This window comes from Streptomyces sp. NPDC038135, assembly GCF_055601245.1.
On record NZ_JBVJXS010000005.1, the window covers coordinates 112750 to 574122 of the forward strand.

Sequence of the window (461373 nt, forward strand, 5' to 3'; positions counted from 1 at the left end):
GGGGTCGGCGGAGCCCTGCACACCCTGCTTCACGGGGCCTCCTCCAGCTTGTCGGCACTTGGGGTCATTAACGGCGGGTCGTCACTTGTCCGTCAAGCACCATAGGGGCACGACGCGGGTCTTCAAATTCCTCGAAGAATGGCTAAGGTTAGGCTTACCTTTGCACTCGATCCGCGATCAAGGTCCGGTGATCCCGCCATGCCCGCTACGGCCTCGCCGTTCGCCGCCGCGTACGCCCGCCTCACCGCGGCCTACCCGGGACTGACGGTCACCGAGCCGGACCCCGGACGGGCGCTGCCGGAAGGCGGCGGCTGGGTCGGCGCCGCCCGGCTCGCCGAGGGCGGAGCCGGGCTCGACGCCTTCCTCGCCTGGGACGAGGCCCAGGTGCTGCGGGACTACGGCCGGCGGGCCCGCCCCGACGTCGTCGCGAGCTTCGGCCTGCACCGCTACGCCTGGCCGGCCTGCCTGCTGATCACCGTCCCGTGGTTCCTGCACCGCCGGGTGCCCCGGCTGCCCGTGCCGGCGGTCTCGTACGACCGCGCCGCCGGCCGCATGGCCGTCCGCCCCGCCTCCTTCGCCTGCCTGCCGGGCGATCCGGCGGCCGCGCTGCCCGGCGCGGTCGTCGTGCCGGACGAGGAGGCACTGCGGGCCGAGGTGCGGGCGGCCGTCGCCGAGCACCTGGAGCCGGTGCTCGCCGCCTTCGGGCCGCGGATGCGGCGGCGCGGGCGCGCCCTGTGGGGCATGGCGACCGACGAGGTCGTGGAGGGCCTCTGGTACGTCGCCCACCTGTTCGGCCCGGAGGAGGAGCGGCGGGCCGTGCGGGAGCTGGAGCTGCTGCTGCCGGGGGCGACGCTGCCGTACGCCGGCTCGGCGGCGTTCCGCGTGCTGACCGGGCCGGCCGGCGAGCCGCTGGCCACCCGGGACCGGGCGAGCTGCTGCATGTTCTACACCGTGCGCCCGGAGGACACCTGCGCCACCTGCCCGCGCACCCGCGACAGCGACCGGATCGCCAAACTCACGGCCGCCGTGGCCGCCTGAGCCCTCCTCAGGTACCGCCCGCGCCTCCGCGTCCTCTAAGATCATCACGATCGGACCACCGGCCGCGGACAGCTGCTTCACAACTTCCCCACCCGCATCGGGAACTTTCCGGGGAACCATCCGTACGGGTAGTCTTATTCGAACTCAACTCCCGCCCCTCAAGCGGCAGTTCGAGCAGAACGTCGCCCTGGGCATCCCCTTGCACCTCCTTGGCGGCCTCTTGCCCCGAAACCCCCTGAGGGCCGTCCGGAGTGGGCCACTATGGCGGGCGTTACGCCCTATCCCAATGCAAGGGACCCCTGATGAGATTGACCGACATATCGCTGAACTGGCTGCTTCCGGGCGCCGTGCTGCTCCTGGGCCTGGTGGCGGCGGTGGCGGTGCTCGCGCGCGGCAAGCGCTCCTCCGGGGAGAACGCGAGTGCGGACGACTCGTGGGAACGTCAGGAGGAACGCCGCAGGCGCAAGGAGGCCATCTACGGCACGGCCTCCTACGTACTGCTCTTCTGCTGTGCGGCGGTCGCGGCCGCCCTCTCCTTCCACGGCCTGGTCGGCTTCGGTGAGCAGAACCTCGGGCTGACCGACGGCTGGCAGTACCTGGTGCCCTTCGGTCTGGACGGCGCGGCGATGTTCTGCTCCGTCCTCGCGGTGCGCGAGGCCAGCCACGGTGACGCGGCCCTGGGCTCCCGGATACTCGTCTGGATGTTCGCCGCCGCGGCGGCCTGGTTCAACTGGGTGCACGCCCCCCGCGGCATCGGTCACGCGGGCGCCCCGCAGTTCTTCTCGGGCATGTCCCTGTCGGCGGCCGTGCTGTTCGACCGCGCGCTGAAGCAGACCCGCCGGGCGGCGCTGCGCGAGCAGGGCCTGGTTCCCCGCCCGCTGCCGCAGATCCGCATCGTCCGCTGGCTCAGGGCGCCGCGCGAGACCTACAGGGCGTGGTCCCTCATGCTGCTGGAGGGCGTGCGCAGCCTGGACGAGGCGGTCGAGGAGGTGCGCGACGACAAGCGGCAGAAGGACGAGGCGCGCCGGCGCCGGCGTGACCAGCAGCGGGTCGAGCGCGCCCAGCTGCGTGCGATCAGCCGGGGTCACCGCGGCTTCGGCGGACGCGGCGGCGGCCGTCAGGTGGAGGTACAGGCGGTCGAGCGCGGCTCCGCGCCGGCCACCGCGGAGCCTGCCATATCGGCGCCGGAGGCCCTGCCCGTCCGCTCTCTGCCCTCCCTTCAGCCGGCCCGCAAGGGCGCTGACGCCATCACCGTCGACCTGACCGCGGAGGACGACACGATGGCCCTGCCGCGTCTGGACTCCCTGGAGCGCAAGCTGAAGGACCTGGAGCAGCAGTTCGGCTAGCACCGGATCAGGGACCGGGGACTGGGCTCGTCTCGGGACGGGGGCGTGACCGCGCGGGTCACGCCCCCGTCCCGTCTCCGTATCGACCGCCGCCCGGCCTCAGGCGGCCTCGGCGCCGAGTTCGAACCACACCGACTTGCCCACACCGTGCGGCCGTACGCCCCAGGAGTCCGCGAGGGACTCCACCAGGACCAGCCCCCGCCCGTTGGTGTCCTCCCCCGTGTCGGGGGTGCGCGGCAGCGGTCTGCGGGCCACGAAGTCCCGCACCTCCACGCGCAGTCCGCCCGCCGAGACGACGGCGGTCAGTACGGCGTCGCGGTCGGTGTGCACCAGCGCGTTGGTGACGAGCTCGCTGGTGAGCAGTTCGGCTATGTCCGAGCGGCCCGGCCTGCCCCAGTGCCGCAGCAGTTCGCGCAGTTCCCGGCGCGCCTCGGGCACCGCCCTGAGGTCCGCCCGCCCCAGCCTGCGCCGGAGCCGCTGATGGTGCCGCTCGCGTTCGGTGATGGTGCCGGTCTCTTCCCCCGCTTGAGCCGAGGAGGCCCCGATGGTCACGGGACCGCCCCCTCGTGCCTGCCTCTTCATGACCCCCGCCCGCACGTTTCCGGCCCTGCCCCTCCTGGTCGAACACGTTCACGGGGATGCGTTCCCCCCTGCGCCCGCGGGCAGTCCTGGGGTCCGGCCGACGGCCGTGTGTTCGGCCACGGCCGCCGGCGCCTCGCGCACGGCCGGGAACACCGCCGCGATCCCGATTCACCCGGCAGGAGCGCCGTACGGTGCCCCGGGCGCCCCAGGACGGACGGAACGGGACGTGCGGCACCGGCGGACGGTGCGCCGTCAGGGGCGGTGAAAGTGGCCGGAAAGGACCGTTGTGCGGGACCGTGTCTCAGGGTCTGGGCACGTTGCGGAGGTTGGAGCGGGCCATCTGGACCATGCGGCCGACGCCGCCGTCCAGCACCATCTTCGAGGCGGACAGCGCGAACCCGGTGACCATCTCGGCGCTGATCTTCGGCGGGATGGACAGGGCGTTGGGATCGGTGACGACGTCCACCAGCGCGGGGCCCTTGTGCCGGAAGGCGTCCTTGAGCGCCCCGGCGAGCTGCTTGGGCTTCTCCACCCGCACCCCGTAGGCGCCGCAGGCGCGGGCGACGGCGGCGAAGTCGGGGTTGGTGTTGGCGGTTCCGTACGAGGGCAGGCCCGCGACCAGCATCTCCAGTTCGACCATGCTGAGCGCCGAGTTGTTGAACAGCACGACCTTCACCGGCAGGTCGTACTGCACGAGCGTGAGGAAGTCGCCCATCAGCATGGCGAACCCGCCGTCGCCGGACATGGAGACGACCTGCCGGCGCCGGTCGGTGAACTGGGCGCCGATGGCCATCGGCAGCGCGTTCGCCATCGAGCCGTGCGAGAAGGAACCGATGATCCGGCGGCGGCCGTTGGGCGAGATGTAGCGCGCGGCCCACACGTTGCACATGCCCGTGTCGACCGTGAACACGGCGTCGTCGGAGGCGACTTCGTCGAGGACTGCGGCCACGTACTCCGGGTGGACGGGGACGTGCTTGTCGACCTTGCGGGTGTAGGCCTTGACCACGCCCTCCAGCGCGTCGGCGTGCTTCTTCAGCATGCGGTCGAGGAAGCGCCGGTTCGTCTTCTCCTTCACCCGCGGGACGAGGCAGCGCAGGGTCTCGCGCACGTCGCCCCACACGGCGAGGTCGAGCCGGGAGCGCCGGCCGAGGACCTCGGGCCGCACGTCGACCTGGGCGATCTTCACGTCGTTCGGCAGGAAGGCGTTGTACGGGAAGTCGGTGCCCAGCAGGATCAGCAGGTCGCACTCGTGGGTGGCCTCGTAGGCGGCGCCGTAGCCGAGCAGCCCGCTCATGCCGACGTCGAACGGGTTGTCGTACTGGATGAACTCCTTGCCCCTGAGGGCGTGTCCGACCGGGGACTTGATCTTCTCGGCGAACCGCATCACCTCGGCGTGCGCGCCGGCCGTGCCGGCGCCGCAGAAGAGGGTGACCTTGCCGGCCGCGTCGATCATGTCGACGAGCCGGTCGAGCTCCGCGTCGCCGGGCCGGATCGTGGGCCGGGAGGTGACGAGGGCGCTCTCGGCGGCCCGTTCCGGGGCGGGTTCGTCGGCGATGTCACCGGGCATCGAGACCACGCTCACACCGCGCTGCCCGACGGCGTGCTGGATGGCGGTCTGCAGCAGCCGGGGCATCTGCTTGGAGCTGGAGATCAGCTCGCTGTAGTGGCTGCACTCCTGGAAGAGCCGGTCCGGGTGGGTCTCCTGGAAGTAGCCGAGGCCGATCTCGCTGGAGGGGATGTGCGAGGCCAGCGCGAGCACCGGGGCCATGGAACGGTGCGCGTCGTACAGGCCGTTGATGAGGTGCAGGTTGCCCGGCCCGCAGGAGCCCGCGCAGGCCGCGAGCCGGCCGGTGATCTGGGCCTCGGCGCCGGCCGCGAAGGCCGCGGTCTCCTCGTGGCGCACATGGATCCAGTCCACGTCGGAGTGGCGGCGCACCGCGTCCACGACCGGGTTGAGGCTGTCCCCCACGACGCCGTAGAGGCGGCGCACACCGGCCCGGACGAGGATGTCGACGAACTGCTCGGCGACGTTCTGTTTGGCCATGGCTGTCGTCTGCCCCTTCGGTGTCCCGGGATACGCCCTCCCGGTCCATCAAGTCACAGGGGCGGCGGTTACGCCTCCCACACGGCGGCCGCCGTACGGTCGTCGGCGTAACCCTTCACCCGCACCTGGGCGTCCGCCAGGAACGCGGCGAGGCCGGGCGGGGTGGGCCCGGACCAGCGGCGGGCGAGGTAGGCGCAGAGCGCCGGCTCGCCGCGCAGGGGTTCGGCGAGGCCGCCGGTCGCCATCACCAGGACATCACCCGGGCGGGCTACCGAAGCGCGGAAGCGGAAGGGCTCGCGGGGCGGCTCGGGGGCGGGCTCGAACGGGCTCGGCGGGACCGGGATGCCGAAGTCCATGGTGAGCCGGTCGCCCTCCGGGGTCTCGGCGGGAGCCGAGCCGAAGCCGACGACGGGCGCCCCGGTGGCGCCGCCGGACGGCACGACGGGTTCGATGTCCTGCCACTCGCCGCCGCGCAGCCGGAACAGTCCCCCTTCCCCCGCACCGAAGAACACGCGCGTACGGCAGCCGGGGTCGGCTGGCAGCAGCAGGCAGCGCAGACCGGCGGTGTACTCCTCGGGGTCCAGGCCACGGTCGGCGGCCTCGGCCCGCAGCCGGCCGAGGCCGCGCTCGGTCAGCCGCTGCAGACCGGACTTGAGTTCGCCGCGCCGGGCGGCCCGGAGGTCCTCGACGAGCCGCCCGTGACTGCGGCCGACCGCCCGGCCGATCAGCCGGCACGCCTCCGCCGCCACCCGGTGCGCGCCGGGGGCCGCCCGGACGCCGGTCGCCATGGCGACGAGCACCAGCGCCTGTTCGCCCGTGCCGAACCGCGCGGTCAGCAGCGCGTCCCGGCGCGGCTCGCCCCGGTATCGCGCCGAGTCCCCGCGCAGCGACACCGCCCGCAGGGTGCAGGTCCCGTACTGGGCCCCGTCCAGCACGGTGTCCGCCACCTGCTCGGCCAGCTCGTCCGGATCGGCGAGCGGCAGCGCGGTGGGCTCGGGGTCGTAGGTGGGCGGCCCGGAGCCGACGTGGTCGAGGACGGCGGGCGGTGAGGGGATCGCCTGGGGCGCGGTGTGCGGCCGGAGCGAGGAGGCCGTCGGGGGCGCGGGAGCCGCCGGGGGCGCGGGAGCCGCCGGGGGCGCGGGAGCGGCGTGAGCCGGGGGCCGAGGTGCCATCGGCTCGGCGGGCATGGCCGGGTCCGAGGGAGCCGCGTGGGCGGGAGCCGGGGGTGCCATCGGCTCGGCGGGCACGGGCGGGGGTGCCGCGGGCTCGGCGGGCACGGGCGGAGGTGCCACGAGCCCGGGAGGCACTGCAGGAGGTGCCGCGGGCTCGGCGGGCACGGCCAGGGACGACGAAGCCGCGTGGGCGGGAGCCGGGGGTGCCATCGGCTCGGCGGGCACGGGCGGGGGTGCCGCGGGCTCGGCGGGCACTGCGGGAGGCGCCCCAGGCTCGGGGGACGCTTCAGGAGGGTTCGCAGACTCGGGCGGCACGGCATGGGGCGCGGCGTGGGCCGGAGGCGGGGGTGCCATCGGCTCGGCGGACCCTGCAGGAGGTGCCCCAGGGTCAGGCGGCACGGCATGGGGCGCGGCGTGGGCCGGAGGCGGCGGTGCCAACGGCTCGGCGGGCACGGGCGGGGGTGTCGCGGGCTCAGGAGGCACTGCGGGAGCTGCCGCAGGCTCGGCGGGCATGGCCGGAGGTGCCGCGGGCTGGACGGGCACGGCGGGAGGTGTCGTGGGCTCGGGCGGTGTGGCGGGGGGTGCCGCGAACTCGGGTGGCACGGCCGGGGGTGCCTTAGGGGGGCCCGGGGTGCGCTGGGCCGGCACCCCGCGGTCCAGGGACGCGTGGTCGGGGAACGGGCGCCTCGCGGGCGCTGACTCGGACGGCGGCCGGTCGACCGGCGGTCGCGCGGACGGCGGCCGGTCGGGTGGCGCCTGCGCGGGCGGCCGGGTGTCGCCGGGATCCGTGGGTGAGCCGGGGCTCCCCCCCGGCCGCTCCCCCACCGCGTTCCTGGCCGAGGTGAAGCGGTCGTCCAGGGAGTCGGGGGCCGGTGTGGGCCCCGTGTCCTCTTTGGAGTCGTCGTACAGCTGTCCCCACCAGTCGTCGTCATGACGGGCGGGCCTGCCCCCCTGCTGGCTCATGCCCCTAATTGTCCACCGCACGGGCCGTATGGAAACGGGGTGCGGGGAAATTCCGGCGTCGGCGCCCGCGCTGGCACGGATCGGCGGGGTGTGGCCCGAACTGCCTTACGGAGAAAGCGTGATGGCCGCCGAGCGGTCCCACCCCCCACGGGAGGACCGCCCGGCGACGTTCCGGGGGACCGGGCAACGCCGGCCGAGTGGCCGGATCCGGCCGGATCATGCAGGGAAATCCTGGGCGGGGCTGTGCGCCGCCGGCCCGGCCGGGTGTCCGCCCGTGCTGATCACCCTGGCAGAGTGACCGCTGGTACGGCGATGATGTGCGGCGGCGGGTTTGCGCCGTGGCCGGTTCCCGCCATCAGGACTGTTCTCAGGAAAGGGGAACGCGGCTCGATGCTGGCAGCGATAGGGCTGGACGAGATCCACGAGTCGGCGTACCGGGCGCTGGTGTCCGTGGGCGCCGCCGAGGTGGCCGATCTGGCGCGGCGGCTGTCGCTGGCCGAACCGGACACCGAACGCGCGCTGCGCCGGCTGGAGGGACACGGCCTGGCCGCCCAGTCCCCCGCGCGGCCGGGCCGCTGGGTGGCGGCGCCGCCCGGGGTGGCGCTGGCCGCGCTGCTGACGCAGCGGCGGCACGAGCTGGAGAAGGCGGAGCTGACGGCGGCGCTGCTCGCCGAGGAGTACCGGGCCACGGCGGCCGAGCCGGAGGTGCACGACCAGGTGGAGGTGGTGACCGGCGCCTCGGCGGTGGCCCAGCGCTTCCTGCAGATGCAGCTCGGCGCCACCGAGGAGGTGTGCGCGCTGGTCACCGGCAACCCGATGGTGGTCTCCGGGATGGAGAACGACGCGGAGGAGCAGGCGGCCGGCCGCGGGGTCCGGTACCGGGTGGTGGTGGAGCGCGCGGTGCTGGACCTGCCGCACGGACTGACCGAGCTGACGGCGGCGCTGGGCCGCGACGAGCGGGTGCGGGTGCTGGACCGGGTGCCGACCAAGCTGGTGATCGCCGACCGGTCGCTCGCCATGGTGCCGCTGACCACCAGGACGGTGGAGCCGGCCGCGCTGGTGGTGCACGCGAGCGGACTGCTGGAGCTGCTGGCGGGCCTGTTCGACTCGGTGTGGCGTGAGGCGCTGCCGCTCCGGCTGGCCGCCTCGGGGGTGGCCGTGCAGCAGCAGGACGGGCCGGACCCCACCGACCTCGAGGTGCTGTCGCTGCTGCTGGCCGGGCTCACCGACGCGAGCGTGGCCAAACAGCTCGACCTGGGCCTGCGGACCGTGCAGCGCCGGGTGAAGCGGCTGATGGAGCTGGCCGGGGTGACGACCCGGCTGCAACTGGGCTGGCACGCCTACGAGCGGGGCTGGGTGTCCCGCGACGATTCCCCCTGACCTGCGGTTTCTTCTCGTCTCGGGCAGGCTGGGCAAATGGGAGCGTGGGAACTCCTGCTGGTCGGCGTGGTGATCGCGCTCGGTCTGTGCGGAGTGCTGGTGCCCGGGGCGCCCGGGTCCTGGCTGGTGTGGGCCGCGGTCCTGTGGTGGGCGCTGAAGGACCCGCGGCCCGTGGCCTGGGCGGTGCTGGTGGGCGCGACCGGGGTGCTGCTGCTGTCGCTGGTGGTGCGCTGGGCGCTGCCGCCGCGCCGGCTGCGGGCGAGCGGCGCCACGCCGGGCCTCGCCGGGTACGCCGGGACGGGCGCCGCCCTCGGCTTCGTGCTGCTGCCGGTGCTCGGCGCGCTGCCGGGTTTCCTCGCCGGGATCTACCTGCACGAGCGGCTGCGGCTCGGCGGGCACGGCGAGGCGGTGTCGGCGCTGCGCGCGACCATGCGGGCGGGCGGCGCCGATGTGTTCGCCGAGCTGTACGCCTGCCTGCTGATCGCGGGCGCGTGGCTGGGCGCGGTGGTGTGGGGCTGAGCGGTCAGCGGGCGAGCGCAGCGGCGACGGTGTCGGCGATCGCGCGCATGCCGGCGTCGTTGAAGTGCAGGTGGTCGCCGGGGTCGTAGCCGGGCAGGATGCGCTCGGGCCGGGCCGGGTCGCGTACGGCGGCGTCGGCGTCGGCGACGGCGTCGAAGGCGCCGCCGGTGCGGATGAAGGCGTTGACCCGCTGCCGTACGGCCTCGCCGGCCGCCGTGTACGCGCCGTACCCCGCGTACGGCGTGAGGGTGACGCCGACGACCCGGACGCCGCGGGCGTGGGCTCGGGCGACGAGGGTGCGGTACGCGGCGGCGAAGGCGGCGAGGTCGTCCGCCACGGGGGTGCCCTTGATGTCGTTGACGCCCTCCAGCACGACCATGACCCGTACCCCGGCCCGGTCCAGGGCGTCGGCGTCCAGCCGGGCCAGGGCGCTCGGCCCGGTGCCGTCGCGCAGCAGGCGGTTGCCCCCGACCCCGGCGTTGAGTACGCCGAGGCGCCCGAGCCGTTCGGCGAGCCGGTCCGGCCAGCGGCGGTTGGCGTCGGGGGTGGAGCCCTGGCCGTCGGTGAGCGAGTCGCCGAACGCGACGACGCTGTCCGCGGCGGCGCCGAGGACGTCGACGCCGGTGACGTAGTACCAGGAGCCGGTCGCCAGGGTGTAGGCGGCGCCGGTCTCGTCGGCCGCGTGGCCGGTGCCGCCGGGGGCCAGGTAGCTGGTCTGCAGGGCGGTGCGGTGGAACGTCGCGGGGCCGGAGTCGCCCGGGGTGAGGACGGTGACCAGCAGATCGGCGGCGGCCGGCACGGTCAGCGCGACGGGGTCGGTCAGCACGTCCCGGCCGGGCTGGACGGTGGCCGTCGGCGCGCCCTGGAAGGTGGCGGTGCGCAGGGTACCGGGTACGGCGTCCGGGCTCGCGGCCCGCCGCAGCGCCACCGTGACCGCGCCGAGCCTGAGGGGCGCGGTGCCGAGCCGGTTGCTGAGCCGGATGCGTACGGCGCCGCCGCCGACGCTGAGATGGACGACGTTGCGGAAGGCGGCGCCGGGCAGCGCGGCGGCGGTGCCGGACGGCGCCGCCTCCCAACTGCCCGTCCAGTGCGGCGCGGTGGTCCCTGCGACGGCCCTGGCCGTCGTACCCGGCACCATCGCGAGCAGCAGCGCCGCGAGCACCCGCCCGGCCTTGACCATGTACCGCCCGCCCTTCCCACGACCCGTCGCAGGCGACCGTGCCACAGGGCGGACGCGCGGCACCGGAGCGGCACCGGAGTCCACCCGCTCGGCGTAGAGCGGTACGCGGGGCCGTGGGCAGGGGGCCGGTTCCCGGCCGGGGCCGGCCGGCGTGGCCGCTACCGGGTCACCGGGGCGGCGCCGGGGCCGGCTCCGGGCAGGCCCTTCTCCAGGTTCAGCAGCAGGAGCTTCCGGTCGAGGCCGCCCGCGTAGCCGGTGAGGGCGCCGCCCGCGCCGACGACGCGGTGGCAGGGCCGCAGGACGAGGAGGGGGTTGGCGCCGATCGCGCCGCCGACGGCGCGGACGGCGGCGCGGGGCGCGCCGATGCGGGCGGCGATCTCGCCGTAGGTGGCGGTGGCGCCGTACGGCACGGTGTCGAGGGCGTCCCACACCCGCCGCCGGAACTCGGTGCCGTGGGCGCGCAGGGGCAGCCGGAACTCGGTCAGCTCACCGGCGAAGTAGGCGGCCAGCTGCTCCTCGGCGGCCCGGAAGGGGCCCGGGTCCTGCCGCCAGCCGGGCTCGACGGTCCGGCCGCCCTTCTGCCCGGGCACGGACAGCGAGGTGAGGGCGCCGTCCGGGCCGGCGGTGAGCAGCAGCCGTCCGAGCGGGGTGTCCAGGGCCGTCCAGTGGGTCAGGTCCGTCACGGGGTCAACTCTCCTGTGGTGCGCAGGTGCTGGATGGCGTACGACCGCCAGGGCCGCCAGGCGTCGGGGGTGTCGAGGCCGGGCGGGGCCACGTCGGGATCGCCGAGGGCGCGGACGCGGAGCGCGGCGGCCACGGCGGGGTCCATGCCGGGCAGGGCGAGCAGCGCCCTGTGGGCGTCGTCCCGGTCGGCGCCCGGGTCCAGCCGTACGGTGCCGTCGGCGAGGGCCGCGGCGAGCGCGCCGAGCGGGCCGCCCGGCTCGGCCTCGGCGAGTGCGGCGGGCTCCGGGAAGAGGTGGGTGAGGGTGCCGCAGGGCGCGTCGAGCGCCTTGCCGTACCGCCGTACCAGCCGCTCGGCGCCGGCCGGCCCGGCGAGAGCGTGTACGGCGGGCTCCAGGGGGTCGACGGCGCCGGGTGAGCGCAGGCCGGGGCGGGCGGCGACCAGCGGGGCCAGCCGGGGGTCGGCGGAGAGCCGCTCGTCGACCGCGTACGGGTCGGCGTCGAGGTCGAAGAGCCGGCGTACCCGCTGCACGGCGGTGGTCAGGTCCCGGAGGTCGGTGAGGTGCAGTCGCGCCTCCAGCCAGCCGCCCTGATGCGTGCCGCCGCCCGGTTTCGGGCCTCGGGCGCGCTCCTCGACGGCGACGATCCCGGTGCCGTGGGGCAGCCGCAGGGTGCGCCGGTAGGTGCGGGCGCCGGGGGCGCCGGTCACCTCCTCGACGCCGGGCACGGCCTCCCGGGCGAGCTGGTCGAAGACGGCGGCGGACTGGTACGGGCCGCGGTGGGCGAGCCGCAGCGGGATGCCCGCGCCCGGCGTGGCCCGGCGGGCGCCCCGGCCCCGGGGCGCGGCGGCCCGCACCCCGGTGGGCGTGGCGTCGTAGACCGCGCGGATGGTGTCGTTGAACTGGCGCACGCTGGCGAACCCGGAGGCGAACGCGATCTCGGTGATCGGCAGGTCGGTGGTCCGCAGCAGGGTCCGTGCGGTGTGCGCCCGCTGGGCGCGGGCGAGCGCCACGGGTCCGGCGCCGAGTTCGGTGGTGAGCTGGCGCTGCACCTGCCGGGCGCTGTACCCGAGCCGGGCGGCCAGTCCGGCGACGCCCTCGCGGTCCACGACGCCGTCGCCGATCAGGCGCATGGCCCGGCCGACCACGTCCGCGCGGACGTTCCACTCCGCCGATCCCGGCACGGCGTCCGGCCGGCACCGCCGGCAGGCCCGGAACCCGGACCCCTGCGCGGCGGCGGCCGTGCGGAAGAACCGCACGTTGGAGCGCTTCGGGGTGACCGCCGGGCAGCTCGGTCGGCAGTAGATGCCGGTGGTCTCGACGGCGAAGAAGAACGCCCCGTCGAACCGTCCGTCCCGGCTGCGCACCGCCTCGTACCCGCTGTCCTCGTCCATCACGTGTCCCAGTGTGACCCGCCCGGCGGCGGCGGGCTGGCGGGAATCGGACACGCAGGTACGGACGGCGCCGGCCGGGGCGGCTCGCGGCCCCGGCCGGCGGGCGGCTAGGCCCAGCGGCCGCGCTTGGCCTCCATGGCGGCCCTGCCCTGCGCCCCCTTCCGCTTCCAGTCCTTCCTGATCTCGGCGCGCAGACGGGCGTCCGTCTTGGCGACGATCCACTGGTTCTCCCGCAGCAGCTTCCGGTAGCTCTCCAGCCGCCGGACCGGGAGGTCCCCGGCGTCCACCGCTGAGCGCACCGCGCAGCCGGGCTCGCTCTCGTGCGCGCAGTCCTGGAACCGGCACCGCTCGGCCAGCTCCTCGATCTCGGCGAACACCTGCCCGACCCCGCTCTCCGCGTCGAACAGCCCGACGCCGCGCAGCCCGGGGGTGTCGATCAGCACACCGCCGGAGGGCAGCGGCAGCAGGTTGCGGGTGGTCGTGGTGTGCCGGCCCTTGCCGTCGACGTCCCGGGCGGCCTTCACGTCCATGACGTCCTCGCCGACCAGGGTGTTGGCGAGGGTGGACTTGCCGGCCCCGGACTGCCCGAGCAGCACGGTGGTGCCGCCGCCGACGAGCGCGGTGAGCACGTCGAGGCCGTCACCGTGCAGGGCGCTCACGGTGAGCACGGGCACGCCGGGCGCGGTCGTCTCGACGTCCTGGACGAGATGGGCCAGCGTCACCGGGTCCGGCACCAGGTCGGCCTTGGTGAGCACGACCACCGGCTGCGCGCCGGACTCCCAGCCCAGCGCCAGGAACCGCTCGACGCGCCCGAGGTCGAGTTCGACGGCGAGGGACACGGCGACGACGACGTGGTCGACGTTGGCCGCGAGGACCTGCCCCTCGGACCGCTTGGAGGAGGTCGACCGGACGAAGGAGGTACGGCGGGGCAGCAGCGTCCGCACGTAGCGCGGATCGCCGCCCTCCGGGTCGACGGCGGCCCAGTCCCCCGTGCACACGACCTTCATCGGGTCGCGGGGGACGACGAACTCGGTGTCGGCGCGGACGACACCGGTCGGGGTGACGACGTCGCACTGACCGCGGTCGACCCGCACGACGCGGCCGGGCAGGAGGCCCTGCTCGGCATAGGGGGCGAACTCGGCTTCCCAGCCCTCGTCCCAGCCGTAGCCGGCGAGAGGGTGCGACGAAACCGAGGAAGAGGAGTGATTCAAGGGGAACCCTTCACAAGGGCGGCCCCGGCTCCGCGCATGTGCGCGCTGTGGAAGGAGAGGTCAGCCGGAGGCCACGGAGGTGGAGTGGATGATCTTCTGGTTGCGGGCAGCACCCGTCACAGAGACAGCCATCGGTCACACCTCCCGTTCCTCGTCCGGTCGACAGCGGCGGCCAACGGCCGCCGTGCGAAGCGGTCTTCACTCTAGGGGGGCGCACACCCGGACGCCACCGGTTTATCCGCCCGCGCCCGACGGCCCCGGCGCCGGGGCGGACTCGTGGGGACGGTCCGCGGGAGTGTGCTACGGTTGACGCAGTTGCAGTTGTGGTACCCATGAATTCATGTGCGCCTGACGGGAATGTTTCTCCTAGCAGGCGCATTATTTGTTTTTCCGGCATCTCCGGATGGGGCCTCTGCCTACCAGAAGGAGAAAGTCATGGCTCAGGGAACCGTGAAGTGGTTCAACTCTGAAAAGGGTTTCGGCTTCATCGCGCAGGACGGCGGCGGCCCCGACGTCTTCGCCCACTACTCGAACATCGCGACCCAGGGCTTCCGTGAGCTCCAGGAGGGCCAGCGAGTCAGCTTCGACGTCACGCAGGGCCAGAAGGGCCCGCAGGCGGAGAACATCGTTCCCGCCTGATCGCCGGACACGTACCCGCTCACCGGGGCCCGCACCGTCATGGTGCGGACCCCGGTTTGTGCTGTTTTCAGGAAGGCAGACAACCGCATGTCCCGCAGACCCCAGAAGTCGAACCGGCGCGCCTCGTCAACCCCACCGTCCGCGTCGTCGCCGAGGGATTTCCGGCTGCCGGAGAGCACGACACCCGCACTTCCCGCCGTCGAGGACTTCGCCGGTCTGGACATGCCGGCGGCCCTGCTGAAGACGCTCACCGCGCAGGGCGTGACCACCCCCTTCCCCATCCAGGCCGCCACGCTGCCCAACTCGCTCGCCGGCCGTGACCTGCTGGGGCGGGGCCGCACCGGCTCCGGCAAGACCCTCGCGTTCGGCCTGGCGCTGCTGGCCCGCACCACCGGGCTGCGCGCACAGCCCAAGGCGCCCCTCGCCCTCGTGCTGGTGCCCACCCGCGAGCTCGCCCAGCAGGTGACGGACGCGCTGACCCCGTACGCGACGGCCGTCAACCTCCGGCTGGCCACCGTGGTCGGCGGACTGTCCATCACCAAGCAGGCCGGCACGCTGCGGCGCGGCGCCGAGGTGGTCGTGGCTACTCCGGGCCGCCTCAACGACCTCGTGGAACGCGGGGACTGCGTGCTCGACGACGTGCGCATCACGGTGCTGGACGAGGCCGACCAGATGACCGACATGGGCTTCCTGCCGCAGATCACCAAGCTGATCCAGCGTGTACGGCCCGACGGGCAGCGCATGCTCTTCTCGGCCACCCTGGACCGCAACATCGACCGTCTGGTGCAGCGGTTCCTGACCGACCCCGTGGTGCACTCCGTGGACCCGTCGGCGGGAGCGGTGACCACCATGGAGCACCATGTGCTCCACGTCCTGGACGGCACCGACAAGGAGGCCGTCACCACGCGCATCGCGGCCCGTGACGGCCGGGTCATCCTCTTCCTCGACACCAAGAGGTCCGCGGACCGGCTCGCCAAGCGGCTGCTGGCCGTCGGCGTCCGCGCGGCGGCGCTGCACGGCGGCCGCTCCCAGCCGCAGCGCAACCGCACGCTGGAGCAGTTCAAGACCGGCCGGGTCACCGCGCTGGTGGCGACGAACGTCGCGGCCCGGGGCATACACGTCGACGACCTCGACCTCGTCGTGAACGTCGATCCGCCCACCGACCACAAGGACTACCTGCACCGGGGCGGCCGTACGGCCCGCGCCGGCGGCTCCGGCAGCGTGGTCACGCTGGTCCTGCCCGAGCAGAAGCGGGACATGACCCGGCTTATGTCGGACGCGGGCATCCGCCCCCGGACGGCCCGGGTGAAGTCGAGCGACCCCGAACTGGTCACCATCACGGGCGCCCGCGAGCCCTCCGGCGTGCCCGTCACCATCGAGGTGCCCCAGCCGGCGACGCCGGCCTCCTCCCGGCCGGACCGGAAGACCGGCACCGAGCGCGGCCGCTCCGGTCGCCGGCGCCGTGGCGGCGGGGCCGCAGCGGCGGCCGGCACGGCCGCCACGACGGGCAGCCGGGGCTCGGACCGCCGGTCCGCCGCGGGCGCGGCGGCGACCGGTGACGCTCCGGCGGCCGGCGGGCGCGGCTCCGCGCGCCGTACCGGGTCGCCGCGGGCAGCGGGTGGCGCGGGCGGCCGGGCCGGCGACCGCCGGGCCGCGGCCGGTTCCACGGCCGGCGCCTCGTCCGGCAAGGACTCCCGGGGATCCAGGCGGCGCACAGGGTCCGGCGGCTCCGCAGGCACCGCGGGCGGCGGCTCCGACCGCCGGGGCGGCCGTCGCACCTCGGCCACCTAGCCGGCCGCGCCTCCGTCCCGGGCCCCTCAGACCAGGATCAGCACGAGCGCGATCATCACGGCGATCAGTCCGAGGAAGCCTCCGATCACACACCCCGGATTGCTCGTCAGGTCGGCGAACCGGTCCCGGGCCGAGGAGGGCGGCCCGGTGCCCGCCGGCGACTCGACCGTGCCCGAGGGCGCCCGGTGGGCCGGCCGGGCCGTGGGCGGTGGCGGCGGGACGGCGGACACCGCGCCGCTCCGGAACGCGTCCCGCAGGAGCTGGCTCCACAGGACCGGCGGCAGGTCGGGGGCCTGTCCGTGCTCCGGTTCGACGAAGGTCTGCCAGAGCCAGTTCCCCGTGGTGGCGTGCCGGTCCCGGCTCATGCGGTAGAACAGCTCCCGCAGATCGGGCAGGTAGCGCTCGTCCCGGACCAGCGGCGCCACGGCCCAGTGGAAGACCCGGGCGGCCCGCTCGGCCATCGCGGTCCTCGACAGCGCGGGCTCGGCGACGGCCTCCTGCGGGGCGAAGTACAGGTTCCGCTTCAGTACTTCGGCGCACAGCGCGTGCCGTGTCTCCGGGCGGCGCGCCCGGACCCGGTCCGGTCTTCCCAGTTCGGTGAGCACCGCGTCGAGCGCGTCCGGGGAGAGTCGGTCCGAGCGGAGTTCGTCCAGCAGGACCTCGTCGGACCGCCTGCCGATCTCCGCCGTCGGGTACCGGTGCCCGCGCGGTTCGCGGTGGAGGGCGCCGGTGTCACCGACGTCCGTGGCGGCCGCCGGGGCGGTGTCGAAACCGTCGGGGAGCGACAGCGCCGGGGGCCTGTTCGTCCCGTACTCGGTCGACGCGGCGGGGGCGGCCTGCTCGGGTCCGGGCGTGGACGGGTACCCGGGTGCGGGTGCGGGTGCGGAGCCTGGGGCTTGTCCGGGCCTGGGTGGAGCGACCTGCTCGGGGGCGCGCGGGCCCCGCGGCGGAGACCCGGGCGGGCCGGCGGGACGGAACTCCGGCCCACGCGACGGGACGGGCTCGCGCGACGGTGCCGGTTCACGCGGCGGCATGGGTCCACGCGAGGCAGGTTCACGCGGCGGCTGCGGCTCGCGCCGTGCATCCGGTTCTTGCGCCGGAGCCGGCTCGCGCCATGAAGCCGGTTCACGCGGCGGATGCGGCTCGCCCCACGGAGCCGGTTCGTCCGAGGACGGTTCGCGCACCGGGTCGGGTGTGTGAAGCGGGCGGGGGTCGCGTACCGGGTCGGGTGCGTACGCCGGGCCGGGATCGCGCCCCGGACCGGGTGCGTGCGCCGAACCGGGATCACGTACCGGACCGGCACCGCGTCCCGGGCCGGGATCGCGCACCGGATCAGGTGCGTGCGCCGAACCGGGCTCGCGCACCGGACCGGCTGGGTGCACCGGCCCGGGATCGCGCACCGGACCGGGTGCGTGCGCCGAACCGGGATCACGTACCGGACCGGGTGCGTGCGCCGAACCGGGATCACGCACCGGACCGGGTGCATGCGCCGAACCGGGCTCGCGCACCGAGCCGGCTGGGTGCACCGGCCCGGGATCGCGCCCCGGACCGGGTGCATGCGCCGGACCGGGATCACGCACCGGACCGGCACCACGTCTCGGGCCGGGATCGCGCCCTGGGCCTGGTGCGTGCGCCGGACCGGGATCGCGTACCGGACCCGATTCGGGTGCCGGTTCGGGTTCGTGTGGCGGTGCGGGCTGGTGGCGGGGGCGGGCGGGCGGGCGGCCCGCGCCGAGGACGTCCCGTAGCCGGGCGCGGCGCCGCTCCCAGTCGAGGGCCGCGCCGTCGGCGAGGCCGTCGACCAGTTGCGGCACGCCGGCGGGCGCGTCCGGGTTGGCGAGGAGATGCTCCACCAGCCGGGAAGCGGCCCAGTGTTCGACGCCGGGCCGGGCCGGCCGGCGGCCCATGACCCGGGCCAGTGGGCCCGAGCCGCCCGTGTCCGGTTCCCAGCGCGGGACGGCCATCAGCCGCAGCGGGTGGGTGTCCACGGTGTCGTAGGTGGCGAACGTCCACTCCTGACGCAGCCAGGAGTGGAAGATCAGGAACAGCCCGAGGTAGACCAGCGGCACCCGGTCCGCGTCCGGCCAGTCGCGCGGCGGCCGGTCCTCCAGGAGCAGCGAGACCCGCTGGTCCGGATCGCGGAGCAGCTCGGCGGTGGCCAGGATCAGCGCGTTCTGGACGCCGGGCAGCGCGTCGAGCATGCCGGGCAGCCGTCTGAGCGCCAGCTCGTCGAGTTCCGCGCAGTCGATCACGGACTGCGGCCCCTTCGCCTGTTCCGCCTTCTGCTGGGAGCCCCAGCCCCGGTGCGCCAGACCCAGGCACTGGCGGGTCATCAGAACCCGGGGGTCGCCGAAGAGGACATGGCTGACCGTGGACGGCCGGCCGCCCCGGTCGGTGGTGGGCCAGCGCTGGACGAGCATGACGTCGCCGTCGCTGGACAGGGTGCGCACGACGCTCGGCCGCGCGGCCGCCGCGCCGGACACCCAGAGCAGCCGGCCGAGTTCCTGGCCCAGCCGTTCGGCGCGTTCGGGCGAGCAGGAGTGGGCGACGGCGCTCATCCCGGTGCCCTGGCGGCCGTGGTTGCCGTCCCAGCGGAAGACGACCTGGTGCACCGTGCCCCGGTCCTGGAAGCCGTTCACTGATGTTCCCCTCCCCGGGAAGAACCCCCGGCTCCCCCGGCTCTCGGTGCTTCCCCCCACGCCACCGTCTCGAGCACGGGCGCCTCCCCCACCGCCAGCGCCTCGGCGCCGCCCGGCACGTCGATCAGGCCGTGCATGGCCAGCAGCGCCAGCAGCGGCTCCAGCACCCGCCGGGGCCCGGCGCCCGCCGGATAGCGGCCCTGGGCCTCCTGTCCCCCGGTGGCGGACGCGATGTGCAGGGTGCACCGGCGGATCGCGTCGAAGGGGCGCAGCCAGGCCTGCCCGGCGTGCCGGCGCAGCAGTCCGTACACGTCCCGGCTCTCCTCCAGGATCGGCGCCGGGTCGAGCGACGTGGCGGGCGGCCGGGCGAGCCAGCGGTCGACGGGCGGCTGGAACCTGAGCAGGTCCGCCTTGCCGAGCACCATCGCCGCCGGCACCTCCAGGTACGGGCCGTTCTTCGGCAGCCGGTCGAGGACGGTGCCGAAGGCGAGGTCGCCGCCCCGGTTCACCTCGACGTCAAGGCGCTCCCTGACGTGGTCGAGCTGGGGCAGCGGCAGGGCCAGCGCCGGGTCGACCACGAAGATCAGGGCGTCGACGCCGAGCAGGAACCGCAGCGCCGCGTCGGTGCGTACGAGGTCCTCGCCGCCGAGGTCGAAGAAGGCCACCGGACGCACCTGGCCGCGCGCGTCGGTGATCAGCAGCGACTCCACGAAGCGGGCGAAGTCGTCCAGGCCGAGGGCGGCCGTGTGGTCCAGGACCCGGCCGCTGCGCAGCGGCTGCACCCGCTCCCGGACGAACCGCGCGTGCTGTTCGAGGTTGACGGGCTGCCAGTTGAGGCCGAACGGCTTCAGACCGCCGTCGGTGACGGCCGCGATCATCTGGGTCAGCAGATGGCTCTTGCCGGTGGAGGACTGGCCGACCATCGCGACGGTCAGCGGGCGGCCGTACGTCAGGTAGGGCACCGGGATGAAGTGCTCGGGGAAGTCCGGGTCGGCCGTGCACTTCTGGACGGCGCCGCGCATGATGTCGTGCCGCCGCAGCGGGTTGTTGATGCCGGCCGGGTCCAGCGGCTGGTACTGCATCCTGCTGTCGGTGACGAACAGCGCGCCGAGGTCGAGCTGGATGGTCTCCAGGCAGTAGGGGCACAGCACTTCGCCGTTGCCCGGGCCCGCCGTCCCGGCACCGTCCTCGGAACGGACCACCGGCGCCTGCCGCTTGAGCCGCAGCGCCTCCTCGAAGGACTCCCGGTGCGGGCGCTCCTCGTCGGCGGGCAGGGTGACCCGGACCCGGCGGGCGGCGCCGGGCGCGAGGAGTTCGAGCAGTTGGGCGGGGGTGGGCCGGTCGGCGGCGCGCGGGGCGAAGGCCGAGCGCAACGTCCGGTCGAGCGCCCGGTGTTCACCGAGGTCGGCGGGGGCACGGTCGGCGGGTCCGGGCCGTCCGGTCACCAGCCGGTAGAGCACCTGGGCCGCGCTCCACACCGCGTCCCGCGGGTCGGCGAGCCCTTCGCCCCGCCGCTGCTCGGGCGAGCAGAAGGGCGGCCGGCCCCACGGCACCCGGGGCCGGCCGGTCCGGGTCACCGCCTCCAGCCCCCAGAGCTGGACCCGGGAGCCGTCCCAGAGCACGGTGGCGGGCGAGAGGCCGCGCGGCACCAGGCCCTGGTCGGCCAGCAGGCACAGCGCGAGCATCAGGTCCCTGGTGAGGCGCTGCTGGTCGGTGGCGGCCATGACGTGAGTGCGCGCGGCGGGGACGCCCCGGGGCGCCGCGTACAGCAGGAACGGCTCGGCGGCGTCCGGTTCGTAGCCGATGATCCGCGGGAAGAGCGTCGCGTACTCGGTGTCGTCGAGCACGCGGTGCAGGTGCAGCGCGGTGCCCGCCTCGGTGTCCAGCAGGGCGCGGGCCGCCGGGTTGGCGGCCTCGGCGGCGCCCAGCCGCACCTGCAGGCACTGCTGCAGCTCGTCGTCGAGCACGCAGTTGCGGATGATCTGGGGCAGCAGCCGGTCGCGCCGGGACTCGGGCCCGAAGCGGGCGGGGGTGACGCGGCGCCGGCCCGAGGGCAGGGTGAACGCGAGCTTGTCCGGGGGCGAGCTGGTCACCGGCGGTCCTCTCTTTCGTGCGCGTGCACCGGGCCGTACCGGTGCGGGGTGGTGCGGCCGGGGTGCGGTGTGCGGTTCACCAGCGGTCGCCGTCCCCTCGGTCGTCCGGGTCGGGACGGTCGTAGGGGGGCGCCTGCTCGTACGGCGTCGGCTGCTCGTACGGACCCGCCTGCTCGTACGCCGAGGACGGTGGGTCGTAGCTGTGGCGATCCGCGCGGTGGGCATCCGTTCCGAACGACTCGGTGCCGGACGACCGGGTCCCGTACGGCTCCGTGCCGGACTCGGTTCCGTACGACTCCGTCCCGTACGGCTCCGTGCCGTACGACTCGGTTCCGTACGGCTCCGTGCCGGACGACCGGGTCCCGTACGGCTCGGTCCGGTACGGATCCGTCCGGCCGTAGGGGTCGTGCCGGGCGGAGGGGCGCGGGCGGTCGTACGGGTTCCTCCGGTCGTCCGGGGTTCCGCGGTCGTACCCGGTCCCCCCGTCGTACCCGGTCCCCCCGTCGTACCCGGTCCCCCGGTCGTACGGGTCCGTGCCGTCGTCGGGGCCGGCGCCATAGCGGGGCCGGACGGTCTCCACCACGCCGGCCCGCAGCGGGGTGAGCCGCACCAGGCCGGCGTACCGGCCCGAGGAGGTCCACAGGACGTCCTCCGGCTGGGCCGAACCGCTGGACTGCCACGCCTTCTCCACCTCGTCGCGCACGGCGAGGGGCGCGAACCGGAGCCAGACGGCGGCCTCAGGGTCCCGACTGAGCAGCGTGCCCTGTTCGGGCGAGGACAGTTGCACCACCGACTGCCGGCCGGTCTCCGCGCCGACCAGCTCGGCCGGCCGGTGCGGATCGGTGCCCAGCAGGTTCGCCGAGGTGGCGCGGACCCGGCGGGCGGCGGCGAAGGGCGGTGCGGCCACCACGCCGTTGTGCTGGAGGTGGCGGCGGGCCGTCGACAGCACTTCGCGGACCCGCTCCTCGGTGCGCCGCACGGCGAGGGCGCCGGCCTGGCCGCGTTCGACGGCGCCCCAGTACGTCTTCATCGCCTCCAGGGCGGCGTCCGTCAGATCGGCGGCCAGGGTGGCGACCAGCTCGGGCCCGCCCTCGCCGCTGTCCCGCTCCAGCCAGCGCGGAGCCCCCTTGGCGTCCCGCCGAGACCCGCCGGAAGTGCTCCCCCGGCCGTCCTTCGGCCCCGTGCCGTGCCCCTGGTCTCCGGCGGGCGACTCCCAGGCGGGCCCGTCCTGCCAGGCCGGGCCGTCCTGCCAGGCGTACGCGCCGGCCCAGTCGCCCTCCGCGTCGTCGGGACCGGCTTCGTCCGTCTCCAGGGCGGAGAGGCCGGTGAGCCAGTCGTCCTCGGCGACCGGGCCGGCGTCCGGCGCGGTGAAGGCGCCGGTCACCTCGAACCGCTCGGCCTCCGGCACCGCCTCGGCCTCGGCGGCGGCGGCCGTCGCGCGCAGCATGCCGGCGACGGACCGGGCCGCGTCGGCGCAGTACAGGCGCTCCTCGACGGCCCAGTGCTCGCCGACCGCCTCGGCCAGCAGGGCGTCGAGCCGGTCCAGGGTGTGCCGCAGCCGGGCCGTCGTGCCGCCGGGCGCCCACGCGGCGGCCGCCGCGTGCCACAGCCGGCGGACCGTCTCCACGGCGACGCCGAGCCCGGCCACCAGGGCGGCGCCGCTCAGCGGGAGCGGCGGCCCGGCCGCGTACGCCACGGCCACGCCGGCTCCGGCGCCCGTGAACGCCGCGGTACGGGGTGCGACGGCCCAGCGGCCGGGGCGTCCGGCTCCGCGCAGCCGGGCCTTCCCCAGTTCCGCCATGCCGACGAAGAGCAGGGGCACGAGGAGCGCCAGCGGGACGAACGGTCCCCGCCACAGGGCGCCGAGCAGCCCGGCGACGGCGGCGAGCGCGGTGGCCGCCAGGAGGCCGGGCGCCGCCGCGCCGTCGGCCGTTCCGGACCGCCGTGCCCCGGCGCCGGGTCCGGCGCCGGCGTCAGCGGGGACGTCGGGGAGGGCGGTCAGCTTCGGCAGGAGCGCCGAACCGGGCACCGGCTCCACCCGTCCGGCCAGTCCGGTGAACCGCTGGGCGACCGACCGCATGGGCAGTGCCTGGCCGAGCAGCTTCCCGGCGAACTCCCGCAGGCCCTCGCCGATCCGCTCCCCGATGCCCTCGGCGGACGGCACCCGCAGGCCGAGGGCCGCGAGCCGGGCCGCCGACTCGGCGGGGGACGCGGTGGTGCCGCCGCGCAGCGCGGTGCCGACGAGGTCCCGGTACTCGTCCAGCGCCTGGCGCGCCCGGTCGACGTCCGCCTCGAACGCGTCCCGGCGGCCGGGCCGCAGCAGTCCGGGCAGGCTCCCCAGCCCGGCCAGCGACTCGTCGGCGTCGTCCAGAGCCTCCAGACAGGCGCGGTGGGCGTCCTCGGCCATGCCGCGGGGCTCCCGGTGCCGCTGGTCCCGGCCGCCGCGGGCCGCCACCAGCCGGCGCAGCGGCTCCGGCAGATCGGCCCCGGAGGAGGCGGTCAGCATCACGTCCGGCGCGAGTTCGGCGTCCTCGCCCGCGAACCGGGTGAGCGCGTCGCGCCAGGCCCGGTCGCGCACCTCCGGCGGCAGGTCCTGCTCCAGCAGCCGCACACCGGGCGCGGCGACGGCGTCGGGCAGCGACCCGATCGCCCGCAGCACCCCCCGGTACACGTCGGGCACGGACAGCACGTCGACCAGGACGGCGAGCGCGTCCGGGTCGTCGTGGGCGGGCTGCTCCAGCGCGGTGTGCGCCGAACGCAGGTCACCGGCCCACAGCAGCCCGGTGCCCGAGGTGCGCAGCACGGCGGGCCGCACCAGCCTGCGGTCGGGCTGGAACGCCTCGCCCTCGCCGGCGTACGAGCCCGGCGCGCTGCCGACCAGCAGCACCAGGAGCCGGACCACGCCCACCGCCCGGTAGCCGGTGAGCAGTTCGTACTGGTGCTGGTGGTCGGTCAGCCCGGCCGGCGTGTCGACCACCAGGAACAGCGGGTCGTCGGGTTCCGGCAGTCCGGCCCGGCCCAGTTGCCGGGCCACCCTGTCGCGCAGGGCCGGGGCGCTGTCCAGCTCGGCCGCTCCGGCGCGCAGGTCCAGATGGACGACGGCGCCGACGTCCTGGGCGGTGCTCACTGGGCGTCACCGTCCCAGGGGGTGCGGCGGGACCGGTCGTGCTCGTCGCCACCGCCGGGCGTTCCCGGCCCGGCTGAGTCGTCCCACGGCGCGGCCGGGTCGTCCTCGCGGCGGGGGCTCTCCTCCGCACCCCGTCCGGCGGCGGCACGGTCGTCCCGGCGGCCCTCCCGCGCGCCCCAGGGCACCCGGTCCCCGTCGTCGTCGGTTGCGCGCCGGCCGCCGCGCTCCTCGCCGTACGCCTGCTCCCGGCCGCGGCGATCCGCCGGGGCGCCCCGGTCCTCGCCGTCGTCCTTGCGGAACCGGGCGCCCCGGTCCTCGGCACGCCGGCGCTCGTCGCCGTACGGCCCCTCGCCACCGTACGGACGCTCCTCGGCGTACGGCCGCTCGCCTCCGTACGGGCGCTCGTCCGCGTACGGCCGTTCCTGTCCGAACGACCGGTCGTAGCCGCCCGGGCGTGGCGCGTCGCCGCCGTCCCGGTCCTCCCGGCCGGCCGAGGCCCGGTGGGTGCCGTAGGAGGAGACGGGGGCGGTGCCCCAGTCGTCGTCATCGGCGGCCGCGCGCCGCGGACCGGGGGCGTCGTCGTGGCCGCGGGGCCGCCCCGGTGCGCCGCCGCGCACGTGTTCCAGCAGGGTGCGCAGGGTCGGCTGGACGGCGCGCTGGTCGCCGAACTCCTTGTCGAGCGCGGCCGGCAGGGTCTCCGCCCAGAACTCCCACAGCGGCCGCACCCAGCCCTCGACCCGCTCGCCGCCGCGCTGCCGCCGGTCGGCCAGCAGCTCCAGCTGGCGCGGGGCGATCTTCTCCACCAGGTCGACGAAGAGCGGATGCGGTTCGCTGCCGGCCCGGGCGAGGCCGAGCGGCCGGGCGCCCATCAGCTCACGGCAGTAGTCCTCGACGGTCCGCTCGTCGTCGAGGACCGTCCAGCGTTCGTACGACCGCAGCAGCTCCGCCCAGCTCGACACCCCGCCGGGGAAGTCGCCGAGGCGCAGCCGGACACCGGGCACGTTCGGGCCCGCCTCCGGGAACAGCCGCAGCCTGACCCGTTCCGGGGAGGCCGGGTCGCCGTCCACCACGTCCACCTGGCCGTTCCACATGCAGCACAGCAGCCGGTGCAGGATGGTGCGCCGGTCGTCCTCGCTGCTGACCATCCAGCTGTCGCGGTGGCCGAGGCGCTGGCGCCAGCGCAGTACGTCCTGGGCCTGCTCGGACTCCTTGGCCCGGGCCCACTGGCGCAGCACCTTGCGGGCCTCGGGGACCTGGGTGAGGCTCATCTCGCTGCGGAAGAGGACCACGGTGATCGAGTCGCTCTCCACCGCCCGGTACTCCACGTGGTTCTTCGCGTCCGAGGGCAGCCGCAGGGTCTTGCCGAGGTACTCCTGCACCTCCTCCACGGCCTGCACCCGGGGGTGGGTGACCAGGACCCGCAGCGGTCCGGTGCCCTCCGGGGTGAAGCCCACCGGCAGCAGCCCGGTGAGCTTGCGTCCGAACAGGTCGAGCGCCTCCTTGCTGACCTGGTCGGCGGACTCGTGGTCGCCGGCCGCCGCGGCGAGCAGCGTCCCCATGGACGGCAGCAGCGGCCGCTCCTCCAGATGGGTGCCGCTCTCGGCGAACAGCCGGGTGATGCGGGCCTCCAACTGGCCCTTGACCTGGGCGACGGCGCCGTCCGGGTCGCGGCGGCTGCGCGCGTGGACCCGCCGCCAGGTGTCGCCGTCGACCAGTTTCAGCAGCAGGGCCGCCTCGTAGTCGGTCTCCCGCAGCCCCTCCCGGCGGATCAGCCGGGCGACCACGTCCTCGTAGAAGTGGTTGAGGGTGCGCTGCGGCGGGAGCAGGTAGGAGATGCCGGTGCGGTCCTCGTACAGCTCGTGGCCCTTCTGCGCGGAGGCCTTGCGCTCCTGGTCGCCGTGGCTGCGGAAGGCCCGCACCAGGCGGTCGAGGTCGGCGCCGGCCGCGTCGGCCTGGGGCTGCCAGAGCTGCTGCTGGTCCCGCCATGCCTCGTGCCACACCAGCCGGCAGCGCCACTGGTACCAGTCGTCCTGCTCCTGGATGGCCGCCTGTACGTCGTCGTCGCCCCAGCGGGCCGGTGCGAGACCGGCCAACTGGCCCTTGATCCGGGGAATCTTCGGCGGCTGCTCGCCGACGCCGGGCGGGCGCTGCGGGGCGCGGGCGCGGCTGTCCAGCATGCCGAGGAAGCCGAGCCGGGCGATCAGGTCGTCGCTGTCCGGCATGCCCCGCACGAGGCGTTCGGCGAGGAAGGGGTCGACGGTCTGCAGCAGCTTGTCGATGGCGGGGCGCGGCGCGAACCGGTCGGCCATCACGGCGGCCTGCCGGTCGGCCTCGGAGCGCAGGTCGGCGACCAGGCGCTGCATGTCGGCGATGCGCTCGCCCAGCGCCTGCTCGATGTTCTTGCCGCCGCGCGGCAGCGGATCGGGCTCGGGCACCGGCAACTGCCGCCGCTCCCAGAGCTCTTCGAGGTGGGAGTCGGCGAAGAGCTGCCGGATCATGGGCACCGCGCCGTCCCGCAGGCCCGCCCGCGGCCGGTCCACGAGTTCCGCGACCGCCTCGCGCAGCACCCGGCCGGCCACCAGGTCGGCCAGCTGGTCCATGGGCGCGGTCATGGAGGCCACCAGGCTGGTGGAGACCCCCTGCCGGCCGATGCCGGTGGGCGACAGCGAACTGCGGTGCACCCCGCGGTTGATGAAGCTGGCGGCGAAGGTCTGGTAGTCGTCGTCGCCGGCCGTCTTGCGGCCCCGGGAGCGGCCGTCGCCCAGCTCGGTGCCGATCAGCGACATCACCAGGGAGACGATGGAACGGCGCAGGTCGTCGGCCCGGATGCCGGCGGTCGGGCTGAACAGGAAGGCGGTGGGCAGGATTCCGGTGCGCAGCCGGACGGTGGTGGGGCCCGGGTAGCGGATGCCGAAGCCCGCGTCGTGGTCGAGGTCGCCGATCTCGGCGCCCTCGGTCGGCGCGTTCTGCCGGTCCACCAGCCGGAACAGGTCCACCAGGGACCGGGCCGCGTTGAGTTCCGCCTCCCGCCCGCCGCCGGTGGCGGCGGAGAACGACGACGGCATCACCACCAGCGGGTAGATCTTCACCCCGTCGAACCGCCGCAGCCGGAAAGCGTGGTTGATGAGGTGCAGGTAGTCCAGGAAGATCCCGGCGCCGGTGCCGCCGGCCACCGAGAAGGCCACGAACACGTCGCAGCCCGTGACCTTCCCGCCGCCGAGTTCGCTGAGTTCGCCCGCGGACTTGGCGATCGCGTCGATCGCCTGGAGCAGCGGCTCGAGGACCGGTGCGAGGCCGTGGCGCAGCGTCGCGAACAGGGCGGCGCGGCCGACGGTGGGGAGCTGGCCCGCGCCGTTGTGCAGCGGGGTGACCTCGGGTTCGCCGATGATCGGCGGCAACCAGCCCGCCACCTCCTCGCGCAGGCTCGCCCGGAGCATCTTGGTGACCTCGGGCGAACTGTCGAAGTTCGGCAGCAGGTTGTGCGTGGCGCGAGAGGTGCGGGAGTACGCGGCCCGGAGCGACGGGTCCACGTTGAACTGCGGGAGCCGCTGCAGGTCGGTCTCGCTGTAGTCGGCGTACACGAACTGGAGGCAGTCCGGCAGCTGGTAGGGGGCGTGGCCGCCGAGCCGGCTGAGCGCCATGCCGTCGGGGCCGCACAGTTCGGTGCGCAGTCTGCGTTCGAGTTCGGCGCCGACCAGTCCCCCGGTGCCGCCCAGGCCGACGAAGAGCATCGGCTGGAAGATCTTCATGGTTTCCTCCCCGCTCGCGGCCGGGGCGGCCGCGGGTTCGTGCTGGGACCTTCTGCGTGGTGCGTGCGGCCCGGTGGCCGCGGTGCGGGTGCCGGGCGGGCGGCCGGCGCGCTGCCGTGCCGCCCGCCGACGGGTCAGAGGTACGAGTCGTAGGCGCCGCCGACGTTCTCGCCGCGCTCGCGGCCCGGGGTGTCGGCGGACCGCTGCCGGCCGCGGGTCTCCTCGCCGAGCGCCAGGTACAGCGAGTCGGTCAGCGGGACCTGGCCGCGGGCGGGCACGGGGGTCCGGCCGCCGCCGCGCTTGCGCAGCACCGCTCCGCCCTGGAGGCCGCGCCGGACGGCGTAGGGGCCGTGCGGGCGCCGCTCGATGCGCGGGCTGCGGTGGGGTTCGGCGACGGCGAACTCGTACCACTGCTTGTTCCCGTGGCCGGCCCGGTGCTCGTTCAGCACGCTGCCGTCCTCGTCCACCAGCCGCAGCACCAGGCCGTACGGGTCCTGGCCGCGGCGGCGCTGGCGCACCCAGGCCGCGGCCACCAGGGCCAGCACCACCAGCAGGGCGGCGGCGCTCAGGAAGTACCACTTGTACCGGTCCACGACGGTCGGCTCGGGAGTCACCCGCACGGAGATCGGGGACCGCACGAGGGTGCGGCCGTGGTCGGTGGTGTCGGCGGCGGTGACGGTGCCGGCGAGTTTCAGCCCGCCGTGGCCGAGCCGGTCGCCGAACACGGCGGCGGGGGCGACCTCGACGGTCACCTTCCGGGTGCCGGACTCCCCGGGCCGGAGCGTGATGCGCGCGGGGCTGACGGAGAGCAGCCCGGGCTGGAGGTCGGTGACGGCGAGCCGCAGGGTGTGCGCGGCGCCGCTGGTGTTGTGCACGGCCAGGGTGCCGCTGATCCGGGCGCCGGGGTGGACGTCGGCGGCGGGCAGGTCGAGCGCGGTGGTGACGGGCAGTTGGCCGGGGGCGATCTCGCCGGTCTCGCTGCGGGTGTCGGCGCTGAGCCCGGCGGCGGTCAGCGTGGCGCTCACCGTCAGCGCGCCGTCGGCGCCCTTCGGGACACGGACGGAGCCGGTGAACGAGCCGTCGCTCGCGGTGGGGTCGCCCGCCTTGCCGTCGTCCGTGAGGTCCAGCTTCAGCGGGTCGAAACCGTCGCCGGTGAGGGCGCTGCGCACCCGCAGCCCGGCGTAGTCGCGGGGGTCCTTGATCTGGTAGCCCTCGCGGGTCTGCAGCCGCATGGTCACCTCGACCTCGTCCCCGGCCTGCGGGGAGGGCGGGTCCATGGTGATGGCGCCGCGCAGCTCGCCCTGCCACAGCACGCTGACGGAGACCGGCAGCGAGCGGTGCCCCTCGGGCGCCTCGGCTTTCACCTTCCAGGGGCCGGGCAGCGGGTCGACGATCTTCAGCGCCTCCACCACGCCGTTGCCGCCGGCCAGTTCGAAGGACGACTTGTGGTACTTCCCGTGCGTGGGCACCTTGTTGCCGCTCGGGTCGTAGTACGTGATCTCGACCGCGGGGTCGCCCTTGTCGACCACGATGCTGCCCACGGTCGCCAGCGGGGAGATGGCGATCTCCTGGGTGGACGGCGGCCGTTTCGGGTCGGGTCCGCGCTCGTGCCGCAGGCAGTGGGCGGCGGCGAAGATGTCCTCGAGGGTGGTGCCGATGGCCGCCGGCTCGACCTTCCTGGGCGCGGGGGTCGCGGACGGCAGGTCGACGCAGCCCTTCTGGTATCCGCCGGCGGCCATCCGCTTCAGCTCGTCCATGCGCGGCTGGTCGCCGAAGCCGAGCGGCCACACCTGCACGTGCTCGTCCCTGGCCTCCTTCAGCGCCAGGCCGAGCTGCCGGTCGCCCTCGTCGTCGCGGTGCGCGGGGTCGCCGTACTTGGGGCTGTCGCTGACGTCCATGTAGCCGTCGGTGAGCAGGAACAGCACGCGGGGCTGGGACGGGTCGGTGCCGTCGGTGAGGTCGTGCACGCCCTGGCGTATCGCGCTCGGGAAGTCGGTGCCGGTGCCCTGGCTCTTCTCGCGGCCGCGCAGCTTGGTGACGCAGGCGCCGACGGTGTCGCGGCCGGCCGCGTCCAGCGCGGTCCGCGGGCACACCGGGTCCACCGCGCGCTGTCCTTCGGACTCGGCGGCGGCGAAGCCGAAGACGGTGACATGGGACTGGGAGGAGACGTCGCCGAGCGCGATCCGGGCGGCGGCGGCCTTCTCGGCGGCCATGTCCGCGGCGGCGAGGCTCGCGGACTCGTCGACGGCCACGGCGTAGTTGACCGCCGGGAACGCCGGCCGCGTGTCCGCCACCGGCACCGGGTCGTGGCCCGGTGGCGCCAGCAGGGCGCCGGTCAACGCGGCTCCCGCCAGCACCGCGGCCGCGGCGCGGCGGATCCCGCCCCTTCGCGTTTGCCGTCTTCCCGTGACTGTTTCCACGGCGGTCCCCTGATTCCTCGTTCGTCTCTGCTTGGAGTGCTCGGTGCGGGCGGACCCGCTCAGCGCGGGGTCAGGCCCCAGGCCAGGGCCAGCGCCGCCGAGAGGGCGAGCGAGCCCATGCCCCAGCGGATGGCGCGGTACTTGGCGGACAGGATCGAGCTGACGTCGACGGCCTGGACGAGCAGCCACCCGGCGGGGTCGCGCCCGGCCTCGGCCACCCGGGCGGACAGCCCCGCGAGGTCGCGGGCGGCCACCAGGTCGCCGAAGTACGTGACCCCGTCCCGGCCGCGGTGCGTGCCGGTGCGCGGCATCACCGCGCCGATCAGCGCGATCAGCGCGCCGGCCCACAGCACCCCGGCCAGGACCAGCGTCATGTCCGCGGGTCCGCGCCAGCCGGGCGCGCCGTGCCATCCGAGCAGGAAGGCGGGCAGCGCGAGCGTCCCGGACAGCAGCACGGCGGCCTTGGAGTCGGCTCGTCCGAGGTCCTCGCGGACCGTGTCGAGCAGTCGTTCGGCGATGCGCTCCCCCGCCCCGTCGTGGCTGTGCCGACCCCCGTCCGGCACGAGCACGTTCGGGGCGGGGGAGGTCCTGGCGGCCTCGTCCTCGGCGGTCATTCGTCCTCTTCCGCCCAGGACCAGCCGTCGTCCCGCGAGCGCCTGCGGCCCCGCGGAACGTCCCGGCCGTGGTCGTCGGCCCGATGGTCACCGGCGTCCTCCGGCCGGTAGGTCCGCCTCCGCGAGTCCGGGCCGGAGTCGTCGGCCGGGCCGGGCTCCGGCCGGTACGTGCGGCTTCGCCGCGGCTCGCGGTCGTAGTCGTCGGCCGGGTAGGGCTCGGAGCGCCGGACGCCGCCCAGCGCCGGCTCGCGGCCGAAGTCGTCGGCTGGGTAGGTCTCCGGACGGTGATCCCGGTCCCGCTGCGGCTCCCGGTCGAAGCCGTCGGCCGGTCCGGGCGCGGGGCGGTGCGGCCAGCCCCTGGACGGCTCCCGGTCGAAGTCGTCGGCAGGGTCCTGCTCGGACCGGTGGGTCCGGTCCCAGGACGGCTCACGGTCGAAGCCGTCGCCCGGACCCAGCTCGGGGCGGTGCGTCCCCGCCCGCCGCGCCGGCCGGTCGAAGCCGTCGGCCGGGTCCTGCCCGGACCGGTGGGTCCGGTCCCAGGACGGCTCACGGTCGAAGCCGTCGCCCGGACCCAGCTCGGGGCGGTGCGTCCCCGCCCGCCGCGACGGCCGGTCGAAGTCGTCCGCCGGGTCGTAGTCGTCCGCCGGGCCGGATCCCGGACGGTACGTGCTCCTCGGCGGCTCGCCGTCGTGGTCGTCGGACGGGTAGGGCTCGGGGCGCCGGGCCCGGTCCCGCGAGGCCCGGCCGAAGTCGTCGGCGGAGTAGGGCTCCGGACGGTGATCCCGGTCCCTGGACGGCTCCCGGTCGAAGCCGTCGCCCGATCCCGGCTCGGGCCGGTGTGTCCCCGCCGCCCGCCGCGCCGGCCGGTCGTAGCCGTCCGCCGGGTCGGGCTCCGGGCGGTACGTGCGGCTTCGCCGCGGCTCGCCGTCGTAGTCGTCGGACGGGTAGGGCGGCTCCGGGCGCCGGGCCCGGTCCCGTGGCGGCTCGCGGTCGTGGTCGTCGGACAGGTAGGGGTCCGGGCGCCGGACCCGGTCCCGCTGCGGCTCCCGGTCGTAGTCGTCGGACGGGTGGGGCTCGGGCCCGCGGCGGGGGCGGGAGGGTTCTTCCGTGACGGTGTCGTCGTCCAGGCGGGCCTCGGCGCGGTGCACCTCGCGGGTGGACTCGGTGCGGTAGGTCTCCGTCCGGTAGGTCTCCGCGCGATGCGACTCGGCCCGGTGCGACTGCCTCCGGGGCGGTTCGTCGGACACCCAGTCCGGAGTGAACGGCCCCTCGGGGGCCGGTTCCAGCTCGCGCCGCTCCCGGCGGGCCGGCACCGCGCCGATGGGTCCCTGGAGCGGGCGCCGCTGGCCCTGGTTGAGCAGGTCGAGGACCTGGTTCTCGACGTCCGCGGCGTGCAGTTCGCCCCTGAGCGCCATGGTGTAGAGCCGGTCGACCCGCTCCCGCTCGTCCTGCCGGCCCTCCTGGCGGATCTTCTCCAGGAAGTCCTTGGCGCCCTCGGGGTCGGCGGCCAGCATGAAGCTGAGCTGCTCCAGTTCGCCGCCCTGCAGCATGCGCCGGAACGATTCCTGGCGGACCCGGGTGACATCGGCGTCGGCCTGCGCCCCGCGCCGCTGCCTTGCGTACTCGATGGCCTCGTCGTTCACCCCGAGCCGGACGTACAGCCGTACCCGCAGGCCGAGTTCACCGCCCAGGTCGCTCCAGCGGCCGCCGACGCACTCCCGGGTGATGACGCGGTTGGCCTGTTCGGCGTCGGTCACCGGGTAGGTCAGGGTGATCTCGCGGAGCCGTTCCAGCACCGGGGAGGTGAGCCGGGCCGCCACGTCGGACACGACCTGGACGGCGGCCAGGTAGGGGTCGGTCACCTCCCACTCGATGTCCACCTCGGCCTTGAAGAAGCTGGTGCCGCCGGCGGCCGGCAGTTCGAGCTGGAGCGGCGAGACGTACGTGCCCTGCGCGATCTCGCAGACGTTGTACGGCCGGGCCAGCGCCCGCTTGTCCACGTGCCGCACCCCGGCAACGGTGATCACGCTGTACCCCCCGTTGCGGTAGAACAGCACCGAGGCCTTCTGCGCGCTCGCCGCCGGGAAGGCGCCGAGCGGGGCGTAATCCCGCAGGAACGGTCCCGCGGGCACCGGGCCCCCGGCCGCCGTCCCGTCCTCGTCCTCAGCCATGCCTGTCCTCCTCGCGGGTCCTCTCCCGGCGCGTCCGCTCCCGGTGGTCCGGCCGCCGCGGCGTGACGGCGAGCCACCACAGGTCGCGCGCCCGCGCGTCGGGGAGGGGGTTCTCGGGGTCGTTCATCATGTGGCGCAGCAGCCAGTCCAGCCGCCGCTGGTCGTGATCCTCGGTGGCCAGCGCGGGCAGCAGTGCCGCGAGCCCCGGCCGGGTCCACTCGGTGCCGTCCCTGCGCACGGCGGACCGCAGCAGACGTTCCAGCGCGTCCATCGCCACGTCCCTGGCCCGGGCCGTGTTGAGCGCCGTCCACATCAGGTCGGCCATGGGGCCGACGAGTCCGGGGCGGGTGGCGGCCAGGGCGAGCGGCAGCGGCCAGTCGCCCCGGTCGGCCAGAGGCCCGTCGGGGTCCTCCGTCAGCACCTCGTCCACCGTGGTCAGCGACAGCCGTACGGTGGTCACGAGGCCCAGGTCCTGGTAAGCCTCGCGCTTGTGGTGGGTCCACTCGGCGATCCGCGCGAGCACCCGGTCCGCGTCCGGCAGCGCCAGCAGCCGTACGACGTTGAAGGAGGCGGCCGCGAGCTGGTCGCCGTCGTCGCGAACGCCGATTCTGGCCAGCGTGTCCAGCGTCTCGTCCATGGTGGCCGCCGCGTTGCCGTAGCCGAGCGCCATCGCCGCGGTCCAGCGCAGCGCCTTGCTGCCGTTGCGGCTCCAGTCGGCGACCAGCCGGTGCACGGTTGCGCGGTGGGTGTCGTGGCCGGCGGCCTGGTCGAGGGTGGTGGCCGCGAAGATCCGGCGGCGGGGCGTGGCGGCCTCGGCGAGCGGCCGCACCAGTTCGGTGTAGCCGTGGTCGAAGTCCCGTACGCACAGCTCGCCGGCGGCCACCGCGGCGCGCATCCACACCTGGGAGCGCGGATCGTCGGCGAGCAGTCTGAGCCAGCGCACCACCGGCGCGCGGACCGGGAAGTGCCGGTCCCACAGCTCGGTCAGCACCGCCGAGGGCAGGGCGGTCCCCCGGTACCAGATCAGCCGGGCCGGTACCTCGCCGCCGGCCACCTCGACCCGCCCGTCCGTCACCTCGGCGCGGGAGAGCGCGAGGTCGGCCTCCGGGTCGTCGCAGAACAGCGGACGGGCCGGGGTGTTGTCGGGGTCGCACTGGACGGACAGTTCCCAGGTGAGCAGGTGGGCGGCGGCGGCCACCGCGCTGTGCGAGGCGCCGCCGAGCACGGCCAGGGCGATCCGGAACGCCACCGGGTGGAACAGGGTCGCCGTGTCCGGGCGGCCCGCGCCGGCCTCGGTGGCGGCGGGCCGCGCGGTCAGTGCCCGGTCCACTCCGGCGAACCACTCCTGAGCCTGGCTCGCGGCCAGGCTGCGGCAGCCGGCCAGCAACTCCTCGTGGGTGATGTCGCCGAGCACTCGGCCGGCCAGCAGGGACGCGAGGAGTTCGGCCTCCGCCGGGCGCAGGTCCGTCAGCCCGACGACGCCCTCGACCTCCTCGCGGGCCCACAGCTCCTCGGCGCGGCCCAGCAGTTCGGCCGGGCCGGGACCGTCGTCCGGTGCCGTCGCGGCGGGCCGCTCCAGCCGTTCCAGCAGCCGGGTGCGCAGCAGTTCACGGGTGGGCGCGGGCGGGCAGAGCATCCCGTACCGGCCGGCGAGCAGCGCGTTGGCGGCCGATCCGACGGTGACGACGACGACCGCGTAGGCCTCGCGGCGCTCCAGGGCGGCGGCGAGCTCGTCGAGGTCCATCTCGGCCGGCGGGAGCGCTCCGGGCCGGGTCAGGGACAGCTCCAGCAGGTAGCCGGTGCCGCTCGGGGTCTCCTCGCCGTCGTCGCGGGGGCGGCCCAGCGACTCGGCGAGCTGCCGCACCCCGCCGTCCGGGTCGACCCGCCGTACCCGGGAGCCGGTGCCGGGCTGCGGGGCGGCCTCGTTCGCGGAGGCGGTGGTGACCTCGTCGAGGAGGGAGAGCGCCGTGCTGGTCCGCCCGGTTCCCGGCGCGGCGCCGAGGACCAGCAGCCGGCGGGCGCGCAGCGCGTTGCGCAGCCGTATGTAGCCCTCCGGCTCGACGTGGACGCGGCGCAGCCGGCGCAGCTCCTCGTCGGGCACGGGTCCGCTGCGCATGCCGGCGCCGGACCTGCGGGCGTCCAGGCGGAGGTTGATGTCGCCGATGTGGGCGCTGCCGAAGTACGAGCGGTCGAAGCTGGTCAGGTCGCGGCCGACGTCGAACAGCAGCCGGGTGGCGCGGCGGGCCCGGGCGGCGGCCGCGAGGTCGGTGGGCCCGTCCTCGTTCTGCTCCGCTGCGAGGGGGTCGCGGGTGTACTCCTTGAACCGTCCGGCGGCGCGCTCCCGTTCGCGCTCGCGCTCCTTCTCCCGTTCGGCGGCCTCGTCCTCGGCGTCGTCGTCCTTGCCGGCCCCGCCCTCGTCCTTGCCGGATCCGCCGTCGGCCCTGCCGCCGTCGCGCGTCTGCTCGTCGCGGCCCCTGCGGTCCTCGGGTTCCGGCGAGCGGTCCTGGCCGGGCCTGTCGGGGGTGTCCTCGGCCGGGGCGTCCGGCTGCCTGTCGTCGCTCATCCGCCTCAGCCCTTGCGCCGCTCGTCGTCGCGGCCGGTGACACGGCCGATGTGCACGGGCTGCTGGTAGACGTTGTCGCGGTGCTCGGACCAGTCGCCGTGCACCGTGTACTGGTCGCCGGACGGGCGCTCCCGGCCGGGGCCGGCCGCCGGCGGGGCGGTGGCGTCGCCGTCCGGGGCTGCGCCTGCCGCCCGCGAGGCGGTGGCGTCGCCGTCCGAGGCGGGGGCTTCGGCGTCCCGGGCCGGCCCGGCGTCGGGAGCCGGCGTCTCGGCCGCGCTTCCGGGCCGGGGGTCGGCGGGGATCTCGGGGGCGGGCAGGCCGGGCAGATGGCACCAGGCGGTGACCTCGCCCTCCTTGAGCCGCAGCCGGGCCCGCGTGTACTGCCCCGGCTCGATGAACTTGCCGCCGCCGCTGACCACGTCCTCGTACAGGGACTGCGAGGTGACCAGCACCAGGTCGGCGTTGTCGGCGTCGAGGAGGCGGCGGGCGACGGCGGAGTCGGCCAGCCGGCAGGCCAGGTCGACCGCGCGTCCGCTGATGCCCCGGTCGTCGTGCCGGACCGGGCCGACGTGCATGCCGACGCGCAGTCCCAGGGGCACGCGCAGACCGCGGTTCTCGTCCCGCAGTTTCTCGCGCACCTCGACCAGCCACAGGCCGAGCAGCCGGCTCACCGCGACGCGGCCGGTGACCGCCACGAGCACGCCGTCCCCGCGGTCCTCCAGGTGGAGGGCGTCGCGGGGCACCGAGGCGTGGGCGAAGGCCGTCTCCAGCACCCGGTAGATCCGGGCGCGCATCCGCGGCTTGTCGACGTCGTCGTACTCCCCGGACCGTCTGGCGTCGACGCTGATCACCAACTCGTAGTGCTCCTCGGTGATTTCCGCCGCGTCGTGGTTCACCCGTGCCCCCTGCAGTGCTGTCCGCTCATGGATGAGGTGGTCGTCCCAACAGCGTCGGGCCCGGGACGCGGGGCCGTCTGTAGCCGTTTACACACGGCGGGCGGCGCGTTACTCGTGATGGCCGTCCGCGAGCAGGGCGAGCAGGGCCGGGTCGAGGATCTCGACCATCCGGTTGCCGGTGCGCACGATGCGCTGGGCGCGCAGCAGCCGCAGGGCCTTGGCGACGGCCTCCCGGGTGGCGCCGATGGTGGCGGCCAGCTCGTCCTGGGCCAGGTGGACGACGGAGCCGGCGGGCGGGGCGCCGGACGGCCGGCCCGCCGCGGAGGGGGCGTAGGGGCCGGCGGGTTCGGTCGCGGAGAGTTCGCTGAGCCGGCCGGCGAGGCGCTGCAGGACGGTGAGGGAGGCGAGCGCGGACCGTTCCTGGTCGGCGCTGCGCAGCCGGAAGGTGAGCTGGCGTATCACCAGTCCGCTGACGCGGGGGTTCAGTGCGAGGAAGCGGCGGAAGGCGTCGCCGGATATGACCTGGGCCGCTATCGGGCCGAGGGCGCGCACGGTGGCACTGCGCGGATGCGGGTCCAGCGCGGCCATCTCGCCGAGCAGTTCACCGGGTCCGCGCAGGCCGAGTATCAGCCGGGTGGCGCCCCGGTCGGTGGACACGGAGACGGTGACCCAGCCTTCGAGGAGGATCAGCACGTGGCTGGACCGGTCGCCCTCGGTCAGCAGGTGCGCGTCGGCCGGGAAGTGCCTGCGGTTGCCGAGGGCCATGACGCCCTCGCGCTCCTGTGCGGAAAGAGACTGCGCGAACGCAAGGTCATTGCCGAGCAGCCCCATGGCCACGCCCCCCGCCGCAGTGCCGATGGCCGGTTTTTCGATGGCGTTGATGGTGGCAGAACGCCGTTTTCAGGCGAGTGAATTGCGCCACATCGGGGGTACCGTCCGGTAATGACGGAACTGCCAGGTACGTCGTCCGGGCAGCGCGGTTCAAGAGCACGGACCGGGCCTCGGCGCGCGGCGGCCCGCGGCGCCTGCAGCCGTCGGCGTCGATCGACTACGGCGAGGTCAGCCCCTCCTGAGGGTGACACCTCGCATAAATGCGCCAACTCGGGAAGCGGGGCGATTTGGCGAGAACTCGGGTTTTCCGCAGGTGCGGCGGCGCGGGTTTCAGCCCGTCGCGCAGGTCTCCCCGTCGAGCGTGAAGCCGTACGGTGTCCGGTTCCGGTCCCGCCAGGAGGCGATGAAGCCGAAGGACAGCGGCGAGTGCGCGGCGACCGACCTGTTGTAGTCGGCGGCGGTGGCGGTGACCCGGGAGCCGTCCTGGTGGACGGTGGCGTCCCACATCCGGTCGACCTGCTGGCCGTCGCGGAAGCTCCAGGCGACCCGCCAGCCGTTGAGGGCCTCGGCGCTGGTGACGGTGACGGTGGCCTGGAAGCCGTCGGGCCACTGGTTGACCAGGTCGTAGACGACCCGGCAGGTGGGGGCGGGGCGGGCCCGGCGGCTGGGGCCCGGGTCGGTGGCGCCGGCGGAGGCGCCCTGAGGTTCGGGATCGGGGTTCCCGGTCTCGTGCCGGGTCCGGGGAGCGGTGGCGGTGGGAGTGGCGGGAGCCGGTTTCGCTGACACGGAGGCCCGGGACGCCGATTCCCCGGGTGCCGGGGAGCCGCTCGCGACCGGGAACGTGCCGGGGTCGGCGACCGGCTGGCGGTCGTCGCGGGCCGCCGCCTCGTCGCCGCCGGAACCGCCGAGCGGCATCATCGACACCCCGAGCGCCAGGGCGGACAGCAGGACGGCCGCGGCCAGCAGGCCGCCCCGCAGCGCCCGGCCGCGGCCCGCCCGCTCCTCCGGGTCGCCGCCGACGTCGGCCGCGCCCGGCCGGCCGGCGCCCAGCCGGACCTCGGCGGCGCGCCGCCTGCGCTCCAGATAGGCGAGGCCGCCCCAGCCGATGACCCCGCCGGCGATCGCGGCGGGCAGACCGCCGCCGTGCAGGCGCAGACAGGCCGCGGCCTCCGCGCACCCCGCACAGGTGGCGAGGTGCCGGGAGAGGTCGGCCGGCGTCTCGGCGCCCGCCGACCGGGTCACCGCGTCCAGCAGCCGGGCGTACGCGCGGCACTCCGCGTCCATCGGCGAGTCGAGGTGCGCCCGGTGGCAGCGGCCCCGGAACAGCCCCCGCACCTCTTCGAGCTCACCGGCGGCCGTGGCCGGGTCCAGACCGAGTCTGCGGGCCACGGCGGGCAGCGGCAGCGCCTCCACCTCGGCGAGCCACAGCAGCGCGGCGTCCGGCTCCTGCAGGTCCCTCAGGCCCCGCAGGGCGACCGGCCGCCCGGTCGGCGGTCCGGCGAACCTGGCGGCCTGGCCGGAGTTGAGCCACAGCCGCAGGTCCGGGTCCAGCTTGTGCCCCTGCCCGGCGGCCTCCCAGCCCGCGGCCGTGTTCCGTACGGCGGTGAGCAGTTCCGGGATCGCCGGCAGCCGGCCCGGGCGCCTCGCCGGACCGCGCCCGGGGACGGGCCCGGCGCCCCGCAGTTCGCGCATGCCCGCCGTGAACGCCTCGGTCGCGAGCTGATGGGCCGTCAGCGATCCCGAGGTGCACAAGTCGGCGTAGCTGAGCACCGCGTCCCAGCATTCCGAGAACAGCTCCGTCTCGGTGGCGTCCTGGGGGGCCGGCAGGTCGGGCATGGCACTCCTGCATCCACGAGCGAGGTCAACTCACCGCACAAATAGGGGAGTTGAGGAAACCCCGCGGCGGGCAGGAGCCTTTCACGCCTCCGACACGACTGACAAGCGCCAGGTCCGGATCGAGTGATCACGAGGTCGCGCCCCGTGACCGGCCGCGGCCGGGCCGGTCACTCCCGTCTCCCATACGGACGCGGGCCCTGATCCGCTCACCGTCCGGCCGGCCGTTTCCCGGGGCTTCAGGCCTCCACCGGTTCCTCGGCGGGCAGGCTGTCCATGAAGGAGCTGACGGAGAACACCGCGCGGCCCGGTCCGGGCGGCCCGTAGCCGGGGGGCGAGGAGAGACCGAAGTCGTCCATCGTGGCCCGGTAGGCCTCCAGCAGCCGGATGTGGTACTCCAGCGGCGCGCCCTGCGGGTTCGCCTTGCCGAGCGGGGTGGTCGGCTCCGGGCACCAGGTGGTGAAGCGGGGCGTGATGCCGTGCGACATGAAGAAGCGCAGGCCCTCGGTGGTGGACGCGATGGCCTCGTCGACGGTGGTGAAGCCGAACGGCTCGGCCATCTCCACGCCCGCGACGAAGTTCGGGATCACGTTGCGCGCGCCGAAGACCTCGGCGGAGTCCAGGATCCGCTTGTGCCACTCGTCACGGCCGACGTAGCGCTCCTTGCCGGGGCAGTACAGCTCGAACAGGCGCCGGTCCCACACCTCGAAGTTGGGGTGGTAGATCTGCACGCCGTAGTCCTTGAACCGCTGGACGTCGTCCTTGGGCAGGGCCTGGGCGACGACCTTGCCGATCCAGCGGCCCGGGAAGCGCTCCTCGATGGCCTTGGCGTAGTGGCCGTAGAAGTCGGCCTCGTCCCGCCCGGCGACCGTCTTGGTGATGGCGCCGCCGGTGAGGGTGTAGGCGGTGGACGCCTTCTGGGTGTCGTACCGGTCGATGATCTCGAGGGCCTCCAGCACCTCCTCGACGTCCTTCACCCCGGTGTAGGGCCGGCCGGCCGCCTTGTGCTGGCGCCAGTTGTGGTTGATGTCGCAGTACTGGCACTCCTCCTTGGCGCCGAAGTACTGGCAGACCCGGAAGACCGTCAGGTAGATCAGGTAGCCCCACTGGATGGTGGGGGCGACCTCCATGACGGACTTCCCGTTGGAGAGGGTGTGCCGGTAGTACTCGGGCATGGGCGGCACGCCGACGTCGGCGATCCGGCTGCCGTCGAGGTACAGCCCGAGGAGCCCCTCCTCGTCGGCGGCGACCCGGTACGGCGAGGCGGGGTTCACCCGTACGGAGACGACGGTGCGCCGCAGGTCGTACGGGCCGCCCGTGAGGATGATCTCCTCCGGGGGCCGGCGCAGCGCGGCCTCGCCCAGCTCGGGCAGGGTGCCGTGGTCGAAGGAGAAGATGAAGTACGACTTCGGCTTGACCTCGCCGCCCTCGTTGTCGCTCAGCGCGGAGGCGTCGAAGGCGACTCCGCCGCGGAGCAGGTCCTCCTTGAAGACGGCCTCCCGCGGCACATGCGGGAAGCGCTCCATCAGATCCTCGACCAGCGCGGTGCGGCTGCCCATCCGTCATCTCCTCCCGGCTCGGACGTTCGGATCTCACCGTATGCCCCCGTTCGCGCGCCGGCCCGGCCGGGTCCCCGTGCGGCGCGCGAGCCGCCCCGGTACGGCGTCCCGTCAGGCCGTCCGCTCCAGGACGGTGTGATCGACGGCATACGCGAGCGGGCGCCCCGCCGCCAGCCGGGCCGCCTCCTCCACCACCGTCCGCCCGAGCCGGGCGACCTCGTTGCCCTGCGAGCCGGCGAGGTGCGGGGTCACGAACGCGTTGGGCAGTGCGAACAGGGGCGAGTCGGCGGGCAGCGGCTCCGGGTCGGTGACGTCCAGCACGGCGCCGAGGCGGCCGGTGCGCAGCTCGGCCACCAGGGCCTCGTGGTCGACCAGGGTGCCGCGCGCGGTGTTGATCAGCACGGCCCCCGAGGGCATCAGGGCGAGTTCCCGGGCGCCGATGAGGCGCCGGGTCTCGGGGGTGTCCGGGGCGTGCAGGGTGACGACGTCGGAGCCGCGCAGCAGGTCGTCCAGCGGGAGCAGGGGCACCCCGAGCCGGGCGGCCCCGGCCTCGTCGACGTAGGGGTCGGCGAGGCCGACCCGGAGGTCGTGGGGGCGGAGCAGCTCGATGACCCGGCGGCCGATGCGGGAGGCGCCGACGACGCCGACCCGGCGGCCGTAGTTGCCGACGCCGGGCAGGATGCCGCCGTGGGGGAAGGACCGGCGGGTGCGCAGCAGGTCGCGGGAGGCGAAGACGTCCTTGCCCGAGAGAAGGATCACGGCCAGGGTGTACTCGGCGACGGGCAGGGCGTTCGCGGCGGCGGCCGAGGAGACGGCGATGCCGCGCCGGAAGACCTCGGGGGTGGTGAAGCCCTTGACCGAGCCGGCCGCGTGCAGCACCGCGCGCAGCCTCGGCGCCGCGTCCAGGGCGGCCGCGTCGAGGAGCGGGCAGCCCCAGCCGGTGATCAGGATCTCGGTACGGGCCAGCTTCTCCCGTGCTCCGGGGTCGCCGAGGTCCTCCGCCACGAGGGCGGGGTCGACGTCGACGTGCTCGCGGAGCCCGGCGAGCAGGTCGGGGGGAAAGACGTGCGGCAGGTTGGCCGCCGTCATGGCGAACAGTGCCTGGGGACGCTCGGGCAACGAAGGGGCCTTCCGGCTCGGCGGCGCGCGGATCGCGGACGCCCGGACGGCAACCGCTCTCTACGGTAGGTCGCGGCGGATGAGAGGGTCAACGAACACGCACGCTCGAGGAGGGACGGCAAGGATGAGTCGGACGGTCACCAACTGGGCCCGGAACATCACCTACGAGGCCGAGGGGTTCCACCGCCCGGAGACGGCCGGCGCGCTCCGGTCCCTGGTGGCCGGCAGTGCGCGGGTACGGGTGCTGGGCAGCGGCCACTCCTTCAACCGGATCGCCGAGCCCGGCGCCGACGGGATCCTCGTGTCGCTCGCGGCCCTGCCGCCGGTGATCGACGTGGACACCGCGGCCCGTACGGTGCGCGTCTCGGGCGGGGTCAGATACGCGGAACTCGCCCGCGCGGTCCACGCGCGGGGACTCGCGCTGCCCAACATGGCCTCGCTGCCGCACATCTCGGTGGCGGGCTCGGTGGCCACCGGCACCCATGGCTCGGGCGTCGGCAACGGGCCGCTCGCCGCGGCGGTGCGCGAGGTGGAGCTGCTCACGGCGGACGGCTCCACGGTCACCATCGCCCGGGGGGACGCCCGCTTCGACGGCGCGGTGACCTCGCTGGGCGCGCTCGGCGTGGTGACCGCGCTGACCCTGGAGCTGGAGCCGGCGTACGAGGTCGAGCAGTACGTGTTCACCGAACTGCCGCTCGCCGGACTGGACTACGCGGCGGTGGCGGGGGCGGCGTACAGCGTGAGCCTGTTCACCGACTGGCGGGAGCCGGGGTTCCGGCAGGTGTGGGTGAAGCGGCGCACCGACCAGGCGCCCGTGGACTTCCCGTGGGCGGCCGCCGCGACCGAGGCGATGCACCCGGTGCCGGGCATGCCCGCGGTGAACTGCACCGAGCAGTTCGGGGTGCCGGGACCGTGGCACGAGCGGCTGCCGCACTTCCGGGCGGAGTTCACGCCGAGCAGCGGGGCCGAGCTGCAGTCGGAGTACCTGCTGCCGAGGCAGACCGCCGTCGACGCGCTGCACGCGCTCGACGCCGTCCGTACCACGGTGGCCGGCGTTCTGCAGACCTGCGAGGTGCGCACGGTCGCCGCCGACCCGCAGTGGCTCAGCCCGGCGTACGGACGGGACTCGGTGGCCCTGCACTTCACCTGGATCGAGGACACGTCCGCCGTACTGCCGGTGGTCCGCCGGGTCGAGGAGGCGCTGAGCGCGTTCGACGCCCGTCCGCACTGGGGCAAGGTGTTCACCCTGCCGCCCGCGGAGCTGCGCCCGCGGTACCCGCGTCTGGCCGACTTCCGCGCGCTGGCCGGATCCCTCGACCCCGCGGGCAAGTTCGCCAACTCCTTCGTCCGGGACGTCCTGGCGGCGGGAGCCGGGGAGCACGGAAGCTGAGCGGCGTCGCTGCGGGAGCCCGGCGCCGCGCCGCGACGCGGGCAGGACTTCCGGCGCCGGGTGCGGAATTCGCCGTGCGGGCAGGTGCGTTGACCGTGTCATGACTCAAGGACCAGCGCCCCGCCCCCTGTCCGAGGACGCCGTCTCCCGCCTGCTGGGCGAGCAGCGGTTCGGCACGCTCGCCACCGTCAAGCGCAGTGGCCACCCCCATCTGACCACCATGCTGTACAGCTGGGACGCCGAGGCCCGCACGGCGCGGTTCTCCTCGACGGCCGACCGGGCCAAGGTCGGGCATCTGCGGCGCGACCCGCGTGCGGCGCTGCATGTGCGGGGCGACGACGTGTGGTCGTTCGCGGTCGCCGAGGGCGAGGCCGAGGTCTCGGAGGCCACTACGGTGCCCGGTGACGCGGTGGGGCGGGAACTGCTCGGCATGATCCCGGAGGCCGCAAGGCCCGAGGACGAGCAGGCGTTCCTGGAGCAGTCGGTCGCCGAGCGCCGGGTGGTCGTCCGGCTGAAGGCGCACCGGCTGTACGGCACGGCGCTCGACATCGACGGCTAGCCGGCCGCTTCCTGGTGGGCCGAACCGGCTTCCTCCACCCCCTTTCCCAACCCCTTGTAGAAAGGGTCGCCGGCCCATAGCCTGTCGGCGCGCCGGTGCCGGTCCCGCCCCCGGCCGACGGGATGGGAGGGGCCGGTCCGTGAAGCGCACGTCACGTGACATCCGCACCGCGAACCGCTACGAGGTGCTGCGCCGGATCATCGCCGGCTCCCCCACCTCGCGGCAGGAGCTGGCCGCCGCCACCGGCCTCAGCCTGGCCACGGTCGCCACCCTGGTCGGCGAGCTGCTGGATCTGCGCATGATCACCGAGGTCGGCTTCGAGGACTCGGCGGGCGGCCGGCCCCGGGGCCTGGTCGCCGTCGACGCGTCCGGCGGCGCACTGGTCGGGGTGGACATCGCGGAGACGTACGTCCACGTCGAGCTGTTCGACCTGGCCCTGAACGTACTGGCCCGCACCGAGGAGGAGTTGGACGCCGGCGAGCGGGGCCCCGAGCGGGTGGCCGGCCGGGTCGCCGCAGCCGTCGGCTCGGTGGTGGCCCGGGCCGGGGCGGGGTCGGACAGGGTGCTCGGCGTCGGCGTGAGCATGCCGGGCCAGATCGACCGGGACGGCGGTGTCGTCGAGTACGCGGCCAACTGGGACTGGCACGACGTGCCGCTGCTCCATCTGCTCGCCGAGCGCATCTCCCACCCGCTGTACCTGGACAACCCGCTGCGCGCCTGCACCGCGGCCGAGCTGTGGTTCGGGGCCGCGCGGGGGCGCGGGGACGTCGTGGTGGTGAACCTCGGCACGGGCGTCGGCGCGGGTCTCGCGCTCGGCGGCGGGCTGCACCGGGGAGCCAGCAACAGCGCGGGCGAGTGGGGGCACACCACCCTCGTGCTGGACGGCAGACCGTGCCACTGCGGCGGCCACGGCTGCGTGGAGACCTACGTCGGGGCGCCCGGCATCATGCGGAACCTGCGCGAACTGAGCCCGCACTCACCGCTGTTGCACCCCGGGGACCAGACGGCGACCGTCGACGCCCTGGGCGCGGCGGCCGTCGCGGGCGACCCGGTGGCGCTCGAGGCGGTCCGCGACACCGCCCGCTATCTGGGCGCCGGGATATCCGATCTGATCAACCTGCTCAACCCCGAAGTGGTCGTGCTCAGCAGCTGGGTGGCGGCCCGGCTGGGCGCGCCGCTGCTCGACGAGGTCCGCGCGGCCGTCGCCCGGCGGGCGCTGCGGCGGCCGCTGGCGGCCACCGAGATCGTCCTCTCCCCCATCCCGGCCGACCCGGTGTCCCTGGGCGCGGCCACGTTCGCGCTGGAGGGGACGCTGCGGTCCGCCGGACGGCGCACGGCCGCCGTGAGAGGACGCACCACACGCAACGGCTGAGCTAGGAGAAACCGATGTCCGGTCGCACCTCCACCACCGAGTACGTCGAGGACGTCTCGCCGGGCTCCGGGACGCTCGCGCCCCGGGCCTGGTACGCCGCCTCGGACGCCAAGTCGCTCTCCCTGAACGGAAGCTGGCGTTTCAGACTGTCGGACACGGCCGACGCCGAGGACGACTCCTTCGCGCGCGAGGGATACGACGCGTCCGGCTGGGCGGAGCTGCGGGTCCCCGGCCACTGGGTCCTCCAGGGGCACGGCTCTCCCGCCTACACCAACGTCCTCTACCCGTTCCCGGTCGACCCGCCCCGGGTCCCGACCGAGAATCCGACCGGTGACCACCTGCGCGTCTTCGATCTGCCCGAGGACTGGCCCGACGGCGAGGACGGCGGGGCGGTGCTCCGTTTCGACGGGGTGGAGTCCTGCGCCCGCGTCTGGCTGAACGGCGCCGAACTGGGCCACTTCAAGGGTTCGCGGCTGCCGCACGAGTTCGCGGTCGGCCCTCTGCTGAGGCCGGCGGGCAACGTGCTGGCGGTACGGGTCCACCAGTGGTCCGCGGGCTCGTACCTGGAGGACCAGGACCAGTGGTGGTTGCCGGGCGTCTTCCGGGACGTCACGCTGCTGCACCGCCCGGCGGGCAGCGCGCTGGACTTCTTCGTGCACGCCTCGTACGACCATGTCGCCGGCACCGGCACCCTGCGCGTCGACTCCGAGGTGGACGGCCGGGTGACCGTGCCGGACCTCGGCATCGACGTCGCCACCGGGGAGCCGGTGACGGTGCCGGTCGAGCCGTGGTCGGCGGAGGTCCCGAGGCTGTACGACGGGGTGCTGGACACCGGGGGCGAGCGGGTGCCGCTGCGCGTCGGCTTCCGTACGGTGGAGCTGTCGGACGGGCTGATCAAGGTCAACGGCAGGGCCGTGCTGTTCAAGGGGGTCAACCGGCACGAGTGGCATCCGCGGCGGGGCCGCGCGCTGGACCTCGCGACGATGCGGGAGGACGTGCTGCTGATGAAGCGGCACAACGTCAACGCCGTCCGCACCTCCCACTACCCGCCGCACCCGGCCTTCCTCGACCTGTGCGACGAGCTGGGCCTGTGGGTCGTCGACGAATGCGACCTGGAGACCCACGGCTTCACCGAGCAGGGCTGGCGGGACAACCCCGTCGACGACGACCGCTGGACCCCGGCCCTGCTGGACCGCGCGGCCCGCATGGTCGAGCGGGACAAGAACCACCCCGCCGTCGTCGTCTGGTCGCTGGGCAACGAGGCCGGCACCGGCCGGGGCCTGACCGCGATGGCCGGGTGGATCCGCGACCGCGATCCCTCGAGGCTGCTGCACTACGAGGGCGACCACGACTGCCGGGACACGGACGTGTACTCGCGGATGTACCTCTCCCACAGCGACGTGGAGCGGGTCGGCCGCGGCCTGGACGGCGGCACCCGACGGCGCCGCCGACTGCCGTTCATCCTCTGCGAGTACGGGCACGCCATGGGCAACGGCCCCGGCGGGCTCGCCGAGTACCAGCGGCTGTTCGAGGCGCACGGCCGGCTGCAGGGCGGCTTCGTCTGGGAGTGGATCGACCACGGCGTCGAGGACGAGCGCTTCGGCTACGCCTACGGCGGCGACTTCGGCGAGGAGCTGCACGACGGCAACTTCGTCTGCGACGGGCTGCTCTTCCCGGATCGGCGGCCCTCCCCCGGCCTCGTCGAGTACAAGAAGGTGATCGAGCCGGTCGCGATCGAGGGCGACGGCACCGGCGGCAGCGTCCGCGTCACCAACAAGTACGACTTCGCCGACCTCTCGGCGCTGGCCTTCACCTGGGCCTACCAGGTGGACGGCGAGACGGTGGCGTCCGGCGCCCTGCCGGTGCCTCCGCTGACGCCGGGCGAGTCGGCCGAGGTGAAGCTGCCCGAGCCGCCGGCCGCGGCGCCGGCGGGCGAGGCCCACTGGACCGTACGGGCGCTGCTCGCCGCCGACACGGTCTGGGCGCCGAGGGAACACGTGGTCGCCTGGGGCCAGTTCGCGGTCTCGCCGCACCCGGCGCCGACGGTCCCGGCGACCAGCGGCCCGGCGCCCGGCGACGGTGTGATCACCCTCGGCCCGGCCTCCTTCGACGCCCGCAGCGGCGCCCTGCGGTCGATCGGCCGGGTGGCGGTCACCGGGCTGCGCCTGGACGTGTGGCGGGCGACCACCGACAACGACGACGGCGCCGCCTGGCAGAGCGACGCCCGCTACGGCCTGCTCTGGCGCGAGCTCGGTCTGCACCGCATGCGGCACCGGCTGGACGCCGTGGAGGTGGACGAGGACGCGCTGACCGTGCGCACCCGGACGGCGCCGGCGGCCCGGGAGTTCGGGCTGTCGGCCGTGTACCGCTGGACGTCGGACGGCACGCGGCTCGCTCTGACCGTGTCCGTGACCCCGGACGGCGACTGGCCGGTGCCGCTGCCCCGGCTCGGCATCCGCTTCGGGCTGGCCGCTGCCGACCGCGTCCGGTGGTACGGCGGCGGGCCGGGCGAGGCGTATCCGGACAGCGCGACGGCGTCGGCGGTCGGCCGCTGGCAGTCGACCGTGGACGAGCTGCAGACGCCGTACGTCCGTCCCCAGGAGAACGGCGCCCGGGCCGGGGTCCGCTGGGCGGAACTCGGCGGCCTGCGCATCGAGGGCGACCCGGAGTTCTCCCTCACCGCCCGGCGCTGGACCACCGAGCACCTGGACGCGGCCGCCCACCTGAGCGACCTCACGCCCGGTGACACGGTGTGGGTCAACCTGGACCACGGCCTGCACGGCCTCGGCTCCCAGTCCTGCGGCCCGGGCCCGCTGCCGCGGTACCTCCTGCGGGCCGAGCCCTCCCGGTTCTCGTTCGTCCTCTCGGAGGCTCCCGCCTGACGAAATGCCTGGTCCCGCGCGGGTCACGGTGAGCGCACCGCGCGGGCCGGCGGCCACAGCCTGGATATCCTTGGACGCCGGCTCGGCATCCAAGGAGGTGGCCCATGGCCCGCGCGGGACTCACCGTCGACCGGATCGTCGCGGCCGCCGCCGAACTCGCCGACGAGGCGGGCTTCGAGAAGGTCTCCCTGTCCGCGCTGGCCCGGCGCTTCGGGGTGAAGGACGCCAGCCTCTACTCGCACGTCCGCAACCTGAACGACCTGCGCACCCGGCTCGCGCTGCACGCGGGTGGCGAGCTGATCGACCGGATCGCGGCGGCCGTCGCCGGCCGGGCGGGCCGGGACGCGCTGGCCGCCTTCGCGGGCGCCTACCGGTCGTACGCCCTGGAGCACCCGGGCCGTTACGCGGCCACCCAGATCCGCGTCGACCAGAGCCTGGTCGCCGACTCCCCCGCCCTGCGCCGCACCGCCGAGATCACCTACGGCATGCTCCGCGCCTACGGCCTGTCCGAGCCGGACCTGACCGACGCCGTGCGCCTGCTGCGGAGCACCTTCCACGGCTACTGCGCCCTGGAGTCCACCGGCGGCTTCGGCGCCCCGCGCGACGTCGAGGCCTCCTGGGACAAGACGGTGGAGGCCCTGCACATCGCCCTCAGCCACTGGCCCCGGGAGGCGAGGGACGCTCACTGAGTGCAGCCGCGCCCCCAACGACCCTTGCGGAAAGCCACGTTGACAGCAAAAGCGCAACTTCGACATGGCCCGCGCAGGCGGCTACCTTCACCTGGTCCTCGGCGATCACCCACGGCACACCCGACCAGGGAGAGACGCATGCCCCATCTCGCGCTGTACACGTTCGGCGTCCTGAAGTCACCTCTCGCCGATCCCGCACCCCTCACGAGCGAGTTCTACGAGATCGGCGCGGCCGTCTACCGGAAGATGAGTCGGCAGCCGGGATACCTGGCGCACGCCGAGACGGCGGACGGCGACCGGGGCGAACTCTTCGAGGCGGACTGGGGCGCATGGGGACAGTTCGCCGTACCCGCCTGGTACGACAAGGGCCGCACGGTGGAGACCACCGCCCTGGCCGCGACCCTCTCGCTGTGGACCGGCCTGCGCCCCGCCTTCGACGCCATCTACACCGGTCTGCACCGTGAGGCGCTGAACAGGCGTTACGACTGGTTCGAGAGGACCGGGCGTCCGAACTACGTGTTCTGGTGGGTCCCCGACGGCGTGACACCCACCTGGCAGGACGGGGTTGCCCGGCTGGAACACCTCCACGCCCACGGCGCCGCGCCGCACGCCTTCACCTTCCACCACTCGTTCACCCCGGACGGAACTCCGGCCGGGATCAAGGAGGTCGGGCCGAAGAGCGGTCGAGTCCGCTGACGCCGGCCGGATTCGCTAGCCGCGTTCGGCGGCGCTGCGCTCCACGCAGAACTCGTTGCCCTCGGGGTCGGCGAGGACCGCCCAGCCGGTGCCGTCGGGCCTGCGCCGGTCGTCGACCAGGGTGGCGCCGAGGGCGATGACCCGCTCGACCTCCTCGTCGCGGGTGCGGTCCTGCGGCTGGAGGTCGAGATGCAGCCGGTTCCGGACGGTCTTGCGCTCCGGCACGGTGACGAACAGCAGCCCCGCGCCCTCGATCAGCGCCTCCGGGTCGCCGGGGTGGTCGTCCTCGTGCAGCGGCCGGCCCAGCACCTTCGACCAGAAGCCGCCGAGGGCGTAGGCGTCGGCGCAGGCGATCGTCACATGGCGGATCCTGGAAGTCATGTGGTGGAGTCTTCTGCACGGTCACCCGGCGCGGCAACCGAGTTGGGCCGGGCGCGGACCGGAACCGCCGGTCCCGGTCCGTGAACGGGCGGACTCGTCGATGACGGTCCCCCACCTGGGATCGGCTCACGGTTCCTCGGGAAGGACATGATGAAGCTTCTGCTCACCGACTCCGGCATCAGGAACGCGAGCATCCGGGACGCGCTGGTCGGCCTTCTGGACAAGCCGATCGCCGAGTCCAGCGCCCTGTGCATCCCCACCGCGGGATACGGGGGCCCCTACGCCGATCCGGCCGGGCCGTGGCGGTTCGTCAGCGGACGCGCCCCCGGCCCCATGACCGGGCTGGGCTGGAAGTCGGTCGGGTTGCTGGAACTCACCGCGCTGCCCGGCATCGACAGGGCCCGCTGGGTCTCCTGGGTCCGGGAGGCCGACGTCCTGCTGGTCAACGGCGGTGACGCGCTGTACCTGTGCCACTGGATGCGGGAGTCAGGGCTGGCCGCGCTGCTGCCGTCGCTGCCCGACACGGTCTACGTGGGGCTCAGCGCCGGCAGCATGGTGATGACCCCCCGCGTCGGCGAGGAGTTCGTGGGCTGGACGCCGCCCGGCGGCGGCGACGCTGCGCTGGGCGTGGTCGACTTCTCGATCTTCCCGCACCTGGATCATCCGGACTGCCCGGAGAACAGCATGGCCGCGGCGGAGCGGTGGGCGGCCGGGATCGCGGGTCCGGCGTACGCGATCGACGAGCAGACCGCCGTCAAAGTGGTCGACGGCGCCGTCGAAGTGGTCTCGGAGGGCCGCTGGAAGCGGTTCTAGTGCTTCGGGGCGCGGGCGGCGGTCACCGTCGTACGTGGACTAGCGTCAGAACATGACCAGCAGCACGCAGCCCGGCCTCGCCGAAGCCCTCGCCGCCGGAACGGTCGTGCTCGACGGCGGGCTGTCCAACCAGCTCGAAGCGGCCGGTTACGACCTGGGCGACGAGCTGTGGTCGGCACGGCTGCTCGCCGAGCGGCCGGAGGCGATCACCGAGGCGCACCTCGCCTACTTCGAGGCCGGTGCGAGCGTGGCCATCACCGCCAGCTACCAGGCCGGCTTCGAGGGCTTCGCCAGGCGCGGGATCGGCCGGGCGAGAGCGGCGCGGCTGCTGGTGCTCAGCGTGGAACTGGCCCGGGAGGCGGCCCGGCGGGCCGCGGCGGGCGGGGCCGGCCGCCCGCTGTGGGTGGCGGCCTCGGCCGGACCGTACGGGGCGATGCTCGCGGACGGCTCCGAGTACCGGGGACGCTACGGGCTGAGCACCGGCGAGCTGGAGCGGTTCCACCGGCCGCGGCTGGAGGTCCTGGCCGCCGCGGCGCCGGACGCGCTGGCTCTGGAGACGGTTCCGGACGCCGAGGAGGGGGCGGCGCTGGTGCGCGCGGTCCGGGGGCTGGGGGTGCCCGCCTGGCTGTCGTACACCGTCGAGGGCCGGCGTACGCGCGCCGGGCAGCCGCTGGAGGAGGCGTTCGCGCACGCCGCCGGCGCCGACGAGATCATCGCGGTCGGCGTGAACTGCTGCGCGCCGGAGGACGTGCCGTACGCGATCGGGGTCGCGGCCCGGGTCACCGGCAAGCCGGTCGTCGTCTACCCCAACAGCGGGGAGGCCTGGGACCCGCGGGCCCGCGCCTGGACCGGCCGCTCCCGCTTCGACGCCGGGCAGGTCGAGGAGTGGCGGAACGCGGGCGCACGGCTGATCGGCGGCTGCTGCCGGGTGGGGCCGCCGGGGATCGCCGCGATCGTCCGAGCGCTGTGAGCGGACAGGTACCGGTGCTCGCCCGCGCGGGGCGACGACGGCACGGAGTGGACACCCGCGGAACGCCCCGGCACGGAGCCGGCGGCAAACGGAGCGACGACGGCACGGACCGGGCACCGGCGGCATACCGGCGAGGCAGCGGCAGCACGGCGCCGGCGGGGATCGCCGCGATCGCCCGAGCGCTGTGATCAGGCAGGTACCGGTGCTTGCCCGCGCGGGGCGACGACGGCACCGGGTCGGCACCCGCGGAACGCCCACCACGGAGCCGGCGGCAAACGGAGCGACGACGGCACGGACCGGGCACCGGCGGCATACCGGCCAGGCAACGGCAACACGGCGCCGCCGGGGATCGCCGCGATCGCGCCCGCGTGACCCGTCTCCCGGATCTCCGGCCTCCGTTGCCGGGCCCACCTGCGACCGAACCGGTACCCGCGCCGGGCGCGGTGTCAGCGGCGGCGGGCGGCGACCGAGCGGCGCAGGCGCCGGACCGCGGAGGCCCGTGCGGCTCCCGGCGCCCTGACGCCGGAGGCGGACGCCGGTTGCGGGACGGTGGCGGCGGCCGGCCACAGGCCCAGTTCGGCGTCGCGCGGGCCGTAGGCGACACGCGGCTCGCCGACGTCGAAGATCCGCACCGGGTGCGAGGCGTCCCAGGCCTGCCAGCCCGGGTCGCCGGTCGTGGCGAACCGCACCCAGGCCGAGTGCATCGCGTCGCCCAGCTCCTGCGGCGCGCCCGCCCCGGCCAGCTTGACCGACTCCGGCACGTCGCCGGTGTCGAACACGAACCCGAGTTCGAGCGCATGGCAGGCGCCGAGCCCGGGGACCAGGGACGGCCACGCGAACTCGTACAGGTACGAGCGGCCCGGGCGGGCGTCGGCGAGCCGGTGCAGCGGCAGCCGGAGCAGGTGGTCGGTGACCATCTGGCCGACGACCTCGGCGGTGCCGGCGCCGGGGCGGGCGGCACGGTAGCCGCGCGGCACGTCGTGGCCGGCGTGGCAGCGGGCCATGGCCCCGGCCAGGGCGACCGTGCCGAGCCGGTCGACGCGCTCGACCAGGCCGCCGGGCACCAGCCACAGCCGGTACTCGTCCCGGGTCCAGCCCATGAGCAGGTCGGCGCCCCGGGCTGCCTCGCCGTCGATCAGGGCCTGGAGGGGGTCCCGGGGCACGAGGTCCCCGTCCACGACGATGCCGAAGGCGGGCCCGCCCAGCACGGGACTGCTCAGCTTCCCCACCTCGGCCTGGGTGCGCAGCAGCAGTGCGCGGTCGACGGCGGCGAAGGCCTCAGCGGTGGCCGGCACCTTCAGCCGGCCGGCCATCCGGCGCACCACGCGCCGCACCCGGTCGCGCTCGGAGAACTCCGGTGCGCCGCTCTGCAGCACCGCCCGCCGGAACAGACCCTGGGCCGGGGGCGCCGCGATCAGGGCGCCGACGCTGATCGCACCGGCCGACTGCCCGCACAGGGTGACGTTGTCCGGGTCGCCGCCGAAGGCGGCGATGCTGTCGTGCACCCAGCGCAGAGCGGCGAGCTGGTCGCGCAGGCCCGGGTTGGGCGGCGCGTCCGGGAACAGTCCGTAGCCCTCGATCCCGAGCCGGTAGTTGACCGAGACGAGCACGACCCCGTCCCGCGCGAACGCGTGTCCGCCGTAGACCGGCACAGCGGAGGATCCCCTGGTCAGGGCGCCGCCGTGCAGCCACACCAGTACCGGAAGACGGGCGCCGCGGCCCGGCTCGGGGGTCCACACGTTCAGGTTGAGGCAGTCGTCGCCGGCGACGACGGGGTCGGAGAGGTAGCGGGCGAAGGCCTCGGAGTACGGCGGCTTGGGCGCCGTCGGCCCGAAGGCGCCGGCGTCCCGCACGCCGTCCCACGGCTCGGGCGGCTCGGGCGGCCGGAACCGGCGGGGCCCGAAGGGCGGAGCGGCGTACGGGATTCCCCGGAACACCGCTCCACCGCGCTCGTAACGGCCGCGTACGGCCCCGTGGGGTGTCACGACCACGGGGCCCGTCGGCTGCTCTGCCGTCATCACCCACCAGCCCTTCACCACGCCCGGCCCCCGCCGCACGGCACGCCCGGGCACCGATCAAGCACCGCTCACTTCAGAGCACCACATCCGGCGGATGTATTCCGGTGCACGGAGTCCGTGCTGGGCTGTACGGGGGACACGTGGTGGTGCCGGGCCGGCGCGTGGTATCAGGCCGCCCAGACTCCGGAGTTCGCCGCGGTCGAGCCGAAGTCGAAGTAGAAGTGCGTGCCGTCCTTGACGTCCGTCGCGACGACGGTCCACTGGCCCGCCGGGGCGTTCTTGAACGTGCTCTGGCAGTACGAGCCGCCGGAGCTGGGCAGCCAGCACACCGCGACGCTGGTGCTGGTGCCGGGCTTGATGTTGATGTCGGCGCAGTTGCTGGTGGACGTCAGGTACGGGCCGCCCTGGGGGTACCAGCGGTTCCCGGCGGGCTTGGAGTACGACTTGGCGCTGCCGTAGCAGGACTGCGCCCCCGTCTCACCGCTGGTCTGGGCCTGGGCGGCGGGCGCGGCGGCGAGGACGCCGCCGAGCAGCGCCGCCGCGAATAACGCCGCACTGACGGTCTTTCCGATGCTCATCGGTGTTTCCCCCTCGGTCGAGTGCCGGGGCACCCCATCGGTCCCCCTGGCGGCCGCGGTCCGGGCGACCCCATGGCTCGGACTCCCCGCACCGCCACCCCTGGATGCTGCTGGACGCCCCGCGCGGTGAACAGGGTCAATATCGGTCATGTCCGCGTCATTGGGTACGAGTCGGTGATCAGGGTCTCCGGACGCGGGCGCCGGGGCGGGCGGCCGCCGTGCTCACGGCGCCGGCCCCGAGCACCGATGCCGTGAGCACCGCGGCCGCCGCCCGGCCGGGCGCGGCCCTTCACCGAGCCGAAAGCCTCCCCCGGACGGGCGGCCGGTCCTCCGCACGCGCGGGCTCCGCTCACCTCGATGGCCGAACGGGTTCACCGCAGAAACGTCACGTTGCGCTCGCGTGCCGCCCGGATCCGGCCGAGCCCCTCGGTGCCGAGCCGGCGTCCGTCCGGGAACTGGTCGTCCCGGTCCCAGCGCCAGGCCGTGATCATCGCGAGCACCAGGGTCCGGCAGGCGCGCAGCAGGTCCTGGTCGACACCGGGGTAGTGCCCGCCGGCCTCCTCGGGAGCGTGGGCGAGGTCGAACTCGACGGGCCCGCGGCAACACGTCTCGAGGTCCACGAACAGCGGCCCGGTCCTCGTGGAGAGCACGTTGCCCGGGTGCGGCTCGCCGTGCAGCAACTGCTCGGCGCCGCCACGGCCGGCGATCGCTCGCCGCAGGCTCCGCAGCGTGTCGCCGAGCAGCTCCCGGTCCGCTTCGGCGAGCGCCGGGGTGCGGTCGCGGTCCGCCACGAGCCGTCGGGCCTGCTCGACCCGGTCCGTGCAGTGCGGCGCCGGTACGTCGAGCGTGCGCATGCCGGCGTGCAGCCGCTTCAGGGCGTAGGCGTAGTCGGCTGGTGAGACCGTCCGGAAGGGGTCGTGGTAGGTCCACAGCGTGACGACGAAGCCGTCACGCTCATGGACACGCGGCTCCACACGCGGCTCGAGAGCGGCCACCGGGCATCCGGCCTCGGCGAGCCGCAGAGCCAGCTCGACCTCGAACCGGGCGACCTGATGCGCCGCGGGCGCGACCCGGGCCAGGACGTCACAGGGCAGCAGGCGCAGAGTGAGCTTGTTCGAGTCGTGCAGAACGACCGCCTCGTCGGCCGGCAGGGCGAGCGAGGAGGCCGTGTCCTTGGCCGCGGCCACCGCACGCCGGAGCTCCGCTGCCCGCATCGTCTTCTGGTCCCCCTCGCCGCCGGACAGCCGCCGTGTCCGATTCCTTCAAGACCGGGCCCCGGATCCCTGCCTACCGTGGGCCCATGACTCCACGATTCGCCGTGATCGGCGTGGTGGCCTCCGACCTGGCCGCCTCGCTCGCCTTCTACCGCCGTCTCGGACTGGTCTTCCCGGAGGGGGCCGAGAAGCAACCGCATGTCGAGGCCGAACTGCCGGGCGGGCTGGTGCTCGCGCTGGACACCGAGGAGACCGTCCGGTCCTTCCACCCGGCCTGGCGGCCGCCCGCCGCGGGCGGGCGGGTCGCGCTCGCCTTCCGGTGCGGCTCGCCGGCCGAGGTCGACGCGGTGTACGGGGATCTGGTGGGCGCCGGCCACCACGGCGAGCTGAAGCCGTGGGACGCGTTCTGGGGCCAGCGGTACGCCACGGTGCACGACCCGGACGGCAACGCCGTCGACCTGTTCGCCCCGCTAGGGCCTGTCTGACAGTTCCCGCCTGCCGCGCGACGCCATGCACGCACTCTCGCCGCACCGGCCCCAGACCCGAGTACGTCCAGTACGCGGCCCTGGAGCCGGCCCTCCCCCAGCCTTCGGCCGGGGGGACCCCCAGAGCACGCACCTGACGCCGCGCGGCCGCCCTTCGGGCGACGACGCGAATTGTCAGACAGGCCCTAGCCGCCGAGTAGCTCGCCGAGCGTCCGGCCCGCCAGTCGCCGTACGTCGCGGGCGAGGTGCGGCTGGTCGGAGTACCCGGCGCGGGCCGCCGTCTCGGCATAGGGCACCCCGGACCGGGCCAGGGCCAGGGCGCGCTGGAGGCGCAGGACGCGGGCCAGGGTCTTGGGGCCGTAGCCGAACGCGGTCAGGCAGCGGCGGTGCAGCGCGCGTTCGCCGATGCCGAGTCCGGCGGCCGTGGCCGCCACCGGGCGGCCCGCGTCCAGGCACTCCACCAGCCGGCGCAGCAGCGGGTCGGGCCCCTCGGACTCGGCGGCCCAGCCAAGGGCGGCGTCCTCCAGGGCGGTCGCGGCGTCCGGCGCCGCGGCGACGCGGTCGCGCAGCCGCCGGACCCGGGCGGCGGGCCAGAGGTCGGCCAGTTCGGCCCGGGTGTCGCGCAGTTCGGCGGCCGGCACGCCGAGCAGGGCGGGCGCGGTGCCGGGGAAGAAGCGCAGGCCCGCCCAGGCGCGCGGCGGGCCCCCGGGGACGTGGGCGCGGGTGTCGGGGCCGGCGACGAGCAGCCGGCCCTCGCTGAACAGCAGGTCCATGCAGCCGTCGGGCAGCACCGGCCGGGCGGCGGAGTCCTCGGGGGTGCGGCGCCACACCACGGCGCCGGTGAGCCGGGACGGCCGTTCCTCGTACACGGGCGCCAGGTTACGCCGCCGGGGGCGCCACGGGCGGCGGAACGGGCGCCCGCGCTGCGGTCACACCCCGTGCGGAGGGGTGTCGCCGTGTTTGCCGTTCACGCCGTTGGGTCCGGCCGCCCCGGTCCCGCCGGCCGCCCCGTCGGGCTTGTGCGTGTGGTGGTGAGGGTTCCTGGCGTGGGTGCGCAGGCGGGCCGTCACGTCCTCCGGCGGGAGGAAGCGGGACCAGCGCTCGGGGAACTCGGAGGGCATGTCCGGGTCGTCCGGGTCGCTCTCGCGGGCTCCGGCGGCCCAGGCGACGTACTCGGCGACCTGCGCCTCGCGCACCCGCTCGTTCGCCTCACGGGCGGCGGCCGTGGCGGCGGCGGGCCAGACCCGGTCGATGGCGGCGTTCACCGCCGCGCCGACGAGCACGGCGAAGGCCGACACACCGATCCACAGCAGCACGGCGACGGACGCGGCCAGGGAGCCGTAGATGGTGGCGCCCTCGATGGTGTGGGTGAGGTAGATGCGCAGCAGCAGGCTGCCCAGGACCCACATGGCGAGGGCTACCAGGGCGCCGGGCACGTCCTCGATCCACGGGGAGCGCACGGGCACGGAGACGTGGTACAGCGTCGTCAGGAAGACGACCGAGAGGACCAGGACGACCGGCCAGTACAGGACCTGCACCAGCGTCTCCGACCAGGGCACGATCCGTACGACGGCGTCCGGCCCGGCCACCATCAGCGGCAGCGCGACCGAGCCGATCAGCAGGGCCACGATGAACAGCAGGAACGACATCAGCCGGGTCTTGACGATGCCCCGTACGCCGTCGAGGCCGTACATGACGGTGATGGTGTCGATGAAGACGTTCACCGCGCGCGAGCCGGACCACAGGGCGAAGAGGAAGCCGATGGAGATGACGTCGGGCCTGCCGCCCGCCATCACGTCGTGCAGGATCGGCTCGGCGATCTCCTTGACGCCCTTGTCGGACAGGACGGTTCGGGAGGCCTCGAGGATGTTGTTCTCCAGGCTCTGGATGGTGTCGGCGCCCGTCCAGGCGTCGACGTAGCCGAGCAGGCCGATGAGGCTCAGCAGCAGCGGTGGCACCGACAGCAGGGTGAAGAACGCCGCCTCGGCCGCCAGGCCCAGGATCCGGTACTCCATGCACGAGTTGACGGTGTCCTTGAGAAGCAGCCAGGCCGTCCTGCGCTTGGATACGTTCCGGTAGAGGGCTCTGGCCCGGTGGAGGCGGCCGGCGGGCCGCTCGGGGGTTTCACTTCCTGGCTGCACGACCTAACGGTATCCGCCGTACCGCACCGTCCTCACCTTCCGGGGTGGCCTGCCGGTCCCGGCACGCGCCCCGGCGCCCCGGGGGCAGCATCGGCGCGATCGCGGGTAGGTTCGCAGTCATGGCAGGCAACCCGACGCACACCGTGACGAACCAGCCGCCCGCGCTGGTGGGATACGACGTCTTCGGCGCCGACCGGGCCCTCGTGGAGGCCGTCGAGCGGCACACCGCCGCCGAGTCGCTGGACGAGGTGCGGGCGGAACTGTCCGCGCTGGGCCGGGCTGCGGGCTCGGAGCAGGTACAGGAGTGGGGGGCGCAGGCGAACGAGTCCCCGCCGCGGCTGCGCACGCACGACCGCTACGGCCACCGCATCGACGAGGTCGACTTCCACCCGGCCTGGCACCGCCTGCTCGGCAAGGGTGTCTCGGCGGGCCTCACCGGCGCCTGGACCCGGCCGGCGGGGCATGTGCGCCGGGCGGCCGGGTTCCTGGTGTGGACCCAGGTCGAGGCGGGCAACTGCTGCCCGCTGTCGATGACCCACGCGGCCGTGCCCGCGCTGCGCGCCGATCCGGAGCTGGCCGCGGAGTGGGAGCCGCGGCTGGCGTCCACCATCTACGACCGCGGGCTCAGGCCCGCCGCCGGGAAGGCCGGCGCCCTGTTCGGCATGGGCATGACCGAGAAGCAGGGCGGCAGCGACGTACGGGCCAACACCACGCGGGCCCGGCCGCTCGCCGAGGCCGGGACGTACGAGCTGACCGGGCACAAGTGGTTCTGCTCGGCGCCCATGTCGGACGGCTTCCTCGTGCTCGCGCAGGCTCCCGGCGGACTCACCTGCTTCCTCGTGCCGCGCGTCCTCGCCGACGGCGCCCGCAACGTGTTCCTGATCCAGCGGCTGAAGGACAAGCTGGGCAACCGCTCCAACGCCTCCGCCGAGGTCGAGTTCGACGGCACCTGGGCGCGCGTGGTGGGCGAGGAGGGGCGCGGCGTCCGCACGATCATCGACATGGTCGCCGCGACCCGGCTGGACTGCGCGCTCGGCTCGGCCGGGCTGATGCGGCAGGCGGTGGCGCAGGCGGTGCACCACTGCGAGCACCGGGAGGCCTTCGGCGGCAGGCTGGCCGACAAGCCGCTCATGCGCAACGTGCTGGCCGACCTCGCGCTGGAGTCCGAGGCCGCGACCGCGCTGGCGCTCCGGTGCGCCGCCGCCTACGACGACGGGAGCGAGCGGGAGCGCGCCTTCCTGCGGCTCGCGGTGCCGGCCGCCAAGTACTGGATCACCAAGCGCTGCGCCCCGCTGGCGGTGGAGGCCGCCGAGTGCCTGGGCGGCAACGGGTACGTCGAGGAGTCGGGCCTGCCCCGGCTGGTGCGGGAGTCACCGCTGAACTCCGTCTGGGAGGGCGCGGGGAACGTGCAGGCGCTGGACGTGCTGCGGGCGCTGCGGCGCGAGCCGGGCGCGCTGGACGCCTGCCTCACCGAGATCGGCCGGGCGCACGGCGCCGACCACCGGCTGGACCGTGCGGTCAAGGACCTGTTCACCGAACTGGCCGACCTGGAGGGCGTCGAGGGCCGGGCCCGGCGGCTGGTGGAGCGGCTCGCGCTGGTGCTCCAGGGGTCGCTGCTGGTGCGGTTCGCGCCGCCGGAGGTCGCCGACGCGTTCTGCGCCTCCCGGCTCGGCGGCGACCGGGGCGGTTCGTTCGGCACGCTGCCGGCGGGCCTGGACCTGGCACCGGTGGTCGAGCGGGCGCGGCCGGTGTCCTGATCCGGACCGGCCGTCCGGAGCCTGCGCGGGCACACACGACGGGGGTGGTGCTGCGCCGACACGGCACCACCCCCGCTGAATGGGCCCGTTGAAAGGCCAGAACGCCACCCGTGGGCGGCGCCGTGGACAAGTCTCGGGTCTCCTGGTGCGGTTCACCAGGGTTGCAGAGGGTTGCAACTTATTGATGACTGTGCGCGGAGTCTGTGCCTCCGGCATGCGCCCGGCGGCAGTATGGGCACCGAAGCCGACCGGAAACCGCCGCCCGGTACGGCTTGACAGGTGTGTTCGAGGCCCTTCCGGGAGGATCACCAGTGGTGAACCCGCCGATGAACCTGGCGCGTCTGGCCGCCGTGGACGCGGCGCAGGCGGCGCGGGTGCTGAGCGAGGTACGTGAGGCGACACTCGCCGGACAGCGTGCGCGGATCGCGCCCCGGCCGGTGATCGAGCAGTCCTGGGGACGGATGCTGCGCAGCGGGGTCGACCCCGACCACGACTTCAGGTCCGGTCTGCTGTCCGCCGACGAAGTGCGGCGCAGACGTGAGGAGTCACCGCTGCGGCACGTGCTGCCGGTGCTGCGCGAGGGACTGCTTTCGGTCGCGGACGTCTCCCAGCACATCATGGTCGTCGCCGACCCCGAGGGGCGCGTGCTGTGGCGCGAGGGGTCGCCGCAGGTGCTGCGCAAGGCCGACGGCCTCGGCTTCGAACTCGGCGCGGACTGGCGGGAGGACGTCGTCGGCACCAACGGCGTGGGCACCCCCGCGGTGGTGCGGCGGCCGGTGCAGGTGTTCGCCGCCGAGCACTTCGTCCGCTCGCACGCCTCCTGGACCTGCACGGGCGCCCCGATCGCCGATCCCAGGGACGGCAGGCTCATCGGGGTGGTGGACGTCAGCGGCCCGCTGCGCACCATGCATCCGGCGACCCTCTCCTGGGTGGACTCCGTGGCCAAGCTCGCCGAGGCCCGGCTGCGGGAACTGCACCAGGACTCGCTGGAGCGGCTGCGCGCGCTGGGCGCGCCGGTGCTGGCCCGGCTGGACGGCCCGGCGCTGGTGGTCGACCGGCACGGCTGGACGGCGGCCGTGACCGGGATGCCGTACGTGCGGCGGCTCGGTCTGCCCAAGTCGCTGTCGCCGGGGCGCCGGTGGCTGCCGCCGCTGGGCCACTGCGCGGTGGAGCCGCTGGCCGGGGGCTGGCTGCTGCGGGTGGCGGACGAGCCGCCGCCGGGCGCCGCGAGCCGGGTCCGGCTGGACCTGACCCGCGCGGGCCGCACCTCGGTCACCGTGTGCGGGGCGGTCGGCTCCTGGTCCCGGGAAGTCAGTCCGCGCCACGCCGAGTTGCTGTACCTGCTCGCCGAACACCGCGGCGGGCGGGGCGCGGCGGCCCTGGCGGAGGACCTGTTCGGCGATCCGTCCAGAACGGTCACGGTGCGGGCCGAGATGTCCAGGGTCCGGCGCTACCTCGGGGATCTGCTGCAGCACCGGCCGTACCGGTTCCGCGAGGACACCGAGGTCGAGGTGCTGCTGCCCGCCAACCCCCGTGACCTGCTGCCCCAGTCGGCGGCGCCGGCCGTGGCAGCGCGGCGGCGGGCGGCGGCGGACGCGGGCTGACGGCGGCGTCCGGACTCCCCTGGCGCAAGGGGTGACCGCCCGGTTCGTGCGGGTGTCTTTCGGGTATTTGGGGGTCTTGGCCCTGCGCCGCCCCTTACTGCCGTAGCATCCCTGTGGGCCTCCCCACCTGCTCCTCGATCAACGTACGGATCGTCAGGCGCAGTTGGCCCGTCGGGAGGAGACATGAAGCATCGCGGCAGACACCGCAGGCGCAGACGGGGCACCGCCCTGCGCGCGGTCCTCACCGGAACCGCGCTCGCGCTCACCGCGGCCGCCACGCTGATCAGCACCTCGCAGGCCGAGGTCGCCGAGAGCCCCGGCGCGCTCAAGCCGCTGACCTCCGCCCGGGACACCGCCCGGCTCGGGCTCAAGGAGCACCTGGTCCCCGCCCGGGACCTGCGCAGGCTCGCCGCGTCCATGGGCCGTCCGGTCGGGGTGAGCGCCGTCCTGGACAGCGCCGACCGCACCCTGCGCCGGGCCGCCGACTGCGCACCGGACGACCGGGCGACCCTGCCCGTCGCCCCGTCCGCCGGCCGCGCCTACTGCTGGGACCGGGCCGACGCCGCGGACACCGCCTGGCGGCCGCACTCCGTCACCACCTCCGGGGACGCCGACGACGACGGCGTCTGGGGCGCCCACCGGGTGATCCTCACCGGCTGGACCCGCACCGCCGCCGGCGGGCCCGCGGCCGGCCGGGGCCTGGCCCGGGTCGCCTTCGTCGACGCCGACGACCCCGCTCGGCCCGTCTACCGCTGGGTACTGCTGGTGGTGCCCGTGAACGGCGGCCGGGACTACCGCGGCCTGTCCTCCACCCTGTCCGGCATGGTCTGGTACCAGGACAAGCTGCTGGTCACCACCCGGACCGGCAGCTCCGACGCGCTCTACGTCTACGACCTCGACCGCATCCAGCGCACCACGGCCGACACCCCCGCGATCGGCCGGGTGCACGGCGGCTGGTCCGCCGACGGCTACCGGTACGTGATGCCCGCCGTCGGCTCCTACCGCTTCGCGGAGGGCCGCTGCACCGCCTCCGGGCCGCCCTGTCCGGCCACCCTCTCCCTGGACCGCGGCACGGCGCCCGACAGCCTCGTCGCCGCCGAACGGACCGCCCCCGGCGGCGACCGGCGCACCCGGCTGTGGCGGTACGCGTTCGACGACTCCCCCGCGCGCGGCGGGCTGCTCGCCACCGACGCCGCCGGGCGGGCGGACGCGATCGAGGCGTACCGGACGCGGGTGACCGGCATCAGCGGCGCGCTGTCCCTCCGCCGGCCCGGGGCGGGCTCCCCGTCCTGGTACGTGGGACGGGCGTCCGGCACAGGAGACGGACACGGCGGCCTGTGGCGCCAGGACAGCGAGGACGCCAAGGCGGCCCGCTGCGGCTTCGACTCCTCCCACCACTGCTGGGCCGAGTCGGCGGGCTCCCTGTCGTACTGGGAGGAGACGGGCGAGGTGTGGTCCCTCTCCGACCGCATGCTCTTCGCGGTGCCCCTGACCTCGCTCGACCGCTCACTGAGGTGACGGCCGGCCGGCGGGCCCGGGCGGCGTCGGTGGTGTGACCCGGCAGATCGACAGGCGGGCCGGTGGGATGGTTCCCTGACCGGCATGAGCAGCGTCACCGTCACCACCTGGTCCCTGGAGCAGAACTCGCCGGCCGACCTCCTGCCGGCCGCCGCCCCCGAGGGCGACGTCCGGATCGTCCGCGCCGAGGTTCCCTCCCCCGAGTTCAGCCGCTTCCTGTACGCCTCGGTCGGCGGCGACATCCGCTGGACGGACCGGCTCGGGTGGACCTACGCACGGTGGCAGGAGTACCTGGACCGTCCGGGTGTCGAGACCTGGGTGGCCTACGACCGCGGCACCCCCGCCGGATACGTCGAGCTGGAGGCGCAGGACGAGGGCGTGGTCGAGATCGTGTACTTCGGGCTGATCCCCGCCTTCCGCGGCCGCCGCGTCGGCGGTCACCTGCTCTCCTACGGCACGGCCCGCGCCTGGGACCTGGCCGAGCGGTGGCCGGGGCGGACGCCGACGAAGCGGGTGTGGGTGCACACGTGCAGCAAGGACGGCGAGTTCGCCATGGCCAACTACCAGCGCCGCGGGTTCGTGCTGTTCGACACCGAGGTGGAACTGGAGCCGGAGGCGGCGACGCCCGGCCCGTGGCCCGGAGCGTGACCCCCGCACCGTCGTTCGCGTGAGCGGAGCGTGACCCACAACACTCCGTCTCGCCATTCAGAATAGTTCCGTCCATATTACGGACGAAGGTGGACTGGCCAGAGATCCGCGTGACACGCTTCCGTCATGCCTGGAACTGGAATTGCCTTGGTGAGTCGGCGGCACGTCGACCTCGGCCGCATGTCCAGCGCCATCTGTCCGGCGAGCTGACAGCCCCAGCACCGCCGATCTCCCCGCACCTCCCTCCCTGCTGCGCAAGGGCGCGCACGCATGCCGTCATGCGCCCGCATGCGCAGGTCAGAGCCGCGTTTCCCGCCTGTCCCGAAGGACGTAACAACCATGGCCGCCACCCCGCAGAACTCTGCCGCCTCCGCGCCCCGCCGCAAGGTGAGCCGTCACCGCGGTGAGGGTCAGTGGGCCGCAGGCCACTTCACCCCGCTCAACGGCAACGAGCAGTTCAAGAAGGACGACGACGGTCTCAACGTGCGGACGCGCATTGAGACGATCTACTCCAAGCGCGGTTTCGACTCGATCGACCCGAACGACCTGCGCGGCCGGATGCGCTGGTGGGGCCTGTACACCCAGCGCAAGCCCGGGATCGACGGCGGCAAGACCGCGATCCTGGAGCCGGAGGAGCTGGACGACGAGTACTTCATGCTCCGAGTGCGCATCGACGGCGGCGCGCTCACCACGGAGCAGCTCCGGGTCATCGGCGAGGTCTCGCAGGAGTTCGCGCGGGGCACCGCGGACATCACCGACCGGCAGAACGTCCAGTACCACTGGATCCGCATCGAGGACGTGCCCGCGATCTGGGAGCGGCTCGAGGGCGTGGGCCTGTCGACCGTCACCGCGTGCGGCGACACCCCGCGCGTGATGATCGGCTCGCCGGTCGCGGGCATCGCCGAGGACGAGATCATCGACGCCACGCCGGCGCTGGAGGAGATGAAGCGCCGGGTCCTGAACAACCCGGCGTACTCGAACCTCCCGCGCAAGTTCAAGACGGCCATCTCGGGTTCGCCGCTGCTGGACGTCGTGCACGAGATCAACGACGTGGCGTTCGTCGGCGTACGGCACCCCGAGCACGGGCCGGGCTTCGACGTGTGGGTGGGCGGCGGCCTGTCGACCAACCCCAAGCTGGGCGTGCGGCTCGGCGCCTGGGTGCCGATCGACGAGGTCCCGGACGTCTACGAGGGCGTCATCTCGATCTTCCGTGACCACGGCTACCGCCGGCTGCGCAACCGGGCGCGGCTGAAGTTCCTGGTCGCCGACTGGGGCCCGGAGAAGTTCCGCCAGGTGCTGGAGGACGAGTACCTGGGCGGCCGCAAGCTGATCGACGGTCCCGCGCCCGAGCAGCCGGCGCAGCGGTGGCGCGACCACATCGGTGTGCACCGGCAGCAGGACGGCCGGTTCTACGTCGGGTTCGCCCCGCGGGTCGGCCGCGTCGACGGCGGCACCCTGACGAAGATCGCCGACCTCGCGGAGGCGCACGGCTCGGGCCGGGTCCGCACCACCGTCGAGCAGAAGATGATCGTTCTGGACGTCGAGCAGGACCAGGTCGACTCGCTGGTCGAGGGCCTGGAGGCGCTGGACCTCACCGCCCGGCCGTCCTCCTTCCGGCGCGGCACCATGGCCTGCACCGGCATCGAGTTCTGCAAGCTGGCCATCGTCGAGACCAAGCAGCGCGGCGCGCAGCTCATCGACGAGCTCGAGCGCCGACTGCCGGACTTCGACGAGCCGATCACCATCAACCTCAACGGCTGCCCGAACGCCTGCGCGCGCATCCAGGTCGCGGACATCGGCCTCAAGGGCCAGCTCGTCCTGGACGACGACGGCAATCAGGTCGAGGGCTACCAGGTGCACCTCGGCGGCGCGCTCGGCCTGGAGGCCGGCTTCGGCCGCAAGGTCCGCGGCCTGAAGGTCACCTCGGCCGAACTGCCCGACTACATCGAGCGGGTCCTGGCGCGCTACCAGGCCGAACGCGAGGCCGGCGAGCGCTTCGCCACCTGGGCCGCCCGGGCTTCCGAGGAGGCGCTGTCGTGAGCGAGCGGGCGGCGCCCTTCTACTGCCCCTACTGCGGGGACGAGGACCTGCGGCCGGGCGAGCAGGGGCACGGGGCCTGGGAGTGCGGGGCGTGCAACCGAGCATTCCAGCTGAAGTTCCTCGGGCTGCTCGCCCGGGGGCTCGAGCGAGCCGACGACCGAGGGGGCGACGGAGCATGACGACTGCTCAGCAGGAGCGCACGGCCGACGAGTTGAAGCGGCTCGCCGAGCAGGCGGGCCGCGACCTGGAGGACGCCAGCGCGCTGGAGATCCTCCAGTGGGCGGTCGACACCTTCGGGGCAGGGTTCTGCGTCACGTCCTCGATGGAGGACGCCGTGGTCGCCCATCTCGCCTCCCGCGCCCGCAAGGGCGTGGACGTCGTCTTCCTCGACACCGGCTACCACTTCCCGGAGACCATCGGCACCCGGGACGCCGTGGAGGCCGTGATGGACGTCAACGTCATCACGCTCACCCCGCGGCAGACGGTCGCCGAGCAGGACGCGGAGTACGGCCCGAAGCTGCACGACCGCGACCCCGATCTGTGCTGCGCGCTGCGCAAGGTGAAGCCGCTGGAGGAGGGTCTGAAGGGCTACCAGGCCTGGGCGACCGGCCTGCGCCGCGACGAGTCCCCGACCCGGGCGAACACCCCGGTCGTCGGCTGGGACGAGAAGCGGCAGAAGGTCAAGGTCTCCCCCATCGCCCGCTGGACCCAGGACGACGTGGACGCCTACGTCGCCGAGCACGGCGTGCTCACCAACCCGCTGCTGACGGACGGCTACCCCTCCGTCGGCTGCGCCCCCTGCACCCGCCGCGTCCTGGAGGGCGAGGACGCGCGCGCCGGCCGCTGGGCGGGGCGCGCCAAGACCGAGTGCGGGCTGCACGGATGACGGCGCCCACCGCCGCGCACACCGCGCCCACCGGTCCGGCCACCGCTTCGACCGAAGCCACCGACACCCAGGAGAACCACGTGACCACCGGAGCCACCGTCTGGCTCACGGGTCTGCCCAGCGCCGGCAAGACCACCATCGCGTACGAGCTGGCCGGCCGGCTGCGCGCCGACGGCCACCGTGTCGAGGTACTCGACGGCGACGAGATCCGCGAGTTCATCTCGGCGGGCCTCGGCTTCGGCCGCGAGGACCGGCACACCAATGTGCAGCGCATCGGCTTCGTCGCCGAACTGCTCGCCCGCAACGGTGTGAAGGCGCTGGTCCCGGTGATCGCGCCCTACGCGGACAGCCGTGAGGCGGTGCGCGAGCGGCACGCGGAGAACGGGACGCCGTACCTGGAGATCCATGTGGCGACCCCGGTCGAGGTGTGTTCGGTCCGGGACGTGAAGGGCCTGTACGCCAAGCAGGCGGCGGGTGAGCTGACGGGGCTGACGGGCGTGGACGACCCGTACGAGGAGCCCGAGGCGCCCGACCTGCGGATCGAATCGCAGCACCAGACCGTGCGGGAGTCCGCCGTCTCGGTGCATGCCCTGCTCAGTGAGAGGGGACTGGCATGACGACCGTCGCCGAGACCGCGGCCGGCGGCGAGGGCACGGACACTCCGTACGCCCTGTCGCACCTGGACGCGCTGGAGTCCGAGGCGGTGCACATCTTCCGCGAGGTCGCGGGCGAGTTCGAGAACCCGGTGATCCTGTTCTCCGGTGGCAAGGACTCGATCCTGATGCTGCACCTCGCGCTGAAGGCATTCGCCCCGGCCCAGATCCCCTTCTCGCTGCTCCATGTGGACACGGGACACAACTTCCCCGAGGTGCTGGACTACCGGGACCGTGTGGTCGCCGAACACGGTCTGCGGCTCCATGTGGCGTCCGTCCAGGACTACATCGACCGCGGTGTGCTCAAGGAGCGCCCCGACGGCACCCGCAACCCGCTGCAGACCCTTCCGCTGACGGAGAAGATCCAGAGCGAGAGGTTCGACGCGGTGTTCGGCGGCGGGCGGCGCGACGAGGAGAAGGCCCGCGCCAAGGAGCGGGTGTTCTCCCTGCGGGACGAGTTCTCCCAGTGGGACCCGCGCCGGCAGCGCCCCGAGCTGTGGAACCTGTACAACGGACGGCACGCCCCGGGCGAGCACGTCCGCGTCTTCCCGCTGTCCAACTGGACCGAGCTGGACGTCTGGCAGTACATCGCCCGCGAGGGCATCGAGCTGCCGGAGATCTACTTCGCCCACGAGCGCGAGGTGTTCCAGCGGGCCGGGATGTGGCTGACGGCCGGCGAGTGGGGCGGCGCCAAGGACGGCGAGACCGTCGAGAAGCGCCTGGTGCGCTACCGCACGGTCGGCGACATGTCCTGCACCGGCGCCGTCGACTCCGACGCGACCACGCTGGACGCCGTCATCGCCGAGATCGCCGCGTCCCGGCTCACCGAGCGGGGCGCCACCCGCGCCGACGACAAGCTCTCCGAGGCCGCGATGGAAGACCGCAAGCGCGAGGGGTACTTCTAAGCATGAGCACCACCACGACCGAGACGCTCCCGGAGACCACCCTGCTGCGGTTCGCCACCGCGGGCTCCGTCGACGACGGCAAGTCCACGCTCGTCGGGCGGCTGCTGCACGACTCCAAGTCGGTCCTCACCGACCAGTTGGAGGCCGTGGAGCGGGCGTCCGCGAGCCGCGGCCAGGACGGCCCGGACCTGGCGCTGCTCACCGACGGCCTGCGCGCCGAGCGGGAGCAGGGCATCACCATCGACGTGGCCTACCGCTACTTCGCCACGCCCCGGCGCCGGTTCATCCTCGCCGACACCCCGGGCCATGTGCAGTACACCCGGAACATGGTGACGGGCGCGTCCACGGCCGAGCTGACGGTGATCCTCGTCGACGCCCGCAACGGCGTGGTCGAGCAGACGCGCCGGCACGCGGCGATCGCCGCGCTGCTGCGCGTGCCGCACGTGGTCCTCGCGGTCAACAAGATGGACCTCGTCGCGTACGAGGAGTCCGTCTTCGCCGCGATCGCCGAGGAGTTCACCGCGTACGCCGTCGAGCTGGGCGTCCCGGAGGTCACCGCCGTCCCGATCTCGGCGCTGGCCGGCGACAACGTGGTGGAGCCGTCCGCGAACATGGACTGGTACGGCGGCCCGACCGTGCTGGAGCACTTGGAGACGGTCCCGGTCAGCCACGACCTGGCGCACTGCCACGCCCGGCTCCCCGTGCAGTTCGTGATCCGGCCGCAGACCGCCGAGCACCCGGACTACCGGGGCTACGCGGGCCAGATCGCCGCCGGCACCTTCCGGGTCGGCGACCCGGTCGCCGTGCTGCCGTCCGGGCGCACCACCCGGATCTCCGGCATCGACCTGCTGGGCGAGCCGGTCGACGTGGCGTGGACGACGCAGTCGGTGACGGTGCTGCTCGAGGACGACATCGACGTCTCGCGCGGCGACCTGATCGTGCCCGCGAAGGACGCCCCGCCGGTCACGCAGGACGTGGAGGCGACCGTCTGCCACGTCGCCGACCAGCCGCTGGCCGTCGGGCACCGGGTGCTCCTCAAGCACGGCACCCGCACGGTCAAGGCGATCGTCAAGGACATCCCGTCCCGGCTCACGCTCGACGACCTGTCCCTGCACCCGCACCCCGGGCGGCTCGTCGCCAACGACATCGGCCGGGTGAAGATCCGCACCGCCGAGCCGCTGCCGGTCGACTCCTACGCCGACTCGCGCCGCACCGGCTCCTTCATCCTGATCGACCCCAGCGACGGCACCACGCTCACCGCCGGCATGGTCGGCGAGTCGTTCGCCTCCCCCGAGCCGGTCAAGGACGCGGCCGAGGAAGACGGCTGGGACTTCTGACCATGAACACCTGCGATTTCTACTCGATGTTCGCGAAGGAGGGCGGTCGCGTCGGCAGCGGCGCCCTCGGCAGCGGGCAGGGCGGAGTGGGCCGATGTGTGCGGTGACGTACGCGCACCGCATGCGCGCCCAGCGACGAAGACCCTTTGCCGAACTCCCGGCCACGTCCTGAGAGCGTGACCGCCGGGCCAACGAGAGGAAAGCCTCCCGTGCCTGCCAGTGGTTCCACCTTGCTTCGCCGCGGTCTGGCCGCGACAGCGGCCCTCCCCCTGCTGATGCTCGCCGCCTGCGGCTACGGGTCCGAGGCCAAGGACCACGACGCGGGCGCCCGGATCGCCGCCGGGGCCGAGAAGACCGACGGCCTCGACTCCGTGCGGATCGGCTACTTCGGCAACCTGACCCACGCGACCGCGCTGGTGGGCAAGCAGAAGGGCTTCTTCCAGAAGGCGCTCGGCGCGACCAAGGCGGACTACCAGGTGTTCAACGCCGGTCCGTCCGAGATCGAGGCGCTGAACTCGGGCTCCGTCGACATCGGCTGGATCGGCCCCTCCCCCGCCATCAACGGCTACACCAAGTCGAACGGCAAGAACCTGCGGATCGTGGGCGGTTCGGCCTCCGGCGGGGTGAAGCTGGTGGTGAACCCCAAGAAGATCAAGTCCCTGAAGGACGTCGAGGGCAAGCGGATCGCCACGCCCCAGCTCGGCAACACCCAGGACGTCGCGTTCCTCAACTGGGCCGCGGAGCAGGGCTGGAAGGTCGACGCGCAGAGCGGCGAGGGCGACGTCTCGGTCGTCCGCACCGACAACAAGGTGACCCCGGACGCGTTCAAGTCCGGTTCCGTCGACGGCGCCTGGGTGCCCGAGCCGACCGCGTCCAAGCTGGTCGCCGAGGGCGGCAGGGTACTGCTCGACGAGGCCTCCCTGTGGCCCGGCAAGAAGTTCGTGATCACGAACATCGTCGTGTCGCAGAAGTTCCTGAAGGAGCACCCGAAGGCCGTCGAGGCCGTGCTGAGGGCGTCGGTCGACACCAACGCGTGGATCAACGCCCATCCGGACCAGGCCAAGGCCGCGGCGAACAGGCAGCTCGGCATCGACTCCGGCAAGGAGCTGCCGGCCGACGTCCTGGACCCGGCCTGGAAGTCGATCCGGATCACGAACGACCCGCTGGCCGCGACCCTCGGCACCGAGGCGCGGCACGCGGTCAAGGCGGGCCTCCTGGAGGACCCGGAGCTGAAGGGCATCTACGACCTCGGCCCCCTGAACAGGGTTCTCGAGGCCAAGGGTGAGAGCACCGTCGCCGACGCCGGTCTCGGCGTCGGCTGAGTTACGGATCCGAGCGTCCCCAGGAGGTGACGACCATGGCAACCGCCCTCGCCAAGGCCGAAGAAGCAGAGACGGTCGAGTACGCGGCACGCATCGAGCAGGTTTCGAAGTCCTTCGCCGGGCCGGCCGGCTCGCAACTCGTCCTCGACGACATCACACTCGACGTCGCGCCCGGCGAGTTCGTCACCCTCCTGGGTGCCTCGGGCTGCGGCAAGTCGACGCTGCTGAACCTGGTCGCGGGGCTCGACCGGCCCACCGCCGGCAGCATCGCGACCCACGGGCGCCCCGCCCTGATGTTCCAGGAGCACGCGCTGTTCCCGTGGCTGACCGCGGGCAAGAACATAGAACTCGCCCTGCGGCTCCGGGGTGTTCCGAAGGGCGAGCGGCGTGGCAGGGCCGAGGAGCTCCTCGAGCTGGTCCGGCTGCAGGGCTCGTACGGCAAGCGGGTGCACGAGCTGTCCGGCGGTATGCGACAGCGTGTGGCCATGGCCCGGGCGCTCGCGCAGGACAGCCAGTTGCTGCTCATGGACGAGCCGTTCGCCGCGCTGGACGCGATCACCCGCGACCTGCTGCACGACGAACTCACCCGGATCTGGGCGGAGACGGGACTGTCCGTCCTGTTCGTCACGCACAACGTGCGCGAGGCGGTGCGGCTCGCGCAGCGGGTGGTGCTGCTGTCGTCCCGTCCGGGCCGGGTGGCCCGCGAGTGGCGGGTGGACATCCCGCAGCCGCGGCGCATCGAGGACGCCCCGGTCGCCGAACTGTCCCTCGAGATCACCGAAGTACTGCGTGGGGAGATCCGCCGTCATGGCCAGCACTGAGACGAAGACCGCCACGGACGCGGGAAGCGTCGAGGCAGGCCTGGACGCCCTGGAGACGGCAGTCGCGGGCCGGGCTCCGTTCCGGCAGACCTTCGTCCGCAAGATCCTCCCGCCGATCGTCGCCACCGTCGTGGTGCTGGTCGTCTGGCAGGCCCTGATCTCTTTCCGGATCGTGGACGACCCGACGAAGCTGCCCTCCCCTTCCGACGTGGGCGGCGAGTTCAAGCGGGCCTGGCTGGGAGGCAAGCTGCTCGGCTACATCTGGACCAGCGTCTCGCGCGGTCTGCTGGGCTTCCTGTTCGCGCTGGCCATCGGCACCCCGCTGGGCCTGCTGGTGGCCCGGGTGAGGTTCGTGCGCGCGGCCATCGGCCCGGTGCTCTCCGGTCTGCAGTCCCTGCCGTCGGTGGCCTGGGTGCCGCCCGCGGTGATCTGGCTGGGCCTGGACAACCAGATGATGTACGCGGTGATCCTGCTCGGCGCGGTGCCGTCGATCGCCAACGGCCTGGTATCCGGCATCGACCAGGTGCCGCCGCTGTTCCTGCGGGCGGGCCGCACGATGGGCGCGACCGGCCTGCGGGGCGCCTGGCACATCGTGCTGCCGGCCGCGCTGCCGGGCTACCTGGCCGGCCTGAAGCAGGGCTGGGCCTTCTCCTGGCGCTCGCTGATGGCGGCGGAGATCATCGCCTCCTCCCCCGACCTCGGCATCGGCCTGGGCGCGCTGCTGGAGAACGGCCGCAACGCCAGCTCCATGTCCATGGTGTTCGAGGCGATCTTCCTGATCCTGTTCGTCGGCATCGCCATCGACCTGCTCATCTTCTCCCCGCTCGAGCGGTGGGTGCTGCGCAGCCGAGGCCTCCTGGTGAAGAGCTGATTCCCGTGTACGGAAAGCCGGTCCGTCCCGTCCTCCTGGTGATCGCCCACGGCAGCCGCGACCCGCGGCACGCCGCGACCGTGCACGCCCTGGTGCAGCGGGTGCGGTCGCTGCGGCCCGGGCTGCGCGTGGAGACCGGCTTCCTGGACTTCAACATCCCGTCCGTGCACGGGGTGCTCCGGTCCCTGGCCGCGGAGGGGGTGCGGGACGTGGTGGCGCAGCCGCTGCTGCTGACCCGCGCCTTCCACGCGAAGGCCGACATCCCGGCCGTCCTGCGCGACGCGCCGCGCGGTCTGCGCGTCCGCCAGGCCGAGGTGCTGGGCCCGTCGCCGCTGCTGCTGTCGGCGCTGGAACGGCGGCTGTACGAGGCGGGGCTGTCGCCCGCCGACAAGTCCTCGACCGGGGTCGTCCTGGCCTCGGCGGGGTCCTCCGACCCGGAGGCGATCGCGGTGATCGCCGACATCGCGCGGGAGTGGTGGCACACCGGTTGGTGCGCCGTGCGGCCCGCGTTCGCCTCCGCATCCCTTCCCCGGACCGAGGACGCCGTGGGCGAACTGCGCGCGCTCGGCTGCGAACGGGTCGCCGTGGCGCCCTACGTCCTCGCCCCCGGGTTCCTGCCGGACCGCATCGCGCGCGGTGCGGCGCGGGCCGACGTCCTGGCGGACGTCCTGGGTTCGGCCCCCGAGGTGGCGCGGCTCCTGCTGGCCCGCTACGACACGGCGGCCCTGCCGGCGCGGACGGCGCTCGGCGCCTGACCCGGTGCCGGGCCCCGTGGCGGCGGGGCCCGGCCGGTTCACAGGTCCAGCAGGTGCACCAGTTGCTGTGTGTAGGCGAGGCTGCCGGTCCCGGCCGGGGCGCCGATGCTGATGGCGTCGAGGCTCGAGCGGATGCGGCCCCGGTTGGGCGGCCCGCCGTCCGCCGCCGCCTCCTCCAGCGCGGCCATGATGACCTCCCCGTGGACGACGAGTCCGGGGAGTTCGGCGTGCAGTGCGTCGAGGAGGCCCTCGGTGAGCCGGAAGACGGTCTCCGGGTCGGGTCCGTGGTCGCTGCCGGTGCGGCCGTTGATGTTGCCGTGGTAGTACGTGCTCATCGTCCTGTCCTGACTCCTGGTCTGGGAGGGGCCGTACCGGGCCTGGGTCCGGGAGCGCCGACGTTACCGACGCCGTGGCTCCGGCCCCGTCCTGGAGTCTGGTGCCGCCGCGGCCACGCGTGCGGAAGGGCCGAAAACAGTCACCCGTACGAGTGATTCGCGTCCGTTGACCAGGCCGGACACTCCCGGCGGAACGGACAGGGGGCGGCTCCGGGGGAGGCGTGGCGCGCCCGTCCCGGGCCGCGGCCGCGCGGGCGGTGCGCGAGGGCCGGCCGCGGTCCGGCGTTCCCCTGTGACGTCGGACCGCGGCCGGCACCTCGTTCTGCGTCCGGCACGGCTGATGCGTCACCGGGTCCCGGGGCCCGTCGCGCCCGAAGGTCGTTTATCGGCCACCCGCTTCCCGCGGGCCGGGGGCCCGCGTGTCCGCGCGGATCAGTCGAAGCGGAGCGCTCCGGAGCGGGTGCGCTTGAGCTCGAAGAAGTCGGGGTGGCGGGCCAGTACCCGGAAGCTGTCGAAGAGTTCCGCGGCCTCGGCGCCGCGCGGCACGGCCCGCAGGACGGGACCGAACCACACCGTGCCGTCGACGTGGATCGTGGGCGTGCCCACGTAGCCGCCGGACTCCGGTTCGGCGCCCGCTTCGTGCGCGCGGCGCACCGCGGCGTCGTACGAGGGGTCGTGGGCGGCGTCCGACAGGTCGGCCGGCAGGCCGAGTTCGGCCAGCGACTCGGCGACGACCGCGTCGAAGTCCTCCGCCTTCCGCTCGTGGATGCGGGTGCCGAACGCGGTGTACAGGTCCCGCAGCACTTTCTCTCCGTGCCGTTCGGCGGCGGCCACCGCGACCCGCGCCGGTCCGATCGACCGGTCGACCAGGTCCCGGTACCAGTCCGGGAGTTCGTTGCCGGCGTTGTGCAGGTAGAGGCTCATGGGACGGAAGCGGAGGTCGAGCGGGCGCAGGCGCTCGACCTCCAGCAGCCAGCGGGAGGTGATCCAGGCGAAGGGGCAGGCGGAGTCGAACCAGAAGTCGACCCGGGTGGGGGCGGAACCGGCGTCACGGCTGTGGTCGGCGTGTGTCATGCCGACCACGCTAGGCGGCGAGTGGCGCGGAATCCCGGTCCAATCGCGGCCCGGTTCCCTGGGCCACTTCGCGGCGGACCGGCCGGTCCCGCGGGGGCGTCTCACTGCTCGGCAGCGGTCAGTTCGACGAGTTTCAGCACCGTGTTCCAGTTGCGGCTGGTGGCGATCAGGTCCTTGGCGGGGCGGCGGGACAGTGCCTCGGCCAGTTTGGAGCGCCCCAGGCCGTCCGGGGCGTACAGGTAGAGGCAGCGGTCGCCGAGGCGGAACTCCTCGGGGAGGTGCGCGGCGGCGTCGATCGCCGCGAAGCGCTCGGGGGTGACCGGCGCGGAGAAGTAGGTGACGTGGAGCTGCTTCCCGGTCAGTTCGGCGGCCGGGAACGGGCAGGCCTCGGCCACCGCCCGCAGATAGGCGTGGTCGCGCACGATGACGTCGACCCGGAAGCCGAACCGCGCCTCGATCGCCCCGGTCAGCTCGGCCGCCAGGGAGTCCTCGTCGCCCTGCCCGGCGCTGAACACGGCCTGGCCGCTCTGCAGATGGGTCCGTACGCCGCCGTGGCCGAGGCCCGTCAGGAGCGAGCGGAGATCGGCCATCGGGAGCTTCCTGTTGCCGCCGACGTTGATTCCGCGCAGCAGCGCCGCATAGGTCGTCACCCGGACAGGTTAGAACGGCCGCCGTGCCCCGTGGGGGCGGGCACGGCGGCCGGCCCGGGACGACCCGGGCCCGCGCGAAACTCTGGCCGATCAGCGGCCCGCGGTTCAACCTCTACACGCACCTGTGACTTGTTCAACAAGGTTTCGTAATCACAAAGTGGATCTTCGACGGCGGATCGGACACGGCCCTTCCCCGGACCCCTCACCCCGAGACGCCGCCCCGGGGACCCCCGAAAGATGTAGGGGCCCGCCGTCCTCCCCAGCGGTGAGCCGGGCCCGCGCCACTTCACCGGGCAGTACGACGAGACCCGCCCGGCGGGCCCATACCGTCGGAACGGAACGAGCGAGGACGTGGCGGCAGGGGGTCGTCACCGCATACGAGGGGGAAAGCCCGTCATGGGGAACACGGACGTGCGCGTGCGGGGACTGGCCGCCCGCGCCGGCGGCTGGAGCGCCCGGCACCGCTGGGCCGCCGTCGGCATATGGGTGCTGTTCGTCGTCCTGGCCATGGGGCTCGGCTCGGCGGCCGGCCGGGTCGACGTGGACGAGAGCGACCAGCTCAAGGGCGAGACACACACCGCGGCGAAGATCATCGAGGACGCGGGCATCGAGCAGCCGGCCGGCGAGACCGTGCTGATCCAGGCCCGGGACGGCGCGCTCAAGGCGACGAGCGGCGAGTTCCGGGCCGCCGTCGGCGATGTGATCGAGGCCGTCGAGGGCACCGGGAAGGTCACCCGTGTGACCTCGCCGTACGACACGCGCACCATCTCCCGGGACGGCCGTACCGCGCTGGTGCAGTTCGACATGCGCGGCGACGCGGAGACCGCCGCCGACCGGGTCGAGCCGGTGCTGGACGCCGTCGCCGGGGTGCAGAAGACGCATGGCGGCCTGCGGATCGAGGAGATCGGCGGCGCCAGCATGAACAAGCAGTACCAGGACGCCTTCGGGAACGACTTCCAGAAGGCCGAGTACTCGGCCGTGCCGGTGGCCCTCGGCATCCTGCTGATCGCCTTCGGCGCCCTGGTGGCCGCGCTGCTGCCGGTGGCCCTGGCGGTCACCGCGATCATGGCGACGATGGGCCTGATGGGTATCGTCAGCCACGTCCAGCCGATGAGCGACACCGCCAACTCCGTGATGCTGCTGGTCGGTATGGCCGTCGGCGTCGACTACTGCCTGTTCTACCTGCGCCGGGAGCGCGAGGAGCGGGACGCCGGCCGGGACGCGGGCGCCGCCCTGCGCATCGCCGCCGCCACCAGCGGCCGCGCGATCGTCGTCTCCGGGGTCACCGTGTGCGTGGCGATGGCCGGCATGCTGTTCACCGGACTCGCCGAGTTCGAGGCGATGGGCCTGGCCTCGCTGATGGTGGTCGCCGTCGCCATGGTCGGCTCGGTGACCGTGCTGCCCGCGCTGCTCTCCCTGCTGGGCGAGCGGGTCGAGAAGGGCCGCATCCCCTTCCTGGGCCGCCGGCGCCGGCGCGGCGGCGGTGGTGAGAGCCGCTTCTGGACCGCCGTGCTGCGCGGGGTGCTGGCCAAGCCCCTGGTCTCCGTGGTCGTCGCGGCCGGCGCGCTGCTCGCCGTCGCCGCGCCCGCGCTCGGCATGAAGACCCAGCAGCTCACGCTGGACCAGGAGTTCGGGAACTCGCTGCCGATCGTGCAGACCTACGACCGGCTCAACGACGCCTTCCCGGGCGGTTCCGAGCCCGCCCAGGTGGTCGTCAGCGCCAAGGACATCGGCGCGCCGGAGGTACGGCGGGCACTGGCCGACTTCAAGCAGCGGGCCGTCTCCTCGGGCGCCTCGCGCGGCCCCGTCGACGTCACGGTGCACCGGGCGCAGAACGTCGCGCTCGTCTCCGTACCGCTGGTCGGCGGCTCCGACATGGACCGCGCGGTCAAGAGCCTCGACAAGCTGCGCGACGAGGTGCGGCCCGCCACCCTCGGCAAGGTGGAGGGCGTCCAGGCGCCGATCACCGGGCAGGTCGCGGGCAGCCACGACTTCAACGACCAGCTCCTCGGCTCGGTCGTCCCGGTGTTCGCGTTCGTGGTCGTCTTCGCCTTCCTGCTGATGCTGCTGTCGTTCCGCTCGCTGACGGTGGCGATCACCTCGATCGTGCTCAACCTGCTCTCGGTGGGCGCCGCCTACGGCATCCTCGTCGCCGTCTTCCAGCACGGCTGGGGCGCCTCGCTGGTGGGCGCCGAGGGCGTCGGCGCGATCGTCACCTGGCTGCCGCTGTTCCTCTTCGTGATCCTGTTCGGCCTGTCCATGGACTACCACGTGTTCGTGGTCTCCCGGATCCGCGAGGCCCGGCTGCGCGGCCGCGGCACCAGGGACGCCATCCAGCACGGCGTGGTCACCACGGCCGGCGTCGTCACCAGCGCCGCCGTCATCATGGTCGCCGTGTTCGCGATCTTCGGCACGCTGTCCATGCAGTCCATGAAGCAGATGGGCGTGGGCCTGGCCGCCGCCGTCCTGATCGACGCGACGGTCATCCGCGGGGTGCTGCTGCCGGCCGTGATGGCACTGCTCGGCGAGCGCAACTGGTACCTGCCGAAGTGGCTGCACCGGCTGCCGGACCTCACCCACGACGAGGCGCCGGAGCCGGCCGCCCCGGCCCCCGTCCACGACGAGGGCGAGCGGCTCACCGTCTGATCCCGTCCGCGCACACGGGGGCCCGCCGGTCCTGGGGAACCGGCGGGCCCCCGTGCGTGGCTCAGCGCGCGGGCAGTTCCGCCTCGATCAGGTCGGCCGCGCGCCGGGTGCCGCCCTCCTCGGCCATCTGGGCCTGGATGTCCTTCAGCCGCCGGGCGACCTCCGGGTCGCCGGTGAGGGCGAGGGCGGCCCCGCGGAGGCGGTCGGCGGTGGCCTCCTCGGTGGGCAGGCGCCGGGCCACGCCGAGGGACTGGAGCATGTCGGCGTTGCCGAACTGGTCCACGGCCTGCGGCACGGCGATCATCGGCGTGCCGGTGGCCAGCCCCTCCTGGCTGCCGCCGGCTCCGGCGTGCGTCACGAACAGGTCGGCCTGCCGCAGGATCGCCAACTGCGGCACCCACGAGTGCACTTCCACGTTGGCGGGCACGTCGCCCAGCTCGGCCGGGGTCACCTGGCGGCCGATCTGCAGGACCAGGTGCCAGCCGGGCAGGCCGCCGAAGGCGCGGACGCACTCGCGGTAGAACGCGGGCCGCTTGGTGAACGCCGAGCCGAGGGAGACGAGGACCACCTTCTCCGCGCCGGCGGGGCGCTGCCAGTCACCCTGGTCGGCCCGGTCGCCCTGGCAGGCCCCGACGAAGCTGTGCACCCGCTCGTCGACGCGGTCGGCGTGCGGTTGGAGCACCTTGGGGATGAGGACGAGCGAGCGGTCGGGGCGGCCCACGAAGGGGTCCGGGTGCCGGCTGATCCCGTTCTCCGCCAGCCAGGCTCGGAACCGGGCGTAGTAGGCCCTGCCGCGCTCGGTCTTCCGGGGCTCCGCCCACATGGGCTCGGCCACCTCCTCCTCGTAGCCCTCCCAGGCGACGAGGTTCGGTGAGAGGGAGACCGCCGGGACGCCCCAGCGGTGGGCGAGCACGCGGGCCGGGTAGGAGGTGATGTCGTGCAGCACCAGGTCCGGTTCGTCGCCCTCGTAGGCCGCGGCGAGCTGCGGCAGCGCCTGGACGGCGTCGTTCAGGAACGGCTCCACGTGGTCCAGCAGGGTGCTCCCCCAGGCCTCGGGGTCGGCGTCGGGGCCGGGCAGTGTGGAGTCGTAGAGCACGGGCCGGGCGCCGGTCGCCGCCACCTTGCCGGCGAAGGCCGGCGGGATGGCGTAGGTGACCCGGTGGCCGCGGGCGACGAGTTCGCGGATCACCTCGAGGCTGGGGTTCACGTGGCCGTGCAGGGCGGCGGAGAACATGGCGATGTGGGCGGGAGCGGTCATGTCGACGAGGCTAGGCGAGACGAGACGTCTCGTCCAAGCGAATTACGGCCGCCGGCTCAGCGCTGGTAGCGGGCCAGGACCAGGTTGCCGTCCCGTTCCAGGCGTTCCCGCAGGCCGGCCAGGCCGATCGAGCCGCTGTAGTACTCCTGGAAGGCGGGCGTGGCGACCTTGTCCTTCCACTCCGGGTAGCCGCGCACGGACTGGGCGGGGGCCGGGCGCAGATGGGCCGCGAGCGCGGTGCCGGTGGCCCAGCCGTTCTCCGCGGTGTGCAGGGCGGGGTCCTTCAGGGCCTCGGCGCCGGTGGGCAGCATCCAGTCGCCGAGGGCGAGGCGGACCATGTTCCGCGGCCGCAGGAGGAAGCCGATGAACTCGGCGGCCTCTTTCTTGTGCGGGCAGTCGGCCGCGACGGACAGGGTCTGCGGGCTGACGCCCTGGGTGAGCCCGCCGGCGCCGGCGGGGGCGGGCAGCACCTGCCAGTCGAAGCCCTTCGGCGCCTGCTGCGCGATCTGCTGGCGGTAGGAGAAGCCCAGCGGGACCATCGCGTACCGGCCGCCGAAGAAGCCGGGCAGGGTGTCCGAGCCGCCGCTGCCCAGCGTAGAGGCGGGGGCGCTGCGGTCGACGGCGACCTGGTCGTGGACCGTGCGCGGCACGACCGCGTCCCCGGCGCCGAACCCGACGGTCACCTTGCCGCCGGCGTCGCGATGGAAGAGCCGGCCGCCCGCGGAGAGGGACAGGTTGAGCGTGGCGGAGACGGGTTCCTTCAGCGGCCAGGCCACGCCGTACCTGCCGGGTCCGCTAAGCCGCTTGGTGATCCGGCGGAACTCGGGCCAGCTCCAGGGGTGTTGGGGGGTCGGTATGCGCACCCGCGCCGAGCGCAGCCAGGCGGTGTTGGCGATCAGCACCCGGGGTTCCTGGAGGAACGGCACCCCGTACACGCCGTCCCCGAAGGTGGCCGCCTGCCAACTGTGGCGCGGGATGTCGGACTTGAGCCCGGCGGGCAGCAGCCCGGTGAGGTCGGCGAGGTAGCCGCCGTAGGCGAAGTCGGCGAGGTCGTCGGAGGCGTCGTGGATGACGTCCGGGGCCTCACCGCCCTCGAAGGAGGTCAGGAGCTGGTCGTGCACGCTGTCCCAGCTGCCCTGGACGTACTCGACCCTGACGTCCGGGTGGGTGGCGTTCCACTCCCTCACCAGCTCCTTGTTGGCGGCCACGGACTCCTGCTGCCAGGCGAGGGACTGGAAGCGCAGGGTGACCGGGCCGCCCCGCCCGTGATCCGCCGCGGAACAGCCCGCGAGGAGGAGCAGCAGGACGAGGAGTGCCGTGGCCGCCCTTACCCGGCCGGCTCCGTACGGGTGCCGCATCACTTCACCGCCCCTTCGAGCAGGCCGCCCGTGATCCGGCGCTGGACGAGGGCGAAGACGAACAGGGAGGGCAGCGTGGCCAGGAACGCGGCGGCGGCCAGCGGGCCGAGGTCGGCGACGCCCTCCGCGCCGATGAAGTGGGTGAGGACGACCGGGAGGGTCTGCCTGCCGGGGCTCTTCAGCAGGACCAGCGCGAAGAAGAACTCGTTCCACGCCGTGACGAACGCGAACAGCGCCGTCGCCGCGATGCCCGGCGCCAGCAGCGGCGCCGTCACCGACACCAGCGTGCGCAGCCGCCCGGCGCCGTCCACGGCCGCCGCCTCCTCCAGCTCGGGGGGCAGGGCGCGGACGTGTCCGACGAGCATCCACAGCGCGAACGGCAGCGCCCACACCACGTACACCAGCACCAGCCCCGCCAGGGAGTCGATCAGCCGCAGGTGCTTCAGCAGCAGGAACAGCGGGATGATCACCAGCACGAACGGGAAGGCCTGGCTGACCACCACCCATCCGGTGGCCGCCCGGGACAGCGCCGAGCGGTGCCGCGCGACGACGTACGCCATCGGGGTCGCGATCAGTACCGCGACGACGGCTGCGGCGAGCGCCACCAGCAGGGAGTTGAGGGCCGCGTGCAGCAGCGGCTGCTCGTCGAAGGCCTGCCGGAAGTTGGCCAGGGTGGGGTGGCGCGGGATCCAGGTGGGATGGAGGCTGCCCAGCTCGCGGGGCGGTTTGAAGGCGGTGGACAGCAGCCACAGCAGCGGGAAGGCCAGGAAGACGAGATAGGCGAGCAGGGCGGCGTACTGTCCGGCGCGGGCCGCGGGGCGGGTCCTCCTCATGCGTCCCCGCCTCCCCGCAGCCGGCTCACGAGGAACACCGAGAGCAGCACGGAGACCACCGCGACCAGGACGCAGCCCATCGCCGCCGCGTAGCCGAACTGGCCGTAGCGGAAGGCCTCCTCGTAGGCGAACAGCATGGGCAGCCGGGTCTTCCCGCCGGGTCCGCCGCTGGTGAGCACGTACACCAGGGCGAAGGAGTTGAGGTTCCAGATGAGGTTGAGGGCGGTGATGGCGAGGGCCACCGGTCTGAGGGCCGGCCAGGTGACCGCGCGGAACCGGCGCCAGGCGCCGGCGCCGTCCACCGCGGCGGCCTCGTGCAGTTCGCGCGGGGTGTTCTGGAGGCCGGCGAGCAGAGCGACCGTGGTCTGCGGCATGCCCGCCCAGACGCCGACGACGATGACGGCGGGCAGCGCGGTGGCCAGGCCGCTCAGCCAGTCCCGGCCGCCGCCGAGGCCGAGGTCGCGCAGTGTCTCGTTGAGGATGCCGGCGTCGGGGTTGTAGACCAGCCGCCACATGACGCCGACGACGACCTCGGGCATGGCCCACGGGACGATCGCGAGGGCACGGGCGAAGCGGCCGAGCCGCAGGTCCTGGTCGAGCAGGAGGGCGAGGCCGAGCGCCAGCAGGAACTGCGGAACGGTCACCCCGACCGCCCACACCAGCCCGATCCGGAACGACTCCCAGAACAGCGTGTCGTGCAGCAGGTCCCGGAAGTTGAGGGCGCCGATCCAGCCGGTGGCCGTCGTCCGGCCGGACTGGGCGTCGGTGAACGCCAGCACGATCCCGTAGAGCAGCGGCCCCACGCTCAGCAGCAGGATCGGGATGAGGGCGGGCAGGACCAGGAACCAGGCGCCGTGGCCGCGAGTGGCGGCACGACCGGCCGGCCGCCGCGTCCCGGCCACTGCTGTCATGCGATCAGCCCCTTCGCGTGACCTCGTTGGCGTGTTCATGTTCGTAAACGCGCGCTACCCCGTCAAGGGCCCGCGCACACGGTCCGACCTGTGCGAATGGGAGACTGACGGGAGGCCACGAGGGCCGGGACGGTACGCAGAGGGGCACGGAGGCGGACGATGGACGAGGCACGGGCGCGGGACGTACTGGCCGCGGCGAAGGTTCTGCCGGGCCCGGCCGCGGACGCACGGCTCATCGCCCTGGGTGAGAACGCGGTGTTCGCGGCCGGGGAACTGGTGGTCAAGGTGGGCCGTGACGCCGAGTTGCTGGACCGCGCCCGGCGCGAGCTGGCCGTAGCCGGCTGGCTGGCCGGGGCGGACGTGCCCGCGGTGCGGGCCGCCGAGCCCGAGCCGCTGCTGGTGGCGGGTCACCCGGTGACCGTGTGGCGCCGGCTGCCGGAGGCCGTGCGGCCGGCCGAGCCCCGGGACCTCGCCGGGCTGCTGCGGACCGTGCACGCGCTCCCCGCCCCCGACTTCGGGCTGCCGCCCCGGGAACTGCTGGGCGGCGTGGAGCGCTGGCTGCGGCTCGCGGGCGGGGCGATCGACCCGGAGGACGCCGCGTACCTGCGGGAACGCAGGGACGGGTTCGCGGCCGCCGCGGCGGCGCTGACGCCCCGTCTGGCACCGGGGCCGATCCACGGGGACGCGCTGCCCCGCAACGTGCACGTGGGGCCGGACGGGCCGGTGCTGGTCGACCTGGAGACCTTCTCCGCGGATCTGCGCGAGCACGACCTGGTGGTGATGGCCCTGTCCCGGGACCGCTACGGGCTGCCCGCCGAGGCGTACGACTCCTTCGTCTCGGCGTACGGCTGGGACGTGCGGGAGTGGGAGGGCTGCTCGGTGCTGCGGGGCGCGCGGGAGACGGCGAGCTGCGCCTGGGTGGCTCAGCACGCGCCCGGCAACCCGAAGGCGCTGGCCGAGTTCCGGCGCCGCGTGGCGTCGCTGCGGGACGGGGACGAGACCGTGCGGTGGTATCCGTTCTGAGCCGGCCGGTTGCGTCGCCCCCTGGGGGAGACGCCAGGGTTGGGGGCATGGACGGCGACACGCTCTACTCGATCGGCGAGCCGGCCCGGCGGACCGGCCTCACGGTCAAGGCGGTCTGGTTCTACTCCGATCGCGGGATCGTCCCGCGGGGTGCCACGGCCCGCGCGCCACGCGAGCCGTCGTCGGCGCCGCGCGTGCCCCGTCCGTCTGCTCCCGATGCGCCCGGTTCGCGCCCTGTTCCGCCCGGTGCGGCCGCCGCACGCTCGATGGCATGGGGGACACATACAGCGTCATTCCGCTGCCCGCACCCGGGCCCGACGGATCCCGGCAGCCACCGGCCGGCACACCCGGCCCGTGGGAGGGTGCCGACCGGGCCCAGGCGGCCCGCGAGGGCGCGACCGGCCCGGAGCCTCCCGAGCCGCCGGTCTGCCCCCAGTGCGGGCTCACCGGTGACCGGCGGCCCACCTACACCGGGCGGCACGTCCTGCTCGAACCCCGGCTCACCGTCCCCGCCCATCTCGTGCCCGGCGGGCACCGCTGGCACGTCGACGGCGACGGCACCGCGTGGAACGGCGGTCTGGAAGAGCCCGCGCCCGGCGCCACCTGCCGGATACCGCACCAACTCGCCTGCCCTGGACTCACCCTGGACGAGGTGCAGCCGTGGCGGTGGCTGACCGCGGTCCGGGCCCACAACGCGTCGGCGGCCTGGCGCGGGGCCGACGAGGACGGCTTCCTCGGGGAACTGCCGGACACCGGTTGACCCGGGCGGAGCGGGCCGGCCGGCCGGGCTACGCCGGCAGGCTGTCCGGGAGGTGGCGGATGGGCCATGTGCCGTCGACGACCGCCGACTCGTCGCCCTTGCGGCGGAGGAAGGACTGGAAGTCGGCCGCCCATTGGGCGTACCAGTCGATCTGGCGCGTGTGCAGTTCCGCAGGTCCGAGAGCGGCGATCTTCGGGTGCCGGACGGCTATCGCGGAGGCGAGGCGGGCCGCGGCCAGGGCGTCGGCGCAGGCGTCGTGCGCCGCGTCGAGGACTATGCCGTACTCGGCGCAGACCGCCTCCAGGTTCCGCTTGCCGCGGCGGTACCGGTCGGCCCAGCGGTCGATGGTGTAGGGGTCGACGACCGGGGCGGGCGGCGCGCCGTCCAGGCGGTCGGTGAGGGACGGCAGGCCGTGGCGGCGCAGCTCGGCGGAGAGCAGGGTGAGGTCGAAGGCCGCGTTGTACGCGACCACCGGGACGCCCGTCCGCCAGTACGAGACGAGCACGTCCGCGATGGCGTCGGCCACCCGGTCGGCCGGGCTGCCCTCGGCCGTCGCCCGTTCGTTGCTGATGCCGTGCACCGCGACCGCGTCGGCCGGGATCTCCACGCCCGGATCCGCCAGCCATTCCCGGCGCCCCAGGGGCTCACCGGCCCTGACCTCGATGACCGCGCCGGTGACGATGCGCGCCTCGTGCGGGTCCGTGCCCGTGGTTTCCAGGTCGAAGCCGATCAGCAGCTCCCGGTGCCAGCCCATCGGCGGCCCCCCTTCTCGGTGGTGCTTTCCCCCAGTGGCTCTCACCATCGCACGCGGCACTGACAATCCGGGGGCCGCGTTCCCCCTGCCCGCACGGACAGTTCAGGACACGGGGCGCGAATCGGCCCAGGACAGCTCGAATTCCTCGCGGTATGTCGGGAAGATGCCGGCATCGCCCATGTCATCCGACTTGAGCACCTTGCTGCCGCCGCGCAGCACCAGCACCGGCGACTCCATCCCCCGGGCCCCGCGCAGGTAGGACTGCACCACACCGATGCCGTCCGCGCCGTCGCCGTCCACCAGGTAGGCGGTGAAGCGGGGGGTCTCGTCGTAGACCTGGATCTCGAAGGCGCCCGGGTCGCGCAGCCGGGACCGCACCCGGCGCATGTGCAGGATGTTCATCTCGACCGACCGGCTGAGTTCGCCCCGTTTCATCCCCAGTTCGCGCTCCCGGCGCTTGACCGCGCTGGAGGCCGGGTTGAGGAAGAGCAGCCGCACCCGGCAGCCGGACTCGGCGAGCCGGACCAGCCGGCGGCCGGAGAAGTTCTGCACCAGCAGGTTGAGCCCTATGCCGATGGCGTCGAGGCGGCGGGCGCCCCCGAACAGGTCCTCGGCCGGGAACTGGCGCATGAGGCGCACCCGGTCCGCGTGGACGGCGACGACGTCCGCGTACCGGTCGCCGACCAGGTCCTCCACCGCGTCCACCGGAAGCCGGCGCGCGGAGGGCACGTCACCGCCCGCGCCGAGCATCTCCAGCAGCCGGGCCGAGGCCCGCTCGGCCTGGTTCAGCACCGCCTCGGACAGGGCCCGGTTGCGGGAGACGACGTTGCGGGTCACCTCCAGCTCGTCCAGGGCGAGTTCGACGTCCCGGCGGTCGTCGAAGTACGGCTCGAAGCACGGCCAGTGCTGCACCATCAGCTCGCGCAGCTGCGGCAGCGTGAGGAAGCTGAGCACGTTGTCGTCGGCCGGGTCGAGCAGATAGCCCTTGCGGCGGCTGACCTCGCGGACGGCGACCGCCCGCTGCACCCACTCCTGCCCGGCCGGCCCGGCCGCGGCCACCACCCAGTCGTCGCCGTGGACGGGTTCGTAGACGGGCCGCAGCACGGCGGCCACGACCGCGCGCAGCCGCTGCTCGACCAGGTTCAGCCAGATGTAGGCCCGGCCCGCCCGCTGGGCGCGGACCCGCACCTCGCGCCAGGCGTCGGCGTCCCAGTCCAGCTCCGGCCCGATGGAGCCCGTGGCGTCCATCGGGCGGGCCAGGGACACCGTGCCGGGCGGGACGTCTGTGGAGTTCCCCTTGTGACCCTCGTCACCAGGGGGCAGCTCCAGCCCTCCCGCGCCCACCCGCGCACCGCCTTCCGCCACCCCGGGCCTTCCCCACGTCAACGATCAAGGAAGGGTACTCCGGGAGCGGTCGGCGATGCAGCCGGATGGGCAGGTCGGTTTCTCAACTACGCGGACGCCAGTGGCCGTTCTGCCACGAGAGCTCGTCCGGAGTGAGGGGATTCATAGCCGTGACGTCGCGCGGTGCGATGGCGAAGCCCTGCCAGTGGACCGGCATGGGCTGCTGGTCCTCGTCCCGGGCGATGTGGTGGAAGCCCACGTTCATCCAGACGACCGGGTGAGTGAGCGTCTGGCCGTTGACCCACTTGTCCACGGACTTCGGGTAACCGCGGGCGCAGCTCGGGTTGTTGCTCGCGAACTTCTCGCACTTGTCGTACTCGGTGAAGTACACGTCGTGCTTGGTGAAGCTGCGTCCCGGGTACTTCGTGGTCGGTCCGGGGACGATCTCGTACGAGCGCGCGTGCCCGTCCTTGTTCTTGCCCGTCGCGCTGACCACCCGCCACCAGCGGTAGGCCTTGGAGTCGCCCGCGAGTTCCTTGGTGACCTTGGTGCGGGTGGTCTTCGCGGTGGGCGCCTGCCGGCCGGGGGCGGGCGCGGTGACGGCCGAGTCGTACTGCTCGACCTTGGTCTTCGAGGAGCCGTCGAGGCCGAAGTCCAGCCGCCAGAAGACGTTGTGGCTGTGGCTGGTGGCGTACGCCTTGGCGCCCTTGCCGATGGGCCAGCCGCGGCCGTCGCCGGCGTCGTAGTCCTCGTAGGAGAGGCTGCCGGTGGCGCCGACGTTCATGTTGACGGTGCCGTCGTCCTGGAAGCGCCACTCGGTCATGTACTCGTACCAGCCGACCTGGTTGACCGTGTAGACGAGCAGGTCCTTGCCCTGCGCCTGGAAGACCTTGTTGGCCGCGTCGCCCTGCATGCGGTAGGCGTGGCCGCGCGAACGCGTGGTCGTGCACAGGCCGTTGACGTCCGGGTGGTCCGGGTCCCAGGAGTCGGGCACCCGGACGGTCCTGATGGTGCCGCCCGGGCACTCGCCCGGCGCCAGGTTCACCAGGCCCTGCGCGAAGCCGAAGCCGGTGAGGTCGTCGTACTCGACGCTGCCGTCGTCGTAGGGGACGTCGATCTGGGCGAGGCGGGCGCTGTTGAGGACCTTGATCGGCTTGGGCTCGCCCTTGGGCTGGTAGGAGACGTTCTCCAGGACCAGCCCGGCCTTGCTGTCGTAGCGCCAGCACATCCGCCAGGTGGTGCCGCTGGAGAGCTTCTGCTCGATCTTGTAGGCGGCGCTGCAGTCCGCGGCGGCGGCCGGGGCGGCCTGCGGCCGGGCGGCGGCCGGTCCGGCGCCGGCCGTCACGCCGGCGGCCAGCGCGGCCACGGTGAGGCCGACGGCCGCGCGCGTGCGGGCATGGCTCGTTCTGTTGTGACGCATGAAGAGGTTGCTCCCTCGCAGGAGTTGCGGGTCGGAGAGGTGGACGGCTGCGCGGCTCAGTGGCGTGCGAGCCGGCCGACCTTGCGGGCGCTGAGGTCGACGACCAGCCACCTGGCGTCGATCCAGGGGCCGTTCTTGACCTTCGGGAACAGCCGCACGCAGCGGTGCTCACCGCACTTGTCGAGCACGGCCGGCTGCCCGCCCGGGGTGGCGCGGTAGACGGCGCCGGCGAGCCGGAGCTGGTCCGGCGAGGTCAGCTCGTGGCCGGTGGCGTCCCGGTAGTCCGCCTTGAGGCCCGCGCCCAGCGGGTCGGCGATCAGCAGCCCGGCCGCCTCCGCGTTCTCGTCCCGGCTCAGCGGCGGCTGGACGCCCCGGCTGGTGACGCTGCCGACGACCTTGCCGGTCCCCAGGTCGACGGTCCTGGTGATCAGGGCGTCGTCCTTGTAGTCGTAGAAGCTCACCTCGGCCCGGCGCGGCGCTCCCGGGTCGTCGAGCTCGTCCGCCTCCGGATCGGCCAGGTCGACGCTCAGGCGCTGCGGGCCCCGGCGCCCGTCGACGTTCTCGCCGGCGCTGAGCGACGGCCCGCTCAGGGCGATGGTCTCGACCCGCCGGATCTCGTCGTCGGTCAGCGGGTCTCGGCCCGTGCCCTTCTTCCCCTCGGCCGGCGCCTGCTCCACGACGCCCGGCGGGACCTCGCCCGGCCCCTGTCCCGCCTGCCGGGCGGCTGTGCCGCCGCCCTTGGTCCCTCCCGTTTCGTCGGCCCCCGCCGTGCCCGGCAGGGTGACCGCCACCATCACCGCGGTCCCGGCCACCGCCAGGGCCGCTCCGGCCACCACCTTGCCGAGATGTCGATGCACTGTCTCGCGCACATCTGCCCCCTACTCCCCGAAGATCCCCGGGAGTACGCGTATCCCCACTGATTCGGCACACGGCGGGTACACGAGTCGCCGTATGCACTGGTCGGCCCGTAAGAGGGCAGTAAGTCCGGGAGGGTTCCCTCACTTTCGGGGAGACTCGCAGCCAACGCGCCCCCAGCGGGGCCGCACACCTGGAAGAGTCGTGGTCATGCAGGTCTGGCCTGGAGAGGCGTATCCGCTCGGCGCCACGTACGACGGCGCCGGAACCAACTTCGCGGTCTTCACGGAGGCCGCGCACCGAGTAGAGCTGTGTCTGCTGCACGACGACGGCTCGGAGACGGCGGTGGAACTGCGCGAGAGCGACGCGTTCGTGCGGCACGCGTACCTGCCGGGGGTGATGCCGGGACAGCGGTACGGGTTCCGGATGCACGGCCCGTACGACCCCGCGCGGGGGCTGCGCTGCAACTCCGCGAAGCTGCTGCTCGACCCGTACGCGAAGGCGGTCAGCGGCGCCGTGTCGTGGGGCGAGGAGGTGTACGGCTACCACTTCGGCGCCCCGGAGCGGCGCAACGACCTGGACTCGGCGCCGCACACCATGACGTCGGTGGTGATCAACCCGTACTTCGACTGGGGCGACGACCGGCCGCCGCGCACCGACTACCACCGCACGGTGATCTACGAGGCCCATGTGAAGGGCCTGACGATGACCCACCCCGGGCTCCCCGAGGAGCTGCGCGGCACCTACGCGGCGCTCGCCCACCCGGCGATCATCGAACACCTGACCAAGCTGGGGGTGACGGCGCTCGAGCTGATGCCCGTGCACCAGTTCGTGAACGACCACCGGCTGGTCGACATGGGCCTGAACAACTACTGGGGCTACAACACCATCGGCTTCTTCGCCCCGCACAACGCGTACGCGTCCTGGGGCGACCGGGGCCAGCAGGTGCTGGAGTTCAAGTCCGCGGTGCGGGCGCTGCACGAGGCCGGGATCGAGGTGATCCTGGACGTCGTCTACAACCACACGGCCGAGGGCAACCATCTGGGCCCGACGCTGTCCTTCAAGGGCATCGACAACCCGTCGTACTACCGCCTCACGGACGATCCGCGCTACTACATGGACACCACGGGCACCGGGAACTCGCTGCTCATGCGGTCCCCGCACGTGCTCCAGCTCATCATGGACTCGCTGCGGTACTGGGTCACCGAGATGCACGTGGACGGCTTCCGCTTCGACCTGGCCGCCACCCTGGCCCGGCAGTTCCACGAGGTGGACCGGCTGTCGTCGTTCTTCGACCTGGTGCAGCAGGACCCGGTGGTCTCCCAGGTGAAGCTGATCGCCGAGCCGTGGGACGTGGGCGAGGGCGGCTACCAGGTGGGCAACTTCCCGCCGCTGTGGACCGAGTGGAACGGCAAGTACCGCGACACGGTCCGGGACCTGTGGCGGGGCGAGCCGCGGGCGCTCGCGGAGTTCGCCTCCCGGCTGACCGGCTCCTCCGACCTCTACCAGGACGACGGCCGCCGCCCGCTCGCCTCGATCAACTTCGTGACCTGTCACGACGGGTTCACCCTGCACGACCTCGTGGCCTACAACGACAAGCACAACGAGGCCAACGGGGAGGAGAACCGGGACGGCGAGAGCCACAACCGGTCCTGGAACTGCGGGGCGGAGGGCGAGACCGAGGACCCGGAGGTGCTGGCGCTGCGCGCCCGCCAGATGCGCAACTTCTTCGCCACGCTCATGCTGTCCCAGGGCGTGCCGATGATCAGCCACGGGGACGAGTTCGCCCGCACCCAGCGCGGCAACAACAACGCCTACTGCCAGGACAACGAGGTGTCCTGGCTGCGGTGGCCGCAGGCTCCGGAGGAGGGGTCCGCCGAGGGCGCGTCCCCGGAGGGCGACCTGCTGGAGTTCGTCCGCGCCATGGTCTGGCTGCGCCGGGACCACCCGGTGTTCCGGCGGCGGCGCTTCTTCCACGGGCGGCCGGTGGAGGGCACCGCCCAGGACGAGCTGTCCGACATCGCCTGGTTCACTCCGGAGGGGAGCGAGATGACCCAGCAGGACTGGGACTCGGCGCCCGCGTCGGCGCTGACGGTGTTCCTCAACGGCAACGCCATCTCCGAGCCCGGTCCGCGCGGGGAGCGGATCGCGGACGACTCCTTCCTGCTGATGTTCAACGCCTCCCCCGGGCCGCTGGACTTCCGGGTGCCGGCCGATCACGGCCGGCAGTGGCAGGTGGTCGTGGACACGGCCCGTCCGGACGGGGTGCCGCCGGGCACGGGCCCGAAGGTGGCGGCCGGTGAGTGCGTCACCCTGCCGGACCGCAGCCTGACCGTGCTGCAGCGGCCCGCCTAGGCCGCCCGCGGGGGGCGCGCGCACTCCGGCGTGCGCCCCCCGCGTGCGGAGGGGATGACACGAAATCCGGCGCGCTGGGTACGTAGGGTTCCATGACTGCTGCCCGACCCGGACCCGAGGTACCCACCGCCACCTACCGGCTGCAACTGCAACCCTCGTTCCCGTTCGCCGCCGCCGAGGCGGCGGTCCCGTACCTGGCGTCACTGGGCGTCTCGCACCTGCACCTGTCCCCCGTCCTGGAGTCCGTCCCGGGATCCACGCACGGCTACGACGTCGTGGACCACACGCGCGTGCGCGGGGAACTGGGCGGCGAGGACGGGCTGCGGGCGCTGGCGCGTACCGCGCGCGAGCACGGCATGGGCCTGGTGGCCGACATCGTGCCGAACCACATGGCCATGGCGCCCCGGCACAACGGGGCCCTGTGGGAGGTGCTGCGCGAGGGACCCGAGTCGCCGTACGCGCGCTGGTTCGACATCGACTGGACGGCGCAGGACGGCCGGGTGCTGCTGCCGGTGCTCGGCGGGCCGGCCGGCTCGGTGCTGGACGACCTGGTCGTCGACGGGGACGTGCTGCGCTACCACGACCACGCCTTCCCGATCCGCGAGGGCACCGCCGGCCTCCCGCTGCCCCGGCTGCTGGACGCGCAGTGGTACCGCCCGGTCTGGTGGCGGCTGGCCCGTACCGAGCTGAACTACCGGCGCTTCTTCAGCATCTCCGAGCTGATCGGGGTGCGCGTGGAGGACCCGGAGGTGTTCGACGCCACCCACGCCAAGATCCTCCAGCTGCTCCACGAGGGCGTGGTCGACGGGCTGCGGATCGACCACCCCGACGGCCTCGCGGACCCGGACGCCTACCTGCGGCGGCTGCACGAGGCCACCGGCGGCCGCTGGACGGTGGTGGAGAAGATCCTCGCCGACGGCGAGCCCCTGCCCGCCTCCTGGCCGGTGGCCGGGACCACCGGCTACGACGCCCTGCGCCACGTCGACGGCCTGTTCACGGACCGCACCGGGGCGTACGAGCTGCTCGGCCGCTACCGGTCGTTCGCGGCCCCGCAGACGGACCGGGGCGGCAACTGGGACGCCACGGTCCGGCGGGCCGCCTACAAGGTGCTCACCCATGAACTGGCCACCGAGACCGACCGGCTCACCCGGGTGGCGGCGCGGCTGTGCGCCGCCTCGCCTGACCTGTCGCTGCGCGACCGGGCGCCGTGGGCGCTGCGCACGGCCGTGGAGGAACTGCTGGTGCGGATGCGGGTGTACCGGCCCTACGCCTCCCAGGACGCCTCCGCCGTCATCACCGAGCAGGCCGCCGAGGAGGCCCGGCTGGCCTTCGTGGTGCCCGAGGAGGCGGACGCGGTCGGCGTCGTGCGGCGGCTGCTCGTCGGGGAGCCGGGCGACGCCTCGGCCCCGGACCACGCCGACCGGGTGGAGTTCCGCACCCGGTTCGCGCAGACCGCGTCGGCGCTGCGCGCCAAGGCCGTGGAGGACACCGCGTTCTACCGCTACGTGCCGCTGCTCTCGGCGGCCGAGGTGGGCGGCGATCCGGGCGCGCCCGGAGTCTCCCCGGAGGACTTCCACGCGTACTGCGCGCGCGTGCAGCGCGACTGGCCCGCCACCGGCACGGTCGTCACCACGCACGACACCAAGCGCAGCGCGGACGTGCGCGCCGCGCTCGCCGTGCTCACCGAGTGCCCGGACAGCTGGGCGAAGGTGCTCGCCGAGGTGTCCCGGGGCGAGGGGAGCGCCCCCGACGGGCAGCTCGCCTGGGCGGCCTGGCAGACGGTGTTCGGGCTCGGTCCGGCGGAGGAGGAGCGGGTCCGGGAGGCGCTGCTGAAGCACGTCCGCGAGGCGGGCATGTACACGAGCTGGACCGAGCAGGAGCCGCCGTACGAGGAGGCGGTGGCCGCCTTCCTCACGGCGGGGCCGTGCGGGCCGCCCGGCGAGCGGGTGGCCGCCCTGCGCAAGGCGCTGGAGCCGCACATCCGGGCGAACGTCCTGGGCGCCGCGCTGGTCCACCTCACGATGCCGGGGGTGCCGGACGTGTACCAGGGCACGGAGAGCGAGTACCGGGCGCTGGTCGACCCCGACAACCGGCGGCCGGCGCCGTTCCCGCCCCCGGTGCCCGGCGAGAAGGACGCGCTGACGGCCGCGGCCCTGCGGCTGCGCGCCCGCCGGCCCGGCGCCTTCGGCACGGCGGCGGCGTACGCCCCGCTGGCGGCGGACGGGCCGGCCGCCGATCACTGCCTGGCGTTCACTCGTTCGGGTGAGGTGGTCACGGCGGTGACCCGGCTGTCGCTGCGGCTGTCGGACGCGGGCGGCTGGCGGGACACCCGCCTGGAGCTGCCGCCCGGACGGTGGGCGGACGCGCTCGTCCCGGGGCGGGAGTTCACCGGGCACGTGCGTGTGGCGGACCTTCTCGACCCGCTCCCGGTGGCCCTGCTGGAGCGGACCGGCGAGGGCTGAGGAGCGGCGGTGGACGCGTCCGGGCGCCGCGGCGCGGCTCCCGGCGCCGTTCTTGACAGTTCACCCCCACCGTGCGGCACTGGGAGGGCGAAGCCGGTTGGACAAGTCGGGGGTGAGTCTCCTGCCGGAGCTGCGCTATCCCAGCGTTCCCCAATTGGTCGCCTCCGCCCGGGCGCTGGCCGCCGCGGAGCCCCGGCTGTGCGCGCTCAGGCAGGTGGGCGCCTCGCGGGCCGGCCGGCCGCTGCACCTGCTGTCGGTGGGGCACGCCTCCCGGGCGGTGCTGGTGGTGGCGGGCGCGCACGCCAACGAGCCGACGGGCGGCTGCACTCTGCGCGCCCTGGCCGAGCGGGTGCTGGCCGCACCGGAGTTGCGGGCGGGCGTCTCCTGGCACTTCCTGCTGTGCGCGGACCCGGACGGGGCGAGCCTGCACGTGACCCCGGCGCCGCGCAGCCTGTTCGACTACCACCGGGGTTTCTACCGGCCCACCGGCGCGGAGCAGCCCGAGTGGTCGCCCGCGGTGCTGCCGCCGGACCGGCTGCCGCCCGAGACGCGGGCCCTGACCGGCGTCATCGACGAGGTGCGCCCGTACCTCCAGGTGACCCTGCACGGCACCGATCTGGGCGGTAGCTGGGTGCAGTTGACGAAGGACGTGCCGGGCCTCGCCGAGCCGTTCGCCAAGTCGGCGGCCGAGCTGCACATACCGGTGGAGACGGGCGCCTCGGACGCGGCGGGCTGGCCCGCCTCGGGGCCCGGGGTGCACGTGATGCCCGGACCCGAGAGCGGCGTCGCCTACCCGAGCCTGCCGGACGACGCCCGGCACAGCACCTGGTACCACGCGCACCGCTACGGCGGCCTGACGGCGGTGGTGGAGGTCCCGATGTGGGCCAGCGACCTGGTGGGCGACCCGGCGCCGCACCCGGCGCCCGCGGCGGCCATGCGGCGGCTGGCGGCACGGCTGCTGCGGGACGCGCTGGAGGTCGAGCGGGTGTTCGACGACGCGCTGCCCCGGCTGGACGGCACGGACGGGCCGCTGCTGCGGGCCGCGCGCTGGGTGCTCGACCTGATACCGGGCCTGGCCCGGGACTGGGTCCAGACCCCGCCGGCCGCCACGACGATGGCCTACGTCGGCAGCGTGGACGCCTTCGGGCGGCGGCTGCCGCTGCGGGCGGCGGCGATGCTGCTGCGGGTGCTGCGGGAGACGGACGACCGGGCGGTCCCCGGTCTGGAACGGCTCGTCGCCTTCTGGTGCGAGGCCTACGCGGCGCGGTTCCGGGCCCGCTGGGTGCCGTTGGAGGACCAGGTGGAGCACCAGTCCCGGACGGTGCTGGCGGCGGCCCAGCAGGCCCGGGAGCGGGCGGGGTGACGGACCGCCGGGGCACGGGCGGGGCGGGGCCCGTGCCGCCCCCGCTCAGCGGCCCCGTCGGACGGGTTCCCCTCGCCCCGCCGGCCGTGCCGTCCGGGTCAGCCGTCCAGGGCGAAGACCGGGCCCGTGCGGGCGTTCATGACGCACTCGCCGGCGTACGTCTCCTGGAACTCGACCGGCCGCCCCTTCCACTGCCCGTGGGCGCGGGCGGTCACGGGGGCGTAGATCATCGGGCAGAACACGTCCTTCTGCGGGATGCGCGCGATGTCCCCGCCGGCCGCGGCGAGCACGGCGCAGGCGTCGGCCGCGTGCGGGTGCCCCTTGGGCGGGTCGCACAGCAGCAGGGTGCCGTGGGAGTCGGTGGACGGGCTCTCGCCGCGGGTGACGGTGAGGAAGAGCCAGTCGCCGGACGGGGTGGCGCCGGAGACCGCCTGGGCCGGTCCCGCGAGGAGGAGGCCTGCGGCGGCCAGGGCGGCGCCGGCGGCCGCGGTCGCTCGGGTGATGTACGTCATGCCAGGTGCATCGGCACGGCGGCCCTCGTTCCCCACCCCGCTCACCCGAACGGAACCGCGCGGGCGGTCGGCGGTCGGCGGGCCGGTCAGGTGTCCCGGTGCGCCGCCAGCCGGAAGACGGTCCGGCCGAAGGCGACCTGGTCGCCCTCGCGGACCACGACCGCCCCGGTCACCCGGCGGCCGTTGACGGTGGTGCCGTTGGTGGAACCGAGGTCACGGAGGATCCACATGCCGCTCTGGCTGCGCAGTTCGGCGTGCACCCGGGAGACGGTGTCGTGGTTCAGGCGCAGCCCGTTGGCGGGATCGCGGCCGATGCGCAGCGGGTGGCCGCCCGGCTGCGGCAGCAGCAGCTTGGGCAGCCGCTCGGCCTGCCAGGCCCGGCGCAGCCGCACGGTGAAGCCGGAGACGGCCTCGACGGTGCCGAGCACCGCGCGCGAGAAGCGGTTCTCACGGGGCAGGTCGGCGGTGAGGGCGGCGAGTTCGTCCGCGCCGTGGGCGGCGAGGGCCAGTTCCATGCGGTGCACGAAGGTGTCGTGCGACAGCCGTCCCATGGCGACGCCTTCCCGCAGCACCCGCAGCGCCTTGTCGCGCTCCGCGTCGGACGGCCGCGCGGGTCGCAGAGGGAACTCGAAGGACGACGTCACGCTGGTGATTGTCAGGGGTGTGAACCCCCGGTGTCCAGAATCGGGGAAAACGGTGCCCAGGTACGCGCGGTGGCACGACACCGGCCGGGGAAGCCGGGATTCGACGGCGGATTGATCGATTTCGCGGCACGATGGACGTGCTACATCACGGTGAGCAGACGAAGGGGAACCGTCCGTGCAGTTCGAGGTGTGGGCACCGCAGGCAGACCGTGTGACGCTCCATTGCGACGGCGTGACAGGCGCGTTGGAACGCGACCCGCGGCGGGCCGGCTGGTGGCGGGGGGAGGCGCCGGCGCGGGACGGCTCGCGGTACGGGTTCGCGCTGGACGACGGACCGGTGCTGCCCGATCCGCGCTCGCGCCGGCAACCGGACGGCCCGGACGGCCTGAGCGCCGTCGTCGACCACGGGCGGTACGCGTGGCGTTCGGCGTGGGCGGGGCGCGGGCTGCCGGGAGCGGTGCTCTACGAGCTGCACGTGGGCACGTTCACCCGCGAGGGCACCCTGGACGCGGCCGCGGCCCGGCTGGAGCACCTGGTGGAACTGGGCGTCACCCATGTGGAGTTGATGCCGTTGTGCCCGTTCCCCGGGCGGCACGGCTGGGGGTACGAGGGGGTGTCGCTGTGGGCGGTGCACGAGCCCTACGGCGGCCCCGAGGCGCTGCAGCGGTTCGTGGACCGGGCGCACGGACTCGGTCTGGCCGTGGTGCTGGACGTGGTGCACAACCACCTTGGCCCGTCCGGCAATTACCTGCCTCTGTTCGGGCCGTACTTCACCGACACGCACCACACGCCGTGGGGCTCGGCGGTGAACCTGGACGCGCCCGGCTCGGACGAGGTGCGCGCGTTCCTGGTGGGCAGCGCGCTGGCCTGGCTGCGGGACTACCGGCTCGACGGGCTCCGACTGGACGCCGTGCACGCGCTGTACGACACGCGGGCGTGCCACTTCCTGGAGGAGCTGTCCGCAGCCGTCGACGGCCTGGCGGGCGAACTGGGCCGCCCCCTGTCGCTGATCGCCGAGTCGGACCTGAACAACCCGCGGTTCATCACCCCGCGCGGGGAGAACGGCCTCGGGCTGCACGCGCAGTGGAACGACGACTTCCACCACGCCGTGCACACCGCGCTGACCGGCGAGTCCCAGGCGTACTACGCCGACTTCGCGCGGGACCCCTTCGACGCGCTCGCCAAGACGCTCACCGGCGGCTGGTTCCACGACGGGACGTACTCGAGCTTCCGCGGGCGCGCCCACGGCCGGCCGCTGGACCGGGCCCGGGTGGCCGGGCACCGGCTGCTGGGCTACAGCCAGACCCACGACCAGATCGGCAACCGGGCGCAGGGGGACCGGCTCTCCGCGCAGCTCTCCCCCGGCCTGCTGGCCTGCGCGGCCGCCCTCACGCTGACCGCGCCGTTCACGCCGATGCTGTTCATGGGCGAGGAGTGGGCGGCGGGCACCCCCTGGCAGTTCTTCACCGACCACACGGACCCGGAGCTGGCCGAGGCGGTACGGCGGGGCAGGCGCCGGGAGTTCGCGCAGCACGGCTGGGCCGAGGAGGACGTACCCGACCCGCAGGACCCGGCGACCCGGGACCGGTCCTGCCTCGACTGGTCGGAGCCGGAGCGCGAGCCGCACGCGCGCGTGCTGGCCTGGTACCGGCGGCTGATCGCACTGCGCCGCGAGCAGCCGGACCTCACCGACCCGGACCTCGCCGACACGAAGGTGGCGTACGACGCCGAGGCCCGCTGGCTGGCGTTCCGGCGCGGGGACGTCCGGGTGGCGGTGAACCTGGGCAAGGAGCAGGCCGCGATCCCGCTCGGCACCGGCCGGGTGCAGGTCCTCGCCGCGTGGGACCCGGTACGGGCCCCGGGCCCGGACGGGCTGCTGCAGGTGCCCGGGGAGTCGTGCGTGGTGCTGGTCCAGCCCTGAGGACGTGCCCCCGGCCACGGGGCCTGTGTGGGACTACGGCGGTGTGTCGTCGTCGTCCTTGAACTCGGTCACCCGCTCCAGCAGGATCGGCTCCCAGGCCCGCCGCAGCCGGCTGCGCAGCAGCGGCAGGGGGCCGGGGGCGCGGCCCTCGAGACGGCCGGCGAGCCGCAGCACCGTGTCGCAGCGGGCGAGCCACAGTCCCCGCAGACACGGGCGGGGGCCGTATCCGGCGAGAGTGGCGGCGCGCACGGCGGCCGGGGCGCCGACGGCCACGGCGAGCCCGGCGATGTCCTCGGCGGGATCGCCGAGGGCCGCCTCGGTCCAGTCCAGGACACCGCGCACCCGGCCGTCGGCGCTGACCACGACGTGCTCGCCGATGAGGCCGTGGTGGGTCAGCACCTCGGTCCCGTGCCGTGCGGCGAGCTGGGCGGCGCCGGGCGGGGTGAGATGGAGCCGGGTGGTGTCGAACTCGTCGGCGGCGGCGAGCCGTTCGGCCGCCTGCACGGCCATGCGGCGCAGCGCGTCCAGGGAGCGCGGCGCGGTGTGCGGCACGCCGAGCGCCTCGGCCGGCCGCACCGGCACCGCGCGCAGCCCGCCGAGCAGCCCGGCGAGGTCGTCCTCGCCGACGGCGGAGACGTCGTGTTCGTCGGCGGTGCCGCCGGGCACCACCGTGTCGAGGGTGTAGGCGAGTCCGGGCGCCCAGTCGCCGTGGGCGACGCTGACCGGCACGGTGACGGGCACGTGCGGGCGGACCAGGTCGCGCAGGCGCAGTTCCCGGCGGCGGCGCGCGGAGGCGTCCCGGTCGGGGGCGAGACGCAGCACCTGCCGGGTGCCGACCCACCAGGTGTGCTCGTGGCCCTCGCCGACCGGGCGGACGTCCGGCCCCCCGGTCCGGCCGGTGTTCCGTCCGGTGCTCTCGTCGAGCAGCGGACGGAGCAGCCGGCGGACGGTGTCCGCGGTGGGTGTCGGTGCCTGGGTCATGGGTCGCGCGCAGCCGTTCCGATCCGTCGTCGAGGGTGTGTCTCCCGGTTCCTCAGTCCACTATGACCATCTCACGGGTGGTGTTGTTGAGGCGGCGGCCGCCGTCCGCGGTCACCGTGACGATGTCCTCGATGCGCACGCCGAAGCGGCCGGGCAGATAGACGCCGGGCTCCACCGAGAAGCACATGCCGGGCACCAGGGGCTGCTCCTCGCCCTCGATCATGTACGGCGGCTCGTGCGTGGTGACGCCGATTCCGTGCCCGGTGCGGTGGATGAAGTACTCGCCGTACCCGGCGTCGGCGATGACCGCGCGGGCGGCGCGGTCGACCTCCTGGCAGGCGGCGCCCGGCCGCACGGCCCGGAAGCCGGCCTCCTGCGCGGCGCGGACGACGTCGTGGACCCGGCGCTCCTCCTCGGTCGGCTCGCCGACGTGCACCGTGCGCGTGGTGTCCGAGCCGTAGCCGTCCTTGAGGCCGCCGAAGTCGAGGACGACCATGTCGCCCGGCTGGATGACGCGGTCGCCGACCTCGTGGTGCGGGTTGGCGCCGTTGGGGCCCGAGCCGACGATGGTGAAGTCGACCTGGGAGTGCCCGAAGCGGCGCAGCAGGCCGGCGAGGTCGTGGCCGACGTCGGACTCGCGGCGGCCGGCGAAGGGCACCTTCCGGATCTCTTCGAACGTCTGGTCGGCGGCGGCTCCGGCGGCCGCGAGCAGCTCCAGTTCGGCGGCGTCCTTGACGGCGCGCAGCATGGGCAGGGCGTCGGTGAGGGCGGCGTACGAGGTGCCGGGCAGGGTGCGCTGGAGTCCCAGCAGGTGCATCGCCCAGGTGTTGTCGCTGATGCCGAGGCGGCCGTGGTCGTCCAATAGAGCCGCCGTGACGGCGTAGGGGTCCTTGGCGTCGGTCCAGTCACGGAGTGTGATCACGGACGCGGCGGGAGACCGCTCGGCGTCCGGCGCCTCCAGGGTGGGGACGACGAGCACGGGGTCGCGGCCGGGGATCAGCACCAGCACGGTGAGCCGCTCGGTGACCGCGGTGGGCGTGTAGCCGGTCAGCCAGACCATGTCGGGGCCCGGCGCCACGAGCAGCCCGGCGAGGCCGGCGTCGGCGGCGGAGCGCGCGGCGCGCTCCATGCGTGCCCTGTAGTCGTCGGCGGTGAAGGGCGCGGGCGTGCTGCCGGTCATCCGGGCCTCCGAGCGCGGTCGAGTGACGGGTGAAGCGGTTCCGGGCAGCATCCTGCCCGCCCGGACCGGGCGGCGCGAGCCGATTGCCACGTCCGCACCGGGCGGCCCGCGAACACGCATCCCGCCCGGGCGCCCACAGCGCCCTCCGCCCCGCGGTGGCCGGCGGCTCCCCAGGGTGCCGGAAGGACAACGCGGGAGCGCGCGCCCGGCGGGCACGGCAGCGTGCGCCGGGGCAGGCGACGCGGGCCCGGCAGCACACGGCTCGGCGCGGCCGGGCGGGCAGCGTGCACGACGGGGATGGCACGGCGCTGCGAACCCGGCCAGGCATGGCACGGCACGCCACGGCAGCGTGGGCGGCGTCAGGTGGTGACGCCCGGTACCGCCGTCAGTTGCTGGTACCCGCCGCTGGTGTGGCGGACCGTGAGGGTCACCGGGGCGCCGGGGCTGGTGCGGGACACGGCGCGGGCCAGGTCGGCGGCGGTGTCCACGCGTGCGGTGCCGAACTGCAGCAGCACGTCGCCGCGGACCAGACCCGCCGTGTAGCCCGGGCCGGGCACGTGGACGCCGGTCACGAGCGCGCCCGCCTTCGGCGCGTCCACGGCCTCCACGCCCAGCGTCGCACCGGTGGTCCGGACGTCGACGGGGTTCGGGACGGCCGTGGAGGCGGCGCCTGCGGCGGAGACGGGGGCCGTCTCCGCCGGGTGGCCCCGCGGCGGCGCCTGCTGTCGCAGCTCGGCCAGCCGGCTCATGCCGATCACGGTGGCGCCCACCGTGCCGATGCCCACCCCGCAGAGCAGCACGACGGCTCCGGCCAGCAATCCGAGCAGCACGGTCCTGAGCCGCCGGCCGCGCCGCCCCGCGGCGTGCGGCCGGCTGACGGCGGGTACTTCGGCGGTGTCCTCCCGCCGCTCCTGGCCGGGCATCGGCTTGGGCCGCAACGCTGTCTGTTCCATGGTTCGCTCGCCTCCGGATGGTGCCTACCCGGGTCGCCGGGCCGCGACGAGACACGAACGGGTGAGACTGCCCGGCGGGGGGCGCGGGGTAGGCATCGGGCCGCCGATTCCCGGACGCCGGGCGTGCGCGGCCGGCCGGACGTCCCGCCGCGCACGCCCGCTCACGTCAGCCCGGGGACAGCGCCGGCACGCCGGGGGCACGGCCCGGCAGGAAGCCGTGGGCGCGGCGGCCGAGCCACTCGGCCTTGTAGCGGTCGACCTCCCGGTGCCAGTTCAGGATGCCCGCCATCCAGTTCTGCAGGTCGAGGACATAGCCGTCCATCGCCGCGCGCGCCGCGCCGGACAGCTCGAAGTCCTCGTACAGCACCGGCAGTTCGTGCGCCACGACGTGCTCGAACTGGCGCATCCGCTGGGTGGTCAGGTCGTGCACGACGCCGAGCGCGGCCGGGTAGTCCACGCCGAAGAAGTTCTGCACGACCAGCACGGCGTTGTGGATCTCGCCCTCGTACTCGATCTCCTTCTGGTACGAGAAGATGTCGTTGAGCAGGCAGGCGTAGTCGATCGCGGCGTTCTCCATGGAGCGCACCGGTCCGCTGCGGTAGACCTCCGGCGGGATCGCGGGGCCGTGTCCCATGCGGCACATGCTCAGGGTGAGGTCGGAGCCGAAGGTCGAGCGGCGCATCTCCAGGTAGTCGACCGGGTCTGGGACGCGGTGCTGCGCCTGGTTGGACAGCTCCCACACCCAGCTCTCGGTCATGGTGTCCACGGCCGCCTTGAGGGTGCGCCGCTGGTCGGGTGTCATCTCCGCCGTCGTGCGCGCCCAGAGGTCGGTCAGGCCGCGTTCCATGGCGCTCACGGGGACGACGGCCGGTTCGCCGTCCACCGGCATGCAGGCGGAGAGCCGGGCCGTGGTCAGCCGGGCGGCGGCCAGGTCCCGGCGGTGGCCGTACACCAGCGGGTAGTAGTCGTCGCCGTACGTGCCCCAGGCGAGCCACTGCGCGCTCAGGTCCAGGGCCTGCGGGGTGGCGTCCGGGTCGAGGCCCGCGGAGCAGAGGGCGAGGTCGTACGCGGCGAGCTTGTCCTCGTCCCAGACGCCCTCGGCGAGGATGCCCATGCGGTGCGACCAGGCGACGAGGCCCCGGCGGGCGGTGTCCAGATGGGGGCTCAGCGCCAGCTCGTACGGCATGTGGAACTCGGGCAGCCGGGACGGGCCGACCTTCTGGAACGGCACGTGCGAGTGGGAGCGCAGCCGCTCCGCCGCCGCCGCGGCGAGCAGCGCCCCGACGTCGGCGGCGGAGGCGCCGGGGCCGCTCGGCGGCTGCCACGGGGAGGCGGTCCGTGCGCCCTGGTTCATGTAGCGGCTGGAGCGCAGGTGCCACTCGTGGCCGCCGGACTGCCAGTCCTGGAGCCCCTTGGCGTAGGCGGCCACCGCCGCGACCTCGCCGGGCGCGAGCCCCTTCTCCAGGGCGACGGCGGGCACTTCGGTGAGGGCGGTGTGCTCGAACTGGTGGAGCCGGGAGGTGAGGATGTCGTTGACGGTCTCGGCGGCCTCCTGGGTGGTGCAGCCGAAGAAGTGCTCCAGCACGAGGACGCCGTTGCTGTTCTCGCCCTCGTCCTCGACCTCACGCTGGTAGGAGAAGAGGTCGTTGCGCAGGTGGACCGCGTCGGAGAAGGTCTCCATGAGCACCCTGAGCGGCCGGGTGCCGGCGACGGCCGCGGGCACCTCGGCGGTGGCGTACTCCACCAGCCCCGCCGACCAGGGGGCGCCGCCCACCTTGCGGCGCATCTCGATGTACTCGACCGGGTTGGCGATCCGCCCCTCGTTGATGTTGGACAGTTCCCACAGGGACTCGTTGAGCAGGTGCTCGGTGGCGACGGAGAAGCGCCGCCGCCAGTCGACGGACATCGTCGGCACGGTGCGCCGCCACAGGTCGGCCAGGCCCGCCTCGACCGGGTTCTCCGGCTCCGGCACGGGCGTGGCGGGGTCGAGCGGCATGAACAGGGGCAGGCGGTCCAGGTGGGCCTTTCCGGCGGCGCGGTCCTGGGTGCGCTTGTACATGTCCAGGAAGTGGTCGTCGAAGAAGAACACCCACACGTACCAGTCGGTGATCAGGGAGAGGGCCGGTCCGTCGCAGTCGGGGTGGGTGTAGGCGCACAGGAGCCCGTAGTCGTGCGCCTCCAGGTCGGCCTGCTCCCAGATCCCGGAGCCCTCCAGCATGCCCATCTCACGCGCCCACGCCGTCGAGTGGGCGCGTGCCTCGTCGAGGTGCGGGTTGAGCCGCGCGGGATACGGCATGTAGAAGTGCGGGAGTTCGAACGGCTGCGTCATGGCGGGGCCCTACCCGGCGTCCGGTTGGGCCATCCGGGGCGCGGCGCATGATCACACCATCGCGTGAAATGCCATGGAAAAGGGCAAGTGGGGCGGGCGACGGTGCCGTTGACCGCCCGTCGGCGGCGTACGCGCCACCCCGCCCGTCCGCGCTCCCGGCCCCGGGACCGCGCGTCATCGCCCGGACAGGCCGCCCGACGCGTTCACCTGGATCAGCGCGTGGGTGCCCGCGGTGCGCCAGCGCTGTCCCTCGGCGGCGACCAGCGCGGCCTCGGTGTCCGCGGTGAGACCGGTGATCACGTCGGACTTCAGGGTGCGCAGGGCGGCGACCGGGCCGGGGAAGCCGGCGGTCACCTCATGGAAGGACGTGGTCGGCGGCCACTGCCGGTCGCCCACCAGACGCCGGTAGTTGAGGTCGCCCTTGACGATCGTGAGGACGGCCGGGGCGAACTCGGCCCGCAGGTCGTCCGGCAGTTCGGCGAACGGCAGCGGGGCGCCGGAGAAGGGGTGGGCGCGCACCGTGACCCGCCCGTCGGCCATGGCGGCCCAGAGCAGCCGTCCGTACTCCCCCGCAGCTCCGGGCGCCGCGACGATCCGCCGCAGGGCGTCGACCACGTCGGCGGTGGTGGCGTCGGAGACGTAGTAGGGGTACGGCTTGACGTGCAGCACCGCCCGTCCGATCCGGCCGGCGCCGAGCAGGTGGGCGATCAGCAGCAGGTCGGGGACGAGTTCGCGGCCCGCGTTGTCGGCGACCAGGCAGAGCGTGCCCGCGCCGGCTGACGGCAGCAGGGACCACAGGGTCTCGCTGTCGTCGGCGACCAGGGCGGGCACCGGTGCGGCGGCCTCGCCGTCCCCGGCGGAGAGCCGGAAGCCGAGGTCGGCGCGGTTGCCCCAGAGCGAGCCGTGCAGCAGGGCCCGGGCCCGCTCGGGCTCTGGACGGTCGCGGAGCGCGTCGAGCGCGGCCAGCTCCTCGCCGGTCTCCGGGGCGTCGAGTTCGGCGCGTTTGAACGGGCGGAAGGGATCCACGCCCTGCCAGGGGCCGGGGCCGAAGTAGCCGACGGCCTCGAGCAGCAGACGGTAGAAGTAGCTCTCGGACCACAGCCACGGCACGTCGAACCAGGACCGGCCCACCTGGTCGTCCAGGCCCCAGGCACGCCACCGCGGCAGGTCGCCCGCGTCCTCGGGCAGCGGTTGGAGCACGCCGGCGACGCAGCTCTCCAGCAGCCCGTCCAGCGCCCGGTGCTGCCCGGGGCCGTAGGGGAAGGCGTCCCGCACCTGCCGGATGATCGCGGGGTGCCGCTCGGCCAGCACACTGTGCGGGAACGAGCCGGGCTGGTTCGCGAGGAGCACGGGCGCGGCGGGGGTGTCTGGCATGCCCGTCACCGTACCGCGCTGGTCAGCCCGTTCTGATCTCCCGCTCCAGGTGCGTGGCGAGGGTGAGGTAGCGGGGGCGGCGGTGCACCGGCACCACGCCCCGGATCATCAGGTGCCACATCTCGGCCACGCGCCGCGGCAGCCGTCCGACCGGTTCGAGGGAACGGCCGGCGACCCGGGTGCCGATGAAGAAGCAGACGAGGGAGTGCGCCACGACGCCGGCGTCCGTCTCCGGGTGCACGTCGGCCTCCCGGACGGCGCCGGTGAACTTGCGGCCGGCGAACTCAAGCCACTCGTCGAACGGATGCCGCATGGGCGGCCGCACGGGGACGTCCGTGGTGGCGAGGCGCAGACCGGCCCGCGGCACCGGGTCCTCGACGGCGAGCCGGGCGACGGTGAACGTGGTGCGCATCAGCGACTCCAGGGAGGAGTAGCCGCGGCCCTCGACCTCGTCGACGACCTTCTGCGCGGCCCTGGACTGCAGGTCGAGGATGGCGTGGGCGAGGTCCTCCTTGGCGGCGAAGTGGAAGTACAGCGCCCCCTTGGTGACCTTCGCGTGCCCGACGATGTCGCTCAGGCTGGTGCATTCGTAGCCCTGCCGGTCGAACAGGTCGGCGGCGGCCGTGATGATCGTCGCCCGAGTCTGCTCCGCACGTAACTGCCTTGCCATCGGATGCCCCCTCCTCGCGTCTCGACCGAACGGGACACGCGGTTTGTTTTGACCTCACGCACACGATAACTCACCGAGCGGTGACGGGAGTCGGACAGGCGGAACTTTGTCGAGGACAGTTCTCGGCCCGTCGTACGGCTCCCGGACCGGCTTTGCTTTCCGCAAACGGTTTCCATCAGGAAGCCGCTGTTCCGCAGCTTCTGTGGTTTTCGGAAGCCAAGTACCGCCATACGGATCGGCGTTGAGGGGACGTTTCACGCCGCTCGGGCCGCCGGCCCGCCACCGCGCGCGAACGCCCTGGAAAACAGCCGACGCGGTCTGTGCTGAACGCGGCGGACGCGTCCGCCGTACTGGATGCGGCAGACCTCGTTCCCGCGCCCGCCGAGGAGACGTCCCGGATGACTCGGATGACCGCCCGCCTCAGCGTCACCGCCGCGGCCGCGGCGGCCCCGCTCCTGCTGCTGCCCTGGGTGGCGGGGACCGCCATGGCCCACGGCGCCCCCACGGACCCGGTCAGCAGGGTGTACGCCTGCTCGCCCGAGGGCGGGGCCGCGAACCGGACCGCGGCCTGCCGGGCGGCGATCTCCGCGAACGGCGCCCCGTTCACCGCGTGGGACAACCTGCGCGTGGCGGGCGTGGCGGGGCGGGACCGGCAGGTGATCCCGGACGGCAAACTGTGCAGCGGGAACCTGCCCGCCTACCGGGGGCTCGACCTGCCCAGGGCGGACTGGCCGGCGACCCGCCTGATCCCGGGCGGCCGGCTCACCATGACGTACGCCTCCACGATCGCGCACACCGGTACGTTCCGGCTGTACCTCACCCGGCCCGGGTACGACCCGGCGAAGCCGCTGACCTGGTCCGACCTGCCCACCCGCCCCTTCGCGGAGATCAAGGACCCGCCGCTGACGAACGGGGCGTACCACCTGCGGGCCACCCTGCCCGAGGACCGGACGGGGCGTCAGATGCTGTACACGATCTGGCAGAACACCAGCACCCCGGACACCTACTACTCGTGCTCGGACGTGGTGTTCCCGGAGAGGGCCGGCGCGGCGGCGAGCACCCCGGGGACCGCCGGGGCCGCGAAGGCGCCGACGAGCCCCCGGCCCGCTCGGACGCCGGCCGCCCACCCCTCGGCGGCGGCCGCCGCTTCGCCCTCGGCTCGCGCGGGAACGCAGGGCGCCCCGTCGGCCGACGCCGGTGACGGCACGCCGGTGGCCGAGGCGACTCGCGCGGACGCGGGCCCCTCGGCTCCGTTGGTGGCGGGCGGCGCCGCCGCGGTGCTGGCGCTCGTCGCGGGCGCGGTGCTGGTCCCGCGGCTACGGCGGCGCTGAACGCCGCTCAGGTGGCGCTCAGTTGACGTAGACCCGGGCGCCGGCGTCGGTGACGGGGGCGTACTTGGCGGTGAAGTAGCCGTTGGCGAAGCACAGGGACGAGCCGGAGAACTTGGTGAACTGCTGGTTGGTGAAGGTGATGCTGCTGTCGCTGTTGCTCGCCGTGCCGGTCAGGCCCGCCGCCCGGTAGACACAGGTGACGGTGCCGAGCAGGGTGCGCAGCTTGACCGTGGTCTGGATGGTGGAGCCGCTGGGCGGGGAGACGGTGAGGGTGCCGGCGGAGCCGACCGTCGCGGTGTAGGGCAGGTTGTCGATCACGATGCTGCTGACGCCGAGCACGCCGGTGACGTTGCTGGTGCAGCTGCTCGCGTCGAAGCTGTGGCCGGTGACCGACTCGGTGGCCGTGCCGGGGGCGGCCGGGTTGTCGGCGACCGTGGCGGTGAACTGGGAGGTCTTGCAGCTCACGCCGCTGGTGCCGGTCGCGCTGGAGTAGAGGGTGGCGGAGGTGCCGGAGGCCAGCGGCGCGGTCAGGGTGTCGCCGACTCCGGCCGCGGCGCCGCCGGCGCTGCCCGTGGTCAGGACCGCGGTGCCGGCCGCGGAGGACGGGACGGCGGTGGCGACGGTGAGCGCGGTGGCGGCTCCGGCCAGGGCGAGGAGGGTGCGCGTACGCATGCGGGTGCCTCTCTTCGAAGTGGGGGTGACGTGGGGTGAGGTGGGGGGTTGGGGGTGCCGTCGGAAGGGATGGGGCCTGGCGGCGTACCGGGGCGTGACGCCCCTGCCGGTCCGCCGCCGTCGCCGGTCCGTCACGCCTTCTCCGTACGTGACGGACCGGCGACGGCGGCCGATCGGTGAGACCGGCGCAGAGCCGGGAAGAGGCCTGCCGACCGGGCCGGACGGCCGGACCGCAGCGGGGCAGGGCTTGGCAGGGCGCGAAGAGCGTGGTGCGTACCGGGCAGGCGTGCTGCCGGGCGGAGCGGTGAATCGAAAGAGGCCGGGAACGCGGCCGACGCCGCTCGGCGGATCCGGCGCCACGGATCCAGGGGAAACCAGGCAGAGTTTTAGACCTGATGCACCGTCAACGTCAAGACATCACACAGCAGTTGCCGCGTGACCGCACCGTCGACACCCTAATTTCACAACTCCCTTGACCCTTCAAAGTAACCGGCGGTAACTTCCGAGAAGGCTACTGACGCGTAACGAGAAAGCCCTTGCATCCGCCGGGAGTGCGAGGAGGCGTACGCGCGACAGCCCCGTCCGCGCCAGGACAGCGCACCACTGGAGCCCGATCCGTACCGATCCACGCCCATGGGAGCAGACAGATGACCTCGTCACCGGACCCGTCGTCCGCCGGCAGCACCCCCGAGAACGCGGCAAGCGATTCCCCCGGAGCGCCGGACAGCCCCAGACGGGGGCGGGTCCGGGCGCGCAGGGCCGCCGTGATGGCGGTGCCGGCCACCCTGGTCGCCGCCGGCCTCGCGATCCTGACCGCGCAAGGAGCGCTGGGCGTCCAGTTCGCCATCTCCGGCATGCCGTTCGTGGTCACCGCGGACAAGCTGGAGGGCACCGGTTTCGAGCAGTTCGGCGCGCTGGACAACATGATCGAGGACAGCCCGAACCAGGGGGACACGGGCGGCCAGGAGCTGGTCGTCACCTCGGTGGTGAAGGACGGCACCCTGACCAACCTCTGCCAGAGCGTCGACCTCGGCGGCATCCAGCTCGTGCTCACCGCCGGCGGCGGCTCCAAGCCGGTCGCCGTGTCGAACCTGGCCATCGACTCCGACGACATCAAGGGCAACGCCACGTTCAACGGCATCGAGATCGGCCGGGACGCCAGCACCTTCGACAAGGCGGACGTCCAGGGCCCCAAGGGCGTCTACGGGCAGCAGGCCGACAAGGTCGTCATCACCGACCTGTACCAGCACAACTACGCGGCCACCGCCGCCGTGTTCAAGCTGCCGAACCTGCACATGCGGTTCGACTCCGACGGCTGCCCCCGGTGAACCGCTTCCGGCAGTGGAGGGGGCGCCGGCCGTTCGCGGGCGGTCTGCTGCTGGTGCTGGGCGGCGCCGAGATCCTGGTGACCATGAAGGCGCCGCTCCCGGTCATCCTGCACGTCGGCATGCAGGGCCTGGCGGGCTATCTGCTGCCGGCGCTGATGACGATCTGCGGTCTGCTGATCCTCTTCAGCCCGGGCCAGCGGATCTTCTACTCCCTCACCGGGATCCTGCTGTCCCTGGGGAGCTGGCTCACCTCGAACCTGGGCGGCTTCCTGGTCGGCCTGCTGCTCGGCGCCGTCGGGAGCTGCCTCACCTTCGGCTGGCTGCCCGACCAGCCGGCCCGGGTGGGCCGCCGCCTGCGCCGTGCGGAGGCACGGGCGGCGGCGGCCCAGGGCGCCGGCGAACCGGTACGGACGTCCGGGGAACCCGTCTAGGCCTGCCGGGAACCGGGCGTCCGGGGGTCAGCTCAGACCGGCGGACTCCAGCCAGGCCTTGGCCACGTCCAGCGGGTCCTTGTTCTGCGACTGCACCTGGGTGTCCAGGTTCAGCAGGGTCGCCGTGTCCAGCTTGGCGGAGACGGCGTCGAGGGCGTCGACGCCCTTCTGGGAGAGTTCACCCTTGCGGACCAGCGGCTGCACGTTCTCGAACCCGAAGAGGTTCTTCGGGTCCTGCAGGACGACGAACTTCTCCTTGGAGATGGTCGGGTCCGTGGTGAAGATGTCCGCGGCCTGCACGGCGTTCTTCTTCAGCGCGGCCTGGGTGAGCGGGCCGCCCGCGTCCAGCGCCTTGAAGGACTTGAACTGCAGCCCGTAGACGGACTTGAGGCCGACCAGGCCCTGCCGTCGGGTCTGGAACTCCGGCGAGGCGCCGATGGCCAGGTCCTTCGCCACGTCCTTCAGGTCGGCGATCGAGGACTTGTCGGTGAGGCCGTACTTCTTGGCGGTGGCCGCGTTGACCGTGATCGAGTCCTTGTCCTCGGCGGGCGAGGGCTTGAGCAGGGTCAGCTTCGAGTGCAGCTTGGCCTCGATCGCCGAGGTGGTCGCCTCCAGCGTCTTGGGAGCCGCCTTCGGGTCCAGGTAGGCCAGCAGCGCGCCGTTGTACTCCGGCAGGACGGTGACCGAACCGTTCTTGAGCAGACCGTAGGTGGTCTCCCGGCTGCCGATGTTCGGCTTGTAAGTGACCTTGATTCCCTTGGCCTTGAGGGCTTCGCCGTAGATGTCCGCGAGCAGGATGCTCTCGGCGAAGTTGTTGGATCCGACGACGACGCTGTCGCCACTCGCGTTGCTGTCCGTCAGGGGGTTGTCCGCCTTGCCGTCGGAGGAGTTGCATCCCGCCAGCAGCGCCGTCGCCGCCGCGAGGGCGGCGACGGCCGCTCCTCGGTTCCTCCGGATGGACCTGCTGATGCGGTAAGTGGAAGTCACTCACCGATCCAATCCAGCCGGTTCTGACTCAGTCAAGTGATCCCGGGTCACCGATTGGCTTCGATCCGCGACCGGTTGGGGGCGCATCGTGACGGACCCGGCTCAGCCGCTCCTGCGCACCCCCGGCGAGACCGCGATCCGGGACACGGCCCAGAACACCCCCAGGGTGGCCAGCGCCATCGCGACGACCAGGGTGGCGCCGCCGACGACCTTCTCGTAGTCCCGTTGCGCCAGGCCGTCGATGATGTACCGGCCGAGGCCGCCGAAGCTGACGTAGGCGGCGATGGTGGCCGTGGAGACGACCTGGATGGCCGCCGTGCGCAGACCGCTGAGGATCAGCGGGAGCGCGACCGGGAGCTCGACCTGCAGCAGGATCCGGGCCTCCGGCATTCCCATGCCCCGCGCGGCGTCCACCGGCGGCGGGTCGACGGAGCGGACCGCCTCGTAGGAGGTGACGAGGATCGGCGGTACGGCGAGCGCCACCAGCGGGATCATCACCGGCAGCAGGCCGAAGCCGAACCAGGTGAACATCAGCACCAGCAGGCCGAAGGTGGGCAGCGCCCGGCCCGCGGTGGCGATGGACGCCAGCGCGTTGCCGCCGCGCCCGTGGTGGCCGGTCACCAGTCCGATCGGCAGCCCGATCACGGCGGCGATCCCGACGGCCTCCAGGGAGTACAGGATGTGCTCGCCGACCCGGGTGGGGATGCCGTCCTGGCCGTGCCAGTGGGCGCCGTCGCCGAAGAAGGCGTGGGCGAAGTCGAATACGTTCACCGGGTGGCACCCTTCCGCGGCATCCAGGGGGTCAGCAGGGCACGGACCAGGACCAGCGCGGCGTCCACGAGGATGCCCAGCACGGCGGTGGTCAGCACGGAGTTCACCGCGAGCGGCGGCCGGTGGTAGATCTGGGCGTCGTTGAGCAGGTTGCCGAGCGCGCCCTGGTTGCCGATCAGCATGCCGATGCTGACGAGGGAGATGCTCGACACGGCGGCGACCCGCAGGCCCGCGATGATGGCCGGCACCGCGATGGGCAACTGCACCTGGAGGTAGCGCCGTACGGGCCCCAGACCCATGGCGGTGGCGGCGGCCAGCGTCTCCGGCGGCACCGAGCGGACGCCGTCCACGATCGCGGGGACCAGCACCACCAGGCTGTATACCGCCAGCGGGATCATCACCGTGGTCTCGGTCATGCCGGTGTAGTCGATGAGGAGCACGAAGAACGCCAGCGACGGGACGGCGTAGAGCACCGTGGTCACGCCGAACACGGGCGCGTAGAGCCAGCGGAACCGCACGCAGAGCTGGGCGACGGGCAGCGCGACCAGCAACCCGGCCAGCACCGGCAGCAGCGCCTCGCGCAGATGCAGGCCGATCAGGCCGAAGTAGCCGTACTGGAGGTCGCTCGGGATGTCGAAGAAGCCGTTCATCGCCCGGCCTTCTCGCCCAGGCGGTCCTCGGTGTGGGCGGCGCGGATCGCCTCGCCGATGACCTGCTGGGAGACCACGCCGACGGCACGCCCCTCGCCGTCCACCGCCACGGCCCAGCCGGACGGCGACAGCACGGCCCCGTCGAGCGCGGTGCGCAGCGAGTCGGTGCCGGGCCGGAACGGGCGCCCGTACGACAGCAGCCGGTCCCGGTCGATCCGCCCGGCGGTGAGCTCGTCCGGCGCGCCCCAGCCCAGCGGCCTGCCGTCGGCGTCCGTCACGAGGCGGTAGGGGGCCGGGCCGCCGGCGGCCAGCCGCTCGGCGTCGGCGTCGAGCGGGACGACCGGCCCGGTCTGCAGCTCCAGCCCGGCGGAGGTGAAGAAGGACAGCCGGCGGATGCCCCGGTCGGCGCCGAGGAAGTCCTCGACGAACGGGTCGACGGGGGCGCTGAGCAGTTCGGCGGGCGGGGCGAACTGGGCGAGCCTGCCGCCGGTCCGCAGTACGGCGACCGTCGTGCCCAGCTTGATCGCCTCGTCGATGTCGTGGGTGACGAAGACGATGGTCTTGCCCAGTTCGTTCTGGATGCGCAGGAGTTCGTCCTGGAGTCCCTTGCGCACGACCGGGTCGACGGCGGAGAAGGGCTCGTCCATCAGCAGCACCGGTGGGTCGGCGGCGAGGGCCCGGGCCACGCCGACCCGCTGCTGCTGGCCGCCGGAGAGCTGGTACGGGTACCGCTTGGCGAGCGAGGTGTCGAGTCCGACCCGCTCCATCAGCTCCGCCGCCCGGGCCCGCGCCTTCTGCTTGCCCCAGCCGAGCAGGCGGGGCACGGTGGCGATGTTGTCGACGATGGTGCGGTGCTGGAAGAGACCGGCGTTCTGGATGACGTACCCCATCGAGCGGCGCAGGGTGTTGACCGGCTGCTGCCGGATGTCCCGGCCGTCGAGGAGGATGGCGCCCTCGGTGGGCTCGACCATCCGGTTGATCATCCGCAGCGTCGTCGTCTTGCCGCAGCCGGAGGGCCCGACCAGGACGGTGATCGCGCGGTCCGGGATGTCCAGGGAGAGCCGGTCGACGGCCACCGTGCCGTCCGGGTATCGCTTGGTGACTGCGTCGATCCGTATCAAGAGGTTGCGCACCCTTCGGTTCTGGCGAAGTCTCGGCCGTTGCCGGGAGAGTCTAGACGTCGGCCGTCGCGGCACGGCGGTGGACGAGTGCGTGCCTTCCGGACGGTTCCCCTGGTCACGCGGATACCTCACCATGGGGGTCCGGGCACGGGGAGGGGGCGGTCGGTGCGGGCGGAGAGGGTCGACGCGTTCGTGCTGACGGCGATCGAATGCGAGTACCTGGCCGTCGTCGGTCATCTGGAACCCGGCCGCGACCGGCGCACGGCCGACGGCGCGGTCCACGAGACCGGCCACTTCGCCGGGCACCACGGCCGGCTCACCGTCGGCGTCCAACTCACCGGGCAGGGAAACGAGTTGGCGGCGGTGCTGGCCGAACGGGCGATCGCCCGGCTGCGTCCCCGGGTCCTGCTCCTGGTGGGGGTCGCGGGCGGCCGCAAGGACGCGCGGCTCGGGGACGTGGTCGTGGCGGACACCGTGTACGGCTACGAGAGCGGCCGGGACGAGCGGGGCGTCTTCCGGCCCCGGGTCAAGTCCTGGCCGTCCGCCTTCGCCCTGGTGCAGCGGGCCCGGCTGGTCGCGGCCGACCGGCGCTGGCAGGGCCGTATCGCGCCGCCGCCCGCGGAGACGCCGGCCGCGTACGTCGGCGCCCTGGCCGCCGGTTCGAAGGTCGTCGCGCACGCCGAGTCCGCGTCCGGCAGGCTGCTCGCCGAGGTCGCCGGCGACGCGCTGGCCGTGGAGACGGAGGGGCTGGGTCTGCTCACGGCGGCCCGGACCAACCCCCGGGTGCAGGCCCTCGTCGTCCGGGGCGTGTCCGATCTGCTGGGCGACAAGGACGCGGCCCACGACACCCACTGGCAGCCGGTCGCCGCCCGCCACGCGGCGGCGTTCGCCTTCGAGCTGCTGGCCTCGCTGGAGGCCGCGGGCGCCCCGGACAGCGTGGACGCCCCGGGCGTCCCGGGCTCTCCGGACACCCCGGGCGTCCCGCCGCGGTCGGCGCGAACGCCCCGGGGCGCGGCCCTGTCCACCCGGCAACTGGGTGAACTGACGACGCTGCTGCTGGACGTGCCCGGCATCGGCGCACCCGCCGCCTGGCAGCAGCTCCTGGACGCCCTGCCCGGCATCGGCGTCCTCACCAGCCGCCAGCACAGCGTCCGCCTGGAGGCGCTGTCGCTGCTGCGGACCTGCGAATCGATGCGGGGGTGGGAGCCGCTGATGGAGGCGCTGGACGCGCTGTGGCCCGGGACCCCGGCGGTCGAGGAGGTGCGGATCTATTTGATGGCTCGTCAACTTATCTGAGTGACAAGCGTGTTGACGAAAATGAACAGTTGCCGGGCGTTCACCGGAACCGCTTGGCCCGGGCCGAGGGCTGTGGAAGAGTGCACGGCCACGAAGGGATGAGAGATGACTGCCTACGGGGGCGGCGGTCTCGGACTCGTACGGGAGTTTGCGGAAGCCTTGGGCAGGTGTGCGAGCTTACAGGAGCGCGGTTCCAGGGCGCTGTGCCTGCGGCTCATGGCCAAGGAGCTGGGCGCGCCCGCTCCGGTCCGGGAGTACGACGTGGCGCACTACTTCCTCCTGGAGCTCGCCTCGGTGTGCCTGGAGAACCCGAGGACCATGCGGGCGCTGCTGGAGGCGCTCCGGGCGTTCGGCGAGGACGTCGACGAGATCCGGGCGCTCACCGACGACCTGCTCGCCGACCCCGCGCTGCCGGTCGACGAGGTCCTGTCGCTGCGGCCGCTGCTCGACGGGCTCGCGCCGCCCAATCTGCCCGCCCTGTGCCGCAGGGCGGTCGCCGATCTGCGGCCGGTTCCCCCCTACCCCGACGCCTGGAGCGCCTTCGAGGGACTGAGCCGGCTCAACGCCCGCCCGGACGGGCTGCCTCCCACCCTGGCCTTCGTCGAGTACGTGGCCGCCGAGGCGCCGCACGACCGCAGCTTCACGCTGCGGGCCTGGAACGACGCCCAGGCGCAGGCCCTGTCCCTGCTGACCGAGCTGCGCAGCCTGCGGCAGCAGGCCGCCTACGCGTCCAGCCCCGAGCCGGGCAACGCCTATCTGGTGGTGCGGCTGCTGCGCCGGGAGGAACCGGGGCGCTATCTGCTCACCTCCTGGCGCCACTACGACCCGGACGCCCCGGACTCCTGGCGTCCGCGTCAGGAGGGAAGCGTGGAGGTGACGGCGGCCGAGGCGGAACGCGAGGTCGAGCGGCTGGTGTTCGCGGCCGACGAGGACTGGGCCCGGGACGCCGACCGCATCCACGTGGAGTTCCTGCTGGGCACGGACGACCTCAACCTGCCGGTGCACCGCTTCCGCACCGAACTGGACAGCGATCCGGTGTCGTACCTGAGCGTCGGGTACTGCGTCGTCGTGCGCAGCCTGCAGCGCAGCCGGACACCTCGCTGGTACCGGCCCTGGCGGCAGCGCTGGGCGGCCGTCCGGGACACCCCCGAGCTGGTCCGCCCGCTGGTGGTGGGCGGACGGCGGGCCGAGGACCCGCGGCCCGGGGACGTCTCCGCTCTCGACGCCCGGCTGAAGGGGGACAGGTCGGTCGGCTGCCTCGTGCTGTCCCGGCCGCCGGAGGGCGGCGGCGAGGGGGCGCAGGAAGCACTCGTCGCCCTGAGGTGCGGGGTTCCCGCCCTCCTCTGGGATTCACGGGAGACACGTGACCTGAGCACACCGCCCGACGTTGTTCAGTCCGACAACGCGTTGCTCCGCGACCTTTCAGGCCTCCGCGAGGCCGTGACAGAATTGCGAACCGAAGCCCACGGGGGTTCCTTGAACGGCCGCGACGATCATCCGGGGCACCATCTGGTACTCCTGTGGGACGACCCGACGAGGCCGGTCGAGAGCCCTCAGCCGTTGACGGGACCGGACCAGGGGGTGGACGGTCGATGACCGGCGCTGCCCAATTCGAGGGGAACGGCACGGGGGCGGGTTCCGCGCGCCTTCCGCGGCCGTGGTGGATCTACCGGGGCACCGGCCTGCCGCTGCACGACATCGAGCTGGCCGACGTACTGCCCGCCGCCCCGCCCTGGCGGACGTTCACGGGTTCCTCCGCCTCCGCGGACGGGGAGGGGACCGGCGGGGCGCCGGCGTCGGTGGAGCCGCCCGCGCCGCCGCAGGACGAGGCCGAGCTGCGGCGCAGACTGGGGGCGACCCGCGAGGGCATGGTGGCCGACCCCACCGAGGTCGACCTGGTGAACGCGGCGCTGATCCTGCGCCGTCCGCTGCTGGTCACCGGCCGCCCCGGCACGGGCAAGTCGTCGCTGGCCTACCGGATCAGCCGCGAGCTGGGGCTGGGACGGGTGCTGCGCTGGCCCGTCACCTCCCGGACCACCCTCTCCTCCGGTCTGTACCGCTACGACGCCGTGGGCCGGATCCACGCGGCGGCCACGTCGGACTCCCGGCCCACGGCCGCCGACGGCGCACCGTCCGGCGACGGTGGGGCGCCGTCGTCCGACATCGGCGCGTTCCTCGAACTCGGTCCGCTCGGCACGGCGTTGCTGCCCCACGCGCTTCCCCGGGTGCTGCTCGTCGACGAGTTCGACAAGAGCGACATGGACCTGCCGAACGACCTGCTCGACGTCTTCGAGGCGGGCGAGTTCACCATTCCCGAGCTGGCCCGGCTGCGCGGCCACCGGCCGGTGGTGGAGGTGCGGTCCGACGACCCCGACCGCACGGTCCTGATCCGGGACGGCCGGGTCCGCTGCCGGGAGTTCCCGCTCGTCGTCGTCACCAGCAACGACGAACGGGAGTTCCCGCCCGCCTTCCTGCGCCGCTGTCTGCATCTGCACGTCAGGGAGCCCGAGCGGGACCGGCTGGCCGACATCGTGGCCGCGCACCTCGGGTCGCGGGACGACGATCCGCGGGTCGCCGAGCTCATCCGCCTGTTCGCCGAGCGCAGCGCGCAGGAGAACGGCCTGGCCACCGACCAGTTGCTCAACTCCATCTGGCTCGCGACGTCCGGCGCCTACTCCCGTGGCGCCGACTGGGAGGCACTGCTGCGGGCCGTCTGGCACCGGCTCGACGGCGTGAGAGAGCCGTGACGCGAGACGACGGCACCGAACCGGTCCCCGCGGACCCCGGATCGTTCGGCGCCTCGTGGTCCGAGATCGCCGACGCGCTGGTCCTGCTGGCCGTCGGGGCGGGCGAGGGCACCGGCGAGCGGGCGGCGGACCGCCCTCCGCCCCGGCCCGAGCCGGAGGCGGCCGAACCTCCGCCGGCCGACGCCCAGGGGGCGGAGGAGGACCACGGCGCCCCGCCGTCCCCCGCGCCGCCCGAGCAGGACGCCCGGGGCGAGACGGATCCGCGGGCGTACGCCCCGGACCCGGACGGCGCCGCGCGGGCCGACGCGCTGCTCGGCGCCCCGGCCGGGCCGGCGCCGGACGGCGCCCCGTCCGCCGGCGGTCCGCACGCGCCGGTGCACCGGGCGGCCTGGCCCGCGATCCGGTCCCGTGAGCTGGCCCGGGCGTTACGCCCCTTCAAGCGGGCCACCGCGTCGGCCACGCGGACCGAGCTGGACGAGGAGGCGACCGCGGACTCCACGGCGCTCAGCCTCCGCTGGATCCCGCAGTTCCGGCCGCTGCGCGAGCGGTGGATGGACGCCGTGCTGGTCGCCGACGTCAGTTCGTCGATGACCGTGTGGCGGCGCACGGTGGCCGACTTCGAGCAGGTCCTGCGGCACACCGGCGCGTTCCGCGACATCCGGGTGCACACCCTCGACGGGGACCGGCTGGCGGAGTCCGAACCGCCCTGGCGCGTCGGGCGTTCGCCGCTGACCGTGCGGCCGCCCGACCGGGGGCGCCAGGTGGTGTTCCTGGTGACCGACGGCGTCGGGCCCGGCTGGCGCGGCGGACGGGCGGCCCGGCTGCTCGCGGAGTGGGCCCGGCACGCCTCGGTGGCCGTGGTGAACGTGCTGGGCGAGGCCGTGTGGCACCGCACCGGGCTGCCCGCCCACCTGGCCCGGGTCCGCGTCCCGGGGCCCGGCGCGCCCAACAGCACCTGGCAGGTGCGCGGCGGCACGGACACGGCGGTCGTCCCGGTGCTGGAACTGGCCCCGGCGTGGCTCGGCCGCTGGGCCCGGCTGGCCACGGGGCTGGCGGCCGGCGCGCACGACGTGTGGGTGACCTCCCCCGGCGCCGGCCGCCACCCGGACCCGGAGGCGGCGGCGGAGCCGCCGCGGGACCCGATGGAGCGGGTGTCGCGGTTCCGGGCCGACGCGAGCCCGGCGGCCTGGGAACTGGCCGCGCGCCTGGCCGCGATCCCGCTCAACATCCCCACCATGGAGCACGTCCTCCGGGCCGGCGGAACGCGCTCCGGACCCGGCGAACTGGCCGAGGTCATGCTGGGCGGCCTGCTGCGCAGGGTCGGCGCCGACCCGCTCGACGAGCTGGACGTCGCCTACGAATTCCACGACGGCGTGCGCGAGTTGATGCTTTCGGCGGCCGGGTCCCGGGACGAGACGCGTTATCTGCTGCGCAGCACCCTGGAGCGGCTGGGCCGCAAGTGGCAGCCGCTGCGGGAGCTCGGGGCGCTGCTGGACGACCCGCGGGCCGCTCCGGGCGACCTGCCGTTACCCGAACGGCTCATCCCGTACGCCCACGTTCAGGTGAAGGTGACCAGGGCACTGAGCGGCCCCTATCTGGAATCCTCGCGCGTGCTCCGAAGCCGCTTGGAGCAGTCCACTTCCGCTCTTCCGGCCCAGACCGACCAGTCTGAGGTGATAAACGTGACCAATAGCCGTAATTCGGGCACGGATCGACCCCAAGCCGGAGCGGCGAGCGATCGCACGGCGGACGCGCCGCCGACCGACATACGCGACTTACCCGACGCACCCGATGATTCGATAAAAGGAGCACCAGTGTCAGTCCCCCTCGTCCGGAGCGCGCCGCCGACGGAGGAGCGCCGGGCCGGAGATCCCGCCGTGTGGAACGTCCAGCCCCGGAACCCGAGTTTCACCGGGCGGGCGAGGGAACTCGCGGCGCTCCACCAGAGACTGACCACGGAGGGCGCGACCGCCGTGCTGCCCGAGGCGCTGCACGGCCTGGGCGGGGTCGGGAAGACGCAGATCGCCATCGAGTACGTGCACCAGCACGCGTCGGAGTACGACGTCATCTGGTGGATCTCCGCCGAGCGCCCGGAGCAGATCCGCCAGTCGCTCACCCAGCTGGGCGCGGCCCTCGGCCTGGAGACGGGCGGCGAGCAGGAGATCACCATCGCGACGGTGCTCTCCGCGCTGGCCTCCGGCCGCCCCTACCGCCGTTGGATGCTGGTCTTCGACAACGCCGAGGACCCCGAGGCGGTGCGGCGCTTCTTCCCCGCCCAGAACACCGGCCGGATCCTGGTGACCTCGCGCAACGCCCAGTGGGGCCGCATCGCGCGGACGGTCGACATCGACGTGTTCACCACCGAGGAGAGCATCGAGCTGCTCGCCCGGCGCGGCCCGGAACTCCAGCCGGAGCAGGCGGCCCGGATCGCCCAGGCCCTGGGCAATCTGCCGCTCGCCCTGGAGCAGGCCGCCGCCTGGCTGTCGGAGACCGGGATGCCGGTCGACGAGTACCTGCACATCTTCGAGGACGAACGCGCCGACCTCGACTCCCAGCGCAGCGAACTGCTCGCCGCCGGGGTCCCGGTGGACTACCCGGAGCCGGTCGCCGCCGCCTGGAACATGTCCCTCGGCCGGCTGGCCGAACGGCACCCCGGAGCCCATCAGCTCCTGCAGGTCTGCTCGTTCTTCGCTCCCGAGCCCATCCCCCGCCGGATCTTCGTGGGCGTGCGCGGCGTGGAGCTGCCCGCCGAGCTGACCCAGGTGCTGCGCAGCCCGGTCAGGCTGGGCGAGGCGCTCCGGGAGATCAACCGGTACTCCCTCATCAAGATCAACCACCGGGACAGCACCATCCAGATGCACCGCCTGGTGCGGGCCGTGCTGGTGGGCCGCATGTCCCCGCAGGAGCAGGCCGACATGCGGCACGCGGCCCACATCCTGCTGGCCAACGCCGACCCGCTGGACGTGGCGGCCGGCAACTGGCCCCGGTACGCCGAACTGCTCGTCCACGCCCGGTTCTCCCGCGCCCTGGACTGCGACGACGGCTGGGTGCGCGACATGGTGGTCAACCTCATCCGCTACCTGTACCGCTCGGGCGACCACCTCACCTGCGCCGAGTACGGCCGCGAGGTGGTCGAGACCTGGAACGGCCGGCGCGGCGAGGCCGATCTGCAGACGCTCAACGTCGCCGGCACCCTCGGCCACACGCTGCGCGCCCTGGGCCACTTCCGGGAGGCCTCGGAACTCAACGACCGAAGCCTGCGGCTGCTGCGGGAGAGCGTCGGCGAGGACCACCCCGACACCCTCGCCGCGATCGGCGCGGTCTCCCAGAGCACCCAGGTCAGGGGCGACTTCGACGCCTCGGTGAAGCTGGAGGAGGACCGCTGGCGCCGGGCCGTGCGGGTCTTCGAGGACGGCGACCCGACGCTGCTGGCCGCCGCCAACGACTACGCCCTCGCCCTCCGGCTGGTCGGCCGGTACACCCGGGCGCTGGACATCGACACCCAGGCCCGGGACGCGGCCAACCGCTCCCTGGGCTACGACGCCCTGCTGACCCTGCTCATCACCAGCAACCTCTCGATCGACGTTCGGGAGTCCGGGGACTACCTGCGCAGCCGGGAGATGCAGGAGGAGACCCTGCAGCGAGTCCGGCACGTCATCAAGGACCGCTCCGCCCCGGTCAGCCTGATCGCCGCCCGTACCCTGGCCGTCGCCCGCCGCAAGGCCGGCGACCACGCCGGCGCGCTGGAACTGAACGAGGAGACCCTGCGCCTGTACCGCGGCAAGTTCGGCGAGCGGAACCTCAACGTCGCGGCCACCGTCCTCAACCTCTCCATGGACCTGCGCCAGAACGCCGACCTCGACCGCGCCCGCGCGGTGGGCGTCCAGTGCCTGAACACCCTGCGCGACCTGCTGGGCCCCCGCCACCCCTACGCCCTCGCCGCCGCCGCCGACCTGTCGGTGACCCGGCGGCTGATCGGCGAGGTGGACGAGGCGCTCGCCGAGGACAAGGACACCTACGCGGCGCACTGCGCGGCGCTCGGCGAGGAGCACCCCGCCTCCCTGGGCATCGCCATCAACCTCGCCAGCGACCACTACGCCCTCGCCGACTACACCGAGGCCCTCGCGATCGACGAACGCACCCTCCCCCAGTGCCAGGCCCGGCTGAGCGACGACCACCCGGCCACCCTCGCCTGCTCGATGAACCTCTCGCTCGACCTGCGCGCACTCGGCCGCGCCGAGGAGGCCCAGCGCCTGCACACCGCCACGCTGGAGCGCTACCGCTCCGTCCTCGGCAACAGCCACCCCGCCACCGTGGGCTGCGCCCGCGGCATGCGCGCGGACTGCGACGTCGAGGTCCACCGCTGACCCGCCCCGCCGGGCCGCCGCCCGGCGGGGCCCGGCCGGCCCGTCCGGTCAGACGGGCCGGCCGGTGAGGTCCGCCGCCCGCGCGATGCGGGCGGCGACGGTCTCCGGGGTCTCGGGGCGGCCCCGGCGCAGCAGTTCGCGGTGCACGCCGGCCACCAGTTCGGGGCGGTGCAGCAGGGCGTCGCGGGACGGGCCCGCGGGGAGGCTGAGGGCCAGACCGGCCCAGGCGACCGGGTCGCCGGGGTGCTCGGCCACCTGCCGGCGGTAGCCGGTGAGGGCCCGGCCGCGGTCGCCGGCGGCCCAGGCGTGGTCCGTGTCCGAGGCCCCGACGGCCGCCGGGTCCGCGCGCAGCCGTGCGAAGCGCTCCGGGTCGCGGACGCGGATGCGCACCAGCCGGGTCCGGATCTCCGCCGCGACCGGCGCTGTACGCGGGCGGGCGCCGGGGAGGAGGCGCGGTGGCGGCGCGCCGTCGGCGACCGTGTCGGCCCAGGCCTCGATCTGCCCGGACTCGCACTGCAGTTGGGAGAGCCGGAAGACGATCCGGTGGTCGTCGCGGGCCTCCTGGGCGGCCGAGGCAGCCGCCGCGGGCACGGGTTCCTTCAGCAGGGCGGTGAGGGACTCCTCGACGCCGCGCAGGAAGTGCTCACCGGCCGCGGTGAGGTCCGCCCCGGCCCAGAGGGTGCGCAGCCCCTCCTCGACCTGTCCCCGGCGCAGCGCGAACTCCAGGTCGGCCGACGCGCGTTCGGGGTCCGTGAGGCCGGGCCGCTCGCGGACGGTCTGCCAGAAGGTGGCCACGCCCAGGAAGGCGTAGACCCCGTGCAGCATCCCGCGCAGCGGCCTGGGGTCGGCGCGCCAGGGCGCGTAGTGGGTCTCCTCGAGACCGCCGCGCAGCAGTGCGGTCATGTCCATCAGCGCGCTGAGTTTGCTGTGCTGCGCCTCGTGGACCAGGGCCACGGCCAGCTCGGCCGGTGTGGCCGGTTTCGTCATCAGCACTCCCCCGTACGCCTCGGGGTCGCTGCCGCTGAAGACGTCGGCGGGGCTGCGGTCGGGCAGGGGGGTGATGGCGAGCAGACAGGCCGCGATCCCCTCGGGGTCGATGCGGCGCTGTCCGGCGACCAGGGGCCAGGCGGCCTCGAAGAGGCTCTGCCAGTGGGCCGCCTCCGCGTCGTCGAGCCGTTCGACGGGCAGGCGGCGCAGGAAGTGCCGCCACGGGTCCAGGTCGTCCAGCAGCGGCGCGGCGCGCGGCCCGGCGCCGGGCGACCCCAGACGCCGCAGCGCCCACCAGCCGGGGGCGTCCCGGGTGAGGTCGCCGGGTAACGGGACGGTGCCCGAGGAGCAGCGCACACCGGCGCCCCCCGCGTCCCGGTAGGCCACGGCGACGGGTTCGGCGGGGGTCCGGTCGAACCTCGCGCAGCCCAGGGACGGGAACATCACGGCGTCGTCCGTGAGCGGGACGGGAGTACGGAAGGGCACGCCGGCTCCGAGGGCCGCCGCCGCGGCGACGCAGTGCACGTGCCCGGCGTCCCGCAGGGCCGCGCGCGGGCGGTCCCGGTCGGCCTCGGCGCGCAGGCCCCGCAGGGTGCGCGCCAGCCAGCTGCCCACGCTCGGGTGGAGCAGGACGGCCTCCACGGCCGCCGGGTCGGCCGTCTCGGCCCTGGCCAGCAGGTCCCAGGCCGCCTGCGCCGGGGGCAGCGTCCCGGGTTCCGGGCCGTGCCCGTCCACGGCCTCCACCAGTACCCGCAGCAGCACCAGCCGGCGGCTGCGCTGGGCCGAACGGAGGGCGGCGACGGCGTCCCGGCCGCCGCCGCCCCGAGCGAGTCGCAGGAAGTGCCCGGACTTCAGCCGGTGCCGTGCCCCGGCGGGGTGCGGGCCCGGACCGGACCCGTTCTCTCCGTCGCGGGAGGTGGGTCCTCCGTCCAACATGGCTCTCCTCACCATGGACCGGTTCAGGACATGGCAGCTTCACTGCAGTTGGCGTTCGACGCGTCGCCCAGCGTCGGCGGATCGTCGACGCGTTCGAGCAGGCGCCGCGCCTCCGTGGTCAGACCCGCGGACTCCAGGGAGCCGACTGCCGCCAACGGCACTTCCGAGAGATCCACCAACTCGGTCTCGACATCGGGTGCCGACAGATCCACGGCTCGTCCCCCTTTTGACGACAGCACACCCGTCCCCTTTCATGGTTGCTCAATCGATCGGGTTGCGGAAGATGGCCGCCCGCCGGGAGCACCACAAATGGCCATCCTGGGCGGGCCTCCGGTCAGCTCGACGCCCTTGTCCCGTACGGCGGTTCACCGGGCGGGCGGCGCGGGTGCGGCCGGGCCGCGAGGACGGCGACGTCGTCCTCCGCGTGCCGGGCGTCCAGTCCGGTCAGGACGGTGTCCAGTACGGCCTCGATGTCCTGGCCGGCCGGGAAGCGCAGGCCGGCCAGACGGGCCAGGGAGCGGTCGATGTCCTCGCCGCGGCGTTCCACGAGGCCGTCGGTGAACAGCAGCAGCGTCTGCCCGGGGGCGGCCGGGTGGGTGACCGACTCGTATCCGCCGAGGCCGGTGCCGAGCGGCGGCCCGACCGGCACCGGCAGCAGTGCCGCCGCGCCGTCCGGGCCGATCAGCAGGGGCGGCAGATGACCGGCGCCGGCCAGCCACACGCCCAGAATCTCAAACCGGGATGTTCCGGCCAGCCGGCACCCGGCCCCCCGGCGATCCGGCGCGACAGGACTGGCACCGACGGCGACCCCGAGCCGCCGAAGCACCCCGCCGCGTCGTGCGCCGCAGGGCAGCGGAACCCGCCCGCACCCGGCCGGGTGCGGGCGCGGCCGGCCGGGGCCGGTCAGTCCTCGTCCGGCGCCAGCCGCAGCGACACGCTGTTGATGCAGTACCGCTGGTCGGTCGGGGTCGGATACCCCTCGCCCTCGAAGACATGGCCGAGGTGGGAGCCGCAGCGGGCGCAGCGCACCTCGGTGCGGACCATGCCGTGGGAGCGGTCCTCGATCAGCTCGACGGCGTCGCTGTCCTTGGGGTCGTAGAAGGACGGCCAGCCGCAGTGCGACGCGAACTTGGTGTCCGAGGTGAACAGTTCGGCGCCGCAGGCGCGGCAGGAGTAGACGCCCTTGGTCTTGGTGTCGGTGTACTCACCGGTGAAGGCCGGCTCGGTGCCGGCCTGGCGCAGCACGCGGTACTCGGCCGGTGTCAGCTCCGCCCGCCACTGCTCGTCCGGCTTCTCGACGCTGTACGACATGAGCCTCAGCCCCTTCACTGCTGCGACAGGCGGTCCAGGATCTTCGGGCCCAGGTCGGTCACGTCGCCCGCGCCCATGGTGAGAACGAGATCACCGGGCTTCGCCATTCCCGCGATCACCGCGGGGATCTCCGCCTTGTCGTGCACGGCGGTGACGTCGGCGCCGGCCGCGCGCGCGGCCTCGATGATCAGCTCGCTGGTCACGCCGGGGATCGGGTCCTCGCGGGCCGGGTAGATGTCCAGCACGACCGAGGCGTCGGCGAGCGTCAGCGACTGGCCCATCTCCTTGCCCAGCTCCTGGGTGCGGGAGAACAGGTGCGGCTGGAAGACGACGAGGATGCGCGCGTCGCCGGCGGCGGCGCGCATCGCCTCCAGGTCGGCGGTCATCTCGGTGGGGTGGTGCGCGTAGGAGTCGATGACCTGCACCCCGGACGCCTCGCCCTTGAGCTGCAGCCGGCGCTTGACGCCGGTGTACGCGGCGAGCGCGGAGGCGAGGTCGGCGGCAGGTACGCCGAGCGCGGCGCCCGCGGCGAGGGCGGCGACGGCGTTGAGGGCGTAGTGCCGGCCGGGGACGGAGACGGTGAAGGTCAGTTCCTGCCCGTCGAGCACCGCGGTCACCCGGCTCCGCAGTCCCTGCGGGACGATGGAGAGCACCCGCACGTCGGCGTCCTCGGCCTCGCCGTAGGTCACGCACCTCACCGTGCCGGCCAGCCGCCGGGTGAGTTCGCGGGCGCCCTCGTGGTCGGCGGAGATCACCAGCGTGCCGCCGGGCACGATGCGGCCGGCGAAGGTCTCGAAGGACTCGTAGATCTCGTCCATCGAGGCGTAGTTGGCGTGGTGGTCCAGCTCGACGTTGAGGACGATGGCGACCTCGGGCGCGTACTTGTGGAAGCTGCGGTCCGACTCGTCGGCCTCGGCGACGAAGATGTCGCCCTCGCCGTGCAGCGCGTTGGAGCCCGGGGCGTCCAGGTCGCCGCCGATGGCGTACGACGGCCGCAGGCCCAGCTCGCCCAGGGAGACGGCCAGCATGGACGTGGTGGTGGTCTTGCCGTGGGTGCCGGCCACGGCGATCGGCCGCAGCCCCTCCATCAGCGCGGCGAGCGCGTCGGAGCGGTGCACCACCGGGATGCCCAGCTCGGCGGCGCGCAGCAGCTCCGGGTTGTCCGCGCGGATCGCGGACGAGACCACGACACAGCTCGCGTCGTCGGCGAGGTGCCCGGCGGCGTGGCCGATGTGCACGGTCGCGCCGAGGGCGCGCAGCGCCTCGGCGGTCGCCGACTCCTTGGCGTCGCTGCCGGCCACCTCGGCGCCGCGCTGGGCGAGGATCTTGGCGATCCCCGACATCCCGGCGCCGCCGATGCCGATGAAGTGCGGTCGGTCCATGGCGGCAGGAAGTCCGGGTGCCATGCGCGTTTCTCCCAAGATCCGGTACGGGCTGAGCGTGCCTAGCCTATGCGCTCGCGCCCGGCCGCCCGCGCAGGCGGGCAGGACCCCAGCGCCGGACCCGGCCGCCGCCGGGCCGGTCCTCGCCCTGCGTGCGGGTCAGTCCTCGCCGTGCGCGAGGGTCGGTCCTCGCCGTGCGCGAGGGTCGGTCCTCGCCGTGCGCGAGGGTCGGTCCTCGCCGTGCGCGAGGGTCGGTCCTCGCCGTGCGCGAGGGTCAGTCCTCGCCGTGCGCGAAGAGCTTCAGCACCGGCACGCCCACCTTGTGCCGGGCCCGGGAGGCCCAGTCGCGGTGGAAGAACTCCTCCACGTAGTGCGGAGCGGTCAGCACGATCACCTCGTCCGCGCCCACCTCGCCGACGAGGCTCTTGAGCGCGTCCAGCGGATGGTCCTCGACGAGCCGTCCCTGCGCCGCGCTGCCCGCGGCGCGCAGCGCCCGCAGGGAGACCGCCAGCGCCTTCTCGGCGGGCTCCTTCGCCGCCTCGCCCTCCGGCGTCCTGCCCTCGCGGACGGCGTCGTCCAGTTCGCCGAGCGCGATGTCGTCGATGGCCCGCAGCAGGCGGTCCTGGTCTCCGCGCGGCTGGAGAAGCACGTGGAACGAGACCGGCTCGTCCCCGTGCAGGGTGGTGACGAACTCCACGTCGACCGACGACAAGGCCTTCTCGATCATCAGAACGCTAGTGAACACCCGGCGCCTCTCTCCTCCCGTGGGCCCTGCAGGGCCCTGCGGAAACCATCCTGCCCCGTGATCGCACCGCTAGACCGGACTTGGGGGCTGTCCGGCGGATCACACCGGTCGGCCCCGGTCCGCCCGCCCGGGAGCGGAACGGAACGGTGCGTTCCGTCGCGTTCAGGACCGGGCGTACCGGCTGAAGAGAAATCCCTCCTCCTCCAGCAGGGACACCAGGCCGAAGCGGCGCGGGACGGCGACGGACGGCCCCCCGGTGATGCGCTGCGCGTCACCGGCGGTGAGCATCGGCGAGACGGTCAGGCACAGCTCGTCCAGGACCCCGGCGGCCACCAGCTGGCCGAGCAGCCGGGGGCCGCCCTCGGTGAGCAGCCGGGTGTACCCGAGGCCGGCGAGGGCGTTCACCGCGCGGGCGGGCTCGACGCCCATGCCCTCACCGGCGACGACCACCCGGGCGCCGGCCTTCTCCGCGGCGGCGACCCGGTCGGGGGCCGCGGCGGCGCCGGTGAGGATGAGGGTCGGCACCAGGGGCGAGGTGAACAGCGGCAGGGAGAAGTCCAGCTCCAGGCCGGCGGTGACCACGGCGATCGCCGGGGCCGGACCCTGGCCCGCGGCCTGCCGGGCCGCCGCGAACTCGGCACGCGCGCGTGCCGGGCGGTAACCCTCCTGCCGTACCGTCTCCGCGCCGACCACGATCACGTCGGCGAGCGCGCGCAGGGTGCCGAAGACGCGCATGTCGGCCGCGCTGGAGATGGGCTGGGAGCGGCCCTCGTGCTGGGCGGCGCCGTCGAGGGTGGAGACCATGTTGGCGCGCAGCCACGGCGCCGGGGCGCCGGGGGCGGGCTCCGGATAGGCGTAGGCGGCGGCCAGCTCGGCGAGGCTCCACTCCCGGGCCTGGTCTGGTGTTTCGTCGGTCACAGGGAACAGGCGTCGCATGTCGTGCAGTGTGACACGGCGCTTAGCATGGGTAACCGTGTCGTCCTCCACCGCAGCCCATGGCTCCAGCCCCCTGACCGACGCGGGCCCGCTCTCCCTCGCCGCCCGCGAGCCGCACGTCCCCGCGGACCGGCTGGTCGCCGAGATGGTGCCGCCGCCGCGCTTCGACTCGGTGCGCTTCGCCACCTACATCCCGGACCCGAACCAGCCCAGCCAGACCGAGGCCGTGCGGGTGCTGGAGGGCTTCGCGGCCGGGCTCGGCGGCGCGCACGCCACGGGCGCCGGCAAGCGGGGCTTCCTCGGTCTCGGCCGGGCGAAGGCGCCGAAGACCCCGGCGGGCCCCCGCGGGGTCTACCTGGACGGCGGCTACGGCGTCGGCAAGACCCATCTGCTCGCCTCCCTGTGGCACGCCACCCCGGCCGAGCCCGCGCTGAAGGCGTTCGGCACCTTCGTGGAGCTGACCAACCTGGTCGGCGCCCTCGGCTTCCAGCAGACGGTGCAGACGCTCAGCAACCACCGGCTGCTGTGCATCGACGAGTTCGAGCTGGACGACCCGGGCGACACCGTGCTGGTCTCCACGCTGCTCGGCCGGCTGGTCGAGGCGGGCGTCGCGCTCGCCGCCACCTCCAACACGCTGCCCGGCAAGCTCGGCGAGGGCCGGTTCGCCGCCGCGGACTTCCTGCGCGAGATCCAGGGCCTGTCCGCCCATTTCCGCGCCCTGCGGATCGACGGCGAGGACTACCGGCACCGGGGTCTGCCCGAGGCGCCGGCGCCGTTCACCGACGAGCAGGTGACGAAGGCCGCGTACGCCACGCCCGGCGCCTCGCTGGACGACTTCCCGCACCTGCTGGAGCACCTGGCGAAGGTGCACCCGAGCCGGTACGGCGCGCTGACGGACGGGCTGAGCGCGGTGTGCCTCACCGACGTGGCGCCGGTGCCGGACCAGTCGACGGCGCTGCGCCTTGTGGTGCTGGCGGACCGGCTGTACGACCGTGAGGTCCCGGTACTGGCCTCGGGGCTGCCGTTCGACCGGCTGTTCAGCGAGGAGATGCTGAACGGCGGCTACCGCAAGAAGTACTTCCGCGCGATATCCCGGCTCACCGCGCTGGCCCGGGACGCCAGGGGCCTCGTCACCCCGTAGCCCGTCGCCCCACGGCCGCCCGATATGCGATCGGGCGGCGGCCGGTCAAGAGCCGGTTCACGCCATCGGACCCGCTTTTTTCACGCTCTCTTGCGCACTCAACACCCGGTTGACCCTGCAAAGGACTCCGCGGGGCTAACGTGTTTCTTGACCATCCGTTGACCAATGGTTGGCACGCGCAAGAGGTGTGAACTTCCGGAGGGGGGCCGCATGTTCCGAGGCAGGACAGCCCGGACCACCCTCACCTTCCTCACCGCCGCCCTGCTCGCGCTCCAGTTCTTCACATCCGCGGGAACCTTCGCAGCCGCGCACACCGTCGGTGAGGCACAGGCCAACGCCTGGACCGGAATGACGTCCTCCGCGCAGCGGCCGGCCGAGCAGGCGGACCCGTTCCGCGAGCCGGGCCGCCCGAAGGAACCCACCGGCACCCCGCACACCCGGGACCGGCACCGCGCGCCCGCCGCCGGGTGCGCGCGGGAGCACCCGCTCATACCCCGGCGGACGGCCGCCCCGCGGTCACCGGCCCCGGCCGGTGACCCGCACCGCACCACGAGATCCTCCGGAGCCCACTCCCCCGCGGCACTTCAGGTCTTCCGCCGCTGAGGAGAGCCGGCTCGTCCCCCCACGACCGTCGTGCAAGCCCGACGCGCCGGTGCGGCGCGCCAGGAGGAGTCCACACGCATGCAGCCCCTCATCGACAACGCCCGTACGTTCGGACAGCGCCCTGAGGAGTTCGCCGAGCTCGCCGAAGGCCAGTCCCCGCAGGTCCTGTTCATCACCTGCTCCGATTCCCGGGTCGTCCCGGCCCTGATCACGGGCGCCCGCCCCGGCGAGCTGTTCGAGCTCCGCACCGCGGGCAACATCGTCCCGCCCTACGCCTCGCAGCGCCCCACCGGCGAGGCCGCCACCATCGAGTACGCCGTCGAGGTGCTCGGCGTCCGCGACGTCGTCGTCTGCGGCCACTCGCACTGCGGCGCCGTCGGCGCGCTGGTGCGCGGCGACGACCTGACCTCCGTACCCGCCGTGCGCGACTGGCTCGCGCACGCCGCCGCGCGCCCGGCCGGCGCCCCGGAGGACCCGGAGGTGGCCGAGGGCGTCCAGAGCCACGTCCTCACCCAGCTGCTGCGGCTGCGCTCGTACCCGTGCGTCGAGCGGAGGCTGGCGCAGGGCCGGATCGACCTGCACGCCTGGTACTACGAGGTGCACACCGGCGCCGTACGGACGCACCGCCCGCAGACCGACACCTTCGAAGCCCTGTGAGCGCACCCATGACTAAGCCGACGCTCATATCCCGCTTCCCCCATCTGCGGCGGGACTTCACCGCCTCCCTCGTCGTCTTCCTGGTCGCGCTGCCGCTGTGCGTGGGCGTGGCCGTCGCCTCCGGGGCGCCGGCCGAGCTGGGACTCGTCACCGGCATCGTGGGCGGCCTCGTCACCGGGCTGATGCGCGGCAGCAGCCTGCAGGTGTCGGGGCCGGCCGCCGGACTGACCGTGCTGGTCTTCGAGGCGGTCAAGGAGTTCGGGCTGCCGGCGCTCGGCGTGATCGTGCTCGCCACCGGCCTGCTCCAGGTGCTCATGGGCGCGCTCGGGCTCGGCCGGTACTTCCGGGCGATCTCGGTCTCCGTGGTCGAGGGCATGCTGGCCGGAATCGGGCTGGTCCTGATAGCCGGCCAGCTGTATCCGGCCATGGCGGCCAAGGCCCCCGACTCGGGCCTGGGCAAGGTGGCCGGGCTCCCCCGGGCGTTCGTGGCCGCCCTAGGCGACGGACCGGCGCTCGCCTCGCTCGCCCTGTGCGCGGGCACCGTCGCGGTCCTGGTGCTGTGGCGGCTCGCGCCGGCCCGGGTCCGTACGGTGCCCGGTCCGCTCGCCGCGGTCGGCCTGGCCACGGCGGCCGCGGCCGTGCTGGACCTGCCGGTGGCGACCGTCGAGGTGAAGGGGCTGCTGGGCTCGGTGCAGCCGCCGCCGCTGAGCGCGTTCACCGGCCTGGCGGGTCCCGCGCTGCTCGGCACCGTCGTCGCGTTCGCGCTGATCGCGTCCGCCGAGTCGCTGTTCAGCGCGGCTGCCGTGGACCGGCTGCACGACGGGCCGCGCACCGCGTACGACAGGGAGCTGATCGCGCAGGGCGCCGGCAACACGGTGTGCGGGCTGCTCGGCGCGCTGCCGATGACCGCGGTGATCGTGCGCAGCGCGGCCAACGTGCAGGCGGGCGCCCGTACCAAGGCGTCCCGGGTGCTGCACGGCGTGTGGCTGCTGCTGTTCGCCGCGCTGCTGCCGGGCGTGCTCGCCCTCATCCCGATCCCCGCCCTCGCCGGCGTCCTGATCCACGCCGGGGCCAAGCTGGTGCCGGTGCGCGCGCTGGGCGCGCTGTGGCGCGAGCACCGGGGCGAGGCGCTGATCCTGGGCGTCACCGCGGTGTCGATCGTGGCGGTCAGCATGTTCGAGGGCGTACTCGTCGGACTCGCCCTGGCGGTCGTCAAGACGGCCTGGGAGGCCTCCCACCTCAGGCTGGAGGTCGTCGACAAGGGCGCGGGCCCGGTCGAGGCGCACCTGTCGGGCAACGCGACCTTCCTGCGGCTGCCGAAGATCCTCGACAGCCTGGAGTCGCTGCCCCAGGACCGTCCGGTGCGGCTGGACCTGTCCGGCCTGCACCACCTGGACCACGCCTGCCGCAAGGCCCTGGAGAACTGGGCCGAACGGCACAGCGCGGCCGGCATCGAGCCGGTCCGGGTCACAGCGCCGGCCCTGCCGGCCGCGCGGTCCGCGCCGGACGAGCAGGCCGCGGCGCCGGCGGCCTGAGCCCGCGGCCACCGCTCCCGGACCGGGGCGCCGCCCCTCGGCGCCCCGGTCCGGGACCCCGGCCGTCCGGCCCATGGCTTCCGCCCGAACGCGGGCATATGGTTGCAGCAGCGGACAAAAGGCAGGCCTCTCGGTGAGGAGGTCATCATGCTCCAGGAGCTGCTGGGGGCGGCCGTGGCCGCCGCATCCGTCGGCGTCGTCTACCTCGCGATGGCGGCGCGTGTGGTCAAGCAGTACGAGCGGGGTGTGCTCTTCCGGCTCGGGCGGGTCATGGGCGAGGTGCGCGAGCCGGGCCTGACGCTCGTGATCCCGTTCGTGGACCGGCTGCACAAGGTGAACATGCAGATCGTGACCATGCCGGTCCCCGGCCAGGAGGGCATCACCCGGGACAACGTCACCGTGCGGGTGGACGCCGTCGTGTACTTCCGGGTGGTCGACGCGGCGAGCGCCCTGGTGAAGGTCGAGGACTACAAGTTCGCGGTGTCCCAGATGGCGCAGACCTCGCTGCGCTCGATCATCGGCAAGAGCGACCTGGACGATCTGCTCTCCAACCGGGAGAAGCTGAACCAGGGTCTGGAGCTGATGATCGACAGTCCGGCCGTCGGCTGGGGCGTCCAGGTGGACCGGGTCGAGATCAAGGACGTGTCCCTGCCGGACACCATGAAGCGGTCGATGGCCCGCCAGGCCGAGGCCGACCGGGAGCGCCGGGCCCGGATCATCAACGCGGACGCCGAACTGCAGGCCTCCAAGAAGCTCGCCGAGGCCGCCGAGCAGATGTCCGAGACCCCGGCCGCGCTCCAGCTACGGCTGCTGCAGACGGTGATGGCGGTGGCGGCCGAGAAGAACTCCACCCTGGTGCTGCCCATCCCGGTGGAGCTGCTGCATTTCCTGGAGAGGGGCCACCAGCTCGGGCAACTGCCCACCCCCAACGGCGACGCGGGGCAGCGCCAGGCGCCGCGGCAGCCCGAGGAGAAGTGAGCGGGGCGAGCGGGACGTGAGCGGGACGTGAGCCGGGCCGGGCTGGGTACCCGGCGGCCATGCGCGAGATGCGACAGGTCACCGACTCGTACTGGCTGCGGACCGCCCCCGGGCCGTCCCACCCCGCTCTGACGGACGACGTCGACGTCGACGTAGCCGTCGTCGGCGCGGGCATGGCAGGGCTCAGCACCGCCCACGAGCTGACCCGGGCCGGGCTGCGGGTGGCGGTGCTCGAGGCCGGCCGGGTGGCGGCCGGGGTCACCGGCTACACCACCGCGAAACTGACCGCGCAGCACACCCTGGTCTACGACCGGCTGCGGCGCACCCGCGGCCCCGAGGGCGCGCGGCTGTACGCCCGCTCCCAGTCGGAGGCGATCGAGCACGCGGCCGCGCTGGTGACCGGGCTGGGCATCGACTGCGAGTGGGAGGCCCGGGACGCGTACACGTTCGTACGGGACGGCGAGCGGGTGGCCGAGGTGCGGGCGGAGGCGGAGGCCGCGCGGGAGGCGGGGCTGGACGCCTCGTTCACCACGGAGACCGGGCTGCCGTTCCCGGTGGCGGGCGCGGTACGGGTCGCCGGGCAGGCGCAGTTCCATCCGCTGAAGTACCTGCGGGCCGTGACGGCCGACCTGGTCGCGCGCGGCGGGCAGGTCTACGAGAACACCCGGGTCGTCGGCCTCGCGGAGGGCGGCGAGCCCTGCCGGCTGACCACCGAGTCGGGCCGTACGGTGACCGCGCGGGACGTGGTGATCGCCACCCACTACCCGGTCTTCGACCGGGCGATGCTCTTCTCCCGCCTCTCCCCCCGCCGCGAACTGGTCGTCGCCGGTCCGCTGGGCGACGGGCCCGACCCCGGGGGCATGTACATCACGCCGGAGGAGAACACCCGCTCGGTGCGCACCGCGCCGTACGGCGAGGACGGGCAGCGACTGCTCGTCGTCACCGGTGAGCACTTCACGCCGGGCACCGGCGATCCCGCGGCGGGCTTCGGCCGGCTCGCCGAGTGGGCGGAGAAGCACTTCCCCGGGGTGGACCTGGAGTACGCCTGGGCCACACAGGACAACGACTCCACCGACACCGTGCCGCTGGTCGGCCCGTTCCACCCCGGCGCCCGTCACACCTACGTCGCCACCGGCTTCGGCGGCTGGGGGCTGAGCGGCGGCATCATGGCCGGGCTGCTGCTGACGGCGCTGATCACGGGCGAGGACCGCCCGTGGAGCGACCTGTACGACCCGCGGCGGGTGAAGTCGGTGCTGCGCGAGGCGCCGTCACTGCTGAAGACCCAGGCCGAGGTGGCCTGGCACTTCGTGGGCGACCGGCTGCGCCCGCCGGCCTCCCCGGACGACCTGGCGCCCGGCGAGGGCGCGGTGGTCCGCGTCGGCGGCAGGCACCTGGCCGTACGCCGTGACGAGGAGGGCGCCCTGCACGCGCTGTCGGCCCGTTGCACCCACCTCGGCTGCCTGGTCGCCTTCAACGGGGCCGAGCAGGCCTGGGAGTGCCCCTGCCACGGCTCGCGCTTCGGCGTCGACGGCCGGGTCATCCAGGGCCCGGCGGTGCGGCCGCTGGAGGAGCGGGAGCTGTGAGGTGCTCCCGCCGCCCGGGTGACTCCATCGGAGCGTCATTAGTCATATGAACTGAAAACCGTCCGATAAATCCTATTTTCACACGGTGATCGCATCTCTACGCCGCCTCACCGCCTGCTGCGCCCTCGGCGCGGCCCTCGCCGCCTGCGGTACCGCGGGCAGCCCCGGGCCGGCCCGTCCGGCCCACGCCAACCCGGCCCCCTCCACATCCCCGTCCGCCTCCCGGCCCCCGACCCTCGCCCCGGGCCCGGGCGGCCTGACCCCGGTGTTCGAGCACGGCCCGCGCAATCTCGGCAAGACCGTGGCGCTGACCTTCGACGCCGACATGACCGCCGACGAGGGGCCCCGCGCCGCCTCCGGCGAGCACTTCGACAACCCGGACCTCATCGGCGCCCTGCGCCTGCTGAAGGTCCCGGCGACCGTCTTCATGACCGGCCGCTGGGCCGAGCAGTATCCGGCCCAGGCCCGCACCCTCGGCCACGATCCGCAGTTCGAGGTGGCCAACCACTCCTACAGCCACTACGCGTTCACCGGCGACTGCTACGGCCTGCCGACGGTCGGCGCGGACGGGATGCGCAAGGAGGTAGAGCGGGCGTACGCCTCCCTGCGCGCGGCGGGCGTGCCGCACCCGATGCCGTACTTCCGTTTCCCGGGCGGCTGCTACGACCGCCAGGCGCTGCGGGCGCTCGGCCCGACCGGGGTCACCGCGGTGCAGTGGGACGTGGTGAGCGGCGACGCGTTCGCCACGGACGCCGACGCGGTCGTCCAGCAGGTCCTGGACGGCGTCAAGCCGGGCTCGGTGGTCGTCATGCACTGCACCCGCAGCGCCGCCCCCACGACCGAGCGCGTGGTCCGCGCGGTCGTGCCGGAGCTGCGCCGGCAGGGCTACCGGTTCGTGAAGGTCTCCGAGCTGATCGGGGAGACCGACGGGCACCGGTGACCGCCCTACGCTGGAGACATGACCGACAACGACGACGAGACGTACTGCATGATCGTCGACACCGCCAGGCCTCCGAAGGCAGACGCTCCGCCCTACGCCGAGTGCGTCCTGTGCCGGGAGCCCACGGAGTACCCGGAGTCGTACAAGGGCGTCACCCTGTGCCCGCGCTGCGAGTGGCAGGAGGCCCAGCGCACCGCCTGCTCGGGCTGAGCGGCGGGCGGTGCGCCGGGCCCGTCCGAGGCCCCCGGCGGGCTTCTCGTAGGCTGGGCCCTTGTGAGTCATGCCCCAGCCGCCCCCGGTGACAGCCCCTTCCAGACCGAGCGCACCCCGCGCGACCAGGCGCCGCAGTTCGTGCTGCCGCTCGTCGTGCGGATCGAGAAGAGCGCTCCGCCCGCCCGTACCGACGCCCTGGAGACCGCCGCCCGCGCGGTGCTGCTGATGCTCGGCGACGACCGGGCCGTCGGGGACGGCGAGTGGGCGGAGGCCGTGCGGAACTGGGAGGACGCCCGGATCCGCAAGGTCGTGCGGCGGGCCAGGGGCGCGGAGTGGCGGCGGGCCGAGGCGCTGCCCGGCATCACGCTGACCGGGGAGTCCGCGGAGGTGCGGGTCTTCCCGCCGGTCCCGCTGGACGGCTGGCCCAAGGACCTGGCGAAGCTGCAGGTGTCCGGGACGGAGCTGGACGATCCGGAACCGCCGTCCGGCGCCGACCGCGCCCGGCCGGTGCTGTGGCTCAACCCGGAACTGGAGATGTCGGCGGGCAAGACGATGGCCCAGGCCGGCCACGGCGCCCAGCTCGCCTGGTGGGCCCTGTCCCCCGAGGCCCGTGCCGCCTGGCGCGACGAGGGCTTCCCGCTGTCCGTGCGCACCGCGGCCCCCGGCGACTGGCCCGGGCTCACCACCAGCGGCCTGCCCGTGGTCCGCGACGCCGGATTCACGGAGATCGCCCCCGGTTCCTGCACGGTCGTCGCCGACCATCCCGCGCTGCGCCGGTAGCCGCCGGGGCTCGGGCGGCGGCCGCGGCGAACCTCAAATGTTGCTCTGAACGCTCGCCGGCCAGGGTTCGGGGCCGCACCGCGGGGCCATACCCCCGTCATCCGGAGGAGGGGGTGCGGGCATGCCGCGACTGGGGACGGGCATCGGCTGGCGGCCGGAGATCGCGGACGCCGTGGAGGCCATGCCGGGCATCGACTGGGTGGAGGCGGTGGCGGAGAACGTCTGCACCGGCCACCTGCCGGAGTCGCTGCTGCGGCTGCGCGAGCGGGGCGTGACCGTGATCCCGCACGGCGTCTCCCTCGGCCTCGGCGGGGCCGAGCGCCCCGATCCGGGGCGGCTTGCGGCGCTCGCCGAGCGGGTGACGGCGCTCGGCGCGCCCCTCGTCACGGAGCACATCGCGTTCGTCCGGGCGGGCGGCGAGCTCACCGCGTCCCCGCCGCTGGAGGCGGGCCATCTGCTGCCCGTGCCGCGCACCCGGGACGCGCTCGACGTGCTCTGCGAGAACGTGCGGATCGCGCAGGACGCCCTGCCGGTGCCGCTGGCCGTGGAGAACATCGCCGCGCTGTTCTCCTGGCCGGGCGAGGAGCTGACCGAGGGGCAGTTCCTGTCCGAACTGGTCGAACGCACCGGCGTACGGCTGCTCGTCGACGTGGCCAACCTGCACACCAACCACGTCAACCGGGGCGAGGACCCGGCGGCGGCGCTCGCGGCGCTGCCGGTGGAGGCCATCGCGTACGTGCACGTCGCGGGCGGGGTGGAACGCGACGGCGTCTGGCACGACAGCCACGCGCACCCCGTGCCGCGCGCGGTGCTCGACATCCTGACCGACCTCGCGTCCCGCGTCACGCCGCCCGGCGTCCTGCTGGAACGGGACGACGACTTCCCCGAGCCCGCCGAGCTGGAAGGGGAACTGAACGCCATCCGCGCCGCCCTGACGGCGGGGACGGCCCGCTCGACGGGCCCCGGCAAGCCGGGCACGGCGGGGGCTCCGCCCGCCGGCAGCGAGCCGACGGCGGCGGACAGCGCCCCGGCGACCGGCGGCGCGCCGGTGGTCACCGGCAGCCCCGCCGACAGCGGTTACCGGCCCGCGAGCCGCGGCCAGGCGGAGGACGTCGATCCGGCCCGGGACGACGCATCGACGCCGGGCGACGCTCCGGCCCGGGACAAGGCATCCACGCCGGGCGAGGCTCCGACCCAGGGCAAAGCCCCAACGCCGGGCAACGCTCCGGCCCGGCACGGCGCACCGGCGGTGAGCGGCGAGCCTGCCGCGAGCGACAGCGGGGCCGAGGGCGGCGACCGGGCAGGAGACGGCGGCAGCCGGGCCGCGAGCGACAGCCAGGCCGAGGACGACAGCCCAGCCGAGGGCGACAGCCAGGCCGAGGGCGACAGCCAGGCCGAGGACGACAGCCAGGCCGAGCGCGACAGCCAGGCCGGGTACGGCGGCAGCCGGGCCGATGGCGACGGCAGGTCCTGGGACGACAACAGGACCGGGAACGGCCCCGGCCGGGCCGAGGGCGGCAGCCGGGAAGCGGGCCGCAGCCGAGTCGGGGACGACCGGGCCGAAGGCGACAGCACGACCGGGGACCACAGCCGGGCCGAGGGCGGCGCCAGCCGGGCAGTGGAAGGCAGCCGGACCCGGCCCGACGGCGCCAGCCGGTCCGACGGTGCCAGCCGGCCCGACGGCGCCAGCCGGGAAGAGGACGTGGGGCCGGTGGGGACCGTCGGGGGCGCGGGCGGGGAAGAGGCTCGGCAGCGGCTGGGTGTCGCTCAGGCCGCGGTGCTGTCGTCGCTGGTGGCCGGGACGCCGGTGCCGGAGGGGTTCGACCGGGCTCGGATGGGGGTGCAGGCGCGGGCCCTCGCGGCCAAGCGGGCGGGTGTGGTGGCGAAGGTGGCGCCCGAGCTGCCGGTGATCCTCGGGGACGGGTACCGGGCCGCGTTCCTCGAGTACGCCCGGAGCCTGCCGATGAGCGGCGGCTACCGCCGGGACGCGCTGGACTTCGCGGGGCACCTGCTCAAGCTGGGCCGCCCCGACGACCCGGCGGTCCGGCGGGAACTGCGCGAGTGGTGGCTGCACCGCGCGGGCCCGGCGCCCCGGCCGAGGGGCCTGGCGGCACGGGCGCGGGTACTGCTGCGCAGGGCCTGATCCGCCCGGTCCGCCCCGGGCCATCCGCCGTGACCCGTTCGCCCGGCCCCGCAGTAATATGCCAACCCCGCACCCAGCACCCCGGAGTGCGGTGCAGGAGGCACCATGCGACCGCGACCCCCCGTCAAGGGCCGAGGCATACTCAGCGGCACCGGGCTCATCATCACGGCCCTCGCGGCGACCGCCGCGGCGCTGCTCTTCCCGCTGTGGTCCTACGCCGGCCGGCAGGACGGCACGGCCGCCCAGGTCCTCGCCGCGCGGACCGTGACGACGCCGTACGGCCCGCTGTCCGAGCGGGACCGGGACTTCGTCACCAAGGTCCGGCTGGCGGGGCTGTGGGAGCTGCCGGCCGGCCAGATGGCCCTGGAGAAGGGCACCACCCAGGCCGTGCGGGACGCGGGTCAGCATCTGATCGACGGCCACACCTCGCTCGACGCGCACGACCGCACCGTCGCCGCCCGGCTCGGCGTGCCGCTGCCCGACGAGCCCAACGCACAGCAGAGGCAGTGGCTCGCCACGCTGCGCACCGCCCAGGGCCAGGAGTTCGACCGGCAGTTTGCGGGCCTGCTGCGCCTCGCCCACGGCCGGGTGTTCTCGCTGGTCGCCGAGGTTCGTGCCGGTACCCAGAACACGCTGGTGCGCGATCTGGCCGACGACGCCAACACGACCGTGCTGGACCACATCAAGGTCCTCGAGGCGACCGGGTACGTCGACTTCTCCGCGCTGGCCCGGGACCTCGCGACCACCCCCTCCCCCGTGCCGACGCCCCCGGTCACCGACGCCGGTTCGGCGGTGCCGGTCGCGCCCTCGCCGTCCGGGTCGTACGCGATGCCGCCCGCCACCTCGACCCCGCTCCCGGTCGACGCCCCCTGACCTGCGAGACAAACGGAACGTCACGTACCGGCAACGCTCGGTCCGGATGCTGGGACGGGCGTGGCGTTTCCCAGGGCCCTGGCATAGAAACACGTCATGTTCTGGGTCCTTCTGCTGCTTCTGGCCTGGGCGTTCGCGGGCGTCGCGTGCACCCGGCTGTGCCTGGCCGCGGTCCGCGCCGCGGACCTCGACGCCAACGGCGTCCCGACCGATCCGGAGCACGATCTGACGCTGTACGAGGCGGCGTTCCTGTCCGGCGGTCCGGCGCGGGTCGCCGACGTCACCATGGTCTCCATGGCCCGGCAGCGGCGGCTGCTGCTCGCGCACACCGGCTGGGCCACGGTGGTGGATCCGCGCGGCCGCGACGACATCGAGCGGTCCGTCATCGGGGCGATAGGGCCCGATGGCCAGTCCAGGATCGCCCCGGTACGGGCCGCCGCGGCCGGTGCCGAGGCCGTACGGCGCCTCGCCGACGGACTGGTGCGTTCGGGGCTCGCCGTGCCGGACGGCGCGCGGACGACGGTGGCGGACGGCGTCCGCCAGGTGCGGGCCGCCGCGCTGGCCGTGTGCGCGCTGGCGCTGGCCGCCCTGCTGCTGCCCGCGCAGACCGGGATGCCCCGGTTCCTCGTCACGCTGTGGTTCGCGCTGCCCCTGGCGCTGACCGTGAGCTGCCTCGCCATCGCGCGGATCGAGGCGCACCCCTACTCGCGCTGGGCCTCCCCGGCCGGCCAGCGGCTGCTGGGCACGCTGCCCCGGCGGCCCGGCGGTGACGGCGACGAGCGGTCCTTCCTGACGTCCGTCGCCGTGCGGGGCGTCCGCGCTGTCGGCGAACCGGAGCTGCGCGCGGCCTTCGCCCACCGCGACCGCCGGGGGGAGTGAGACCGCCCATCGGGGGCGCACCGGGGGCATTCCCGGCGACACCGCCGCGCGGTGCTTGCCTTCACCGGGAGCCGAACGAAACATCCCTTGTGTGATCGTCGGGCCGTGGCAGCCGTGCCATCGCCGCCGCGCACCGGAGGGATACGCGATGAGAGCTGCCGCCCTGTACTCGGCCGCCGGGTCCCTGCTCCTCGCGGCCCTGGCGGCGGCTCCGGCGGACGGCGCCGCGGGCGCGCCGGCCACGGCCGAGGCGCGCGGAACCACGGTGGCCGCGCAGCGGGCGCGCGAGGCCGGCGTCGAGTTCGCCCGGTGCGACGGCCGGGACGCGCCGCGGAGCCTGGAGTGCGGCACGGTGCGCGTCCCGCTGGACTACGCGCGGCCCGACGGCAAGCAGATCGAGCTGACCGTCAGCCGGGCCCGGGCCACCCACCGGGACCCGCACAACAGCAAGCGGAAGGTGCCCCGGCAGGGCGCGCTCGTCTACAACCCGGGCGGCCCCGGCGCCTCCGGCATGTACTTCCCGATGGCCCGCACGCTGCCCGCGTGGCAGCGCATCGCCGCCGCGTACGACCTCGTCGGCTACGCCCCGCGCGGGGTGGGCCGTTCCGCGCCGCTGTCCTGCGTCGAGCCGAAGCTCTTCCTCCACGCGCCCACCGAGTCGCCGTCCCACCCCTCAGAGCAGTACAAGCGGCAGCGCATCGCCCGGGCGAAGGCGTACGCGCGCGGCTGCGCCGAGCGGTCGGGCAGCGGGCTGCGGTTCTACAACTCGCTGAACAACGCCCGTGACCTGGACGTCCTGCGGGCGGCGCTGGGCGAGGACCGGCTGACGTACATGGGCGCGTCGTACGGCACCTACTTCGGCGCGGTGTACGCGACGCTGTTCCCCTCGCACGTCCGGCGGATGGTGCTGGACTCCGCGGTGGACCCGGCCCCGCAGAAGGTCTGGTACCGCGCCAACCTCGACCAGTCCGCCGCGTTCGAGGACCGCTGGGCGGACTTCCGCGAGTGGGCCGCCCGGCACGACGGCGTGTACGGGCTGGGCGACACCGCGGCGAAGGTGCAGGACAGCTACGACACCGCGCGGGGCCGGCTCGCGGGGAAGGCGGCGGGCGGCAAGGTGGGGCCGGGCCAGCTGCAGAACGCGTTCCTCCAGGCCGGGTACTACGACGACCTCTGGCCGGGCCGGGCCGCCGCGCTGTCGGCCTATCTGAAGGGCGACGCCAGGGCGCTGGTCGACCTGGCCGCGCCGGACGCGGGGACGGCCGCCCAGGCGGAGAACGCGAGCGCGGTCTACACGGCCGTGGAGTGCAACGACGCGCCCTGGCCGACGGACTGGAAGGTGTGGGACCGCGACAACACCCGGCTCGCGCGCAGCGCGCCGTTCGAGACCTGGGACAACGCGTGGATGAACCTGCCCTGCGCGTACTGGCCGGCCCCGCGGCAGCGGCCGCTGGACGTGCGGACGGGTCCCGGTGAGCTGCCGCCGGTGCTGGTCCTGGCCGCGGAGCGTGACGCGGCCACCCCGTACTCGGGTGCGCTGGAGATGAGCCGGCGGCTGGCCGGCTCGGCGCTGGTGACCGAACGGGACGCCGGTACGCACGGCCTCGGGGGCGGCCCCAACCGGTGCGTGAACGGCCACCTGGACGGCTACCTGCTGGAGGGCCGCGTCCCGGGGCGGCGCGCCGCCTGCGCACCGCGCCCGGAACCGAGGCCCGAGGACCCGGCCTCCCCCGCGGCGAAGCGCCCCGACCGGGACGCCCTCAAGGGCAAGGCGTCCTAGGCCGGCCCCGCCACCAGGTCCGCGATGTCGCGGCGGCGGCCCGTGCCCTGTCCCCCGGGGGACAACCCTCGGACCCCCGGCCGACAGCTCAGGCCAGCCCCGCCACCAGGTCCGCGATGTCGCGGCGGCGGCCCGTGAAGAAGGGGACCTCCTCGCGGACGTGCCTGCGGGCCTCGGAGCCGCGCAGGTGGCGCATGAGGTCGACGATGCGGTACAGCTCGTCGGCCTCGAAGGCCAGCATCCACTCGTAGTCGCCGAGCGAGAACGAGGCGACGGTGTTGGCGCGGACGTCCGGGTAGCCGCGGGCCATCTTGCCGTGGTCGGCCAGCATCCGGCGGCGGTCCTCGTCGGGCAGCAGGTACCAGTCGTAGGAGCGCACGAAGGGGTAGACGCTCACGTAGTCGCGGGGCGTCTCGTCGGCGAGGAACGCCGGGATGTGCGAGCGGTTGAACTCGGCGGGGCGGTGCAGCGCCATGTTCGACCACACCGGCTCCAGCGCGCGGCCCAGCCGGGTGCGCCGGAAGAGGTTGTACGCCTCCTGGAGCTGGTCGCTGGTCTCGGCGTGCCACCAGATCATCAGGTCGGCGTCGGCGCGCAGCCCGGAGACGTCGTAGGTGCCGCGGATCGTCACGTCCTTCGCGGCGAGCTGGTCGAACAGCTCCTGGACCTCTTCGGCGTAGCCCGCGCGGTCCTCCGGGAGCACGTCCTTCAGCTTGAAGACGGACCACAGCGTGTAGCGGATGACCTCGTTGAGGTCCTTGGCCAGCTTGCCCTTGTTCGGGATCCTGCCGGTCTCGGGGGTGGAGGCGTCGTCACTCATGTTCCTATTCTCCCGCTCCGCCGTGCAGGCTCTGCACCGGGTCGGCCGTCAGCTTGCGCACACCGTCGAGGTCGCCGCCGAGCTGGTCGACGGCCGCGTGGGCGCTCGCGACACAGGCCGGAATGCCGACGCCGTCGTACTGCGCGCCGCACACCGCGAGGCCCGGCAGCTTGGCGACGTGCTCGCGGATGCGGGCCACGCGCGCGTGGTGGCCCACCGGGTACTGGGGCAGTCCGCCGGTCCAGCGGGTCACCCGGGTCTCCAGGGGCGTGGCGTCCAGGCCGGTGGCCTCGCGCAGGTCGTGCCGGGAGACGGCGACCAGCTCGGCGTCCTCGCGCTGGAGCACCTCGGTCTCGCCGTGCCGGCCGACGGAGGTGCGCAGCACGACGACGTCCGGGTCCTCCTCGGCGATCCAGCCCCACTTCTGGGAGGCGAAGGTGGACGCCTTGATGGTGCGGCCGTCGACGGGCGGCACCAGGAACCCGCTGCCCTCGGGCAGGGCGAGGCCGGTGCGGCGGTAGGCGAGGGTGATCAGGGCCATGGAGGCGTACTCGACGGCGGAGAGTTCGGCCGCGGCCTCCGGGGCTTCGGCGCGCAGCAGCGCGGCGGCGGCCGGGGCGGGTACGGCGACGATCACCGCGTCGGCGTCCAGCACCCGCTCCCCCGCGGTGACCCGCCAGTGGCCGGACGCCTCCCGGCGCAGTCCGGTCACGGGCGTGCGGCAGAGGATGTCGCCGCCGAGGGCGCGCACCGACTCGGCGACCGCGAGCGGCAGCCGGCCCACGCCGCCCTCGATTCCCGTGAACACCGGTCCGGTCTGCCGGTTCGCCTCGGCCTTCGCCTGGATGTCGCGCACGGCCTCGGTGAGGGAGTCGTGGTCGCGGGCCGCCCGGAAGAGCTGCGGGACGGCCGAGCGCATCGAGATGCGGTACGCGTCGCCCGCGTACACCCCGCCGAGGAGCGGTTCCACCAGCCGGTCGACGACCTCCCGGCCGAGCCGCGCCGCCACGTACTCGCCGACCGCCACGTCGTCGCCGATCTCGGTGCGGGGCAGTCCGGCGTCGCGCTCGATGCGGGCGAGGCCCTCGTCGGACAGCACGCCGGCGAGCGCGGCGGCGGTGCCGGGGACGCCCATCACATGCCCCTTGGGCATGGGGCGCAGGGCACCGCGGGTCCAGATCGAGGCGGTCGCGGTGGCCGGCGGCTGGAGGCGCTCGGCGAGGCCCACCTCGCGGGCGAGGGTCACCGCCTCGGGACGGCGGGCCAGCATCGACTCGGCGCCCAGGTCCACCCGGACGCCGGCGATCTCGCCGGGGAGCAGCTTTCCGCCGACGCGGTCCGAGGCCTCCAGCACGGTCACCCGGGCGCCCCGTCGCAGCAGCCGGTGGGCGGCGGCCAGCCCCGAGATCCCGGCTCCGACGACGACGACATGCTCCGTAGGCGTACCCGTTGCGCTCATGTCCCCCACTCTCTCAGACCCCGCCGACAGGCCCGTCCCGGACCGGTGTCCGGGACGAGTCCGGACCGTGACCGCTTCGGAACCGGCGCGCCCCAACGTCCCGGGCCGCCCGGGCGTCGAAGGAGCGTCAGAGGTCATTGCCGTCGTGTCTCACCGCTTCCGGGGGTACCGCCCATGCGCACACCACGTCCCGTACGACCCGTCCGCGCCCTGGCCGGGGTCCTGCTCGCCGCCTGCCTGGCGCTGGCCGGGTGCAGTGCCGCCGGCGACTCGGGCGGCGATTCGGCCAAGTCGGCCGCGGACGGCGCCGAGCGGCAGGCGGGTGCCGCCGGCGGCAAGGCGGACGACGCGAAGTCGGCCCGCCGGGCGCCCTCGTCCGTCCCGAGCGCCGTCATCCGCACCGCCTCCCTCACCGTCGAGGTCAAGGACGTGCCCAAGGCGCTCGGGGAGGCCCGCACGACCGCCGAGAGCGCGGGCGGTTACGTCGGCGGCGAGAACACCTCCCGGGACTCCGACGGCCACGAGTACACGCGCGTGGTGCTGCGGGTGCCGGCCGCGCGGTACGACGAGGTCCTCGGCGACCTGCAGGGCGCCGGCCGGCTCGTCGAGCGCACCGCGAAGGCGCAGGACGTCACCGACCAGGTCGTGGACGTGGACAGCCGGGTCAAGTCGCAGCGGGCGAGCGTGGCCCGGATCCGGACGCTGATGGACCGGGCGGCCAAGCTGAGCGACGTCGTCACCCTGGAGGGCGAGCTGAGCAGCCGGGAGGCGGACCTGGAGGCGCTGCTCGCCCAGCAGGCGTCCCTGAAGGACCGCACCAGCCTGGCGACCATCACCCTGTCGCTGTCCGAGACGCCCGTGAAGAAGGCCGCCGACGACGACACGCCGGGCTTCGTGGACGCGCTGTCGGGCGGCTGGCACGCGTTCGTCACGATGCTGCGCTGGATCGCCCTGGTCCTGGGGGCGCTGCTGCCGTTCGCCGCGCTCGCCGCCCTGCTGGCCCTGGTGTGGACGCGGCTGGTCCGGCCGCGGCTGCCGCGCCGCCCGGCGCCGGTCCCCGCACCGGCGGCCGTACCGGGCGCGCTGCCGCACGCGCGTCCGGCGCCGGAGCCCGCGCGGGAGCCCGGCCGGGACTGACACGCGAGCCCGGCCGGGACCGAAACGGCCGCGCATCGTAGCGTGTTCGCATGAGAATGAACGGTGGGCGGGACGGCAGGCGGCGGCTGGTGGTGATCGGCGGCGACGCCGCGGGGATGTCCGCGGCGTCGCAGGCGCGCCGGATGTCGGGTCCGGACGAACTGGAGATCGTGGCCTTCGAGCGGGGCCACTTCAGCTCCTACTCGGCGTGCGGCATCCCGTACTGGGTGGGCGGTGACGTGCCCGAGCGCGACCAGCTCATCGCGCGCACCCCGGCGGAGCACCGCGCGCGCGAGATCGATCTGCGGATGCGCACCGAGGTCGTCGAGATCGACGTGGCCGGGCAGCGGGTACGCGCGCGTGACGTCGATTCCGGCGCGGAGTCCTGGACGTCGTACGACGGGCTGGTCATCGCCACCGGCGCCCGTCCGGTCCGCCCCGACATGCCGGGCGTGGACGCGCCGGGCGTGCACGGGGTGCAGACCCTGGACGACGGCGAGGCGCTGCTGGACTCGCTGGAGCGGGCGCCCGGCCGCCGCGCGGTGGTCGTGGGCGCCGGCTACATCGGCGTCGAGATGGCCGAGGCGCTGATCAACCGGGGCTTCGAGGTGACGGTCGTCAACCGCGGCAAGGAGCCCATGTCGACCCTGGACCCGGACATGGGCCGCATGGTCCACCGGGCGATGGAGGGGCTCGGCATCACCATGGTGAACGACGCCGAGGTGACCAAGGTGCTGACCGGCGAGGACGGCCGGGTCCGCGCGGTGGCCACCGAGGACGCCGAGTACCCGGCGGACATCGTGGTGCTGGGCATCGGGGTGCGTCCGGAGACCTCGCTCGCCCGTGCGGCGGGGCTGCCCCTCGGCGCGCACGGCGGCCTGCTCACCGACCTCGCGATGCGGGTGCGCGGCCACGAGAACGTCTGGGCGGGCGGCGACTGCGTCGAGGTGCTGAACCTGGTCTCGGGGCAGGAGCAGTACGTTCCGCTGGGCACCCACGCCAACAAGCACGGCCAGGTCATCGGCACCAACGCGGGCGGCGGTTACGCCACCTTCCCGGGTGTGGTGGGCACGGCGGTCAGCAAGGTCTGCGACCTGGAGATCGCGCGCACCGGACTGCGCGAGAAGGACGCCCGCCGGGTGGGCCTGCGGTTCGAGTCCGTCACCGTGGAGTCGACCAGCCGGGCCGGCTACTACCCCGGCGCCTCCCCGATGACGGTGAAGATGCTCGCCGAGCGCGGCACGGGCCGGCTGCTCGGCGTCCAGATCGTCGGCAGGGAGGGCGCGGGCAAGCGGGTCGACATCGCGGCGGTGGCGCTGACCGCGCAGATGACGGTGCAGCAGATGACGGCCCTTGACCTCGGGTACGCCCCGCCCTTCTCGCCGGTGTGGGACCCCGTCCTGGTGGCGGCGAGGAAGGCGACGGCGAAGGTGCGGGACGGTCAGCGGTGAGCAGCGGGCGGTTCAGGCCGTCGTGCTGATCCGCGGCAGGGAGGTGACGCCTCCGCCGGCCGTCACGGCGGCGGGCTGCTCCCCGGCGGGTTTGGCGTGCGAGGCGGACGGCCGGGTGGACCGCAGGCGGTAGCTCACCGCCTCGTCCAGCGTCACCGGCCGCTGCATCTGCGCCGCCAGCCGCCCGGCATCCTGACCGAGCCGGGCGACGTCCTCCCAGGGGAGCCGTATCACCAAGGACAGCTCGGCCTCGCCGTCGGGCAGCGCCTGCATCGCCGTCACCTGCGGAGCGTTCGCGTTCATCGCCTGATCCTCACGTCGGTTGAGAGGAGATACGCGGCCCCGCCCGCCTGCGTTCACCGATTCACCGGCCGTATCCCGGGCAGTACTTCTGTGTGGTCATCCCCGTCCATGACGTGAACCCGGCGCGCCGCACCCCGTATGTGACGTACGCCCTCGTCGCCGCCAACGTCCTCGTCTTCCTCGTCACTCCCGGCACCCTCGGTTCGGTGCCGGGTTCGAGCGAACTGGCGCAGCTCTGCCATCTGCAGGCGTTCATGGACCACTACGCGGCGGTCCCCAGAGAGCTGATCCACCATCAGATGCCCCGTGCGGTGCCGACCGGCGGCATCGGTGTGGGCCCGCACGGCCCGGGCTGCGTGGTGGGGCCGGCCGCCTACGACAAGTCCCCGGCGCTGTCCGTGTTCACGGCGATGTTCCTGCACGGCGGCTGGCTGCACCTGCTGGGCAACATGCTGTTCCTGCTGATCTTCGGCAACAACGTCGAGGACCGGATGGGCCACATCCGCTACTTCCTCTTCTACGTCTTCTGCGGCTACGCGGCCGGTTACGGCTTCGCGCTGCTCAACGCCACCTCCGCCGAGCCGCTGATCGGCGCGTCCGGCGCGATCGCCGGTGTGCTCGGCGCGTATCTGGTGCTGTACCCGAGGGCGCGGGTCTGGGTCCTCGTGCCCTTCCTCGTCTTCCTGCCGCTGCGGCTGCCCGCCTGGCTGGTGCTGGGCTTCTGGTTCGGGCTGCAGGCGGTGTACTCCTCCGGGCACGGGGTGTCCGGAGCCGGGACGGTGGCCTACTCGGCCCACGTGGTGGGCTTCGTGGTGGGCATGGTGCTGGCCTGGCCGCTCAAACCGGGCACCCCGCCACCGCCGGAGCCGCGCCGCCTGGTGTTCGGCAGGCAGGCGCGGCCCCGTCAGGTGTGGTGAGCGCGGGCGCGGTGAGCGTGCGGCGGGCGGCCGCGCTCAGCGGGCGGTACTGGTGTGGACGTACTCCACGAGCCGGGTCAGCGCGTCCGGGTCGGTGTTCGGCATGACCCCGTGGCCGAGGTTGAAGACGTGGCCCTCGAGTCCGGCGGCGGTGTCGAGCACCTCGCGGGCGCGGGCCTCGACGGTGTCCTTGTCGGTGAACAGCACCGTCGGGTCCAGGTTGCCCTGGAGCGCCTTGCCCGGTCCGACGCGGCGGACGGCCTCGTCCAGCGGGACGCGCCAGTCGACGCCGACCACGTCGGCGCCGGCCTCGCCCATCAGCCCGAGCAGCTCGCCGGTGCCGACGCCGAAGTGGATGCGCGGGACGCCGTAGCCGGCGACGGCGTCGAACACCTTCGCCGAGGCGGACATCACCGACCTGCGGTAGTCGGCCGGGGCCAGCGCGCCGACCCAGGAGTCGAAGAGCTGGACCGCCGAGGCCCCCGCCTCGATCTGGACCTTGAGGAACGCGGCCGTGATGTCGGCGAGGCGGTCCAGCAGGTCGGCCCAGAGCTGCGGGTCGCCGTACATCATCGCCTTGGCGTTCTCGTACGTGCGCGAGGGGCCGCCCTCGACCAGGTAGCTCGCCAGGGTGAACGGCGCCCCGGCGAAGCCGATCAGCGGGGTCCCGCCCAGCTCGCGGGTGAGCATGCCGATCGCTTCGGTGACGTAGGACACGTCCTCGGGCGTGAGGTCGCGCAGCCGGGCCAGGTCGGCGCGGGTGCGCACGGGCTGCTCCACGACCGGGCCGACGCCGGGCTTGATGTCCAGGTCGAGGCCGATGGCCTTGAGCGGGACGACGATGTCGCTGAAGTAGATCGCCGCGTCCACGTCGTGCCGGCGCACCGGCTGCAGCGTGATCTCGGTGACCAGCTCGGGCCGCATGCAGGACTCGAGCATCGGGACGCCCTCGCGCACCTTGCGGTACTCGGGCAGCGAGCGGCCGGCCTGGCGCATGAACCACACGGGGGTGTGCGGCACGGGTTCACGCCTGCACGCCTTGAGGAAGGCGCTGTCGTACGTAGCGGTCGGCTGCTTGCCCGCGGGGCTTGGGTTGGCACTCACGTCGGCAAGTCTCGCACGGCCGCGAAGCGAGAAGTGCGGCCGCCCTCAGGGGTGTCCTCCCTGCACGGGGGCACTGTTCCCCTTACTCTTCCCCGCATGGCTGCGGCTCAGGGACGATCGTCGGACGGCGCTGACGGAATGGACGACGCGAAGGACTCCGCCCAGGCGGAGGGCCGGACGGGCACGGCGGCGCCGCCGGCGTTCCGGGCCGCGGTCGACGCGCTGCGCGGCGCGCGGCTGCGGCCGCAGATCGAGGTGGAGCCCACACCCGCCCCGCAGCGGCTCGCCCCCTTCGCGTACGCGCTGGAGGCCGCGGTGGTCGACGGCGACGAGGACCTGGCCGACGGCCGGCTGGTACTGCTGCACGACCCGGCCGGGCACGAGGCCTGGCACGGCACCTTCCGGCTGGTGACGCTGGTGCGCGCGGAGCTGGAGCCGGAGATGGCGGCCGATCCGCTGCTGCCCGAGGTGTGCTGGTCGTGGCTGACCGGGGCGCTGCAGGCGCGCGGGCTGGCCTACGGCGAGCCCAGCGGAACCGTCACGCGCGCCAGCTCGCACTACTTCGGCGGACTGTCCGCCCGCCCCGCCGCCTCCCAGATCGAGATCCGCGCCTCCTGGACGCCGCGCGAGGGCCTGGGCGGGGCGCCGGACACCGCCGCGCATCTGGCCTCGTGGTGCGATCTGCTGGCCCAGGTCGGCGGGCTGCCGCCGGCCGGTCCGGGCGACGCCTCCGTGGTCACGCTGCCGCAGCGCAGGGGTCCGCAGTCACGGTGACCTGAGGCGCGGCCGTCCCTGATTCATCCTCTTGGGCGGCCTGTTGACTCTCTCTTTGTCGATACGGCCACTTTCTGACCTCGAATCGCATCGGCTCGAACCGATTCGATCTTCGGATGATCGATCGCCTGTCCGAATTGAACGGATTGTTACTCACTAGATCGTGATCATTCTCTAAAGGCGCACGGCTTTGCTGCCGAAGACGACTGTGACCCTGAAAGCACGTTTCGTCCCGGCTTCCTCCCCACAAGCCGGCCCCGTCCCCCCACCCAGGAGGCCTGGTGTCCGTTCTCCTCGAGCAGCCCGCAAGCCTGGTCGCCTACCGCCCGAACAAGCCGACCGCCATGGTGGTCGTGGCCGACCCGCGCGTCCGTTCCACCGTCACCCGCCATCTGTGGGCCCTCGGTGTGCGCGACGTGATCGAGGCCTCGTCCGTCGCGGAGGCTCGTCCCCGCATCGGCAACCCCCGCGACATCTGCGTCGCCGACGTCCACCTGCCCGACGGCTCCGGCCTGACCCTGCTGTCCGAGACCCGCGCCGCGGGCTGGCCCAACGGGCTGGCCCTCTCGGCCGCCGACGACATCGGCGCCGTGCGCAACGCCCTCGCCGGCGGGGTCAAGGGTTACGTCGTCACCGGAACCCGAACCAACATCGGCCTCCCCGCCCGGCCCGGCGCCGCTCCCCTCGGCGCCGCCGCCCGTATGCACCGCCGCCCCCCGGGTGCCCCGAGCCACCCGGGCGGCTACCGCGAGCTGTCCGGACGGGAGGTCGAGGTGCTCCGCCTGGTCGCCGAGGGCCAGTCCAACAAGGCGATCGGCGTCTCGATGGGCCTGTCCGCACTGACCGTGAAGAGTCACCTGGCCCGTATCGCCCGCAAGCTCGGCACCGGCGACCGCGCCGGCATGGTGGCCGTGGCGCTGCGGACCGGCATCATCCACTGACCCGTACCGACTCCTCCATACGACCCGTGAGCGCAATGCCCGTTCACTCATATGAACCGGAAGTTTCACCGGCCTGACTGGTTTACGACCCTGCGGCGCCCGTCGACGGAACGTTCCGTCGACGGGCGCCGCGCGCACACGGATACCCTTGACAGGTGACCGACGCCCAAGAGACCGCAGCAGACAGTTCCGTGCGCACCACCGGGGGCACTCCTCCGGACGACGCCGGGGCCACTGTGCTGGGGGCGCCGACTCCGCTGCTCGAGCCCCGCGAGGGGATTCCGCCCGTGATCGCCGACGAGGCCGCCCTCGCCGAGGTGATCGCCGCCTTCGCGGCCGGCTCCGGCCCCGTCGCCGTCGACGCCGAGCGCGCCTCCGGATACCGCTACGGCCAGCGCGCCTACCTCGTCCAGCTGCGCCGCGAGGGCGCGGGCAGCGCGCTCATCGACCCCGTCGCCTGCCCCGACCTCTCCGGTCTCGGCGAGGCGCTGGCCGGCGTCGAGTGGGTGCTGCACGCCGCCACCCAGGACCTGCCCTGCCTGCGGGAGATAGGCATGGTCCCGACCCGGCTGTTCGACACCGAGCTGGCCGGCCGGCTCGCCGGGTTCCCCCGGGTCGGTCTCGGCGCCATGGTCGAGGGCGTCCTCGGTTTCGTCCTGGAGAAGGGCCACTCCGCCGTCGACTGGTCGACCCGGCCGCTGCCCGAGCCCTGGCTGCGCTACGCCGCCCTGGACGTCGAGCTCCTGGTGGACCTGCGGGACGCGCTGGAGAAGGAGCTGGACCGGCAGGGCAAGCTCGACTGGGCGCTTCAGGAGTTCGCGGCGATCGCGGCGGCGCCGCCCGCCGAGCCCCGCAAGGAACCCTGGCGCCGCACGTCCGGGATGCACAAGGTGCGCCGCCGCCGGCAGCTCGCCGTCGTCCGGGAGCTGTGGCTGGCACGGGACCGCATCGCCCAGCGGCGCGACGTGTCGCCGGGCAAGGTGCTGTCGGACGCGGCCATCGTGGAGGCCGCGCTCTCGCTCCCGGCCAACGTGCACGCGCTGGCCGCGCTGAACGGGTTCGGGCACCGGGTGGGGCGCAGGCAGCTCGACCAGTGGCAGGCGGCGGTCGACCGGGCGAAGGCGCTCCCCGAGGCGCAGCTCCCCCAGCCGGGACAGCCGGTCACCGGACCGCCGCCGCCCCGGGCGTGGGCAGACAAGGACCCCGCGGCGGCGGCCCGCCTCTCGGCCGCACGGGCCGGTGTGTCGGCGCTGGCCGAGCAGCTCAACATGCCCCAGGAGAACCTGGTCTCCCCCGACACCGTGCGGCGGGTGTGCTGGGAGCCGCCGGCCGCGGTGACCGCCGGGACGGTGGCGGACGCGCTGGCCGGCCACGGTGCGCGGCCCTGGCAGGTGGAGCAGGTGACGCCCGTGCTGGTCGCGGCGCTGTCGGGCGCGGGCGCCTGAACCGGAACCCGGACGTCGAAATCACGCCAAGATCCTGGGCGCGTCGACACGCCCCGCTTCCCGGTTCCGAGACGCGTCCGCGCGCCCCTTCGTGGCCGAGGGCCCGCGTCCGACACCCGGGCGCGGGCTCTTTCCATGCCGGCCGCGGGAGCGGGACCGGGCGCGTGTCCCGGCGGGGAGGCACCCCCCTGCACACGGATCGACGACTCCGTCGGTGTGACGTTCACCGCTCCGGCCGGGGGGAGGACTGGGCAGTCACGTTACTCACAAGTAGCATGGCCCGTAAGCAAGCGCTCAGCATCCCGCATCTGGAGGAGAGCCATCGTGCCTCGTACCGTCAGGGACGTCGTCTTCGTCGACGGCGTCCGCACCCCGTTCGGCAAGGCGGGCCCGAAGGGCATCTACCACGAGACCCGCGCCGACGACCTCGTCGTCAAGGCGATCCGGGAGCTGCTGCGCCGCAACCCCGGCCTGGACCCCAAGAAGATCGACGAGGTCGCCATCGCGGCGACCACCCAGATCGGTGACCAGGGCCTGACCCTCGGCCGCACGGCCGGCATCCTCGCGGGCCTGCCGCAGTCCGTGCCCGGCTACTCGATCGACCGCATGTGCGCCGGCGCCCTGACCGCCGTGACCACCACCGCCGGTTCGATCGCGTTCGGCGCCTACGACGCCGTCATCGCCGGTGGCGTGGAGCACATGGGCCGCCACCCGATGGGCGAGGGCGTGGACCCGAACCCGCGCTTCGTCTCCGAGAAGCTGGTCGACGAGTCGGCGCTGTTCATGGGCATGACCGCCGAGAACCTGCACGACCGCTACCCGCAGATCACCAAGCTGCGCGCCGACGAGTACGCCGTGCGCTCGCAGGAGAAGGCCGCCAAGGCGTACGCCAACGGCAAGATCCAGCAGGACCTGGTGCCGATCTCGGTGCGCCGCACCAACGCCGAGGCCGGCGAGACCGGCTGGGGCCTGGTCACGGCCGACGAGCCGATGCGCCCGGGCACCACGCTGGAGAACCTCCAGGGCCTGAAGACCCCGTTCCGCGTGCACGGCCGGGTCACCGCCGGCAACGCGGCCGGCCTGAACGACGGCGCCACCGCGTCGATCATCGCGAGCGAGGACTTCGCCCGCGAGAACGGCCTGCCGGTCAAGATGCGCCTGGTCTCCTACGCCTTCGCGGGCGTCGAGCCCGAGGTGATGGGCTACGGCCCGATCCCGGCCACGGAGAAGGCCCTCGCCAAGGCGGGTCTGTCCATCTCCGACATCGGCCTGTTCGAGATCAACGAGGCCTTCGCCGTCCAGGTGCTGGCCCTCCTCGACCACTACGGCATCGCGGACGACGACGAGCGCGTCAACCAGTACGGCGGCGCGATCGCCTACGGTCACCCGCTCGCCTCCTCCGGCGTCCGTCTGATGACGCAGCTGGCCCGCCAGTTCGAGGAGCAGCCCGAGGTCCGCTACGGCCTCACCACCATGTGCGTCGGCTTCGGCATGGGCGCGACGGTCATCTGGGAGAACCCGCACTTCGACGGAGGCGACAAGTGAGCACCACCGCTGAACTCCTGAAGGGCGCGGCCGAGCTGTTCCCGGACGAGGTCGTCACGCAGGCGCACGTACGCCACTTCGACCTTCCCTTCGGGGCCGGGCGCTTCGCGCTCATCACCCTGGACAACGGCCTGGACCACACCAAGCCGACCACCTTCGGCCCGCAGTCGCTCGCGAACCTGAACGCCGCGATCGACCAGGTGGAGAAGGAGGCCGCGGACGGCGGGATCGTCGGCGCCGGCGTCACCGGCAAGCCGTTCATCTTCGCGGTCGGCGCCGACCTCAAGGGCGTGGAGCTGCTCAAGCAGCACGAGCACGCGCTGGCCATCGGCAAGGGCGGCCACGAGGTCTTCAAGCGCCTCGCGAAGCTGGCCGTGCCCACCTTCGCCTACTACAACGGCGCGGCGATGGGCGGCGGCGTCGAGGTCGGCCTGCACTGCACCTACCGCACGGTGTCGAAGGCCATCCCGGCGTTCTCCCTCCCCGAGGTCTTCCTCGGCCTGGTCCCGGGCTGGGGCGGCTGCACGCTGCTGCCGAACCTGATCGGCGCCGACAAGGCCGTCTCGGTCATCATCGAGAACAGCCTCAACCAGAACAAGCAGCTCAAGGGCAAGCAGGTCTTCGAACTGGGCATCGCCGACGCCCTCTTCGAGGGCGCCGACTTCCTGGAGCAGTCGCTGCTGTGGACCGCCCAGGTCCTCAAGGGCGACATCAAGGTCGAGCGCCCGGCGATCGACCGCGGCGAGGCCTGGGACCAGGCCGTCGCGCGCGGCCGGTTCATCGCGGACGGCAAGGTGCACGGCGCGGCCCCGGCCGCCTACCGGGCCCTGGAGATCATCGCGGCCGCCAAGAACGGCGACCTGCAGCAGGGCTACGACGCCGAGGACCAGGCCCTCGCCGACCTGATCATGGGTGGCGAACTGCGCGCCGGCATCTACGCGTTCAACCTCGTCCAGAAGCGCGGCAAGCGTCCCGCCGGCGCCCCGGACAAGAACCTGGCCCGCCCGGTCACCAAGGTCGGTGTCGTCGGCGCCGGTCTGATGGCCTCGCAGCTCGCCCTGCTCTTCCTGCGCCGCCTCGAGGTGCCGGTCGTCCTGACCGACATCGACCAGGAGCGCGTCGACAAGGGTGTGGGCTACGTCCACGCCGAGATCGACAAGCTGCTCGGCAAGGGCCGGATCAACCAGGACAAGGCCAACCGCCTCAAGGCGCTGGTGACGGGTGTCCTGGACAAGGCCGAGGGCTTCTCGGACGCCGACTTCGTCATCGAGGCGGTCTTCGAGGAGATCGGCGTCAAGCAGCAGGTGTTCGCCGAGGTCGAGGCCGTCGCCCCGGCGCACGCGATTCTCGCCACCAACACCTCCTCGCTGTCGGTGTCGGAGATGGCGTCGAAGCTGAAGCACCCCGAGCGGGTCGTCGGCTTCCACTTCTTCAACCCGGTCGCGATCCTCCCGCTGCTGGAGATCGTCCGCGGCGAGAAGACGGACGACGCCTCGCTGGCCACGGCCTTCGCCGTCGCCAAGAAGCTGAAGAAGACCGCGGTCCTCACCAAGGACGCCCCGGCGTTCGTCGTGAACCGCATCCTGACCCGCTTCATGGGCGAGATCCAGAACGTGATCGACGAGGGCACCCCGGTCGAGGTCGCCGAGAAGGCGATCGAGCCGCTCGGCCTGCCGATGTCCCCGCTGGTCCTGCTGGAGCTGGTCGGCCCGGCGATCGGCCTGCACGTCTCGGAGACCCTCAACCGGGCCTTCCCGGACCGCTTCACGGTCTCCCCGAACCTCGCGGCCGTCGTCAAGGCGGGCAAGCGCGGCTTCTACGTCTACGACAGCGGCAAGCCGGAGCTGGACCCGGAGGTCGCCGCGCTGCTGAAGCAGGGCGACACCGTCCTGACCGAGGAGCAGGTCCGCGACCGCGTCCTCGACGCGGTGGCCCAGGAGATCGGCCTGATGCTCGACGAGGGCGTCGTCGCCGAGGCCCAGGACATCGACCTCTGCCTGATCACCGGCGCCGGCTGGCCCTTCCACCTGGGCGGCATCACGCCTTACCTGGACCGCGAGGGCGTCTCCGAGCGGGTGAACGGCAAGCGGTTCCTGGAGACGGGCGTGGCGAGCGTTCCGGCGTAAGCGCTCCCTGACCGGGAAGAGGGCCTCCGCCTGCGGGCGGGGGCCCTCTTCGTGTGTCAGTACTCGCCGTTGAACACGGCCGCGGGCGCCCCCGCCGACAGGTTCAGGACGGTGAAGGGAACCTGCGTGACCGCGGATTCGGCTCCGGAGTGGTCCACGGCGAAGACGTCGACGACGTGCATGCCCGCGCCCCACGCCCAGCCCGAGTCCCACGACCAGCTTCCGTCCAAAGCGACCGCGACGCCCCCGAGCAGTACGCCGTTCTGGCGGAACCCGACCTGTGCGGCGCCCGCGGCGGCTCCCCGGAACACGATCCGGGAGTCCATCACCTGTTCGTGGGCCACGGGTTCCAGCACCATCGGCGCGGAGGAGCCCGGCCCGACCGTCGACAGCACGGGCCCGCGGTCCCCGGCGGACGGGGCGAAGACCGGCGCGCCGGGCCCGTCCGCGCCGTCGACGGCTGTGAAGTGGGCCTCGACGCGCTCGGACTGGTAGCCCGCCGCGTCCACCGCGTAGAGCTTCACCGGGTGCTTCCCCTTGCTCCATGCCCGGCCGAGATCCCAGGACCAGCTGCCGTCGGGCGCGACGTCGGTCTGGCCCAGGTACTTGCCGTGTTCCCAGATGATCACGCGGACGGCGCCGCGGGCGTGTCCCGCGAGCCGTACGGCGTCCCGGCGGACCTCCTGCTGGTGCGCCGGCGCCGTCACCACGGGCGGCGGGAACTCCGCACCGCGGACCAGCGACGTGGCGGAGAGGTAGGAGTCGATGGCCGAGCGGTCGCGGCCGGGCTCCTCGTAGCCGTTGCGGACGAAGCCCAGGCGCGGGGCGATCCCGTCGATCAGGCAGTTGGCGATGCCCATGAGCAGGGGGACGTTGCGGCCCGCGACCTGGGTGTGGTCGGCGATGTGCGGGGAGTCGCTGAACACGAAGTTGAAGTTCTCGTAGGGCTGGAACAGCCCGAGGAAGGGTTCGACCTGGACCGGGTACTGGTCGTCCTGGACCGCCGACACGAGATAGATGTTCGCCGCACGGTTGGCCCCCGAGCGCAGCAGGTCGGGGATGAGCGCGTCCACGGCCCGGACGTTCTCCTCGGGGACACCCTCACCGAGCATGTAGCGGGCGGTGCCCGGGTGCACGTCGCGTACGTACGTCCCGATCAGGAACTGCGGCGCGATGGCGACGATGTTCCGGAAGCCGTACTTCAGGCCGAAGTAGAGAGCGGCGCTGCCGCCCTTCGAGCCGCCCCACAGGGTGACGGAGTCGGGGGTGAGGTCGAGGGCCCGCATCACGTTGGAGATCAGCGTGACGACGGACTGCTCAAGGGAGAAGTCCATCCCCTTGCACAGGTAGTAGCTGCGGTTGTCGTCGAACTTGTCGCGTATCCAGAGGACGTTGGCACGCAGTTTGTCGAACACGCCGTTGGACCAGCCGTAGTCGGCCGGCGCGGCGAAGTTGGCGAACACGACGACCAGGTGCCGGTTGCCCTTCTGGGCGTGGCTGAACCGGTACTCGACCGGGAAGGTCCCGGAGGCCTCTATGCCGACGAGCAGCTGACGTCCACTCGAGGATGCTTGGGGCATGTCGGAAATCCACTTCCTGTTCTGCGAAGCCTGGCGGTCTCAGTAACCGACGGGCGCCGCGCCCGCGGTGGCGTTGGTGACGGCGAAGACGACGGCTGTCGCCGGGGACTCGGCTCCCGCCGCGTCGGCCGCGTACACCTCGACGGTGTGCACGCCCTCGGCCCACAGCCAGCCCGGCTCCCAGGTCCAGTCGCCGTCCGGAGCGACCGCGCACGCGGCGAGGAAGACCCCGTTCTCCTTGAAACCGACGTGGGCGGCGCCCACGGCGATGCCCTGGAAGCCGACTTCGGAACCGGACAGCTGGCCGTACGCCTGCGGACGCCTCACCAGCGGTGCGGAGAGTTCACCGGAGACCGCCGCGGCCGGATACGGGGCGTCCGGCGCCGGGACCTGCGCCACGGCATGCTCGGAGACGGTGAACCGCACGTCGGTTCGCTCGGACTGGTATCCGTTCGGGTCGACGGCGAACATGCGCACCAGGTGCTCGCCCGTGCTCCACGGCGTGTCCCGCACCCACGTCCAGCCGCCGTCCGGGGCCACGGGCGCCGACGCCAGGTACTTGCCGTTCTCCCAGATGCTCACCCGGACCGCGCCGGGCGCGTGGCCGGTGAAGCGGGCGCCCGTGACGGGCAGCAGGTTGTGCGCGGCGGGCGCGGTCACGACCGGAGCGGCGAACGAACTCTGCACCACCGACGTGGACTTGATGAAGGAGTCGATGCCCGAACGGTCGGCGTCGGGCTCCTCGTAGCCGTGCCGTGCGACGCCGAGGCGCGGGGCGATGCCCTCGACCAGCAGGTAGGCGATTCCCAGCAGCGGGGGCGTGTTGCGCTGGGTCACCTTCCCGTGGTCCGTGATGAACGGGGACTCGCTGTAGATGAAGTTGAAGTTCTCGTAGCGCTGCAGCAGGCCGAGGAAGGGCTCCACCTGGCTGCTGTACTGCTCGTCCTGCGGCGAGGACACCAGGTAGATGTTCGCGTCCGGGTTGGCTCCCGAGGCCAGCAGGTCGGGCAGGACCGCGTCGAGGGTGCGGACGTCGTCGGGCGCCATCCCCTCGCCCAGCATGTGCCGGCCCGTGTCCGGGTAGACGTCGCGCACGAAGGTGCCGATCGCGAGCTGCGGGACGCTGGCGACGATGTTGCGGAAGCCGTACCGCAGCCCGAAGTACAGCGCCGCGCTGCCGCCCTTCGAGCTGCCCCACAGCGTGACGTCGCCGGGGGTGAGGCCGAGGGCGTCGACGACCCTGGAGATGAGTCCGATCACGGACCTCTCGACCGCGAAATCCATGTTCTCGCAGAGGTAGTACGTGTTCCCGCCGTCGAACCGGTCCCGGATCCAGAGGATGTTGGAGCGCAGGTTGTCCAGGATGCCGGTGGCCCAGCCGTAGTCGTCCGGGGCGAAGATGTTGGCGAAGACGACCATCAGGTGCCGGTTGCCATTCCTCGCGTGGGAGAAGCGGTACTCGACCGGCCGGCCACCGGAGGCGTCGATCCCCTGGATCGTCTGACGGCTCTTCCTGGGTGCTTCAGGCATGGTGCGGTTCCACTCTGGTCGGGCGGTTCGGCGTCGGGTGCCGATCGGCGATGATGGCGTGATGCTTCGAAGTCGAGGGCGCCGGGCCGTGGCCGCGGCAGCCGCCCTGCTGGGACTCGCGACCGCGGTGCTCGTGGCGCAGTCGTCGGGACCCACCCGCTCCCCCGCCCCGCGCCGCTCGCTGACGGTGGCGACCTGGAACATGTGCGGCGTCCGGCAGTGGAACTGCGCGGACACCGGGAGCCCGGCCGTGAAGCAGCGTGAGCTGCGGCGCCTCGCCACCCGGGCCGGGGCCCGGGTGATCTTCCTGCAGGAGGCGTGCGCCGGCGATGTCGAGGCCGTGCGCAGGGCGCTCGGCACGTCCTGGCACACGGCGTTCCGGCCCTACGGCGAGGCTGACCGGGTCGGCCGAGTCGGCACGGTGCCCTGCGCCGGCGCCGGGCAGGGTTCCGCCGGCATCGCCATCCTCGCGGCGTACCCGCTGTCCTCCGTCACGCGGGTGCCCTCGCAGCAGCCCACCGTGGGGTTGCGGCGCGGCATCCTGTGCGCCTCGGTAGCGGCGCACCGGGTCCGCCTGTGCACCGCCCATCTGAGTCCGGCGGGCAGCGACCGGGCGCATCCCGGCTGGGAGTTCCGCGACGATCAGCTCAAGGCCCTGGTGGCCGCGGTTCCCGCACGGCGCACGGTGTACGGCGGCGATCTGAACGTGAATCCGCCGGGCGACGGCAACTCCGCGTCGTGGGTGTGGCCGTCCGCGCCGTACGACGTCCACCAGGAGTGCGACGGGTCCCCCGACTCCGCCCGCAGCACCCACGTCTCCGGGCACAAACTGGACTACCTGTTCACCGGCCTGCCCAGGGTCCGCTGCACCGTGCGCGACACCGGCGCCTCCGACCACTTCGCGCTGATCATGCGCGTAGGGACGGACTGAACGGGCGGCACCGGCGGGGCGCCTGGGCCGCGGCGGCTGGACGCGGGTGACGGCAAGCGGCCTGGGGGTGTTCGTGCGCGGCGCGCTCATGGCGCGTCGCGGCCGTCCGGCCCGGGCGGACGCGGCCGCCGAACGCGCCGGTCGCGCCCGGGACGGGTCCCGGGCGTCACACGACCACGTCCTCGACGGCCCTGCCCTCGGGCACCTGCGCCTGCGCAGGCGTCGTGAAGGGCATGAACCGCTGCATCGCGGCTGGCGCCTGGGCGTGCGGCTGCTGGACGGCGTCGAAGTCACCGGCCCACCCGGCGCCCGTCTGCGCGGCCGCAGGGCCGTACTCCTGCGCCTGCGGCACACCGCCCGTCACCCCGTGTCCGTGATGCGAGGACTGGCCGGGAATCACGTTCATCAGCCCTGCTTCGGCCGGGGTCTCGGCCGGGCCGGGCCGGGGGGCGAACCACTGCTGGGAGTTCCAGTGGAGGGGGGTGAGGGGCCGTCCCGCGTGCGTGTTGTCCACCGTGCCGACGGCAGGTGCTCGGGCGGCCTCGGGGGCGAGGTCACCGCCCGCGACCAGCATCCGGTCGGCGAGCCGCGCGGACGCGTAGCCGTCGTCGAGATCGCAGAACTCGCTCTGGAACCAGCGGTAGCGCTCGGCGTACTCCTCGTGGATCCGGTCGATCTCGCGGATCGAGGTCACGAGATCCTCGGAGGTGTGCACCAGAGGACCGGGAGCGCTGTTCTGGAAGTCGAAGTAGAAACCGCGCAGGGTGTCGCGGTAGTGGTGCAGGTCGTAGGTGAAGAAGAGGATCGGGCGCCCGGTGTTGACGTAGTCGAACATCAGCGACGAGTAGTCCGTGATCATGACGTCGGTGATCAGGGACAGGTCGGCCATGTCCGGGTAGTCCGAGACGTCGAAGACGAAGCCGTCGCCGGCTCCCGGCACCGGGTCGACGACGTTGGGGTGACGCCGGACCAGGAGGACGTGGTCGGCGCCGAGCCGGGCGCGGGCGTCCGCGAGGTCGATGCGGAAGTCGAGCTTGTACTTGCCGGGGGCGTAGAACTGGTCGTCGCGCCAGGTCGGTGCGTACATGACGACGCGCTTGCCCTCGGGAAGGCCGATGCGCCGGCGGATCTCCCGCTCCCGCTGCTCCATGCCGGGCAGCCGCAGGATGTCGTTGCGCGGATATCCGCACTCCACCATCTCGCCCGGGAAGCCGAAGGCGCGCTTGAGGATCGGCGTGGAGAAGCTGTTGGGCGACACCAGCATGTCCCAGTTCTGCACCTCCTTCTCCACTCGCTCCAGATAGCGCTGGTCGGCGAAGTGGATGGCCTCGATGTCGTGGCCGATCTTCTTCAGCGGGGTGCCGTGCCAGGTCTGCACGACGACCTGGCCCTCGCGCTTCTGGAACCAGTCGGGCAGGTGGTTGTTGACGACGACGTACTGGCTGGTGGCCAGCGCCTCGTACCACTCGGGGGACCACATGCGCACCGGTGTCGCCGTGGGCGGTACCTGGACCTGGTCGTCCCGGACGACGAACAGGTGCTCGAGGTCGACGCCCCGCCGCACCAGTTCCTCGTGCAGGGCACGGGGGCTGTCCGAGTACTGGGTGCCCTTGAACGCGTCCAAGAGGATCGCCGGACGCACCTTCTTGCGGCGCGCCGCGGGGTAGGTCTTGGTGCGCAGCAGCTTCTGGCGGTATGGGCCCCGGGCGTCGTCGGGCATGGCCGAGTGGACCAGGAGGGAGAGCCTGTCGTACGCCTCCGCCTCGAGTTCGTACCGGCGCTCGCTCGCCTCGTACTCCTGCGGGAAGGACTCGATGCGGTCCTGCTCGATCTTCACCATCAGGTCTTCGAGCCGGTCCTCACGGGCCACCGCCGAGAGGTCCTGGCGACGCAGGAAGAAGTCCCAGCGGCCGGCCGCGAGGGGGATGTCGCCGGCGAGCGTGCGCATGGCCGCGGGGGTGAGCACCGCGTGGAACTCGTTGCCGTTCCAGACGAGCGGAACGGGGCGTTCCGCCCCGTGGGCGCGCGAACGCACCACGAGGTGGGCGTCGTGGTATTCCTGCGCGGTGAGCCGGTCGGCGGCCAGATAGCGGCCGCTGATCTCCAGCGAGCCGTCCTCGCGCCAGGCGACGTCCGTCGCGGTGGGCAGGGTCGCCCGCTCGAAGAGCACGAGGTAGCCCGAACCGTTGCGGTGGACCACGATTTCCCGGTCGCCCTCACGGGTCTGGAGCGACGCGGGCATCCGGTAGTGCCCGTCGGCCGTCTCCTGGGCCATGACCGGATACATCGTCATCTTGCGGCCCTCGACGTGGAAGGTGGTCTTCCAGCCGTTGCTGCCCATGCTCCAGGACTTGGGGATCTGCCCGTCCGCCTGGGCGTCCGACCGGAACCCGGGCACCAGGACGCGCAGCGGGAGACGGGCGCTGAAGGTGCACCAGCCCTCGCCGCCGGGGGTGAAGTGCACCCGGGCGTCGTGGCGCCCCGCCCCGCTCATGCTGGTGACCCGGAGCTTGCCCCACTCCGGGACCTTGGGGCCGAGGTAGACACCGCGCAGCTCCAGCTGGTCGCCGTGGACGCGGTGGCCGGTGATGCGGCAGCGCACGATCTCCACGCGTAGCTTGAGCTTGCCCTGCAGGAACAGCGGAAGTATCCGGGTGTTCTTGTCGACATACCGGTACGGCGGGTTCGCGGCGGTTCCCGCGCCGCCGCGGCCGATGCCCCGGTAGCGGAACAGACCGCGGCTGAGGACGCCGGCGGCGACGTCCCAGGTCCCCTCGACCCACTCCCCCTTGCGCTTGAGCCGGGTGGTGTCGATACGCGCCTCGAAGCCCGCCCAGTCGTAGCAGTAACGATTCTGGTTGGAGCGTTCGGTGGCCTGCGGCGCATAGGTGGTCTTGGCCGTGGTCACCACCATCCGGCCCTGCTTCTTGTTCCGCAGGGCGATGGCCTTGACCGACATGTGCTTCTTGTGGACGTTGATGAACCGGACGTACGCGGCGCCCGTGAGGGTGAGCTGGTGGCCGTTGCCGCTCCAGTGCGCGCCGCTCAGCGACCCGTGCAGCGAGAATTCCTTGTCCAGCCGGTAGGCCTTCTTGTCCAGCCCGACCTCGCGGTCCCCCAGGAAGGGGTAGTTGAGGTAGCGGCGGACCCGCCGCTGGACCGGCATCGGGCCGCCCTTGCGCTCGAAGTGCACGACCTCCAGCAGCTCGGGCAGCCGCCGGGCGCGCACCAGGAGCCACTTGACGCGGGCGTCCGCCGGCAGCTCGTCGATGATGGTGAGGTCTGCCTCGTCCAGGAACGCGTTGGCCCACTCCATGAAGGCCTGCTGGTACTCCTCGTCGGCGTCGGGCAGCACCTTGAGGTGGAGCATGAGGTCCGACTTGAGGCAGGCGAGGTCGTACTTGCGCTTGCTGCCCTCGAAGTCCCCGTTGCTTTCGTCGCCGAGGAACCGGCTCACCGACTGCACCGCCGCGACACGGTCCCGCAGGTTCGACAGCTCGGTGTGGCGCTGGGTGATGGACGGGGCGCCGCCGGCGTCACGGCGGCGCCAGAAGTAGACGACGTCCGTGATGACGTCGACCTTGGCGGCGCGGAAGTGGGCGTACATGTTGACCCACGAGTCCTCGTAGAGGACGCCTTCGGGGAATTCGATGGAGTGGCGGTCCCAGAAGGAGCGCCGGAACATCTTGTTCCAGACCGTGCGGTCGTAGATCAGCGCGTCGTGCTTCGTGATGTGGGTGCCGCGCCGGTTCTTCTCCATCGGGCCCTTGTGGAGCGGCGACTGCCACTTGCTCGTGGAGTTCATCATCTGCACGTTGCCGGAGACGAAGTCGGAACCGGACTCCTCGACGGTGCGGATCAGCAGCTCGTAGGCGTACTCGGGGATGACGTCGTCGCCGTCGGCGAAGGCGAGGTACTCGCCGCGCGGGTGCATGCACCGCAGACCGACGTTGCGGGCGTGGCCCGGGCCGTGCGCGTGCTGCCGGACCAGCCGGAAGCGCCGGTCGGCCGCACAGAAGTCGGCCGCGATCCGGACGGATCCGTCGGTGGAGCCGTCGTCGACGAGGATCACCTCGAAGTCACGGAACGACTGCCGGGCGATCGACTCGAGACATTCGGCCAGGTAGAGCTCGACATCCTGAAAGGGCACCACGACACTCAGGCGCGGATGATCCGCCAACTCGTTCTCCTACCCACACATTTCGCCCGCCAGGACATCAAAAGGTCCCGCTCGAACGCCCACCCCTCAAAGCGGTGACGCCCGGCGGCCCCCTTGCCGACGACGCATCACCAGCACCCGTGAACACGACAGAACCCCCTCCATCTTTGTTCACAGATGAACCACATCTTATGTGACTCTTACCCGTGGTCAAGACTTGTTCATGTGCCATGCATCTCAGGCCCGCCCCCTGGTCACCCGCGCCCTGAAGGCCTTGTGCGCGGCGCCTATAGTGCTCCCACTGCACCGACAGCATCAGCGGGCCGGCCTTCCCCCCACCCGGGCCCCGATCCTCCGCATCGCGGAGCCCGTGAGGAGAGGAACCGAAGGCGATGACGCACAGCGCCACCACCGAGCCCCGCCCCGACGGCCAGACCCCGGCGAGCGGCGGGCGGCGTCGGCCGCAGCGCGGCAGGAGACGCTGGGGCCGTATCGTCCTGCTGTCCCTCCTCGTCCTGGTGCTGGCGGCCGGCGGCATCGGCTACTGGCTCTACAGCGACCTCGACAACAACATCAAGGGCGTCGACATCGACAAGGCGATCGGTGACGACCGGCCCGAGAAGCTGCCCACCTCCGGACAGAACATCCTGATACTGGGCTCCGATTCGCGCGCCGGCGCCAACGCCGCGGTGGGCGCGGGCAACGTCTCGGGCGCCCGCTCCGACACCGCGCTGGTGATGCACATACCCGAGGGCCGCACCAGGGCCGTCGCCGTCAGCATCCCCCGCGACACCCTGGTGACCCGGCCCGAGTGCACCAAGTCCGACGGCTCCACGGTCGCGTCCGCGAATCGAGTGATGTTCAACTCCATCTACTCGCAGGTGGGCCCGGCCTGCGTGGTCAAGACCGTGGAACGGATATCCGGGGTCCGCATGGACCACTACGTCGAGGTCGACTTCGCCGGTTTCAAGGGACTGGTGGACGCGATAGGCGGAGTGACCGTCACCGTCGACCAGGACATCCACGACTCCTCCAGCGGCCTGAACCTGACCGCCGGCACGCATCGGCTCGACGGCACGCAGGCGCTCCAGTTCGTCCGTACCCGGCACGGCATCGGAGACGGCAGCGACCTCGGCCGCATCGGTCTGCAGCAGCAGTTCATGCTCGCCCTGCTCTCCGAGATCAAGAAGCAGGACCTGCTGGGCAGCCCCACCAAGACCTACAAGATCGCTGACGAGCTCACCACCGCGCTCACCACCGACTCCGACCTCGCCTCCCTCACCAAGCTTGCGGACTTCGGCCGCAGCCTGAACGGTGTCGACCCGTCCACCATGGAGACGATCATGCTCCCGGTGGCCTACGACAAGGTCGACCCCAACCGCGTCGTGGCGGCGCAGCCGCAGGCGAATCAGCTGTGGAAGGCGATCCGCTCGGACGCCGTCATCCCCGAGTCCGCGAAGAAGTCCCCCGCGACGGGCGGCTGACCCCTTGCCGCCGGCCGCCCCATGCGAGGGCGGCCGGCCGACGGCGGGTCAGAGCGAGTGCCAGCGGCCGAGGGAGAGGCCGGCGCCGTCGTCCTGACGGGCCACCTTGGGCACGCCGTCGGGGCCGATGAGCGCCATGACCACGCGTCCCCGGCCGTCCCTCGCGAGCGCGGGACCGCCCTGGCAGGACTCGGGCAGCGCGTACCACCAGAAGCCGTCCTCCTCCTTCTCGGTGCCGCCCATGCCCAGTACGGCCGAGCCGTCGGTGCCGCGGTAGGCGAGAACGAGGCAGTCGTAACCGTCCAGCGGGGCGCGCAGCGCCGCGTAGGGCCGTTCGGCCGGCGACCCGCCGAGCATGTTGGGCCAGCCGCCGATCCGCCAGGCCGCGGCGCCGCCGCTGTCGGCGTCCGTCCAGAAGAAGGTGGCCCGGTCGAGCCCGGTCCCGGCGGCGGCGAGCGTCCCGGGCGCGGCGCGCAGTGAGAATCCGCGCGGCCCGACGAAGTCGCCGCCCGGGGCGGCCTGACGCCAGATCAGCAGGCCCGTCTCCGCCGCGGCGCAGACCTCCACCCGCCCGTCCTCCAGGGCGACCGCCGCGGGCGCGGCGTCGATGCCGCCGCCCCGCAGGTCCTCCCACGCCCGCCACTTCCCGTTCGGCGCCTCGCGGCGCAGCATCAGTCCGCCGTGCGCGCCGCGCACGAAGACGTGCACCGTGCCGTCCGCCGCGACGGCTCCGACCGGACGGCCGAGTTCCCCGTCCGGCTTCGGAGCGCCGAGCGAACGCCAGTCGCTGAAGGCGAGACCGGTCTGGTACTGGATGGCGTGGACGACGTCGACGCTTCGCGCACCGTCGGTTCCGGCACGCTCCCGGCGGCCGAAGAAGTGGACATAGCCGTTGGCGCCCTGCGCCACGGTCAGCTCGGTGACACCCGGGGCCTCGACGAAGTGCGGGCCGCTCCACACGGGGCCGCCGACCGTGGTCTCCGTCCAGCGCAGAAGCCCGCCGTCCGTGGGTGCGTAGAGCGTGAGCCGGCCGTCCTTGCCCAGCGTGAGCCAGTTCCCATGGGCGGCACCGGACGCGAACCGCTCCTGCCCCTCCCGCAAGCGCCCGCCCGGACGGGCGGCATCCACGGGGCCTGCCGGCCTTCTCCGCATGGCCTCGTGCACCTTCCTCAAGCCCGCCGCATCACGGACACGGGAACCCTGAAACTCGACACATCATATGTCGCTCGCGCACCTGTTCCCCAGCGCCCTCCGGCATCGCGTGCGGGCGGCGACGCCGATCCCTCCCGTGACAGACTGAACCGGTTACGAACGCGACGAAACCAAGGCTGTCGGCGACATGACGGACACGACGGACGACCCCCTGCTGCTGATCGTCGACGGCGCGAACGTCGTCGGTTCGCGGCCGGACGGGTGGTGGCGGGACCGCCGGGCGGCTGCGGGACCGGCTGGCCGCCGAGGGGCTGCCGGGGCACGACGGCGCGGTCGAGATCGTGCTCGTGGTCGAGGGCGCGGCGCGCGGGGTGGAGTCGGTGCCGGAGGTGCGGGTGGAGTCGGCCCCCGGCAGCGGGGACGACCGGATCGTCGAGCTGGCCGCGGAGCACTCCGGCCGGCGCCGTCTCGTGGTCACCGCCGACCGCGAGCTGCGGCGCCGGGTGAGCGAGCTGGGCGCGGAGGTGACCGGGCCGCGCGCGGTGCTGGGCTGAGCGCCGGGTCGCGCGCCCGCCGCCGCTCGGGGACGGACGGCGCCGCCCCGGTCGGCGGCGCTCCCCGCAGGGCAGGGCGCCTGCCCCGGTCGGCGGCGCCCGGTCGGGGCGGCGCGCCGGGCCCGTGGGCGCCGTCAGACCGAGAACGCCGCCATCAGGAAGAAGAAGCCGGCCAGGCCGACGAAGCCGAGGAGCGTTCCGGTCACGGCCGGCCACATGCGGCCGGTGCCCTGGCGGGCGTAGTGGATGCCCGCCAGGCCGAAGGTGACGGCGAGGGCGCCGGCCAGCCACGACCACGGCATCAGGGCGAACATGAGGCCGGGCCAGAGGCCGGGGGCGGCGATGATCCCGAGGACGAGCGCGGTGGGGCCGAGGGCGACGGCGGGTGTGTCACCGGGGTCCGGCGTGATCGGCGCAGACATGTGATCCCCCTGATTTGAACGTGTTCAAATGGTCGTCCCGAGCATAGCAGGAGGGGTCGGCGCCGATCGGGTCAACTCCCCCTCAGGCGCTGGGGATCCGGGCGTAGAGCACCGCCCCGTCGACCCGGCCCACCTCCTCGTACCGCCCTTCCAGCAGCCGGCGCAGGCTGGGGACCCGCTCCGGGCGGTACGGCTTGCCGCGGGAGTCGTCGACCACCAGAGCCGGGGCACGCGCCGCCACCTCCGCGCGGAAGACGGGCCAGGCGCCCGGGACCGCGTACCTCTCGCCGACCCGGGGGCCGTCACGGCCGCCGCTGTAGTTGGTGAGCAGGCCCGCGGTGAGGTAGCGGCTGGCCGGGGTGCGGTCCGCCAGCCAGTACGTCTCGGGGTGTATGCCCCACACCAGGACCCGGTCGGCCGGTGTCGTGCGGTGGGCGAGGGCGGTGGCGAGGCGCTGGGCGTGGGCGAGTTCGGCACGCGGGGCGAGCAGGCCCCAGGTGAGGAACAGGGCGCAGCAGCCGGCGGAGGTGAGGACGGCGGACGTCAGGTGTGCGCGGGGCAGGAGTTGCAGGGCCGCCGTGGCCAGCAGGGCGGCGGGGGGCAGAAGTTGCAGGTAGTAGTGCCCGAAGAAGTGGAAGCCGAGGACGACCGCCCCGGCCGACGAGGCCAGCCAGAGCCACAGGTCGGCCCCCATGGCTCGCACGGCTCCCATGACCCCGGGCATGCGGGCAGCTCCGGGGGCGCAGGCCGCTCCAGCGGCTCCGGCGGCTCCGGTGGCGGGGGCACAGGCGGCTCCGGCGGCTCCGGCAGCACCGGCAGCACCGGCGGCTCCGGCAGCACCGGCGGCTCCGGCAGCACCGGCGGCTCCAGCAGCACCGGCGGCTCCAGCAGCACCGGCGGCTCCAGCAGCTCCGGCAGCTCCGGCGGCTCCGGCGGCTCCGGCGGCTCCGGCGGGGCGGCCTGCTCGCAGCACCCGCACCACCGGCGGGATCAGGCCCGCGCAGGCCACGGCCAGGATCGCGGTGTTGGCCAGCCCTCGGCCGAGGACGAGCAGTTCCGAGCCCGTGAAAGAGGCGTACGTGGCTGATCCCGTGACCGTCCAGAACAGGAACCCGGCGGGGTCGGTGGCGAGGGCGACGCACGCGACGGGAAGCGCGAAACCGGCCGCCAGCCGCACGGCCCCACCCCGCACAGAACCACGCCCCCGCACGGCCTCACTCCCCGCAGGGCCACGCCCCCGCAGGCCCCCACCTCCCACAGAACCACGCACGCCCCCACCGCCCACACAACCACGCCCCCGCACACCCCCCGCCCGCGCCGCACCCCCCGGCTCCTCCCCCGCTCGCGCCCCGCCCCGCCGCCAGAGCAGCCAGACCACGGGCAGCAGGACCGCGCCGCCCGTCTGCTTGGTGAGGAAGGCGCAGGCGACTGCGGTGCCGGCCGTGCCCCAGCGGCCGCGGTCCGCGCACCACAGGGCGGCCGCGGTGCCGGGCAGTATGAACACCTCGAAGGTGGCGGCCTGCGCGTCCTCGGGGTTGAGTCCGACCGACACCAGCAGGTAGAGCACCCCGGCGGTGCGCCCCGCGGTGTCGCCCCAGCGGCGCCGGGCCACGGAGGCCAGCAGGGCCGCGGTGAGCAGTTGCGCGGCGACCGCCAGGACCCGCAGCGGGGTGAGCGAGCCGTGACCGCAGAGCGCGAAGGCGGCCTCGTACAGCCAGGGCAGCAGCGGGGGTTTGCGGTCCACGACCGTCTCGTACAGCCGGCCGCCGTGCGCGAGGAGGCCCGCCTGGACGGCCAGATACCCCTCGTCGGGGTTCCACAGCGGGCGGGCGAAGGACGGCATCCGGGTGACGCAGGCGAGCGCCGCCAGGGCGGGCAGCAGCCGTATCCAGTACGCCGTCCGGGTGAGCGCGGGCCGTGCGGAGGTGGACTGGGCGGCGAGCATGGGCGGCACGGACAGCACGTTATCCGGCCCCGCAGTTCCGGCGAAGCGGAACATACGGGGCCGAGGGGAACTACCGGGTGCTTACTGCTTCTTTCCGGGCGGCGCCCCGGGCACCTCGCCGGCCGGGGCGTTCTCCCGCAGGGCGAGGATGCTGTGCTTGCGGCCGTAGAGGAGGTAGACCGCGATGCCGATGACCATCCAGATGGCGAAGCGGAGCCAGGTCTCGGCGGGCAGGTTGAGCATCAGCCACAGCGTGGCGCACACGGACACGATCGGGACCACCGGGACCCAGGGGGTGCGGAACGCGCGGGGCAGGTCCGGGCGTGTCTTGCGCAGGATGATGACGCTGATCGCGACGACGACGAACGCGAACAGCGTGCCGATGTTCACCAGTTCCGCCAGCTCGCTCAGGCTGGTGAACCCGGCCACGATCGCGATGATCACGCCGAGCAGGATGGTCGGCCGGTGCGGGGTCTTGAAGCGCGGGTGGACGCGGGAGAAGAAGCGCGGCAGGAGGCCGTCACGGCTCATCGCGAAGAACACCCGGGTCTGGCCGAGCAGCAGGATCATGCACACGGTCGTCAGGCCGACGGCGGCGCCGAAGCTGATGACGCCCGCGTACCAGGGGTGCCCGACGGCCTTGAAGGCGTCGGCGAGCGGGGCCTCGACCGACAGGCGGGTGTACTTCTCCATGCCGGTGACGACGACGGACACCGCGACGTAGAGCACGGTGCAGATGATCAGCGAGCCGAGGATGCCGCGCGGCATGTCCCGCTGCGGGTTGCGGGTCTCCTCGGCGGCCGTGGCGACGATGTCGAAGCCGATGAACGCGAAGAACACCACCGAGGCGGCGGTGAAGATGCCCATGACGCCGAAGTTGGCGGGCGCCCAGCCGATCATGAGCTGGATGAGCGGGGCCTTGAGACTGCCGCCCGCGGGCACCGGCTCGGCGGGCGGGATGAACGGCTTGTAGTTCTGGCCGTGGACGAAGAAGGCGCCGGCGATGATCACGATGAGGACGACGGCCACCTTGATGGCGACCACGATCGAGGTGATCCGGGCGGACAGCTTCATGCCGAGCACGAGGATGCCGGTGAGCACCAGGACGAGCGCGGCGGCGAGGATGTCGAAGCCGAACCCGGTGGCCCCGTCCCGGCCGGCCAGGTAGTCCGGCAGGTGCCAGCCCGCGTTGTCGAGCAGCGAGCGGATGTAGCCCGACCAGCCGACGGCCACCACCGCCGTTCCGAGGGCGAACTCCAGGACGAGGTCCCAGCCGATGATCCAGGCGGGCAGTTCGCCGAGGGAGGCGTACGAGAACGTGTACGCGGAGCCCGCCACGGGGACCGTGGAAGCGAACTCGGCGTAGCAGAGCGCGGCGAGCGCGCAGACGACGCCGGCCGCGACGAAGGCCAGGGACACCGCCGGGCCGGCGTTGTTCTTGGCCACCTGTCCGGTGAGGACGAAGATACCGGTGCCGATGATGACACCCACGCCGAAGACGGTCAGGTCGAGGGCGGAGAGGGACTTCTTGAGGGAGTGCTCGGGTTCCTCGGTGTCCCGGATGGACTGTTCGACGTTCTTCGTCCTGAAGAGCGCGCTGCTCACGTGCCTACCTCCCACGCTTGTCGTCCTCGACATGATCGAGAGGGCCGGGTGTGCGTATGCCCGGCACAGGCAGGTTCACGCAGAAGGGCCGGTTCCGCCACCGGGGGGGGTGGCGGAACCGGCCCGTGGGGGCGCTTGCCCCTAGTCGCGCGCGGGCTCGACGGAGTCGACCTCTGCCGCCGTACGGTCGAACCGGCCGTCCAGTCTGGAGACCAGACCGGTGACCTGGCGGGCGATGTCGGGTGCGGTCAGCCCGATCTCGGCCATGACCTCGGCGCGGGAGGCGTGGTCGAGGAAGCGCGGCGGGATGCCGAAGTCGCGCAGCGGCACGTCCACGCCGGCGTCGCGCAGGGCCTGGGCGATCGCGGAGCCGACGCCGCCGACGCGGCTGTTGTCCTCGACGGTGACGACGACCCGGTGCCGCTCGGCGAGCGGGGCCATGGCCTCGTCGACGGGCTTGACCCAGCGCGGGTCGACCACGGTGGTGGAGATGCCCTGCCGCTCGAGCAGGCCGGCGATCTCCAGGCACATCGGCGCGAGGGCGCCCACGGAGACCAGCAGCACGTCCGGGCGGTCGGTGCCGGGCTCGCGCAGCACGTCCATGCCTCCGACCCGGCCCACGGCGGGTACGGCGGGGCCGACGGCGCCCTTGGAGAAGCGGACCACGGTCGGCGCGTCCTCGACGGCCACGGCCTCGCGGAGCTGGGCGCGCACCTGGTCGGCGTCGCGCGGGGCGGCCAGCCGCAGGCCCGGCACGACCTGCAGGATCGACATGTCCCACATGCCGTTGTGGGAGGCGCCGTCGGTGCCGGTGACGCCGGCCCGGTCCAGGACGAAGGTCACCCCGCACTTGTGCAGGGCCACGTCCATCAGGACCTGGTCGAAGGCGCGGTTGAGGAAGGTGGCGTAGACGGCGAAGACCGGGTGGACGCCGGCGTGCGCCAGGCCCGCCGCCGACACGGCTCCGTGCTGCTCGGCGATGCCGACGTCGTAGACCCGCTCGGGGAAGCGCTTGGCGAACCGGTCGAGGCCGACCGGCTGGAGCATGGCCGCGGTGATGGCGACGACGTCCTCGCGCTCCTCGCCCAGCTTGACCATCTCGTCTCCGAAGACGGAGGTCCAGTCGGCGCCGGAGCTGGCGATCGGCAGGCCGGTGTCGGGGTGGATCTTGCCCACGGCGTGGAAGCGGTCGGCCTCGTCCTGCAGCGCGGGCTGGTAGCCGCGGCCCTTCTCGGTCAGGCAGTGCACGATGACGGGGCCGCCGAACCGCTTGGCCCGGGCCAGGGCCGACTCCAGGGCCTCGATGTCGTGGCCGTCGATCGGGCCGACGTACTTCAGGCCCAGGTCCTCGAACATGCCCTGCGGGGCGATGAAGTCCTTCAGCCCCTTCTTGGCGCCGTGCAGGGTCTCGTACAGCGGCTTGCCCACGACCGGGGTGCGGTCGAGGATCTCCTTGGTCCGGGTCAGGAAGCGCTCGTAGCCGTCGGTCGTGCGCAGGGTCGCCAGGTGGTTGGCGAGGCCGCCGATGGTCGGGGCGTAGGAGCGCTCGTTGTCGTTGACGACGATGACCAGCGGGCGGTCCTTGGCCTCGGCGATGTTGTTCAGCGCCTCCCAGGCCATGCCGCCGGTCAGCGCCCCGTCACCGATGACGGCGACGACGTGGCTGTCCCGCTTCCTGAGCTGGTTGGCCTTGGCGATGCCGTCCGCCCAGCCGAGCACCGTGGAGGCGTGGCTGTTCTCGATGACGTCGTGCTCGGACTCGGCCTGCGAGGGGTAGCCGGACAGGCCGCCCTTCATCTTCAGCCGGGAGAAGTCCTGCCGGCCGGTGAGCAGCTTGTGGACGTAGGACTGGTGTCCGGTGTCCCACAGGACCTTGTCCTTCGGGGAGTGGAAGACGCGGTGCAGGGCGATGGTGAGCTCGACCACGCCCAGGTTGGGGCCCAGGTGGCCGCCGGTCTTGGAAACGGCGTCGACGAGGAAGGTCCGGATCTCCTCTGCCAGCTGGTCCAGCTCCTCCGGGCTGAGCCGGTCCAGATCGCGCGGTCCCCTGATGCGGGTCAGCAGCGGCACCCGTGCCTCCTTGCAGTAGAGCTGATCGAGCTGTTGCCGGGCTTGTCGAGTCTAATGTTCCGGGTTTGCGGGACACGACAGTGCCCGGCACCTTCCGGTGCCGGGCACTGGTTCGACCCGGGACGCTACGCGCGACCCGCGGTCTTCTGCGTCTTGCGCGTGACGGAGTCGATGACCACGGTGGTCAGCAGCACCGCCGCGGTGATCATGTACTTCACCGGCTCGGCGATGGACTCCAGCTGGAGACCGTACTGGATGGACACGATCACCAGCACGCCCAGCAGGGCGTTCCAGGTGCGGCCGCGGCCACCGAAGAGCGAGGTGCCGCCGATGACGGCCGCGGCGATCGCGTTCATCAGCAGGTCGCCGGTGCCGGCGCTCTGGTTGGCGGAAGCGATCTTGGAGGCCAGGAACAGACCGCCGATGGCGGCGAAGCCGCCGGAGATGCCGAACACGGAGATCCGCACCGCGGTGACGTTGATGCCCGCACGCCGGGAGGCCTCGACGCTGCCGCCGAGCGCGAAGATCTTGCGGCCGTAGGAGGTGCGGCGCAGCAGGAAGTCGGTGCCGACCAGGAAGGCGAGGAAGATCACCGTGGCCAGCGGCAGGCCCTTGTACTGGTTGTACATGTACGCCGCGGCGAACGAGACCACAGCCAGCAGGACGGTGCGCAGGACCGTGTCGCTGAGCGGCCGGGACGGGACGCCCGCGGCCTCGCGGCGCCGGTTGCCGAGGAAGGAGCTGACGAAGAACAGCACGACCACGACGAGGGCCAGGCCGTAGGCGGCGGCCAGGTCGGTGAAGGTGTACGTGGTCAGCTTGCCGATCAGGCCGTCGCTGTCGAGGTTGATCGTGCCGTCCTCGCCCAGCACCTTCAGCATGAAGCCCAGCCAGAACAGCAGACCGGCCAGGGTGACGGCGAAGGCGGGGGCGCCGAGCACCGCGAAGAAGAAGCCGTGCAGCGCGCCGATGGCGGCGCCGGCGGCGATGGCGACCAGGACGGCCACCCACTCGGGCCAGCCCTGGTTGACCGTGAGGACGGCCGCGAGGGCGCTGGCCGCGCCGCTGACCGAGCCGACCGACAGGTCGATCTCGCCGAGCAGCAGCACGAAGACGATGCCGACGGAGATCATGCCCGTGCCGACCATCGTGACCGTGATGTTGCTGATGTTCTGCGCGGAGAGGAACTCGGAGTTCAGGACCTGGAAGATGATGCAGATGACCGCGAGGCCCAGGATCACCGGGAGGGAGCCCAGCTCACCGGCCTTCATCTTCCGCTTGAACTCGGTCCAGTAGCCGAGCAGGCCCTGCTCGCGCACCAGCAGCCGGGGGTCGACCGCGGTGACGGCGGCGGAGGCGGCCTCGGGGTTCACGACGGGCGCGTCCTTGCCGGACTCGGGCGTCTTGTCGACGTTCGCGGAGGTCTTGTCGACGCTCACTTGGAAACCTCCCCGTTCGTGCGCGCCGCACGGCGGGTCACGGCGTTGTCGGTGGCGCCGGTGATGGCGGAGATGATCTCCTCCTGCGAGGTCGTCTTGACCTCGAAGACGCCGTTGTTGCGGCCGAGGCGCAGGACGGCGACCTTGTCCGCCACCGCCTTCACGTCCGCCATGTTGTGGCTGATGAGGATGACGGCGTGACCGCGCTCGCGCAGGCGCTCCACGAGGTCGAGGACCTGGGCGGTCTGCTCGACGCCGAGGGCGGCGGTGGGCTCGTCGAGGATGACCAGCTTGGGGTCACCGAGCATCGAACGGGCGATGGCCACGGTCTGGCGCTGACCGCCGGAGAGCGAGGCGATCGGGATACGGACGCTGGGGATGCGGATCGACAGCGTGGTGAGCAGCTCGCGGGCGCGGCGCTCCATCTCGACCTCGTCCAGGACGCCGAACTTCTTCAGCTCGCGGCCGAGGAAGAGGTTGCCGACGACGTCGATGTTGTCGCACAGCGCGAGGTCCTGGTAGACCGTCGCGATGCCCAGGGCCTGGGCGTCGTGCGGGCGGCTGATCGACACGGGCTTGCCGTCCCACTCGATGGCGCCCTCGTCGATGGGGTGCACGCCGGCGATCGTCTTGACCAGCGTGGACTTTCCGGCGCCGTTGTCGCCCACCAGGGCGACCACCTCACCGGCGTGGACCTCAAGCTCTACGTCGGTGAGCGCCTGAACGGCACCGAACCGCTTGGAGACCCCGCGCAACGCCAGCACGGGCGTAGCGGACACGTGAACCATCTCCTTCGCCGCCTGACCCGGCGGGAGGTTGTGCAGAAAGGTTTGGGGGGTAAGTTCCGTCCGGCGCCCCGCGCCGAGCTTGCGGGGCTGCGTGAATACGCGAGGCACCGGAGGAGCCTGGGAGCACCCGGTCCGGCCCGGTACCGGCGTTCTGGACCGAACTCCGGTACCGGGGACGGGATGAGGTGCTGCTTACTTCAGGCCGAGCTTGTCGCAGGCGGACTTGTACTTGCCCGTGCAGATGTCGGCGACGGTGTAGACGCCGTCCTTGATGACGGTGTCGTTGATGTTGTCCTTGGTCAGCGCGGTGACCGGGACGAGCACCGAGGGGACGTCCTTGGCGGAGCCGGAGGAGACCTTGTCCTTGGCGACGGAGTCCAGGCTCTCGCCCTTGGCGAGGGCGACGGCCATCTCGGCGGCGGCCTCGGCCTCGGGGGCGTACGGCTTGTAGACGCTCATGTACTGCTCACCGGAGACGATGCGCTGCACACCGGCCAGCTCGGCGTCCTGGCCGGTGACCGGCACGGAGATGCCCGCGGCCTTCAGAGCGGTGATGATACCGCCGGCCATGCCGTCGTTGGCGGAGTAGACACCCGCGATCTTGCCCTTGCCGACCGAGGAGATCGCCGCCTCCATCTCGGAGTTGGCGTTGTCCGGCGACCACTCCTTGGTGTCGTACTCCTTGGCGATGGTGACCTTGCCGTCGAGGACGGAGTGCGCGCCCTTCTTGAACTGGGCGGCGTTCGGGTCGGTGACCGAGCCGTTGACCATGACGATCTTGGAGGACTTGGTGGCCTTGCCGCCCAGCGCCTTCAGCAGGGCCTCGCCCTGGGTCTTGCCGACCTCCTCGTTGTCGAACGAGGTGTAGGCGCTGATCGGGCCCTCGGCGAGACGGTCGTACGCCACGACCTTGATGCCGGCGTCCTTGGCCTTCTGGACCGAGTTCTGGATCGCCTTGGCGTCCACCGCGTCCAGGATCAGCACGTCCACCTTGTTGGTGATCATGGTGTCGACCTGCTGGGCCTGCAGGTTCGCGTCCTGGCGGGCGTTGTTGTACTGGATCTCCGCCTTGTTGTTCGTCAGCTCCTGGATCTTCTTGGTGATCAGGGGCTTGTCGAACTTCTCGTAGCGGGCGGTCTTGTTCTCCGGAAGCAGGAGACCGACCTTGATGTCGTCGCCCTTCTTGGCGGACGACGCCGAAGAGCTGTCGTCTCCCTTGGACTCCTTGGCACTGCCACAGGCGGCCAGCGAGACGGCCATCGCACCAGCGGCAACGGCAACGGCGGCACGACGCATACGCGTGTTCACTCTGTAAACCTCCCTGACGAGGCCGCGTCGTTGCGGCCGAGGTGGCTGGAAGTCAACTCGGCCACACGTGCGACGTCAAGAAGTAAATCCTTAACGAGATGGCAACGGTGCCATCCGTTCTCTAAGTGAAGGCAGGGGTGGCCGCCGCGAGCGTGCCTGCGACAGACCCGTCCAGAAGGGTCGAATCGCCCATCTCGCTGAGCGCGAGAGCGAGCGCTCCGAGCACCTCCGCACGGCCCCCAAGTGCCCCGGGAAGAACGGACAGTTGACGCGCCGCGCTGGGGATCGCATAGCGGCCGACGGACTCCCTGATGGGCCCGAGAACGAGCTCTCCGGCCTCGGCGAGATCACCACCGAGGACCACCCGGCTCGGGTTCAGCAGATTGCAGAGATTGGCCACTCCACTGCCGATGTGGCGGCCGACGTCGGCGATCACCCGACGACAGCCCGGGTCTCCGTCCCTGGCCAGCCGCACGACGCCTTCCATGGTCAGATCGGTGCCGTGGCTGGGCTGGAGCAGCGGAAGCACGTAGCGCGCGGCCGTGAACGTCTCCAGGCAGCCACGGTTCCCGCATCGGCAGACCGGGCCGGATTCATCGAGTGTAATATGTCCGATTTCCCCAGCTGTGCCGCCCGGGCCGCGATAGATCTTCCCGTTGATCACGAGACCGGCGCCGACACCGCTGGCGACCTTGATGTACGCCAGGTCGCGCACGCCCTTGCCGCTGCCCCAGACCAGCTCGCCGAGCGCGCCGAGGTTGGCGTCGTTGTCCACGTGCACGGGCACGCCGAGCCGCTCGCGCAGCTCCTCGGCGGGCTTGGTGCCGGTCCAGCCGGGCAGGATCGCGGTGGACCCCAGGGTGCCCGACTCCACGTCGATCGGGCCGGGCACGCCGAGCCCCACGCCGGCCACCTTGGTCCGGTCCACGCCGGTGGCCGCGATCAGGCGGTTGACCAGCTCCTCGGCCCGGTCGAAGCCCTGCGCGGAGGAGGCGTCCACGTCCAGCGGCTCGGACTCCTCGGCGAGCACCTGGTGCGCGAGGTTCCCGATGGCGACGCGCAGGTGCGTGTGCCCGAAGTCCACGCCGATCACGATGCCGGCGTCCCCGCTCAGCGAGACGCTGCGGGCCCGCCGCCCGCCCGCCGACGTGGGCGTGACCTCGACGGTTCCGCCGTCCTTCAGCTCCCGCACGATGTTGGAGACGGTCGCGGCGGACAGGCCGGTCGTCCGTGCGATCTCCGCCTGCGTGAGCGACCCGGCAAGCCGTACCGCCCGCACGACCCGCTCCAGGTTGGCTCGGTGCAGCGACGACTGCGACCCCGGAGTCTCCATCGACCCATCCACTCCCGCCATCGGCCGGGCGGCCCCAGTGCCGCCCGTGGCCCAGGTCACATCTGCGGAACCGGGCCACTTACAAGTTGTGAACTCCAAGCTCGGCTGTACGGGTTACATCAGTCAAGTCCTTGACGGAAATCGCTCTCGCTTTCACCGTTCCGCCCAGGACACCCGGGGGACATGTACAGGCCACCCCCGAGCAGGGCGGCAGGGCGCCCCGGCGGGTGCTCCGGGAGGGGGCCGGGGAGGGCGGCGCGGGGGTGGGGGCGGCTCCCCCGCACCGTTCAGCCGCGGAATGCGGGGACCCGGCCCGTGACGTGCGCGTGACCCGGGGTGACGCCGGGGCCCAGGGATCATCGTGCGAATCGCGAGTGCGAACGGAATCGTGCGGCGAGCGCGCTGGGACGACCGTGCGCCGGGTACGGCGAGCGCGGCGCCGGGGCCCCGGGGACGGCACGGTGCGCCGGGACGGACGGAGGGCGCCGGGACGGGCTGAGGGCGCCGGGGCCCCGGAGGCGGCCACGGACGCGGACGGGCCCGGGCGCCCCCGTGGGGGACGCCCGGGCCGTCCGCGGGCCTGCGGCTACTTCAGGGCGCCCGCCGTCAGTCCCGCCACCACCTGGCGCTGGAAGACGATGTACGCCGCCAGGACCGGCAGCATCGCCATCACCAGGCCGGCGAAGAGGCCGGACCAGTCGCCCTTGTATCCCTGGCTGACCGCGAGCTGGACCAGTCCCTGGGTGAGGACGCGCTTGTCGGGGTCGGTGTTGAGGACCGTGGGCAGCATGTACTGGTTCCACTGGCCGAGGAAGTTGAAGATGCCGACGCTGATCAGGCCCGGCTTGGCCATCGGCAGCATGATCTGGAAGAACGTGCGCGTGTGCGAGGCGCCGTCGACGAACGCCGCTTCCGCCACCGACGTGGGCAGGGTGCGGAAGAAGGCGGTCAGGAAGAAGACCGTGAACGGCAGCGAGTACGCGATGTAGACCAGGATCAGGCCGTGGATCGTGTTCAGCAGGCCCATGTTGTTCACCACGTAGAACAGCGGGACCAGCGCCAGCATGATCGGGAAGCTCATGCCGCCGATGAACAGGAAGTAGATGAAGCGGTTGCCGGGGAAGTCGAAGCGGGCCAGGACGTAGGCGGCCATGGAGCCGAGCACCAGGGTGCCGACGAGCGAGCCGCCGACCACCAGGACCGTGTTCAGGAAGTAGTCGCTCATGTTGGCCTGGGTCCAGGCCCTCGACCAGTTGTCGAAGTGCAGCCGGTCCGGCAGCGACCAGGGCGAGCCGAAGATGGAGGCGTCGTCCTTGAAGGACGTCATCACCGCCCACAGCAGCGGCAGGACCACCATGATCGCCCACAGGACCAGCATGCCGTGGGAGAAGACGTTGAGGACGGAGCCCTCCTTCTTCTCCACGGCCGGCCGCGCCGGCGCCACGTCGACCTTCGAGACGGTCGCGCCGGACTCCGCCGGCAGCGGTGCGGGGGTCTCGGTCGTCTTCATCGCTTCAGTACTCCAGCCGCTCGCGACGGCCCAGCCGCATCACGACCGCCGCGAAGGCGAGCGTGACCACGAGGAGGGCGACGCCGATGGTGGTGGCGTAGGCGGCCTGACCGTCCCGGAACGCCTTCTGGTACACGTACAGGACCATCACGGTGGTCGAGTAGTCCGGGCCGCCCGGTCCGGTCGTCATGATCTGGACGACCGCGAAGGACTCGGCGCCCAGCGCGAGGATGCCCATGTAGACCCAGCCGGACTGCACGGTGTCCCACAGCAGCGGCAGGGTGATGCGGAAGAACGTGGTGAAGCGGCTCGCCCCGTCGAGCAGGGCCGCCTCGTACATCTCGGACGGGATCGACGCCATGCCGGCCGAGAAGAGCACCACGAAGAAGCCGACCGTGGACCACACCAGCACGGCCATCACGCACCACAGGGCGAGGTTCGGGTCGCCCAGCCACAGGGGCTGGACGCCGTCGAGGCCGATTCCGCGCAGGAACGAGTTGATGGCGCCGCTGTCCGGGTTGTAGGCGAAGGCGAACAGCAGCGCGACGATCGCGATCGACAGCACCTGCGGGAAGAAGTAGACGATTTTGTAGAACCCGGAGCCGCGGACTCCGGAAATCACCGGACCGCCCCTCCGGCGCCGTCCGCCCACATTGATCATGAAGGCGAAGAACAGCGCGAGACCGATCGTCACCAGCGGCAGGACCAGCGCGAAGAGCAGACTGTGCTGCAACGACTTCCAGAAGATGTCGTCGTCGAACATCCTCCGGTAGTTGTCGAAGCCGACCATCTTGAATTCGGGACTCAGTCCGGTCCAGTCCGTGAACGAATAGTAGATGGACTGGATGAAGGGCCATACGACGAAAAGCGCGTAGAGCCCGAGAGGCGCCGCGAGGAACCCCACGATGAACCGGTACTTGCCGTGCTGCATTACTGCCGACCCCGATCTCCGGTCAGGTGCTGCCGCTGGTGACGAACCCTCACTTCGGGTCTACTGGTGCTTGTAGTGCTTGATCGACGTGTCCTTCGCGGCCTCGTCGGCGAAGCCCTGGATCTTCTTGATGGCCTCCGCCGGGGTGAGGCGGCCGGCCATCATCTCGCCGAGCCCGGACACACCGATCTTCTCCTTCTGGAGCTGCACGTACCAGTCCTGCAGCCGGGGATTCACCACGTTGGCTCCGGCCTTGTCCAGCGCCGCCACGCCCGACTTCAGGCCGGGGGTGAGGGTGATGCCGTCGGTGCCGCCGTTGAAGGCGGTCAGCGACTTCACCTTGGCGGTGAAGTTCTTCGAGGAGGCCTCGGAGAGCATGATGCGCAGCTGCTCCATGCCGCCCTCGGAGTTCGCCGCCTTGGCGGGCACGACGAAGGGCTCGCCGCCGGACGCCCAGATGGTGCCGAACGGCATCTTGTCGGAGCCGTCGAGGCCGGTGGGCGCGGAGACGGCGAGGTTGAAGTCGGCGGGGATGACGTTGGCCGACTCGTTCTCCACCCAGGAGCCGTTCGGGATGAACAGCGCCTTGCCCTTGGCCCACGCCGTCTGCGACTGGATGTGGTCCAGGCCCGGGGTGCCCTTGAGGACGTAGCCCTTCTTGTAGAGCTCGTAGTAGGCCTCGAAGCAGGCCTTGACGGCCGGGTGCTTCCAGGCGTTCGGCTCCAGGTTGTCGATGGCGTCCAGCACCTCGCGGCCGCCGACCTTGCCGATCATCGGGTACAGCGAGAACGGGAGGTAGTACGGGTACTTGCCCGCGTACGTCCAGCCCGCCATGCCCTTCTTCTTGGCCTTCTCGCAGACCTTGAGCATCTCGTCCCAGGTCTCCGGGTACTTCTCGTCGAGCGAGTCCAGGGCCTTCTGCGAGTACCAGACGCCGTACACCGTGTAGGCGTAGTACAGGATCCAGACCTTGTCGCCGTCGAACTGGCCCATCTCGACGATGCCCGGCCGCAGCGTGTCGCGGACCTTCTTGCCCGGGTCGTCGAAGGACGGCGCGTCCAGCAGCGGGGTGAGGTCCGCGAGCTGGTTCTTGCCGACGAGCACACCCATGTCCATCTGCTCGGCGCCGGAGTTGTCGATGAGGTCCGGCGGGTTGCCCTGGTTGAAGCGGGGCTGCAGGGTGGACTGGATCTTCTGGGTGGCGGAGAACTTCACCGTGGCCTTGGGGAAGTCCTTCTGGTAGATCTTCACCGCGTCCTGGGCGTACTCCTTGCCGAAGCCGCCGTCGAAGAGGACGAACTCCATCTTCGCGCCGTCGTTGACGCCGAGCGGGTTCTTCGCGGTCTTCTTGCCGGCCTTCGCCTTGTCCTGTCCGTCGCCGCCGCTGCTCGCGCAGGCGGACAGCAGGCCCATTCCGGGGGCCGCGACCAGTCCGAGCGCCGCGGAACGCTTGATCAGATCGCGGCGGCCGACGCCCTCGCCACCGTGGTGCGCAGTGGATCCCATGCTCAAGTCCTCGCCTTCTCCAGGACTCAGGCGGTGAACCGGATCCTCCCCGGCACCGCTGTCGGGTAGTGCAGGGTCATGCGGGAAACGTCGACAGGTATAGTCCACTTCCCGCCAGCGGAGCAAGATCGAATGCAAGGTTCGCGATGGGTCTTTTCCGACTTGAGACCTCGCGGAAATATGAGGCGCCTGTGGGCGCCGTGCTGGAAAAAGTCGCGACATAAGACCCTGAATGCCACGCTCAACACCCTTGACATCACCGGCCACTTGGCCACCTACTGGTTCCTGCGCATCGAGCTGACAACGTTGTCCGGAGTGAGCGCAGGAGGGGAAGCTGTAGATGCAGCGCAGAAGTCGACTCAGAAACGGTCCGGCGGTCGTGCTCACGGCCGCCTTTGTCATGGCCGTCGGAACCCAGGGCGCGGCGGTGGCCCTGCCGGCGAAGCCGCCGGCCGCCGACCGGGAGTTCGCATCCTCGTTCGAGGCGGGCGATCCGGCGCCGGACTGGCTGAACACGGTGGACACGGCGGCGGACGGGGGCAAGCGCGCCTCGGGCGTGGACGGCGGCTACAGCACCGGCATCCCGGGCAACGTCGACGACCATGTCACCGAGGTGCGGGCCAGCGACGAGAACGCGGGCGCCGGCGAGGTGAAGGAGAACCTCGTCGACGGCGAGCCGGGCACCAAGTGGCTGGCCTTCAAGCCCACCGGCTGGGTGGAGTTCGACCTGGACAAGCCGGTCAAGCTGGTGACGTACGCGCTCACTTCGGCCAACGACTACGCCGAGCGCGACCCGAAGGACTGGACGCTCCAGGGCTCGGCGGACGGCAAGGACTGGAAGACGCTCGACACCCGCTCGGGTGAGAGCTTCAAGGAGCGGTTCCAGACCAAGTCGTACGATCTGGCCGAGCCCGCCGAGTACCAGCACTTCCGGCTCGACGTGACCGCGAACAACGGCGCCTCGGGCATCCTGCAGCTCGCCGACGTGCAGTTCTCCACCGGCGGCGGGGACACCACGGTGCCCCACGACATGCTGTCCCTGGTCGACAAGGGGCCGATCGGCTCGCCCACGGCCAAGGCCGGCGCCGGGTTCACCGGAAAGCGTGCCCTGCGCTACGCCGGACGGCACACGGCGGACGGGCGGGCGTACTCGTACAACAAGGTCTTCGACGTGAACGTGCGGGTCGGCGGCGACACGCAGCTGTCCTACCGCGTCTTCCCGTCCATGGCCGACGGCGACCGCGACTACGACGCCACCAACGTCTCGGTCGACCTGGCCTTCACGGACGGCACCTACCTCAGCGGCCTGGGCGCCACCGATCAGCACGGTTTCGCGCTGACACCGCGCGGCCAGGGCGCGTCCAAGGCGCTCTACGTCAACCAGTGGAACAACGTGGCCTCCCGGATCGGCTCGGTGGCGGCCGGCAAGACGGTGGACCGGATACTGGTGGCGTACGACTCGCCGGACGGCCCGGCCAAGTTCCGCGGCTGGATAGACGACGTCGCCCTGAAGCCGGTGGCGCCCGAGAAGCCGAAGGCGCACCTGTCGGACTACGCGCTGACCACCCGCGGCACCAACTCCAGCGGCAGCTTCTCGCGCGGCAACAACTTCCCGGCGACGGCCGTCCCGCACGGCTTCAACTTCTGGACGCCGGTCACCAACGCGTCTTCGCTGAGCTGGCTCTACGAGTACGCACATGCGAACAACGGCGACAACCTGCCGACGATCCAGGCGTTCAGCGCGAGCCACGAACCGAGCCCCTGGATGGGCGACCGGCAGACCTTCCAGGTCATGCCGTCGGCCGCCGCCGGCACCCCGGACACCGGCCGCGAGGCGCGCGAGCTGGCCTTCCGGCACGAGAACGAGACCGCCCGGCCGTACTACTACGGCGTCCGGTTCGAGAACGGGCTGAAGGCGGAGATAACCCCGACCGACCACGCGGCCGCGCTGCGCTTCACCTACCCGGGTAACGACGCGAGCGTGGTGTTCGACAACGTGACCGAGCAGGCGGGCCTGACCCTGGACGAGGAGCACGGCGTCGTCACCGGCTACTCGGACGTGAAGTCGGGACTGTCGACGGGCGCGACCCGGCTGTTCGTGTACGGCCGGTTCGACAAGCCGGTGACCGGCGGCGACTCCAGCGGGGTGAAGGGCTTTCTGCGTTTCGCCGCGGGTTCCGACCACACGGTCACCCTGCGGCTGGCGACCTCGCTGATCAGCGTGGACCAGGCGAAGGACAACCTGGCGCAGGAGATCCCGGACGGCACGTCCTTCCAGACCGTCAAGACGCGGGCCCAGCAGGCCTGGGACAGGATCCTCGGCAAGGTCGAGGTGGAGGGCGCGACCCCGGACCAGCTGACCACGCTGTACTCCAGCATGTACCGGCTGTACCTGTACCCGAACTCGGGCTTCGAGAAGGTCGGCGGCAAGGACCAGTACGCCTCGCCCTTCTCCCCCATGCCCGGCCCCGACTCGCCGACGCACACCGGCGCGAAGATCGTCGACGGCAAGGTGTACGTCAACAACGGCTTCTGGGACACGTACCGGACCACCTGGCCGGCTTACTCGTTCCTGACCCCGTCGCAGGCGGGCGAGATGGTCGACGGGTTCGTGCAGCAGTACAAGGACGGTGGCTGGACCTCCCGCTGGTCCTCCCCCGGCTACGCCGACCTGATGACCGGCACCTCCTCGGACGTCGCGTTCGCCGACGCGTACGTCAAGGGCGTGAAGTTCGACGCGAAGGCGGCCTACGACGCGGCGGTCAAGAACGCCACCGTCGTGCCCCCGTCCTCGGGCGTGGGACGCAAGGGCATGAGCACCTCGCCGTTCCTCGGCTACACCAGCACCGACACCCACGAGGGCCTGTCGTGGGCGATGGAGGGATACGTCAACGACTACGGCATCGCCAAGATGGGCGAGGCCCTCTACAAGAAGACGGGCGAGAAGCGCTACAAGGAGGAGTCCCAGTACTTCCTCAACCGCGCCCGGGACTACGTGAACCTCTTCGACGCCAAGGCCGGCTTCTTCCAGGGCCGTGACGCCAAGGGCGGCCGGCGCGTGGACTCCTCGAAGTACGACCCGCGCGTGTGGGGCTACGACTACACGGAGACCAACGGCTGGGGCTACGCCTTCACCGCCCCGCAGGACAGCCGGGGCCTGGCCAACCTGTACGGCGGCCGGCAGGGCCTCGCCGACAAGCTCGACGAGTACTTCGCCACGCCCGAGACGGCCTCCCCGGACTTCGTCGGCTCCTACGGCGGCGTCATCCACGAGATGACCGAGGCCCGGGACGTCCGGATGGGCATGTACGGCCACTCCAACCAGGTCGCGCACCACGTCATCTACATGTACGACGCGGCGGGCGAACCGTGGAAGGCGCAGGAGCACGTGCGCGAGGCGCTGTCCCGGCTCTACACGGGCAGCGAGATCGGCCAGGGCTACCACGGCGACGAGGACAACGGCGAGCAGTCGGCCTGGTACCTGTTCTCCTCGCTCGGCTTCTACCCGCTGGTCATGGGCGGCGGCGAGTACGCCATCGGCTCCCCGCTGTTCAAGAAGGCGACCGTGCACCTGGAGAACGGCCGCGACCTGGTGATCAAGGCGCCGCGCAACAGCGCGAAGAACGTGTACGTGCAGGGTGTGAAGGTCAACGGCAGCCCCTGGACGTCCACTTCGCTCCCCCACTCGCTGCTGTCCAAGGGCGGCCAGATCGAGTTCTTCATGGGGTCCAAGCCCTCGACCTGGGGCACGGGCGCGAAGGCGGCCCCGGTCTCCGTCACCCAGGACGACAAGGTGCCGGCCCCGCGCGCGGACGTGCTGAAGGGCGACGGCGCCCTGTTCGACGACACGTCGGCGACGAGCGCGACGGTCACCGCGGTGGACCTGCCCGCCGCGGACGGCGCCAGGCCGGTGCAGTACACGCTGACCTCGGCGGCGGACCGCACGAAGGCGCCGGCCGGCTGGACCCTGCAGGGGTCCGCGGACGGCACGACCTGGAAGACGCTGGACCACCGTTCCGGCGAATCGTTCCGTTGGGACCGGCAGACCAGGGCGTTCACCATCGCCGCCCCGGGCGCCTACGCGAAGTACCGCCTGGTGCTCGACGGTGAGGCGACGCTGGCGGAGGTGGAGCTGCTGGGCTGACCGGCGCACGAGGGAGGGGGCGGACCCGGCCGGGTCCGCCCCCTCTCGCGTGTGCCGTGCCGGTGGTCAGCCGGTGGCGAGGGCGAAGACGTGCACGTCGGTGTCGTGCGGGAGGGTCACGCTGCGGACGGCCTTGCCGTCCGGGGCCGTGACGGGCTTCGTGGCGAAGACGTAGGTCGCCACCGGGTCCTTGTCGGCGCCCGCGACGTTGCGGTACGCCGCCTTCGCGACGACCTCGTTGCCGTAGGCCACGGTGCCGCCCCCGCCGCCGACGGTCCAGTCGGTGAGGGCCAGGTCGACGGTGCCGGTGGTGCCGTCGGTGTAGGTGACGGTGGCCTTGGTCTGCTGGTTGCCGTTGACGGCGCTGCCTACGAAGGACAACCGGGCAGCGGGTTCGGTGAGTTCGACGGTCTGGCCGGCGGCCGAGGCGTTGTCCGGGCGGCCGGCGGGCGAGCTGGGCCAGGTGAAGGAGAGGCCGTCCACCGTCCCGTGGCCGCCCGGGGTGAGACCGGCCGCGGCGAGGGCCTGGCGGGAGTAGCTCCAGCCGCCGCCGTCGTAGTCGGCCTCGTCGTGGTCTCCCGCGTCGTCCGAGACGCCGGTGTTGTCGTAGGCGGCCAGCAGGGTGCCCGGGGCGGCCACGGTCAGGGAGACCGGCTGGTCGTAGGAGGTGTCGCCGGAGGTCACCGTGACCTTGACGTCGTAGAAGCCCTGGGTGGCGTCCTCGGCCGCCGCCAGGGTGATCCGCTGGGCGCCGTCGGTGACGGCGCCCTCGGCGGGCGTGGCCGTGACGCCGGCCGGGGCCTGGACCCGGAAGCGCACCTCGGGTCCGGTGCCGCCGCTCAGCGCCAGCGCCCGGATGCCGATGCCCGTGCTGTCACCCGGCGCGACGGTGGCGGTGGTGGGGCCGACGCCGATCTGGTACGGCTGCTCGCCGTCCCGGAAGGACGGCGGCGGCGAGGACGCGCCCCAGGCGCGGTCCGGGGTGGTGGACAGGGTGTAGTCCAGCCGGCCGCCGTCGCGGACGAAGGAGGCGGGCAGCCAGGGCCGGTCGCTGCGCCGGCCGTCGACCTTCAGGGACCGGACGTACGGGGCGTCGGCCGCGGCGCCGGTGGCCCGCACGGAGATGTCGTTGCCGTGCGGGCGGTCTATCTCCACCCGCTCGAACAGCGGTGAGGCGAGGACGAGTTCGGCGCGGGAGGGCACCTGCGGGTACATGCCGAGCGCGGAGAAGACGTACCACGACGACATGGCGCCGAGGTCGTCGTTGCCGGGGATGCCGCCGGGCCCGGTCGACCAGAGCTGCCGCATCGCGGCGCGGACGGTCTCCTGCGCCTTGTACGGGGCCCCGGCGTAGTCGTACAGGTAGGGCACGTTGACGGAGGGCTCGTTGTCCAGCTCGGACTTGGCGCCGCCCTTGCCGGTCAGGGCCCAGCCGCCGTCGGAGTCGTGGAAGAAGGCGTCGAGCCGTTCGATGGCCTTGCCGGTGCCGCCCATCGCGGCGAACAGCCCGGCCGGGTTGTGCTGGACCATCCAGGTGTACTGGGCCGCCGAGCCCTCCACGAAGCCGTTGCCCGTGTCGGGGGTGAAGCCGGTGACCCAGCTGCCGTCGGCCTTGCGGTTGGCGATGTAGCCTCCGTCCTCGCCGGCCGCGAGGTTGAAGTTGTTCTGCCACCACTGGGCCCGGCGGGCGAAGGTCCTCGCGGTGGTGCTGTCCCCCGCCGCGGAGGCCAGTTGGGCGAGGGAGAAGTCGGCGGTGGACATCTCCAGGGTCTCGGCGGCGCCGCCCCAGGCGTTGGAGACGCTCGGCATGTAGTGCAGCTTCAGGTACTTGTCGAGCGAGGGGCGCTGGCCCACCGACAGCACCGGCTTGCCGGCCGCCGACAGGTCCTGCGCGGTGGGCACGGTCGCCGCCCTCACCAGTGACTTCAGGGCGCCCTTGAGGTCGAAGCCGGTGCCGCCGAAGGCGCGGATGCCGGCCAGCGCGGTCGGCGCGGGGTCGCCGTTCATGACGTGGGTGCCGCTCGCGCCGTGCAGCCAGCGGTCCCAGACGCCGCCGTTCTGCCGGGCCAGTTCGTACAGGGACTGGGCGATGTCGGAGCCCGTGTCCGGGTCGAGCAGGGTCAGCAGCTGCACCTGGTCGCGGTAGACGTCCCAGCCGGAGAAGGTGCCGTACTGGGCGCGGTGGCCGCGGCCGGTGCGGTGCACCTCGCCGTCCGCGCCCCGGTAGCGGCGGTCGGCGTCGCTGATGACGTTGGGGTGCAGCAGGGAGTGGTAGAGGGCGGTGTAGAAGGTGGTGCGCTCGGCGTCCGTGCCGCCGCCGACCCGGACGGCGGCGAGCCGGTCGCGCCAGGCGCTGCGTGCCGCGTCCGCGACCGCGTCGAAGGACCGCCTCGGGGGGTTCTCCGCCTCGAGGTTGGCGGCGGCGGCCGCCTGGCTGACGTAGGAGATGCCGACCTTGACGTTCACCGGTCCGGTGCCGGGCGCGAACTCGACGTACCCGCCGGCGCCCTTGCCCGCGACCGGCCGGCCGCCGTGCGAGAAGCCGCCGGTGCCGCCGCCGCCCTCGGTGGAGCCGGGCCGCAGCTCGTCGTCCCGCCAGGTGCCGGTGGTCTTGAAGGCGCGGTCGAAGCGGGCGGTGAAGTACAGGGTGTAGTAGGAGCGCTGCCCCTCCGGGTCGAGGTAGCCGCAGAAGTCGCCGGAGGTGACGGAGCCGGAGACGGTGCGGGTCGCGGGGTCGATGGCGACCGACGAGTCCTCCGAGCCCAGCTCGGAGTTGGCGGTGCGCACGAGGAGCGAGGCGGGCTTGTCCGCGGGGTAGGTGAAGCGGGCCGAGCCGGTGCGGGCGGTCGCCGTGAGGTCGGCGGTGACGCCGGAGGCGAGGCCCACCCTGTAGTGCCCGGGCTCGGCGTGCTCGTCGGAGTGCCGGAAGTCCGAGGCGTACACGGCGTCCTTGGTGTCGCTCGCCGGGGACGAGGCGACCTCGCCCGCGTACGGGAAGAACGGGATGTCGCCGCTGCCGCCCGCGCAGCCGGTGCCGGACATGTGGGTCAGGCTGAAGCCCCGGACGCGGGTGGCGTCGTACTGGTAGCCGCCGGGCGCGGCGGTGCGGGTGGCGTCGCCTCTGGTGTTCTCCGGGCTCCAGGAGAGCATGCCGAACGGCACCACGGCGCCCGGGAAGACGTTGCCGCCGTTCCTGGTGCCGATGAGCGGATCGACGTAGGGGGTCGGGTCCTTGACGAGTTCGGGTGGTGCTGCGGTCGCCGCGAGGGCGGGGGTGGCCCCGCCGGTCGCGAGGACCGCGGCCAGCAGCAGGGACGTGGGACGGAAACGCATGACGCGGCCCTTCCTCGGAATGGACGGGTCGCGCACCACAGGTCGCACAAGCCGCAGGGACAGTAACGCGGGCCACCGGTAACACGGAAGACCGCGTGCGCCGACGCGGGCACGCGTCGGCGTCACCCGGCCGGGCTACCCCAAGTGGGTTGACATCGTTGTCCGTTGACGCGGTAGAGTCATGTACGGACCATACGACAACGTTGTCGCGCTCCACTCGGTCGCGGCCGGCCCACGGGTCCGGCCACCACAAGCCAGCACCACCCGGGCAGGGACCGAACCCCCCTCACCTGCCCGGCTCGCGGACCCGGTGCGTCACCTCACCGGGTCCGCCCAGAGCGGCTCAACCGACCTGACAGGGAAGGGCGGCGGAGTCCTCGGCGCCGGAGCCCCGGACCACGTAGCCGAACGTGGCGCACCGGCCCGGACTCAGGGAGCCGTTCCAGCCGGCGTTGTGCACCATGACGTCCTGACCCGTGTAGGTGGCGTCGCCGTTCCAGAGGCTGTCGACCGACTGCCCGGCGGGCAGGGTCCAGTCGACCATCCAGCCGAGCATCGGCACGGTGCCGCTGTTGGTCACCGTCACCTCGGACTGGTGTCCGCCGGACCAGGTGCCGGTGGTCCGGCGGGTGGCGGTGCAGGCGCCGGGCGCGGGCGCGCCGGGGCCGCCCGGGTCGTGGACGCCGGTGACCTCCCCGTCGCCGCCGTCGAAGACGACGTCGGAGCAGGAGTAGAAGGTCTCGGCGCTGTCCGAGCGCTGCCACACCATGTAGACGACGTGCCGGCCGGTCTTGCCCGAGGGCAGCCTGCCGGACCAGGAGTAGTCGGCGTCGACCGTGCCGGGGGTGCCGTTCAGCGGCGGGTGGTCGACGGTGAGGAACGGCTGGTCCTCCAGGTCGGACCAGGTGAGCGGCTCGGCCGGGTCGTAGCCGTCCTTGGTGATGTAGACGAAGAACCAGCCCGGGTGGGCGGCCCAGGCGTTGTAGGAGAAGTCGACCGTGGCGCCGGCGGTCAGATGGGTCACCGGCCAGTCGTCGCGGGCCAGGTCGAATCCGGTGAAGTCGGGGTTGCCGCCGCTGCAGAGCCGCCCGTCCGGCACGAAGCCGCGGGTGCGGCCGGCGCCGTCCGAGCGGAGCACGGAGAACCAGTTGTAGAAGGGCGTCGTGCCGCCGGCCTGCTGGGCCGCCTTGCAGGCCGGGTTCACGGGCTTGATCTCCCCGGTGTCGGTGAGCGCGTCCCGCCAGCACAGGAAGGTGCGGCTGCCCGGCTTCATGGGGGTGCCGTGGGCCGCTGCCGGGATGCCGGCGGCGAGCATCAGGCCGAGGGCGGGGAGGGTGGTCAGCAGGGCCAGGAGGACCAGGAGCAGGCCACGGCCGCGGGTGGCACGCGGTAATCGGGGACGCCTCGCGAGGCCGGGGGGCCTGTTTGTCGTAGGCATGACACAAATACCTCCTTGCTGCGTCCGCGGTCGTCACGGACGGACGGATACGGGAGGGGCGGACGGGGTGGGAGCGGACCCGGCCCGGCCCGGACGGGTTCCGGTCCGTCGGGGACGGCCCTTAGGTGGGAGCGCTCCCACCCCTGGTTGGTGAAATTAGCGCGCACAGCACCCGCTGTAAACGCCTGCCGCCACACCTGTGACACGGCACTGGTGGAAGGCATGGGACCCGCGAGCCTGGAGAGGCGGGGGCGTCCACGGCTCGGGACGGACGTAGCCATCGCCAATCACCCAGTGCTAGAAATGTCGCATGTCGGACCAATTCGGCCGATTCAGGCGCTTGTCTTGGCGCTCGATGGTCGGCAAGAGCCCACGCAGTGTCGCCGGACAGGTCTTCCTCCTGCAGGTCGCCCTCGTGGTCCTCCTCGTGGTCTGCGCCGTCATCGCCCTCGTGCTTCAGTCGGAGCGGGACACCACCACGGAGGCCAAGCGCCGGTCCATAGCCGTCGCGCAGACCTTCGCGCACTCGCCGGGCGTCCAGCAGGCGCTGGACAGCCCCGACCCCACGAAGGTCCTCCAGCCGCTCACCGAGGCGGGCCGCAGGACCGCGGGCGTCGACTTCATCGTGGTCATGGACACCAAGGGCATCCGCTACACCCATCCGATACCGAGCCGGATCGGCAAGCGGTTCGTGGGCCGGATAGGCCCCTCCCTGGCCGGCCGGGTCTACACCGAGAGCGTGCATGGCCCGCTGGGCCACGAGGTGCAGGCGACCGTGCCCGTCCGCGACGCCGACGGCAAGGTGACCGCCCTGGTCTCCGCCGGGCTCAAGGTCAAGAACGTCACCAGCGAGGTCGACCGGCAGCTCCCGATCATCCTGGCCGCCGGGGCCGGCGCGCTCGTGCTGTCGACCGGCGGGACGGCCCTGGTGGGCCGGCGGCTGCGGCGGCAGACCCACAGCCTGGCCCCGGACGAGATGAGGCGCATGTACGAGCACCACGACACGGTGCTCCACTCGGTGCGCGAGGGTGTGCTGATCGTCGGCCCCGACGGGCGGCTGCTGCTGGCCAACGACGAGGCCAGACGGCTGCTGGAGCTGCCGCCGCAGGCCGAGGGACGCAATGTCCGCGAGCTGTCGCACCTCGAGCCCGAGACGGTGGAACTGCTCGGCTCGGGGCGCGAGGCCAGCGACGAGGTGCACTTCGCCGGCGGGCGGCTGCTGGTCGTCAACCAGCGGCCCACCGACGGCGCGGGCGCGTGCGGCGGGACCGTGGTGACGCTGCGCGACTCCACCGAGCTGCAGGCGGTGTCCGGCAGGGCCGAGGTCACCCGGGAACGGCTGGAGCTGCTCTACGACGCCGGCCTGGGCATCGGCACCAGCCTGGACGTGGTGCGCACCGCCGACGAGCTGGCCGCGGTCGCCGTCCCCCGCTTCGCGGACTTCGTGACCGTGGACCTGGCCGACAACGTCCTGCACGGGGAGGAGCCCGCCCCCACCGCGACGGACATCCGGCGGGTCGCCGTGAACGGCATCCGGGACGACCACCCGCTCTACGAGAAGGGCCGCCTGATCGACTTCCTGCCCTCCACCCCGCAGGCGCGCGGCTACCACGCCGGCCGCTCCGAGCTGGTGCCCAACCTGGCGGGCGCCCCGGGCTGGCAGGCCCAGGACCCGTCCCGGACCGAGCGGATACTGGAGTACGGCATCCACTCGCTCATCGCCGCCCCGATCCAGGCGCGCGGTGTCGTCCTGGGCATGGCCAACTTCTACCGCTCCAAGCAGGAGCCCTTCGACGAGGAGGAGCTGTCGCTGGCGGACGAGCTGGTGGCCCGGGCGGCGGTCAGCATCGACAACGCCCGCCGGTACACGCGCGAGCACGCCCTCGCGGTCACCCTGCAGCGCAGTCTGCTGCCCCGGGCGCTGCCCGAGCAGAGCGCCCTCGACGTCGCCTACCGCTACCTGCCGGCGCAGTCCGGCGTGAGCGGGGACTGGTTCGACGTGATCCCGCTGCCCGGAGGCCGGGTGGCGCTGGCCGTGGGCGACGTGGTCGGGCACGGCCTGCACGCGGCGGCGACCATGGGCCGGCTGCGCACCGCGGTGCACAACTTCTCCACGCTCGACCTGCCGCCGGACGAGCTGCTCAGCCACCTGGACGACCTGGTCGGCCGCATCGACCAGGACGAGGCCCGTGCGGAGGCGGCGGCGGAGATCGTCGGCGCCACCTGTCTGTACGCGATCTACGACCCGGTGACCCGGCGCTGCACGATGGCGCGGGCCGGGCACCTGGCGCCCGCGCTGGTCTACCCCGACGGCAGCGTCACCTTCCCCGACGTGCCGGCCGGGCCGCCGCTGGGCCTGGGCGGCATGCCGTTCCGCACGGCCGAGCTGGAGCTGCCCGAGGGCAGCCAGCTCGTGCTCTACACCGACGGCCTCATCGAGGACCGCAGGCGCGACCTGGACGTGAGCATGGAGCTGCTGCGCCTGGCGCTGTCCGGCCATCCCGACCGGTCGCCGGAGGAGGGCTGCCAGGCGGTGCTGGACGAGCTGCTGCCCGAGCGCCCCAAGGACGACGTGGCCCTGCTGATCGCGCGCACCCGGGCGCTGCCGCCGGAGAACGTCGCCGACTGGGACGTGCCGCGCGACCCGGCCGCCGTGTCGGGGATGCGCGGTGCGGTGTCCGCCAAGCTGGCGGAGTGGGGCCTGTCGGAGCTGGGCTTCGGCATGGAACTGGTGCTGAGCGAGCTGATCACCAACGCCATCCGCTACGGCTCGGACCCGGTCCATGTGCGGCTGATCCGGGACCGTGTGCTGATCTGCGAGGTGGCCGACGGCAGCAGCACCTCGCCGCACCTGCGGTACGCCGCGACGACCGACGAGGGCGGCCGGGGCCTGTTCCTGGTCTCCCAGATGACCGAGCGCTGGGGCACCCGGTACACGCCGCAGGGCAAGGTGATCTGGGCGGAGGTGGCGCTGCCGGACCTCTCGGCCCTCCTCGGGGAGTGAGCCCGCTCCTCGGGAAGGGAGCCGCGGACGGCACGAGGGCCGCACCCCCGGTGCCGGGGGTGCGGCCCTCGTCCGCGCTGTGCCGTGCCGCTTACTTGCGGATCAGGCTGCGCAGCACGTACTGCATGATGCCGCCGTTGCGGTAGTAGTCGGCCTCACCGGGGGTGTCGATGCGGACGACCGCGTCGAACTCCACGCCCGTGTCGGTGGTGACCTTCACGGTGCGCGGGGTGGTGCCGTTGTTGAGCTCCTCGACGCCGGTGAAGGAGAAGGTCTCCTCGCCGGTCAGGCCGAGGGACTCGGCGGACTGGCCCTCGGGGAACTGCAGCGGCAGGACGCCCATGCCGATCAGGTTCGAGCGGTGGATGCGCTCGTAGGACTCGGCGATGACGGCCTTGACGCCGAGCAGCGCGGTGCCCTTGGCGGCCCAGTCGCGGGACGAGCCGGAGCCGTACTCCTTGCCGGCCAGGACGACCAGCGGGATGCCCTGCTCGATGTAGTTGCGCGAGGCGTCGTAGATGAACGACACCGGCGCGTCGGCCTGGGTGAAGTCGCGGGTGTAGCCGCCCTCGGTGCCCGGCGCGATCTGGTTGCGCAGGCGGATGTTGGCGAAGGTGCCGCGGATCATGACCTCGTGGTTGCCTCGGCGGGAGCCGTAGGAGTTGAAGTCACGACGCTCCACACCGTGCTCGGTGAGGTACTGGCCGGCCGGGGTGTCGGCCTTGATGGCGCCGGCCGGGGAGATGTGGTCGGTGGTGACCGAGTCGCCCAGCTTGGCGAGCACGCGGGCGCCGGCGATGTCCGCGACCGGGGCCGGCTCCATGCCCATGCCCTCGAAGTACGGGGGCTTGCGGACGTAGGTGGACTCGGCGTCCCACTCGAAGGTGTTGCCGGTCGGGACCGGGAGGGACTGCCACTGGGCGTCGCCGGCGAAGACGTCGCTGTAGGACTTGGCGAACATGTCCTCGCCGATGGCGTTGGCGACGACGTCGTTGACCTCGGCCTCGGAGGGCCAGATGTCCTTCAGGAAGACCGGGTTGCCGTCGGTGTCGGTGCCCAGCGCCTCACGGGTGATGTCCACCTTCATGGACCCGGCGAGGGCGTACGCGACGACCAGCGGCGGGGACGCCAGGTAGTTCATCTTGACGTCGGGGTTGATACGGCCCTCGAAGTTCCGGTTGCCGGAGAGGACCGAGGTGACGGCGAGGTCGTGGTCGTTGACGGCCTTGGAGACCTCCTCCGGCAGCGGGCCGGAGTTGCCGATGCAGGTGGTGCAGCCGTAGCCGACCAGGTTGAAGCCGACCTTGTCGAGGTAGGGGGTCAGGCCCGCCTTCTCGAAGTAGTCGGTGACGACCTTGGAGCCCGGGGCGAGGGTGGTCTTGACCCACGGCTTGCGGGTCAGGCCCTTCTCGACGGCCTTCTTGGCCACCAGGGCGGCGGCGACCATGACGTACGGGTTGGAGGTGTTGGTGCAGGAGGTGATGGCCGCGACCGTCACCGCACCGTGGTCCAGCTCGTAGGTGGTGCCGTCGGGGGCGGTCACCTGAACCGGGTTGGACGGGACGGAACCGGTGCCCTGGCCGTGCTGCGGGGCGCCGGCGCCGTTCTCCTCGTGGCCGTAGGCCGGGGCGTCGGAGGCCGGGAAGGACTCGGCGCTCGCCTCGTCGACCACGGAGGCGGCGGCGGCCGGCGTCTGGGCGGCGGGGGCCTCGACGTAGTTGAGGACGTCCTTGGCGAACTGCTGGGCGGCCTCGGCGAGGACGATGCGGTCCTGCGGGCGCTTCGGGCCGGCGATGGACGGCACGACGGTGGACAGGTCCAGCTCGAGCTTCTCGGAGAAGTCCGGCTCGGCCTTCGGGTCCAGCCAGAGGCCCTGCTCCTTGGCGTACGCCTCGACGAGCGCGACCTGCTGGGCGTCGCGGCCGGTCAGACGCAGGTAGTTCAGGGTCTCGTCGTCGATCGGGAAGATCGCGGCGGTGGAGCCGAACTCGGGCGACATGTTGCCGATGGTGGCGCGGTTGGCGAGGCTCGTGGCGGCCACGCCCTCGCCGTAGAACTCGACGAACTTGCCGACCACGCCGTGCTTGCGCAGCATCTCGGTGATGGTGAGCACGAGGTCGGTGGCGGTGGTGCCGGCCTGCAGCTCACCGGTGAGCTTGAAGCCGACGACGCGCGGGATGAGCATGGAGACCGGCTGGCCGAGCATGGCGGCCTCGGCCTCGATGCCGCCGACGCCCCAGCCGAGGACGCCGAGGCCGTTGACCATGGTGGTGTGCGAGTCGGTGCCGACCAGGGTGTCGGGGTACGCCTGGCCGCCCCGGACCATGACCGTGCGGGCCAGGTGCTCGATGTTCACCTGGTGGACGATGCCGGTGCCCGGCGGGACGACCTTGAACTCGTCGAAGGCGGTCTGGCCCCAGCGCAGGAACTGGTAGCGCTCCTTGTTGCGGCCGTACTCCAGCTCGACGTTCTGCTTGAAGGCGTCGTTCGTGCCGAACTTGTCGGCGATGACGGAGTGGTCGATGACCAGCTCGGCCGGCGCCAGCGGGTTGATCTTCGCCGGGTCGCCGCCCAGCTCCTTCACGGCCTCGCGCATGGTCGCGAGGTCCACGACGCAGGGGACGCCGGTGAAGTCCTGCATGATCACGCGAGCCGGCGTGAACTGGATCTCCTGGGACGGCTGGGCCTGGGAGTCCCAGCCGCCGAGGGCGCGGATGTGGTCGGCGGTGATGTTCGCGCCGTCCTCCGTGCGGAGCAGGTTCTCCAGCAGGACCTTGAGGCTGTACGGCAGGCGAGCGGAGCCCTCCACCTTGTCCAGCCGGAAGATCTCGTACGACTCGTCGCCCACCTGCAGCGTGCTGCGGGCGTCGAAGCTGTTCGCCGACACGACAGTCTCCTTCATTGATGTGCGCGTACCACCGTCAATCGTGCCGCCACGCCGGCTTGGACGATTCAGTAAGGTCAGGCTAAGTTAGGCAAGCCTTACTGAGATGGCGGCTACGGTGCGCCTCGGCAGATATCTCGATGTCGAGATAACTCTAGTACATGGGGGCCGACTGGTCATGTCCGGCCGGGCCCGGTCCCCGCCGTTTTCCGGTGGCGTCCGCCACAGCGGAGCCGGCCGCGCGGACGGTGGGGGCGCCGCCCCGCGACCGCGCGCCACCGCCCGCCATCTCTCCGCGGTTACGGGGTATCCGGGTTGAGCGCCACCCAGCCCGGAAACCACCGAAGGAGGCACCGATGCCGCTCACTTTCCGCAAGAGCTTCCGGATCCTGCCCGGGGTGCGGTTGAACATCAACCGGCATTCCTGGTCCATCACCACCGGCGGCAAGAACGGCCCGCGGCACACCCACAGCAGCACCGGACGTCGTACGACATCGATGGATCTGCCCGGACCTTTCGGATGGCGCCGTACGACCAAGGGGCACTGACGGGGCATCACCCGAACGGACCCCCTGAGAGGCGCCATCTCATATCTGAGATAACCTCAGCCTCATGGCAGACGACTACCTCGTACGCATCGGCAAGCTCATCCGTGACGCCCGGCAACACCGCGGCTGGACACAGGCGCAGCTCGCGGAAGCGCTCGGTACCAGCCAGAGCGCCGTCAATCGCATCGAGCGCGGGAACCAGAACATCAGCCTTGAGATGATCGCCCGAATCGGTGAAGCCCTGGACAGCGAGATCGTGTCGCTGGGCTACGCGGGCCCGATGCATCTGCGCGTGGTCGGCGGCCGCCGGCTGTCCGGCGCCATCGACGTCAAGACCAGCAAGAACGCCTGCGTGGCACTGCTGTGCGCCTCACTGCTCAACAAGGGGCGCACAGTGCTGCGCCGGGTGGCCCGGATCGAGGAGGTGTACCGCCTGCTCGAGGTGCTCAACTCCATCGGGGTGCGCACCCGCTGGATCAACGACGGCGTCGACCTGGAACTCGTCCAGCCGGCCGAGCTGGAGATGGCGGCGATCGACGCCGAGGCCGCCGTCCGCACCCGCTCCATCATCATGTTCCTCGGCCCGCTGCTGCACCGCATGGACAGCTTCAAGCTGCCGTACGCCGGCGGCTGCGACCTCGGCACCCGGACCATCGAGCCGCACATGATCGCGCTGCGCCGGTTCGGCCTGGACGTCGCGGCCACCGAGGGCCAGTACCACGCGCAGGTCGACCGCGCCGTCAGCCCCGACCGCCCGATCGTCCTCACCGAGCGCGGTGACACGGTGACCGAGAACGCGCTGCTCGCCGCCGCCCGGCACGACGGTGTGACGGTCATCCGCAACGCCTCCTCCAACTACATGGTCCAGGACCTGTGCTTCTTCCTGGAGGCGCTGGGCGTGCGGGTCGAGGGCATCGGCACCACCACGCTGACCGTGCACGGCGTGCCCAACATCGACGCCGACGTGGACTACTCCCCCTCCGAGGACCCGGTCGAGGCGATGAGCCTGCTGGCCGCGGCCGTGGTGACGGAGTCCGAGCTGACGGTGCGCCGGGTGCCGATCGAGTTCCTGGAGATCGAGCTGGCGGTCCTGGAGGAGATGGGCCTCGACCACGACCGGTCCCCCGAGTACTTCGCGGACAACGGCCGCACCCGCCTGGTCGACCTCACCGTCCGCCCCTCCAAGCTCGAAGCCCCGATCGACAAGATCCACCCGATGCCCTTCCCGGGCCTGAACATCGACAACGTCCCCTTCTTCGCGGCGATCGCGGCGGTGGCCTCCGGCCAGACCCTGATCCACGACTGGGTCTACGACAACCGCGCGATCTACCTGACCGACCTCAACCGCCTCGGCGGCCGCCTGCAGTTGCTCGACCCGCACCGCGTCCTGGTCGAGGGCCCGACCCGCTGGCGCGCCGCCGAGATGATGTGCCCGCCGGCCCTGCGCCCCGCGGTCGTCGTCCTGCTGGCGATGATGGCCGCCGAGGGCACCTCGGTCCTGCGCAACGTGTACGTCATCAACCGGGGTTACGAGGACCTGGCGGAGCGGCTGAACTCGATCGGGGCGCAGATCGAGATCTTCCGGGACATCTGACCGGACCACGCCGTCGCCCCTTCCGGCCCGCGGTGGCGCGGGCCGGAAGGGCGGGCGGCGACGACCGCGGTCATGGGTTGGCGGCCCCCGGCTTGCAAGTCGGCGCCTCGGGTGACCCGGCACCGGGTCAGCGCGTCGGCGCGAGCCGCGCGGGCGGGCCGAAGCGGACCGGCACCCCCGGGGCGTACAGCACGCTGACCGGGTCGCCCGCCGGCGGGGTGAGCCCGGCCGCCGCGACCGCCGAGGCGTCCCAGCCGAGCAGGGCGCACCGCCGGAACGTCCACGCCGGATGGGTGTTGGGCAGGTAGTAGGTGCACCCCAGCACGCTCTCGTGCAGACCCCAGCGGTAGGTCAGGAACTCGTCCAGCGGCCCCGGCGGCACGGGCTCGCGGGTGACGTCGACCCAGACGTGGGCGTCGGTGCGGCGGCCGCCGCGTCCGCGCGTGCGGTACAGCAGCCGCTCCCCGTACCAGCGGCGAGACGTGCGCGACCAGCGGTACGGCAGTCCGAAGGCCGCCCGCGCGACGAGGACGGGCAGCAGCCGGTCGCAGTCCAGCGAGCGGAACACCACCCCTCGCCGCCCGAGTGCGTCCCTGCTGTACAGGCGCACGTTGACCTCGGTGAACGTGCCGAGGCGGGGCACCGGGGGCAGATGCCCGAAGGCGAGGTCCCGCATGCGGAAGAAGACGAGGCCCACATAGGTGCGGCCGTGGAGGAGGTCGGGGGTCGTGCCGGGCGGCAGCAGCCGCGCGACCTCGAACGGATCGGCCTCCCAGTGGAGGAGGACGACGTCCTGCCACCACTGGCGGAACAGCACCCGGTGCACCGGGCGGGCCGGGACGGCGGTGAGTGCCTCCGGGTGCCCGCCGTGCGGCACCGGCCCGCGCCCGCCGGAACGCTCTCCTTGGATGTCCACGCCACCTCCTGGCGGCCGTACCGCTCATCGGGAACCGTTTCCCGAACTTTTCCGGCCAGGACCGGCGATAGGTTGCAGATGAGGCGCACCGAATTTTTCCGGCAGTCATGATCCGGTGGACAGACGCGGAGTGATCAGCTTGTCCACCGGGGGCGACAGGTTCGGGCGGTGTGGCGTCACTAAGCGACATGTCGTCGTGCCGCGGCGCGGAGTCCACTGGAATGGCCCGTCTCATGTCGAGCCTGGGGGGCGATCGATGACGACGAGCGACCTGACCGCGGCGCGGCCACCGGACTCCGCCGGCGCGGTACCGCCGCAGCCGTGCCGGTGCGCGGCGCCCGACCGGACGGCGGCGCCGGGGGCCGCCGAGGAGAAGTTCCGGGGGCTGCTGGAGGCGGCGCCGGACGCGATGGTCATCGTGGACGACAAGGGCAGGATCCGCCTCGTCAACGCCCAGACCGAAGCCCTCTTCGGCTACCGCCGCGAGGAACTCCTCGGCCACCCCGTCGAACTCCTCGTCCCCGGCCGCTTCCACCGCCACCACACCGAACACCGCGACGCCTACACCCACAACCAGCAGGTCCGCCCCATGGGCGCCGGACTCGACCTCTACGGACTGCGCAAGGACGGCACCGAGTTCCCCGTCGAGATCAGCCTCAGCCCGCTCGAGACCGCCGACGGCCTCCTCGTCTCCGCCGCCGTACGCGACGTCAGCGAACGCAAGGCCGCCGAGGAGCGGTTCAGGGGGCTGCTGGAGGCGGCGCCGGACGCGATGGTCATCGTGGACGACAAGGGCAGGATCCGCCTCGTCAACGCCCAGACCGAAGCCCTCTTCGGCTACCGCCGCGAGGAACTCCTCGGCCACCCCGTCGAACTCCTCGTCCCCGGCCGCTTCCACCGCCACCACACCGAACACCGCGACGCCTACACCCACAACCAGCAGGTCCGCCCCATGGGCGCCGGACTCGACCTCTACGGACTGCGCAAGGACGGCACCGAGTTCCCCGTCGAGATCAGCCTCAGCCCGCTCGAGACCGCCGACGGCCTCCTCGTCTCCGCCGCCGTACGCGACGTCAGCGAACGCAAGGCCGCCGAGGAGCGCATCACCGAACTCGCCGCGCTGGTCGAGTCCTCGCAGGACGCCATCCTCGCCAAGACCCTCGACGGCCACATCACGTACTGGAACGCGGCGGCCCAGCGGCTGTACGGGTTCACGGCGGACGAGGTGCTGGGGCGTCACGTGTCCCTGCTGGCGCCGCCCGAACGCGGGGACGAGATCACCGCGCTCCTGAAGCGGCTGCGCCGGGGCGAGAAGGTCGAGCACTTCGAGACGCTGCGGGTCACCCGCTCCGGGGACCTGCTGGACGTGGACGTCACCCTGTGGCCGACCCGGGGCCGCAACGGCAGGGTCGTCGGGGCGTGCGCGATCGTCCGGGACATCAGCGACCGCAAGCGTGCCGAGGCCGAGCTGACGGAGCTGTACGAGCAGCAGCGGCACATCGCGCTCACGCTGCAGCGCAGCCTGATGGGCACGCCGCCCGCCATCCCGGGCCTCGCCACCGCCAGCCGCTACCGTCCGGCGACGCAGGGCGCGGGCGTGGGCGGCGACTGGTTCGACCTGATCCCGCTGGGCGCCGGCCGGGTCGGAGTGCTCATCGGCGACGTCATGGGGCGCGGTCTGGAGGCCGCCGCCGTCATGGGGCAACTGCGCTCCGCCGCGCACGCGCTGGCCAAGACCGGGGTGCAGCCGCGGCAGCTCATGCAGACGCTGGAGAGCGTCGTCGCCGACCTCGACGTACCGGACCAGCTGGTGACCTGCTGCTATCTGGTGATCGCCGCCGACACGGGCGAGGTGACGATGTGCTCCGCCGGTCACCTGCCGGTTCTCGTCACCGCGCCGGGCCGGAGCGCCGAGGTGCTCCCGGCGCCCGTGAACGCCCCCCTCGGGGTCGGCGGTGTGATCTACGAGCAGCGCCGCACCACGGTCGCGCCCGGCGCCACGCTCGTGCTGTACACGGACGGTCTGATCGAGATGCCGGGGACCGACATCGAGGACCAGCTCACCGAGCTGATCGCCACGCTGGACAGGCTGCCGGACACGCCGCCCGACCTGGAGGCCGCCGCCGACCACGTGCTGTCCACGCTGCTCCCCGACGCGGACGGGCACGACGACGTCACGCTGCTGCTGACCCAGCTTCCCGCGGCTCCGCTGGCCACGCTCGCGACGGACCTGCCCGCAGCCGCCGAGTCGGTCCGGACCGGCCGCGACTTCCTGGGCAAGGCGCTCGTCGCCTGGGACTGCGCGCACGTGGCGGACGACGCCCTCCTGCTGCTCTCCGAGATCCTCACCAACGCCGTGCAGCACGCCGAGGGACCGATCGGGGTGCGCGCGTGCCGCACGGACACCTCCCTGACCGTGGAGATCGGCGACCGCAGCCTGCATCTGCCCCAGCCCAGGAGCGCGACGGAGGACGACGAGTCAGGCCGCGGCCTGCTGCTGGTGCGCGCCCTCGCCGGCGACTGGGGCGTGCGTCCCACCGACGACGGCAAGACGACCTGGTTCAGCCTCGAGCTGTGAGGCCCGGCTCCGGGTCCGGCGACGCGCCGGGATGACGGGAGCGGTCGCCGGCGTTGTGCTCGTCGGTGGTCGACGGTGTCCCGAACCGGGACGTACAGTACCCCTAGGGGTATTTTTTAGGAGTGATCGTGGAACTGGATCTCGCGGGTGCGGAACTGAAGTCCGTCCTGAACCGTCTGCGCCGCGCGCAGGGCCAGATCTCGGGCGTGATCCGGATGATCGAGGAGGGCCGGGACTGCGAGGAGGTCGTCACGCAGCTGGCCGCCGCGTCCCGGGCGCTGGACCGGGCGGGTTTCGCGATCATCGCCACCGGGCTGCAGCAGTGCATCACGGACATGGAGGCGGGCCGCAAGGACGGCGAGGACCCCGGGCAGATGCGGACGCGGCTGGAGAAGCTCTTCCTGTCGCTGGCCTGAGCGGCCCGCCGCCGGCGCGGGGGGGGCGCCGGACGACTCGCGGTCGTGACGAAGAGAGTCGAAGAGGCCGGCGCCGGGCCCGGTGCGGGGCCCGGCGCCGGCCGTGGCGCGGCCGCTCAGCCCGCGACGACGGCCTCCGCCGCCGCGATCCCGCATACCCGGGCGGCGCCGTGGGTGGCGATGTGCGCGGCGCCGCGGGGCGGGGCCTGCGGGACGCCCATCTCGACCACGACGGTGTCCGGGCGGGCGGCGAGCAGGGCGTCCAGGGCGGAGCCCATCCAGCCGTGCCGGTGCTCGTCGCGGACCACGGCGACGACCCGCCGGCCGGCCGCCGCCGTGAGGGCCTCGCGGCCCGCCTCGGGTCCGGTGAACGAGCCGGCCGCGCTGCCCGGCAGCAGCCGCGTCAGCTCGGCGGCCACGCCCCACGGCGTCTCGTCGCCGACGGCGATGTTCGGCGCCGGGTCGAACCGGGCGACGTACACCGGTTCCGTGACCGGCGCGGCGGCGGCGCCGCGGGTCACGGTCAGCGCGCGGCGGGCCGCGGCCAGGCCGATCTCCGGTTCGGGCTCGACGGTCCCGGCGTCCGCGCGGGACGCGGCCGTCCAGCGCGCCAGCTCCCGCACCCGCGAGGCCGCTTCGGCCAGCCGCTCCTCCGGCAGCTCGCCGGAGCGCACCGCGGACACGAGGGCGTCCCTGAGACTCAGCACGGTGGCCTCGTCGCACAGGCCGCCGCCGACGCAGATGGCGTCCGCGCCCGCCGCGATGGCGAGGACCACGCCGTGCTCCAGGCCGTAGGTCGCGGAGATGGCGCGCATCTCCATGCCGTCCGTGACGATCAGGCCCCGGTAGCCGAGTTCGCCGCGCAGCAGGTCGGTGAGGACGCGGCGGGAGAGGGTGCCGGGGCGGTCCGGGTCGAGGGCCGGGACCAGGATGTGCGCGCTCATCACGGCCCGGCTGCCGGCCGCGATCGCGGCGCGGAACGGGGGCAGTTCACGCGCGTACAGCGTCTCGGCGTCCACGTCGATGCGCGGCACCGCGAGGTGGGAGTCGACGTTGGTGTCGCCGTGCCCGGGGAAGTGCTTGGTGCACGCGGCGACACCGGTGGACTGCAGGCCCTCGACCCAGGCGGCGGTGTGCCGGGCGACCAGTTCGGTGTCCGCGCCGAAGGCGCGCACCCCGATGACCGGGTTCTCGGGGTCGGCGTTGACGTCGGCGGACGGCGCCCAGTCGAAGTTGACGCCGCAGGCGGCCAGGCGCCGGCCCAGCTCGCGCGCCACGCCCCGGGTGAGGCCGGGGTCGTCGACGGCGCCGAGCGCGTGGTTGCCGGGGAAGGACGATCCGGTGCGCACGTCGAGGCGGGTGACGTCCCCGCTCTCCTCGTCGATGGCCACAAGCAGGTCGTCCCGCTCCGCGCGCAGTTGCGCGGTCAGCGCGGTGACCTGCTCCTCGGAGACGACGTTGCGGCCGAACAGGGCGACGGAGGCGAGGCCTTCACCGAGCCGGCGGCGCACCCAGTCCGGGGCGGTGGTGCCGTCGAACCCCGGCTGAAGCACCGCGAGCGCGTCCCGGGTGAGGGTGTCCGGCCCAGTGGCGAGTGTTGTCATCGGGGGCGTCATCCCTTCACGGCGCCGTCGGTCAGACCGCTGACAGCCTTGCGTTGCAGGAAGATGAACAGGATCAGGATGGGCAGGGCGAACAGGGACGAGGCTGCCATCGTCGCCCCCCAGTCGTCACCGAACGCGGTCTGGAACTGGGACAGCCACAGCGGCAGGGTCTGCTTCTCGATGTCCTTGTTGAGGATCAGGACCAGCGGGAACTCGTTCCACGCGGTGATGAAGCCGAACAGCGAGGTGGCCATCAGACCGGGCGCGAGCAGCGGGAAGATCACCCGGACGAAGGCCTGGGTGCGGGTGCAGCCGTCGACCATCGCCGACTCCTCCAGCTCCTTCGGCACGGCGGCCACGTAGCCGCGCAGCGTCAGGACGGTCAGCGGCAGCACCATGATCGCGTAGAAGACGGTGAGCGGGACCAGGCTGTCGAGCATGTCGTTGTCGCGGACCAGCATGTAGATGGCGATGACCATGACCTCCCAGGGCGCCATCTGCGCCAGCATGAAGGTCACGATGAAGCCGCGCCGCCCCCGGAACCGCATCCGGGCGAGCGCGAACGCGGCGAACAGGGCGATGACGAGCGACAGCAGCACCGCGCTGACCGTGACGGTGACGGAGTTGAGGACCAGGGTCCAGAAGTGGTCGGCGTGCACGGCCTTGGAGAAGTGGCCGGCGGTGACGTTCGTCGGGAACCAGACCGGGTTCTCGGAGATGATGTCGCCGGTCGGCTTGAAGGCCGTCGCGAACATCCAGTAGACGGGGAACACGAAGCCGGCGAAGAGGACGACGGCGGTCGCGTTGGGCCAGACACGGCCGAAGACGGAGCGCTTCACAGCTCGTCCTCCTCTTGCTTGAGCACCATGCGCAGGTAGTACGAGGTGATGACGAGCAGCACCAGGATGGTCAGGAAGGAGATCGCCGCGCCGACTCCGAAGTGCTGGTTGCCGACGCCCTCGACGAAGGCGTAGATCGGCAGGGTCTCGGTGAGGCGGTCGGGGCCGCCCTCGTTGATCGCGAAGATCTGCGGGAACGCCTTGAACACCCAGATGACCTCGAGGAACGTCGTGGCGTAGAGGAACGGCCTGAGGAACGGGAAGGTCACCGAGGTGAAGCTCTTCCACGCGCCGGCGCCGTCCAGGGACGCGGCCTCGTACAGCTCCCTGGGGATCGTGGTGGTGGCCGCGTACAGGTTGATCGCCACGAACGGGATCGACTGCCAGACGATGAGCAGCGTGATCACGGAGAAGGTGGAGAGCTGGGAGCCGAACCAGTTGTAGTCGGCCATGGAGTGCCAGCCGAGCTTGTCCAGCACCCAGTTGACGACGCCGAAGCGCTGGGCGAACAGCCACTGGTAGACGGTGGTGGCCGCGATGACGGGCATGGCCCAGGCGAGCACCAGGCCCAGCAGGAGCAGCAGCCGCATCTTCCTGCCGAGGCGGGCCAGCAGCAGCCCGGTCAGGGTGCCGAGCAGCATGATCAGGACGACGTTGACCGCCGTGAAGACCACCGACCGTTCGACGACGTGCCAGAAGTCCGAACCGGACAGGACCTCTGTGTAGTTGTCGCCGCCGTTCCACTCGGTGAGGTGCTGGATGAGCTGGCGCGGGTTGAGGTTCTGGAACGACAGCATGCCGTTCTTCACCAGGGGCCAGCCGAGCAGGATCAGCGTGGCCAGCAGCGCCGGCAGCAGGAGCAGATAGGGAGCCGCGGCGCCGCGGCGGGCCGACGGGGCGGAGCCGCCGTCCTCACCGCCGGGCGGCGCCGGCACCCGGGCCTTGTGGACAGCGGGCTCCCCGGCCGTGTCCGTGCCTTCGGTCTGCACTGACATGAGTTGCCATCTCTTCCGTGACCGTACGGGCTGTGGGCTGTACGGGCGTTACGGGCGGTACGGACGACCGGGCCGGGGGCGTCGGCGGACGCCCCCGGCGCGGATCGTCAGTTCTGCTGGGCCAGGCGCTTGTTGATCTCGGCCTCGACCTGCTTTGCGGCGGCCGCGGGGGACTTACCGTTCAGCACCGCGGTCATGTAGGACTTGATCGGGTTGGGGGTGTTCTCCACCGCGGCCCACTCGGGGATCAGCGGGGTGGTGCCGCCGGCCGCGGCGCCGGGAGCGGCGGCCTCGGCGGCGCCGTTGCCCTTGAGGTTGCTCTCCAGCGACTCCTTGTTCGGGATGACGCCGTTGAGCTTGGCGAGCTGGCCCTCGTACTGGTCGGACAGCGCGATCTTCAGGAACTCCTTGGCCAGGGCCTGGTTCTTGCTGCCCTGGGCGACGGCGAGGTTGGAGCCGCCGAGGAAGACGCCCTCGGGCTTGTCCGCGCTCTCGCCCGGGATGGTGAAGTAGCCGAGGTCCTTCTCGATGGACTTGTTGGCCTGGATCGCCGTGCCGGCCTCCCAGCCCATGCCGATGAAGGCGCCGGTCTTGCCCTTGGCGAAGACCGTGGCCTGCTGCGGGGTGGCCTCGTCCTTGTCCTTGGGGGCCTTGGAGTAGCCGGCGTACTTCTTGTAGAGCTCCATGGCCGCGGAGACCTTGGGGTCGCCGAGGTTGGAGACGTACTTGTCGCCCTGCTTCTTCACCAGGTCGGCGCCCTGGCCGATGGTCAGGCCGTCGAAGAAGTACCAGTTCTGGCCGGGCAGGTAGAGCGGCTCGGCGTCGGTCTTCTTGCCGATGGCGTCCAGGTCCTTGAAGAACTCGTCCCGGGTCTTCGGGGTGTCCTTGATGCCGGCCTTGGCCCAGATCTTCTTGTTGTAGATGACGACGCGGTTGGCGAAGTACCAGGGAGCGGCGTACTGCTTGCCTTCGTACACCGAGGACTGCGAGACGGACGGGGTCCAGTCCGAGCCGATCTCCTGCTTGAGGTCGCCCAGTTCGGCGAGGCCGCCGGTGGCGGCGTAGGCCGGGGTCTGGGTGTTGCCAACCTCGATGACGTCCGGCGGGTTGGACTCGGAGAGGGCGGTGGTGATCTTCTGCTGGATCCCGTCCCACTTCTGGATCTCGAACTTCAGCTTCGCGCCGGTCTTCTTCTCGAAGGCCGCCTGCACGTCCTTCGACCACTGCGGCGGCGCCGAGCCGTCCATCGTCCAGACCGTCAGGGTCTGGCCCTTGAAGCTGTCCGGTCCCGCGTTCTTGCCCGTGTCCTTGTCGTCGTCGCCGCCACACGCCGAGACGGAGACCATCATGCCCGCGATCACGATCGCGGCAGCAAGCTTGCGCTTCACGCCACCCTCCTCAGGGATGCCACTAATCCCCCCACGCCCTCGGCGGTGACCTGCGTACGACGCTGTTGCACGTAGGGCTCGGGACCCGGTCACTAATGGTGTAGACCAGTACGGTGGAGCTTGGCCTAGACCTTTTTGAGTGTCAAGGGCGGTTCGGAAAGGCGTTCCGGCCGTTACGAGAAAGTCACCGGAGCGCGTTCGTCCCCTTCCGGCCCGGTCGACTTACTGGACTAGACCTCTCGGGCCAGTTGGACTAGACCATAGGGCGGTTGGTCGCTATAACGGGAGCTCCACCCCCCACAGCCGGGAAGGCAGGCATGGCCACCGACGTCAGCAGCGCCCAGCACCCCAGGGGGGTGCCCGGCCGCACCGCGCGCGTGCCGAAGTACTACCGGATCAAGCAGCAGGTGCTGGAGATGACGCGGGCCCTCGAACCCGGCTCGGCGATGCCCGCGGAGCGCCTGCTCGCCGTCCGGCTCGGCACCTCGCGCACCACCGTCCGGCAGGCGCTGCAGGAGCTGGTCGGCGAGGGCCGGCTGGACCGCATCCAGGGCAAGGGCACCTTCGTCGCCCAGCCCAAGCTGTACCGGACCCTGCAACTCACCTCGCACACCGAGGACATGCGCGCCCAGGGCCTGGAGCCCGCCTCGCAGGTGCTGGACATCGGCGAGGTGCCCGCGGACGCCCGGCTGGCCGCGCTCCTCGGCATCGACGCGGGCGAGCGCGTGCTGCGCATCGAGCGGCTGCGGCTGGCCAGCGGCGACCCGATGGCGATCGAGGCGACCCATCTGTCCGTACGGCGCTTCCCCGGGCTGCGGCACTCGCTGGCCACGTACCCCTCGCTCTACACGGCCCTCGCCGAGGTGTACGGCGTGCACCTGGCCGAGGCCGACGAGACCATCGAGACCTCGCTGTCGACGCCGCGCGAGGCCCAGCTCCTCGCCACCGACGTGGGCCTGCCGATGCTGCTGCTGTCCCGGCACTCGCGGGACGCCGACGGCACCCCGGTGGAGTGGGTCCGCTCGGTCTACCGGGGCTCGCGCTACAAGTTCGTCGCCGCGCTCCGCCGCCCTGCGGCCGGACCGTCGGTCCTGTCCGCCCGCGAGAACGACTGACGTCCCCGCGCGGCCGCGCGGGGTGTGCCGGCACCGCCGGCCAAGCCGGGTGAACCGCTTGATACTGCGCCCGTGCACCGCGCGTGGACGGTGCGCGGGGTGAGGCGGTCAGTCCAGGAACGCCGTCTCTATCCAGCGGCGTACCGCCCGCGGGCGCATCCGGTGCAGGCCGCCGACCGTGTCGGCGACCTCGTGGGAGCCGCCCACCGCCAGGAACTTCTCCCGTACCAGTGCGGCGTGGTCCGCCCGGGTCTCCGGACCGGCGGCGCCGACCGGGATCAGCCGGGTGCGGGAGATCGTACGGCCGTCCGTCAGCCGTACGGTGACGCGGGCGCCGGTGGCCTTGGTGGAGCGGGAGAAGTCCCGGTCGTCGGCCTGCAGCGCCCCGACCAGGTCGACCAGCTCGTCGCCGCCGAAGCCGCGCAGCCACGGTACGGCCGAGTCCCCCGCCTCGCGCACGGCCTCGCCGAACGGCGCGTCGGACAGGAACAGTTCACGGGTCATCTCGGTGTCGTGCTCCAGCCGGATCCGCTTGGCGAGCGCCCAGCGGTCGAGGTCGTCCACGGCGGGCGAGGAGAAGTCGTCCACCGAGAACTCGCCGGTCAGCAGGGTGGTGGCCACCGGGTAGGGCACGTCCAGGACCAGCGCGCCCAGCGGGGAGCCGGGGCCGGTGACGTAGCGGGCGGCCCGCTCCCCCGCGAACAGCGTGTACAGGGAGGCCTCGACCACCACCTCGGCCACGTCCCGGGGCCGGAGCGCGCCGAGTTCACGGTGGATCTCGGCGGCGCAGTCCACCGCGGCGTCGATGCCGGGGCCGCCGGGGTGCATCTTGAACGAGAGGGTGTCGGTGTGCCAGCGCCGGCCCAGCCCCTTCGCCACCGCCTGCGGCAGCGGCACGGTGGCGAACCGGGCCAGGAAACCGTCGCTGTGCTCCATGATGTCCGGCGCCCCGCGCAGCCCCGCGTACGCCGCGTCGCAGGCGTCCATCGCGGTGCGCACCGGGGTGAAGGTGTTGAACAGACGGGCGTCGCTGGCCAGGAAGGCGCGCATCAACGGCCAGTTGGGCATCGCGAAGGCCAGTCCGAAGGCGTTCTCGAAGAGGCTCGCGGAGGCCCGGTCGCTGTGCAGCCGCCCCGCCACCGCGCCGGCCAGGTGGGTGTGGACGGCGCTCTGGCCGCGCAGCGGGCCGAGGGTCGCGGAGGCGGTGATGCGGGCCGCGCACTCGTTGGCCGCGACCACCGCGGTGAGCAACGAGAGTCCGTCGAGCCCGCGGGCGTAGGCGAAGGCGAGCGGGACCGCGACCGTGGAGTTCGACAGGTGCCCGGCGTAGGCGGTGTCGTCCAGGTTGAGCCATGATCCGAGCGCGGCGAACACGCCGGCGGCCTGCCGGGGGTCGCGCTGCATGGGGTGCCCGAAGGCCGCCACCAGCTTTCTGCCGAGGGGGTGCTGGAGGCCGGCCCGGATGGAGGCGATCTGCGACAGCACCTGGCTCGCGGCGAGCTTCAGCACCCGGCACGGGACGTGCTGCGGGCGCAGCGACGCGGCCCAGTGCGAGAGTTCCCGCAAGGGGGTGTCGGCCGGTGCGCGGCCGGGGGCGGCCCGGGGCAGGGTGTGTGCCTGCTCGGCCCAGTCGGCGCACAGGGCCTGGGCCACGCTCTCCCCGAGGACAGCGGTCATGAGGCGGCTACCTTCCTTGCCGTGCGTGCGTCGGCGGTGTGCGCACGAACGCGGGAGCACCGGCGGTCCCGGTGCTCCCGCGCTGGGTGCGTGCTCAGGCGGCCGGGACCTTGTCCAGGAAGCCGTAGACGCCCTGGATCTTGCCCTGGTCGTTGGTGACGAGGACGTCGAAGCCGATGGCGATCGGCTCGGCGCCCGGCTCGGTCACCAGGCCCCACTGGAAGCGGGCCTGGTTGTGGTGGGCGTCGACGGTGCCGTGCAGTTCGAAGGTGAGGCCCTTGAACTGGTCGCGGGCGCCGGCCACCACGGCTCCGAAGCCCTCGTGACCCTCGACCGCGGCGAGCGGGTCGATGTACGGAGCGTCGGCGGTGAACAGCTCGGCGATGGCCGCGGCGCGCTTGTCGGCGTCCGCCTCGTTCCAGATGTCGAGGTAGCGGGAGACGGTGGTGGTCAGGTCGCTCATGCGGGCGTTCTCCTTCGTGTCTTGCTTACTTGTGATTCCGGCAGGTGGCTTGGTACGGGCTTCAGGGGGTGGCGGGCGCCCAGACCGGGAGGGCTCCGGGGAGCACCTCGAAGGTGGCCGAGTCGCCGATGCCGTGCTGGTACTCGCCGTCGTGCTCCAGCGGCAGCCGGTGGCCGTCGGTGCGCTCGACGGTGATCCGGCGGCCGCGCGCGTACACGGTCGCCGGGTGGTCCATGTGCGCCGCCTCCAGCGTCAGTCCGGGCACGTCGGCCGCGGGGACCTCGCCGCCGATGACGCAGACGTCGAGCAGTCCGTCGTCGAGCAGCGAGTCGGGCAGCACCTTGAACCGGCCGCCGCGGTAGGGGCCGCCGCCGACGTTGGCGAGGACCGTGGGGCCCTCGTGCACCACGCGGCCGTCGACGGTGACCCGGCCCGGATAGGGCGCGTAGCCCGCGGCCGTGTCGGCGAAGGCGCGGGCGTAGCGCTCGCGTCCGGTCAGCGGCAGCTCCCGGGCGGTGATCAGCGCGTCGGCGATCACGCCCGAACAGGCGCCCAGATAGACGTAGTTGCGGGTCTCGGCGAGGCGGGCCAGGTCGAGCCGGCGCAGGCGGGCGCTGCCGCCGATGCCGGAGTCGGTCAGGACCGCCTTCAGCGACTCGGTCCAGGGGCGGTCGCCCCACAGCATCTTGTAGCCGGAGTTGCCGGTGCCGCCGGGCACGACGGCGAGGGTCGCCCGGCCGGTCGCGGGGACGAGCCCCTGGACGACCTCGCGGACCGTGCCGTCACCGCCGATGGCGACGACCAGGTCGGGTGCGCCGTCCCCGCGCTCCAGCGCCCGGCGCACCGCGCCGGTCGCGTCGCCGGGCGCGCTGGTCAGGTGGACCTCGGCGCGGTCCAGGCAGGACTCGCACAGCTCCGCGACCTGGCGGACCAGTTCGGGGCTGTGACTGCCGGAGGCCGGGTTTGCCACGATCAGGGCCCGGGTCGGCCCCGGGGCTGCGGTGTCTGCCATGACGAGCGTTCTCCTCACGTCGGACGCGCCGGCGCAACCGGCACGGCAACGATGGGGGGTGTCCCCGCCGCGGGCGGACGCGGGCCACGGATGCGGCCCCGGCCCCGGCGAGGAGGAGCGTGCGACGGGGATGACTCTGCCAAGTGCCGCTGACCCGTCTCTGACACGCGCCTGACGCCGCAAAGCGGGTTGCCCGGAATGATCAGTAACGTGTCAGTGTGCCCGGTTCGAATGGGCTGGATGCCCCGGCGGTCCGCGGATCTCCGGGGACAGAGCCGTGCACGTTCACCGACCGGAGTAGGACCTCATGACCGCACAGACGTACGTTCCGCTGCCCATGGACCGCTGTACCTCCGAACTCCGCCGGGAGGCGGCCCGCTTCGCGGACGCCGCCCGGGACCTCCCGCTGACGGAGCCGGTTCCGACCTGCCCCGGCTGGACACTGGGCGACCTGGTGCGGCACGTGCGCCAGGGGCACGAGTGGGCGACGACCATCCTGGCCACCCGGAGCACCGAGTTCGTCCTCCCGGGCGGCGGCGGGGCCGGCGCCGACGACGACGGCACGAGCTGGACCGAGCGGGTGGCCGGGCTCGGGGCGCGGGAGTCCGCGGCGGACAGCCGGCTGCTGGACCCCTCGTCGCGGGCGCGGTTCGTCACCGAGGGCGCCGAGCGGCTGATCGAGGCGATCGGCGGCATCGGCCCCGAGGTGCCCGTCTGGGCGCCGCACGGTAAGCAGAACAAGGAGTTCTGGCCGCGCTGGGCGATGTACGAGACGACCGTGCACCGCGCGGACGTGGACCTGCTGGCCGGCCGGCCCTTCGAGCCGGCCGCCGACGTCGCCCTGGACTGCGTGGACTTCTGCCTGGTGGCGTTCGGCGTGCCCGAGGCCGGGCCGTTCCACTCCCCCTTGTTCGCCGAGGTGCCGCGCGGCGGTGAGACGCTGGGCTTCCGGTCGGCCGCCGGCGCTCCGGGCCGGGTCTCGAACTGGCTGGTGACCTGCGCCCCGGACGGTGTGCGGGTCGTCCGGGACGCCCCGGAGGGCGCCCCGGCCGACGTCACCGTGGTCACCTCCCCCGCGGACCTGCTGCTCGTGGTGAAGGGGCGGCTGCGGCCGGAGGGCCCGCGCGTGACGGTGACGGGCGACCGCGAGCTGCTGGACTTCTGGCTGAGCCACGCCGTCTCCTGAACCGCGGGCCACGCGTGGGAGGGCGGGCACGCCGTCGCGTGCCCGCCCTCTCTCCGTGACCCCGGCGGGGCCCCGCCGCGCTCAGGAGGCGGGGACCGGCTTGGGACGCGGGATGAGCTGGACCAGCGCGGCCACGGCGAGCGCGAGCGGCGCCAGCAGGTAGACGCTGGCCTTGAAGGCGTCGGCGTAGGCGCCGGGACCGGTGCCCTGGCCGAGGACGTGGTAGAAGACCACGCCGACCGCGGCCACGCCCACCGCGCCGCCGACCTGCGCGGCCGTCGAGAGCACGCCCGAGGCGGAGCCTGCGTAGCGCGGGTCGGTGCCGGCGAGGGCGATCGAGGCCAGCGGGGCCATCACCATCGCCATGCCCGAGCCGCCCACCAGCAGTCCGGGCACCAGCCAGGCCACCGCGCCCTCGGTGCCGATGTGGTCGACCGCTTCCCAGAGCCCGCCGAGCCCGGCCAGCAGCACCAGGGCGCCCACCGCGAGGACCTGACGGCCGAGCAGGGCCGCCACCTTGCGGGCCAGCAGCGAGGTGGCCAGGAAGCCCACGCCGAGCGGCAGGAAGACCAGGCCCGACTCCAGGGCCGTCAGCCCGACCCCGGCCTGCAGGTAGAGGGCGAGGACCAGGAAGAAGGACGCCATGCCGGAGTAGTACACGACACCGGTGACGACGCCGACCGTGAACGGCCGCTTGTGGAACAGCACCGGGTTGACCAGCGGGCTGCCGCCGGTGTTCGCCAGCCGCCGCTGGTACACCGCGAACAGCAGGAGCAGCACCGGCGACGCGGCCAGGCACAGCCACGTCCACAGCGGCCAGCCCTGCTGCTGGCCCTCGGCGAGCGGCAGGACCACCGCGACCAGGCCGGCCGAGACCAGCACCATGCCGAGCGGGTCGAGGTGCGCCCGGCCCTCGGCGCGGGACTCGGGGATGAGCCGCGGTCCGAGCAGCAGCGCGGCGACGCCGACCGGCACGTTGACCAGGAAGCAGGTCCGCCAGCCGAGGCCGGCGATGTCGGCGTGGATCAGCAGACCGCCGATGAGCTGTCCGAAGACACCCGCGAGGCCCATGGTCAGGCCGAACGCGTTGAAGGCCCTGACCCGGGCCTGGCCCGCGTAGGTGACGCCGATGATGGCCAGCACCTGGGGGCCCATCAGGGCGGAGGCGAGACCCTGCGCGATGCGGGCCACGACGAGCTGCCCGGCGGTCGGCGCCATGCCCGCCCAGGCGGAGGAGAGGGTGAACAGCGCGACGCCGAGCAGGAACATCCGCCGCCGGCCGTACAGGTCGCCGAGCCGGCCGCCGGTGATGAGGCCGGCGGCGTAGGCGAGGGCGTATCCCGCGACCACGAACTCCACCGCGGAGGCGCTCGCGTGGAGGTCGCGCTGGGTCTCGGGGATGGCGACGTTCACGATGAACACGTCGAGCGTGATCACGAACGTGCCGACCAGGATGAGCGGCAGCGTCGCCCAGTGCGGGCCGGCCGGCGCCCGCTCCCGGGTCTCCGCGCCGGCTGTCCGCGCTTGCTGCAGGGACATGGTTGACGGTTCCTTTCTTGTCCTGCGGGTGCCCGGCCGGCACGGCGGACCGGAACCGGCGTGCACGCGCGCTACTGCCAGTCGGGGACGTCGAGGATCTCGACGACGGCGGCGGAGAAACTGAAACCGGCCCCCGCCGCCACCATGAGGACGAGGTCGCCGGGGCCCACGGCCCGTTGTGTGACGAGGTGTTCGAGGCCGAGGAACTGGTCGCCGGCGCCGATGTGGCCCACCCGGCGGCCCAGGTCCCAGGTGCTCTGCTTCTCGGTGAAGCCCAGCACGTCGTAGTTCTCGGGGTACTCGCCGCGGTGTATCAGCGGGGTCACCACGCGCGATATGTCCTCGGTGGTGACGCCCGCGTCGGCCAGCGCGCCGGCCGTGGTGCTCTTCAGCCCGGCCTCGATGCGCTCCCAGGAGCCCTCGGCCTCCGCGGTGACGGCGTGCTGGCGGCCACGGGCGCGCAGCGGCACCGGCATCTCCCGGCCCGGTATGGCGCCGAACGGCTCCAGGCCCCGGTTCCAGCGCTCCAGCGAGTTGTCGGCGCCCACGCGTGCGGAGAGGACCCGGGCGAAGCCGCCGCGCCCGGACAGCAGCATGGCGCTGCCGCCGTCGGCGAAGATGAGGTTGAGCTGCACGTTCCAGCGGTCGACCCACGGCGGCGCGAAGTTGTCGCCGCTGGTCAACAGCACCGCCTCGGTGAACCCGGCGGCGATCTGCCCGGCCGCCAGGGTGAGCGAGCCGAGCCCGGCGTTGCAGCGCTGCTGCAGCTCGAAACCGGCGGCCGCGCGGCCCACGGTCTCGTTGGCGACGTACGACGCCGCCGGCCACATGTCGTGGCCCTGGTAGCCGCACGTGGAGTGCAGGACCAGGCCGACCTCGTGGCCGTCCGATCCCGCCCGCTCCAGTGCCAGCCGTCCGGCGCGCACCGCCATCTCGGGCCCGGAGACGCCCTCGGCCACCGTGATGGACTCGTAGCCGAGGTTTTGGTGCTCCTCGTCGACGAGGCCCGCGGCGACGGCCTCGCCCAGCGGGCGGGCGTGCGGGAGCCACGAGGCGGCGGAGGCTATGTACAGCTCTGTGTCCAGCTTCATGTCTTTCCGATCCTTCGCTCAGGGGTGGGGGGGTGGCATGCCCTGCCCGCCCGCGCGCGGACGGCGGCGGTCTCCCGTGTGCGTCGGACGGCCACTGTCCCGCAGCCCGCTGACGCGGCGCTGACGCGCCGGCCGGGCGGGCCGCGGGACAGCGGCGCTCACTACGGCCAGTCGGGGACGTCGAGGATCTCGACCACGGCGGCGGAGAAACTGAAGCCCTCGCCGGCGGCCACCAGCAGGACGAGGTCGCCGGGGCCCACGGCCCGCTGCCTGACGAGGTGTTCGAGGCCGAGGAACTGGTCGCCCGCGCCCATGTGGCCCACCCGGCGGCCCAGCTCCCAGGTGCTCTGCTTCTCGGCGAAGCCCAGCAGCTCGTAGTTCTCCGGGGACACGCCCCGGTGGATGTGCGGTACGACGGTCCGGGCGATGTCCTCGGTGGTGACGCCGGCGTCGGCCAGGGCGCGTGTCGTGGTGTCGAGCAGGCCGGCCTCGAAACGCTCCCAGGAGCCCTCGGCCTCGGGGGTGAGGGCGTGCTGGACCCCGCGGTCGCGCAGCCGCAGCGGCAGTTCCCGGCCGGGCGCGGTGCCGAACGGCTCCAGGCCCCGGTTCCAGCGCTCCAGCGAGTTGTCGGCGCCCACGCACAGCGAGACCACCCGGGCGAAGCCGCTCCGCCCGGACAGCAGCATCGCGCCGCCGCCGTCGGCGAAGATGAAGTTGAGCTGCACGTTCCAGCGGTCCACCCACGGCGGCGCGAAGTTGTCGCCGCTGGTCAGCAGCACCGCCTCGGTGAACCCGGCGGCGATCTGACCGGCCGCCAGGGTCAGCGAGGCGAGCCCGGCGTTGCAGCGCTGCTGGACGTCGAAGCCGACGGCGGCGCGGCCCACGGTCTCGTTCGCCACGTACGACGCCGCCGGCCACATGTCGTGGCCCTGGTAACCGCACGAGGAGTGCAGCACCAGGCCGACCTCGTGACCGTCCGACCCCGCCCGCTCCAGTGCCAGCCGCCCCGCGCGCACCGCCATCTCGGGCCCGGAGACGCCCTCGGCCACGGCGATCGACTCGTAGCCGAGGTTTTGGTGCTCCTCGTCGACGAGGCCCGCGGCTACGGCCTCGTCCAGCGGGCGGGTGCCGGGCACCCAGGCCGCTGCCGAGGCTATGTACAGGTCGTGGGGTGCTCTCATGTGTCTCTCTCTTTCGCTTCTCGGGGCGCCGGCGCGGCTCGCTCCGAGCGCGTGGCAGCGGCCGGCCCGGTCGGCCGCTGCCGGTGGAACGGGTGCTCAGGCCGGCTGGGTCGCGGCGATGCGCTGCAGCCGGTGGGCGAAGTGGGCGGTGACGGACTGGGCGTGGGTGTCGATGTAGAAGTGGCCGCCCGGGTACTCGTTGTGGCCCAGGTAGGCCGGGGTGCGCCCGGCCCAGTGGGACATGGCGTCCGGGTGCTCCTGGAGCGGGTCGGAGCGGCCGCCGTAGGAGGCGAGCGGGCAGTTGACGCCGGCGCCGTCGTCGTCGTGGTCGGCGGCGACCCGCAGGTCGGCGCGGAGCGCCGGCACCACGAGGGCGAGCATCTCGGGGTTGTCGTAGATCTCCGCCGGGAAGGACCCCAGCTTCTTGATCCACTCGACCATCTCGGGCTCGGGCATCCTGCTCTGCTCCTCGGTGGGCTTGAAGAAGCCCTGCGGGGACCAGCCGGAGGTGCCGACCATGAGGGGCGACGGGCCGCCCTCCTCCTCCATGCGGATGGTGAGCCGGAACGCGAGCTGGGCGCCGAGGCAGTGCCCGAACAGGGCGAACGGACGGTCGTCGAGGTCGTCGAGCACGGCCTCGTGCAGCGCCTCGAGCAGCGGTTCGAACTCCTCGTACGTCTGCTCCTCGCGGCGGTTGTGCCGGCCGGGCAGGGTCACCGCCTGCGGGGCGATGTCGGGCGGCAGCAGGCGCTCCCAGTCGCGGTAGATGATGGCCCCGCTGCCCGCGTGCGGCAGCATGAACAGCCGGATCGAGGCGTCGGGCGAGGGTTCCGCGGGGTGGAACCACTGCCCCGCGCGGGACATGTCCTGGCCGACGGAGGCGATGGCACTGGTCACGACTGGGTGCTCCCAACGGTGGGGCCGAGGGCGCGTACCGCGGGCAGCAGCACCTCGGCGATCTCCTTCAACTGCGGTTCGGGGTCGAGGGATCCGATCCGTACGACCAGGTGCCGGGCGCCGGCCCGGACGTACTCGCCGAGCCACTCGGCGCACTTCTCGGCGCTGCCCCAGGCGTAGGCCTGGATGGTGCGCATCTGGTCCAGGGAGCGGCCGTAGTAGTGGCTGATGTAGTGCTCCAGTTCGGCCCTGGCCGCCGTCTCGTCGCTGTTCACGGTGACCGTGGCGTACAGCGCGGGGGTGACCGCGCCGGCGCCGCGCCCGGCCTCCTCGGCGAGTTCGGCGATACGGCGGCGGGCGCGGCCGTACGCCTCGACGTCCGGCAGGAACGGCAGCCAGCCGTCGTAGCGGGTGGCGGCGCGGGCGAGGACCTTCGGGGTGTCGCTGCCGGCCAGCCACAGCGGGGGGCCGCCGGCGACGGCCGGGGAGGGCAGCCGGTCCAGGTGCTCGGCCTGCCAGAACCTGCCCTGGAAGTCGGTGGGTTCGCCGTCCTCCCCGGAGCGCCAGGCGGTGCGCCACAGCGCGGTGATCTCGTCCAGGCGGCCCACCCGGCCCTGGAAGGAGGCGCCGACCGAGGCGAACTCCGCCTCCGTCTCGGGCATCGGGAAGCCCGAGCCGAGGCCGAGGACCAGCCGGTCAGCGGCGACATGGCTGAGGCTCGCGACCATGTTGGCGCCGATCAGCGGGTGGCGCAGGGCGGGGGTGAGGGCCGCGGTGCCGACCGCGATGCGCTCGGTGGCCGCCGCCGCGGCGGACAGGACGACGAGCGGGTCCAGGCGGGGGCGGGCGGTGAGGGAGTCCCCGGCCCACAGCGAGTCGAAGCCGAGCGCTTCCGCCTGGCGCGCGAAGTCCAGCAGCGGCGCGGCCGCGTAGGCGCCGTTGATGGCCTGTTCCCGGGTGGGGAGGAGGATGCCGATCCGCAGGGGCTCGGTGCTCATGGTCAGGTCCCTTTCGGGCATGGGGTGCCGGTTCGGTGTCATACGGTGCTCGCGAGCGGGTCCCGGGCCGGCGCCGCGAGCTGTTCCCGCACCGCGCGGCGAAGGATCTTGCCGGAGGGGTTGCGGGGCAGCGTCTCGGCGAAGTGGTAGGTGCCGGGGATCTTGTAGTCGGCGATCCGGCCGCGCAGGGACAGCAGGAGTTCGCGCGGGGTGGCCTTGGTCCCGGGCCGCAGGACTACCACCGCGTGCACGCTCTCGCCCCAGCGCTCGTCGGGCAGTCCGACCACGGCGGCGTCGGCGACGGCCGGGTGCGCGGCGAGCGCCTTCTCGACCTCGGCCGGGTAGATGTTCTGCCCGGCGACGATGATCGTGTCGTTGATCCGGTCGCACAGGTGGAGGTAGCCGTCGTCGTCGAGGTAGCCGGCGTCGCCCATGTGCAGCCACTCCCCCACCAGGGTGCGGGCGGTGGCCTCCGGCAGGTTCCAGTAGCCGAGCATCCGGGACGGGGCGCGCACGCAGATCTGGCCGATGGCACCGGCCGCGAGGGTCTCGCCGTCGGGACCGATCACCTTGACCTCGTTGCCGGGGCAGGGTTTGCCGACCGAGGTGAGCACGGTGCTGCCGGGGTGGTGCGCCTCGGGGGGCAGGCAGACCGCGACGCTGCCGGTCTCGGTGCTGGCGTAGATCTGCGCGAACTCGCAGCCGAAGGTCTCCAGGCACTGCTTGAGCAGCGTCTCGGACATCGGCGCGGCGCCGTACGCGATCTTGCGCAGGGAGGCGAACGCCTCGGGTCCCGCGCCGCGTTCGGCGGCCATCGCCTGCAGCATGGCCGGTGCGGCGAAGGTGGTGGTCACCCGGTGGGCGCGGATGAGCCGCACCGCTTCCTGCGGGTCGAACTGCGGCATGATCACGTTGGTGCCGCCGGCGTTGAAGGTGTGCAGGAACCAGCCGATGCCCGCGACCCCGAAGCCCGGCAGGGAGATCAGGCCGACGTCCTCGGGCAGCCAGTCGATCCAGTCGACGCCGCGCTCCCGGCTGGCGTGCGGCAGGGTGAAGAAGCTGCGGTGGGCGAGGACGGCGCCCTTGGGCAGGCCGGTGGTGCCGCTGGTGTAGATCTGGATGACCGCGTCGTCGGGGCCGGTGCCCGGGGTGAGGTCGGTGTCCGGCCGGCTCGCGGCCCAGGCGGGCAGTCCGGCGCCGCGGGCGGGTTCGCCGTCGGCGTCGGTGCCGTCGACGCGGATCACCTTGCGCAGTCCGCGCAGCTGGTGGCGGACGGTGGCGACGGTGTCCCAGAACTCGTCGTCGACGAAGATCAGGGCGGCGCCGGAGTCGCGCAGGATGTGGTCCACCTCGCCGGCCGTGAGCCGCCAGTTGACCGGTACCAGGACCGCGCCCGCCTTGGCGCAGGCGATCATCACCAGGTAGTAGTTCTCCGACTCGCGGCCCAGGTAGGCGACGCGGTCGCCACGCCGGACCCCGCAGGCGCGCAGGGCGTGCGCGGCGCGGTTGCTGTCCCGGTGGAACTTCTCGTAGGTGGTGACGCGGCCCTCGCAGACGATCGCCGGATGGTCCGGGCGGCTGCCGGCGTGGGCGCGGGCGGAGTGGTGGAGCGTCCAGCGCTCCCTCGTTATGCCACTGGTGATGTCAGTCATGGTCGTGTGTCCTTGTCGTCCGTCACGCTGCCGGTGCCGGGCCGATCCGCTCGCCGAGGAAGCCGGCGAGCTGCCGTACCGTCGGGTGGTCGTGGGTGAGGGAGGCCGGCAGGGGCAGCCGGAAGGCCTGCTCCAGACCGGACCTGACCTGCTGGGCCATCAGCGAGTCCAGGCCCAGCGACACGAACTCGGTGTTCGGATCCAGTTCGTCGCCCTCCTCGAGGTGCAGCACGGCGGCGACCTTCTCCCGGACCACGGCGGTGACGGCCGCGGCGCGGTCCGCCGGGGACAGGGCGGCGAGCGCGGCGACGTCGAGGCCGCCGTCGTCCTCGGCGGCCCGGCGGGCCAGGCGGTCGAAGAACAGGTCGCCGGTGACCCGGCCCGCCATGTAGCGGTCCCAGTCGAAGTCGCCCACCACGCGCTGGCCGCGCGGCTGGTCCCAGAGGCCGACCAGGGTGTTCAGCGCCCGGGTGGGCGAGAACAGGTGGACGCCGCCGCGCTCCAGCTCCTGGATGAGGACGTCGTTCATGCGGGAGGACATGCCGACCCGGGACCAGGAGCTCCAGTTGAGGGCGAGTCCGGGCAGGCCGCGGCGGGCGCGCCAGTCGGCGAGGCCGTCGAGGGCGGCGTTGCCGGCGGCGTAGTGCCCCTGGGCGACGAAGCCGCCGAGCACCGAGGAGACCGAGGAGTAGACGACGAAGAACTCCAGGTCGGGGAAGGCCTTCTCGGTGGCCTCGTGGAGCAGCCAGCCGCCGTAGGCCTTGGCCTCGAGCTGGTCCTCGATGGACTCCCAGGTCAGTTCGGAGATCAGCCGCTCGTCGTAGGAGCCGCCGGCCGCGTGCACGATGCCGCCCAGGGGGCGCGGTCCGGCCTCGATGTGGCGCACCAGCCGGGCGACGTCCTCGGTACGGCCGAGGTCGGCGCGGACGATGTCGACCTCCGCCTCCTCGGCGAGGCCGGCGAGCAGTTCGGCGGCCTCGGGGGCGGGCCGGCCGCTGCGGCTGACCAGGGTCAGGTGCCGGGCGCCGAGCTCGGCCAGCTTCCGGGCGGTGGCGAGGCCGAGGCCGCCGAGGCCGCCGGTGACGAGGTAGGTGCGGTCGTCGCGCAGGGCGGCCGGCCGCCGCTCGGCCGGTTCCGGCCGAGCGGCGGCCGGGTCCTCGGGCAGGGTCACCCAGACCGGGCCGGCGGGGGCGGCGAGGGCGGTGCGCAGTGCCTCGCCGGTCTCGTCGAGGCCGAAGTGGGGCGCGCCGTCGCCGGGTTCGGGCGCCGGGGCGTGCACGACGGCCGTAGCCGGCACGGTGAGCGTGGAGCGGAAGGTGCCGTCGTGGCGGACCAGGACCTCGTCGCCCGGCGTGAAGCCGGTGCCCGCGGCGGCCGCCAGGACCGTGCCGTGGGCGGTGCGGCCGAGCACGGGCGGCGGCACGTCCTCGCCTTCCTCCTCGTGCTCCTCGCGGTCGGCGCGGCCGGTGTCCAGCGCGGTGCGGGCGTCCTCGGCGGTCAGGCCCACCAGGCGGACGCGGAGCTGCACCTCGTCCTCGGCGGGCGCCCGGCCGGTGACCGGGGCGGGCGCCAGGTCGGACAGGTCGCCGGACTCGGCGGCGCGCAGTTCGAAGTCGCCGCTCCAGTTCAGCGCCTCGTCGCCGGCGAGCAGCCGGCGCACGTAGCGGCGGCCGGACCGGTAGGCGACCTGGTACTCGCCGGCGGGCTCGGCGCGCCACTCCTCCAGCAGCGGTTCCAGGCCGCCGCCGGGGGCGAGGTCGACCAGGGTGGTGCGCAGCTGCGGGTACTCGGTGAGCAGCACCCGGCCGAAGCCCCACAGGGTGGCGGCGGCGAGGTGGCCGCCGTCGCCCGCCGGGTCGCCGGGCAGCGCCTGGGCGCCCTGGGTGACCAGCCACAGCCGCGGCGGCCGGGAGAGGCCGGCCGCGTCCAGGACGCCGACGGTGGCGAGCAGTTCGCGGTAGTTGTCCTCGGACTCGGCGCGCAGCCGGTCCACCGACATCTCGCCGGGGCGGGTGCGCCAGACGCGGACGACGTCGGTGACGGTCGGGTCGTCGAGCGCGGACTTGAGCTCGGCGGGGTCGGCGAGCCGGGTGACCTTCAGGCCGGGCTCGCCGGCGAGTCCGGCGGCGCGGGCGGCGGCCGGGTCGAGCAGCACGACGTGCCGTTCGGCGGGCGCGGCCCCGGTCGCGGGCAGGGCGCGGCGGATCCACTCGGGGCGGTGCAGGAAGCGGCGGCGGCCGGTGCGGTCCTCGGGGCGGGCCAGCCGGACGCCGAGGAGTTCGGCGACCGGGTCGCCGTTCTCCAGCAGCAGCACGTCGGCGAGGCGGCGGTCCTGCTCGCCCCGGACCCGGGCGAGGACGCGCAGGTTCTCGCCGCGCGGCTTGCGGAAGTGCCGCACGGAGGCGATCTCGCGGGGCACGAACACCGGGCCCTCGGGGTCGAGGACGACCAGCGCCTGGGCGGCGGCCTCCAGCAGTTCCGCCGGGACGTGCTCGACGGCGGTGGCGTCGCGGCCGGTGAGTTCGGCGCGGAGCACGCCGTCGCCGTGCCGGGTGACGTGGTGGAGCAGCCGCATGCGGGGGCCCGCGGGGCGGCCGACGGAGGCGAGGTCGGTGTAGATGTCCTCGTCGTCGATGCGCTGCCCGGCGGGGGCGAGCGCGGCTTCCAGCTCGGCCAGCTCGGAGACGGGGACGAGTGCCTCGCGGCCGGCGGCGACCGTGGCGGTGGCGTGCGGGTTCTCCTCGCCGCCGACGACGGTGAACACCTCGATGTCGGCGCCGCCACCGGGGCGCGGCCGCCAGCGGGTGGTCAGGGTGAGGGTGGTCTCGGCGGGCAGCTCCAGCGGGGCGAGCAGCCTGAGGTCGCGGATCGCGGAGCGGGCGTGGCCCTGGACCGCGTCCTGCGCGGCGAGCAGCAGGTCGACGTAGGCGCCGGCGGGCAGGACGGCGCGGCCGCCGTCGGCGAGGTCCGTGAGGGCGCCGAGCTCCTCGGCGGTGAACTCCGCCGTGAACTCCCGCACCCCGCTGGCGAACCGCTCCTCGGTGCCGAGCAGCAGGTGCCGGGCGCTGCCGCCGCCGGCGGAGCGCCGGGGGGTGACGGAGGGCAGCCAGTAGCGCTTGCGCTGGAAGGCGTACGTGGGCAGGTCCACCTTGGCGGGGGTGGCGTGCCCGGCGTGGTAGCCGTCCCAGGAGACGCCGAGGCCGGCGGCGTAGTAGTCGGCGAGCGCGGTCAGGGTGGTGCCCGTGGTGGTGTCGCGACGGCGCAGGCTGGCCAGCCACACGTGGTCCTCGACGGTGACGCCGCGGCGGGCGAGCGCGGTGAGCGCGGCCTGCGGGCCGATCTCGATCAGGGCGTGCCGGCCGCGCTTGGCGACGGCGCGGATGCCGTCGAGGAAGCGGACGGGTTCGCCGATGTGCCGCACCCAGTAGTCGGCGTTGCCGATCTCGCGGAGCCGGGCCAGGCGCCCGGTGACGTTGGAGATCAGGCTGATCTTCGGCTCGTGGAAGACGATGCCGTCCAGGGCGGCCCGGAAGTCGTCGTAGACCTCGGCCATCAGCGGCGAGTGGAAGGCGTGCGACACGGTGAGCCGGTCCACCCGGAAGCCGCGGCCGGCGAGGATGCCGGTGACCTCGTCGAGGGCGGCGGTGGCGCCGGAGACGACGGTCTGGTCGGGGGCGTTGACCGCGGCCAGCGCCAGGTCGTCGCGGCCCTCGAGCAGCGGGGCGACCTCGTCGGCGGGGGCGGCGACCGCGGCCATGCCGCCCTCGGCGCGCACCGCCTGCATCAGCCGGGCGCGGGCGGCGACCAGCTTCACGGCGTCGGGCAGGGTGAACAGGCCCGCGACGGCGGCCGCGACGACCTCGCCGATGCTGTGCCCGATGAGCACGTTCGGGCGTACGCCCCAGGCCATCCACTGCTGGGCGAGGGCGTACTCGAGGGTGAACAGCGCGGGCTGGGTGTACTCGGTGCGGTCGATGGCGTCCGGGTCGGCGGCGGTGCCGAGCAGCAGCTCGCGCACGGAGCGGCCGAGCGGGCCGGCGAAGAGGCGGTCGCACTCGTCGACGTGGGCGCGGAAGACGGGCAGCGCCTCGTAGAGGGCGGCGCCCATGCCGGCGTACTGCGAGCCCTGGCCGGTGAACATGAAGGCGGTCTTGCGGATGCCGGTGGGGCCCTCGGGCTCGGCCTCGGCGGTCCGGTCCAGCAGCCGGGCGAGGGCGGCGCGGTCGGCGACCGGGGCGGCGACCCGGTAGGGGTGGTGGGTGCGCGCGACGTTCGCGGTGTACGCCAATGCCTCGACGGGCAGCGCGGGCTGGTCGTCGAGGAGCCGCCGGTACCGGGCGGCCTGTTCGCGCAGGGCGCCGGCGCTCTTCGCGGACAGGGTGAACACCGGTGCGGCGTACGGGAGTGAGGACTCCTCGCGCTCGGCCGGCTCGGGCGCCTCCTCCAGCACGACGGCGCCGATCGTGCCGGCGAAGCCGAAGCTGTTGACGACGGCGCGCTTCACCTCGGCCCGCCACGGCTCGCACTCGGTGGGCACGCGCAGCGGGTACAGGTCCCAGGGGATGCGCCCCGAGGGGGTGTTGAGGCCCACGTGCGGGTAGACCGTGCCGGAGCGCAGCTGCAGCACGGTCTTGATGACGCCGACGATGCCGGAGGCCGGCTCCATGTGACCGAGGTTGGTCTTCACCGAGCCGACCAGCACCGGCCGGTCCTTGGTGTGGGAGTCGACGAACACGTCGCCGATGGCGCCGAACTCGATGGGGTCGCCGAGCGGGGTGCCGGTGCCGTGCGCCTCGACGTAGGAGATGTCCTCGGGGCCGAGGTGGGCGGTGGCCAGCGCGGCGCGGATGACCTTCTCCTGGGCGGGGCCGTTGGGCACGGTCAGGCCGGCGCTGTCGCCGTCCTGGCCGACGGCCGTGCCGCGCACCAGGGCGAGGACCCGGTCGCCGTCGCGCTGGGCGTCGGAGAGCCGCTTGAGGACGACGATGCCGCAGCCCTCGGCGCGCGCGTAGCCGTCGGCGGCCTCGTCGAAGGTCTTGCAGTGGCCGTCCGGGGACAGCATCTGGGCGTTGGAGAACATCACCGGGATGCGCGGGTGGTGCAGGGCGTTGACGCCGCCGCACAGCGCGATGTCGCTCTCGCCGGCGCGCAGCGCCTGCACGGCCAGGTGCAGGGCGACCAGCGAGGAGGAGCAGGCGGTGTCGACGCTCATGCTCGGGCCGCGCCAGCCGAGGAAGTACGACAGCCGTCCGGACAGCGGGAACATGGTGATGCCGGAGGCGAGGTGGCCGTCCAGCTCCTCGTACGGCAGGGAGTCCAGCTCGAGGGCGTAGTCGATGGAGCTGGCGCCGATGTAGACGCCGCCGTTGCCGCGGCGCAGCGGGGCCGGGTCGATGCCGGCGTGCTCCAGGGCCTGCCAGGCGGTCTCCAGCAGCAGCCGCTGCTGGGGGTCCATGTAACGGGCTTCCTTCGGGCTGATGTTGAAGAAGCCGGCGTCGAACAGGTCGATGCGGTCGAGGAAACCGCCGGCCTTCGCGATGATCTTGCCCTTGTCGTCGGGCCCCTCGGGCGTGAACGCCTCGACGTCCCAGCGGTCCCGGGGGATCGGCCCGATTCCGCTGCGGCCCTCCCGCAGGAAGGCGTCGAACTCGTCGGGCGAGCCGCTGCCGCCGGGGAACCGCAGACCGATTCCGACGATCGCGACCGGTTCGGGCGCCTGCTCTGATTCCTTACGCGGCATGGAACGACTCCTCAAGCGTCCTGGATTTCCTGGGTCAGGTGGTCCACGAGATGGGCGACCGTCGGCTCGTTGAAGAGCACGTTGACGTTGATCGACAGGTCCAGGAGCTGCTCCAGGCTCTGCCGTATCTCGGTCAGCCGCAGCGAAGTGAGGCCGAGATCGAAATAGCTGACGTCGACCGGGAGTTCCTCGGACTCGTCCATCAGAAGTACCGCCCTGAACTTCTCCAGGACGAGTGACTCGATTTCTTCGGCGAGCTCGCTGCGCGGCAGGTCGCGCAACCGCTGGATCGTGCTGTCGACAGGTGGCATGCGGTCATGCAAGCAGCGCCGGCTGACGCCCCACTGACGGGCCGCGGGGCCGGCGTTGGCCGGATCGGCGCGGTCAGTCACGTGTCAGCGCCGGGTCAGATTCCGCTGCCAGGCTCGCATTGCTTCAAGAAATCCACACGCCATATCCGAAAGGCTGAAGATGCTTCGCGAAGCCGCGCAGGAGCAGGAGGAGAGTGCTGAGGCACCTTCCGGATTGAAGAGTTACGACCTCTATATCGCGGGCAAGGACGTGGCCGGTGACGGCTGGGTCTACACCGTCAGCGGGCGTTCGCTGCTGGAAGACGTTTTCACGAGCGTCAGCCTGAAGCGCTCGCTGGAGCAGGACCCGGAGTCCGAGGCGGCCAAGCACCCCTACGTCGTCGGGCGCTGCGCGATCGCGGACGACTCCGCCATCGACCTGGCCACCCAGGCGGCGGCCGCCGCCGCACCCGATTGGGCGGCCGTACCGCTGGAGCGGCGGATGCAGCTGGGCACCCGCTTCCGCGAGGAACTGATCAAGCACCAGGACGAGTTCCTGCGCATGCTGGTCGCCGAGTCCCACCCGGTGAAGCTGGCCCGGTGGGAGCTGAGCTGCCTGTTGCAGATCTACGCCCCGGGCTCCCTGCGCTGGTATCTGAAGCAGATGCGGGTGGAGAAGGAGTACAACGGCCGCAAGCTGATCCTGCACCGCCAGCCGGACGGCGTGGTCGCCTTCAACCCGCCGCAGAACGCCCCGCTGCCGAGCGCCGCCCTGTGCGTGCTGGCGCTGATGGCGGGCAACGCCGTGGTGGTGCGGGCGCCGCGCTCGATCGCGCTGTCCACCATGTGGTTGCTTCGGGACATCGTCGCCCCGCTGCTGGAGGAGATCGACGCGCCGGCCGGTGTGCTGAACGCGGTGTGCTCCAACCCCAAGCAGACGATGGACCGCTGGATCGCCGACCCGCTGATCGACGACATCTTCTACATCGGCGGCAGCCAGGAGGGTCTGCGCTTCGAGCAGAGCTGCGTGGCGCACGGCAAGAAGCCGATCCTCGAACTCGCCGGCAACGACGGCATCGTGGTCTGGAAGGACGCCGACGTGAAGTGGGCGGCCGAGGCCATCACCGAGTCGTTCTACGGCTCCGGGCAGATCTGCATGGTGCCCAACTACGTCCTGGTCCACCCGGAGATCGCCGAGACGCTGATCGCCGAGGTGAAGGAGCAGGTCAAGGGCATCAGGCCGGGCCTGCCCGAGGAGGAGGACGTGCTGCTGTCGCCGGTCCGGCGCAGCGAGCGCTTCTTCCGGCTGCTGCGGCAGGCGCTGGACAACGGCGCCGAGCTGCTCACCGGCGGCAACCGCACCGAGGTCGACGGCACCGTGTCGGAGACGGGTGTCTTCCTGCAGCCGACGGTGGTGCGGGTGGACGGCCTGGACCGGGCCCGGACGTACGACGTGGTCCGCGAGGAGACCTTCTTCCCGCTGATCCCGATCGTGGTCCCGGAACGCGACAACGACGACGCCCTGCTGGAGTCCTTCCTGCAGTTCGTCAACAGCAACGACTACGGGCTGCGCAACTCCCTGTGGTCGCGCTCGGACCACGTGATCGAGACCTTCGTGCGCCGCGTGGTCAACGGCGGTCTCCTGAAGGTCAACGACTCCCACATCGGCTTCCTGCCGTACCTGCCGAGCCACGGCGGCACCGGCCGCACCGGCGGCGCCTTCGGCGAGGCCAACTACCCGATGCTCAAGACCTCCCACATCCAGGGAGTCAGCATCGCCCGCGACGTGAGCCCGTACGACGCGGTCTTCGGCGCCTGACCGCCCTCGCTTTCGACGTCTTCCGGAGGTTTCCGTTGCGTTCCCTCGATGCTGCCCGGACCGTGTGCGAGCGGTTCCATCCCGGACTGCTCAAGGAGCTGGAGCAGATCCCGTACGCCGAGCGGGAGCAGCCCGGCAGCCCGGTGATCGACCTGTTCCGCATCCACGGCGGAGTGGGCCTGCTGATACCCGAGAGCTACGGCGGCCACGGCGCCGCCCCGCTGGAGGCGCTGCGGGTGCAGCTCGCCCTCGGCGCCCTGTCCCCGTCGCTGGTCGCGGCCGTCTCCATGCACCACTTCACCGCCGCGATGCTGTACTCGCTGGCGGTCAAGTCGGGCCGGCTCACCGACGCGCAGACCGCACTGCTGCACCGGATCGTCCCGGACCAGCAGGTGATGGCCTCCGGCTGGGCCGAGGGCCGGACCGCGCAGAACATCCTGAAGCCGGCCGTGACCGCACGGCCCGTGGAGGGCGGGTTCCTGCTGTCGGGCTCCAAGAAGCCGTGCAGCCTGGCCCGTTCGATGAGCCTGCTCACCGCGTCCATCGCCATCCACGGCGAGGACGGCGGCGAGCCGGAGCTGGCGCTCGCGCTGGTGCCGTCCGACGCGCCGGGACTGTCCGTGCACGCGTTCTGGGGCAACGACCTGCTGGCCGGCGCGGAGAGCGACGAGGTGCGCCTGGAGGACGTGTTCGTCCCCGCGGACATGGTCGTCCGGGCCGGCGCCGACGACCCCACCCGCCTCGACGACCTGCAGTCGGCCGGTTTCGTCTGGTTCGAGATGCTGATCTCGGCCGGATACGCGGGCGGCGCCGCCGCCCTGGTCGAGCAGGTGCTGGAGCGGCGGCGGGGCGGAGCGGCGGAGCGGGCCGCGCTCGCCGTGGACATGGAGGCCGCCCTCGCCCTGCTGGAGGGCGTGGCCCGCGGCACCGGCCAGGAGCCCGGCGACGAGGAGTCGGTGGCCCGGGTGCTGGTCGCCCGGTACGCCGTGCAGAACGCGCTGCCGGACATCGTGGCGCGAGCGCTGGAGCTGCTCGGCGGCCTGGACTTCATCGTCAACTCCTCGAGCGCGCAGGTCGCCGCCGCGACGCGTGCCCTGGCCTTCCACCCGCCGTCCCGCCTCGCCGCCGCGGAGCCGCTGCTCACGTACTTCGACGGAGGCCCGCTGGTCCTGGCCTAGCGCCCTCCCGGCCTGCCTCCCGACCCACCCACACCCTTGGAGTGAGCGACACGTGACCGTCATCCAGGACTCCCCGGCGCCGGCGCCGGTCTCCGCCGCCGACTACGAGGCGGACATCCTCAACCTCTACCGGGCCCACCTCAGCAAAGGCCGGGCCACGCTCGCCGAGCTGTTCGGCAGCCACATGGAGACGGCGTCCGAGGGCGCCTGGCTCACCACCAGCGACGGCGAGCGCTTCCTGAACGCCGGCGGCTACGGCGTGTTCATCATGGGCGCCCGCCACCCGATCGTCATGGAGGAGGTGGAGCGCCAGCTGCGCACCCACCCCACCGCGACCCGCATCCTGCTGGAGCCGACGGTGGCCCGCGCCGCCGAGTCCCTGGTCTCCGTGATGCCGCCCGGCCTGGACCGCGTGCACTTCGCGCTGTCCGGCGCCGAGGCGGTGGAGACGGGCCTGAAGCTCGCCCGCGCGAACGGGTTCAAGCGGACGGTCTCGATGCGCGGCGGCTACCACGGCAAGACCCTGGGCGCCCTGTCGGCGACCGCCAAGGACGTCTACCAGGCGCCGTTCCGCCCGCTCGTCCCCGACTTCCTGCACCTGCCGTTCGGCGACGCCGACGCCCTGGAGGAGGAGCTGCGGGCCCACCCGGGCGAGGTCTGCGTGATCCTCGAACCGGTGCAGGGCGAGGGCGGTGTCATCATCCCGCCGAAGGGCTACCTCAAGCGGGTCGAGGAACTGGTCCGGGAGTACGAGGGCTTCCTGATCCTCGACGAGGTCCAGTCCGGCTTCGGGCGGCTCGGCGAGTGGTGGGGCGCCGACATCGAGGGCGTCGTCCCGGACGTCCTGCTCACCGGCAAGGCGCTCGGCGGCGGCGTGATGCCGGTGTCGGCGGCCGTCGCCACCCGCAAGGCCTTCCGCCCCTTCGACAAGGACCCCTACGTCCACACCGCCACCTTCTCCGGCCAGCCGGTGCTGATGGCGGCGGTGCAGGGCGCGATCCGGGCGGTCAAGGAGGAGCGCCTGGTCACCCGCGCCATGGACCTCGGCGCCCGGCTGCTGCCGCGGATCACCGAGGTCGCGCGGCGCAACATCCCCGAGCTGGTCGTCGAGGTGCGCGGCCGGGGCCTGCTCATCGGCGTGGAGCTCGTCGAGGCCGGACTGGCCGGCGAGCTGCTGATCGAACTGTTCAACCACGGCGTGGTCGCCAACCACTCCATGAACGGCAGCTCGGTGGTGCGGTTCACCCCGCCCGCCGTGCTGGACGACACCGACGTGGACTTCCTCGTCAACTCCTTCGACCTGGCCACCCGCGACCTCGTCAAGGGCGCGGCCACAATGCCGGAAGGCGGTAACTGATCGTGCGGCACGTCGAACTCGATGCCCTGATACCCGCGGAGCAGGCCGAAACGGTCCTGCACGCCGTACGGCGCTGGGAGCGTTTCCCGGACCTGGCGCCCCACGTCAACGCGACCACCGTGCACGCCTCCTACCCCGACCCCAAGGCCTCCTCCAGCTGGGAGCTGCACTTCCGCAGCGGCCTGCTGCGCTGGACCGAGGACGACACCGTGCTGCCGGAGAGCGGCGAGATCCGCTTCGAGCAGTCCGACGGCGACTTCGACTCCTTCGCCGGCACCTGGTCCGTCCAGCAGGCCGGGGACGACGTCACCGTCCGCTTCGACGCCGACTTCGACTTCGGCATCCCGAGCCTGGAGGGCATCCTCGACCCGATCGCCGAGCGGGTCATCAAGGAGACCGTCGCCTGGGCGCTGACCGGCCTGTTCCCGGGTGTGCGCATCCAGGGCGGCATCGAACTCACCGAACCCGCCGCGGTCGGCGCCTAGCACCCGCGCGAGGAGCTGACCATGGACCAGGCGAACCCCTTCGAGACACCGCGCACGTACTCGCTGCACCGCGCCGAGTACCTGGTGGGCCTCGCCGTCACCACCGGAATGATCGTCTACCACTTCGGCGACATCCGCTGGCTGCCGGCGATCGGACTGTTCCTCTACATCGACCTGATCGGCTACATCCCCGGCGCCATCGCGTTCAAGAAGAGCGGCGGCCGGCCGATCCACAAGGCGTACTACGTCCTCTACAACGTCATGCACAGCCTCATCACGCAGGGCGCGGTGGCCGCGCTGTGGTGCTGGCTGGTCAAGCCGGAGTGGGCGCTGCTGGTGCTGCCGTTCCACCTGTTCGGCGACCGGGGCCTGTTCGGCAACTTCATGAAGTCCTTCGCGCTGCCCTTCGAGCCGGTGCGCCAGCAGGGCTACCTGCGGCTGCTGGACGACCTGGGCCTGCCCCACCCCAAGCCGGCCGGGCACGCCATGGACCCGGAGCCGGTCGGTCACGTCCCCGCGCGGCCGGCCGTCCGGGAGACGGAGGCCGTGTGATGACCACCGCGACCGATGTGCGCGCCGCCCGGCCGGTCCGCCAGGACCCGGCCGAGCGCCGCCGGGCGCTGTACCACCTCGCGTCCCCGGTGTCGGTGCTGACCACCGGCCCCGAGGACCGCATGCACGGCACGACCGCCAGCACGGTCACCCTCGTCTCGCGCTCGCCGCTGCTGGTCGGCGTGGTGCTCAGGTCGGGCTCGTCGTTCGCCCGGCTGGCCGCCGCCGAGGGCCGGTTCGCGATCAACGTGCTCGGCGGCGACCAGGCCGACGTGGCCCGGCGGTTCGCCGACAGCGGCCGTCCGGACGGCGACGCGGCCTTCGCGGGCCTGGCCTGGACGGCGGACCGGTACGCGCACGCCCCGCTGATCGCGGGCGCGCTCGCGCACTACGTCTGCCGCTTCCACTCCGCGCACGCGGCGGGCGACAGCGAACTGCTGCTCGGCCATGTCGTACGCGCCACGGCCGACCCGGGTCTGCCGCTGTTCAGTTACGCCGGCGGGCTGTTCGCCGGCTCCCTGCGTCCGGCGAAGGAGGCCGCCGCATCATGACCGCACCCGTTGCCCCCGAGGCGGACTGGGACAAGGCGCCCGGTCTGCTCGACGGCGCGAAGGAACTCACCCTCGGTCCCGAGGAGTGCGACCTCGCCTACTGGTTCACCTCGGTGGCCCAGGGAACCCTGCGCGACCGCGGGGCCACCGGCCACCACGAGAACGCGATCACGCCCGCCTTCCTTAAGGCGCCCGGCCCGCTGCGCGAGGCGCTGGTGCTGGAGTTCGGCTTCCGCGCGCTGGCGGAGGAGCTGGCCACCCGGCTGCTCGGCCACTACGTGTCGATCGCGCCCGGCATCCCCGAGATGGAGTTCTACGCCACCCAGCTCATCGACGAGGCCCGGCACGCCCGCGTGTTCCGGCAGCACCTGGTGGACCTGGGCATCCCGGCGGGCACCCTGCTGAAGGACATCGAGGAGATGGCCCGGGACTACCGCAAGCGGGTCCTGGACCCGGTGGTGGACTTCACCCTGGACATCGTGCGCGACCAGGCCGACTTCCCCGGCGGCGTCGCGGTGTTCGCCATCATCATCGAGGGGGTGCTCGCCCCGGCCGCCGAGCTGAGCGAGCGCAAGTGGACCCCGCTGTCCCCGGCGACCGGCGAGATCTCGCGGGGCACCGCGATCGACGAGATCCGCCACCTCACCGTGGCCAGCACCATCCTGCGCGACCACGTCATCGCGCACCCGGAGTACAAGCCGCGGCTGCTGGAGATCCTGCGCTCGGGCGTGAAGCTGTGGGACGAGATCCCGGACCGGGAGTTCGTCATCCACCGCGAGGAGCTGTTCCAGCAGGGCATGGCCGAGCACGCCGACAAGATCGGCGACTACGAGGTGTGGCCGGGCGTGCGGCTGCTCGACACCACCGCCGAGCAGCGCTACGACATGGCCGAGCGGTGGACCGACGAGATGGCCGAGGTCCGCATGAAGTACATGGGCCTGCCCGTCGAGGTCCTCGCCTCGGAGGCCGGCGCATGAGCACCGGGCGGGCCGCGGTCATCGCGGGGATCGGCTCGTACGTCCCGCCCAACGTGGTGACCAACGACGACCTGTCGCAGCGGCTCGACACCTCCGACGCCTGGATCCGCTCCCGCACCGGGATCGCCGAGCGGTGCTTCATCACTCCGGGCACCTCCACCGGCGATCTGGCGGTGGAGGCGGGCCTGAGGGCGCTGAAGTCGGCGGGCGCCGAGCAGGTCGGGGCGGTGGTGCTGGCCACCACCACTCCCGACCAGCCCTGCCCCGCCACCGCACCGCAGGTCGCGGCCCGGCTGGGGCTCGGGCAGGTGCCCGCCTTCGACGTGGCGGCCGTCTGCACGGGCTTCCTGTACGGGCTGGCCTCGGCCGCCGGGCTCATCGCGGCCGGGGTGGCGGACAGCGTGCTGCTGATCGCCGCGGACGCCTTCACCACGATCATCAACCCCGAGGACCGGACCACCGCGGTGATCTTCGCCGACGGCGCGGGCGCGGTGGTGCTGCGGGCCGGCTCGGCGGACGAGCCCGGGGCGATCGGCCCCCTGGTGCTCGGCAGCGACGGCGAGCTGAGCCATCTGATCGAGGTGCCGGCCGGCGGCTCCCGGCAGCGCTCCACCGACCGGCCGGTCGACCCGGCGGACCGGTACTTCCGGATGCTCGGCCGGGACACCTACCGGCACGCGGTGGAACGGATGACGTCCGTCTCCGGCGAGGCCGCCGAACGCGCCGGCTGGCGCCTCGAGGACGTCGACCGGTTCGCCGCGCACCAGGCCAACGCCCGGATCCTCGGAGCGGTGGCCAAACGCCTCGGGCTGCCCGAGGACAAGCAGTTGAGCAACATCGAACGGGTCGGCAACACCGGTGCCGCCTCGATCCCGCTGCTGCTGGCCGAGGCCACCGCCGAGGGCCGGCTCGCCGCGGGCCACCGGGTCCTGCTCACCGCCTTCGGCGGCGGGCTGGCCTGGGGCGCGGGCACCGTCGTCTGGCCGGAGCTGCAGACCTTCTGACCGACCGTCAGTGACTCATACGAACTCAGCGGTACGCGGGGTGCGTACGCCCTTCGAAAGGAACGGACATGCTGGAGCAGCTCAAGGAAATCCTGTCCAACAAGCTCAAGGTGTCGCCCGAGGCGATCACCCCGGAGGCCACCCGCGAGGACATCGAGCTCGACTCGCTCGCCGTGGTGGAGCTGTCGCTGCTGCTGAAGTCCGAGCTGGACCTGGACATCAGCGACGACGACCTCCTGGAGGCTGAGACCGTGGCCGACATGGTCCGGCTCATGGAGGAGCGGAGCGCGAAGGTCTGATGGCCGGCATGGACATCGCCGTCACCGGACTCGGTCTGGTCACCCCGGGCGGCATCGGGGTCGGGCCGAGCTGGGCGGCGGTCTGCGACGGCAGGCCGGCCGCCGCCCTCGATCCGGTACTGGCGGACAACCCCGTACAGATCTCCTGCCGGGTGCCCGGCTTCGACCCCGAGACGCTGCTCAGCGCGCGGCGCGCCCATCGTCTGGACCGGTTCGTGCAGTTCGCGCTGGTCGCCGCGCACGAGGCGGTGGCCGACGCGGGCCTGGACCCGCAGACCTGGGACGGCGCGCGGGTGGGTGTGGTGCTGGGCTGCGCCGACGGCGGCCCGGGCACCGTCGAGGAGCAGCACCACGTGCTGCGCGAGCAGGGCGCCGACCGGGTGTCGCCGCTGCTGCTGCCCATGCAGCTGCCGAACATGCTGGCCGGTCAGACGGCCATCGAGTTCGGGGCGACCGGGCCCAACCTGGTGGTGGCGACCGCCTGCGCATCGGGCGCGACCGCCATCGGGACCGCCCGGGACCTGCTTGCCCTCGGCCGCTGCGACATCGTGCTCGCAGGCGGCAGCGAGGCCATGATCACCCCACTGGTCATGGCCGGGTTCGCCCAGATGGGCGCGCTGTCGAAGCGGCACGACGACCCCGCGTCCGCCTCCCGCCCGTTCGACGTCGACCGGGACGGCTTCGTGGCCGGGGAGGGCGCCGGGATCCTCGTGATGGAACGGGTCGCGGACGCGCGGGCCCGCGGCGCCCACGTGCACGGCCGGATCATCGGCTACGGCGCCACGGCGGACGCCCACCACATGACGTCGCCCCACCCGGACGGCGCCGGCATCGAGGCGGCGGTGCGCGCGGCCCTCGCCGACGCGGGGGCCGACCCGGACGACGTGCAGCACGTCAACGCCCACGGCACGTCGACCCCGCTCAACGACCTGTCGGAGGCCCGCATGATCCAGCGTTCCCTGCGCGGGGACCCGCTGGTCACGTCCACGAAGGGAGTCACCGGTCATCTGCTGGGCGCCGCCGGCGCGGTCGAGGCCGCGTTCGCCGTGCTCAGCGTGGAGCACGAGGTCATCCCGCCCGTCGCCAACCTGGTCATGCCCGATCCGCGGATCGAGATCAAGCTGGCCCAGACCGTCACGTCGATGCCGATCGACCTGGCGCTGAGCAACTCGCTGGGGTTCGGCGGGCAGAACACGGCCCTGGCGATCGCCCCCGCGTAGGGCCTGTCGCGGAAGTCCCGCCGTTCGCCCGGCAGGCAGGACTTCCGCACCAGGCCCCGGACGCCGCCGGGCCCGGTCCGCCCGGCACGTCGCAGCAGCCGCCCGCCGAGAAGTCTCGGCGGGCGGCTGTCCCCGTCCCTCTCCCCTTTCCTCGGATTTCCTCGGAGTCGTCATGTCCTCCAGTGGTTCCCCGCCCCCGTCCGGCCGGCTCGGTACCGGGCACATCCTCTTCCTGATCGTCGCCGCCGCCGCGCCGCTGTCCGCGATGGTCGGCACCGTTCCGCTCGCGTTCGCCTTCGGCGACGGGGCCGGGGTGCCGGCCGCGTTCCTGTTCGCCGGGGTCACCCTGCTGTGCTTCTCGGTGGGTTACGCCGTCAGCGCCCGCCGCACCGGCGGCTCCGGCGGCTTCTACGCCTCCGTCGCCGACGGGCTCGGCCGGCCGCCCGCGGTCGCCGCCGGCTACGTCGCCCTGCTCTCCTACAACTGCGCCACCATCGGACTGGCGGGCGCGCTCGGCTACTTCACCCAGCTCGTGCTGGCGGCCCACGGGCTGACGGTGTCGTGGCAGTGGTGCGCGGCCGTCGGGCTCGTGCTGATGGCGGTGCTGGGCTACCGGGAGATCGCGCTCAGCGCCCGGGTGCTGGCCCTGCTGATGCTCGGCGAGATCGGGGTGCTGGCCGCGCTGGACGTGGCGATCCTCGCCCGCCACGGGCTGCACGCCCTGCCCGCCGCCTCCTTCTCCCCGCACACCGCGGCCGGGCACGGCGTCGGCGTCTCGCTGATGTTCGCGTTCGTCTCCTTCATCGGCTTCGAGTCGGCCGCGCTGTACGGCAAGGAGGCCAGGGACCCGCGGCGCAGCGTGCCGCGCGCCACCTATGTGGCCGTCACCCTGATCGCCGGCTTCTACGCGCTCACGAGCTGGCTGGCGGTCGGCGCGGTCGGCAGCGACAACGTGCGCGAGGTCGCGGGCAAGCAGATGGGCGACCTGTTCTTCGTCCTCGGCGACGACTTCCTCGGCAAGGCGGGCAGCACCGGGCTGCAGATCCTGCTGTGCACCAGCCTGTTCGCGGCGACGCTGGCCCTGCACAGCGCCGCCGGGCGGTACGCCCAGGTCCTCGCCGGGGACGGCCTGCTGCCGGGCGCGCTGGCCGCCGAGCACGCCCGGCACCGCTCCCCGCACCGCGCCAGCCTCGCGCAGAGCGCGCTGACCGCGGTGGTCGTGGCCGGCTTCGCCGTCGCGGGACTCGACCCGTACGCCGACCTGACCACCAGCATGCTCGGACTCGGCACCCTGGGCATCGTCGCCCTGCAGGCGCTGGCCGCGCTGTCCGTGCTCGGGCTGCGGGTGCGCACCGGCACCGGGCACTGGTGGCGGGAGACCGTCGCCCCGCTGCTGGGCTTCGCCGGTCTCGCCGCGTCGGTGTGGCTGGTGGTCGGCAACTTCGACATGCTCACCGGCTCCCCGTCCGAGGTGATCGCCGCGCTGCCCTGGCTGCTGCCGCTGGTCGCCGCGGGCGGCCTGCTGTACGCGGCCCGGCTGCGCTCGGCGCACCCGGTGCGCTACCGCATGCTCGGCGCCCGGCACACCGCCGAACCCGTCCCGGCCCCCTCCCCCGCCCTGTCAGGAGACCGCCATGCACGATCCCAGTGAGCTGATCGAGGCCGGCGAGGACGCCGTACGGCGCCTGGCCCGCCGCCGCCACGACCTCGACCTCGACGCCCTCGGCACCGCGCTGCGCGCCCGCTCGGCCGCGCAGTCCGAGGTGACCCGGCTGCGCACCGAGCTGAACCGCACGGCCAAGGCCCGCCGTACGGGGCCGCCCACGGAAGCCGAGAAGGAGGCCGCCCGCGCGCTGCGGGCCGAGGTGCAGCAGGCCGAGGCCACCGCCCGGACCGCGGCCGCCGGTCTGACCGAGCTGCTGCTCGGCATCCCCAACCTGCCGCTGGACGCCGTACCCGACGGCGACTCGGAGAAGGAGGCGGTGGAGGTACGGCGCGGCGGCCCGGACCCGCGTCCGGCGGCCGGCGCCCGGTACCACGCCGAGATCGGCGAGGCCCTCGGCATCCTCGACTCCCCCGCCGCGGCCCGTCTCTCGGGCGCCCGGTTCAGCGTCGCGCACGGCGCCGGGGCCCGCCTCGAGCGGGCCCTCGGCGGCTTCTTCCTCGATCTGCACACCCGGGAGCACGGTTACACCGAGCAGTCGGTGCCGTTCCTGGTCAACCGGGACACCATGACGGGCACCGGCCAGCTCCCCAAGTTCGAGGAGGACCTGTTCCGCACGAAGGTCGCGGACCGGGAGCTGTTCCTGATCCCGACCGCCGAGGTGCCGCTCACCAACCTGGTGGCCGGGCAGCTCCTGGACGCGCGCACGCTGCCGTACGCCTTCACCGCCCGCACCCCGTGCTTCCGCGCGGAGGCGGGGGCCTACGGCCGGGACACCCGGGGCGTGCTGCGGCTGCACCAGTTCGAGAAGGTGGAGTTGGTGCGGATCTGCGCGCCGGAGCAGGCGCAGGAGCAGCTGGAGCTGATGGTGGGGCACGCCGAGGAGTGCCTGCGCCGGCTGGAGCTGTCGTTCCGCACCGTCCTGCTGCCGGCGGGCGACATGGGCTTCTCCGCCCGGATGACCTACGACATCGAGGTGTGGCTGCCCGGTGGCGGCGCGTTCCGGGAGATCTCCTCGGTGTCCGACTGCGGCACCTTCCAGGCCCGCCGCGCCGACATCCGGGTGAAGCGGGCCGACGGGCGCAAGTCGCCGGCGGCCACGCTGAACGGCTCGGCCCTGCCGATCGGGCGGACGGTGGCCGCGCTGCTGGAGCAGGGCGTCCAGGACGACGGCTCCGTGGTCCTGCCCGAGGCGCTGGTACCGTACACCGGCTTCCGGCGGATCCTGCCGGGCGGCGCCACCGAGTGACCGCGCGAAAGGGGCGGGAGCCGAGGACCGGTCCTCGGCTCCCGCCCCTTTCGGCGGTTCAGGCGCCCGTCATGTGCACCCCGCCGTCCACGTGCACGATCTCGCCCGTGGTCCGCGGGAAGAAGTCCGACAGCAGCGCGACGACGCCGCGTGCGGCCGGCTCCGGGTCGGTGAGGTCCCAGCCCGCCGGGGCGCGCCGGGTGGTCCACACGTCGGCCAGTTCCGCGAAGCCCGGGATGGACTTGGCGGCCATGGAACGCAGCGGCCCGGCGGCGACGAGGTTGCAGCGGACGCCGCGGTCGCCGAGGTCCCGGGCGAGGTAGCGGCTGGTGGATTCCAGGGCCGCCTTGGCGACGCCCATCCAGTCGTAGTGCGGCCAGGCGACGGCCGCGTCGAAGGTGAGGCCGACGACCGAGCCGCCCCCGCGCTCCAGCAGCGGCAGGCAGGCCGTGGTCAGCGACTTCAGGGAGTACGCCGAGACGTGCACGGCCGTCGACACGTCCTCCCAGGTGCCGTCGAGGAAGGAGAAGGCGCCCTGGGGGCCGTAGGCGATGGAGTGCACCACGCCGTCGAGGGAGTCGGTGTGCTCGCCGATCCGCTCGGCGAGGCGGTCGAGGTGACCCGGGTCGGTGACGTCCAGTTCGATGACGGGCGCGGGCTTCGGCAGTTTGCCCGCGAACCGCTCGATCAGGGAGAGCCTGCCGAAACCGGTCAGCAGGACCTCGGCGCCCTCCTCCTGCGCGATCCGGGCCACGTGGAAGGCGATGGAGGCGTCGGTGACGACGCCGGTGACCAGGATCCGCTTGCCCGCGAGGATGCCGCTCATACCGCCGGCACCCCCTTCGGCAGCGCGCCGACCAGCGGGGAGTCGTGGTCCTGCGGGCCGACGGCTCCGCCGCCGCCGGGCGAGCCGAGACCGGCGAAGAAGGCGGCGTTGGACGCCGCGTGGTCGTCGCCCCACTCCTCGGGCATGTCGTCCTGGAAGTAGATGGCGTCGACCGGGCAGACCGGTTCGCAGGCGCCGCAGTCCACGCATTCCTCGGGATGGATGTACAGGGCGCGGCGGCCCTCGTAGATGCAGTCCACGGGGCACTCGTCGACGCAGGAGCGGTCCTTGACGTCGACGCAGGGCAGTCCGATGACGTAGGCCATGCTCAGCTCCTCGGATTGACGGACACGTTCACTTGACGGGGACGCCGGTGGTGCGCTCGCCCAGGGTCAGCACGGTGACGGCGAGGACGGCCATGGCGGCGGCGATGACACTGAAGAGGGCGCCCGCGCCGTGCCCCTCCAGCACCGGCAGCAGCACGAACGGCAGGGCGGCGGCGCTGAGTTTGGACAGCGAGTAGGCGGCGCCGGAGGCGGTGGCGCGGATCTCGGTGGGGTACTGCTCGGACAGGTACACGTGGCTGACGCTGGAGAAGACGTTGCTGAACAGGGTGTAGGCGAAGCCGCAGACCACGATCGCCGCGGCCGAGCCGGCGTAGGCGAAGCCGAGTCCGGCCACCACCATGGCGCCCGCCGAGAGGGCGACCAGGGTGCGGCGCTCCAGGCGGTCCACGACGGGCAGGACGAGCGCGGAGCCCACCGGGTAGCCGAGGAAGGACAGCGCGGTGAAGCCGAGTCCGGCGACGATGCCGTAGCCCTTGGCGGCGACGATCTGCGGGGCGAGCGTGCCGAAGCCGTAGTAGCCGACGACCGACAGCACGCAGAACAGCCACAGCACGAGGGTCCGGCGGCGCATGCCGGGGCGCAGGACGTCCCGCATCCGGGACTGCCCGGCGGCCGGCTCCGGCTCGGCCGCCGCCGGTGTCTCGAGGACGAGTCCGCGGCCCGCGGCCTCCGCCTCCATCCGGTCCACCAGCCGCTCCGCCTCCGCGGTCCGGCCGGCCGAGGCCAGCCAGCGCGGGGACTCGATGAGCTGCCGGCGCAGGACCCACACGACGGCGGAGCCGAGCGCGCCGAGCACGAACAGCCAGCGCCAGCCGGCCACGCCCAGCGGGGTGAGCGGCACCAGCCACAGCGCGGCGAAGCCCACCGCCGGCACTCCGCAGAAGGCGAGGGTGTAGGCCCAGGCGATGAACCGGCCGCGCTTCCTCGCGGGCAGCACGTCGGCCAGGTAGCAGTCGGACAGCGCCTGTTCGGCGCCGATACCGACACCGGCCAGGAAGCGGGTGACGATCAGCCAGGTGGCGTTCGGGGAGAACGCGCCGAGCAGCGAGAAGACCGAGTAGATGGCGAGGTTGATCAGGAAGGCCCGACGCCGGCCGAACCGGTCCGCGATCCGGCCGAGCGTCAGGGATCCGATGAACTGGCCGACGAACACGGAGGCCAGGACGAGTTTGAGCGAGGTGGCGCCGAAGGCGAAGTCGCTCTGCAGCACCTTGGCGATGGTGCCGGAGAGGTTGTTCTCGAAGGTGTCGAAGAACAGGCCGACGCCGATGACCGCGGTGAGTCTGCGGTGCAGGGGAGTGATCGGCATGCGGTCCAGGCGGACACCGATCGGTGCGGGAGCGGTGACATCACCCGCCGCCGCGGTGGTCTGGGACATGGGGCTGGCTCCTTAAGAAACTCCTGGGGACCGGTGGTGCGTCGCTCCCGGGAAGGGAACCGCCCGGGCCGCCGACGGGCCCGGGCGTGCGGCCCGGGGGCCGGGGCGTGGGGGAAGGGATGGTGCGGGACGGTGTGGGGGGCGTGGGGGATGTGGGGCGGGTGGGGTCGCCGGACGGGATCAGGCCGCTTCCACGGCCCGGCGCCGGATCTGCTCCTCCACGTCACCGCGCCGCACCGGCGCGCTGACCTCGTGCAGGAAGGAGGCGACCTCGCGGTACGAGGCCCAGAACCCGACCTCGTGGTACGGCACTCCGCGCTCGGCGCAGTACTCCATGGTCAGCTCCCGGGCTCGGCCCAGGTTCTTCTGCGGCATCGCCGGGAACAGGTGGTGCTCGACCTGGTAGTTGAGACCGCCGTAGAGGAAGTCGATGAGCAGACTGGGGCGGATGTTGCGGGAGGTGAGGACCTGGCGCTCCAGCCAGTCCAGGGTCTCCGCCTCGCCGTCGCGCACCTGCATGCCCTTGTGGTTCGGGGCGAAGATCATCCCGAAGTAGACGCCCAGCGCGGCGTGCTGGACCACGACGAAGGCGATCGCGAGCACCGGGGACAGGACGGTGAAGACGAGGCCGAGGTAGACGGCGGTGCGCAGCACGATCAGGAAGGTCTCCAGCACGGGCCGCTTCGTCTTGCCCTGGACGATCGACAGCACGGCCGTGCGCAGCATCTTGAAGCCCTCGAGCACGAGCAGCACGAAGAACAGCACGCTCTGGTAGCGCACCACGAGCTTCTGGGTGCCCTTGCGGGTCGGGTACTGCTTGATGTCGAAGATGGCGGTGCGCCGGCCGATGTCCGGGTCCATGTCCAGGTGGTTGGGGTTGCTGTGGTGCCGGTTGTGGTGGTTGACCCACCAGCCGTAGCTGACCCCGTTGACCAGGTTGGCGTGGACGTAACCGACCGCGGAGGCGGCCTTCTTGCTGCGGAACATCGCCTTGTGGCCGGCATCGTGCCACATGAAGGCCGACTGGCCGCCGCACAGGCCCATCCACACGGCCGTGAGGAGTTGCCACCAGGAGTCGCCCAGTTCGAAGAACGCGGCGAACCCGATCAGCAGCAGGGTGGTGTTCAGGGCCAGCTTGCCCACGTAGTACCGGGGGTCGAGGTCCAGCAGGCCCTCGGCCTTGACCCGTTTGAGCAGCTCGGCGAAGGTCGCCGAGGCACCGGTGCGCTGCCCGGCGCCGGCGCCTCCACCGGCGGCCAGGGCCGCGGCTTCTTGTATGTGCGGACGCTGCATGCGTTGCTCTCCTTGGGAGAAGTGCCCGGATCGGGCGGCGGCGCCGCTGCCCCGCGGACCTGCGGGCGCCGCGAGTCGACAAGGCTCCCGCGTGGGTCACCGTCGCGGGATGGGCCCTGCCGTCGAACTCCCGGCGAACGCCCGGAGGGTGGCGGCAGGGCCCCGCTTCGCCCGGCGGGCCCGGCGACGGGAGCACAGTGCGGTACTCCCGGTCCGGACCGCCGGGCGAACGTGTGTCCAGCGTTCCGTGGAGCGCTGATGTGGCACTGATACCGGTCTGACCGGGTGTGCGCCGGCGTCCGCCGGCGCGCCCGGCAGCGGCTCAGGCGGCCGCCTCGGCGCGCAGCCGCTCGTCGAGGGCGCGGACGGCGGCGTCGGCCGCCTCGGCGACCGACTCGTCGTCGGGTGCGCCGATGACGGCCATCAGCTGCTCGACCGTGGCGTGCTGGAGTTCTTCGGTGGACCGGCTCATGTCGGTGTCCTCTCGTGGTCGGCGGTGTCGGGTCAGAAGGCGTTGCAGGCGCGGAAGACGTGCGCGAAGCCGGGCAGCGAGGCCTGCGGCCCGTCGAAGGCGACGTACTCCGGGATCAGCAGGTCGGGAGCCCACTTCTGCTTGTACGAGAGCTGGGTCTGCGCCGGGTACAGGGCGGCGCCCTCGGCCCACAGGGCGTGCATCAGCCACTGGAACGCCGGGCTGTGGCCGTCGAGTTCGTGGCTCGCGTCCAGGCCGGTGAACGGCGTGAACCCGAAGTGCAGCCACTCGACGCCCTCGGCCCGGAACACCTCGATGGCGTGCGCGTTGATGGCCTCCATCAGGCCCGGGGAGCCCTCGGGGATGCGGCGGCTGAGGTCGTGCATCCAGCCGGCCCGGCTGCCGTGGACCGGCGAGTACGAGATGTACGCGACCGGGGCGCCGTCGATGGTGCCGACGAACAGCCTGCGGTGCTCCTGGGCCTCGCCGCCGATCTGGCCGACGAGGAACTCCAGTTGCTGGGCGCCGCCCTTGGAGCCGAGCCAGGCCCGGTCGATGGTGGCGATGGCGTCGGCCACGTCGCCCGCGTCGACCTCCTCGATCCGCAGGCCGTTGCGGAGCGCGCGGGAGATCTTGTTGCGCAGCTGCATGAACTTGGTGCCGCGCAGCGTGAACTCGCCGAGGCTCACCGCCCAGGAGGCGCCGACCTGGTTGACGGTGAAGCCGAGCCGGGCGTACCGCTCGGCGTCGGCGCGCTGGAGCTGGATGCCGACGAGCCGCAGCCCCTCGTCGCGGACGTGGGCGCGGAAGGCGTCGAGCAGGGTGCCGTAGTCCTCCTCGGCGGCGAAGGGACCGCCGAGCTGGACGGCCCAGCGGCCGGTGCGGCGGTACACGATCACACCGTCCGCGCCCGGGACGGTGAACGTACTGTTTCCGCTGTTGAGGGCGAGGAACGCACTCGCGTTCTCGCTCGCCGTATGGGTGCGCACTGCGTCCAGAACAGGGTTGTCCGTGACGGTTTCGGTGGTGGTGGCGGTCATTCCCCTACCCCTTTCGGGAGCGTTTTCCATCGAAGGGAGTACAGCACCGGAAGGACGTCCGGGAAAAGAGCAGAAGGGAATTCATTGCCTGCGTCAGACACGTGTCAGCTTTCCGTCAGCGCCGGGTGACAATGTTGTTCCCGTGAACGGCACGGGAAACCGGGCCGGAAACACGGAGAGGTGCCCGGAGTGGCTGATCGGGGACCTGGAGCGCGTCTCGAGGCCGGGCCGGCAACGGTCCACGCAGGTTCGAATCCTGCCCTCTCCGCCACAGTTCCGAATTCCGCACGGGGGAAGACGAAATGCTGATCCGGCATGCGAATCACCTTTGTCCCCCTCCGGTGCCGCGCCAATGGCGGCACGGCGCCGGATACCCCTGAACCGCCGGCCGCCCCCCGTCCCGGCGGAGCAACCGCCCCGGCGGGACGTCCAGGAAACAGACGCCCGCCGGGGCGCGGCGTATTGGGTCTCTTTTCACCGCAGTACCACCCCAGAAAGAAGCAACCTTCGCCAGGAATTTTCACCAAAGGGGGGAAGACATGCTGAGGTTCTCCATTCTCGGCGCACTGCAGATACTCACCGCCGCCGGCCCGGCGGACATCTCCGGCGATCTGCAGCGCACACTGGTGCAGACGCTGCTGGTCAGCGAGGGCCAGCCGGTGTCCGGGGAGGGCCTGGCCGAGGAGATGTGGGGGGACGCCGTCCCCGACAACCAGGCCAACGCCCTCCAGGCCCATGTCAGCCGGCTGCGCCGCAGGCTCCGCGAACTGGAGCCGGACCGGCCGTCCTCCCGGCTGACGATGCACCCCTCCGGCTACCGGCTGAGCGTCGGCGAGGGCGAGCTGGACGCGGCCGAGTTCATCCGGGCGGTACGGCTGGCCGAGGCGGCCACCGCGGCCGACGCGGCGCGCACCGCGCGGCTGCTCGCCGACGCGCTCGGGATGTGGCGCGGCCCGGTCTTCGGCGGGTTCGCCGGCGGAACGCTGTGCCAGCTCGCGGGCGCCCGCTACGAGGAGTACCGGATGCGCGCCATGGAACTGCGCTTCGACGCCGAACTGCGGCTCGGCCGCCATGCCGCCGTGCTCGCCGAGCTGACCGAGGCGCACACCGGCCACCCGCTGCGGGAACGGTTCTGCGAGCAGCTCATGATCGCCCTGTACGGTTCCGGCCGGCAGGCGGACGCGCTCGACGTCTTCCACCGGATGCGCCGTCACCTCGACGACGAGCTCGGCATCCAGCCCTCCCCCGCCCTGCGCCGGGTGGAGCACGCGATCCTCTCCCACGACCCGGCCCTGACCGGTGACGCCCGCCTCCAGCCCGCCTGAGGCGCCCGTGCCGGGTAGCCGCGTAAGCGGTCCGTCAGTCCCCGGTCAGCCCGCATTGCCACGCTCGGCGTACGAGTGGAACCACGGAATCACCGCGCCCCTACCCCTGGAGGGGAAGACATGAGGTCCCAGGTCGAGGAACTGGCCGGCATACGCGAGCGCGTGCTCGCCGGTCCCAGCGAGAAGGCGACCGCCGCCCAGAAGGCCAAGGGCAAGCTCACCGTGCGCGAACGCATCGGCCTGCTGCTCGACGACGGCTCCTTCCACGAGGTCGAGCCGCTGCGCCGGCACCGGGCCACCGGGTTCGGGCTGGAGGCGAAGAAGCCGTACACCGACGGCGTCGTCACCGGCTGGGGCACGGTGGAGGGGCGCACGGTCTTCGTCTACGCCCATGACTTCCGGATCTTCGGCGGCGCCCTGGGCGAGGCCCACGCCACGAAGATCCACAAGATCATGGACATGGCCATCGCGGCCGGCGCGCCGCTGGTCTCCCTCAACGACGGCGCGGGCGCCCGCATCCAGGAGGGCGTCACCGCGCTCGCCGGCTACGGCGGCATCTTCCGCCGCAACACCAAGGCCAGCGGCGTCATCCCGCAGATCTCCGTGATGCTCGGCCCGTGCGCGGGCGGCGCGGCCTACAGCCCGGCGCTGACGGACTTCGTCTTCATGGTCCGCGAGACCTCGCAGATGTTCATCACCGGCCCGGACGTCGTCAAGGCGGTCACCGGCGAGGAGATCACCCAGAACGGCCTCGGCGGCGCCGACGTGCACGCCGAGACCTCCGGCGTCTGCCACTTCGCCTACGACGACGAGGAGACCTGCCTGGAGGAGGTGCGCTACCTGCTCTCCCTCCTGCCGCGCAACAACCGCGAGACCCCGCCCGCGGCGCCCTGCGACGACCCGGCGGACCGGCGCTGCGACGGCCTCGCCGACCTGGTGCCCGCCGACGGCAACCGCCCGTACGACATGACCAGGGTCATCGAGGAGGTCGTCGACGACGGCGAGTACCTCGAGGTCCACCAGCGCTGGGCGCGGAACATCATCTGCGCGCTGGCCCGGCTGGACGGCCAGGTCGTCGGGATCGTCGCCAACCAGCCGCAGACCCTGGCGGGCGTGCTGGACATCGAGGCGTCCGAGAAGGCCGCCCGCTTCGTGCAGATGTGCGACGCGTTCAGCATCCCGATCGTCACCCTGCTGGACGTGCCCGGCTTCCTCCCGGGTGTCGGGCAGGAGCACGGCGGCATCATCCGGCACGGCGCCAAGCTGCTGTACGCCTACTGCGACGCCACCGTGCCGCGCATCTCCCTGATCCTGCGCAAGGCCTACGGCGGCGCCTACATCGTCATGGACTCCCAGTCGATCGGCGCCGACCTCACCTACGCCTGGCCCACCAACGAGATCGCGGTGATGGGCGCCGAGGGCGCGGCGGGTGTCATCTTCCGCCGGCAGATCGCCGAGGCCGACGACCCGGAGGCCATGCGGGCGGAGCTGGTCAAGGAGTACAAGGCCGAGCTGATGCACCCCTATTACGCGGCCGAGCGGGGCCTGGTGGACGACGTGATCGACCCCGCCGACACCCGCCGCGTCCTGATCGGCGCCCTGGCGATGCTGCGCACCAAGCACGCCGAGCGTCCCGCCCGCAAGCACGGCAACCCGCCCCAGTGACGGAGGTCCCCATGAGCGCTTCCCCCACTCCCCCCATCCGCGTCGAGAAGGGCCAGGCCACCGACGAGGAACTGGCCGCCCTCGCGGTGCTGCTGCTCAGCCGCAGCGCCCTGGCCGGGGCCGGCCCCGAGCCCGGCTCCCCGGGCACCACGTCCTGGCGCCCGCACGCCTACCACGCCCCGCACAGCTGGCAGCGGGCCTGAGCAGGCGGCGTCAGGTCCCCCGGCGGCCCGGTGCACCCCGGGCCGCCGGGCGCGCTCAGTCCTGGACGAGCTTGACGTCCTGCTGCCGGACGGCGTGGAAGTAGGGCATCGGCGCGAGTCCCGAGGGCCGCAGCTCCAGCAGGGTCGCCTCGACGTGGGCGGCGCCGGCCTTGAGCGGCCCGGCACCGGCCTTGTGCGAGGCCTTCCCGGTCCTGGGCGCCCCCTTGCCGGCCTTCGGCGCCGCCTTCCCGTCCTTCCCGTCGGCCTTGCCGGACTTCGCGGCGGCCTTGCCGGACTTCGCGGCGGCCTTGCCGGCCTTGTGCGACGCCTTCGCGGACTTGGCCTGGCCCTTCCCTGCCTTGCCCGCCGTCTTCTCCGACTCGGCGGACGTGTTCCGCGCCCCGTCCGCCGTCTTCGCCGCCTCGGCCGAAGCAGTCCCGGTCGTGACGACCCCCGTACCGGCGTCGGCCGCGTCCGTGCCGGCCCTGCCGGAGTTCGACCAGTGGTGCTCGGCTCCGTCGCAGACGGCGCTGGTGCCGCCGACGGCGTACTTGACGCCGGGGTCGGACTGGGTGACGGAGGAGCTGACGAACACCGGCCCGCTGCTGCCGGTGCAGCGATAGGTGCCGGACAGGGTGACGGTGCCGTCGGCGGCGATCCGGCCGGTGGCGTCGACGGTGAGGCTCTCGGTCGGGTCGGCCGCGGCGGCCGGTGCGGCGAGGGCGCACAGCAGCGCCGCGGCGCCCAGGCCGGCGGTGAGGGTGGGGCGTACGGGCATGGGGGGTACCTCCCGGTCACGGGGTGTGGGGGTTCCACTCGTACCCGCCGGTCCGGGGGCCCGCCGTGACCGTCACCCCTTCGGTGGCGCGTCCCCCGGCAGCACCGCGAACCCGTCCAGCTCGACCAGCGCCCGCTCGTCCCACAGCCGTACGACCTGAACGACCGCCATCGCCGGATAGTCGCGGCCCGCCGACTCCCGCCAGACGATGCCCAGTCGGCGGGCGTGGGCGCGGTAGCCGGCGACGTCGGTGGTGTAGACGGTGACGCGGGCGAGGTCGGCGGGGGCGCCGCCGGCCGCGCGCAGGGCGGTGAGCAGGTTGGCGAGCGCCCGCTCGAACTGCTCGACGAGCGTGTCGCCGGTGACCTTGCCGTCGGCGTCGAGGGCGGTCTGCCCGGCCAGGAACACCAGCCGGGTGCCGGTCGCGACGACGGCGTGCGAGAAGCCCGTCGGCGGGGACAGCTCGGGCGGGTTGACGCGCTCGGTGCTCACCGGACCTCCCCGTTCCCGGGCCGCGCGGCGTACAGCTCCTTGGCGATGATGCCGCGTTGCACCTCGCTGGCGCCCTCGTAGATCCGTGGTGCGCGCACCTCGCGGTAGAGGTGTTCCAGCAGGTGGCCGCGGCGCAGCGCGCGGGCGCCGTGCAGCTGGACGGCGGAGTCGACGACGTACTGCGCGGTCTCGGTGGCCAGCAGCTTGGCCATCGCGGCCCGGCCCGGCACGTCGGCGGCGCCCTCGTCGTACGCCGTCGCCGCCGCGTACACCATCAGCCGGGCCGCCTCGGTGCGCAGGGCCATCTCGGCCACCTGGTGGGCGACCGTCTGGAGGTCCCGCAGTTTGCCGCCGAACGCGTCGCGTTCGGCGGTGTGCTCGAGCGTGGCGTCGAGCGCCGCCTGGGCCATGCCGACGGCGAAGGCGCCGACGCTGGGCCGGAAGAGGTTGAGGGTGCCCATGGCGACGGCGAAGCCGCGGTCGGGCTCGCCGAGCACGTCGTCCGCGGTGACGGGGACGGCGTCCAGGTGCAGGGCGCCGATCGGGTGCGGGGAGAGCATCTCCAGCGCGGAGCCGGTGAGGCCGGGCCGGTCGGCGGGGAGCAGGAAGGCGGTCACCCCGCGCGCCCCGGCGCCGGGCGTGGTGCGGGCGAAGACCGTGTAGAAGTCGGCCTCGGGGGCGTTGGAGATCCAGCACTTGTCGCCGGTGAGCCGCCAGCCGGAGCCGCGGTCGGGTTCGGCCGTCAGGGCCAGGGCGGCCGCGTCGGAGCCGGCCCCCGGCTCGCTCAGCGCGAACGCGGCCACCGCTTCGCCCTCGGCCACTCGGGGCAGCCAGCGTTCGCGCTGGGCGGCGGTGCCGTGGGCGTGCACCGGATGGGCGCCCAGGCCCTGGAGGGCGAGGGCGGTCTCGGCCTCGGTGCAGGTCTGCGCCAGCGACTCGCGCATCAGGCACAGGTCCAGGGCGCCGGAGGTGAACAGACGGGCGATCAGACCGAGCCGGCCGAGTTCGGCGAGGAGGGCCCGGTCGACCCGGCCCGGCTCCCCCTTGTCGGCGATCGGGCGCAGCCGTTCGGCGGCCAGGGCGCGCAGCTCGGCGCGCCAGGCGGTCCGCTCGGGTCCGAGTGAGAATGCGGGCACTGCCGGTCCTCCCTCCGGGGCGGGCCGGCGATGACCCTCCCGTCTTCCCCCGACGGTATCGCGCACAGTTGACTGTCGTCACCAACACGATACGCTCCAGTTGCGAGCGCAGTCAGGACGCCCGTCTCGACGCCGTCAGGCAAGGGGGCGCACCGCCATGAACGTCTCCGCCCACGTCGACACCTTCACGCGCGATCACCTTCCGCCGCCGGACGAGTGGCCCGAGCTGCGCTTCGACCTGGCGGAGCTGCGCTACCCCGAACGGCTCAACTGCGCCGCCGAGCTGCTCGGTCACGCCGATCCGGACCGGCCGGTCTTCCACACCCCGGACGGCCCCTCGTGGACGTACGGACTGCTGCGCGCCCGGGTCGACCGGATCGCCCACGTCCTCACCGGCGAGATGGGCGTCGTGCCCGGCAACCGGGTCCTGCTGCGCGGGCCGACCACGCCGTGGCTCGCCGCGTGCTGGCTCGCCGTGCTGAAGGCGGGCGCGGTGGCGGTCACCGTGCTGGCCCAGCAGCGGCCGCACGAACTGGCCACGATGTGCGAGATCGCCCGGGTCCGGCACGCGCTGTGCGACATACGGGCCGTGGACGACCTGGCCAAGGCCGGGATACCGGGCCTGCGCATCCTCGCCTACGGCGGTGAGGCGCCCGATGACCTGCTGCGCCGCCCGGCGCCGGACACCCCCTTCCCGGCGGTCGGCACCGCCGCCGACGACGTCGCCCTGATCGCCTTCACGTCGGGCACCACGGGCCGTCCGAAGGGGTGCATGCACTTCCACCGGGACGTGCTGGCGGTCGCCGACACCTTCTCCGCGCACGTGCTGCGTCCCCGGCCCGACGACGTGTTCACCGGCAGTCCACCGCTCGGCTTCACGTTCGGCCTCGGCGGTCTGGTGATCTTCCCGATGCGGGCGGGCGCCAGCGCGCTGCTGCTCGAACAGGCGGGGCCGCGCCAATTGCTGCCGGCCGTCGCCGCGCACCGGGTCTCGGTGCTGTTCACCGCGCCGACCGCGTACCGCGCGATGCTCGAGGCGATGGACGGCCACGACGTCTCCTCGCTGCGGCGCTGCGTGTCGGCCGGCGAGAACCTGCCGGCGGCCACCTGGCGGGCGTGGCACGAGCGCACGGGGCTGCGCATCATCAACGGCATCGGCGCCACCGAGCTGCTGCACATCTTCGTCTCCGCCGCCGACGAGCGGATCAGGCCCGGCACCACCGGGGTGCCGGTGCCGGGCTGGCAGGCGCAGGTCCAGGACGCGCACGGCGACCCGGTGCCGGACGGCGAGCCGGGGCTGCTGGCGGTGCGCGGCCCGGTCGGCTGCCGCTACCTGGCCGATCCGCGGCAGCGGGAGTACGTGCGCGGCGGCTGGAACGTCACCGGCGACACCTACGTCCGCGAGAGCGACGGCTACTTCCGCTACGTGGCCCGCGCGGACGACATGATCATCTCGGCCGGGTACAACATCGCGGGACCGGAGGTGGAGGACGCCCTGCTGCGCCACCCCGACGTGGTCGAGACGGCGGTGGTCGGCCGGGCCGACGAGGTGCGCGGCCAGGTGGCGGTGGCCTACACGGTGCTGCGGGACGGGGCGGCGCGCGACCCCGAGCCGCTGCGCGCCTTCCTCAAGTCGGAGCTGGCGCCCTACAAGTGCCCGCGCGAGTTCGTCTTCCTCGACGCGCTGCCCCGCACGGCCACCGGGAAGCTGCAGCGGTTCCGGCTGCGCACCGCCGGTGACCGGCCCTGACGCCGACGACCTAAAATGATCAACGTGTCCGAGCAGCACGCCCCCAGGTCCCTCATCGTCACGCTGTACGGCGCGTACGGCCGCTTCATGCCCGGCCCGGTGCCGGTCGCCGAGCTGATCCGGCTCCTGGCCGCGGTCGGGGTGGACGCGCCCTCCGTGCGTTCCTCGGTGTCCCGGCTCAAACGCCGCGGACTGCTGCTGCCCGCCCGCACCCGCACCGGCGCGGCCGGGTACGAACTCTCCGCCGAGGCACGCCAGTTGCTGGAGGACGGCGACCGCCGCATCTACGCGACCGCGCCCCCGCGGGACGAGGGCTGGGTCCTGGCGGTGTTCTCGGTGCCCGAGTCCGAACGGCAGAAGCGGCACGTCCTGCGCTCCCGGCTGGCCGGACTGGGCTTCGGCACGGCGGCGCCCGGGGTGTGGATCGCCCCGGCCCGGCTCTACGAGGAGACCCGGCACACCCTGCGCCGGCTGGCCCTCGACCCGTACGTCGACCTCTTCCGGGGCGAGCACCTCGGCTTCGCCGCCACCGCGGAGGCCGTCGCCCGCTGGTGGGACCTGACGGCGATCGCCAAGGCGCACGAGGGCTTCCTGGACGTCCACGCGCCCGTCCTGCACGCCTGGGAGCGGCGCGCCGGGACCCCGCCCGAGGAGGCCTACCGGGACTATCTGACGGCCCTGGACTCCTGGCGGCACCTGCCCTACACCGACCCGGGCCTGCCCGCCCGGCTGCTGCCCGCCGACTGGCCGGGGGTCCGCTCGGCGCGGGTGTTCCAGGGGCTGCACGAGCGACTTCGCGACGCCGGGGCGCAGTTCGTGGGCGCGGAGTCCGCCGAGGCGTGAGCCCCGCGGTTCAGAAGCGCCGCAGCCGCATCGCGATGCCGTGTCCCACCGCGAGGTAGAGGACCGCGGGAAGGCCGTAGTCGAGCAGGACCCGGAGGTTCTCCGTGTCCGTCGTGAAGATGTCCTGCGACCACCAGGCCAGCGCGTCGGCCGTGTCCGACACGAACCCCACGAAGACGTTCGCGTGGTTGGCCTCCAGCAGGTGGAGCACGATCCACAGCCCGAGGAACGCCGCCGCGACGTCGGCGACGGTGTGGATGACGAGGGCGGTGCGACGGGTGCCCGAGCCGTCCCCGCGGCGCTGCCGGCCGGGCCCTGCGGGCCGGTGGGCGGGCTCCGCGTACTCCGGGTACCGAGGCTGGGCGTGATACGGCTCCGCGTACCGCGGCCCCGGCGCCGGGGGGCCGCCGTAGCCGTGTCCGGGGGGCTCGGGCAGGGGCCTGGTGTCGTTCATCGCGGTCTCGGTCTCTCTCGTCTCCGGCATGGACCAGCCGAACGTAGCCAGCCGAAGCGGAACAAGCGGTTCAGGAACCGTGCGAATCACGTGGAAGGGGTGTGACCGGCGCCGCGCGGCTCCTCCTCGCCGCCCCGGTCACCGTCCGCCGAGCGACAGCCGGGGTTTCGGCGCGTCCGTGCGGCCGGTCTGCGGTCGTCTGCTGCCCGCCCGGTAGGGGTCGGGCCAGGTCGCGCCGGGCCCCTCGTAGCCCTGCTCGGCGGCCGCGTGCAGCGTCCAGTTCGGGTCGTACAGGTGGGGCCGGGCCAGCGCGCACAGGTCCGCGCGCCCGGCCAGGATCAGGGAGTTGACGTCGTCCCAGGAGGAGATCGCGCCGACCGCGATCACCGGGACGCCGGCCTCGTGCCGGATGCGGTCGGCGAACGGCGTCTGGTACGAGCGCCCGAACTCCGGCCGCTCCTCGGCCACCACCTGCCCGGTGGAGACGTCGATCGCGTCGGCGCCGTGCGCCGCGAAGGCCCGGGCGATCCCGACCGCGTCCTCGGCGCCGGTGCCGCCCTCGGCCCAGTCGGTGGCGGAGATCCGCACGGTCATGGGCCGTTCGTCCGGCCACACCGCGCGCACGGCGTCGAAGACCTCCAGCGGGAACCTCAGCCGGTTCTCCGGCGAGCCGCCGTAGGCGTCGGTGCGGTGGTTGGTGAGCGGGGAGAGGAAGCCGGAGAGCAGGTAGCCGTGGGCGCAGTGCAGTTCGAGCAGGTCGAAGCCGGCCCGCGCGGCCCGCCCGGCGGCCGCGGTGAACTGCTCCCGGATGTCGGTGAGCTGGGCGCGGCTGAGTTCGCGCGGGACCTGGCCGCCCGGCCTGTAGGGCAGCGGTGAGGCGGCCACCAGCGGCCAGTTGCCGTCGGGCAGCGGTTCGTCCATGCCCTCCCACATCAGCCGGGTGGAGCCCTTGCGGCCGCTGTGGCCGAGCTGGACTCCGATCGCGGCGCCCGGCGCCCGGTGGTGCACGAAGTCGGTGATCCGCCGCCATGCCTCGGCCTGGCGGCCGGTGTAGAGGCCGGCGCAGCCGGGGGTGATCCGGCCGCGCTCGCTCACGCACACCATCTCGGTCATCACCAGGCCGGCCCCGCCGAGCGCGCGGGCGCCCAGGTGGACCAGGTGGAAGTCGCCGGGGACGCCCTCGTCGGCCGAGTACATGTCCATCGGCGAGACCACGACCCGGTTGCGCAGGGTCAGTCCGCGCAGCTGGAACGGGGTGAACATGGGGGGCGTGCCCGGCGGACAGCCGAACTCGCGCTCGACGGCCCCGGTGAAGTGCGCGTCGCGCAGCCGGAGGTTGCCGTGGGTGACCCGGCGGCTGCGGGTGAGCAGGTTGAAGGCGAACTGCCGGGACGGCTGGCCGAGATAGCGGTCCAGGTCCTCGAACCACTCCAGGCTGGCCCGGGCGGCCCGCTGGGTGGAGGCGACGACGGGCCTGCGTTCCTCCTCGTAGGCGGCCAGCGCACTGGGCACGTCGGGCTGCTCCTCGACGCACGCGGCCAGCGCCAGGGCGTCCTCCACCGCGAGCTTGGTGCCGGAGCCGATGGAGAAGTGGGCGGTGTGGGCGGCGTCGCCGAGGAGGACGACGTTGCCGTCGGACCAGCGCCCGTTGACGACCGTGCGGAAGGTCGTCCACGCCGAGTTGTTGGAGCGCAGCGGCCGTCCGCCGAGGGCGTCCGCGAAGATCTTGGCGCAGCGCTCGACGGACTCCGCCGGCTCGCCCTCGCCGAATCCGGCCGCGCGCCAGACCTCCTCGCGCATCTCGACGATCACGGTGGAGGAGTCGGCCGCGTAGGGGTAGGCGTGCAGCTGCATCACGCCGTGCTCGGTCTCGGCGATCTCGAAGCGGAAGGCGTCGAAGGCGAAGTCGGCCGCCAGCCAGATGTAGCGGCAGCGGTGGGCGGTCACCCGGGGCCGGAACGCGTGGGCGAGGGCCTCCCGGGTGGCGCTGTGGACCCCGTCGGCGGCGACGACCAGGTCGTACGCCTCGGCGAGCCGGGCGACCGGCGGTGCTTCGGCGCGGAAGCGGAGGTCCACGCCGAGGGAGCGGCAGCGCTCGTGCAGGATCTCCAGCAGCCGGCGTCTGCCCAGCGCGGCGAAGCCGTGTCCGCCGGAGGTGTGGCGGGTGCCCCGGTGGACGATGTCGATGTCGTCCCAGCGGACGAAGTCGCGGCGCAGCGCCGCGTAGACCACCGGGTCGGCGTGCTCGATGCCGCCCAGGGTCTCGTCGGACAGGACCACGCCGAAGCCGAAGGTCTCGTCGGGCGCGTTGCGCTCCCAGACGGTGACCTCCCGGGCGGGATCGAGCCGTTTGAGCAGCGCGGCCGCGTAGAGACCGCCGGGGCCCCCGCCGGTGATCGCCACGCGCGGCGGGCGGCCGGCCACCGCGGCTACCTCCCCCGCCACTTCGGCGGCCGCTTCTCCTGGAAGGCGGCGTGGAACTCCGCGTAGTCCTCGCCGTTCATCAGCAGCGCCTGGGTCGAGGCGTCCAGCTCGATCGACGCGGCCAGCGGCATGTCCAGCTCGGCCGTGAGCAGCGCCTTGGTCTGGGCGTACGCCAGGGCGGGCCCGTCGGCCAGGCGGCGGGCCAGCTCCAGCGCCGTGCCGTCGGTGTGCCCCTCCCCCGCCGGCACGCTGATGAGGCCGATCCGCTCGGCCTCCGCCGCGCGCACCGGTTCGCCCAGCATCAGCAGCCGGGTCGCGTGGCCGAGCCCGACGACGCGGGGCAGCAAGTACGCCGCGCCCATGTCGCCGCCGGAGAGGCCGACGCGGGTGAAGAGGAAGGCGAACCGGGCCGAGGGGTCGGCCACGCGGAAGTCGGCCGCGAGGGCGAGCACGGCGCCGGCGCCCGCCGCCACGCCGTGCACGGCGGCGATCACCGGGAACGGGCACTCCCGGATCGCCCGGACCACCTGCCCGGTCATCCGGTTGAAGTCGAGGAGCTGGGCGGTGTCCATGGACAGCGTGGCGCCGATGATCTCGTCCACGTCGCCGCCGGAGCAGAACCCGCGCCCCTCACCGGCCAGCACCAGGGCGCGGACCGACCGCTCCCGGGACAGCTCGGCGAGCAGGTCGCGCAGGTCGGCGTAGGCGCCGAAGGTGAGGGCGTTGAGTTTGTCGGGGCGGGCGAGGGTGACGGTGGCGACACCGTCGTCGAGCTCGACCCGCAGATGCTCCCACGAGGAGGTGCGGGCGGCGGAGCCGGTGAAGGGACTCATGACGTGCGGCCTCCTAGAGGGGGCGGTGCCTCACGTTGCTGCGGTGATGCCTCACGGTGCGGTACCCCACGAAGCTATCACCTGTTTGTGACTGTCGTCACGATGGCGCGACAACTCGCCTCCGGGGCGGACCGCCTCCGTCACACGCGTCACCGGTCGTCCACAGCCGCGTAACAGTGGGCCCGGCGGGGCGAGGCGGGGCGTCCTCGCGGGTAGGCCGCCGGTGGCGGGGCAGCGCGGCCCCACCCGGTGCCCGTCGACGGTCCTCGAAACCGGGCCCGTACCATTTCCACGGTTGAAAGCAGGACAGCCTGCTCCATGAACGGACTCGCCTTGTACGAACGCCCCGCCGAATCGGCCTCCTGGCGCATCGCGCTGCCGCACACCACCGCGGCGGTGCCCGTGGCCCGTGCCCTGGTCCGGTTCGCCCTGGCGGAGGTGGAGCACGCGGCCGACAGCGACACCGCCGAGCTGCTGACGGCGGAGCTGGTGGCCAACGCGGTGGAGCACACCGCCGGGCGCGGCCCGATCGAGCTGGTGGTGGAGCTGCGGCCGGGCGGCTGCCAGGTCGAGGTGCACGATCCCGACCCCGCGCCGCCCGGGCATCTCACCCGTCCGGTGATCGAGGAGCCCGACCCCTGGCAGGAGGGCGGGCGCGGGCTGCTGCTGATCCGCGCCCTCAGCTCGTCCTGCGGTCACCGCCCGACCGCTTCGGGCAAGGCGGTGTGGTTCAGACTGCCAGTGGTTCCCGGTCAGCGGCGTCCGGCGTGACCTCGGGGGACCCCGTGGCCAGCGTGGAGTGCCGGCGCCCGTAGACGGCGTAGACCGCCGCGCCCACCGCGAGGAACAGCGCGAACTGGATCCAGGTCCGCCAGCCGGTCTCGTACATCAGGTACAGGCAGAAGCCGACGCCGAGCAGCGGTCCGACCGGGTAGAGCGGCACCCGGAAACTGCGCCTGAGGCCCGGCTCGCGGCGGCGCAGGGCGATCACCGCGATGTTGACGACGGCCATGATCGCGAGCGTGCCGATGGTGCACAGGTTCATCACGGCGTCCAGGGAGGCGAAGGCCGCCGGGACCGCGAAGACGACCGCGACGATCAGCGTGCCGGCCACCGGGGTGGAGGTGCGCGGCGAGACCTTCTCGAAGACGCGCGGGATCAGGCCGTCCCGGGACATCGACATCAGGATGCGGGTCTGGCCGTACATCACGGCGAGCACGACGGAGGCGATGGCGACGACCGCGCCGAAGGCGATGACGCCGCCGCCGACGGCGGAGCCGGTGACCTCGTTGACGACGTACGACAGCGCGGCGGGCCGGCCGGCGACCTCCTTGCCGCCGATGGCGCCGATCGCGGCGAGCGCGACCGCGCAGTAGAGCAGGGTGACCAGACCCATGCAGACGAGGATGGCGACGGGGATGTCCCGGCGCGGGTTCTTCGCCTCCTCGCCGGCCGTGGTGATCGCGTCGAAGCCGATGTAGGAGAAGAAGGCGGCGGTGGTGCCCGCGCCGATGCCGCCGAGGCCGGCCGGGGAGAACGGGGTCAGGTTGCCGTGCTTGAAGGCGCTGTAGCCGACGGCGCAGAAGGCCAGCAGGACGACGAGCTTCACGGCGGCCATCGCGGCGGTCGCCCGGGCGCTCTCCCGCACCCCGCGCACCAGCAGCACGGACGCCATGGCGATGACGATCACGGCGGGCAGGTTGACGATCCCGCCGTCGCCCGGCCCCGCGGACAGCGCGGCCGGCAGTTGCAGGCCGGTGAGGCTGTGCAGGAGCTCGTTGACGTACTCGCTCCAGCCGACCGCGACGGCCGAGATGGAGACGCCGTACTCCAGCAGCAGGCACCAGCCGACCAGGAAGGCGGTGGACTCGCCGAGCCCCGCGTAGGCGAAGGAGTACGAGGAGCCGGAGACCGGGATCGCGCCGCCCAGCTCGGCGAAGGAGAGCGCGGTGAAGACGCAGGTGATCGCGGCGAGGACGAAGGAGATGACGACGGCGGGGCCGGCCTGGGCGACGGAGTCGGAGAGGCCGACGAAGATGCCGGTGCCGACGATCGCGCCGACGCCGAAGCAGATGAGCTGGAAGAGGCCCATCGTGCGCTTGAGGCCGTGGCCCTCGCGGTCGGCGCCGGACTCGGCGACGAGCAGTCGCGGGGACTTGATGCGGTGAGCGGGCATGGGGGGTGGTGCTCGTTTCTGGTGGTGCGGACGCCCCGGTGGGGGCGCGGCGGCGGCCGGGAGGGGGGTGGTCCGGGCCGCCGTTCAGGATAAGGCCTGGTGAAGCGGGTGGGGCAAGTGTCAGCGCGGGGCGCCGGACCGGGCGAGGGTCGCGACCAGGACCGCCTTGATGCTGTGCAGCCGGTTCTCCGCCTCGTCGAAGACGACCGAGTGGGCGGACTCGAACACCTCGTCGGTCACCTCCAGCGAGGTCAGACCGTGGGTCTCGAAGATCTCCTGGCCGACCTTGGTGCCGAGGTCGTGGAAGGCGGGCAGGCAGTGCAGGAACTTCACGTCCGGGTCGCCGGTGGCGCGCAGGACGTCCATGGTCACGGCGTAGGGGCCGAGGGCGGCGATCCGCTCGTCCCAGACCTCCTTGGGCTCGCCCATGGAGACCCAGACGTCGGTGGCGACGAAGCCGGCTCCCGCGACGCCCTCGGCGATGTCCTCGGTGAGGGTGATCCGGGCCCCGCTGGACTCGGCCAGCTCGCGGGCGCGGTCGACGACCTCCTGGGCGGGCCAGTAGGACTTCGGGGCGACGATCCGCACGTCCATGCCGAGCAGGGCGCCGGTGACCAGGTAGGAGTTGCCCATGTTGAAGCGGGCGTCGCCGAGGTAGGCGAAGCTGGTCTCGCGCAGCGGCCGGGGGCTGTGCTCGGCCATGGTGAGCGCGTCCGCCAGCATCTGGGTGGGGTGCCAGTCGTCGGTGAGCCCGTTGTAGACGGGCACACCGGCGTACGCGGCCAGCTCCTCGACCTTGGCCTGGCTGTCGCCCCGGTACTCGATCGCGTCGAACATCCGGCCGAGGACGCGGGCGGTGTCCTTCACGGACTCCTTGTGCCCGATCTGCGAGCCGGCCGGGTCCAGGTACGTCGTGCCGGCACCCTGGTCGGCGGCGGCGACCTCGAACGCGCAGCGGGTGCGCGTCGAGGTCTTCTCGAAGATCAGCGCGATGTTGCGGCCGCGCAGGTACTGGGTCTCGGTCCCGGCCTTCTTCGCCGCCTTCAGTTCCGCGGCCAGCTCGACCAGGCCGCGGAACTCGTCCTCGGTGAAGTCCAGCTCCTTGAGGAAGTGGCGCCCGGCGAGGGCGGTCGGGACAGTCGCCATGGGGGGCGCTCCAGGGGTACGGGTATCAGGACTGATGTAAGTCTATACGATGCTCCACATTTCTATACGGGCGCTCGCTCCACCGGGCAGCTCATGCACCGCGGACCGCCCCGACCCCGCCCCAGCTCGCTGCCCGGGATCTCGATCACCTCGATGCCCTGTTTGCGCAGGTGGGTGTTGGTGGTGGAGTTGCGTTCATAGGCGATGACGACGCCCGGTTCGACGGCGAGCACGTTGCAGCCGTCGTCCCACTGCTCGCGCTCGGCGGCGTGCACGTCCTGGGTGGCGGTGAGCACCCTGATCTCGCCGAGCCCCAGCGCGGCGGCGATGGCGCGGTGCATGTGCTCGGGCGGATGGTCGGTGACCTTCAGCTCCCGCTCCCCGTCGCCCGGCTGGATGGTGTACGAGCGCAGCATGCCGAGCCCGGCGTACTGGGTGAAGGTGTCGCCGTCGACCATGGTCATCACCGTGTCCAGGTGCATGAAGGCCCGCCGCTTGGGCATGTCGAGCGCGACGATGGTGTGCGCGGAGCCCGCGGCGAACAGCTTGTGCGCCAGCATCTCCACGGCCTGCGGGGTGGTGCGCTCGCTCATGCCGATCAGGACGGCGCCGTTGCCGATCACCAGGACGTCGCCGCCCTCGATGGTGGAGGGGTAGTCGGCCTGCCCCCGGGACCACACGTGGAACGTCTCGTCGCGGAACAGCGGGTGGTGCCGGTAGATCGCCTCGAAGTGCACGGTCTCCCGCTGCCGGGCCGGCCGGCGCATGGCGTTGATGGAGACGCCGTCGTAGATCCAGGCCGAGGTGTCCCGGGTGAAGAGGTGGTTGGGCAGCGGGCGGAGCAGGAAGTCGTCCAGGTCCATGACGTGGAAGCGGACGGAGGCGGGCTCCGCGTGACCGTCCAGGAACTCCCGCTTGGTCATGCCGCCGACCAGGGCCTCGGCCAGCTCGCCCGAACCCATCCCGTCGAAGGCGGCCCGCAGGTGGCCGGTGGCGAGGGGACCGTACTCCTTCTCGTCGAAGACGCGGTCCAGGACGAGGGCGCGGGCCTCCGGGATCTCCAGGGTCTCGGTGAGCAGGTCGCCGAAGAGGTGGACGGCGACCCCCCGGTCGCGCAGGACGTCCGCGAACCCGTCGTGCTCGGCGCGCGCCCGGCGCACCCACAGCACGTCGTCGAAGAGCAGGGCGTCCTTGTTGCTGGGGGTGAGCCTTTTGAGCTCGAGGTCGGGCCGGTGCAGGATCACCCGGCGAAGCCGTCCGGCCTCGGAGTGGACGTGGTATGCCATGCCTCCATCCTGGCCACGGACGACCGCCTTCACGCTCCACTCGGCCGTTTCCGCCGCTTCCTGTTTTCGTCCCACTGACGCGAAGGCCGCCGGAGAGGACGGAGCCCGGTGCGCGGGCGGCCGCGCACCGGGCTCCGTCCCGCCGCTCACAACCGCGGGTCCACCGGTTCCGACTCCAGGGCGAGCACCCCGAAGACGGCCTCGTGCACCCGCCACAGCGGTTCGCCGTCCGCGAGCCGGTCCAGCGCCTCCAGACCGAGGGCGTACTCGCGGATCGCCAGCGACCGCTTGTGGCCCAGGAAGCGGGCGCGCAGGCGGGCGAGGTTGTCGGGGCGCGTGTACTCGGGGCCGTAGATGATCCGCAGGTACTCGCGGCCCCGGCACTTGACGCCGGGCTGCACCAGCCGGCCCTCGCCGTCGCGCACCAGCGCGCCGAGCGGCTTGACGACCATGCCCTCGCCGCCCCGGCCGGTCATCTCCAGCCACCAGTCGACGCCGGCCCGGACCGATTCGGCGTCGCCCGTGTCGACGTACAGCCGCCGGGTGGTCTGCAGCAGTCCGGTGCCGTCGTGCTCCACCATCCGGTCGATCAGGGCCAGTTGCCCGTCGTGCGGGAGCGCGGCGAGGCTGCGGCCCTCAGCGGCCAGGATCTGGAAGGGGGCGAGACGGACCCCGTCCAGGCCGTCGGTGGTCCAGCAGTAGCGGCGGTAGGCCTCGGTGAACGCGGCCGCGTCCGCGGCCCGTCCGCGCTGGCGCTCCAGCAGCCCGCCCACGTCCGTGCCCCGGGCCGCGGCGGCCTCCAGGGCGGCGAGGGCGTCCGGGAACACCGCGCCGGACGCGGCGCCGACCGCCGCGTACTGGCTGCGCAGCAGACCCGAGGCCTTCAGCGACCACGGCATCAGCTCGGCGTCCAGCAGCAGCCAGTCCGTGCCCAGCTCGTCCCACAGGCCTGCGTCCGAGACGGCGGAGCGCAGCCGGCCGAGGATCTCCTCGGTCACCTCCGTGTCGTCGAAGAACGGCCGTCCGGTACGGGTGTACAGGGCGCCGGTGGGACCCTCCACGCCGAACCGCGCGGCCGCCGCCTCCGCGTCCCGGCACACCAGGGCGACCGCGCGCGAGCCCATGTGCTTCTCCTCGCACACGACCCGCGCGACGCCGTCCGCCGCGTACTGCGCGAACGCCTCGGCCGGGTGCTCCAGGTAGCCCTCGACGTGCGAGGTGGCCGTCGGCGCCATGGTCGGCGGCAGGTACGGCAGCAGGCGCGGGTCGACCGCGAAGCGGCTCATGACCTCCAGCGCCGCGGCCGCGTTGTCCTCCCGGACCGCGACCCGGCCCGAGTGCCGGGTCTCCACCACCCGGCGGCCGTGCACGTCCGCCAGGTCCAGCGGCCGTCCGTCCTGCCCGCCGGGCGCCTCGCTGCGCAGCGGCCTCGCGGGCTCGTACCAGACCCGCTCGGCCGGTACGTCGACCAGCTCGCGCTCGGGCCAGCGCAGCGCGGTCAGCTTGCCGCCGAACACCGCGCCGGTGTCCAGGCAGATGGTGTTGTTCAGCCAGCTCGCCTCCGGCACCGGGGTGTGGCCGTAGACCACGGCGGCCCGGCCGCGGTAGTCCTCCGCCCACGGGTAGCGCACCGGCAGCCCGAACTCGTCGGTCTCGCCGGTGGTCTCTCCGTACAGGGCGTGCGAGCGCACCCGCCCGGAGGTGCGGCCGTGGTACTTCTCGGGGAGCCCGGCGTGGCAGACGACCAGCCGGCCGCCGTCGAGGACGTAGTGGCTGACCAGGCCGTCCAGGAACCGGCGCACCTCCGCCTGGAACTCCTCGCTCTCCCCCGCCATCTGCTCGATGGTCTCGGCGAGCCCGTGGGTGTGCTGGACCTTGCGGCCCTTGAGGTGCCGGCCGTACTTGTTCTCGTGGTTGCCCGGCACGCACAGCGCGTCGCCGGACGCGGTCATCCTCATCACCCGGCGCAGCACGCCCGGGGTGTCCGGGCCCCGGTCGACCAGGTCGCCGACGAACACCGCGGTGCGGCCCTCGGGGTGCACGCCGTCGGCGTAGCCCAGCTTGGCGAGCAGGGCCTCCAGCTCGGCCGCGCAGCCGTGGACGTCGCCGATGATGTCGAAGGGGCCATTGAGGTGGGTCAGGTCGTTGAAGCGCTTCTCGGTGACGACGGTGGCGCTCTCGACCTCCGCCGCCCCGCGCAGGACGTGCACCTTGCGGAAACCCTCGCGCTCCAGGTGCCGCAGCGAGCGGCGCAGTTCGCGGGTGTGCCGCTGGATGACCCGGCGGGGCATGTCGGCGCGGTCGGTGCGGGCCGCGTTGCGCTCGGCGCACACGTCCTCCGGCACGTCCAGCACGATGGCGATGGGCAGCACGTCGTGCTCCCGGGCCAGTTCGATCAGCCGGCGGCGGCTGTCCTGCTGCACGCTGGTGGCGTCGACGACGGTGCGGCGGCCGGCCGCGAGCCGCTTGCCGGCGATGTAGTGCAGCACGTCGAAGGCGTCCCGGGAGGCGCTCTGGTCGTTCTCGTCGTCGGCCACCAGGCCGCGGCAGAAGTCCGAGGAGATCACCTCGGTCGGCGCGAAGTGCCGCCGGGCGAAGGTGGACTTGCCGGAGCCGGAGGCGCCGACGAGCACGACGAGGGAGAGGTCGGTGACGGGGAGGACCCGTCCCGTGGGTGTCTCGGTCATGCCGCCTTCGCCTCCTTCTCGGCCTTCTCGGCGCTCTCGTTGTTCCCGGCCTTCTCCGTCGAGGCGGAGAAGACGGCCATCTGGGTGGGCGGTCCGACCTCCGGGTCGTCCGGCCCGACGGGCACGAAGGCGACCTCGTACCCGTGCCGTCCGGCCACGGCCGCCGCCCAGGCGCGGAACTCCTCGCGGGTCCACTCGAAGCGGTGGTCGCCGTGCCGGACGTGTCCGGCGGGCAGCGTCTCCCAGCGGACGTTGTACTCGACGTTCGGGGTGGTGACGACGACGGTGCGCGGGCGGGCGTGCCCGAACACGGCGTACTCGAGGGCGGGCAGCCGGGGCAGGTCGAGGTGCTCGATCACCTCGCTGAGCACGGCCGCGTCGTAGCCCTTGAGCCGCTTGTCGGTGTAGGCGAGGGAGCCCTGGACGAGGCTGACCCGGGCCGCCTGCCGCTCCCCCATGCGGTCCAGCCTGAGCCGGCGCGAGGCGATGGTCAGGGCCCGCACCGACACGTCGACGCCGACGATCTCGGTGAACCGCACGTCCTTGAGCATTTCCTGCACCAGCTGGCCCTGTCCGCAGCCCAGGTCCAGGACGCGGGCGGCGCCGGCCTCGCGGAGGGCGGCGAGGATCGCCTCGCGCCGCAGCACGGCGAGCGGCGCCGGCTTCTCCTCGTCCTCGGCCCCGGTGTCCGCCGGCACCGCGTTGTCGATCGACTCGACCTCGCTGTCGTCGGCCTCGGCCAGCCGCACCAGCTCCAGCCGCTCCATGGCCTGCCGGGTCAGCGACCAGCGGCGGGAGAGGTAGCGGCTGGTGATCAGCTTCTGCTCCGGGTGCGCGGGCAGCCAGCCCTCACCGGCGCGCAGCAGCTTGTCGACCTCGTCGGAGGCGACCCAGTAGTGCTTGGCGTCGTCGAGGACGGGCAGCAGCACGTACAGGTGGCGCAGCGCCTCGGCGAGGGTCAGCGCCTCCGACTCCAGGGCGAGCCGGACGTACCGCGAGGCGCCCCACGCCGGGAACCGGGCGTCCAGGGCGACGGGTTCGGCGGTCACCGTCCAGCCGAGCGGCTCGAACAGCTTGCGTACGAGGTCCGGGCCGCCGCGGGCGGGCAGCGCGGGCACCTCGACGCGCAGCGGCAGGGGCGCGGCGGCCAGCTCCGGGCGGGCCTTGCACACCCCGCGCAGGGCGCTGGAGAAGACGCCGCTGAGCGCGACCGCGAGGAGCGAGGAGGCCGCGTAGGGGCGGTCGTTGACGTACTGCGCGAGTGCCGCGTCGGGCGCTCCGCCGCGGCCCCTGCCCTTGCTCCGCCGCACCAGCGCGACCGCGTCGACCTCCAGCATCAGCGCGGCCGTGCAGCGCTCGGCGTCCGCCTGCGGGTAGAACACGTGCGCGGTGCCGTAGGAGGTCGAGAAGGTCTGCGCCTTGTCGGGATGCTTGTGCAGCAGGTACCCGAGGTCGGTGGCCGGGTGGGCGGCGTCGCCGCGCGTGGAGATCGTCAGGAACACATGTCCGAGTCTCCCCGCTGCCGGACCCCGTCGACCAGTGGTTTTCCGGGCCGGAGCGGCCCCTCCGCCCGGTTCGGAGCGGAGGGGCCCACGAGGTGGGGCGGGCGACCGGGGTCAGGACAGCTGGGTCTGGACCTGGGAGGAGATCAGTTCCAGGTGGTCCAGGTCGTGGAGGTCGAGGATCTGGAGGTAGATGCGGCTGGAGCCGGTCTCGGCGTAGCGGCCGATCCGGTCGACCACCTCGGCCGGGGAGCCGGCCAGGCCGTTGGCCTTCAGCTCGTCCACCTCGCGGCCGATGGCGGCGGCCCGGCGGGCGACCTCCTGGTCGTCCCGGCCGACGCAGACCACGAGCGCGTTGGAGTAGGTCAGGGCGCCGGCCCCGCGGCCCGCCTCCTCGGCGGCGGCGCGCACCCGGCCGAACTGCCGCTCGCTGTCCTCGACGGAGGCGAACGGGATGTTGAACTCGTCGGCGTAGCGGGCGGCGAGGCGCGGGGTGCGGGTGGCGCCGTGGCCGCCGATGAGCACCGGGATCTTCGACTGGGCGGGCTTGGGCAGCGCGGGCGAGTCGGTGAGGTCGTAGTAGGCGCCGTGGAAGTCGAAGGTCTCGCCGGTCTTGGTGGCCCACAGCCCGGTGACGATCTCGAGCTGTTCCTCCAGGCGGGCGAACTTCTCCTTGGGGAACGGGATGCCGTACGCCTTGTGCTCCTCCTCGAACCAGCCCGCGCCGAGGCCCAGTTCGACCCGGCCGCCGGACATCTGGTCGACCTGCGCGACCTGGATGGCGAGCACGCCGGGCAGCCGGAAGGTGCCGGCCGTCATCAGGGTGCCCAGGCGGATGCGCTTGGTCTCGCGGGCCAGGCCGGCCAGCGTGATCCAGGCGTCGGTGGGGCCGGGCAGGCCGTCGACGCTGCCCATCCGGAGGTAGTGGTCGGAGCGGAAGAACGCGTCGAAGCCAAGATCCTCGGTGGCCTTCGCCACGGTGAGCAAGGTGTCGTAGGTGGCCCCCTGCTGGGGCTCGGTGAAGATTCGAAGGTCCATACACCCATCCTGCCCGGCCCCGGCCCCGCAGGTCTCATCGGTACCGCCGGGCACGGCCGTCCCGATCAGGTGAATCCCTCGGCCGCGGGCGCGGAGTCGGTGCGGTCCGGCCGGTCAGACACCCGACGGGCTGTCCTCCGCGCCCTCGGGTAACGCCTCGACGCGCGCGGCCAGTTTGCGCAGCATCTCCAGGACCCGGTCCCGGGACTCGTCCGCCGCGTCGATGGCCTCCATGCACTGCCAGTACGCCGTCTCGTCGGCCGCCGAGCTGGCCATGCCGACCAGCGCCATGCCGACCTCGCCCAGCAGGCCGCCGAGGCAGAGCAGGGTCAGCCGGGCGTCGTCCAGCTCGGTGAGCTGGGCGGCGCGCAGGTCGCCGGGGTCGAGTTCCGGGGCGTCCAGGACGCCGCAGCCCCGGCCCGCCAGTTCGGTCAGGCCCAGCGCCTCGCCCCGCAGCTCCGGCGGGCCGGACACCGCAAGGCGGCTGCCGATCGCCTGGGCCAGGGCCTGCGCCTGCCACACCTCGGCCATGATCTCGGGCCGGTCGGCGCCCTGGGCCAGGGCCCGCCTGCTCGTCCCGATGAGTCGCACCGCATCCATGCGCTGCCCCCGTCCAGTCCGCCGTGCGTCCTCGCACGCCCGCGTGAACTCCCTTGTTCACTACCCAGAGTGAAGGCGCCTGAGACGTAAAGCCAGAGATGGGCGGGAAATTGTGGACAACAATTCGGATTCGGGACGCGCCATGACTCCGCAGAGTGATAGCGGAAGGTGGCACTCCGTCAGTCGGCGGCGTCCGGCCCGGGGGCCGGGAAGCGCTCCTCGTTGCGGTCGATCTTGGCGGACAGGGCGGCGAGCGGATCGACGCCGAGGACCTCGCAGAGCTGGAGGAGGTAGGCGAGGACGTCGGCGACCTCGTCCCGGACCCGGTGCGCGGTGCCCGGGTCGTCCATCACCCGGGCCGACTCCTCGGGCGTCAGCCACTGGAAGATCTCGACCAGTTCGGAGGCCTCCACACTGAGCGCGGCCACCAGGTTCTTGGGGGTGTGGTAGGGCTGCCAGTCGCGCGCGGCGGCGAACTCGGCCAGCCTGCGCTGGAGTCCGGCCAGGTCGGGGTGTTCCGTCACGGCCTCAGGTGTACCACGGTCACCCCTTCGGTCCCCACGGCCCAGGAGGCGTCGCTGACGGCGCCGACGCAGCGGATGTGGCCCCGTTCGCCCATGCGGGCCGCCGTCCGCAGCAGCGCGCGCCGCTGGGCCGGATCGAGGCCGCGGTCGAAGCCGTCGGTGAGCACGGTGAGGGTGCGCAGCGCGTCGGGCACCTCGCCGGGCGTGTCCACGGCCAGCACGCCGGGCCCGGTCAGCAGCACCAGCGCCAGCGCGACGTAGCGCAGTTCGCCGTCGCCGAGCCGGGCCAGCTCGGTGCGGAAGCCGTCGCCCCGGTCGAGCAGCGCCCGGACGGCGCCGTCGGCCAGCGGCTCCGGGACCAGGTCGGCCACCGGCCCGGCGCAGCCGCCGCGCAGCGCCTCCACGAGCGCCGCGTGCCGGCGGCCGCACTCGGAGCGGGTGCGCCACAGCACGTCGGCGAGGTTGTCGCAGCCGGGCAGGAGCCGCCCCGAGCCGGTGGGGACGGGGGCGCGCATGTTCTCGGGGCGCGGGTCGCAGGGGAACACCGAGCGCAGCGCGACGACCATCTGCTCGGCGGCGGCGAGCACCCGCCGCTGCCCGTCGGTCTTGCCGGCCACCCGCAGCGGCAGCAGCGGGGTGCCGAGCAGGTCGTCGGGCAGCGGGGCGCGGGTCACCGGGGCGGCGCCGGCGGTGTGCCAGGCGGCCTGGACTGCCCGTCGGCCCGGGTCGCGCAGGGCGGTCTCCAGCAGGACCACCCCGTCCGCCGTCAGCCGTTCGCCCACGATCCGCAGTTCCGGCTCCGCCTGCACGGCGACGTCGAGCCGGACCGGCCCAGCGGCGCCGTCGGCCGTGCAGCCGATCCGGAAACCCCGGCGCCGCTGGGCGTCGGGCCGCGCCCGTTCCGGCACCCACGCCGCCGGCTCCGGGAACACCTCGTCGAGCGGCGCCCCGCCGCCGAGCCGGGCGAGCGCCTCGTACGCCGCGAGCGCGGTCGTCTTGCCCGAGCCGCTGGGGCCGGCGAACAGGGTGACGGCGCCCAGCGGGAACGCGGCCCGCCGGTGCCCGGCGAAGGCGGACAGCCGCAGTTCGGTGACGCGGGCGCGCACGTCGAGCGGGCCGAGGGCCCCCGCTTCCGCGCCGCCCGACGGACCGCCCTGCCCCGGCACCCGGGCGGAGTCGTCCGGGACCGCGGAGGGCGGACCCAAGGGCCCGGAAGGCGGCGCCAGGGGCTCGAGAATCGGTTCCAGGGGGCCGGAAGGCGGCGGGAACCCGGTGGACACGGGAGGGACGGCCATATGCGGACGGTAGGCCTCCGCCGGACCGGCGAACCGTTTTGCCCGCCGCACCTTCCTACGATCGGGGGACCATCCGCGTCCCGCGTGGCGACGGCCTCAGCCGCCGGCCATCCCGGCGCCCTCCATCAGCCCGCTGACCTCGGTGCCGGGCGGCGTCAGCAGGAAGACGTTGCGGTCGACCCGGTGCATCCCGCTGCCCAGGCCGAACACGACGCCCGTGCTGAAGTCGAGGACACGCTTGGCGACATCGCCCTCCGCGCCGGACAGGTCCAGCAGCACCGGCACCCCGGCCATCAGCGTCTCGGCGACCTCACGGGCGTCCGCGAAGACGTTGACCCGCAGGACGACGAACCGGCGCCGGGTCTCGGTCTCGGCGTCCGGCAGCGAGCGGTGGCGCACCGCCGACGGCCAGGCGTCCCGGCCCCGCAACGGCACGACCTGGGCGAGCCCCTCCCACTGTTCATCGGTGACGTCGTAACGGCTCACCGGCTCCACCTGACCTGACTCGCACCCAATGCCTGCACCAGCCAATTCTTACGCCAAGTCACCCGTTCAGCCCAACAACGACACACTGCGCGACCGCTCATGCGTCCTGTTCCATCCGGCACATGTACGAATAAAACGCCTTCTTACCGCCCTCACACCGGTCTCTTCATGTCGTTCCCCGCCCCGCTCACCGGCCGCCACTAGCGTCCGGTGCCGTGCACTTGGCAGATACACGAGCGGCGGCGCCCGGGCGGTGGACACGGCCGGCGATGTCCGCCGCCCCGGAACGTCCCACCGGCGACCTCCCCGGCCCCGCGCAGTGGCACCGGGTCCTGACCCTGCTCGCCGACGTGAGCCTGTTCATCGGGACCCGGTCCCTGTGGTCGCAGGCGGCGAGCCGCAACCTCTTCCTCGTGGCGGTGGTCTCGCTCTGCTACGTGTCGATCCTGGCCGGCGGCGTCCTCGCCCTGACGGTCCGCCGGACGCGCTCGCTGGCCCGCCTCGACCTCATGGTGCTGCTGACCGCGCTCACGCTCACCGCCTGCGCCTGGTGGCTGAACCACGCGGGGGGCGACGAGGCGGTCCTCACCGCCCAGGCCGCGCGGGAACTGGTCGCCGGGCACCCGGTGTACGGGCAGCCGTGGCCCTTCCTGTTCCACGGCCCGAACGTCGCGCTGACGCCGACGATAGACGGGGGCTACGACTTCACGTACGGCTATCCTCCGCTCGCCCCGCTGCTGGCCGCCCCCCTGCTGTGGGTGGGCGGTGGCGGCGCTCCCGCGACGGCGGCGGCGACCGTGGCGCTGCTCACCGGCGCGGTGCTGCTGTGGCGGCTGCTGCCGGTGCCCTGGCGCTCGGCGGCGACGATGGCGTGCCTGGGCTTCGGCTTCCTGCCGGGGTACGCCCGTTCGGGTTATCCGGCGATCCCGGCCATGGTGCTGATGGTCCCGGTGGTGGTGGGCTGGCCGCGCACCGGCCGGGGCGGCCGGCTCGGCGGGCCGGGGATCGCGCGGGCCGTGTGCCTGGGCGCCGCGTGCGCGACCCAGCAACTGCCCTGGTTCGTGGCGCCGTTCCTGCTGGCCGGCATCTACGCGGTGCGCCGTGGCGAGCTGGGCGGACGCGCGGCCACCGCGGTCTGCGCGCGCATCCTCGGGATCGCCGCGACGACCTGGCTGCTGGTCAACGCGTACTTCATCGTGCACGAGCCGGGACCCTGGCTCGACGGCGTCGCGCTGCCCCTGACCCAGGGCGCGGTGCTGCACGGCCAGGGCCTGGTGGACGTCTCGCTGTACTTCACGCACGGCAGCGACCACCTCGACTGGTACGGCCACGCGAGCGCGCTGCTCGCCGCCGCCCTGCTGGCGCTGTACGTGCTGTTCGTACGGCGGCTGGGCCCGGCGGCGACGGTCCTGCCCTGGTGCGCCTTCTGGGTGGCGACCCGCTCCCAGGACGGCTACTACCTGATGATGACCCCGCTGTGGCTCGCGGCGGCGGTCACCGTGCCCCTGTCGGACTTCGCGAACGCCTGGCAGCCGCGCCCCCGGTGGCTCCGGGGACCGCGCCGCCGGCCGGCGCTGGCCGGCGCGGCCGCCCTGCTGGTGCTGCCCGCCCTGGTGAGCGCGGCCCTCGCGGCGACGGGCCGGCCGCCGCTGCGGATGGACGTGACGGCGGCGCGGCGGGCCACGGCGCAGTCGCTCGCCGGCTTGAGCCTGAGGGTGACCAACTCCGGGGACACCGCGCTCACCCCGCACTACATGCTCACCACCAGCCACGGGATGAGCAGGTACTGGTCGCTGACCCGCGGACCGGCCACGATCGCCGCGCACACCACGGCGACCGTCGAACTGCGCGCGCCGTCGGGGAGGTTCGCGCTGCCGCCCGCCGCGGCGGGCGCGCGGCTGCGCCTGCGCGCCTTCACGGGGGATCCGCAGACGCTCTCCACCCGGGACCTGCGGCCGGCCGAACTCGGCCCGCGCAAGCCGCCCGAACGGTAGGGAACCGGGCGGCCGGGTCCGGGCGAGGTGCAGGTCACAGCCGCGGAGAGGGAAACGTCACAGCCCGCGCTCTGCTGTCGGATGAGCACCCTGCCCTAACATCCGAGCATGACGGTCCTGCCTGACGACGGGCTCTCACTGGCCGCCGAGTTCCCTGACGCGACACACGAGCAGTGGCACCGCCTGGTCGAGGGTGTGCTGCGCAAGTCGGGCAAGGAAGTCTCCGGCGCGGCAGTCGAGGACGCCCTGTCCACGACACTCGAGGACGGGCTGCGCACCCGGCCCCTGTACACGGCGCGCGACGGCGCGCCCGACCCCGGCCTGCCCGGCTTCGCCCCGTACGTGCGCGGCGGCCGCCCCGAGGGCAACACGGCCGGCGGCTGGGACGTACGGCAGCGGCACACCGCGCTGGGCGGCGGCGCCGACGGCGCGGTGCTGGCCGACCTGGAGAACGGCGTCACCTCGCTGTGGCTGGTGCTCGGCGAGGGCGGCATCCCGGTCTCCGACCTGGGCCGGGCACTCGACGGGGTGCTCCTCGACCTGGCGCCGGTCGTCCTCGACGCCGGCCGCGACACCGAGGCGGCCGCCGAGGCGCTGCTGCGGCTGTACGAGGAGAAGGGCGTCGACCCGAAGGCGGTGCGCGGCGGCCTGGGCGGCGACCCGCTCGGTCACGAGGCCCGCACCGGCACCGCGCTGGACACGGCCCCCTTCGCCGCCCTCGCCGCGCGCTGCGCCGACGCCTTTCCCGGCCTGCGCGCGCTGACCGTGGACGCGCTGCCGTACCACGAGGCGGGCGGCTCGGCCGCACAGGAGCTGGGCGCGTCCCTCGCCACCGGCGTGGCCTACCTGCGGGCGCTGACCGAGGCGGGACTGCCGGTCGAGGCGGCCTGCGCGCAGCTCGAGTTCCGCTACGCGGCCACCGCCGACCAGTTCCTGACCATCGCCAAGCTGCGCGCGGCGCGCCGGCTGTGGGCCCGGGTCGCCGAGGTGGCCGGGGCGCCGGGCGCGGGCGGGCAGGTCCAGCACGCGGTGACCTCGCCGGTGATGCTGACCCGCCGCGACCCGTGGGTGAACATGCTGCGCGCGACGGTGGCCACGCTGGCCGCCGGGGTCGGCGGCGCCGACTCGGTGACCGTGCTGCCGTTCGACCACGCGCTGGGCCTGCCGGACGCGTTCGCCCGCCGTATCGCGCGCAACACCTCCACGATCCTGCTGGAGGAGTCCCACCTGGCCCGGGTCATCGACCCGGCGGGCGGCTCCTGGTACGTGGAGCGGCTCACCGAGGAGCTCGCCCAGGCCGCCTGGGCGTACTTCCGGTCGATCGAGCGGGACGGCGGCCAGGCCGCGTGCCTGCGCTCCGGCCGGATCCGCACGGACCTGGCGACCACCTGGGCGGAGCGCTCCAAGAAGCTCGCCAAGCGGCGCGAACCCATCACCGGCGTCAGCGAGTTCCCGCTGCTGGGCGAGAAGCCCGTGGAGCGCGAGCCCGCGCCCGAGCCGCCGTCCGGCGGACTGCCCCGGGTGCGCCGCGACGAGGCGTTCGAGGCGCTGCGGGCCCGCTCCGACGCGCACCTGGCGGCGACCGGCTCCCGGCCGAGGATCTTCCTGGCCGCGCTGGGCTCGCCCGCCGAGTACACCGCGCGCGCGACGTTCGCCGCGAACCTGTTCCAGGCGGGCGGCATCGAGCCGGTCAGCGAGGGCGCCTTCGAGGACAGCGGCGCCACCGAGGCCGTGCTGTGCTCCACCGACGCGCTCTACGCCGAACGGGCCGGACAGGCCGCCGAGTCGCTGCGCGCGGCCGGCGCCCGGCACGTGTTCCTGGCGGGCCGCCCGGCCGAGCACCCGGGCGTCGACTCGTACGTCTTCGCGGGCTGCGACGCCGTCGACGTGCTGTCCGCGACCCTCGACCGCATGGGAGTGTCCTGATGGGAATCCCCGACTTCGCCGGCATCGAGCTGGGGACGCCGGCCGTCGACGGCGGCGCCGAGGAGTGGCGTGCGGCCGTCAAGCGCGCGACCGGCGGCGAGGAGCCGCTGTGGGAGACCCCGGAGGGCATCGGGGTCAAGCCGCTGTACACCGGCCGTGACCTGGAGGGCCTGGACTTCCTCGGCACGTTCCCGGGCATGGCGCCGTACCTGCGCGGCCCGTACCCGACGATGTACGTCAACCAGCCCTGGACGATCCGCCAGTACGCGGGCTTCTCCACCGCCGAGGAGTCCAACGCGTTCTACCGGCGCAACCTGGCGGCGGGCCAGAAGGGCCTGTCGGTCGCCTTCGACCTGCCCACGCACCGGGGCTACGACAGCGACCACCCGCGGGTGACCGGTGACGTCGGCATGGCGGGCGTGGCCATCGACTCGATCCTCGACATGCGGCAGCTCTTCGACGGCATCCCGCTCGACAGGATGACCGTGTCGATGACGATGAACGGCGCGGTGCTGCCGATCCTGGCGCTGTACATCGTGGCGGCGGAGGAGCAGGGCGTACCGCCCGAGAAGCTGGCCGGAACCATTCAGAACGACATTCTGAAGGAGTTCATGGTCCGCAACACCTACATCTACCCGCCGAAGCCGTCGATGCGGATCATCTCCGACATCTTCGCGTACACCTCGCAGCGGATGCCCCGCTACAACTCCATCTCCATCTCCGGGTACCACATCCAGGAGGCGGGAGCGACGGCCGACCTGGAGCTGGCGTACACCCTCGCGGACGGCGTGGAGTACATCCGCGCGGGCCGCGAGGCCGGTCTGGACGTGGACGCGTTCGCGCCCCGGCTGTCGTTCTTCTGGGCGATCGGCATGAACTTCTTCATGGAGATCGCGAAGCTCAGGGCGGCCCGGCTGCTGTGGGCCAAGCTGGTCTCGCAGTTCGACCCGAAGAACGCCAAGTCCCTCTCGCTGCGCACCCATTCGCAGACCTCGGGCTGGTCGCTGACGGCGCAGGACGTGTTCAACAACGTGACGCGTACGTGCGTCGAAGCGATGGCGGCGACCCAGGGCCACACCCAGTCGCTGCACACCAACGCGCTCGACGAGGCGCTCGCGCTGCCCACCGACTTCTCGGCGCGCATCGCCCGCAACACCCAGCTCCTCATCCAGCAGGAGTCGGGCACCACCCGGGTCATCGACCCGTGGGGCGGCAGCGCGTACGTGGAGCGGCTGACGTACGACCTCGCCCGCAAGGCCTGGGCGCACATCCAGGAGGTGGAGCAGGCGGGCGGCATGGCGCAGGCCATCGACGCCGGCATCCCCAAGCTGCGCGTGGAGGAGGCGGCGGCCCGCACGCAGGCCCGCATCGACTCCGGCCGCCAGCCGGTGATCGGCGTCAATAAGTACCGGGTGGACAGCGACGAGCAGATCGAGGTCCTGAAGGTCGACAACTCCTCGGTGCGCGCCCAGCAGATCGAGAAGCTGCGGCGGCTGCGCGCGGAGCGCGACGAGCAGGCCTGCCGGGACGCGCTGGACGCGCTCACCCGGGCCGCGGACGGCGACGGCAACCTGCTGGAGCTGGCGGTGCGCGCGGCCCGGGCCAAGGCCACCGTCGGGGAGATCTCGGACGCCCTGGAGAAGGTGTACGGGCGGCACGCGAGCCAGATCCGTACGATCTCCGGGGTGTACCGCAACGAAGCAGGACAGTCCCCGTCCGTGGACCGCACCCGCGCCCTGGTGGACGCCTTCGAGGAGGCCGAGGGGCGCCGGCCGCGCATCCTGGTCGCCAAGATGGGCCAGGACGGCCACGACCGCGGCCAGAAGGTGATCGCGACCGCCTTCGCCGACCTCGGCTTCGACGTCGACGTCGGCCCGCTGTTCCAGACGCCGGAGGAGGTCGCCCGGCAGGCGGTCGAGGCGGACGTGCACGTGGTCGGGGTGTCCTCGCTGGCCGCCGGCCACCTCACGCTCGTGCCGGCGCTGAAGGAGAAGCTCGCCGAGGAGGGCCGCGAGGACATCATGATCGTGGTCGGCGGTGTGATCCCGCCGCAGGACGTGCCGACGCTGCTGGAGATGGGCGCCACGGCCGTGTTCCCACCCGGGACGGTGATCCCGGACGCGGCGTACGACCTCGTGCGGCGGCTGTCGGCCGACCTCGGCCACGAGCGGTAGCCGCGTATGGCAGCGATCGATCTCGACACGTACGTCAAGGGCGTGCTCGACGGGCGGCGGGCCCTGGTGGCCCGCGCCATCACGCTGGTGGAGTCCACCCGGCCGCAGCACCGGGCGCTGGCGCAGGAGTTGCTCACCGAGCTGCTCCCGCGCAGCGGCCGGGCCCGGCGCATCGGCATCAGCGGCGTGCCCGGCGTCGGCAAGTCGACGTTCATCGACGCGTTCGGCACGCTGCTGACCTCGCAGGGTCACCGGGTGGCCGTCCTCGCGGTGGACCCCTCCTCGACCCGCACCGGCGGCTCGATCCTGGGCGACAAGACCCGGATGGAGCGCCTCGCGGTCGACCCGGACGCCTTCGTACGGCCCTCCCCCAGCGCGGGCACGCTGGGCGGGGTCGCGAAGGCCACCCGGGAGTCGATGGTGGTGATGGAGGCCGCCGGGTACGACGTGATCCTGGTCGAGACCGTCGGCGTCGGCCAGTCGGAGACGGCGGTCGCCGACATGGTCGACTCCTTCCTGCTGCTCACCCTGGCCCGCACCGGCGACCAGCTCCAGGGCATCAAGAAGGGCGTGCTGGAGCTGGCCGACGTGATCGCCGTCAACAAGGCCGACGGCCCGCACGAGCGGGACGCGCGGGCGGCGGCCCGCGAGCTGGCCGGTGCGCTGCGGCTGATGCACGGCAGGGACGCGTTCTGGACGCCGCCGGTGCTCAGCTGCAGCGCCCGTGAGTCGACCGGACTCGACGTGGTCTGGGAGCGGCTGGAGCAGCACCGTACGCTGCTGGACTCCACCGGCCGGCTCGTCGCCAAGCGGCGGGACCAGCAGGTCGACTGGACCTGGTCGATGGTCCGGGACGAGCTGCTGGGCCGGCTGCACGCGGACCCGGCCGTGCGCGAGGCCGCCCCGGCCCTCGAACAGCAGGTCCGGGAGGGCACGCTGACGGCGACCCTGGCGGCGGAGGGCATCCTGCGCGCGTTCGGCGGACGGCGGGACCCGGCGCCGGGGCGGTGAGCCCCGGTTCGTCCGGGGCCCGCCCCGGACGTGACGTTCTGCCCCGGGCCGCATCCCCGGCCGCGGCAGGGCTCCCTGGAGGAACCATGCCCCACCCTCCCGTGTCCCCTCCCCCGGCCCGCGCTGGTACCGGGAGACCGGACCCGCCCGGTGGAGGTCCTTCGCCGCCGCCTGGATCGGCTGCGTCCTCGACGGCTTCGACTTCGTGCTGATCACCCTGGTGCTCACCGAGACCGGCGACGCGTTCCGGCTGAGCACCGTGCGGGCGGCGAGCCTCGTGTCCGGCGCGTTCATCGCCCGCTGGCTGGGCGGTGCGGTCCTGGGCGGCGGCGGGAGCGGTGCCGCAGGGCCCGTCGCGGACGGCCGGCCGGACCCGCCCGACGACGCCGCGAAGGGGACGCCGCTCCGCGGCTGAGCCGGGGCGGCACGGGTACCCGGGCCACGGACACACAGATGGCCGACGTGTGGAGGTGTCGACAGTGCGCACCGGACTACTGCGGATCATCGGGGCGGCGACCCTCGCCTACGGAGCCGCGACGGCGTACCGGCCCGGCCTGCTCGCCAGGCCCTGCGGGCTGGTCGACCGGGACGGCGACGTGGACCCGCACACCGCCGCGGTGCTGCGCACCCTGGCGGTGCGGGACGCCGTGAACGGTCTGGCGATGACCGTCGCCCCCCGGGGACCGGCGCTGGTCACGGCCTCCGCCGTGCGCATCGCCTCGGACGTCGGGGACGCCGTCCTCTTCGGCGGCGCACTGCCCGGCCGGTTCCGCCGGGCGGGCGCGGTGGGCACCGCCCTCGGCTGGGCCGCCCTCACCGCCGCCGCGCTGATCGTCCCGGCGGGGCCCGGGCGCAGCGCCCTGCGGCTGGCGGCGCGGGGTGTAGTGCCGGGGACGCCCGGCAGCGTCACGGGGTGCGGAAGCCGCGGAAGGTCACGCGCTCACGGGTCCTGAACCCCAGCCGTTCGTACAGCGCGATCGCGCCCGTGTTCGCCTCCGCCACGTGCAGGAAGGGCCGTTCCCCGCGTTCCGTGACGCGGACGACCAGAGCGTCGATCAGCCGCAGGGCGTGGCCCCGGCCGCGTGCCTCGGGCGCCGTGCAGACCGCGCTGATCTCGGTCCAGCCCGGGGGCCGCAGCCGTTCCCCGGCCATGGCCACCAGCCTGCCGTTCTCCCGGACGCCCAGGTAGGTGCCCAGCTCCGGGGTGCGCGGCCGGAACGGGCCCGGACGGGTCCGTTCGACCAGGTCGAGCATCTCGGGCACGCTGTCCGGGCCCAGTTCCAGCACCTCGGCGTCGGCCTCGGCCTCGCGGCGAGGCGCGGACCGGCCGGTGCCGGACCAGGTCATCTGGCGGCCCTCCAGGGTGAAGACCTGCTCCCAGTCCGGCGGCGGCGTGGCGGGGCTGCTGAACATGTCGGCGAGTTCACCGGGCCCGAGCAGCCGGGCGAGGTCGGCCCATTCGGCCAGGTCCGGGTCGGCGGACACCGCGCAGAAGCTCGCCACGTCCGGCAGGTAGCCGACGGCGCGGCCGAAGCGGCGGGCGAGGTGGGCGTGACGGCCACGAAGCGACTCACCCACCGGGTCACCGAGTGCCACGCCGTCGCGATTCCCCATCAAGCTGTCCCTCCGATCCGGCGCGCCCGGATCGGCCGCCCCAGCCAGCGATCATAGGCACGCCCTGCCCGAGCGGACGAAGCCGCCGGGACGGCCCGGGCCGGGCGCCCGGCCCGGGCAGCAGCCCAGGTCCGGCTCACAGTCTCGCCGCCCGGCCCGGCCGCCGATCCGGGCCAGCGCAAGCAGGCCGGGGCCAGATCCGCCGGGCCGTCCCCGCCCTCCAGATGGGCCAGTACTCCACCGCGCGTCAGCGGCGCCATGGCCTTCCCTCTCCGTCCCCGCCTCCGGCAAGGCCAACCTCCGGGTCTACGTCCTCGACCTGGGCGGCGCCAACGCGGCGCCCGGGAAGGTCGGCACGGACGGTCCGTACCCGAAGTAGTCGTAAGGGCCGGCGGCACGGTGGACGCACCGCGCCGCCGGCCTCGCTTCGGCATCACTTCGGTACCGGGCGGGGAAGCGTGTACAAAACACCGGTTGCGATCCTGTTCCCCGGGTACAGCGATGCAATATGGGTTGTCCCCACAGCACCCGCATGTGACTGAAAGTGATGTTTCGTGACTCTTCCCGGCGGCCACCAGGACCGCGCCAGGGGCTCGGGTGACGATCCGAGCGCCGACGCTCAGGCGATCGCCGATGCCGTGGAGCATCTCGCGAACCTCTGGTCCGTCGCCGCCCAGGAGGCGGCCGTACGGCTGTCCCTCCACCAGTTGCGCGCACTGCGGGCGCTGGAGAGGGTGCCGGAGTCGAATCTCACGGGCCTCGCGGAACGTCTCGACATCGGGCTGCCCACCGCCAGCCGACTCTGCGACCGGCTGGAGGCGGCCGGTCTGCTGGAGCGCGAGCTGCACCCGCACCGGCGCCGCGAGGTGCAGCTCAGACTGACCGGACAGGGGCGCCGGGTGCTGGCGGACGTGGCCCGCCGGCGCGCCCAGGCACTGGCCGGCGTGCTGGCGGCGATGGCGCCCGCCGAGCGGTCGGCCCTGGTCCGCGGCATGCGGGCCTTCCTCGGCGCCCAGAGCTAGGGCCTGTCTGACCATTCGCGTCATCGCCCGAAGGGCGGCCGCGCGGCGTCAGGTGCGTGCTCTGGGGGTCCCCCCGGCCGAAGGCTGGGGGAGGGCCGGCTCCAGGGCCGCGTACTGGACGTACTCGGGTCTGGGGCCGGTGCGGCGAGAGTGCGTGCCTGGCGTCGCACGGCAGGCGGGAATTGTCAGACAGGCCCTAGGCCGTGTCCGCAAAGTCGTGTCTGCGTCGCGACTTTGCGGACACGGCCTAGGGCGGCGGGCGTCAGCCGCCGGGCCGCATCCCGCCGGGCTCGCGTCCGATCCAGTCGACGCAGACCACCGCGGCGTCCGCGAGGAGGCCCTCGTCGCCGACGTGCTCGATCAGCCCGGCGACCACCGACCGGGCCGCCTCGTACGGCTGGGTCTGCCGGGTCGCGCCCAGGATCTGACGGAGCACGCCCTCCCCGAACACCTCTCCGGTCGCCGACCGGGTGCCGTGCACGCCGGTGCTGATGACGACCAGGCGGTCGCCCGGCTCGACCTGGAAGGTCTGCTCCTCGTAGAGGGTCTCCTCGAACATGCCGAGCGGCAGCTGGGCCTCGAGTTCGACGCGCTCGATGGTGATGCCGCGCTGACGGTAGAGCTGGGGCGACCCGGCGTCGACGGCGCGGACCGTGCCGGTGTCCAGGTCGAAGCGGAGCAGCAGGGTGGAGGCGTAGGACTTGCCTCCGTACTGGGAGAAGAGCGCCTGGTCGGCGAGGCAGGCCTGGTCAGCGAGGCCGATGCCGGCACGGCGGGCGTTGCGCAGCGCGCTCACGGCGAGGTTCGTGAGCAGGGAGGCCTCGATGCCCTGGCCCATGCCGTCGGTGACGGTGAGCGTGAGGTGGTCGGCACTGGTGGACCAGTCGAAGTTGTCGCCGCCGATGGCGTAGGCCGGCTCCAGGTGGGCGCCGATGACGTACTCGTCCCGGGCGCACCCTCGGCCCGGCAGGAGCTGCCACTGCATCTCGGCGGCGAGGGTGAGCCGGCGGGTGCGGCGGGCCTGGAGGTACAGGTCGGTGTCCCGGCCGGCGGTGGCGACCTCGTGGCCGAGGGCGGTGGCGAACTCGCCGAGCCGCAGCACCGTGCCCGGGTCGGCGCCGGAGCCGGGGACGCGAACGGAGAGCACGCCGAGGCGGTCGCCGCGGACGGTGATGGGCAGGTGGACCAGTTGCGTGGCCGGGTCGGCCAGGACCTCCACCACCGGGTTCTGCGTGGTGAAGGCGGTGCCGGCGGGGCCGTCGTGGGCGGAGACCGGCTCGCCGGTCAGCGGCAGGTGGGTGACGGGCTGCAGGACCGTCAGGCCGTAGTCGGCGAGCAGGAGCGTCACGTCCCGGGCGCCGAAGCTCTCGGCCAGCAGCCGGCCCGCGGTGGCCACCAGGGCGTGCGGCGAGGCCGAGCGCAGCTGGGTCTCCGCGGACGGGACCGGTTCGGCGGCATTCACGACGTCTCCATCCTCTACCCCTGTGGCCTCCACGCTATCGCCCCCGCGCGGGGAGCGGCCCCCCGGTGTCAGGACCCGGCGGTGCGGCACAGCAGGATGCAGACGTCGTCGTCGCGTTCGGAGTCGTGCACCAGGGGCTTGAGCAGCGACTCGGCGCACCCGTCCAGGTCGTCCAGCACGGACTCGTCCAGTGCGGCCAGGGTCCGGCCGAGCAGTTCGATGCCCGGGTCGATGCCCTGGGACCGCCGCTCCACCAGACCGTCGGTGTAGAGGACGAGCGTCGAGCCGGGCGGCAGCTCCGCCGTGTGGTCCTCGTACTCGAACGCGAGGGGCACTCCCAGCATGACGCCGGGTCTGGTGTCCAGCACGCGCACGGTTCCGCCGGGCGCGCGGACCAGCGCCGGGGGGTGTCCGGCGGCGGCCCACACGACCCGGGGGTCGCCGAGCCGGAACCGGGCGACCACGGCGGTCGCGTAGAGGTTCGGCTGCTGGTGGCGCAGCATGCGGTGCAGGCGGGTGAGGATGCGGGCGGGGCTGTCGTCCTCGAGCGCGTAGGCCCGCAGGGCGGTGCGCAGTTGGCCCATGATGACGGCGGCGCGCAGCCCGTGTCCGGTGACGTCGCCGACCACGGTCAGCAGGCTGCCGTCGGGGTGCGGGAAGGCGTCGTACCAGTCGCCGCCTATGTTGAGTCCGCGGGTGGCGGGGAGGTAGCGGGCCGCCAGTCGCAGCCCCTCGGCGGGGGGCAGGTCGGTGAGCTGGGCGCGTTGCAGCGCTTCGGCGGTGTCCCGGTGCTGTTCGTAGCGGCGGGCGTTGTCCAGGGCGATGGCGATGCGGCGGGCGAGCTCGACCAGCATCACGGTGGTGTCGGCGTCGAAGCGGTCGCCGGGCGCGGTGAGGGTGAGCACGCCCGAGGTGCGGCGCACGGTGAGGGGGATGCTCAGCAGCGGCCGGTCCGGGGACAGCGCGGAGGGCGGCAGGTCGTCGATGCCGGGGAGGGCGCCGGGGCGTGGTCCGGCGTGCTGGGGGCGCTCGTGGCGGGCGGCCGCGACCGCCGCGGCGGAGTGGGCGCCGGCCGCTTCGTCGAAGAGCCATATGTCGACCCCGCTCGCGTACTCGGGGACGAGCAGCTCCGGCAGGCACCGCAGGATGTCCTCCTGGTCGAGGGAGGCGGTGACGGCCGCGCTGGCGTCGGCGAGGAAGGTGAGCAGCCGCCGTGCCTTCTCGGCCTCGCCTCGCGCGGCCCGTTCGGCGTCGAGCAGTGCCCGCTGGGTGCGCGCGGCGGCGTCGAGTTCGGCGTGCAGGGCGAGCACGCCCTGATTCGTCTGGTGCAGTTCCTCGCGGTGCAGGCGGAGCTGCCGCTCCGTCTCGTCCAGCCGGCGCAGGGCCGCCGCGGTCCGCTCGTCCGCCGCCAGGACGGCTTCCGCGGGCGCGGTCCCTTCGGGTTCCGCCGGGCGGGCGTCCGGCGCGGTCACGGGCGGCCGGCCGGGCGGTCGCAGGCCAGGACGGCCACGCAGGTGTCGTCGCGCACGGGGCTGGCGGCGCTGCTGGCGTCCCGCAGGACGGTCGCCGCGATCACGGCCGGGTCGTGGCCGAGCAGACCGGGGTCCTCGGGCGGCGCCCACCGGCTGGGCAGACCGTCGCTGTGCAGCACGAGGAGGCTGCCCGGCCGCCAGGGCAGCCGTTGCACGGGCACGGTCGCGGGGAACTGGGCGCCGACGATGCCGGGGTGGGAGACGAGGTGCTGCCACGTGCCGCCGGTGTGCAGCCGGGCGCCGATGTTGCCGACCCCGGCGAAGGTCAGTTCCCCGCTGTCCGTGTCCAGTTGGGCCACGGCGACGGCGGCTCCGCGGGTGGGTCGCAGCAGGGGGTGCATGTGGCGCAGGACCTCGTCGGGCGGCAGGCGCCCGGCGCCGTGCAGGGCGTCGACGGCCGCGTCGGAGGCGTGGGCGGCCCTAGCTCCGTGGCCGAGGCCGTCGGCGAGCATCAGGGTGGTGCGGGAGTCCGACCGGGCGCAGCTCCAGGCGTCCCCGGAGTGCTCGGCGCGGGCGAGCGGGATGTTGATCCCGCCGGCCGCGCAGGCGTCGCCGGTCCGCCGCGGGTTCTGGTGGACGCGGGCCACCGCGACGGTGCCCCGGCGGGTGCTGTACAGGTCGAACACGTCGGCGATGCGGCGGCAGGTGCCCAGGCCGGCGCCGAGGGACGCCTCGCTGGTGGTGTGGCCGTCCCGCAGGGCCGCGGCGACGTCGGGGATGCCGGGGCCGTGGTCCAGCGCGGCGAGCTGCACCCCCGGGCCGCGGGCGCCCGCCGTGGCGCGGTCGACGAGGTCGACCAGCACGGTGCCGCCGCCGGCGTGCTTGAGCAGGTTGGTCGCCAGCTCGGTGGCCACCAGGGCCGCGACCGCGGTGCGGTGGGCGTCCAGGCGGGCGTGGGAGCCGGCCTCCTCGGTCGCCACCCGGACGTCCCGGACGCGGGTGGAGTCGTGCACCGGGACGGTCCAGACGCGTGTCATCCCGACACCGGCCGGGGGGCGGGCGCGCCGGTGACCCAGGCGACGAGGGTGACGACGGTGCCCTCGCCGGGCGTGGTGTCGATGCTGAACTCGTCCACCAGCCGCCTGGCTCCGCTGAGTCCGAGGCCGAGGCCGCCGCCGGTGGTGTAGCCGTCGGTCGTGGCCAGCTCGACGTCCCGGATGCCGGGGCCGGTGTCGATGAAGGACAGCCGCAGTCCGCGCGTCGGCGTGTCGGTCAGCGGGGTGATCCGGGCCTCGCCGCCGCCGCCGTGGATCAGGGTGTTGCGGGCCAGTTCGCTGGCCGCGGTGACGAGTTTGGTCTGCTGCACGAGCCCGAAGCCGAGTTCGGCCGCGAACCGGCGCACCTGATGGCGGACCCATGCGAGGTCCGCGTCCGAGCCGATGGGCAGGCTCGTCGCGGTGTCGGGGTCGGGAGCCGCCGTCATGTGCGCCCCGCGGCTTCGCCCGGGCCGTGCGCGCGGCCGTCCCGCCGGAGCAGTTCGAGGGCACGGTCGACGTCGAGCGCGGTCGCCACGCCGGGCAGGGTCAGGCCCAGCTCGACCAGGGTGATCGCCACGGCGGGCCCCATCCCGCACAGGACCGTACGGGCGGCCAGCAGCCGGGCGTTGGCGGCGATCTCCGCGATGACGCGGCCGAGGAAGGAGTCGACCATGTCGACGCCGGAGACGTCGATGACCACACCGGTCGCCTCGCTGCGGGCCACGCGGTGGGCGAGGTCCTGCTGGAGCTGCTCGGCGACGCCGTCGTGCAGCTCCCCCTGGAGTGAGACCAGCAGGGTGTCCCCCAGCGCCAGGACCGGCACCGCGGCGAGGCTGCCCGGGAACGGGGCGGGGGCGGTCATCGCGGGTCCACGCCCGCCGGACGGCGGGAGACCTCGATGCCCTGCCGGGAGAGGGCGTAGGCCAGGGCGTCGGCCAGCGAGCTGCGGGTGACGACCGTGCCGAGGTCGATGCCGAGGTGCACGATGGTCTGCGCGATGGCCGGGCGGATGCCGGAGACGACGCACTCGGCGCCCATCAGACGGGCCGCCGCGACCGTCTTCATCAGGTGCTGCGCGACGAGCGAGTCGACCGTGGGCACGCCCGTGATGTCGAGGATCGCGTACCGGGCCCGCTGCTCCACGATGGCCTGGAGCAGCGACTCCATGACCACCTGGCTGCGGGCGCTGTCCAGGGTGCCGATCAGGGGCACCGCGACGACGCCCTCCCAGAGGCGGATCACGGGGGTGGCCACTTCGAGCAGTTGCTGCCGCTGCCGCGCGATCAGTTCCTCGCCCGCGTTGACGGTCGTCTCCATGATCACCAGGCGCAGGGTGCCCATCAGGACGGTGAGCGCCAGCAGGATCTCGCGCGCATCCTCGCCGGAGGGCTCCGGGGACTCGCCGCGCAGCAGCTCCGCGGTCGCCGTCCGCAGGCCGGCGGCCTCGTCCGCGATCTGGGCGGGGGTGTGTCCGCTGCGGGCCCGGGAGGCGGCCATGCGTCCGAGCTGCTCGCGGGCCGAGTCGAAGCCGGGGGCCGCGACGTCCTCCAGCCTGCCGGTCGAGGCCACGTCCGCGAGAGCGTCCACCACGGCCTTGCAGGCGTCCACGGCCTCGTCGCGGGAGACGGTGAAGACGGTCCTGAAGAGCGGCGCGTCCGCCCAGCGCTGGGCGATCTGCTCACGGCGGCGCTCCAGGAAGACTCCCAGCTCCCGCGCCGCCGACTCGGCTTCCGCCCGCTCCGACACTCGCATCATCTCCCATTGGAACAGGCGGTTGCGCCAAGACGGCACACCTCAGCCAATTATTGCCTCATGACAAGCATTAACCCGGCACCCGCCCCGGAAACGACACAGCATCGTCACATTCGCGACGACGCGTCCGGCGGCACGCACCTGCGGCCCGTTCAGCGTCCGCGCCAGTCCAGACACACGACCAGGGCGTCGTCCTCCGGCGCGGGCTGTCCGCGATGGCCGGTCAGCTCCCTCAGGATGGCACGCGGCACCTCGGCGGCCGGCAGCAGGCGGGTGGACATGACCGCCCGGGCCAGCGCGGCGTCCCCGTACGCCTCTCCGAGCGGCGAGGCGACCTCGTAGACCCCGTCGCTCACGAAGACCAGCCGGTCGCCGGGCTCCACCTGGAACTCCTGGGCCACGTAGTCGGTCTCCTCGAACATGCCCAGCGGGAGCTGCGCCTCGAAGGTGACGCGCTCGACCACGCCGTCGCGCAGCCGCAGCAGCTGCGGCGAACCGGCGTCCACCACCTTCGCCCGGCCCGTGGCGAGTTCGAAGTCGAACATCAGCACCGAGAGATAGCAGCGCCCCCGGTAATGGGCGTACACCGCCTGATCGGCCAGCGCGGACTGGTCGGGCAGCGCGAGACCGGCCCGCCGGGCGTTGCGCAGGGCGTTGATGGCGAGGTTCGTCAGCAGGGAGGCCTCTATGCCCTCCCCCATGCCGTTGGTGACGTAGAGCATGAGACGGTCGGCGGTGGCGGACCAGTCGAAGTTGTCGCCGTAGATCGCGTAGGCGGGCTCCAGCTGCGCGCCGAGTTCGAACTCGGGACGGGCGCAGGAGCGGCCGGGCAGCAGCTGCCACTGCATCTCGGCGGCCAGCGTCAGCCGGTCCTTGCGCCGCGCCTGCATGTACACGTCCGTGTCGCGTTCGGCCACGACCACCTCGTGCCCGAGCACCTCGGCGATGTCCGCCAGCTCCTCCAGCAGGCCGGGCGCGAGGTCCCCGTCCGGCAGGGCGACCGACAGCACGCCCAGCCGGTCCCCCCGCACGGTGACCGGGAGATGGACGCGCGCGGAGCCGTCCTTGACGCTCTCCACGAACGGCTCCTGGGCGCCGAAGGCGCGGCCGACCGGGCTGTTGTGCAGCGACACCGGCTCCGCGGTGTGCGGCAGCTCCGACACCGGCTGGAGGACGGTGAGACCGTAGTCGGCCAGGAGCAGTTCGACGGACTTCGCCGCGTACTCCTCGGCCAGCACCCGGCGCACGGCGTCGAGCAACTCGTCCGGGGCCGCTCTGCGCAGGGCGCGCTCGGCGGTCACAAATCTGTTCACGATCTTAGATACACCCATCCTTCGGCGGACATATGCGGATCCCGCCCGGGCCGGACCGGGCCGGCCGTCCGAACCATCTGTTGCCAACACCGGCACCTAGTACGCTGGCCACCGTCCCAGGTGCCTGCGAGAGTGTGACGGTGACTGTCTTCCGCCCCCGCCCAGAGCCTGTCGAGGTCGCCCACCTGACCTTGACGGCCGTGGAGTTGCTGGAAGTGCTGTGGGGCCGGGCGTCGACCGCACCGGCCTCTCCGTCCCAGATGCGCGTCCTGCTGATGCTGGAGCACCAGGACGGCATCAATCTGCGCACACTCGCCGATTCTCTCGCCTCCACGCCCCCGTCCACCAGCCGGCTCTGCGACCGGCTGGTCGCCGCCGGCTTCGTCGAGCGCGCCATCAGCCCCGCCGACCGGCGCGAGGTACGGCTGCATCTGAGCAACCGCGGCCGGGCCTTCCTCGACGATCTGCGCGCGCGTCGGGAGAAGGAGCTGCAGGCGGTGCTGGAGCAGATGCCCGCCGCCAAGCGGACCGCCCTCCTCGAAGGGCTGGAGGCGTTCTGCGACACGGCTGCGGCGCAGATACACCACGACGCCCCGCGCGCCGGCGACCGGACGGCCTGAGCCCAGGGCGCGGCCGCCGACGGCTCCGCTGTGACGGGGCTCGGGCGGCCGGTACACGGAGTGATCTCCGCCCACCGGAACATTGCGGATCCTTCCCCGTGCGGTACGACTGGGCTACTTTGTTGCCTCACGGCTATAGTTGTCAAACGGCAACTGTTGGGGAGTGGGAAGCGGCGGGCCCGTAACGGGGGGAGCGAACGCGCGGAGGGTGACGACGAGACCCGCCGGCCCGGACGGCCGGCGGGTCCGCGAGGATCAGACGGTGCTGAGCATGCCTTCGCGCAGCCGGCCGAGGAGACGCGAGATCAGCCGGGAGACGTGCATCTGCGAGACGCCGAGGCGCTCGCCGATCTGGGCCTGGGTGAGCTCCTCGACGAAGCGCCAGTGGATGATCTTGCGGTCGCGCTCGTCGAGTTCGGCGATGAGCGGGGCGAGCGAGTGGAAGTCCTCGATCAGACCGAGGGCGGCGTCCTCGTTGCCGATGAAGTCCGCGAGCGCGGCCTCGCCGTCCTCGCTGCCGCCGATCGTCGCGTCCAGGGAGGCGGAGGTGTAGCCGTTGGAGGCGAGCTGGGCCTCGACGACCTCGCTCTCCGGCAGGCTCATCAGCTCGGACAGCTCCTTGGTCGTCGGCGTCCGGCCGAGGCGGCTGCGCAGCTCCTCGTTGGCGCGGGCGAGCTGGACCCGGGCCTCCTGCAGGCGCCGGGGCACGTGCACGGCCCAGGAGGTGTCGCGGAAGAACCGCTTGATCTCGCCCACGATGTACGGGACGGCGAACGAGGTGAACTCGACCTCGCGGGACAGCTCGAACCGGTCGATCGCCTTGATCAGGCCGATCATGCCGACCTGGACGATGTCCTCCATCTCCTCCGCGCCCCGGCTGCGGAACCGGCCGGCCGCGTAGCGGACGAGGGACATGTTCATCTCGATGAGCGTGTTGCGCGCGTACTGGTACTCGGGCGTGCCCTCCTCCAGTACCGTCAGCCGGTCGAAGAACTGCTTCGAGAGCTCACGTGCGTCCTTCGGTGCGATCTTGGAAGGGTCCGCGATCTCCGGTACGTCCACCGTCTGTCCAGCGGTCCGTACGGCCGTCGTCACCATCCTGCGCCCCTCCCGTGTCGGTCATGCTGCCTGCGCCGGCACATCACCCGGCAAGCAGGCGCATACCCCGGCCTTCGGTGGGCATTCCTCGAATCTTCCTCGATTCACGCCCGGCCCTCCACCATTCTCACACCCGTCTTCACCTGCACCACACCACTCAGCCGGTACCGAGTCCGGCGGCCGGCGGCCGGCGGCGGCCAGGACGCCTCGAACCCGCCCTCGGCCGCGGGTGGCGGTGCCAGCGGGTGATCTGCAAGGCTTTCTCTTTCCTCACGGTCGGTACGGATCCGGTCGGTACGCAACCGGGGGCGGGGTACGGGTCAGGGCTTGAGGAGAGCCTTGACGGCGCGGCGCTCGTCCATCGCCCGGTAGCCGTCGGCGACCCGCTCCAGGGGCAGGGTGAGGTCGAAGACCTTGCCCGGGTCGATCCGCCCCGACAGGACGCGGTCGATCAGGTCGGGCAGGTAGCGGCGCACGGGCGCGGGGCCGCCGCGCAGCCCGACGTGCGAGAAGAACAGCTCCTGGCCGTCGACGGCGACCTCGTGCGGGACGCCGACGAAGCCGACGTTGCCGCCGGGCCGCGTGGAGTGCAGGGCCTGCCGCATGGACTGAGCGGTGCCGACGCACTCCAGGACGCTGTCGGCGCCGATGCCGTCGGTCATCTCCTTGATCCGGGCGATGCCCTCGTCGCCGCGCTCGGTGACGATGTCGGTGGCGCCGAAATCGCGGGCGAGCTTCTGCCGGGACTCGTGACGGCTCATGACGATGATCCGCTCCGCGCCCATCTCCTTCGCCGCGATCACCGCGCACAGCCCGACCGCCCCGTCGCCGACCACCACGGCGGTGGAGCCGGGCCTCACCTCGGCGGCCTCGGCGGCGTACCAGCCGGTGCCCATCACGTCGGAGACGGCCAGCAGACCCGGCCAGAACTGCTCGTCCGGCACCTCGTCGGTCGCGACCAGGGTCCCCTGGGCGTTGGGGATGCGCACGTACTCGGCCTGGCAGGTGCTCATGAACTCACGGTTCAGGCAGTTCGACTGGAAGCCGTTGCGGCAGTTCGGGCAGGTGTTGTCCGAGGTCGCGAACGAGCCGACGACGAACTGGCCGGGCCTGACCGCGGTGACCTCGGAGCCGACCTCCTCGACGAATCCGACGTACTCGTGCCCCATGGGGTGGGCCTCGTCGGTCGCGTCCAGCCCGCGCCAGGGCCAGAGGTCGGAGCCGCACACACAGGTGACGGCCGTGCGGATGACCGCGTCCGTCGGCTTCACGATCCCGGGGTCGTCCAGGGTCTCGAAGCGCACGTCGCCGGGGGCGTGAATCACTGCTCCGCGCATGGGGGGAATTCCTTGTCGTTCGTGGGGCTGGTGCGGTGCGAGGGGTGCCTCTCCTCCAGGTAACCGCCCATCCCGGCGGTCAGCGAGTCACGGGTGAGAGGTGTACCGGGGGTACACCCCTCCCTCGGCGGGTACGCCGTACGGTCGAAGGCATGGACAACCGCGAGGAGGTCCGCGAGTTCCTCACCTCGCGGCGAGCGAAGATCACCTCCGGGCAGGCGGGGCTGCCCGCCGGGTCCCGGCGGCGGGTGCCGGGCACATGGCGGTGGCCATCCTGCGCCGCGAGGCCGGCCGCGACCCGCACGACAAGGCCCTGCACGACCTGGTCGGGGAACTGTCCACCCGCTGCGAGGGTTTCCGCACCCGCTGGGGCGCCCACGACGTCCGCCGCCACGGCACCGGAACCAAGCGGTTCCGCCACCCCGCGGTCGGCGACCTCACCCTCGCCTACGAGGCGCTGGACCTGGCGGCCGAACCCGGGCTCAGCATGACCGTCTGCACCGCGGAACCCGGCTCCCCCTCCGAAGAGGGACTGCGCCTGCTCGCCTCCCTGGCCGCCACCGAGCACGCCAGCCCGGCGGCGGGACACCCCGCCGGCTGACCCGCCCCGACCCGCCGGTCCGACTCAGCCCACTCCGCGGCCGCTGACGGCAAGGCGCGTGGTGACGCGCTCCGCGCACTGCCGTGGCGCGGAGGCGAACAGTTCCTGCGCCCCGAGGAGGGTGAGCAGCCTGTCGATCACCGGGTTGCTCCTGCGGATGACCACCGTCTTGTCCTGCTCCAAGGCGCTGCGCCGAAGCTCGAGGAGGACCTCCAGTCCGGCGCAGTCGCAGAAGTCCAGCCGGCTCAGGTCGAGGTCCACTCCACTCGTCGGACCGGCCAGCACCTCACGCAGGTCCGCACGAAGCAGCTTGCCCGAGTCGAGGTCGAGTTCCCCTCGGACCGTCACCCGGATCCGGTCGCCGCGCCAGGTGCACGACACGCCTGCCCGGCCCGGCGGCAACGGCTCGTCGTTCTCGGTGCACCGACCGGGCCACCCCGACGTTCTGAGGGACGGGGCCTGCTCGCAAGGGTCATGCATGGCTCACTCCCTCATGCGCCACTGACGTCCGGGGCGGCATTGCCCTCCGCGGCCCAGACACGTCAACTGATGCATGAACTGTAGTACGTGTTTTTGAGTGCGTGAACACCGGGTCGTAAACTCCCGGCATGGATGGAGTGCCCGAGCCACACAACGGATGGACTTTCCTGACGAACCACGCCCGCGTACTGGCTGCCATCGCGGACAACCAGAACGCCCGGATCAGGGACATCGCCGCGTACTGCCGCCTCACCGAACGGGCCGTGCAGAAGATCATCGCCGACCTGGAACAGGACGGTTACCTCTCCCACACCCGCGAGGGACGCGGCAACACCTACCGGATCGACCCCACGAGGATCCTCCGCCATCCCGCCGAAGCCAGCCTCGGCGTGACGGTGGCCTCACTCCTCTCCCTGCTCGCGCAGGACGAAGCCCACCGTACGGGCCCGTCCACCGAGCGAGCGACCGGACCGGCGTTGCGCTGAGTACGCGGCCGTTCACGAGCGCTTGGTCAGGACGCACCAGTTCATGTCGTCGGGATCCCCCACGGTCAGGCCCACCAGCAAGCGCCCCTCGTCCCGGTACAGGTCGAACGGGGTTGTCTCATTCCCTATGGTCACATCGAGTTCCTGCTCAGCGCGGGATCCGTCGATCTCCCAGGTGCCGTCGCCGCCGCCTCTGTGCGTGACCTTGCCGTCCAGGTCCATCTCGGTAGGCATGCCGGTGACGGACGCCGAGCCGTCCCGCTTCAGGGTCAAGGTGGTGTCGCAGTCCCGGGCACGCCAGGTGCCTACGAGCTGGGAGCCGTGGACGTTCTTCGCAGGCGGGTAGCCGCCCCATCCCGTGCATGCGGAGACCGACAGAACCGTCAGGGCCGACATCAGCGCCCACTTCCCTGCTCGGCTGTACATCGGGCCCCCTTCGCACTGGTGGCCCGATCGTACTGATCGTTTCCGAATGATCTCGGTCCGCATCGGCGCCTCGTGCGGCTTCCCGTGCCTGCCTCGGCGCATCACTGCCCTGGAGAGCCCCGAGGCCGGCGGGGCCGCCGCTCGCACGGCGTCCGCCCACGCCCGGCGATCACAGCGTCCGCCCTCCCCCTCAGCGGTCACCGGCCCGGGCTCGTCAGTCCCGGCGCCGCTCCGGAGCGGTGGCGGTGATGACCAGGGCCGCCTGGTCGTCGTCCACGTCACGGCCCGCCACGAAGTCGCGGACGTCCTCGGCCACGGTCCGCACGACGTCGGCCGCGGTCGGCCGGCGCGGTGCGGAGGCCAGGGCCTCGGCAAGACGGGCGTCGCCGTACTGTTCGGCGCCGGCGGCCCGGCACTCGGTGATGCCGTCGGTGTACAGCAGCAGGCTCTCGGCCGGGCGGAGCGTGAAGCGGCGCGCGGCGAGCCTGGTGGGGATGCCGATGCCGAGCAGCCCGCCGGACGCCTCGACCGTGCCGACCACGTGGTCGGCGTCCAGCAGGAGCGGCAGCGTGTGCCCGGCCCGGACCAGATGGACGTCGAGCCCGTCGGCCGTCGGCGCGAGATGGCCGTAGACGAGGGTGACGAAGCCGTTGTTCTGGTGGCTGTGGCGGTCGTTCAGGGCCTTGTCGACCGCCTTGACGACGTCGACGGGATCGTCCAGCAGCGGGGCGACGGCGCGCGCGGTGTGGCGGACCAGGGCGGTCGTGGTGGCGGCCATGGCGCCGCGCCCGCAGACGTCCCCGAGGATGAAGGCCCAGCTGCCGTCGCCGCGGTCGAAGACGTCGTAGAAGTCGCCGCCTATCTCCAGGCCCTCGCCGGCCGGGTGGTAGGAGGCGGCGAGCTGGGCGCCGGGGACCTCGGGCAGGTCGGGCAGGAGCAGGCCGGTCTGCAGGTCGCGGGCGAGGGCCGCGCGCTGCGTGTACTGGCGGGCGTTGCGGGCGGCCGAGGCGGCGCGGCGGGCCAGTTCCTCCGCCAGGGCGACCCGGTGGCCGTCGAAGCTGTGCCCGTCCGTGGAGAGCAGGGTCAGCGCGCCGAAGGGCCGTCCCCGGTCCATGAGGGGCACGCACACGTATCCGGTGGCGCCCAGATCGCGCCAGGGACCGGGACCGGTCGGGGTACGGCGGGCCACTTCGGTCAGGCCGGAGGCCAGGACCCGGGCGACCGGGTCGTCGGCGTCGTGGGCCGGGGAGTGGGCGGCGAGCAGGGTGCGCGCCTCCTCGGTCGGGCCGGCGGTCGCCACCCGCTGCACGCGTCCGCTCTCCACGACGTCCACGGCGGCCAGCGGCGCCAGGGCCGGGCCGGCCAGGGTGGCCAGCCGCTGCAGGGTCTGCCTCTCGTCCAGTCCGCCGGACAGCGCGGTGCTCGCGGTCAGCAGGAAGGCGAGGTCGTCGCGGGCGGCCTTCTCGCGGGCCTCCGCCGTCCGCCGGGCCTGCTCGATGTGGTGCCGCTCGATGGCGAGGGCGGCGGTGTCGGCGAAGGCGCCGGCGAGGGCCAGATCGGTGCCCTGGGGGGTCCGGGGCGTGCGGTGGTACATCGCGAAAGTGCCCAGCAGCCGTCCGTCGCCCGCCATGACCGGGGTCGACCAGCAGGCGGCGAGCCCGGCCCGGCCGGCCAGGACGCGGAAGTCGTCCCACAGCGGGTCGGTGGCGATGTCGGCCACGATCACGGTCCGGCGCCGGTGGGCGGCGGTGCCGCAGGAGCCGACCCCTTCGCCGGCGGCGATGCCGTCGATGGCCTGGTTGTAGTGGTCGGGCAGGCTGGGGGCCGCGCCGTGGCGGAGGTGACGCCCGTCCTCGTCGGCCAGCAGGACCGAGACGAGCACGTCGGGGCAGAGTTCCTCGATCGCCCTGCACATGCCGTCGAGCACGTCGTGCAGCGGCGCCTGCCGCGCGATCTGCTCCAGCAGCGCGCGCTGCTCGGCGGCCAGGCGCCGGGCGTGTTTGGCCTGGGTGGTCTCGACGCCGATCATCCGTACGCCGATGACGTTGCCGCCGACGTCGCGGCGGGCCTCGTAGGTGAAGTCGAAGTACGACTCCTGGGCCTGGTCGCCGACGCCGATGACGACACGGGCGTCGCGGCCCACGTGCCGTTCGCCCGAGCGGTACACCTGGTCGAGGAGCCCGATGAACCCCTGCGCCGTCAGCTCGGGCATCAGCTCCGCCAGCGGCACGCCGGTGCGTTCCCGCTGCCCACCGCCGATGGCCGCGAAGAAGGCGGGGTTCGCCGCCTCCAGCACGTGCGCGGGCCCCGCCATGGACGCGAACAGCGCGGTGGAGGTCCCGAACAGCATCGACAGGTCGTCGTCCACGCCGCGCGCCGCCTCGGACGCGCTGACACCGCCCGTCGACCGGCGCTCACGCTCAGCCGTCATCTCGCCCCCCTTCGCAGGTGACTGCCCCGTTTTCCCGGGGACCATCGTCTCCCAGGCGCCGCTGGACGCGGCACGCAGGGTCTTGTGCCACGGACGGCCGGTTCCAGACATCCCGGAGCGGAACCGGGCCTGGCCGGGTGCCGGGCGCCGGGGCCCGCGGGCCGGCGGCGCGCCCGGCGACGTCAGTCGCCGGCACCGGCGCCTTCGCCCGCGCGGCCCGGTGCGCACCCGGTGGTCCGGCCGGCCAGCGCGTCGGCGACGGTGGTGTGGATCGGCATCAGCTCGGAGATGCCGGTCATGGTCACCATGCGCGTGAGGCGGTCGGGGACGTCCGCGAGCCGGAGCGAGCCGCCCGCCTGCTGGGTGGTGTGCAGGAGGCCGATGAAGGTGCTGAGGCCGGTGGAGTCGACGAAGTCGACGTGTGCCAGGTCCAGCACGATATGCGGCACGCCCTCCGCCACGACGGCCAGGGCGTGCGCGCGCAGGGTGGCCGACGTGTGCAGGTCCACGTCTCCGGAGACGCTGACGACGGCGGTGCGGTCGACGGGGTACTGGACGGTCACGTCCAGGGTCTCGGTCATTTCGGTCATCACTCCTGGCCGGAAGGCTCGGGCACGGTGGTGGCGGACGGGGTGGCGCTCACGCCGTCGTCGGGCGGTACGGGTCCGGCGGGGCTCCGCGTCACACCGGTCATGGCCGCGGCGGGTCGTCGCCGAGACCGTGGACGGTGACGAGACCGGCGAGGCCCGAGACCGTCAGGACGGGCTCCAGCAGCGGCGTGACGACGAGCTCCAGTCGGTCGGCGTGGGCGAAGAGCACGCTCAGCCCCGCGCTGTCGAGGTACTCCACGGCCGTCAGGTCGAGGACGAGGGGGCCGGAGCCGCGGTCCAGGGCGTCGGCCAGGGAGCCGACGTTGCTCATGTCGATCTCGCCGCCGACGACGAGACGCGGAGTCCCGTCCGGGCGTCTGCCGGAGGTGAGCGTCAGGGGGGTGGTCATCCGGAGATCCTCATCTGCATGTCGACGGTGGTGCCGCTCGGGCCGGGGGTGATGCTGACGTGCTGCATCAGGGCGCGCATGAGGGCCACGCCCCGGCCGCGGTGGGCGTTGCGCTCGGGCTGGGGAGCCTTCCACCGGCCGCTGTCCGCCACGGTCAGGAGCAGGTTGTCGACGAGGGCCTCGGCGCGCAGCCGCACGGCCTCCCCCGGGGCGTGCCGGTGGCCGTGCTCGATCGCGTTGGCGCACGCCTCCCCGGCCGCGACGAGGACGTTCTGCACGGTGTTCGGCGGGAGGTCGCACTGGGCGAGCCAGCTGCGCAGCGCCTGGCGGACCGGCGCGAGCTGGGACGACTCGGCCGGGAAGGAGATCTCCAGCGGCGCCGGGTGGCGGTAGAGCAGCAGGGCCACGTCGTCGTCGTAGCCGTCGGCCGGGGCGAGCTTGGCCATGATGTCGGTGGCGAGATCGTCGATGGGCGAGTCGCGACCGTCCTGCACGGCGTCGCCGGCCTGGTCGATGCCGGCGCTGAGCGGACGCCGGCGGCGCTCCACGAGACCGTCGGTGTACAGCAGCAGCGTGGCCCGCGCGGGCAGGGTGCAGGCGGCCTCCGGGCGCTGCCTGCCCGGCCGTACCGCCAGCGGCAGGGAACGCCCCTCGTCCAGCAGCCGGACGGTGCCGTCGGGGTGCGCGAGGATGCCCGGCGGGTGTCCGGCGCTGGAGTAGGTCAGTTTCCCCGTGGCCGGCTCGAGGACACCGCAGAAGACCGTCGTGCACGGGGCGCCGGGAACGCTCGCGGCGAACTGGTCGAGGGCCATCAGCGTCCGGGAGGGGCTGGCGTCCTGCAGCATCAGCGCGCGGCAGGCGCTGCGCAGCTGCCCCATGACGCTGGCCGCTTCCAGGCCCCGCCCGACGCAGTCGCCCACCACGATGCCGATCCGCCCGTCCGGCAGCGCGACGGTGTCGTACCAGTCGCCGCCCACCTCCAGCGGCCGGGTGGCGGGCTCGTAGCGCACGGCGAAGCCGTCCGGGAGCCGGGCCGGGCCCAGGATGGCGCGTTGCAGCGCGATCGCGGTCTCGCGCTGCTGGTCGATCTGGTGCGCCCGTACCAGGCCCTGCGCGAGGTGCCCGGCCAGCAGGGAGAGCAGGAGCTGGTCCTCGGAGGTGAAGGGCCGGTGCTCGCCCAGATCGATCCACAGGACCAGCGGCCCGTCGGGGTGTTCGAGCAGGACACCGGCGCCGCTGTCCTCGGTCGCCGGGGTGAGCGAGGGCTGACCGCGCAGCGCGGCGAGCGCGTCCCGCCGCGCGGGGGGCAGGTCCTCCCACCGCAGGCTGCCGTCCGTGGCGGTGAGGGACGGGGTGTCGCCGCGCCCGAAGACGGCGGCCATGACGCTCCGCGCCCGCCACGCGGTCCTGAGCTCCCCGAGGGCCCCGGCGAGCGCCTCGGGCAGACTCGCGGCCGCGGACAGGGTCGTGCTCAGCGCGGCCAGTGCCGTCTCGCGCTGGACGGCGTAGTGCTCGGCGGTGACGTCGCGGAAGGTGCCGACGGTGACCCGCCGCCCCGTGTCGGGGTCCTCGGCCTTGTTGTAGGTGACGGTGACCCACAGCCGGTGGCCGTCCCGGTGGGTGACGGGGACGGTGTACGAGCCCTGCTCGCGTTCCAGCAGGCCCGCGAAGGCGTCCCCGACCTGGCGGTGCGCCTCGGGGTCGGTGGCGGCCTCGGGCCACCACGGCTGCATGGGCGCGTAGGGCAGGTTCTCCGGGCCGTACCCGAGAATGTCGGTGAACGCGGCGTTGATCTCCACGACGGCCCCGGACTCGTCGCAGACGAAGAAGGCCTCCTGCAGGGAGTCGATGAGCGCCGTCCGCCAGCGCACGTGGTGGCCGCGCAGCCGGGCCAGTTCGACGTTCGCGCGTACGCGCGCCAGGAGCTCGGCGGCGGCGAAGGGCTTGACCAGGTAGTCGTCCGCGCCCGCCTGGAGCCCCTCGATCGACGCCTCCTGCCCGGCCCTGGCCGACAGCAGCAGCACGGGCACCGAGGCGGTGCGCGGGTCGCCGCGCAGCCTCGCCACCATTTCCAGCCCGTCCATCCGGGGCATCATCACGTCGCTGACGACGAGGTCGGGGATGTCCCGGCGGGCGGAGACCAGCGCTTCGGCGCCGTCGGTGACGGCGGTGACCTCGTATCCCGCTCCGGCGAGGATGCGGGTGAGGTACTCGCGCATGTCGACGTTGTCGTCGGCCAGCAGCACCCGGGCGCCCGATCCGCGCACGGAGCCGTACACGGTGGCGCTCGTCCCGGCCCGCCCCACCGAGTCGTCGGCCGCCGCGCCGGGCTCGCCGTCCGGAAGCCAGCGCATGGCCTCCAGGACGTAGGGGTCGGCGGCGGACGTCTGTGTGCCGCCCGCTTCCGGCGCCACGCACTCGGGAGCCAGGTGGGCGGTGCCGAACGGCAGCCGGATGGTGAAGGCGGTGCCCTCGCCCTCGCCGCTCTCGGCTTCGATCGTGCCGCCGTGCAGACCGACGAGTTCCCGCACCAGGGCCAGCCCGATGCCGCTGCCCTCGTTGGAGCGGGAGCGGGTGTTCTCGATGCGGTGGAAACGCTCGAACAGCCGCGGCATCTCCGCCTCCGGCACCCCGACACCGGTGTCGGCGACGGTGACCACGGCGTGATCGCCCGCCGCGCGCACCCGGACGCGGACAGCGCCGTCGAAGGTGAACTTCAGCGCGTTGCTCAGCAGGTTGAGGACCACCTTCTCCCACATGCCGCGGTCCACATACACCGGCTCGTCCAGGGGCGGGCAGTCCACGTCGAAGGCGAGCCCGGCCCGTTCCATCGCCGAGCGGAAGACGCTGGACAGCTCGGCGGTCACCGCCGCCAGGTCGACCGGTTCGTACCAGGCCTGCATACGGCCGGCCTCGATCCGGGAGAAGTCCAGCAGGGTGTTGACCAGCTTGCCCAGCCGCAGCCCGTTGCGGCGGATGACGTCCAGCTCCTGGACGACCCGGCCGTCCGCGTCGGCGAGCCGGGTGTGGAGTTCCTCCACCGGGCCCATGATCAGGCTCAGCGGGGTCCGGAACTCGTGGCTGATGTTGGAGAAGAAGGTGGTCTTGGCCCGGTCCAGTTCGGCGAGCTCCTCGGCGCGCCGTTGCTGCGCCTGGTAGCTGCGGGCGCTGCCGATGCCGGAGGCGATGTGGCCGGCGGTCAGCTCGACGAACCCCTGGTAGCCCTCGTCCAGCACGCGGTACCGGTCGAGTGCCGCCACGAAGAAGCCGTAGGGGGCGCTGCCCTGCTGCAGGAGCGGGACCGCGAGCGCCTGCACGGGGGGCTCGGGCCAGTCCCCCGTGGGCAGGCCGGCGAAGGCCTCACCGGTCAGGGGCACCACGGCCGCCTCGCCGCCGGCCAGCAGCGCGGCCGGCCACACGCCGCCGGGCTCGCCGACCGGGAGGACGGCGGGCGCGACGGGGTGGCCGGGGGCGATCCCGCTCGTTCCGGCCAGCCGGGCGGTGTCGCCGTCGAACAGGTACGTCAGGGTGAAGGGCAGGTCCTTGCGGTTGTGGCACAGCTGCCGGCCGGCGAAGGCCAGCACCTCCCGCTCGGTGCGGATCACGCTCGGGTCCGAGCCCAGGTCGCGCAGTGTGGCCATGCGCCGCTCGCCGATCACCCGGTCGGTGTCCTCGGTGACCACGCACAGCATGCCGACGACGGCGCCGGAGTCGTCCCGCAGCGGACTGTAGGAGAAGGTGTGGTAGGTCTCCTCGCTGTACCCGGAACGCTCCAGGAGCAGCAGCAGCCCCTCGTCCCAGGTGGCCTCGCCGGTGCTGAGCACGGTCTCTATGCGCGGGCCCGCGTCGCCCCAGACCTCCGCCCACACCTCGTTCGCGGGACGCCCCAGCGCCCACGGGTACTTGCGGCCCAGGGTGTCCCGCCGGTAGGCGGCGTTGCAGAAGAAGGTGAGCTGCTCGCCCCAGGCCATCCACATGGGAAAACGCGAGGACAGCAGGATGCTGACGGCCGTCCGCAGGCTCTGCGGCCACTCCTGCGGAGGGCCGAGGGGCGTGGCGGCCCAGTCCACCGCGGCCAGGTCGCGGCCCACCTCGGGGTCGGCGGCGAACACGCCGCCTTCCACCGCGGGACGCGGTCCGTGCCCAGCCTCGCCCGAAAGCCCCACGCGATCCCGTCCCCTCATGGTGGCCCGTGCGAGGGCCGCTTCATGCCGAACGCGCACACGAGGTTTCCGATCGTGTGCCCTATGCCCTGTCTGCCCCGGGATCGCCGTCCCACCCCGGCGGGTTTTCCACCGGCTCGCGGGGGCGCCGGCTCCAGGGCCTCGGCTGGCATTGTTCCAGACCCCGGCAGGGCCCGTTCCGCAGGGGGATGCGCGCGGCACGGGACGATCGGCCGGGCTGCCGGAGGATGATCCAGGCGAATCGGGAAACCTGTGCGGGTAGCGCATGCCGTCGATGCGCATGGGGACGAGGAGGCACGCTCCTCGCACGCGAGGACCGCCGGAACGGAGTCCGCCGCCCCGCCGTGACCGCTCACCGCACAGGAGGCCTGGTGAACGAGACAGAGGGCGCCCTCTCCATCAGCACGCGACCCTGCCCGTCGGGGCCGGTGGTACTGCGCCTGGCGGGAGAGCTGGACCACTACACGGGCCCCGGCCTCCGCACGGCCATGACGGAGCTGCTGAGCGGGCCCGGCGCGGACGTCATCGCCGACCTGTCGGCCCTCGACTACTGCGACTCCACGGGGATGACCGAGATCATCACGGCCCACCACCGCACCGAGGACAAGGGCTCCTCGTTCTCGGTGGCGGGGCTCAGCCCGGCCCTGACCCAGCTCTTCCGTGTGGCGGGCCTCGACCAGCTCCTCGCGGTGTACCCCAGCGTCGAGGAGGCGCTCGACGCCCTGGGCGCGAGCTGACAGGGACGCGGGCGCCCGGCTGACGCAGTGGAGCGGCTGCGCCGGGCAAACGCCCCGGCACAGCCGCTCGTCCTCGTGCCACGCGCCTGAGTCAGGCGAGCCCGCTCCCCCACCCGAAGCCGACCACCTTGCCTGCGCAGAGCCTTCGGGCATCCGGGCCGGCGCCGCAGAGGACGGGCGTCGTGCCGGGACCGCCGCTCAGCGGTAGCGCGCCCGGCCCACCGCCGCGGCCACCGTCAGGGGCGCGGTCAGGAGCGCCGCGAGCCGGAACAGGGGGCGGTAGTCGTGCGCCTGGGCGGTGGAGGCGGCCAGCCCGGTGGCCACGGCGCTGCCCACGTAGAGGGCGACGCCGAACATGGCCACACCCGTCGCGCGGGCCTGCGGGGACAGGGCCGTCCAACTACGACGAGTGGCTCGAGAAGGTGGCGGCGGGCCTCGGGGTCGGGACCGCGCCGGAGGACTCCACGCGGCGCTACCACCATCCGGCCGTACGGTTCGTCCGGCTGCGGGACGCCCCCACCGTCCGCCTGCACCTGGCCTATCCGTCGCACGGCTCGCACCCGCAGGCGGCCCGGTTCGCCGAGGCCGTGTGGCGTGACGTGAGCGGCGGCCAGCTTCCCTCAGCCGACCCCAGAGCCGCCGTGCACGGTGCCGCGCGCGCGACGCCGGGCGGCGCCCCCAGGCCGTGACCCCTCCTGGCGCGCGGCCGGTCGTCGCCGAGGTGACGCCGGGCGACTGTCACGGAGGACGGCGGCCGGCCCCATCAGGTGGGGCCGGCCGCCGGGGGGTGCACGGGCCGGTTCAGCGCTGCAGGGTGAGGACGCCCGGCCGCCACGGCAGTTGGTCGTACGGGCCGCTCGCGGAGGGGGACTTGCCCTGGTACAGGAGCCGCAGGTTGCAGGGGTCGACGGTCATGGTCTGGTCGGGGTTGTCGCGGACCAGGTCACCGTGGCTGACGTCGTCGGTCCAGGTCGCGCCGCTGTTGGCCTTGCCGGCGAAGGGGTTGCTCTCGGTGGCGGCCTGCGGGGTCCACGAACCGTTCAGGCTGGAGGCCGTGAACGAGCGGAAGTACCGCTGCTCGTTCGCACCGCGCGCCTCGACGATCATGAGGTACTGGTTCTGGCCCTGGACCTTGTAGACCTGCGGCGCCTCGAACAGGTTCTTCACCGTGTCGCTCATAACCGTCGTGTACGACGAGCCGAAGTTGCCCGGGAAGTTCCCGATCGGCATGCTCGCCCGGTAGATCTTGCCGTTGTCGCCGGCGAAGAACAGGTACATGTTCTGGTCGTCGGCGATCAGGGTCTGGTCGATCGGGGCGGCGCCCGAGATGCCGCCGGTGAACAGGGGCTGCGGCGCGGACCAGCCGTCGGGGTTGGTGGGGTCGCTCGACGTGCGGTAGATGAAGGGCCACGCACCCCACTGGTACGCCAGCACCCAGACCTTCTTGGGCGCGAAGTAGAACAGGGTGGGCGCCACCGCGGCCTGGCTCATCCCGGTCTGGCCGGCCGACGCCATGTCCGACCAGTTCGTGAAGGGCCGGAACATCATCGAGCCGTACGACGACCCCGACACGTTCGACGCGTAGACCAGGTGCTTGCCGTTGTACGTCACATCGGTGAAGTCCTTCAGCGCGACCCACCCGTTCGCCGGCTGCGCCAGCGCGCCGGTCGACGTCCACCGGTAGGTCGACGGCAGGGAGCAGGTGCCGTCGGGCGGGGTCGGGGTCCCGGACAGGCCGGTCCACTTCTGGTTGCTGCCGCCGTTGCACGTCCAGATCTGCACCGCCGTGCCGTTGGCCGTACCGGAGCCCGCGGCCTCCAGGCACAGCCCGGACTCCACGCCGACGACCGTGCCGTCGGAGTTCACCCGCCACTGCTGGTTAGCCCCGCCGGAACAGGTCCAGATCTGCACCCGGGTACCGGCCGCGGTGGCGTGGCCCGGAACGTCCAGGCACTTGTCGCCGTACACGGTGAGCTGGTTGCGGTCCGTCGACGTCCACTGCTGGTTGGTCCCGCCCCAGCAGTCGTAGATCTGCAGATACGTGCCGTCGGTCCGGACGGCGCCCGGCACATCGAGGCACCGGCCGGAACCGGCACCGCGCAGCGCGCCGCTGGAGGCCGCCTGGGCCGGGGCGGCCACGAGCAGCGCCGCCAACGCGGCCAGGGCCGCGACCACGGCGGCGAGTACCACAGACGGATGCCTGCGGCGGAAACTTCGACTGCGCATGGATACGTCCTCACCTTTGCGTAGGCGGTCGGCATTTCGAACAACGGTCGAACCATCGAGCAACCCGGATGATAGGGAACCGGTGAACGGCGTCAATAGCTTCCGCACGTATCGACTGCAAAGCCGAAAGTTTCGGACTCCCTACGGCGCGCCGGTGCGCGACCTACCGTCAAATCACTGGCTTGTAAGCCACTTGACCCGTGAATGAAGCGGTGCATGGGCAGTGCAGACACTCGGCCAGGGCGTTTCGAAAGTTTCGAAAGGCAATCGGAAATTTCTTCTGCGGAATGTATTGACGAGCCGCGGTCGCCACCTCAATCATCCCTGTCTGAGAAGTCGGCCCTGGCCTGTGTCGAGACGTGGAGCACCGCCGCCGATTCTTCCGTCCAACCGTGATCTCTACCTTGGAGGCACAGTCATGGGCTCGTACGCCCTTCCCGGATCCGTTGTCAGCAGGAGGATCCGCGCCCTGCTCTTAGCGCTCGTCGTCGGTGTTCTCGGTGCGGCCACCGCACTGGTCGCGCCGCCGAGCGCACACGCCGCCGAGAACACGCTCGGCGCCGCCGCGGCACAGAAAGGCCGTTACTTCGGCACCGCCATCGCCTCGGGCAAGCTGGGCGACTCGGCGTACACGACCATCGCGGGCCGTGAGTTCAACATGGTGACGGCCGAGAACGAGATGAAGATCGACGCCACCGAACCGCAGCGGGGCCAGTTCAACTTCAGCGCCGGCGACCGCGTCTACAACTGGGCGGTGCAGAACGGCAAGCAGGTGCGGGGCCACACGCTGGCCTGGCACTCCCAGCAGCCCGGCTGGATGCAGAGCCTCAGCGGCAGCACACTGCGCCAGGCGATGATCGACCACATCAACGGCGTGATGGGCCACTACAAGGGCAAGATCGCCCAGTGGGACGTCGTGAACGAGGCCTTCGCCGACGGCAGTTCGGGAGGCAGGCGGGACTCCAACCTGCAACGCACGGGCAACGACTGGATCGAGGTCGCCTTCCGCACCGCGCGCGCCGCCGACCCGGCGGCCAAGCTCTGCTACAACGACTACAACATCGAGAACTGGACCTGGGCCAAGACCCAGGGCGTGTACAACATGGTCCGCGACTTCAAGCAGCGCGGCGTGCCGATCGACTGCGTCGGGTTCCAGTCGCACTTCAACAGCGGCAGCCCCTACAACAGCAACTTCCGCACCACGCTGCAGAATTTCGCCGCCCTCGGCGTCGACGTGGCCATCACCGAACTCGACATCCAGGGCGCCTCGGCCTCGACCTACGCGAGCGTGACGAACGACTGCCTGGCCGTCTCGCGCTGTCTCGGCATCACCGTCTGGGGCGTGCGCGACACCGACTCCTGGCGATCGGGGGACACGCCGCTGCTGTTCAACGGCGACGGCAGCAAGAAGTCCGCCTACACCGCCGTCCTCAACGCACTCAACGGCGGCGACTCCACGACGCCCCCTGCGGGCGGCGGTCAGATCAAGGGCGTCGGTTCGGGCCGGTGCCTGGACGTGCCCGGCACCAGCACCACCGACGGCACCCAGCTCCAGCTCTGGGACTGCCACAGCGGCACCAACCAGCAGTGGACGTACACCGACGCCGGCGAGTTCAAGGTCTACGGCGACAAGTGCCTCGACGCCGCCGGCACAGGCAACGGCGCCAAAGTCCAGATCTACGGCTGCTGGGGCGGCGACAACCAGAAATGGCGCCTCAACTCCGACGGATCCATCGTCGGCGTCCAGTCCGGCCTCTGCCTCGACGCCGTCTCGGGCGGCACCGCCAACGGCACCCTGATCCAGCTCTACTCCTGCTCGAACGGCAGCAACCAACGCTGGACCCGCACCTGACGGAACCGGCCGCGCCCGCCCCACCGGCCGCTGCCGGCACCCGGCCCGGGTGCCGGCAGCGGCGTCTCAGGTCACCCCTTCCCGTAGTCCTCCACCATGGTGCCGACGAGCGCCAGGAGGGCGTCGGCGCGGTGCCGGTCCTCGCGCCGGCCGCGCAGGGCCTCGTCGGCGGCCCGCAGGCGGGCAAGGGCGGCCGGGTCCCGGTCCTTCACCTCGTGGAGCAGCGGCTCGGTGACCAGGTCCAGGCACTCGGTGAACAGCCGCCGGACGGCCGGGGACGGCGGGCCGGGGTCCGGAGCGGCGAATCCGGTGGTCAGGTACCGCACAGGGTCGGTGAGGCTCCAGCCGACGACGGTGCCGTCCTGGACCAGGAGCGCCACGTCCGGGGCGATGCCGATGCGGGCCTCCAGCGGCTCGTCGAGGACGTCGGTGTCGCGCAGGCAGGTCAGCACGGTGTCTCCGGGGGCGCGGCAGAGCTCCGTGGCCACCTCCAGACGGAAGTCCCGGGCCTCGTCCGCGCGAAGGCCGCCCGGGCGGACGGGGGGCGTGGCCGGAACGCGGGCGGAGTCCTCGGCGGCAGCGCACTCGTAGGGCAGTCGGAAGCCGGCGCCGACCAGTTGCCGGCCGGCCCGGTCGAACCGGAGTTCGTCGGGAGCGTCCCACAGCCACTCCCGGCTGCCGAAGGTCTCCCCGAGGAACCGCTGCCACTCCTCCACGCCGGCGTACTCCGCGATGCGCAGACACTGGCCCGGGAAGTCGAAGCGCGGGCTGGAGCGCAGCGGATCGTCCGTCACCGTCGCGGTCCAGTCGCCGTCAAGGGTGAGTCTCACGTCACCCCTTCCCGTAGTCCTCCACCATGGTGCCGATGAGCGCCAGGAGGGCGTCGGCGCGACGCCGGTCCTCGCGCTGGGCGCGCAGGGCCTCGTCGGCGGCCCGCAGGCGGGCCACGGCGGCCGGCTCACCGTCCACCAGGTCGTCGACCACCGGCGCGGTCAGCAGGTCCAGGCACTCCGTCAGCAGCCGGCGGGTCGCGGGCGCCGGCGGGCTCGGATCGGGGTCGGCGTACGCGGTGGTCAGATGCCGTGCGGGGTCGGTGAGGCTCCAGCCGACGACGGTGCCGTCCTGGACCAGGAGCGCCACGTCGGGGGCGATGCCGACACAGGCCTCCACCGGTTCGTCGAGGACGTCGAGATCGCGCAGGCAGGTCAGCACGGTGTCCCCGGGAGCACGGCACAGCACCGAGCACATCTCGTGCCGGAAGTCCCGGACCTCCTCCGCCCGGAGCCCGCCCGGGCGCACCGGGGGCATGACCGGAACACGGACGGTAGTCTCGGCGGACGCGGAGACGTACGGCATCCGGAGCTCGGCCCCGACCAGCTCGCGGCTGACCGGGTCGAACCGCAGGACGTCGGGTGCGTCCCACAGGTGGTCCTGGCTGCCGAAGGTGTCGGCGAGGAACCGCTCACGCTCCTGCACGGTCGCGTAGCGCACGACGTCCACGGAGTCGCCCGTGAAGCGGGGGGTGAGGCGCAGGGGTTCGTCCGTGACCGTCGCGCGCCAACCGCCGTCGAATGCCAGTGTCATGCTCATGCGTGCCTCATCTGATCCGATTCGCCGGTGCGAGGTAGCCGTCCTCGGTGGGAATCCTGCCCTGCACGATGTCCTCGTGGGTCACCGGGGCGCCGGGGTCGGTCGGACTGCCACCGAGCGCCTTGACGCCCGACTCGCCCTTGATGCCCGACTCTCCGTAAGCCGTGATGACCTGGCCCTGCTTGGCACCGGGCCCGTAGACCACGGCGATGTCGTTGCCCTTGCGGTAGATGAAGTTCCCTGCCTGACCCGATGACTGGTACACGGCGTCGGGCTCCTTCAGGATCTTCAGGACCTGTTCGTCGGTGAAACCGTGGCGCGTGTCCCCGTGGTACTTGGCGTGCTTGTTGATCTCACCGTTCTGTGCCCGGTCGGCGACGTCGTCGAGGATCTTGTCGATCCGCTTCTGCGCCTTCTCCTCCTTCGTGTACTTGGGCATCAGCCCCAGCGGGTCGCATCCGCTGTACGGGTTGTCCACGTAGCCGAGGGGGTTGGGCGCGGGGGCGAGGCCCAGCGGGTCCGGGGAGGTGTAGCGGCCGGTCTCGGGGTCGTAGTGGCGGAAGAGGTTGTAGTGGAGGCCGGTCTCGGGGTCGTAGTACTGGCCGGGGAAGCGCAGCGGGGTGTAGGCGCCGCTGTCCCTGGCCCAGGCGGTGGTGCCCCAGAGGGTGCTGCGGCTGCGCCAGGCGATGCCGCCCGCCTCGTCGACGAGTTCGGTGGGGGTGCCGATCAGGTCGGTGGCTATGGCGAAGAACCGCCGGTCGATCTCCTGCTGCCGGCTGTCGGCCGTCAGGATGCGCTCGGTCTGGGCGAGCGGGACGACGTCCCGGTGGTCCCAGCTGAGGGCGACCGTGTGCGGGAGGTCCGGGCGGTGGCTGGTCTGCTCGCAGAGCGTGAGTCCGTCCCAGGTGAAGCGGACCTCCTCGGCCACGCTCTCGCCGTCGGCCGCGAGGCGCTGCTTCGCGGTGCGGCGGCCCAGCGGGTCGTAGCGGTAGCGCCACCGGGTGCCGTCCGGGGTGGTGACGGACGTGAGGCGGTTCTCGGTGTCCCACGTGTAGCGCCAGGTGTCGGGCCTGCGGGAGAGGCGGGTCTTCTGACGCAGGGTGACGCGGCCGAGGGCGTCGTGCTCGAAGCGGACGTCTCCGGCGCGGGTGATGCCGGTGCCGCTGTACGTGCGCGGCCCGGTGGCCTCGGCGCCCGGGTGCCGGTCCGGCCAGGAGGCCGAGGTCTGGTTGCCGGCGTCGTCGTACGCGTACCGCTCCGTCCAGCCCGGGGCGTGGACGGCGGTGACCCGGCCCAGCGGGTCCAGGTCGAACGTGCGGGTCCCGGCGAGCCCGTCCGCGACGGACAGCAGGTGCCCGTCGGCGCGGTAGGCGTAGGCCCGGCTGTTGACGGCGCGGGCGCCGGCGGTGATGTGCTGCGCGGCGAGCCGTCCGGCCTCGTCCCAGGCCGACGTCACGGTCAGCGCGTCACCGAAGTCGCGGGCCAGTTCGCGGCCGGCGGCGTCGTGGGTGAAGTCGACCGGCCGGCCGCCGGAGGTCAGCCGTGCGGGGAGCCCGTCGGGGTCGTAGGCGTAGGTGGTGACGTGGCCGGTGGGGGTGGTCCGGCGGACGCGCCGGCCCAGGTCGTCGTAGGAGTAGAGCATCGGGCGGCCGTCCACCAGTTCCGTCTTGACCAGCCCGCGGCGGTCGTACTGGTAGCGCAGCTCGCCGTCCGGTCCGACCGCCTCCAGGAGGCGGCCCGCCCGGTCGTACGCGTAGGTCGTCACCTGGCCGTCGACGGTCTTGGCGAGGACCCGGCCGAGTGCGTCGCGCTCGAAGGAGACGGTGCCGCCGAGGGCGTCGGTCCGGGCGGTGAGGCGGCCGGCGGCGTCCACGCGGTAGGTCAGGGTGCGCCCGTCGAAGTCGGTCTCGGAGACGATGTTGCCGACCGCGTCGTACGCGTACGTCCAGCTCAGGCCCTGCGGGCCGGTCACCCGGGTGAGGCGCAGGTCGGCGTCGTGCTCGAACGCGTACCGGGCGCCGTCGGGCCGGGTGGTGGCGAGCGGGAGGTCGAAGTGGGTGTACTCGTGGCGGGTGACGGCTCCGGCGGCGTCGGTGTGGGCCGTGCAGTTGCCCTCGCCGTCGTAGGTCCATGACTCGGTCGCGCCGTCCGGGCCGGTGCGGCGGGCGAGCAGGCCGTCCGCGTTCCACTCCAGGCGGGTGACGCCGCCCACCGGGTCGGTCACCCGCACCGGGCGGCCGAGCCCGTCCCGCTCGGTGCGGGTGGTGGCGCCGGACGGGTCGGTCACCGCCACGGGCCGCCCCGCCGCGTCGCACCTGATGTGGGTGGTGTTGCCGAGGGCGTCGGTGACCGAGGTGGGGCGGCCGGCGTCGTCGTAGGCGATGCGGGTGGTGCGTCCGGCCGGGTCGGTGTACGAGGTCCGGTTGCCGCGCTCGTCGTAGGTGTACGCGGTACGGGCGCCGTCCGGCCCGACGACCTGGGTCGGCAGCCCGAACGGGCCGCGTACGAGGCGCAGTTCGGAGCCGTCCGGGCGGACGGCCGAGATCAGCCGGCCCTCGTCGTCGTAGGTGAAGGCGTGCCTGGCGCCGAGCGGGTCGGTGCGCGACAGCAGGTTGCCGCTCGCGTCGTGGCGGAAGCGGGTGGTGAGGCCGAGCGCGTCCGTGGTGGCCAGGATCCGGCAGTGCGGGCCGATCAGGTGCCGGGTGGCCCGGCCGTCGGCGGTGGTGAGCGTGGTGGTGCGGTGGCCGGTCGCGGGGTCGGGTTCGGTGTACGTCAGGGTGATCTGGACGTGGCCGGCCTCGCCGCCTTCGGCGACGACCCGGTCGCGGTCGTCGTAGACGTAGTCGTAGCGGCGGTCGTTGGAGTCGATCCAGGCGATGACGCGGTGGCGTTCGTCGTAGAGGAAGGCGGTGGCGGCGCCGGAGGGGCGGGTGACGGTGGTGAGGTCGCCGGTCTCGTCGCCGTAGTCGTAGCGCACCAGCGGCAGGTCAGCGCCGTCCTCCCCGCCACCCGCCAGGCAGAGCGCGGTGACCCGCCCGTCTGCGGTGGTCAGCCGGATCCGGTGGCCCGCGGAGTGCACGAGGGCGAGCGGCAGTCCGTCGTCCGCCCGGTCCACCGTGACGGTGTGCCCGCCCCGTTCGCCGATGCCGGACAGCCAGGCGGTGCCGTCGCCGCCGGGTTCGGCGCCGGGCGGGGCGGTGAAGTGGCGGACCAGGCCGGAATCGGGGTCGGTCAGGGTGTAGTCGCCGTCGGCGTCGCGGGCGAGCAGGGTCCGGCCGCCGCCGGAGTCCGGCCGGGTGGGGTCGCCGGGGACCGGGTGCGGGTAGGTGACCAGGAGGCCGTCGGCGGTGGCGTGGACGACGCCGACGGCGTCGATCTCCAGCCGCTCGTCGACCGTGGACGTCCAGGCCGGGCCCAGGAAGCGGCCGGTCGCAAGGCCGGACTCGGTGCGCCGGGTGAAGACCAGCGGCAGGATGCCGGGGATCTCCACGTCGGTCTGGGGCAGGAACATCCGGCCGGTGGCGAGGTCCACCGGGTCGGAACCGTCGGTGAGGCGCTCCCCGTCCGGGCGCCTGTGGGTCCCGTCCTCGACGTCGTCGACGAGCCTGCGCACCTTCGCGGCCTCGGAGGCGTCCTCGGCGATGCGCACGCCCTTCACCGCGGCGCCGCCGCCGTCGGTGGCCACGGTCAGCACGATGTCGGGGATCAGCCGGCCGAACCCCTCGGCCGGGTCCTTCATGAAGTCCTTGACCATCTGGGTGCCGGTGCCGACGGGGTCGTTGGCGGCCACGACGAGGCCGGCGGCCAGGCTGTTGAGGGACGTGGCGTACTCGGCCGGGTGGGTGAGGTTGTACGGGTCCATGGGGTCGACGCTGCGGACGAAGTTCACGATCCCGGCGGTGCCCTTGATCAGGCCGCCGGCCACGTGGTCCTGCATGATCTGCAGTTCGCCGAAGCCGTCCCGCAGCTGCTCGGCGTAGGACGGCTTCTTCGGGGCCATGTCGCGGGCGGCGCGCACCGCGGAGCGAGCGGTCTCCGCGGCCGAGTTCCGCTGTGTGCGGGCGTCGGCCAGGATGTCCTGGGCGTCCTGCATCAGCTTCCTGCCGGGGTCCTCGAAGGTCTCGGCGGGGCGCGGCGGGAGCGAGGACGGGTTCCGCTCCTCGGCGGGCTGGGCGTTGTAGCGGTCGACGGCCTTGTTGTAGGCGTCGACCTTCGCACGGTGGGCGTCGGCGGCGTCCTCGGACGCCTTGACGCCCGCCTTCCACTTGTCGATCGCCGTCTGCGCCTGGCCCTGGGCCCAGGTGACCGTGTCGGCGAACGACTCCAGCGCGCTGATCGCCTTGACGCACGCCTCACCCGCCGTGTACCAGCGGTGCGGCTGCTTGCCGACGGCGGTGCGCAGCGCGTCGGCCGCCTCGCCCTTGAGCCGGGAGGTGTCGAGGCCCCGGAGACCGTCACCGGTCTCGTTGAAGGACGACTCGAAGGCGCGGAGCTTCGCGGCCACGGCGTTGATCTTGCTGGGGCTGCCGTAGATCAGCTTGGTCTTGTCCTCGGTCTGCCCGAGGTCCATCTCGTCGACCTCGGCGCCCAGCCGGTTGGCGACCGAACGGGACTGCTCGCGCACCCAGTCGGCGCCGGACTCCCAGCCGACGTCCTGCAACCGGTCGGCGGTCCAGTTGCCCGCGTCCTCGACCCGGTCGCCGACCCACTCGACGCCGTGCTCGATCTTGTCCTCGACCGAGTCGGGCGTGATGTCACTGATGAAGTCGCCGATACCCACCGTCAGTTTCCCCCGGACTCACCCTGCTGTTGCTGCTGCGCGCGCTCCTCGGGCGACGGTCCGAAGGTGTCGTCCAGCGCCTGGTTCCACTGGTCGTCGGAGATGCCGAACGCCTTGTTGAGCAGTTCCGACTGCCGCCCGCCCTGGCCCTCGGTGAGCACCGTGCGGCCGGTGTCCTTCCAGGTCTGCGCCATGTCGTCACCGGCCTTGTCGAACGACTCGGCGCTGTAGTCGGGGTGCAGGTAGTCCGGGGTGAGGATGTCGCCCCAGCCCTGCTTGGCGATCTCCTCCTCACTGGCGTGCGGGTTGCCGCCGAACAGGGAGTTGGCGCCCACCTTCAGCGAGCCCGCGACGTACTGGTCCTCCTCCCAGAGGGTGCCGGCCGCCAGGCCGAGCCGGTTCGCGATCTCGCTCGCGTCCCGGACCAGGGCGCGCACGCCCCACTCCCAGGACTCGCAGAAGTCCTCGAAGTCGGTCGAGAGGCCGTGGTGTCCGGCCTCCATCCCCGTCATGGCCAGCTCCGAGAAGCCCTTCCCCATGACGGAACCGGTGGCGCCGCCGAGGTCGCCGAGCTGGTCGATGGTCGTCCCCAGGCCCTGCGTGAACCTGGCGACGGACTCCTTGTCCAGCTGGAGGTCCTTGCCGTCGTCGCTCATGACCGCCCCTCCCCCGCGCGGCCGGTGTCGACGGCGACCGCGTCCGGGACGATGCCGGCGACGGGCGGGAAGAACATCGCCCCGTCCTCGGTGGCGATGTCGACGGCGAGGCCGGCGGGCTCGCCCAGGGCCGGCACGATCTCGTCGACGATGCGCGCGCCCAGCAGAGCCGCGTGGTCCACCGGCTGCTCACCGGGCGCGTGGTGGCGGGCGAACCGGGCCAGCGCGGTCTCGTCGGTGAACCCGCAGATCCACCGCACCCCGCCCGCACGCACCGACCACAGCCCGCCGCCGGCCACCGGCACCAGAAGGATTGAACGGCGCATCTCACCGACGAGGGCCCGGGGGTCGCCGTCCGCCCGTCTCCGCTCGGCGATACGCTCGGCGAGCGCCGTTCTCGGCTGCTCCACGGTTCCTCCCCTGTCACCGACGACTCATGGCACCGTAGGGGAGGACACACGCGAACGGGCGGATGGTTCTCCGGAGTTCCTGTGAAACGGCGGAAGCAACCGGCGACGGAGCACGCGGCGACGCGAGCCACCTCTCGGGCCGACGGCGGCACGCCGGCCCTTACACGGCGCGCCTCGGCCCGCGGGCATCGGTTGACCGCGGGCACGACGCCGCGAGGGCGGACCCGATCGCCGCGTACGTCGAGGCCGCAGCCGGGGTGTCAGGAGCCCTTGGCGGCCGGCTCCAGGATCGCCACGCACTCCACGTGGTGCGTCATCGGAAGGATGTCGGCCTGAGCAGGTCTCCGAAAAGACCAGGTCAGGCCCACGTTTCGGCGCGTTGTCCTGCGTTCGGGTGTCAGGAGCGTCAACCGAGCGTCAGGACGACATCTCTCCCTCGCCCTCGGATGGAACTGTCCGGACCGGCTGGGTACGCAGATCCTCAACCGGACGCTGAGGCCGTCCTCATACGCCTGAGGCGCGCGAATCGCGGGCGGGCGGTTCAAAAGGCCGTGAGGAGGTCATCGCTCAGGCCCGGACACGGACCAAGGGCGTATCGACCAGGTGTTCGGCGAGGAACCACGCCTGGAGTTCGCCGGTCCGGATCACCTGGGAGACGAGCAGGTCGTTGGTGCCATCGTCGCCCAGCTCGGCGGTGCGGGCGGCCGCGTCATGGGCCTCCGTCAGGATGACCTCGTGGGCCTCCAGCAGTCGCGAGAGCATCGCCGGGACCTCCTCGACACCGTCCGGAGGGCGCGGGATCGACGTGATCTCGGCGACGTGCCGGGGATCGCCCACGGCGACACCGCCCAGGGTCTGGACCCGCTCGGCGAGGGCGTCGACGAGTTCCAGCTGTTCCCCCGCGTGCTTGTCCAGGACCAGGTGGAGTTGGTAGAAGGTCGCCCCGCGCATCAGCCAGTGGTGCTTCTTGTAGAGGCCGTAAAGGATCTGGGTGTCCGCGAGGACCTTGTTGAGGCGCTGGCAGGAGTACATGCGCGTCTCGTAGGACAGGCCGAGGGGGAACTGCTTCACGGTCCCGAACTCCTGGATGATCTCGCCCTTCTGGTGCAGCCACGGCTGGCTGCCGACGTGCTGGGACTCGATGGTCATGTTTCCGCCTCCTGCTGACTGGCCGTGGACACGGGTGACGCTAGGTGCCGGCATGGCGGGTGGGTTGCCCTGAAGCGCACATGCACGTGCTCGGGAGCGCACGGAACGATCCGTGCGTGCCCTTGTTCGCTCTCGGGCAAGCCCCCGCGCACCGGCGGGCACGGCTCAGCACCTCGTCCCGCCTAACGTCGCTGACGACGTGGGCCCGGAAAACGACGAGGAGAGGCATTATGCCGAGCGAGCAGCGGAGGGTGGATTACGCCCCGGGAGCCCCGCGTTGAGCCTGCGGGGGCGGGACCCGAGGGAAGCGCACAGAACCGCCACGACGCTGGAGTGCTTTTTCGACCTGTGCTTCGTCATCGCGGTCGCGCAGGCGTCCGCGTGTCTGAACACGGCGGTGACGAGCGGGCACTGGCTCGCCGGCACCCTGCGTTTCGCGCTGGTCTTCTTCACGATCTGGTGGGCCTGGATGAACTTCACCTGGTTCGCATCCGCCTATGACCCTGACGACGTCCCCTACCGGTTGACGGTGCTGGTCCAGATCGCGGGCTCCCTCATTCTCGCCGCCGGTGTCCCCAGCGCGTTCGAGGAAGGCGATCTGCGCGTCGTCACGCTCGGATACGTCGTCCTGCGTACGACGCTGACCACGCTGTGGCTGCGTGTCGCACGATCGGATCCCGCTCGGCGGCGGACCGCGCTCCGCTTCGCCACGGGAGTGACGGTTTGTCAGGTCGGCTGGTCCGGGGTGCTCTTTCTCCCGGCCCCGGCGCGCCTGCCGGCCATCATCGCGTTGATCGTTGCCGAGGTCTGCGTTCCGGTGTGGGCGCAGTCCGCCGGAATGACGCCGTGGCATCCGCAGCACATCGCCGAGCGGTACGGGCTGTTCGTCCTCATCGTGCTGGGTGAGTCCGTCGCGGCCGCCGCGGCGGCGGTCCGCGGTGCCCTGAACCGGGACCATGGCACCGCGGCCCTGTACCTGCTGGCGGCAGGTGGCCTGCTTCTGGTCTTCGCCCTGTGGTGGCTGTACTTCGCCCGGCCGGCCCATACCCTGCTCGCCACCTCGCACCAGGCCCATCGCAGGAGGTTCACCTGGGCGTACGGCCACTACCTGATCTTCGCCTCGGCAGCCGCCGAGGGAGCCGGCCTGGCGGCGTACGCCCAGCTGATCACCGGGCGCACCGGTGCCCCGCCGTTGTCGGCGGGTGGCGCGGTCACGGTGCCGGCGGCGGTCTTCCTCATCACCGTGTGGGCTGTGCATGTGCGGCCGCACCGGCGGAGCCGGGTCGAACAGCTTGCGTTTCCCGCGGTGGCGGTGGCAGTCCTGATGGCTGCCCGCTCGCCGGCGCCAACCCTCCTCGCCGCTCTCGCGGCGGCGGCCCTGGTCGTCGTGGTCACGCTGGTCGACCGGGCCGAGCGGGTACGACGAGAGGACCCGTGACACGGAAATGGGGTGCCGCCCGGAGTCCTTCTCCGTGCAGCACCCCTTTCCCCTGGTCAGGTCGTGGCGCGCACCGCCTCGCGGATCAGCTCGGCGACCTGCTTCGGCTGGGAGACGGCGACCGCGTGCGAGGCGCCCTCGATCTCGACGACGGTCGCCCCCGCGCGCTTCGCGCCGAAGCGCTCCACCTCCGGGTTGATCGCGCTGTCGGCGCCCGCGACCAGCGCCCAGGACGGCTTGGTCTTCCAGGCGGCGGCGGAGGCCGTCTCCTCGAAGGCGGCGGCGGCCAGCGGGCGCTGCGCCACGGCCAGCACCTTCGTGACGTCTGCGGGCACGTCGGCGGCGAAGACCGAGGGGAAGGCGTCCGCGGCGATGGTCACCTCGACGGCCGGGTCGCCGTCCGCGACGGGATACGTCCACTGCTTCAGGTTGCTCACCAGCGGGGAGAGCGGGAAGCGGCCCTGCAGCTCGCCGAGGCTCTCACCCTCTTCGAGGACGTAGGCGGCCACGTAGACCAGCCCGACGACGTTCTCCGTGGTGCCGGCGACGGTGATCAGCGCACCGCCGTAGGAGTGGCCGACCAGCACGACGGGGCCGTCGATCTGGGCGGCCACGGAGGCGACGTACGCGGCGTCCGAGGCCAGGCCGCGCAGCGGGTTGGGCGGGGCGATGACCGGGATGTCGTGGCGCTGGAGCTCCTCGATGACGCCGGACCAACTGGCCGCGTCGGCGAAGGCGCCGTGGACGAGGACGACGGTGGGAGTGGTGGTGCTCATGTCTGCCGGATCTCCTTGCGGTCAGGCGGTGTGCAGGGCGGCGCGCAGGGTGCCGGCGGCCATCGTGATGGCGGCCTCGGCGGCGTGAGTCCCGCGCAGGGCGTTGAGCATCACGAAGTCGTGGATGATGCCCTGGAAGCGGACGGCGGTGACGGGGACGCCGGCCTCGCGAAGCTTGTTGGCGTACGCCTCGCCCTCGTCGCGCAGGACGTCGGCCTCGCCGGTGATGACCAGGGCCGGGGGCAGGCCGGTGAGCTGCTCGGTGGTGGCGCGCAGCGGCGAGGCGGTGATCTGGGCGCGCTCGGCCTCGTCGGTGGTGTACTGGTCCCAGAACCACTGCATGCCGTCGCGGCGCAGGAAGTAGCCGGTGGCGAACTGGTGGTACGACGGCGTGTCGAAGTTCGCGTCCGTCACCGGGTAGAACAGCACCTGCTGCACCAGGGAGACGTCGCCGCGCTCCTTGGCCATCAGGGTGAGGGCGGCGCTCATGTTGCCGCCGACGGAGTCCCCGGCCACGGTCAGCCGTGTGCCGTCCAGGCCCTTGGTGGCGCCCTCCTGCACGACCCACCGCGCGACTGTGTAGTTCTGCTCGATGGCGACCGGGTAGCGGTGCTCGGGCGAGAGGTCGTACTCAGGGAAGACCACGGCGGCGTCCGCGCCGACGGCGAGTTCGCGCACCAGGCGGTCGTGGGTGTGGGCGTTGCCGAACACCCAGCCGGCGCCGTGGATGTAGAGGATGACCGGGAGGGTGCCGGTGGCCCCGGCGGGCTTGACGATGCGGGCCCTGACACTGCCCGTGGGGCCACCGGAGACGGTGATCCACTCCTCGTCGATCGCCGGCTTGTCGATCTCGCCGGACTGCACCTCGTCGACGGCCTTGCGTCCCTCCGCCGGGGGCAGGTCGAAGAGGTAGGGCGGATTGGCGGTCGCCTCCGCGAAGGCGGCTGCCGCGGGTTCCAGTACCGGCTGAACCGGCTCGGCGGTGTGGGACATGTGCCTCTCCCGATGTTCCAAGGGACTGTTTCGTGTGGTGCGCGGGTCACGCTAGTGAGCGTCACCGGGTCGGGATTCTCCGTGCGCGCACCACCGCTGTTCCCGCAGCGCACTGCGAGCGTCCGGCCGCCTCCCGGGTCGCGCGCAGTCCTGGGCGACGCAGTGCACGGTGGGACCAAGTCCGGTGCACTGCGGAGACATTGCCGCAGCTCGGTCGCGTCTAGCGTGAGGGCGGAAGCGAGACAGTGGCCCCTTGCCGCGTCTTCCCTCCATCCCACCGGCGCGGCGCGTATCCCGGACTTCGCCTTGGCGCGCCGCGAGTGGACGGAACCGAACTCTCCTGTCCCGGAAAGGACTTCAAGCGATGTCGACAATGCCGGTCGGCGGGCTCGTTCCGCGTGCCTCCGACGACGCCGCAGACCTCGTCGTCCGCAACGCGAAGATCCACACAGCCGACCCGAGACGCCCGCACGCCGAGGCCGTCGCGGTCCGGGACGGCGTCATCACCGTCGTCGGCGACGACAACGACGTGGCCCCGCACATCGGTACGGCCACCAAGGTGGTCGACGCATGCGGCCGCCGGGTCGTCCCCGGCCTCAACGACGCCCACCTGCACGTGATCCGCGGGGGCCTGAACTACGTACTGGAGCTGCGCTGGGACGGGGTGCGCAGCCTGCGGCAGGGGCTGGCGATGCTGCGTGAACAGGCCGCGCGTACCCCGAAGGGCCAGTGGGTGCGGGTGGTGGGCGGCTGGTCCGTCGAGCAGTTCGCCGAGCGCCGGCTGCCAACCGTCGCCGAACTGAACGCGGCCGCTCCGGACACCCCGGTGTTCGTGTTGCACCTGTACCACTCGGCCGTGCTGAACCGTGCGGCGCTCAAGGCCGCCGGCTTCACCAAGGACACGCCCGACCCCAAGGGCGGCCAGATCATGCGCGGCCGGGACGGGGAACCGACCGGCATGCTGCTGGCCGCGCCCAGCGCCCTCATCCTCTACTCGACCCTCGCCAAGGCGCCGGTCCTGGAGAGCGAGGAGGACAAGAAAACCTCCACCCGTCATTTCCTGCGCGAGCTGAACAGGTTCGGACTGACCTCGGCGATCGACGCCGCCGGCGGATTCCAGAACTTCCCCGACAACTACGCCACCGTCATCGAACTGGCCAAGGCCGGCCAGCTCTCGATGCGCATCGCCTATCATCTCTTCCCGCAGACTCCGGGCCAGGAGGTCGACGATCTCGCCCGCTGGATCGAGATGGCCCGCCCCGAGGACGGGGACGAATGGCTGCGCCTGAACGGCGCGGGCGAGAATCTCACCTGGGCCGCCGCGGACTTCGAGAACTTCGCCGAGCCGCGTCCGGAACTCACGTCGGACTATGAGGTCGAGTTCGAGAAGGCCGTCCGTCTCCTCATGGAGAACGGGTGGGGGTTCCGGCTGCACGCCACCTACGACGAGACCATCCGCCGGGACCTCGCGGTCTTCGAGAAACTCGCCGCGGACGGGCTTTTCCCGGCCGGGAACCGGTGGCTGTTCGACCACGCGGAAACCGTCTCCACGGACAGCCTCGACCGCATCGCCGCGCTCGGCGGCGCGATGTCCGTGCAGAATCGTTTGTCTTTCCAGGGTGAGGCGTTCCTGCGCCGCTACGGTCCCGGCGCCGCCGCGGACGCCCCGCCGATCCGGGCGATGCTGGACCGCGGGCTGGCCGTGGCCGCCGGCACCGACGCCACCCGGGTGTCCTCCTACAACCCGTGGGTGGCCCTGCACTGGCTGGTCAGCGGCCGCACCGTCGGCGATCTGACGCTGCGCCCGCCGGCCAACCGCGTCGGCCGGCAGGCCGCGCTGACGATGTTCACCCGCGCCGGCGCCGTACTGACCGGCGAGGACGAGGTCAAGGGCGTCCTGCGGCCGGGCTGCTACGCGGACCTGGCGATGCTGTCCGAGGACTACTTCACCGTGCCCGAGCCTGAGATCGCGCACATCGAGTCGCTGCTGACGGTGACCGGCGGGCGGATCGTCTACGCCGCCGGCACCTACGAGGGGCTGGACGAGGAACTGCCGCCCGTCAGCCCCGCCTGGAGCCCGGTGGCGCATTTCGGCGGCTACCAGGCGTCTCCCTCAGCGGCCGGCGCCCGCCAGGCGGAGTCCCTCGGCCAGGCCGTCGCCGAATCGGAGCAGCACCGCCAGTGGCGCATCGCCCGTGGCCTCACCCCGGAGACCGCGAGCACGCCCTTCGATCCCTGCTTCGACCTCTAGAACACCCGGCAGGGGCCGGGCCGTTGAACGCCCATGCCGGGACACCCACCGACTCCGTCCGCACACGGACGGTGCTACCTAGATAGGAAAGGTTCATCCTCGTGGTCAACATCTCCGACGTCACCGCCGCCCCCAGCCCCGACCTGCTCACCCCCGACAACTGCGCCGTGCTCTTCGTGGACCACCAGCCACAGATGTTCTTCGCCGCCGCCAGCGGTGACCGCACCTCGATCATGAACGCCACCGTGGGCCTTGCGAAGGCCGCCAAGGTCTTCGACGTGCCGACCGTGCTGAGCACCGTGGCCGCCGAGTCCTTCTCCGGCCCGATCATGCCGCAGCTGGCCGCGGTCTTCCCCGACCAGAAGATCATCGACCGCACCTCGATGAACGCCTGGGAGGACGTGCCCTTCGTCGAGGCCGTCAAGGCGACCGGCCGCAAGAAGCTGGTCATCGCCGGCCTGTGGACTGAGGTCTGTGTCGTCCTGCCGACGCTGTCGGCCCTCGCCCAGGGCTATGAGGTCTACGTCGTCACCGACGCGTCCGGTGGCGTCAGCCCGCAGGCACATGAGCACGCCGTCCAGCGCATGATCCAGGCCGGCGCGGTTCCGGTGACGTGGGTGCAGGTGCTCCTGGAGCTCCAGCGGGACTGGGCGCGCACGGAGACGTACGTCCCGGTCACCGAGGTCGTCAAGGAGCACGCCGGCGCCTACGGCCTCGGGGTCGTATACGCGCAGGCCGTCATCGGCGCCCACGCCGCCGGCTGACCGCACCGATTCCGATTCAGGAACAGGCAGGAACACGATGGACGCTGGACTACTGGTCCTCCGGCTGGTGGCGGGCTTGCTCATCGCCGGTCACGGGGTGCAGAAGGTGAGCTTCCGGCTCGGGGGCAACGGCTTGGCGGGCGGGACCGAGGAATTCCGCCGTGACGGCTTCCGCGGCGGAGTGCTGACCGCACTCGTCGCGGGAGCCAGTCAGATCGGTGCCGGCCTGTTCCTGGCCCTCGGGCTGCTCACGCCCCTGGCCGCGATGGCCGCGACGGGCGTAATGACGGTCGCGGGCTCGGTCAAGTGGCACAAGGGGCTGTGGGTACAGAACGACGGCTACGAATACCCCCTGGTCCTCGTCACCGTCTCCGCCGCACTGTCCCTCGCCGGACCCGGACGGTGGTCCGTGGACCACGCTCTGGGCATCACCTCCTGGCCGGTGTGGGTCGCCGTCGGCGCGATCGTGCTGGGTCCGGCGAGCGGACTGCTCACCCGCGTGGTGCTGCACCGGTCGGGCGCCGGGCCGGAAGGGGTGCGGCATGCGCACGTTGCTGACTGACGCGGTCCGCACCCTCCTTCCCCGCGGCGAGGAACGTCATGGTCCGCTCCCCCCGCTGCTGCTGACCATGACGGTGGTCACCGGCCTGGTGGACTCGGTGAGCTATCTGGCCCTCGGACACGTCTTCGTCGCCAACATGACCGGCAACGTGGTCTTCCTGGGGTTCGCCCTGGGAGGCGCCGGCAGCCTGTCCGCGCTCGCGTCCGTCGTCTCGGTGACCGCGTTCCTCCTCGGCGCGCTCGCGGGTGGCAGGCTCGGCACCCGGTTCGCCACGCACCGCGGGCACCTGCTGAGGGCGGCGACGGCGGTGCAGACGGTGCTGGTCGCCGTCACCGTGGTGGTCGCCGCGGTCGCCGACGGCCGGGTCACCACCTCCGTCCAGTACACGCTGATCGTGTTCCTGGGGCTCGCCATGGGGCTGCAGAACGCGGTCGCCCGGCGCCTCGGCGTCCCGGACCTCACCACCACCGTGCTGACCCTGACGCTCACGGGCCTGGCCGCCGACTCCACGGCGGCCGGCGGCGAGGCGCCGCGCCCCGGCCGCCGGATCCTGTCCGTGCTCGCCATGTTCCTCGGCGCCCTGGTCGGAGCCGCGCTCCTGCTGCACGGCCACCTGGTCCTCGTCCTGAGCCTCACCCTGGTCCTGCTCGCGGTCACCTCCGTGACCACCCATCGCCTCTCCGCCGCCGACGCCCCCTGGCTGCGGCCACGGCCATGAACACGGCGGTGACCACCCCCGGCGCGGACGCCGGAGCCGGACCTTCGGCGCCTCCTCGGGACCCCTCGTCCATGGAGGCCCGGCGCACCACCGACCCGCACCCACCGAAAGGGACCCGATGAACCGGCCCTCCCCCGCCCCGGCCGTCGAACGGACGGACGACAAGCACCGTTACGAGATTCTGGTCGGCGGCCGGCTCGCCGGTCTGACCGCCTATCGCGACCATGCCGAGCAGCGGGTCTTCCACCACACGGAGGTCGACGACGCCTTCGCCGGACAGGGGCTGGCCGCGCGCCTGGTCCAGGAGGCCCTCACCGACGTACGCCGCTCAGGCATGCGCATCGTGCCGGTGTGCCCCTATGTGGCCAAGTACCTGGAGAAGCATGAGGAGTTCGCGGACATCACCGACCCGGTGACCCCGGAGATCCTGCACTGGCTCAAGACGGAGCTGCGGACCCTCACCTGATCGCGCCGCTGGTGGCGTCGACGGTGATGAAGCGCTGGGCTGCGACCAGCAGCACCGCCGCCGGCACCGACGCCAGGACCGCGGTGGCCATCACCGCGTTCCACTGGGTCGTGTGAGCACCGATGTACTCGTAGATGCCCAGGGTGACCGGCCGGACCGTCTCGGTGGTGGTCAGTGTGAGGCCGAAGAGGAAGTCGCTCCAGGCGAAGAGGAAGGTGAAGAGCGCGGCGGTGACCAGAGCGTTCCGGCTCAGCGGCAGCACCACGGCGCAGAAGGTGCGCAGCCTCCCGGCGCCATCCATGCGCGCGGCTTCGATGATCTCCCTGGGAATGCCCCGCATGAACGAGTGCAGGATGATGACGGCGAACGGGACCCCGGAGGTGGAGTCCGCGAGGACGAGTCCCAGGCGGGAGTTCAGCAGTCCCAGGTCGTTGTAGGCGCCGTAGAGCGCGTTCGCCACGACGATGCCCGGCAGCATCTGCGTGAACAGGATTCCGAAGAGTACGAGGCGGGTTCCCCGCAGGGAGAACCGGGCCAGGGCGTAGGCGGCCGGGGCCGCCAGCCCGAGGCTGAGCGCGACGCTGCCGAGGGCCACGACGAGGCTGGTGACCAGGTTGGGGCCCTGATCGCGCAGCGCCGTGGCGTAGCCGCTGAGGTGCGGGCGGGAAGGGAACCAGCCCGCCCCCAGTGTGGTGCCCGTCGGCTGCAGAGAGGCGTTCACCACCCAGTAGACGGGAAACAGCATCACCGCGAGCAGGACTGTCCCGACGACGGTGGAGAGCAGGCCACGGCGGCGTCCGCGCCGCGCCGGCCCGCCCCTCATGGGTGCGCGGCGCGCCGGTCGGCGCGCAGGAAGACGAGGGCGAGGACGAGCGAGAGGATGATGAGTACGTTGCCCATGGCGGCGCCGCGCCCGAACTCGAACTGTTGGAAGGACAGTTCGTAGGACTGGGTGGCGAGGGTCTGCGTGGCGTCGGCCGGTCCTCCGCCCGTCACGACGAGGATGATGTCCAGCACCTTGAGGGTGTAGACCACGCCCAGCACCAGCACGACGCTCACGGCGGGCCGCAGCAGCGGCCACGTGATGTGGCGGAACGACGCCACCGGACCGGCGCCGTCCAGCTCTGCCGCCTCGTACAGCTGGGCCGGGATGTTCCGCAGGCCGACGTACAGGATCGCGGTGTTGAAGGGGATTCCCACCCAGATGTTGACGAGGGTCACCGACACGAGTGCCTGTGAGGTGCCGGTGAGCCAGGGGATGCCGGACGGCACGAGGTGGAGGGCGCGCAGTGCGTTGTTGACGACTCCGTCGTCGGTGTCGAGCATCCACTTCCAGGTCGTGGCCGAGACGACCAGCGGCAGCAGCCACGGCAGCAGCAGGAGCGAGCGCAACAGACCGCCGAGCGGGAAGCTGCGGCGGAAGAACAGGGCCAGGGCGAGACCGAGCAGGAACTGCCCGGCGACCGAACCCGCGGTGAACAGGACCGTGGTCAGCAGTGTCTGGGAGAACAAGCCCGACGACAGGATCTCCGCGTAGTTCCGCAGCCCGACGAACGGCGCGGCCCCGGTGTAGAAGGTGGCGGGCGTGTACTGCTGGAAGCTCAACACCAGGTTCTTGACCACCGGGTAGCCGAAGAACAGCAGCAGGTAGACCGCGGCGGGCACGACGAACAGCCATGGGGCGAGCAGTTCCCGCAAGCGGGTCCGGGTCGCGGCCGGCGGACAGGTCATGAACCGGTCGCGGTCCGCTGCGCGCGTCGGAGCGCCACCTGCGGCGTCTGCTCGCCCGTCAGCGCGGACTGGATCGCCGTGGATATCGCGGTCGCCGTTCCGGGCCACTTGACTCCGAGTTCGGCGGTACGGGACCGGGCCCGCTCCACGCTGGTGACGAAGCCGGACATCGACGGGACCCGCTCGGCGTACCGGGCCGCCACCGCGGTGCGGGAGGGCACGGTGAAGTGCTCCTTCGCCAAGGCGAGCATGGTCGTGGGGCCGTTCAGGCAGGCCAGGACCTGGGCGGCCTTCTCCTGCCGGGACGGAGAGGAGTTCTGCGGCACCGTCCACACCTCGCCGCCGAGGGGCGTGACGAGCGTCTGCCCCTTCTGACGGACGGGGAGGGGGGCCACTCCCCAGTGCAGGTCACGGTCCTTGTTCAGCGCGGGGATCCGCCAGGGGCCGTTGACCATCATGGCGGCCTTTCCAGCGGCGAACTGGTCGTGGAGGTCGGCCTGGGTCCAGTTCAGTGCCGACCTCGACATGGATCCGCTCTTCACCAGGTCGGTCCACAGCCGGAGGGCCTGCGCGGCCTGCGGCGTGTCCAGGTGCTTCTCGTCTCCGCCGTTGGACCACAGGAAGGGCAGGAACTGCCAGGTGCTTTCGGGGGTTGCGTCGGCCGAGACGGCGATGCCGTAGCGCCCCGGGCGGGTCAGGCGGGCGGCCGCCGTCTGCAGCTCGTCCCAGGTCCGTGGCACGGCGACACCGGCCTCGGCGAGCATGTCCTTGTTGTAGATGAGGGCGACCGTGTTGACGGTGGGCGCCAGCCCGTACACCTTCCCGCGGTAGGTGCCCGCCGACAGGATGCCCTCGGCGAAGCCGGTGGTGTCGATGCGGTAGCGGTCCAGCGGCGTCAGTGCGCCGGTGCTCGCGATCTGCTGGAGGTCGGGGTTGTCGAGCATCAGCAGGTCGGGCAGGGTGCGTGACGACGCCTGTCGCAGGACCGTGGGGATGAGCGACGGCAACGGGACACTGGTGTGCTCGACCTTGACCCCGGCGGTCCTGCCGCAGTCGGTGAGCCGCTTGCTCCACTGGGCGTGCTCGGTCGCGTCGGTGTAGTAGTCGAGCGCGGTGATGGAGGTCACCTTGTCCGGGGCCGACGCGGCGCCGGTTCCCCCGCCGCAGCCGGCGGCAGCCAGTGCGAGGGCAACGGTCCCGAGGAGGGTGGTGATCCGTCGCGCCGACGGTCTGGGGGCCGGTGAGTTCAAGGTGGTGCCTTCCCGAGCGAGCCTGTGGTCGAGGCCAGGCGTCCCGCGTCGCCGAGGAGAGGCTTTGACACCGGCGTCTTAGCCATCGAACAGGGATGCTAGCCGATTGACCTGCGCATCAGCCGCGCGGGAGCCCGTAGCCGTCGCCGCGGTCCATGCCCTGTTCGGCGGCTTCCCGGATCATCGCCGCCACGGCGCCGGGCTGTGACAGGGCGACGCCGTGCGAAGCGGCCACCGAGTACTCGGTGGCCGCCATGCGCTGGGCCATGAAGCGCTGGGCCATGGGGGCGAGCATCCGGTCGGCGGCCGCGATGGCGTACCACGACGGCTTGCAGGCCCAGGCCGGCGGCCCCGACGTACCGGTCAACGCTTCTCGCGCGATGGGGCGTTGGGTGACGGCCAGGGCGTCGGTGACGTGCGGTGACAGGTCGGCGGCGAACGTCGGCCCGAACTGTTCCTCGATGAGGTACATCTCGTCCTCCGGGCCACCGGTGAACCGGGCGGGCAGCGCTGCCGTGATGGTGGTGTCGGTCACCGGTGCGGAGGCGAAACGGCTCAGGATGTCCAGGACGGACTCTCCGGCGTCCAGGCCGAACGCCGCGACGTAGCACAGGGCCACGATCTGGTCGCAGTCGCCGGCGGCATGGGTGATGACCGCGCCTCCGTAACCGTGTCCGGCCAACACGACCGGGGCGTCGATCTGACGCACCACGCTCCTGATGTAGGCGGCGTCCTGCGCCAGTCCGCGCAGCGGGTTCGCCGGGGCGAGCACGGTCAGGCCGGCGGCCTGCAGGAGGATGATGACCCCCGCCCAGGAGGAGGCGTCGGTGAACGCCCCGTGCACGAGCACGACGGTCGGCGGGTGGGGGGCGGGTCCGTTCACGTTCCGATGACCTCCGAATGAGTCCTGGCGTTCCAGCCAAGCGCATCCGGTTACCGCGGGCATCGCGTGAACGTACCAAGACGTGCCGGACGTACCGGCGGATCCGCTCAGTCCTCGGGCAAGGCCATGACCACATGGGCCAGCTGGACCCTCGAGTTGACCGACAGTTTGCGGAAGGCGGAGGTCAGGTGCGTGTTGACCGTGTGCGGGGAGACGACGAGCAGATCGGCGGCCGACCGGTTGGTGTGGCCGGCGGCGACCAGGCGCGCGATCTTCTTCTCCGAGGCCGTAAGGGCCTCCCAGCCCTGGACCGGGCGCGGCGTGGTCGCCCTGCGGCTGCCGGCCCCGGCACGGTCCAGATCGCGCTGCACGCGTGCCGCCGCGGCATGGGCACCCGACTCGATGAACAGGTCATGGGCGCGGGTCAGGGCGGCATTGGCCTCGGCTCCCCGGTCTGCCGTCATCAGTGCCCGGCCGAGGTCTGCTTGGGCCCCGGCCCGGACCAGTGGGCGCGGACTCTCCTCGAGGAGGGCCACCGCGCGTTCCAGCAGGGTGAGGTCGTTGCGCACCAGGCCCGCGGCCTGGGCAGCGATGCCCGTGGCGATGGGCACGGCCGGGTTGCGAGCGCCGTGCGCCTCGGCCTGTGCGGCCAGATCCTCGGCCAGCGCCCGGTCCGCGCCGCTGAGGGCCATGCGTATCGCGGAGTCGACCCAGGTGCGCAGCAGCCGCCAGCGCATGAAGGGACCTTCCTGCTGCACCTGCCGGATCCTGTCGAGGGCGAGCGCGGTGTTCCCCTCGTCGTCGGCGATGAGCGCCTCCAGGAAGCGCACCGCCACCGTGTTGCCAGGGTTCGGTTTGGTCGCGCGTCGTTCCCGCGCGGCGGTCAGCTGGTGCCGCGCCGCTTCCCGGTCGCCGCGCAGCAGGGCGATCCAGGAGCGGATCACCCGGGCGTTCACCTGCTGGACGCAGATGTGTACGTCGTTCTCCAGGCGCTCCATGGTGACCAGGTCGGACTCCGCGTCGTCGAGGTCGCCCAGCCCCAGATGCTGCGAGGCCTGTGCCCACAGCAGCATGGTCTGCGGCACCGAGCCGCCGTCGTCCGCCGCCCGCAGCAGCAGCCGCCGGCCGGCCTCGAAGTCGTCCATGTGCTGGTGCGCGACGATCTCCTCGGGAAGGAAGGCGGGCTCGACGGCGCTGAGCGCGGTGAAGCGTTCCAGCGCGACGGCGTTCGTACCGGCGTTCAGAGCGCTCTCCCCCAGACCGAACAGGGCCAGCACGCGTGCCTCCCGGTCACCGGTCGCGATGGCCGCACGCAGGGCGTTCTCGCCGGCCTCCAGTGCCGCGCCGAGATCCTCGCCCCGGGAGAGGGCCAGCGCACGCAGGGCGGTGAGCCGCGCCTCGACCTCCGGGGCGGCACCGCCGAGCGCGAGGGCTGTCTCGGCGCGGCGGCGCAACTCCTCGGCGACGTCCAGGTTCCAGAGCGTCCCGCCGAGGGCGGCCTGGATCCGGCCGAACGTCTCCAGAGGCGGCCGGGCGGCCAGCAGCCGGTCGCCGGTCTCCAGCGCCTCGCGGTTCCGGCCGGCCCGGGTCAGACAGACGATCGCCTGCACACCGACGTCGTGCCACAACGGCCGTCCGGGAGGCACCAGTTCCAGGGCGCGCGTCATCAGGTCGGCCGCGAGGCCCGGCGTGACCGACAGGACGTCGTCGGCAGCCTGCCGCAGCAGCGTCACCGCTTCGTCGTCTCCGGCCTGGGCGCCCCGGAGAATGTGCGACACCGCGTCGATCGGCCGGTGCCCGGCCGCGACCAGGTGTCCTGCGGCCTCCCGGTGCAGAGCCTTGCGGGCCGACGGCGGGATGTCCACGTAGACGGCCTGGCGCAGCAGGTCGTGCCGGAAGACCAGCTGTTCGCCGTCGTCGTCCAGGAGCCCGGCGCGCACCGCCTCCTCCAGCTCCGCGAGCAAACCGGCGGACGGTCGGCCGTAGAGCGCGGCGGCTTCGAGGAGGCCGAATCTGCGTCCCAGCACCGCTCCCATCTGCAGGAAGCGCAAGGTGCTGGGGTCAAGTGACCTGAGCCTGCCGCGCACGCCCACCACGAGCCCCTCGGGCACGGGCTCCCCCGACGGGCCGGTGGTCCCCAGTCCCGTGAGCATCTCGACCGCCAGGAACGGGTTCCCGCCGGCTCCGTCGAGCAGCTGCCGTACCCGGTCGTCGACGGCCGCGCCCAGGGTGTCGTCGGCCAGCTGGCCGATCGCCGTGCCGGAGAGCGGTCCCAGGGGCACGGTGACCGACAGGAGCCCGCTCTCGGCGGCCTCGACGATCTCCTGCGCCGGGCCGGCGGGATCCTGCCGCCCGGTGAGCACCCACAGAACCGGCGATGTCCGCAGGCGTGCCGGGAGCTGTTTCAGGGCGAACCGGCTCAGTGGGTCGGCCCACTGCACGTCGTCCAGGGCGATCAGCACGGGCATCTCGGCGGCCCTGGCCTCGATCGCTTCCGCCACGCGCTCGACCAGCCAGATCCGCTGGTCGTGATGGCGGGTGAGGTCGGCGAACGCGTCACTGGACAGCAGCGGCCGGTCACCATACAGAAGGCAGGCGGCCAGCGACGAGAGCGGGACGATGTGGTGCAGTTCGTCGGCCTTGCCCAGACCGACCGCGAAGCCCGCCGCACCGGCCGTGGTGACGACCTCGCCGAGCAGCGCGGTCTTGCCGATGCCCGGCTCCCCTCGGAGCAGGACCAACGCGCCGCTTCCGGTGCCGACCACCGATGCGAGGACGGCCCGCAGCTGTTCGAGTTCGGTCTCTCGGCCACGCAGACCGCGCCGGGACAGCGACCCGTCCGACCGCTCCACTCCCGCCCCTCTGTCCGCACTCGCCGACCGCCTCCGGTCCAGGCAGCCATGCGGAGCGGCGACGTCGCCCTATGCCGTCGCCCGCCTGTCCGGGTGGGGGGCCGGCCGGGGCGCGGACGGCGTTCCGCGTGTCCACTATCGCAAGAACCGCAGCTCAGTGCATACCCCGGGGGGCGACCAGGGCCGTGCGGCGGCTCTGAGCGGGTTGGGTGAAGTCGGCTACGGTTCGGCAGCGCCGCCAAGGGGCGCGGCGAACTGCGCGACCAGCCACGACGACGGCCGTGGACGAGCGACGGCATGGCGCGGCACTTCGAGCGGAGGGTTCAGGCGCCCGGTGGCGACGTGTGCGTACGACGCTCGAGTGCCGCCTGGTCCCGCCACTCGACGGGGGACATCCCGTAGGCGCCCCGGAACGCCCGGCTGAAGTGGGCGGCGCTGACGAAGCCCCACCGTCGGCCCACCGCGGCGATGGTCCGGCTCGCCGCGTCCCGGCGGGCCAGTTCGCGTCGGCACTGCTCCAGCCGGCGGCCCTGGATCCACCGGCGGACGGTGGTGCCCTCGTTCTGGAAGAGGTTGTACAGGTAGCGCAGGGAGATCTGGTTGGCCCGGGCGATGGCCTCCGGGGTCAGGTCGGGGTCCGCCAGGTGACGGTCGACGTAGGCCTGGACCCGCATCAGCAGCACGCGGGCGGCGCTCGGTGTGCCCGTGGTGTCGCCGCCGCGTCGCTCGTCGGCCAGCACCGTGAGCAGGTCCAGGACGTTGCGGGTGATCAGGTCGCCGACGTGCTGCGGATACGCGCCCGCGGTGTCCACGAGCCGGGACAGGAAGGGGGACAGCAGGTGGCCGAGGGGCGTCGTGGAGTCGAGGGGAGACGCCGTGATCCGGCACAGGTCCGACTCCCTCAGACTCAGGAGATGCCGGGGCAGGACGAGGGCCTTCGTCTGGAAGGTGTCGGGGAAGGTCAGCCGCATGGGACGCGCCCGGTCGTAGACGAAGAGCTGCCCGGGCTCGACATACGCGTCGCGCGCGTCCTGCTCGACTCGGGCGAGCCCGCTGCTCAGCAGCATCACGACCACGTGGTCGTCGCCTGTGGATCCCGCGATGAGGCGCGGTGTGCGCACGGTCTGCAGGGCTTCGCTGTCCACCGTGACGCCCCGTGTCCGGCCCGTCGGTGACGCATGGATCGTGCCGGAGAACACCTCCTCGGCGAGCTTGACGTCCACGGCTCCGAAGGTGTGGGCCACGGCGTCGCGCCAGTAGGTCCGTCTTCGCTCCCTGGGCACACCGTCCGTGGTGTAGAAGATGCCCGCGGGCTGCTTCCCCGTCCCCTTCACCGATACGTACGACATGATCTCCGCCCTTCAGCCGCTGTGCGCTGCGGACACCGTGCCAGCGGGGCACGGGGTGGCGCATCGAGTGAACGCACTAGATCCGGGATACGGGGCGGAGATACGGGGGACCGCGGAACCTCAGTCGAAGCGCAGGTCGGAGAGCTGCCGTTCGAGGGCGGTGACCTCGTCGTCGGGCGTCGTCTCCGACGCCGGGCGGGCCGCCATGGCGACGGTCAGTTCACCGGCCGCCCGCTGGATGCGGGCGGGCAGGCCCTCGGTGTAGTCGTCGCCGCCGGACCCCCAGTCCTCGGACGCCGCGTACACCGCGGTGGGGACGACACCGGCTCGCAGGTAGGCGAAGAGCGGGCGCAACGCGTGCTCCAGAACCAGGGAGTGGCGGGCCGTCCCTCCCGTCGCCGCGATCAGGACCGGCGTGCCGGTGAGGGCGTCCGGGTCGATGAGGTCGAAGAAGGACTTGAACAGCCCGCTGTAGGAGGCGGTGAACACGGGTGCCACGGCGATCAGGCCGTCCGCGCCCGTCACCGCGTCGATCGCGGACGCCAGCTGGGGCGGCGGGAAACCGGTCACGAGGTGGTTGGCGACGGCGACGGCCAGTTCGCGCAGCTCGATGACCTCGGTCTGTACGTCGTGGCCCTCGGCGGCCAGGTCGGTGCGGGCCGACTCGGCGAGCCGGTCGGCGAGCAGGCGGGTGGACGACGGGGTGCTCAGCCCCGCCGAGACAGCGACGAGCTTCACGCGGCGGCCACCTCCCGCGCGGTCCGCAGGGACTCGTGGGTGGGCGCGTCCGGCACCTCGGCCGGGCGGCCGATCGCGAACTCCTTGCGCAGCACCGGTACGACCTCCTCGCCGAGGATGTCGAGCTGCTCCAGCACGGTCTTCAGTGGCAGGCCCGCGTGGTCCATCAGGAACAGCTGCCGCTGGTAGTCGCCCACGGTCTCGCGGAAGGACAGCGTCCGCTCGATGACCTGCTGCGGGGAGCCCACCGTCAGCGGGGTCTGCTCGGTGAAGTCCTCCAGGGACGGCCCGTGGCCGTAGACCGGCGCGTTGTCGAAGTACGGGCGGAACTCCCGTACGGCGTCCTGGGAGTTCTTCCGCATGAACACCTGCCCGCCCAGGCCGACGATGGCCTCCTCGGGCCGGCCATGACCGTGGTGGGCGTACCTGCGCCGGTACAGCTGGACCATCCGTCGCGTGTGGTCGGCAGGCCAGAAGATGTTGTTGTGGAAGAAGCCGTCGCCGTAGAAGGCGGCCTGTTCGGCGATCTCGGGCGAGCGGATCGAGCCGTGCCACACGAACGGCGGTACGCCGTCCAGCGGGCGGGGCGTGGACGTGAAGCCCTGCAGAGGAGTGCGGAACGTCCCCTCCCAGTCCACGACGTCCTCGCGCCACAGCCGGCGCAGCAGGGCGTAGTTCTCCTTGGCGAGGTCGATGCCCTGCCGGATGTCCTTGCCGAACCAGGGGTAGACCGGCCCGGTGTTGCCGCGGCCCATCATCAGGTCCACCCGGCCGCCGGCCAGGTGCTGGAGCATCGCGAAGTCCTCCGCGATCTTCACCGGGTCGTTGGTGGTGATCAGTGTCGTGGCCGTGGAAAGGATCAACTTCTCGGTGCGGGCCGCGATGTAGCCGAGCATCGTGGTCGGCGACGACGGCACGAACGGCGGGTTGTGGTGCTCACCGGTCGCGAAGACGTCCAGGCCGACCTCCTCCGCCTTGAGCGCGATGGCGACCATCGCCTTGATGCGCTCGTGCTCCGAGGGGGTACGGTCGTTGGTCGGGTCGGGGGTGACGTCCCCCACCGAGAAGATTCCGAACTGCATGGGCGCCTCTTCGTTCCGGCGAGCTGTGTGGATGCCGGAAATGTAGGCACGGCTCGGGCGATGCCCCTTGTCCGTGCGTGCAGCGGTGCTGGCCCCTCGGTGCCCTCCTGCGGCCCGCGGGGTGAGCCGCCGCCTTTCCGTCCGCGACTGTGCAGCGTGGGGCCACTGCACGGGCGCTGAGAGGCAATCGCCACACCCGGTCGGCTGCCTGGCGCGGCAGCCCCCTCTGCCTCCCCGGAGTACCCATGGCTTCCGCAACCGTCGTCGAACTGTCCCAGAAGTGATCACCGCCTTCTTCCTGGAGGCTGGATTCATCGGCCTGATGCTCTACGGCGACGCGCGGATCCGCCCGCGCACCATTGCATTGGCGAGCTGGATGGTCGCCTTCGGCACGCTGCTGTCCGCCACCTGAATCCTGTCGGCCAACGGCTGGATGCAGGACCCCCCGTCGGCTACGAGAAGGTCGACAGCCAGTTCCACGCCCGGGACTGGGCCGGCATCCTGCTCGATCCCGCCTTCGCCCACCGCTTCCCGCACATGCTGCTGGCCGTGCTGATCAGCGCCGCCTGGTTCGTCGGCGGGATCTCCGCCTGGTATCCGGTGAAGAACCGGGTGCACGCCCGGCCCATGGCCCGCCGCTGTCTGTCCATCGCGCTCGGTGTGCTGGGCGTGCTGATCCCGATCCAGCTGTACGTGGGAGACGGCACAGCGGTCTTCATGGGTCAGCACCAGCTGCCCAAGCTGGAGGCGTTCGAGGGGCACTGGAAGGGCGACAGGCGGCACCGTCGGCCGACGCCGCCGTACTGCGGGCCGCTTTGGAAGTGGTCGGCCTGTCGGTGCTTCCGTTGCAGATGCCGGTGGGTCCTGGCGGCCGTCTGCTGTCCCAAGGGCAGCGAAGGCGCCTCGCCACGGCCCGCGCCGTACTGAGGCGTCCTCGGATCCTGCTGCTCGACGAGCCGGTGGCGGGCCTGGACCGCGCCACCGCCGAGGCGCTCCTGGCCGCGCTGCCCCGGGCGTTGCCGCAGACCGCGCTGGTGATCGCCCTCCAGGAACAGGACCTCGGCCTGCTGAAGGGCGCTGCGGATGCCGTCGTACGACTCGGACGGGCCGTGGAGCGGGCGTGCGCGTAGTCCCGTACAGGGCTGGACCGGCGGCGCGCGGAAGGGGCCAAAACCGCCTTCGGCCCTGGCCCCTTACTGTCGTTGCGTCAGTCGGGCTCGGAGTCCGGGATCAGATGCATCGCCGCCTCCTCGGGCGATACCTTCGCGCCGTCCGTCCCCGGTCGAAGGCGAACCGGTCGGATTCGAGGCTCACCCCTCGCCACCGCTCCGACGCGTGACGCCGGTGGTTCCCCCCGCCCAGGGCCTCTCCGAGGGCGAACAGCCCTCGTCCAGAGCTTGGTCATCCGCGAGTGGTCCAGGGTGTGGGACGCGTCCAGCAGCGCAGCGTCGTCCTGAATGTCCGGACACCGGCTCTTCACCCCGCGTTGGTGATCCCCCGCCGTAGGAGTGGCCGACGAGGACCACTGGACCGGAGATGGTCGCCAGGAAGTCGGACAGCGTCTCGGCGTCCTGGGCGACACCGCGCAGCGGGTTCGGCGAGGCGTAGACGTTGTCACCCGCTTGAAGCGGAAAGGGCGAGGGGCGAGCGGAATCCGTGCAATCCGGGAACACGCGTGCCGCACAAGCCCCTTTTCGGACAACCCCCGGTGCACTTGTGGGCAAGGCAACGGAGCAGCCGCGGCTTACGGTCGTCCACAACCGTACGAACAGTCAGACACAGGGGGCGGAGTGAGAATCCCTCTTTCCGATTCCGCGGATGCGTGCTCGATCGTCTTTCCCACGGAAGTCCATATCAGCGTGGCCGGTGAAGCGTGGGTACCGCTCCCCGCCGCGCTCCGTTACGACGTGGCCGACCCGTATGCCGTGCGCCTGTCCATGGGCGTCCCTGCGGCCCCTTCCGCCGACTGGGTCTTCGCCCGGTCGCTGCTCGCGGAGGGACTCCACCGGCCCACGGGAATCGGAGACGTGGTGGTCATCCCGCGGCACCGCCGCCGTCCAGAGTCGGTCCGCATCCTCTTCAGGACCCGCGCCGGGGCGGCGCTTCTCGCGGTCCACGCCCTCGTGGTCACGGACTTCCTGCGCCGGTCCGAGGCACTGGTGCCGCCGGGCACCGAGCACCACCACATCGATGTGGACCGCGTCATCGACCGGCTCACGGCCGGCCATGAGTGAGACGCCGCCCGGCGCGACGCGGGTGACGGCCTACAGGCACAGCCGGGGTCAGGCCGCGTGCAGGACGGTGTACAAGGTGTCCGTCACCTGTACCCGGGCCGCCTGGGAGGCGTGCGTGCCGCGGAGCTGGTCGAACAGCACGATCTCCGAGAGTCCTGGAGACGGTCGCTCGACAGATTCCCCGCGTGGTCTCGGGTACGTCTCAGCGCGTGCCGTACTCGACCGTCCAGTCGCGCGAACCGGCTGCCGAGCCGCCGCCTCACCCTCCGGCTCCGGTACGACGGCTCCTTCTGGGATGCCCGCCAAGGAGAAGCGCGCATCGGCGGACGCAATTCCCCGCTCCACATGGGCCGAGCCCAAAGAACAGCCCCAACGCGCTGCTCAACGGGTCAAGCCCGACAGGTCGATTGACCCGCGCTACCTGATCCAGAACGACCACTTCACGCTCCGTCAGAAACAGCGTCGACCGAGCGTCAAGACATTTCCCGAGCCCGTCTCTTACGGAGCTGAGACAGAGCGTTTTGGACCAACGCCCACGCTGCGAAACCGCAGGTGAGACAGGTGGCGGGAACCTACAACATGCTCCACGCGGTGAACTTCGGGAAACAAGTCGAGCGCGCCCGGCCTCGCCTGAGAAACCTACAAAAAGCGCAGGTCAGAGCCCCTACACCGCAGGCGACAGAATCGCCACGCACTCCACGTGCGACGTCATCGGGAACAGGTCGAACGCCCGCAGCGTCCGCACCCGGTAGCCGCCCTCCCGGAAGTAGCCCAGGTCGCGGGCCAGGGCGGCCGGGTCGCAGGCCACGTAGGCGATGCGGCGGGCGCCGAGGGAGGTGAGGTGGGCGACCGTCTTGCGGCCGGCGCCGGCGCGGGGCGGGTCGAGGACGATGAGGTCGACCTCGGTGATGCCCGTGCGCGGCAGGACCGACTCCACCTTGCCCTGCTCGACGCGGACCCGCGGGAAGCCGGCCAGGTTGTGCCGGGCGTCCTCCACCGCGCGCTTGCCGGACTCGATGCCGAGGACCGCGCCCTTCTCGCCGAGGCGGTCGGCCAGGGCGCCGGCGAACAGGCCGACGCCGCAGTACAGGTCGAGGGCCATCTCGCCCTTGCGCGGCAGCAGGCCCTGCATGACGGCCTTGACGAGGGTGTCGGCGGCCTTCGGGTGCACCTGCCAGAAGCCGCCGCTGCCGACGCGGAAGGTGTGGTCGTCGGCGCGCTCGCGCACGAAGGCGCGGCCGTGGACCCGGTGGACGCCGCCGTCCTTCTCGTCCACGCGCATCACGGAGACGGGCCGGTCGAGCTCGACCAGCGGCAGCCGGGCGCCGGGCCGCGGCTCCAGGATCACCATGCGGTCCTGCGAACCGGTCGCGGCGATCGCCTCGACGGAGGCCATGCCCGCCCAGTCGCGGTCCTCGATGCCGAGCTCGCTGACGCCCTGCGCGGCGATCATGCAGTGGTCGATCGGCTCGACCTCGTGGGAGCGGTGGCGGCGCAGTCCGGCGTTGCCGTCGGCGTCCACCGCGTACTGGACGCGCGTCCGCCACTGCGGCACCTGGCCGGCGGGCAGCTTGTCCCCCTCGGCCGGCACCACCGTGCCGTCCCAGCCGGCCTCCTCGGGGGTGAGGCCCGCGAGCCGCTTGAGCTGCTCGGCGATCACCTCGCCCTTCAGGCGGCGCTGGGCGCCCGGCTTGGCGTGCTGCCAGTCGCAGCCGCCGCAGCGGCCGGGGCCGGCGAAGGGGCAGGGCGCCTCGACGCGGTCCTTGGACGCCTCGAGGATCTCGACGGCGTCGGCGCGCAGGAAGCGGGCGCCCTCCTCGCCCTCGGTGACCCGGGCCACCACCCGCTCGCCGGGCAGCGTGTGCCGGACGAACAGCACCTGGCCCTCGGCGGTACGGGCGATGCAGTGGCCCCCGTGGGCGACGGGGCCGATCTCGACCTCGTACTCCTCGCCCACCAGAGACTTCGTGGTTTCTGCCTGCATGGTGGGGTGACTCCAGATCGGGAAGGGGGGAGGCCGCAGCCGGCGGGCCTGACAACAGCCCACCAGTCTACGGCCTCCCCCGGATGCCTCGACGCGTCAGTCCTTGGCGGCCGGCTCCTTGGGGCGTTCCACCGCCGGGCCGCGCCGGACCGCGCCGGGCGCGTTCCAGTCCTGGCGCCTGCGGGCCCGCAGCTTGGCCGCCTCGGAGGACGCCAGCTGGTAGGGCACCGAGGTCACCATCACGCCGGGGGTGAACAGCAGGCGGCCCTTCAGGCGCAGGGCGCTCTGGTTGTGCAGCAGGTGCTCGTACCAGTGGCCGACCACGTACTCGGGGATGATCACGGAGACCGCGTCGCGCGGGGACTCCTTGCGCAGGCTCTTGACGTACTCGATGATCGGCCGCGTGATCTCCCGGTACGGGGAGTCGAGGACCTTCAGCGGTACGTCGATCCCGCGCCGCTCCCACTCCTCGCGCAGCGCCTTGGTCTCCGCCGGGTCGACGTTGACGGTGAGCGCCTCCAGGGTGTCCGAGCGCATCAGCTTGGCGTAGGCCATGGCGCGCAGGGTGGGGCGGTGGATCTTGGAGATCAGGACCACCGAGTGCACCCGGGAGGGGCGGACGCTGTCGTCGCTCGGGCCCTCGGGGGCGGCGATCTCGTCGGCCACGCGGTCGTAGTGCTTACGGATCGCGGTCATCGTCGCGTAGAAGATGCACATGCCCAGCAGGGCGACCCAGGCGCCGTGCGTGAACTTGGTGACGAGGACGACGACCAGCACCAGGCCGGTGAAGAAGGCGCCGAAGGCGTTGATCGCGCGGGAGCGGATCATGTGGCTGCGCGCCGAGGGGTCCTTCTCGACCGCCAGATGGCGGTTCCAGTGCCGGACCATGCCGGTCTGGCTGAGCGTGAAGGACACGAACACGCCGACGATGTAGAGCTGGATGAGGCGGGTGGAGTCGGCGCCGTAGATGATCACCAGCAGCGCGGCGGCGCCGGCGAGCAGCACGATGCCGTTGGAGAACGCGAGGCGGTCGCCGCGGGTGTGCAGCTGGCGCGGCAGGTAGCGGTCCTGGGCGAGGATCGAGCCGAGCAGCGGGAAGCCGTTGTACGCCGTGTTCGCCGCCAGGAACAGCACCAGGGCGGTGGCGGCCGCCAGCAGGACGAACAGGAAGCTGCCCTTGCCGAACACCGCCTCGGCGACCTGGGAGATCACCGGGTTCTGGACGTAGCCGGAGCCGACCGGGGTGCCGTTGTGGATCAGGTCGGTGGCCGGGTGCTCGGCCATGCGGACGTTGGTCGACATGGCGAGGGCGATGATGCCGCAGAACATCGTGACGGCCAGCAGGCCCATCATGGCCAGCGTGGTCGCCGCGTTCTTCGACTTGGGCTTGCGGAAGGCGGGGACGCCGTTGGAGATGGCCTCCACGCCGGTCAGCGCGGCACAGCCGGAGGAGAAGGCGCGCAGCATCAGGAAGACGAGGGCGAAGCCCGCGAGGCCCTGGTGCTCGGCCTTGATGTGGTAGTCGGCCGTCGGGGCCCGCATGGTGTCGCCCAGTACCAGACCGCGGAAGGCGCCCCAAGCGATCATGACGAAGACGCCGCCGACGAACACGTAGGTCGGGATGGCGAAGAGCTTGCCCGACTCCTTCACTCCGCGCAGGTTCATCAGCGTCAGCAGGACGATCACCGCCGTCGCGCAGAACACCTTGTGCTCGACGACGAAGGGGATCGCGGAGCCGAGGTTCTCGATGCCGGAGGCGATGGAGACGGCGACGGTCAGCACGTAGTCGACGAGCAGCGCGCTGGCCACGGTGAGGCCGGCCTTGGGTCCCAGGTTGGTGGTGGCGACCTCGTAGTCGCCGCCGCCGCTGGGGTACGCGTGCACGTTCTGCCGGTAGGAGGCGACCACCGTGAACATCAGCACGACGACCGCGACGGCGATCCAGGGGCTGAAGTGGTACGCCGACACGCCCGCAATGGACAGGACCAGCAGGACCTCCCCCGGCGCGTAGGCGACGGAGGACAGCGGGTCGGAGGCGAAGACGGGGAGGGCGATGCGCTTCGGCAGGAGCGTTTCGCCCAGCCGGTCGCTGCGCAGTGCGCGCCCGATCAGGATCCGTTTGGGCACGTCGGTCAGTTTGGACACGACAGAGGATCGTAGGCCTTCGAACAGGCACCCGCCCACCCGGCGTCCCGGTTCTGCCTCACGAGTGAAATCGTACGCGCTCCGAACTGCGGATTCCGTGGTCCGTGCGCCCCGCGTGCCTAGATGGCAGATCCCGGTCGTCACCGCACCTCGGAGGTCCCATGCCCGCGACCGCAGAGCTGATCGGGGCCACCGTCGCCCTGGTCGGCCTCGGAATCCTGACCCTGTGCAGCGTGCGCAGCATCACGCGCCGCAGGGGGGCCGCCGCGGATCCCCGGCGGTGACCGGCAGCGGTGCTCCGCGAAACCTCCGCACCGGGGGTGCCCGCCTCCGTCCGCCCGTGTGTAGCTTTGGTCGTCGGTCTGAGACCCTGATGCTGAGCAGTAACTTTTGGACACCGGAAGGACGGTCGTGCACATCGTCATCATGGGCTGCGGAAGAGTGGGTTCCGCTCTGGCCCAGACCCTGGAGCAACAGGGGCACACGGTCGCCGTGATCGACCAGGACCCCACCGCCTTCCGCCGGCTGGGCCCGGGCTTCGGGGGCCGCCGGGTCACCGGCGTCGGTTTCGACCAGGACACCCTGCGCGAGGCGGGCATCGAGGAGGCCGGCGCCTTCGCCGCGGTCTCCAGCGGTGACAACTCCAACATCATCTCCGCCCGCGTGGCCCGCGAGATGTTCGGCGTGGAGAACGTGGCGGCCCGTATCTACGACCCCCGCCGCGCCGAGGTCTACCAGCGCCTGGGCATCCCCACCGTGGCCACGGTCCGCTGGACCGCCGACCAGATGCTGCGCCGGCTGCTGCCCTCGGGCGCCGAGCCGCTGTGGCGCGACCCCACCGGCGGCGTCCAGCTCGCCGAGGTGCACGCCTCCGCCAAGTGGGTCGGCCACAAGATCAGCAGGCTGCAGGAGGAGACGGGCGTCCGGGTGGCGTTCCTGACCCGCCTGGGCGAGGCGATCCTGCCCACGTCGCAGACGGTGCTGCAGGAGGGCGACCTGGTGCACGTGATGATGCGGACGGACGACGTCGAGAAGGTCGAGGCGGCGTTCGCCGGGGGCCCGGAAGAGGAGAGCGGTCACTGATGAGGGTCGCCATTGCCGGAGCCGGCGCCGTCGGCCGCTCGATCGCGGGCGAGCTGCTCGAGAACGGCCACGAGGTCCTGCTCATCGACAAGGCCCCGACCGCCATCTCGGTGGAGCGGGTGCCCCAGGCGGAGTGGCTGCTCGCCGACGCCTGTGAGATCACCTCCCTGGACGAGGCGGCGCTGCAGCGCTGCAACGTGGTGATCGCCGCGACCGGTGACGACAAGGTCAACCTGGTCGTCTCGCTGCTCGCCAAGACGGAGTACGGCGTGCCGCGCGTCGTCGCCCGGGTGAACAACCCGAAGAACGAGTGGCTGTTCAACGAGGCCTGGGGCGTGGACGTGGCCGTCTCCACCCCGCGCCTGATGTCCGCCCTGGTGGAGGAGGCGGTGAGCGTCGGCGATTTGGTCCGGCTGCTGCGCTTTAGCCACGGCGACGCGAACCTGGTGGAGCTGACCCTGCCCGAGGAGTCGGCCCTGGCCGGCACCCAGGTCGGCGACGTGGAGTGGCCGCAGGACACCTCCCTGGTCACGATCATCCGCGGCACCCGGGTGCTGACCCCGTCCCGGGAGGACTCCCTGGAGCCCGGCGACGAACTCCTCTTCGTGGCCGCGCAGGCCCGCGAGGAGCAGCTCGAGGAGCTGCTGTCGGTCCGGCGCGAGGACTGACCGCGCGGCAGGCCTGAGCGGCCGCACGCGGAAGAAGGGGCGCCCTTGGCATCAAGGGCGCCCCTTCTCGTCGTACGGATGCTCGTCTTCTCGTCCTGCGAAGCCCGTGGGGCTCGCTACGCCTCGCGGCGGTGCCGTCCGCCGGCGGGCTCGCCGTCCTCGGCGGCCAGGGCGGCCCGGCGCTCCTTCTCGGCCTGCTCCTCCGCCTCCATCTCCGCGAACACGTCGATCGGCGCGGGCGCCTTCGCCAGGAACACCCAGGTCAGGTAGACGGCCAGCAGGAACGGCGGGATCTTCAGGGCGACCAGCACCCAGCCGAGCTGGGCGGTGTCGGCCCACCAGTACAGCGGGAAGAGGATCGCGCACTTGGCGAGCAGGATCAGGCCCCAGGCCCAACTCGCTTTGGCGTACGCCTTCTTGCGGCCGGGGTTGCGGGTCCGCCAGGAGAGGTTCTCCTTGAAGACCGGGCCGAGGATGAGGCCGATCAGCGGCACACCGGCGAGGGTGGTGATGATGTAGGCCAGCGCCAGGCCCAGCGTGTAGAGCATGCCGGGGAGGTAGAAGTCCTTGGCGTTGCCCGTGAACATCGCGAAGACCACGCCGAACGCCACGCCGAAGACGCCGCTGAAGGCGTGCTTGACGGTGTCCTTGCGGGCCAGCCGGACCACCACCAGCACCAGGGACAGGGCCAGCGCGGCGATCGCGGAGAAGTGCAGGTTCTTGTTGATCGTGAAGATCGCGACGAAGAGGAGACCGGGCAGCACCGTCTCGACCATGCCGCGGACACCGCCGAACGCCTCGAACAGGGCGGCCTCGGTGACCGCGCGTGCGTCGTCCGACTGGGTCTGATCGGCGTCTTGGGTCGGCTTGTCGAGGGACGTCACCGGCTACTCCCGTCCAAGGGGTCGCAGTTCGTACTTCGGATTGAACAGCACCCGGCGGCCCCGGCTCATCGAGATCCGGCCCGATGCGATCAGCTTGCGTCCGGGTTCTATCCCCACGATGGAGCGCCTGCCGAGCCACACCACGTCCAGGGCGGCGGAGCCGTCGAACAGCTCGGCCTCCAGGGCCGGGACTCCCGCGCGTGGCCGCAGGGTGACCGTGCGCAAGGTACCAGTAACGGTGACGATCTGCCGGTCGTGGCAGTCACCGATCCGGGTGCATCCCGCCGTCTCGGCGTCCTCGCGCAGCTCCTCCGACTCCAGGTCCTCCTGGGAGGTCGAGAGCCGGTCGAGCATGCGCCGGAACCGGCCGGCCGGCTTCTGGGAACGAGGAACAGCACTCATACAGGAAGCGTACCGGGGTGCGCATACGCCGCCGTAGCCCAGCTCACTTCTCGAACCGGTACCCCATCCCGGGCTCCGTGATGCCGCATTCCCGGGGGCCGACCCCCGGACCCCCAGCCGGTCACTTCTCGAACCGGTACCCCATCCCGGGCTCCGTGATGAAGTGCTCGGGGTGCGAGGGGTCCGTCTCCAGTTTGCGCCGGAGCTGCGCCATGTACACCCGGAGATAGTTGGACTCCGTGCCGTACGAGGGCCCCCACACCTCCTGCAGCAGCTGCTTCTGGCTGACCAGGCGGCCGGTGTTGCGGACCAGGACCTCCAGCAGGTGCCACTCGGTCGGGGTGAGCCGGACGTCCTTGCCGGACCGGTTCACCTTCTTCGCGCTCAGGTCGACGGTGAAGCCCGCGGTCTCCACGGTGGTGACGTCGTCCTCGCCGGGTCCGGCCGGCTCGGCCCGGCGCACCGCGGCGCGCAGCCGGGCCAGGAGTTCGTCCATGCCGAAGGGCTTGGTGACGTAGTCGTCGGCGCCCGCGTCCAGCGCCTGGACCTTCTCGTCGGAGGAGTGCCGGGCGGACAGCACCAGGATCGGCACCCGGGTCCAGCCGCGCAGCCCCCGGATGACCTCGACGCCGTCCATGTCGGGCAGGCCCAGGTCCAGCACGACCACGTCGGGGTGGCGGGAGGCGGCGAGCTCCAGGGCGGTCCTGCCGTCGTGGGCCGCGTCGACCTCGTACTGCCGTGCCTTGAGGTTGATCACGAGTGCGCGCACGATCTGCGGCTCGTCGTCGACCACGAGCACCCGGGTCGTCATAGGGCCTGCCTTTCGGGTTCCGCGATGTCCTCCTGGCGGTGGAGGGGGGGTTCGGGGGCCGCGCGGAGGCTCAGCACCATGGTGAGCCCGCCGCCCGGCGTGTCCTCGGCGTTCAGGGTGCCCCCCATCGCCTCGGCGAAGCCGCGGGCGACCGCCAGGCCGAGGCCGACCCCGGCGCCGCGCGGGGCGTCCCCGTACCGCTGGAAGGGCTCGAATATGCGGTCCTTGGCATCGTCCGGCACCCCGGGCCCGCGGTCCACCACCCGCACCTCGACCCGGTCCGCGATGGCGCTGGCGGACACCAGGACGCGCCGGCCGTGGGGACTGTACTTGACGGCGTTCTCGACCAGGTTGGCCACCGAGCGCTCCAGCAGCCCGGGGTCGACGGCGACCATGGGCAGGGTCTCGGGGACGTCGAGCTCCACGCTGTCCTCGGGCACGCCGCCCAGGGCCATCGGGACCACCTCGTCCACGTCGATCTCGCGGATGAGCGGGGCCACGGTGCCGGTCTGCAGCCGGGACATGTCGAGCAGGTTGCCCACGAGGTGGTCGAGCCGGTCGGCGCCCTCCTCGATGCCCTGGAGCAGTTCCGCCCGGTCCTCCTCGGACCAGTCGACGTCCTCGGAGCGCAGGGAGGAGACGGCGGCCTTGATCCCGGCCAACGGGGTGCGCAGGTCGTGGCTGACGGCGGCGAGCAGGGCGGTGCGGATGCGGTTGCCCTCGGCGAGCGCCCGGGCCCGGTCGGCCTCCTCCTGGAGCCGGCTGCGGTCCAGTACGACTGCGGCCTGGGCGGCGAAGGCGGCGAGCACCCGGCGGTCCTCGGCGGGCAGCACCCGGCCGGTGAGCGCGAGGGCCATGTGGTCGCCGACGGGCATGTCGACGTCGGCGTCCTCGGGGCGCCGCAACTGCGGCCCGGGGCCTGCGCGGCCCGCGCAGGTCCACGGCTCGACGTCGCCGGCCCGCTCCAGCAGGGCGGCCGACTCCATGGCGAAGGTCTCCCGGACCCGTTCGAGCAGTTCTTCCAGGCCGGTCTCGCCGCGCAGCACGTTGCCCGCGAGGAAGGAGAGGATCTCCGACTCGGCGCGCAGCCGGGCGGCCTGGTGGGTGCGCCGGGCGGCGAGGTCGACCACGGAGGCGACCGACATGCCGACCCCGAAGAAGATCGCGATGGCGACGATGTTCTTGGGGTCGGCGATGGTCAGGCGGTGCAGGGGCGGGGTGTAGAAGTAGTTCAGCAGCAGGGAGCCGAGGGCCGCCGAGGCGAGGGCCGGCAGCAGGCCGCCGAGCAGGGCCGCCGCGACGGTGACGGCCAGGAACAGCAGCATGTCGTTGGCGAGGCCGAGGTCGACGGTGCTGAGCAGCAGCGCGAGGACGGCGGGGCCGCCCAGGCCGACCAGCCAGCCCCAGAGGATGCGGGCCCGGCCGAGCCGGGCGCCCCGGGCGACAGGCAGTCCGCGGCCCTTGGCGACCTCCTCGTGGGTGACGATGTGCACGTCGAGGTCGGGGCCCGACTCACGGGCGACGGTGGCGCCGACGCCGGGCCCGAAGACGTACTGCCAGGTCTTGCGGCGCGAGGAGCCGAGCACGATCTGGGTGGCGTTGACGCCGCGCGCGAAGTCCAGGAGGGCGGCGGGTATGTCGTCGCCGACGACGTGGTGGAAGGTGCCGCCGAGGTCTTCCACCAGGGTGCGCTGCACGGCCAGTTCCTTCGGGGAGGCCGCGGTCAGGCCGTCGCTGCGGGCGATGTAGACGGCCATCACCTCGCCGCCGGCGCCTTTTTCGGCGAGCCGTGCCGCCCGCCGGATGAGGGTGCGCCCCTCGGGGCCGCCGGTCAGCCCGACCACGATCCGCTCCCGGGATCCCCAGATCCGGGAGACGCGGTGCTCGCTGCGGTACTCGTTCAGGTGCTCGTCGACCCGGTCGGCCACCCACAGCAGGGCCAGCTCGCGCAGGGCGGTCAGGTTGCCGGGCCGGAAGTAGTTGGACAGGGCCGCGTCGACCTTGTCCGGCTGGTAGATGTTGCCGTGCGCCATGCGCCGGCGCAGGGCCTGCGGGGACATGTCGACCAGCTCGATCTGGTCGGCCCGGCGCACGATCTCGTCCGGGACCGTCTCGCGCTGGCGCACGCCCGTGATCGACTCCACGACGTCGCCGAGGGACTCCAGATGCTGGATGTTGACGGTCGTGACGACGTCGATGCCGGCGGCGAGCAGCTCCTCGACGTCCTGCCAGCGCTTGGCGTTGCGGGAGCCGGGGACGTTGGTGTGGGCGAGTTCGTCCACGAGGGCGACGGCGGGGGCGCGGCGCAGCACCGCGTCGACGTCCATCTCCTCGAAGGTGCCGCCCCGGTGCTCCAGCCGCGCGCGCGGCACCTGCTCCAGGCCGTGCAGCATCACCTCGGTGCGCGGCCGGTCGTGGTGCTCGACGAAGGCCACCACGCAGTCGGTGCCCCGCTCGACGCGGCGGTGCGCCTCGGACAGCATGGCGTAGGTCTTGCCCACGCCCGGTGCCGCGCCGAGGTGGATCCGAAGCTTGCCGCGTGCCATGGCCCCATTGTCTTCCGCCGTCTGCCGCCTACGCAGCGTCGACCCTACGTCCCGCGACTCGGACGAACGGGACAAGAGGCGGGTCGAGGGGGGTCTTTGACGCAACCCTGACGGGCCGGCCCGGGGCCGGGGGCTCAGTGCTCGGTGATCTCCCCGTCGCGCAGTTCCAGCACCCGGTCGGCGAGGTCCAGCAGGTTCGCGTCGTGCGTGGCGACCAGGGCGGTGGCCCGCTCGGTGCGGACGACGGCCCGCAGCAGTTCCATGACGGCGTGCCCGGTCTCGGCGTCGAGCTGGCCGGTCGGCTCGTCCGCGATGAGCAGGGCGGGGCGGTTGGCGAGGGCGCGGGCGATGGCGACCCGCTGCTGCTGGCCGCCGGAGAGCTCACCGGGCCGCTGGGCCGCGTGGTCGGCGAGTCCGACGAGGGAGAGCAGCAGCTCGACGCGTTCCTCGCGCTCGCGCGGCTCGGCCCGGCGCAGCCGCAGCGGTACGCCGACGTTCTCGGCGGCGGTCAGGATCGGGATGAGCCCGAAGGACTGGAAGACGAAGCCGATCCGGTCCCGCCGCAGCTCCAGCAGCCCTTTCTCGCCGAGCCCGGCCAGGTCCCGCCCGTCGACCTCGACCCGGCCCCGGTCGGGGGTGTCGAGTCCGCCGACGATGTTCAGCAAGGTGGTCTTCCCGGAGCCCGAGCGGCCCTTGAGGGCGACGAGCTCGCCGCGCGGGACCTCCAGGGAGACCCCGCGCAGGGCGTGCACGGCGGCGGCCCCGCGCCCGTAGGACTTGTGCACGTCCTCGACGCGCACCATGGTCTCGGTGATCACCCGGCTCATGCGGCCTCCCCGTCGCTCCCCCGTGCCCACATGGGCCGGGCGCCAGTATCACCGCGGGGCGCCCGGCCGTTCAACGGTTTCAGTTCGGGTTGTCGCCGTGGGTGAGGGTCTCCCAGGCGACGAAGAGGTTGTCCGTGCCGGCCGGGCGGTTGGCCAGGGTCAGGGCCTGGGTGTTGGTCATGGCGACGCCGCGCCGGTTGTGCAGGGCGTTGTAGCCGACCTCCGTGACGGGGCCGAGGCCGAGCTTGAGGGAGCCGCCGCACAGCCAGTCGGGGACGGCCGCGCCGAGCTGGTACCTGGCCTGGAAGCCGAGCGCCTGCCGCAGCCGCTCGCCGACGTCGGTGCCGTAGAGGTCCTGCGCCTGGATCCGGCTGGTCTCGGCGATGTGGGAGATCGCGGAGATGCCGTACCCGGTGTGGGTGAGGTCCCGGCAGGTCTCCTGGGTGAGCCCGGTGACGAAGGTGGACTGGCCCTGCCAGTAGGAGACGATCTTGTCGCGGGTGTTCAGGTTCTGGCTGGGCACGGTCTTCGGCAGGTCGCCGTCGGAGGCGAGGTAGACGTAGGCGGCCGCGCGGGTGCGGAACCGGGCCATCGCGGTGTCGTACGACGCCCGGTCCTCGAGGAAGACGGAGATGCCGACGGCGGCCTCCGTCATCGACAGCTCCCAGTTGCCGTTGGAGTTGGACCCCTTGATCACCACGGGCAGGTACACGTCGCGGAGCATGGCGGCGAAGCGGTCCTGGCCGGCCCAGCCGCCGGTGTACGTGTACTTGATGATCTCGGCGGCCTTGGGCCAGGAGGAGCCCGCCCAGCCGGTCTGCAGGGGCGCGTTGCTGTTGGTGTGGCCGGTGAGGGTGGCCGACCAGGCGTCCATGATCTCGATGGACTTACGGGCGTAGCGCGCGTCCCGGGTGACGTACCAGGCGAGGGCGTCGGTGTAGGCGGCGATCGCGTCCTCGCGCTCGTCGGTGCAGCCGTTGTTGGGGTTGGAGTAGGAGCCGCACTCGACGGTGGCGCGCGGCTTGGGGACGCGGTTCAGGTCGGCGTACTTGCTCGCCAGCATCCGGTCGTACGCGCCCTTCCAGGGCTGGGCGCCGGCCTGCACCTGGGCGCGGGCGAAGTCGAGCTGGCTCCGGGAGACGGTGACTCCGGGGTGGGCGAAGGCGGCGGGGGCGGAGTGCGCTGCGGGCGCCGCGAGGACACCGGTCAGCAGGGAGGCCACGACGGCGAGCAGTGGGGTACGACGCACGGTGACTCCGTTCATTGACGTGAACGTTGAGCGCCTTCATGAACAGGCGTTGGCCCGGGAGACCGTAGGTACAGACCATTGGGCCGTCAAGGGGTCACGCATGCGAAAGGGCCGCACCCCGAGGGGTACGGCCCTGTTTCGTCCTGTTGTTACCGGACCTCGGTGATCTCGGGTCCGCGCTGGAGCTGGCCCATGCCGCCGGAGAAGCGCGAGCCCTCCTCCTGCTGGACGCCCTCGGGAACCATCTGGGCGTCGTTGGGCAGCTTCAGGACGATCGGGTCGCGGGGCGCCATCGGGCCCTCGCCGCGGACCACGACCGTGTCCCGGAAGATCTGCTCCAGCAGACCGGCCGCCTGCGGCTGCACCGCGCCCTGGCCGGAGATCACACCGCGCAGGAACCAGCGCGGGCCGTCCACGCCGATGAAGCGGACCACCTGGAAGCCGCCGGTGCCGTCCGGCAGCTGGACCGGCACCTGGGCGCGCAGCTCCCAGCCGAGCGGGCCCTCGACCTCGTCGACGATGCCGCCCTGCTGGGTGATGCCGCCCGCGATCTCCTCGCGGACCTCGCCCCAGATGCCCTCGCGCTTGGGCGCGGCGAAGGCCTGGAGCTGGACGGCGCTGTCGCGCAGCACCACGGTCGCCGCGACGATCGCGTCACCGGCGACCTCCACCCGCAGCTCCATGCCGTCGACGCCCGGCACGAACAGACCGCCGAGGTCGACGCGCCCCTCGGCCGGGTCGCGCACCTCGCTGCTGTCCCACGGCCCGTCGGGCCGGGGCTCGGGCTCCAGCCGGACGCGCTCGCGCTCGGCCTCTTCCTCGTCCGCCTCGGTGTCGACGCTGTCGACGACCTGCTCGGCCTCGCCGGCCGCGTCCTCGGCGGCACCCTTCTTCTTGCGACGTCCGAACACGTCACTGTCCTTCCCGGTCGGATACGACCGAAGCGTATCGATTCCCACCCGCCAGGCCACGCACGGCGGCCTGACCGCTTGTGCCGCTCTCGTCGCCCACCGCGGCATGGCCACCGGTGGACCCGAAGCCCCCCTCGGCCCGCGCCGAGCCGGGAAGTTCCGCCACCTCCTGGAAGCGGACCCTCTCGACCTGCTGGACGACCAGTTGGGCAATCCGGTCGAAGCGCTCGAACCGCACCGTCTCGCGCGGGTCGAGATTCACCACGATCACCTTGATCTCCCCACGGTACCCGGCATCGACCGTCCCCGGGGCATTCACCAGGGCGACACCGCAGCGGGCGGCGAGACCGGAACGCGGGTGCACGAAGGCCGCGTACCCCTCGGGCAGGGCGATCGACACACCCGTGGGCAGCACCGCCCGCTCACCGGGGGCCAGCTCGCGGGCCTCGGTGGTGCGCAGGTCGGCCCCGGCATCGCCCGGGTGCTCGTACGCGGGAAGCGGTACGTCGGGGTCGACACGGCGCACCCGCACGTCCAGCGGGGGGCGGCTCACGGGTTCACCTCGAAGGCGCGGGCCCGCCGGACCTGGTCCGGGTCGTCCATGGCGGCGCGGATCTCCTCCGTGCGGCCGTGGTCGATGAAGTGGTCCACCTTGACCTCGATGAACAGGGCGTCGGCACGGACGGCGACGGGCCCCTCGGGGCCCCCGATGCGCCCGGTGGCGGTGCAGTAGATCTTCCGCCCCGCCACGGCGACCACCTCGGCCTGCAGATGCAGCGTGGTGCCCACCGGAACCGGCCGCACGAAGTCGGTCTCCAGCCGTCCGGTGACCGCGATGGTGCGCAGCAGCCAGTTCAGCGAGCCGAGCGTCTCGTCGAGGGCGGTGGCCAGCAGACCGCCGTGCGCGAGCCCCGGGGCGCCCTGATGGGCGGGCTGCACGGTGAACTCGGCGGTCAGCGAGACGCCCTCACCGGCGCGCGCCTCCAGGTGCAGCCCGTGCGGCTGCCCGCCGCCGCACCCGAAGCAGTGTTCGTAATGGGCGCCGAGGAGCTCGCCGGGCGCGGGGGCGTCGGGGTGCCGTACGGGTTTCGCCGCGTCGGCGGGGGGCTGAAGAGCCGCGGAACTACCACTCACAGGCGCAGACCTTACCCGCGCGTCGGCGTTGTTCCGACACCGTGCCAAGCTGGCTTCATGCAGCTCTCCGCCACCCCTTACGAAGAACGCCTCACCGCCCCCCGCTCGTGGTGGCTGATCAGCTTCCTCGTGGGCGTCTCGTTCGCCCTGATCCTGCTGCCGTTCGGGACCGTGCCGCTGCTCGGCGGCCTGGTCGGGGGCACGGCCGTCGCGGCCGTGATGGCCAGCGCGTACGGCTCCCCGCGGATCCGGGTGGTGGGCGACTCGCTGATCGCCGGCGAGGCCCGGGTACCGGTGTCGGCGCTCGGCGACTCGGAGGTCCTCGACCGCGAGGAGGCCCGCGCCTGGCGCACGTACAAGGCCGACACCCGCGCCTTCCTGCTGCTGCGCGCCTACATCCCCACGGCGCTGCGGGTGGAGGTCACGGACCCGCAGGACCCGACGCCGTACCTGTACCTGTCGACGCGGGAGCCGGAGCGGCTGGCGGCCGCGATCGAGGCGGCCCGGGGGACGGCGGCGTAGCGCCCCGGGCCCGTCAGTCCCCGGGCTCCCCGGGCAGCTCGCCGAGCCGGATGGGGTGCTCGGGTTCGTCGAGCGGCGGCAGCTCGGACAGCTCGTCCCACGGCACCTGGACCTTGCGCAGGTCCGCGCGGATCCGTGCGGCGAGTCTTCTGGTGTCCCGGCGGTTCATGACCGCGCCCACCGCGGCGCCCACCATGAACGGCATCAGGTTCGGCAGGTCCCGGAGCGTGCGCTTCATGATCTGCTGGCGCAGTTCGCGCTTCATCCGGCCGCCGAGGGCCGCGTCGACGGTGGCCGGCTGGGTCACCTTGATGCCGCGCTCCCCCGTCCAGGAGGACAGGTAGGCGGTGCTGCGGGCCCGGAGGTTCCCCGGCGGACGTACGCCGTAGACCTCGTGCAGTTCGGCGATGAGCTTGAGCTCGATCGCGGCGACCCCGGTGATCTCGGTCGCCAGTTCGGTCGGCATGGCCGGTGGCACCGGGAGCATCGCCGCCGCCCCGATACCGGCGCCGACCGTGGAGGTGCCGGCCGCCGCGCCCGCCACCAGCTTGTCGGCGAGTTCCTCGGGCCCGAGGCCGGGGAACTGGCGGCGCAGGGTCGCGAGGTCGCGTACGGGCACACGCGGGGCGATCTCGAGGATCCGGTCCGCGACGTACGCCAGCCCCGCGCGGGCTCGGCTGCCGCCCCTGCGGGCCCCTTCCTGGGCCAGGTGCCGGGCCTTGTCACGGACCACCGCGGCCCGTCGCCTGGCGAGGGGCTGCGGCTCCGGCGCCGTCGGGTGGTCGTCCCGGCCGGACGCCGGTTCGAGCGAGGCTCCCGCCGAGGCTGAGCCCCGCTCGTCGTCACGCGCACCGTGCGGGCCGCCGTGCGGCCCCTTGTCCGCTCCCCGCAGGGAGAAGCGGCGCTTCCGCGGAGGGGTCGAGCCAGTCACGGCCGACCCGTCCTCAGTCGCAGTCGCGGCAGATCGGCTGGCCGTTCTTCTCGCGGGCCAGCTGGCTGCGGTGGTGCACCAGGAAGCAGCTCATGCAGGTGAACTCGTCCTGCTGCTTGGGCAGCACGCGGACGGCCAGTTCCTCGTTCGAGAGGTCGGCGCCCGGCAGTTCCAGGCCTTCGGCGGCCTCGAACTCGTCGACGTCCACCGCGGAGGTGGACTTGTCGTTCCGGCGGGCCTTCAGCTCTTCAAGGCTGTCCGAGTCGACGTCGTCGTCGGTCTTGCGTGGAGTGTCGTAATCGGTTGCCATGTCGCTCTCCCCCTCTGGGTGTCTGCGGTGTCTTCAGCGCACGTAACGCGTGAGAGGCCGGACTTGTGCCCGACCTGAGGCGGAGATTTTGCCTCACATCAAGGTCTGTTACTCAATCGACATCCAAGCCGGCCGCTCGTGAGTGATCGGCTTGGATGGCGGTGAGGACCGTACACGGTTCGAATGCCGCGCCTCAAAGGCGCCTCACCGTGTACTTCCCGTGATCTAGAGCCCTGAAAACTGGGATTTTCCCGGCTTTCCGCCCCGTGTCATGATCACGCGGAGTACATGGCCGGAAATCCGTCCATGTGATCGATCACACAGGATCAACCGCTGACGGGGCCCTGGAAATTCCGCGTGAAGCGAACAGGCCTCGCGTGTGTCGGATCCTGGTCACAGCGGCAGCGTGACCCGCATCACCAGGCCTCCCCCCTCGCGCGGCGTCGCCACGATGTGGCCGCCGTGCGCCCGGGCCACGGATCTGACGATGGACAGGCCGAGACCCACGCCCTTGTCGCTGCCCGTACGCTCCGTGCGCAGCCGTCTGAACGGCTCGAAGAGGTTGTCGATCTCGTACGCCGGCACCACCGGGCCGGTGTTCGAGACGGTCAGCACAGCCTGCCCGTGCTGCACCTCGGTGGTCACCTCGACCCAGCCGTTCTCGGCCACGTTGTAGCGCACCGCGTTCTGGAGGAGGTTCAGCGCGATCCGCTCCAGCAGGACGCCGTTGCCCTGCACCACCGCGGGCTTGCGCTCGCCGCGCAGGGCGACGCCCTTGGCCTCGGCCTCGGCGTGCACCTGGTCGACGGCCTGGCCGGCCACCTCGGCCAGGTCGACCGGCTTGCGCTCGACGATCTGGTTGTCGCTGCGGGCGAGCAGCAGCAGGCCCTCCACGAGCTGCTCGCTGCGCTCGTTGGTGGCCAGCAGCGTCTTGCCGAGCTGCTGCAGCTCCACCGGCGCGTTCGGGTCCGACAGGTGCACCTCGAGGAGCGTGCGGTTGATCGCGAGCGGGGTGCGCAGCTCGTGGGAGGCGTTGCCGACGAAGCGCTGCTGGGCGGTGAAGGCCCGCTCCAGGCGTTCCAGCATCTCGTCGAAGGTGTCCGCCAGCTCCTTCAGCTCGTCGTCCGGGCCGTCCAGCTCGATCCGCCGGGACAGGTCCGAGCCGGCCACCTGGCGCGCGGTGCGGGTGATCCGGCCGAGCGGGGACAGCACGCGGCCCGCCATCGCGTAGCCGAACGCGAAGGCGATCACGGCCAGGCCCAGCAGGGCCAGCAGCGAGCGGCTGAGGAGGTTGTCCAGGGCCGCCTGGCGCTGGTGGTCGGCGCACCGGCTGATCGCGTCGTTGAAGTCGGCGAGCGGGACCTGGTTGGTGATCGCGGGGCAGTTGTCGCTGGAGACCTTCAGCTCCTGGAAGCTGACGATCTTGAAGAGCGGGGCGTTGCCGTTGGTGATGGCCTGCGCGGCCAGCAGGTAGATGATCGACAGCAGCAGGATGCCGGCGATCAGGAACATGCCGCCGTACAGCAGGGTGAGGCGTATCCGGATGGTCGGGCGCAGCCATGGGAAGGGGGGCTGCGGCCTGCGGGGGTCCCAGGTGGGCTTCGGGGGCGCCTGCGGGGGCGCGGGTGTCGTGGCCACGGCGGATCAGATCCGGTAGCCGGAGCCGGGGACGGTGACGATCACCGGCGGCTCGCCGAGCTTGCGGCGCAGCGTCATGACGGTCACGCGCACGACGTTGGTGAACGGGTCGGTGTTCTCGTCCCAGGCCTTCTCCAGGAGCTGCTCGGCCGAGACCACCGCGCCCTCGCTGCGCATCAGGACCTCGAGGACCGCGAACTCCTTGGGCGCGAGCTGGACCTCCCTGCCGTCGCGGAAGACCTCGCGGCGGTTGGGGTCGAGCTTGATGCCGGCCCGCTCCAGGACCGGCGGCAGCGGCACGCTGGTACGGCGCCCGAGGGCCCGCACGCGCGCGATCAGCTCGCTGAACGCGAACGGCTTGGGGAGGTAGTCGTCGGCGCCGATCTCCAGGCCCTCGACCCGGTCGCTGACGTCGCCGGAGGCGGTGAGCATGAGCACGCGCGTGGGCATGCCCAGCTCCACGATCTTGCGGCACACGTCGTCGCCGTGCACGAGCGGGAGGTCGCGGTCGAGGACGACCACGTCGTAGTCGTTGACGCCGATGCGCTCCAGGGCGGCCGCACCGTCGTACACGACGTCGACGGCCATGGCCTCCCGGCGCAGTCCGGTGGCCACCGCATCGGCGAGCAGTTGCTCGTCCTCGACGACGAGTACGCGCACGTCGCTGTCCTTCCTGTGTCCACCCGCGTAGCGCGCGGTGAGGCGCGCGCGGGCAGGGGTGTCCGTGGGATGTGACCCCCATCCTGCCCTTTTCGGCCGTAAGTCGGCTGTAAGACGGGGTCCCGGCGGGATCCGGGACCGCAGGGACCGGGGTCGCGGGGCGGCCGGGCGAGATTTTCTCCGGCGGTTGAGGTTTCCCGCGCGGAGAGCGGGGGGAGGACGGCATGTACACCCCGCGATCACGCTCTGCATGTGCCGCAGCACCATGCGGTACACAGCGATCCGTCTCCGCATCCGCAGAGTTGGCGTGGGTGTCCGGCACCGTCGCCGCCCGGCCGGGCTGCGCTGGGCACCCGCGGCAGACGTGATCGTTTTCCTCCGAACGGCACACCCCCGTGCCACCCGACCCACGACCCAGGACGAGGGGGCGCAGCATGGACGCATTCACCGCAGGACTTCTGCAGCGCATAAAGGCGACCGAGTCCGATCTGTCGCGGGCTCGTGACGAGGGCGACGACTTCCTTGTCGAGGTGGAGCAGGCTGAGCTCGACGACCTGCGCCGCCTCGCCGCCGACCACGGTGTGGAGGTCGCCGCGTCACGCGTCTGTTAGGCCCGCAGTGCAGGAACGGGACCCCCGGCGAATCCAGCGCCGGGGGTCCCGTTCGTCCAGCACCCTGTGCCTCGCCTGCCCGCCCGGAGGCGGACTAGTCGTGCCAGGCGCCGAAGTCCTCCAGCAGCCGCTGGAGGGGCTCGAAGACGCCCGGGGCGCCCGCGACCGTCAGATCGCCCGTGGGGCGCTCTCCGGGGCGTCCACCGGTCAGCGCGCCCGCCTCCCGGGCGATCAGGTCCCCCGCCGCCACGTCCCAGGCGTGCAGCCCGCGCTCGTAGTAGCCGTCGAGCCGGCCGCAGGCCAGGTCGCACAGGTCGACCGCGGCCGAGCCGCCGCGCCGGATGTCCCGCAGCAGCGGGATGAGCCGGGCGGCCACCTCGGCCTGGTGGGTGCGGACCCGGGCGACGTAGTTGAAGCCGGTGGAGACCAGCGCCTGGTCCAGCGGGGGCGCCGGGCGGCAGGCCAGCGCCCGTTCGCCCTCCCACGCGCCCGTGGCCCAGGCCCCGCCGCCGCGTACCGCGTGGTACGTCTCGCCGCGCATCGGCGCCGCGACCACGCCGACGACGGTCTCGCCGTCCTGCTCGGCCGCGACGGACACGGCCCAGGTCGGCAGGCCGTAGAGGTAGTTGACCGTGCCGTCGAGCGGGTCGATCACCCAGCGGATGCCGCTGGTGCCCTCGACGGAGGCGCCCTCCTCGCCGAGGAAGCCGTCCTCGGGCCGCCGGCCGGAGATCAGGTCGGTGATCAGCTTCTCGGCGGCGATGTCCATCTCGGTGACGACGTCGATCGGGCTCGACTTGGTCCTGGCCACGGCCAGATCGGCCGGCCGGCCGTCGCGCAGCAGCTCACCGGCCCGGCGGGCGGCCTCCTGGGCCAGTTCGAGCAGTTCCCGGTGGAGGGCGTCGGTCACGGGGCTCCTCATGCGAAGGGGCTGTCGGCGCCGGCGGCGGCCGGCTTCGGGGCGCGGGCCGGGCAGCAGCCGACGGGGCACAGGTCGTGGCTGGGGCCGAGCGCGCCCAGGGCGCACCGCGTGACCTGCTGCCCGCGCTCCGCCGCGGACCGCTCCAGGACCAGCTCGCGGACGGCCGCCGCGAACCGCGGGTCGGCGCCCACGGTGGCCGAGCGGCGCACCGGCAGGCCCAGCTCCCCGGCCTTGGCCGTGGCCTCGGTGTCGAGGTCGTACATGACCTCCATGTGGTCGGAGACGAAGCCGATGGGCGCCATGACGACGGCCGGGACGCCGGCGGCGTGCCGCTCCTCGAGGTGGTCGCAGATGTCCGGCTCCAGCCACGGGATGTGCGGGGCGCCGGAGCGGGACTGGTAGACGAGCCGCCAGGGGTGGTCGACGCCGGTGCGCTCGCGGACGGCGTCGGCGATCAGCTGGGCCACGTCAAGGTGCTGCTCGACGTAGGCCCCGCCCTCTCCGTGGGCCTCGGCAGGGCCGGAGGTGTCGGCGGCGGAGGTGGGGATGGAGTGCGTGGTGAAGGCGATGTGGGCGCCGTCGCGCACGTCGTCGGGGAGGTCCGCGAGGGAGCGCAGCACTCCGTCGACCATGGGCTCGACGAAGCCCGGGTGGTTGAAGTAGTGCCGCAGCTTGTCGACCTTCGGCGGCCGCACGCCCTCCTCCTGGAGGGCGGCCAGGGCGTCGGCCAGGTTCTCGCGGTACTGGCGGCAGCCCGAGTAGGAGGCGTAGGCGCTGGTCGCGAGCACCAGGACGCGGCGCCGGCCGTCGGCGGCCATCTCGCGCAGGGTGTCGGTCAGGTACGGCGCCCAGTTGCGGTTGCCCCAGTAGACCGGCAGGTCGAGGCCGTGCTCGGCGAAGTCCTCGCGCAGCGCCTTCAGCAGGGCGCGGTTCTGGTCGTTGATGGGGCTCACCCCGCCGAACAGGAAGTAGTGCTGCCCGACCTCCTTCAGGCGTTCCTTGGGGATGCCGCGCCCGCGCGTGACGTTCTCCAGGAACGGGACCACGTCGTCGGGTCCTTCGGGGCCGCCGAAGGAGAGCAGGAGCAGGGCGTCGTACGGGGTGGGATCGAGCGCGTCTGGCATGACTCGATCCTGCCACCCGGCACCGACGGCGGAGGAACAGCGGGGTGAAGAGTCGTGTTCGTGATGGTTTCGCGGTGATTATCCGGCTGCTTCCCGTGGCGTCCCCGAGCGGTTTCGGGGGTGCACTTAGGGCGACCTAACTCGTAAGCTGTACCAATCGCATTCGCGCCTTACGAGCCGCCCCGGAGTCCACGTGCCCAGCCCCTACCGCGCCCTGTTCGCCGAGCCCGGCACGAAGGCCTTCTCCGCCGCGGGGTTCGTCGGCCGGATGCCGCTGTCCATGATGGGCATCGGCGTGGTCACGATGATCTCGCAGCTCACCGGCCGCTACGGCCTGGCCGGCGCGCTGTCCGCCACCATCGCGCTGTCCGCCGCCGCCGTCGGACCGCGGATATCCCGGATGGTGGACCGGCACGGGCAGCGCCGGGTGCTGCGCCCGGCGACCCTGGTCGCGCTCACGGCGGCCGCCGGGCTGCTGCTGACCGCGTCCCTCGGCGGACCGGACTGGACGCTGTTCGTCTGCGCGGCCGGGATCGGCTCGGTGCCGAGCCTGGGCGCGATGATCCGGGCCCGCTGGGCGGCGCTGTACCGGGGGACGCCGAAGCTGCACACCGCCTACTCCTTCGAGTCGGTGGTGGACGAGGTCTGCTTCATCTTCGGGCCGATCATCTCCATCGGACTGTCCACGGCCTGGTTCCCGGAGGCGGGCCCCCTGCTGGCCGCGTGCTTCCTGGCCGCCGGCGTCTTCTGGCTGACGTCCCAGCACGCCACCGAGCCGCGGCCGCACCCGCGGGAGCGCAAGGGGGGCGGCAGCCCGCTGCGCTCGCCGGGACTCCAGGTGCTGGTCGCCACCTTCGCGGCCACCGGCACGATCTTCGGGGCGGTCGACGTGGTCACCGTGGCCTTCGCCGAGGAGCGCGGTCACAAGGCCGCCGCGAGCGTGGTCCTCGCGCTGTACGCCGCCGGATCCTGCACGGCCGGGGTGGTCTTCGGTCTGATGCGGTTCGCCGGGGCGCCGGAACGCCGCTGGCTCCTGGACGTGTCGGCCATGGCCGTGAGTATGATCCCCCTCCTACTGGTCGGAAACCTGCCGCTTCTGGCCGTGGCGCTGTTCGTTGCGGGGCTGGCCATCGCGCCGACGATGATCACGACGATGTCCCTCATCGAAGAGCACGTACCTCGCGCGCAGCTCACCGAGGGCATGACCTGGGTGAGCACCGGCCTCGCGGTCGGAGTCGCGCTCGGCTCCTCCGTCGCCGGCTGGGTGATCGACGCAGCCGGGGCGCGCGCCGGGTACGGGGTTCCGGCCGTGTCCGGAGCCGTCGCGGTCACGGTCGGTTTCCTCGGGTACCGCCGGCTCCGCAGGCCGGCCGCGGGTCGGGGAGGCATCGTTGAGCACCACGTCGAGCGCGAGGAACAGCACCTGGCGTAACTGGGGCGGCAACGTCTCCGCCCGCCCCGCGCGCGAGGTCGCGCCGGCCTCGGTGGAGGAGCTGGCCGCGGAGGTGCGCCGGGCGGCCGAGGACGGCCTGAAGGTGAAGGCGGTCGGCACCGGGCACTCCTTCACGTCCATAGCCGCCACGGACGGTGTGCTGATCCGTCCGCAGCTGCTGACCGGCATACGCGGCGTCGACCGGGAGGCCATGACCGTCACGGTGGAGGCGGGCACGCCGCTCAAGAGGCTCAACGCGGCGCTGGCGCGCGAGGGGCTGTCGCTCACCAACATGGGCGACATCATGGAGCAGACGGTCTCCGGCGCGACCAGCACCGGCACCCACGGCACCGGCCGCGAGTCGGGCTCGATCGCCGCCCAGATCAGGGGCCTTGAGCTGGTGACGGCCGACGGCTCGGTGCTCACCTGCTCGCAGGAGGAGAACCCGGAGGTCTTCGCGGCCGCCCGCATAGGCCTGGGCGCCCTGGGCGTCGTCACGGCGATCACCTTCGCCGTGGAGCCGCTGTTCCTGCTCACCGCGCGCGAGGAGCCGATGCCCTTCGACCGGGTGACCGCCGAGTTCGATCAACTGTGGGCGGAGAACGAGCACTTCGAGTTCTACTGGTTCCCGCACACCGGGAACACCAACACCAAGCGCAACAACCGCAGTGCGGGCCCGGAGCAGCCGGTGGGGCGGCTGTCCGGCTGGTTCGAGGACGAGTTCCTCTCCAACGGCGTCTTCCAGGTGGCCCAGTGGGTCGGGCGCGCGGCGCCGGCGTCCGTCCCGGCGATCGCGCGGATCTCCAGCAGGGCGCTGTCCGCGCGGACGTACACGGACATCCCGTACGAGGTGTTCACCTCGCCGCGCCGGGTGCGCTTCCTGGAGATGGAGTACGCCGTCCCGCGCGCGGCCCTGGTGGACGCGCTGCGCGAGCTGAAGGCCATGGTGGACCGCTCCGGACTGCGCGTCAGCTTCCCGGTCGAGGTGCGCACCGCCCCGGCCGACGACATCACCCTGTCCACCGCCTCCGGCCGGGACACCGCGTACATCGCGGTGCACATGTTCCGCGGCACGCCGTACCACGCCTACTTCACCGCCGCCGAGCGCATCTTCACCGCGCACGAGGGCCGGCCGCACTGGGGGAAGCTGCACACGCGGGACGCGGCGTACCTCTCCGGGGTGTACCCGCGCTTCGCCGAGTTCACGGCGCTGCGCGACCGGCTCGACCCGGAACGCCTGTTCCAGAACGACTACTTGCGGAGGATTCTGGGGGCGTAGCGATTAGTTCCGTTTCCGGGGATTACGTGAGGTTCGCCACCTCCAAGATCGCCACAACCCGGTGACGAACGGCCAAGTAGCACCCCTTGCGAGAAGTTGGGCGGCGCGCCCATCCACGCACATGGTCCAAATGGAGTACTGTTGCGAGCCCTGGGTCCGGTCTCCCACCAGGCTGTCCGCGACCTCGCAGGACCGCCGGGAGGGGGCCAGTTGCACAGGGTGACGGAGTTGGTCACTTAGCGTTGCGAACAGGTAACCGTGCCATAACGGCGGCCCAGGGCCCATGCCCGACACGCCGGGCAACTCGGCAAGGTTGTGGCAGGCTGCACCCGGGCAGGCCACACTCGACTAGCGGAAGCAGCGACGCACGTGACGTCGGCAGGCACCACCCGGGAGGTCCCCATGCCCGAACTGCGTGTCGTGGCCGTCTCCAATGACGGCACACGGCTGGTGCTCAAGGCTGCCGACTCAACGGAGTACACGCTTCCGATCGACGAGCGGCTGCGCGCCGCCGTCCGCGGCGACCGGCCCCGTCTCGGCCAGATCGAGATCGAGGTGGAGAGCCATCTCCGCCCCCGTGACATCCAGGCGCGTATACGAGCAGGCGCCACCGCCGAAGAGGTCGCCCAGCTCGCCGGCATCCCGGTCGACCGGGTACGGCGCTTCGAGGGACCCGTGCTGGCCGAGCGCGCCTTCATGGCCGAGCGCGCCCGCAAGACCCCGGTCCGCCGGCCCGGCGAGAACTCCGGTCCGCTGCTCGGCGAGGCCGTCCAGGAGCGGCTGCTGCTGCGCGGCGCCGACAAGGACACCGTGCAGTGGGACTCCTGGCGCCGCGACGACGGCACCTGGGAGGTCCTGCTCGTCTACCGGGTCGCGGGCGAACCGCACTCGGCGAGCTGGACGTACGACCCGCCCCGGCGGCTCGTCCAGGCGGTGGACGAGGAGGCGCGCTCCCTCATCGGCGAGTCCGACGACCTCGCCGTGCCGGAGCCGAGCTTCCCGTTCGTCCCGCGCATCGCCCGGCTGCCGCGCGACCGGGGCATGGACCGCGCCCTGGAGCGGGTCGACCGGGACCGGCCGAGCCTGCCCGCGCAGGCGTCCGAGCCGGCCGAGGAGACCACCGGCGAACGCGACTCGCTGACCAGCCTGCTGGAGGCGGTGCCGAGTTTCCGGGGCGACCTGGTGGTCCCGGAACGGCCGGTGGAGGTCTCGGAGGAGCCGCCCGAGGAGGTCGAGGAGGAGGAGCCCCCGGCGCCCGCCGCGTCGGCCGGGTCCGCCTACGCGGACGTCCTCATGCCGCGCTCGGTGGGCAGCCACCGGGACCGGCTCATCGGCTCCACCGACCGCCAGGCCGAGGCCGACGGCGTCCGCCCCGGCCGCCGGGCCGCGGTCCCGAGCTGGGACGAGATCGTCTTCGGGACCCGGCGCAAGAAGCAGGAGTAAACGGGCCGTACGCCCGTGTGGATCCTCGTACGACGGGTGAGAGGCGGGAGCACACGCGCGTGCCCCCGCCTCTTCGGCCCTAGCGGGGATCCGGACCCACGGCCACCGGGCGGGACGGGTCCGAGGACCACTCCGACCAGGAACCGACGTACAGAGCCGCCGGAATGCCCGCGACCGCGAGCGCCAGCACCTCCTGGGCGGCCGACACGCCCGAGCCGCAGTAGACGCCCACCGGAACGTCGCCGGACACCCCCAGGGCCTTGAAGCGGTCCCGCAGGTCCGCCGCGGGCAGGAACCGGCCGTCCGGGCCCACGTTCTCGGTCGTCGGCGCCGACACCGCGCCCGGGATGTGCCCGCCGACCCGGTCGATGGGCTCCACCTCACCGCGGTACCGCTCCCCCGCGCGCGCGTCGAGCAGCACGCCCGAGCCGGCCAGGGCGGCCGCCTGGTCCGCGTCCAGCAGCCCGGCGGGGTCCGGCACGGGCCGGAAGTCGCCCTCGGCGGGAGCGGGCGTCCTGGTGGACAGCGGACCCTCCCAGGCCGGCAACCCGCCGTCGAGGCACCGCACGTCCGGGTGACCCGTCCAGCGCAGCAGCCACCACGCGCGCGCGGCGGCCCAGCCCACCCCGCCGTCGTAGACGACGACCGGCCGGGCGGCCGACACTCCCGCGCGGCGCATGGCCGCGCCGAACTCCGCGAGGTCGGGCAGCGGATGGCGGCCGCGCTCCCCGGGGGCCGAGGCCAGCTCCCGGTCCAGGTCGACGAAGACCGCGCCGGGGATGTGCCCCGCCGCGTACTCGGCCCGGCCGTCGAACGGCGGTTCGCCCGCCGCCTTCGCGAGGCTGAGCCGCCAGCGGACGTCCAGCAGGACGGGCGGCGTCTCCCCCTCGATCTCTCGGGCCAGTTCGGTCGCGCTGATGATGGCTGTCATGGCGTCATCCTTACGTCAGGGGTGGCCGCGGCGTCCAGGTCCGGCTACTCTCCCGCCGGACAGGTCCGATCACCCGGCGTACGGGACCGGGCACAGTCTGTACAACTGTCGGACACTCGCCGGCCGTCGCCGGGAAGCGGCGCACGGCGGCGCAGCGGACATTCCCTCCCGGTGCCCCGGGCGGTCGGCGCGGCCCGGCGCGCGGCACCCCGGAGGGCGCGAGGACCGGCACGGGTGTGCGCGTCGACGGCACACCCCTTCCGGCAGGCGGAAGCGACACGGCCCCGTGGGGGCCGGGGAGAGAGTGATCGATGACCGAGGCACGGGAGTCGGCCGGCCCGCACGCACGGCGCGCGCCCGGCACACCCTGCTGGGTGAGCCTGATGGTGCACGGGCCGGCCGCGACCGAGAGGTTCTACGGCACCCTGTTCGGCTGGGAGTTCCGGCCGGGACCGCAGCAGCTCGGCCCGTACGTGCGGGCGCTCCTGGACGGCCACGACGTGGCGGGCATCGGCCATCTGCCGCCGGACCGCCGGCTGCCGGTCGCATGGACGCCGTACTTCGCCTCGCGGGACGTGGACGCCACGGCCGACCAGGTGCGCCTGTGCGGCGGCACGGTGGCCGTGGGCCCGCTGGACGCGGCCGAGGCCGGGCGGATGGCCATCGCCGCCGACCCCGCCGGGGCGGTGTTCGGCATCTGGCTGGGCGCGGCCCACCTCGGCACGTCGATCGGCGGCGTCCCCGGCACCCCCGCCTGGCACGAGCTGCTCACCTTCGAGACCACCGCCGTGGCCAAGTTCTACGAGACGGTCTTCGGCTACGAGGAGGAACCGGAGACCGACACGGGCTCCGACCACGTGACCCTGCGCGCCGGCGGCCGCCCGGTGGCCACCCTGAGCGGCCTGGGCCACGCCCTGCCCGGCGACCGCGGCGCCCACTGGCTGACCTACTTCCAGGTCGCCGACACCGAGGAAACGCTGCTTCAGGTCACCGAACTGGGCGGGCGGGTCCTCGCCGCGGCCCACGACACCCCGCACGGCCGGGTCGCGACGGTGGCGGACCCGGAGGGGGCGGTGTTCTCGGTGCTCGGGGATCGGCACTGACGCCCTGGCCGCCGGGCACCCCTGCTCGCCGCCCAGGGCCGCCTTCGCCTCGTCTCCGTCCCAGCCTGCCGCCGTACGCCGGATGACGTCGACGGCGAACACGTCCCGGACGGCCTGCGCGGACCGGGCCTCCACCGGAGGGTCGGACAGCACGAGGTAGCGGCGGTCGCCCTTGGCCGACGGGGTGCACTCGATCTCCAGGAGCCGGCCGAGGCCGCCGGTTCCGCACGCGCCGCCCGGGCCAAGGCCCCGCGCGCGTCCGCCGGCGTCACCGCCGCCCGAAGTGCGCGCTCCGTGGGCTCGGCGGAGTCGGTGACGACGCGAGCGCGTACTCCGCCCAGACGGTCTTGCCCGGGCCGTCCGGGCGCGGGTGCCAGTCCCAGCGGGCGGCGAGCTGCGATACGAGGAGCAGCCCCCGGCCGGCTTCCTCCTCGGCGCCGGCTGCGCCCCTCGGAGCGGTGGGGCGGCGGGGAAGGCGTTCGCCGCGGGTGTCGGTGACCTCGACACGCAGGACGTGGTCGTGGAGCGGGGCATGGAGGTGCAGGTGGAAGTCCCGGCCGGGGACGTGTCCGTGCCGCACGGCGTTCGCGGTGAGTTCCGCGACGATCAGTACGACCGCGTCGTGCGCGTCGGTGCCGTACGGGATCCCCCACGCGTCCAGCCGGACGGCCGCCATGCGGCGGGCGAGGCGGGCTCCGCGAGGTGTGGAGGTGAAGCGCATCTCGAAGGTGTTGGGTTTGGCCGTCATGCCGATCACGGTGCCGGTGGTCGCATAGCGTGACCAGCGGTGACGCGGTGACAGAGCGCTGCTGTACGCGCGGTGTCGGCGTGCGTAGGCGCTGTGCGCCGTAACGGCTTTCCCTACGGGGGCGTTGGGTCGAGGAGGCGGTGATGACGGACATGGCTGAGCGCCAGGACGCCGAGGCGGAGACCGGGGCGGTCGTGAGTCTCGGGGACGGCTGGGACAACGACGGCGGGGCCGGGCGGCGCCCGGAGGACGAGACCGGGCGCGGGATCGTGGTCGCGTTCGGGCAGACGCTGAAGACGCTGCGGCTGCGGGAGGGCCTGGAACGCGAGGAGTTCGGGCGGCGCCTCGGCTACTCGGCTTCCACGGTCGCGGCGTTCGAGCAGGGGCGGAGGATTCCGTCACCCCGGGCGATCGAGCGCGCGGACGAGGTGCTGGGGGCGGGCGGGTTGCTGTGCCTGTGGAAGGAGCAGGTGGAGCGGGCTCAGTATCCGGTGTTCTTCCAGGGGATGGCGGCGTTGGAGAAGGAGTGTCTTGAGCTCCTCATGTACGACACCCACGTCGTCAACGGGCTGCTCCAGGCTGAGGAGTACATGAGGGCACTGCTCGCCATGCGGCGTCCACCGCTGGACGCGGAAACGGTCGAGCAGCGTGTGACCGCTCGACTGGCTCGGCAGGAGATCTTCGATCGGCGGTGCGCTCCTCTGCTGAGCTTCGTGATGGACGAGGCGGTCTTGCGGCATCGCTACGGCGGCGAGAGCGTACTGCGCGGACAACTGGAGCTCATTCTCCTCGTCGGTCAGAAGCAGAACGTCGAGGTCCAGGTCATGCCGACCGAATGCGAGGAGAACGCAGGCGTCAACGGTCCCTTCACAGTGGTCACTCGCAAGGACGGCAAGAAGTTCGTGTACGCCGAGACACATGCGACCAGTGCTCTTGAGACCGACCCGGAACAGACAGCTCTCGCCTCGGCCCGTTATGGGATCATCCGATCACAGGCTCTCAGTCCGCGAGAGTCGACGAAGTTCATCGAAGGGTTGCTGGGGGCGCTATGAACAACGCTGAGTTCTCGACCGCAGCATCCGGCCTCGCCTGGTTCAAGAGCAGCTACAGCGGGACCGAGGGCGGTCAGTGTGTAGAGGTCGCGCCGGATACCGCAACCGTGCACGTCCGTGACTCCAAGGCCGTCGCCGGAGCCGTCCTCACGGTGTCGCGTGAGGCGTGGGCGGAGTTCGTCGGGCTGGCCTCGTCCGAGCGGTGCGTCTGACGCTCAGTCGGCGAAGTGCTCCATCCGGCGGAGGCCTCTGCGTGTCCCCGGGGTCCCTCACACCCGGGACGCGGGCCGGTGCGCACACCGGGTTGAGGCCGCGTCACCAAAGGGGCGTCGTTGCCTTGTCATCCTCAAACCGGGCGGTTACCTTCGCCAGCAGGGCTGGGCGACACGGGGAAGCGTTGCGCCGACGGGGGAAGGCACGACATTGGGGATTCATCGCGCCACGGAGGAAGTCACCAGTGCGCTGAGGTTCGTCACCGATTCCGGGGGGACAAGCGGTAGGACGGCCGAGTTGGTCCGGGCACCGATGTCCGAGGCCTGCACCCGGCTCGTCGTGGTGGACAGTCACCACCTGTTCCGCAGCGGTCTCGTGTCCCTCCTCGCGTCGGTTCCGACGTTCGTCGTCGAGGCCGAGGGCTCGACCGGCGCCGAGGCGGTCCTCCTGTGCCGGCTGCTGCGGCCGGACGTACTGATCATCGACACGGAGATGCCGGGTCCCGATCCGCACGAACTGCTGATCGACGTCCTCGAGGACAGCCCGAACACCAGGGTGATCATCCTGAGCATGCACGACGACGGCGCGCGGATCCGCGAGCTGACAGCCGTCGGAGTGTCCGGCTTCCTGCACAAGTCGGTCGACTACCGGACCCTCAGGACGGCGATCGACTGCGTGCTGACGGACTCGGACCAGCTCGTCATCCACCTGCCGCAGAGGTCCCTGTTCGCGGACGACTGGACCGGGGCCAAGGTGTCCGGTCCGATGTCGGCCCGCGAGCTCGAAGTGCTCGCCATGCTCGCCGAGGGCATGAGCAACGCCGAGCTCGCCGGACGGCTGTTCATCAGCGTGAGCACGGTCAAGCGCCACCTCACCAACATCTACCGCAAGCTCGGCGCGGTCTCCCGGGTCGACGCACTGCGGCGGGCCGTGGCGGCGGGCATGCTGCCCGAGCGGCACCCGGACGGGCGACCGGCTGCTACGTCAGGCTCGCCGACACTTCCGCGACAAGCTCGCTCACGTCCGCCCGACCGGTTGCGTAGGACGTCATGAGACGGGTCACCCCGTCCGGCGAGAGGTAGCAGGTCCAGCGCTCGCGCAGCGAGTTCGTCGCCGCGGGCGGCAGCTCCACGAAGACCGCGTTGGACTGCACCGGCTGGGTCAACCGCAGTCCGGGCAGTCCTTCCAGGTCCGCCGCGAGACGGGCGGCCATGCCGTTCGCGCTCCGCGCGTTGTCCAGCCAGAGCTCGCCGTCGAGCAGCGCGCTGACCTGTGCCGCGAGGAACCGCATCTTCGACGCCAACTGCGCCTGCTGACGCCGTAGATAAGGCGCCCGCTCGGCGACGCCGGGCGTCATGAGGAGCAGCGCGTCGGCGCCGAGCGCCCCGTTCTTGGTGAACCCGAAGCTGAGGGCGTCGGCGAAGCGGGCGATGTCGTCCACCTTGCAGCCCAGGTGGGCCACGGCGTTGGCCAGCCGTGCCCCGTCCAGGTAGAGGCGGAGCCCCTCGCGGTCGCAGAGGTCGCGCAGCGCCGCGAGCTCCTCCAGTGAGTAGCAGGTGCCCAGTTCGGTGGCCTGGGTGATGGCCACGGTCGAGGGACGGGGCGTCCGTACGTCCGTGCACCGCTTCAGCACGTCCTCTATCGCCGCCGGGGTGAGCTTGCCGTGCGGCGCCGGGGCGAGCAGCAGCTTCCTGCCCAGCATCGCCTCCACCGCCCCGCACTCGTCGACCGCGAAGTGGGCGTTGTCGGCGCAGATGATCGCGTCACCCGGACCGAGCAGGGCGGAAAGGCCGAGGACGTTCGCGGCCGTGCCGTTGAAGAGCAGCAGCGGGACCGCCGCCGGTCCGGCCAGATCGCGCAGGCCCGCTTCGGCCGCCGCCGTCCAGCGGTCGCCTCCGTAGGCCGGCGCCGGCCCGCGGGCGGCCGCGCCGATCGCGGCCAGGACGGCGGGGTGGGCCGACGCGTGGTTGTCGCTCGCGAAGTCCTCGCGTGCGGGACCCGTCGGTCTGTTCATGGCGACAAGTCTTCCGGCCCCGTGAAACCACCGGCAACGTCTTCATGGCTCGGAGCGCTACACCTTCCGGCTCATCCTCGATACGACCAGGTTGTACCACCTGGCCGGGAAGGTGGTATCTCCGCCGCTACCACCTCCTCACCACCGGAGGCCGAACCTAGGCTCGGGACCGGTTATGGCGATCCGCCGGGCGGCAGCCCGGGAGAGGTTGTGAGGAAGATGACCGTTGCGACCATGCTCGTGAACGTACCCGACACGCCGTCCGCGTACCTGTCGGTGTGTTTCTTCGGCCGGTTCGTGACCTCGGTCGGCGGTATGCCGGTCGAGCGCTGGAGGGCCGGCAAGTCCCGCAGCTTCTTTCAGTACCTCATGCTGCACCGGAACCGGGTGATGACCCGTGACCAGCTGCGGGACGCGCTCTGGCCGGAGGCCGAGTGGCGCGCCTCCTCCAGTTCGCTGAAGGTGGCCTGCTGCGGAGCCCGCAGCACGCTCGGCGCCAGCAAGACCCCGGAGGACGCCGGGTCGCCGATCCGGCTGCTTCACCGCGACGGCGGGTACCTGCTCGACGCGGACGACGCCTGGTGCGACATCGAGGAGTTCCGGGACCTGGTCCACGACGGCATGCAGCACCGCTCCCACGGCCGTGCGGAACAGGCCGAGGAGAGCCTGACGAGGGCGATCGCCCTCTACCACGGCGACTTCCTGGCGGGTCAGGACGAGGACTGGATCGCCGAGGCGCGGGAGTACTACCGGTCGCTGGCGCTGGGCGCCCTCGACGTCCTGCGTTCCGCCGCGGTGGAACGCGGCGACGCGGACGCGGTCTTCGCGCTCGGTCAGCGCACCCTGGAGCTCGACGCCCTGCACGAGCCGACCTACCAGGACCTGATCAGGGTCGCGGGCCTGCGTGGCCAGCCGGAGCAGGCGATGCGCTGGTACCAGCTGTGCGAGCGGCGGCTGCAGCGCCTCATAGGCGTCGAACCGTCCGCCGACACCAGGCAGGCCCTGCACCAGGTCCTGAGCGGACGCGGCCGGCCGGTCGCCCTCTAGGCCGTGTCCGCGAAGTCGCGCCTGCGTCACGGGCGAACGACGCGACTTCGCGGACATGACCTAGGCCCTGTGGTCAAGTTCCCGCCCGCCCCGCGACACCACGCGACCACGCACGCGCTCCCGCCGCGGGACCGCCCTCCGGGCGACGACGGGGATTCGACGACAGGACCTGGTCCGTGCGGTCCCCAACCGGTGAAGGAAGGACTCGGGCATGCCCACGACCTCTTCGACGACCACGCCTCCAGCCGTGATCTCCCGCCTGCTGGCCCATGTGCGCGGCCACGCCGCCGAACGTCCCGACGAGCCCGCGGTCATCACGGCCGACGGTGCTCTCACCTGGGCCGAACTCGCCGTGTCCGTGGACACGTCGAGCCGTACGCTGCACGCCCACGGGATCGGGCACGGCACCGTGGTGGCGCTCGCCACCGGCCGTGACCGGCACGCGCTCACCGCGCTCCTCTCCGTCTGGGCGCTCGGCGCGACCGCGGTGCTCCTGGACGAGCGGCACCCCGCGGCCCACCTCGGCAGTGTCACGGCCAACTCCGACGCCGAGTGGATCATCGCGGCCGAGCTGACGCCGGAGGTGCTCGGCAACGGGCTTCCGGTGCTGACGGCCTCGGACCTGTTCGAGGAGCCCGCCGAAGCCGCCGCCGTCGCGGCGGAGCCCAAGTACTCCCCCGACGACGTGGCCTACGTGATCCACACCTCCGGCAGCAGCGGCCGGCCGAAGGGGGTCGACGTCTCCTTCGGGAACCTGGAGGCGTTCGTCGACGCGATCGAGACCCTCGGGATGCCGCGCGGCGGCAACGGCATCGTCGCCGTGTCGCCCGCGTTCGACGGCTGGCTGTGGTGCACCCTGCTGTACCTGGTGCACGGGAACGCGCTCGGCATCGTGGACCTCGCCCGGTCGGCGGCCGACGGACCCGCGGCCGCGATCGCCGCGCTCACGCCCAGGGTGGTGTGTCTGACGCCGTCGCTGCTGGCCGCCTGCGAGGGAGGCGTGGACAGCGCGGAGGCCATCGTGGTGGCCGGCGAACCGTGCCCGCCGGACCTGGCGAAGCGGCACGCGACCGGTCGCCGGATGCTCAACGTCTACGGGCCGACCGAGGCCACCATCGCGGCCACCTGGGCGGACAGCGCCCGCGGCGACGACCTGACCACGATCGGCACCTCGATACCCGGCTACGCCGTCCACGTGCTCGACCCCGAGGGCCGCCCGGTGCCCGACGGCGAGGAGGGCGAGCTGTACATCGGCGGGCCCGGGGTCGCGCTCGGCTACCGCCACGAACCGGAGCTGACGGCGCGGCACTTCGTGACCGACCCCCTGCTCGGCCGCGTCTACGGCACCGGGGACCTCGTCCGGCGGCGGGCCGACGGCCAGCTGGAGTTCCGCGGCCGGAGCGACACGCAGGTCAAGGTGCGCGGGTTCCGTGTGGAGCTGACCGAGATCGAGCGCCGGGCCGTCGGACCCGGTGTGGCCCAGGCCGTCGCCTACCTGCTGCCGGGAGGCCGGACCATCGGCCTCGCCGTGGTGCCCGCCGAGGGCTATCCCGGGGACGGGGAGCTGCGGGACCTCCTCGCCGCGCGGCTCCCCGCGCACCAGGTGCCGAGCGGCATCCGGCGCCTGGAGACGCTGCCGCTCACCCCGAACGGCAAGACCGACCGGGCCGCGCTCGCCACGGCGCACGCGGCCGCCGACGGCGCCGGCTCCGGGCGGCAACTGCCCGAGCCGACGGACGCGTTGCTCAGCACCGTCACACGGGTCTGGAACACCGCCCTGGAGCAACCGGTGACCGACGTGGACGCCGACTTCTTCGCCTCGGGCGGACACTCCCTGCTGGCCGCCGGGATGATCACCGCGCTGCGTCGGGAGACCGGGGTGTCCCTGTCGATGCGCGAACTGCTGAGCAACCCCACCATCCGAGGCTGCGCGGATCTCGTCCGCGCCCGGCTGGCACAGACCACGGCGGCGTCATGACCTACCTCCGCAGCTGGCCGAACGGCGCCTCACCCGCCGCCCCCGTCCTGCTCTGCCTGCCGCAGGCCGGCGCCAGCGCCCTCCAGTTCCAGGACTGGCAGGTCCGGCTCGGCCCGAGCGCCACGGTGTGCGCCGTGCAGCTGCCCGGCCGGGAGGACCGGTGGGGCGAGCCGCCGCCCGCGAGCATCGCCGAGGTGGTCGGCGCCGTGAAGGCCGAACTGGCCGACGCCGGGCTCCTCGACCGGCCGCTGGTCGTCTTCGGGGACAGCCTCGGCGGCCTGATCGCCTACGAGCTGGCCCGGGCGGTCGGCCCGGCCGCACTCGTGGTCTGCGTCTGCCGGGCGCCGGTCCACTGGGCGCGGCAGGGCGGACTCCACGAGGACGACGTCGAACGGCTGGCGTCGGCGAGCGTCGAGGGCTCGGAGCTGCCGCCGGAGCTCGTCGCCGAACTGCGCGACATCGCCGCCGAAGTGCTGCGCCGCGACGCGGAGTTGTCGAAGACCTTCCACGACGTGCCGGGCACGGAGCCGCTGCGCTGCCCGGTGTACGCGTGGGGCGCCGTCGCCGACGAGACCGTCACCCCCGCCCAACTGGACGACTGGCGCGATGTGACCACCGGGCCGCTGCACCGCCACGACTTCGCCGGCGGGCACCGGATCAGCCGCGACGATCCGGGCACGGTGCTCGGACGGCTCTCCCGGGTGCTGGCCGACATCGCCGAGGAGGAACCGTCATGATCCCGCAGGCGCCGCCGGTGATCGACCTGGTCGATCCCGGCCCCTTCGCACGCAACGACTTCTGGGACACCCTGGCCTGGCTGCGCACCAACGCGCCGGTGTACCGGCACGCGGGCGGCCCCGTGCCGTTCTGGGTGCTCACGAAGCACCGTGACATCGCCGCCGTGTACGCGGACTCCGCGCATTTCGGCTCCCGCTTCGGGATGCGGATCGGCAGCGACACGGCCGCCGTGGCGGCGGTCGCCCAGCGGATGCTGATCGTCTCCGATCCGCCGCAGCACACGGCGGTCAAGCGGACGCTGATGGAGTGGTTCGGACCCTCCCGCATGCCCCGGGTCGACAGGCTCGTGCGGCAGGTGGTGGACGAGCTGGTCACCGACGACGTCCTCGACCGGCCGCTGGACTTCATCGAGGTGGCCAAGCGGCTGCCGAACCATGTGGTGTGCGCCCTGATGGATCTCCCCCGGGCGGACTGGGACTGGATCGGCACGGTCACCACCGAGGCGTTCGACGACGCGTCGGGCAAGCACGCCAACGGCGAGATCTTCCTGTACTTCGCCGATCTGCTCGCGGCACGACGGGCGCGGCCGGGTGACGACTTCGTCAGCTGGGTCGCGACCCAGGGCAGGGTGGACGCCGACGGCGACCGCCCGCTGACCGACGAGGAGATCATCTTCAACTGCAACGGGGTGCTCTCCGGCGCCAACGAGACCACCCGCTACGTCGCGGCCGGAGGCCTGCTCGCCTTCGCGCAGTTCCCCGAGCAGTGGGACCGGCTGCGCGCCCTCGGCGCCGCCGGAGTGGCCGGGGCGGTCGAGGAGGCGCTGCGCTGGACCTCGCCGGGCGTGCACGCGATGCGCACCGTGCTGCGCCCGACGGAGATCGCCGGGCAGCGGCTGCGGCCGGGCGAGCGGGTCACACTCTGGAACGCCTCCGCCAACCGGGACGAGGAGGTCTTCGACGAGCCGGACCGGTTCCTCGTCGACCGCAGCCCCAACCGGCACCTGGCGTTCGGCCACGGCAGGCACCTCTGCCTCGGCGCGCGCATGGCGCGCTGCGAACTCGGCGCCCTGTTCGGCCGGCTGGCGGGGCGCGTCGGCGGTGTGGAGCTCACCGGCACCCCTTCGTTCACGCCGTCCAACTTCACCTGGGGAGTCAGCGCGCTCCCGCTGCGGCTGAACGGGCGTGCGTAACCGTCGATTAATCGCCACCGCCGACGATGCGGCGAAGACAACCATCTGATGGAGGTCAGCATGGGGGAGCCCATTCGGAACATCGTCATCATCGGCGGCGGCACCGCCGGTTGGATGGCCGCGTCCTACCTCGGAAAGGCACTGTCCGGCCAGGCCGCCATCACCGTCGTCGAGGCGCCGGCGATCGGGCGGATCGGCGTCGGCGAAGCGACCGTGCCCAACCTCCAGCGGGTCTTCTTCGACTACCTCGGCCTGCCGGAAGAGGAGTGGATGGCCAAGTGCAACGCCAGTTTCAAGATGGCTGTCAAGTTCATCAACTGGCGCACCGCCGGGCCGGGTGAGCCGACCAGCCGGCACGACGGCACCCGGTCGGACCACTTCTACCATCCGTTCGGCCTGCTGCCCTCCCCCGACGGCGTGCCGCTGTCGCACTACTGGACGCGCAAGCACCTGTCCGGCACGACCGACGAGGCGTTCGACTACGCGAGCTTCGTGGAACCGCCGCTGATGGACGCGAAGCGGTCGCCGCGGTTCCTGGACGGCACCCGCTGCACGAACTACGCCTGGCACTTCGACGCCGCCCTCGTGGCGGCGTTCCTCCGCGACTTCGCCACCGCCAAGCAGGGCGTACGGCACATCGAGGGCACCGTCTCCGACGTCCGGGTCGACCCGCACGGCTCCATCGAGTCGGTCACGCTGGAGTCGGGCCAGGTCGTCGCGGGCGACCTCTTCGTCGACTGCAGCGGCCTGCGCGGTCTGCTGATCAACAAGGCGCTCGGCGAGCCCTTCATCGACATGAACGACCACCTGCTGAACAACAGCGCGGTCGCCACCCAGGTCCCGCACGACGACGAGGCGGACGGGATCGAGCCCTTCACCTCGTCGATCGCGATGCCCGCCGGGTGGACGTGGAAGATCCCGATGCTCGGCCGGTTCGGCACGGGCTACGTGTACTGCGACACGTTCGCCGACAAGGACGAGGCGACCCGCGACTTCTGCCGGCTGTGGGGGCTGGACCCGGAGAAGGTCCCGCTCAACCACATCAAGTTCCGGGTCGGCCGCAACCGCCGGGCGTGGGTGGGCAACTGCGTCAGCATCGGACTGTCCTCGTGCTTCGTCGAACCGCTGGAGTCGACCGGCATCTACTTCATCACCGCCTCGCTGTACCAGCTCGTCAAGCACTTCCCGGAACGCGACGTCGACCCGGTGCTGCGGGACCGCTTCAACCGCGAGATCGTCGACATGTTCGACGACACCCGGGACTTCCTGCAGGCGCACTACTCGCTGTCCCCGCGCACGGACACGCCGTTCTGGCAGGCCACCAAGGAGCTCACGCTGGCCGACCAGATCAAGGAGAAGATCGAGATGTTCCGCTCCGGCGTCCCGATCAACCCGCCGGCGACCGACGAACGCACCTACTACGGCAACTTCGAGGCGGAGTTCCGCAACTTCTGGACCAACGGGAGCTACTACTCGGTCTTCGCGGGTCTCGGCGTCCGGCCGCGGAACGCGCTGCCGATCCTCTCCTACCGGCCCGACTCCGTCACCTCGGCGGAACGGACCTTCGCCGACGTGAAGGCCCGCCAGCGCCGGCTGGTCTCCGAACTGCCCTCCGCGCACGAGTACCTGCGGCAGCTGCACCGGGACGACTCGCCGCAGGACACCGCCGCATGGGCCCCGCGGCGGACAGTGTGACCAACACGTCGGCAACGTACGTCACGGCGGAGGAGGCGTTCCGCCGGGTGATGGGGTCCCTCCCGACCGGGGTCACCGTGGTCACCGCGCCGGCGGCCGGCGGCCCCCGCGGGATGACCTGCTCCTCGCTGACCAGCGTGTGTCTGGAACCGGCGACGCTGGCGGTGTGCCTGCGCACCGCCAGTTCGACGCGGACCGCCGCCCTCCGGCACGGGAGGTTCGCGGTGAACCTGCTGCACGGCGGGGCCGCACGCACGGCCCAGGTGTTCGCGACCGCCGTCCCCGACCGGTTCGCACTGGTCGACTGGCGGATGTCCGAGACGGGGCTGCCGCTGCTCACCGCGGACGCCTGCGCCTACGCGGAGTGCGACGTCGTCCACACCGTCGAGATCGGCGACCACACGATGATCTTCGGCACGGTCGCCGACTCCTGCCTGCTGCCCGGGACTCCGCTCGTCTACGCGCGCCGGTCGTACCGCTCCTGGGACGCCCTCCCCTCCACCCAAGACCGCCCGGAAGGCGACCGATGATGCCCACCCCTGCCGTAGAACCGCCCCCGGCGCTGCTCGCGGACCGGCCGGCCTCCTCCCACGACCGCCCCGAGCAGCGGGGCCCCTGGCACGTCGCGCCGGCGGGCGGCGACCTCGGCCGGGACCACCGGTGGTGGTCCGGGGTGTGGGTCGCCCTCCTCGCCCGCCACGGCGGACACGACCGGGTGTGGCTGGCCGGTGCGAGCGGCTGGTACGAGGTGGCGGTGGACCAGGAGGCGCCGGTCGGCGACCTGGTCTCGGCCGCGGTGGAGGTGCTCGACGGGCCGGCGTTCCAGCCGTCCCGTCCGCCGGCCGCCCCGGTGGCGGTCGTGGCGGGCGGCCCCGAGGAGCATCGCGGCGCCGGTGACATCGCCGTCGAGGTGGCGGACGGCGTCGTCGGCGTGGCCGGGGACGCGCGGCTGTGGGAGCCGGCGACGCTGGGACGGCTGGCCGGGCAGCTGCGGCTGCTCGGCGAACAGGCCGCGACCGACCCCGGCGCGCCGCTGGCGACGGTCGGCCTGCTGACCGCCGCGGACCGGCGGCTCGTCACCGAGGACTGGAACCGCACCGCCGCCGACTGGCCGCCGACCGGATACCTCGACCTGATCGCGGCTCAGGTGCGCGCCCGCCCGGACGCTCCGGCGGTGGAGCACGGCGACGTCGTCGTCTCGTTCGCCGAGCTGGACCGGCGCGGTGACCAGATCGCCGGCGAACTGCGGCGGGCCGGGGTCGCGGCCGGGGACCGCGTGGGGTTGTTCTGCCCGCGCGGCGCCGACTACGTGCTCGCCGTTCTCGGCATCCTGAAGGCCGGCGCGGCGATCGTCCCGCTCGACCCGGTCAACCCCGACGCACGGATCGCGTACATGCTCCGGGACAGCGCGGCCACCGCGGTCCTGACCGGTGACGGTCTGGCCGGCCGGCTCCCGGACGGCCCGCCGGTCCTCGACATCGCGGCCACCGCGGCCGCCCCCGCCGAACCCCCGGCGCCCACCGGGGACCCCGACCCCGTCAGCCACCTCATCTACACCTCGGGGTCGACCGGGGAGCCGAAGGCGGTCCTCGAACGCCTGCACGCGATCGAGAACCTGGTGCACTGGACCGGCCGCGCCTACGGCGTACGGCCCGGCGACCGGGCCTCCTGGCTGTCCGCGCCCGGGTTCGGCGTCCAGATCATGGAGTGGATGCCCTACCTCGCGCTCGGCGCCACGGTGTGCGTGCCCGCGGCGCGGCACGCGCTGTCCCCGGCGCAGCTGCGGGACTGGCTGGTCGCGCGGAGGGTCACCCACACCATGCTGGTGGCCGCCCTCGCGGAACCGGCCTGGGCGCTCGACTGGCCCGCCGACGCCGGCTTGCGCATCATGGTCACCACCGCGGAGCGGGTGCACAGCTGGCCGCCCGTGGACACCCCGTTCCGCGTCGTCATGACGTACGGCACCACCGAGAGCACCAACGCGCTGACCTGCCTCGACCTGGGTGCGGGCATCGACCTGACCAGTCAGGCGACCCCCTCGCACGTCAAGGCGGCGCATCCGGTGCCCGCGGGACGGCCGATCGCCAACGTCCGCGCCTACGTGCTCGACGAGCTCGACCGCCCGGTGCCGCCGGGGCTGACCGGGCGGCTGCTGATCGGCGGGGCCGGGCTGTCGGCCGGGTACCACAACCGGCCCGAGCTGACCGCGAAACTGTTCCGCCAGGACCCGGTGACCGGGTCCGGGCTCGTCTACGAGACCGGCGATCTCGCCCGGTACCGGACGGACGGCGCCATCGAGATCCTCGGCAGGGGCGACGCCCAGGTGAAGATCCGGGGCTTCCGGGTCGAGCTCGGCGAAGTGGAGTCCGCGCTGATCGGCTGTCCCGAGGTGGCCGAGGCGGTGGTCACCGCCGTCGACACGGGCGCGGGCGGCCGCCAGTTGGCCGCCTACGTCACCGCGGTCGACGGCGCCGGCCTGGAGGGCGCCGCGCTCAAGGCCCGGCTCAGTGAACGGCTGCCGTACTACATGGTGCCGTCGACGGTGACGGCGCTGCCGGAGATCCCCCGGTTGCCGAACGGCAAGACGGACCTGCGTGCGCTGCCCGCACCGGACCCGGCGGGGCGCGGTGACGACGACTTCGTCGCCGCCCGGACCGAGACCGAGGCCGCCATGGCCCGGCTCTGGGCCGAGATCTTCGACGGCCGGACGATCTCGATGACCGACAACTTCTTCCATCTCGGCGGCCATTCGCTGCTGGCCTTCCGGCTCATCGACGAGCTGCGCGGCCGGTTCGACGTCGAGCTGTCGATGACGGAGCTGTACGCGAACCCGACCGCGGCCGAGCTGTCGGCGGCCGTCGACGCGGGCCGGGCGGGCGCGGCCGCCTTCGCCGATCTGCCGCCCGTCGAGCCGGACCCGGCCGCGCGCTTCGATCCGTTCCCGCTGAACGCCGGCCAGCAGGCGATGTGGATAGGCCGCGGCAGCATGGTCGATCTCGGGAACGTCGGCTGTCACGGGTACTTCGAGTGGGAGTCGGACGACCTCGACCTCGACGCGTTCGAGCGGGCCTGGCAGGCGCTGGTCGAGCGCCACGACGCGCTGCGCACCGTCGTGCTGGCCGACGGCACCCAGCGGGTGCTCGCGGAGGTTCCCGACTTCGCCGTCGGGCGCCACGACCTGCGGGACGCGGCGGACCCCGAGCGGGAACTGCTGAACCTGCGCGAGCAGTTGTCGCACACGATCCTCGACGCGGCCAAGTGGCCGCTGTTCGACCTGCGGCTCACCCTGCTCCCCGGCGGCAGGACCCGGATCCACCTGGTGCTCGACTTCCTGGTCGCCGACGCCTGGAGCTACTTCCAGGTCATCGTTCCCGAGCTGAGCGAGCTGTACGCGGGCCGGGGCTCCTCGCTCGCGCCGCTGCGGCTGACGTTCCGCGACTACGTGCTCGGCCTCGCGGCGAACCTCGAGAAAAGCGACGTCTACCAGCGCTCCCAGTGGTACTGGCAGGACCGGCTGGCGTCGCTGCCCGGCGCGCCGCGGCTGCCCGAACGACCGGAGAGTCAGCCGGTACTGCCGGCCAGGATCGAACGGCACAGCGGCGTCCTCGGCCCCGAGGACTGGGCGGCGATCGGCGCCCTGGCCGGCGAGCACGGTGTGACCGGCTCCGGGGTGCTCGCCGCCGTCTACGCCGAGGTGCTGCGGTCCTGGTCCGCCGAACCGTCGTTCTGCCTGAACTTCCCGCTGTTCAGCCGGCTCCCCCTGCACCCCCAGATCACCGACGTGATCGGGCACACGACGACGACGCTGCTCCTGGAGGCCTCCGGGTCCGGGCAGACGTTCGCGGACCGTGCGCAGAACCTGCAGCAGCGTCTCTGGTCCGATCTGGAGCACCGCCACTTCACCGGCATCCAGGTCCTGCGTGCCCTGACCCGCCTGCGCGGAACGCTGGTGCCCGCGATGCCGGTGGTGATGACCAGCCTGGTCGGCTACCCGCCGGACCAGCGGGAGACCTCGTTCGGCTCGGCGGTGTACGGGATCTCCCAGACGCCCCAGGTGAGCCTGGACTTCCAGGTCTTCGAGACCGACGACGGAGGCCTGCGGTTCAACTGGGACTACATCCAGGCCGTCTACCCCGACGGTCTGGTCGGCGAGATGTTCACCGCCTTCCTCGACCTGCTGGGCCGGCTCACCACGCGCGACGCCTGGCGGACCGGCGACTTCGGCTACGGCGTCGCCCGGCACACGGCCGTCGCCGCCGAGGCGCAGACCGAGGCGGAGGCGGGCCCGAAGCGCACCGGGACGGCCTGGGAGCAGTACTGGGCCTCGGTGAACACGACCGGCCGCGGCGGAGACGTGCTGTGGGACGCCGACGACGCCGAGGAGATGCGCCGGCTCCTCGACACCGCGGCACAACACCTCGATCCGGCGCTGCCGGTCATCGACCTGGGCTGCGGCAACGGCCGGTACGCCAGGGCGCTCGCGACCCGGTTCCGCACCGTCGTCGGGGTCGACGTGTCGCCCACGGCGATCGCCCGGGCCCGTGAGGAGAACGCCGGGCTCGACAACCCGTCGTTCGACGTCCTCGATCCCGGGGACACGGACGCCGTCAAGGCGCTGGCGACGCGGATCGGCCCGGCCAACGTCTTCGTCCGCGCGGTGCTGCACGTCCTCGGCGACGAGGAACGTGCCGCGATGGCGTCGGCCATGACACTGCTCACCGGTGGCCGGGGAAGCGTGGTCCTGATCGAACCCGACTACGCGGCGAGTTCGTTCGGCTATCTCGGCCATGTGGGCGGCGCCCGCGGCCGGGCCGCCGACCTCGTCCGGCCGCTCGAGGCCGCGGGAGTGCGGCACTCGACCCGCTTCGGCCCGACGGACCTGGACCGCCACTTCCCCAGCGACCACTGGCGGCGGCTGTCCACCGGACCCGCGCAGATGCACGCCGTCGACCCCGAGTCCGACCGGACCACGATCCGCGTCCCCGGCTACTTCGCCGCCGTACGGCCCGTCGCCCCCGATCGCTGACCGGAGGCGATCCGCGCCAGGCCCGTGCCGGCCCGCCCTCGTGAGGGCGGGCCGGCACCGGCCGTGGAGCGGTTCCGGCCCGGTCGGCCGAGTGTGTGGACACGAGCGACCCGGGACGGATTGGATTGGCGGGCAACAGCCCCTCGACTCCGAGGAGTTGTTCGACGAGACCGACGACGGCGCGAACCCCTCCGCTCGGTCACGAAACTAGGATGAATGCATGGTCTTCACCGGAATTCCGGACGAGGCGTTCGACTTCTACCGAGAGCTCGCCCTGGACAACTCGAAATCGTTCTGGCAGCGGCACCGCGACCGTTACGAGCGGGCGGTCCGCGAGCCCATGGCGGACCTGGTCGCCGAGCTCTCCCCGGAGTTCGGCGAGCTCCGGATGCTGCGGCCCCAGCGGGACACCCGCGCGTCCAACGACAAGTCGCCGTACAAGACCTACCAGGGGGCGCTGGTGGACCTGGAGCCCGGCCTCGGCTTCTGGCTCCACCTCGACGCCTCGGGGCTGCACGCCACCGGGCGGTTCTACTCACGCGCTCCACAAGCGACGACCGCGTACCGCTCGGTGGTGACCGAGGACCGCGGCGAGGAACTGCAGACGCTCGTGGACGGCCTGGAGAAACTCGGATTCACCCTGGGCGGGGTCACGCTGCAGACCAGGCCGCGCGGGGTTCCGGCCGACCATCCCCGCGTGGGGCTCCTGCGGCACCGGACGCTGGACATCGGCCGCGACTGCGACCGGGCCGCCGCCGGCCGTCCGGCGGCCGCCGAGTGGGTGGCCCAGACCTGGCGCGAACTCCGCCCGACGCTGGACTGGATCTCGGCCAACGTCTGCCCGCGCCTGCGCGAGTTGTCCACTCGGTGAAGCACACCGTGCGATCGGTTCGGGGAACGGCGCTCACGCGGACGGCGGGCGCCGTCCGAAGTCGCCGCTGAGCCCCGTCCGCATCGCGTGGCGCACGGCGTCGAGGCGCGAGGTCGCGCCGAGTTTGGCGTAGATGTTCGACAGGTGCCGCTTGACCGTGCTCTCGGTGATGAACAGCTCACCGGCGATCTCGGCGTTGCTGTACGCCTGTGCGACGAGGTCGAGCACCTCGGCCTCACGCGCGGAGAGGGACTCGGGCCCGGCGGCCTGCGGGGCGAGCAGGGCGCGACGCGGGAGGGAGACCGTCACGGAGTCGCTCTCGTCCGCCGCGGTCGCGCAGACGGCCGCCACCAGTTCGCGTCGCACGACGGACTTCGTCAGGTACGCCGCGGCGCCGGCGTCCAGAAGCCGCTGCACCAGCGTGTAGCCCTCGTGCATGGACAGGATGACGACCTTGCTCTCCGGGACCTGCCGGCGCAGCTGTTCCAGAGTGGTCCAGGCGTCCTGCCCCGGCATCTCGACGTCGAGCAGGATGACGTCGGGGCGGTGCCGCAGCGCGAGTTCGACGCATTCGGCGCCGTTTCCGCCCATGGCGACGACCTCGATCTGCCCGTCGGCCACCAGCAGTTCGCGCAGGCCGTCCCGGAACAGGGCGTGGTCGTCGACCAGCAGGGCCCGGACGGGCCGTGAGGTCGTCATGACGCCGCGGCCATGCGCAGGGGGACGCTGACGGCGAGGTGCACGCCCTGCCCGGGTGCGGTGCTGACGCGGACGGATCCGCCGAGTTCCCGCGTCCGCTCGCGGATCGAGGACAGTCCGCCGGAATCGGCCCCCAGGGCCTGGGCGTCGGGCAGACCGGGCCCGTCGTCGATGACGCAGGCCCGCAGTTCGCCCTCGGTGACGGTGACGGTGACCAGCAGCGAGGTGGCTCCCTCGGCGTGCAGCAGCACATTGCGTGCCGCCTCCCGCAGCACGAGGTGGACCTCCTCGGCCACGTGCCGCGGGACCGTCGCGAGATCACCGTGCGCCACGACCCGGAAGCGGATGCCCGGCGGCGCGACCGAGGACAGATAGTGGTCCAGGGCGTCGACGAGCGAACGGCCGTCCAGCGACTCCCTGAGGGTGCTCGCGAGTTCCCGCACCATGTCCAGCACCTCGGTCAGGCTGGTGGCGGCCCGGGCGAGGCCGTCCGTGACGGAGCCGGTCCCGCGGGCAAGGCGGAGTTCGGCCAGTTCTATGCCCTGGATGCCCACGCCGATGCCATGGGCTATGCGGTCGTGCAGGTCGTGGGCCAGTCGGCGCCGGCTCGCCACCGCCATGCTCTCGGTCTTCTCCAGCAGCGCTTCGAGGCAGGCCGCGGAGGCGTTCTCGAAGCGCCCCAGGACAGCGCGGTGCAGAGCACTGGCCACTTCGGCGCCGCGGCAGTCGCCGTATCCGTCCAGCAGGATCGGCAGCGCGACGTCGAAAACGTCCCCCGCGACGGCCGACGCCTCCGCCAGGAACGCCCGTTCACGCGTCGCGAGGCGGGAGACCGAAATCGCCTCGTCCGAGGGAATGGCTGATTCTGGAATGTCGGGACGCAGTGCCCGTACGGTATTTTCTAAGATTTGCCATACCTGGGCTTTCACCCATTCCAGGGCCGGTTCGTCGTCCGCGAGCGGCGAGTTCCGGACTTTCAGGCATTGCCGAAGTCCCGCCATGACCTGCTCGCCCGTCAGCGACAAGGAGAGTCGGCGCCCACACGGCCGATCGGGCTCGGAATATCCGGACATTTCCGCCGTGCAGTGACACGTCAAACGACAGGCCATGGGCCTTCCCCCGGTATCACGTCGCTGTTCGGTCGCGCCAGAACCTCTTCAGTCTCCCCGCGTCCGACCGATCCTCCGGCATGCAATCACAAAATGTTGGCCGTGAGGTTCAAAAGAGGCAACCGGATTTTCCGCCTTCGACCATTTCCCAGGTCGTAAGGCGGACGGCGACTGGCAACGACTCCGGGACGGAAATCAGGTCTCGCTGCGGCCGGCGGACGGGACCGCTTCGCCCTGGGTGGAGGCCGGGCGGCGGGGCGGGGCGAGGAGAGTCAGCAGCGGGCTGGTCGTGGCGGTCGTGATCAGGGCCATCAGGACCAGCACGGCGAAGAGCCGCTCATGGATGATCCCGGCGCTCAAACCGACGTTGAGCGCGATGAGTTCGGTGAGCCCGCGGGTGTCGAGCAGCGCCGCGACGGTGGCCGACTCGCGCTTGTCCAGGCCGTTCAGCCGGCTCGTCAGATAGCCGGGCACCAGCTTGCCCGCCATCGAGATCAGCAGCACCAGGCAGAGCAGGAGCATGCCGGATCGGTCGATCGAGCCGATGTTCAGGGACAGGCCGGTCACCACGAAGAACAGCGGCAGCAGCAGTCCCGCGGCGCCCTCCATGGCCCGCAGGACGTCGGCGTCGGGCACGTCGTCGCGGCGCGGCATGAGCAGCCCGGCCAGGAAGCCGCCGAAGACCGCGTGCAGGCCCAGTTCGGAGGTGGCCCAGGCGCAGCCCGTCGCCAGGATGATCGCCACGGGCAGCTGGTGGGTGAACATGGCGCCGGGCCGGTGGATCCACCAGCGCAGCAGCGGACGGACGAGGAAGCCGCCGCCGAGCACGAGACAGGCGATCAGGACGACGGTCAGCCAGGCCGGCCGGCCGTGCGACTCGCCCGGCATCGCGGTGGCGAGCGCGGTCCAGGCGGCCACGTCCATGACGCCGGCGGCGGACAGCGCGATCAGGCTCGCGCGGGTGCCGGCGATACCGGACTCCCGCACGATGGCCGCCAGCACGGGCAGTGCCGTGATCGACACCGCGACGGCCATGAACAGCACGAAGGAGCGCGAGCCGACGTCGTGTTCGCCCACCGAGGTGAAGGCGGACGGCATGAGGAGGACCGTGCCCGCTCCCAGGGCCATCGGGACGAGCAGGGCCGCGGCCGCCACCGACAGCGTCGTCCTGCTGCTCGTGCGCAGCGACCGGAGGTTGAGCTCGTAGCCGACCACGAACATGAAGGTGACGATGGCGACCTGGGCGAGCACGCTCAGATACGGCAGGACCTCCGGCGGGAACAGCCTGCCGGCCGGATCCCCCGGGAGCCGGCCCAGCAGGGACGGCCCGAGCACCACCCCGGTCAGGATCTGCCCGATGACCGCCGGCTGGCCGTACCGTGAGGCCACCCCGCCGAGCAGCGAGGAGACGAGCAGGATGACGGCGATGTCGCCCATCACGTAGGTGGTGACGGTCCCGACGCTCACGAGCGGCCTCCCGAAGCGCTTCCACGGCAACCGGGTTGCCGGGTCCTGTGCGGCCGCCGGTCGGACGTCCGGCGGCCCACCCTGTCAGTGGTCGAGGTCATCCGCGTATCCGGGGACGGGGTGCTCGGCGCAGATCCGGCCAACCTCGGACCGGATCTTGGCGGCCATCGCCGGGTGCACGGCGCCGGCGGTGCGCAGTTCCTCGACCACGTCCGCGATCAGGTCCGCGCACAGGGCGGCCGTCTCGGGCGGGACGGCCCGCGCCGCCAGCGTGTTGGTGCCGATCCTGATCCCGCCGGTCACTCGCGGTGGCGTGTCGTCGCCGGGCACCCGGTTCCGGTTGACCAGGATTCCGCAGGCCTCCAGAGCCTCCTCGACCGCGGCGCCGGTGACGCCGTCGGGCCGCAGGTCGGCGAGGACCATGTGGGTGTCGGTGCCGCCCGTGACCACCCGCAGGGCGCGGCGCCCGAGCTGGTCGCCGATCGCGGCGGCGTTCTCCAGCACCAGCTCCATCAGGGTGCGGAACCCGGGCTGGGCCGCCGCGTGCAGGGCCCGCGCCTTGGCCGCCACGTTGCCGAGGTCGGGCGTGCCCTGCACGAGCGGGAACACCGCGCCGTCGACCAGCTTCCGCAGCGGCGCCCGGCCGTCCGGCCCGGGCGTGTCCGCGTCCCGGCCGAGCAGGATCATGCCGCCCCGGGGGCCATAGAGCTGCTTGTAGGTGCTGGTGGTGGTCAGATGCGCGTGGTCGATCGGACTCGGGTGCAGCCCGGTGGCCACCAGACCGGAGATGTGCGAGATGTCGGCCATCAGGTAGGCGCCGACCGTGTCGGCGATCTCCCGGAACCGGGCGAAGTCGATCGTCCTCGGGTAGGCGCTGGCGCCGGCGATGACGACCTTCGGCCGGTGCTCCTCGGCCAGCGCGGCGATCCGCTCGTAGTCCAGCAGGTCGTCGGCGCCCGTGCGGTAGCAGACCGAGCGGAAGTAGCGTCCGGTGACCGAGGCGGCCGAGCCGTGCGAGAGGTGCCCGCCGCAGTCCAGGTCGAGTCCGAGGATGGTGTCGCCCGGCTCCAGCAGCCCCATGAGGACCGCGAGGTTGGCCGAGGACCCCGAGTGCGGCTGGACGTTCGCGGCCCGGGCCCGGAAGAGCGCGCAGGCCCGGCTGACGGCGAGGCGCTCGATCTCGTCGGCGATCTCGGCGCCCGCGTGGTAGCGGCGGCCCGGGTACCCCTCCGTGGTCAGGTTGGCCAGCGACGAGCCCGCGCAGGCCAGCACCGAGGGCGGCGCCACGCTGGAGGAGGCGACCAGCACCAGGGTGTCCTGCTGCCGGATGTGCTCGCGGGCGAGCAGGCCCGCCAACGCCGGGTCGTCCTCCGCGAGCGTGCCCGACGGCGACACCACGGCCGGCGTTCGCTCCGGCTCCGCCACGGCGGCCGGCGCCTCACCGGACTCCGCCGCGGCGGCCGGCGTTTCGTCCGGCTCCGTCACGGGGGCCGGTGCCTCGTCCAACTCCGCGACAGCGGCCGGTGATTCTTCCGGCTCCGTCACGGAGGCCGGTGCCTCGTCCAACTCCGCGACGGCGGCCGGTGGTTCCTCCGGCTCCGGTGTCCCGGTCGGCGCTTCGTCCGGCTCCTCCAGGGTGTGCAGCAGCTGTGCCACCCGCAGCGCCTGCGGTCCGGCGGCCGGATCGGCGGCGATCACCGACGCGAGGTCGGAGATCACCGGATTGCCGAACACGGTACGGACCGGCACGGGGGCGCCGAGCAGCTCCTGCAGCCGGGCGGCCAGCCGGGTGCCGCTCAGCGAGTCGCCGCCCAGCCGGAAGAAGTTGCCCGTCGCCGGAACCTCGGCGAGTCCCAGGATCTCCCCCACGCAGGCCGCGACGAGCTCGGCCAGCAGCCCGGCATCGGTCGGCGGCTCGGGCTCGGCCGGCTGTTCCGGGGCGGCCGCGAGATCCGCGAGCGCCAGGCGGTCGACCTTTCCGTTGGCGGTGAGCGGCAGTTCGGGGAGAAGCCTGATGCCGGCGGGCACCATGGCGGCGGGCAGTTCCTCGGACAGGTACGCCCGCAGCGCGTCCGCGCTGGGGTTCGCGCCGGCGTCCGGCACCACGAAGGCCTGCAGCCGGACCACGGCGGCGCTGCTGCGCGGCGCCGTCACGACCGCGGTCCGCACCCCGTCGAAACGGTTCAGGACCGCCTCGATCTCGCCGAGCTCGATCCGCTGCCCGGCGACCTTGACCTGGAAGTCCTCCCGGCCGAGGATCTCGATGTCACCGTCCGGCAGGAGGCGGCCGAAGTCCCCGGTCAGATAGGCGCGCTCGCCGGTCTCCGGCAGTGTGACGAACTTGGCCCGGGTGCGCTCCGGGTCGCCGAGGTAGCCGATGGCCAGGCCCAGCGGGCTCGCCACGGCCATCTCCCCGCGGGCCCACGTCGGGCGCGGCCGCAGGTCCCGGTCCACGATGTAGTACCGCTGGTTGGCGATCGGCTTTCCGTAGGGGATGCTCGTCCATTCCGGATCCACCGCGCCGATCGGGTGGAACAGCGACCAGCAGATGGTCTCGGTGGGACCGCCCGATCCGACGACCCGCAGCCCGGACGCCTGGGCGCGCGCCCGGTCGGGCAGGTTCAGCGGTATCCAGTCACCGGACAGCACCGCCAGCCGGAGGGTGCCGAGCGTCCGGTCGGTCCGGGTCTCCGCCTCGCCGACCAGCAGTTCCATGAGCACCGGCACGGAGTTCCAGATCGTCACCCGCTCGTCGCGCACCAGATCGACCCAGACGTCCGGTTCGGCGCGCTGGAACGGCGGCGGGATGACGACCGCGCCCCCGCAGGCCAGCGGCCCGAAGACGTCGTAGACCGACGCGTCGAAGTGCAGCCCGGAGATCGCCAGGAGGCGGTCCGCGGAGGTGACCTCGAACCGCTGCCGCACGTCCCGCACCAGGTTCGCCACACCGCGGTGCGCGACCACGACGCCCTTCGGCTCCCCGGTGGATCCCGACGTGTAGATGACGTAGGCGGGGTCGTCCGGCCCCTGGGCGGCGGTGAGCGGCTCGCTGGACGCGGTCGCGAAGTCGGTGTCGGCGCACAGCACGGTCGTCCCTGCCCGCGGGGCGAGCGAGTCCGCCAGACGGGACTGGGTGAGGACGATACCCACCCGCGCCGAGTCGAGCAGCCGGGCGATCCGCGCCCGCGGCGCCGCCGCGTCGAGCGGCAGGTAGGCGCCGCCGGCGGCCAGGACGCCGTAGACGGCAGCGTACTGCTCCCAGCCCTTCTCCATCACCACGCCGACCAGGTCCCCGGGCCGGACGCCCTTCTCGCGCAGCGTATTGCCGATGCGGTGGGCGTGCTCGGCCAGTTCCGCGTAGGTCAGCCGCCGGTCGCGCGCCACGACGGCTTCCGCGTCGGGCGTCCGCCGCGCCTGGGCGAAGAACCCCTCCTGCAGCAGCACGGCGGGCACGGGCTCGGCGGTGTCGTTGACCTCGTTCCAGACCGCCCGGTCGCGCCTGCCGCGCATGTCGACGTGCGGGGCGTTCCAGACGCCGTGCCCCGGCTCGTCCGCGAGCAGCCGCCCGATCAGGCCGCAGAACGCCTCGAACGCGTCCTCGACGAGACCGGGTGCGAAGGCGCCGGACCGGTAGTCCCACACCAGCCGGAGCTCGCCGTCCTCCTCACGGATCTGGAAGTCCAGCGACACCTGCGGTGTCTGGGTGATCGAGTGCACCTCGGCGCCGAACTCGCTGATGGACCGGGCGAGCGGCAGCCCGAGCAGGCTGGTGACCACGACCGGCATGGACGCGGCGGCGAGGCCGCGGCGCCGGGCCAGTTCGCGCAGCACGTCCACGCCGTTCACGCTCGCGTGCCGGATGTCGTCGCGCAGCCGGCCGGCCAGGCCGGTGATCCGCTCGGCCACGGTCCGCCCCGCCGGACGGACCCCGAGCAGGACGGCGTTGGTGTAGTCGCCGATCACGTCCTCGATGCCGGGCACGTCGAAGCGCTGGAAGATCGGCACGTTGAGGGTGAACGCCGGGTCGGAGGTCCAGCCGCGGATCACCTCGGCGAACACGCCGACGAGCAGTTCGGTCTCGGTGAGCCGGTGGGCGAGGGCCCGCCGGCGCAGCACCGCGAACTCCTCCGCGGGGTAGCGGACCGTGCACCGCTCGAACCGGCCGGGTCCCTCTCCGGTGTACCGCGCCGCGGGCAGGTCGGGCGCGGGCGGCAGGCCGTCGATGCGCTCCTGCCAGTAACTCCAGTCGGCCTGCCACCGCTTGCTCCCGCGCACGTCCCGGTCCAGCCACAGGGCGAAGTCCCGGAACGCGAGCCGCTGGGGGGCGAGCGCCCGGTCGGGGTCCTCGTACAGCGCGATCAGGTCGGGGAAGAGATTGAGGAAGAGGCTGCTCGCGTCCATCAACTGCAGGTCGACGCCGAGCTGCACGCGCACCCGGTCGGACAGCAGCACCACCCGGAGGTCGAACATCGGCCAGGTCCCGGGATCGAGTCGGCGGTGGCCGCCTTCGGCACGGCTCTCCTCCAGCCGCCGGGCCGCCTCCGGGTCACCGCGCAGGTCGTCGACCGTGATCGGCACCGGGCCGGGCCGCTCGAGCACGAACTGGGTGCCGTCCGGTCGCACCACCGTGCGCAGTCCGGGGTGGTGCTCGACCAGCCGCTCCCAGGCACGGCGGTACCGGGGCAGGTCCAGTTCGGCCCGCTCCCACTCGAAGTATCCGTAGCATCCGACGTTGCCCAGCTCCACGGCGTCCGCCCGGCCGACCCACAGCGCCTGCTGGGTGGGCGTCAGCGGGAACGGTTCACCGGCGGCGTCCGGATCCGGTACCAGCGGCGGCAGTTCGGCCGGCTCGCCGGCGGCCGCGGCGTCGCCGCCCGGCGTGCGGATCGTGCTGTCCCCCGGGACAGTGGTCGTCATCGCGACTCCTCGAACGTGACGGCGGACAACAAGGTCCGACTGTAGGAATCGCAGTTACCCCAGGGTTACGTCACCGGCTGATAACCGGCGCGGCCGATGCTGCGCCCATGGAGCATACGAGCGCCGCGATTCCCGCCGCGGCCCGTCGGTCACGCTCGGTCCAGTGGATCGACGGCGACTGGCGCGCCACGAAGTCCGACCACGCCCTCCCGGTCGTCGATCCGGCGACCGGTCTCACCCTCGCGGAGGTGCCCGCCGGCGGCCGGGCCGATGTGGACGCCGCCGTCGCCGCCGCCGCCCGGGCGTTCCCCGCCTGGTCGAGGACACCGCTCGAGGAACGCCTGCGGTACCTCGACCGGCTCGCCGAACTGCTCGACGAGCACGCCGACACGGTGGCCGGCGTGCTGACGGCGGAGACCGGGATGCCGGTGACCCTGGCCCGGCACGCCCAGGTCTCCTTCGGCGTCGGGGCGCTGCGCTCCTGCGTCGAGTCCGCCCGCGAGCACGCCTGGGAGCAGCGGATCGGCAACTCCCTGGTCCGCTCCGAGGCGGCCGGGGCCACCGGGTGCATCACCCCGTGGAACGCGCCGGTGGCGTTGAACCTGCAGAAGATCCCGGCCGCGCTGGCGGCCGGCTGCACCGTGGTGCTGAAGCCCAGTGAGCTGGCCCCGCTGAGCAGTTACCTGCTGGCCGAGCTGATCGCGCGGACCGATCTGCCGCCCGGTGTCTTCAATCTGGTGTGCGGGACCGGTCCGCAGGCCGGCGAGGCGCTGGCCGCCCACCCGGACATCGCCGTCGTCTCGCTGACCGGCTCGATCCGCGCGGGACGCCGGGTGTCCGAGCTGGCCGCGCCCCGGGCCGCGCGGGTCAACCTGGAGCTGGGCGGCAAGAGCGCCTCGATCGTGCTGCCCGGCGCCGACCTCCGCGCCGCGGTGACCGCGACCGTGGAACAGGCGAACTTCAACACCGGCCAGGTCTGCTTCGCCTGGAGCCGTCTGCTGGTCCCGGCCCACCGGTACGACGAGGCCGTGGCGATCGCGGCGGAGACGGCCGGGGCCCTGCGTGTGGGCGACCCCTGGGACCCGGCCACCCAGATCGGGCCGCTGATCCACCACGACGCCGTCGAGCGGGTGCGCGGCATCCTGGACGACGCGATCGCCGGCGGCGCGACCCTGGTCAAGGGCGGCGAGGTGCCCGCCGGGGCCGGCGGCGGCAGCTATCTGACCCCGGCGGTGCTCGCCGACCTGCCGCCGCGGGCGCGGGCGGTGGTCGAGGAGGTCTTCGGCCCGGTCGTGGTGGTGCTGCCGTACCGGGACGAGGACGACGCGGTCCGGATCGCCGACGACACCGACTACGGACTGTCCGGTGCGGTGTGGTCCGAGGACGTCGAGCACGCCGTCGCGGTCGCCGCGCGGCTGCGCACCGGCCGGGTGGACGTCAACGGCGCCCCGTTCAACATGCGCGCGCCGTTCGGCGGTTACAAGAGCTCGGGCAACGGCCGCGAACTCGGCTCCTGGGGGCTCGCCTCCTTCTGCGAGACCAAGGCGATCCAGCTTCCCCCCGCCGGGGAGGGCGAGGCCGGTCTCAAGCTCAGCTCCACGGCGGGCTGAGCCCGCGGCCGGGCGACTGTCAGACCCCGGCCAGCAGCTCGGCCAGCTCCTTGGGCCGCGACAGCATCGGCCAGTGCCCGGTGGGCAGCCCGGTCATGGTCCAGCCCGGACCTGACAGCATCGCGAAGGCCGGGACGCCCGCCGCCACCATGGCCTGCACCTGCTCGACCGGGAAGGTGCAGGCGATCAGGGTGCGCGGGGTGTCCGGGATCTCGGCGGGCCTGCGCGCGGGCCCCAGCACCATGGCGGCGGGCTGCGCCGACGCGTGCCGGCGCATCAGCGCGAGGTCCCGCGCGGAGAGTTCGGCCAGGGCGACCGGGTCGCCCTGCTGGTCGTCCTCGTCGAACGGCCGGGCCGGCAGCAGCCACCCCTGCCCCTCCGTCTCGATCTGCCGCCGCTGCTCCGCCTGTACGTCGGGCGGGAGGAACTCGATCTGCGCCATGCCGTCCGGGAACGGGGCCGTGTCGACGTAGACGATCCGCCGCAGCCGCTCCGGCATCAGGTCGGCGGCCGCGGTGCCCGCGGTCGTCGCGCCGCTGTGCAGGACCAGCACCACGTCGTCCAGGTCACCGATCGCGTCGACGATGTCGGCGACATGGGTGCTGACGCCGACCTCGGGCGTCGCCTCGCCGGACCGCTCGCCCTGCCCGGTCAGCGACACGACCCTGACCTGGTGGCCCGCGTCCTCCAGCAGCCTGCCGACCTCCTCCCAGACCCACGGGCCGAAGAAGAACCCGGGAACCAGCACGTATGTCGACATCTACGATCTCCTCGCTTCGCCACGCTTTCCGACGGACCGAAGGTAGCCTTGAATCCGGTCGGAATCCGTCCGGATAGGCGGCGAGGGAAGAGAGAGCCGTGCCGAAGGAGCGACCCACGACGCGTGTCCTGGCCATGCTGGAGCTGCTGCAGGACCGGCCCGGCATCAGCGGCCGCGACCTGGCGCAGCGGCTCGGCGTGGACGAGCGGACGGTGCGCCGCTACGCCGCCCACCTCACCGATCTCGGCATCCCGGTCACCGCCGATCGCGGCCGCTACGGCGGCTACTGGCTGCCGCCGGCCTTCCGGCTCCCGCCGCTGACGCTCACCGACGGGGAGGCCGGCGCGGTCATCCTGGGACTGCTGGCCGGCTGTCCCGGCCGGCCCGAGGGCCCCACGCAGAGCGCCCTCGCCAAGATCAGCCGAGTGCTGCCCGCCGCTGTCGCGGACCGGGTCGCCGCCCTCCGCGACACGCTCGCCTACGGCACCCACCCCGAGCCCGTGTCCGCGCCCGACTCCCGGATCGCTCTGCGCCTCGCCGCCGCGGCACGCGATCGTCACCGGGTCAGCATCACCTACCGCTCGTGGCGCGGCGAGACCTCCGACCGCGACCTGGACCCGTACGGCCTGGTCTTCCACTCGGGTCGCTGGTACGTGACGGGTCTGGACTCGCGCAGCGCCGCGATCCGGGTGTTCCGCATCGACCGCATCCACGCCCTCCAGCCGGCCGCGGACCCGCAAGCCGCGGCGCCGCCGCCCGGGTTCGACCCGGCCGCGCAGGTCACCGCGTCCCTCGGCGAGGTCGCCGGCAGGCACCAGGTCCGGGTGCTCCTGCACACCACCCTGGAACAGGCCGCCCGCCGCATCCCACCGGCCGCGGCGACCCTCGTCCAGACCGCCGAGGGAATCCTGCTGGACACCCGCGCCGAGCGGCTGGACACCATGGCCGGCTATCTGGCGGGGCTCGGCTGCCCCTTCACCGTGCACCACCCGGCCGAGCTCCGCGACGCCCTGGCGCGGCTGTCCGACCAGCTCGCCTCCTACGCCACCCGCACCCGCGAGACCTGAGGCCGGGGGGTGCGGTGACGTCGTTCAGTCCTTGAACGCCGTGATCATGGCATGCTCCATGGGCAGTCCCCCGACGGCCCCGACCCGGTCGAAGCCGGCCTTGCGCAGCATCCGCTCGTAGTCGGCGACCGGGTACGCCATCCCCTCGCCCGTCGCGATCACGTTCAGGAACAGGGACAGCGACGTGGCGATGACTCCGCCCGCCTCGTCCGCCGCCGTGTTGCAGGAGTAGATCAGCACGCGGCCGCCGGGGCCGAGCGCGTCGTAGGCCTTGGCGAGCAGCGTCTCCACGCGCTGGGCGTCGAAGACGTCGAGCACGCTGCTGAACAGGATGGCGTCCATGCCGGACGGGAACGGGTCGGTGAACATGTCGCCCGGCGCGAAGCGCACACGGCCGACCAGGCCGGCCGGCAGTTTGCGCGCGGCGAGTTCCGTCACCGACGGCAGGTCGAACACCGTGACCGTCATCCCCGGGTGGTGCCCGGCGATGGCGGCCGCCTTGGCGCCGCTGCCCCCCCCGACGTCGAGCAGGTGGCCGGTGCCCTCGAGGCCGGCGGTCCGCAGCAGGCCGTGCATCTCCTGGTGGGCGAAGGCGGCGATCGACTGGTGCAGGATCGCCTCGGTCTCCGGGTCCGCGCCGAGCCGTTCGTAGACCGATCCGCCCTCCCCCTCGTGCACCTTCAGCCCGTCGTTGGTGCCCGACCGCAGCGCCTGGGTCGTGTGGGCCATTCCGGCGTAGTCGGTGCGGTGCCGGGAGAGGAAGATGTTGCGCCAGCTCTCCGGGCCGCGCGGCGCGAGCAGCCGCTCCGCGACCGGCGCGTTGCCGTACCGGCCGTCGGTCCGGGTCAGGAGGTCGATCGCGCACAGCGAGGCGAGCAGGATGCGCATCTTGTGCGGTGCGATGCCGGCCTGGTCCGCGAGTTCGTCGAGCGTGGCCCGCGGGTGCGCGGACAGGTACCCGAACACGTCCAGCTCCAGGCCGGCGACGACGGCGTTGAACAGGGTGTGGCCGTGCGCCACGAGCAGGAACCGCTGGTAGGCCTCGTCTTCGCGAGAGATCGCCATGGTGGTGTGACTCTCCTGGGTCGGTTCGGACTGTTCGAGTTCTGCGAGCAGCGTCGCCACCTCGTCGTCGCTCATCGCGTCGACCTGGCGTTCGAGTTCGCCGGTGGCGTCGTCGGCGTCGATCAGCGCGGCCAGCGCTTCGACGGTCGGAGCGGTGAGGAAGGCGCCGAGGCCGACGGTGGCGCCGCGGCCGGTGGCGACCCGGTGCAGCATGGTGACCGCGAGGAGGGAGTGTCCCCCGGCGCCGAAGAAGTCCTCGTGGACCCCGACCCGTTCGCGGTCCAGCAGTTCGGCCCAGAGCGCCGCCAGCCATTCCTGGGTCGGGGTGACCGGCCCGTCGTCGGCGCCCTCGGCGAGACCGGTGTCCGCCAGGTCCCGCTGCGCCAGTGCGCGCCGGTCCACCTTGCCGCTGGAGTTGTGGGGGAACTCCGGCACGGCGACGATCCGGGCGGGCACCATGTACGAGGGCAGCCAGGCCCGCACCGCGTCCTTCAGCTCGGACTCACTGGTCGTCACGCCGTCCGCGAGCCGGACGAACGCCACGATCCGCCGGTCGCCGCCGGCGAACTCCCTGCCGAGGACGACGGCCTCGCGCACCCGGTCGTCGCGCTCCAGCGCCACCGCTATCTCGTCCGGCTCGACCCGGTGGCCGCGGATCTTCAGCTGGTGGTCCTTGCGCCCGTGGCAGGTGAGCGATCCGTCGGCGTGCCGCCGGAAGAGGTCGCCGGTGCGGTACAGCCGCTCGCCGGTCACCGGATGCCGTACGAAACGCTCGGCGGTCAGCTCCGGCGCGTTGACGTAGCCGCGGGCGAGGCCGGCGCCCCCGATGCACAGCTCGCCCAGCACACCGGGCGGCACCGGACGGAGCTCGTCGTCGAGGACGTGCACGGTCGTCCCGGCGATCGGCGGGCCGATCAGCGGTACCGCGGCGCCGTCCCAGCGCTGGACCAGCGAGTAGACCGTCGTCTCCGCGGGACCGTACAAATTCCACACCTGCCCCGTGGCCGCGCGCAGTTCGTCGGCGAGTTCGGGGGGCAGCGCCTCTCCCCCGGACAGCGCGCAGCGCAGCCCCGACAGGTCGGCGCCGGCGTCGAGCAGCATCCGCCACGTGGACGGGGTGCCGTGCTGCACGGTCACGCCCCGCAGGAGAGCCGCCAGCCGCTGCGCGTCCCGGGCGTCCGCGCGCTGGCACACGGTCACCGTCGCGCCGACGGCCGGCGGCAGGAACAGCTCGATCACCGAGCCGTCGAACGGGAGGCTGGCGAGCGCGAGGGTCACGTCGTCCGCGCCCATCACGCCGAGGCCGGCCATCGCGGCGAGGAAGTTCCCGAGGCTGCCGTGCGTGACCGCGACGCCCTTGGGGCGTCCCGTCGAACCGGACGTGTACATGATGTAGGCGAGCCGGTCCGGGTCCTCGGGCGCCTCGTGCCGGGAGAACGTGCGGGACGGGAGCCCGCGCACGTCCAGCGACGAAGGCGCCGCACCGCTGAGGTCGGGCAGTTCGGCCCCCGCGGTCAGCATCAGCTGCGCGCCGCTGTCGGCCAGCAGAAAGGCGAGCCGCTCCGCCGGGTACTCCAGCTCCAACGGCAGGTACACGCCGCCGGCCTTCCAGACGCCGAGCACGGCCGGCAGCAGCTCGATCGACCGGCCCGTGCCGACGGCCACGACCGGTTCGGTGCCGGACACCCGCTCCCGGACCGCCGCTGCGACGGCGTCCGACGCCGCGTCGAGCTCCGCGAAGCTGAGCACGGCGCCGTCGCAGCGCACCGCGGGCGCGTGCGGCCGCAGGGCGACCTGGCGGGCGAACAGCTCGCCGAACGTGGCCGCGATCGCCGGCCGCGCCGGCACGGCGGCCGCCCGCAACGCCGTCAGCCGCGCGGCCTCGGGTTCCAGCGAGTACCGGCCGATCGGCAGGTCGGGCTCCGCCGCGATGCCGGCCAGCAGGGTGCCGTACTGCTCGAGCAGCCGCTCGGCCGTCGGCCCGTCGTAGAGATCGGTGTTGTGGTCGAGCCGTCCGCCCAGGGCGTCGCCCGACTGCTCCACGGTGAGTTCGAGGTCCAGCCGCGCGGTGTTGTTGGAGAACGCCACCGGGCGCAGGGCCAGTTCGGGGGTGACGGGTATCTCGGCGTCGCCGAGCGGCAGGCTGCCCATGCTGAACAGCACCTGGTAGAGCGGATTGCGGCTGGTGTCACGGGCGCCGCCGAGCCTTTGGACGAGCGATCCGAACGGCAGGTCCTGGTCCGTCATTCCGGCCAGGATGGCCTCCTGGACCCGGTCGACGAGCTCGCCGAACCGCGGTCCGCCGGTGGCGTCGATCCGTATCGGCAGCGTGTTGGCGAACGGGCCGATCAGCGCCTCCGTACCCGGCCGCACTCGCCCGGACACCACCGCTCCGAGGACCGCGTCGTCCAGCCCGCTGTACCGGGCGACGAGCACGTGCAGGGCCGCCAGCATGACCGGGAACAGCGTGCCACCGCGCCGCCTGGCCAGGGCCCGCAGGTCCGCGGCGACCGCCGGGGGCAGCTGGAACGGGATGCTGCGGCCGTTGAAGGTCTGCACCGCGGGGCGCTCGTGATCAGCCGGGACGAACGCCGGCGCGGCTCCGGCCAGCCGGGCCCGGCACGCCTCGATCCGGTCGTCGGCCTCTTCGAGGCGGCGCCACTGCCAGGCGGCGAAGTCCGCGAACCGCACGGTCAGCGGCGCCGGCGCGGGCTCCCGGCCGGCCGCCCGGGCCCGGTAGGCCGCGCTCAGTTCCTCCATGAGCACCCCGACCGACCAGCCGTCGGCGGCGATGTGGTGCACGATCCACAGCAGCAGGTGGTCCCGCGGCGCCAGCGCGATCAGCTCGCTGCGGACCACCGGGCCGTTCTCCAGGTCGAACCGCAGCCGGGCCCGTTCCCGGGCGTACGCGAGCGCCGCCCGCCGCCGGTCGTCCTCCGTCGCGCCCGGCACCGTCACGACCGACAGCTCGGGCGGCGGCCCGGGGACGGCCATCGCCCTGCCGTCCTCGAAGCGGAAGCGGCAGGACAGCACCTCGTGCCGGTCGGTGACGTCCTGGAGGGCCCGCCGCAGCGCGGGCACCGACAGCGGCCCGGTCAGCCGGAGCGCGAAGGGCACCACGTACGGAGCGCCGTCCCCCGGCCAGAGCCGGTCGAGGAACAGCTGATGGGCCTGGCCCGGCCCGGCGGGCCAGGGCGCGGGCTCGGGGTCCACGGCCGCGGGCTCGGGGCCCGGGGCCGTGCCGGCCGGACCCGCCGTCCGCGCACGGCCGAGGAACGCGGCACGCTCCTCGGCCGTCATCCCGGCGAGCTGGTGGAGGGCCTTTCGCATGGGTTGACTCCTCTCGTCGGGTACTGCGCACGGCGGGCGAGGAGCTAGGTCGTGTCCGCGAAGTCGCGTCGTTCGCCCGCAGGGCGGGCGTCGCGGCGTCCGGTGCGTGCTCTGGGGGTCCCCCCGGCCGAAGGCTGGGGGAGGGCCGGCCGGATGCCCTCGTACTGGGTGTACTCGGGCTTTCGGCCGGTGCGGCGAGAGTGCGTGCCGGACGCCGCGACGCAGACGCGACTTTGCGGACACGGCCTAGGCGGCGCTCGGCACCGTCGCGCCTCCCTCGGCCTCGGCGGCGGGCTTGATCGTGCGGTTGGTGATCACGTAGCAGATGACCGCGCCCACCACGAGCACCGCGCCGGCGATCACGAAGGAGAGGGACCGGCCCTCCTCGGCCGCCTTCGCGGCCGCCGTGCCCGAACCGGCGAGCGAACGGGCGTGGCTCAGCCCGATCGTGATGATCACCGACAGACCCAGCGACTGGCTGAGCTGCTGCAGTGACGTCAGCACACCCGAGCCGAGGCCCGCGTTCTCCGGGGAGACGCCGTCGAGCGCGGACAGCTGGAGCGCGGGGGCCGCGAGGCCGGATCCGAACGCGGCGAGCCCCATTCCGGGCAGCAGTCCGGTGAGGAAGTCGCCGTCACTGCCGAGCAGGCTGAACAGGAAGATCCCGACCCCGATGACGAGCAGCCCCACCGACAGCAGGACGCGCGACCCGGCCACCGACATCAGCTTCGTGGAGAGCACCAGGCCGGGGATGAACAGCACGGTGTACGGCAGCCAGGCCAGACCGCTCTTCAGCGGCGAGTAGTGCGCGGTCTGCTGCATGAAGAGCACCACGAGGAAGAACATCGCCGAGGTGGAGACCGCCATGAACGCCTGCCCCGCGTACCCGGTGAGCCGGGTGCGGCTGGTGAAGAACTGCAGCGGGATGAGCGGCGTCGCGCTGCGCAGCTGCAGCAGCGCGAACACGGCGAGGGCGAGGACGCCGCCGACCAGGGGGCCGAGCACCTTGAACCCGCTCCAGGGGTGGGCGATGCCGCTGAGCAGGCCGTGCACGACGGCGATCATGCCGCCGGTCAGCAGCACGCCGCTGAGCCAGCTCGGCCGGCCCCCGCTCGTCTCCTTGCTCTCCGGCACCAGCTTGAGGGTCATCACCAGCGAGATCACGCACGGCGGGACCCCGATGTAGAAGATCCAGTGCCAGCTCGCCAGGTCGGTGAGGACGCCGGACAGCAGCACGCCCGACGCGGCGCCGAGACCGGCCAGCCCGCCCCAGATGCCCAGCGCCTTCGTCCGTTCGCCCTCGTCGGCGAAGAGCAGCGCCACCATCGACAGGGCGGCGGGAGCCGCGAGGGCCTCACCGACGCCCTGCGCGAAGCGGCTCGTGATGAGCATGGCCGACGAGGTCGACAGGGCGGCCGTGAGCGACGACACGGCCAGCAGCGCCGCGCCCGCGACGAAGACGCGGCGGCGTCCGAAGAGGTCGCCGAGCCGGCCGCCGAGCAGCAGCAGACCGCCCGCGGCGATCAGATAGGCGTTGACCACCCAGGTCAGCTGGGACTGGCTGAGGTCGAGGTCGCGTTGGATCGAGGGCAGCGCGACGTTCACGTTCGTCGCGTCGAGGAAGACGATGAACTGGACGAGAGCCAGCCCGATCAGCGCCTTCCAGCGAAGCGGGTTCTGCGACAGTGCGGCCTCGGTGTGGCCAGCCATCTGCACTCCTGGTTCGTCGCGCGGTCATGTACATGGGACGCGCGGTACGGTAGGAACGACTGGTTATCAGCGGGTTACGCCGGTCAAGATCGCAGGCGCCCGGCCAGCCCCCGCAGCGTTCCCAGCCGGTAGACGTCACCGACGGTCGACCGCGTGAGGCCGCGGGCGTGCAGTTCCGCGACGAACCTGCTGATGATCACCGAATTGCCGCCCACGTCGAAGACGTTGTCGTCGCCGCGTACGCGCAGCCCGGTGAGCTGCTCCCAGATCTCGATCAGCAGGCCCTCGGACGCCGCCGGAACGCCGGACGCCGGTTCGGCGCCGGGCCGTGGCAGCCGCGCCCGGTCCAGCTTGCCGTTGACCGTCAGCGGCAGCGCGTCCAGCGCGGTGACGGTGGCCGGGACCATGTACTCGGGCAGCAGCGCCCGCATCCGACGCCGTGTCGCCGCCGGGTCCACCCGGGCGGGCGTCACATAGGCGTCGAGACGGGCGGCATCGGGCGTCCCGCCGACCACCACCGCCGCGGCGGTGACGCCGTCCGCGGCGAGCAGCGCGGCCCGCACCTCGCCGAGCTCGATCCGGTAGCCGCGGAGCTTGACCTGGTCGTCCAGCCGGCCCAGGTGCTCGACCGTTCCGTCGGGGAGCATGCGGCCGTAGTCCCCGCTCCGGTACACCCGCGTGCCGTCCGGATCCACGCCGAACCGTTCGGCGGTCAGCTCGTCCAGGCCGAGATAGCCGAGCGCCACCCCCACGCCGCCCACGTGGATCTCTCCGGGCACGCCGAGCGGAAGGAGCCGGCCGGCCCGGTCCCGGACGGTCAGCGACTCCCCCGGCAGCGGTACGCCCACCGAGCGGGACGCCGTCCGGGCGGTGTCCGGCGTCACCGTGATCCAGGTGCTGTGCACCGTCGTCTCGGTGATGCCGTAGAGGTTGACCAGCCGGCACGCCTCCGGCGGGTGACGCCGGAACCAGGGCAGCAGCGCCCGGGTGTCGAGCGGTTCACCGCCGAACGTGACCAGGCGGACCGCCAGCCCGAGCGGCGCGTCCCGGTCGGCGTCGATCAGCATGCCGAACGCGGTCGGCGTCTGGTTCAGAACCGTCACCTTCTCCGTGGCGAGCAGCCGGTGCAGCTCCTCCGGGGCGCGGGTCGCCTCCCGCGGCACCACGACGAGCCGGCCGCCCGTGGTGAGCGCGCCCCAGATCTCCCACACGGACATGTCGAACGCGACCGAGTGGAAGAACGCCCAGGCGTCGGAGGTGCCGAACCCGAACTCGGTCCCGGTGCCGCCGATCAGGGCGGTGACGCTGCGGTGCGCGACCGCGACCGGCTTCGGTGTGCCGGTCGAGCCCGAGGTGCAGATGACGTAGGCGGCGTCGCCCGCGTCACCGGTGCGCGCCGGCGGCGCCGGCGACTGCCGTCCGGCGGCGGCGGCGAGCGACGCGGGCGACACGCTGCGGCAGGGCCCGGCCGGGAAGTCCGCCGTCGTCACGACGAGTCGCGGGGTGGCGGCGGAGACCATCCGCGCCAGTCGCTCCGGAGGGTTGTCCGGCTCCATGGGCAGGTACGCCGCGCCGGCGCGCAGCACGCCGAGGAGCACCACCACCAGCTCCCAGCCCCGGGTCATGCAGACGCCGACGCGGTCGCCGTGCTCGACGCCGAGCTCCCCGAGCGCGCGGGCGACCCGGTTCGCGGCCTTGTCCAGGCCGGCGTAGCTGAGCCGGGTGCGTCCGTCGGTGACCGCGGTGGCGTCCGGCCGCTCGGCGGCACGGGCGGCGACGAGTTCGTCGATGCGCCGGTGCTCGGCGGGCGGTTCGCTCGCCGTGCCCAGCCGCCGGACGCGTGCTGCCTCGGCCGGGTCCAGCAGCTCCAGCCGGGCCAGCTCGCCGTCCCCGGCGGCCAGTTGCCCGGCGACGTGGGCGACGGCGCTCGCGAACCGGTCCGCGGCCCGTTCGGTGATCAGGTCGCCGTGCACGGCCGCGGTGAGGACGGCGCCGACGGTCAGGGTGAGCGGGAACCCGGCGTCCGCCGCCTCGTGGAACCGGACCTCGACGACCGGACCGCCGTCGCCCGGCGTCCCCGCCAGCAGGGAGCCGGACCGCGGCCACGTCCCGTCGAGCGCGTCCCGCGCGACGGCGAGCAGGTCGGCGACCGGGGTCGCCGGGTCGGTCGGGAAGGCGACCAGGGCCGGGCGGCCGGCCCCGGCGCTCTCGCGCACCGCCAGTACGGTGACCGGCAGGCCGTGGTAGCTGCCGAGGACGACCGCGGCGGCCGCGAGCACGCAGTGCCGTGGGACCGGACCCGGATCGTGCGAGCCGCCCGGGGCCGGTTCGGGGAAGTCCTTGAGCCCCCACTCGGGTCGCGGGTACGTCGCGCCGAGCAGCGCGTCGATCCGGTCCTCGACGCCGTCGGCCAGACACCCGATCAGCTCCAGGACCGGGGCGGCGTCGTCCGCCAGGTACATGTGGCCGCCGGCGACCTCGACGTAGCGCAGCGGCCGGGTCGTCGCCTCCTGCCAGCGTGCCGAGTCGGCGGCGCTCACCAGGGCGTCGGCCGCTCCGCGCAGCACGGTGACCGGCACGTCGAGGGGGGTGACCGAGGTCCGCCGGTAGTTCTCGTACATCTCCTGGTCGGCCCGGAGCACCGGCAGCAGCAGTGCGGCCATCTCCGCGTCGGCCAGCGCCGGGTGGGCGTAACCGGCCAGTTCCTCGAGCCGGGCCAGGAACTCCCGGTCCGGGAGCCCCGTGGTCCGCCTGTGCCGGGGCACGGTGGGGCCGGGCGTACCGCTGATGACCAGGTGCCGGAGCCGCACGCCGTGTCCGAGGAGCAGTCCGGCCAGCTCGAAGGCGACGGTGCCCCCCAGGCAGTGGCCGACCAGCACGGCCTCGTCCCGGCCGTCGAGGGCCGCGAGGACCCGGGGCAGCAGGTCGGCGGCGGCCGCGGCGACCGTGCGGTGCGGCGGCTCGCCGAACCGCTTGTCGTGCCCGGCCAGGTCGGGCGCGATGATCTCGACGCCCTCGTGAGCCTGCCAGGGGCGGAAGAACGAGGCGCCGGCGCCGGTGTGCGGAAGGCAGACGACCGGAAGCCGGGCCGCCGGGGCGGCGGGGGACGCCGCGCCGATGACCTGGGCCAGCTCCGCGGCGTGGTCCCGGACGAAGTAGTGGCCGCCTTCCGGGACGAGTTCGAGCCGCACCGTGTCGGCGAACACCGACCAGCCGCGGTAGCCGTGTTCCGGATCCGGCGTGACCGGGTCGGCGGTGCCGAGCACGCAGTGCAGCGGGGCCCGCAGCCGCGCTCCCGGCGCCTTGTGCGCCGCGGCCTGGAACCGCGTCGCGCCCGCCATGTCGTGTCGCAGCGCGGCGAGCACCTGGTCGCGGTCGGCGTCGTCGAGCGGGCCGTCGAAGCCGCCGATGGCCTTGATGTAGGTGTAGAACTCGTCGCCGGAGCTGTCGGTGACGCGGGCCAGGTTCGCCTCGGCGTCCGGGTCGGTCAGGCTGGCGCCGGCGAAGACGGCGCGCAGGTCGGCGCCCCGGGCCTCCAGTTCGCGGGCCACGGCCACCGCGAGGGACGCGCCCGCGCAGTGCCCGTAGACCATGACGGCTCCGGTCACGCGCTCCTGGACCTCGGACGCCAGTCGGGAGACGGCCGCGTCGAAGTCCAGGAGGTCGGCGGCGTCGCCCTCGTGTCCGGGCAGGCTCGCCGCCCACAGCCGGAACCGCGGCGGCAGCGCGTCCGCGAGCGGCTGGTAGGCGGTCGCGGCACCACCGGCGTAGGGGATCGCGACGACGGTGATGTCGGCCTCGGCGTCGTCGCTGGTGAGCGGCCAGAGCAACTGGTCGGTCGACTGCCCTGCCCCGTCCGCCAGATAGGCGGCGAGCGCGGCGGCGGTCCGGTGCCGGAACAGCTCGGCCAGCGGCACGCCGCCGCCGAGCAGCCGGCGTACCTTGAGCGCGGCGAAGGAGTTGCCGCCCAGGTCGAAGAAGTCGCTGTGCGGGTGGACGTCGTCCGTGCCCAGGACCTCCCGCCAGACGCGGCGGACCCGCTCCAGCGTCTCGGGCGCCGCGTCCGCGTCCGCCTCCGGCGCCGTCTCCTCGACGGCCTTCGGCTCCGGGGCCGGGGCGGCGGCCGAAGCGGCCGCGGTCACGCGGGCCGGGGGGCGCGGCGGCTCCGGCAGCAGCAGGTCCTCGATCCCCAGGTCCGGGTCGGCCGCCACCGCGTCGGCCACCCGCGCGTACAGCGCGGCGAGCCGGCCGGCGGTCGCCGGGGCGAACAGATCGCGGGCGTACACGAGGTCCAGCACCAGTGCGCCGGCGTCGGCGCGCACCATGAAGTTGAGGTCGAACTTGGCGGCCCTCAGCTCCGGGACGAGGCCCTCGGCGGTCAGTCCGTCGTAGGCCGGGAGCCGTTGGTACGCGGTGGACTCGCCCTCTCCCTCCTCCAGTTGGACGTGCACCCGGATGAGCGGCGTCCGGGTGCCGGACCGCTCCGTCCGCAGGGCGTCGACGAGCAGTCCGAACGGCAGAGCGCTGCCCTCGTAGTCGCCGATCAGGTCCCGCCGTGTACGCGCGAGCAGCTGACGGAACGTCGGGTTTCCCGACAGGTCGGCACGGATCGGGAACGCGTTGGTGAACAGCCCGATCAGATGGCGCAGTTCGGGCTGCTGGCGCTGGGCGACGGTGGAGCCGAACAGCAGGTCCCGCTGCCCCGTGCAGCGGGCGAGCAGCACACCGAGCAGCGCGGCGACGGTCATGAACCGGGACGCGCCCTCACCCCGGGCGGTCTGGTCGAGGCGGTCCACGGTGGGCCTGGGGATCGTGGCCCGGCACAGGTCGCCCTCGGCCGTCTGCGCCGCACCGGCGGGGCGGTCGGTCGGCAGCGTCATCCGCGCGCCGTCGAGCCGGGTGCGCCAGTAGCGGGTCAGGCGGTCGGTCTCCGGCGCGTCGAGCCGGTCCCGTTGCCAGCAGGCGAAGTCCGCGTACTGCACGGGGAGCGGGGGCAGCGCCGAAGGGACGCCGCGCAGCGCCGAGTTGTAGCCGTCCGCCAGTTCGGCGTGCAGGAGCGGCACCGACCAGCCGTCGCAGGCGATGTGATGCGCGGTGAGCAGGAGCAGGTGCGCCTCGGGGTCGAGCCGGAGCAGCTCCGCCCGCAGGAGGGGGCCGGCGTCCAGGTCGAACCGGGCCGTCTGCGCCGCGGCGACCCGCCGGGAGACCTCGTCGGGGTCCGCGCCGCTCAGGTCGAGGACCGGCAGCGGCACCTGGGCTGGCGCGCCGATGACCTGGCGGACCTCGCCGTCGTGCTCGGTGAAGGTGGTGCGCAGCGCCTCGTGCCGCTCGACCACCGCGGTCAGCGCGCCGCGCAGGGCCTCGGTGTCGAGGCGGCCGCGCAGCGACACCGGCAGCGGCACGTTGTACGCGGACGGGCCCTGCTCCAGCTCGGCGACCATCCACAGCCCGGCCTGCGCGTACGAGGCGGGGGCGACCGGCCCGGCCGGGCTGCGCCGAGGGATGCCCGGCGGGCCGGGCCGGCGCTGCGCGAGGGCCTTCAGCAGCCGAGCGCGTTCCGGGGACCGGGCCGGCGACCCCGTGGGAGGGACGATCGTCACCTGTTCTCCTTGGACTCGGCAAGTCTCCCGAGACCGTAGAGAGGGGCGGTTAGCCGAAGGTTATGCAGCGAGGAAGCGGGCGATGTCGCGCAGCTCGCCGGCGAGGGCCTCCGCGGGGACGACGCCCGGATCGCCGTCGAAGGGTTCCGGGGTGACGGCACGCGTCCGGTCGCGGCGCCAGACTCCGCGGACCAGTCCGTCCACCACGATGGTGGGATTGATCTGACCGCCGCCCGGCCAGACCCTGCGCTCGTGCTCGGGCTCGACGGACAGCCGGCGGTCCTTGAACCCGACCAGGTAGTTGTCGTAGGCCGGCAGCAGCCGGACGTCGCCCGTCGGCTCCGGGCCGGGCGGTGTGTCGGCCGGCAGCGCGTAGCCGTCCAGGTCCGCGACGCGGCACGGTTCGAGCCGGCCGGCCGTGAGCAGTTCCTTCCACACGGGGCGGACGGCGGGCTGCCCGAGCCCCGACCAGGTGGCGAAGTCGGCCGGCGTCGCCGGCCCGTGCGCCGCCAGGTATCCGAGCAGCAGCTTCCTCACCGCGTCGACGCCGGACGGGCCGGTGGAGGCGGGCAGCCAGTCGTCGGCGAGGACGTAGGTGGCGGAGCCGTCCTCCCTCACCGGGCCGAAACAGACGGTGCCGAGCAGTGCGGACCGGCGGACCAGGTGGAACGGGACCTGCCCGGAGGCGTCGAGGCCCGCTCCGGTCATCCGCACCGCGAGCTCGTCCCTGGTCAGGGGGCCGTCGGCGAGGGCCTCGGCGATCACTCGCTCCCCCAGGGCCAGTTCGGCAGGGCCGAGCCCCAGTTCCCGGTAGCGGCGCTCGCTGCGGCGCAGCAGTTGCGGAGCGAGCAGTTCGCGGAGCCAGCCCGCGTCGGCGGCCGGGACCACGTACAGCGTGCCGCGCATGAACCAGCCCCGGACCAGGCTGCGTTCGGCGCCGAGCGCGCGGTACACGTCCGCCTCGGTGAGCCCGGAGCCGCGGGTCCTGATCCCGAGCGCGGCCGCTTTCAGGTCCTGCGCCTGCACCGCCAGGCACCCCTCCAGCACGGCGGCCGGGGACGTCGCGCGCCGGCCGCCGCCCACGCCCTGCGACCACGCCCGGAGCAGTCTGGCCTGAACCGGGCCGAGCTCGCGCACGTTCGTCCCCCTCGTCGTCGGCCGGCGCCGCCGCCGGTTTCCGAACCGTAGCCGATCGCCGTCCTGCACGGGCAGTGAACGGTCCGGGCCGCCGCCCCGCTCAGTCCGCCGTGACCGGCAGCACGTCCGGGGACAGGGCCGCCGCGCGGGAGGTCGCGGCGGTCATGCGGCGGCGGTGGTGGCGGCGGCACAGCACCTCGTAGCCGATCTCGCCCGCCGCGTGGTTGACGTCGCCGACCACCACCTGGGCGCCCTCGACGACCATCTCGCCGTCCACCGTGCGGGCGTTGTGGGTGGCGCGGGCGCCGCACCAGCACAGGGCCTCGACCTGGAGGACCTCTATGCGGTCGGCCAGCTCCACAAGGCGCTGGGAGCCGGGGAAGAGCTTGGAGCGGAAGTCGGTGGTGATGCCGAACGCGTAGACGTCGAGGCCGAGGTCGTCCACCACGCGCGCGAGCTGGTCGATCTGCTCCGGCGCGAGGAACTGGGCCTCGTCCGCGATCACGTAGTCCGCCCGGCCGCCCTGGGAGAGGCGGTCGACGAGGTAGGCGTACAGGTCCTGGCCGTCCTCGACCTCCACCGCGTCGGTGACCAGGCCGAGCCGGGAGGACAGCTTGCCCTCGCCCGCCCGGTCGTCCCGGGTGAAGATCACCCCGACGAGGCCGCGCGTGGAGCGGTTGTGCTCGATCTGCAGAGCCAGCGTCGACTTCCCGCAGTCCATGGTTCCGGAGAAGAACACCAGCTCGGGCATGAGGGGATGAGCACCTTTCGGCGGGTACGGGCAGGGGGGTCAGGAGCGTACTTCGAGCAGCGGGACGAGCTGCTCGGCGGGGGTCATCGAGCCGTGGTTGCCGACCAGCGCCGACTCCTTGGGCTCCCGCTCGGAGGCGATGACCAGGACGTCGTCGTGCGCGGCCGCGATCACGTCCCCGAGCCGCGCGTACACGCGCTCGTCGACGCGCGGCCCGAACCAGCCGGCCGCGATCGCCTCGTCCCGCGAGGCCACCCAGAACTGCTCGCCGAGCACCTCGCGCCAGACGGTCAGCACGTCGTTCTCGGCGCCCGGCACCGCGTACACGTGCCGCGCCCGGCCCTCGCCGCCGAGCAGCGCGACGCCGGCGCCCAGCTCCCAGTCCTCGTCGAAGTCGATCCGGTGCTCCTCGTCGAACGGCACGTCGACCATGCCGTGGTCGGCGGTGACGTACAGCGCGCTGCGCGGCGGCAGCTGCTCGGCGAGGCGCTGGGCGAGCCGGTCCACGTTCATGAGCTGGCCGCGCCAGGTGTCGGAGGCGACGCCGTAGCGGTGCCCGGCGCCGTCCAGCTCGGCGTAGTACGTGTACACCAGCGCGCGGTCGCCCGCGGCCAGTTGCTCGGCGGCGAGGTCCATGCGGTCCTCGCCGGTGAGCCTGCCGTGGAAGGTGCCGCCGCTCAGCGCGACCTTGGTCAGCGGGGTGCTCGCGAAGGCCGGCGAGGACACCTGGGCGGCGTGCACCCCGGCGTCGTGGGCCAGTTGGAAGACCGTGGGGTACGGCTGCCAGGGGCGCGGCGGGGCCCACGGCTGCCAGCGGAGCTGGTTCATCAGCTCGCCGGTGGCGGGGTTGCGGACGGTGTAGCCGGGCAGGCCGTGCGCGCCGGGCGGCAGGCCGGTGCCGACGGAGGCAAGGGAGGTCGCGGTGGTGGCCGGGTAGCCGGCGGTGAGCGGGCGGCCGGTGCCGCCGCGCGAGGTGCCGAGCAGCGAGTTCAGGAAGGGGGCCTCGTCGGGGTGCGCCCTGAGCTGCTCCCAGCCGAGCCCGTCGACCAGGAAGACGCAGACCCGGTCGGCCGGGGTGAGTTCCCCGATCGCGGCGGTCATGCCGGGGACGCCGAGGCCCGCGGCCAGGGTGGGCAGCAGGTCGGCGAGCGAGCCGCTGCCGTACTGGGGCAGTGGCGCGCTGTCCAGGGCGAGTGGCTCCGGGTGGTCCCAGGCGGAGAGCTGCGCCATCAGCGCGTGGGGTCCGCGGTCGCCTCGGAGATGGCCTGCGCGAAGGCGAGCGCCTGGCGCACCGTCTCGGGGCCGTCGCCGGCCTCGCTCACCCGCAGGCTGAGGTCGTCCGCCGTGGAGCTGCCCGTGTAGCCGTGGTCGGCCTCGCAGTTGGGGTCGCCGCAGGCGGCGGGCTCCAGGTCGATGCGGCTGACCGCGCCCCAGCCGATGGTCAGCACGATCTCGCGGGGCAGGGTGCCCGGCTTGTACTGCTCCGGGTTGGCGACCACCCGGCTGACCACGACGGACGAGATCCGGCCGAGCTTCACGGACTCCGTGGAGGTGGTGGCGTACGGCGTCGGGGAGGTGTCGTCGGCGGCCTGCTCGTCGGTGTGGCTGACGATGAAGCGGTTGCCGGTGAGGACCAGCACGGTCACGTGCCGGCGCACCTCGTTCTGGTCGAACGTCGTCTCCTGGTGGACCAGGTACGACCGGATGGGCTCGCCGCCCACGGCGGCCTCCACCGCCTCGGCCACGAGGGCCGGGTAGTAGCCGCTGCGCTCGATCGCCGCGCGGAGCCCCTGGGTCGTCGTACTGGTCTTGGCCATGGCGTCCATCCTAATCCGTGGGCAAGGGCGCTCCGGGCCAGTCGCCGGCGGCCGCTCCCGCCCGCCCTCCGGCGCCGGGGCCGCGGCGCGGGACCGCCCGGCGGGCGGCCCGGCCGCCGCGCCGCTCAGTACGCCGGCATGGTGCGCGGGCCGAGGTCGTCACGGGCCGGCGGCGGCGCGAGACGCACGGTGGCGCCCAGGACGCTCACACCCCGCTGGGCGACGACGACCGGCTCCAGGGTGACGGCCACCACCTCGGGGTGGTCGTCCACCAGCCGGGACACCCGCAGCAGCAGCCGCTCCAGCGCGGGGGTGTCGGCGGGCGTGGAGCCGCGCCAGCCGAAGAGCAGCGGCGCCGTGCGGATGGACCGCACCAGCGAGGTCGCGTCCCGGTCGGTGACCGGGACCAGCCGGTGCGCCATGTCGCCGAGCAGCTGCGAGGGGGCCCCGGCCAGCCCGAAGGACAGCACGGCGCCGGCCGCCGGGTCGATCACCGCGCGCACGACCGTGTCGACGCCCCTGGGCGCCATGCCCTGCACCACCGGCCGCAGCTCGTCGGGCTTGCCGAACAGCGCGGACAACTCGGCGTAGGCGCGCCGCAGTTGCTCCTCGTTCGCGAGATCGAGGCGTACGCCGCCGAGGTCGGCGCGGTGGCGCAGGTGCGGGGCGGTGGCCTTGAGGGCCACCGGGTAGCCGAGGGTGCGGGCGGCCTCGGCGGCGGCGTCGGGGGTGGGCGCGGGCAGCGCGCGGCGGACCGGGATGCCGTATCTGCCGAGCAGTTCGCAGGTCTCCGCCTCCCCCAGGGTGAGCCCCTGCCCGCGTTCGAGCAGGGAGCCGATCAGGGCGGCGGCCCCCTTCTCGTCGATGTCGTCGTACTCCGGGACCTTGCCGGGATCGGCTGCCTCGCGCCGCCACTGCCCGTACTTCACGGCCTCGGCGAGGGCGCGGACGGCACGTTCGGCGGCGGGGTAGGCGGGGATGAGGCGGGTGCCGTCCCGCGGGGCGGCGCCGGGCGCCTCCGGCGCCGCCGCGTCCGGCGGCCCTGCCACCGCACCCGGCGGCCGCGTCGCGGGGCGAGCCGGCCCGGTGCCGGCCGGAGCGCCGGAGGCCTGCGCGGGGCTGGACGCGGCGTTCGCGGGGCCCGGAGCCCGCTGAGCGGCCTGAGGTGCGGCGCCCGGCGCGCCCGGAGTCTGCGCGGCGGCCCTGGGCGGGGTGCCGGCCGTGCCGGGGGCCTGCTGGGCAGTTTCAGGTGCGCCCGGCCCCTGAGACGTAGCGCCCTGCGCGTCCGGAACCTGCCCGGCCGCCGCGGGTGCGGTGCTCGCCGCGGCCGACAGCGCCTCCGCGAGGCCGCCGAGTTCCACGTGCACCACGAGCACCGGCTTGCCGGACGTCCCGGAGGCCGCCGACCGCAGCGCCTCCGCCAGTTCGGCGTCGCCCGGCGAGCTCTCGCCGATCGCCGGGATCGCCGTGACGACGACCGCGTCGCACGTGTCGTCCGCCAGGGCCCGCGACAGCGCGCGGTGGAAGTCCTCCGCCGTCGCGCCGGTGGTCAGGTCGAGCGGGGGCGAGGGCCGCAGCCCCTCCGCGAGGCAGCGGTCGTACGTCAGCAGGCCGAGCGACTCGGAGTTGCCGAGGATCGCCACCCGGGGGCCGGCGGGCAGCGGCTGCCGGGCCAGCAGCAGGCCCGCGTCGACCAGCTCGGTGATCGTGTCGACCCGGATGACGCCGGCCTGCCGGAGCAGCGCCGACACGGTCTCGTGGGGCAGTCGCGTCGCCCGGACCGCGTGCCCCTGCGGCGCCGATCCGGCGCCCTGCACCACGACCAGCGGCTTGGCCGCGGCCGTGCGGCGGGCGAGGCGGTTGAACTTGCGCGGGTTGCCGATGGACTCCAGGTACATCAGGGCGACGTCGGTCTCGGGGTCGTCGTACCAGTACTGGAGGACGTCGTTGCCGGAGACGTCGGCCCGGTTGCCGGACGACACGAAGGTGGACACGCCCGTGACGCCCGTGACCCCGCCGCCGCGCCGGTGCAGCCGGGACAGCAGGGCGATGCCGATGGCGCCGGACTGGGCGAACAGGCCGATGCGGCCGGGCCTCGGCATCTCCGGGGCCAGCGAGGCGTTCAGCCGGACGCCGGGCGCGGTGTTGATGATCCCGAAGGCGTTGGGGCCGATGATCCGCATGCCGTAGGCGCGCGCCTGCCGCACCAGGCCCCGCTGCCGCTCACGGCCCTCGGGCCCGCTCTCGGCGTACCCGGCGGACAGCACTACGAGCCCCTGCACCCCGTGCTCGCCGCACTCGGCGACGACCGCGGGCACGTGCTCGGCCGGGACGGCGACGACGGCGAGGTCGACGGGCCCCTCGATGTCGCGCACCGAGCGGTGCGCGGGCACCCCGTCGACCTCCTCGAGGTCCTCGGCGAAGGCCTTGTTCACGGCGTGCAGCCGGCCCTGGTAGCCGGCCTCCCGGATGTTGCCGAGGACGCCGCGGCCGACGCCGCCGGGCGCGCGGCCGACGCCGACGACGGCGACCGAGCCGGGCGCCAGCAGCCGGCGCACCGAGCGGGCCTCGGCGCGCTGCTCCCGCGCGCGCTGGACGGCGACCGAGCGGTCGGTGGGCTCGAGGTCGAACTCCAGCCGTACGACGCCGTCCTCGAAGCTGCGCTTCTGGGTGTATCCGGCGTCCGTGAACACCTTGATCATCTTGGTGTTGGCGGGCAGCACCTCGGCGGCGAAGCGCCGGATGCCGCGCTCGCGCGCGACGGCCGCGACGTGCTCCAGCAGCGCGGACGCGACGCCGCGCCCCTGGTGGGCGTCCTGGACCAGGAAGGCGACCTCGGCCTCGTCGGCGGGTCCGGAGGCGGCCATGCCGTCGGTGCCGATGCGGTCGTAGCGTACGGTGGCGATGAACTCGCCGCCGATCGTGGCCGCGAGTCCCACCCGGTCCACGAAGTCGTGGTGAGTGAAGCGGTGGACGTCCTTGGCGGACAGACGTGGGTACGGCGCGAAGAAGCGGTAGTACTTCGACTCGTCCGAGACCTGCTCGTAGAAGCTGACCAGGCGGTCGGCGTCGTCAGCGGTGATGGGCCTGATGCGCGCGGTGCCCCCGTCGCGCAGCACCACGTCCGCCTCCCAGTGAGCGGGGTACTCGTGCCGGTCCTGCCGGTCCGCCGGGCTCTGCATGGGCCCCAGGGTACGGCTCGCGTACGACGGCGTCGCGAGGCAGTCTGTGGAGGACGACAGGCCGGATCGAGGCCGCGATCCGGTGGCGCGCCGCGGCGGTGCACCGCACCGCTCGGGGCACGCTTCACGATATGGGAAACTGGTCTAGACAACCTGAACACCGAAGGGCAGCAACACATGGCTGAGCGCCGCGTCAACGTCGGCTGGGCCGAGGGCCTCCACGCCCGCCCCGCCTCCATCTTCGTCCGAGCCGCCACGGCCACAGGCGTCCCGGTGACGATCGCCAAGGCCGGGGGCAACCCCGTCAACGCGGCCTCCATGCTGGCCGTCCTGGGCCTGGGCGCCCAGGGCGGCGAGGAGATCGTCCTCGCCTCCGACGCCGAGGGCGCGGACGTCGCCCTGGACCGTCTGGCCAAGCTGGTCGCCGAGGGCCTCGAGGAACTGCCCGAGACGGTCTGAGCACCGGTCACGGGAAACACCGGAGCCGTGCCGCCCTTTTCCGGGCGGCACGGCTCCGCCGTTTCTCCGGAAATCCAGGCGCGCGGGAAATCGGGCAGCGGAAATACCGCGCCACGGAATTCCCCCCTCTTTGTATACGGTGCCCGTGTTAATGCCGCCGGCCCGACATGTTTACGGCATGTTGCGAAGTCCTCACACGGTCCGGGCGGCCCTCGCCACCGGAAAAGCGCAATCGGTGCGCGGCCGTAGCGCGCTCGGTGTGCAGCGCCGTGAGCGCACGCGCGCGTTCGCCGTCGCCGCGCGCCACCGCGTCCACGATCGCGCCGTGCTCGGTCCAGGAGTCCACCGGGCTCGGCGGGGCCGCCACCGCGTACATCCAGGCGATCTTGTGCCGGAGCTGGGTCAGCATCGACGTCAGCGAGGGACTGCCGCAGGCCTGGGCGAGTGTCTCGTGGAACCAGCCCCCCAGCGCGCGCAGATCCTCGCTGCCGCCCCGCCGGGCCCGCTCCTGCCCCAGCCTGACCAGGCCGCGCAGCACCTTCAGATGGGCCTCGGTGCGCCGCTGGGCGGCCCGGAAGGCGCCGAGCGGCTCCAGGAGCACGCGCATCTCCAGCAGGTCGGCGGCCTCCTGCTCGGTCGGTTCGGCCACGCACGCGCCCGCGTGCCGCCGGGTCACCACGAAGCCCTCGGCCTCCAGGGTGCGCAGGGCCTCGCGGACGGGGACGCGCGAGACGCCGTAGCGGCGGGCCAGGACTTCCTCGGTGAGCCGGCCGCCGCGCTCGTGGACGCCTGCGACGATGTCGTCCCGGATCGCCGTGCACACCGAATGCGCCGGAATACGCATGACCGACCTCCGCCTTAATCCCCGTGAAACGCCGACGATGGACGCGTTGACTCGTGACTCTATTCCAAGGGAGCGGAATCTCCGACGGCGGGCCGGAATCCATGAATATTTTTTGGCCGGACAGCGGCGAACACCGCCGGGAACGGCGAAAGCCCCGGCTCGGTGAGCCGGGGCTTTCGGATGTCCGTGCGCGAGGCGTCAGACGTGCACGCCGTGCTGGCGGAGGTAGGCGACGGGGTCGACGTCCGAGCCGTACTCGGGCGTCGTACGGGCCTCGAAGTGGAGGTGCGGGCCGGTGACGTTGCCCGTCGCGCCCGACAGGCCGATCTGCTGGCCCGGGGTCACCTTCTGGCCCACCGTGACGCCGATGGAGGACAGGTGGCCGTACTGGGTGTACATGCCGTCGGCCATCCGGATCACGATCTGGTTGCCGTACGCCCCGCCCCAGCCGGTGGAGACGACGGTGCCGGCGCCGACCGCGTGCACGGAGGTGCCGCTGGCGGCGTGGAAGTCGATGCCCGTGTGCGAGCCGGACGACCACAGCGAGCTGCTGGCCTGGTACGCCGTCGAGACGTACGAGTGCACGATCGGGGCGACGAAGGCGTTCAGGCGCTTGCGCTCGGCCTCACGGGCGGCGCGCGCCGCGGCCTCGCGTTCCTTCTTCGCCTCGGCGGCGGCCGCCTTGACGGCGGCCTCCTCGGCCGCCTGCCGCTCGGCGGCCTGCGTCTGGGCGGCGGCCTGCTCGTCGATCTGCTCGGCGACCTGGTCGCTCACGCTGATCACCGGCGTGAGGCCGGTCTGCTCGACGGGCTTCTCCACGGCGAACGCCGGGGCGGCCGCGAGGCTGCCGATGACGCCGGTGGTGGTGAGGGCTGCGACACCCGCCGCCTGAGCGGTGGTGCGCTTGACGCGGCCGGGCTTGCGGTGCTTCCCGGAGGCGCACATGAACGCCATGAAGTGGCTGGTCCTTTCCTTCCCTCTCGCCTACCGGGTTAGCTGACGGGTTCGGAGCAGGAAGGTCTCCTACGGACTCCCTCGCTCGCGCGCGGGCGTCCGATTCACCCCAGGGACTGCGATGGGTCCCCGGCTCCCCTGGCTCGCGCCGTACGGGGACTCGGCGATGACTGTCCGGTGCCGCGGGCGCGGCGCACTGCCTGACGGACAGCCCGGATGACGCTAAGCGGCCCGGTCTCCGGCGCCCAAACGGATCCGGGCTTTTGTAGCGCATCCCACAGGGCAGACAGGCAACCTCCGCCTCAATTCGGACATCTGGACAAGGGCGCCCCACCGGTTTCGCGAAGGACCGCGCACACGATGGGGACCTGACGGCCCGTCGGCCGCGAGGTCCCCATGCGCGCGTGGCGCCGTCCGGCCGCTACTCGGCGGCGACCACGGTGACTTCGCCGATGCCGAGCGCCTGCACCGGCTCCTTGATCTGCGCCGCGTCACCGACCAGGACCGTCACCAGACCGTCCACCGGGAAGGCGCTGACGACCGCCGCGGTGGCCTCGACCGTGCCGGTGGCCGCGAGCCGCTGATACAGCGTCGCCTGGAAGTCGTCGGGCAGGTGCTGCTCGACCTGGTCGGCCAGGGTGCTCGCGACGGCCGCCGCGGTCTCGTACTTCAGCGGCGCCACCCCGACCAGGTTCTGCACGGCGACGTCCCGCTCGGCGTCGGTCAGGCCCTCGGCGGCGAGGGTGCGCAGCACCTTCCACAGGTCGTCGAGCGCCGGACCGGTGTTCGGGGTGTCCACGGAGCCGCTGATGGCGAGCATCGCGGCGCCGGTGCCGTCCGGAGCGGACCGCAGGACCTGCCCGAAGGCGCGCACGCCGTAGGTGTAACCCTTCTCCTCGCGCAGCACGCGGTCCAGGCGGGAGGTGAGCGTGCCGCCGAGGCAGTAGGTGCCGAGCACCTGGGCGGGCCAGACCCGGTCGTGCCGGTCGGGGCCGATCCGGCCGATGAGCAGCTGGGTCTGGACGGCGCCGGGGCGGTCGATGATGACGACACGGCCGGTGTCGTCGGCGGTCACCGGCGGCACCGGGCGCGGCTCGCCGGGGGTACCGGACCAGGCGCCCAGGGTGTCGGCGAGCAGGGCGTCCAGATCGGTGCCGGTGAGGTCGCCGACCACGACCGCGGTCGCCGTCGCGGGACGCACATGACGGTCGTAGAAGGCGCGGACCGCGGCCGCGTCGATCTTCTCGACCGTCTCCTCGGTGCCCTGGCGCGGGCGCGACATGCGCGCGGTGGCCGGGAACAGCTCCTTGGAGAGCTCCTTGGCGGCGCGCCGGGAGGGGTTGGCCAGTTCGTGCGGGATCTCGTCCAGCCGGTTGCGCACCAGCCGCTCGACCTCGCTCTCCGCGAAGGCGGGGGCGCGCAGGGCGTCGGCGAGCAGGCCGAGGCCCTTGGCCAGCCGGGAGGCCGGCACCTCGAGGCTGAGCCGGACGCCCGGGTGGTCGGCGTGCGCGTCGAGCGTGGCGCCTGCCCGCTCCAGCTCCGCGGCGTAGTCCTCGGCCGAGTGCTTGTCGGTGCCCTCGGAGAAGGCCCGCGCCATGATCGTGGCGACGCCGTCCAGGCCGGTCGGCTCGGCGTCCAGGGGCGCGTCGAGCAGCACCTCCACGGCGACGACCTGCTGGCCGGGGCGGTGGCAGCGCAGCACGGTCAGCCCGTTGTCCAGCGTGCCGCGCTCGGGGGCCGGGAACGCCCAGGGCCTGGCCTCGCCCGGCTGCGGCTGGGGGTGGAAGTCCATCGGGGCGAGCTCGCTCACTTGGCCGTCTCCTCGTTGTCGTGTCGGCCCTCGACGGTCGCTTCGGCCTCCGGGTCCTCGGGGACGTCCGCGTCCTCGACGGTCTCCGGGGACTTCGGCTCGTACACGAGGACCGCGCGGTTGTCCGGACGCAGGCGGGCCTTGGCGACCTCCTGCACCTGCTCGGGGGTCACCTCCAGCACGCGCTCGACGGCCGTCAGGGCGAGCTGCGGGTCTCCGAACAGGACGGCGAACCGGCACAGTTCGTCGGCGCGGCCGGCGACCGTGCCGAGCCGGTCCAGCCATTCGCGCTCCAACTGGGCCTGGGCGCGTTCCATCTCCTCGGGCGTGGGGCCCTCCTCGGCGAACCGGGCCAGCTCCTCGTCGATCGCGGCCTCGATCACCGGCACCTCGACGTCACCGGAGGTCTTCACGTCCAGCCAGCCGAGCGAGGGCGCGCCGGCCAGCCGGAGCAGGCCGAAGCCGGCCGCGACGGCCGTGCGGTCGCGGCGCACCAGCCGGTTGTACAGCCGGGAGGACTCGCCGCCGCCGAGCACGGTCAGGGCCAGGTCGGCCGCGTCCGCGTCGCGCGTGCCGTCGTGCGGGAGCCGGTAGGCGGCCATCAGGGCGCGCGCCGGGACCTCCTCCTCGACGACCTCGCGCACCTGGCCGCCCATGACCTCCGGCAGCGAGCCGTCGCGGGGCGCGGGCTTGCCGTCGTGGCCGGGGATGGAGCCGAAGTACTTCTCGACCCAGGCGAGGGTCTGCTTCGGGTCGATGTCGCCGACCACGGACAGCACCGCGTTGTTGGGCGCGTAGTACGTCCGGAAGAACTGGCGCGCGTCCTCCAGGGTGGCCGCGTCCAGGTCGGCCATCGAGCCGATCGGCGTGTGGTGGTAGGGGTGGCCCTCCGGGTAGACCATGGCGGTCAGCTTCTCGAAGGCGGTGCCGTAGGGGACGTTGTCGTAGCGCTGGCGGCGCTCGTTCTTGACGACGTCCCGCTGGTTCTCCATGGACTCCTCGTCCAGGGCGGCCAGCAGGGAGCCCATGCGGTCGGCCTCCAGCCAGAGGGCGAGCTCGAGCTGGTGGGCGGGCATGGTCTCGAAGTAGTTGGTGCGCTCGAAGCTGGTGGTGCCGTTCAGCGAGCCGCCGGCGCCCTGCACCAGTTCGAAGTGGCCGTTGCCCGTCACCTGTCCGGAGCCCTGGAACATCAGGTGCTCGAAAAGGTGAGCCAGGCCGGTACGTCCCTTGACTTCGTGGCGGGAGCCGACGTCGTACCACAGGCAGACCGCCGCCACCGGGGTCAGGTGGTCCTCGGAGAGCACCACGCGCAGACCGTTGGCCAGCCGGTGCTCGGTCGCTGTCAGGCCCCCGGAGCCTGCCTCGGCCGTGGTCGTGTGACCCATGGGCATGTACGTCCCTTCGCGAGCGGAGGCGGTTGATGGAAACCGCGGTTTTCCTGCCGGTCCTGCCACTGTATGCAAGCGTGCGGAGCCTCGGCGAAGTTCCCGCCGGACGTACGCCCACAGCGGATCACCTCAGCGGATCGCGTAGCCTGCGTCCCGCGTGCCGTGGGAGGGCTTCCCGGCACCGGGGCGGACCGCGGGGGACCGGGTCGCGGCCCGGCTTGTCAGTGCCGCGGTCCACAATGGTGCGCGTCAGATCCGTCAACCCCGAGCGAACAGAAATCTGGAGGAGCCGGCAGCGATGGCCCGCCGCAGCACGAAGACCCCGCCGCCCGACGATTCGTACGAGGAGAGGATCCTCGACATCGACGTCGTGGACGAGATGCGTGGCTCCTACCTCGAGTACGCGTACTCGGTCATCTACTCGCGCGCCCTGCCGGACGCCCGTGACGGCCTCAAGCCCGTGCACCGCCGGATCGTCTACCAGATGAACGAGATGGGCCTGCGCCCCGACCGGAGCTACGTGAAGTGCGCCCGCGTCGTCGGCGAGGTCATGGGCAAGCTGCACCCGCACGGCGACTCGTCGATCTACGACGCCCTGGTGCGCATGGCGCAGCCGTTCTCGATGCGCGTCCCGCTGGTCGACGGCCACGGCAACTTCGGCTCGCTGGGCAACGACGACCCGCCGGCCGCCATGCGGTACACCGAGTGCCGCATGACCGAGGCGACGAGCCTGATGACCGAGTCGATCGACGAGGACACGGTCGACTTCGCGCCGAACTACGACGGCCAGGAGCAGGAGCCGGTGGCGCTGCCCGCCGCCTTCCCGAACCTGCTGGTCAACGGCTCCTCGGGCATCGCGGTGGGTATGGCGACGAACATGCCGCCGCACAATCTGCGCGAGGTCGTGGCGGCGGCCCGCCATCTGATCAGGCACCCGAACGCGGACCTGGACGCGCTGATGAAGCACGTCCCCGGACCCGACCTGCCCACCGGCGGCCGGATCGTCGGCCTGGACGGCATCCGCGACGCGTACGCGTCCGGACGCGGCACGTTCAAGATCCGGGCGACGGTCAGCGTCGAGACGGTGACCGCCCGCCGCAAGGGCCTGGTCGTCACCGAGCTGCCCTTCGCGGTCGGCCCCGAGAAGGTCATCGCCAAGATCAAGGACCTGGTCAACTCCAAGAAGGTCCAGGGCATCGCCGACGTCAAGGACCTCACCGACCGTGAGCACGGGCTGCGCCTGGTCATCGAGATCAAGAACGGCTTCGTGCCGGAGGCGATCCTGGAGCAGCTCTACAAGCTGACGCCGATGGAGGAGTCCTTCGGCATCAACAACGTCGCCCTGGTCGACGGCCAGCCGCTCACGCTGGGCCTGAAGGAGCTGCTGGAGGTCTACCTCGACCACCGCTTCGACGTGGTCCGCCGGCGCAGCGAGTTCCGCCGCGGCAAGAAGCGCGACCGGCTCCACCTGGTCGAGGGCCTGCTCACCGCCCTGGTCGACATCGACGAGGTCATCCGGCTGATCCGGTCCAGCGAGAACTCCGCGCAGGCCAAGCAGCGCCTGATGGAGCGGTTCTCGCTGAGCGACGTCCAGACGCAGTACATCCTCGACACGCCGCTGCGCCGGCTCACCAAGTACGACCGCATCGAGCTGGAGGCGGAGAAGGACAAGCTCACCGCGGAGATCGAGGAGCTGACCCGGATCCTGGACTCGGACGCGGAGCTGCGCAAGCTGGTCTCGGCCGAACTGGCCGCCGTGTCGAAGAAGTTCGGCACCGACCGGCGCACGGTGCTGCTGGAGTCCGGGGGCGCGCCGGTGGCCGCCGTGCCGCTCCAGGTCGCCGACGACCCGTGCCGGGTGCTGCTGTCCTCGACGGGCCTGCTGGCCCGCACGGCGACCGACCAGCCGTTCGCCGAGTCGGCCGGCGCCAAGCGCGTGAAGCACGACGTGATCCTCTCGGTGGTCCCGGCGACCGCGCGCGGCGAGATCGGCGCGGTCACCTCGGCGGGCCGGCTGCTGCGGATCAACGTCGTCGACCTTCCGCAGCTCCCCGAGGCGGCGACGGCGAATCTGTCCGGCGGGGCGCCGCTCGCGGAGTTCGTGTCCCTCGAGGACGACGAGACGGTGGTCTGCCTGACCACGCTGGACGAGTCGTCACCCGGCCTGGCGCTCGGCACGGTGCAGGGTGTCGTCAAGCGCGTGGTGCCCGACTACCCGTCCAACAAGGACGAGTTGGAGGTCATCACGCTCAAGGAGGGCGACCGGATCGTCGGCGCGGTGGAGCTGCGCACCGGCGAGGAGGACCTGGTGTTCATCACGGACGACGCGCAGCTGCTGCGCTTCCAGGCGTCCATCGTCCGCCCGCAGGGCCGCCCGGCCGGCGGTATCGCCGGCATCAAGCTGACCGAGGGCGCCAAGGTCATCTCCTTCACCGCGGTCGACCCGGCCGCCGACGCCGCGGTCTTCACGGTGGCGGGCTCGCGCGGCACGCTGGACGACTCGGTGCAGACGACGGCCAAGCTGACCCCGTTCGACCAGTACCCGCGCAAGGGCCGCGCCACCGGCGGCGTGCGCTGCCAGCGGTTCCTGAAGGGCGAGGACTGCCTGTCCCTGGCCTGGGCGGGCCCCGTCCCGGCGCGGGCCGCGCAGAAGAACGGCACCCCGGTGACGCTCCCGGAGCCGGACCCGCGCCGCGACGGCTCGGGCACCTCGCTGCCGAAGACGGTGGCGGTGGTCGCGGGACCGGTGTCGTAGGACGCCCGGCCGCACGCCCTGGGGGCGCTACCCCTCGTACGTCTCCGTGCCCGGTTCCTCCTCGGAGCCGGGCACGAAGCGCAGGACGCCCCACATGCCGTGCTCGTCGGCGTGCGGGGCGTCGTCGCCGCACGCCTGCAGCTCCTTGTGGAGGGCGTCGGCGTCGATGCCGGAGCCGATCAGCACGAGCTGGGTGCGGCGCGGACCGGCGGGCGGCCAGGGCTCGGGCCGGAAGCGCAGGAACCGGCCGACGGCGTGCACGGCGTACCGGTTGCGGGTGTCGTACGGCCCGAAGTCGACGTATCCCTTGATCCGGTACAGCCCCTCGGGGCGGCTGTCCAGGAAGCTCATCAGCCGGCGGGGGTCCATGGGCGGCGCCGAGGTGAAGGAGAGGCTGTCGTAGCCGGTGTGCAGGTGGCCGGCGTGGTCGTGGCCGTCCTCGCGGTGTTCGTGCAGGTCGTCGAAGGAGAGCTGGCCGATGCGCTCCTCGCTCGGCCGGCAGTCGAAGAGGAACTCCGGGTCGACGCGGCCGTAGGTGGCGGGGAGGACCGCGGCACGGCCGGCGAGCGAGCGGACGAGCGCGAGCACGCGGTCGGCGTCCGGCGCCCGGTCCAGCTTGTTGACCACGACCAGGTCGGCCAGGGCGAGATGCCGGTCGATCTCGGGGTGCCTGGTGCGGGTGTCGTCGAGTTCGGCGGCGTCCACGACCTCGACGAGGCCGCCGTAGACGATCCCCGGGTGCTCGCTGGCCAGCACCATGCGCACCAGTTCCTGGGGCTCGGCGAGTCCGCTGGCCTCGATGACGATGACGTCGACGCCCGCGGCGGGGGCGGCGAGCCGGTCCAGGTAGACGTCGAGTTCGCTCGCGTCGACGGCACAGCACAGACAGCCGTTGCCGAGCGAGACGGTGGAGTCGCCGAGGGCGCCGGCCACCGCCATCGCGTCGATCTCGATGGCGCCGAAGTCGTTGACGATCGCCCCGATGCGGCTGCCTCCGCTGTGGTGCAGCAGGTGGTTGAGCAGCGTGGTCTTCCCCGAGCCCAGGAAGCCGGCGAGCACGACCACCGGGATCTGCGGACTGCGGCTGTTCGCCGGGCTGTTCCCCAACGGGCGACCTCTCTCACACGGACGCGCACACCGGCTCGCCGCCGGGTGCGCGGACGGGATGGCGGGCATCGTTTCGGGCATCGACTGCGACACCAGGATACGAGCGAGCCGGAACGCGCCAGGACGCGCCGGGACGCCGCGCGGGGGGCGGCTCCTCGTCACCTCAGGCCGCGGGTGGCACCGCGACCGGCGGCTCCGGGCCCACGTAGCGTGCCACCGGACGGATGATCTTCGGGTCCGCCGCCTGTTCCAGGATGTTGGCGCTCCAGCCCACCACCCGGGCCGCCGCGAAGGTGGGGGTGAACATCTCCCGGGGCAGGCCGCACAGTTCCATGACCACGCCCGCGTAGTACTCGACGTTGGTGTGCAGTTCACGGCCCGGCTTCAGCTCGGCGAGGACCGTCTCGACGTGCCGTTCGACCTCGACGGCCAGTTCGACGCGCGGGCCGCCGAAGCCGAGGGCGATCTCCCGCAGCATCCGCGAGCGCGGGTCCTCCGTGCGGTAGACGGCGTGGCCGAAGCCCATGACGCGGTCACCGGCGAGCACCCGCTCCCTGATCCATGCGTCGGCCCGGTCCGGGGTTCCGATCGCGTCCAGGGTGTCGAGCGCACGGCTCGGCGCCCCGCCGTGCAGCGGCCCGGACAGGGCGCCCACGGCTCCGGTCAGACAGGCTGCGACGTCGGCGCCGGTGGACGCGATGACCCGCGCGGTGAATGTTGACGCGTTGAATCCGTGGTCAATGGTCGAGATCAGGTATTGCTCGACCGCACGGGCCCGCCGCGGGTCGGGCTCCTCGCCTGTGAGCATGTAGAGGTAGTTGGCCGCGTACGACAGGTCCTCGCGGGGCTCCACGGGTTCGAGGCCCCGCCCGAGCCGGTACAGCGCGGTGAGCAGCGTGGGCACGGCCGCGCAGGCGGCCACGGTGTCGGCGCGGCGCTGGTCCGGGTCCGTGTCGTAGACCGGACGGAACCCCCGCGCGGCTCCCAGCAGGGACAGCGCGGTGCGCAGGCCGGCCAGCGGCCCGGAGTCGCGCCCGGCCGCGGCGATCGCGGGAAGGGCCGCGCGGACCTCATCGGGCAGCCGGCGCAGCCCCGCGGTCCCGGCGGCGAAGGACGCGGCGCGCCCGGGCTCCGGCAGGGTCCCGTGCACCAAAAGATGCCAGACGTCCTCGAAGCCGCGGGTGCACGCGAGTTCGACGGCCGAGTACTGCCGGTAGTGGTAGAAGCCTTCGATCCCCCGGACGTCTCCGACGCGGGTGTCGGTGACGACGACCCCCGCGAGGCCACGCGGCACCTCGACCCGGGGTGCGGTCCTGTTGACGGACATGGTGTCTCCCTCCTGGACTTGATCCGACTGTCCATGCTTGACTCACGGGCTGTCAACGTTGATCGAGTCAATGTCAGCCCATCAAGATGTGGAGCGACGGTTACGGTGGCCCCCATGCGCGATCACGAAACCGCTCCCGACCGGCGGCCCGGGCGGAGGCTGAGCACCCGGGAGACCGCCGAACTGCTCGGGGTGAAGCCGGAGACGGTCTATGCCTACGTGAGCCGCGGCCTGCTCAGCAGCAGGCGGGAGCCCGGCGGCCGCGCCAGCACCTTCGACGCGAAGGAGGTCGAGGCCCTCGCCCGGCGCAACCGCCGGGAAGCCGCGGGGAGTCCGGGCTCCGGGGGCGACCTGTCCGTACGGACCCGCATCACCCTCATCGAGGACGATCGCTACTACTTCCGCGGCGTCGACGCCACGGAACTCGCCACGCGCCACTCCTACGAGGAGGTCGCGGAGTGGCTGTGGACGGGCCGGATGACACCGGGCACGACCTTCACCGCGCCGGAGGGGACCGTCGAGGTCGCCCGCCGCGCCGTGAACGCCCTGCCGGAGCACACCTCCCCGGCCGACCGGCTACGGGTGGCGGCCATCGCCGCGGCGGCCGAGGACCCGCTGCGTTTCGACCTCTCCGAGGAGACGGTGCTCGGTACCGGTCGCATCCTCATCCCCACGCTCGTGGCCGCGCTGCCGCCCGTCCGGCACGACCACGAGGACGACGGTCCGCTGGCCCACCGCCTGTGGGCCCGGCTGACCGGCCGCCGCGCCGACGAGGCCTCGCTGCGCGTCCTGGACACCGCCCTGGCCCTGCTCGCCGACCACGACCTGGCCGCCTCCACGCTCGCCGTCCGGGTCGCCGCCTCGGCCCGCGCGCACGCGTACGCGGCCGTCTCGGCCGGGCTCGGCGTCCTGGAGGGCCCGCTGCACGGCGCCGCCAGCGGCCTGGCCCACCGGATGCTGCTCGACGTGCTGGACCAGGGCACCGCGGTCCCCGTGATCGCGGACGAGCTGCGGGCGGGACGGCGCGTCCCCGGCCTGGGCCACCGGCTCTACTCCGGCGAAGACCCCCGCGCGCGCGTGCTGTTCGGCCTACTGGAGCAGGTGCCGCACGCGGAGTCCGCGCTCCTGGCGGCCCGCGACGTCGTCGCCACGACGGCCCGGCACGCCCCGCTGCACGCCAACGTGGACCTGGCGCTCGCGGTGTTCACCGCGTCCTGCGGCATGCCCGCCTCCGCCGGGGAGACCGTCTTCGCCGTCGCCCGCACGGCGGGCTGGATCGCCCACGCGCTGGAGGAGTACGGCGAACGCCCGCTGCGCATGCGCCCGAGCGGTCACTACGTCGGCCCGCGTCCCCCGCAGCCCCTGCCGGAGTGAAGCCGTCCGTGCGGCGGCCGCGGCCAGGTGTCCGCGCAGCCGCCGCGGCACGGCTGACCGTGCCGCCGTGGGAGCGGCACGGGCCCGGCCGGAAGTCGCCCCCTACGGAGTCAGGTTAGGCTCACCTCTGTGAGTAGGTGCGCGACCGTCTCCCAGGACCTGGACGAGCCCGTTTCCGCCACGGCGGCCACGGCGACGACGTGGCTGCTGCTGGAGCAGTCCGGGCCGTGGGGCGCGAAGGCGCTCACTTCGAGTCACCTCGACCCCGCTGTCGGCCGCGCCCTGGAGGCCGCCGCCGAGGGAACCGGCGTCCGCGTCGCCCTCGTCCGGCGCCCCGGCCGGCACGCCGACCCGGGCACCCCCGAGCCCCGGCAGGTGTACGCGGCCCACACCGTGCCCGGGAACGTGTGGCTGCACAGCGCCACCACGTGCGACCCGCGCGGTCTGCTCGACCTCGACTTCGCCGCTCTCGGCGCCGGCGACCACCGCTCCTTCGGCACGGCGCTCGGCGGCGAGCCGCACACCGGCGATCCGCTCGCGCTCGTCTGCACCAACGGCAAGCGCGACCGCTGCTGCGCCCTCCTCGGCCGTCCACTGGCCGCCGAGCTGGCCGCCTCCGGTGTGCGGGGCGTCTGGGAGGTCACCCATCTGGGTGGTCACCGCTTCTCGCCGACAGTGCTCGTGCTGCCGTACGGCTACGCCTACGGCCGGGTGGCGGCGCACACGGTCGAGGCGGCCCTGCACGGCGTCCGGGAGGGGCGCGTGGTGCTGGAGGGCTGCCGCGGCTGCTCGGCCTGGGAGCGGCCCGGCCAGGCCGCCGAACTGGCCGTGCGCTCGGTGGCGGGGGTGCGCCGGGCCGGCGCGCTGAGCGTCGTGCGGACCGAGGGCCGGGCGCCCCGCTGGGAGGTGACCGTCGCCCATGCCGACGGCCGCCGCTGGCGCGTCTCGGTGGCACAGGGCGCGTCCCTGCCGCCGCGCCCGGAGAGCTGCGGCGCCTCGGTGCTCGGCGCGCCGGCGCGCATGGACGTGGTCGCGGTGCGCGAAGTGCGGAAGACGGCGATGGCGAGCTGACCCCGGCGGTCCGGCCCCCGCCCCTCGTCCGGCGCCGGTCGGGAGATCCCCGCCACACCGGCTGGGGCCGGGCCGGGGCTCCCACGTACCGTCATCGGTATGAGCCCCACTCCCCCCGCACGCCGTCTGCGCCTCGGTCTGCCCCGGCGGGTGTTCTCGCAGGTGCTGCTGATGCAGGTGGCGATCGCCGCGGGAGTCGCGGTGCTCGCGACGGGGCTGTTCCTGGCGCCGCTGAGCAAACAGCTGGACCAGGAGGCCATGCGCCGGGCGCTGGCCATCGCGCAGACCACGGCGCAGGACCCGGAGATCGCCGAGGGCGTGCTGACCACGCCGCCGAGCAGGAACGGCCCGGTGCAGCGGGAGGCCGAGCGGATCCGGCACGCCACGAACGCCGAGTACATCGTGGTGCTGGACCTCCACTGGGTGCGCTGGTCGCACCCCACCCCCGGGGAGATCGGCCGGCCCGTCTCCACCGATCCCAGTGACGCGCTGGGCGGCAGGGACGTCATGGAGATCGACAAGGGCACCCTGGGCCGCTCCGCACGCGGGAAGGTGCCGCTGTACGACGCCCGTCACCGGATCATCGGGGCCGTGTCGGTCGGCATCGCGTACGACAGCGTGCGCGCCCGGCTGCTCGCCGCGATACCGGGGCTGTTCGCGTACGCGGGCGGGGCCCTCGCGGTGGGCGCGCTGGCCGCCTGGCTGATCTCCCGCCGGGTGCAGCGGCAGACCAGGGACCTGGCCTTCTCCGACATCTCCGCGCTGCTCGCCGAGCGCGAGGCGATGCTGCACGGCATCCGGGAGGGCGTGGTCGCGCTCGACCGCGCCGGCCGTGTCCGGCTGCTGAACGACGAGGCCCGGCGGCTGCTGGGCCTCGGCGACGAGGCCGTCGGCAAGTCGCCGGACGAGGCGCTGGGCGAGGGCCGCACCGCTGACGTCCTGGCCGGCCGGGTGACCGGCACCGACCTGCTGACCGTGCGCGGGCAGCGGGTCCTGGTCGCCAACCGCATGCCCACCGACGACGGGGGCGCCGTGGCCACCCTGCGCGACCGCACCGAGCTGGAGCAGCTCGGCCGTGAACTCGACTCCACCCGTGGTCTGATCGACGCGCTGCGCGCGCAGGACCACGAGCACGCCAACCGCATGCACACCCTGCTCGGTCTGCTGGAACTCGAGATGTACGACGACGCCGTGGAGTTCGTCGGCGAGGTCGTCGGCGACCACCGGGTCACCGCCGAGCAGGTCACGGAGAAGATCCAGGACCCGCTGCTGGCCGCCCTGCTGGTGGGCAAGGCGACCGTCGCCGCCGAACGCGGGGTCGCCCTGTGGGTGTCGGAGCGCACCCGGCTCCCCGACCGGCTCGTCGACCCGCGAGGACTCGTGACGGTCGTCGGCAACCTGGTGGACAACGCGCTGGACGCGGTCGCGGGCACCCTCCACGCGCGCGTGGAGGTCGAGTTGCGCACCGAGGGCCGTACGGTCGTGCTGCGGGTGCGCGACACCGGGCCCGGCATCCCGGCGGACCAGCGGGAACTCGTCTTCACGGACGGCTGGTCCACCAAGAAGCCACCCGCACACGGCAAGCGGGGCCTGGGACTTCCGCTGGTGCGCCGGCTCGCCGAACGGCAGGGCGGCGGCGCGACGGTGGGCACGGCGGACGGCGGCGGCGCGGAGTTCACCGTCGTACTGCCGGAGGCGCTCACCGACGCGCTGGGCGCGCCGGACCAGGAACCCGCGCTCGCCGCACCCGACGCGTCCCCGGTGCCGGCCCCCGGCGGGGAGGAGGCACGGTGATCGAGGTCCTGGTCGTGGACGACGACGCCCGCGTCGCCCGGGTCAACGCCGCCTACGTGGAGAAGGTGCCCGGTTTCCACGTGGCCGGCGAGGCGCACAACGCGGCCGAGGCGCTGCGCCTGCTCGACGCGCTGCCCCGGCTCGACCTGGTCCTCATGGACCACTACCTGCCCGACGACACCGGGCTCGCGGTGGTCCAGGAGATGCGCCGGCGCGGCCATCAGACCGACGTCATCATGGTGACGGCCGCGCGTGACGTCTCGACCGTCCAGGCGGCCATGCGGCACGGCGCGCTGCAGTACCTGGTGAAGCCCTTCGCGTTCGCCGGACTGCGGGCCAAGCTGGAGGCGTACGCCGTGCTGCGCCGGACGCTGGACGGCGGCGGCGAGGCGGAACAGGCCGAGGTGGACCGCATCTTCGGCGCCCTGTCCGCGCCGTCGGAGCCCGGGCTGCCCAAGGGGCACTCCCCCACCACCGCCGACCTGGTGCGCCGGGCCCTGATGCAGGCCGAAGGCGCCCTGTCGGCGCAGGAGATCGCCGAGCTCACCGGTGTGAGCCGGCAGACCGCCCAGCGCTATCTCAAGCTCCTGGAGCGGACCGGACGGGCCCGGCTGACCCTGAGATACGGCGACGCGGGCCGCCCGGAACACCGTTACGTGTGGGCGACCCGCGCCTGAGCGGGCATGTCTCGGACGCTACTTGGCGGCCTCGACGAACTCGGTGGTGTACGTCTTCTTCAGGTCCACCTTGGCGTTCTTGATGTTGGGGTTGAACGCCTTGAGGACCTTCTCCACGGTCTCGGGGCCGTTCGCCGGCATCACGCCGTCCTTGGTGAACATCGGCAGCGTGCTCTTGATCGCCTCCGCGTAGAGCGCCTTGTCGCCCTGCGAGTAGTCGGCCGGCATCTTGGCGGCGATCTCCGAGGCGCTGTGGCCGGCCATCCACTTGAGCGTCTTGACGAAGGCGTTGGCCAGCTTCTGGACGGTCTCCTTGTGCCCGTTCACCCAGTCCGTCTGCATGTACAGACTGGACGACGGGTACGGCCCGCCCAGCGCCTCCTGGGAGCCCTCGGGGGTGCGCATGTCGAGGAGGATCTTCCCGGCCTTCTTGTCCAGGATGGTGGCGACGGTCGGGTCCGTCGTCATGCCGGCGTCGATCGAGCCCTGCTGCAGCGCCGCGATGAACGTCGGGCCGGCGCCCACGGCGACCGGGGTGAACTCGCTGACGTCCACGCCGTTCTTGACCGCGAGGTACTTGGTGAGGAAGTCGGTCGAGGAGCCGAGGCCGGTGACGCCCAGCTTCCTGCCCTTGAAGTCCTTCGGCGAGCCGATGTCCCCCGCCTTCTTGCTCGCGACGACCTCCACCTCGCCGGGGGCGTGCGAGAACTGCACGACGGACTCCACGGCCTTGCCCTTCGTCTGCAGGTCGAGGGTGTGGTCGTAGAAGCCGACGGCGCCCTGGACCTGGCCGGAGACGAGCGCGGTCTCGGCCTGGACGCCGGCGGGCTCGCTCAGCAGCTCCACGTCGAGGCCCTCGGAGTCGAAGTAGCCGAGGCGCTGGGTGAGCATGGCCGGCATGTAGATGACCTTGTCCAGGCCACCGACCATGATCTTGACCTTCGTGCCCTTGCCGTCACCCTTGCCGCCGCCGGACGAGGTGCTGCTCGCCGCGTCGTTGGCGCAGGCGGTGAGCGAGGAGAGGGCGAGCAGGCCGGAGACGGCGAGCGAGGCGTATCTGGCGGTCTTGCGCATGGAGGTTCACGTCCTTGTGAGTGTGCGGTGCGTGCGGTGCGGTGAAGGGGGGCGGCTCGGAGCGCCCCGGCTGCCCGACGGCGCCGGGCGGCCGGGACTCAGTGGTCGGAGTTCGCCGGCTTCCACCGGAAGATGCGGCGTTCGGCGAAGGTCAGCAGGCCCTCGGCGACGAGCGCCACGACCGCGAGGATCACCATCGCGGCGTAGACGCCGGCGGCGTTGAAGGTGCCCTGGGACGCGGCGACGAGCAGGCCGATGCCCTTCGTGGCGCCGATGTACTCGCCGACGATGGCGCCGATGAGGGCGAAGCCGAAGCTGACGTGGAGGCTGGTGAAGATCCAGGAGGTGGCCGACGGGACGACCACCTGAAGCGTCACCTTGCGGTCGCTGGCGCCGAGGATCCTGGCGTTGGCGACCAGGTTGCGGTCGACCTCGCGAGCGCCCTGGAAGGCGTTGAAGAACACCGGGAAGAACACCAGCACCACGGCCGACGCGACCTTGGACGCGGGACCCAGGCCGAACCAGATCACGAAGATCGGAGCCAGGACGATCCGGGGAAGGGAGTTGAGGACCTTGATGTAAGGGCCGAGGACATCGGCGAGGAAGGCGATCCGCCCCAGGGCGATACCGAACACGACACCGGCGACGACGCCGATGCCCCAGCCGAGCAGCGCCTCGTGCAGCGTGTACCAGATCTGCTCGCCCAGGGAGCCCTGCGCGGTCCCGTGCAGGACCCAGGTGCTGATCTGGTCCCAGATCTTCGAAGGCATCGAGAAGTTGAACGGATCGATGACCTCGGCGCGGGACAGCGCCTCCCACAGACCGAGCACGACCACCAGCAGGAGCACCCGCGCGGCGGTGACGACCACCTTGCGTCTGCGGGCCGCCTGGGCCCGTGACTCCGCGCGGCCCGGAACCTTCACCGTGTCGACGACCGGCGTGCTGAGAACCTCAGGCGACATGCGCGGCACCCCTTTCCCGGGTGACGCGGACCTCTTCGCCGAGGGACTCCCAGATCTCGCGGTAGATCTCGATGAACCGCGGCTCCAGCCGTACCGACTCGACCTTGCGCGGCCTCGGCAGATCGATGTCGAAGACCTGCTTCACGGTCGCGGGCCCGGCGGTCATGACGACGACCTTGTCGGCCAGCGCGATGGACTCCTCGAGGTCGTGGGTGACGAAGACGACCGAGGCGCCCGTGCCCTCCCACAGCTCCAGCAGCTCGTCCGACATCAGCGCGCGGGTCTGCACGTCGAGCGCCGAGAACGGCTCGTCCATCAGCAGGATCTCGGGGTCGTTGACGAAGGTGGCGGCGAGGGCGACGCGCTTGCGCTGGCCGCCGGAGAGCTGGTGCGGATAGCGGTCCTCGAACGCCGCGAGACCGACCCGGGCCAGCCACGCGCGGGCCTTCTCCTTCGCCTCCGCCTTGGGCACGCCCCGGAAGCGGGGACCCGCCATCACGTTGGACAGCACGGTCCGCCAGGGGAAGGTGGCGTCCTGCTGGAAGACGAAGCCGACCTTGTCACCGACGCCGTCGACCGGCTCCCCGGCCACCAGCACCTCGCCCTCGGTGGGCTCCTCCAGGCCGCTGACCAGCGTCAGCGTGGTGGACTTCCCGCAGCCGGTCGGGCCGACGACGGCCACGAACTCGCCGCGCCGCACGGTGAGGTCCAGGCCGCGCACGGCCGTGTGCAGACCCCCCGACGGGGTCCTGAAGGTTTTGCTCGCGCCCCGTAGCTCGATGGCGGGGCTGGTGTCTGCGCTCATGGCCCGGGACGGTAGATGTGGCCCCGGCCACAGCAGCAGTCTTGTGAGCACATGCCGTTCTTTTGCTCGCAAGCACCTGTTGTGCTCATTTTGCTCGCGTTACAACTGCGGAGCCGAAACACGGGCTTAACGCTCGCCGGCCTTGGAGGGAAGGCCCGATGATTGACGTCCTGGTCGTGGACGACGACTTCCGCGTCGCAGAGATAAACGCCAAGTACGTGGCGAAGGTTCCCGGTTTCCGGGTGGCCGCCCGCGCGCACAGCGCCGCGCAGGCTCTGGCCGCCCTCGAACGCGCCGCCGTCGACCTGGTACTGCTCGACCACTACCTGCCCGACCAGACGGGTCTCGAACTCGTGCACCGCATGCGGGAGCAGGGACACGGCACCGACGTCATCATGATCACGGCGGCCGGCGATGTCACGACCGTCCAGCAGGCCATGCGTCTGGGCGCCCTGCACTACCTGGTCAAGCCCTTCACCTTCGCCGCCCTGCGCACTCGCCTGGACTCCTACGCGGCCCTGCGCCGCACCGTCGACCGGGTCGGCGGCCGGGGGCTCACGGGCCAGGAGCAGGTCGACCGGATCTTCGGCGCGCTGCGCACCTCCCCCGCACCGTCCGCGCCGGGCCTGCCCAGCGGCCACTCGGAGCCCACCACGGACCTCATCTGCGACGTGCTGCACGGTGCCGGCCAGCCGCTGTCCGCGCACGAGGTGGCGGCGCGCACCGGCCTGAGCCGCTCCACGGCCCAGCGCTACCTCCGCCACCTGGAACAGGCCGGCCGCCTCAGCCTCTCCCTGAAGTACGGCGACACCGGCCGCCCCGAGCACAAGTACGCGTGGGTGGCGCCCTGAGCACCGGCGCCCACCGGTCACCACGCCGCACCGCGCCCCCGCACGGTGCGCCCGTGCCCTGTCCTCGCGTCGCTACACGGCGCCCGCGCCGGTCAACGACCGCACCTCGGTCTCGGCGAACTTACCCTCGTCGGCGACCTCGTCCGAGGTGACCGTGCCCAGCCAGCCGGCCAGGAAGCCCAGCGGGATGGAGACGATGCCCGGATTCTGCAGCGGGAAGTACTGCAGGTCGATGTCCGGGAACAGCGAACCCGGACTGCCGGACACCACCGGGGACAGCAGCACCAGCACGAGAGCGGGGACCAGTCCGCCGTATACGGCCCACACCGCGCCGCGAGTGGTGAAGGCACGCCAGAACAGCGAGTACACGAGCGCCGGCAGGTTCGCCGACGCGGCCACGGCGAAGGCCAGACCGACGAGGAAGGCGACGTTCAGATCGCGGGCCAGCAGGCCGAGCCCGATCGCGACGATGCCGATGCCCACGGCCGCGACGCGGGCCACCGCGACCTCGCCGCGCACCTTGGACTGCGGACGCCGCAACGACGCGTACAGATCGTGGGCCACGGAGGACGAGGACGCGAGGGTGATCCCGGCGACCACCGCGAGGATCGTCGCGAAGGCGACGGCGGCGACCACCGCGAACAGCACCGTCCCGCCCGTGGAGCCGACGCCTCCGCCGAGATCGAGGGCGAGCAGGGGCATCGCCGTGTTCCCGGCCGCGTTGGAGCGGCGCAGGGCCTCCGGGCCCACCACGGCGGCGGCCCCGAAGCCGAGCACGATCGCCATCAGGTAGAAGCCGCCGATCAGGCCGATGGACCAGACCGCGGAGCGCCGGGCGGCCCGCGCGGTGGGCACGGTGTAGAAGCGGGAGAGGATGTGCGGCAGCCCCGCCGTGCCCAGCACCAGGGCGAGGCCCAGGCTGATGAAGTCGAGGCGGGCGGTCCAGCTCCCGCCGTACTTCAGCCCCGGCGCCAGGAACGCGTCGCCGTGGCCGCTGCGTTCGGCCGCCGTGACCAGCAGCCGGTCCAGGTCGCCGTGGAAGCGCACCAGCACCAGCACGGTCAGCACGACCGTCCCGCAGAGCAGCAGGACCGCCTTCACGATCTGGATCCAGGTGGTGGCCCGCATCCCGCCCAGCGACACATAGGTCACCATGAGAGCGCCGACCCCGATGACCGTCCACGCCTGCGCCGTGCCGCTCGTGCGCCCCAGCAGCAGCGCCACCAGGCTGCCGGCGCCGACCATCTGGGCCACCAGGTACAGGACGGACACCGTGACCGAGGCGGTCCCCGCCGCGATCCGCACCGGCCGCTCGCTCATCCGCGCTGCCACCACGTCGGCGAGTGTGAACCTCCCGCAGTTGCGCACCAGTTCCGCAACCAGGAACAGCACGACCAGCCACGCCACGAGGAAGCCCACCCCGTACAGCAGCCCGTCGTATCCGTACAGCGCGATGAGCCCGGTGACCCCGAGGAAGGAGGCGGCCGACACGTAGTCGCCCGAGACCGCGAAACCGTTCTCCATCGGGGAGAACAACCGCCCGCCGGCGTAGAACTCCTCGGCGGAGCCGTGCCGTCTGCGGCTCACCCAGGTCGTGATGGCCAGGGTGACGGCCACGAAGCCGATGAACAGCAGCAGTGCCAGTGTCTGGTGCTCACCGGTCACGAGGCGCCTCCCCGGGCTCCACGGGTCAGTTCTTGTGTGTCCCAGCGCAGTTCCAGCGCGAGCCGGTCCCTGCGCAGCCGAGCGTGCCGGGCGTAGCCCCAGGTGAGCAGGAAGGTGCTGAGGAACTGGCCGAGCCCGGCCAGCATCCCCACGTTCACGGCTCCCACCACCGGCCTGGCCATGAGCCCGGGAGCCGTCGTCGCGGCGACCACGTACCCCACGTACCAGGCGAGGAAGACGGCGACACCCGGCACCACGAACCTCCGGTACCGGCCGCGCACCTCCTGGAAGGCCTCGCTGCGCTGCACCTCGAGGTACACATCGCGGGCACGGACCGCCGCGACGTCCCCCTCCCCGCGCGCGGCCGGTACGGTCCGGGCCGGCGTGCCGGCGCCGCCCGCTTCGCCCCAGCCGGAGGCCAGGGCGTCGTACCAGGGGTCCTCGTAACTCACCTCGCGGGAGGCCGGGCCGTGGTCATCGTGATGGCCGGCCGAACTCCCGGCAGCGTCCCCGGCTTCCCGGGCACGACCGTCGCTTGACTGCATACCCAAGGATGGACAGACCGGGAACATCTGTGACTTCTCTTCCCAGGACGCTTCACCCCATCAGGTGACCCAATTCACGGAGGCCGCACCAGCCCCTTGGCGTAGGCGTAACGCACCGCCTGCGCCCGGTCCTTGAGGCCCGTCTTGGCGAACAGATTGTTGATGTGTGTCTTCACGGTCGCCGTGGAGACACACAGCCGACGGGCGATCTCCTGGTTGCTCAGCCCCTCGGCGATCAGCACCAGGACCTCGGCCTCCCGCGCGGTCAGACCGTCGGGCGCCTCGGTGACGGCGGGTGCCGGCGGGGGCTCCGCCAGTCTCTCCAGCAGGCGCCGCTGGACGCTGGGCGCGAGTCCCGCCTCTCCCGACAGCACGCTCTCCACGGCCCGCACGATCTCGTCGCCGCCCGCGTCCTTGGTGAGATAGCCGCGGGCTCCCGCGTGCAGCGCGGGGAACAGCGACTCGTCGTCCCCGAAGGTGGTGAGCACCACCACCTGGGTCCCCGGGTACTCCGAGCGGATACGGCGCGTGGCCTCCACTCCGTCGCAGCGCGGCATCCGCAGATCCATCAGCACCACGTCCGGCGCGAGTTCGGCGACCAGCCGCACCGCCTCCTCGCCGTCTCCGGCGGATCCCACCACTTCCAGACCGGGCAGCAGCCCCAGCAGCATCACGATGCCTTCCCGGACCACCGTCTGGTCGTCGGCGACCACGACCCGCGCGGGCTTCCTCTCCCCCGCCCCCTCCGTCATACCGGCACCTTCAGCGTCACCATGAACCCTTCCTCGTCCGGCCCCGCGTCGAGCGAACCGCCCAGCAGCTCGGCGCGCTCCCGCATCCCCCGCAGACCGTACCCGCCGCCGGAGACCGTGAGTTCGCCCGGACGGCCGCCCGAGTCCCTCACCCCCAAGGTCACTTCGTGCTCTCCGTAGTCGAGCCTGAGTTGCACCTTGGCGCCCTGGGCGTGCTTGCGGACGTTCGTCAGCGCTTCCTGCGCGACCCGCCGCACTGCCTGCGACGCCTCGGCCGGCAGAGGTCTGCGCTCACCCGTGACGGTGACATCGGCGCCGTCGGCCGCACTGACGAGTCCGCTCAGGAAGTCCTCCAGCGGGGTCAGCTCGCCACGCAGCGCGCTCAGCGCCTGCCGGGTCTCGGCCAGTCCGTCGCGGGCCATCCCCCGGGCGGCCACCACCCGCTCCAGGATCTGGTCCCGGTCCGCGCCGCGCTCGATCAGCAGCCGGGCGGCCTCCAGGTGCACCAGTTGCGCCGAGAGGCTGTGCGCGAGCACGTCGTGGATCTCCCGGGCGATCCTCGACCGTTCGGCCAGCGCCGCCGATTCCGCCTCGGCGGCGCGGGCGGCGCGCTCCTGGGCGAGCAGCCGCTGTGCCCCGCCCCGGGCCTCCGCGTCGAGCCGCAGCACGTATCCCGCGAGGGCCATGCCCGCCACGGTGGCGGCCGTGGTGAGCCACACGTCGTTGTTGAAGGCGGAGAACGAGGCCAGTGCCACGGACGTCACGGGCAGCGCGGCCCCCAGGGGCAGCCGCTCCAGGGCGGAGACTCCGCAACCGCACCAGATCACCAGGGCCGGCCCTCTGAACCCGGTGGCCTCGGCCGCGACCGCGATGCCGAGCAGCATCGCCATGAGGAGGAGCGACGGCACCAGCCGGTGCTCATAGGTGGTGTGGAAGAACGCCCAGGAGACGAGGCCGGCCAGCAGCACTCCCGCCGCGGCCGCGAGCGCGCCCCAGATGCCGACGTGTCTCTGGTTGAAGGCGCCCCACAGCAGCAGGGCGAGGACCAGGAACCTGACCACCCGGGCGAGCATCCGCCGGGGCCGGCTGGTGTTCGCCCGGCCGAGCGCCTCCCGGGTCGGCCAGCGGGTCAGAGCGTTCTCCGTCACGCGCGCTCCTTCCACGCGAGCCGCATGTCGTCACCGTACGCGGGGGCCGGCTGACGCGAGGCGCCGAGGGACTGCGCCCGCCAGGCCAGGATCCCGGCGCGCACCAGCAGCGTGCCGGCGAGGCCCAGCAGCAGCGCGGAACTGTCCTGGTGCACACCCGATGCGGCGCCGAGGGCGAAGACACCGGCTCGCAGGGCTATGCCGACGATCCAGACGACGGCACTCGCCTTGGTGCTCCGGGTCCACACGACGCCGTCCGGCGCCGTCCAGATCCGCGTGGTCCAGGCCCAGCCGGCGCCCGTGACCACGCCGATGAGCAGTTCGACGGCGAGGAGGACGGCCGAGGCTGTGGGGTGGTGGCCGTCGAGTATGCCGGGTTCCCGCAGCGCCACCACCGCGAGGATCACGGGCAGCAGCCACCAGCGCCGGCCCGTGCCGATCGCACGGGCACGGGACTGCCGCACGATGACCACGACGGCGACGGCCACGATCACCAGCGCATTGACGAACCCCGGCATCACTGCCTCCGCGAGCGAGAAGGTGCTGTCGGGAGCGGGCGCCGCCGACACCATCGAAGCTACGGAAACCCACCGGCCGGAAGATCGGAGCGGAGGTGGATCTCGGGTGGAATCACGAGACCGGACTCCCTCCACCCACGGGTGGAGGGACGGCATGGCGGGCCTCTCGATGCGGGGTCCTCGCCCCGGACCGGTCCTCACGCACGGGAGCCCACATGACGGTCGGCCGGTCCGCTCGCCTGGAGCGGACCGGCCGACCGACGCGGGACAGCGCGGCTACGCGTCGATCCGCGACCGGTCCAGGGTCGCCGCCGACCCTGAGATGAACTCCTTGCGCGGCGCCACGTCATTGCCCATGAGCAGGTCGAAGACCTGCTCGGCGGCCTCCAGGTCGGACAGGTTGATCCGGCGCAGGGTGCGGTGCCGCGGGTCCATCGTGGTCTCGGCCAGCTGGTCGGCGTCCATCTCGCCCAGACCCTTGTAGCGCTGGATGGAGTCCTTGTACCGGACGCCCTTGCTCTGGAATTCCATGAGCTTGTCGCGCAGCTCGCGGTCCGAGTACGTGTAGACGTACTTGTCCTGGCCCTTCTTCGGCTGGATCAGCTCGATGCGGTGCAGCGGCGGCACCGCGGCGAAGACCCGCCCGGACTCGACCATGGGCCGCATGTAGCGCTGGAACAGCGTCAGCAGCAGACAGCGGATGTGGGAACCGTCCACGTCGGCGTCGGTCATCATGATGATCTTGCCGTAGCGGGCCGCGTCGATGTCGAAGGTGCGCCCCGAGCCGGCCCCTATGACCTGGATGATCGCGCCGCACTCGGCGTTCTTGAGCATGTCGGTCACCGACGACCGCTGCACGTTGAGGATCTTGCCGCGAATGGGCAGCAGGGCCTGGAACTCGGAGTTCCGGGCGAGCTTCGCCGTGCCGAGGGCCGAGTCGCCCTCGACGATGAACAGCTCGCTGCGGTCGACGTCGTCGCTGCGGCAGTCTGCGAGCTTGGCCGGGAGGGACGAGGACTCCAGCGCTGTCTTGCGCCGCTGGGCGTCCTTGTGCTGGCGGGCCGCGACCCGGGTGCGGGCGGCGGCGACGACCTTCTCCATCACGACCCGGGCCTGGGCAGCCGCGTCCCGCTTGGTGGAGGTCAGGAACGCCTTCAGTTCCTTGGTGACCACGTTGTTCACGATGCGGCGGGCCGCCGAGGTGCCGAGGACCTCCTTGGTCTGGCCCTCGAACTGCGGCTCGGCCAGGCGCACCGTGACGACGGCGGTGAGACCCTCGAGGGCGTCGTCCTTGACGATGTTGTCCTCGGCGACGCGGAGCATCTTCTTGGCGCGCAGCACCTCGTTCATCGTCTGGGTGATGGCCTGCTCGAAGCCGGCCACGTGGGTGCCGCCCTTGGGGGTGGCGATGATGTTCACGAACGACCGCAGCTTCGCGTCGTAGCCGGTTCCCCAGCGCAGCGCGATGTCGACGCCGAGCTCACGCGCGACCTCGGTCGGGGTCATCTGGCCGTGCTCGTCCAGGACCGGGACGGTCTCCTTGAAGGTGCCCTGCCCCGAGAAGCGGAGGACGTCGCAGACCGCCTTGTCGCTGGCCAGGTACTCGCAGAACTCGCTGATGCCGCCGTCGAAGCGGAAGGACTCCTCACCCTTGCTGCCACCCTCGCCGAGTCCGAACTCGTCCCGGACGACGATGGTCAGGCCCGGCACCAGGAAGGCGGTCTGCCGGGCGCGCTGGTGCAGCGTCTCGAGGGAGAGCTTGGCGTCCTTCAGGAAGATCTGCCGGTCGGCCCAGTACCGCACGCGCGTGCCGGTACGCGCCTTGGGGATCTTCTTGGTCTTGGCCAGGCCGCTCCCGGCCTCGAACTTGGCCTCGGCGCCGTTGCCGCGGAAGGCCCCCGGAACGCCGCGCCGGAAGCTGATGGCGTGCGTCTGGCCACCGCGGTCCACCTCGACGTCGAGGCGGGCCGAGAGGGCGTTGACCACGGAGGCGCCGACGCCGTGCAGACCGCCGGAAGCCGCGTAGCTGCCACCGCCGAACTTGCCGCCGGCGTGGAGCTTGGTCATCACGACCTCGACCCCGGACAGGCCGGTCTTGGGCTCCACGTCCACGGGGATGCCGCGGCCGTTGTCCCGCACCTCGACGGAGGCGTCGTCGTGGAGGATCACCTCGATGTGGTCGCAGTAACCACCCAGGGCCTCGTCCACGGCGTTGTCGATGATCTCCCACAGGCAGTGCATCAGACCGCGACTGTCGGTCGAGCCGATGTACATGCCCGGGCGCTTCCGCACGGCCTCGAGGCCCTCGAGGACGAGCAGGTGCCGCGCGGTGTAGTTGGAACCGTCCCGGTCTGCTCCTGCCAGCAGCGCTGTGGACGGCACGGACGTATCGGCGGTCACGCGGTTCGCTCCTCGCTGAATTTCAGGTGACCCCCTTGTGGGTAAGGGGGCGGCTTCGGTTGCCGCTCAGAGGGTACCGAGGCCTGGTAGAGCCGTTGTAACGCCACCCTCGTCGAAAAACTCAGCCTAGTCCACGATCGCATGAGTGTTCGATCCCTCGATGGGGTGAAGTCCACATCACGTTCCATTGGAGGCATGAACCATTTAGGCTCCGGGCACGTCCTCATGAACAACCGGCAACCCAGCCGGGAGGACAGAGACCGGATACCGCGCGAACCCGTAAGCACCTAAGACACGCACTACGGCACATTCGCCGCCAACCGGCAGCAGACAGCCGCCCCGGAAGATTTTTTCGAGGAAAAGCCACGAGCGGGAACGTTTTCGGGCTGGTTGGATGTTGACCCTGGTACGACAGCTCGTCGAGCTAGAGAAGAGGCGACGTGACTACTGTTCTGACCCCCGCGAGCCCACTGACGGCCGCCGATCGCTGCGACCGCTGCGGCGCCCAGGCATACCTGCGCGTGGTCCTGCTCAGCGGCGGAGAACTGCTCTTCTGCGCCCACCACGGTCGCAAGTTCGAGCCGGAACTCAAGAAGATCGCCGCTGAGATACAGGACGAGACGGAGCGGCTGACGTCTGCTCCCAGCAACGCTGCCGAAGAAGAGCGCTGAATCTCGCATCCACGACGAGCCAGCCCCGGCACAGGCCGGTGAACGGGCGGCCGCCCCTTTCCCAGGAGCGGCCGCCCGTCGTCATACCTCCGTGCCCTCCGTGCGGCCCTCAGGAGCCCTTCTGTGCCCGCTGGGGCCCCGCGACGGGCCCTCCCAGGCTGCGGAGGACGTCGGACACCCGGGTGTAGACACCGGGGTCTCCGGGCTGCCCGCAACCGCTCCCCCAGGACACGAGGCCGATCAGCCGGCCCGACGCCACGAGCGGGCCCCCGCTGTCGCCCTGGCAGGCGTCGGGGCCGCCGGCGGGCTCTCCCGCGCAGAGCATCGTGTCCGCCCGGTAGGTCCCGTCAGGGCCGCCCGGATAGGCGCGGGCGCAGACGTCGTCCGCCAGCACCCGCACACGCGCCGCGTGCAGGTGGCGCGGATACCCCCCTCCGCCTGTGGTGTCGCCCCAGCCGGAGACCAGCGCCTTCGTGCCGGTCTTGTACGCGGGATCCCCTTCGGGCGCCATCGCCACCACGGCGCCGCGCGGCAGTGCCTTGGCGAGGGTGAGCACCGCGAAGTCGCCCGAGTTGCCGTCGGCGTCGTAGCGCGGGTTCACCCGGACGTCCCGTACGGCGATCTCCTTGCCCTTGGAGGACAGCAGGTCCGTGCGGTTCGCTATGACCCGCAGGTCGCGCACCCGGTTCGGGGGCGCCCCCAGGACCTCGTCGGCCATGCAGTGGGCCGCGGTGAGCACGGTGGTCCGCGAGACGGCCACGCCCCCGCAGAACTGCCCCGCCCGCGTACCCCCGAACCGGTCACGGCTCGACAGCGCCACGGTCCACGGAGCCTGTGCGACGTCTATCGGGAACCCGCCGACGACCACATCGCCGGGGGCCGCGAAGGCCGAGGCGGTCAGGGGTATCGCGGTCATCACGGTCGCAAGGGCCAAGGGCCCGATCAGGACCCGGGCAATCGAACGGCGCATGCGGCTTCCTCACTCTGGGTCGTACTGGAACACCCAGAGTCATCCAGGCCGGCTTCGCGCGCAGCACGAAGGCCCGGCCCCCGTGGGGAGCCGGGCCTTCGGCGTCGTACGACCGCGACCTAGTCGAGGTAGTCGCGCAGCACCTGCGAACGCGACGGGTGGCGCAGCTTCGACATGGTCTTGGACTCGATCTGGCGGATGCGCTCACGCGTTACGCCGTAGACCTTGCCGATCTCGTCGAGGGTCTTCGGCTGGCCGTCGGTGAGACCGAAGCGCATGGAGACGACGCCGGCCTCACGCTCGGACAGGGTGTCCAGAACGGAGTGCAGCTGCTCCTGCAGCAGCGTGAAGCTGACCGCGTCGGCGGGGACCACGGCCTCGGAGTCCTCGATGAGGTCACCGAACTCGCTGTCGCCGTCCTCGCCCAGCGGGGTGTGCAGCGAGATGGGCTCGCGGCCGTACTTCTGGACCTCGATGACCTTCTCAGGGGTCATGTCGAGTTCCTTGGCCAGCTCCTCCGGGGTGGGCTCGCGGCCCAGGTCCTGGAGCATCTGGCGCTGCACGCGCGCGAGCTTGTTGATGACCTCGACCATGTGCACCGGGATACGGATGGTGCGGGCCTGGTCGGCCATGGCGCGGGTGATCGCCTGACGGATCCACCAGGTGGCGTACGTGGAGAACTTGTAGCCCTTGGTGTAGTCGAACTTCTCGACCGCGCGGATCAGACCGAGGTTGCCCTCCTGGATGAGGTCCAGGAACAGCATGCCGCGGCCGGTGTAGCGCTTGGCCAGGGAGACCACCAGTCGGAGGTTGGCCTCCAGCAGGTGGTTCTTGGCGCGGCGGCCGTCCTCGGCGATGATCTCCAGCTCGCGCTTGAGCTTGGGAGCGAGCTTGTCGGCGTTGGCCAGCTTGTCCTCGGCGAACAGACCGGCCTCGATGCGCTTGGCGAGCTCGACCTCCTGCTCGGCGTTGAGCAGCGGGACCTTGCCGATCTGCTTGAGGTAGTCCTTGACCGGGTCGGCGGTGGCGCCGGCGGCGGCGACCTGCTGGGCCGGAGCGTCGTCCTCGTCCTCGTCGGACAGGACGAAGCCGGCGCTCTCCGTGCCCTCGGGCTCGTCGGCAGGCTTGGCCTCCTCGAGGACCTCGTCCTCGATCAGTTCGGCGTCGTCCTTCTTGCCCGCGGTCTTCTTGGCCGCCGTCTTCTTGGCGACGGTCTTCTTCGCAACCGCCTTCTTGGCGGTCGTCTTCTTGGCTGCGGCCTTCTTGGCGGGTGCTGCTTCCTCGGCGGGCTCGTCGGCGGCCGGGACGGCGGGCGCGACCGGCGCCGCCGTGGTGGCGGTGGCCTTCCTGGTGGTCACCGTCTTCGCCGCGACCGTCTTGGTGGTGGTGGTGCGCTTGGCCGGGCTCTTCGCAGCGACGCTCTTTCGGGTGCGCTTGGGCTCTGCTGCACTGACCATCAGCGTCACACCCTCTTCCTCAAGGATCTGGTTGAGGCTGCGCAGTACGTTCTTCCACTGAGTGGCCGGAATCTGGTCGGCTTCGAAGGCCCGACGCACATCGTCGCCGGCGATCTGCCCCTCAGCCTTTCCCCGCTCGATGAGCGCCATGACAGAGACGGACTCGGCGATCTCCGGCGGGAGCGTACGGGATGTGCTGGCCGACACGAACAACCTCTCGGAACGTTGGAAAACGGCTTCCGGCCCCGTCCACAGCGGACAGGGGCCGACCACCGGCCGGGGGTGGGCCGACGGAGCGGGCGGGGGCCGGGAAGATGCACAGCGCCTTGCCAGGCGTCCGTATTCCCTCCGCGGCTGTCACCTCTTAGGTCATCGCGCTGCTCCCACGAGCGTTACGCCCAATCTGCGTGGCCCGAGTCACACCCCGTAAGCGGTCAAAAGCTATCGATGGCCGACATACAGGATCACCTGCGCAGCCGCCGCCTATCGGGGCCGATCACCGCCCGGCCGCGGGGACGCCGGGCCCCGCCGGACTCCAGGGGTTCCGGCGGGGGCCGGCGACGGCCGGTCCCCGAGACCGGCCGTCACGCCGGCCACTGCACCACGGCACACCGACGACCGCACCGACGGTGAACGGGTCAGTGCTCGCGCGGGGCGGGAACCACGCGCTCCACCTCGGGGTGGACGGTGAGGAGCTGACGCATGGCCGTCTCCGCCGCCGTGCCGTCGCCGGTGCCCAGCGCGTCGACGATCCGCGCGTGCAGCGCGAGGGAGGCCTCGTTCGGCCTGTCACAGCCGGTGACCGGGCCGCCGGAGACCTGAAGGGCGGACGAGACGATCCCGGAGAGGTGCTCCAGCATGCGGTTGCCGGCGATCTGGATGAGCAGCGCGTGGAACTCGGTGTCGGCGCGCGAGAACGTCAGCGCGTCGCCCTGCGCCATGGCGTGGCTCATGATCTCGACCACGTCGGACAGGCGCTGCTGCACGTCCTCGCGCCCGTGCCCGGCGGCGAGGCGGGCGGCGAGCGGTTCGATCGTCCAGCGCAGCTCGTTCAGCTCGCGGCGCTGGTCGTCGCGCTGCGGCCCGAAGGCCCGCCACTCGATGATGTCCGGGTCCAGGAGGTTCCAGTCGCTGACGGGACGCACGCGCGTACCGACGTTCGGACGGGCGCTGACGAGGCCCTTGGCCTCCAGGACGCGGAGGGACTCGCGGACGACGGTACGGGAGACCTCGAAGCGCTGGCCGATCTCCTCGGGCACGAGCGGGCGGTCGGCACCCAGGTCACCCGATACGATCATCTGACCGAGCTGCTGAACGAGTTGGCCGTGCAGCCCGCGTCCGCGGCTGCCCGCGGCGCGCCGGCCCACGCGGCCCAGCTCGGGATCCGCCCCCTCCCAGGCGGGCGCTCCGACCCGGTCGTTCACCGCGGCGTCGGTGTAGGGGTAGCGGTCGAGTTCGCCCGGTCCGACCAGACCGGAGTCTGAGGAGCGGGCGGCGGTCATCATGGTGTGCGCAAGGGTACTCACGCATCCTTTGTCGGCGTCGTCTTCAACTCCCTTGAGGTCTTTGGTGAAAAGCACACGAAAGGGTGATCGCTCACGACGTCGCAATTGACGCCTTATCGGAAAGAAACGGGCCGTATTCGGGGAGTTGTTGGCACGGCGGGACAGGATGCGTTCGCGGCGGTGGTCATCGGGCCCTGGTTCGCACGGTAGTGACCAGGTACCCGCACAACAGCGCGGCCAGCGACAACGTCATTGCACCGCCGACCGGTTGGGCGATGATCCGGATCGTCGCCAGCAGGTAGCGCTCGCCGCCGAAGGGCCACTGCAGCAGGAGCATCTCCCGCATCCGCAAGGGGAGGCCGGCCGCCGTCCGCACCGCCGGCCCTCCCAGCAGCCACCGCAGGACAGGGACGAGGACGACGGGTACGGCGAGGACTGCGGCCAGACCCGCCGTGGTGGACCGGAAGATTCCGGCCGCCAGCACCCCGGCCCAGGCACAGCCGGCCACGAGACCGAACCAACTCGCGCTCAGCGAGAGCCAGTCCGAGGGAACCTGGGTCAGCTCCCGCCCGTAGACGAGGTAGAGAACCTCGGCGTCGCAGCCCACCGTGAGGAACGCCAGCATCACGGCGGTGGCTCCGGAGACGAGGAGCTTGGCGGTGAGCAGCCCGAGTCTGCGGGGCACGGTGCCTCGGTCCGCCGCCAGCGCGGGGTGGCGGAACTCGTCCCCGAAGGCCAGGGCGCCGAGCAGCCCCGCAGCGAGCGCCGCGGGCGGGAGCGGCAGCTCCCGCGGCCATGCGGCGAACAGTCGCGCCTGCGGGGTGTGCCCGATCCGGGCGAGGAGGACGGCGGTGAGCGCGGACACCAGCAGTGCGGCCCCGCAGGTGAGGAAGCCCGTGCCGATTCCCGTGGCGCGCCGCAGTTCGTAGCGCAGTGGACGGAGGGGGCTGCGAGCGGTGCGGACGGAGATGGGAGGCGGGAGCGGGGACAGCGCGTCGAGGGTACGGGCCGCGTCGGCGAGCGAACGCGACGCCGGTTCGGTCCGGCGCTGCCCGCCACCCGGATGCCCGGCCCCTGGCGTGCGCGCGCCGGGCACGGTGGTGCCGGCCGTGGACGAGTCGGCGACGATCATGGTCGCCACATCGGCTCTGTCCCATGCGCCGGTGGCGGTCTCCGAGGACTCGGTCTTCGGGGAGGGTGCGTCGGGGCGAGTATGCGCGGCGGTCATGGAGACGCCGGAGACCGCCGCGTCGGCACCGCCCTCGGGCGCCTCGGCGCTGGAAGCGGCCCCGGTGGCTGTGCGACCGGCCACGGACGCGGCGTCGGGCTTCGACGAGCCCTCCGTCCGCCCGCCCTCGGCGACGTCCGCGCTCCCGGACCGGGGGTCGTGCCTCCCTGCGAGCGCCGGGCGCGGACCGTCGGCGTTCTGCTCCAGCGTGTCGTCCGGCACGGGGACACGAGACACCGACCGCTGGTGCCCCTCGCGCTCCTCGCGTTCCCCCGCGGGAGGAGCGGTCACGGCTGACGCGGAAGCGGCGCTCCGATCCCGCGGCGACGATCCGGACTCGGCCTGTGTCCGCCCCTGCGCGGAGTGGTCCGGAACGACCCGGTCCCGCTCGGCGGACAGCGGCTCCCAACCTGTGATCTCGCTGGCCTCGGACCCCGCGCTCGCCCCCATGTCGCCTACTTCGTCGGCGAGTTGATGCACGAGGATGCCGTGCCGGAAGGCGATCTCACCGACGTCGGCAGTCGTGCTGCCGTATACCGACAGCCGGTTGCCCGTCTCCCGCACGACCTCGACGGAGCGCTGTGCGGTACGGGCCTCCTTGGCGAGCAGGACGGCGAGGCGGGCGGCGTACGGGCTGCGGACGGCCACGCGCGGACGCAGCCGGGTGCGGGCGAACTCCCCGCCTTCCTGATCGGCGGAGACTCTGCCGCCGTCGAGGGTCACGACCCGGTCGGCCGTCCGAGCGGCCTCCTTGGGATCGGCCGTCGTGAACAGCACCGTGCCGCCCTGGTCCGCGTGTGCGCGCAGCATGCCGTGCAGCCAGCGCGCCTCGCGGGCGGACAGGCATGCGGTGGGTTCGTCCAGCACGAGTGTGTGCGGGTCGGCCAGCAGAGCGCAGGCCAGTCCGAGTCTGCGGTCCATGCCGCGCGACAGGGTTCCGAGGCGTTCCTCGCGGAGGCTGACGAGACCGACGACCTCGAGCACCTCGTCCGCGCGGCGGACGGGGACGCCGGCCGCCGCGCACAGCATGCGCAGGTGGCCGCGGACCGAGCGGGCAGGGTGACCGGGCACGTCCCCCAGGAGCACGCCGACTTCCCGTGACGGGTGAGCGATGCGGTGCAGGGGCCGCCCACGGAAGTAGGTCATGCCCCGGCCCTGCTGCAGTTCGAGCATCAGCCTGAGCGTCGTCGTCTTCCCCGCTCCTCCGGCGCCGTGGAGCGCGGTGACATGGCCGGCGCGCGCCTCGAAGGAGACGTCGTCGACTGCGGGCGGGTGCGCCTTGCGGGGGTTGCTGGTCAATCCGAAGGCCTGGATCACCTGCAGCAAGATAGCGCGCCATGTCCGGTTTTCCTGGTATCCCCCTATCTGCTCTTCGGTGGTGCGCAAGTCGGGCGGGACACGCGTCCGCCAATAGGCGGAATGGGCTCCTGGCACGCCCCGGCCGACGCCGGCCGGAACGGGTCCGGGTGCCGCCTCCGTCAGACCTCGGGACGGAGCATAGGCGGGTTGAGCAGGGTGGCGCCGCCGGCCCGGAAGAGCTGGGCCGGCCGGCCGCCCTGGCGGGTCGTGGTACCGCCGGTGGGCACGAGGAATCCCGGCGTCCCGGTGACCTTGCGGTGGAAGTTGCGCGGATCGAGGGCGACCCCCCACACGGCTTCGTAGACCCGCCGCAGCTCCCCCACGGTGAACTCGGGCGTGCAGAAGGCGGTGGCCAGCGAGGAGTACTCGATCTTGGAGCGCGCCCGCTCGACCCCGTCGGCGAGAATCTGGGCGTGATCGAAGGCGAGCGGCGCCACGGGTTCGCCGTCGCGGCCGTATCCACCCTGCTGGAGCAGTTCCTCGACCGGCGCCCAGCGCGCGTTGCTCGCGTCGCCGCCGGCACGGGGCGCGGGCAGGTCGGGAGCGAGCGCGAGGTGGGCGACGCTCACCACCCGCATCCGGGGGTCCCGCTTCGGGTCACCGTAGGTGGCGAGCTGTTCGAGATGGGCGCCGTTGTCCTGGGCCGGAGCCGCGGGGTCGTGGGCGCGCAGCCCGGTCTCCTCGGCCAGCTCCCGCGCCGCCGCCTGGGAGAGGTCCTCGTCGGCCCGCACGAAACCACCGGGCAGCGCCCACCGACCCTGGAACGGCGACTCACCCCTGCGTACCGCCAGCGCACACAGCGAATGGCGGCGCACGGTCAGCACGACCAGGTCCACGGTGACGGCGAAGGGCGGAAAGGCTGACGGGTCGTAGGGCATGCCGCGATCATAGTCGTCTTCCTGACGATAAACACTCCCTTCGTCAGTCCCCTCAGCACCCGATCCGCTTCGTTCCGGTATGCACGCGGGACGGGCTCCCCCATCCATGTGTGGCCGATGTCGCGCGAGGTCAGGGCCCTGCCGGCCACAGGGCAGCGGGCGGCTCCCACCCGCGCCCGGGGTGCTCCCGCCCCCGCACGCCTCAGCATGGGGCTCTCATCCCTCACCCTCGCTCTCCTGGTGTCCGCTCGCCGCCACACTGTCGCGGGACAAGCCGTCACCCGCCCGCATCCGGGCGGCACCCGGCTTGCCCTTGCCCGGGCGGGAAGCCCCGGCGCCGGACGGCTGGGGGTGGGAGCCGGACGGGCGCCGCCGTCCTTCGTCCCCACGCACCGAGCGTGCGGCGCCGTCGACGGAACCCGCGGAGCGGGTACGGCGCCGGCGGCGTGGGTTACCAGCGGTCTGGGCCCGCTCCGCACCTCGGTCACCGGGCTGTGCGGTGACTCCGGATGCTTCGACCACGGCGGGCGAAGGGTCACCGGACGAGGCCGCGGTCGCCGGGGCGGCCGGCTGCGCGGTCTCCGTACCGTCTGGCCGCTCACGCTCCGCGCGCAGACAGCGGCGAATCGACTCGGGATCGAGCCCTTCGTTGCAGGCCTGGTGCAGCAACCGGGCGAAGAGGTAGTCGGGGTCGGCGCCGAGGGCCATGGCAAGAGCCTCCCGGGCCTCCAGCTCGTCTCCGGACGACCAGGCCACCCATCCCGCCAGTGTCAGCGGGGCGGCGGCGTGCTCGCCGTACGAACCCACGCAACGGCGGGCCAGTGCGCGCCAGAGCCTCAGAGCGGGAGCCGCCTCCTCGCCCTCCATCCACGCGGCCGCACGGTCGCGGGTCGTGCGGTCCTGCAGTCCGAGAATCAGCGTCGCCGCCTCGTCGTGCGCGAGCAGACCGTCGTCCCGGAGGTCCGCCTGGTGGGCGCCGGCCACCGGCGTGGCCGAAGCGAACCGGCGGATGACGAGGTCGGCCAGCGCGAGGGTCTCCTCGGCCACGCGCACACGTTCCGCTTCGTCCAGAATGCGGGGCACCAGGGACATGCCCGCCGCATCCAGGGCGACCTCCTGCTCCAGGGCGGCACCCGCCTCCCAGGGGAGCAGCCTGGCCCGCAGCTCGCGGAGCGTGCCGCGCACCTGGATCCCCGCGTAGGTGGCCGCGGCGGCCAGTACCGAGGTGCCGGGCAGGCCCATCGGCGTTCCGTCGTCAGGGCAGCACCCCTTGACCGGGCAGCAGTAGGACCAGAACCGGCCGTCCGAGACGCACAGCGCCTCGATCACCGGCACGTCGAGGCCGCCGCACTCGGTGCGCAGGAGCTGGGCCAGCGGTTCGAGCCGCTTCATGACGTCCCGGCCTGACTCGCCCGGGTCCGGTTCCTGACAGACGTAGGCGACCATCTGCTCGGGCCGTGTGCCGCGCCGTTCACTGCCGGCCACCAGGCCCCGGGCCAGCTGCCGGGCAGCCTCGGGCCAGTCCTCCCGGCTCGCCGGGATGCCGAGCCGGGCGCGGCCGCCGAACCTGCCGCGGCCCTCCCGGTCGTGCAGGGCGACCAGCACCATGCTGTCCTCGGGGCGGTAACCGAGCAGGTACGGCATGGCGTCGGCCAGCTCGCCGGGTGTGCGCAGCGTGACCTGGGGGTCGTGCGCGGACCGGTCACCCAGTGGCCCGCTCAGTGGTTCGTGCCCCGCGAGGTCGCCGTTTTCGAAGGGTCCGGTCGTTTCGCCGTGATTCGTCATGCGCCGACGATCTCGCGAATGCCGAAATCCCGCTTGAGCCTGTGGACAACTCGAATCAGGGACACGACAAGACACCCGGGCGGGTGATCGTAGGCGTGGGCGCTTTTCCACAGTCAGAGTGCCGTGGACGGCGGCCGACCGCCGCCGTCCCGCCCGATTGTCGGTCCCGTCCTGTTGTATGGGACGCATGGAGCACACGAGCAACGCGGACCTCCGGGCACAGGCCGACGCCGTCCTCGCCCGGCTCGTCGGGGACACGACGGCGACGGCGCGGCTGCGCGAGGACCAGTGGCGGGCGATCGAGGCGCTGGTCGCCGACCGGCGCCGGGCCCTGGTCGTGCAGCGCACCGGCTGGGGGAAGTCCGCGGTGTACTTCGTGGCCACGTCGCTGCTGCGGGCCAGAGGCAGCGGGCCCACGGTGATCGTCTCCCCGCTGCTCGCGCTCATGCGCAACCAGGTGGAGGCCGCGGCCCGCGCCGGCATCCACGCCCGGACCATCAACTCCGCCAACACCGAGGAGTGGGACTCCGTCCAAGCGGAGATCGAGCGCGGCGAGGTCGACGTGCTGCTGGTCAGCCCGGAGCGGCTGAACAACCCGGACTTCCGCGACCAGGTCCTGCCCAAGCTGTCCGCGGCGACCGGACTGCTCGTCGTGGACGAGGCCCACTGCATCTCCGACTGGGGCCACGACTTCCGCCCGGACTACCGTCGGCTGCGCACCATGCTGGGCGACCTGCCGCCCGGTGTCCCCGTGCTCGCCACGACCGCCACGGCCAACGCCCGTGTGACCGCCGACGTCGCCGAGCAGCTCGGCACCGGCGGTACCTCGAACGCCCTGGTGCTGCGGGGTCCGCTGGACCGGGAGAGCCTGAGCCTCGGCGTGCTGCGGCTCTCGGACGCGGCGCACCGGATGGCCTGGCTCGCCGACCACCTCGACGACCTGCCGGGCTCCGGCATCATCTACACGCTCACCGTGGCCGCCGCCGAGGAGGTCACCGCGTTCCTGCGGCAGCGCGGCCACACCGTGGCCTCGTACACGGGCCGGACGGAGAACGCCGACCGGCAGCAGGCGGAGGACGACCTGCTCGCCAACCGGGTCAAGGCGCTGGTCGCCACGTCGGCCCTCGGCATGGGTTTCGACAAGCCGGACCTGGGATTCGTGGTGCACCTCGGTTCGCCGTCCTCCCCCATCGCCTATTACCAGCAGGTCGGCCGCGCCGGCCGTGGTGTCGAGCACGCCGAGGTGCTGCTGCTGCCGGGCAAGGAGGACGAGGCGATCTGGCAGTACTTCGCCTCGCTCGCCTTCCCCTCCGAGGACCTCGTGCGCCGCACCCTGGACGTCCTCGCCCGGGCCGACGGACCGCTGTCCCTCCCGGCCCTGGAGCCCCTGGTGGAACTGCGCCGTTCCCGGCTGGAGACGATGCTGAAGGTGCTCGACGTGGACGGGGCGGTGCGGCGGGTCAAGGGCGGCTGGACCGCGACCGGGCAGCCCTGGTCCTACGACACCGAGCGGTACGACTGGGTGGCCCGGCAGCGAGGCGCCGAGCAGCAGGCGATGCGCGAGTACGCGTCGACCACCACCTGCCGGATGGAGTTCCTGCAGCGGCAGCTGGACGACGAGGGCGCCAAGCCCTGCGGCCGTTGCGACAACTGCGCGGGGCCGCGCTTCACCGCCGACACCACGGCAGCGGCACTGGACGCCGCACGCTCCGACCTCGGCCGTGCCGGGGTCGAGGTGGAACCCCGTCGCATGTGGCCGACCGGGCTCCCGGCGATCGGCATCAACCTCAAGGGCCGCATCGCGGCCGCCGAACAGGCCGCGTCCGGCCGGGCCCTGGGCCGGCTGTCGGACATCGGCTGGGGCAACCGGCTGCGGCCCCTGCTGGCCCCTCAGGCCTCCGACGGGCCGGTGCCGGACGATGTGGCGCGGGCCGTCGTGGACGTACTGGCCGACTGGGCGAAGGGTCCGGGAGGGTGGGCTTCAGGGGCGGGCGGCGTCCAGGCGCGGCCGGTGGGTGTGGTCACCATCGCCTCCCGCTCCCGGCCCGCGCTGATCGGCTCCCTCGGCGCCCGCATCTCCGAGGTCGGCCGGCTGCCGCTGCTCGGCTCCGTGGAGTACGCCGGGGAGGCGCCCCGGGTGCCTCGCAGCAACAGTGCCCAGCGGCTGAAGGCCCTCGACGGCTCGCTGACGCTGCCGCCGGCCCTCGCCTCCGCGCTCGCAGAGGCGCACGGTCCGGTCCTGCTGGTGGACGACTTCACGGAGACCGGCTGGACCCTCGCCGTCGCGGCACGCCTGCTCAGAAAGGCCGGCGCCGACGGTGTGTTGCCCCTGGTGCTGGCCGTCCAGGGATGACCGCACGCCCCGCGAGCCGGGCCGGCGCGGCCCGCGGGACACGAACGTGCCTCGGTCGAGCGCCACAGGGGTCGTCAACGCCTCCTGTGGGTAGGGATATAAGCCACGCACCACCAGATAACCGTCAGCGGCTCCAATTGCTCGTTGCCGCATCCAAGTTCGACAGGAAGAATTGAAGTCCGCTCCCCGCACGGCTCGCCCACGATCCGTGGGCTTCGCCGCGGTGCGCGCTCCCCCGAATCCGACCTCGCCCGCAGTGTGGGCGCGTAGCCGAAGGGAGGAACGTGACCTTCGGATTCGCCTCGTCCTCGGCGGCCTCCTTGTCGACGTCCGCGTCCGCCGCTTCCGCCAGTCGCCTGCTCGAGCCCGCGGAGTGGGCGGCCGCCGGAATACCCCTGCTGCGCAACCCGCGTGAGGTTGTCGGCGGGCTGCACGCCCGCCATCGTCCCCAGCCGTCGACGGCGGTCGTCGCCGTGCTGGATCCGGAGGAACGCCTTTGCGCCAGCGCGTCGTTCGTACGGCGCCCCGCGCCGGCCGACGGCTGGATGTTCCGCAACGCGCTGCTGGACCAGCTGCGCCGGGTCATCCCGCACGACCTGCGCCGCCGTACTCCCGTGCGCACCGCGGTGCTGCTCTACTGCCGTGAGGGCGAGTCCCGTTGGACCGAGGAGGACGGGGCCTGGATGTGGGGGCTCCGGGACGCCTGCACCCTGCACGGGCTGCGCTGCGGGGCGTACATCACCCTGACCGGGGACGGCTGGCAGGTGCTCGGTGAGGGAAGGGGCGGACGCCATCCGAACGCCCACTCGGAGCCCGAGTCCTTCGCCATGTCACAGGCTCCGCCCCTGCCTCCCCGCACCGGTGGCCCGGTCTCCGAGGTCCTGCGCCGCGCGGCCGCCCGCTGAAGCCGGTCGCCCGAAAGGGCGGAGCTCCGTCTGTGGCGGTTCAAGGCGGCGTCGGCCGGCCACCGGTCGCATCCCTACGACCGGGCGGACGACGGCCTCCAGTACCCGCGGGCTGCCCATGGCGCCGCCAGGGGCCCGCAGGCTGCCCGCGCCGCCGCGGAGGGCGGCCTGCGGACGGGCCCGACTCACGCATGCGGAACGGCCGGTTGTCCGGGCATGCCGAAAGCCGCGCCGTACGGAGGTCGTCGGAGCGGTCTTCGCCATGCCCGGCCCCGAGGGGCCCGGACGTGCTTCAGACGCCTGCGCCCAGCACCGCGTTGATCTGCTGCGGGTCACCGCAGACGATCAGCAGCGCGCCGGCTCGCGAGTGGGCCAGCGGGAGGGCGGTGGCGGTGGTGTCTGCGGAGTCTCCGTTGACGGCCACGACGACCACGGGCCGGGTAGCGGCACGGGAGGCGTGGACGGCGTCCGTGTAGAAGACGTCGTCACCGGCGTCGTGCTGCTTCCAGTAGGAGGCTTCTCCGAAGGACAACTCGTGCTCCGCCCACGGATGCTGGGAGCCGGTGGTGATCACCAGCACCTCACCGGGGGCGCGGCCCGAGTCCAGGAGCAGGTCCACTGCCTCGTCGGCGGCGTCGAGCGCGCCGTCGGCCGATGCAGGGATCAACTGGACCTGAGGACTCGCCGGCGCGGCGGTGGAAGCCTTGGCGGCGGGAGCGGCCGGACCCGACGGGGCCGGCTTGGCCGGAGCCGCGTCACGCGAGGCGCGCTGCACCGGCGGCGCGGGCCGCGGGGGGCCTGGACGACCGGGGCGGGACGGAGCCGCGGGACGGGGGCCGGGTACGGGGCGTGGGGTCGGCGCGGTGCGGGGACCCTGGGCACTCTCGTGAATCTGAGGCTCCTCGGGAATGAGAGGCATGAGCTGATTTTTATCAAACGTTGGTGCGGCACGGTTGGCCGGGTGGCACATCAGTGCGAGCGGAACCGTCAGAAGTCGAAGCCGAGCTGACCCTCGATCTCCGGAACGCTTCCGTCCACCCAGCTGCGGACCTTCTTGAGGTGCCGCCACTGGGGCAGCGCATCAAGATACGCCCACGACAAGCGGTGGTACGGGGTGGGGCCCCGCTCCTCCAGTGCCGCCTTGTGCACGGGCGACGGATACCCTGCGTTGTCCGCGAATCCGAAGTCTGCGTGGTCGACACCCAGTTCGGCCATCATTTTGTCGCGCTGAACCTTGGCGATCACCGATGCCGCCGCGACGGCCACACAGGACCGGTCACCCTTGATGACCGTGCGCACCTGCCACGGCGCACCGAGGTAGTCGTGCTTGCCGTCGAGGATCACGGCCTCCGGGCGGACCGGCAGGAGTTCCAGGGCGCGGACGGCGGCCAGCCGCAGCGCGGCGGTCATGCCCAGGGCGTCGATCTCCTCGGGCGTCGCATGCCCGAGGGAGTAGGCCGTGACCCACGACCGCAGTATCCCGGCCAGTTCCGTACGCCGTTTCACGGTCAGCAGCTTGGAGTCGGTCAGTCCCTCGGGCGGCCGGCGCAGTCCGGTGATCGCCGCGCAGACGGTGACGGGGCCTGCCCACGCACCCCTCCCCACCTCGTCGACACCGGCAATGACCTTCGCTCCGGTCGTGGCGCGCAGGGAGCGCTCGACGGTGTGTGTAGGTGGTTCGTACGGCATGGCGCCCTTAGATTACGCCGCCCGCGGGGCCGCGCGACACCCCGGCCCCCGTGATCGGACCAGGAACGCCGACGACCCGGGTCAGGCCCCGTGCTGCCGCAGCAGCGGCAGCATCAGCCGGTCGATCATCTCTTCGAGATCCTGATCACTCCATTCGCTGGAGCACATCTTGGACCGGTACATCATCATCGCCGGGACGGCGTCGAAGACGTAGCCGTTGTCGGCGTCCGGGCGCACTTCTCCTCGCTCGATACCGCGGATGACGACCTCGCGCAGCTGCTCGATCATCGGCTCGACCACTCCCTCGATGATCACACTGTGGAAGCGTTCGACCTGGGCCGGATCGCATTCGTGAATGACAGCGCGCAGAGCGGAACCGGGGCGGGAGAACATGGCGTCCCGTGCGCGCCGGCACAGGGCCAGCAGATCCTCCCGGACGCCACCGAGGTCGGGGGCCGCTTCGACAGGGGGCAGTCCGGCCTCGAGGGCGTGGGCGACCAGATCCTCCTTGGAGGACCAGCGGCGATAGACCGCGGCCTTGCCGGTCTGGGCGCCCGCCGCGACGCCCTCCATTGTCAGACCGTTCCAGCCGACCGTGCCGAGCTGCTCCAGGGTGGCATCCAGGATCGCGCGCTCGAGCACCGCGCCGCGCCGCCGGGGGGAGGCCGCCTGAGCGGGAGCGGCCGTCCAGCGCGAGGTTTCCATCTGTGTTTCTCCAGCATGCAAGGGGAAGCGGGGGTTCCGAGGTGGGGTCGCGTCACGTCGCGGCAAGGGGGAGGCGACACGCGACGCGGAATTAAGTGAACGCTTGCGTTCACTGTCGGGGACTCACTACCGTTGACGCGGAAGTGAACGCGATCGTTCACTAACGCCTTTGTGGGGGACCCATAGTGACAACCTCTCAGCTGCTCCAAGAACGGAAACCGGGTGCGGCACGCCGGGACGGGCATCCCGGCATCGCTCTCACCGTCATCGCGGCCTGCCAGCTCATGGTGGTACTCGACGCGACGATTGTGAACATCGCGCTCCCGCACATTCAAGACGCTCTCAAGTTCAGCACCACCGACCTCACTTGGGTGGTGAGCGCCTACACGCTCACCTTCGGGGGTCTGCTGCTGCTCGGCGCGCGGGCCGGCGACATCCTCGGCAGGCGCCGGGTGTTCATGACCGGCATCCTGCTGTTCACCTTCGCCTCGCTCCTGGGCGGGCTCGCCCAGGAACCCTGGCAACTCCTCGCGGCACGCGCCCTGCAGGGAGTGGGCGGCGCGATCGCCTCTCCCACCTCGCTCGCCCTGATCACCACCACGTTCCCCGAGGGACCGGAACGCAACCGGGCCTTCGGCGTGTTCGCCGCCGTGTCCGCGGGTGGTGGCGCCATAGGCCTGCTCGCGGGCGGCATGCTGACCGACTGGCTCGACTGGCGGTGGGTGCTCTTCGTCAACGTGCCGATCGGCCTGCTGATCGCCTTCCTCGCCCCGCTGTACATCAGCGAGTCCGAGCGGCACCCGGGGCGGTTCGACATCGCGGGAGCGCTCACATCGACGGCCGGCATGGCATCGCTGGTCTACGGGTTCATCCGCGCCTCGGAGGAGGGCTGGCGGGACGGCCTCACCCTCGGGTCCTTCGGCGCCGCGGTGGTGCTCCTGGTGGCCTTCGTCCTCATCGAGCTGCGGGCGAAGGAGCCGATCACCCCGCTCAAGATGTTCGCCGACCGCAACCGCTCGGGCACGTACGTGATCATGCTGAGCCTCGCCGCGGCTATGTTCGGCATGTTCTTCTACATCGTGCTGTTCGTGCAGAACGTGCTCGGCTACAGCGCGATCAAGGCCGGCCTGGCCTTCCTTCCCGTGACCTTCGCGATCGCTGTCGGCGCGGGTCTGTCCCAGCGCTTCCTGCCCACGCTCGGCCCGAAACCCTTCATGATGACCGGCTCGGCGCTCGTGGTGACCGGACTGGTCTGGCAGACCTTCATCACGCCCGAGAGCTCCTACCTCGGCGGGGTGCTGGGACCGATGCTGGTGTTCGGCTTCGGCATGGGCCTGAACTTCGTGACGGTCACCGTCACGGCCGTCTCCGGCGTGGCCCAGCACGAGGCGGGCGCGGCCTCCGGACTGCTCAACGCCACCCAGCAGGTCGGTGGTTCGCTGGGTCTGTCCATCCTCACCACCGTCTTCGGTTCCGCGAGCACCGACGAGGCGAAGAAACAGCTGCCGCAGTTCCTCGCCGACGGCACGCCCGAGCAGAAGGCGCAGTTCGCCACGACACACCAGTTGCCCGCGCCCTGGGGGCACGAGGTGCTGGCGCACGGGATCTCCGCGGCCTTCGTCCCGGCCGCGGCCATGGCCGTGCTCGCGTTCCTCACCGCCTGGCTGGTGATCAAGGTCCGCAGGAGCGATATCGATGCCCTCGCCGGCACAGCGGGGCCCGGCATCGGCTGACCGGCCCGTGGTCGCGCGGCACCGCGGACGGCCCGACCGCAGCGGGGGGAACCCGACATGCTGCGGTCCGGCCGGCCGCACCGCCCGCGCCACCACGCGCACGTAGACCGACAGCGGGACAAGCACTGTCAGCACAGTGACAACGACCGCCATCACCCGCACCCCTCCCGCCCATGAGCCGCCCGAACCGAGCCGTCGTCCGCGTTCGCGGAGCGACTACTTGCGAAACGGCGGACGGTCACACAGAGTTCCCGGCGCGCACGGAGAGTTTCCGCGAGTCCGCTGCCGGAACGGCCGGCGGGCGTTCAGAACCCCGTCGGCACCCAGGCAGGCAGCGCCTCGGTCAGCTCCACCCACTGCGCGGGGGGCGTGCCCGCCTTGCCGGAGCCGAGCACGCCGCCCACGATCGCGCAGGTCGTGTCGACGTCCCCGCCGACACGGGCAGTCGTCCAGAACGCCGTCTCGAAGTCCGTCAGGGCCCGCGCGGCGGACCAGAGGGCGAACGGGACGGTGTCGTGGGCCGACGTACGGCGTCCGCAGCCCAGCACGGCCGCGACGGTGGCCGCGTCCCCGTAGTCGAGCATGTCGCGGGCCCTGCGCAGCCCCGCGCCGACGGCGCTCTTCGGGATGAGCGCGATGACACCGTCCAGAAGCGCCTCGGGGCCCGGCGGGCCCGCCGGGGACGCGGCCAGCGCGGCGGCCGCGGCGACGGCCATCGCGCCCACCACGGCCTCGCGGTGCTGGTGCGTGGGATACGCCGAGATCTCCGCCTGGTGGGTCGCCTGCTCGGGGTCGTCCGCGTACCAGGCGCCCAGCGGCGCGATGCGCATGGCGGCGCCGTTGCCCCAGGACCCCTGTCCGTTGAAGAGGCCGGCGGACAGCTCGCGCCAGTCCTCGCCCTCGCGGACCAGGCGGAGCAGCCGGTTGACGGCCGGGCCGTAGCCGCGGTCGAAGTCGTGGTGCTCGGCGAAGGAGCGTGCCAGCGCGTCCTGGTCGAGCCGGTGATGGGCGGCCAGGACGGCCACCACGGAGCAGGCCATCTCCGTGTCGTCGGTCCACTGCCAGGGGCCGGCGGGCAGCTCGCGGTGCTTGAGCAGGGGGTAGTTCTCCGGGACGAAGAACTGCGAGCCCAGCGCGTCTCCCACCGCCAGTCCACGCAGGCTGGCCAGGGCGCGGTTCAGGCGCTCGAGAGAAGAGGAGTCAGCGGTCATCGGTCTGCCACTCTATCCGGAACCCCAGTGCGGCACCGGATCCCGCCATCGCTCGAAGGGCCGGTTCAGGGTGTACTTGCCGTCGTCACCGAGAACGAGCGTCCGCATCTCGGCGTTCCCGGGATTCGACAGCGATTCGAATTCCGCCACCGTCCAGTGGAACCAGCGCATGCAGAACAGCCGCATCGCGAGCCCGTGCGTCACCAGCAGCACGTTGGGTGGATGGTCCGGCGCCTCGAAGCTGCGGAACAGGCTCTCCAGGAAGCCGCCGACCCGGTCGTAGACGTCGGCGCCCGACTCGCCCTGCGGGAACCGGAAGAAGAAGTGGCCGTAGGCGTCCCGGTACGCCTTCTGCAGGCGCACGTCGTCGCGGTCCTGCCAGTTGCCCCAGTCCTGCTCGCGCAGCCTGGGCTCCTCCCGGACGCGTATGAGACCGGGGTCGAGGTGGAAGGCGCGCAGCGTCTCGTGGGTACGGCGGTAGGGGGAGACGTACACGCTCACACGTTCCCTGCCGAAGAGCTCCCGGATCTTCTTCCCGGTCTCCTCGGCCTGCCTCCAGCCGCGCTCGGTGAGGGCGAGAGCGTGATCGGGCTCCCGCTCGTACACGGAGTCATCAACATTGCCCGTTGACTCGCCGTGCCGGACAAGGACGATGCGCCGTGGTCGTGCCATGCCGAAACCCTAGATCGAACGGAGGACGGTGGAGCACTTCTACGGGCCCCATACGGCGTAGGTCACACGCAGTCCGTGCAGCGGGCACGCACGGTTCAGACCGTCCAGGAGGGCTCCAGCTCCACGATGTCGCCGGTCAGGGCCGCGATGTCGGCCTCCGTCTGGGCGCGCAGAGCGAGGCGTTCCACCCGCTCGGTGCGGTACTTCCCGTGCTCGGCCGCCGACCGCCACATGGACAGGATGAGGAACTCCTGCTCGGGTGCCTCGCCGAACATGCCCCGGATCATGCCGGGCGAGCCGGCCATGGCGGGGTTCCAGACCTTCTCCTGCATGAGGGTGAAGTGCTCCACACGCTCCTCGTGGACCCGGCACAGCGCGACGCGGACCAGGTCGGAGTCGGTGAACCGGGGCTCGAAGCCGGTCTTCACGTCGAACCGGTACTCGAACAGTTTGACCTGGGAATCCTTGAACGTGCCGGACTGGGCGGCCGCCAGACGGTCGTGGGAGCGGGCCATGAACGAGTCGTAGAAGGCCCGGCTCTCCCAGAAGGCGAAGATGTGCGCCACCCCGGGCCGCTGCCGGCTCCAGCCTCCACCCTGCCCCCGAAAACCCGGCTCCCCCGGAAGCCCCGCCCATTTCCGCTGCCCGCGCTCGAAGCCGCGGCGGTCCACCACGGTGCAGCGAATCCACTTGACCAGCACCGCGCCATCGTAAGGCCACCGGGCGTGGCGCCGGTCACGCTCCGGCCGAGATCGCCCGCGCACGCTCACCGCGCGCGTGGCACGATGAACAAACGGCCCTGACTTCGGGGCAGTTGACAGGCATGGCACTTCAAGGGGGTGGCGAAGCCCGGTGGCTGGCTTCAGCAAGGGAATCCGCAAGGTCGAGGTCGCGCTCAAGTGGGACCCCAGTCCGGCGGGCCGACCGCCCACCGATCTGGACATCGTGGCCGGGCCGTTCGAGTCCGGCGACCCGTACGGGGCGCCGGCGTATCTGGTGCACTTCGACAGCCGTTCGCCGGACGGCACGATCTTCCTCAACCGGGACAGCACCGACGGCAAGGGCTTCGGCTGGGACGAGGTCATGACCATCGAGCTCGACCGGCTCGACGGCCGGTACGCGCGCGTGGTGGTCGGTGTGGTCATCCAGCAGCGGACCGGGCACAGGACCTTCTCGGACGTGCTCGGCCCGGCCATGCGCATCCGCGAGGGCTACACCGTGCTCGCCGAGGACGACTTCGCCTCGGTCCCCGAGGCCACGGCGGCCACGATCGGCGAGTTCGTGCGGGACGACTCCGGCGAGTGGACGTTCCACCCCGGAGTTCACGGCTACGACGAGGACCCGGCGTCCTTCCCCCATGTCATGGGCGGCAGGCACCGTCCCTGACACGCAGCGCACGGATGAGGGGCGCCGGCGATCGCCGGCGCCCCTCACCTCAGGAACGGCGTGTCATCAGCTGCAGCCGCTGGTCGAGCCGCAGCCCTCGCAGATGTAGCAGGAACCGGCCCGCTGCATCTTCGTACCGCAGGAGAAGCACAGCGGGGCGTCGGCCTGGATGCCCAGCTGCATCTCCACCAGCTCGGCGCTGGTGTGGGCCTGCTTCGGCGCCGGCTTGGCGACCTCGGACTCGGCCTTGGGAGTCGCGACCGCCTTCAGCTCCTGGGTGCGCGGCGCCGACTGGGCCAGGCCCTCGACGTCGACCTCGTCGTCGGCGGGCTCGTAGGAACCGGTCTCCAGGTGCCGCTGACGCTCCTCGGCGGAGTGGATGCCGAGCGCGGAGCGCGTCTCGAAGGGCAGGAAGTCCAGCGCCAGGCGGCGGAAGATGTAGTCGACGATCGACTGGGCCATCCGCACGTCCGGGTCGTCCGTCATGCCGGCCGGCTCGAAGCGCATGTTGGTGAACTTCGAGACGTACGTCTCCAGGGGAACGCCGTACTGCAGACCGACGGACACGGCGATGGAGAAGGCGTCCATCATGCCCGCGAGGGTCGAGCCCTGCTTGGACATCTTCAGGAAGACCTCACCGAGACCGTCGTCGGGGTAGGAGTTGGCGGTCATGTAGCCCTCGGCGCCGCCGACCGTGAAGGACGTGGTGATGCCGGGGCGGCCCTTGGGAAGGCGCTTGCGGACCGGGCGGTACTCGACGATCTTCTCGACCGTCTCGCGGATGGCCGCCTCGGCCTTCTCCGTGACCTCGGCCTTCTCCTTCTCCTTGGTCTTGGCGGAGAGGGGCTGGCCGACCTTGCAGTTGTCGCGGTAGATGGCGAGCGCCTTGACGCCCAGCTTCCACGCCTCGTAGTAGATCTCCTCGACCTCCTCGACGGTCGCCGTCTCCGGCATGTTGACCGTCTTGGAGATGGCGCCGGAGATCCACGGCTGGATCGCGGCCATCATGCGGACGTGGCCCATCGGGGAGATGGCGCGCTCGCCCATGGCGCAGTCGAAGACCTCGTAGTGCTCGGGCTTGAGGCCGGGGGCGTCGATCACGTTGCCGTTCTCGGCGATGTGGGCGACGATCGCCTCGATCTGCTCCTCCTGGTAGCCCAGGCGGCGCAGGGCCTGCGGGACGGTGCCGTTGACGATCTGCATGGAGCCGCCGCCGACCAGCTTCTTGAACTTCACCAGCGCGAGGTCGGGCTCGACACCGGTGGTGTCGCAGGACATCGCCAGGCCGATGGTGCCGGTGGGCGCGAGGACGGACGCCTGGGAGTTGCGGAAGCCGTTCTTCTCGCCGATGCGGACGACGTCCTGCCAGGCCTCCGTGGCGGCGGCCCAGACGGGAGTGTCGAGGTCGTCCATGCGGACGGCGCCGCCGTTGGCGTCGGCGTGCTGCTTCATGACGCGCTTGTGGGCGTCGGCGTTGCGGGCGTAGCCGTCGTACGGGCCGACGACGGCGGCCAGCTCGGCGGACCGGCGGTAGGCCGTACCGGTCATCAGCGAGGTGATGGCGCCGGCGAGGGCGCGGCCGCCGTCGGAGTCGTAGGCGTGGCCGGTGGCCATCAGCAGGGCGCCGAGGTTGGCGTAGCCGATGCCGAGCTGACGGAACGCGCGCGTGTTCTCGCCGATCTTCTGGGTCGGGAAGTCCGCGAAGCAGATCGAGATGTCCATCGCGGTGATGACCAGCTCGACGACCTTCTGGAAGCGCTCGGTCTCGAAGGACTGGTGGCCCTTGCCGTCGTCCTTGAGGAACTTCATCAGGTTCAGCGAGGCCAGGTTGCAGGACGTGTTGTCCAGGTGCATGTACTCGCTGCACGGGTTCGACGCGGTGATCCGGCCGGACTCGGGGCAGGTGTGCCAGTTGTTGATGGTGTCGTCGTACTGGATGCCCGGGTCGGCGCAGGCCCAGGCGGCCTCGGCGATCTTGCGGAAGAGCGCCTTGGCGTCGACCTCCTCGATGACCTCACCGGTCATGCGGGCGCGCAGGCCGAACTTGCCGCTCGACTCGACCGCCGTCATGAACTCGTCGTTCACACGGACCGAGTTGTTGGCGTTCTGGTACTGGACGGACGTGATGTCGTCGCCGCCCAGGTCCATGTCGAAGCCCGCGTCACGCAGGACGCGGATCTTCTCCTCCTCGCTGACCTTCGTCTGGATGAAGTCCTCGATGTCGGGGTGATCGACGTCGAGCACGACCATCTTGGCGGCGCGGCGGGTGGCGCCACCGGACTTGATGGTGCCGGCGGAGGCGTCGGCGCCGCGCATGAAGGAGACGGGGCCGGAGGCGTTGCCGCCGGAGGAGAGCAGCTCCTTGGAGGAGCGGATGCGGGAGAGGTTCAGGCCGGCGCCGGAGCCGCCCTTGAAGATCATGCCCTCTTCCTTGTACCAGTCGAGGATCGACTCCATGGAGTCGTCGACGGACAGGATGAAGCAGGCGGAGACCTGCTGGGGCTGCGGGGTGCCGACGTTGAACCAGACGGGGCTGTTGAAGCTGAAGATCTGGTGCAGGAGGGCGTAGGCCAGCTCGTGCTCGAAGATCTCGGCGTCGGCGGGCGAGGCGAAGTACTTGTAGTCCTCACCGGCCTTCCGGTACGTCTTCACGATGCGGTCGATCAGCTGCTTGAGGCTGACCTCGCGCTGCGGGGTGCCCACGGCACCGCGGAAGTACTTGCTGGTGACGATGTTGACCGCGTTCACCGACCAGAAGTCGGGGAACTCGACGCCACGCTGCTCGAAGTTGACCGAGCCGTCGCGCCAGTTGGTCATGACGACGTCACGGCGCTCCCAGGCCACCTCGTCGTACGGGTGCACGCCGGGGGTGGTGTGGATGCGCTCGATGTGCAGTCCCTTGTTACCCGCCTTGGCTCCCTTGGCTCGGGAACCTCGTGCCGGACCGCTCGCCGTCTCTGTCATGCCGCCTCCCTGTACGGGCGAAAACGCCCTGAAGTGCCCCGATGTTCCCGTGGCACGGTGTTCTGTCTGGTGTCGCGGACGCCCTCAACTGCGATCCGCGACAGGTCTTGGTCGCCGCCTCCCGAGTCGGAACCCGGGCGTCCGTCCGGGTTCCGGCGCGCCGGTCAGTCGGCGGCGTGGGCGGGCACGGGGACCTCGGTGGTCCCTCCGGGCCCGCGTTCGTCTTCCTGGCTCCCCGCTCCCGCGCCCTCGTCCTCCGCGGCGGGGCCCCGCGCCTGCCTCAGCTCCGCGATGGCGGCCTCGAAGTCGTCGAGCGAGTCGAAGGCCCGGTATACGGAGGCGAATCGCAGATAGGCGACGAGGTCGAGTTCCTGCAACGGGCCGAGTATGGCCAGCCCCACGTCGTGGGTGGTCAGCTCGGCGCTCCCGGTGGCCCGCACCGCCTCCTCGACCCGCTGGCCGAGCTGGGCGAGCGCGTCCTCGGTGACGGGCCGCCCCTGGCACGCCTTGCGCACACCGTTGATGACCTTGGTACGGCTGAACGGTTCGGTGACTCCGGACCGCTTCACCACCATGAGCGAGCACGTCTCCACGGTCGTGAAACGACGGGAGCAGTCGGGACACTGGCGGCGCCTGCGGATCGACGTGCCGTCGTCGGTCGTACGGCTGTCGACCACACGGCTGTCGGGGTGCCTGCAGAAGGGGCAGTGCATGATCTCCCAACCCTCCTCACAGCAGACTCAATGGCCCCGCCGGACCACATGGGCCCCTCGAAGCAGCCCTAAGCATAGGCGATCGCGGAGCCGTCCGAGACCCGGGGGACCACAACTTGTGGGCTGCGGTAAGCATCCAACCACTAGATGTAGGGATTGGCCCATACAGCGAGGCGATGACGCGTGTCGCGGCGCCGGAGCACGCCCCGGATACCCACTGCGGGCGTTTCCGAACACGCGGGCGCAAGGACGTATCGATCCTGCGGTTGCAGAGATACCGTGGGCGCCGCACGGAGACCGCGTAGGACTCCGGCGCAGAAGGGAGCCCGGATCCGGGTGTACCGGATTCCGGATGGCAGACTGAGGGCACAACCCGCAAGGTCGCCGATCCCGGCGGTGAAGAGTACAACGATGGGCGCTTTCGCCCGCCGGACGCCGCGTTAGCCATACACCCAAACACATGATCACGACAGGCGAATCGCACTTTTTCACTCGAACGTGTGTTTGGCGCAACCTTTCGAAAGCAACTACCGTTGTCCAGCAGGGAGACCATCGAGAGGGGCCGACGTGACCACCACCGCAGACAGTGCCACCATCACCGCCCAGGACCGCTCCATGGGCCGAGTCGAGCCGGTACATGCGATGAACGAAGCCACGAATCCCGAGGGGCACAAGCGCTCCCTTCCTGGCCGACCTCCAGGCATCCGGGCGGACAGCTCCGGACTCACCGACCGGCAGCGCCGGGTCATCGAGGTCATCAGGGATTCGGTGCAGCGGCGCGGCTACCCGCCGTCCATGCGCGAGATCGGCCAGGCCGTCGGCCTCTCCAGCACGTCCTCGGTGGCCCACCAGTTGATGGCACTGGAGCGCAAGGGCTTCCTGCGCCGCGACCCGCACCGCCCGCGCGCGTACGAGGTGCGCGGCTCCGACCAGGCCGTGACGGTGCAGCCCACCGACACCGCCGGCAAGCCGGCCGCGTCCTACGTCCCGCTGGTCGGCCGTATCGCCGCCGGTGGACCGATCCTCGCCGAGGAGTCGGTCGAGGACGTGTTCCCGCTGCCCCGCCAGCTCGTCGGCGACGGCGAGCTGTTCGTCCTGAAGGTCGTCGGTGACTCGATGATCGAGGCCGCGATCTGCGACGGCGACTGGGTCACCGTCCGCCGCCAGCCGGTCGCCGAGAACGGCGACATCGTCGCGGCGATGCTCGACGGCGAAGCCACCGTCAAGCGTTTCAAGCGCGAGGACGGCCATGTCTGGCTCCTGCCGCACAACGCGGCCTACGAACCGATCCCCGGCGACGACGCGACCATTCTGGGCAAGGTCGTCGCTGTGCTGCGGCGCGTGTGACGGCCGTGGCGGACGGGCCGGACGGCTCGTCCCCCTGACCGGGCCCCGGGACCTCTGCGCCGGTTCCGGGGCCCTGTGTTGTCCGGACTCCGCCGGGCGGCTGTGCGGCCCGGCGAGCCGACGCTGGTCCGGCCCGACGTTGGCCGGACCAGCGGTCTGATCACTGCTCCTGGGGCTGCTTCTCTTCCGCCTGCTTCGCTGCCGCGTCGATGGCCGCCAGTGATCTGCGCACCTGGTTGCGGTCCGTGGTGTACCAGAAGTCGGGCAGAGACGCCTTGAGGTAGCTGCCGTACCGCGCGGTGGCGAGCCGTTGATCCAGCACCGCGACCACGCCCCGGTCCCCCGAGGCCCGGACCAGACGGCCGGCACCCTGTGCCATGAGCAGGGCCGCATGGGTCGCGGCCACGGCCATGAAGCCGTTGCCGCCCGCGTCCTCCACCGCCTTCTGCCGGGCGCTCATCAGCGGGTCGTCGGGGCGCGGGAACGGGATCTTGTCCATGATCACCAGCTGACAGCTCGGACCCGGGACGTCGACGCCCTGCCACAGCGACAACGTGCCGAACAAGCAGGTCCGCGGGTCGGCGGCGAAGTTCTTGATCAGCTCGCCGAGCGTCTCCTCGCCCTGGAGCAGGATGGGGAACTCGGGGATCCGGGAGCGCAGCTCCTCCGCGGCGAGCTGGGCGGCACGCATGGACGAGAACAGCCCGAGGGTGCGGCCACCGGCCGCCTGGATCAGTTCGGTCAGCTCATCGAGCATGTCGGCACGCTCGCCGTCCCGCGCGGGGCGCGCGAGGTGCTTCGCGACGTACAGGATGCCCTGCTTGGGATAGTCGAAGGGCGAGCCGACGTCCACGCCTTTCCACTGCGGCAGGTCCTCGCCCTCCGTGCCCTCGGGGCCGAGCCCCAGCGAGGCTCCGACGCCGTTGAAGTCGCCGCCCAGCTTCAGCGTCGCCGAGGTGAGGACGACGCTGCGGTCCGCGAAGAGCTTCTCCCTGAGCAGCCCGGACACCGACATCGGGGCTACCCGCAGCGAGGCGCCGAAACGGTCGTGCCGCTCGTACCAGACCACGTCCCACTCGGAGCCGTTGACCACACGCTCCGCCACGTCGTGCACGGTCTCGACCGAGGCCAGCGCCTGCTTGCGGACGGCGTCCTCGTCCTGGACGGACTTGTCGCGGGTCGAGCCGAGCGCGGTGATGACCGTGCGGGCCGCGTCCCGCAGCGCCATCAGGGCGTAGCCGAGATCCTCCGGGATCTCCTCGAGGCGGCCCGGCAGAGCGAGTTCCATCAGCCGCTCGAAGCCCTCCGCGGCGGTCTGGAGCTGGTCGGCTGCCTTCTCGTTGACGAGTTTGGCCGCCCGGCGCACGGCGCGGTTGACCTGGCCGGGCGTGAGTTCGCCGGTGGCGACGCCGGTGACACGGGAGACGAGTTCGTGCGCCTCGTCCACGATCAGCACCTCGTGCTGCGGCAGCACCGGGGCGCCCTCGATGGCGTCGATGGCCAGGAGAGCGTGGTTGGTGACGACGACCTCGGCGAGCTTGGCCCGCTCGCGCGCCATCTCCGCGAAGCACTCGGCGCCGTAGGCGCACTTCGACGCGCCCAGGCACTCCCGCGAGGAGACCGACACCTGCGCCCAGGCACGGTCCGAGACGCCCGGTGTGAGGCCGTCGCGGTCGCCGGTCTCCGTCTCGTCGGCCCAGTCACGCAGGCGCAGCAGATCCTGGCCCAGCTTGCTGGTGGGCGCGGCGGCCTCGAACTGGTCGAAGAGTCCCTCTTCCTCGTCCTGCGGCATGCCCTCGTGCAGGCGGTGCAGGCACAGGTAGTTCGACCTGCCCTTGAGCATGGCGAACTCCGGCCGGCGGCGCAGCAGGGGATGCAGGGCGTCGACCGTGCGCGGCAGGTCGCGTTCCACGAGCTGGCGCTGCAGTGCGAGCGTGGCCGTGGCGACGACCACCCGCTCCCCGTGCGCGAGCGCGGGCACGAGATACCCCAGCGACTTTCCGGTGCCGGTGCCGGCCTGGACCAGCAGGTGGGATCCGTCGTCGATCGCCTCGGCGACCGCTTCGGCCATGGTCACCTGGCCGGGGCGCTCCGTGCCGCCGACGGCTGCGACAGCGGCATGCAGGAGTTCGGGGAGTGAGGGCTTCGTCATAGCCTGACCACCCTACGGCCCGGCACTGACAAACGGGCGGTCAAGGCGGGGGCGGGGGGTGGGATCACTGCCTGGGCTCCTGAGGCACGGGGGCTGCTGCGGTGGCTCGACCGGTGTTCCGAAATGTCTCGCGGCATTTCTCGCGACGCCCGGGAACCTGGCCGAGTCGCCATTCGTACTCAATGTGACGACGTCATCACCGATCGTCACGCCAGCCGATTCGGGACACGGTCCCGGATCACGAGGCCGGCCCGCTTGCCGGGCAGGTCGACCTCGGACGTGAACCGGAACCCGGCACGCAGGAAGGCGGTGAGGGAGGCGGTGTTGCGAAGATCCGGTTCGGCGACGACCCGGGCACAGGCGGGACGACGGTCCAGGACGAGATCGGCCACGGCCTTGAGCAAGGCGGAGCCAAGGCCCCTCCCGCGGTCGGCGGCCTCACCGATCAGCAGGTGGATGCCGGTGTCGTGCGGACGAGTCGGGCAGTGGCGGGCCAGCGGGTCGAGGTCCGCCCGGTAGATCTCCCAGTAGCTCATGGGGACGCCGTCCAGCACGCCCAGGCACGGCACGCTGCGGCCGTCGCCGTCGAGTTGGGCGCGAAGGTGCTCCTCGGTCCTGTCCGGGGGCCCGGCCAGTTCCCAGAAGGCGGCGACAGCGGGGTCGTTCATCCAGTGGTGAATGAGCGGGAGGTCGTCCTGCAGGCGCACGGGGACCAGTTCAAAGAGGCCCACGGGGGTGCGGGTGGGCCCCCAGCCGGACACGTTGTCGAGCAGGTCGGCGGTGGTGAAGAGGGCGACGAACTCGGCGGGCAGACGCAGATGCAGCGTGGCTTCGCCGTCCTCGGGAGTTGCGGTGTCCGCGCTGGTGTCGGTGGAGGGCATGGTGCTCCTTTCAGCAGAGGGAGATGGAGGATTCGCGGGACGCGACAGAGCAGGCCGTTTTTCGTTCAGGAGTGAAGGGGGTTGGCGATGGTGACATAGACGGACTGGGTGTCGACCGGGCCGACGAGTTCGTCCATGCCGTTCAGCCGGGTCAGCAGGTTGGCCTTGCAGCGCAGGACAGGTGAGTCGAGCAGCAGGGCGGGCAGCGGGGTCCGCAGGGCGAGGGGATCCGAGGCGGCATCGGTGAGGAAGCCACGGAACGCCGCGAGGAGCAGCCGTTCGTCGGCGAGTTGCTGGGAGCCGAAGGCGCCGATCAGCCCGAGCACGTTGTTGACGGCGAGGTAGTACCCGAAGCGTTCGTCGGTCACCTCGTCCGCTACGAAGGTGTCGCTGCGCACTCCGATGCCGGGCAGCCGCGCGTCCAGTTCGGCTCGCCGGGACTCACGGAAGTAGTAGCCCTGGTTGTCCCGGTAGCGGCCGCCGGCGGGCCAGCCGTCGCGGTCGAGCAGGACGAGCGTGTTCTGCTGATGCGCTTCGAGGGCGATGCCGGCCTCGCTGTCGAGCCAGAGCACGGGCCGGACGACCTGTTCCAGGTAGCGCAGGAACCACTCGGCGGCGACGGCTCCGACGGGGCGCCCGGTGCGTGCGGCGAGCCGAGCGACGAGTCGCGACAGACGGGACCGCAGGGCCGTCGACCCCTTCGCCGGCCACGGCTCGGTGTCCGGTTCGGGGAGCGGCCGGGGCGAGACGAGTCCGGCCAGGCAGCTCACGTCATCGGCCGGGGTGAACGGGTTGTGCCTGATCATGACGTCGAGGCCGGGAAGGGGCCGCCCGTCCGGGTCGTCGACGGCGAGCCAGGCGGGGTCGCGGACGATGTCGAATGCGGGGTGGGCGGCGCGCCACTGACGGGCGAGGCCGCCGCGCAGCAAGCGGTGCACCTCGACTCCCCGGTTGAGTTCCTTGCGCAGGTTCTCGCGTCGGGAGTTGGTGATGCGCAGGCCCAGCGACAGTTTCAGCATCGCGGGGGCTTCGGATCGATGGACGGTTCGTACGGAGGAGGTGGGATGCCAGGGTGAGCCGAGCGGGCCGAGGTCGCGGAGGGCTCCGGAGTCGAGCAGGGCGGCGATCGCCTCGCGGTGCCTGAGCTCCCTGGCCTGCCAGGGGTGCAGCGGCAGCGCGGCGAATCCGT

At 72.8% G+C, this 461373-nt stretch carries 362 protein-coding genes, 1 tRNA gene, 9 pseudogenes and 1 riboswitch (2 of these 373 cut by a window edge); of the genes and pseudogenes, 155 read left to right on the forward strand and 217 right to left on the reverse strand.

Annotated features, from left to right (window positions below; genetic code table 11):
• Positions 1-33 carry the 5' end (the start) of a GntR family transcriptional regulator gene (locus ACZ7JA_RS15400; protein ID WP_470808668.1) on the reverse strand. The gene continues 750 nt to the left of window position 1, outside the view, so 33 of the gene's 783 nt are visible here — the first part of the coding sequence; its start codon is at positions 31-33; its stop codon lies beyond the left edge, outside the window.
• A gap of 165 nt (positions 34-198) precedes the next feature.
• On the opposite strand from ACZ7JA_RS15400, the gene ACZ7JA_RS15405 reads away from it, so the two are divergent.
• Positions 199-1038, forward strand: a complete 840-nt coding sequence (locus tag ACZ7JA_RS15405; RefSeq protein WP_450745425.1) for a (2Fe-2S)-binding protein — start codon at positions 199-201, stop codon at positions 1036-1038.
• 302 nt (positions 1039-1340) lie between these two features.
• Positions 1341-2384, forward strand: coding sequence for a DUF2637 domain-containing protein (locus tag ACZ7JA_RS15410; protein ID WP_389302411.1), 1044 nt, complete (start codon positions 1341-1343; stop codon positions 2382-2384).
• Positions 2385-2483: 99 nt separating this feature from the next.
• Here ACZ7JA_RS15410 and ACZ7JA_RS15415 read toward each other — a convergent pair whose 3' ends face one another.
• The 3 genes from ACZ7JA_RS15415 to ACZ7JA_RS15425 all read right to left on the reverse strand — a co-directional run bounded on the left by ACZ7JA_RS15415 (position 2484) and on the right by ACZ7JA_RS15425 (position 6581).
• The gene (locus tag ACZ7JA_RS15415) at positions 2484-2936 is read right to left on the reverse strand and encodes an ATP-binding protein (protein ID WP_351665623.1); all 453 of its coding nucleotides are present in this window, start codon (positions 2934-2936) and stop codon (positions 2484-2486) included.
• A gap of 331 nt (positions 2937-3267) precedes the next feature.
• Positions 3268-5010 (reverse strand): pyruvate dehydrogenase, encoded by a 1743-nt coding sequence (locus tag ACZ7JA_RS15420; RefSeq protein WP_351665625.1) that lies wholly within the window; start codon positions 5008-5010, stop codon positions 3268-3270.
• A gap of 68 nt (positions 5011-5078) precedes the next feature.
• Positions 5079-6581: a protein phosphatase 2C domain-containing protein gene (locus ACZ7JA_RS15425; RefSeq protein ID WP_470808671.1), complete on the reverse strand. Its 1503-nt coding sequence runs from the start codon at positions 6579-6581 to the stop codon at positions 5079-5081.
• A gap of 954 nt (positions 6582-7535) precedes the next feature.
• Here ACZ7JA_RS15425 and ACZ7JA_RS15430 point away from each other — a divergent pair.
• Complete coding sequence (locus tag ACZ7JA_RS15430; RefSeq protein WP_470808673.1) at positions 7536-8525, forward strand: helix-turn-helix domain-containing protein; 990 nt, start codon at positions 7536-7538, stop codon at positions 8523-8525.
• 36 nt (positions 8526-8561) lie between these two features.
• Complete coding sequence (locus ACZ7JA_RS15435) at positions 8562-9044, forward strand: DUF456 domain-containing protein (RefSeq protein ID WP_351665629.1); 483 nt, start codon at positions 8562-8564, stop codon at positions 9042-9044.
• A 4-nt stretch (positions 9045-9048) separates the two neighbouring features.
• On the opposite strand, the gene ACZ7JA_RS15440 is transcribed toward ACZ7JA_RS15435, so the two are convergent.
• The 4 genes from ACZ7JA_RS15440 to rsgA form a co-directional block, all read right to left on the reverse strand.
• Positions 9049-10224: a GDSL-type esterase/lipase family protein gene (locus ACZ7JA_RS15440; RefSeq protein WP_470808675.1), complete on the reverse strand. Its 1176-nt coding sequence runs from the start codon at positions 10222-10224 to the stop codon at positions 9049-9051.
• Positions 10225-10382: 158 nt separating this feature from the next.
• The gene (locus tag ACZ7JA_RS15445; protein ID WP_351665633.1) at positions 10383-10907 is read right to left on the reverse strand and encodes a methylated-DNA--[protein]-cysteine S-methyltransferase; all 525 of its coding nucleotides are present in this window, start codon (positions 10905-10907) and stop codon (positions 10383-10385) included.
• Positions 10904-12298, reverse strand: a complete 1395-nt coding sequence (locus tag ACZ7JA_RS15450) for a bifunctional transcriptional activator/DNA repair enzyme AdaA (RefSeq protein ID WP_351665802.1) — start codon at positions 12296-12298, stop codon at positions 10904-10906. The genes ACZ7JA_RS15445 and ACZ7JA_RS15450 overlap by 4 nt, the downstream gene beginning before the upstream one ends.
• A 107-nt stretch (positions 12299-12405) precedes the next feature.
• Entirely contained in the window at positions 12406-13509 is a 1104-nt protein-coding gene (gene rsgA / locus ACZ7JA_RS15455) for a ribosome small subunit-dependent GTPase A (RefSeq protein WP_470808678.1), read from the reverse strand.
• A gap of 435 nt (positions 13510-13944) precedes the next feature.
• On the opposite strand from rsgA, the gene ACZ7JA_RS15460 reads away from it, so the two are divergent.
• Positions 13945-14148: a cold-shock protein gene (locus ACZ7JA_RS15460; RefSeq protein ID WP_020943502.1), complete on the forward strand. Its 204-nt coding sequence runs from the start codon at positions 13945-13947 to the stop codon at positions 14146-14148.
• An 87-nt stretch (positions 14149-14235) separates the two neighbouring features.
• A complete protein-coding gene (locus ACZ7JA_RS15465) occupies positions 14236-15939 on the forward strand; it encodes a DEAD/DEAH box helicase (RefSeq protein ID WP_470808680.1) in 1704 nt (567 codons plus the stop codon).
• Between the two features lie 26 nt (positions 15940-15965).
• On the opposite strand, the gene ACZ7JA_RS15470 is transcribed toward ACZ7JA_RS15465, so the two are convergent.
• From ACZ7JA_RS15470 to ACZ7JA_RS15530, 13 genes are all read right to left on the reverse strand, one after another.
• The gene (locus ACZ7JA_RS15470; protein WP_470808682.1) at positions 15966-18578 is read right to left on the reverse strand and encodes a hypothetical protein; all 2613 of its coding nucleotides are present in this window, start codon (positions 18576-18578) and stop codon (positions 15966-15968) included.
• Positions 18575-20671, reverse strand: a complete 2097-nt coding sequence (locus ACZ7JA_RS15475; protein WP_351665641.1) for a hypothetical protein — start codon at positions 20669-20671, stop codon at positions 18575-18577. Before ACZ7JA_RS15475 ends, ACZ7JA_RS15470 begins: the two co-directional genes overlap by 4 nt.
• Before the next feature lie 76 nt (positions 20672-20747).
• On the reverse strand, positions 20748-23798 hold the full coding sequence (locus tag ACZ7JA_RS15480) for a hypothetical protein (RefSeq protein WP_470808684.1): 3051 nt from the start codon (positions 23796-23798) through the stop codon (positions 20748-20750).
• Positions 23795-27547: a tubulin-like doman-containing protein gene (locus ACZ7JA_RS15485; protein ID WP_470808686.1), complete on the reverse strand. Its 3753-nt coding sequence runs from the start codon at positions 27545-27547 to the stop codon at positions 23795-23797. The genes ACZ7JA_RS15480 and ACZ7JA_RS15485 overlap by 4 nt, the downstream gene beginning before the upstream one ends.
• Positions 27548-27681: 134 nt before the next feature.
• Entirely contained in the window at positions 27682-29886 is a 2205-nt protein-coding gene (locus ACZ7JA_RS15490; RefSeq protein ID WP_470808689.1) for a VWA domain-containing protein, read from the reverse strand.
• A 140-nt stretch (positions 29887-30026) separates the two neighbouring features.
• On the reverse strand, positions 30027-30581 hold the full coding sequence (locus ACZ7JA_RS15495; RefSeq protein ID WP_389302440.1) for a Pycsar system effector family protein: 555 nt from the start codon (positions 30579-30581) through the stop codon (positions 30027-30029).
• Positions 30578-32752, reverse strand: a complete 2175-nt coding sequence (locus tag ACZ7JA_RS15500) for a hypothetical protein (protein WP_470808691.1) — start codon at positions 32750-32752, stop codon at positions 30578-30580. The genes ACZ7JA_RS15495 and ACZ7JA_RS15500 overlap by 4 nt, the downstream gene beginning before the upstream one ends.
• Positions 32745-35315, reverse strand: coding sequence for a hypothetical protein (locus ACZ7JA_RS15505; RefSeq protein WP_470808692.1), 2571 nt, complete (start codon positions 35313-35315; stop codon positions 32745-32747). Before ACZ7JA_RS15505 ends, ACZ7JA_RS15500 begins: the two co-directional genes overlap by 8 nt.
• A gap of 5 nt (positions 35316-35320) precedes the next feature.
• Positions 35321-36211, reverse strand: a complete 891-nt coding sequence (locus ACZ7JA_RS15510; protein ID WP_389302449.1) for a nucleotidyl cyclase domain-containing protein — start codon at positions 36209-36211, stop codon at positions 35321-35323.
• Positions 36212-36319: 108 nt separating this feature from the next.
• Complete coding sequence (locus tag ACZ7JA_RS15515) at positions 36320-37042, reverse strand: Crp/Fnr family transcriptional regulator (RefSeq protein ID WP_351665657.1); 723 nt, start codon at positions 37040-37042, stop codon at positions 36320-36322.
• A 330-nt stretch (positions 37043-37372) separates the two neighbouring features.
• Complete coding sequence (locus tag ACZ7JA_RS15520) at positions 37373-38878, reverse strand: cellulose binding domain-containing protein (protein ID WP_470808695.1); 1506 nt, start codon at positions 38876-38878, stop codon at positions 37373-37375.
• Positions 38879-39114: 236 nt separating this feature from the next.
• A complete protein-coding gene (locus ACZ7JA_RS15525; RefSeq protein ID WP_351665661.1) occupies positions 39115-40434 on the reverse strand; it encodes a radical SAM protein in 1320 nt (439 codons plus the stop codon).
• Between the two features lie 111 nt (positions 40435-40545).
• A complete protein-coding gene (locus tag ACZ7JA_RS15530; protein ID WP_470808699.1) occupies positions 40546-41553 on the reverse strand; it encodes a hydroxyacid dehydrogenase in 1008 nt (335 codons plus the stop codon).
• A gap of 124 nt (positions 41554-41677) precedes the next feature.
• Between ACZ7JA_RS15530 and ACZ7JA_RS15535 the strand changes: the two genes are divergently transcribed.
• The 6 genes from ACZ7JA_RS15535 (at position 41678) to ACZ7JA_RS15560 (ending at position 49141) form a co-directional block, all read left to right on the forward strand.
• Entirely contained in the window at positions 41678-42943 is a 1266-nt protein-coding gene (locus ACZ7JA_RS15535) for an FAD-binding protein (protein ID WP_389448124.1), read from the forward strand.
• Between the two features lie 100 nt (positions 42944-43043).
• Positions 43044-43502 (forward strand): TIGR03618 family F420-dependent PPOX class oxidoreductase, encoded by a 459-nt coding sequence (locus ACZ7JA_RS15540; RefSeq protein WP_389448122.1) that lies wholly within the window; start codon positions 43044-43046, stop codon positions 43500-43502.
• A 139-nt stretch (positions 43503-43641) separates the two neighbouring features.
• A complete protein-coding gene (locus ACZ7JA_RS15545; RefSeq protein WP_470808702.1) occupies positions 43642-44874 on the forward strand; it encodes an ROK family protein in 1233 nt (410 codons plus the stop codon).
• 14 nt (positions 44875-44888) lie between these two features.
• On the forward strand, positions 44889-47756 hold the full coding sequence (locus ACZ7JA_RS15550) for a glycoside hydrolase family 2 TIM barrel-domain containing protein (protein ID WP_389448118.1): 2868 nt from the start codon (positions 44889-44891) through the stop codon (positions 47754-47756).
• A gap of 104 nt (positions 47757-47860) precedes the next feature.
• Positions 47861-48445 carry a TetR/AcrR family transcriptional regulator gene (locus ACZ7JA_RS15555; RefSeq protein WP_351665673.1) on the forward strand — a complete coding sequence of 195 codons (585 nt, stop codon included), beginning with the start codon at positions 47861-47863 and terminating at the stop codon, positions 48443-48445.
• A gap of 138 nt (positions 48446-48583) precedes the next feature.
• Positions 48584-49141: a DUF3291 domain-containing protein gene (locus tag ACZ7JA_RS15560; RefSeq protein WP_351665675.1), complete on the forward strand. Its 558-nt coding sequence runs from the start codon at positions 48584-48586 to the stop codon at positions 49139-49141.
• Positions 49142-49156: 15 nt separating this feature from the next.
• On the opposite strand, the gene ACZ7JA_RS15565 is transcribed toward ACZ7JA_RS15560, so the two are convergent.
• Positions 49157-49522: a VOC family protein gene (locus ACZ7JA_RS15565; protein WP_351665677.1), complete on the reverse strand. Its 366-nt coding sequence runs from the start codon at positions 49520-49522 to the stop codon at positions 49157-49159.
• A gap of 150 nt (positions 49523-49672) precedes the next feature.
• Between ACZ7JA_RS15565 and ACZ7JA_RS15570 the strand changes: the two genes are divergently transcribed.
• Both ACZ7JA_RS15570 and mmuM read left to right on the forward strand, forming a co-directional pair.
• On the forward strand, positions 49673-50335 hold the full coding sequence (locus tag ACZ7JA_RS15570) for a Type 1 glutamine amidotransferase-like domain-containing protein (protein WP_470809002.1): 663 nt from the start codon (positions 49673-49675) through the stop codon (positions 50333-50335).
• 52 nt (positions 50336-50387) lie between these two features.
• Positions 50388-51305: a homocysteine S-methyltransferase gene (gene mmuM / locus ACZ7JA_RS15575; RefSeq protein ID WP_470808706.1), complete on the forward strand. Its 918-nt coding sequence runs from the start codon at positions 50388-50390 to the stop codon at positions 51303-51305.
• Between the two features lie 446 nt (positions 51306-51751).
• Here the strand turns inward: mmuM and ACZ7JA_RS15580 are convergent, their stop codons facing one another.
• From ACZ7JA_RS15580 to ACZ7JA_RS15590, 3 genes are all read right to left on the reverse strand, one after another.
• A complete protein-coding gene (locus ACZ7JA_RS15580; protein ID WP_389302477.1) occupies positions 51752-53323 on the reverse strand; it encodes a carboxylesterase/lipase family protein in 1572 nt (523 codons plus the stop codon).
• A 167-nt stretch (positions 53324-53490) separates the two neighbouring features.
• A complete protein-coding gene (locus ACZ7JA_RS15585; RefSeq protein ID WP_351665685.1) occupies positions 53491-53901 on the reverse strand; it encodes a hypothetical protein in 411 nt (136 codons plus the stop codon).
• Positions 53902-54272: 371 nt separating this feature from the next.
• Positions 54273-55115: a phosphotransferase enzyme family protein gene (locus ACZ7JA_RS15590; RefSeq protein WP_470808709.1), complete on the reverse strand. Its 843-nt coding sequence runs from the start codon at positions 55113-55115 to the stop codon at positions 54273-54275.
• Between the two features lie 86 nt (positions 55116-55201).
• On the opposite strand from ACZ7JA_RS15590, the gene ACZ7JA_RS15595 reads away from it, so the two are divergent.
• A complete protein-coding gene (locus tag ACZ7JA_RS15595; RefSeq protein WP_389302484.1) occupies positions 55202-55600 on the forward strand; it encodes a VOC family protein in 399 nt (132 codons plus the stop codon).
• A gap of 185 nt (positions 55601-55785) precedes the next feature.
• Here ACZ7JA_RS15595 and ACZ7JA_RS15600 read toward each other — a convergent pair whose 3' ends face one another.
• Both ACZ7JA_RS15600 and ACZ7JA_RS15605 read right to left on the reverse strand, forming a co-directional pair.
• Entirely contained in the window at positions 55786-56469 is a 684-nt protein-coding gene (locus tag ACZ7JA_RS15600; protein ID WP_389448103.1) for a helix-turn-helix domain-containing protein, read from the reverse strand.
• Between the two features lie 60 nt (positions 56470-56529).
• Positions 56530-57741, reverse strand: coding sequence for a YihY/virulence factor BrkB family protein (locus tag ACZ7JA_RS15605; protein WP_351665692.1), 1212 nt, complete (start codon positions 57739-57741; stop codon positions 56530-56532).
• Positions 57742-57860: 119 nt separating this feature from the next.
• Between ACZ7JA_RS15605 and ACZ7JA_RS15610 the strand changes: the two genes are divergently transcribed.
• The 15 genes from ACZ7JA_RS15610 to ACZ7JA_RS15680 all read left to right on the forward strand — a co-directional run bounded on the left by ACZ7JA_RS15610 (position 57861) and on the right by ACZ7JA_RS15680 (position 72858).
• Positions 57861-59498: an acyl-CoA dehydrogenase family protein gene (locus ACZ7JA_RS15610; protein ID WP_351665694.1), complete on the forward strand. Its 1638-nt coding sequence runs from the start codon at positions 57861-57863 to the stop codon at positions 59496-59498.
• Positions 59499-59824: 326 nt separating this feature from the next.
• Positions 59825-61102 carry a GAF domain-containing protein gene (locus tag ACZ7JA_RS15615; protein ID WP_351665696.1) on the forward strand — a complete coding sequence of 426 codons (1278 nt, stop codon included), beginning with the start codon at positions 59825-59827 and terminating at the stop codon, positions 61100-61102.
• 183 nt (positions 61103-61285) lie between these two features.
• Positions 61286-62620: a hypothetical protein gene (locus tag ACZ7JA_RS15620; protein ID WP_351665698.1), complete on the forward strand. Its 1335-nt coding sequence runs from the start codon at positions 61286-61288 to the stop codon at positions 62618-62620.
• Between the two features lie 84 nt (positions 62621-62704).
• Entirely contained in the window at positions 62705-63268 is a 564-nt protein-coding gene (locus ACZ7JA_RS15625) for a GNAT family N-acetyltransferase (protein WP_351665700.1), read from the forward strand.
• A gap of 126 nt (positions 63269-63394) precedes the next feature.
• Positions 63395-63478: a putative leader peptide gene (locus ACZ7JA_RS15630; protein WP_310739661.1), complete on the forward strand. Its 84-nt coding sequence runs from the start codon at positions 63395-63397 to the stop codon at positions 63476-63478.
• A 129-nt stretch (positions 63479-63607) separates the two neighbouring features.
• Positions 63608-65308, forward strand: coding sequence for a nitrite/sulfite reductase (locus tag ACZ7JA_RS15635; RefSeq protein WP_470808714.1), 1701 nt, complete (start codon positions 63608-63610; stop codon positions 65306-65308).
• A complete protein-coding gene (locus tag ACZ7JA_RS15640) occupies positions 65305-65487 on the forward strand; it encodes a hypothetical protein (RefSeq protein ID WP_401130063.1) in 183 nt (60 codons plus the stop codon). The genes ACZ7JA_RS15635 and ACZ7JA_RS15640 overlap by 4 nt, the downstream gene beginning before the upstream one ends.
• Positions 65484-66194 (forward strand): phosphoadenylyl-sulfate reductase, encoded by a 711-nt coding sequence (locus tag ACZ7JA_RS15645; RefSeq protein ID WP_389302504.1) that lies wholly within the window; start codon positions 65484-65486, stop codon positions 66192-66194. Before ACZ7JA_RS15640 ends, ACZ7JA_RS15645 begins: the two co-directional genes overlap by 4 nt.
• Positions 66191-66811: an adenylyl-sulfate kinase gene (gene cysC, locus ACZ7JA_RS15650; RefSeq protein WP_389302507.1), complete on the forward strand. Its 621-nt coding sequence runs from the start codon at positions 66191-66193 to the stop codon at positions 66809-66811. Before ACZ7JA_RS15645 ends, cysC begins: the two co-directional genes overlap by 4 nt.
• The gene (gene cysD / locus ACZ7JA_RS15655; RefSeq protein ID WP_351665708.1) at positions 66808-67752 is read left to right on the forward strand and encodes a sulfate adenylyltransferase subunit CysD; all 945 of its coding nucleotides are present in this window, start codon (positions 66808-66810) and stop codon (positions 67750-67752) included. Before cysC ends, cysD begins: the two co-directional genes overlap by 4 nt.
• A gap of 2 nt (positions 67753-67754) precedes the next feature.
• On the forward strand, positions 67755-69089 hold the full coding sequence (locus ACZ7JA_RS15660) for a sulfate adenylyltransferase subunit 1 (RefSeq protein WP_389302511.1): 1335 nt from the start codon (positions 67755-67757) through the stop codon (positions 69087-69089).
• A 209-nt stretch (positions 69090-69298) separates the two neighbouring features.
• Positions 69299-70411 (forward strand): aliphatic sulfonate ABC transporter substrate-binding protein, encoded by a 1113-nt coding sequence (locus ACZ7JA_RS15665; protein WP_470808718.1) that lies wholly within the window; start codon positions 69299-69301, stop codon positions 70409-70411.
• 35 nt (positions 70412-70446) lie between these two features.
• On the forward strand, positions 70447-71232 hold the full coding sequence (locus tag ACZ7JA_RS15670; protein WP_351665714.1) for an ABC transporter ATP-binding protein: 786 nt from the start codon (positions 70447-70449) through the stop codon (positions 71230-71232).
• Positions 71219-72103, forward strand: a complete 885-nt coding sequence (locus ACZ7JA_RS15675; RefSeq protein WP_470808720.1) for an ABC transporter permease — start codon at positions 71219-71221, stop codon at positions 72101-72103. The genes ACZ7JA_RS15670 and ACZ7JA_RS15675 overlap by 14 nt, the downstream gene beginning before the upstream one ends.
• Positions 72104-72108: 5 nt before the next feature.
• Entirely contained in the window at positions 72109-72858 is a 750-nt protein-coding gene (locus ACZ7JA_RS15680) for a sirohydrochlorin chelatase (RefSeq protein WP_351665718.1), read from the forward strand.
• Positions 72859-72896: 38 nt separating this feature from the next.
• On the opposite strand, the gene ACZ7JA_RS15685 is transcribed toward ACZ7JA_RS15680, so the two are convergent.
• The 3 genes from ACZ7JA_RS15685 to ACZ7JA_RS15695 form a co-directional block, all read right to left on the reverse strand.
• Positions 72897-73193 carry a hypothetical protein gene (locus ACZ7JA_RS15685; protein WP_351665720.1) on the reverse strand — a complete coding sequence of 99 codons (297 nt, stop codon included), beginning with the start codon at positions 73191-73193 and terminating at the stop codon, positions 72897-72899.
• 432 nt (positions 73194-73625) lie between these two features.
• Complete coding sequence (locus ACZ7JA_RS15690; RefSeq protein WP_351665722.1) at positions 73626-74267, reverse strand: mycothiol-dependent nitroreductase Rv2466c family protein; 642 nt, start codon at positions 74265-74267, stop codon at positions 73626-73628.
• Between the two features lie 101 nt (positions 74268-74368).
• Positions 74369-74917: a DUF1697 domain-containing protein gene (locus tag ACZ7JA_RS15695; RefSeq protein ID WP_351665724.1), complete on the reverse strand. Its 549-nt coding sequence runs from the start codon at positions 74915-74917 to the stop codon at positions 74369-74371.
• 396 nt (positions 74918-75313) lie between these two features.
• On the opposite strand from ACZ7JA_RS15695, the gene ACZ7JA_RS15700 reads away from it, so the two are divergent.
• Positions 75314-77563 carry an MMPL family transporter gene (locus ACZ7JA_RS15700; protein WP_470808724.1) on the forward strand — a complete coding sequence of 750 codons (2250 nt, stop codon included), beginning with the start codon at positions 75314-75316 and terminating at the stop codon, positions 77561-77563.
• A 61-nt stretch (positions 77564-77624) separates the two neighbouring features.
• On the opposite strand, the gene mgt is transcribed toward ACZ7JA_RS15700, so the two are convergent.
• Genes mgt through ACZ7JA_RS15720 form a run of 4 tightly spaced genes read right to left on the reverse strand, consistent with a single transcriptional unit; the run spans position 77625 to position 81923 of the window.
• Positions 77625-78821: a macrolide-inactivating glycosyltransferase gene (gene mgt, locus ACZ7JA_RS15705; RefSeq protein ID WP_389302526.1), complete on the reverse strand. Its 1197-nt coding sequence runs from the start codon at positions 78819-78821 to the stop codon at positions 77625-77627.
• 56 nt (positions 78822-78877) lie between these two features.
• Entirely contained in the window at positions 78878-80179 is a 1302-nt protein-coding gene (locus tag ACZ7JA_RS15710; RefSeq protein ID WP_470808726.1) for an ABC transporter substrate-binding protein, read from the reverse strand.
• Complete coding sequence (locus tag ACZ7JA_RS15715; protein ID WP_351665730.1) at positions 80179-81012, reverse strand: carbohydrate ABC transporter permease; 834 nt, start codon at positions 81010-81012, stop codon at positions 80179-80181. Before ACZ7JA_RS15715 ends, ACZ7JA_RS15710 begins: the two co-directional genes overlap by 1 nt.
• Positions 81009-81923, reverse strand: coding sequence for a carbohydrate ABC transporter permease (locus ACZ7JA_RS15720; protein ID WP_389302533.1), 915 nt, complete (start codon positions 81921-81923; stop codon positions 81009-81011). The genes ACZ7JA_RS15715 and ACZ7JA_RS15720 overlap by 4 nt, the downstream gene beginning before the upstream one ends.
• Positions 81924-82082: 159 nt before the next feature.
• Between ACZ7JA_RS15720 and ACZ7JA_RS15725 the strand changes: the two genes are divergently transcribed.
• On the forward strand, positions 82083-82946 hold the full coding sequence (locus ACZ7JA_RS15725; RefSeq protein WP_470808729.1) for a phosphotransferase enzyme family protein: 864 nt from the start codon (positions 82083-82085) through the stop codon (positions 82944-82946).
• A 271-nt stretch (positions 82947-83217) separates the two neighbouring features.
• Positions 83218-83706, forward strand: a complete 489-nt coding sequence (locus ACZ7JA_RS15730; RefSeq protein ID WP_351665736.1) for a DUF6083 domain-containing protein — start codon at positions 83218-83220, stop codon at positions 83704-83706.
• Positions 83707-83734: 28 nt separating this feature from the next.
• Here the strand turns inward: ACZ7JA_RS15730 and ACZ7JA_RS15735 are convergent, their stop codons facing one another.
• The 4 genes from ACZ7JA_RS15735 to ACZ7JA_RS15750 all read right to left on the reverse strand — a co-directional run bounded on the left by ACZ7JA_RS15735 (position 83735) and on the right by ACZ7JA_RS15750 (position 88093).
• The gene (locus ACZ7JA_RS15735) at positions 83735-84460 is read right to left on the reverse strand and encodes a 3'-5' exonuclease (RefSeq protein WP_351665738.1); all 726 of its coding nucleotides are present in this window, start codon (positions 84458-84460) and stop codon (positions 83735-83737) included.
• 102 nt (positions 84461-84562) lie between these two features.
• The gene (locus ACZ7JA_RS15740; protein ID WP_351665804.1) at positions 84563-85804 is read right to left on the reverse strand and encodes an SAV2148 family HEPN domain-containing protein; all 1242 of its coding nucleotides are present in this window, start codon (positions 85802-85804) and stop codon (positions 84563-84565) included.
• Between the two features lie 103 nt (positions 85805-85907).
• The gene (locus tag ACZ7JA_RS15745; protein WP_351665740.1) at positions 85908-87224 is read right to left on the reverse strand and encodes a copper amine oxidase; all 1317 of its coding nucleotides are present in this window, start codon (positions 87222-87224) and stop codon (positions 85908-85910) included.
• A 56-nt stretch (positions 87225-87280) separates the two neighbouring features.
• Entirely contained in the window at positions 87281-88093 is an 813-nt protein-coding gene (locus tag ACZ7JA_RS15750) for a Tat pathway signal sequence domain protein (RefSeq protein WP_351665742.1), read from the reverse strand.
• A 196-nt stretch (positions 88094-88289) separates the two neighbouring features.
• On the opposite strand from ACZ7JA_RS15750, the gene glgX reads away from it, so the two are divergent.
• The 3 genes from glgX to ACZ7JA_RS15765 all read left to right on the forward strand — a co-directional run bounded on the left by glgX (position 88290) and on the right by ACZ7JA_RS15765 (position 94259).
• On the forward strand, positions 88290-90434 hold the full coding sequence (gene glgX, locus ACZ7JA_RS15755; protein WP_351665744.1) for a glycogen debranching protein GlgX: 2145 nt from the start codon (positions 88290-88292) through the stop codon (positions 90432-90434).
• Between the two features lie 92 nt (positions 90435-90526).
• Complete coding sequence (gene treY, locus ACZ7JA_RS15760) at positions 90527-92896, forward strand: malto-oligosyltrehalose synthase (RefSeq protein ID WP_470808733.1); 2370 nt, start codon at positions 90527-90529, stop codon at positions 92894-92896.
• A 112-nt stretch (positions 92897-93008) separates the two neighbouring features.
• Positions 93009-94259 carry a M14 family zinc carboxypeptidase gene (locus ACZ7JA_RS15765; RefSeq protein WP_389302552.1) on the forward strand — a complete coding sequence of 417 codons (1251 nt, stop codon included), beginning with the start codon at positions 93009-93011 and terminating at the stop codon, positions 94257-94259.
• Between the two features lie 98 nt (positions 94260-94357).
• Here the strand turns inward: ACZ7JA_RS15765 and ACZ7JA_RS15770 are convergent, their stop codons facing one another.
• Together ACZ7JA_RS15770 and ACZ7JA_RS15775 are read right to left on the reverse strand one after the other, a co-directional pair.
• A complete protein-coding gene (locus ACZ7JA_RS15770; protein WP_389302555.1) occupies positions 94358-94771 on the reverse strand; it encodes an SSI family serine proteinase inhibitor in 414 nt (137 codons plus the stop codon).
• 86 nt (positions 94772-94857) lie between these two features.
• Positions 94858-95415, reverse strand: a complete 558-nt coding sequence (locus ACZ7JA_RS15775; RefSeq protein ID WP_351665752.1) for a DUF1707 and FHA domain-containing protein — start codon at positions 95413-95415, stop codon at positions 94858-94860.
• Positions 95416-95590: 175 nt separating this feature from the next.
• On the opposite strand from ACZ7JA_RS15775, the gene treZ reads away from it, so the two are divergent.
• The gene (treZ, locus tag ACZ7JA_RS15780; RefSeq protein WP_351665754.1) at positions 95591-97336 is read left to right on the forward strand and encodes a malto-oligosyltrehalose trehalohydrolase; all 1746 of its coding nucleotides are present in this window, start codon (positions 95591-95593) and stop codon (positions 97334-97336) included.
• 33 nt (positions 97337-97369) lie between these two features.
• Here treZ and ACZ7JA_RS15785 read toward each other — a convergent pair whose 3' ends face one another.
• From ACZ7JA_RS15785 to ACZ7JA_RS15810, 6 genes are all read right to left on the reverse strand, one after another.
• Positions 97370-98317 (reverse strand): phosphotransferase, encoded by a 948-nt coding sequence (locus ACZ7JA_RS15785; RefSeq protein WP_351665756.1) that lies wholly within the window; start codon positions 98315-98317, stop codon positions 97370-97372.
• 52 nt (positions 98318-98369) lie between these two features.
• Positions 98370-99497: an aminopeptidase P family protein gene (locus ACZ7JA_RS15790; RefSeq protein WP_351665758.1), complete on the reverse strand. Its 1128-nt coding sequence runs from the start codon at positions 99495-99497 to the stop codon at positions 98370-98372.
• A gap of 359 nt (positions 99498-99856) precedes the next feature.
• On the reverse strand, positions 99857-100450 hold the full coding sequence (locus ACZ7JA_RS15795; protein WP_470808737.1) for a PDZ domain-containing protein: 594 nt from the start codon (positions 100448-100450) through the stop codon (positions 99857-99859).
• Between the two features lie 166 nt (positions 100451-100616).
• Positions 100617-102779 (reverse strand): germacradienol/geosmin synthase Cyc2, encoded by a 2163-nt coding sequence (cyc2, locus tag ACZ7JA_RS15800; RefSeq protein WP_389302565.1) that lies wholly within the window; start codon positions 102777-102779, stop codon positions 100617-100619.
• Positions 102780-102953: 174 nt separating this feature from the next.
• Positions 102954-104153 (reverse strand): damage-control phosphatase ARMT1 family protein, encoded by a 1200-nt coding sequence (locus ACZ7JA_RS15805; RefSeq protein ID WP_470808740.1) that lies wholly within the window; start codon positions 104151-104153, stop codon positions 102954-102956.
• A 22-nt stretch (positions 104154-104175) separates the two neighbouring features.
• Positions 104176-104823: a ScbR family autoregulator-binding transcription factor gene (locus ACZ7JA_RS15810; protein ID WP_351665766.1), complete on the reverse strand. Its 648-nt coding sequence runs from the start codon at positions 104821-104823 to the stop codon at positions 104176-104178.
• Between the two features lie 398 nt (positions 104824-105221).
• Between ACZ7JA_RS15810 and ACZ7JA_RS15815 the strand changes: the two genes are divergently transcribed.
• Complete coding sequence (locus ACZ7JA_RS15815) at positions 105222-106154, forward strand: lytic polysaccharide monooxygenase (RefSeq protein ID WP_470808743.1); 933 nt, start codon at positions 105222-105224, stop codon at positions 106152-106154.
• A gap of 18 nt (positions 106155-106172) precedes the next feature.
• Here ACZ7JA_RS15815 and ACZ7JA_RS15820 read toward each other — a convergent pair whose 3' ends face one another.
• Positions 106173-106826: a Tat pathway signal sequence domain protein gene (locus ACZ7JA_RS15820; RefSeq protein WP_351665770.1), complete on the reverse strand. Its 654-nt coding sequence runs from the start codon at positions 106824-106826 to the stop codon at positions 106173-106175.
• 647 nt (positions 106827-107473) lie between these two features.
• Between ACZ7JA_RS15820 and ACZ7JA_RS15825 the strand changes: the two genes are divergently transcribed.
• Entirely contained in the window at positions 107474-108154 is a 681-nt protein-coding gene (locus ACZ7JA_RS15825; protein ID WP_351665772.1) for a DUF6230 family protein, read from the forward strand.
• Positions 108151-108585, forward strand: a complete 435-nt coding sequence (locus ACZ7JA_RS15830) for a DUF6114 domain-containing protein (RefSeq protein ID WP_351665774.1) — start codon at positions 108151-108153, stop codon at positions 108583-108585. The genes ACZ7JA_RS15825 and ACZ7JA_RS15830 overlap by 4 nt, the downstream gene beginning before the upstream one ends.
• 27 nt (positions 108586-108612) lie before the next feature.
• Here the strand turns inward: ACZ7JA_RS15830 and ACZ7JA_RS15835 are convergent, their stop codons facing one another.
• The 4 genes from ACZ7JA_RS15835 to ACZ7JA_RS15850 form a co-directional block, all read right to left on the reverse strand.
• A complete protein-coding gene (locus ACZ7JA_RS15835; protein WP_450747129.1) occupies positions 108613-109572 on the reverse strand; it encodes an ABC transporter substrate-binding protein in 960 nt (319 codons plus the stop codon).
• Between the two features lie 102 nt (positions 109573-109674).
• The gene (locus ACZ7JA_RS15840) at positions 109675-110343 is read right to left on the reverse strand and encodes an ABC transporter permease (protein ID WP_450749633.1); all 669 of its coding nucleotides are present in this window, start codon (positions 110341-110343) and stop codon (positions 109675-109677) included.
• Positions 110340-110993: an ABC transporter permease gene (locus ACZ7JA_RS15845; RefSeq protein WP_351665780.1), complete on the reverse strand. Its 654-nt coding sequence runs from the start codon at positions 110991-110993 to the stop codon at positions 110340-110342. The genes ACZ7JA_RS15840 and ACZ7JA_RS15845 overlap by 4 nt, the downstream gene beginning before the upstream one ends.
• Positions 110990-112114, reverse strand: a complete 1125-nt coding sequence (locus ACZ7JA_RS15850; protein WP_470809005.1) for an ABC transporter ATP-binding protein — start codon at positions 112112-112114, stop codon at positions 110990-110992. Before ACZ7JA_RS15850 ends, ACZ7JA_RS15845 begins: the two co-directional genes overlap by 4 nt.
• Before the next feature lie 165 nt (positions 112115-112279).
• Here ACZ7JA_RS15850 and ACZ7JA_RS15855 point away from each other — a divergent pair, with 165 nt between their 5' ends.
• The 4 genes from ACZ7JA_RS15855 (at position 112280) to fxsT (ending at position 120524) form a co-directional block, all read left to right on the forward strand.
• Positions 112280-113410, forward strand: coding sequence for a phosphorylase family protein (locus ACZ7JA_RS15855; RefSeq protein WP_470808748.1), 1131 nt, complete (start codon positions 112280-112282; stop codon positions 113408-113410).
• 105 nt (positions 113411-113515) lie between these two features.
• Positions 113516-115006, forward strand: coding sequence for a VMAP-C domain-containing protein (locus tag ACZ7JA_RS15860; protein ID WP_470808750.1), 1491 nt, complete (start codon positions 113516-113518; stop codon positions 115004-115006).
• Complete coding sequence (locus ACZ7JA_RS15865; RefSeq protein WP_389448067.1) at positions 115003-116157, forward strand: AAA family ATPase; 1155 nt, start codon at positions 115003-115005, stop codon at positions 116155-116157. The genes ACZ7JA_RS15860 and ACZ7JA_RS15865 overlap by 4 nt, the downstream gene beginning before the upstream one ends.
• A complete protein-coding gene (gene fxsT, locus ACZ7JA_RS15870) occupies positions 116154-120524 on the forward strand; it encodes an FxSxx-COOH system tetratricopeptide repeat protein (RefSeq protein ID WP_450749638.1) in 4371 nt (1456 codons plus the stop codon). The genes ACZ7JA_RS15865 and fxsT overlap by 4 nt, the downstream gene beginning before the upstream one ends.
• 48 nt (positions 120525-120572) lie before the next feature.
• Here the strand turns inward: fxsT and ACZ7JA_RS15875 are convergent, their stop codons facing one another.
• The 7 genes from ACZ7JA_RS15875 to ACZ7JA_RS15905 form a co-directional block, all read right to left on the reverse strand.
• Positions 120573-122447: an HEXXH motif domain-containing protein gene (locus ACZ7JA_RS15875; RefSeq protein ID WP_470808753.1), complete on the reverse strand. Its 1875-nt coding sequence runs from the start codon at positions 122445-122447 to the stop codon at positions 120573-120575.
• 23 nt (positions 122448-122470) lie between these two features.
• A complete protein-coding gene (locus tag ACZ7JA_RS15880; RefSeq protein ID WP_351666836.1) occupies positions 122471-122659 on the reverse strand; it encodes a hypothetical protein in 189 nt (62 codons plus the stop codon).
• A gap of 122 nt (positions 122660-122781) precedes the next feature.
• A complete protein-coding gene (locus ACZ7JA_RS15885) occupies positions 122782-123168 on the reverse strand; it encodes a SpoIIE family protein phosphatase (protein WP_470808755.1) in 387 nt (128 codons plus the stop codon).
• A gap of 182 nt (positions 123169-123350) precedes the next feature.
• Positions 123351-123758, reverse strand: a complete 408-nt coding sequence (msrB, locus tag ACZ7JA_RS15890) for a peptide-methionine (R)-S-oxide reductase MsrB (RefSeq protein WP_351666832.1) — start codon at positions 123756-123758, stop codon at positions 123351-123353.
• A gap of 14 nt (positions 123759-123772) precedes the next feature.
• Positions 123773-125164, reverse strand: a complete 1392-nt coding sequence (murC, locus tag ACZ7JA_RS15895) for a UDP-N-acetylmuramate--L-alanine ligase (RefSeq protein ID WP_389448059.1) — start codon at positions 125162-125164, stop codon at positions 123773-123775.
• Positions 125165-125414: 250 nt separating this feature from the next.
• The gene (locus ACZ7JA_RS15900) at positions 125415-125885 is read right to left on the reverse strand and encodes an indole-3-glycerol phosphate synthase (protein WP_351666828.1); all 471 of its coding nucleotides are present in this window, start codon (positions 125883-125885) and stop codon (positions 125415-125417) included.
• Between the two features lie 162 nt (positions 125886-126047).
• A complete protein-coding gene (locus tag ACZ7JA_RS15905; RefSeq protein WP_351666826.1) occupies positions 126048-126821 on the reverse strand; it encodes a pyrimidine reductase family protein in 774 nt (257 codons plus the stop codon).
• Between the two features lie 37 nt (positions 126822-126858).
• On the opposite strand from ACZ7JA_RS15905, the gene zapE reads away from it, so the two are divergent.
• From zapE to ACZ7JA_RS15975, 14 genes and pseudogenes are all read left to right on the forward strand, one after another.
• Positions 126859-127962 (forward strand): cell division protein ZapE, encoded by a 1104-nt coding sequence (gene zapE / locus ACZ7JA_RS15910; protein ID WP_351666824.1) that lies wholly within the window; start codon positions 126859-126861, stop codon positions 127960-127962.
• Between the two features lie 210 nt (positions 127963-128172).
• Positions 128173-128565, forward strand: a complete 393-nt coding sequence (locus ACZ7JA_RS15915; RefSeq protein ID WP_404026555.1) for a hypothetical protein — start codon at positions 128173-128175, stop codon at positions 128563-128565.
• A 78-nt stretch (positions 128566-128643) separates the two neighbouring features.
• Positions 128644-129222, forward strand: coding sequence for a carbonic anhydrase (locus ACZ7JA_RS15920; RefSeq protein ID WP_351666820.1), 579 nt, complete (start codon positions 128644-128646; stop codon positions 129220-129222).
• An 8-nt stretch (positions 129223-129230) separates the two neighbouring features.
• The gene (locus tag ACZ7JA_RS15925) at positions 129231-130757 is read left to right on the forward strand and encodes a SulP family inorganic anion transporter (protein ID WP_470808760.1); all 1527 of its coding nucleotides are present in this window, start codon (positions 129231-129233) and stop codon (positions 130755-130757) included.
• A gap of 147 nt (positions 130758-130904) precedes the next feature.
• Positions 130905-131735 (forward strand): slipin family protein, encoded by an 831-nt coding sequence (locus ACZ7JA_RS15930; protein ID WP_351666816.1) that lies wholly within the window; start codon positions 130905-130907, stop codon positions 131733-131735.
• Positions 131736-131794: 59 nt separating this feature from the next.
• A complete protein-coding gene (locus ACZ7JA_RS15935) occupies positions 131795-133318 on the forward strand; it encodes an FAD-dependent oxidoreductase (protein ID WP_470808763.1) in 1524 nt (507 codons plus the stop codon).
• Between the two features lie 85 nt (positions 133319-133403).
• Positions 133404-134258, forward strand: a complete 855-nt coding sequence (locus ACZ7JA_RS15940) for a polysaccharide deacetylase family protein (protein ID WP_389302612.1) — start codon at positions 133404-133406, stop codon at positions 134256-134258.
• 18 nt (positions 134259-134276) lie between these two features.
• Complete coding sequence (locus ACZ7JA_RS15945) at positions 134277-134468, forward strand: hypothetical protein (RefSeq protein WP_351666810.1); 192 nt, start codon at positions 134277-134279, stop codon at positions 134466-134468.
• Between the two features lie 63 nt (positions 134469-134531).
• Positions 134532-135251, forward strand: a complete 720-nt coding sequence (locus tag ACZ7JA_RS15950; protein ID WP_470808766.1) for an aminoacyl-tRNA hydrolase — start codon at positions 134532-134534, stop codon at positions 135249-135251.
• A 121-nt stretch (positions 135252-135372) separates the two neighbouring features.
• Positions 135373-136260: pseudogene (locus ACZ7JA_RS15955) on the forward strand (MbnB/TglH/ChrH family RiPP precursor modification enzyme); the annotation flags it as partial.
• Between the two features lie 585 nt (positions 136261-136845).
• A pseudogene (locus ACZ7JA_RS15960) lies at positions 136846-137394 on the forward strand (SCO6045 C-terminal-like domain-containing protein); the annotation flags it as partial.
• A gap of 105 nt (positions 137395-137499) precedes the next feature.
• Positions 137500-138267: a DUF4142 domain-containing protein gene (locus ACZ7JA_RS15965; RefSeq protein ID WP_351666804.1), complete on the forward strand. Its 768-nt coding sequence runs from the start codon at positions 137500-137502 to the stop codon at positions 138265-138267.
• A 96-nt stretch (positions 138268-138363) separates the two neighbouring features.
• Positions 138364-139146 (forward strand): TIGR04222 domain-containing membrane protein, encoded by a 783-nt coding sequence (locus ACZ7JA_RS15970; protein ID WP_450747188.1) that lies wholly within the window; start codon positions 138364-138366, stop codon positions 139144-139146.
• Between the two features lie 148 nt (positions 139147-139294).
• A complete protein-coding gene (locus ACZ7JA_RS15975; protein ID WP_470808770.1) occupies positions 139295-140926 on the forward strand; it encodes an alpha/beta hydrolase in 1632 nt (543 codons plus the stop codon).
• Between the two features lie 88 nt (positions 140927-141014).
• Here ACZ7JA_RS15975 and hemQ read toward each other — a convergent pair whose 3' ends face one another.
• Complete coding sequence (hemQ, locus tag ACZ7JA_RS15980) at positions 141015-141746, reverse strand: hydrogen peroxide-dependent heme synthase (RefSeq protein ID WP_351666798.1); 732 nt, start codon at positions 141744-141746, stop codon at positions 141015-141017.
• 4 nt (positions 141747-141750) lie between these two features.
• Positions 141751-143205, reverse strand: a complete 1455-nt coding sequence (gene hemG, locus ACZ7JA_RS15985; protein WP_450746545.1) for a protoporphyrinogen oxidase — start codon at positions 143203-143205, stop codon at positions 141751-141753.
• 174 nt (positions 143206-143379) lie between these two features.
• Between hemG and ACZ7JA_RS15990 the strand changes: the two genes are divergently transcribed.
• Positions 143380-144342: a DUF4349 domain-containing protein gene (locus tag ACZ7JA_RS15990; protein ID WP_389302627.1), complete on the forward strand. Its 963-nt coding sequence runs from the start codon at positions 143380-143382 to the stop codon at positions 144340-144342.
• Positions 144343-144392: 50 nt separating this feature from the next.
• Positions 144393-145793 (forward strand): FAD-dependent oxidoreductase, encoded by a 1401-nt coding sequence (locus ACZ7JA_RS15995; protein ID WP_470808773.1) that lies wholly within the window; start codon positions 144393-144395, stop codon positions 145791-145793.
• A gap of 12 nt (positions 145794-145805) precedes the next feature.
• Here ACZ7JA_RS15995 and ACZ7JA_RS16000 read toward each other — a convergent pair whose 3' ends face one another.
• On the reverse strand, positions 145806-146066 hold the full coding sequence (locus tag ACZ7JA_RS16000) for a hypothetical protein (protein ID WP_351666851.1): 261 nt from the start codon (positions 146064-146066) through the stop codon (positions 145806-145808).
• 122 nt (positions 146067-146188) lie between these two features.
• On the opposite strand from ACZ7JA_RS16000, the gene ACZ7JA_RS16005 reads away from it, so the two are divergent.
• Complete coding sequence (locus tag ACZ7JA_RS16005; protein WP_351666790.1) at positions 146189-147013, forward strand: rhomboid family intramembrane serine protease; 825 nt, start codon at positions 146189-146191, stop codon at positions 147011-147013.
• A gap of 36 nt (positions 147014-147049) precedes the next feature.
• On the opposite strand, the gene hemE is transcribed toward ACZ7JA_RS16005, so the two are convergent.
• Positions 147050-148117 (reverse strand): uroporphyrinogen decarboxylase, encoded by a 1068-nt coding sequence (gene hemE / locus ACZ7JA_RS16010; RefSeq protein ID WP_351666788.1) that lies wholly within the window; start codon positions 148115-148117, stop codon positions 147050-147052.
• Positions 148118-148213: 96 nt separating this feature from the next.
• Between hemE and ACZ7JA_RS16015 the strand changes: the two genes are divergently transcribed.
• The 5 genes from ACZ7JA_RS16015 (at position 148214) to ACZ7JA_RS16035 (ending at position 154948) form a co-directional block, all read left to right on the forward strand.
• Positions 148214-148891 (forward strand): DUF3000 domain-containing protein, encoded by a 678-nt coding sequence (locus ACZ7JA_RS16015; protein WP_389302632.1) that lies wholly within the window; start codon positions 148214-148216, stop codon positions 148889-148891.
• Positions 148892-149172: 281 nt separating this feature from the next.
• Positions 149173-149832, forward strand: coding sequence for a response regulator transcription factor (locus ACZ7JA_RS16020; RefSeq protein ID WP_351666784.1), 660 nt, complete (start codon positions 149173-149175; stop codon positions 149830-149832).
• 155 nt (positions 149833-149987) lie between these two features.
• On the forward strand, positions 149988-151277 hold the full coding sequence (locus tag ACZ7JA_RS16025; protein WP_389302635.1) for a ribonuclease D: 1290 nt from the start codon (positions 149988-149990) through the stop codon (positions 151275-151277).
• Between the two features lie 324 nt (positions 151278-151601).
• On the forward strand, positions 151602-152822 hold the full coding sequence (locus tag ACZ7JA_RS16030; protein ID WP_351666780.1) for a thiolase family protein: 1221 nt from the start codon (positions 151602-151604) through the stop codon (positions 152820-152822).
• Positions 152819-154948, forward strand: a complete 2130-nt coding sequence (locus tag ACZ7JA_RS16035; protein WP_389448043.1) for a 3-hydroxyacyl-CoA dehydrogenase NAD-binding domain-containing protein — start codon at positions 152819-152821, stop codon at positions 154946-154948. Before ACZ7JA_RS16030 ends, ACZ7JA_RS16035 begins: the two co-directional genes overlap by 4 nt.
• Before the next feature lie 56 nt (positions 154949-155004).
• On the opposite strand, the gene ACZ7JA_RS16040 is transcribed toward ACZ7JA_RS16035, so the two are convergent.
• Complete coding sequence (locus ACZ7JA_RS16040; RefSeq protein WP_403681423.1) at positions 155005-156528, reverse strand: hypothetical protein; 1524 nt, start codon at positions 156526-156528, stop codon at positions 155005-155007.
• Positions 156529-156567: 39 nt separating this feature from the next.
• A complete protein-coding gene (locus ACZ7JA_RS16045; protein ID WP_470808777.1) occupies positions 156568-158058 on the reverse strand; it encodes a hypothetical protein in 1491 nt (496 codons plus the stop codon).
• 61 nt (positions 158059-158119) lie between these two features.
• Between ACZ7JA_RS16045 and ACZ7JA_RS16050 the strand changes: the two genes are divergently transcribed.
• A complete protein-coding gene (locus tag ACZ7JA_RS16050; RefSeq protein ID WP_351666772.1) occupies positions 158120-158989 on the forward strand; it encodes an endonuclease/exonuclease/phosphatase family protein in 870 nt (289 codons plus the stop codon).
• A gap of 166 nt (positions 158990-159155) precedes the next feature.
• Here the strand turns inward: ACZ7JA_RS16050 and ACZ7JA_RS16055 are convergent, their stop codons facing one another.
• The gene (locus ACZ7JA_RS16055; RefSeq protein ID WP_450751476.1) at positions 159156-163139 is read right to left on the reverse strand and encodes a bifunctional glycosyltransferase/CDP-glycerol:glycerophosphate glycerophosphotransferase; all 3984 of its coding nucleotides are present in this window, start codon (positions 163137-163139) and stop codon (positions 159156-159158) included.
• A 401-nt stretch (positions 163140-163540) separates the two neighbouring features.
• Here ACZ7JA_RS16055 and ACZ7JA_RS16060 point away from each other — a divergent pair, with 401 nt between their 5' ends.
• Positions 163541-164632, forward strand: coding sequence for an LCP family protein (locus tag ACZ7JA_RS16060; RefSeq protein WP_450751478.1), 1092 nt, complete (start codon positions 163541-163543; stop codon positions 164630-164632).
• Between the two features lie 48 nt (positions 164633-164680).
• On the opposite strand, the gene ACZ7JA_RS16065 is transcribed toward ACZ7JA_RS16060, so the two are convergent.
• Positions 164681-165733, reverse strand: a complete 1053-nt coding sequence (locus ACZ7JA_RS16065) for a DUF8189 domain-containing protein (RefSeq protein ID WP_351666766.1) — start codon at positions 165731-165733, stop codon at positions 164681-164683.
• Positions 165734-165971: 238 nt separating this feature from the next.
• Here ACZ7JA_RS16065 and ACZ7JA_RS16070 point away from each other — a divergent pair.
• Positions 165972-166338, forward strand: a pseudogene (locus tag ACZ7JA_RS16070) (NTP pyrophosphohydrolase).
• A 134-nt stretch (positions 166339-166472) separates the two neighbouring features.
• On the opposite strand, the gene ACZ7JA_RS16075 reads toward ACZ7JA_RS16070, so the two are convergent.
• From ACZ7JA_RS16075 to ngcE, 11 genes are all read right to left on the reverse strand, one after another.
• Complete coding sequence (locus tag ACZ7JA_RS16075) at positions 166473-166760, reverse strand: hypothetical protein (protein ID WP_351666762.1); 288 nt, start codon at positions 166758-166760, stop codon at positions 166473-166475.
• Between the two features lie 82 nt (positions 166761-166842).
• Entirely contained in the window at positions 166843-168705 is a 1863-nt protein-coding gene (locus tag ACZ7JA_RS16080) for an ArnT family glycosyltransferase (protein ID WP_470809008.1), read from the reverse strand.
• Positions 168706-168786: 81 nt separating this feature from the next.
• Positions 168787-170310 (reverse strand): amino acid permease, encoded by a 1524-nt coding sequence (locus ACZ7JA_RS16085; protein WP_351666760.1) that lies wholly within the window; start codon positions 170308-170310, stop codon positions 168787-168789.
• A gap of 141 nt (positions 170311-170451) precedes the next feature.
• Positions 170452-172380, reverse strand: coding sequence for a 1-deoxy-D-xylulose-5-phosphate synthase (gene dxs / locus ACZ7JA_RS16090; protein ID WP_351666758.1), 1929 nt, complete (start codon positions 172378-172380; stop codon positions 170452-170454).
• Between the two features lie 125 nt (positions 172381-172505).
• The gene (locus ACZ7JA_RS16095; RefSeq protein WP_351666756.1) at positions 172506-173819 is read right to left on the reverse strand and encodes a sugar ABC transporter permease; all 1314 of its coding nucleotides are present in this window, start codon (positions 173817-173819) and stop codon (positions 172506-172508) included.
• Entirely contained in the window at positions 173816-174607 is a 792-nt protein-coding gene (locus tag ACZ7JA_RS16100; RefSeq protein WP_174266236.1) for an ATP-binding cassette domain-containing protein, read from the reverse strand. Before ACZ7JA_RS16100 ends, ACZ7JA_RS16095 begins: the two co-directional genes overlap by 4 nt.
• Positions 174608-174799: 192 nt before the next feature.
• On the reverse strand, positions 174800-175903 hold the full coding sequence (locus tag ACZ7JA_RS16105; RefSeq protein WP_351666847.1) for a sugar ABC transporter substrate-binding protein: 1104 nt from the start codon (positions 175901-175903) through the stop codon (positions 174800-174802).
• A gap of 133 nt (positions 175904-176036) precedes the next feature.
• Positions 176037-177248 carry an ROK family transcriptional regulator gene (locus ACZ7JA_RS16110; RefSeq protein WP_351666754.1) on the reverse strand — a complete coding sequence of 404 codons (1212 nt, stop codon included), beginning with the start codon at positions 177246-177248 and terminating at the stop codon, positions 176037-176039.
• A gap of 586 nt (positions 177249-177834) precedes the next feature.
• Positions 177835-178758 (reverse strand): carbohydrate ABC transporter permease, encoded by a 924-nt coding sequence (locus ACZ7JA_RS16115; protein WP_351666752.1) that lies wholly within the window; start codon positions 178756-178758, stop codon positions 177835-177837.
• Positions 178759-178762: 4 nt separating this feature from the next.
• On the reverse strand, positions 178763-179689 hold the full coding sequence (locus tag ACZ7JA_RS16120; RefSeq protein WP_351666750.1) for a carbohydrate ABC transporter permease: 927 nt from the start codon (positions 179687-179689) through the stop codon (positions 178763-178765).
• 60 nt (positions 179690-179749) lie between these two features.
• Positions 179750-181195 (reverse strand): N-acetylglucosamine/diacetylchitobiose ABC transporter substrate-binding protein, encoded by a 1446-nt coding sequence (gene ngcE, locus ACZ7JA_RS16125; RefSeq protein WP_401136798.1) that lies wholly within the window; start codon positions 181193-181195, stop codon positions 179750-179752.
• Between the two features lie 400 nt (positions 181196-181595).
• Between ngcE and ACZ7JA_RS16130 the strand changes: the two genes are divergently transcribed.
• A complete protein-coding gene (locus ACZ7JA_RS16130; RefSeq protein WP_470808783.1) occupies positions 181596-185339 on the forward strand; it encodes a GH92 family glycosyl hydrolase in 3744 nt (1247 codons plus the stop codon).
• A gap of 66 nt (positions 185340-185405) precedes the next feature.
• On the opposite strand, the gene ACZ7JA_RS16135 is transcribed toward ACZ7JA_RS16130, so the two are convergent.
• Both ACZ7JA_RS16135 and ACZ7JA_RS16140 read right to left on the reverse strand, forming a co-directional pair.
• A complete protein-coding gene (locus tag ACZ7JA_RS16135) occupies positions 185406-188672 on the reverse strand; it encodes a GH92 family glycosyl hydrolase (protein WP_470808785.1) in 3267 nt (1088 codons plus the stop codon).
• A 343-nt stretch (positions 188673-189015) separates the two neighbouring features.
• Entirely contained in the window at positions 189016-190110 is a 1095-nt protein-coding gene (locus ACZ7JA_RS16140; protein ID WP_470808787.1) for a lytic polysaccharide monooxygenase auxiliary activity family 9 protein, read from the reverse strand.
• A 355-nt stretch (positions 190111-190465) separates the two neighbouring features.
• Here ACZ7JA_RS16140 and ACZ7JA_RS16145 point away from each other — a divergent pair, with 355 nt between their 5' ends.
• Complete coding sequence (locus tag ACZ7JA_RS16145; RefSeq protein WP_450746264.1) at positions 190466-193114, forward strand: SpoIIE family protein phosphatase; 2649 nt, start codon at positions 190466-190468, stop codon at positions 193112-193114.
• A gap of 91 nt (positions 193115-193205) precedes the next feature.
• Here the strand turns inward: ACZ7JA_RS16145 and ACZ7JA_RS16150 are convergent, their stop codons facing one another.
• The gene (locus tag ACZ7JA_RS16150; RefSeq protein ID WP_351666740.1) at positions 193206-196001 is read right to left on the reverse strand and encodes an aconitate hydratase; all 2796 of its coding nucleotides are present in this window, start codon (positions 195999-196001) and stop codon (positions 193206-193208) included.
• Positions 196002-196354: 353 nt separating this feature from the next.
• Here ACZ7JA_RS16150 and ACZ7JA_RS16155 point away from each other — a divergent pair, with 353 nt between their 5' ends.
• Together ACZ7JA_RS16155 and ACZ7JA_RS16160 are read left to right on the forward strand one after the other, a co-directional pair.
• Positions 196355-196546: a DUF4236 domain-containing protein gene (locus ACZ7JA_RS16155; protein WP_351666738.1), complete on the forward strand. Its 192-nt coding sequence runs from the start codon at positions 196355-196357 to the stop codon at positions 196544-196546.
• 64 nt (positions 196547-196610) lie between these two features.
• A complete protein-coding gene (locus ACZ7JA_RS16160) occupies positions 196611-198140 on the forward strand; it encodes a helix-turn-helix domain-containing protein (RefSeq protein WP_351666736.1) in 1530 nt (509 codons plus the stop codon).
• Positions 198141-198267: 127 nt separating this feature from the next.
• Here ACZ7JA_RS16160 and ACZ7JA_RS16165 read toward each other — a convergent pair whose 3' ends face one another.
• The gene (locus ACZ7JA_RS16165) at positions 198268-199056 is read right to left on the reverse strand and encodes a YqjF family protein (protein ID WP_389302682.1); all 789 of its coding nucleotides are present in this window, start codon (positions 199054-199056) and stop codon (positions 198268-198270) included.
• Positions 199057-199312: 256 nt separating this feature from the next.
• On the opposite strand from ACZ7JA_RS16165, the gene ACZ7JA_RS16170 reads away from it, so the two are divergent.
• Entirely contained in the window at positions 199313-201634 is a 2322-nt protein-coding gene (locus ACZ7JA_RS16170; RefSeq protein ID WP_470808790.1) for a SpoIIE family protein phosphatase, read from the forward strand.
• A 128-nt stretch (positions 201635-201762) separates the two neighbouring features.
• Positions 201763-202050, forward strand: a complete 288-nt coding sequence (locus ACZ7JA_RS16175; RefSeq protein ID WP_351666730.1) for a metal-sensitive transcriptional regulator — start codon at positions 201763-201765, stop codon at positions 202048-202050.
• 116 nt (positions 202051-202166) lie between these two features.
• Here ACZ7JA_RS16175 and ACZ7JA_RS16180 read toward each other — a convergent pair whose 3' ends face one another.
• The 4 genes from ACZ7JA_RS16180 to ACZ7JA_RS16195 form a co-directional block, all read right to left on the reverse strand.
• Positions 202167-203654 carry a glycoside hydrolase family 3 protein gene (locus ACZ7JA_RS16180; protein ID WP_389448008.1) on the reverse strand — a complete coding sequence of 496 codons (1488 nt, stop codon included), beginning with the start codon at positions 203652-203654 and terminating at the stop codon, positions 202167-202169.
• Positions 203655-203662: 8 nt separating this feature from the next.
• Positions 203663-204493 (reverse strand): carbohydrate ABC transporter permease, encoded by an 831-nt coding sequence (locus ACZ7JA_RS16185; RefSeq protein WP_389302686.1) that lies wholly within the window; start codon positions 204491-204493, stop codon positions 203663-203665.
• The gene (locus tag ACZ7JA_RS16190; RefSeq protein WP_351666724.1) at positions 204490-205488 is read right to left on the reverse strand and encodes a carbohydrate ABC transporter permease; all 999 of its coding nucleotides are present in this window, start codon (positions 205486-205488) and stop codon (positions 204490-204492) included. The genes ACZ7JA_RS16185 and ACZ7JA_RS16190 overlap by 4 nt, the downstream gene beginning before the upstream one ends.
• 107 nt (positions 205489-205595) lie before the next feature.
• Positions 205596-206876 (reverse strand): extracellular solute-binding protein, encoded by a 1281-nt coding sequence (locus tag ACZ7JA_RS16195; protein WP_351666722.1) that lies wholly within the window; start codon positions 206874-206876, stop codon positions 205596-205598.
• A 317-nt stretch (positions 206877-207193) separates the two neighbouring features.
• Between ACZ7JA_RS16195 and ACZ7JA_RS16200 the strand changes: the two genes are divergently transcribed.
• Positions 207194-207991 (forward strand): GntR family transcriptional regulator, encoded by a 798-nt coding sequence (locus ACZ7JA_RS16200; RefSeq protein ID WP_351666720.1) that lies wholly within the window; start codon positions 207194-207196, stop codon positions 207989-207991.
• Positions 207992-208099: 108 nt separating this feature from the next.
• Here ACZ7JA_RS16200 and ACZ7JA_RS16205 read toward each other — a convergent pair whose 3' ends face one another.
• From ACZ7JA_RS16205 to ACZ7JA_RS16215, 3 genes are all read right to left on the reverse strand, one after another.
• The gene (locus ACZ7JA_RS16205) at positions 208100-209668 is read right to left on the reverse strand and encodes an MmgE/PrpD family protein (RefSeq protein ID WP_389302692.1); all 1569 of its coding nucleotides are present in this window, start codon (positions 209666-209668) and stop codon (positions 208100-208102) included.
• Positions 209669-209762: 94 nt separating this feature from the next.
• Positions 209763-210131, reverse strand: a complete 369-nt coding sequence (locus tag ACZ7JA_RS16210) for a nuclear transport factor 2 family protein (RefSeq protein WP_351666716.1) — start codon at positions 210129-210131, stop codon at positions 209763-209765.
• 61 nt (positions 210132-210192) lie between these two features.
• A complete protein-coding gene (locus ACZ7JA_RS16215; RefSeq protein ID WP_351666714.1) occupies positions 210193-211143 on the reverse strand; it encodes a diacylglycerol/lipid kinase family protein in 951 nt (316 codons plus the stop codon).
• 307 nt (positions 211144-211450) lie between these two features.
• Here ACZ7JA_RS16215 and ACZ7JA_RS16220 point away from each other — a divergent pair, with 307 nt between their 5' ends.
• Positions 211451-212329: a maleylpyruvate isomerase N-terminal domain-containing protein gene (locus tag ACZ7JA_RS16220; protein ID WP_470808797.1), complete on the forward strand. Its 879-nt coding sequence runs from the start codon at positions 211451-211453 to the stop codon at positions 212327-212329.
• A gap of 81 nt (positions 212330-212410) precedes the next feature.
• Here ACZ7JA_RS16220 and ACZ7JA_RS16225 read toward each other — a convergent pair whose 3' ends face one another.
• The 8 genes from ACZ7JA_RS16225 to ACZ7JA_RS16260 all read right to left on the reverse strand — a co-directional run bounded on the left by ACZ7JA_RS16225 (position 212411) and on the right by ACZ7JA_RS16260 (position 225738).
• On the reverse strand, positions 212411-213868 hold the full coding sequence (locus ACZ7JA_RS16225; RefSeq protein WP_351666710.1) for an MFS transporter: 1458 nt from the start codon (positions 213866-213868) through the stop codon (positions 212411-212413).
• Positions 213869-213939: 71 nt separating this feature from the next.
• On the reverse strand, positions 213940-214959 hold the full coding sequence (locus ACZ7JA_RS16230; RefSeq protein WP_389302699.1) for a ketoacyl-ACP synthase III family protein: 1020 nt from the start codon (positions 214957-214959) through the stop codon (positions 213940-213942).
• Between the two features lie 161 nt (positions 214960-215120).
• The gene (locus ACZ7JA_RS16235; RefSeq protein WP_389447999.1) at positions 215121-216140 is read right to left on the reverse strand and encodes a ketoacyl-ACP synthase III family protein; all 1020 of its coding nucleotides are present in this window, start codon (positions 216138-216140) and stop codon (positions 215121-215123) included.
• Positions 216141-216236: 96 nt separating this feature from the next.
• Positions 216237-217004, reverse strand: a complete 768-nt coding sequence (locus tag ACZ7JA_RS16240; protein WP_389302814.1) for a thioesterase II family protein — start codon at positions 217002-217004, stop codon at positions 216237-216239.
• Positions 217005-217033: 29 nt separating this feature from the next.
• The gene (locus ACZ7JA_RS16245) at positions 217034-218035 is read right to left on the reverse strand and encodes an LLM class flavin-dependent oxidoreductase (protein ID WP_403681481.1); all 1002 of its coding nucleotides are present in this window, start codon (positions 218033-218035) and stop codon (positions 217034-217036) included.
• Between the two features lie 38 nt (positions 218036-218073).
• Positions 218074-219687 (reverse strand): fatty acid--CoA ligase, encoded by a 1614-nt coding sequence (locus ACZ7JA_RS16250; RefSeq protein WP_389447997.1) that lies wholly within the window; start codon positions 219685-219687, stop codon positions 218074-218076.
• A 22-nt stretch (positions 219688-219709) separates the two neighbouring features.
• The gene (locus ACZ7JA_RS16255) at positions 219710-225427 is read right to left on the reverse strand and encodes a type I polyketide synthase (RefSeq protein WP_470808801.1); all 5718 of its coding nucleotides are present in this window, start codon (positions 225425-225427) and stop codon (positions 219710-219712) included.
• Positions 225428-225438: 11 nt separating this feature from the next.
• Positions 225439-225738 (reverse strand): acyl carrier protein, encoded by a 300-nt coding sequence (locus ACZ7JA_RS16260; RefSeq protein ID WP_351666698.1) that lies wholly within the window; start codon positions 225736-225738, stop codon positions 225439-225441.
• Positions 225739-225898: 160 nt separating this feature from the next.
• On the opposite strand from ACZ7JA_RS16260, the gene ACZ7JA_RS16265 reads away from it, so the two are divergent.
• The 12 genes from ACZ7JA_RS16265 to serS all read left to right on the forward strand — a co-directional run bounded on the left by ACZ7JA_RS16265 (position 225899) and on the right by serS (position 238071).
• A complete protein-coding gene (locus ACZ7JA_RS16265) occupies positions 225899-227536 on the forward strand; it encodes an aldehyde dehydrogenase family protein (protein WP_351666696.1) in 1638 nt (545 codons plus the stop codon).
• A gap of 35 nt (positions 227537-227571) precedes the next feature.
• Positions 227572-228714 carry an acyl-CoA dehydrogenase family protein gene (locus ACZ7JA_RS16270; protein ID WP_351666694.1) on the forward strand — a complete coding sequence of 381 codons (1143 nt, stop codon included), beginning with the start codon at positions 227572-227574 and terminating at the stop codon, positions 228712-228714.
• A gap of 52 nt (positions 228715-228766) precedes the next feature.
• Positions 228767-230071 (forward strand): aspartate aminotransferase family protein, encoded by a 1305-nt coding sequence (locus ACZ7JA_RS16275; RefSeq protein WP_450746652.1) that lies wholly within the window; start codon positions 228767-228769, stop codon positions 230069-230071.
• Positions 230072-230073: 2 nt separating this feature from the next.
• Complete coding sequence (locus tag ACZ7JA_RS16280) at positions 230074-230556, forward strand: type II toxin-antitoxin system RatA family toxin (protein ID WP_351666690.1); 483 nt, start codon at positions 230074-230076, stop codon at positions 230554-230556.
• Positions 230557-230577: 21 nt separating this feature from the next.
• Positions 230578-231108 carry a hypothetical protein gene (locus ACZ7JA_RS16285; RefSeq protein ID WP_351666688.1) on the forward strand — a complete coding sequence of 177 codons (531 nt, stop codon included), beginning with the start codon at positions 230578-230580 and terminating at the stop codon, positions 231106-231108.
• Positions 231108-231659: a flavin reductase family protein gene (locus tag ACZ7JA_RS16290; protein ID WP_351666686.1), complete on the forward strand. Its 552-nt coding sequence runs from the start codon at positions 231108-231110 to the stop codon at positions 231657-231659. The genes ACZ7JA_RS16285 and ACZ7JA_RS16290 overlap by 1 nt, the downstream gene beginning before the upstream one ends.
• Positions 231656-232636 (forward strand): ferritin family protein, encoded by a 981-nt coding sequence (locus ACZ7JA_RS16295; protein WP_351666684.1) that lies wholly within the window; start codon positions 231656-231658, stop codon positions 232634-232636. Before ACZ7JA_RS16290 ends, ACZ7JA_RS16295 begins: the two co-directional genes overlap by 4 nt.
• The gene (locus tag ACZ7JA_RS16300) at positions 232633-233640 is read left to right on the forward strand and encodes a beta-ketoacyl-ACP synthase III (protein ID WP_351666682.1); all 1008 of its coding nucleotides are present in this window, start codon (positions 232633-232635) and stop codon (positions 233638-233640) included. Before ACZ7JA_RS16295 ends, ACZ7JA_RS16300 begins: the two co-directional genes overlap by 4 nt.
• Positions 233641-233708: 68 nt before the next feature.
• Positions 233709-233939 (forward strand): phosphopantetheine-binding protein, encoded by a 231-nt coding sequence (locus ACZ7JA_RS16305; protein WP_046422004.1) that lies wholly within the window; start codon positions 233709-233711, stop codon positions 233937-233939.
• The gene (locus ACZ7JA_RS16310; RefSeq protein WP_351666680.1) at positions 233939-235159 is read left to right on the forward strand and encodes a beta-ketoacyl-[acyl-carrier-protein] synthase family protein; all 1221 of its coding nucleotides are present in this window, start codon (positions 233939-233941) and stop codon (positions 235157-235159) included. Before ACZ7JA_RS16305 ends, ACZ7JA_RS16310 begins: the two co-directional genes overlap by 1 nt.
• A gap of 172 nt (positions 235160-235331) precedes the next feature.
• Positions 235332-236810, forward strand: coding sequence for an APC family permease (locus ACZ7JA_RS16315; RefSeq protein WP_351666678.1), 1479 nt, complete (start codon positions 235332-235334; stop codon positions 236808-236810).
• Positions 236794-238071 (forward strand): serine--tRNA ligase, encoded by a 1278-nt coding sequence (gene serS / locus ACZ7JA_RS16320; protein ID WP_470808807.1) that lies wholly within the window; start codon positions 236794-236796, stop codon positions 238069-238071. The genes ACZ7JA_RS16315 and serS overlap by 17 nt, the downstream gene beginning before the upstream one ends.
• A gap of 58 nt (positions 238072-238129) precedes the next feature.
• Here the strand turns inward: serS and fabI are convergent, their stop codons facing one another.
• The 6 genes from fabI to ACZ7JA_RS16350 form a co-directional block, all read right to left on the reverse strand.
• Positions 238130-238897 carry an enoyl-ACP reductase FabI gene (fabI, locus tag ACZ7JA_RS16325; protein WP_389447988.1) on the reverse strand — a complete coding sequence of 256 codons (768 nt, stop codon included), beginning with the start codon at positions 238895-238897 and terminating at the stop codon, positions 238130-238132.
• The gene (gene fdxA / locus ACZ7JA_RS16330) at positions 238894-239223 is read right to left on the reverse strand and encodes a ferredoxin (RefSeq protein WP_351666672.1); all 330 of its coding nucleotides are present in this window, start codon (positions 239221-239223) and stop codon (positions 238894-238896) included. The genes fabI and fdxA overlap by 4 nt, the downstream gene beginning before the upstream one ends.
• Before the next feature lie 28 nt (positions 239224-239251).
• Positions 239252-240622 (reverse strand): MFS transporter, encoded by a 1371-nt coding sequence (locus ACZ7JA_RS16335; protein ID WP_351666670.1) that lies wholly within the window; start codon positions 240620-240622, stop codon positions 239252-239254.
• A gap of 180 nt (positions 240623-240802) precedes the next feature.
• Entirely contained in the window at positions 240803-241915 is a 1113-nt protein-coding gene (locus ACZ7JA_RS16340; protein WP_470808810.1) for a fatty acid desaturase family protein, read from the reverse strand.
• A gap of 322 nt (positions 241916-242237) precedes the next feature.
• Positions 242238-242387, reverse strand: a complete 150-nt coding sequence (locus ACZ7JA_RS16345) for a hypothetical protein (protein ID WP_174266240.1) — start codon at positions 242385-242387, stop codon at positions 242238-242240.
• Between the two features lie 32 nt (positions 242388-242419).
• Positions 242420-243427, reverse strand: coding sequence for a DUF2156 domain-containing protein (locus ACZ7JA_RS16350; RefSeq protein ID WP_351666666.1), 1008 nt, complete (start codon positions 243425-243427; stop codon positions 242420-242422).
• A gap of 174 nt (positions 243428-243601) precedes the next feature.
• On the opposite strand from ACZ7JA_RS16350, the gene ACZ7JA_RS16355 reads away from it, so the two are divergent.
• From ACZ7JA_RS16355 to ACZ7JA_RS16370, 4 genes are all read left to right on the forward strand, one after another.
• Positions 243602-243698: transfer RNA gene (locus ACZ7JA_RS16355), tRNA-OTHER, on the forward strand.
• Between the two features lie 268 nt (positions 243699-243966).
• Positions 243967-244752, forward strand: coding sequence for an AfsR/SARP family transcriptional regulator (locus tag ACZ7JA_RS16360; RefSeq protein ID WP_351666664.1), 786 nt, complete (start codon positions 243967-243969; stop codon positions 244750-244752).
• 120 nt (positions 244753-244872) lie between these two features.
• Positions 244873-246417, forward strand: a complete 1545-nt coding sequence (locus ACZ7JA_RS16365) for an acyl-CoA carboxylase subunit beta (protein WP_351666662.1) — start codon at positions 244873-244875, stop codon at positions 246415-246417.
• Between the two features lie 11 nt (positions 246418-246428).
• Positions 246429-246620 carry an acyl-CoA carboxylase epsilon subunit gene (locus ACZ7JA_RS16370; protein WP_470808813.1) on the forward strand — a complete coding sequence of 64 codons (192 nt, stop codon included), beginning with the start codon at positions 246429-246431 and terminating at the stop codon, positions 246618-246620.
• 55 nt (positions 246621-246675) lie between these two features.
• Here ACZ7JA_RS16370 and ACZ7JA_RS16375 read toward each other — a convergent pair whose 3' ends face one another.
• The 3 genes from ACZ7JA_RS16375 to ACZ7JA_RS16385 form a co-directional block, all read right to left on the reverse strand.
• On the reverse strand, positions 246676-247398 hold the full coding sequence (locus ACZ7JA_RS16375; RefSeq protein ID WP_470808815.1) for a DUF6299 family protein: 723 nt from the start codon (positions 247396-247398) through the stop codon (positions 246676-246678).
• A 72-nt stretch (positions 247399-247470) separates the two neighbouring features.
• Entirely contained in the window at positions 247471-247890 is a 420-nt protein-coding gene (locus ACZ7JA_RS16380; RefSeq protein WP_470808817.1) for a RidA family protein, read from the reverse strand.
• Positions 247887-249026 (reverse strand): acyl-CoA dehydrogenase family protein, encoded by a 1140-nt coding sequence (locus tag ACZ7JA_RS16385; RefSeq protein ID WP_351666656.1) that lies wholly within the window; start codon positions 249024-249026, stop codon positions 247887-247889. The genes ACZ7JA_RS16380 and ACZ7JA_RS16385 overlap by 4 nt, the downstream gene beginning before the upstream one ends.
• Positions 249027-249183: 157 nt before the next feature.
• On the opposite strand from ACZ7JA_RS16385, the gene ACZ7JA_RS16390 reads away from it, so the two are divergent.
• Positions 249184-250776, forward strand: coding sequence for an AMP-binding protein (locus ACZ7JA_RS16390; protein WP_470808819.1), 1593 nt, complete (start codon positions 249184-249186; stop codon positions 250774-250776).
• Positions 250777-250791: 15 nt separating this feature from the next.
• The gene (locus tag ACZ7JA_RS16395) at positions 250792-251619 is read left to right on the forward strand and encodes a PaaX family transcriptional regulator (protein WP_389447982.1); all 828 of its coding nucleotides are present in this window, start codon (positions 250792-250794) and stop codon (positions 251617-251619) included.
• Between the two features lie 10 nt (positions 251620-251629).
• On the opposite strand, the pseudogene ACZ7JA_RS16400 reads toward ACZ7JA_RS16395, so the two are convergent.
• The 3 genes and pseudogenes from ACZ7JA_RS16400 to ACZ7JA_RS16410 all read right to left on the reverse strand — a co-directional run.
• Positions 251630-251917 (reverse strand): annotated as a pseudogene (locus tag ACZ7JA_RS16400) (hypothetical protein); the annotation flags it as partial.
• Positions 251918-252211: 294 nt separating this feature from the next.
• Positions 252212-254518 (reverse strand): bifunctional salicylyl-CoA 5-hydroxylase/oxidoreductase, encoded by a 2307-nt coding sequence (locus ACZ7JA_RS16405; protein ID WP_470808821.1) that lies wholly within the window; start codon positions 254516-254518, stop codon positions 252212-252214.
• Entirely contained in the window at positions 254503-255330 is an 828-nt protein-coding gene (locus tag ACZ7JA_RS16410) for an enoyl-CoA hydratase family protein (protein ID WP_351666648.1), read from the reverse strand. The genes ACZ7JA_RS16405 and ACZ7JA_RS16410 overlap by 16 nt, the downstream gene beginning before the upstream one ends.
• 318 nt (positions 255331-255648) lie before the next feature.
• Here ACZ7JA_RS16410 and ACZ7JA_RS16415 point away from each other — a divergent pair, with 318 nt between their 5' ends.
• Positions 255649-256101, forward strand: a complete 453-nt coding sequence (locus ACZ7JA_RS16415) for an ATP-binding protein (protein ID WP_470808823.1) — start codon at positions 255649-255651, stop codon at positions 256099-256101.
• On the opposite strand, the gene ACZ7JA_RS16420 is transcribed toward ACZ7JA_RS16415, so the two are convergent.
• The 10 genes from ACZ7JA_RS16420 to ACZ7JA_RS16465 form a co-directional block, all read right to left on the reverse strand.
• Positions 256061-257506, reverse strand: coding sequence for an amino acid permease (locus ACZ7JA_RS16420; RefSeq protein WP_389447978.1), 1446 nt, complete (start codon positions 257504-257506; stop codon positions 256061-256063). The two genes, ACZ7JA_RS16415 and ACZ7JA_RS16420, sit on opposite strands and share 41 nt — an antisense overlap.
• 120 nt (positions 257507-257626) lie before the next feature.
• Positions 257627-258652 carry an ornithine carbamoyltransferase gene (gene argF, locus ACZ7JA_RS16425; protein WP_389447976.1) on the reverse strand — a complete coding sequence of 342 codons (1026 nt, stop codon included), beginning with the start codon at positions 258650-258652 and terminating at the stop codon, positions 257627-257629.
• A 62-nt stretch (positions 258653-258714) separates the two neighbouring features.
• Entirely contained in the window at positions 258715-259938 is a 1224-nt protein-coding gene (locus ACZ7JA_RS16430; RefSeq protein ID WP_351666640.1) for an arginine deiminase, read from the reverse strand.
• 146 nt (positions 259939-260084) lie between these two features.
• Complete coding sequence (locus ACZ7JA_RS16435) at positions 260085-262625, reverse strand: polynucleotide kinase-phosphatase (RefSeq protein WP_470808826.1); 2541 nt, start codon at positions 262623-262625, stop codon at positions 260085-260087.
• Positions 262622-264127, reverse strand: a complete 1506-nt coding sequence (locus ACZ7JA_RS16440) for a 3' terminal RNA ribose 2'-O-methyltransferase Hen1 (RefSeq protein WP_470808828.1) — start codon at positions 264125-264127, stop codon at positions 262622-262624. Before ACZ7JA_RS16440 ends, ACZ7JA_RS16435 begins: the two co-directional genes overlap by 4 nt.
• A gap of 114 nt (positions 264128-264241) precedes the next feature.
• Positions 264242-265165, reverse strand: a complete 924-nt coding sequence (locus tag ACZ7JA_RS16445) for an LLM class F420-dependent oxidoreductase (protein WP_351666635.1) — start codon at positions 265163-265165, stop codon at positions 264242-264244.
• Between the two features lie 114 nt (positions 265166-265279).
• The gene (locus ACZ7JA_RS16450; protein WP_351666633.1) at positions 265280-265765 is read right to left on the reverse strand and encodes a DUF6099 family protein; all 486 of its coding nucleotides are present in this window, start codon (positions 265763-265765) and stop codon (positions 265280-265282) included.
• Between the two features lie 179 nt (positions 265766-265944).
• Positions 265945-266289 (reverse strand): nucleotide pyrophosphohydrolase, encoded by a 345-nt coding sequence (locus tag ACZ7JA_RS16455; protein ID WP_401136917.1) that lies wholly within the window; start codon positions 266287-266289, stop codon positions 265945-265947.
• Positions 266286-267584: a P-loop NTPase family protein gene (locus ACZ7JA_RS16460; protein WP_470808831.1), complete on the reverse strand. Its 1299-nt coding sequence runs from the start codon at positions 267582-267584 to the stop codon at positions 266286-266288. The genes ACZ7JA_RS16455 and ACZ7JA_RS16460 overlap by 4 nt, the downstream gene beginning before the upstream one ends.
• 96 nt (positions 267585-267680) lie before the next feature.
• A complete protein-coding gene (locus ACZ7JA_RS16465) occupies positions 267681-268070 on the reverse strand; it encodes a cell division protein SepF (protein WP_199212371.1) in 390 nt (129 codons plus the stop codon).
• 269 nt (positions 268071-268339) lie between these two features.
• Between ACZ7JA_RS16465 and ACZ7JA_RS16470 the strand changes: the two genes are divergently transcribed.
• The 6 genes and pseudogenes from ACZ7JA_RS16470 to ACZ7JA_RS16495 all read left to right on the forward strand — a co-directional run bounded on the left by ACZ7JA_RS16470 (position 268340) and on the right by ACZ7JA_RS16495 (position 276128).
• The gene (locus tag ACZ7JA_RS16470; RefSeq protein WP_450751387.1) at positions 268340-270064 is read left to right on the forward strand and encodes a hypothetical protein; all 1725 of its coding nucleotides are present in this window, start codon (positions 268340-268342) and stop codon (positions 270062-270064) included.
• A 108-nt stretch (positions 270065-270172) separates the two neighbouring features.
• Positions 270173-271990, forward strand: coding sequence for a methylmalonyl-CoA mutase family protein (locus ACZ7JA_RS16475; RefSeq protein WP_450751388.1), 1818 nt, complete (start codon positions 270173-270175; stop codon positions 271988-271990).
• Positions 271990-274164, forward strand: coding sequence for a methylmalonyl-CoA mutase (gene scpA, locus ACZ7JA_RS16480; protein ID WP_351666623.1), 2175 nt, complete (start codon positions 271990-271992; stop codon positions 274162-274164). The genes ACZ7JA_RS16475 and scpA overlap by 1 nt, the downstream gene beginning before the upstream one ends.
• A gap of 6 nt (positions 274165-274170) precedes the next feature.
• Entirely contained in the window at positions 274171-275175 is a 1005-nt protein-coding gene (meaB, locus tag ACZ7JA_RS16485) for a methylmalonyl Co-A mutase-associated GTPase MeaB (RefSeq protein WP_470808834.1), read from the forward strand.
• Positions 275176-275227: 52 nt separating this feature from the next.
• Positions 275228-275509, forward strand: a pseudogene (locus ACZ7JA_RS16490) (hypothetical protein); the annotation flags it as partial.
• A gap of 145 nt (positions 275510-275654) precedes the next feature.
• On the forward strand, positions 275655-276128 hold the full coding sequence (locus ACZ7JA_RS16495; protein ID WP_389302769.1) for a hypothetical protein: 474 nt from the start codon (positions 275655-275657) through the stop codon (positions 276126-276128).
• Here ACZ7JA_RS16495 and ACZ7JA_RS16500 read toward each other — a convergent pair.
• On the reverse strand, positions 276082-276789 hold the full coding sequence (locus tag ACZ7JA_RS16500) for a GNAT family N-acetyltransferase (protein ID WP_470808836.1): 708 nt from the start codon (positions 276787-276789) through the stop codon (positions 276082-276084). The two genes, ACZ7JA_RS16495 and ACZ7JA_RS16500, sit on opposite strands and share 47 nt — an antisense overlap.
• Positions 276790-276983: 194 nt before the next feature.
• On the opposite strand from ACZ7JA_RS16500, the pseudogene ACZ7JA_RS16505 reads away from it, so the two are divergent.
• Both ACZ7JA_RS16505 and ACZ7JA_RS16510 read left to right on the forward strand, forming a co-directional pair.
• Positions 276984-277168 (forward strand): annotated as a pseudogene (locus ACZ7JA_RS16505) (hypothetical protein); the annotation flags it as partial.
• A 175-nt stretch (positions 277169-277343) separates the two neighbouring features.
• Positions 277344-277811 carry a MarR family winged helix-turn-helix transcriptional regulator gene (locus ACZ7JA_RS16510; RefSeq protein ID WP_351666615.1) on the forward strand — a complete coding sequence of 156 codons (468 nt, stop codon included), beginning with the start codon at positions 277344-277346 and terminating at the stop codon, positions 277809-277811.
• 262 nt (positions 277812-278073) lie between these two features.
• On the opposite strand, the gene ACZ7JA_RS16515 is transcribed toward ACZ7JA_RS16510, so the two are convergent.
• The 7 genes and pseudogenes from ACZ7JA_RS16515 to ACZ7JA_RS16545 all read right to left on the reverse strand — a co-directional run bounded on the left by ACZ7JA_RS16515 (position 278074) and on the right by ACZ7JA_RS16545 (position 284847).
• Positions 278074-279273 carry a PP2C family protein-serine/threonine phosphatase gene (locus tag ACZ7JA_RS16515; protein WP_389305665.1) on the reverse strand — a complete coding sequence of 400 codons (1200 nt, stop codon included), beginning with the start codon at positions 279271-279273 and terminating at the stop codon, positions 278074-278076.
• Positions 279274-279341: 68 nt separating this feature from the next.
• Complete coding sequence (locus ACZ7JA_RS16520) at positions 279342-280946, reverse strand: PP2C family protein-serine/threonine phosphatase (protein ID WP_470809010.1); 1605 nt, start codon at positions 280944-280946, stop codon at positions 279342-279344.
• Positions 280832-281782, reverse strand: a pseudogene (locus ACZ7JA_RS16525) (SpoIIE family protein phosphatase); the annotation flags it as partial. The pseudogene ACZ7JA_RS16525 and the gene ACZ7JA_RS16520, both read right to left, overlap by 115 nt.
• Positions 281779-282228, reverse strand: a complete 450-nt coding sequence (locus tag ACZ7JA_RS16530) for an ATP-binding protein (protein ID WP_470808838.1) — start codon at positions 282226-282228, stop codon at positions 281779-281781. The gene ACZ7JA_RS16530 and the pseudogene ACZ7JA_RS16525, both read right to left, overlap by 4 nt.
• Positions 282225-282644, reverse strand: a complete 420-nt coding sequence (locus ACZ7JA_RS16535) for an STAS domain-containing protein (RefSeq protein ID WP_351666603.1) — start codon at positions 282642-282644, stop codon at positions 282225-282227. The genes ACZ7JA_RS16530 and ACZ7JA_RS16535 overlap by 4 nt, the downstream gene beginning before the upstream one ends.
• Positions 282641-283534, reverse strand: coding sequence for an STAS domain-containing protein (locus ACZ7JA_RS16540; protein ID WP_470809012.1), 894 nt, complete (start codon positions 283532-283534; stop codon positions 282641-282643). Before ACZ7JA_RS16540 ends, ACZ7JA_RS16535 begins: the two co-directional genes overlap by 4 nt.
• Before the next feature lie 152 nt (positions 283535-283686).
• Positions 283687-284847, reverse strand: a complete 1161-nt coding sequence (locus ACZ7JA_RS16545) for a PP2C family protein-serine/threonine phosphatase (protein WP_450751394.1) — start codon at positions 284845-284847, stop codon at positions 283687-283689.
• Between the two features lie 185 nt (positions 284848-285032).
• Between ACZ7JA_RS16545 and ACZ7JA_RS16550 the strand changes: the two genes are divergently transcribed.
• Entirely contained in the window at positions 285033-285467 is a 435-nt protein-coding gene (locus ACZ7JA_RS16550; RefSeq protein ID WP_393429814.1) for a MarR family winged helix-turn-helix transcriptional regulator, read from the forward strand.
• A 255-nt stretch (positions 285468-285722) separates the two neighbouring features.
• On the opposite strand, the gene ACZ7JA_RS16555 is transcribed toward ACZ7JA_RS16550, so the two are convergent.
• Together ACZ7JA_RS16555 and ACZ7JA_RS16560 are read right to left on the reverse strand one after the other, a co-directional pair.
• Positions 285723-286565 (reverse strand): RNA polymerase sigma factor SigF, encoded by an 843-nt coding sequence (locus ACZ7JA_RS16555; protein ID WP_389447953.1) that lies wholly within the window; start codon positions 286563-286565, stop codon positions 285723-285725.
• A 320-nt stretch (positions 286566-286885) separates the two neighbouring features.
• Entirely contained in the window at positions 286886-287902 is a 1017-nt protein-coding gene (locus ACZ7JA_RS16560) for a zinc-dependent alcohol dehydrogenase family protein (RefSeq protein WP_470808841.1), read from the reverse strand.
• Positions 287903-288152: 250 nt separating this feature from the next.
• Between ACZ7JA_RS16560 and ACZ7JA_RS16565 the strand changes: the two are divergent.
• Positions 288153-288503 (forward strand): annotated as a pseudogene (locus ACZ7JA_RS16565) (MmyB family transcriptional regulator); the annotation flags it as partial.
• A 24-nt stretch (positions 288504-288527) separates the two neighbouring features.
• On the opposite strand, the gene ACZ7JA_RS16570 reads toward ACZ7JA_RS16565, so the two are convergent.
• Positions 288528-288851, reverse strand: a complete 324-nt coding sequence (locus tag ACZ7JA_RS16570; protein ID WP_450745261.1) for an STAS domain-containing protein — start codon at positions 288849-288851, stop codon at positions 288528-288530.
• A gap of 260 nt (positions 288852-289111) precedes the next feature.
• On the opposite strand from ACZ7JA_RS16570, the gene ACZ7JA_RS16575 reads away from it, so the two are divergent.
• Positions 289112-289468 (forward strand): helix-turn-helix transcriptional regulator, encoded by a 357-nt coding sequence (locus tag ACZ7JA_RS16575; RefSeq protein WP_351666591.1) that lies wholly within the window; start codon positions 289112-289114, stop codon positions 289466-289468.
• A 12-nt stretch (positions 289469-289480) separates the two neighbouring features.
• On the opposite strand, the gene ACZ7JA_RS16580 is transcribed toward ACZ7JA_RS16575, so the two are convergent.
• The 5 genes from ACZ7JA_RS16580 to ACZ7JA_RS16600 form a co-directional block, all read right to left on the reverse strand.
• Positions 289481-289894 carry a hypothetical protein gene (locus ACZ7JA_RS16580; RefSeq protein ID WP_389447947.1) on the reverse strand — a complete coding sequence of 138 codons (414 nt, stop codon included), beginning with the start codon at positions 289892-289894 and terminating at the stop codon, positions 289481-289483.
• Positions 289895-290108: 214 nt separating this feature from the next.
• On the reverse strand, positions 290109-292325 hold the full coding sequence (locus ACZ7JA_RS16585) for a SpoIIE family protein phosphatase (protein ID WP_470808843.1): 2217 nt from the start codon (positions 292323-292325) through the stop codon (positions 290109-290111).
• Positions 292326-292507: 182 nt separating this feature from the next.
• A complete protein-coding gene (locus ACZ7JA_RS16590; protein WP_351666585.1) occupies positions 292508-292915 on the reverse strand; it encodes an STAS domain-containing protein in 408 nt (135 codons plus the stop codon).
• A gap of 100 nt (positions 292916-293015) precedes the next feature.
• Positions 293016-293324 (reverse strand): STAS domain-containing protein, encoded by a 309-nt coding sequence (locus tag ACZ7JA_RS16595; RefSeq protein ID WP_351666583.1) that lies wholly within the window; start codon positions 293322-293324, stop codon positions 293016-293018.
• Complete coding sequence (locus tag ACZ7JA_RS16600) at positions 293321-297436, reverse strand: SpoIIE family protein phosphatase (protein ID WP_470808846.1); 4116 nt, start codon at positions 297434-297436, stop codon at positions 293321-293323. Before ACZ7JA_RS16600 ends, ACZ7JA_RS16595 begins: the two co-directional genes overlap by 4 nt.
• 443 nt (positions 297437-297879) lie before the next feature.
• Between ACZ7JA_RS16600 and ACZ7JA_RS16605 the strand changes: the two genes are divergently transcribed.
• Positions 297880-298245 carry an STAS domain-containing protein gene (locus ACZ7JA_RS16605; RefSeq protein ID WP_470808848.1) on the forward strand — a complete coding sequence of 122 codons (366 nt, stop codon included), beginning with the start codon at positions 297880-297882 and terminating at the stop codon, positions 298243-298245.
• A gap of 198 nt (positions 298246-298443) precedes the next feature.
• On the opposite strand, the gene ACZ7JA_RS16610 is transcribed toward ACZ7JA_RS16605, so the two are convergent.
• Entirely contained in the window at positions 298444-298602 is a 159-nt protein-coding gene (locus ACZ7JA_RS16610) for a hypothetical protein (RefSeq protein ID WP_351666577.1), read from the reverse strand.
• A gap of 65 nt (positions 298603-298667) precedes the next feature.
• Between ACZ7JA_RS16610 and ACZ7JA_RS16615 the strand changes: the two genes are divergently transcribed.
• On the forward strand, positions 298668-298934 hold the full coding sequence (locus tag ACZ7JA_RS16615) for a hypothetical protein (RefSeq protein ID WP_470808850.1): 267 nt from the start codon (positions 298668-298670) through the stop codon (positions 298932-298934).
• Positions 298935-299046: 112 nt separating this feature from the next.
• Here the strand turns inward: ACZ7JA_RS16615 and ACZ7JA_RS16620 are convergent, their stop codons facing one another.
• Positions 299047-300471, reverse strand: coding sequence for a non-reducing end alpha-L-arabinofuranosidase family hydrolase (locus tag ACZ7JA_RS16620; RefSeq protein ID WP_470808852.1), 1425 nt, complete (start codon positions 300469-300471; stop codon positions 299047-299049).
• A gap of 418 nt (positions 300472-300889) precedes the next feature.
• On the opposite strand from ACZ7JA_RS16620, the gene ACZ7JA_RS16625 reads away from it, so the two are divergent.
• Positions 300890-302323 carry an endo-1,4-beta-xylanase gene (locus tag ACZ7JA_RS16625; RefSeq protein ID WP_470808854.1) on the forward strand — a complete coding sequence of 478 codons (1434 nt, stop codon included), beginning with the start codon at positions 300890-300892 and terminating at the stop codon, positions 302321-302323.
• 71 nt (positions 302324-302394) lie between these two features.
• Here the strand turns inward: ACZ7JA_RS16625 and ACZ7JA_RS16630 are convergent, their stop codons facing one another.
• The 6 genes from ACZ7JA_RS16630 to ACZ7JA_RS16655 form a co-directional block, all read right to left on the reverse strand.
• Positions 302395-303153: a hypothetical protein gene (locus tag ACZ7JA_RS16630; RefSeq protein ID WP_470808856.1), complete on the reverse strand. Its 759-nt coding sequence runs from the start codon at positions 303151-303153 to the stop codon at positions 302395-302397.
• A 1-nt stretch (position 303154) separates the two neighbouring features.
• A complete protein-coding gene (locus ACZ7JA_RS16635; RefSeq protein ID WP_470808858.1) occupies positions 303155-303913 on the reverse strand; it encodes a hypothetical protein in 759 nt (252 codons plus the stop codon).
• 7 nt (positions 303914-303920) lie between these two features.
• A complete protein-coding gene (locus ACZ7JA_RS16640; RefSeq protein ID WP_470808860.1) occupies positions 303921-308693 on the reverse strand; it encodes a putative T7SS-secreted protein in 4773 nt (1590 codons plus the stop codon).
• A gap of 2 nt (positions 308694-308695) precedes the next feature.
• On the reverse strand, positions 308696-309349 hold the full coding sequence (locus ACZ7JA_RS16645) for a hypothetical protein (protein WP_389447927.1): 654 nt from the start codon (positions 309347-309349) through the stop codon (positions 308696-308698).
• Entirely contained in the window at positions 309346-309759 is a 414-nt protein-coding gene (locus ACZ7JA_RS16650) for a hypothetical protein (RefSeq protein ID WP_351666563.1), read from the reverse strand. Before ACZ7JA_RS16650 ends, ACZ7JA_RS16645 begins: the two co-directional genes overlap by 4 nt.
• A gap of 567 nt (positions 309760-310326) precedes the next feature.
• Entirely contained in the window at positions 310327-310908 is a 582-nt protein-coding gene (locus ACZ7JA_RS16655; protein ID WP_389305705.1) for a Dps family protein, read from the reverse strand.
• Positions 310909-311185: 277 nt separating this feature from the next.
• Here ACZ7JA_RS16655 and ACZ7JA_RS16660 point away from each other — a divergent pair, with 277 nt between their 5' ends.
• Complete coding sequence (locus ACZ7JA_RS16660; protein ID WP_470808862.1) at positions 311186-312346, forward strand: low temperature requirement protein A; 1161 nt, start codon at positions 311186-311188, stop codon at positions 312344-312346.
• Between the two features lie 56 nt (positions 312347-312402).
• Here the strand turns inward: ACZ7JA_RS16660 and ACZ7JA_RS16665 are convergent, their stop codons facing one another.
• Positions 312403-313122 (reverse strand): alpha/beta fold hydrolase, encoded by a 720-nt coding sequence (locus ACZ7JA_RS16665; RefSeq protein ID WP_389305709.1) that lies wholly within the window; start codon positions 313120-313122, stop codon positions 312403-312405.
• 21 nt (positions 313123-313143) lie between these two features.
• Positions 313144-314115, reverse strand: coding sequence for an alpha/beta hydrolase (locus ACZ7JA_RS16670; RefSeq protein ID WP_389305711.1), 972 nt, complete (start codon positions 314113-314115; stop codon positions 313144-313146).
• Between the two features lie 364 nt (positions 314116-314479).
• Between ACZ7JA_RS16670 and ACZ7JA_RS16675 the strand changes: the two genes are divergently transcribed.
• From ACZ7JA_RS16675 to ACZ7JA_RS16695, 5 genes are all read left to right on the forward strand, one after another.
• Positions 314480-316366, forward strand: a complete 1887-nt coding sequence (locus ACZ7JA_RS16675; protein WP_450744307.1) for an amidohydrolase — start codon at positions 314480-314482, stop codon at positions 316364-316366.
• Between the two features lie 101 nt (positions 316367-316467).
• On the forward strand, positions 316468-317130 hold the full coding sequence (locus ACZ7JA_RS16680; protein ID WP_351559709.1) for a hydrolase: 663 nt from the start codon (positions 316468-316470) through the stop codon (positions 317128-317130).
• A 37-nt stretch (positions 317131-317167) separates the two neighbouring features.
• On the forward strand, positions 317168-317692 hold the full coding sequence (locus ACZ7JA_RS16685) for a DoxX family protein (protein ID WP_470808865.1): 525 nt from the start codon (positions 317168-317170) through the stop codon (positions 317690-317692).
• Positions 317673-318410, forward strand: a complete 738-nt coding sequence (locus ACZ7JA_RS16690; RefSeq protein WP_351559713.1) for a YoaK family protein — start codon at positions 317673-317675, stop codon at positions 318408-318410. The genes ACZ7JA_RS16685 and ACZ7JA_RS16690 overlap by 20 nt, the downstream gene beginning before the upstream one ends.
• Before the next feature lie 118 nt (positions 318411-318528).
• Positions 318529-318876: a GNAT family N-acetyltransferase gene (locus ACZ7JA_RS16695; RefSeq protein WP_470808867.1), complete on the forward strand. Its 348-nt coding sequence runs from the start codon at positions 318529-318531 to the stop codon at positions 318874-318876.
• On the opposite strand, the gene ACZ7JA_RS16700 is transcribed toward ACZ7JA_RS16695, so the two are convergent.
• The 8 genes from ACZ7JA_RS16700 to ACZ7JA_RS16735 all read right to left on the reverse strand — a co-directional run bounded on the left by ACZ7JA_RS16700 (position 318869) and on the right by ACZ7JA_RS16735 (position 328761).
• Positions 318869-319699 (reverse strand): carbohydrate ABC transporter permease, encoded by an 831-nt coding sequence (locus tag ACZ7JA_RS16700; protein WP_450744303.1) that lies wholly within the window; start codon positions 319697-319699, stop codon positions 318869-318871. The genes ACZ7JA_RS16695 and ACZ7JA_RS16700 overlap by 8 nt on opposite strands.
• The gene (locus ACZ7JA_RS16705) at positions 319696-320607 is read right to left on the reverse strand and encodes a carbohydrate ABC transporter permease (protein ID WP_450744301.1); all 912 of its coding nucleotides are present in this window, start codon (positions 320605-320607) and stop codon (positions 319696-319698) included. Before ACZ7JA_RS16705 ends, ACZ7JA_RS16700 begins: the two co-directional genes overlap by 4 nt.
• Positions 320604-321734: a sugar ABC transporter substrate-binding protein gene (locus ACZ7JA_RS16710; RefSeq protein ID WP_470808870.1), complete on the reverse strand. Its 1131-nt coding sequence runs from the start codon at positions 321732-321734 to the stop codon at positions 320604-320606. The genes ACZ7JA_RS16705 and ACZ7JA_RS16710 overlap by 4 nt, the downstream gene beginning before the upstream one ends.
• Before the next feature lie 241 nt (positions 321735-321975).
• Positions 321976-322740 carry an alpha/beta fold hydrolase gene (locus ACZ7JA_RS16715; protein ID WP_389305726.1) on the reverse strand — a complete coding sequence of 255 codons (765 nt, stop codon included), beginning with the start codon at positions 322738-322740 and terminating at the stop codon, positions 321976-321978.
• A gap of 107 nt (positions 322741-322847) precedes the next feature.
• Positions 322848-325592, reverse strand: coding sequence for an ATP-binding protein (locus ACZ7JA_RS16720; protein ID WP_470808872.1), 2745 nt, complete (start codon positions 325590-325592; stop codon positions 322848-322850).
• Positions 325593-325915: 323 nt separating this feature from the next.
• Positions 325916-326941: an AraC-like ligand-binding domain-containing protein gene (locus ACZ7JA_RS16725; RefSeq protein WP_389305730.1), complete on the reverse strand. Its 1026-nt coding sequence runs from the start codon at positions 326939-326941 to the stop codon at positions 325916-325918.
• 120 nt (positions 326942-327061) lie between these two features.
• Positions 327062-327679, reverse strand: a complete 618-nt coding sequence (locus tag ACZ7JA_RS16730; RefSeq protein WP_470808874.1) for an FMN reductase — start codon at positions 327677-327679, stop codon at positions 327062-327064.
• Positions 327676-328761 carry an LLM class flavin-dependent oxidoreductase gene (locus tag ACZ7JA_RS16735; protein WP_470808876.1) on the reverse strand — a complete coding sequence of 362 codons (1086 nt, stop codon included), beginning with the start codon at positions 328759-328761 and terminating at the stop codon, positions 327676-327678. Before ACZ7JA_RS16735 ends, ACZ7JA_RS16730 begins: the two co-directional genes overlap by 4 nt.
• A gap of 280 nt (positions 328762-329041) precedes the next feature.
• On the opposite strand from ACZ7JA_RS16735, the gene ACZ7JA_RS16740 reads away from it, so the two are divergent.
• From ACZ7JA_RS16740 to ACZ7JA_RS16755, 4 genes are all read left to right on the forward strand, one after another.
• The gene (locus ACZ7JA_RS16740) at positions 329042-329173 is read left to right on the forward strand and encodes a cytochrome ubiquinol oxidase subunit I (RefSeq protein ID WP_470808878.1); all 132 of its coding nucleotides are present in this window, start codon (positions 329042-329044) and stop codon (positions 329171-329173) included.
• Positions 329174-329262: 89 nt separating this feature from the next.
• A complete protein-coding gene (locus ACZ7JA_RS16745; RefSeq protein ID WP_470809014.1) occupies positions 329263-329688 on the forward strand; it encodes a cytochrome ubiquinol oxidase subunit I in 426 nt (141 codons plus the stop codon).
• The gene (locus ACZ7JA_RS16750) at positions 329577-329891 is read left to right on the forward strand and encodes an ATP-binding cassette domain-containing protein (protein WP_389305733.1); all 315 of its coding nucleotides are present in this window, start codon (positions 329577-329579) and stop codon (positions 329889-329891) included. The genes ACZ7JA_RS16745 and ACZ7JA_RS16750 overlap by 112 nt, the downstream gene beginning before the upstream one ends.
• A gap of 729 nt (positions 329892-330620) precedes the next feature.
• A complete protein-coding gene (locus tag ACZ7JA_RS16755) occupies positions 330621-330995 on the forward strand; it encodes an SsgA family sporulation/cell division regulator (RefSeq protein ID WP_389305735.1) in 375 nt (124 codons plus the stop codon).
• Positions 330996-331659: 664 nt separating this feature from the next.
• On the opposite strand, the gene ACZ7JA_RS16760 is transcribed toward ACZ7JA_RS16755, so the two are convergent.
• Together ACZ7JA_RS16760 and ACZ7JA_RS16765 are read right to left on the reverse strand one after the other, a co-directional pair.
• On the reverse strand, positions 331660-332979 hold the full coding sequence (locus tag ACZ7JA_RS16760; RefSeq protein ID WP_389305737.1) for a class I SAM-dependent RNA methyltransferase: 1320 nt from the start codon (positions 332977-332979) through the stop codon (positions 331660-331662).
• A 96-nt stretch (positions 332980-333075) separates the two neighbouring features.
• A complete protein-coding gene (locus ACZ7JA_RS16765; RefSeq protein ID WP_351666559.1) occupies positions 333076-335124 on the reverse strand; it encodes an APC family permease in 2049 nt (682 codons plus the stop codon).
• A gap of 161 nt (positions 335125-335285) precedes the next feature.
• Between ACZ7JA_RS16765 and ACZ7JA_RS16770 the strand changes: the two genes are divergently transcribed.
• The 3 genes from ACZ7JA_RS16770 to ACZ7JA_RS16780 all read left to right on the forward strand — a co-directional run bounded on the left by ACZ7JA_RS16770 (position 335286) and on the right by ACZ7JA_RS16780 (position 336875).
• On the forward strand, positions 335286-335408 hold the full coding sequence (locus tag ACZ7JA_RS16770) for a hypothetical protein (RefSeq protein WP_351666557.1): 123 nt from the start codon (positions 335286-335288) through the stop codon (positions 335406-335408).
• 127 nt (positions 335409-335535) lie between these two features.
• Positions 335536-336207, forward strand: a complete 672-nt coding sequence (locus ACZ7JA_RS16775; RefSeq protein WP_351666555.1) for a potassium channel family protein — start codon at positions 335536-335538, stop codon at positions 336205-336207.
• Positions 336207-336875, forward strand: coding sequence for a potassium channel family protein (locus tag ACZ7JA_RS16780; protein WP_199212330.1), 669 nt, complete (start codon positions 336207-336209; stop codon positions 336873-336875). Before ACZ7JA_RS16775 ends, ACZ7JA_RS16780 begins: the two co-directional genes overlap by 1 nt.
• A gap of 116 nt (positions 336876-336991) precedes the next feature.
• Here ACZ7JA_RS16780 and ACZ7JA_RS16785 read toward each other — a convergent pair whose 3' ends face one another.
• The 9 genes from ACZ7JA_RS16785 to ACZ7JA_RS16825 form a co-directional block, all read right to left on the reverse strand.
• Positions 336992-337759 carry a DUF3159 domain-containing protein gene (locus ACZ7JA_RS16785; RefSeq protein WP_351666553.1) on the reverse strand — a complete coding sequence of 256 codons (768 nt, stop codon included), beginning with the start codon at positions 337757-337759 and terminating at the stop codon, positions 336992-336994.
• A 3-nt stretch (positions 337760-337762) separates the two neighbouring features.
• Positions 337763-338161, reverse strand: a complete 399-nt coding sequence (locus tag ACZ7JA_RS16790; RefSeq protein ID WP_351666551.1) for an OB-fold nucleic acid binding domain-containing protein — start codon at positions 338159-338161, stop codon at positions 337763-337765.
• 121 nt (positions 338162-338282) lie between these two features.
• Positions 338283-338972, reverse strand: coding sequence for a response regulator (locus ACZ7JA_RS16795; RefSeq protein ID WP_351666549.1), 690 nt, complete (start codon positions 338970-338972; stop codon positions 338283-338285).
• Positions 338969-341518: a sensor histidine kinase KdpD gene (locus ACZ7JA_RS16800; protein WP_351666547.1), complete on the reverse strand. Its 2550-nt coding sequence runs from the start codon at positions 341516-341518 to the stop codon at positions 338969-338971. The genes ACZ7JA_RS16795 and ACZ7JA_RS16800 overlap by 4 nt, the downstream gene beginning before the upstream one ends.
• A gap of 134 nt (positions 341519-341652) precedes the next feature.
• Positions 341653-342345, reverse strand: a complete 693-nt coding sequence (locus ACZ7JA_RS16805; protein ID WP_351666545.1) for an ABC transporter ATP-binding protein — start codon at positions 342343-342345, stop codon at positions 341653-341655.
• A gap of 79 nt (positions 342346-342424) precedes the next feature.
• Entirely contained in the window at positions 342425-343609 is a 1185-nt protein-coding gene (locus ACZ7JA_RS16810) for an alginate lyase family protein (protein WP_470808884.1), read from the reverse strand.
• A 134-nt stretch (positions 343610-343743) separates the two neighbouring features.
• The gene (locus ACZ7JA_RS16815; RefSeq protein WP_199212324.1) at positions 343744-344505 is read right to left on the reverse strand and encodes a DUF3710 domain-containing protein; all 762 of its coding nucleotides are present in this window, start codon (positions 344503-344505) and stop codon (positions 343744-343746) included.
• 1 nt (position 344506) lies between these two features.
• Positions 344507-345058, reverse strand: coding sequence for a dUTP diphosphatase (gene dut / locus ACZ7JA_RS16820; RefSeq protein ID WP_351666540.1), 552 nt, complete (start codon positions 345056-345058; stop codon positions 344507-344509).
• Positions 345055-345639: a PaaI family thioesterase gene (locus tag ACZ7JA_RS16825; RefSeq protein WP_389305747.1), complete on the reverse strand. Its 585-nt coding sequence runs from the start codon at positions 345637-345639 to the stop codon at positions 345055-345057. Before ACZ7JA_RS16825 ends, dut begins: the two co-directional genes overlap by 4 nt.
• A 57-nt stretch (positions 345640-345696) precedes the next feature.
• On the opposite strand from ACZ7JA_RS16825, the gene ACZ7JA_RS16830 reads away from it, so the two are divergent.
• Positions 345697-346161: a DUF3093 domain-containing protein gene (locus ACZ7JA_RS16830; protein WP_351666537.1), complete on the forward strand. Its 465-nt coding sequence runs from the start codon at positions 345697-345699 to the stop codon at positions 346159-346161.
• A gap of 13 nt (positions 346162-346174) precedes the next feature.
• Here the strand turns inward: ACZ7JA_RS16830 and ACZ7JA_RS16835 are convergent, their stop codons facing one another.
• The 4 genes from ACZ7JA_RS16835 to ACZ7JA_RS16850 form a co-directional block, all read right to left on the reverse strand.
• Positions 346175-347092, reverse strand: coding sequence for a hypothetical protein (locus tag ACZ7JA_RS16835; RefSeq protein WP_351666535.1), 918 nt, complete (start codon positions 347090-347092; stop codon positions 346175-346177).
• Positions 347093-347105: 13 nt separating this feature from the next.
• Positions 347106-347402 carry a DUF4193 domain-containing protein gene (locus ACZ7JA_RS16840; protein WP_005481602.1) on the reverse strand — a complete coding sequence of 99 codons (297 nt, stop codon included), beginning with the start codon at positions 347400-347402 and terminating at the stop codon, positions 347106-347108.
• A 393-nt stretch (positions 347403-347795) separates the two neighbouring features.
• On the reverse strand, positions 347796-349040 hold the full coding sequence (locus tag ACZ7JA_RS16845) for a sensor histidine kinase (RefSeq protein ID WP_351666533.1): 1245 nt from the start codon (positions 349038-349040) through the stop codon (positions 347796-347798).
• Positions 349041-349046: 6 nt separating this feature from the next.
• On the reverse strand, positions 349047-349700 hold the full coding sequence (locus ACZ7JA_RS16850) for a response regulator transcription factor (protein WP_010353034.1): 654 nt from the start codon (positions 349698-349700) through the stop codon (positions 349047-349049).
• 434 nt (positions 349701-350134) lie between these two features.
• Here ACZ7JA_RS16850 and ACZ7JA_RS16855 point away from each other — a divergent pair, with 434 nt between their 5' ends.
• Positions 350135-350311 (forward strand): hypothetical protein, encoded by a 177-nt coding sequence (locus ACZ7JA_RS16855; protein ID WP_351666531.1) that lies wholly within the window; start codon positions 350135-350137, stop codon positions 350309-350311.
• Positions 350312-350405: 94 nt separating this feature from the next.
• On the opposite strand, the gene ACZ7JA_RS16860 is transcribed toward ACZ7JA_RS16855, so the two are convergent.
• On the reverse strand, positions 350406-351221 hold the full coding sequence (locus ACZ7JA_RS16860; RefSeq protein WP_351666530.1) for an inositol monophosphatase family protein: 816 nt from the start codon (positions 351219-351221) through the stop codon (positions 350406-350408).
• An 8-nt stretch (positions 351222-351229) separates the two neighbouring features.
• Positions 351230-352357: a ferrochelatase gene (locus ACZ7JA_RS16865; protein ID WP_351666528.1), complete on the reverse strand. Its 1128-nt coding sequence runs from the start codon at positions 352355-352357 to the stop codon at positions 351230-351232.
• A 193-nt stretch (positions 352358-352550) separates the two neighbouring features.
• On the opposite strand from ACZ7JA_RS16865, the gene ACZ7JA_RS16870 reads away from it, so the two are divergent.
• From ACZ7JA_RS16870 to sepH, 3 genes are all read left to right on the forward strand, one after another.
• Positions 352551-353789, forward strand: a complete 1239-nt coding sequence (locus tag ACZ7JA_RS16870; RefSeq protein WP_470808889.1) for an MFS transporter — start codon at positions 352551-352553, stop codon at positions 353787-353789.
• Entirely contained in the window at positions 353749-355068 is a 1320-nt protein-coding gene (locus ACZ7JA_RS16875) for a D-arabinono-1,4-lactone oxidase (RefSeq protein WP_351666524.1), read from the forward strand. Before ACZ7JA_RS16870 ends, ACZ7JA_RS16875 begins: the two co-directional genes overlap by 41 nt.
• 402 nt (positions 355069-355470) lie before the next feature.
• On the forward strand, positions 355471-356511 hold the full coding sequence (gene sepH, locus ACZ7JA_RS16880; protein ID WP_351666522.1) for a septation protein SepH: 1041 nt from the start codon (positions 355471-355473) through the stop codon (positions 356509-356511).
• Between the two features lie 79 nt (positions 356512-356590).
• On the opposite strand, the gene ACZ7JA_RS16885 is transcribed toward sepH, so the two are convergent.
• Positions 356591-357442 (reverse strand): sulfurtransferase, encoded by an 852-nt coding sequence (locus tag ACZ7JA_RS16885; RefSeq protein ID WP_351672951.1) that lies wholly within the window; start codon positions 357440-357442, stop codon positions 356591-356593.
• A gap of 311 nt (positions 357443-357753) precedes the next feature.
• Between ACZ7JA_RS16885 and ACZ7JA_RS16890 the strand changes: the two genes are divergently transcribed.
• Positions 357754-358545, forward strand: coding sequence for a VOC family protein (locus tag ACZ7JA_RS16890; RefSeq protein ID WP_470808892.1), 792 nt, complete (start codon positions 357754-357756; stop codon positions 358543-358545).
• 268 nt (positions 358546-358813) lie between these two features.
• Here the strand turns inward: ACZ7JA_RS16890 and ACZ7JA_RS16895 are convergent, their stop codons facing one another.
• On the reverse strand, positions 358814-359293 hold the full coding sequence (locus ACZ7JA_RS16895; RefSeq protein ID WP_351672948.1) for an ATP-binding protein: 480 nt from the start codon (positions 359291-359293) through the stop codon (positions 358814-358816).
• A gap of 152 nt (positions 359294-359445) precedes the next feature.
• Here ACZ7JA_RS16895 and ACZ7JA_RS16900 point away from each other — a divergent pair, with 152 nt between their 5' ends.
• The 3 genes from ACZ7JA_RS16900 (at position 359446) to ACZ7JA_RS16910 (ending at position 361611) form a co-directional block, all read left to right on the forward strand.
• Positions 359446-360345: a helix-turn-helix domain-containing protein gene (locus ACZ7JA_RS16900; protein ID WP_470809016.1), complete on the forward strand. Its 900-nt coding sequence runs from the start codon at positions 359446-359448 to the stop codon at positions 360343-360345.
• Entirely contained in the window at positions 360342-360557 is a 216-nt protein-coding gene (locus ACZ7JA_RS16905) for a DUF397 domain-containing protein (RefSeq protein WP_470808894.1), read from the forward strand. The genes ACZ7JA_RS16900 and ACZ7JA_RS16905 overlap by 4 nt, the downstream gene beginning before the upstream one ends.
• A gap of 298 nt (positions 360558-360855) precedes the next feature.
• Positions 360856-361611 (forward strand): response regulator transcription factor, encoded by a 756-nt coding sequence (locus tag ACZ7JA_RS16910; protein ID WP_389305766.1) that lies wholly within the window; start codon positions 360856-360858, stop codon positions 361609-361611.
• On the opposite strand, the gene ACZ7JA_RS16915 is transcribed toward ACZ7JA_RS16910, so the two are convergent.
• A complete protein-coding gene (locus tag ACZ7JA_RS16915; RefSeq protein WP_401137036.1) occupies positions 361538-362572 on the reverse strand; it encodes a threonine aldolase family protein in 1035 nt (344 codons plus the stop codon). The genes ACZ7JA_RS16910 and ACZ7JA_RS16915 overlap by 74 nt on opposite strands.
• Positions 362573-362791: 219 nt before the next feature.
• Here ACZ7JA_RS16915 and ACZ7JA_RS16920 point away from each other — a divergent pair, with 219 nt between their 5' ends.
• The 8 genes from ACZ7JA_RS16920 (at position 362792) to ACZ7JA_RS16955 (ending at position 375119) form a co-directional block, all read left to right on the forward strand.
• On the forward strand, positions 362792-363619 hold the full coding sequence (locus tag ACZ7JA_RS16920; protein ID WP_351672938.1) for an AfsR/SARP family transcriptional regulator: 828 nt from the start codon (positions 362792-362794) through the stop codon (positions 363617-363619).
• A 211-nt stretch (positions 363620-363830) separates the two neighbouring features.
• A complete protein-coding gene (locus tag ACZ7JA_RS16925) occupies positions 363831-365597 on the forward strand; it encodes a non-ribosomal peptide synthetase (protein ID WP_470808897.1) in 1767 nt (588 codons plus the stop codon).
• A complete protein-coding gene (locus ACZ7JA_RS16930; protein ID WP_389305772.1) occupies positions 365594-366334 on the forward strand; it encodes a thioesterase II family protein in 741 nt (246 codons plus the stop codon). Before ACZ7JA_RS16925 ends, ACZ7JA_RS16930 begins: the two co-directional genes overlap by 4 nt.
• Positions 366331-367527 carry a cytochrome P450 gene (locus tag ACZ7JA_RS16935; protein ID WP_470808899.1) on the forward strand — a complete coding sequence of 399 codons (1197 nt, stop codon included), beginning with the start codon at positions 366331-366333 and terminating at the stop codon, positions 367525-367527. The genes ACZ7JA_RS16930 and ACZ7JA_RS16935 overlap by 4 nt, the downstream gene beginning before the upstream one ends.
• A 60-nt stretch (positions 367528-367587) precedes the next feature.
• Positions 367588-369222, forward strand: coding sequence for a tryptophan halogenase family protein (locus ACZ7JA_RS16940; protein WP_351672930.1), 1635 nt, complete (start codon positions 367588-367590; stop codon positions 369220-369222).
• A complete protein-coding gene (locus tag ACZ7JA_RS16945; RefSeq protein WP_403681674.1) occupies positions 369198-369752 on the forward strand; it encodes a flavin reductase family protein in 555 nt (184 codons plus the stop codon). The genes ACZ7JA_RS16940 and ACZ7JA_RS16945 overlap by 25 nt, the downstream gene beginning before the upstream one ends.
• The gene (locus tag ACZ7JA_RS16950) at positions 369749-374248 is read left to right on the forward strand and encodes an amino acid adenylation domain-containing protein (protein WP_470808901.1); all 4500 of its coding nucleotides are present in this window, start codon (positions 369749-369751) and stop codon (positions 374246-374248) included. Before ACZ7JA_RS16945 ends, ACZ7JA_RS16950 begins: the two co-directional genes overlap by 4 nt.
• Before the next feature lie 220 nt (positions 374249-374468).
• Entirely contained in the window at positions 374469-375119 is a 651-nt protein-coding gene (locus ACZ7JA_RS16955) for a DUF2461 domain-containing protein (protein WP_403683780.1), read from the forward strand.
• Positions 375120-375152: 33 nt separating this feature from the next.
• On the opposite strand, the gene ACZ7JA_RS16960 is transcribed toward ACZ7JA_RS16955, so the two are convergent.
• From ACZ7JA_RS16960 to ACZ7JA_RS16975, 4 genes are all read right to left on the reverse strand, one after another.
• The gene (locus tag ACZ7JA_RS16960; RefSeq protein ID WP_351672922.1) at positions 375153-375818 is read right to left on the reverse strand and encodes a response regulator transcription factor; all 666 of its coding nucleotides are present in this window, start codon (positions 375816-375818) and stop codon (positions 375153-375155) included.
• On the reverse strand, positions 375815-376747 hold the full coding sequence (locus tag ACZ7JA_RS16965) for a sensor histidine kinase (protein WP_389305784.1): 933 nt from the start codon (positions 376745-376747) through the stop codon (positions 375815-375817). The genes ACZ7JA_RS16960 and ACZ7JA_RS16965 overlap by 4 nt, the downstream gene beginning before the upstream one ends.
• A 375-nt stretch (positions 376748-377122) precedes the next feature.
• Positions 377123-378394: a cation:proton antiporter gene (locus ACZ7JA_RS16970; RefSeq protein WP_351672918.1), complete on the reverse strand. Its 1272-nt coding sequence runs from the start codon at positions 378392-378394 to the stop codon at positions 377123-377125.
• Positions 378395-378478: 84 nt separating this feature from the next.
• Positions 378479-383311, reverse strand: a complete 4833-nt coding sequence (locus ACZ7JA_RS16975) for a serine hydroxymethyltransferase (RefSeq protein ID WP_470808904.1) — start codon at positions 383309-383311, stop codon at positions 378479-378481.
• A gap of 107 nt (positions 383312-383418) precedes the next feature.
• Between ACZ7JA_RS16975 and ACZ7JA_RS16980 the strand changes: the two genes are divergently transcribed.
• Positions 383419-384921, forward strand: coding sequence for an aldehyde dehydrogenase family protein (locus ACZ7JA_RS16980; protein WP_351672914.1), 1503 nt, complete (start codon positions 383419-383421; stop codon positions 384919-384921).
• Positions 384922-384940: 19 nt separating this feature from the next.
• On the opposite strand, the gene ACZ7JA_RS16985 is transcribed toward ACZ7JA_RS16980, so the two are convergent.
• Positions 384941-385681 (reverse strand): alpha/beta fold hydrolase, encoded by a 741-nt coding sequence (locus ACZ7JA_RS16985; protein WP_351672912.1) that lies wholly within the window; start codon positions 385679-385681, stop codon positions 384941-384943.
• 98 nt (positions 385682-385779) lie between these two features.
• Between ACZ7JA_RS16985 and ACZ7JA_RS16990 the strand changes: the two genes are divergently transcribed.
• Positions 385780-386748, forward strand: a complete 969-nt coding sequence (locus ACZ7JA_RS16990; protein ID WP_351672910.1) for a helix-turn-helix transcriptional regulator — start codon at positions 385780-385782, stop codon at positions 386746-386748.
• Positions 386749-386772: 24 nt separating this feature from the next.
• Here the strand turns inward: ACZ7JA_RS16990 and ACZ7JA_RS16995 are convergent, their stop codons facing one another.
• The 8 genes from ACZ7JA_RS16995 to ACZ7JA_RS17030 form a co-directional block, all read right to left on the reverse strand.
• Entirely contained in the window at positions 386773-391143 is a 4371-nt protein-coding gene (locus ACZ7JA_RS16995) for an amino acid adenylation domain-containing protein (RefSeq protein WP_470808908.1), read from the reverse strand.
• Positions 391144-391389: 246 nt separating this feature from the next.
• A complete protein-coding gene (locus ACZ7JA_RS17000; protein WP_389447884.1) occupies positions 391390-392853 on the reverse strand; it encodes an MFS transporter in 1464 nt (487 codons plus the stop codon).
• Between the two features lie 83 nt (positions 392854-392936).
• The gene (locus tag ACZ7JA_RS17005; RefSeq protein ID WP_470808910.1) at positions 392937-398453 is read right to left on the reverse strand and encodes an amino acid adenylation domain-containing protein; all 5517 of its coding nucleotides are present in this window, start codon (positions 398451-398453) and stop codon (positions 392937-392939) included.
• 60 nt (positions 398454-398513) lie between these two features.
• Positions 398514-399590, reverse strand: a complete 1077-nt coding sequence (locus ACZ7JA_RS17010) for a winged helix DNA-binding domain-containing protein (protein WP_470808912.1) — start codon at positions 399588-399590, stop codon at positions 398514-398516.
• A 100-nt stretch (positions 399591-399690) separates the two neighbouring features.
• Positions 399691-400341, reverse strand: coding sequence for a thymidine kinase (locus ACZ7JA_RS17015; RefSeq protein ID WP_351669531.1), 651 nt, complete (start codon positions 400339-400341; stop codon positions 399691-399693).
• A 39-nt stretch (positions 400342-400380) separates the two neighbouring features.
• On the reverse strand, positions 400381-401571 hold the full coding sequence (locus ACZ7JA_RS17020) for an alkaline phosphatase family protein (RefSeq protein WP_351669533.1): 1191 nt from the start codon (positions 401569-401571) through the stop codon (positions 400381-400383).
• On the reverse strand, positions 401571-402167 hold the full coding sequence (locus ACZ7JA_RS17025) for a DUF5998 family protein (RefSeq protein ID WP_351669535.1): 597 nt from the start codon (positions 402165-402167) through the stop codon (positions 401571-401573). Before ACZ7JA_RS17025 ends, ACZ7JA_RS17020 begins: the two co-directional genes overlap by 1 nt.
• A 116-nt stretch (positions 402168-402283) precedes the next feature.
• Positions 402284-405340 (reverse strand): bifunctional acetate--CoA ligase family protein/GNAT family N-acetyltransferase, encoded by a 3057-nt coding sequence (locus ACZ7JA_RS17030; RefSeq protein ID WP_470808915.1) that lies wholly within the window; start codon positions 405338-405340, stop codon positions 402284-402286.
• A 177-nt stretch (positions 405341-405517) separates the two neighbouring features.
• Here ACZ7JA_RS17030 and ACZ7JA_RS17035 point away from each other — a divergent pair, with 177 nt between their 5' ends.
• On the forward strand, positions 405518-405799 hold the full coding sequence (locus ACZ7JA_RS17035) for an HPr family phosphocarrier protein (RefSeq protein ID WP_317445823.1): 282 nt from the start codon (positions 405518-405520) through the stop codon (positions 405797-405799).
• Between the two features lie 148 nt (positions 405800-405947).
• Here ACZ7JA_RS17035 and ACZ7JA_RS17040 read toward each other — a convergent pair whose 3' ends face one another.
• The 4 genes from ACZ7JA_RS17040 to ACZ7JA_RS17055 all read right to left on the reverse strand — a co-directional run bounded on the left by ACZ7JA_RS17040 (position 405948) and on the right by ACZ7JA_RS17055 (position 410798).
• Positions 405948-406643 carry a GntR family transcriptional regulator gene (locus ACZ7JA_RS17040; protein ID WP_351669540.1) on the reverse strand — a complete coding sequence of 232 codons (696 nt, stop codon included), beginning with the start codon at positions 406641-406643 and terminating at the stop codon, positions 405948-405950.
• Positions 406644-406841: 198 nt separating this feature from the next.
• The gene (locus tag ACZ7JA_RS17045; protein ID WP_351669542.1) at positions 406842-407597 is read right to left on the reverse strand and encodes a M23 family metallopeptidase; all 756 of its coding nucleotides are present in this window, start codon (positions 407595-407597) and stop codon (positions 406842-406844) included.
• 12 nt (positions 407598-407609) lie between these two features.
• Positions 407610-407773, reverse strand: a riboswitch (cyclic di-AMP (ydaO/yuaA leader).
• A 245-nt stretch (positions 407774-408018) separates the two neighbouring features.
• The gene (locus ACZ7JA_RS17050) at positions 408019-409407 is read right to left on the reverse strand and encodes a M16 family metallopeptidase (RefSeq protein WP_470808918.1); all 1389 of its coding nucleotides are present in this window, start codon (positions 409405-409407) and stop codon (positions 408019-408021) included.
• Positions 409404-410798, reverse strand: coding sequence for a M16 family metallopeptidase (locus tag ACZ7JA_RS17055; RefSeq protein WP_351669546.1), 1395 nt, complete (start codon positions 410796-410798; stop codon positions 409404-409406). The genes ACZ7JA_RS17050 and ACZ7JA_RS17055 overlap by 4 nt, the downstream gene beginning before the upstream one ends.
• 295 nt (positions 410799-411093) lie before the next feature.
• Here ACZ7JA_RS17055 and ACZ7JA_RS17060 point away from each other — a divergent pair, with 295 nt between their 5' ends.
• The gene (locus ACZ7JA_RS17060) at positions 411094-413550 is read left to right on the forward strand and encodes a DNA gyrase/topoisomerase IV subunit A (RefSeq protein WP_389447874.1); all 2457 of its coding nucleotides are present in this window, start codon (positions 411094-411096) and stop codon (positions 413548-413550) included.
• 27 nt (positions 413551-413577) lie between these two features.
• On the opposite strand, the gene ACZ7JA_RS17065 is transcribed toward ACZ7JA_RS17060, so the two are convergent.
• Positions 413578-414657: a CobW family GTP-binding protein gene (locus ACZ7JA_RS17065; protein WP_470808920.1), complete on the reverse strand. Its 1080-nt coding sequence runs from the start codon at positions 414655-414657 to the stop codon at positions 413578-413580.
• Positions 414658-414820: 163 nt separating this feature from the next.
• Positions 414821-415984: a citrate synthase/methylcitrate synthase gene (locus tag ACZ7JA_RS17070; protein WP_470808922.1), complete on the reverse strand. Its 1164-nt coding sequence runs from the start codon at positions 415982-415984 to the stop codon at positions 414821-414823.
• A gap of 114 nt (positions 415985-416098) precedes the next feature.
• Here ACZ7JA_RS17070 and ACZ7JA_RS17075 point away from each other — a divergent pair, with 114 nt between their 5' ends.
• The 4 genes from ACZ7JA_RS17075 to ACZ7JA_RS17090 all read left to right on the forward strand — a co-directional run bounded on the left by ACZ7JA_RS17075 (position 416099) and on the right by ACZ7JA_RS17090 (position 420900).
• Entirely contained in the window at positions 416099-417358 is a 1260-nt protein-coding gene (locus ACZ7JA_RS17075; protein ID WP_351669554.1) for a citrate synthase, read from the forward strand.
• Positions 417359-417487: 129 nt separating this feature from the next.
• Positions 417488-418429 carry a sucrase ferredoxin gene (locus tag ACZ7JA_RS17080; protein ID WP_470808924.1) on the forward strand — a complete coding sequence of 314 codons (942 nt, stop codon included), beginning with the start codon at positions 417488-417490 and terminating at the stop codon, positions 418427-418429.
• A gap of 99 nt (positions 418430-418528) precedes the next feature.
• Positions 418529-420223: a sensor histidine kinase gene (locus tag ACZ7JA_RS17085; protein ID WP_351669558.1), complete on the forward strand. Its 1695-nt coding sequence runs from the start codon at positions 418529-418531 to the stop codon at positions 420221-420223.
• Entirely contained in the window at positions 420220-420900 is a 681-nt protein-coding gene (locus ACZ7JA_RS17090; RefSeq protein ID WP_389305818.1) for a response regulator, read from the forward strand. Before ACZ7JA_RS17085 ends, ACZ7JA_RS17090 begins: the two co-directional genes overlap by 4 nt.
• A gap of 18 nt (positions 420901-420918) precedes the next feature.
• On the opposite strand, the gene ACZ7JA_RS17095 is transcribed toward ACZ7JA_RS17090, so the two are convergent.
• The 3 genes from ACZ7JA_RS17095 to ACZ7JA_RS17105 form a co-directional block, all read right to left on the reverse strand.
• Positions 420919-421974, reverse strand: coding sequence for an ABC transporter substrate-binding protein (locus ACZ7JA_RS17095; protein WP_351669562.1), 1056 nt, complete (start codon positions 421972-421974; stop codon positions 420919-420921).
• A gap of 98 nt (positions 421975-422072) precedes the next feature.
• Positions 422073-422936, reverse strand: coding sequence for an ABC transporter permease (locus tag ACZ7JA_RS17100; RefSeq protein ID WP_351669564.1), 864 nt, complete (start codon positions 422934-422936; stop codon positions 422073-422075).
• A complete protein-coding gene (locus ACZ7JA_RS17105) occupies positions 422926-423741 on the reverse strand; it encodes an ABC transporter ATP-binding protein (RefSeq protein WP_470808927.1) in 816 nt (271 codons plus the stop codon). Before ACZ7JA_RS17105 ends, ACZ7JA_RS17100 begins: the two co-directional genes overlap by 11 nt.
• A gap of 158 nt (positions 423742-423899) precedes the next feature.
• Here ACZ7JA_RS17105 and ACZ7JA_RS17110 point away from each other — a divergent pair, with 158 nt between their 5' ends.
• Positions 423900-424592 (forward strand): response regulator, encoded by a 693-nt coding sequence (locus tag ACZ7JA_RS17110; RefSeq protein WP_403683816.1) that lies wholly within the window; start codon positions 423900-423902, stop codon positions 424590-424592.
• A 72-nt stretch (positions 424593-424664) separates the two neighbouring features.
• On the opposite strand, the gene ACZ7JA_RS17115 is transcribed toward ACZ7JA_RS17110, so the two are convergent.
• The 6 genes from ACZ7JA_RS17115 to ACZ7JA_RS17140 form a co-directional block, all read right to left on the reverse strand.
• On the reverse strand, positions 424665-426257 hold the full coding sequence (locus ACZ7JA_RS17115; protein WP_351669570.1) for a solute symporter family protein: 1593 nt from the start codon (positions 426255-426257) through the stop codon (positions 424665-424667).
• Positions 426254-426709: a DUF485 domain-containing protein gene (locus tag ACZ7JA_RS17120; RefSeq protein ID WP_389447867.1), complete on the reverse strand. Its 456-nt coding sequence runs from the start codon at positions 426707-426709 to the stop codon at positions 426254-426256. The genes ACZ7JA_RS17115 and ACZ7JA_RS17120 overlap by 4 nt, the downstream gene beginning before the upstream one ends.
• 167 nt (positions 426710-426876) lie before the next feature.
• Positions 426877-427554: a response regulator transcription factor gene (locus tag ACZ7JA_RS17125; RefSeq protein WP_389305830.1), complete on the reverse strand. Its 678-nt coding sequence runs from the start codon at positions 427552-427554 to the stop codon at positions 426877-426879.
• The gene (locus ACZ7JA_RS17130; RefSeq protein WP_389305832.1) at positions 427551-428702 is read right to left on the reverse strand and encodes a sensor histidine kinase; all 1152 of its coding nucleotides are present in this window, start codon (positions 428700-428702) and stop codon (positions 427551-427553) included. The genes ACZ7JA_RS17125 and ACZ7JA_RS17130 overlap by 4 nt, the downstream gene beginning before the upstream one ends.
• The gene (locus ACZ7JA_RS17135) at positions 428699-429220 is read right to left on the reverse strand and encodes a DUF1453 domain-containing protein (protein ID WP_470809018.1); all 522 of its coding nucleotides are present in this window, start codon (positions 429218-429220) and stop codon (positions 428699-428701) included. The genes ACZ7JA_RS17130 and ACZ7JA_RS17135 overlap by 4 nt, the downstream gene beginning before the upstream one ends.
• Before the next feature lie 276 nt (positions 429221-429496).
• Positions 429497-431620, reverse strand: a complete 2124-nt coding sequence (locus ACZ7JA_RS17140; protein WP_351669578.1) for a DNA gyrase/topoisomerase IV subunit B — start codon at positions 431618-431620, stop codon at positions 429497-429499.
• Positions 431621-432060: 440 nt separating this feature from the next.
• Between ACZ7JA_RS17140 and ACZ7JA_RS17145 the strand changes: the two genes are divergently transcribed.
• Positions 432061-432291 (forward strand): DUF7455 domain-containing protein, encoded by a 231-nt coding sequence (locus ACZ7JA_RS17145; RefSeq protein WP_073897693.1) that lies wholly within the window; start codon positions 432061-432063, stop codon positions 432289-432291.
• 109 nt (positions 432292-432400) lie between these two features.
• Here the strand turns inward: ACZ7JA_RS17145 and ACZ7JA_RS17150 are convergent, their stop codons facing one another.
• From ACZ7JA_RS17150 to ACZ7JA_RS17175, 6 genes are all read right to left on the reverse strand, one after another.
• Positions 432401-433261, reverse strand: a complete 861-nt coding sequence (locus ACZ7JA_RS17150) for a serine protease (protein WP_470808932.1) — start codon at positions 433259-433261, stop codon at positions 432401-432403.
• A gap of 119 nt (positions 433262-433380) precedes the next feature.
• Positions 433381-434925 (reverse strand): RNA polymerase sigma factor, encoded by a 1545-nt coding sequence (locus ACZ7JA_RS17155; RefSeq protein WP_389305839.1) that lies wholly within the window; start codon positions 434923-434925, stop codon positions 433381-433383.
• Between the two features lie 431 nt (positions 434926-435356).
• Complete coding sequence (locus ACZ7JA_RS17160) at positions 435357-436244, reverse strand: FadR/GntR family transcriptional regulator (RefSeq protein WP_351669584.1); 888 nt, start codon at positions 436242-436244, stop codon at positions 435357-435359.
• 163 nt (positions 436245-436407) lie between these two features.
• A complete protein-coding gene (locus ACZ7JA_RS17165; protein WP_470808935.1) occupies positions 436408-438777 on the reverse strand; it encodes an ABC transporter ATP-binding protein in 2370 nt (789 codons plus the stop codon).
• A gap of 152 nt (positions 438778-438929) precedes the next feature.
• A complete protein-coding gene (locus tag ACZ7JA_RS17170; RefSeq protein WP_389305843.1) occupies positions 438930-439688 on the reverse strand; it encodes an NUDIX hydrolase in 759 nt (252 codons plus the stop codon).
• Between the two features lie 216 nt (positions 439689-439904).
• The gene (locus ACZ7JA_RS17175; RefSeq protein WP_470808937.1) at positions 439905-441473 is read right to left on the reverse strand and encodes a DUF4192 domain-containing protein; all 1569 of its coding nucleotides are present in this window, start codon (positions 441471-441473) and stop codon (positions 439905-439907) included.
• A gap of 187 nt (positions 441474-441660) precedes the next feature.
• On the opposite strand from ACZ7JA_RS17175, the gene ACZ7JA_RS17180 reads away from it, so the two are divergent.
• Both ACZ7JA_RS17180 and ACZ7JA_RS17185 read left to right on the forward strand, forming a co-directional pair.
• The gene (locus ACZ7JA_RS17180) at positions 441661-443826 is read left to right on the forward strand and encodes a RecQ family ATP-dependent DNA helicase (RefSeq protein WP_470808939.1); all 2166 of its coding nucleotides are present in this window, start codon (positions 441661-441663) and stop codon (positions 443824-443826) included.
• Between the two features lie 284 nt (positions 443827-444110).
• Positions 444111-444731, forward strand: a complete 621-nt coding sequence (locus ACZ7JA_RS17185) for a hypothetical protein (protein WP_351669594.1) — start codon at positions 444111-444113, stop codon at positions 444729-444731.
• A 292-nt stretch (positions 444732-445023) separates the two neighbouring features.
• Here ACZ7JA_RS17185 and ACZ7JA_RS17190 read toward each other — a convergent pair whose 3' ends face one another.
• The 3 genes from ACZ7JA_RS17190 to ACZ7JA_RS17200 all read right to left on the reverse strand — a co-directional run bounded on the left by ACZ7JA_RS17190 (position 445024) and on the right by ACZ7JA_RS17200 (position 447125).
• The gene (locus ACZ7JA_RS17190) at positions 445024-445650 is read right to left on the reverse strand and encodes a hypothetical protein (RefSeq protein WP_470808942.1); all 627 of its coding nucleotides are present in this window, start codon (positions 445648-445650) and stop codon (positions 445024-445026) included.
• A 68-nt stretch (positions 445651-445718) separates the two neighbouring features.
• A complete protein-coding gene (locus ACZ7JA_RS17195) occupies positions 445719-446420 on the reverse strand; it encodes a ribonuclease HII (RefSeq protein WP_351669598.1) in 702 nt (233 codons plus the stop codon).
• 81 nt (positions 446421-446501) lie between these two features.
• Positions 446502-447125, reverse strand: a complete 624-nt coding sequence (locus tag ACZ7JA_RS17200) for a TetR/AcrR family transcriptional regulator (RefSeq protein WP_351669600.1) — start codon at positions 447123-447125, stop codon at positions 446502-446504.
• A 185-nt stretch (positions 447126-447310) separates the two neighbouring features.
• Here ACZ7JA_RS17200 and ACZ7JA_RS17205 point away from each other — a divergent pair, with 185 nt between their 5' ends.
• Positions 447311-448858 carry an MFS transporter gene (locus tag ACZ7JA_RS17205; protein ID WP_389305850.1) on the forward strand — a complete coding sequence of 516 codons (1548 nt, stop codon included), beginning with the start codon at positions 447311-447313 and terminating at the stop codon, positions 448856-448858.
• Between the two features lie 305 nt (positions 448859-449163).
• Here the strand turns inward: ACZ7JA_RS17205 and ACZ7JA_RS17210 are convergent, their stop codons facing one another.
• The 3 genes from ACZ7JA_RS17210 to ACZ7JA_RS17220 all read right to left on the reverse strand — a co-directional run bounded on the left by ACZ7JA_RS17210 (position 449164) and on the right by ACZ7JA_RS17220 (position 451442).
• A complete protein-coding gene (locus ACZ7JA_RS17210; protein WP_389447850.1) occupies positions 449164-450069 on the reverse strand; it encodes an ADP-ribosylglycohydrolase family protein in 906 nt (301 codons plus the stop codon).
• A gap of 12 nt (positions 450070-450081) precedes the next feature.
• Complete coding sequence (locus ACZ7JA_RS17215) at positions 450082-450741, reverse strand: histidine phosphatase family protein (protein WP_351669606.1); 660 nt, start codon at positions 450739-450741, stop codon at positions 450082-450084.
• Between the two features lie 95 nt (positions 450742-450836).
• Positions 450837-451442 carry a YdbC family protein gene (locus ACZ7JA_RS17220; protein WP_351669608.1) on the reverse strand — a complete coding sequence of 202 codons (606 nt, stop codon included), beginning with the start codon at positions 451440-451442 and terminating at the stop codon, positions 450837-450839.
• 124 nt (positions 451443-451566) lie between these two features.
• Between ACZ7JA_RS17220 and ACZ7JA_RS17225 the strand changes: the two are divergent.
• Positions 451567-452127 (forward strand): annotated as a pseudogene (locus tag ACZ7JA_RS17225) (TerD family protein); the annotation flags it as partial.
• Between the two features lie 66 nt (positions 452128-452193).
• Here the strand turns inward: ACZ7JA_RS17225 and ACZ7JA_RS17230 are convergent.
• Positions 452194-455091, reverse strand: a complete 2898-nt coding sequence (locus ACZ7JA_RS17230) for a vitamin B12-dependent ribonucleotide reductase (RefSeq protein ID WP_351669610.1) — start codon at positions 455089-455091, stop codon at positions 452194-452196.
• A 164-nt stretch (positions 455092-455255) separates the two neighbouring features.
• On the reverse strand, positions 455256-455804 hold the full coding sequence (gene nrdR / locus ACZ7JA_RS17235; protein WP_389305853.1) for a transcriptional regulator NrdR: 549 nt from the start codon (positions 455802-455804) through the stop codon (positions 455256-455258).
• A gap of 567 nt (positions 455805-456371) precedes the next feature.
• Between nrdR and lexA the strand changes: the two genes are divergently transcribed.
• A complete protein-coding gene (lexA, locus tag ACZ7JA_RS17240) occupies positions 456372-457151 on the forward strand; it encodes a transcriptional repressor LexA (protein WP_014675455.1) in 780 nt (259 codons plus the stop codon).
• Positions 457152-457311: 160 nt separating this feature from the next.
• Here lexA and ACZ7JA_RS17245 read toward each other — a convergent pair whose 3' ends face one another.
• From ACZ7JA_RS17245 to ACZ7JA_RS17255, 3 genes are all read right to left on the reverse strand, one after another.
• On the reverse strand, positions 457312-459303 hold the full coding sequence (locus ACZ7JA_RS17245) for an ATP-dependent DNA helicase (RefSeq protein WP_389305855.1): 1992 nt from the start codon (positions 459301-459303) through the stop codon (positions 457312-457314).
• 206 nt (positions 459304-459509) lie between these two features.
• On the reverse strand, positions 459510-460184 hold the full coding sequence (locus ACZ7JA_RS17250; protein ID WP_450742916.1) for a GNAT family N-acetyltransferase: 675 nt from the start codon (positions 460182-460184) through the stop codon (positions 459510-459512).
• 65 nt (positions 460185-460249) lie between these two features.
• On the reverse strand, positions 460250-461373 hold the 3' portion of the coding sequence (locus ACZ7JA_RS17255) for an IucA/IucC family protein (protein ID WP_470808947.1). 853 nt of this gene lie beyond the right edge of the window; the window shows 1124 of its 1977 coding nt (coding positions 854-1977); the start codon falls outside the window, past its right edge — the gene reads right to left on this strand; the stop codon is at positions 460250-460252.

Coding starts and splice junctions, on each gene's coding strand:
- ACZ7JA_RS16955 (WP_403683780.1), top strand. CDS start 374,469: ATGGTCTTCACCGGAATTCCGGACGAGGCGTTCGACTTCTACCGAGAG.
- ACZ7JA_RS15565 (WP_351665677.1), bottom strand. CDS start 49,522: ATGACTTCCAGGATCCGCCATGTGACGATCGCCTGCGCCGACGCCTAC.
- ACZ7JA_RS15945 (WP_351666810.1), top strand. CDS start 134,277: ATGACCGACAACGACGACGAGACGTACTGCATGATCGTCGACACCGCC.
- ACZ7JA_RS16230 (WP_389302699.1), bottom strand. CDS start 214,959: ATGAAGCTGGACACAGAGCTGTACATAGCCTCCGCCGCCTCGTGGCTC.
- ACZ7JA_RS16930 (WP_389305772.1), top strand. CDS start 365,594: ATGACCTACCTCCGCAGCTGGCCGAACGGCGCCTCACCCGCCGCCCCC.
- ACZ7JA_RS16200 (WP_351666720.1), top strand. CDS start 207,194: ATGGCCACCGACGTCAGCAGCGCCCAGCACCCCAGGGGGGTGCCCGGC.
- ACZ7JA_RS16210 (WP_351666716.1), bottom strand. CDS start 210,131: ATGAGCGACCTGACCACCACCGTCTCCCGCTACCTCGACATCTGGAAC.
- ACZ7JA_RS15540 (WP_389448122.1), top strand. CDS start 43,044: ATGACTCAAGGACCAGCGCCCCGCCCCCTGTCCGAGGACGCCGTCTCC.
- ACZ7JA_RS15660 (WP_389302511.1), top strand. CDS start 67,755: ATGAGCACCACCACGACCGAGACGCTCCCGGAGACCACCCTGCTGCGG.
- ACZ7JA_RS16435 (WP_470808826.1), bottom strand. CDS start 262,625: ATGACCGAGACACCCACGGGACGGGTCCTCCCCGTCACCGACCTCTCC.
- ACZ7JA_RS15720 (WP_389302533.1), bottom strand. CDS start 81,923: ATGACAGCAGTGGCCGGGACGCGGCGGCCGGCCGGTCGTGCCGCCACT.
- ACZ7JA_RS15630 (WP_310739661.1), top strand. CDS start 63,395: ATGCCTGGAACTGGAATTGCCTTGGTGAGTCGGCGGCACGTCGACCTC.
- ACZ7JA_RS16580 (WP_389447947.1), bottom strand. CDS start 289,894: ATGTACAGCCGAGCAGGGAAGTGGGCGCTGATGTCGGCCCTGACGGTT.
- ACZ7JA_RS16050 (WP_351666772.1), top strand. CDS start 158,120: ATGCTTCGAAGTCGAGGGCGCCGGGCCGTGGCCGCGGCAGCCGCCCTG.
- ACZ7JA_RS16890 (WP_470808892.1), top strand. CDS start 357,754: ATGACCGAGGCACGGGAGTCGGCCGGCCCGCACGCACGGCGCGCGCCC.
- ACZ7JA_RS16985 (WP_351672912.1), bottom strand. CDS start 385,681: ATGTCGACATACGTGCTGGTTCCCGGGTTCTTCTTCGGCCCGTGGGTC.
- ACZ7JA_RS16160 (WP_351666736.1), top strand. CDS start 196,611: ATGGCAGACGACTACCTCGTACGCATCGGCAAGCTCATCCGTGACGCC.
- ACZ7JA_RS15785 (WP_351665756.1), bottom strand. CDS start 98,317: ATGACCCAGGCACCGACACCCACCGCGGACACCGTCCGCCGGCTGCTC.
- ACZ7JA_RS15595 (WP_389302484.1), top strand. CDS start 55,202: ATGACTCCACGATTCGCCGTGATCGGCGTGGTGGCCTCCGACCTGGCC.
- ACZ7JA_RS15690 (WP_351665722.1), bottom strand. CDS start 74,267: ATGACACACGCCGACCACAGCCGTGACGCCGGTTCCGCCCCCACCCGG.
- ACZ7JA_RS16670 (WP_389305711.1), bottom strand. CDS start 314,115: ATGTCCCACACCGCCGAGCCGGTTCAGCCGGTACTGGAACCCGCGGCA.
- ACZ7JA_RS15580 (WP_389302477.1), bottom strand. CDS start 53,323: ATGACGGCAGAGCAGCCGACGGGCCCCGTGGTCGTGACACCCCACGGG.
- ACZ7JA_RS15450 (WP_351665802.1), bottom strand. CDS start 12,298: ATGGACGAGGACAGCGGGTACGAGGCGGTGCGCAGCCGGGACGGACGG.
- ACZ7JA_RS16040 (WP_403681423.1), bottom strand. CDS start 156,528: ATGCCCCAAGCATCCTCGAGTGGACGTCAGCTGCTCGTCGGCATAGAG.
- ACZ7JA_RS17180 (WP_470808939.1), top strand. CDS start 441,661: ATGGAGCACACGAGCAACGCGGACCTCCGGGCACAGGCCGACGCCGTC.
- cyc2 (WP_389302565.1), bottom strand. CDS start 102,779: ATGACGCAGCCGTTCGAACTCCCGCACTTCTACATGCCGTATCCCGCG.
- ACZ7JA_RS16865 (WP_351666528.1), bottom strand. CDS start 352,357: ATGCCAGACGCGCTCGATCCCACCCCGTACGACGCCCTGCTCCTGCTC.
- ACZ7JA_RS17030 (WP_470808915.1), bottom strand. CDS start 405,340: ATGCAGAGCCCGGCGGACCGGCAGGACCGGCACGAGTACCCCGCTCAC.
- ACZ7JA_RS17035 (WP_317445823.1), top strand. CDS start 405,518: ATGGCTGAGCGCCGCGTCAACGTCGGCTGGGCCGAGGGCCTCCACGCC.
- ACZ7JA_RS16695 (WP_470808867.1), top strand. CDS start 318,529: ATGAACCGGCCCTCCCCCGCCCCGGCCGTCGAACGGACGGACGACAAG.
- ACZ7JA_RS16190 (WP_351666724.1), bottom strand. CDS start 205,488: ATGTCAGTGCAGACCGAAGGCACGGACACGGCCGGGGAGCCCGCTGTC.
- ACZ7JA_RS16475 (WP_450751388.1), top strand. CDS start 270,173: ATGACGGTCCTGCCTGACGACGGGCTCTCACTGGCCGCCGAGTTCCCT.
- ACZ7JA_RS15810 (WP_351665766.1), bottom strand. CDS start 104,823: ATGGCAAGGCAGTTACGTGCGGAGCAGACTCGGGCGACGATCATCACG.
- ACZ7JA_RS17245 (WP_389305855.1), bottom strand. CDS start 459,303: ATGACGAAGCCCTCACTCCCCGAACTCCTGCATGCCGCTGTCGCAGCC.
- ACZ7JA_RS16415 (WP_470808823.1), top strand. CDS start 255,649: ATGAACGGACTCGCCTTGTACGAACGCCCCGCCGAATCGGCCTCCTGG.
- ACZ7JA_RS16460 (WP_470808831.1), bottom strand. CDS start 267,584: ATGGCCGTCCCTCCCGTGTCCACCGGGTTCCCGCCGCCTTCCGGCCCC.
- ACZ7JA_RS16905 (WP_470808894.1), top strand. CDS start 360,342: ATGAACAACGCTGAGTTCTCGACCGCAGCATCCGGCCTCGCCTGGTTC.
- ACZ7JA_RS16255 (WP_470808801.1), bottom strand. CDS start 225,427: ATGCCGCGTAAGGAATCAGAGCAGGCGCCCGAACCGGTCGCGATCGTC.
- ACZ7JA_RS16945 (WP_403681674.1), top strand. CDS start 369,198: ATGGGCCCCGCGGCGGACAGTGTGACCAACACGTCGGCAACGTACGTC.
- ACZ7JA_RS16690 (WP_351559713.1), top strand. CDS start 317,673: ATGCGCACGTTGCTGACTGACGCGGTCCGCACCCTCCTTCCCCGCGGC.
- ACZ7JA_RS15990 (WP_389302627.1), top strand. CDS start 143,380: ATGCGCACACCACGTCCCGTACGACCCGTCCGCGCCCTGGCCGGGGTC.
- glgX (WP_351665744.1), top strand. CDS start 88,290: ATGCAGGTCTGGCCTGGAGAGGCGTATCCGCTCGGCGCCACGTACGAC.
- ACZ7JA_RS15875 (WP_470808753.1), bottom strand. CDS start 122,447: ATGTTGGACGGAGGACCCACCTCCCGCGACGGAGAGAACGGGTCCGGT.
- ACZ7JA_RS16540 (WP_470809012.1), bottom strand. CDS start 283,534: ATGCGAGTGTCGGAGCGGGCGGAAGCCGAGTCGGCGGCGCGGGAGCTG.
- ACZ7JA_RS15860 (WP_470808750.1), top strand. CDS start 113,516: ATGACTGCCTACGGGGGCGGCGGTCTCGGACTCGTACGGGAGTTTGCG.
- ACZ7JA_RS16250 (WP_389447997.1), bottom strand. CDS start 219,687: ATGACTGACATCACCAGTGGCATAACGAGGGAGCGCTGGACGCTCCAC.
- ACZ7JA_RS16300 (WP_351666682.1), top strand. CDS start 232,633: ATGAGCACCGGGCGGGCCGCGGTCATCGCGGGGATCGGCTCGTACGTC.
- ACZ7JA_RS16795 (WP_351666549.1), bottom strand. CDS start 338,972: ATGACGACCCGGGTGCTCGTGGTCGACGACGAGCCGCAGATCGTGCGC.
- ACZ7JA_RS16590 (WP_351666585.1), bottom strand. CDS start 292,915: ATGACCGAAATGACCGAGACCCTGGACGTGACCGTCCAGTACCCCGTC.
- ACZ7JA_RS16960 (WP_351672922.1), bottom strand. CDS start 375,818: ATGACGACCTCACGGCCCGTCCGGGCCCTGCTGGTCGACGACCACGCC.
- ACZ7JA_RS16140 (WP_470808787.1), bottom strand. CDS start 190,110: ATGCCTACGACAAACAGGCCCCCCGGCCTCGCGAGGCGTCCCCGATTA.
- ngcE (WP_401136798.1), bottom strand. CDS start 181,195: ATGGGATCCACTGCGCACCACGGTGGCGAGGGCGTCGGCCGCCGCGAT.
- ACZ7JA_RS16760 (WP_389305737.1), bottom strand. CDS start 332,979: ATGCAGGCAGAAACCACGAAGTCTCTGGTGGGCGAGGAGTACGAGGTC.
- ACZ7JA_RS16555 (WP_389447953.1), bottom strand. CDS start 286,565: ATGGTGACGACGGCCGTACGGACCGCTGGACAGACGGTGGACGTACCG.
- ACZ7JA_RS16470 (WP_450751387.1), top strand. CDS start 268,340: ATGTCCGCCGCCCCGGAACGTCCCACCGGCGACCTCCCCGGCCCCGCG.
- ACZ7JA_RS17195 (WP_351669598.1), bottom strand. CDS start 446,420: ATGCCGTACGAACCACCTACACACACCGTCGAGCGCTCCCTGCGCGCC.
- ACZ7JA_RS16840 (WP_005481602.1), bottom strand. CDS start 347,402: ATGGCAACCGATTACGACACTCCACGCAAGACCGACGACGACGTCGAC.
- ACZ7JA_RS17085 (WP_351669558.1), top strand. CDS start 418,529: ATGAGCCCCACTCCCCCCGCACGCCGTCTGCGCCTCGGTCTGCCCCGG.
- ACZ7JA_RS15865 (WP_389448067.1), top strand. CDS start 115,003: ATGACCGGCGCTGCCCAATTCGAGGGGAACGGCACGGGGGCGGGTTCC.
- ACZ7JA_RS16115 (WP_351666752.1), bottom strand. CDS start 178,758: ATGAAGACGACCGAGACCCCCGCACCGCTGCCGGCGGAGTCCGGCGCG.
- ACZ7JA_RS16060 (WP_450751478.1), top strand. CDS start 163,541: ATGACGCACAGCGCCACCACCGAGCCCCGCCCCGACGGCCAGACCCCG.
- ACZ7JA_RS16335 (WP_351666670.1), bottom strand. CDS start 240,622: ATGTCCCAGACCACCGCGGCGGCGGGTGATGTCACCGCTCCCGCACCG.
- ACZ7JA_RS16235 (WP_389447999.1), bottom strand. CDS start 216,140: ATGAGAGCACCCCACGACCTGTACATAGCCTCGGCAGCGGCCTGGGTG.
- ACZ7JA_RS15610 (WP_351665694.1), top strand. CDS start 57,861: ATGGCAGGCAACCCGACGCACACCGTGACGAACCAGCCGCCCGCGCTG.
- ACZ7JA_RS16575 (WP_351666591.1), top strand. CDS start 289,112: ATGGATGGAGTGCCCGAGCCACACAACGGATGGACTTTCCTGACGAAC.
- ACZ7JA_RS15505 (WP_470808692.1), bottom strand. CDS start 35,315: ATGAGCGACGACAGGCAGCCGGACGCCCCGGCCGAGGACACCCCCGAC.
- ACZ7JA_RS15440 (WP_470808675.1), bottom strand. CDS start 10,224: ATGGTCAAGGCCGGGCGGGTGCTCGCGGCGCTGCTGCTCGCGATGGTG.
- ACZ7JA_RS16700 (WP_450744303.1), bottom strand. CDS start 319,699: ATGAGGGGCGGGCCGGCGCGGCGCGGACGCCGCCGTGGCCTGCTCTCC.
- ACZ7JA_RS16665 (WP_389305709.1), bottom strand. CDS start 313,122: ATGAGCACCACCACTCCCACCGTCGTCCTCGTCCACGGCGCCTTCGCC.
- ACZ7JA_RS15405 (WP_450745425.1), top strand. CDS start 199: ATGCCCGCTACGGCCTCGCCGTTCGCCGCCGCGTACGCCCGCCTCACC.
- ACZ7JA_RS15725 (WP_470808729.1), top strand. CDS start 82,083: ATGGACGAGGCACGGGCGCGGGACGTACTGGCCGCGGCGAAGGTTCTG.
- ACZ7JA_RS16430 (WP_351666640.1), bottom strand. CDS start 259,938: ATGGCATACCACGTCCACTCCGAGGCCGGACGGCTTCGCCGGGTGATC.
- ACZ7JA_RS16725 (WP_389305730.1), bottom strand. CDS start 326,941: ATGTCGTACGTATCGGTGAAGGGGACGGGGAAGCAGCCCGCGGGCATC.
- ACZ7JA_RS15520 (WP_470808695.1), bottom strand. CDS start 38,878: ATGCCCGACCTGCCGGCCCCCCAGGACGCCACCGAGACGGAGCTGTTC.
- ACZ7JA_RS16895 (WP_351672948.1), bottom strand. CDS start 359,293: ATGACGGCCAAACCCAACACCTTCGAGATGCGCTTCACCTCCACACCT.
- ACZ7JA_RS15615 (WP_351665696.1), top strand. CDS start 59,825: ATGAACCTGGCGCGTCTGGCCGCCGTGGACGCGGCGCAGGCGGCGCGG.
- ACZ7JA_RS17015 (WP_351669531.1), bottom strand. CDS start 400,341: ATGCCCGAGCTGGTGTTCTTCTCCGGAACCATGGACTGCGGGAAGTCG.
- ACZ7JA_RS15685 (WP_351665720.1), bottom strand. CDS start 73,193: ATGAGCACGTACTACCACGGCAACATCAACGGCCGCACCGGCAGCGAC.
- ACZ7JA_RS15495 (WP_389302440.1), bottom strand. CDS start 30,581: ATGACCGCCGAGGACGAGGCCGCCAGGACCTCCCCCGCCCCGAACGTG.
- ACZ7JA_RS16645 (WP_389447927.1), bottom strand. CDS start 309,349: ATGAGCGACGACGGCAAGGACCTCCAGCTGGACAAGGAGTCCGTCGCC.
- ACZ7JA_RS17025 (WP_351669535.1), bottom strand. CDS start 402,167: ATGGACGCCATGGCCAAGACCAGTACGACGACCCAGGGGCTCCGCGCG.
- sepH (WP_351666522.1), top strand. CDS start 355,471: ATGCCCGAACTGCGTGTCGTGGCCGTCTCCAATGACGGCACACGGCTG.
- ACZ7JA_RS17000 (WP_389447884.1), bottom strand. CDS start 392,853: ATGGCTGGCCACACCGAGGCCGCACTGTCGCAGAACCCGCTTCGCTGG.
- ACZ7JA_RS16920 (WP_351672938.1), top strand. CDS start 362,792: ATGACCGTTGCGACCATGCTCGTGAACGTACCCGACACGCCGTCCGCG.
- ACZ7JA_RS16655 (WP_389305705.1), bottom strand. CDS start 310,908: ATGACCATCGAGTCCCAGCACGTCGGCAGCCAGCCGTGGCTGCACCAG.
- ACZ7JA_RS16105 (WP_351666847.1), bottom strand. CDS start 175,903: ATGCGTCGTGCCGCCGTTGCCGTTGCCGCTGGTGCGATGGCCGTCTCG.
- scpA (WP_351666623.1), top strand. CDS start 271,990: ATGGGAATCCCCGACTTCGCCGGCATCGAGCTGGGGACGCCGGCCGTC.
- ACZ7JA_RS17095 (WP_351669562.1), bottom strand. CDS start 421,974: ATGCGCAAGACCGCCAGATACGCCTCGCTCGCCGTCTCCGGCCTGCTC.
- mgt (WP_389302526.1), bottom strand. CDS start 78,821: ATGACCGCTCCCGCCCACATCGCCATGTTCTCCGCCGCCCTGCACGGC.
- ACZ7JA_RS16855 (WP_351666531.1), top strand. CDS start 350,135: ATGGACGCATTCACCGCAGGACTTCTGCAGCGCATAAAGGCGACCGAG.
- ACZ7JA_RS15590 (WP_470808709.1), bottom strand. CDS start 55,115: ATGCGGGCAGCGGAGCTCCGGCGTGCGGTGGCCGCGGCCAAGGACACG.
- ACZ7JA_RS15430 (WP_470808673.1), top strand. CDS start 7,536: ATGCTGGCAGCGATAGGGCTGGACGAGATCCACGAGTCGGCGTACCGG.
- ACZ7JA_RS15935 (WP_470808763.1), top strand. CDS start 131,795: ATGCGCGAGATGCGACAGGTCACCGACTCGTACTGGCTGCGGACCGCC.
- ACZ7JA_RS16620 (WP_470808852.1), bottom strand. CDS start 300,471: ATGCGCAGTCGAAGTTTCCGCCGCAGGCATCCGTCTGTGGTACTCGCC.
- ACZ7JA_RS16810 (WP_470808884.1), bottom strand. CDS start 343,609: ATGAACGGAGTCACCGTGCGTCGTACCCCACTGCTCGCCGTCGTGGCC.
- ACZ7JA_RS15515 (WP_351665657.1), bottom strand. CDS start 37,042: ATGGGGCTGCTCGGCAATGACCTTGCGTTCGCGCAGTCTCTTTCCGCA.
- ACZ7JA_RS17105 (WP_470808927.1), bottom strand. CDS start 423,741: ATGAGCGCAGACACCAGCCCCGCCATCGAGCTACGGGGCGCGAGCAAA.
- ACZ7JA_RS17150 (WP_470808932.1), bottom strand. CDS start 433,261: ATGCGCCGTTCGATTGCCCGGGTCCTGATCGGGCCCTTGGCCCTTGCG.
- serS (WP_470808807.1), top strand. CDS start 236,794: ATGCACGATCCCAGTGAGCTGATCGAGGCCGGCGAGGACGCCGTACGG.
- ACZ7JA_RS16925 (WP_470808897.1), top strand. CDS start 363,831: ATGCCCACGACCTCTTCGACGACCACGCCTCCAGCCGTGATCTCCCGC.
- ACZ7JA_RS15815 (WP_470808743.1), top strand. CDS start 105,222: ATGACTCGGATGACCGCCCGCCTCAGCGTCACCGCCGCGGCCGCGGCG.
- ACZ7JA_RS16450 (WP_351666633.1), bottom strand. CDS start 265,765: ATGGATGCGGTGCGACTCATCGGGACGAGCAGGCGGGCCCTGGCCCAG.
- ACZ7JA_RS16215 (WP_351666714.1), bottom strand. CDS start 211,143: ATGGCAGACACCGCAGCCCCGGGGCCGACCCGGGCCCTGATCGTGGCA.
- ACZ7JA_RS16340 (WP_470808810.1), bottom strand. CDS start 241,915: ATGCAGCGTCCGCACATACAAGAAGCCGCGGCCCTGGCCGCCGGTGGA.
- ACZ7JA_RS16315 (WP_351666678.1), top strand. CDS start 235,332: ATGTCCTCCAGTGGTTCCCCGCCCCCGTCCGGCCGGCTCGGTACCGGG.
- ACZ7JA_RS16420 (WP_389447978.1), bottom strand. CDS start 257,506: ATGCCCGCTCACCGCATCAAGTCCCCGCGACTGCTCGTCGCCGAGTCC.
- ACZ7JA_RS15625 (WP_351665700.1), top strand. CDS start 62,705: ATGAGCAGCGTCACCGTCACCACCTGGTCCCTGGAGCAGAACTCGCCG.
- ACZ7JA_RS15645 (WP_389302504.1), top strand. CDS start 65,484: ATGACGACTGCTCAGCAGGAGCGCACGGCCGACGAGTTGAAGCGGCTC.
- ACZ7JA_RS16585 (WP_470808843.1), bottom strand. CDS start 292,325: ATGACGGCTGAGCGTGAGCGCCGGTCGACGGGCGGTGTCAGCGCGTCC.
- cysD (WP_351665708.1), top strand. CDS start 66,808: ATGACGACCGTCGCCGAGACCGCGGCCGGCGGCGAGGGCACGGACACT.
- nrdR (WP_389305853.1), bottom strand. CDS start 455,804: ATGCACTGCCCCTTCTGCAGGCACCCCGACAGCCGTGTGGTCGACAGC.
- ACZ7JA_RS16625 (WP_470808854.1), top strand. CDS start 300,890: ATGGGCTCGTACGCCCTTCCCGGATCCGTTGTCAGCAGGAGGATCCGC.
- ACZ7JA_RS16360 (WP_351666664.1), top strand. CDS start 243,967: ATGCTGAGGTTCTCCATTCTCGGCGCACTGCAGATACTCACCGCCGCC.
- ACZ7JA_RS16395 (WP_389447982.1), top strand. CDS start 250,792: ATGATCAACGTGTCCGAGCAGCACGCCCCCAGGTCCCTCATCGTCACG.
- ACZ7JA_RS15700 (WP_470808724.1), top strand. CDS start 75,314: ATGGGGAACACGGACGTGCGCGTGCGGGGACTGGCCGCCCGCGCCGGC.
- ACZ7JA_RS17250 (WP_450742916.1), bottom strand. CDS start 460,184: ATGCCCTCCACCGACACCAGCGCGGACACCGCAACTCCCGAGGACGGC.
- ACZ7JA_RS15790 (WP_351665758.1), bottom strand. CDS start 99,497: ATGACCGGCAGCACGCCCGCGCCCTTCACCGCCGACGACTACAGGGCA.
- ACZ7JA_RS15970 (WP_450747188.1), top strand. CDS start 138,364: ATGTTCTGGGTCCTTCTGCTGCTTCTGGCCTGGGCGTTCGCGGGCGTC.
- ACZ7JA_RS16110 (WP_351666754.1), bottom strand. CDS start 177,248: ATGGAGACTCCGGGGTCGCAGTCGTCGCTGCACCGAGCCAACCTGGAG.
- ACZ7JA_RS16265 (WP_351666696.1), top strand. CDS start 225,899: ATGCTTCGCGAAGCCGCGCAGGAGCAGGAGGAGAGTGCTGAGGCACCT.
- ACZ7JA_RS16770 (WP_351666557.1), top strand. CDS start 335,286: ATGCCCGCGACCGCAGAGCTGATCGGGGCCACCGTCGCCCTGGTCGGC.
- ACZ7JA_RS15845 (WP_351665780.1), bottom strand. CDS start 110,993: ATGAACGGCTTCTTCGACATCCCGAGCGACCTCCAGTACGGCTACTTC.
- ACZ7JA_RS16995 (WP_470808908.1), bottom strand. CDS start 391,143: ATGCGAAAGGCCCTCCACCAGCTCGCCGGGATGACGGCCGAGGAGCGT.
- ACZ7JA_RS16260 (WP_351666698.1), bottom strand. CDS start 225,738: ATGCCACCTGTCGACAGCACGATCCAGCGGTTGCGCGACCTGCCGCGC.
- ACZ7JA_RS16790 (WP_351666551.1), bottom strand. CDS start 338,161: ATGAGTGCTGTTCCTCGTTCCCAGAAGCCGGCCGGCCGGTTCCGGCGC.
- ACZ7JA_RS17230 (WP_351669610.1), bottom strand. CDS start 455,091: ATGACAGAGACGGCGAGCGGTCCGGCACGAGGTTCCCGAGCCAAGGGA.
- mmuM (WP_470808706.1), top strand. CDS start 50,388: ATGACCAGCAGCACGCAGCCCGGCCTCGCCGAAGCCCTCGCCGCCGGA.
- ACZ7JA_RS15585 (WP_351665685.1), bottom strand. CDS start 53,901: ATGAGCATCGGAAAGACCGTCAGTGCGGCGTTATTCGCGGCGGCGCTG.
- ACZ7JA_RS16285 (WP_351666688.1), top strand. CDS start 230,578: ATGGACCAGGCGAACCCCTTCGAGACACCGCGCACGTACTCGCTGCAC.
- ACZ7JA_RS16885 (WP_351672951.1), bottom strand. CDS start 357,442: ATGACAGCCATCATCAGCGCGACCGAACTGGCCCGAGAGATCGAGGGG.
- ACZ7JA_RS15920 (WP_351666820.1), top strand. CDS start 128,644: ATGCAGCCCCTCATCGACAACGCCCGTACGTTCGGACAGCGCCCTGAG.
- ACZ7JA_RS15925 (WP_470808760.1), top strand. CDS start 129,231: ATGACTAAGCCGACGCTCATATCCCGCTTCCCCCATCTGCGGCGGGAC.
- ACZ7JA_RS17210 (WP_389447850.1), bottom strand. CDS start 450,069: ATGACCGCTGACTCCTCTTCTCTCGAGCGCCTGAACCGCGCCCTGGCC.
- ACZ7JA_RS16375 (WP_470808815.1), bottom strand. CDS start 247,398: ATGCCCGTACGCCCCACCCTCACCGCCGGCCTGGGCGCCGCGGCGCTG.
- ACZ7JA_RS15670 (WP_351665714.1), top strand. CDS start 70,447: ATGGCAACCGCCCTCGCCAAGGCCGAAGAAGCAGAGACGGTCGAGTAC.
- ACZ7JA_RS17045 (WP_351669542.1), bottom strand. CDS start 407,597: ATGGCGTTCATGTGCGCCTCCGGGAAGCACCGCAAGCCCGGCCGCGTC.
- ACZ7JA_RS15570 (WP_470809002.1), top strand. CDS start 49,673: ATGAAGCTTCTGCTCACCGACTCCGGCATCAGGAACGCGAGCATCCGG.
- ACZ7JA_RS16675 (WP_450744307.1), top strand. CDS start 314,480: ATGTCGACAATGCCGGTCGGCGGGCTCGTTCCGCGTGCCTCCGACGAC.
- ACZ7JA_RS16410 (WP_351666648.1), bottom strand. CDS start 255,330: ATGAGTCCCTTCACCGGCTCCGCCGCCCGCACCTCCTCGTGGGAGCAT.
- ACZ7JA_RS15460 (WP_020943502.1), top strand. CDS start 13,945: ATGGCTCAGGGAACCGTGAAGTGGTTCAACTCTGAAAAGGGTTTCGGC.
- ACZ7JA_RS16830 (WP_351666537.1), top strand. CDS start 345,697: ATGCAGCTCTCCGCCACCCCTTACGAAGAACGCCTCACCGCCCCCCGC.
- ACZ7JA_RS16735 (WP_470808876.1), bottom strand. CDS start 328,761: ATGCAGTTCGGAATCTTCTCGGTGGGGGACGTCACCCCCGACCCGACC.
- ACZ7JA_RS16000 (WP_351666851.1), bottom strand. CDS start 146,066: ATGCAGGCGCTGCCCGACGGCGAGGCCGAGCTGTCCTTGGTGATACGG.
- ACZ7JA_RS16290 (WP_351666686.1), top strand. CDS start 231,108: ATGACCACCGCGACCGATGTGCGCGCCGCCCGGCCGGTCCGCCAGGAC.
- ACZ7JA_RS17135 (WP_470809018.1), bottom strand. CDS start 429,220: ATGCCGGGGTTCGTCAATGCGCTGGTGATCGTGGCCGTCGCCGTCGTG.
- ACZ7JA_RS16950 (WP_470808901.1), top strand. CDS start 369,749: ATGATGCCCACCCCTGCCGTAGAACCGCCCCCGGCGCTGCTCGCGGAC.
- meaB (WP_470808834.1), top strand. CDS start 274,171: ATGGCAGCGATCGATCTCGACACGTACGTCAAGGGCGTGCTCGACGGG.
- ACZ7JA_RS16705 (WP_450744301.1), bottom strand. CDS start 320,607: ATGACCTGTCCGCCGGCCGCGACCCGGACCCGCTTGCGGGAACTGCTC.
- ACZ7JA_RS15715 (WP_351665730.1), bottom strand. CDS start 81,012: ATGAGGAGGACCCGCCCCGCGGCCCGCGCCGGACAGTACGCCGCCCTG.
- ACZ7JA_RS16130 (WP_470808783.1), top strand. CDS start 181,596: ATGGCCGTCGGAACCCAGGGCGCGGCGGTGGCCCTGCCGGCGAAGCCG.
- ACZ7JA_RS15535 (WP_389448124.1), top strand. CDS start 41,678: ATGAGTCGGACGGTCACCAACTGGGCCCGGAACATCACCTACGAGGCC.
- ACZ7JA_RS15620 (WP_351665698.1), top strand. CDS start 61,286: ATGAAGCATCGCGGCAGACACCGCAGGCGCAGACGGGGCACCGCCCTG.
- ACZ7JA_RS15770 (WP_389302555.1), bottom strand. CDS start 94,771: ATGACGTACATCACCCGAGCGACCGCGGCCGCCGGCGCCGCCCTGGCC.
- ACZ7JA_RS16145 (WP_450746264.1), top strand. CDS start 190,466: ATGGTCGGCAAGAGCCCACGCAGTGTCGCCGGACAGGTCTTCCTCCTG.
- ACZ7JA_RS17215 (WP_351669606.1), bottom strand. CDS start 450,741: ATGGCACGACCACGGCGCATCGTCCTTGTCCGGCACGGCGAGTCAACG.
- ACZ7JA_RS16685 (WP_470808865.1), top strand. CDS start 317,168: ATGGACGCTGGACTACTGGTCCTCCGGCTGGTGGCGGGCTTGCTCATC.
- ACZ7JA_RS16800 (WP_351666547.1), bottom strand. CDS start 341,518: ATGGCACGCGGCAAGCTTCGGATCCACCTCGGCGCGGCACCGGGCGTG.
- ACZ7JA_RS15820 (WP_351665770.1), bottom strand. CDS start 106,826: ATGCGTACGCGCACCCTCCTCGCCCTGGCCGGAGCCGCCACCGCGCTC.
- ACZ7JA_RS17020 (WP_351669533.1), bottom strand. CDS start 401,571: ATGGCGCAGCTCTCCGCCTGGGACCACCCGGAGCCACTCGCCCTGGAC.
- ACZ7JA_RS16080 (WP_470809008.1), bottom strand. CDS start 168,705: ATGCTCGCCGCCCAGTCCACCTCCGCACGGCCCGCGCTCACCCGGACG.
- ACZ7JA_RS16980 (WP_351672914.1), top strand. CDS start 383,419: ATGGAGCATACGAGCGCCGCGATTCCCGCCGCGGCCCGTCGGTCACGC.
- ACZ7JA_RS16445 (WP_351666635.1), bottom strand. CDS start 265,165: ATGGACCTTCGAATCTTCACCGAGCCCCAGCAGGGGGCCACCTACGAC.
- ACZ7JA_RS15965 (WP_351666804.1), top strand. CDS start 137,500: ATGCGACCGCGACCCCCCGTCAAGGGCCGAGGCATACTCAGCGGCACC.
- ACZ7JA_RS17055 (WP_351669546.1), bottom strand. CDS start 410,798: ATGCCCATGGGTCACACGACCACGGCCGAGGCAGGCTCCGGGGGCCTG.
- ACZ7JA_RS16345 (WP_174266240.1), bottom strand. CDS start 242,387: ATGAGCCGGTCCACCGAAGAACTCCAGCACGCCACGGTCGAGCAGCTG.
- ACZ7JA_RS16940 (WP_351672930.1), top strand. CDS start 367,588: ATGGGGGAGCCCATTCGGAACATCGTCATCATCGGCGGCGGCACCGCC.
- ACZ7JA_RS15805 (WP_470808740.1), bottom strand. CDS start 104,153: ATGCCAGACACCCCCGCCGCGCCCGTGCTCCTCGCGAACCAGCCCGGC.
- ACZ7JA_RS16205 (WP_389302692.1), bottom strand. CDS start 209,668: ATGACCGCTGTCCTCGGGGAGAGCGTGGCCCAGGCCCTGTGCGCCGAC.
- ACZ7JA_RS17040 (WP_351669540.1), bottom strand. CDS start 406,643: ATGCGTATTCCGGCGCATTCGGTGTGCACGGCGATCCGGGACGACATC.
- ACZ7JA_RS15550 (WP_389448118.1), top strand. CDS start 44,889: ATGTCCGGTCGCACCTCCACCACCGAGTACGTCGAGGACGTCTCGCCG.
- ACZ7JA_RS16170 (WP_470808790.1), top strand. CDS start 199,313: ATGACGACGAGCGACCTGACCGCGGCGCGGCCACCGGACTCCGCCGGC.
- ACZ7JA_RS17190 (WP_470808942.1), bottom strand. CDS start 445,650: ATGCCTCTCATTCCCGAGGAGCCTCAGATTCACGAGAGTGCCCAGGGT.
- ACZ7JA_RS16390 (WP_470808819.1), top strand. CDS start 249,184: ATGAACGTCTCCGCCCACGTCGACACCTTCACGCGCGATCACCTTCCG.
- ACZ7JA_RS15905 (WP_351666826.1), bottom strand. CDS start 126,821: ATGCGACGCCTGTTCCCTGTGACCGACGAAACACCAGACCAGGCCCGG.
- treY (WP_470808733.1), top strand. CDS start 90,527: ATGACTGCTGCCCGACCCGGACCCGAGGTACCCACCGCCACCTACCGG.
- ACZ7JA_RS15465 (WP_470808680.1), top strand. CDS start 14,236: ATGTCCCGCAGACCCCAGAAGTCGAACCGGCGCGCCTCGTCAACCCCA.
- fabI (WP_389447988.1), bottom strand. CDS start 238,897: ATGAGCGGCATCCTCGCGGGCAAGCGGATCCTGGTCACCGGCGTCGTC.
- ACZ7JA_RS15735 (WP_351665738.1), bottom strand. CDS start 84,460: ATGGGCTGGCACCGGGAGCTGCTGATCGGCTTCGACCTGGAAACCACG.
- ACZ7JA_RS16240 (WP_389302814.1), bottom strand. CDS start 217,004: ATGTCCCGCGCGGGGCAGTGGTTCCACCCCGCGGAACCCTCGCCCGAC.
- ACZ7JA_RS15930 (WP_351666816.1), top strand. CDS start 130,905: ATGCTCCAGGAGCTGCTGGGGGCGGCCGTGGCCGCCGCATCCGTCGGC.
- murC (WP_389448059.1), bottom strand. CDS start 125,164: ATGGCACCCGGACTTCCTGCCGCCATGGACCGACCGCACTTCATCGGC.
- argF (WP_389447976.1), bottom strand. CDS start 258,652: ATGGCGACTGTCCCGACCGCCCTCGCCGGGCGCCACTTCCTCAAGGAG.
- ACZ7JA_RS17200 (WP_351669600.1), bottom strand. CDS start 447,125: ATGGAAACCTCGCGCTGGACGGCCGCTCCCGCTCAGGCGGCCTCCCCC.
- ACZ7JA_RS16045 (WP_470808777.1), bottom strand. CDS start 158,058: ATGCCTGAAGCACCCAGGAAGAGCCGTCAGACGATCCAGGGGATCGAC.
- ACZ7JA_RS16155 (WP_351666738.1), top strand. CDS start 196,355: ATGCCGCTCACTTTCCGCAAGAGCTTCCGGATCCTGCCCGGGGTGCGG.
- ACZ7JA_RS17070 (WP_470808922.1), bottom strand. CDS start 415,984: ATGTCCGTCAACAGGACCGCACCCCGGGTCGAGGTGCCGCGTGGCCTC.
- ACZ7JA_RS16500 (WP_470808836.1), bottom strand. CDS start 276,789: ATGGGGAATCGCGACGGCGTGGCACTCGGTGACCCGGTGGGTGAGTCG.
- ACZ7JA_RS15500 (WP_470808691.1), bottom strand. CDS start 32,752: ATGGCTGAGGACGAGGACGGGACGGCGGCCGGGGGCCCGGTGCCCGCG.
- ACZ7JA_RS15745 (WP_351665740.1), bottom strand. CDS start 87,224: ATGCGTCACAACAGAACGAGCCATGCCCGCACGCGCGCGGCCGTCGGC.
- ACZ7JA_RS16100 (WP_174266236.1), bottom strand. CDS start 174,607: ATGGTTCACGTGTCCGCTACGCCCGTGCTGGCGTTGCGCGGGGTCTCC.
- ACZ7JA_RS17075 (WP_351669554.1), top strand. CDS start 416,099: ATGCGCGATCACGAAACCGCTCCCGACCGGCGGCCCGGGCGGAGGCTG.
- ACZ7JA_RS15710 (WP_470808726.1), bottom strand. CDS start 80,179: ATGCGGCACCCGTACGGAGCCGGCCGGGTAAGGGCGGCCACGGCACTC.
- ACZ7JA_RS16075 (WP_351666762.1), bottom strand. CDS start 166,760: ATGTCTGCGCCGATCACGCCGGACCCCGGTGACACACCCGCCGTCGCC.
- ACZ7JA_RS15555 (WP_351665673.1), top strand. CDS start 47,861: ATGGCCCGCGCGGGACTCACCGTCGACCGGATCGTCGCGGCCGCCGCC.
- ACZ7JA_RS15435 (WP_351665629.1), top strand. CDS start 8,562: ATGGGAGCGTGGGAACTCCTGCTGGTCGGCGTGGTGATCGCGCTCGGT.
- ACZ7JA_RS17170 (WP_389305843.1), bottom strand. CDS start 439,688: ATGCCCTACGACCCGTCAGCCTTTCCGCCCTTCGCCGTCACCGTGGAC.
- ACZ7JA_RS15525 (WP_351665661.1), bottom strand. CDS start 40,434: ATGGGCAGCCGCACCGCGCTGGTCGAGGATCTGATGGAGCGCTTCCCG.
- ACZ7JA_RS16245 (WP_403681481.1), bottom strand. CDS start 218,035: ATGAGCACCGAGCCCCTGCGGATCGGCATCCTCCTCCCCACCCGGGAA.
- ACZ7JA_RS15915 (WP_404026555.1), top strand. CDS start 128,173: ATGTTCCGAGGCAGGACAGCCCGGACCACCCTCACCTTCCTCACCGCC.
- ACZ7JA_RS16370 (WP_470808813.1), top strand. CDS start 246,429: ATGAGCGCTTCCCCCACTCCCCCCATCCGCGTCGAGAAGGGCCAGGCC.
- ACZ7JA_RS16900 (WP_470809016.1), top strand. CDS start 359,446: ATGGCTGAGCGCCAGGACGCCGAGGCGGAGACCGGGGCGGTCGTGAGT.
- ACZ7JA_RS15975 (WP_470808770.1), top strand. CDS start 139,295: ATGAGAGCTGCCGCCCTGTACTCGGCCGCCGGGTCCCTGCTCCTCGCG.
- ACZ7JA_RS16530 (WP_470808838.1), bottom strand. CDS start 282,228: ATGACGGCGGCTCCCGACCCCGACACCGCGACGAGCCTGCCCATCGGC.
- hemG (WP_450746545.1), bottom strand. CDS start 143,205: ATGAGCGCAACGGGTACGCCTACGGAGCATGTCGTCGTCGTCGGAGCC.
- ACZ7JA_RS16780 (WP_199212330.1), top strand. CDS start 336,207: ATGAGGGTCGCCATTGCCGGAGCCGGCGCCGTCGGCCGCTCGATCGCG.
- fdxA (WP_351666672.1), bottom strand. CDS start 239,223: ATGGCCTACGTCATCGGACTGCCCTGCGTCGACGTCAAGGACCGCTCC.
- ACZ7JA_RS15825 (WP_351665772.1), top strand. CDS start 107,474: ATGACCTCGTCACCGGACCCGTCGTCCGCCGGCAGCACCCCCGAGAAC.
- ACZ7JA_RS16015 (WP_389302632.1), top strand. CDS start 148,214: ATGGCTGCGGCTCAGGGACGATCGTCGGACGGCGCTGACGGAATGGAC.
- ACZ7JA_RS15730 (WP_351665736.1), top strand. CDS start 83,218: ATGGGGGACACATACAGCGTCATTCCGCTGCCCGCACCCGGGCCCGAC.
- ACZ7JA_RS17100 (WP_351669564.1), bottom strand. CDS start 422,936: ATGTCGCCTGAGGTTCTCAGCACGCCGGTCGTCGACACGGTGAAGGTT.
- ACZ7JA_RS15635 (WP_470808714.1), top strand. CDS start 63,608: ATGGCCGCCACCCCGCAGAACTCTGCCGCCTCCGCGCCCCGCCGCAAG.
- msrB (WP_351666832.1), bottom strand. CDS start 123,758: ATGTCGTACAGCGTCGAGAAGCCGGACGAGCAGTGGCGGGCGGAGCTG.
- ACZ7JA_RS16805 (WP_351666545.1), bottom strand. CDS start 342,345: ATGAGCCGGGTGATCACCGAGACCATGGTGCGCGTCGAGGACGTGCAC.
- ACZ7JA_RS16135 (WP_470808785.1), bottom strand. CDS start 188,672: ATGCGTTTCCGTCCCACGTCCCTGCTGCTGGCCGCGGTCCTCGCGACC.
- ACZ7JA_RS16595 (WP_351666583.1), bottom strand. CDS start 293,324: ATGACCACCCCCCTGACGCTCACCTCCGGCAGACGCCCGGACGGGACT.
- ACZ7JA_RS15795 (WP_470808737.1), bottom strand. CDS start 100,450: ATGGAACAGACAGCGTTGCGGCCCAAGCCGATGCCCGGCCAGGAGCGG.
- ACZ7JA_RS16180 (WP_389448008.1), bottom strand. CDS start 203,654: ATGACAACACTCGCCACTGGGCCGGACACCCTCACCCGGGACGCGCTC.
- ACZ7JA_RS16935 (WP_470808899.1), top strand. CDS start 366,331: ATGATCCCGCAGGCGCCGCCGGTGATCGACCTGGTCGATCCCGGCCCC.
- ACZ7JA_RS16610 (WP_351666577.1), bottom strand. CDS start 298,602: ATGTTCGGCGTCGCCCTCTACGTGGGCAGCGCCGTGGCCACCGGGCTG.
- ACZ7JA_RS17175 (WP_470808937.1), bottom strand. CDS start 441,473: ATGACGAATCACGGCGAAACGACCGGACCCTTCGAAAACGGCGACCTC.
- ACZ7JA_RS16305 (WP_046422004.1), top strand. CDS start 233,709: ATGCTGGAGCAGCTCAAGGAAATCCTGTCCAACAAGCTCAAGGTGTCG.
- ACZ7JA_RS17110 (WP_403683816.1), top strand. CDS start 423,900: ATGATTGACGTCCTGGTCGTGGACGACGACTTCCGCGTCGCAGAGATA.
- ACZ7JA_RS15420 (WP_351665625.1), bottom strand. CDS start 5,010: ATGGCCAAACAGAACGTCGCCGAGCAGTTCGTCGACATCCTCGTCCGG.
- ACZ7JA_RS15995 (WP_470808773.1), top strand. CDS start 144,393: ATGAGAATGAACGGTGGGCGGGACGGCAGGCGGCGGCTGGTGGTGATC.
- hemQ (WP_351666798.1), bottom strand. CDS start 141,746: ATGAGTGACGACGCCTCCACCCCCGAGACCGGCAGGATCCCGAACAAG.
- ACZ7JA_RS16535 (WP_351666603.1), bottom strand. CDS start 282,644: ATGACCGCCCCCGCCCCGTTCCCGGGCAGCCTCGCCGCGGTGCCGGTC.
- ACZ7JA_RS16295 (WP_351666684.1), top strand. CDS start 231,656: ATGACCGCACCCGTTGCCCCCGAGGCGGACTGGGACAAGGCGCCCGGT.
- ACZ7JA_RS17060 (WP_389447874.1), top strand. CDS start 411,094: ATGGCCCGCCGCAGCACGAAGACCCCGCCGCCCGACGATTCGTACGAG.
- ACZ7JA_RS16225 (WP_351666710.1), bottom strand. CDS start 213,868: ATGTCCCTGCAGCAAGCGCGGACAGCCGGCGCGGAGACCCGGGAGCGG.
- ACZ7JA_RS16310 (WP_351666680.1), top strand. CDS start 233,939: ATGGCCGGCATGGACATCGCCGTCACCGGACTCGGTCTGGTCACCCCG.
- ACZ7JA_RS16220 (WP_470808797.1), top strand. CDS start 211,451: ATGACCGCACAGACGTACGTTCCGCTGCCCATGGACCGCTGTACCTCC.
- ACZ7JA_RS16915 (WP_401137036.1), bottom strand. CDS start 362,572: ATGAACAGACCGACGGGTCCCGCACGCGAGGACTTCGCGAGCGACAAC.
- cysC (WP_389302507.1), top strand. CDS start 66,191: ATGACGGCGCCCACCGCCGCGCACACCGCGCCCACCGGTCCGGCCACC.
- ACZ7JA_RS16365 (WP_351666662.1), top strand. CDS start 244,873: ATGAGGTCCCAGGTCGAGGAACTGGCCGGCATACGCGAGCGCGTGCTC.
- ACZ7JA_RS15560 (WP_351665675.1), top strand. CDS start 48,584: ATGCCCCATCTCGCGCTGTACACGTTCGGCGTCCTGAAGTCACCTCTC.
- ACZ7JA_RS16635 (WP_470808858.1), bottom strand. CDS start 303,913: ATGAGCATGACACTGGCATTCGACGGCGGTTGGCGCGCGACGGTCACG.
- ACZ7JA_RS15675 (WP_470808720.1), top strand. CDS start 71,219: ATGGCCAGCACTGAGACGAAGACCGCCACGGACGCGGGAAGCGTCGAG.
- ACZ7JA_RS15485 (WP_470808686.1), bottom strand. CDS start 27,547: ATGAAGATCTTCCAGCCGATGCTCTTCGTCGGCCTGGGCGGCACCGGG.
- ACZ7JA_RS15410 (WP_389302411.1), top strand. CDS start 1,341: ATGAGATTGACCGACATATCGCTGAACTGGCTGCTTCCGGGCGCCGTG.
- ACZ7JA_RS16975 (WP_470808904.1), bottom strand. CDS start 383,311: ATGACGACCACTGTCCCGGGGGACAGCACGATCCGCACGCCGGGCGGC.
- ACZ7JA_RS17125 (WP_389305830.1), bottom strand. CDS start 427,554: ATGACGGAGGGGGCGGGGGAGAGGAAGCCCGCGCGGGTCGTGGTCGCC.
- ACZ7JA_RS16120 (WP_351666750.1), bottom strand. CDS start 179,689: ATGCAGCACGGCAAGTACCGGTTCATCGTGGGGTTCCTCGCGGCGCCT.
- ACZ7JA_RS16350 (WP_351666666.1), bottom strand. CDS start 243,427: ATGACCGCCACCACCACCGAAACCGTCACGGACAACCCTGTTCTGGAC.
- ACZ7JA_RS16560 (WP_470808841.1), bottom strand. CDS start 287,902: ATGCGCGGAGCAGTGATTCACGCCCCCGGCGACGTGCGCTTCGAGACC.